Annotated in this window: 391 protein-coding genes, 3 tRNA genes and 2 pseudogenes (2 of these 396 running past the window's edge); 208 read left to right on the forward strand and 188 right to left on the reverse strand. The window is 70.1% G+C overall.

Going from position 1 to position 461,373, the window contains the following annotated elements; all coding sequences use genetic code 11:
- The 3 genes in view from AB0L91_RS06260 to AB0L91_RS06270 are tightly spaced (at most 51 nt apart) and all read right to left on the reverse strand, a layout consistent with a single transcriptional unit that may run on beyond the window.
- On the reverse strand, positions 1-912 hold the 5' portion of the coding sequence (locus AB0L91_RS06260; RefSeq protein ID WP_365007628.1) for an FAD-binding protein. Its footprint begins 636 nt before the window's first position; 912 of the gene's 1,548 nt are visible here — the first part of the coding sequence; the start codon lies at positions 910-912; its stop codon lies beyond the left edge, outside the window.
- Between the two features lie 51 nt (positions 913-963).
- On the reverse strand, positions 964-1,230 hold the full coding sequence (locus tag AB0L91_RS06265; RefSeq protein WP_355276325.1) for a hypothetical protein: 267 nt from the start codon (positions 1,228-1,230) through the stop codon (positions 964-966).
- On the reverse strand, positions 1,227-2,081 hold the full coding sequence (locus tag AB0L91_RS06270; protein ID WP_365007631.1) for a PHP domain-containing protein: 855 nt from the start codon (positions 2,079-2,081) through the stop codon (positions 1,227-1,229). Before AB0L91_RS06270 ends, AB0L91_RS06265 begins: the two co-directional genes overlap by 4 nt.
- 94 nt (positions 2,082-2,175) lie before the next feature.
- Here AB0L91_RS06270 and AB0L91_RS06275 point away from each other — a divergent pair, with 94 nt between their 5' ends.
- Positions 2,176-3,234 (forward strand): magnesium and cobalt transport protein CorA, encoded by a 1,059-nt coding sequence (locus tag AB0L91_RS06275; protein ID WP_355276564.1) that lies wholly within the window; start codon positions 2,176-2,178, stop codon positions 3,232-3,234.
- On the opposite strand, the gene AB0L91_RS06280 is transcribed toward AB0L91_RS06275, so the two are convergent.
- From AB0L91_RS06280 to AB0L91_RS06290, 3 genes are read right to left on the reverse strand one after another with little or no spacing between them, the layout of a single operon-like run.
- Positions 3,231-3,812: a suppressor of fused domain protein gene (locus AB0L91_RS06280; RefSeq protein WP_365007634.1), complete on the reverse strand. Its 582-nt coding sequence runs from the start codon at positions 3,810-3,812 to the stop codon at positions 3,231-3,233. The two genes, AB0L91_RS06275 and AB0L91_RS06280, sit on opposite strands and share 4 nt — an antisense overlap.
- 4 nt (positions 3,813-3,816) lie before the next feature.
- A complete protein-coding gene (locus AB0L91_RS06285) occupies positions 3,817-4,311 on the reverse strand; it encodes a general stress protein (RefSeq protein ID WP_019048869.1) in 495 nt (164 codons plus the stop codon).
- A 12-nt stretch (positions 4,312-4,323) separates the two neighbouring features.
- Entirely contained in the window at positions 4,324-5,280 is a 957-nt protein-coding gene (locus tag AB0L91_RS06290; RefSeq protein WP_355276329.1) for a CoA ester lyase, read from the reverse strand.
- Positions 5,281-5,357: 77 nt separating this feature from the next.
- Here AB0L91_RS06290 and AB0L91_RS06295 point away from each other — a divergent pair, with 77 nt between their 5' ends.
- From AB0L91_RS06295 to AB0L91_RS06355, 13 genes are all read left to right on the forward strand, one after another.
- Positions 5,358-6,653 (forward strand): CBS domain-containing protein, encoded by a 1,296-nt coding sequence (locus tag AB0L91_RS06295; protein WP_365007639.1) that lies wholly within the window; start codon positions 5,358-5,360, stop codon positions 6,651-6,653.
- On the forward strand, positions 6,646-7,236 hold the full coding sequence (locus AB0L91_RS06300) for a DUF1003 domain-containing protein (protein WP_355276333.1): 591 nt from the start codon (positions 6,646-6,648) through the stop codon (positions 7,234-7,236). Before AB0L91_RS06295 ends, AB0L91_RS06300 begins: the two co-directional genes overlap by 8 nt.
- 138 nt (positions 7,237-7,374) lie before the next feature.
- Positions 7,375-8,757, forward strand: coding sequence for a lytic murein transglycosylase (locus tag AB0L91_RS06305; RefSeq protein ID WP_365007642.1), 1,383 nt, complete (start codon positions 7,375-7,377; stop codon positions 8,755-8,757).
- Between the two features lie 96 nt (positions 8,758-8,853).
- Positions 8,854-9,711, forward strand: coding sequence for a lytic murein transglycosylase (locus tag AB0L91_RS06310; RefSeq protein ID WP_365007645.1), 858 nt, complete (start codon positions 8,854-8,856; stop codon positions 9,709-9,711).
- Positions 9,712-9,856: 145 nt separating this feature from the next.
- Entirely contained in the window at positions 9,857-10,189 is a 333-nt protein-coding gene (locus tag AB0L91_RS06315; RefSeq protein ID WP_365007648.1) for a hypothetical protein, read from the forward strand.
- Positions 10,186-10,911, forward strand: coding sequence for a hypothetical protein (locus tag AB0L91_RS06320; RefSeq protein ID WP_365007651.1), 726 nt, complete (start codon positions 10,186-10,188; stop codon positions 10,909-10,911). Before AB0L91_RS06315 ends, AB0L91_RS06320 begins: the two co-directional genes overlap by 4 nt.
- Positions 10,912-11,388, forward strand: coding sequence for a hypothetical protein (locus AB0L91_RS06325; protein WP_365007654.1), 477 nt, complete (start codon positions 10,912-10,914; stop codon positions 11,386-11,388).
- Positions 11,385-11,969, forward strand: a complete 585-nt coding sequence (locus AB0L91_RS06330) for a hypothetical protein (RefSeq protein ID WP_365007656.1) — start codon at positions 11,385-11,387, stop codon at positions 11,967-11,969. The genes AB0L91_RS06325 and AB0L91_RS06330 overlap by 4 nt, the downstream gene beginning before the upstream one ends.
- Before the next feature lie 144 nt (positions 11,970-12,113).
- Positions 12,114-13,250 carry an Mrp/NBP35 family ATP-binding protein gene (locus AB0L91_RS06335; protein WP_357343201.1) on the forward strand — a complete coding sequence of 379 codons (1,137 nt, stop codon included), beginning with the start codon at positions 12,114-12,116 and terminating at the stop codon, positions 13,248-13,250.
- A gap of 37 nt (positions 13,251-13,287) precedes the next feature.
- The gene (locus tag AB0L91_RS06340; RefSeq protein ID WP_365007658.1) at positions 13,288-13,608 is read left to right on the forward strand and encodes a DivIVA domain-containing protein; all 321 of its coding nucleotides are present in this window, start codon (positions 13,288-13,290) and stop codon (positions 13,606-13,608) included.
- Positions 13,569-14,237 carry a DNA-3-methyladenine glycosylase I gene (locus AB0L91_RS06345; RefSeq protein ID WP_365007661.1) on the forward strand — a complete coding sequence of 223 codons (669 nt, stop codon included), beginning with the start codon at positions 13,569-13,571 and terminating at the stop codon, positions 14,235-14,237. The genes AB0L91_RS06340 and AB0L91_RS06345 overlap by 40 nt, the downstream gene beginning before the upstream one ends.
- Before the next feature lie 105 nt (positions 14,238-14,342).
- Positions 14,343-14,510, forward strand: a complete 168-nt coding sequence (locus tag AB0L91_RS06350; protein ID WP_011211259.1) for a DUF3117 domain-containing protein — start codon at positions 14,343-14,345, stop codon at positions 14,508-14,510.
- 26 nt (positions 14,511-14,536) lie between these two features.
- Positions 14,537-15,367 (forward strand): putative RNA methyltransferase, encoded by an 831-nt coding sequence (locus AB0L91_RS06355; protein WP_365011198.1) that lies wholly within the window; start codon positions 14,537-14,539, stop codon positions 15,365-15,367.
- A 13-nt stretch (positions 15,368-15,380) separates the two neighbouring features.
- Here AB0L91_RS06355 and glgA read toward each other — a convergent pair whose 3' ends face one another.
- A complete protein-coding gene (gene glgA, locus AB0L91_RS06360; protein ID WP_365011199.1) occupies positions 15,381-16,547 on the reverse strand; it encodes a glycogen synthase in 1,167 nt (388 codons plus the stop codon).
- A 110-nt stretch (positions 16,548-16,657) separates the two neighbouring features.
- Here glgA and glgC point away from each other — a divergent pair, with 110 nt between their 5' ends.
- Positions 16,658-17,875 (forward strand): glucose-1-phosphate adenylyltransferase, encoded by a 1,218-nt coding sequence (gene glgC / locus AB0L91_RS06365; RefSeq protein ID WP_357343197.1) that lies wholly within the window; start codon positions 16,658-16,660, stop codon positions 17,873-17,875.
- On the opposite strand, the gene AB0L91_RS06370 is transcribed toward glgC, so the two are convergent.
- Positions 17,872-18,510, reverse strand: coding sequence for an O-methyltransferase (locus AB0L91_RS06370; RefSeq protein ID WP_357344220.1), 639 nt, complete (start codon positions 18,508-18,510; stop codon positions 17,872-17,874). The genes glgC and AB0L91_RS06370 overlap by 4 nt on opposite strands.
- A gap of 368 nt (positions 18,511-18,878) precedes the next feature.
- Between AB0L91_RS06370 and sigE the strand changes: the two genes are divergently transcribed.
- The 9 genes from sigE to AB0L91_RS06415 all read left to right on the forward strand — a co-directional run bounded on the left by sigE (position 18,879) and on the right by AB0L91_RS06415 (position 26,014).
- Complete coding sequence (gene sigE / locus AB0L91_RS06375; protein WP_357343195.1) at positions 18,879-19,544, forward strand: RNA polymerase sigma factor SigE; 666 nt, start codon at positions 18,879-18,881, stop codon at positions 19,542-19,544.
- 59 nt (positions 19,545-19,603) lie between these two features.
- Positions 19,604-19,972, forward strand: coding sequence for a hypothetical protein (locus tag AB0L91_RS06380; RefSeq protein WP_218719897.1), 369 nt, complete (start codon positions 19,604-19,606; stop codon positions 19,970-19,972).
- A gap of 10 nt (positions 19,973-19,982) precedes the next feature.
- Positions 19,983-21,518, forward strand: a complete 1,536-nt coding sequence (locus AB0L91_RS06385; RefSeq protein WP_365007665.1) for a trypsin-like peptidase domain-containing protein — start codon at positions 19,983-19,985, stop codon at positions 21,516-21,518.
- 34 nt (positions 21,519-21,552) lie between these two features.
- Positions 21,553-21,978 (forward strand): Sec-independent protein translocase protein TatB, encoded by a 426-nt coding sequence (tatB, locus tag AB0L91_RS06390; RefSeq protein WP_365007668.1) that lies wholly within the window; start codon positions 21,553-21,555, stop codon positions 21,976-21,978.
- 182 nt (positions 21,979-22,160) lie between these two features.
- Positions 22,161-23,018, forward strand: coding sequence for a hypothetical protein (locus AB0L91_RS06395; RefSeq protein WP_218719894.1), 858 nt, complete (start codon positions 22,161-22,163; stop codon positions 23,016-23,018).
- Between the two features lie 116 nt (positions 23,019-23,134).
- Complete coding sequence (locus tag AB0L91_RS06400; RefSeq protein ID WP_365007670.1) at positions 23,135-23,707, forward strand: hypothetical protein; 573 nt, start codon at positions 23,135-23,137, stop codon at positions 23,705-23,707.
- 94 nt (positions 23,708-23,801) lie between these two features.
- Positions 23,802-24,875: an XdhC family protein gene (locus AB0L91_RS06405; RefSeq protein ID WP_365007672.1), complete on the forward strand. Its 1,074-nt coding sequence runs from the start codon at positions 23,802-23,804 to the stop codon at positions 24,873-24,875.
- Positions 24,876-24,966: 91 nt separating this feature from the next.
- On the forward strand, positions 24,967-25,557 hold the full coding sequence (locus AB0L91_RS06410) for a TetR/AcrR family transcriptional regulator (RefSeq protein ID WP_365007675.1): 591 nt from the start codon (positions 24,967-24,969) through the stop codon (positions 25,555-25,557).
- A gap of 1 nt (position 25,558) precedes the next feature.
- Positions 25,559-26,014 carry a DUF6640 family protein gene (locus AB0L91_RS06415; RefSeq protein WP_365007678.1) on the forward strand — a complete coding sequence of 152 codons (456 nt, stop codon included), beginning with the start codon at positions 25,559-25,561 and terminating at the stop codon, positions 26,012-26,014.
- 24 nt (positions 26,015-26,038) lie between these two features.
- On the opposite strand, the gene AB0L91_RS06420 is transcribed toward AB0L91_RS06415, so the two are convergent.
- The 6 genes from AB0L91_RS06420 to dapE form a co-directional block, all read right to left on the reverse strand.
- The gene (locus AB0L91_RS06420) at positions 26,039-26,977 is read right to left on the reverse strand and encodes a glucosyl-3-phosphoglycerate synthase (RefSeq protein ID WP_365007681.1); all 939 of its coding nucleotides are present in this window, start codon (positions 26,975-26,977) and stop codon (positions 26,039-26,041) included.
- Positions 26,974-27,810 (reverse strand): dihydropteroate synthase, encoded by an 837-nt coding sequence (folP, locus tag AB0L91_RS06425; protein ID WP_365007683.1) that lies wholly within the window; start codon positions 27,808-27,810, stop codon positions 26,974-26,976. Before folP ends, AB0L91_RS06420 begins: the two co-directional genes overlap by 4 nt.
- A 162-nt stretch (positions 27,811-27,972) precedes the next feature.
- Positions 27,973-29,739, reverse strand: coding sequence for a long-chain-acyl-CoA synthetase (locus tag AB0L91_RS06430; RefSeq protein ID WP_365007686.1), 1,767 nt, complete (start codon positions 29,737-29,739; stop codon positions 27,973-27,975).
- A gap of 12 nt (positions 29,740-29,751) precedes the next feature.
- Positions 29,752-30,312, reverse strand: coding sequence for a TIGR00730 family Rossman fold protein (locus AB0L91_RS06435; RefSeq protein WP_355276364.1), 561 nt, complete (start codon positions 30,310-30,312; stop codon positions 29,752-29,754).
- A complete protein-coding gene (locus AB0L91_RS06440) occupies positions 30,309-31,046 on the reverse strand; it encodes a TIGR00730 family Rossman fold protein (RefSeq protein WP_365011201.1) in 738 nt (245 codons plus the stop codon). The genes AB0L91_RS06435 and AB0L91_RS06440 overlap by 4 nt, the downstream gene beginning before the upstream one ends.
- Before the next feature lie 102 nt (positions 31,047-31,148).
- Positions 31,149-32,243, reverse strand: coding sequence for a succinyl-diaminopimelate desuccinylase (gene dapE, locus AB0L91_RS06445; protein WP_355276366.1), 1,095 nt, complete (start codon positions 32,241-32,243; stop codon positions 31,149-31,151).
- Between the two features lie 264 nt (positions 32,244-32,507).
- On the opposite strand from dapE, the gene AB0L91_RS06450 reads away from it, so the two are divergent.
- From AB0L91_RS06450 to AB0L91_RS06465, 4 genes are all read left to right on the forward strand, one after another.
- Positions 32,508-33,077, forward strand: a complete 570-nt coding sequence (locus tag AB0L91_RS06450; protein WP_365007690.1) for a hypothetical protein — start codon at positions 32,508-32,510, stop codon at positions 33,075-33,077.
- 114 nt (positions 33,078-33,191) lie between these two features.
- A complete protein-coding gene (dapD, locus tag AB0L91_RS06455; RefSeq protein WP_365007692.1) occupies positions 33,192-34,142 on the forward strand; it encodes a 2,3,4,5-tetrahydropyridine-2,6-dicarboxylate N-succinyltransferase in 951 nt (316 codons plus the stop codon).
- A gap of 156 nt (positions 34,143-34,298) precedes the next feature.
- Positions 34,299-35,378, forward strand: coding sequence for an FAD-dependent oxidoreductase (locus AB0L91_RS06460; protein ID WP_365007695.1), 1,080 nt, complete (start codon positions 34,299-34,301; stop codon positions 35,376-35,378).
- Positions 35,354-36,241, forward strand: coding sequence for an RNA polymerase sigma-70 factor (locus tag AB0L91_RS06465; protein ID WP_365007696.1), 888 nt, complete (start codon positions 35,354-35,356; stop codon positions 36,239-36,241). The genes AB0L91_RS06460 and AB0L91_RS06465 overlap by 25 nt, the downstream gene beginning before the upstream one ends.
- On the opposite strand, the gene AB0L91_RS06470 is transcribed toward AB0L91_RS06465, so the two are convergent.
- Positions 36,216-36,605, reverse strand: a complete 390-nt coding sequence (locus AB0L91_RS06470) for a PPOX class F420-dependent oxidoreductase (protein ID WP_365007698.1) — start codon at positions 36,603-36,605, stop codon at positions 36,216-36,218. The genes AB0L91_RS06465 and AB0L91_RS06470 overlap by 26 nt on opposite strands.
- Before the next feature lie 108 nt (positions 36,606-36,713).
- On the opposite strand from AB0L91_RS06470, the gene AB0L91_RS06475 reads away from it, so the two are divergent.
- Entirely contained in the window at positions 36,714-37,385 is a 672-nt protein-coding gene (locus AB0L91_RS06475; protein ID WP_365007700.1) for a molybdopterin-dependent oxidoreductase, read from the forward strand.
- A gap of 1 nt (position 37,386) precedes the next feature.
- On the opposite strand, the gene AB0L91_RS06480 is transcribed toward AB0L91_RS06475, so the two are convergent.
- Positions 37,387-38,814, reverse strand: a complete 1,428-nt coding sequence (locus tag AB0L91_RS06480) for an acyl-CoA synthetase (protein WP_365007702.1) — start codon at positions 38,812-38,814, stop codon at positions 37,387-37,389.
- 113 nt (positions 38,815-38,927) lie between these two features.
- Between AB0L91_RS06480 and AB0L91_RS06485 the strand changes: the two genes are divergently transcribed.
- Positions 38,928-39,779: an oxygenase MpaB family protein gene (locus AB0L91_RS06485; protein WP_365007704.1), complete on the forward strand. Its 852-nt coding sequence runs from the start codon at positions 38,928-38,930 to the stop codon at positions 39,777-39,779.
- A 92-nt stretch (positions 39,780-39,871) separates the two neighbouring features.
- The gene (locus AB0L91_RS06490) at positions 39,872-40,582 is read left to right on the forward strand and encodes a hypothetical protein (protein ID WP_355276379.1); all 711 of its coding nucleotides are present in this window, start codon (positions 39,872-39,874) and stop codon (positions 40,580-40,582) included.
- On the opposite strand, the gene pruA is transcribed toward AB0L91_RS06490, so the two are convergent.
- From pruA to fdxA, 5 genes are all read right to left on the reverse strand, one after another.
- Positions 40,579-42,210 (reverse strand): L-glutamate gamma-semialdehyde dehydrogenase, encoded by a 1,632-nt coding sequence (pruA, locus tag AB0L91_RS06495; RefSeq protein ID WP_357343166.1) that lies wholly within the window; start codon positions 42,208-42,210, stop codon positions 40,579-40,581. The genes AB0L91_RS06490 and pruA overlap by 4 nt on opposite strands.
- 74 nt (positions 42,211-42,284) lie before the next feature.
- Positions 42,285-44,132 carry a protein kinase gene (locus tag AB0L91_RS06500; protein ID WP_365007708.1) on the reverse strand — a complete coding sequence of 616 codons (1,848 nt, stop codon included), beginning with the start codon at positions 44,130-44,132 and terminating at the stop codon, positions 42,285-42,287.
- A gap of 73 nt (positions 44,133-44,205) precedes the next feature.
- Positions 44,206-45,846, reverse strand: a complete 1,641-nt coding sequence (locus AB0L91_RS06505) for a GMC oxidoreductase (protein WP_365007709.1) — start codon at positions 45,844-45,846, stop codon at positions 44,206-44,208.
- Positions 45,847-45,970: 124 nt separating this feature from the next.
- A complete protein-coding gene (dapC, locus tag AB0L91_RS06510; RefSeq protein WP_365007711.1) occupies positions 45,971-47,062 on the reverse strand; it encodes a succinyldiaminopimelate transaminase in 1,092 nt (363 codons plus the stop codon).
- Positions 47,059-47,382, reverse strand: a complete 324-nt coding sequence (gene fdxA, locus AB0L91_RS06515) for a ferredoxin (RefSeq protein ID WP_189026332.1) — start codon at positions 47,380-47,382, stop codon at positions 47,059-47,061. Before fdxA ends, dapC begins: the two co-directional genes overlap by 4 nt.
- 195 nt (positions 47,383-47,577) lie before the next feature.
- On the opposite strand from fdxA, the gene AB0L91_RS06520 reads away from it, so the two are divergent.
- From AB0L91_RS06520 to AB0L91_RS06530, 3 genes are read left to right on the forward strand one after another with little or no spacing between them, the layout of a single operon-like run.
- Positions 47,578-48,417 carry an SH3-like domain-containing protein gene (locus AB0L91_RS06520; RefSeq protein WP_365007714.1) on the forward strand — a complete coding sequence of 280 codons (840 nt, stop codon included), beginning with the start codon at positions 47,578-47,580 and terminating at the stop codon, positions 48,415-48,417.
- Positions 48,414-49,115 (forward strand): thiocyanate hydrolase subunit gamma, encoded by a 702-nt coding sequence (scnC, locus tag AB0L91_RS06525; protein ID WP_365007717.1) that lies wholly within the window; start codon positions 48,414-48,416, stop codon positions 49,113-49,115. The genes AB0L91_RS06520 and scnC overlap by 4 nt, the downstream gene beginning before the upstream one ends.
- Before the next feature lie 12 nt (positions 49,116-49,127).
- Positions 49,128-49,475, forward strand: a complete 348-nt coding sequence (locus AB0L91_RS06530; RefSeq protein WP_365007719.1) for a thiocyanate hydrolase — start codon at positions 49,128-49,130, stop codon at positions 49,473-49,475.
- 25 nt (positions 49,476-49,500) lie between these two features.
- Here AB0L91_RS06530 and AB0L91_RS06535 read toward each other — a convergent pair whose 3' ends face one another.
- On the reverse strand, positions 49,501-52,101 hold the full coding sequence (locus AB0L91_RS06535) for a bifunctional FO biosynthesis protein CofGH (RefSeq protein WP_355276391.1): 2,601 nt from the start codon (positions 52,099-52,101) through the stop codon (positions 49,501-49,503).
- 148 nt (positions 52,102-52,249) lie between these two features.
- Here AB0L91_RS06535 and AB0L91_RS06540 point away from each other — a divergent pair, with 148 nt between their 5' ends.
- From AB0L91_RS06540 to AB0L91_RS06550, 3 genes are read left to right on the forward strand one after another with little or no spacing between them, the layout of a single operon-like run.
- Complete coding sequence (locus AB0L91_RS06540) at positions 52,250-52,750, forward strand: PH domain-containing protein (protein WP_357343152.1); 501 nt, start codon at positions 52,250-52,252, stop codon at positions 52,748-52,750.
- A complete protein-coding gene (locus AB0L91_RS06545; protein ID WP_365007721.1) occupies positions 52,747-54,417 on the forward strand; it encodes a PH domain-containing protein in 1,671 nt (556 codons plus the stop codon). The genes AB0L91_RS06540 and AB0L91_RS06545 overlap by 4 nt, the downstream gene beginning before the upstream one ends.
- A gap of 59 nt (positions 54,418-54,476) precedes the next feature.
- Entirely contained in the window at positions 54,477-54,848 is a 372-nt protein-coding gene (locus AB0L91_RS06550; protein ID WP_365007723.1) for a DUF1622 domain-containing protein, read from the forward strand.
- A 49-nt stretch (positions 54,849-54,897) separates the two neighbouring features.
- On the opposite strand, the gene AB0L91_RS06555 is transcribed toward AB0L91_RS06550, so the two are convergent.
- The gene (locus AB0L91_RS06555; RefSeq protein WP_365007726.1) at positions 54,898-56,421 is read right to left on the reverse strand and encodes an MFS transporter; all 1,524 of its coding nucleotides are present in this window, start codon (positions 56,419-56,421) and stop codon (positions 54,898-54,900) included.
- Positions 56,422-56,594: 173 nt separating this feature from the next.
- Here AB0L91_RS06555 and AB0L91_RS06560 point away from each other — a divergent pair, with 173 nt between their 5' ends.
- The gene (locus AB0L91_RS06560; protein WP_365007728.1) at positions 56,595-57,335 is read left to right on the forward strand and encodes a TetR/AcrR family transcriptional regulator C-terminal domain-containing protein; all 741 of its coding nucleotides are present in this window, start codon (positions 56,595-56,597) and stop codon (positions 57,333-57,335) included.
- 4 nt (positions 57,336-57,339) lie between these two features.
- Here the strand turns inward: AB0L91_RS06560 and AB0L91_RS06565 are convergent, their stop codons facing one another.
- The 4 genes from AB0L91_RS06565 to typA form a co-directional block, all read right to left on the reverse strand.
- Positions 57,340-57,780, reverse strand: a complete 441-nt coding sequence (locus tag AB0L91_RS06565; RefSeq protein WP_365007730.1) for a hypothetical protein — start codon at positions 57,778-57,780, stop codon at positions 57,340-57,342.
- A gap of 75 nt (positions 57,781-57,855) precedes the next feature.
- Positions 57,856-58,749, reverse strand: coding sequence for an N-acetyl-1-D-myo-inositol-2-amino-2-deoxy-alpha-D-glucopyranoside deacetylase (mshB, locus tag AB0L91_RS06570; RefSeq protein ID WP_365007732.1), 894 nt, complete (start codon positions 58,747-58,749; stop codon positions 57,856-57,858).
- On the reverse strand, positions 58,746-60,467 hold the full coding sequence (locus tag AB0L91_RS06575) for an ABC transporter family substrate-binding protein (RefSeq protein WP_357343138.1): 1,722 nt from the start codon (positions 60,465-60,467) through the stop codon (positions 58,746-58,748). Before AB0L91_RS06575 ends, mshB begins: the two co-directional genes overlap by 4 nt.
- Positions 60,468-60,616: 149 nt before the next feature.
- Positions 60,617-62,521 (reverse strand): translational GTPase TypA, encoded by a 1,905-nt coding sequence (typA, locus tag AB0L91_RS06580; RefSeq protein ID WP_357343136.1) that lies wholly within the window; start codon positions 62,519-62,521, stop codon positions 60,617-60,619.
- A 124-nt stretch (positions 62,522-62,645) separates the two neighbouring features.
- Between typA and AB0L91_RS06585 the strand changes: the two genes are divergently transcribed.
- Together AB0L91_RS06585 and AB0L91_RS06590 are read left to right on the forward strand one after the other, a co-directional pair.
- On the forward strand, positions 62,646-62,822 hold the full coding sequence (locus AB0L91_RS06585) for a hypothetical protein (protein ID WP_355276409.1): 177 nt from the start codon (positions 62,646-62,648) through the stop codon (positions 62,820-62,822).
- A gap of 54 nt (positions 62,823-62,876) precedes the next feature.
- A complete protein-coding gene (locus AB0L91_RS06590; RefSeq protein ID WP_365007735.1) occupies positions 62,877-63,176 on the forward strand; it encodes a 4a-hydroxytetrahydrobiopterin dehydratase in 300 nt (99 codons plus the stop codon).
- Positions 63,177-63,180: 4 nt separating this feature from the next.
- Here the strand turns inward: AB0L91_RS06590 and AB0L91_RS06595 are convergent.
- Positions 63,181-64,413: pseudogene (locus tag AB0L91_RS06595) on the reverse strand (mannosyltransferase); the annotation flags it as partial.
- A gap of 350 nt (positions 64,414-64,763) precedes the next feature.
- On the opposite strand from AB0L91_RS06595, the gene AB0L91_RS06600 reads away from it, so the two are divergent.
- The gene (locus tag AB0L91_RS06600) at positions 64,764-65,483 is read left to right on the forward strand and encodes a hypothetical protein (protein ID WP_355276413.1); all 720 of its coding nucleotides are present in this window, start codon (positions 64,764-64,766) and stop codon (positions 65,481-65,483) included.
- Positions 65,484-65,690: 207 nt separating this feature from the next.
- Entirely contained in the window at positions 65,691-65,984 is a 294-nt protein-coding gene (locus AB0L91_RS06605; RefSeq protein WP_365011203.1) for a hypothetical protein, read from the forward strand.
- A gap of 1 nt (position 65,985) precedes the next feature.
- Here the strand turns inward: AB0L91_RS06605 and AB0L91_RS06610 are convergent, their stop codons facing one another.
- The 3 genes from AB0L91_RS06610 to AB0L91_RS06620 form a co-directional block, all read right to left on the reverse strand.
- Positions 65,986-66,705, reverse strand: a complete 720-nt coding sequence (locus tag AB0L91_RS06610; protein WP_365007738.1) for a DUF1906 domain-containing protein — start codon at positions 66,703-66,705, stop codon at positions 65,986-65,988.
- Between the two features lie 161 nt (positions 66,706-66,866).
- The gene (locus tag AB0L91_RS06615) at positions 66,867-68,015 is read right to left on the reverse strand and encodes a hypothetical protein (protein ID WP_365007740.1); all 1,149 of its coding nucleotides are present in this window, start codon (positions 68,013-68,015) and stop codon (positions 66,867-66,869) included.
- Between the two features lie 188 nt (positions 68,016-68,203).
- Positions 68,204-68,788, reverse strand: coding sequence for a CHAP domain-containing protein (locus AB0L91_RS06620; RefSeq protein WP_365007743.1), 585 nt, complete (start codon positions 68,786-68,788; stop codon positions 68,204-68,206).
- 418 nt (positions 68,789-69,206) lie between these two features.
- Between AB0L91_RS06620 and AB0L91_RS06625 the strand changes: the two genes are divergently transcribed.
- Together AB0L91_RS06625 and AB0L91_RS06630 are read left to right on the forward strand one after the other, a co-directional pair.
- Positions 69,207-69,944, forward strand: coding sequence for a helix-turn-helix domain-containing protein (locus AB0L91_RS06625; RefSeq protein ID WP_365007745.1), 738 nt, complete (start codon positions 69,207-69,209; stop codon positions 69,942-69,944).
- A 65-nt stretch (positions 69,945-70,009) separates the two neighbouring features.
- Positions 70,010-70,741, forward strand: coding sequence for a helix-turn-helix domain-containing protein (locus tag AB0L91_RS06630; protein WP_357343123.1), 732 nt, complete (start codon positions 70,010-70,012; stop codon positions 70,739-70,741).
- A gap of 3 nt (positions 70,742-70,744) precedes the next feature.
- On the opposite strand, the gene AB0L91_RS06635 is transcribed toward AB0L91_RS06630, so the two are convergent.
- The gene (locus AB0L91_RS06635) at positions 70,745-72,106 is read right to left on the reverse strand and encodes an MFS transporter (RefSeq protein ID WP_357344218.1); all 1,362 of its coding nucleotides are present in this window, start codon (positions 72,104-72,106) and stop codon (positions 70,745-70,747) included.
- A gap of 136 nt (positions 72,107-72,242) precedes the next feature.
- Here AB0L91_RS06635 and AB0L91_RS06640 point away from each other — a divergent pair, with 136 nt between their 5' ends.
- Together AB0L91_RS06640 and AB0L91_RS06645 are read left to right on the forward strand one after the other, a co-directional pair.
- Positions 72,243-72,728, forward strand: a complete 486-nt coding sequence (locus AB0L91_RS06640; protein WP_357343121.1) for a MarR family winged helix-turn-helix transcriptional regulator — start codon at positions 72,243-72,245, stop codon at positions 72,726-72,728.
- 19 nt (positions 72,729-72,747) lie between these two features.
- On the forward strand, positions 72,748-73,071 hold the full coding sequence (locus AB0L91_RS06645) for a hypothetical protein (protein WP_355276427.1): 324 nt from the start codon (positions 72,748-72,750) through the stop codon (positions 73,069-73,071).
- A gap of 5 nt (positions 73,072-73,076) precedes the next feature.
- Here the strand turns inward: AB0L91_RS06645 and AB0L91_RS06650 are convergent, their stop codons facing one another.
- A complete protein-coding gene (locus AB0L91_RS06650; protein WP_365007748.1) occupies positions 73,077-73,367 on the reverse strand; it encodes a hypothetical protein in 291 nt (96 codons plus the stop codon).
- 269 nt (positions 73,368-73,636) lie between these two features.
- Entirely contained in the window at positions 73,637-74,698 is a 1,062-nt protein-coding gene (locus AB0L91_RS06655) for a DoxX family membrane protein (RefSeq protein WP_365007750.1), read from the reverse strand.
- A 118-nt stretch (positions 74,699-74,816) separates the two neighbouring features.
- Here AB0L91_RS06655 and AB0L91_RS06660 point away from each other — a divergent pair, with 118 nt between their 5' ends.
- Positions 74,817-75,428 carry a class I SAM-dependent methyltransferase gene (locus AB0L91_RS06660; protein WP_365007752.1) on the forward strand — a complete coding sequence of 204 codons (612 nt, stop codon included), beginning with the start codon at positions 74,817-74,819 and terminating at the stop codon, positions 75,426-75,428.
- On the opposite strand, the gene AB0L91_RS06665 is transcribed toward AB0L91_RS06660, so the two are convergent.
- A complete protein-coding gene (locus AB0L91_RS06665) occupies positions 75,411-76,340 on the reverse strand; it encodes an AraC family transcriptional regulator (protein ID WP_365007753.1) in 930 nt (309 codons plus the stop codon). The two genes, AB0L91_RS06660 and AB0L91_RS06665, sit on opposite strands and share 18 nt — an antisense overlap.
- Before the next feature lie 88 nt (positions 76,341-76,428).
- Positions 76,429-76,566, reverse strand: coding sequence for a hypothetical protein (locus AB0L91_RS06670; RefSeq protein WP_365007755.1), 138 nt, complete (start codon positions 76,564-76,566; stop codon positions 76,429-76,431).
- 21 nt (positions 76,567-76,587) lie between these two features.
- Between AB0L91_RS06670 and AB0L91_RS06675 the strand changes: the two genes are divergently transcribed.
- Positions 76,588-77,133 (forward strand): MarR family transcriptional regulator, encoded by a 546-nt coding sequence (locus AB0L91_RS06675; protein ID WP_365007758.1) that lies wholly within the window; start codon positions 76,588-76,590, stop codon positions 77,131-77,133.
- Positions 77,134-77,151: 18 nt separating this feature from the next.
- Here AB0L91_RS06675 and AB0L91_RS06680 read toward each other — a convergent pair whose 3' ends face one another.
- Complete coding sequence (locus AB0L91_RS06680) at positions 77,152-77,745, reverse strand: TetR family transcriptional regulator (RefSeq protein ID WP_365007760.1); 594 nt, start codon at positions 77,743-77,745, stop codon at positions 77,152-77,154.
- A gap of 79 nt (positions 77,746-77,824) precedes the next feature.
- Here AB0L91_RS06680 and AB0L91_RS06685 point away from each other — a divergent pair, with 79 nt between their 5' ends.
- The 3 genes and pseudogenes from AB0L91_RS06685 (at position 77,825) to AB0L91_RS06695 (ending at position 79,384) form a co-directional block, all read left to right on the forward strand.
- The gene (locus AB0L91_RS06685) at positions 77,825-78,250 is read left to right on the forward strand and encodes a tautomerase family protein (RefSeq protein ID WP_365007761.1); all 426 of its coding nucleotides are present in this window, start codon (positions 77,825-77,827) and stop codon (positions 78,248-78,250) included.
- 155 nt (positions 78,251-78,405) lie between these two features.
- A pseudogene (locus tag AB0L91_RS06690) lies at positions 78,406-78,681 on the forward strand (alcohol dehydrogenase catalytic domain-containing protein); the annotation flags it as partial.
- Between the two features lie 121 nt (positions 78,682-78,802).
- Positions 78,803-79,384, forward strand: a complete 582-nt coding sequence (locus AB0L91_RS06695) for a hypothetical protein (protein ID WP_365011346.1) — start codon at positions 78,803-78,805, stop codon at positions 79,382-79,384.
- Between the two features lie 7 nt (positions 79,385-79,391).
- Here AB0L91_RS06695 and AB0L91_RS06700 read toward each other — a convergent pair whose 3' ends face one another.
- Both AB0L91_RS06700 and AB0L91_RS06705 read right to left on the reverse strand, forming a co-directional pair.
- Entirely contained in the window at positions 79,392-80,339 is a 948-nt protein-coding gene (locus AB0L91_RS06700; protein WP_365007762.1) for an alpha/beta hydrolase, read from the reverse strand.
- Between the two features lie 120 nt (positions 80,340-80,459).
- A complete protein-coding gene (locus AB0L91_RS06705) occupies positions 80,460-81,314 on the reverse strand; it encodes a phytanoyl-CoA dioxygenase family protein (protein ID WP_357343099.1) in 855 nt (284 codons plus the stop codon).
- Between the two features lie 44 nt (positions 81,315-81,358).
- Between AB0L91_RS06705 and AB0L91_RS06710 the strand changes: the two genes are divergently transcribed.
- Positions 81,359-81,955, forward strand: coding sequence for a TetR/AcrR family transcriptional regulator (locus AB0L91_RS06710; RefSeq protein ID WP_365007763.1), 597 nt, complete (start codon positions 81,359-81,361; stop codon positions 81,953-81,955).
- Complete coding sequence (locus tag AB0L91_RS06715) at positions 81,952-82,272, forward strand: hypothetical protein (RefSeq protein WP_365007765.1); 321 nt, start codon at positions 81,952-81,954, stop codon at positions 82,270-82,272. The genes AB0L91_RS06710 and AB0L91_RS06715 overlap by 4 nt, the downstream gene beginning before the upstream one ends.
- Positions 82,273-82,331: 59 nt before the next feature.
- On the opposite strand, the gene AB0L91_RS06720 is transcribed toward AB0L91_RS06715, so the two are convergent.
- The 5 genes from AB0L91_RS06720 to AB0L91_RS06740 all read right to left on the reverse strand — a co-directional run bounded on the left by AB0L91_RS06720 (position 82,332) and on the right by AB0L91_RS06740 (position 86,905).
- Positions 82,332-82,913, reverse strand: a complete 582-nt coding sequence (locus AB0L91_RS06720; RefSeq protein WP_365007766.1) for a hypothetical protein — start codon at positions 82,911-82,913, stop codon at positions 82,332-82,334.
- A gap of 92 nt (positions 82,914-83,005) precedes the next feature.
- Positions 83,006-83,992: an alpha/beta hydrolase gene (locus AB0L91_RS06725; RefSeq protein ID WP_365007768.1), complete on the reverse strand. Its 987-nt coding sequence runs from the start codon at positions 83,990-83,992 to the stop codon at positions 83,006-83,008.
- Positions 83,993-84,243: 251 nt separating this feature from the next.
- Complete coding sequence (locus AB0L91_RS06730) at positions 84,244-84,804, reverse strand: helix-turn-helix domain-containing protein (RefSeq protein WP_365007769.1); 561 nt, start codon at positions 84,802-84,804, stop codon at positions 84,244-84,246.
- A gap of 29 nt (positions 84,805-84,833) precedes the next feature.
- Positions 84,834-85,913, reverse strand: a complete 1,080-nt coding sequence (ychF, locus tag AB0L91_RS06735) for a redox-regulated ATPase YchF (RefSeq protein WP_365007771.1) — start codon at positions 85,911-85,913, stop codon at positions 84,834-84,836.
- Between the two features lie 80 nt (positions 85,914-85,993).
- Positions 85,994-86,905, reverse strand: coding sequence for a zinc-binding dehydrogenase (locus AB0L91_RS06740; RefSeq protein ID WP_365007774.1), 912 nt, complete (start codon positions 86,903-86,905; stop codon positions 85,994-85,996).
- Positions 86,906-87,124: 219 nt separating this feature from the next.
- On the opposite strand from AB0L91_RS06740, the gene AB0L91_RS06745 reads away from it, so the two are divergent.
- The 9 genes from AB0L91_RS06745 to AB0L91_RS06785 all read left to right on the forward strand — a co-directional run bounded on the left by AB0L91_RS06745 (position 87,125) and on the right by AB0L91_RS06785 (position 94,789).
- Positions 87,125-87,967, forward strand: a complete 843-nt coding sequence (locus AB0L91_RS06745; protein ID WP_365007777.1) for a helix-turn-helix domain-containing protein — start codon at positions 87,125-87,127, stop codon at positions 87,965-87,967.
- A gap of 4 nt (positions 87,968-87,971) precedes the next feature.
- Complete coding sequence (locus AB0L91_RS06750) at positions 87,972-88,382, forward strand: VOC family protein (RefSeq protein WP_355276466.1); 411 nt, start codon at positions 87,972-87,974, stop codon at positions 88,380-88,382.
- 124 nt (positions 88,383-88,506) lie between these two features.
- Entirely contained in the window at positions 88,507-90,759 is a 2,253-nt protein-coding gene (locus AB0L91_RS06755) for a carbon starvation CstA family protein (protein WP_365007780.1), read from the forward strand.
- A 110-nt stretch (positions 90,760-90,869) separates the two neighbouring features.
- A complete protein-coding gene (locus tag AB0L91_RS06760; RefSeq protein ID WP_357344216.1) occupies positions 90,870-91,040 on the forward strand; it encodes a YbdD/YjiX family protein in 171 nt (56 codons plus the stop codon).
- 58 nt (positions 91,041-91,098) lie between these two features.
- The gene (locus AB0L91_RS06765) at positions 91,099-91,749 is read left to right on the forward strand and encodes a DUF2975 domain-containing protein (protein WP_365007782.1); all 651 of its coding nucleotides are present in this window, start codon (positions 91,099-91,101) and stop codon (positions 91,747-91,749) included.
- Positions 91,749-91,991 carry a helix-turn-helix transcriptional regulator gene (locus tag AB0L91_RS06770; RefSeq protein WP_355276472.1) on the forward strand — a complete coding sequence of 81 codons (243 nt, stop codon included), beginning with the start codon at positions 91,749-91,751 and terminating at the stop codon, positions 91,989-91,991. The genes AB0L91_RS06765 and AB0L91_RS06770 overlap by 1 nt, the downstream gene beginning before the upstream one ends.
- 41 nt (positions 91,992-92,032) lie before the next feature.
- The gene (locus tag AB0L91_RS06775; protein WP_365007784.1) at positions 92,033-93,571 is read left to right on the forward strand and encodes an Ada metal-binding domain-containing protein; all 1,539 of its coding nucleotides are present in this window, start codon (positions 92,033-92,035) and stop codon (positions 93,569-93,571) included.
- On the forward strand, positions 93,568-94,080 hold the full coding sequence (locus tag AB0L91_RS06780; RefSeq protein ID WP_365007786.1) for a methylated-DNA--[protein]-cysteine S-methyltransferase: 513 nt from the start codon (positions 93,568-93,570) through the stop codon (positions 94,078-94,080). Before AB0L91_RS06775 ends, AB0L91_RS06780 begins: the two co-directional genes overlap by 4 nt.
- A gap of 67 nt (positions 94,081-94,147) precedes the next feature.
- Complete coding sequence (locus AB0L91_RS06785; protein ID WP_355276478.1) at positions 94,148-94,789, forward strand: hypothetical protein; 642 nt, start codon at positions 94,148-94,150, stop codon at positions 94,787-94,789.
- A gap of 68 nt (positions 94,790-94,857) precedes the next feature.
- Here AB0L91_RS06785 and AB0L91_RS06790 read toward each other — a convergent pair whose 3' ends face one another.
- Entirely contained in the window at positions 94,858-98,301 is a 3,444-nt protein-coding gene (locus AB0L91_RS06790; protein ID WP_365007787.1) for an SMC family ATPase, read from the reverse strand.
- Between the two features lie 22 nt (positions 98,302-98,323).
- A complete protein-coding gene (locus AB0L91_RS06795) occupies positions 98,324-99,520 on the reverse strand; it encodes an exonuclease SbcCD subunit D (RefSeq protein WP_365007790.1) in 1,197 nt (398 codons plus the stop codon).
- A 134-nt stretch (positions 99,521-99,654) separates the two neighbouring features.
- On the opposite strand from AB0L91_RS06795, the gene AB0L91_RS06800 reads away from it, so the two are divergent.
- Both AB0L91_RS06800 and AB0L91_RS06805 read left to right on the forward strand, forming a co-directional pair.
- Positions 99,655-100,803 carry a DNA recombination protein RmuC gene (locus AB0L91_RS06800; protein WP_357343069.1) on the forward strand — a complete coding sequence of 383 codons (1,149 nt, stop codon included), beginning with the start codon at positions 99,655-99,657 and terminating at the stop codon, positions 100,801-100,803.
- 51 nt (positions 100,804-100,854) lie between these two features.
- Positions 100,855-101,682 (forward strand): DUF6542 domain-containing protein, encoded by an 828-nt coding sequence (locus AB0L91_RS06805; protein WP_365007793.1) that lies wholly within the window; start codon positions 100,855-100,857, stop codon positions 101,680-101,682.
- A gap of 62 nt (positions 101,683-101,744) precedes the next feature.
- Here the strand turns inward: AB0L91_RS06805 and AB0L91_RS06810 are convergent, their stop codons facing one another.
- Positions 101,745-102,764 carry a 4-hydroxy-3-methylbut-2-enyl diphosphate reductase gene (locus AB0L91_RS06810; RefSeq protein WP_355276488.1) on the reverse strand — a complete coding sequence of 340 codons (1,020 nt, stop codon included), beginning with the start codon at positions 102,762-102,764 and terminating at the stop codon, positions 101,745-101,747.
- Between the two features lie 114 nt (positions 102,765-102,878).
- Here AB0L91_RS06810 and AB0L91_RS06815 point away from each other — a divergent pair, with 114 nt between their 5' ends.
- From AB0L91_RS06815 to AB0L91_RS06830, 4 genes are all read left to right on the forward strand, one after another.
- Positions 102,879-103,481, forward strand: coding sequence for a lipid droplet-associated protein (locus AB0L91_RS06815; protein WP_365007795.1), 603 nt, complete (start codon positions 102,879-102,881; stop codon positions 103,479-103,481).
- A gap of 90 nt (positions 103,482-103,571) precedes the next feature.
- Complete coding sequence (gene xseA, locus AB0L91_RS06820; RefSeq protein WP_355276492.1) at positions 103,572-104,873, forward strand: exodeoxyribonuclease VII large subunit; 1,302 nt, start codon at positions 103,572-103,574, stop codon at positions 104,871-104,873.
- Positions 104,874-104,875: 2 nt separating this feature from the next.
- Entirely contained in the window at positions 104,876-105,121 is a 246-nt protein-coding gene (locus AB0L91_RS06825) for an exodeoxyribonuclease VII small subunit (RefSeq protein ID WP_355276494.1), read from the forward strand.
- Between the two features lie 83 nt (positions 105,122-105,204).
- A complete protein-coding gene (locus tag AB0L91_RS06830; protein WP_365007797.1) occupies positions 105,205-106,641 on the forward strand; it encodes an FAD-binding oxidoreductase in 1,437 nt (478 codons plus the stop codon).
- A 1-nt stretch (position 106,642) separates the two neighbouring features.
- Here the strand turns inward: AB0L91_RS06830 and AB0L91_RS06835 are convergent, their stop codons facing one another.
- Positions 106,643-107,209, reverse strand: a complete 567-nt coding sequence (locus tag AB0L91_RS06835; protein ID WP_357343062.1) for a DUF4245 domain-containing protein — start codon at positions 107,207-107,209, stop codon at positions 106,643-106,645.
- A 124-nt stretch (positions 107,210-107,333) separates the two neighbouring features.
- On the opposite strand from AB0L91_RS06835, the gene glpX reads away from it, so the two are divergent.
- The 4 genes from glpX to AB0L91_RS06855 all read left to right on the forward strand — a co-directional run bounded on the left by glpX (position 107,334) and on the right by AB0L91_RS06855 (position 112,250).
- On the forward strand, positions 107,334-108,377 hold the full coding sequence (gene glpX, locus AB0L91_RS06840; protein ID WP_019048976.1) for a class II fructose-bisphosphatase: 1,044 nt from the start codon (positions 107,334-107,336) through the stop codon (positions 108,375-108,377).
- 1,729 nt (positions 108,378-110,106) lie between these two features.
- Positions 110,107-110,373 carry a type II toxin-antitoxin system prevent-host-death family antitoxin gene (locus AB0L91_RS06845; RefSeq protein ID WP_365007800.1) on the forward strand — a complete coding sequence of 89 codons (267 nt, stop codon included), beginning with the start codon at positions 110,107-110,109 and terminating at the stop codon, positions 110,371-110,373.
- A complete protein-coding gene (locus tag AB0L91_RS06850; protein WP_365007802.1) occupies positions 110,361-110,765 on the forward strand; it encodes a type II toxin-antitoxin system VapC family toxin in 405 nt (134 codons plus the stop codon). Before AB0L91_RS06845 ends, AB0L91_RS06850 begins: the two co-directional genes overlap by 13 nt.
- A gap of 81 nt (positions 110,766-110,846) precedes the next feature.
- Positions 110,847-112,250 (forward strand): class II fumarate hydratase, encoded by a 1,404-nt coding sequence (locus AB0L91_RS06855; RefSeq protein ID WP_365007804.1) that lies wholly within the window; start codon positions 110,847-110,849, stop codon positions 112,248-112,250.
- Between the two features lie 50 nt (positions 112,251-112,300).
- Here the strand turns inward: AB0L91_RS06855 and AB0L91_RS06860 are convergent, their stop codons facing one another.
- The 3 genes from AB0L91_RS06860 to AB0L91_RS06870 all read right to left on the reverse strand — a co-directional run bounded on the left by AB0L91_RS06860 (position 112,301) and on the right by AB0L91_RS06870 (position 115,417).
- Complete coding sequence (locus AB0L91_RS06860; protein ID WP_357343046.1) at positions 112,301-113,155, reverse strand: acyl-ACP desaturase; 855 nt, start codon at positions 113,153-113,155, stop codon at positions 112,301-112,303.
- A gap of 79 nt (positions 113,156-113,234) precedes the next feature.
- Positions 113,235-113,858, reverse strand: a complete 624-nt coding sequence (locus tag AB0L91_RS06865) for an esterase (RefSeq protein ID WP_365007807.1) — start codon at positions 113,856-113,858, stop codon at positions 113,235-113,237.
- Positions 113,859-114,043: 185 nt separating this feature from the next.
- Entirely contained in the window at positions 114,044-115,417 is a 1,374-nt protein-coding gene (locus AB0L91_RS06870; protein ID WP_355276519.1) for a PhoH family protein, read from the reverse strand.
- A gap of 306 nt (positions 115,418-115,723) precedes the next feature.
- Here AB0L91_RS06870 and AB0L91_RS06875 point away from each other — a divergent pair, with 306 nt between their 5' ends.
- Complete coding sequence (locus AB0L91_RS06875; protein WP_355276521.1) at positions 115,724-115,996, forward strand: hypothetical protein; 273 nt, start codon at positions 115,724-115,726, stop codon at positions 115,994-115,996.
- Between the two features lie 12 nt (positions 115,997-116,008).
- Here the strand turns inward: AB0L91_RS06875 and AB0L91_RS06880 are convergent, their stop codons facing one another.
- Together AB0L91_RS06880 and AB0L91_RS06885 are read right to left on the reverse strand one after the other, a co-directional pair.
- Positions 116,009-116,428 carry a limonene-1,2-epoxide hydrolase family protein gene (locus AB0L91_RS06880; RefSeq protein ID WP_357343042.1) on the reverse strand — a complete coding sequence of 140 codons (420 nt, stop codon included), beginning with the start codon at positions 116,426-116,428 and terminating at the stop codon, positions 116,009-116,011.
- A 45-nt stretch (positions 116,429-116,473) separates the two neighbouring features.
- The gene (locus AB0L91_RS06885; RefSeq protein ID WP_357343040.1) at positions 116,474-117,199 is read right to left on the reverse strand and encodes a TetR/AcrR family transcriptional regulator; all 726 of its coding nucleotides are present in this window, start codon (positions 117,197-117,199) and stop codon (positions 116,474-116,476) included.
- 114 nt (positions 117,200-117,313) lie between these two features.
- Between AB0L91_RS06885 and AB0L91_RS06890 the strand changes: the two genes are divergently transcribed.
- The 6 genes from AB0L91_RS06890 (at position 117,314) to AB0L91_RS06915 (ending at position 122,989) form a co-directional block, all read left to right on the forward strand.
- Complete coding sequence (locus tag AB0L91_RS06890; protein ID WP_365007811.1) at positions 117,314-118,504, forward strand: FAD-dependent monooxygenase; 1,191 nt, start codon at positions 117,314-117,316, stop codon at positions 118,502-118,504.
- 45 nt (positions 118,505-118,549) lie between these two features.
- Positions 118,550-119,533 (forward strand): LLM class F420-dependent oxidoreductase, encoded by a 984-nt coding sequence (locus AB0L91_RS06895; RefSeq protein WP_365007813.1) that lies wholly within the window; start codon positions 118,550-118,552, stop codon positions 119,531-119,533.
- Positions 119,534-119,704: 171 nt separating this feature from the next.
- Complete coding sequence (locus tag AB0L91_RS06900) at positions 119,705-120,040, forward strand: hypothetical protein (RefSeq protein ID WP_355276530.1); 336 nt, start codon at positions 119,705-119,707, stop codon at positions 120,038-120,040.
- Positions 120,037-121,278 carry a hypothetical protein gene (locus tag AB0L91_RS06905; RefSeq protein ID WP_357343034.1) on the forward strand — a complete coding sequence of 414 codons (1,242 nt, stop codon included), beginning with the start codon at positions 120,037-120,039 and terminating at the stop codon, positions 121,276-121,278. The genes AB0L91_RS06900 and AB0L91_RS06905 overlap by 4 nt, the downstream gene beginning before the upstream one ends.
- Complete coding sequence (locus tag AB0L91_RS06910; protein WP_357343032.1) at positions 121,275-121,919, forward strand: hypothetical protein; 645 nt, start codon at positions 121,275-121,277, stop codon at positions 121,917-121,919. The genes AB0L91_RS06905 and AB0L91_RS06910 overlap by 4 nt, the downstream gene beginning before the upstream one ends.
- A 77-nt stretch (positions 121,920-121,996) precedes the next feature.
- On the forward strand, positions 121,997-122,989 hold the full coding sequence (locus AB0L91_RS06915) for an RDD family protein (RefSeq protein WP_365007818.1): 993 nt from the start codon (positions 121,997-121,999) through the stop codon (positions 122,987-122,989).
- Between the two features lie 64 nt (positions 122,990-123,053).
- Here the strand turns inward: AB0L91_RS06915 and glyA are convergent, their stop codons facing one another.
- Both glyA and AB0L91_RS06925 read right to left on the reverse strand, forming a co-directional pair.
- Positions 123,054-124,349, reverse strand: a complete 1,296-nt coding sequence (gene glyA, locus AB0L91_RS06920) for a serine hydroxymethyltransferase (protein WP_365007820.1) — start codon at positions 124,347-124,349, stop codon at positions 123,054-123,056.
- 169 nt (positions 124,350-124,518) lie between these two features.
- Complete coding sequence (locus tag AB0L91_RS06925) at positions 124,519-125,721, reverse strand: DUF885 domain-containing protein (RefSeq protein ID WP_365007822.1); 1,203 nt, start codon at positions 125,719-125,721, stop codon at positions 124,519-124,521.
- Between the two features lie 200 nt (positions 125,722-125,921).
- On the opposite strand from AB0L91_RS06925, the gene coaA reads away from it, so the two are divergent.
- Positions 125,922-126,854, forward strand: coding sequence for a type I pantothenate kinase (gene coaA / locus AB0L91_RS06930; RefSeq protein WP_355273097.1), 933 nt, complete (start codon positions 125,922-125,924; stop codon positions 126,852-126,854).
- Here coaA and AB0L91_RS06935 read toward each other — a convergent pair whose 3' ends face one another.
- The 4 genes from AB0L91_RS06935 to AB0L91_RS06950 form a co-directional block, all read right to left on the reverse strand.
- Positions 126,855-127,922, reverse strand: coding sequence for a hypothetical protein (locus tag AB0L91_RS06935; protein WP_365007825.1), 1,068 nt, complete (start codon positions 127,920-127,922; stop codon positions 126,855-126,857). It abuts the gene before it with no gap.
- 254 nt (positions 127,923-128,176) lie between these two features.
- The gene (locus tag AB0L91_RS06940; protein ID WP_365007828.1) at positions 128,177-129,298 is read right to left on the reverse strand and encodes a hypothetical protein; all 1,122 of its coding nucleotides are present in this window, start codon (positions 129,296-129,298) and stop codon (positions 128,177-128,179) included.
- Between the two features lie 89 nt (positions 129,299-129,387).
- Positions 129,388-129,954 carry a hypothetical protein gene (locus AB0L91_RS06945; RefSeq protein WP_355273106.1) on the reverse strand — a complete coding sequence of 189 codons (567 nt, stop codon included), beginning with the start codon at positions 129,952-129,954 and terminating at the stop codon, positions 129,388-129,390.
- 29 nt (positions 129,955-129,983) lie between these two features.
- Entirely contained in the window at positions 129,984-130,763 is a 780-nt protein-coding gene (locus AB0L91_RS06950; protein WP_355273109.1) for an isoprenyl transferase, read from the reverse strand.
- Between the two features lie 271 nt (positions 130,764-131,034).
- Between AB0L91_RS06950 and AB0L91_RS06955 the strand changes: the two genes are divergently transcribed.
- Both AB0L91_RS06955 and AB0L91_RS06960 read left to right on the forward strand, forming a co-directional pair.
- Positions 131,035-131,676, forward strand: coding sequence for a hemolysin III family protein (locus AB0L91_RS06955; protein WP_365011206.1), 642 nt, complete (start codon positions 131,035-131,037; stop codon positions 131,674-131,676).
- Between the two features lie 115 nt (positions 131,677-131,791).
- Complete coding sequence (locus tag AB0L91_RS06960) at positions 131,792-133,276, forward strand: adenylate/guanylate cyclase domain-containing protein (RefSeq protein ID WP_357343020.1); 1,485 nt, start codon at positions 131,792-131,794, stop codon at positions 133,274-133,276.
- Positions 133,277-133,292: 16 nt separating this feature from the next.
- Here the strand turns inward: AB0L91_RS06960 and AB0L91_RS06965 are convergent, their stop codons facing one another.
- Positions 133,293-135,344: a thioredoxin domain-containing protein gene (locus AB0L91_RS06965; RefSeq protein ID WP_365007832.1), complete on the reverse strand. Its 2,052-nt coding sequence runs from the start codon at positions 135,342-135,344 to the stop codon at positions 133,293-133,295.
- Positions 135,345-135,485: 141 nt separating this feature from the next.
- On the opposite strand from AB0L91_RS06965, the gene AB0L91_RS06970 reads away from it, so the two are divergent.
- The gene (locus tag AB0L91_RS06970; RefSeq protein ID WP_365007834.1) at positions 135,486-136,676 is read left to right on the forward strand and encodes an FAD-dependent oxidoreductase; all 1,191 of its coding nucleotides are present in this window, start codon (positions 135,486-135,488) and stop codon (positions 136,674-136,676) included.
- 10 nt (positions 136,677-136,686) lie between these two features.
- Positions 136,687-137,625: a sigma-70 family RNA polymerase sigma factor gene (locus AB0L91_RS06975; RefSeq protein WP_365007837.1), complete on the forward strand. Its 939-nt coding sequence runs from the start codon at positions 136,687-136,689 to the stop codon at positions 137,623-137,625.
- A 17-nt stretch (positions 137,626-137,642) separates the two neighbouring features.
- Here the strand turns inward: AB0L91_RS06975 and AB0L91_RS06980 are convergent, their stop codons facing one another.
- Complete coding sequence (locus AB0L91_RS06980; protein WP_365011348.1) at positions 137,643-137,945, reverse strand: hypothetical protein; 303 nt, start codon at positions 137,943-137,945, stop codon at positions 137,643-137,645.
- Positions 137,882-139,066: a DUF418 domain-containing protein gene (locus AB0L91_RS06985; RefSeq protein WP_365007838.1), complete on the reverse strand. Its 1,185-nt coding sequence runs from the start codon at positions 139,064-139,066 to the stop codon at positions 137,882-137,884. Before AB0L91_RS06985 ends, AB0L91_RS06980 begins: the two co-directional genes overlap by 64 nt.
- Positions 139,067-139,193: 127 nt before the next feature.
- On the opposite strand from AB0L91_RS06985, the gene AB0L91_RS06990 reads away from it, so the two are divergent.
- The gene (locus AB0L91_RS06990) at positions 139,194-139,952 is read left to right on the forward strand and encodes a TetR/AcrR family transcriptional regulator (RefSeq protein ID WP_365007841.1); all 759 of its coding nucleotides are present in this window, start codon (positions 139,194-139,196) and stop codon (positions 139,950-139,952) included.
- Here AB0L91_RS06990 and AB0L91_RS06995 read toward each other — a convergent pair.
- The 4 genes from AB0L91_RS06995 to AB0L91_RS07010 form a co-directional block, all read right to left on the reverse strand.
- Positions 139,906-140,895: an alpha/beta hydrolase gene (locus AB0L91_RS06995; protein WP_365007843.1), complete on the reverse strand. Its 990-nt coding sequence runs from the start codon at positions 140,893-140,895 to the stop codon at positions 139,906-139,908. The two genes, AB0L91_RS06990 and AB0L91_RS06995, sit on opposite strands and share 47 nt — an antisense overlap.
- Before the next feature lie 169 nt (positions 140,896-141,064).
- Entirely contained in the window at positions 141,065-141,238 is a 174-nt protein-coding gene (locus tag AB0L91_RS07000) for a hypothetical protein (RefSeq protein ID WP_365007845.1), read from the reverse strand.
- 32 nt (positions 141,239-141,270) lie between these two features.
- Positions 141,271-141,690, reverse strand: a complete 420-nt coding sequence (locus tag AB0L91_RS07005; RefSeq protein ID WP_365007847.1) for a hypothetical protein — start codon at positions 141,688-141,690, stop codon at positions 141,271-141,273.
- Between the two features lie 189 nt (positions 141,691-141,879).
- Positions 141,880-142,713, reverse strand: coding sequence for a helix-turn-helix domain-containing protein (locus AB0L91_RS07010; protein ID WP_365007850.1), 834 nt, complete (start codon positions 142,711-142,713; stop codon positions 141,880-141,882).
- A 219-nt stretch (positions 142,714-142,932) separates the two neighbouring features.
- On the opposite strand from AB0L91_RS07010, the gene AB0L91_RS07015 reads away from it, so the two are divergent.
- The 9 genes from AB0L91_RS07015 to AB0L91_RS07055 all read left to right on the forward strand — a co-directional run bounded on the left by AB0L91_RS07015 (position 142,933) and on the right by AB0L91_RS07055 (position 151,324).
- Entirely contained in the window at positions 142,933-144,147 is a 1,215-nt protein-coding gene (locus tag AB0L91_RS07015; protein ID WP_365007853.1) for a transcriptional regulator, read from the forward strand.
- An 87-nt stretch (positions 144,148-144,234) separates the two neighbouring features.
- On the forward strand, positions 144,235-145,752 hold the full coding sequence (adh, locus tag AB0L91_RS07020) for an aldehyde dehydrogenase (RefSeq protein ID WP_357342999.1): 1,518 nt from the start codon (positions 144,235-144,237) through the stop codon (positions 145,750-145,752).
- Positions 145,752-146,147, forward strand: coding sequence for a DUF779 domain-containing protein (locus AB0L91_RS07025; protein WP_365007857.1), 396 nt, complete (start codon positions 145,752-145,754; stop codon positions 146,145-146,147). The genes adh and AB0L91_RS07025 overlap by 1 nt, the downstream gene beginning before the upstream one ends.
- Positions 146,148-146,294: 147 nt before the next feature.
- Positions 146,295-147,737, forward strand: coding sequence for an ethanolamine permease (gene eat, locus AB0L91_RS07030; protein WP_365007859.1), 1,443 nt, complete (start codon positions 146,295-146,297; stop codon positions 147,735-147,737).
- Positions 147,738-147,773: 36 nt separating this feature from the next.
- Positions 147,774-149,186 (forward strand): ethanolamine ammonia-lyase subunit EutB, encoded by a 1,413-nt coding sequence (locus AB0L91_RS07035; RefSeq protein ID WP_365007861.1) that lies wholly within the window; start codon positions 147,774-147,776, stop codon positions 149,184-149,186.
- A 104-nt stretch (positions 149,187-149,290) separates the two neighbouring features.
- The gene (eutC, locus tag AB0L91_RS07040; RefSeq protein ID WP_365011207.1) at positions 149,291-150,052 is read left to right on the forward strand and encodes an ethanolamine ammonia-lyase subunit EutC; all 762 of its coding nucleotides are present in this window, start codon (positions 149,291-149,293) and stop codon (positions 150,050-150,052) included.
- 34 nt (positions 150,053-150,086) lie between these two features.
- The gene (locus tag AB0L91_RS07045; protein WP_365007864.1) at positions 150,087-150,659 is read left to right on the forward strand and encodes a GyrI-like domain-containing protein; all 573 of its coding nucleotides are present in this window, start codon (positions 150,087-150,089) and stop codon (positions 150,657-150,659) included.
- Positions 150,660-150,669: 10 nt separating this feature from the next.
- Positions 150,670-151,068, forward strand: a complete 399-nt coding sequence (locus AB0L91_RS07050) for an NUDIX domain-containing protein (protein WP_355273161.1) — start codon at positions 150,670-150,672, stop codon at positions 151,066-151,068.
- 82 nt (positions 151,069-151,150) lie between these two features.
- Positions 151,151-151,324: a hypothetical protein gene (locus AB0L91_RS07055; RefSeq protein WP_355273166.1), complete on the forward strand. Its 174-nt coding sequence runs from the start codon at positions 151,151-151,153 to the stop codon at positions 151,322-151,324.
- Position 151,325: 1 nt separating this feature from the next.
- Here the strand turns inward: AB0L91_RS07055 and AB0L91_RS07060 are convergent, their stop codons facing one another.
- The gene (locus tag AB0L91_RS07060) at positions 151,326-151,586 is read right to left on the reverse strand and encodes a hypothetical protein (protein WP_365011209.1); all 261 of its coding nucleotides are present in this window, start codon (positions 151,584-151,586) and stop codon (positions 151,326-151,328) included.
- Positions 151,586-152,446 carry a mycothiol conjugate amidase Mca gene (mca, locus tag AB0L91_RS07065; protein ID WP_355273168.1) on the reverse strand — a complete coding sequence of 287 codons (861 nt, stop codon included), beginning with the start codon at positions 152,444-152,446 and terminating at the stop codon, positions 151,586-151,588. Before mca ends, AB0L91_RS07060 begins: the two co-directional genes overlap by 1 nt.
- Before the next feature lie 121 nt (positions 152,447-152,567).
- On the opposite strand from mca, the gene AB0L91_RS07070 reads away from it, so the two are divergent.
- Both AB0L91_RS07070 and greA read left to right on the forward strand, forming a co-directional pair.
- Positions 152,568-153,026, forward strand: a complete 459-nt coding sequence (locus AB0L91_RS07070; RefSeq protein ID WP_365007868.1) for a DUF4307 domain-containing protein — start codon at positions 152,568-152,570, stop codon at positions 153,024-153,026.
- Between the two features lie 239 nt (positions 153,027-153,265).
- Positions 153,266-153,757: a transcription elongation factor GreA gene (gene greA, locus AB0L91_RS07075; RefSeq protein ID WP_110036717.1), complete on the forward strand. Its 492-nt coding sequence runs from the start codon at positions 153,266-153,268 to the stop codon at positions 153,755-153,757.
- Between the two features lie 94 nt (positions 153,758-153,851).
- On the opposite strand, the gene AB0L91_RS07080 is transcribed toward greA, so the two are convergent.
- Entirely contained in the window at positions 153,852-154,994 is a 1,143-nt protein-coding gene (locus tag AB0L91_RS07080; protein WP_355273174.1) for a cystathionine gamma-synthase, read from the reverse strand.
- A 99-nt stretch (positions 154,995-155,093) separates the two neighbouring features.
- Between AB0L91_RS07080 and AB0L91_RS07085 the strand changes: the two genes are divergently transcribed.
- On the forward strand, positions 155,094-156,275 hold the full coding sequence (locus tag AB0L91_RS07085) for an acyl-CoA dehydrogenase family protein (protein ID WP_357342984.1): 1,182 nt from the start codon (positions 155,094-155,096) through the stop codon (positions 156,273-156,275).
- Between the two features lie 20 nt (positions 156,276-156,295).
- Here AB0L91_RS07085 and AB0L91_RS07090 read toward each other — a convergent pair whose 3' ends face one another.
- On the reverse strand, positions 156,296-156,625 hold the full coding sequence (locus tag AB0L91_RS07090) for a hypothetical protein (protein ID WP_357342982.1): 330 nt from the start codon (positions 156,623-156,625) through the stop codon (positions 156,296-156,298).
- A gap of 161 nt (positions 156,626-156,786) precedes the next feature.
- Here AB0L91_RS07090 and AB0L91_RS07095 point away from each other — a divergent pair, with 161 nt between their 5' ends.
- Complete coding sequence (locus tag AB0L91_RS07095; protein WP_357342980.1) at positions 156,787-157,401, forward strand: TetR/AcrR family transcriptional regulator; 615 nt, start codon at positions 156,787-156,789, stop codon at positions 157,399-157,401.
- Complete coding sequence (locus tag AB0L91_RS07100; protein ID WP_357342978.1) at positions 157,398-158,168, forward strand: maleylpyruvate isomerase family mycothiol-dependent enzyme; 771 nt, start codon at positions 157,398-157,400, stop codon at positions 158,166-158,168. The genes AB0L91_RS07095 and AB0L91_RS07100 overlap by 4 nt, the downstream gene beginning before the upstream one ends.
- A 4-nt stretch (positions 158,169-158,172) precedes the next feature.
- Here the strand turns inward: AB0L91_RS07100 and AB0L91_RS07105 are convergent, their stop codons facing one another.
- The gene (locus AB0L91_RS07105; protein ID WP_365007876.1) at positions 158,173-159,459 is read right to left on the reverse strand and encodes an NtaA/DmoA family FMN-dependent monooxygenase; all 1,287 of its coding nucleotides are present in this window, start codon (positions 159,457-159,459) and stop codon (positions 158,173-158,175) included.
- A 288-nt stretch (positions 159,460-159,747) separates the two neighbouring features.
- On the opposite strand from AB0L91_RS07105, the gene erm reads away from it, so the two are divergent.
- Positions 159,748-160,572: an ErmE/ErmH/ErmO/ErmR family 23S rRNA (adenine(2058)-N(6))-methyltransferase gene (gene erm, locus AB0L91_RS07110; RefSeq protein WP_365007878.1), complete on the forward strand. Its 825-nt coding sequence runs from the start codon at positions 159,748-159,750 to the stop codon at positions 160,570-160,572.
- A gap of 285 nt (positions 160,573-160,857) precedes the next feature.
- On the opposite strand, the gene AB0L91_RS07115 is transcribed toward erm, so the two are convergent.
- A complete protein-coding gene (locus tag AB0L91_RS07115; protein WP_355273193.1) occupies positions 160,858-162,246 on the reverse strand; it encodes a cystathionine beta-synthase in 1,389 nt (462 codons plus the stop codon).
- A 136-nt stretch (positions 162,247-162,382) separates the two neighbouring features.
- Between AB0L91_RS07115 and AB0L91_RS07120 the strand changes: the two genes are divergently transcribed.
- Both AB0L91_RS07120 and AB0L91_RS07125 read left to right on the forward strand, forming a co-directional pair.
- Positions 162,383-163,252: an SGNH/GDSL hydrolase family protein gene (locus AB0L91_RS07120; RefSeq protein ID WP_365007880.1), complete on the forward strand. Its 870-nt coding sequence runs from the start codon at positions 162,383-162,385 to the stop codon at positions 163,250-163,252.
- 58 nt (positions 163,253-163,310) lie between these two features.
- A complete protein-coding gene (locus tag AB0L91_RS07125) occupies positions 163,311-164,531 on the forward strand; it encodes an acetyl-CoA C-acetyltransferase (protein ID WP_365007882.1) in 1,221 nt (406 codons plus the stop codon).
- A gap of 58 nt (positions 164,532-164,589) precedes the next feature.
- On the opposite strand, the gene AB0L91_RS07130 is transcribed toward AB0L91_RS07125, so the two are convergent.
- Complete coding sequence (locus AB0L91_RS07130; protein ID WP_357342964.1) at positions 164,590-165,462, reverse strand: Bax inhibitor-1/YccA family protein; 873 nt, start codon at positions 165,460-165,462, stop codon at positions 164,590-164,592.
- 153 nt (positions 165,463-165,615) lie between these two features.
- Entirely contained in the window at positions 165,616-166,764 is a 1,149-nt protein-coding gene (locus AB0L91_RS07135) for a methyltransferase (protein WP_365007885.1), read from the reverse strand.
- A 401-nt stretch (positions 166,765-167,165) separates the two neighbouring features.
- Here AB0L91_RS07135 and AB0L91_RS07140 point away from each other — a divergent pair, with 401 nt between their 5' ends.
- From AB0L91_RS07140 to AB0L91_RS07175, 8 genes are all read left to right on the forward strand, one after another.
- Entirely contained in the window at positions 167,166-167,744 is a 579-nt protein-coding gene (locus tag AB0L91_RS07140) for a hypothetical protein (protein WP_365007888.1), read from the forward strand.
- Between the two features lie 63 nt (positions 167,745-167,807).
- Positions 167,808-168,299 carry a hypothetical protein gene (locus tag AB0L91_RS07145; RefSeq protein ID WP_365007889.1) on the forward strand — a complete coding sequence of 164 codons (492 nt, stop codon included), beginning with the start codon at positions 167,808-167,810 and terminating at the stop codon, positions 168,297-168,299.
- 72 nt (positions 168,300-168,371) lie between these two features.
- The gene (locus AB0L91_RS07150; RefSeq protein ID WP_365007890.1) at positions 168,372-168,995 is read left to right on the forward strand and encodes a DUF305 domain-containing protein; all 624 of its coding nucleotides are present in this window, start codon (positions 168,372-168,374) and stop codon (positions 168,993-168,995) included.
- A gap of 171 nt (positions 168,996-169,166) precedes the next feature.
- Positions 169,167-169,682, forward strand: coding sequence for a hypothetical protein (locus AB0L91_RS07155; protein WP_355273213.1), 516 nt, complete (start codon positions 169,167-169,169; stop codon positions 169,680-169,682).
- 93 nt (positions 169,683-169,775) lie between these two features.
- Positions 169,776-171,077 (forward strand): serine hydrolase domain-containing protein, encoded by a 1,302-nt coding sequence (locus AB0L91_RS07160; RefSeq protein WP_365007893.1) that lies wholly within the window; start codon positions 169,776-169,778, stop codon positions 171,075-171,077.
- A 184-nt stretch (positions 171,078-171,261) separates the two neighbouring features.
- Positions 171,262-171,636: an SHOCT domain-containing protein gene (locus AB0L91_RS07165; protein WP_365007895.1), complete on the forward strand. Its 375-nt coding sequence runs from the start codon at positions 171,262-171,264 to the stop codon at positions 171,634-171,636.
- A gap of 164 nt (positions 171,637-171,800) precedes the next feature.
- On the forward strand, positions 171,801-172,532 hold the full coding sequence (locus AB0L91_RS07170; RefSeq protein ID WP_355273220.1) for a GntR family transcriptional regulator: 732 nt from the start codon (positions 171,801-171,803) through the stop codon (positions 172,530-172,532).
- Between the two features lie 63 nt (positions 172,533-172,595).
- Positions 172,596-172,880, forward strand: coding sequence for a hypothetical protein (locus AB0L91_RS07175; protein WP_365007897.1), 285 nt, complete (start codon positions 172,596-172,598; stop codon positions 172,878-172,880).
- Positions 172,881-172,923: 43 nt separating this feature from the next.
- Here AB0L91_RS07175 and AB0L91_RS07180 read toward each other — a convergent pair whose 3' ends face one another.
- The 3 genes from AB0L91_RS07180 to AB0L91_RS07190 are packed head-to-tail and all read right to left on the reverse strand — an operon-like array spanning position 172,924 to position 176,705.
- Entirely contained in the window at positions 172,924-174,516 is a 1,593-nt protein-coding gene (locus AB0L91_RS07180) for a GMC oxidoreductase (RefSeq protein ID WP_365007900.1), read from the reverse strand.
- Between the two features lie 42 nt (positions 174,517-174,558).
- Entirely contained in the window at positions 174,559-175,182 is a 624-nt protein-coding gene (locus AB0L91_RS07185; RefSeq protein ID WP_365007902.1) for a DUF305 domain-containing protein, read from the reverse strand.
- Positions 175,179-176,705, reverse strand: a complete 1,527-nt coding sequence (locus AB0L91_RS07190) for a hypothetical protein (protein ID WP_365007904.1) — start codon at positions 176,703-176,705, stop codon at positions 175,179-175,181. Before AB0L91_RS07190 ends, AB0L91_RS07185 begins: the two co-directional genes overlap by 4 nt.
- A 173-nt stretch (positions 176,706-176,878) precedes the next feature.
- Here AB0L91_RS07190 and AB0L91_RS07195 point away from each other — a divergent pair, with 173 nt between their 5' ends.
- The 3 genes from AB0L91_RS07195 (at position 176,879) to AB0L91_RS07205 (ending at position 178,009) form a co-directional block, all read left to right on the forward strand.
- A complete protein-coding gene (locus tag AB0L91_RS07195; protein ID WP_365007907.1) occupies positions 176,879-177,481 on the forward strand; it encodes a TetR family transcriptional regulator in 603 nt (200 codons plus the stop codon).
- A 125-nt stretch (positions 177,482-177,606) separates the two neighbouring features.
- Positions 177,607-177,762, forward strand: a complete 156-nt coding sequence (locus AB0L91_RS07200) for a DUF6131 family protein (RefSeq protein WP_355273237.1) — start codon at positions 177,607-177,609, stop codon at positions 177,760-177,762.
- Between the two features lie 31 nt (positions 177,763-177,793).
- Positions 177,794-178,009 (forward strand): hypothetical protein, encoded by a 216-nt coding sequence (locus AB0L91_RS07205; protein WP_357342943.1) that lies wholly within the window; start codon positions 177,794-177,796, stop codon positions 178,007-178,009.
- A 7-nt stretch (positions 178,010-178,016) separates the two neighbouring features.
- On the opposite strand, the gene AB0L91_RS07210 is transcribed toward AB0L91_RS07205, so the two are convergent.
- Positions 178,017-178,814: an MHYT domain-containing protein gene (locus AB0L91_RS07210; protein ID WP_365007910.1), complete on the reverse strand. Its 798-nt coding sequence runs from the start codon at positions 178,812-178,814 to the stop codon at positions 178,017-178,019.
- Between the two features lie 260 nt (positions 178,815-179,074).
- The gene (locus AB0L91_RS07215; protein ID WP_355273243.1) at positions 179,075-179,521 is read right to left on the reverse strand and encodes an SRPBCC family protein; all 447 of its coding nucleotides are present in this window, start codon (positions 179,519-179,521) and stop codon (positions 179,075-179,077) included.
- 163 nt (positions 179,522-179,684) lie between these two features.
- Here AB0L91_RS07215 and AB0L91_RS07220 point away from each other — a divergent pair, with 163 nt between their 5' ends.
- The 3 genes from AB0L91_RS07220 to AB0L91_RS07230 all read left to right on the forward strand — a co-directional run bounded on the left by AB0L91_RS07220 (position 179,685) and on the right by AB0L91_RS07230 (position 182,918).
- Positions 179,685-181,172, forward strand: a complete 1,488-nt coding sequence (locus AB0L91_RS07220; protein ID WP_365007914.1) for an oligopeptide:H+ symporter — start codon at positions 179,685-179,687, stop codon at positions 181,170-181,172.
- Between the two features lie 105 nt (positions 181,173-181,277).
- A complete protein-coding gene (locus AB0L91_RS07225) occupies positions 181,278-182,729 on the forward strand; it encodes an amino acid permease (RefSeq protein ID WP_365007916.1) in 1,452 nt (483 codons plus the stop codon).
- A gap of 115 nt (positions 182,730-182,844) precedes the next feature.
- Positions 182,845-182,918: transfer RNA gene (locus AB0L91_RS07230), tRNA-Leu, on the forward strand.
- A 24-nt stretch (positions 182,919-182,942) separates the two neighbouring features.
- On the opposite strand, the gene AB0L91_RS07235 is transcribed toward AB0L91_RS07230, so the two are convergent.
- Positions 182,943-183,146 (reverse strand): hypothetical protein, encoded by a 204-nt coding sequence (locus tag AB0L91_RS07235; protein ID WP_365007918.1) that lies wholly within the window; start codon positions 183,144-183,146, stop codon positions 182,943-182,945.
- A gap of 92 nt (positions 183,147-183,238) precedes the next feature.
- Between AB0L91_RS07235 and AB0L91_RS07240 the strand changes: the two genes are divergently transcribed.
- Positions 183,239-183,682 carry a hypothetical protein gene (locus tag AB0L91_RS07240; protein ID WP_365007921.1) on the forward strand — a complete coding sequence of 148 codons (444 nt, stop codon included), beginning with the start codon at positions 183,239-183,241 and terminating at the stop codon, positions 183,680-183,682.
- A gap of 123 nt (positions 183,683-183,805) precedes the next feature.
- Complete coding sequence (locus AB0L91_RS07245) at positions 183,806-185,047, forward strand: hypothetical protein (protein ID WP_365007923.1); 1,242 nt, start codon at positions 183,806-183,808, stop codon at positions 185,045-185,047.
- Between the two features lie 106 nt (positions 185,048-185,153).
- Here the strand turns inward: AB0L91_RS07245 and AB0L91_RS07250 are convergent, their stop codons facing one another.
- Positions 185,154-185,603, reverse strand: a complete 450-nt coding sequence (locus tag AB0L91_RS07250) for a cupin domain-containing protein (protein ID WP_365007926.1) — start codon at positions 185,601-185,603, stop codon at positions 185,154-185,156.
- A gap of 103 nt (positions 185,604-185,706) precedes the next feature.
- Positions 185,707-186,933, reverse strand: a complete 1,227-nt coding sequence (locus AB0L91_RS07255) for an acyl-CoA dehydrogenase family protein (RefSeq protein ID WP_365007928.1) — start codon at positions 186,931-186,933, stop codon at positions 185,707-185,709.
- A gap of 114 nt (positions 186,934-187,047) precedes the next feature.
- Between AB0L91_RS07255 and AB0L91_RS07260 the strand changes: the two genes are divergently transcribed.
- Entirely contained in the window at positions 187,048-187,626 is a 579-nt protein-coding gene (locus AB0L91_RS07260) for a carboxymuconolactone decarboxylase family protein (protein ID WP_365007930.1), read from the forward strand.
- 1 nt (position 187,627) lies between these two features.
- On the opposite strand, the gene AB0L91_RS07265 is transcribed toward AB0L91_RS07260, so the two are convergent.
- Entirely contained in the window at positions 187,628-188,209 is a 582-nt protein-coding gene (locus tag AB0L91_RS07265; protein ID WP_365007932.1) for a helix-turn-helix domain-containing protein, read from the reverse strand.
- Positions 188,206-189,447, reverse strand: coding sequence for a cytochrome P450 (locus AB0L91_RS07270; protein ID WP_365007935.1), 1,242 nt, complete (start codon positions 189,445-189,447; stop codon positions 188,206-188,208). The genes AB0L91_RS07265 and AB0L91_RS07270 overlap by 4 nt, the downstream gene beginning before the upstream one ends.
- Before the next feature lie 74 nt (positions 189,448-189,521).
- Here AB0L91_RS07270 and AB0L91_RS07275 point away from each other — a divergent pair, with 74 nt between their 5' ends.
- Positions 189,522-190,541 carry a hypothetical protein gene (locus tag AB0L91_RS07275; protein ID WP_365007938.1) on the forward strand — a complete coding sequence of 340 codons (1,020 nt, stop codon included), beginning with the start codon at positions 189,522-189,524 and terminating at the stop codon, positions 190,539-190,541.
- Positions 190,542-190,620: 79 nt separating this feature from the next.
- On the opposite strand, the gene AB0L91_RS07280 is transcribed toward AB0L91_RS07275, so the two are convergent.
- Both AB0L91_RS07280 and AB0L91_RS07285 read right to left on the reverse strand, forming a co-directional pair.
- Positions 190,621-190,845 (reverse strand): hypothetical protein, encoded by a 225-nt coding sequence (locus AB0L91_RS07280; RefSeq protein ID WP_365007941.1) that lies wholly within the window; start codon positions 190,843-190,845, stop codon positions 190,621-190,623.
- A 212-nt stretch (positions 190,846-191,057) separates the two neighbouring features.
- The gene (locus tag AB0L91_RS07285; RefSeq protein WP_365007943.1) at positions 191,058-192,656 is read right to left on the reverse strand and encodes an MFS transporter; all 1,599 of its coding nucleotides are present in this window, start codon (positions 192,654-192,656) and stop codon (positions 191,058-191,060) included.
- 281 nt (positions 192,657-192,937) lie between these two features.
- Here AB0L91_RS07285 and AB0L91_RS07290 point away from each other — a divergent pair, with 281 nt between their 5' ends.
- Both AB0L91_RS07290 and AB0L91_RS07295 read left to right on the forward strand, forming a co-directional pair.
- On the forward strand, positions 192,938-193,996 hold the full coding sequence (locus tag AB0L91_RS07290; RefSeq protein ID WP_365007946.1) for a TfoX/Sxy family DNA transformation protein: 1,059 nt from the start codon (positions 192,938-192,940) through the stop codon (positions 193,994-193,996).
- 126 nt (positions 193,997-194,122) lie between these two features.
- Positions 194,123-194,773, forward strand: coding sequence for a hypothetical protein (locus AB0L91_RS07295; protein ID WP_355273281.1), 651 nt, complete (start codon positions 194,123-194,125; stop codon positions 194,771-194,773).
- Positions 194,774-194,833: 60 nt separating this feature from the next.
- On the opposite strand, the gene AB0L91_RS07300 is transcribed toward AB0L91_RS07295, so the two are convergent.
- The 8 genes from AB0L91_RS07300 to AB0L91_RS07335 all read right to left on the reverse strand — a co-directional run bounded on the left by AB0L91_RS07300 (position 194,834) and on the right by AB0L91_RS07335 (position 204,424).
- Positions 194,834-195,784, reverse strand: a complete 951-nt coding sequence (locus AB0L91_RS07300; protein ID WP_365007948.1) for a Ppx/GppA phosphatase family protein — start codon at positions 195,782-195,784, stop codon at positions 194,834-194,836.
- 67 nt (positions 195,785-195,851) lie between these two features.
- Entirely contained in the window at positions 195,852-196,373 is a 522-nt protein-coding gene (locus AB0L91_RS07305) for a DUF501 domain-containing protein (protein ID WP_355273287.1), read from the reverse strand.
- Positions 196,370-196,963: a septum formation initiator family protein gene (locus AB0L91_RS07310; RefSeq protein WP_355273290.1), complete on the reverse strand. Its 594-nt coding sequence runs from the start codon at positions 196,961-196,963 to the stop codon at positions 196,370-196,372. The genes AB0L91_RS07305 and AB0L91_RS07310 overlap by 4 nt, the downstream gene beginning before the upstream one ends.
- A gap of 49 nt (positions 196,964-197,012) precedes the next feature.
- Positions 197,013-198,299, reverse strand: coding sequence for a phosphopyruvate hydratase (eno, locus tag AB0L91_RS07315; protein WP_355273293.1), 1,287 nt, complete (start codon positions 198,297-198,299; stop codon positions 197,013-197,015).
- 114 nt (positions 198,300-198,413) lie between these two features.
- The gene (locus AB0L91_RS07320; protein WP_365011210.1) at positions 198,414-199,139 is read right to left on the reverse strand and encodes a lytic murein transglycosylase; all 726 of its coding nucleotides are present in this window, start codon (positions 199,137-199,139) and stop codon (positions 198,414-198,416) included.
- Between the two features lie 97 nt (positions 199,140-199,236).
- The gene (locus AB0L91_RS07325) at positions 199,237-201,981 is read right to left on the reverse strand and encodes an ATP-binding cassette domain-containing protein (protein WP_365007951.1); all 2,745 of its coding nucleotides are present in this window, start codon (positions 201,979-201,981) and stop codon (positions 199,237-199,239) included.
- Positions 201,978-202,916: an ABC transporter permease gene (locus tag AB0L91_RS07330; RefSeq protein WP_365007953.1), complete on the reverse strand. Its 939-nt coding sequence runs from the start codon at positions 202,914-202,916 to the stop codon at positions 201,978-201,980. Before AB0L91_RS07330 ends, AB0L91_RS07325 begins: the two co-directional genes overlap by 4 nt.
- The gene (locus AB0L91_RS07335) at positions 202,913-204,424 is read right to left on the reverse strand and encodes an ABC transporter substrate-binding protein (protein WP_365007958.1); all 1,512 of its coding nucleotides are present in this window, start codon (positions 204,422-204,424) and stop codon (positions 202,913-202,915) included. The genes AB0L91_RS07330 and AB0L91_RS07335 overlap by 4 nt, the downstream gene beginning before the upstream one ends.
- 328 nt (positions 204,425-204,752) lie before the next feature.
- Here AB0L91_RS07335 and AB0L91_RS07340 point away from each other — a divergent pair, with 328 nt between their 5' ends.
- From AB0L91_RS07340 to AB0L91_RS07360, 5 genes are read left to right on the forward strand one after another with little or no spacing between them, the layout of a single operon-like run.
- Positions 204,753-205,844: a TauD/TfdA family dioxygenase gene (locus AB0L91_RS07340; protein WP_365007961.1), complete on the forward strand. Its 1,092-nt coding sequence runs from the start codon at positions 204,753-204,755 to the stop codon at positions 205,842-205,844.
- Positions 205,816-206,826: an ornithine cyclodeaminase family protein gene (locus tag AB0L91_RS07345; RefSeq protein ID WP_355273306.1), complete on the forward strand. Its 1,011-nt coding sequence runs from the start codon at positions 205,816-205,818 to the stop codon at positions 206,824-206,826. The genes AB0L91_RS07340 and AB0L91_RS07345 overlap by 29 nt, the downstream gene beginning before the upstream one ends.
- Positions 206,817-208,259, forward strand: a complete 1,443-nt coding sequence (locus AB0L91_RS07350) for a Y4yA family PLP-dependent enzyme (protein WP_365007964.1) — start codon at positions 206,817-206,819, stop codon at positions 208,257-208,259. The genes AB0L91_RS07345 and AB0L91_RS07350 overlap by 10 nt, the downstream gene beginning before the upstream one ends.
- Positions 208,260-208,295: 36 nt before the next feature.
- Positions 208,296-209,330 carry a cysteine synthase family protein gene (locus AB0L91_RS07355; RefSeq protein ID WP_355273312.1) on the forward strand — a complete coding sequence of 345 codons (1,035 nt, stop codon included), beginning with the start codon at positions 208,296-208,298 and terminating at the stop codon, positions 209,328-209,330.
- Between the two features lie 37 nt (positions 209,331-209,367).
- Positions 209,368-210,759, forward strand: a complete 1,392-nt coding sequence (locus tag AB0L91_RS07360) for an MATE family efflux transporter (RefSeq protein ID WP_357342892.1) — start codon at positions 209,368-209,370, stop codon at positions 210,757-210,759.
- Between the two features lie 27 nt (positions 210,760-210,786).
- Here AB0L91_RS07360 and AB0L91_RS07365 read toward each other — a convergent pair whose 3' ends face one another.
- The 5 genes from AB0L91_RS07365 to mfd form a co-directional block, all read right to left on the reverse strand.
- Positions 210,787-212,559 (reverse strand): serine/threonine-protein kinase, encoded by a 1,773-nt coding sequence (locus tag AB0L91_RS07365; RefSeq protein ID WP_365007967.1) that lies wholly within the window; start codon positions 212,557-212,559, stop codon positions 210,787-210,789.
- Entirely contained in the window at positions 212,481-213,056 is a 576-nt protein-coding gene (locus AB0L91_RS07370) for a TerD family protein (protein ID WP_355273318.1), read from the reverse strand. The genes AB0L91_RS07365 and AB0L91_RS07370 overlap by 79 nt, the downstream gene beginning before the upstream one ends.
- A 27-nt stretch (positions 213,057-213,083) precedes the next feature.
- Positions 213,084-213,563: a hypothetical protein gene (locus AB0L91_RS07375; RefSeq protein WP_357342890.1), complete on the reverse strand. Its 480-nt coding sequence runs from the start codon at positions 213,561-213,563 to the stop codon at positions 213,084-213,086.
- Between the two features lie 157 nt (positions 213,564-213,720).
- Complete coding sequence (locus tag AB0L91_RS07380) at positions 213,721-214,440, reverse strand: MazG family protein (RefSeq protein WP_355273323.1); 720 nt, start codon at positions 214,438-214,440, stop codon at positions 213,721-213,723.
- Entirely contained in the window at positions 214,440-218,051 is a 3,612-nt protein-coding gene (mfd, locus tag AB0L91_RS07385) for a transcription-repair coupling factor (protein WP_365007972.1), read from the reverse strand. Before mfd ends, AB0L91_RS07380 begins: the two co-directional genes overlap by 1 nt.
- Before the next feature lie 151 nt (positions 218,052-218,202).
- Between mfd and AB0L91_RS07390 the strand changes: the two genes are divergently transcribed.
- Positions 218,203-218,826 (forward strand): TIGR03085 family metal-binding protein, encoded by a 624-nt coding sequence (locus AB0L91_RS07390; RefSeq protein ID WP_365007975.1) that lies wholly within the window; start codon positions 218,203-218,205, stop codon positions 218,824-218,826.
- On the opposite strand, the gene AB0L91_RS07395 is transcribed toward AB0L91_RS07390, so the two are convergent.
- Entirely contained in the window at positions 218,823-219,470 is a 648-nt protein-coding gene (locus AB0L91_RS07395) for a TetR/AcrR family transcriptional regulator (protein ID WP_365007977.1), read from the reverse strand. The two genes, AB0L91_RS07390 and AB0L91_RS07395, sit on opposite strands and share 4 nt — an antisense overlap.
- Before the next feature lie 170 nt (positions 219,471-219,640).
- Entirely contained in the window at positions 219,641-220,267 is a 627-nt protein-coding gene (locus tag AB0L91_RS07400; protein ID WP_218716036.1) for a TetR/AcrR family transcriptional regulator, read from the reverse strand.
- A gap of 223 nt (positions 220,268-220,490) precedes the next feature.
- Here AB0L91_RS07400 and AB0L91_RS07405 point away from each other — a divergent pair.
- The 6 genes from AB0L91_RS07405 (at position 220,491) to AB0L91_RS07430 (ending at position 225,173) form a co-directional block, all read left to right on the forward strand.
- A tRNA-Gln gene (locus tag AB0L91_RS07405) sits at positions 220,491-220,561 on the forward strand.
- Positions 220,562-220,651: 90 nt separating this feature from the next.
- Positions 220,652-222,142, forward strand: a complete 1,491-nt coding sequence (gene glmU, locus AB0L91_RS07410) for a bifunctional UDP-N-acetylglucosamine diphosphorylase/glucosamine-1-phosphate N-acetyltransferase GlmU (RefSeq protein ID WP_365007979.1) — start codon at positions 220,652-220,654, stop codon at positions 222,140-222,142.
- Positions 222,139-223,119: a ribose-phosphate diphosphokinase gene (locus AB0L91_RS07415; protein WP_110039788.1), complete on the forward strand. Its 981-nt coding sequence runs from the start codon at positions 222,139-222,141 to the stop codon at positions 223,117-223,119. Before glmU ends, AB0L91_RS07415 begins: the two co-directional genes overlap by 4 nt.
- Before the next feature lie 208 nt (positions 223,120-223,327).
- Positions 223,328-224,086 carry a hypothetical protein gene (locus AB0L91_RS07420; protein WP_365007981.1) on the forward strand — a complete coding sequence of 253 codons (759 nt, stop codon included), beginning with the start codon at positions 223,328-223,330 and terminating at the stop codon, positions 224,084-224,086.
- Between the two features lie 25 nt (positions 224,087-224,111).
- Entirely contained in the window at positions 224,112-224,756 is a 645-nt protein-coding gene (locus AB0L91_RS07425; RefSeq protein ID WP_365007984.1) for a DUF2461 domain-containing protein, read from the forward strand.
- 54 nt (positions 224,757-224,810) lie between these two features.
- Entirely contained in the window at positions 224,811-225,173 is a 363-nt protein-coding gene (locus AB0L91_RS07430) for a hypothetical protein (RefSeq protein WP_357342876.1), read from the forward strand.
- Positions 225,174-225,177: 4 nt separating this feature from the next.
- On the opposite strand, the gene egtD is transcribed toward AB0L91_RS07430, so the two are convergent.
- From egtD to egtA, 4 genes are all read right to left on the reverse strand, one after another.
- Entirely contained in the window at positions 225,178-226,149 is a 972-nt protein-coding gene (gene egtD, locus AB0L91_RS07435) for an L-histidine N(alpha)-methyltransferase (protein WP_365007987.1), read from the reverse strand.
- Positions 226,146-227,171 carry a class II glutamine amidotransferase gene (locus AB0L91_RS07440; protein ID WP_365011211.1) on the reverse strand — a complete coding sequence of 342 codons (1,026 nt, stop codon included), beginning with the start codon at positions 227,169-227,171 and terminating at the stop codon, positions 226,146-226,148. Before AB0L91_RS07440 ends, egtD begins: the two co-directional genes overlap by 4 nt.
- A 148-nt stretch (positions 227,172-227,319) precedes the next feature.
- Positions 227,320-228,612, reverse strand: coding sequence for an ergothioneine biosynthesis protein EgtB (egtB, locus tag AB0L91_RS07445; protein WP_365011213.1), 1,293 nt, complete (start codon positions 228,610-228,612; stop codon positions 227,320-227,322).
- A 102-nt stretch (positions 228,613-228,714) separates the two neighbouring features.
- A complete protein-coding gene (gene egtA, locus AB0L91_RS07450) occupies positions 228,715-229,998 on the reverse strand; it encodes an ergothioneine biosynthesis glutamate--cysteine ligase EgtA (protein WP_365007990.1) in 1,284 nt (427 codons plus the stop codon).
- A 133-nt stretch (positions 229,999-230,131) separates the two neighbouring features.
- Here egtA and AB0L91_RS07455 point away from each other — a divergent pair, with 133 nt between their 5' ends.
- Entirely contained in the window at positions 230,132-231,310 is a 1,179-nt protein-coding gene (locus tag AB0L91_RS07455; protein WP_365007993.1) for an aminotransferase class V-fold PLP-dependent enzyme, read from the forward strand.
- On the opposite strand, the gene AB0L91_RS07460 is transcribed toward AB0L91_RS07455, so the two are convergent.
- Complete coding sequence (locus tag AB0L91_RS07460; RefSeq protein ID WP_365007995.1) at positions 231,307-231,861, reverse strand: TetR/AcrR family transcriptional regulator; 555 nt, start codon at positions 231,859-231,861, stop codon at positions 231,307-231,309. The two genes, AB0L91_RS07455 and AB0L91_RS07460, sit on opposite strands and share 4 nt — an antisense overlap.
- Positions 231,862-231,958: 97 nt before the next feature.
- Here AB0L91_RS07460 and AB0L91_RS07465 point away from each other — a divergent pair, with 97 nt between their 5' ends.
- Entirely contained in the window at positions 231,959-232,621 is a 663-nt protein-coding gene (locus tag AB0L91_RS07465; protein ID WP_357342868.1) for a lysophospholipid acyltransferase family protein, read from the forward strand.
- 111 nt (positions 232,622-232,732) lie between these two features.
- Positions 232,733-234,376 carry a fatty acyl-AMP ligase gene (locus AB0L91_RS07470; RefSeq protein ID WP_355273360.1) on the forward strand — a complete coding sequence of 548 codons (1,644 nt, stop codon included), beginning with the start codon at positions 232,733-232,735 and terminating at the stop codon, positions 234,374-234,376.
- Positions 234,377-234,428: 52 nt separating this feature from the next.
- On the opposite strand, the gene pth is transcribed toward AB0L91_RS07470, so the two are convergent.
- Entirely contained in the window at positions 234,429-235,007 is a 579-nt protein-coding gene (gene pth / locus AB0L91_RS07475; protein ID WP_365008000.1) for an aminoacyl-tRNA hydrolase, read from the reverse strand.
- Positions 235,008-235,031: 24 nt separating this feature from the next.
- Positions 235,032-235,652, reverse strand: a complete 621-nt coding sequence (locus AB0L91_RS07480; RefSeq protein WP_357342865.1) for a 50S ribosomal protein L25/general stress protein Ctc — start codon at positions 235,650-235,652, stop codon at positions 235,032-235,034.
- A 297-nt stretch (positions 235,653-235,949) separates the two neighbouring features.
- Here AB0L91_RS07480 and AB0L91_RS07485 point away from each other — a divergent pair, with 297 nt between their 5' ends.
- On the forward strand, positions 235,950-237,590 hold the full coding sequence (locus AB0L91_RS07485) for a peptide chain release factor 3 (protein WP_355273368.1): 1,641 nt from the start codon (positions 235,950-235,952) through the stop codon (positions 237,588-237,590).
- 23 nt (positions 237,591-237,613) lie between these two features.
- On the opposite strand, the gene AB0L91_RS07490 is transcribed toward AB0L91_RS07485, so the two are convergent.
- Together AB0L91_RS07490 and AB0L91_RS07495 are read right to left on the reverse strand one after the other, a co-directional pair.
- Positions 237,614-238,162, reverse strand: coding sequence for a nuclear transport factor 2 family protein (locus AB0L91_RS07490; RefSeq protein WP_355274612.1), 549 nt, complete (start codon positions 238,160-238,162; stop codon positions 237,614-237,616).
- Positions 238,163-238,429: 267 nt separating this feature from the next.
- Entirely contained in the window at positions 238,430-239,302 is an 873-nt protein-coding gene (locus AB0L91_RS07495; protein ID WP_355273370.1) for an Abi-alpha family protein, read from the reverse strand.
- 326 nt (positions 239,303-239,628) lie between these two features.
- On the opposite strand from AB0L91_RS07495, the gene AB0L91_RS07500 reads away from it, so the two are divergent.
- A complete protein-coding gene (locus tag AB0L91_RS07500; RefSeq protein ID WP_365008004.1) occupies positions 239,629-240,951 on the forward strand; it encodes a hypothetical protein in 1,323 nt (440 codons plus the stop codon).
- The gene (locus AB0L91_RS07505; RefSeq protein ID WP_365008007.1) at positions 240,942-241,781 is read left to right on the forward strand and encodes an Abi-alpha family protein; all 840 of its coding nucleotides are present in this window, start codon (positions 240,942-240,944) and stop codon (positions 241,779-241,781) included. Before AB0L91_RS07500 ends, AB0L91_RS07505 begins: the two co-directional genes overlap by 10 nt.
- 4 nt (positions 241,782-241,785) lie before the next feature.
- Here the strand turns inward: AB0L91_RS07505 and AB0L91_RS07510 are convergent, their stop codons facing one another.
- Complete coding sequence (locus AB0L91_RS07510; protein ID WP_355273377.1) at positions 241,786-243,570, reverse strand: ABC-F family ATP-binding cassette domain-containing protein; 1,785 nt, start codon at positions 243,568-243,570, stop codon at positions 241,786-241,788.
- 168 nt (positions 243,571-243,738) lie between these two features.
- On the opposite strand from AB0L91_RS07510, the gene AB0L91_RS07515 reads away from it, so the two are divergent.
- On the forward strand, positions 243,739-244,590 hold the full coding sequence (locus AB0L91_RS07515; protein WP_365008009.1) for an LLM class flavin-dependent oxidoreductase: 852 nt from the start codon (positions 243,739-243,741) through the stop codon (positions 244,588-244,590).
- Between the two features lie 3 nt (positions 244,591-244,593).
- On the opposite strand, the gene AB0L91_RS07520 is transcribed toward AB0L91_RS07515, so the two are convergent.
- The gene (locus AB0L91_RS07520; RefSeq protein WP_365008010.1) at positions 244,594-245,529 is read right to left on the reverse strand and encodes a 4-(cytidine 5'-diphospho)-2-C-methyl-D-erythritol kinase; all 936 of its coding nucleotides are present in this window, start codon (positions 245,527-245,529) and stop codon (positions 244,594-244,596) included.
- A gap of 152 nt (positions 245,530-245,681) precedes the next feature.
- Between AB0L91_RS07520 and AB0L91_RS07525 the strand changes: the two genes are divergently transcribed.
- Positions 245,682-245,888 carry a cation transporter gene (locus tag AB0L91_RS07525; protein ID WP_355273385.1) on the forward strand — a complete coding sequence of 69 codons (207 nt, stop codon included), beginning with the start codon at positions 245,682-245,684 and terminating at the stop codon, positions 245,886-245,888.
- Positions 245,889-246,188: 300 nt separating this feature from the next.
- On the opposite strand, the gene rsmA is transcribed toward AB0L91_RS07525, so the two are convergent.
- From rsmA to AB0L91_RS07555, 6 genes are all read right to left on the reverse strand, one after another.
- Positions 246,189-247,070 carry a 16S rRNA (adenine(1518)-N(6)/adenine(1519)-N(6))-dimethyltransferase RsmA gene (gene rsmA / locus AB0L91_RS07530; protein WP_365008012.1) on the reverse strand — a complete coding sequence of 294 codons (882 nt, stop codon included), beginning with the start codon at positions 247,068-247,070 and terminating at the stop codon, positions 246,189-246,191.
- Between the two features lie 34 nt (positions 247,071-247,104).
- A complete protein-coding gene (locus AB0L91_RS07535) occupies positions 247,105-248,259 on the reverse strand; it encodes an alpha/beta fold hydrolase (protein ID WP_365008015.1) in 1,155 nt (384 codons plus the stop codon).
- Between the two features lie 98 nt (positions 248,260-248,357).
- Positions 248,358-249,512: a lipase family protein gene (locus AB0L91_RS07540; protein ID WP_365008017.1), complete on the reverse strand. Its 1,155-nt coding sequence runs from the start codon at positions 249,510-249,512 to the stop codon at positions 248,358-248,360.
- A 113-nt stretch (positions 249,513-249,625) separates the two neighbouring features.
- Entirely contained in the window at positions 249,626-250,771 is a 1,146-nt protein-coding gene (locus AB0L91_RS07545) for an alpha/beta fold hydrolase (RefSeq protein WP_365008018.1), read from the reverse strand.
- A gap of 303 nt (positions 250,772-251,074) precedes the next feature.
- The gene (locus tag AB0L91_RS07550) at positions 251,075-252,202 is read right to left on the reverse strand and encodes a transglycosylase family protein (RefSeq protein WP_365008020.1); all 1,128 of its coding nucleotides are present in this window, start codon (positions 252,200-252,202) and stop codon (positions 251,075-251,077) included.
- A 172-nt stretch (positions 252,203-252,374) separates the two neighbouring features.
- On the reverse strand, positions 252,375-253,208 hold the full coding sequence (locus tag AB0L91_RS07555) for a TatD family hydrolase (protein WP_365008023.1): 834 nt from the start codon (positions 253,206-253,208) through the stop codon (positions 252,375-252,377).
- A gap of 22 nt (positions 253,209-253,230) precedes the next feature.
- Between AB0L91_RS07555 and metG the strand changes: the two genes are divergently transcribed.
- Positions 253,231-254,799 (forward strand): methionine--tRNA ligase, encoded by a 1,569-nt coding sequence (gene metG / locus AB0L91_RS07560; RefSeq protein WP_357342844.1) that lies wholly within the window; start codon positions 253,231-253,233, stop codon positions 254,797-254,799.
- A gap of 124 nt (positions 254,800-254,923) precedes the next feature.
- Here the strand turns inward: metG and AB0L91_RS07565 are convergent, their stop codons facing one another.
- The 4 genes from AB0L91_RS07565 to rsmI are packed head-to-tail and all read right to left on the reverse strand — an operon-like array spanning position 254,924 to position 257,478.
- Positions 254,924-255,676 (reverse strand): isocitrate lyase/phosphoenolpyruvate mutase family protein, encoded by a 753-nt coding sequence (locus AB0L91_RS07565; protein ID WP_357342842.1) that lies wholly within the window; start codon positions 255,674-255,676, stop codon positions 254,924-254,926.
- On the reverse strand, positions 255,673-256,089 hold the full coding sequence (locus AB0L91_RS07570) for a PIN domain-containing protein (protein ID WP_365008025.1): 417 nt from the start codon (positions 256,087-256,089) through the stop codon (positions 255,673-255,675). The genes AB0L91_RS07565 and AB0L91_RS07570 overlap by 4 nt, the downstream gene beginning before the upstream one ends.
- Positions 256,090-256,608 (reverse strand): helix-turn-helix domain-containing protein, encoded by a 519-nt coding sequence (locus AB0L91_RS07575; protein WP_365008027.1) that lies wholly within the window; start codon positions 256,606-256,608, stop codon positions 256,090-256,092.
- Between the two features lie 42 nt (positions 256,609-256,650).
- Positions 256,651-257,478: a 16S rRNA (cytidine(1402)-2'-O)-methyltransferase gene (rsmI, locus tag AB0L91_RS07580; RefSeq protein WP_365008030.1), complete on the reverse strand. Its 828-nt coding sequence runs from the start codon at positions 257,476-257,478 to the stop codon at positions 256,651-256,653.
- A 156-nt stretch (positions 257,479-257,634) separates the two neighbouring features.
- Between rsmI and AB0L91_RS07585 the strand changes: the two genes are divergently transcribed.
- Positions 257,635-259,212, forward strand: coding sequence for a phospholipid carrier-dependent glycosyltransferase (locus AB0L91_RS07585; RefSeq protein ID WP_355274613.1), 1,578 nt, complete (start codon positions 257,635-257,637; stop codon positions 259,210-259,212).
- A 7-nt stretch (positions 259,213-259,219) separates the two neighbouring features.
- Here the strand turns inward: AB0L91_RS07585 and AB0L91_RS07590 are convergent, their stop codons facing one another.
- Both AB0L91_RS07590 and arcA read right to left on the reverse strand, forming a co-directional pair.
- Positions 259,220-259,579 carry a GntR family transcriptional regulator gene (locus tag AB0L91_RS07590; RefSeq protein ID WP_355273406.1) on the reverse strand — a complete coding sequence of 120 codons (360 nt, stop codon included), beginning with the start codon at positions 259,577-259,579 and terminating at the stop codon, positions 259,220-259,222.
- Positions 259,580-259,585: 6 nt separating this feature from the next.
- On the reverse strand, positions 259,586-260,827 hold the full coding sequence (gene arcA / locus AB0L91_RS07595; protein ID WP_355273403.1) for an arginine deiminase: 1,242 nt from the start codon (positions 260,825-260,827) through the stop codon (positions 259,586-259,588).
- A 134-nt stretch (positions 260,828-260,961) separates the two neighbouring features.
- Between arcA and soxR the strand changes: the two genes are divergently transcribed.
- A complete protein-coding gene (gene soxR / locus AB0L91_RS07600) occupies positions 260,962-261,447 on the forward strand; it encodes a redox-sensitive transcriptional activator SoxR (RefSeq protein WP_365008034.1) in 486 nt (161 codons plus the stop codon).
- A 21-nt stretch (positions 261,448-261,468) separates the two neighbouring features.
- Here the strand turns inward: soxR and AB0L91_RS07605 are convergent, their stop codons facing one another.
- Complete coding sequence (locus AB0L91_RS07605) at positions 261,469-262,596, reverse strand: glycosyltransferase (RefSeq protein WP_357342836.1); 1,128 nt, start codon at positions 262,594-262,596, stop codon at positions 261,469-261,471.
- A 191-nt stretch (positions 262,597-262,787) separates the two neighbouring features.
- Between AB0L91_RS07605 and AB0L91_RS07610 the strand changes: the two genes are divergently transcribed.
- From AB0L91_RS07610 to AB0L91_RS07620, 3 genes are all read left to right on the forward strand, one after another.
- Positions 262,788-263,099, forward strand: coding sequence for a hypothetical protein (locus tag AB0L91_RS07610; protein ID WP_365008037.1), 312 nt, complete (start codon positions 262,788-262,790; stop codon positions 263,097-263,099).
- Positions 263,099-265,696, forward strand: a complete 2,598-nt coding sequence (locus AB0L91_RS07615) for a hypothetical protein (protein ID WP_365008039.1) — start codon at positions 263,099-263,101, stop codon at positions 265,694-265,696. Before AB0L91_RS07610 ends, AB0L91_RS07615 begins: the two co-directional genes overlap by 1 nt.
- A 198-nt stretch (positions 265,697-265,894) precedes the next feature.
- The gene (locus AB0L91_RS07620) at positions 265,895-266,398 is read left to right on the forward strand and encodes a hypothetical protein (protein WP_365008040.1); all 504 of its coding nucleotides are present in this window, start codon (positions 265,895-265,897) and stop codon (positions 266,396-266,398) included.
- A gap of 62 nt (positions 266,399-266,460) precedes the next feature.
- Here the strand turns inward: AB0L91_RS07620 and AB0L91_RS07625 are convergent, their stop codons facing one another.
- The 5 genes from AB0L91_RS07625 to AB0L91_RS07645 all read right to left on the reverse strand — a co-directional run bounded on the left by AB0L91_RS07625 (position 266,461) and on the right by AB0L91_RS07645 (position 272,688).
- On the reverse strand, positions 266,461-267,453 hold the full coding sequence (locus AB0L91_RS07625) for a GAF domain-containing protein (RefSeq protein WP_365008041.1): 993 nt from the start codon (positions 267,451-267,453) through the stop codon (positions 266,461-266,463).
- Between the two features lie 8 nt (positions 267,454-267,461).
- A complete protein-coding gene (locus AB0L91_RS07630) occupies positions 267,462-269,330 on the reverse strand; it encodes an EAL domain-containing protein (RefSeq protein WP_365008042.1) in 1,869 nt (622 codons plus the stop codon).
- Positions 269,331-269,347: 17 nt separating this feature from the next.
- Positions 269,348-271,498: an Rv1355c family protein gene (locus AB0L91_RS07635; protein WP_365008044.1), complete on the reverse strand. Its 2,151-nt coding sequence runs from the start codon at positions 271,496-271,498 to the stop codon at positions 269,348-269,350.
- A gap of 309 nt (positions 271,499-271,807) precedes the next feature.
- A complete protein-coding gene (locus AB0L91_RS07640; protein WP_355273421.1) occupies positions 271,808-272,248 on the reverse strand; it encodes an AraC family transcriptional regulator in 441 nt (146 codons plus the stop codon).
- Complete coding sequence (locus AB0L91_RS07645) at positions 272,245-272,688, reverse strand: GyrI-like domain-containing protein (protein WP_019049207.1); 444 nt, start codon at positions 272,686-272,688, stop codon at positions 272,245-272,247. The genes AB0L91_RS07640 and AB0L91_RS07645 overlap by 4 nt, the downstream gene beginning before the upstream one ends.
- 164 nt (positions 272,689-272,852) lie before the next feature.
- On the opposite strand from AB0L91_RS07645, the gene AB0L91_RS07650 reads away from it, so the two are divergent.
- Positions 272,853-275,117: a hypothetical protein gene (locus AB0L91_RS07650; protein ID WP_365008048.1), complete on the forward strand. Its 2,265-nt coding sequence runs from the start codon at positions 272,853-272,855 to the stop codon at positions 275,115-275,117.
- 2 nt (positions 275,118-275,119) lie between these two features.
- Here AB0L91_RS07650 and AB0L91_RS07655 read toward each other — a convergent pair whose 3' ends face one another.
- Entirely contained in the window at positions 275,120-276,049 is a 930-nt protein-coding gene (locus AB0L91_RS07655) for an alpha/beta hydrolase family protein (protein WP_365008051.1), read from the reverse strand.
- A gap of 319 nt (positions 276,050-276,368) precedes the next feature.
- Here AB0L91_RS07655 and AB0L91_RS07660 point away from each other — a divergent pair, with 319 nt between their 5' ends.
- Together AB0L91_RS07660 and AB0L91_RS07665 are read left to right on the forward strand one after the other, a co-directional pair.
- Positions 276,369-277,862: an MDR family MFS transporter gene (locus tag AB0L91_RS07660; protein WP_365008054.1), complete on the forward strand. Its 1,494-nt coding sequence runs from the start codon at positions 276,369-276,371 to the stop codon at positions 277,860-277,862.
- Positions 277,863-277,973: 111 nt separating this feature from the next.
- On the forward strand, positions 277,974-278,972 hold the full coding sequence (locus AB0L91_RS07665) for an amidinotransferase (protein ID WP_365008056.1): 999 nt from the start codon (positions 277,974-277,976) through the stop codon (positions 278,970-278,972).
- On the opposite strand, the gene AB0L91_RS07670 is transcribed toward AB0L91_RS07665, so the two are convergent.
- From AB0L91_RS07670 to AB0L91_RS07680, 3 genes are read right to left on the reverse strand one after another with little or no spacing between them, the layout of a single operon-like run.
- The gene (locus tag AB0L91_RS07670; protein WP_365008058.1) at positions 278,969-280,189 is read right to left on the reverse strand and encodes a cytochrome P450; all 1,221 of its coding nucleotides are present in this window, start codon (positions 280,187-280,189) and stop codon (positions 278,969-278,971) included. The two genes, AB0L91_RS07665 and AB0L91_RS07670, sit on opposite strands and share 4 nt — an antisense overlap.
- Positions 280,182-280,415, reverse strand: a complete 234-nt coding sequence (locus AB0L91_RS07675) for a ferredoxin (RefSeq protein WP_365008061.1) — start codon at positions 280,413-280,415, stop codon at positions 280,182-280,184. The genes AB0L91_RS07670 and AB0L91_RS07675 overlap by 8 nt, the downstream gene beginning before the upstream one ends.
- Before the next feature lie 9 nt (positions 280,416-280,424).
- On the reverse strand, positions 280,425-281,060 hold the full coding sequence (locus AB0L91_RS07680) for a DUF4097 family beta strand repeat-containing protein (RefSeq protein ID WP_365008063.1): 636 nt from the start codon (positions 281,058-281,060) through the stop codon (positions 280,425-280,427).
- 149 nt (positions 281,061-281,209) lie between these two features.
- On the opposite strand from AB0L91_RS07680, the gene AB0L91_RS07685 reads away from it, so the two are divergent.
- The gene (locus tag AB0L91_RS07685) at positions 281,210-284,350 is read left to right on the forward strand and encodes a BTAD domain-containing putative transcriptional regulator (RefSeq protein WP_365008065.1); all 3,141 of its coding nucleotides are present in this window, start codon (positions 281,210-281,212) and stop codon (positions 284,348-284,350) included.
- A 76-nt stretch (positions 284,351-284,426) separates the two neighbouring features.
- On the opposite strand, the gene AB0L91_RS07690 is transcribed toward AB0L91_RS07685, so the two are convergent.
- Positions 284,427-285,206, reverse strand: a complete 780-nt coding sequence (locus tag AB0L91_RS07690) for an ABC transporter permease (protein WP_365008067.1) — start codon at positions 285,204-285,206, stop codon at positions 284,427-284,429.
- Positions 285,203-286,147, reverse strand: a complete 945-nt coding sequence (locus tag AB0L91_RS07695; RefSeq protein ID WP_365008069.1) for an ATP-binding cassette domain-containing protein — start codon at positions 286,145-286,147, stop codon at positions 285,203-285,205. The genes AB0L91_RS07690 and AB0L91_RS07695 overlap by 4 nt, the downstream gene beginning before the upstream one ends.
- A gap of 182 nt (positions 286,148-286,329) precedes the next feature.
- Here AB0L91_RS07695 and AB0L91_RS07700 point away from each other — a divergent pair, with 182 nt between their 5' ends.
- Positions 286,330-286,755, forward strand: a complete 426-nt coding sequence (locus tag AB0L91_RS07700; protein WP_365011215.1) for a GtrA family protein — start codon at positions 286,330-286,332, stop codon at positions 286,753-286,755.
- A gap of 10 nt (positions 286,756-286,765) precedes the next feature.
- On the opposite strand, the gene AB0L91_RS07705 is transcribed toward AB0L91_RS07700, so the two are convergent.
- Entirely contained in the window at positions 286,766-288,352 is a 1,587-nt protein-coding gene (locus tag AB0L91_RS07705; RefSeq protein ID WP_365008071.1) for a glycosyltransferase family 39 protein, read from the reverse strand.
- Positions 288,353-289,141: 789 nt separating this feature from the next.
- Between AB0L91_RS07705 and AB0L91_RS07710 the strand changes: the two genes are divergently transcribed.
- From AB0L91_RS07710 to AB0L91_RS07730, 5 genes are read left to right on the forward strand one after another with little or no spacing between them, the layout of a single operon-like run.
- Positions 289,142-290,605: a hypothetical protein gene (locus AB0L91_RS07710; protein ID WP_365008073.1), complete on the forward strand. Its 1,464-nt coding sequence runs from the start codon at positions 289,142-289,144 to the stop codon at positions 290,603-290,605.
- Complete coding sequence (locus tag AB0L91_RS07715) at positions 290,592-294,809, forward strand: AAA family ATPase (protein ID WP_365008075.1); 4,218 nt, start codon at positions 290,592-290,594, stop codon at positions 294,807-294,809. Before AB0L91_RS07710 ends, AB0L91_RS07715 begins: the two co-directional genes overlap by 14 nt.
- The gene (locus tag AB0L91_RS07720; RefSeq protein WP_365008077.1) at positions 294,806-298,468 is read left to right on the forward strand and encodes an AAA domain-containing protein; all 3,663 of its coding nucleotides are present in this window, start codon (positions 294,806-294,808) and stop codon (positions 298,466-298,468) included. Before AB0L91_RS07715 ends, AB0L91_RS07720 begins: the two co-directional genes overlap by 4 nt.
- Positions 298,465-301,725 carry a hypothetical protein gene (locus AB0L91_RS07725; protein WP_365008079.1) on the forward strand — a complete coding sequence of 1,087 codons (3,261 nt, stop codon included), beginning with the start codon at positions 298,465-298,467 and terminating at the stop codon, positions 301,723-301,725. The genes AB0L91_RS07720 and AB0L91_RS07725 overlap by 4 nt, the downstream gene beginning before the upstream one ends.
- Positions 301,722-304,076, forward strand: coding sequence for an ATP-binding protein (locus tag AB0L91_RS07730; RefSeq protein WP_365008082.1), 2,355 nt, complete (start codon positions 301,722-301,724; stop codon positions 304,074-304,076). The genes AB0L91_RS07725 and AB0L91_RS07730 overlap by 4 nt, the downstream gene beginning before the upstream one ends.
- Positions 304,077-304,267: 191 nt before the next feature.
- On the opposite strand, the gene AB0L91_RS07735 is transcribed toward AB0L91_RS07730, so the two are convergent.
- The 5 genes from AB0L91_RS07735 to AB0L91_RS07755 form a co-directional block, all read right to left on the reverse strand.
- Positions 304,268-304,340: transfer RNA gene (locus AB0L91_RS07735), tRNA-Ala, on the reverse strand.
- A gap of 97 nt (positions 304,341-304,437) precedes the next feature.
- Positions 304,438-305,496: a gephyrin-like molybdotransferase receptor GlpR gene (glpR, locus tag AB0L91_RS07740; RefSeq protein WP_365008084.1), complete on the reverse strand. Its 1,059-nt coding sequence runs from the start codon at positions 305,494-305,496 to the stop codon at positions 304,438-304,440.
- Positions 305,497-305,633: 137 nt separating this feature from the next.
- Positions 305,634-306,284: a GNAT family protein gene (locus tag AB0L91_RS07745; RefSeq protein ID WP_218721735.1), complete on the reverse strand. Its 651-nt coding sequence runs from the start codon at positions 306,282-306,284 to the stop codon at positions 305,634-305,636.
- A 12-nt stretch (positions 306,285-306,296) separates the two neighbouring features.
- A complete protein-coding gene (gene glp, locus AB0L91_RS07750; RefSeq protein WP_355273458.1) occupies positions 306,297-307,556 on the reverse strand; it encodes a gephyrin-like molybdotransferase Glp in 1,260 nt (419 codons plus the stop codon).
- 37 nt (positions 307,557-307,593) lie between these two features.
- Positions 307,594-308,520 carry a UTP--glucose-1-phosphate uridylyltransferase gene (locus AB0L91_RS07755; RefSeq protein WP_365008088.1) on the reverse strand — a complete coding sequence of 309 codons (927 nt, stop codon included), beginning with the start codon at positions 308,518-308,520 and terminating at the stop codon, positions 307,594-307,596.
- A gap of 86 nt (positions 308,521-308,606) precedes the next feature.
- Here AB0L91_RS07755 and AB0L91_RS07760 point away from each other — a divergent pair, with 86 nt between their 5' ends.
- From AB0L91_RS07760 to mscL, 4 genes are all read left to right on the forward strand, one after another.
- Positions 308,607-309,206, forward strand: coding sequence for a 5-formyltetrahydrofolate cyclo-ligase (locus AB0L91_RS07760; RefSeq protein WP_365011217.1), 600 nt, complete (start codon positions 308,607-308,609; stop codon positions 309,204-309,206).
- A gap of 69 nt (positions 309,207-309,275) precedes the next feature.
- Positions 309,276-309,566 (forward strand): FmdB family zinc ribbon protein, encoded by a 291-nt coding sequence (locus AB0L91_RS07765; protein ID WP_355273463.1) that lies wholly within the window; start codon positions 309,276-309,278, stop codon positions 309,564-309,566.
- Positions 309,567-309,655: 89 nt separating this feature from the next.
- The gene (locus AB0L91_RS07770; RefSeq protein WP_365008090.1) at positions 309,656-310,327 is read left to right on the forward strand and encodes an SAF domain-containing protein; all 672 of its coding nucleotides are present in this window, start codon (positions 309,656-309,658) and stop codon (positions 310,325-310,327) included.
- A 156-nt stretch (positions 310,328-310,483) separates the two neighbouring features.
- Positions 310,484-310,924, forward strand: coding sequence for a large conductance mechanosensitive channel protein MscL (gene mscL, locus AB0L91_RS07775; protein ID WP_355273467.1), 441 nt, complete (start codon positions 310,484-310,486; stop codon positions 310,922-310,924).
- A gap of 70 nt (positions 310,925-310,994) precedes the next feature.
- Here mscL and AB0L91_RS07780 read toward each other — a convergent pair whose 3' ends face one another.
- From AB0L91_RS07780 to AB0L91_RS07820, 9 genes are all read right to left on the reverse strand, one after another.
- Positions 310,995-311,639, reverse strand: coding sequence for an MspA family porin (locus AB0L91_RS07780; RefSeq protein WP_365008092.1), 645 nt, complete (start codon positions 311,637-311,639; stop codon positions 310,995-310,997).
- Positions 311,640-311,703: 64 nt separating this feature from the next.
- Positions 311,704-312,372 carry an MspA family porin gene (locus AB0L91_RS07785; protein ID WP_355273473.1) on the reverse strand — a complete coding sequence of 223 codons (669 nt, stop codon included), beginning with the start codon at positions 312,370-312,372 and terminating at the stop codon, positions 311,704-311,706.
- A 273-nt stretch (positions 312,373-312,645) separates the two neighbouring features.
- The gene (locus AB0L91_RS07790) at positions 312,646-313,305 is read right to left on the reverse strand and encodes an MspA family porin (protein WP_355273474.1); all 660 of its coding nucleotides are present in this window, start codon (positions 313,303-313,305) and stop codon (positions 312,646-312,648) included.
- Between the two features lie 65 nt (positions 313,306-313,370).
- On the reverse strand, positions 313,371-314,051 hold the full coding sequence (locus AB0L91_RS07795) for an MspA family porin (RefSeq protein ID WP_218721722.1): 681 nt from the start codon (positions 314,049-314,051) through the stop codon (positions 313,371-313,373).
- A 520-nt stretch (positions 314,052-314,571) separates the two neighbouring features.
- On the reverse strand, positions 314,572-314,754 hold the full coding sequence (locus AB0L91_RS07800) for a hypothetical protein (protein WP_355273476.1): 183 nt from the start codon (positions 314,752-314,754) through the stop codon (positions 314,572-314,574).
- A 5-nt stretch (positions 314,755-314,759) separates the two neighbouring features.
- Positions 314,760-315,254 carry a MogA/MoaB family molybdenum cofactor biosynthesis protein gene (locus tag AB0L91_RS07805; protein WP_365008096.1) on the reverse strand — a complete coding sequence of 165 codons (495 nt, stop codon included), beginning with the start codon at positions 315,252-315,254 and terminating at the stop codon, positions 314,760-314,762.
- A 47-nt stretch (positions 315,255-315,301) separates the two neighbouring features.
- Positions 315,302-316,873: a trypsin-like peptidase domain-containing protein gene (locus AB0L91_RS07810; RefSeq protein ID WP_365008099.1), complete on the reverse strand. Its 1,572-nt coding sequence runs from the start codon at positions 316,871-316,873 to the stop codon at positions 315,302-315,304.
- A gap of 92 nt (positions 316,874-316,965) precedes the next feature.
- On the reverse strand, positions 316,966-318,426 hold the full coding sequence (locus AB0L91_RS07815; protein WP_357342786.1) for a HAMP domain-containing sensor histidine kinase: 1,461 nt from the start codon (positions 318,424-318,426) through the stop codon (positions 316,966-316,968).
- A gap of 9 nt (positions 318,427-318,435) precedes the next feature.
- The gene (locus tag AB0L91_RS07820) at positions 318,436-319,122 is read right to left on the reverse strand and encodes a response regulator transcription factor (RefSeq protein WP_355273484.1); all 687 of its coding nucleotides are present in this window, start codon (positions 319,120-319,122) and stop codon (positions 318,436-318,438) included.
- Positions 319,123-319,365: 243 nt separating this feature from the next.
- Here AB0L91_RS07820 and AB0L91_RS07825 point away from each other — a divergent pair, with 243 nt between their 5' ends.
- The 6 genes from AB0L91_RS07825 to AB0L91_RS07850 all read left to right on the forward strand — a co-directional run bounded on the left by AB0L91_RS07825 (position 319,366) and on the right by AB0L91_RS07850 (position 325,063).
- Entirely contained in the window at positions 319,366-322,185 is a 2,820-nt protein-coding gene (locus tag AB0L91_RS07825) for an ATP-binding protein (protein WP_365008103.1), read from the forward strand.
- Positions 322,182-322,586: a roadblock/LC7 domain-containing protein gene (locus AB0L91_RS07830; protein WP_019049250.1), complete on the forward strand. Its 405-nt coding sequence runs from the start codon at positions 322,182-322,184 to the stop codon at positions 322,584-322,586. Before AB0L91_RS07825 ends, AB0L91_RS07830 begins: the two co-directional genes overlap by 4 nt.
- 6 nt (positions 322,587-322,592) lie before the next feature.
- On the forward strand, positions 322,593-322,964 hold the full coding sequence (locus AB0L91_RS07835) for a DUF742 domain-containing protein (protein ID WP_355273490.1): 372 nt from the start codon (positions 322,593-322,595) through the stop codon (positions 322,962-322,964).
- Between the two features lie 4 nt (positions 322,965-322,968).
- On the forward strand, positions 322,969-323,568 hold the full coding sequence (locus tag AB0L91_RS07840; RefSeq protein WP_218717093.1) for an ATP/GTP-binding protein: 600 nt from the start codon (positions 322,969-322,971) through the stop codon (positions 323,566-323,568).
- A complete protein-coding gene (locus AB0L91_RS07845; RefSeq protein ID WP_357342781.1) occupies positions 323,561-324,343 on the forward strand; it encodes a hypothetical protein in 783 nt (260 codons plus the stop codon). Before AB0L91_RS07840 ends, AB0L91_RS07845 begins: the two co-directional genes overlap by 8 nt.
- A gap of 495 nt (positions 324,344-324,838) precedes the next feature.
- Positions 324,839-325,063 carry a hypothetical protein gene (locus AB0L91_RS07850; protein ID WP_355273495.1) on the forward strand — a complete coding sequence of 75 codons (225 nt, stop codon included), beginning with the start codon at positions 324,839-324,841 and terminating at the stop codon, positions 325,061-325,063.
- A 121-nt stretch (positions 325,064-325,184) separates the two neighbouring features.
- On the opposite strand, the gene rpmF is transcribed toward AB0L91_RS07850, so the two are convergent.
- Genes rpmF through AB0L91_RS07865 form a run of 3 tightly spaced genes read right to left on the reverse strand, consistent with a single transcriptional unit; the run spans position 325,185 to position 326,926 of the window.
- The gene (gene rpmF / locus AB0L91_RS07855) at positions 325,185-325,358 is read right to left on the reverse strand and encodes a 50S ribosomal protein L32 (RefSeq protein WP_355273498.1); all 174 of its coding nucleotides are present in this window, start codon (positions 325,356-325,358) and stop codon (positions 325,185-325,187) included.
- A gap of 3 nt (positions 325,359-325,361) precedes the next feature.
- Positions 325,362-325,628: a type B 50S ribosomal protein L31 gene (locus AB0L91_RS07860; RefSeq protein WP_357342778.1), complete on the reverse strand. Its 267-nt coding sequence runs from the start codon at positions 325,626-325,628 to the stop codon at positions 325,362-325,364.
- Positions 325,625-326,926: a GTP-binding protein gene (locus AB0L91_RS07865; RefSeq protein ID WP_365008110.1), complete on the reverse strand. Its 1,302-nt coding sequence runs from the start codon at positions 326,924-326,926 to the stop codon at positions 325,625-325,627. Before AB0L91_RS07865 ends, AB0L91_RS07860 begins: the two co-directional genes overlap by 4 nt.
- Positions 326,927-327,029: 103 nt before the next feature.
- Here AB0L91_RS07865 and rpmB point away from each other — a divergent pair, with 103 nt between their 5' ends.
- The 4 genes from rpmB to rpsR are packed head-to-tail and all read left to right on the forward strand — an operon-like array spanning position 327,030 to position 328,040.
- Positions 327,030-327,266 carry a 50S ribosomal protein L28 gene (gene rpmB / locus AB0L91_RS07870; protein ID WP_019049258.1) on the forward strand — a complete coding sequence of 79 codons (237 nt, stop codon included), beginning with the start codon at positions 327,030-327,032 and terminating at the stop codon, positions 327,264-327,266.
- Between the two features lie 11 nt (positions 327,267-327,277).
- Positions 327,278-327,448 carry a 50S ribosomal protein L33 gene (gene rpmG / locus AB0L91_RS07875; protein ID WP_019049259.1) on the forward strand — a complete coding sequence of 57 codons (171 nt, stop codon included), beginning with the start codon at positions 327,278-327,280 and terminating at the stop codon, positions 327,446-327,448.
- Positions 327,448-327,753, forward strand: a complete 306-nt coding sequence (gene rpsN / locus AB0L91_RS07880) for a 30S ribosomal protein S14 (protein WP_357342774.1) — start codon at positions 327,448-327,450, stop codon at positions 327,751-327,753. The genes rpmG and rpsN overlap by 1 nt, the downstream gene beginning before the upstream one ends.
- A 32-nt stretch (positions 327,754-327,785) precedes the next feature.
- Positions 327,786-328,040 carry a 30S ribosomal protein S18 gene (rpsR, locus tag AB0L91_RS07885; protein ID WP_022566236.1) on the forward strand — a complete coding sequence of 85 codons (255 nt, stop codon included), beginning with the start codon at positions 327,786-327,788 and terminating at the stop codon, positions 328,038-328,040.
- Positions 328,041-328,124: 84 nt separating this feature from the next.
- Here rpsR and AB0L91_RS07890 read toward each other — a convergent pair whose 3' ends face one another.
- Positions 328,125-328,694 carry a LysM peptidoglycan-binding domain-containing protein gene (locus tag AB0L91_RS07890; protein WP_365008115.1) on the reverse strand — a complete coding sequence of 190 codons (570 nt, stop codon included), beginning with the start codon at positions 328,692-328,694 and terminating at the stop codon, positions 328,125-328,127.
- 215 nt (positions 328,695-328,909) lie between these two features.
- On the opposite strand from AB0L91_RS07890, the gene AB0L91_RS07895 reads away from it, so the two are divergent.
- Positions 328,910-329,353 carry a hypothetical protein gene (locus tag AB0L91_RS07895; protein ID WP_365008117.1) on the forward strand — a complete coding sequence of 148 codons (444 nt, stop codon included), beginning with the start codon at positions 328,910-328,912 and terminating at the stop codon, positions 329,351-329,353.
- A gap of 57 nt (positions 329,354-329,410) precedes the next feature.
- Here AB0L91_RS07895 and purH read toward each other — a convergent pair whose 3' ends face one another.
- From purH to sucC, 6 genes are all read right to left on the reverse strand, one after another.
- Positions 329,411-330,976, reverse strand: a complete 1,566-nt coding sequence (gene purH / locus AB0L91_RS07900; RefSeq protein WP_365008119.1) for a bifunctional phosphoribosylaminoimidazolecarboxamide formyltransferase/IMP cyclohydrolase — start codon at positions 330,974-330,976, stop codon at positions 329,411-329,413.
- A complete protein-coding gene (purN, locus tag AB0L91_RS07905) occupies positions 330,973-331,629 on the reverse strand; it encodes a phosphoribosylglycinamide formyltransferase (protein WP_355274625.1) in 657 nt (218 codons plus the stop codon). The genes purH and purN overlap by 4 nt, the downstream gene beginning before the upstream one ends.
- Positions 331,630-331,685: 56 nt before the next feature.
- Positions 331,686-333,203 carry a DUF6350 family protein gene (locus tag AB0L91_RS07910; RefSeq protein WP_365008122.1) on the reverse strand — a complete coding sequence of 506 codons (1,518 nt, stop codon included), beginning with the start codon at positions 333,201-333,203 and terminating at the stop codon, positions 331,686-331,688.
- Positions 333,204-333,390: 187 nt separating this feature from the next.
- Positions 333,391-334,455, reverse strand: a complete 1,065-nt coding sequence (locus AB0L91_RS07915; protein ID WP_355273520.1) for a DUF5336 domain-containing protein — start codon at positions 334,453-334,455, stop codon at positions 333,391-333,393.
- Between the two features lie 197 nt (positions 334,456-334,652).
- Positions 334,653-335,570 (reverse strand): succinate--CoA ligase subunit alpha, encoded by a 918-nt coding sequence (gene sucD / locus AB0L91_RS07920; protein WP_355273523.1) that lies wholly within the window; start codon positions 335,568-335,570, stop codon positions 334,653-334,655.
- 11 nt (positions 335,571-335,581) lie between these two features.
- Entirely contained in the window at positions 335,582-336,748 is a 1,167-nt protein-coding gene (sucC, locus tag AB0L91_RS07925; protein WP_355273526.1) for an ADP-forming succinate--CoA ligase subunit beta, read from the reverse strand.
- A gap of 520 nt (positions 336,749-337,268) precedes the next feature.
- On the opposite strand from sucC, the gene AB0L91_RS07930 reads away from it, so the two are divergent.
- Positions 337,269-338,312 carry a M23 family metallopeptidase gene (locus tag AB0L91_RS07930; protein WP_365008125.1) on the forward strand — a complete coding sequence of 348 codons (1,044 nt, stop codon included), beginning with the start codon at positions 337,269-337,271 and terminating at the stop codon, positions 338,310-338,312.
- Positions 338,313-338,370: 58 nt separating this feature from the next.
- Entirely contained in the window at positions 338,371-339,750 is a 1,380-nt protein-coding gene (locus AB0L91_RS07935; RefSeq protein ID WP_365008128.1) for a DUF1731 domain-containing protein, read from the forward strand.
- A gap of 8 nt (positions 339,751-339,758) precedes the next feature.
- Here AB0L91_RS07935 and pcrA read toward each other — a convergent pair whose 3' ends face one another.
- On the reverse strand, positions 339,759-342,347 hold the full coding sequence (gene pcrA, locus AB0L91_RS07940; protein WP_365008130.1) for a DNA helicase PcrA: 2,589 nt from the start codon (positions 342,345-342,347) through the stop codon (positions 339,759-339,761).
- A gap of 299 nt (positions 342,348-342,646) precedes the next feature.
- On the opposite strand from pcrA, the gene AB0L91_RS07945 reads away from it, so the two are divergent.
- Positions 342,647-342,940 carry a chorismate mutase gene (locus tag AB0L91_RS07945; RefSeq protein WP_022566231.1) on the forward strand — a complete coding sequence of 98 codons (294 nt, stop codon included), beginning with the start codon at positions 342,647-342,649 and terminating at the stop codon, positions 342,938-342,940.
- A gap of 90 nt (positions 342,941-343,030) precedes the next feature.
- Here AB0L91_RS07945 and AB0L91_RS07950 read toward each other — a convergent pair whose 3' ends face one another.
- A complete protein-coding gene (locus tag AB0L91_RS07950) occupies positions 343,031-344,488 on the reverse strand; it encodes an NAD-dependent succinate-semialdehyde dehydrogenase (RefSeq protein WP_355273534.1) in 1,458 nt (485 codons plus the stop codon).
- 82 nt (positions 344,489-344,570) lie between these two features.
- Here AB0L91_RS07950 and pgi point away from each other — a divergent pair, with 82 nt between their 5' ends.
- A complete protein-coding gene (pgi, locus tag AB0L91_RS07955) occupies positions 344,571-346,211 on the forward strand; it encodes a glucose-6-phosphate isomerase (RefSeq protein WP_365008133.1) in 1,641 nt (546 codons plus the stop codon).
- Here the strand turns inward: pgi and AB0L91_RS07960 are convergent.
- From AB0L91_RS07960 to AB0L91_RS07975, 4 genes are all read right to left on the reverse strand, one after another.
- A complete protein-coding gene (locus AB0L91_RS07960; RefSeq protein ID WP_365008136.1) occupies positions 346,180-346,773 on the reverse strand; it encodes a potassium channel family protein in 594 nt (197 codons plus the stop codon). The genes pgi and AB0L91_RS07960 overlap by 32 nt on opposite strands.
- A gap of 83 nt (positions 346,774-346,856) precedes the next feature.
- A complete protein-coding gene (locus AB0L91_RS07965; protein WP_365008139.1) occupies positions 346,857-347,531 on the reverse strand; it encodes a nucleoside/nucleotide kinase family protein in 675 nt (224 codons plus the stop codon).
- Between the two features lie 188 nt (positions 347,532-347,719).
- On the reverse strand, positions 347,720-349,348 hold the full coding sequence (locus AB0L91_RS07970) for an acyl-CoA dehydrogenase family protein (RefSeq protein ID WP_365008141.1): 1,629 nt from the start codon (positions 349,346-349,348) through the stop codon (positions 347,720-347,722).
- A 17-nt stretch (positions 349,349-349,365) separates the two neighbouring features.
- The gene (locus AB0L91_RS07975) at positions 349,366-349,971 is read right to left on the reverse strand and encodes a TetR/AcrR family transcriptional regulator (protein ID WP_355273547.1); all 606 of its coding nucleotides are present in this window, start codon (positions 349,969-349,971) and stop codon (positions 349,366-349,368) included.
- 63 nt (positions 349,972-350,034) lie between these two features.
- On the opposite strand from AB0L91_RS07975, the gene AB0L91_RS07980 reads away from it, so the two are divergent.
- Together AB0L91_RS07980 and AB0L91_RS07985 are read left to right on the forward strand one after the other, a co-directional pair.
- Positions 350,035-350,802, forward strand: coding sequence for a crotonase/enoyl-CoA hydratase family protein (locus AB0L91_RS07980; protein WP_355273550.1), 768 nt, complete (start codon positions 350,035-350,037; stop codon positions 350,800-350,802).
- Entirely contained in the window at positions 350,802-352,025 is a 1,224-nt protein-coding gene (locus AB0L91_RS07985; RefSeq protein WP_365008143.1) for a hypothetical protein, read from the forward strand. The genes AB0L91_RS07980 and AB0L91_RS07985 overlap by 1 nt, the downstream gene beginning before the upstream one ends.
- A 51-nt stretch (positions 352,026-352,076) precedes the next feature.
- On the opposite strand, the gene AB0L91_RS07990 is transcribed toward AB0L91_RS07985, so the two are convergent.
- Positions 352,077-352,778, reverse strand: a complete 702-nt coding sequence (locus AB0L91_RS07990) for a TetR/AcrR family transcriptional regulator (RefSeq protein WP_365008146.1) — start codon at positions 352,776-352,778, stop codon at positions 352,077-352,079.
- Positions 352,779-352,836: 58 nt separating this feature from the next.
- Between AB0L91_RS07990 and AB0L91_RS07995 the strand changes: the two genes are divergently transcribed.
- Positions 352,837-353,526 carry a DUF4386 family protein gene (locus AB0L91_RS07995; RefSeq protein WP_365008148.1) on the forward strand — a complete coding sequence of 230 codons (690 nt, stop codon included), beginning with the start codon at positions 352,837-352,839 and terminating at the stop codon, positions 353,524-353,526.
- On the opposite strand, the gene AB0L91_RS08000 is transcribed toward AB0L91_RS07995, so the two are convergent.
- Positions 353,484-354,782 carry an alpha/beta hydrolase-fold protein gene (locus tag AB0L91_RS08000; RefSeq protein ID WP_365008151.1) on the reverse strand — a complete coding sequence of 433 codons (1,299 nt, stop codon included), beginning with the start codon at positions 354,780-354,782 and terminating at the stop codon, positions 353,484-353,486. The two genes, AB0L91_RS07995 and AB0L91_RS08000, sit on opposite strands and share 43 nt — an antisense overlap.
- A 123-nt stretch (positions 354,783-354,905) precedes the next feature.
- Between AB0L91_RS08000 and AB0L91_RS08005 the strand changes: the two genes are divergently transcribed.
- Positions 354,906-357,008: a DUF2156 domain-containing protein gene (locus AB0L91_RS08005; protein ID WP_365008153.1), complete on the forward strand. Its 2,103-nt coding sequence runs from the start codon at positions 354,906-354,908 to the stop codon at positions 357,006-357,008.
- 7 nt (positions 357,009-357,015) lie between these two features.
- On the opposite strand, the gene AB0L91_RS08010 is transcribed toward AB0L91_RS08005, so the two are convergent.
- Positions 357,016-357,708 (reverse strand): pyridoxamine 5'-phosphate oxidase family protein, encoded by a 693-nt coding sequence (locus AB0L91_RS08010; protein WP_365008155.1) that lies wholly within the window; start codon positions 357,706-357,708, stop codon positions 357,016-357,018.
- Positions 357,709-357,787: 79 nt separating this feature from the next.
- Here AB0L91_RS08010 and AB0L91_RS08015 point away from each other — a divergent pair, with 79 nt between their 5' ends.
- The 3 genes from AB0L91_RS08015 to AB0L91_RS08025 all read left to right on the forward strand — a co-directional run bounded on the left by AB0L91_RS08015 (position 357,788) and on the right by AB0L91_RS08025 (position 360,962).
- The gene (locus tag AB0L91_RS08015) at positions 357,788-359,173 is read left to right on the forward strand and encodes a PLP-dependent aminotransferase family protein (RefSeq protein WP_365008157.1); all 1,386 of its coding nucleotides are present in this window, start codon (positions 357,788-357,790) and stop codon (positions 359,171-359,173) included.
- A 107-nt stretch (positions 359,174-359,280) separates the two neighbouring features.
- A complete protein-coding gene (locus AB0L91_RS08020) occupies positions 359,281-359,526 on the forward strand; it encodes a DUF2630 family protein (RefSeq protein ID WP_355273570.1) in 246 nt (81 codons plus the stop codon).
- On the forward strand, positions 359,523-360,962 hold the full coding sequence (locus AB0L91_RS08025) for an NAD(P)/FAD-dependent oxidoreductase (RefSeq protein WP_365008160.1): 1,440 nt from the start codon (positions 359,523-359,525) through the stop codon (positions 360,960-360,962). The genes AB0L91_RS08020 and AB0L91_RS08025 overlap by 4 nt, the downstream gene beginning before the upstream one ends.
- Before the next feature lie 3 nt (positions 360,963-360,965).
- On the opposite strand, the gene AB0L91_RS08030 is transcribed toward AB0L91_RS08025, so the two are convergent.
- Positions 360,966-361,835, reverse strand: a complete 870-nt coding sequence (locus AB0L91_RS08030) for a DNA-formamidopyrimidine glycosylase family protein (RefSeq protein WP_355273576.1) — start codon at positions 361,833-361,835, stop codon at positions 360,966-360,968.
- 9 nt (positions 361,836-361,844) lie between these two features.
- Positions 361,845-362,618 carry a precorrin-6A synthase (deacetylating) gene (cobF, locus tag AB0L91_RS08035; RefSeq protein ID WP_365008162.1) on the reverse strand — a complete coding sequence of 258 codons (774 nt, stop codon included), beginning with the start codon at positions 362,616-362,618 and terminating at the stop codon, positions 361,845-361,847.
- Positions 362,619-362,663: 45 nt separating this feature from the next.
- On the opposite strand from cobF, the gene AB0L91_RS08040 reads away from it, so the two are divergent.
- From AB0L91_RS08040 to AB0L91_RS08065, 6 genes are all read left to right on the forward strand, one after another.
- Entirely contained in the window at positions 362,664-363,467 is an 804-nt protein-coding gene (locus AB0L91_RS08040) for a thymidylate synthase (RefSeq protein ID WP_365008164.1), read from the forward strand.
- The gene (locus tag AB0L91_RS08045) at positions 363,464-363,952 is read left to right on the forward strand and encodes a dihydrofolate reductase (protein ID WP_365008167.1); all 489 of its coding nucleotides are present in this window, start codon (positions 363,464-363,466) and stop codon (positions 363,950-363,952) included. The genes AB0L91_RS08040 and AB0L91_RS08045 overlap by 4 nt, the downstream gene beginning before the upstream one ends.
- A gap of 103 nt (positions 363,953-364,055) precedes the next feature.
- Positions 364,056-364,382, forward strand: a complete 327-nt coding sequence (locus AB0L91_RS08050; protein WP_355273587.1) for a cupin domain-containing protein — start codon at positions 364,056-364,058, stop codon at positions 364,380-364,382.
- 73 nt (positions 364,383-364,455) lie between these two features.
- Positions 364,456-365,508, forward strand: a complete 1,053-nt coding sequence (locus AB0L91_RS08055; RefSeq protein ID WP_365008170.1) for a Dyp-type peroxidase — start codon at positions 364,456-364,458, stop codon at positions 365,506-365,508.
- Entirely contained in the window at positions 365,509-366,306 is a 798-nt protein-coding gene (locus AB0L91_RS08060; RefSeq protein WP_357342729.1) for a family 1 encapsulin nanocompartment shell protein, read from the forward strand.
- A gap of 58 nt (positions 366,307-366,364) precedes the next feature.
- Positions 366,365-366,892, forward strand: a complete 528-nt coding sequence (locus AB0L91_RS08065; RefSeq protein ID WP_365008173.1) for a hypothetical protein — start codon at positions 366,365-366,367, stop codon at positions 366,890-366,892.
- 12 nt (positions 366,893-366,904) lie between these two features.
- Here AB0L91_RS08065 and AB0L91_RS08070 read toward each other — a convergent pair whose 3' ends face one another.
- Both AB0L91_RS08070 and AB0L91_RS08075 read right to left on the reverse strand, forming a co-directional pair.
- Positions 366,905-368,059, reverse strand: coding sequence for an epoxide hydrolase family protein (locus AB0L91_RS08070; RefSeq protein WP_365008175.1), 1,155 nt, complete (start codon positions 368,057-368,059; stop codon positions 366,905-366,907).
- Between the two features lie 56 nt (positions 368,060-368,115).
- Entirely contained in the window at positions 368,116-368,787 is a 672-nt protein-coding gene (locus AB0L91_RS08075) for a helix-turn-helix domain-containing protein (RefSeq protein ID WP_365008177.1), read from the reverse strand.
- A gap of 217 nt (positions 368,788-369,004) precedes the next feature.
- Between AB0L91_RS08075 and AB0L91_RS08080 the strand changes: the two genes are divergently transcribed.
- The 4 genes from AB0L91_RS08080 to AB0L91_RS08095 all read left to right on the forward strand — a co-directional run bounded on the left by AB0L91_RS08080 (position 369,005) and on the right by AB0L91_RS08095 (position 374,239).
- A complete protein-coding gene (locus tag AB0L91_RS08080; RefSeq protein WP_365008178.1) occupies positions 369,005-370,540 on the forward strand; it encodes an amino acid permease in 1,536 nt (511 codons plus the stop codon).
- Positions 370,541-370,728: 188 nt separating this feature from the next.
- On the forward strand, positions 370,729-371,481 hold the full coding sequence (locus AB0L91_RS08085; RefSeq protein WP_365008180.1) for a DUF1989 domain-containing protein: 753 nt from the start codon (positions 370,729-370,731) through the stop codon (positions 371,479-371,481).
- Complete coding sequence (locus AB0L91_RS08090) at positions 371,478-372,098, forward strand: urea amidolyase associated protein UAAP2 (protein WP_365008182.1); 621 nt, start codon at positions 371,478-371,480, stop codon at positions 372,096-372,098. The genes AB0L91_RS08085 and AB0L91_RS08090 overlap by 4 nt, the downstream gene beginning before the upstream one ends.
- Positions 372,095-374,239: a 5-oxoprolinase/urea amidolyase family protein gene (locus AB0L91_RS08095; protein WP_365008185.1), complete on the forward strand. Its 2,145-nt coding sequence runs from the start codon at positions 372,095-372,097 to the stop codon at positions 374,237-374,239. Before AB0L91_RS08090 ends, AB0L91_RS08095 begins: the two co-directional genes overlap by 4 nt.
- Before the next feature lie 7 nt (positions 374,240-374,246).
- On the opposite strand, the gene AB0L91_RS08100 is transcribed toward AB0L91_RS08095, so the two are convergent.
- Positions 374,247-374,729, reverse strand: a complete 483-nt coding sequence (locus AB0L91_RS08100; protein ID WP_365008187.1) for a MarR family transcriptional regulator — start codon at positions 374,727-374,729, stop codon at positions 374,247-374,249.
- A gap of 106 nt (positions 374,730-374,835) precedes the next feature.
- On the opposite strand from AB0L91_RS08100, the gene AB0L91_RS08105 reads away from it, so the two are divergent.
- Entirely contained in the window at positions 374,836-375,972 is a 1,137-nt protein-coding gene (locus AB0L91_RS08105) for a GDSL-type esterase/lipase family protein (RefSeq protein ID WP_365008189.1), read from the forward strand.
- A gap of 12 nt (positions 375,973-375,984) precedes the next feature.
- On the opposite strand, the gene AB0L91_RS08110 is transcribed toward AB0L91_RS08105, so the two are convergent.
- Positions 375,985-376,983: an NAD(P)-dependent alcohol dehydrogenase gene (locus AB0L91_RS08110; protein ID WP_365008191.1), complete on the reverse strand. Its 999-nt coding sequence runs from the start codon at positions 376,981-376,983 to the stop codon at positions 375,985-375,987.
- A gap of 92 nt (positions 376,984-377,075) precedes the next feature.
- Here AB0L91_RS08110 and AB0L91_RS08115 point away from each other — a divergent pair, with 92 nt between their 5' ends.
- A complete protein-coding gene (locus tag AB0L91_RS08115; protein WP_365008194.1) occupies positions 377,076-377,717 on the forward strand; it encodes a TetR/AcrR family transcriptional regulator C-terminal domain-containing protein in 642 nt (213 codons plus the stop codon).
- A 40-nt stretch (positions 377,718-377,757) separates the two neighbouring features.
- Here the strand turns inward: AB0L91_RS08115 and AB0L91_RS08120 are convergent, their stop codons facing one another.
- The 4 genes from AB0L91_RS08120 to AB0L91_RS08135 form a co-directional block, all read right to left on the reverse strand.
- Complete coding sequence (locus AB0L91_RS08120; protein ID WP_365008196.1) at positions 377,758-378,906, reverse strand: ATP-grasp domain-containing protein; 1,149 nt, start codon at positions 378,904-378,906, stop codon at positions 377,758-377,760.
- A gap of 169 nt (positions 378,907-379,075) precedes the next feature.
- Positions 379,076-422,806, reverse strand: coding sequence for a non-ribosomal peptide synthase/polyketide synthase (locus AB0L91_RS08125; RefSeq protein WP_365008198.1), 43,731 nt, complete (start codon positions 422,804-422,806; stop codon positions 379,076-379,078).
- Between the two features lie 388 nt (positions 422,807-423,194).
- A complete protein-coding gene (gene cobM, locus AB0L91_RS08130) occupies positions 423,195-423,965 on the reverse strand; it encodes a precorrin-4 C(11)-methyltransferase (protein WP_365008199.1) in 771 nt (256 codons plus the stop codon).
- Between the two features lie 199 nt (positions 423,966-424,164).
- Complete coding sequence (locus AB0L91_RS08135) at positions 424,165-427,632, reverse strand: Ig-like domain-containing protein (RefSeq protein ID WP_365008201.1); 3,468 nt, start codon at positions 427,630-427,632, stop codon at positions 424,165-424,167.
- A 209-nt stretch (positions 427,633-427,841) separates the two neighbouring features.
- Here AB0L91_RS08135 and AB0L91_RS08140 point away from each other — a divergent pair, with 209 nt between their 5' ends.
- Complete coding sequence (locus AB0L91_RS08140; protein WP_365008203.1) at positions 427,842-428,573, forward strand: DUF3105 domain-containing protein; 732 nt, start codon at positions 427,842-427,844, stop codon at positions 428,571-428,573.
- Here AB0L91_RS08140 and AB0L91_RS08145 read toward each other — a convergent pair.
- The 3 genes from AB0L91_RS08145 to AB0L91_RS08155 are packed head-to-tail and all read right to left on the reverse strand — an operon-like array spanning position 428,545 to position 430,865.
- Entirely contained in the window at positions 428,545-428,970 is a 426-nt protein-coding gene (locus AB0L91_RS08145) for a PPOX class F420-dependent oxidoreductase (protein WP_365008204.1), read from the reverse strand. The genes AB0L91_RS08140 and AB0L91_RS08145 overlap by 29 nt on opposite strands.
- 51 nt (positions 428,971-429,021) lie before the next feature.
- Positions 429,022-429,639 carry a response regulator transcription factor gene (locus AB0L91_RS08150; RefSeq protein ID WP_355273633.1) on the reverse strand — a complete coding sequence of 206 codons (618 nt, stop codon included), beginning with the start codon at positions 429,637-429,639 and terminating at the stop codon, positions 429,022-429,024.
- On the reverse strand, positions 429,636-430,865 hold the full coding sequence (locus tag AB0L91_RS08155) for a sensor histidine kinase (RefSeq protein WP_365008206.1): 1,230 nt from the start codon (positions 430,863-430,865) through the stop codon (positions 429,636-429,638). Before AB0L91_RS08155 ends, AB0L91_RS08150 begins: the two co-directional genes overlap by 4 nt.
- Positions 430,866-430,994: 129 nt before the next feature.
- Here AB0L91_RS08155 and AB0L91_RS08160 point away from each other — a divergent pair, with 129 nt between their 5' ends.
- From AB0L91_RS08160 to AB0L91_RS08170, 3 genes are read left to right on the forward strand one after another with little or no spacing between them, the layout of a single operon-like run.
- Positions 430,995-432,047: an ABC transporter permease gene (locus tag AB0L91_RS08160; RefSeq protein ID WP_365008209.1), complete on the forward strand. Its 1,053-nt coding sequence runs from the start codon at positions 430,995-430,997 to the stop codon at positions 432,045-432,047.
- A gap of 11 nt (positions 432,048-432,058) precedes the next feature.
- On the forward strand, positions 432,059-432,769 hold the full coding sequence (locus AB0L91_RS08165) for an ABC transporter ATP-binding protein (RefSeq protein ID WP_365008212.1): 711 nt from the start codon (positions 432,059-432,061) through the stop codon (positions 432,767-432,769).
- A gap of 50 nt (positions 432,770-432,819) precedes the next feature.
- Positions 432,820-433,212, forward strand: a complete 393-nt coding sequence (locus tag AB0L91_RS08170) for an NYN domain-containing protein (protein WP_365008214.1) — start codon at positions 432,820-432,822, stop codon at positions 433,210-433,212.
- Between the two features lie 20 nt (positions 433,213-433,232).
- Here the strand turns inward: AB0L91_RS08170 and AB0L91_RS08175 are convergent, their stop codons facing one another.
- Positions 433,233-433,796, reverse strand: a complete 564-nt coding sequence (locus AB0L91_RS08175) for a helix-turn-helix domain-containing protein (protein WP_365011218.1) — start codon at positions 433,794-433,796, stop codon at positions 433,233-433,235.
- Between the two features lie 137 nt (positions 433,797-433,933).
- Here AB0L91_RS08175 and AB0L91_RS08180 point away from each other — a divergent pair, with 137 nt between their 5' ends.
- The 8 genes from AB0L91_RS08180 (at position 433,934) to AB0L91_RS08215 (ending at position 444,922) form a co-directional block, all read left to right on the forward strand.
- The gene (locus AB0L91_RS08180; RefSeq protein WP_365008216.1) at positions 433,934-435,541 is read left to right on the forward strand and encodes a carboxyl transferase domain-containing protein; all 1,608 of its coding nucleotides are present in this window, start codon (positions 433,934-433,936) and stop codon (positions 435,539-435,541) included.
- 5 nt (positions 435,542-435,546) lie between these two features.
- Positions 435,547-437,586, forward strand: coding sequence for an acetyl/propionyl/methylcrotonyl-CoA carboxylase subunit alpha (locus tag AB0L91_RS08185; protein ID WP_365008219.1), 2,040 nt, complete (start codon positions 435,547-435,549; stop codon positions 437,584-437,586).
- Complete coding sequence (locus tag AB0L91_RS08190) at positions 437,583-438,743, forward strand: acyl-CoA dehydrogenase family protein (protein ID WP_357342683.1); 1,161 nt, start codon at positions 437,583-437,585, stop codon at positions 438,741-438,743. Before AB0L91_RS08185 ends, AB0L91_RS08190 begins: the two co-directional genes overlap by 4 nt.
- Positions 438,740-439,219, forward strand: coding sequence for a MaoC family dehydratase (locus tag AB0L91_RS08195; RefSeq protein ID WP_365008221.1), 480 nt, complete (start codon positions 438,740-438,742; stop codon positions 439,217-439,219). Before AB0L91_RS08190 ends, AB0L91_RS08195 begins: the two co-directional genes overlap by 4 nt.
- A 71-nt stretch (positions 439,220-439,290) precedes the next feature.
- Positions 439,291-440,130, forward strand: a complete 840-nt coding sequence (locus AB0L91_RS08200) for a CoA ester lyase (RefSeq protein WP_365008223.1) — start codon at positions 439,291-439,293, stop codon at positions 440,128-440,130.
- A gap of 97 nt (positions 440,131-440,227) precedes the next feature.
- Positions 440,228-442,171 (forward strand): acetoacetate--CoA ligase, encoded by a 1,944-nt coding sequence (locus AB0L91_RS08205; RefSeq protein WP_365008225.1) that lies wholly within the window; start codon positions 440,228-440,230, stop codon positions 442,169-442,171.
- Between the two features lie 12 nt (positions 442,172-442,183).
- Entirely contained in the window at positions 442,184-443,410 is a 1,227-nt protein-coding gene (locus tag AB0L91_RS08210) for a TetR/AcrR family transcriptional regulator (protein WP_365008228.1), read from the forward strand.
- A gap of 84 nt (positions 443,411-443,494) precedes the next feature.
- Complete coding sequence (locus tag AB0L91_RS08215; protein ID WP_365008229.1) at positions 443,495-444,922, forward strand: DUF1254 domain-containing protein; 1,428 nt, start codon at positions 443,495-443,497, stop codon at positions 444,920-444,922.
- Between the two features lie 6 nt (positions 444,923-444,928).
- Here the strand turns inward: AB0L91_RS08215 and AB0L91_RS08220 are convergent, their stop codons facing one another.
- The 4 genes in view from AB0L91_RS08220 to AB0L91_RS08235 are tightly spaced (at most 27 nt apart) and all read right to left on the reverse strand, a layout consistent with a single transcriptional unit that may run on beyond the window.
- Entirely contained in the window at positions 444,929-445,792 is an 864-nt protein-coding gene (locus tag AB0L91_RS08220; protein WP_365008231.1) for a hypothetical protein, read from the reverse strand.
- A gap of 24 nt (positions 445,793-445,816) precedes the next feature.
- Positions 445,817-446,032 carry an MbtH family protein gene (locus tag AB0L91_RS08225; RefSeq protein WP_218719668.1) on the reverse strand — a complete coding sequence of 72 codons (216 nt, stop codon included), beginning with the start codon at positions 446,030-446,032 and terminating at the stop codon, positions 445,817-445,819.
- Between the two features lie 27 nt (positions 446,033-446,059).
- Positions 446,060-449,158 (reverse strand): AMP-binding protein, encoded by a 3,099-nt coding sequence (locus tag AB0L91_RS08230; protein ID WP_365008234.1) that lies wholly within the window; start codon positions 449,156-449,158, stop codon positions 446,060-446,062.
- A protein-coding gene (locus AB0L91_RS08235; RefSeq protein ID WP_365008236.1) for a non-ribosomal peptide synthase/polyketide synthase crosses the window boundary here: on the reverse strand, positions 449,158-461,373 show its 3' portion. 5,565 nt of this gene lie beyond the right edge of the window; 12,216 of the gene's 17,781 nt are visible here — the last part of the coding sequence; its start codon lies off the right edge, out of view; the stop codon is at positions 449,158-449,160. The genes AB0L91_RS08230 and AB0L91_RS08235 overlap by 1 nt, the downstream gene beginning before the upstream one ends.

Raw genomic sequence — 461,373 nt, forward strand, 5'->3', positions numbered from 1 at the left:
CGTGCCCTCGAGCACCGCGCGCACCGGCACCCGCCCCGCCGGGTCGACCGCGCCGTGCCTGCTCAGCCAGTGCCGGACGGTGTCGGGCACCTCGTGCAGCGCGGCGAAGACCCGCCCGCCGTCGGCGAGCGCGGCCAGGGCCGCCGGGTACCGGCCGGGCAGTTCCGCGCCCGCCTCGTCGTAGAGCGCGGCGAAGCGCACCGAGAGGCCGGGGGCGACAGCCGGATTCGGATGCACCCGCGACAGCACCGGGGCCAGGCCGTAGGCGCTGGAGAATTCCATCCCGGACAGCTCGGCGCCCGCCTCGACCGCCATCAGCAGGCCCTCGCCGGTGTTCACCTCGGTGCCGGCGCCGCCGGACAGGAACGCGCAGCCACCGGTGGCCACGACCACCGCGCCCGCCCGGATCGTCCACGGCCGGAACCGGTTGTGCCGCTGGATGCCCGCCGCGCCGACCACCGTGCCCGCCGGATCGACGAGCAGTTGCAGGGCCGGATGATGATCGAGGATGCGCACGCCCACCTCCAGCGCGCCCCGGCGCAGCCTGCGCAGGTAGCTCGCGCCGTCCAGGTGCACCACCGGCGGATCGCCGCCCGCGGTGTCGGGCACCCGGTGCCGTGTGCCGGACCAGACCTGCAGGCGGCGATGGGTCTCGTCGACGACCCGGTGCAGCCAGTCCGCGTCACCGAGGCCGCCGCCACGGGCCAGCGCCGTGTCGACGACGTCGGCGCGGCTGTGACCGGGCGCGACGTCCCAGATCATCGTGCTGCCGTAGACCGTCGGGCCACTGGACCCGCACCGGCTCTTGTCGACCAGGACGACCCGCGCGCCCGCGGCCGCCGCCGAGACGGCGGCCCACAACCCGGCGGGTCCGCCGCCGAGGATCAGAACATCCGTCTCGATGTTGCTCACAAAGAGAAATATTCGGGGACAGTTCACCCGGGCGCAACCATTACGCGCTCGTCAACTCCACCATTGTGTCCAAAGCAGTGCACCGGTCGTGATCAACACGATCGCCGAGGCGGTGAACGCGGCGACGCCCCGGTTCCGATCGGCGTAGAGCTGGGCGGCGACGACGACCACCGCCGCGAGCACATGCCAGGTCAGCGACTCGGCCCCCGGGCCGGGGAAGTCCCGGCGCGAGCCCATCACCGCGGCCCCGATCACCACGCAGAGCAGGACGACCACCCCGCCCGCGACCAGTCCGCTGAACCCGCGCACCACCGTCACGGGGCGATCACCGGCACCCCGCTCGCCTTGCCGATCAGCGCCTCGAACTGTTCGGGATCGGTCCGGCACGCGCCGATCTCGATGGTCTTGTTGCTGCCGTGGTAGTCCGAGGACCCGGTGCGCAGCAGCCCGAGCTCGGCCGAGAGATCGGTCAGCACCGCGCGATCGGCGTCGCTGTGATCGGGATGGTCGATCTCGAGACCGCCGAGGCCGAGGGCGGCGAGGTCGCGGATCTCGTCGAGCGCGAGCAGCCTGCCGCGCTTGCGGGCCCGCACGTGCGCGAGCACGCTGACCCCGCCCGCGGCCGCGATCAGCTCGACGGCCCTGGTCAGCGGGGTGTCGGCCTTCTCGGCGTAGTAGGGGCCGTGCGGGGCGAGCAGTTCCTGGAACGCGGCGTCGACGCTCTCGACCACGCCGGCCTCGACCAGTGCCCGCGCCAGATGCGGACGCCCCGCGGCCGGGCCCGCGCCGGCGAGGACCGCGTCGGGGTCGATGGGCAGCCCGTCGGCGACCATCTTGTCGGCCATCGCGCGCACCCTGGCCACCCGCTCGGCCCGCAGCCGCTCGCGTTCCTCCGCGAAGCCGGGGTCGGTGGGATCGAACAGGTAGGCCAGCAGATGCACCGGAACGGGCCAGCCGTCCTCGCCCATCCCCTGGCACGACATCTCCATGCCGCGCACCAGCGTCAGCCCCGGCGGGCGCGCCGCCTCGGCCTCGGCCCAGCCCGCGGTGGTGTCGTGATCGGTGATCGCGACGACGTCGAGGCCGGCCGCGGCGGCGTTCCGGACCAGCTCCGCCGGGCTGTCGGTGCCGTCGGAAGCCGTCGAATGGGTATGCAGATCGATGCGCACACCCTCAGTCTTACAGTGCCGTCTCGACCGGCGCGCAGTCCTCCACCGAGACGGCGCCGGCCGTAGCATCCACCTCGTGCCTTCACTACCGCAGATGCCGTCGTTCCGCGGGCCCGGCCGGGCCGGGCCGACGCGGCCGCGGATTCCCGTGCCGACCGCGCGCGCCATCGTGGACTGCGGCGTCTACGTCGAGGGGAAACGGCTGCCCGGCCACTTCACCCCCGAGCAGGCGCTGAAAGCGGCGGCCAAGACCGATTCCGGTTTCGTCTGGCTCGGACTGCACGATCCCGACGAGGGCCAGATGACCGAGGTCGCCCAGATCTTCGGGCTGCACCCGCTGGCGGTGGAGGACGCGGTGCAGGGCCGCCAGCGCCCCAAGCTGGAGCGCTACGACAACACGCTGTTCCTGGTGATGCGCACCGTCAGCTACGTCGAACACGACATCCACGCGATCAGCGAGATCGTCGAGACCGGCGACATCATGGTCTTCACCGGACCGCATTTCGCGATCACCGTGCGCCACGGCGAACACACCGGACTGGCCGGGGTGCGCCACGAACTCGAGGGCACCCCCGACCAGCTGCGGCTGGGTCCGTGCTCGGTGCTGCACGCCGTCGCCGACCACGTCGTCGACTCCTATGTCGAGGTCTCCGAATCGGTCGAGTCCGATATCGACGAGATGGAGGAGGCGGTGTTCACCCCCGCCTCCAAGATCGGCATCGGGGCGATCTACCAGCTCAAGCGGGAAGTGGTCGAATTACGCAGGGCCGTTTCGCCGTTGGGGCAACCGCTGCAGATGCTCGTGCACAACCCGGAGCTGCCGGTGCCCAAGGAGATCCGGCGCTACCTGCGCGACGTGGCCGATCACCACACCAGCGTCACCGAGCACATCACCTACTTCGACGAATCGCTGAGCGGCCTGGTGAACGCGGCGCTGGCCAAGATCAGCGTCCAGCAGAACACCGACATGCGCAAGATCGCCGCCTACGCCGCCATGGCCGCGGTGCCGACCATGATCGCCGGCGTCTACGGCATGAACTTCGACCACATGTGGGAACTGCACCAGCCCTGGGGCTATCCGGTGGTGCTGATCATCATGGCCGTCGTCTGCGGGGTCCTGTTCCGCAGCTTCCGCCGCAGCAAGTGGATCTAGAGGTTCACCGCGCCGCGCGCCGGGTCGCGGATGTCGATGCCCGCCTCGGCCCAGGCGTCGCGCAGGGCCTGCGCGCCGCGGACGCGGACCCAGGCGGCCTCGGTCGCGGTGATCGGGACGACGCTGAGATACCGCACCGGCTCGGCGGGTTCGGGCAGCGCGATCTCGGCGATGTCGCTCGCGCCGAGCAGCACCGCGGTGAAGACGGCGTTGTGCCACAGCGGTTCCCCCAGGTCGAGCAGCGCGTCCGCCTGGAGCACAACGCCTTCCACCGAGGGGGTCGCGATGAGCACGCCGAGCGAACGGACGACGCCCGCCTGCGGGCCCGCGCTCAGCAGCAGCGTCAGCACCAGCTCGGCGCGCGGGCCGCGGACCGGGTCGGCCAGCAGATCGGCGGGATCGCCCATCGGATGGCGTGATCCGCCCAGCGTCGCGTAGTGCACCGCGCCGTCGCCGGGGATGCGCAGGATCTCGATCGGTTCCAGCCCGAGGAAGGTCACCGAGGCCGAGTCGACCTGGGCGCGTTGCACGCCGAAGTGGTCCAGCACCGCGGTGCGGACCGTGTCCGTCACATCCATTGCGTCACAGGGCCAATCGGGCCAGCATGTCGCGGGCGCGCTCGGCGGTCTTCGGGTCGCACAGCACGTCGTAGCGGCCCGCCACCAGCTGCATGGTGGAGGCGAAGTCGCGCTGCCCCTTGGTGGCGGCGTACGGAATCGAGGTGGTGATCACGCCGAACACGATGCCACCGAGCAGACCGACGACCAGCGGGCCGAGGGCGCCGCCGGTCGTGGTGAACAGGCTCAGTAACAGACCGAGGAACAGGCCGAGCCACGCGCCCGAGACCACGCCGCCGCCGATGACCTTGCCCCAGGTCAGCCGGTACAGCACCCGCTCGACCTGCATGAGGTCGACGCCGACGATGGTCACGTCCTGCACCGGGAACTGCCCGTCGGCCAGGTAGTCGACCGCGCGCTGCGCCTCGGCGTAGGTCGGATACGAGCCGACCGGCCAGCCCGACGGCGGCGTCGGCAACGCCTGCCGTCCGCGATTCGGGTTGCCCAAGGGATTCGTCATAGTCCCATTCTGCTAGTTCTGGACCGGCTGCGGCGGAGTGAAACGCGTTGTGCGCGTCATTCCCGCAGCTCGCCCCTTCTCCGCTATGACCTGCGCCATCTTCGCGCTGGCCTCATCGATCATCTCATCGCCCAGCATGACGGCGCCACGAGCGCCGCCCGCGGCGGAGGTGTGGAAGGCGTAGGCCTCCAGGATCAGTTCGGCGCGGTCGTAGTCGGCCTGGCGCGGGCTGAAGATCTCGTTGCAGGCGTCGATCTGGTCGGGGTGCAGCACCCACTTGCCGTCGAAACCGAGCGCGGCGGTGCGCCCGGCCGCCCGGCGGAACCCGTCGACGTCGCGGACCTGGAGGTAGGGGCCGTCGATCGCCTGCAGACCGTGCGCGCGGGCGGCGAGCAGGATGGTCATCAGGATGTGGTGATAGGCGTCGCCGACGTCGTAGCCCACCGGCTGCTCGCCGACCACCAGCGTGCGCATGTTGATACTGGCCATGAAGTCGGCCGGGCCGAACACCAGCGCCTGCACCCGCGGGCTCGCGGTGGCGATCGCGTCGATATTGCGCAGGCCGATGGCGTTCTCCAGCTGCGGTTCGATGCCGATCCGGCCGACCTCGAGTCCACTCGCCTTCTCCAGCTGGGTGAGCAGCAGGTCCAGCGCGTGCACCTGGCCCGCGTCGGTCACCTTGGGCAGCAGGATCGCGTCGATCGCCGCGCCCGCGCCCTCGACGACGGTGATCACGTCGGCGTAGGTCCACTCGGTCGACCAGTCGTTGACCCGGACCACCCGCAGCTGGGAGCCCCAGCCCGGTTCGTTCAGCGCGGCGACGATATTCGCCCTGGCCGCGGTCTTCGCGCCCGGCGCGACGGCGTCCTCGAGATCGAGAAACACCTCGTCCACCGGCAGGCCCTTGGCCTTGGCGATCATCTTGGGGTTGCTGCCGGGTACGGCCAGCACAGATCGGCGGGGCTTCATGGGCCCTCCTCCTTTGTTCGTCACACCGGCCGTGGCGTGTCGTGACCGGCCGTTGTGGACCGCCTAGCCTGAGGGTCATGGCAACCACCAGGGTGTACGTCGCCCGGCTCGCCGGCCTGACGGTGCTGGGTCCGGACGGGGAGTCTATCGGCCGGGTCCGCGACGTCGTCGTGGCCGTCCGGCACGGGCGCCAGCAACCACGGGTGCACGGCCTGGTCGTCGAATTGGTCACCCGGCGGCGGATTTTCGTTCCGATGCTGCGCGTCACCGCGATCGAGCCGGGCATCGTCACGCTCAACACCGGCACCGTCAGCCTGCGGCGATTCGCCCAGCGACCCGGCGAGATGCTGGCGCTGGCGCAGATCGTGGACTCGCAGGTGCGCGTCGACGATCCCGGTCTGCCGGACCTGGACGGCGTCGACGTCTACGTGGCCGACCTTGGCATCGAGCAGAGCCGGACCAGGGACTGGGTGATCGGGCGGGTCGCGGTGCGCGGGCACCGGCGGATCGGGCGCAGGCGCACCGTGCACGTGGTGGACTGGTCGCAGGTCCACGGGCTGACCCCGGCCGAGGTCGGCAGGCCGGGCCAGGACGTCACCTCCCTGCTCGAGGAGTACGAGGGCCTGCGCGCCGCCGACGTGGCGCACCGGTTGCGCGAGCTGCCGGAGAAGCGCCGCATCGAGGTGGCGATCGCGCTCGACGACGAACGGCTCGCCGACGTCGTCCAGGAGCTGCCCGACGACGACCAGGTCGACCTGCTCGGTCATCTCGAGGTGCGCCGCGCGGCCGACGTGCTCGAGGCGATGGACCCCGACGACGCCGCCGACCTGCTCGGCGAGCTGCCCGCGAGCGAAGCCGAATCCCTGCTGGCCCTGATGGACCCGGAGGAATCCGAGCCGGTCCGCAGGCTGCTCGCGCACTCCCCCGACACCGCGGGCGGTCTGATGACGCCCAAACCGATCGTGCTCAGCCCGTCGACCACGGTCGCCGAGGCGCTGGCCCGGGTCCGCGATCCCGACCTGACCCCGGCGCTGGCCTCGATGGTCTTCGTCGTGCGCCCGCCGACCGCCACCCCCACCGGCCGCTATCTCGGCTGCGTGCACATCCAGCAGTTGCTGCGGGAACCGCCCGCGCACCTGGTGGGCGGGATCGTCGACACCGATCTGATGCCGCTTGCGCCGGAACTGCCGCTCTCGGCGGTCACCCGATACTTCGCCACCTACAACCTCGTCTGCGGTCCGGTGGTCGACGCGGAGAATCATCTGCTCGGCGCGGTGACCGTCGACGACGTCCTCGATCATCTGCTGCCCGAGGACTGGCGCGAAGAAGAAGAGCAGCCGTTCGCCCATGTCGAAAGGGCCCAGCGTGAGTGAGAAGAACCCGGCCCGCCAGCGACTGGAGACCCCGGTCGGCTCGCGATTCACCCTCGACTGGGACTCCGAGGCGTTCGCGCGCAGCAGTGAGCGCGTGGCGCGGTTCCTCGGGACCGGGCGGTATCTGGCGATCCAGACGATCATCGTCATCGTCTGGATCGTGCTCAACGTGTTCGTGGTCGCGCTGCGCTGGGACCCATATCCGTTCATCCTGCTCAATCTGGCCTTCTCCACCCAGGCCGCGTACGCGGCGCCGCTGATCCTGCTGGCGCAGAACCGCCAGGACAATCGGGACAAGGTCTCGCTCGAGGAGGACCGCAGCCGGGCCGCGCAGACCAAAGCCGACACCGAATTCCTCGCCCGCGAGCTGGCCGCGCTGCGGCTGGCCGTCGGCGATGTCGCCACCCGCGACTACCTGCGCCGCGAGCTCGAGGAGATCAAGGACGTGCTGGACCGGATCGACGCGGTCACCGCGCCCGACGGCGCGCCGAAGCCGGAGAAGAAGCGAAAAGCCGCACGCAAGAAAACCTCCGGTCAAACGCCCTCTCCTGCCCCGGTTTCGCCAGGTGGTTCAGACGAGTAACCGGAAATGCTCTACAACTTCCTGACCGGTAGGTAACCTGGATCACGTTGTTCCGGGCGGGCCGGACGGGGACTCTGCGGTGCCGCTGCTTCGACGTAAAGGGTTGGTGTGGCCGTGCGAATCTCTGCTCCGATAACGATGTCGGCCCTTGTCGTCGCTGGACTGGTCGCCTCCGGGTCGGCCGCGCAGACCGCGACCCCGAGCACCGCCCCCACCGCACCCGAGGCGCTTCTGGCCGCGACCGCGAGCACCGCCGAGGACACGCCGGAGACCGATCCCTCCGAGATCGTCGGGCTGCTGCCGATCGCCCAGGAGGCGCCGCGCAAGCTGCGCGCGCTCTCCCCGTCCGCGAACAGCCTGGCGCCCTTCGCCGGAACGGTTCCGCTGCAGAGCATCTCGCTGCCCACCGGCAGCGGCGCGCTCGGCATCCCCGAGATCGTGCTCGCGGCCTACCGCAACGCGGAGCTGGCGCTCGAGACCGCCCAGCCCGGCTGCGGGCTCACCTGGAACCTGCTGGCCGGCATCGGGCGCATCGAGTCCGGGCACGCCAGCAGCGGCCGCACCGACGCCGCGGGCACCTCGACCACCCCGATCTTCGGCCCCGCGCTCGACGGCACGCTGCCGGGCAACGAGATCATCAAGGAGGCCGACGGCGGGTTCGTCCGGGCCGTCGGCCCGATGCAGTTCCTGCCCAGCACCTGGGCGCTCTACTCCGCCGACGGCAACGGCGACGGCACCGCCGATCCGCACAACGTCTTCGACGCGGCGCTGGCCGCGGGCAAGTACCTGTGCTCGGGCGGGCTGAACCTGCGCGACGCGTCGCAGGAACTGCGCGCGGTGCTGCGCTACAACAACTCGATGTCCTACGCGGCCAACGTGCTCAGCTGGTCGGCGGCCTACCGCACCGGCGGGGCGCCGAGCTCGGTCGCCATCTCCCCCGACATCGTGCCGCCGGGCAGCGCGCCGATGGTCTCGCCCAATGTGCTAGCCGCCTCGACGAACGGGTCCGTCACCGCGGCGCCGCCGTCGACGACCAACCAGCTGCCGCCGAACACGCCGAAGGTGACCACGCCGACCCAGGTGATGATCACCCTGCCCGGCCTGCCGCCGATCCCGTGCGGCATCTTCTGCCCCGCCCCGGTCGCGCCCGCCCCCGAGGTCTGCGTCAGCGACCCGGCGCCCGCCCAGATGCCGAACCCGCTCGAACCGGCGAAGCCCGTCGAGCAGACCTACGGCGCTGCGGCGCCGAAGGATCCGGCACAGCCCGAGGAGGCGAGCCCCGAGCAGCAGGCAGCCGAGCAGCAGGCCACGGCGCCGGTCTGCACCCCGGCCACAACCGCCGCGCCCGCGCCCGCCGAGTCGACGGCGCCCGCGCCGGAGAAGACGCCGGAGCCGGGCATCGAGCCGACCGAGGAACCCGCTCCGGTGGAGCAGGCGCCGGTCGCGCCCACCCAGCAGCCGGGGATCACGTTGCCGTTCAACATCGTCATCCCGCTGCCGCCCGGTCCGGCCGTCCCCTAGAAATCAAACCGAAATACAGGTCACGGAGGGGTAACAAAAAGGTCTCGGGTGCGGTAATCTCTTCTCATCCAACACGGTTGAGGAGGGCACCACACAGTGGGTCGTCATCGGAAACAGCCTGCTACGACGGTTCGACGTAGCTCGCTCATCGCACTGACCGGATTGGTCCCCGCCGGGCTCGTGGCCGTCACCGCCGCCGCGACCGACGCGACCATCGCCAGCAACGCGGCCGTCGAGCACGACCTGCCCGGCACCGATGCCGAGGCCGCGCCGGAGCTGGCCGCCGCGCCGCAGGCCGACATCGCCGAGATCGCCCACGCGGAGGCGCGCCAGTCGCCCTCGGCCGCGCCGGTCGTGAAAACCGTTGCGCAGCCGAATGATCGCGTCGCCGCCGACCTGCCCGCGGGCCCGCTCGGCATTCCGGGCATCGCGGTCGCCGCCTACCAGAACGCCGAAGAGCAACTGGCCGTGGAGAACCCGACCTGCGGGATGTCGTGGTCGCTGCTGGCGGGCATCGGCCGGGTCGAGTCCACCCACGCGTACGGCAAGGCCGACGCCGACGGCAACCCGATCAAGGCCGTCTACGGCCCGGTCCTGGACGGCAGCCTCTACGGCAACAACGTCATCCACGACAGCGACGGCGGCGAACTCGACGGCCTCGGCGGCTACGACCGCGCCATCGGCCCCATGCAGTTCCTCCCCGAGACCTGGCACCGCTACGCCGCCGACGGCAACGCCGACGGCGTCGCCGACCCGCAGAACCTGTTCGACGCCGCCCTCACCGCGGGCCGCTACCTCTGCGACGGCGGCCTCAACATGCGCGACCTCTCCCAGCAGTCCAAGGCGATCCTGCGCTATAACAACTCCATGGCCTACGTAGCCAACGTCATGGCCTGGTCCACCTCCTACTCCAACGGCATGGCCCCCAAGCCCTCGGACCTCCCCCGCATCTGAGCGCCCGATGACAACCACCGGGCGTTCGCCACGCTCGGTGGGCTCGCACCCACAGTTCTGGGCACGTTTGCGTTGAGCAGGCCGGGTATGTGAGAGTGCCCCGACCATGCGCGGCTTCCGCCGCGCGGCCGGAAGGGGGCTGGTGATGTCCGAGGTTTTCAAGGTCGAACCGGACGCGGTGGATACCTTCGCCGCAAGTTTGAAGGCGCTCGCCGACGCCAACGCGAACGTCGCCACGTACCTGGAGAAGTGGCTGGTACTGGACAACACCGTGTGGGGCGACGGCGGGCTGATCCGCACGGGACTCGGTGCCGTCGCCGATGCGCACGGCAAACTCACGCCGAACTACGCCACGCTGGGCAGCCTCGCCGAGGCCGCGGCGACCGAACTGACCAAGGTGGCGCAGGTGTACCGCACCACCGACAAAGCAGTGGCCGACGAGCTGGACCGGACCTACCCGGCGGGTGGTCAGCCGTGACGACCACCCCCGCCGAGCTCCTGGTCGAGCCCGCGCTCGCGGATCCGCTCAACGACCAATTCGAGTTCCTGATCACCTCCAATGCCATCTCGCCGACCTACTGGGCGTGCAAGTGGTGCGAGAACGTACTCGGAACAGACCCGCTCAAGTGGGTGACCACCAAGATCTCCGGCGATTGGGAAGCCCTGCAGAAGGCGGGCAAGGCTGTGGAGAATCTCGCGGCCTACAACTCGGCCTTCGCCTCCTCGGTCGAATCCGCGGCGAAAACGGTGGACGCGACCTGGGACGGGAATGCGGCGACGAGCGCTCAGGCCTACTTCAGCAAGCTCACGACGGCCATCTCCGCGCAGGTCGAGCCCTTGAAGGCGATGGCCACCGAGATCAACAACTTCGCCTCGACCGCCTACCATCTGTCGACGTCGATGAGCAACGCGTTGCAGACCGTGCTGGACTGGGGCGCGATCGCGGTGATCGAGTGGGCCGCCGCCCAGGCCGCCGCGCTCACCGGCGTCGGAATCGTCGCTACCGCGGCTCTTGTCGCGGCCGCCACGGCCACCACGCTCAAGGTCGTCGCGGAGTGGGGCAGGCTGGTCGAAACCTTCAACGCTGGCTATGTCGCCCTCGAGGCGATCGCCGGCGTGGGTTTCGGTGTGGCCGCGGTGGTCGAGTCGGCGGAGATGCCGGTCCTGCCCACCGCCAACTACGACCATCCGGGAGCCTGAGTGAACGCGCCCGAACCGATGCACGATCTCGCCCGCGGTGACGTCGGGGTCTCCCGGCAATTGTCCCGAGCCCTTCGGGTGCTGATGGACAGCGCGACGGAACCCCAGTTGAAGAATCAGCTTCGCGGAATCCTGGAGGGCAAGGGCAGCGCCCGGGATCTGATGCACAGCGAGGCCTTCAATCGGGTTCTCGATCGGACGATGCCCGCCGCCATCGCTCAGTTCGCCGCCATGACGGACGACGAGCGGCAGCGGCTGGCCGAACAGGGCGAAGCGGACCTGCAGCGGCTCCGATCGCAGCCGGCCACGGAGGAGCCACGGTCGCAACCGATCACGGCCCCGCCGCCGACACCCGCTGCGAACACCGTGGTCCCCGGCACCCGCAGACCCAACCGCGAGCGCATCGTCACGCCGGATGACGACGACGATGACGACCAGTACTTCCGCGAGCGAAACCAGCGCGGGTGGCTGTCGTGACCTCCCGGCAGCAGGTGGTGTTCGGGACGGTGGTGGACCCGGATTGGGTGCCGGTGTTCACTACGCCGGGGCCGATGGAGCTGGTCTTGGCAGAGGCGATGCCCGAGGTGTGTAGTGAGCACGGGTTGGCTGCGGTCGAGCGCCGGTCGGTCTTCGTGAATTCCCACGGGCCGCACTCGGAGTGGCCGACGTTGCGGGGCATGCTGATGTCGGTGGCGCCGTTTCGGCCGCGGCTTCCGGTCGCAGCGAGGGTCAGGTTCGACTGCCCGGCCTGTGAATTCTGTCTGGCCGGTATCCGGCGGTCGCGATGGATCGCGGTGCTGGCGCTGCTGGCGGTCGTGCTGACCATCGCCGGAATCTTCACGGCGGTGTCCCTGGAGCTGCGGCAGCTCTATGTGCCGTTGGCTCTGGCCTTCCTGCCCGGATGTGTGCCGATCGCGTTGCTGGTGGCCGTGCTGGCGTGGAGTCGATCGGGCTTCTTCGCGGATGTGTGGATGAATCAGGACGCGGACGAGTTGATCGTTTCCGCGCATCCGGATTTCGTCGCCGCGGTGGCGCAATGCCGGGCCGAGCGGCGCTGATCGCGCTGTCGGAGCAGCCCAGGGCGTTGTTCCACGGGCACGGTCCCCGGGTCGAGTGGCGGGTTCCGCGATCCGGTGTCCACCGGGTGGTCCGGATCGGCCCCAGGACTGTCGCCGAAATCCGCGCAGCATAAAATCGGGCATATGCCAGTGATTACGGAAGCGGATGTGCGGGCCGCGCTCGCGAAGGTCGACGACCCGGAGATCCGCAAGCCGATCACCGAGTTGGGCATGGTCAAGAGCATCGCCATCGCCGAGAGCGGTGACGTGCACGTCGAGGTGTACCTGACGACGTCGGGCTGCCCGCTGCGGACCGAGATCGTCCAGCGGGTGACCAAGGCCGTCGCCGACGTGCCCGGCGCCGGTGCGGTGACCGTGGATCTCGACGTGATGAGCGACGAGCAGCGCACCGAGCTGCGCAAGTCGCTGCGCGGCGACTCGGCCGAGCCGGTGATCCCGTTCGCCCAGCCCGGCTCGCTGACCCGCGTCTACGCCGTCGCCTCAGGGAAGGGCGGCGTCGGCAAGTCCAGCGTCACCGCCAACCTGGCCGTCGCGCTGGCCCAGCGCGGTCTGTCGGTCGGCGTGCTCGACGCCGACATCTACGGCCACTCGATCCCGCGCATGCTCGGCACCGACGCCCGCCCGACCCAGGTCGAGCGGATGATCATGCCGCCGATGGCGTACGACGTGAAGATGATCTCGATCGCGCAGTTCACCCAGGGCAACACGCCCGTGGTGTGGCGCGGTCCGATGCTGCACCGCGCGCTGCAGCAGTTCCTCGCCGACGTGTTCTGGGGCGACCTGGACGTGCTGCTGCTCGACCTGCCGCCCGGCACCGGCGACGTCGCGATCTCCATCGCCCAGCTGATCCCGAGCGCCGAGATCCTGGTCGTCACCACCCCGCAGATCGCCGCCGCCGAGGTGGCCGAGCGCGCGGGCGCGATCGCCCTGCAGACCCGTCAGCGGATCGCCGGCGTGGTGGAGAACATGTCCTGGCTGGACCTGCCCGACGGTTCCCGGATGGAGCTCTACGGCTCCGGCGGTGGCCAGGTCGTGGCGGATCGGCTGACCCGCGCGGTCGGCTCGACGGTGCCGCTGCTCGGCCAGATCCCGATCGAGCAGGCCCTGCGCGAGGGCGGCGACGCGGGCACCCCGATCGTCCTCGGCGACCCGGACAACCCGGCCGCCAAGGCCCTGCGCGAGGTCGCCGACAAGCTGGCCGTCCGCAAGCGCGGCCTGGCGGGCATGTCCCTCGGCATCGACACCACCCGGCACCTCTGAGCCGGAGGTTGTCGGTGGGGGTGCCTAGGCTGTTCCTATGCTGACGCTGCTGCTCTACGTGCTGATCGTCGGACTGGTCGCGGCCATGTTGTTCCTCGTGGCGAGCGCGGTGTTCGGGCGATCCGAGGAACTCGGGCCGCTGCCCGAGGGCACGACCGCCACGGTGCTGCCCGCGCACGGGGTGACGGGTGCCGACGTGCGCGCGTTGCGGTTCCAGCAGGTGGTGCGTGGCTACAAGGCCGGTGAGGTCGACTGGGCGCTGGGCAGGCTGGCCGAGCGGATCGACGAGCTCGAACTCGAGGTGACGCAGCTGCGCCAATGGCAGGCGCAGGTGACGGCGGGTCAGGATCGCTCGTGACCGAGCTCGCCGACGACGGGCGCGAGCGCTGCCCCTGGTCGACCGGCTCCGCGCTCTATCGCGACTACCACGACACCGAGTGGGGCACGCCCCTGCACGGTGACGACGCCCTGTTCGAACGGCTGTGCCTGGAGGCCTTCCAGTCCGGCCTGGCCTGGATCACCGTCCTGCGCAAGCGGCCGGCGTTCCGGGCCGCGTTCGCCGGCTTCGAGATCGCGAAGGTCGCCGAGTTCGGCGCCGCGGACCGCGAGCGGCTGCTGGCCGACGCCGGCATCGTCCGCAACCGCGCCAAGATCGACGCGGTGATCGCCAACGCCCGGGTTGCTCGGGACCTGCCGGTGAGCCTGGACGAGCTGCTGTGGTCCTTCGCGCCCGCGCCACGCCCGCGCCCGGCGACGATCGCGGATGTGCCCGCCACCACACCCGAATCCATTGCTCTGGCAAAGGAATTGAAGCGCCGCGGCTTCGCTTTCGTCGGCCCGACGACGGCGTACGCGCTCATGCAGGCGACCGGGATGGTCGACGATCACCTGGAGGTTTGCTGGGTGCGCCCGCCCGCGAACGGAACCGACTCGCGAGTCACATTTCGTACTCAGGTGTCCGCCCGAGACGGCAATAGGGAAGAATAGGACCGGTGTGGCCCGCCGAACACCCGGCGAGCCCGCTGGTTGGCGACAACCGGCAGACGAGAATCAGTGCGCAGACAGACCGCGCAGATCTGGAGGGAGCAGAGGATGGCGGCCATGAAGCCCCGTACCGGGGACGGTCCCCTCGAGGCAACCAAGGAAGGTCGTGGAATCGTCATGCGGGTTCCACTCGAGGGTGGCGGGCGTCTGGTCGTCGAACTCACACCGGACGAGGCTGCGGCGCTCGGTGACGAACTGAAGAGCGTCACCAGCTGACGGCACTCACCGAGGTCGCCGCGCTCCTGGCCTGCCCGGAGTGCGGTGACCAACTGCGACCGCGCGATCGCGCGCTGCGCTGCGGTACCGGACACAGCTTCGACATCGCCCGCCAGGGCTATGTCGGGCTGTTGACCGGCGCCTCGACGAAGATGACCGGCGATACCGCCGACATGCTCGACGCCCGCGCCGCGTTCCAGGGCGCCGGGCACTTCGCACCCATCGCCGCGGCCGCGGCCCACGCTTGCACGGCGGGAATCGACCGGGCGCCCGCACCGGATGAGGCGGCGGTGATCCTCGAGGTCGGCGCGGGCACCGGCTATTACCTCGCCACCGCGCTGGCCGCCGAGCCCACGTTCTTCGGCATCGCGCTCGATGTCGCCAAGCCCGCCGCGCGGCGGGCGGCCCGCGCGCACCCGCGCATGGCCTCGGTACTGGCCGACGCCTGGCGCGGCCTCCCGATCCGCGACCACTCCCTCACCGGCGTGCTGTCGGTGTTCGCCCCACGCAATCCCACCGAGGTCGCCCGGGTGCTCGCGCCCGGCGGCCGCTTCGTGGTCGTCACCCCCACCGCCGACCACCTGAACGAACTCGTCGGCCCGCTCGACATGGTCCGCGTCGATCCAGACAAGGACCGACGGCTCGCCGATTCGCTCTCGGGGCTGTTCGATCGCATCGCCCACACCCGCGTCGAGTTCCCGATGAAGCTGACCCGTCGCGACGTCACCGACGTCATCGCGATGGGCCCCTCGGCCTTCCACGGCACCCCCGCCGACGACCCGCGCATCGCGGCGTTGCCCGACACCACCGAGGTCACCGCCTCGGTCACGGTGTCGACGTACGTGCCGACCGCCTGATCGCCCGCGGCGGTTACTTCAACACGCTCCGGTACACCTCGACGGTCTGTTCGGCGATCCGCGCCCAGTCGAACCGCGCGATGGCCCGCGCGCGCCCGGCGTCGCCGTAGCGGCGTGCCAGCGCCGGATCTCCCGCCACGGCGTTGACGGCGGCGGCGAGGCCCTGTTCGTAGTCGGTCGTCGTGCCCGCGTCGTAGTGCACCAGCCGACCGGTGACCCCGTCGTCGACGACCTCAGGAATGCCGCCCACATCGGAGGCGACGACCGCGGTGGCGCAGGCCATGGCCTCCAGGTTGACGATGCCGAGCGGCTCGTAGACCGAGGGACAGACGAACACCGCGGAGGCGGTCAGGATCTGGCGGACCTGCTCGGTCGGCAGCATCTCCTTGACCCAGAACACATTCCCGCGCTCGCGCTGCAATCCGTCGACGGCGGCGGCGATCTCGAGTTCGAGTTCCCTGGTGTCGGCCGCGCCGGCGCACAGCACCAACTGGATGTCGGGATCGAAGTGCGCGGCGGCGGCGAGCAGGTGGCCGACGCCCTTCTGCCGGGTGATCCGCCCGACGAAGGACACGATCGGCCGATCGGCGCGCACGCCGAGCCGTGTCAGCACCGGAGTTTCGTCCCCGGTGGGCGGACCGGGATGCCAGACCGTCGCGTCGATGCCGTTGTGCACCACGTGGACCCGGGTCGGGTCGATGGCCGGGTAGGCGTCGAGCACGTCGTGGCGCATGCCCTCGCTCACCGCGATCACGGCGTCGGCGTACTCCATCGCGTTGCGCTCCGACCACGACGAGAGCCGGTACCCGCCGCCGAGCTGCTCGGCCTTCCACGGCCTGCGCGGCTCCAGCGAATGCGCGGTGAGGATGTGCGGGATGCCGTAGAGCGCGCCGGCGAGATGCCCGGCCAGCCCCGCGTACCAGGTGTGCGAGTGGACCACGTCGACGGCGCCGACCGCGTCGGCCATCCGCAACTGCGCCGACATCATCTGCAGCGCGGCGTTGGCGGCGTAGAGCTCGGGGTCGGGCCGGTGCACGACGGCACCGCTGCGGGGCGCGCCCATGCAGTGCACGGTGACTTCCGCCAGCGCGCGTAGCCGGGCGGTGAGTTCGGTGACGTGAACTCCCGCACCGCCGTACACCTCGGGCGGGTATTCCCGGGTCAGCATGGCGACCCGCAGCTGTTCCGCCGGCGCCAGGTCGCTGTCGGTGCCATAACTCACTGGTCCAAATTAGACCCTCGGGTCGACATGAGCCACCGTTGCGCCGCCCAGCCTGTACTTTGAGCAGGGTGAGGAGCCAGCCGCACGTACTCGGGATCGTGCTCGCCGGTGGCGAGGGCAAACGACTGTTTCCGCTCACCGCAGACAGGGCCAAGCCCGCGGTTCCGTTCGGCGGCGCGTACCGGCTGATCGATTTCGTCCTGAGCAACCTCGTCAACGCGGGCTACCTGCGGCTGTGCGTGCTCACCCAGTACAAGTCGCACTCGCTGGACCGGCACATCTCGCAGACCTGGCGGCTTTCCGGCTTCACCGGCGAGTACATCACCCCGGTGCCCGCGCAGCAGCGGCTCGGGCCGCGCTGGTACACCGGCAGCGCCGACGCGATCATGCAGTCGCTCAACCTGATCTACGACGAGGACCCCGACTACATCGTGGTCTTCGGCGCCGACCACGTGTACCGGATGGACCCGGAACAGATGGTCGCCAGCCACATCGCCTCCGGTGCGGGCGTCACCGTCGCGGGCATCCGGGTGCCGCGCAGCGAGGCGAGCGCGTTCGGCTGCATCGACTCCGACGAGTCCGGCCGGATCACCCAGTTCCTGGAGAAGCCGGCCCACCCACCCGGCACCCCCGACGACCCGAACATGACGTTCGCGTCGATGGGCAACTACGTGTTCACCACCCGGGTGCTGGTCGACGCGATCCGCGCCGACGCCGAGAACTCCGACTCCGACCACGACATGGGCGGCGACATCATCCCGGCGCTGGTCGCCGCGGGCAAGGCCGCCGTCTACGACTTCGCCGACAACGAGGTGCCCGGCGCCACCGAGCGCGATCGCGGCTACTGGCGTGACGTCGGCACCATCGACGCCTTCTACGACGCGCACATGGACCTGGTCTCGGTGCACCCGGTGTTCAACCTCTACAACAAGCACTGGCCGATCCGCGGCGCCGCCGAGAACCTACCGCCCGCCAAGTTCGCCAGGGGCGGGCTGGCGCAGGAGTCGATCGTCGGCGCGGGCTCGATCCTGTCGGCGGCCACCGTCCGCAATTCGGTGCTCAGTTCCAATGTGATGATCGACGACGGCGCCACCGTCGAGGGCAGTGTGCTGATGCCGGGAGTCCGGATCGGGAAGGGCGCGGTCGTGCGGCACGCGATCCTGGACAAGAACGTGGTGGTCGGCGAGGGCGAGATCATCGGCGTCGACCTGGATCGCGATCGGGAGCGGTTCGCGGTCAGCAACGGCGGGGTGGTCACCGTCGGCAAGGGGATCTGGGTCGGTTAGCAGCGCGAGGCGCAGAGCAGCCCGTCCCCGATCGGGATCAGCACGCTGGTGAGTTCGGGGTTCTCCGCGATGGCCCTGGTCGCCGCGCGCACCGCCTGGGTGGCCGGGTCGCGCTGGGACTGGTCGGGCACGCGACCACCGAGCAACGCGTTGTGCAGGATGAACGCGCCGCCCTCCCGGAGCAGCCGGACACCCTGCTCGACGTAGTGCGGGTGCTCCATGGGGGCCGCGTCGACGAAGACGAGGTCGTAGGCGCCGTCGGCGAGCCGGGGTAGGACGTCGAGGGCGCGGCCGTTGATTAGCCGGGTGCGCGCGGGCGGGATCTCGGCGGTGCGGAAGGCCTCCTTGGCCGCGCGCTGATGCTCGGGCTCGGAGTCGATCGTGGTGAGCGTGCCGTCCTCGCGCATGCCGTCGAGCAGCCACAATCCGCTGATCCCGGCGCCGGTGCCCACCTCGACGACCGCGCGGGCACCCAGCATCTGGGCGTACATGCTCAGCAGGGCGCCGACGGAGGCGGGCACGGGCACGGCGCCCAGTTCGGTGGCCCGCTCGCGCGCCTCGAGGAGGACCTCGTCCTCGACGACGGACTCCTCCACATAAGCCAGGTTCCGCTCCACGTTCGATGCCACAGCTATGAGGCTAGGGCACCGAACGGCTCTGTGTATTCAGCGAATGCGCCGATCCCGGTGAGTGTCGCGCACCGATCGAACAATTGCCGCGAGTTTGCGGAAACGTCACGAAGGGGCTGGAACTGCTGCTTTTCCCTTCTCCGGGGGACTAGGGTCGGTATCGATAAGGATTCTCAGGTCACGCTCAGGATCTCCACATCTGACCCATATCGGGGCAGGAAATAGTTGCCCTACGCAAGGCCAGCCGATCGCGGCGGGTACGAGACGCGGGAACAACCTCACACAGTTGCTGGTTGATTCCGATAGCAAGGTTCGCTGACCCGGACCGGCGTGGTTTCGTGCCAGCGGTCCCGAGTAGGAGGTGTCCCATCCCGATGGTAGACACGGCGCGTCACGCCACACCGACCGATCAGACTCTCCCCGCCGATCTCTTCGCCGCCGAGGGCGAGCAGCTCGATGCCGAACTCACCGGCACCGCCGCCTTCGACGCGACCGGTGATCGCACGGTCATGCCCTCCTGGGACGAACTCGTCCGCGAACACGCCGACCGGGTGTACCGCCTGGCCTATCGCCTCTCCGGCGACGCGCAGGACGCCGAGGACCTCACCCAGGAGACCTTCATCCGGGTGTTCCGCTCGCTGCAGAACTACCAGCCGGGCACCTTCGAGGGCTGGCTGCACCGCATCACCACCAACCTGTTCCTGGACATGGTCCGCCGCCGCAACCGCATCCGCATGGAGGCGCTGCCCGAGGACTACGACCGGGTGCCCGCCGACGGCCCGACGCCGGAGGAGTCCTACCACGACGCCCGGCTGGATCCCGACCTGCAGAAAGCCCTGGATTCGCTGGCGCCGGAGTTCCGCGCCGCCGTGGTCCTGTGTGACATCGAGGGCCTGTCCTACGAGGAGATCGGCGCGACGCTCGGCGTGAAGCTGGGCACCGTGCGCAGCCGGATCCATCGCGGGCGGCAGGCACTGCGCGAATACCTTGCGCATAATGGAACTGAGCAGCGGTACTCCGCTGACGCCTACGCAGGGTGACGCAGTTGTCGGCGTCACCGAGGCTCTCGGTTGATGTCGGTCGGAAGGAAGAACTCCGTATGAGCGTGGACCCCAGTGCCTCAGGTCGTACCCCGCGCTTTCAGCCCACCGAGCATCTGGCCAGCGAGGCGATCGCGGCCTATGTCGACGGCGAGCTGCGCATGAACGCGTATCTGCGCGCCGCCCAGCATCTTTCGGTGTGCCCGGAATGCGCGGCCGAGGTCGATGCCCAGCAGCAGGCGCGGATCGCGCTGCGCCGGGCCGCCGAGGTGGCCGTGCCGCGCAGCCTGCACGACAGCCTGACCCGGATCCCGCTGGCCGAACTGCCCGGCACGACGGCCGAGCCGCCGCGCCGTAACGAGGCATTTCTCGGATTCATCACCGATTCCTTCACCGCGACCCGGTGGACAACGTGGCGGCGCAAGTAGAGTCACGGGCGTGACAGGCGAATCGACGAATTCCGGATCGACCGAACACGCGGATTCGGCGGCCGACCGGGGGAACCTGCGGCCGTCGGACGCGCCGAACCTCGGCCCGCGTCCGGTGTACCGGCCGCACATCGACAGTCATACCGCGCACGCGTTCCGTCGCCCGAACGGCCAGACCGGCTCGTTCGCACCGCACGACCCGCAGCGGACGGGTCCGGCCGCCGACGCCGATCAGCTGGTCAGTCAGCGCCCGCCGGACGGCGTGCTGGCCGAGGCGTTCTCCCGTCCCGAGGGCTCCGACGAGCTGCTGCAGCGCGAACCCGGCTCCGACGAGCCGCGCACCGTCGTCGCCGGGCCGGTCGATCCCTGGCGTGATCCCGCCGCCGCCGCGCGCCTCGGCGCACCGGCGGTGGAGACCCCCGAACCCGAGCGCCTGCCCGTCGCCCCCAAGCTGACCGCCCGCGAGGTGCTGTTCGGCTCCCGGGTCGCCCCCAAGGCCCTGGCCCTGCTGGCCGTGCTCGCGCTCGGCATCGCCGTCCTCGGCGGGCTGGTCGGGCGGATCACCGCCGAGACCGCGTCGACGTTGACCTCCCGCAAGGTCACCCTGGACCAGACCGCCGGCATCGAGGAGCCGCACAGCCGGATCGCCGCGGTGGCCAACGCGGTGCTGCCCTCGGTGGTCTCCATCCGGGTCACCGTCGGCGACAACGGCGCGACCGGCTCCGGCGTGGTCATCGACGGCGCGGGCTACGTGGTCACCAACAACCACGTGATCTCGATGGCCGCGACCGACAAGTCCGACCGCGCCGCCATCCAGGTGCAGTTCTCCGACGGCACCCGGGTCCCGGCCAAGATCGTCGGCCGCGATCCCAAGACCGACCTGGCCGTGCTGAAGGTGGAGGCCAAGAACCTGACGGTGGCCAACCTCGGCAAGTCCTCCGACGTACAGGTCGGCGACGACGTGCTGGCGGTCGGCTCGCCGCTCGGCCTGAGCAAGACCGTCACCTCCGGTATCGTCAGCGCCCAGCACCGCCCGGTGAAACTGGCGGGCGAGGGCAGCGACACCAACGCCGTCATCGACGCCGTGCAGACCGATGCCGCGATCAACCCCGGCAACTCCGGTGGCGCGCTGGTCGACATGCAGGGCCGGGTGATCGGCATCAACACCGCCATCCGCAGCGAGACCGGCGGTTCGGTGGGCCTCGGCTTCGCCATCCCGGTCGACGTGATGCAGACCGTCGCCCAGACGCTGATCCGCGACGGCCAGATGCACCACCCGGTGATCGGCCTGAGCGCGCGCACCAAGACCGTCGCCAACGAGGTGATGAGCGGTGCCGCCGTCGCCGACGTGGCCCCCGGCAGCCCGGCCGCCAAGGCGGGCATCGTCGAGGGGGATGTCATCGTGAAGATCGGCGACCGCGAGGTCACCGGACCGGACGAGCTGGTCGTCGCCGTCCAGGCGCGCAAGATCGGGGAGACGGTGAACGTGCAGTTGATCCGGGATGGCAGGCAGGTGGACGTCCCGGTCACCCTCGAATCCGACTGAGCCGCGACCGCGCCGTCCAGGTAGCCTGGACGGCGTGTTCAGCAACATCGGGTGGAGCGAGATGATGATCCTGCTCGTCGCCGCCCTCGTGATCCTCGGCCCGGAGCGCCTCCCCGGCGCGGTCCGCTGGACCACGCGTTCCCTGCGCCAGGTGCGCGACTACGCCAGCGGCGCCACCTCGCAGCTCAAGGAGGAGCTGGGGCCGGAGTTCGACGAGCTGCGCAAGCCGCTGGCCGAGCTGAACGAGCTGCGCAACATGAGCCCGCGCGCCGCCGTCACCAAGCATCTGCTGGGCGGTGACGATTCGGTGCTGCGCGAGCTGGAGACCGCGGTGCCCGACAAGCAGCAACTGTTCGGCACGAGCAGCGGGATGCCGGGCGGATCGGGGTCGTCCGCGCCCACGCTCGCCAAGCCGCTCGGGCACAACGAGCGCCCGCCGATCGACCCCGACGCCACCTAGATCGCCGGATCACACCGCACGGTCGGCATTTGCCCCGAGGTCGCGCAGCCCGAACACAGCCGCGTTCACCTCGAAATATTGTGATAGCGGACAAGTCGGGCAGGATAGCCCTTGTGCCGCAATACAGTTCGATGTCAACCGATATAGACACGGAATGCTGTCGAGCTGTCTAGACTTCGCACATGTCGGCCGATGACGTGGCACGAGTCTTCGCGATCGAGGACAAGGTCGAGAGACTCAAAGCAGCCACCGACGGGGTGGCGGCTGCCCAGCAGACCATCAACGAACTCACCAGGATCAGGCGCGCGGTGATCCGCGAACTCCATGCCGAGGGCTGGACGTTCGCCCGGATCGGCGCCGCCGCCGGCCTCTCGCGTGCGCGCATCCATCAGGTGAGCACCCAGGGACCGGTCCCCGAGGGCCTGTTCTTCGGGCACGGCACGCTGACCGTGCTCGCGCCCGAGGTCCGCGCCGGGCGGCTACTCGGCGCCCCCGATCCGGCCGCGGCCCAGCGGCTGGCCGAGCTGCTGCGCCAGCTGGGCTTCGTGGCGAACGTGGAGACCTTCCTGCCCGGCAGGCCGGTCGACCTCAATCGCGACGGCCTGGTGATCCTCGGCGGCCCCGAGCTGTCGCCCAGCCTGCGCCAGCTGGTCGTGGCCGATCCACGGCTGCGCCGGACCGTCACCCGCGCGGGCGACACCCGACGCGGCATCGAGGACCGGGCCGCGCGCCGCGTCTACCGGCCCGGCGGCACCGAACCACACGACATCGCCTACCTGGCCCGGCTGCCCCGTCCCGACCGGCGCGGCAGCGTCATGCTGATCGACGGCCTGCATCCGCCCGGCTCGCTGGGTGCGATCCGATTGCTGGCCACCCGGCTCGCCACCCTGCACGAACGCGCGAGCAGCCACCTGTTCTCGGTCCTCATCGCGGTCAGATACGACCGCACCTCCGGCGAACCCGTGGATGCCGACCTGCTCACCCCGGTTTATCGCCACGAAACCGACCCCAGGTTGGCTACGACCCGGGTTCGTCCATAGTTAGATCTAAACTAAGCTCACTTTGTGATCTGCATCACGCTATTGTTATGCAGCACAGAACGACGACGATGTTTAGATTGCTAGCGAGTAACCGAATGTGAGTAGGTGAGCGTCACATGTTCTCGTCTCCCGAGGCCAGCGCGTGCCGGGTCCTGCCCGTGCGGACGGCAGGCACCCAGGATCCCCGACCCGTCCCGCCCTTCGAGGCCGAGTCGACCGCCGCCGACGTCATCGTCGCGACCCATCGCCTCACCTACAGCGACCGCCTGAAGGTCTTCATCGGCCCGCACGAGGACGTGGACAGCTTCCTGCGCCCGTTGCGCCGGATGGACGGCAGGCAGCGCTACGCGCTCGATCTGACCGTGCTGCCCGAGCCGATGCCCGCCACGGAGGTCACCACGGCGGTGAGTGGCGCCCGCGGCGATCTCGCGCTGCGCTGCGCCGGCTCGGCCGACGCGATGACCCTCCAGCTACGCACGACGATCGACCACGTCACCCGCCGCTACACCCTCGGTTTCCCCGGCGGCAGGCTCGGCCTGCCGACGGTCTACCTGCCGCACGGCGACGACGACACCTACGTCTATCCCGAAGAGGTCTTCACCGCCGAACGCGCGGCGGAGGTCTTCCGCGCCTTCTTCCACGACGCCGCGATCCCCGGCGACCTGCAGCACCGCGAGATCCTCGACTGAGCTCCGCTCGCCGCGCGCCGATGCTGCGCGATAGCTAGGCTGGTCAGCACGGTCACAATGGGCGAATCGGTGGCCGTGGAGAGGCCGGTGGGCGATGCGAGAGCTGTTCGGCGAGATCCTCGCGCTGCTGGCCGAACAGCCCGTCGCGCTGGCCAGGATCATCGATCGGACCGGGCCTGGACCCCGCGACACCGGCGCCGCGATGGCGGTCGCCGCCGACGGGCAGGTGATCGGATCACTGTCCGGCGGATGCGTGGAGGCCGCGGTCGTCACCACCGCGCGCCAGGTCCTGCGCGACGGCCACGCGAGCTCCGAGCGCTTCGCCGCGGCCGACGAGTTCGCCGTCGGCCTTCCCTGCGGCGGCGAGATCGAGGTCTTCGTCGAACGCCTCGACGCGACCGATCTCCCCCTGATCCGCGCGCTCGTCACCGCGCTCGCGGCACACGAACCGATCGCCTACGCCACCACCCTCGAGGCCACGCCGGACCGCAGGCTGCTGTACCCGGGCCGGGTCGAGCCGTGGCGCGACCTCGACCGGGACGCGGCCGCGCTGCTGGCCGCGGGCCACAGCGGTCTCGTCGGCGCCCAGGACTGCACCCCGGCCGCCGCCACCCGGCCGCGCGCCTTCGTCCAGGTCTTCCGCTCCCCCGCGCGGCTGATCCTGGCCGGGGCCAACGACTACACCAGGGCGCTCACCGTGGCGGCGGCCCAGCTCGGCTATCACGTCACCGTCGTCGATGCCCGCGAAACCTTCACCACCCCGGCCCGTTTCCCCGCGGCCGACGCGGTGGTCGTCGACTGGCCGCACCGGTATCTGGACGCGGAGCAGCGGGCGGGCCGGGTCGACGAGCGCACGGTCGTCTGCGTGCTCACCCACGACGCCAAGTTCGACGTCCCGATGCTGGCGAGCGCGCTGCGCCTGCCCGCCATCGCCTTCGTCGGCGCGCTCGGTTCCCGCCGCGCCCATGCCGACCGCACCGCGCGCCTGCGCGAGGCGGGGCTCACCGCGGCCGAGATCGCCCGTGTCCGTAGCCCGCTCGGCCTCGACCTGGCCGCGCACACCCCCGAGGAGACCGCGATCTCCGTGCTGGCGCAGATCCTCGCCGAGCGCGGTGGCGCGTCGGCGCGGCCACTGGCCGACCTCGACGGCCCGATCCACCGACCCTGAGCCGAATCGGCACCCGCCCCTGTTCTTGCCGCCCGAACTTCGATACAGTCTGTTTCATAATTGTGAAACAGTTTGTCTCATAGGAGGTTCTGTGCGCCCACCCGATCCCCGGACCGTGCGCAGTCGCGAGGCCGCGCTGGTCTCGGCCAGGGAACTACTCGTGGAGCAGGGCCTGGCCGGGCTGACGCACAGCGCGGTCGCGGCGCGCAGCGGGATCAGCCGAGCCACGCTGTACCGCCTGTGGCCGGAGCCGACCGAGCTGGTGCGCGCCACCATCACCTGGCACATCACCGCGGCCCAGGCAGCGCCGACCGGTGACCTGCGCGCCGACCTGCTGACCCAGCTGGCGGGCACCCGCGCGATGCTGCACGAGCCCGCCAGCGAGCAGGCGATGCGCGTGCTGATCGAAAGAGCCGCCGTCGACCGCGAATTCGCGGCGGTCAAGGAGTCGCTGTACCGGTCCGGCACCCGGGTGGTGCGCGCGATCCTGACCGCGGCGGTCGAGGGCGGCGATCTGCCCGCCGATCTCGATGTCGACCTGGCCGTCGACCAGCTGCACGGCCCGCTGTTCTTCCGCAGGCTCGTCGCCCACCGCACCTTCGACCTCGACTACGTCCAGGCGGTCGTCGACGACTTCCTGCGCCGCCCACCGAATCCCGCACACCAGCAAGGACCTTCGTGACATGACGACCACCGCCCCCGTAACCCGCTCCGCCCCACTGCTGCTCGCCGTCCTCGTCGCCCTCGTCACCGTCTTCGGGGCGCTGCTAGCGGATTTCGTCATCCCGGCGAGCGCCGACCAGCACCTCGGTAACGACGCCTGGCCTCCACACGCGAAATTCCATGACGCCCAATACATCGTGATGTCGATCCTGCTCGGCGCCCTGGCCCTCTACCTACTCCTCCGCACCCCCACCCGATCCCGCTTCCTGACCGCCTGCGCCCTCCTCGCCACCCCCTGGCTGAGCCTGCTCGCCGCATTCCTGTTCCCCGGCACCGCCATCCAGGACCCCGGCTTCGACAACCCGGCACCCCTCGGCCTGCACCCCCAGGTCCTCTTGTCGCTGATCCTGCTGACCGTCCTGGCCGTGGCCGCCGCGCTCGTCGCCCGGCAGCAGACGGGCGCCCCGTCGAGGTGACGGGGCGCCCGGTGCGGTCGACGACTACGCCGCGACTTGTTCGGGGCGGAGGGTTTTCATCGGGGGGCGGTCTTCGAGGGAGACCTCGGTGGCGTGGGCGATGAATTCGCCGCCGATCATCGGGAACTGGGTGAGGGCGGCGCCGGAGTCGATGACGCCGCTGCGGCCCAGCGCGGTGCCGAGGATCTGGCGGCTCATCACGCCGAGGTCGGCCAGCGGGCGATTGCGGTGGGTGCGCACGCCCAGGTTGACCTGGGTGATGGCGTCCATGCCCATCTGGTCGTAGGTGTCGAGCAGCAGGCCGATCTCGACGCCGTAGCCGGGGGCGAACGGGACGGCGGTGAGCAGTTCGCGGGTGCCCGCGTACTCGCCGCCCAAGGGCTGGAGCACCTGGGACAGCTCGGGTCGCAGCGCCGCCAGCAGCGGGCGGGCGACGAGTTCGGTGACCCGGCCGCCGCCGTTGGCGTCGACGGACTCGCCCTGGCGCAGCGGACGGCGGTAGTAGGCCTTGGACAGGTGGGTGCCCGGCATGGTCAGCAGCGGGCCGAGCAGCTTGGGCACGAAGGCGGGGTCGGGGTCGATCAGGTCGGAGTCGACGAAGGCGATGAGGTCGCCGGTGGTGCAGGCCAGCGAGCGCCACAGCACCTCGCCCTTGCCCGGGACCGGCTCCAGCTCGGGCACGGCTTCCTCGCGGGTGATCACCTCGGCGCCCGCCGCGCGAGCGCGCTCGGCGGTGGCGTCGGTGGAGCCGGAGTCGAGCACGAGCAGTTCGTCGACGAGTGTGCCGAGCAGCGGCCGGATACTGGCCACCACCGCGGCGACGGTGTCTTCCTCGTTCAGCGCGGGCAGCACCACCGAGACGGTGCGACCCGCCTTGGCGGCGACCAGTTCGCCGACCGTCCAGTCAGGGGTGTCCCAGGTGTGGGTAGTGGCCCAGGCGGGCTCGCGGTGTTGGATTTTCATGCCAGACCTCGCAGAGTTCGTGCGGGGGGCCGGATGCCCTGGATCGCGGCGATCATGTCCACCACCCGCCGGGTTTCGGCGACTTCGTGGACCCGGAAGATTCGAGCGCCCGCGGCGGCCGACCAAGCCGTCGCCGCCAATGTGCCCTCGACCCTTTCGGTCAGACCGACACCTAAAGTCTCCCCGATAAAATCCTTGTTGCTCAGTGCCATCAAGACTGGCCATCCGGTTTTTACAAGACCGTCGATTCCGCGCAACAACTCGAGCCCGTGATAGGTGTTTTTCCCGAAATCGTGGGTGGGATCGATCACGATCCCATCGGGCCGAACGCCGGCCGCGGCCGCGTTTTCCGCCGCGGCGACCACCGTCGCGGTCACCTCGGCCACCACATCGGTATAGCGGACCCGGTGCGGGCGCGTCCGCGGAATCGCCCCGCCGGTATGACTGCAGACGAGGCCGGCCCCCAGCTCGGCGGCCACGTGCACCAGCTCGGGGTCGGCGCCCGCCCAGGTGTCGTTGACGAGATCGGCCCCGGCCTCGACCGCGCTGCGCGCGACATCGCCGCGCCAGGTGTCCACACTGATCAACAGGTCGGGATACTTCGCGCGAATCGCCGCGACGAACGGGACCACTCGCTGCGTTTCCTCGGCCGCGTCGACGGTGACGCCAGGCCCGGCCTTCACCCCGCCGATATCGACCAGGTCGGCGCCCTCGTCGACCGCCCGCGCCACCCGGTCCATGGCGGCCTCGTCGCTGAAGGTGGCGCCACGGTCGTAGAACGAATCGGGGGTGCGATTCACGATGGCCATGACCAGGGCCCGATCGGTCGCCACCGCCCGCCCACAAAACGTCGGGCTGTTCCGCCTCTCCGCGGTTTCTGCCGACGGCTCGGAGCCGCTACTGCTGGTGCTTCGGGCAGGCGGTTGGTCGTGTGGTCGGGGTTCGGGCGTGCCCGACGAGTTACCCATGTTCATGCGAGATCAGACGTTACCTTGCTAGCGCGGGGCCTGACCGGCCGCGACGTCGGCGGCGTAGCCGTCGTAGGCGGGGACGTAGCCCGTGGCGGGGCCCGACAGGACGTACAGCTGACTGTCGCTGTCGGGGGCGTAGCCCTGTTTGCGCAGCTCCACCTTGCGGCTTTTGAACGTCGAGGTCTGTTCCAGTTCGGCGACCACCCGGACGAACAGCGGGATCGCGTACATCGGCAGGCGCTGGTAGACGGTGGCCGCCAGGGACTTGCCGTCGAATTCCGCGCCGGGGTGCAGGGTGACCGCGGCCATGCCCGCCTTGCCGTCGGTGCCGGGGATGTCGACGCCGTAGACCACGGCCTGCTCGATGTTCTCGTCGTGGTCGAGCGCGCCCTCCACCTCGGTGGTCGCCACGTTCTCGCCCTTCCAGCGGAAGGTGTCGCCGAGCCGGTCGACGAAGGCGATGTGCCAGAAGTGCTGGTCGCGGACCAGGTCGCCGGTGTCGAACCAGCAGTCGCCCCGCTTGAAGCCGTCGCGGACCAGCTTGGACTCCGAGGCCCGCTTGTCGGTGTAGCCGTCGAAGGGCTGGCGGTCGTTCACCTTGGCCAGCAGCAGGCCGACACCGCCCGAGCGCACCCGGCGCAGCTTGCCGTCGCGGCCGCGCTTGGCCTTGCCGGTCTCGTCGTCGTATTCGACGACGGCGTAGGGCAGCGGGCACAGGCCGGCGGTGCGGTCCAGACCGAAGGCGTTGACGAACGCCAGCGGCGCCTCGCTGGACCCGTAGAACTCCACCACCCGGCCGATCCCGAACCGGCGGCGGAACTCGTCCCACAGCTCCGGCCGCAGCCCGTTGCCGACGGCCAGGCGCACCCGGTTGTTCCGCTCGGCCGGGCGCACCGGCTGATTGAGCAGGTAGCGGCACAGTTCGCCGATGTAGATGAACGCGGTGGCGCGTTCACGGGCGATCTCGTCCCAGAAGCCCGAGGCCGAGAACTTGCGGCTGAGCACATAGGTCGACTCGCCCGCCAGCACCGCCGACAGCGCGACCGTCAGCGCGTTGTTGTGATACAGCGGCAGGCAGCAGTACAGACCGTCCTCCGCGCGCAACCGCACCCCGAGACCGCCGAGCCCGGCCATGCTCTTGGTCCAGCGGTGGTGGGTCATCACGCTGGCCTTGGGCAGGCCGGTGGTGCCGGAGGTGAAGATCAGGAACGCGCGTTCGCCCGCGGTCACCTGGGCGCACACCGCCGGGTCGGCATCCGGTGCGGTGCGGGCGGATTCGGCCAGTTCCTCGGCGGCGAGCAGGTTCTCGGCGGGCGCGGGCAGCGAGTCCAGCGCCTCCCCGCACTCGGCGCCGACGACGGTGAGCACGCTGTCGAGCAGGCCGATGCTGTGCGCGAGCACCTGATCGCGCTGGTTGTAGTTGAGCAGGCCGACGGTGCCGCCGAGCTTGAGCACCGCGAGCACGGTGAACAGGGTCTCGGGCCGGTTGGTCATCAGCACGCCGACCACGTCACCGCGGCGCACCCCGCGCGCGGACAGCACCGACGCGTACCGGTTGACCTCGCTGTTGGCGGCGCGATAGGTGTAGGAGCGGCCCTCGAACCGCAGGAACACCCGATCGGGCCTGCGGTGCGCGACCCGCTGGAAATACAGGCCGATGGAGGCTTTGTCCTTGGGCCCCACCAGCATTCCGCGCGCGTTGCGCAGCATGCCGGGCGCGTCGAGCGCCATCGCGGGCAGCGCCTTGGCGAGGTCGAACACGCTGACGGTCGAGCGGGCGTCGTTGCTCACGTCGAATATCTCCTAGCCCTCGGCCGGTGCGGCCGGTTCCAGCGCAGCGAAGGCGGCGGGCAGATCGGTGACCACGGTGATGCGGTCGCGCGCCTGCTGCGTCACGATTCTGCGTTCGTACAGTTCATCGATCCAGCGGAAGAGCCCGCCGTAGAAGTCGTCGGCGTCCAGCACCACCACGGGTTTGGCGTGTTCGCCGAGGTAGCCGCCGGTCCAGGTCTCGAACAGTTCCTCGAGCGTGCCGACGCCGCCGGGCAGCGCGAGGAACGCGTCGGCGCGCGCCTCCATCAGCTGCTTGCGCTGGCGCATGGTGTCGGTGACGAGCAGTTCACCCGCGTCGACGTCGGCGACTTCCTTGTGCACCAGGTGTTTCGGGATCACGCCGACGGTATGCGCCCCACCGGCGCGGGCCGCGGTGGCGACCGCGCCCATCATCGAGACGTGGCCACCGCCGGAGACCAGTTGCCAACCGCGCCGGGCGATCTCGGTGCCCACGCGGGCGGCCAGGCTGATCAGGCCGGGATCGGTGGTGCTGGCGGAGCAGTAGACGCAGACGGAGTAGGGGGCGCTCACCACTGGTCCTCGGTGCCGAGGCGCTCGATGTCGGCGTGATCGCCGGTCTCGCCACGGATGATCCGCACGACCTCGTCGACGCTGTCGGTGATCTGGATCAGGTCGAGGTCCTCCGGGGAGATCTTGCCCGAGACCGCCATCGTGTTCCGCAGCCAGTCGACCAGGCCCGTCCAGTACGCGCTGCCGAACAGGATGATCGGGAACCGGGTGATCTTGCGGGTCTGCACCAGGGTCAGCGCCTCGAACAGCTCGTCGAGGGTGCCGAAACCGCCGGGCAGACAGACGAAGGCCTGCGAGTACTTCACGAACATCGTCTTGCGGACGAAGAAGTACCGGAAGTTGATGCCCAGGTCAACCCACTCGTTGAGCCCCTGTTCGAACGGCAGCTCGATGCCGAGCCCGATCGAATAGCCACCCGCCTCCGAGGATCCGCGGTTGGCGGCCTCCATCGCGCCGGGGCCGCCGCCGGTGATCACCGCGAAGCCCGCGTGCGAGAGCGCGGCACCGATCTCCCGGCCCGCGATGTACTCGGGATCGTCGCGGTGGGTGCGCGCCGAACCGAAGACGGTCACCGCGGGCGGCACCTCGGCCAGCGCGCCGAAACCCTCGACGAACTCGGCCTGGATCCGCAGCACCCGCCACGGATCGGTGTGCACCCAATCGCTGTCCTGCCGGGAGTCGAGCAGGTTCCGGTCGGCGGTCCGCATGCCCTGCTTGCGATTGCGCCGGAACATCACCGGCCCCCGGAACTTCGCCGTGGATTTGACCTTCCCGGCCTGATCAGCGGAATCGGTAGACATACCCCCACGCTACTGGGTCGGGTCGAACACCAGTCGTCAGCGGGCTGACAGGTAGGTGCGCAGCATCGCGGTGACGGCGGTGATCTGGCTCAGCGGCACGTGCTCGTCGCGCTTGTGCGCGAGATTGGGGTCGCCGGGGCCGAAGTTGACCGCGGGGATGCCGCGCGCGGCGAAGCGGGAGACGTCGGTCCAGCCGTACTTGGCGCGGACCCCGCCGCCGCCGTGGGCGTTGACCGAGTCGATCAGGGTGCGCGCGGCGGGGGCGGTGAGGCCGGGCAGCGCGCCGGGCGAGGAGTCGGTCACCACGAACTCGACGTCGAGTCCGGCGAAGACCTCACGCACATGCGCGACGGCCTGCTCCACGGTCCGATCGGGCGCGAAACGGAAGTTCACATCCACCTCGGCGACATCGGGCACCACATTGCCCGCGACCCCACCGGAGACGCGCACCGCCGACAGTCCCTCGCGGTACACGCAGCCGTCGATGTCTACCTCGCGCGCCGCGTAGGCCGACAGCCGCGCCAGCACCGGCGCGAGACCGTGGATGGCGTTCTCGCCCAGCCAGGCCCTGGCCGAGTGCGCGCGCACCCCCGAGGTGGTCAGCCGGACCCGCAGCGTGCCCTGGCAGCCCGCCTCGATCCAGCCGCCGGAGGGCTCGCCCAGGATGGCCAGGTCGCCGTCGAGCCACTCGGGAAGCTCGCGCTCGATATGACCGAGGCCGTTGAATTCGGCGGCGATCTCCTCGCCGTCGTAGAAGATCAGCGTCAGATCGTGGGCCGGGTCGGCGATGGTGGCCGCCAGATGCAGGAACACCGCGTCGCCGGACTTCATGTCGACGGTGCCGCAACCGAACAGCACCGGCTCGCCGCCGACCTCGTCGGGGCGGCTGGGCACATTGTCGGCGATCGGCACGGTGTCGAGGTGACCGGCCAGGATCACCCGGGTCGGCAACCCGCGCTGGGTACGCGCCAGCACCACGTTGCCGTGCCGCAGCACCTCGAACCCGGTGGTCTGCTCCCGTAATGCCTGCTCCACCAGGTCCGCGATCTTGGCCTCGTCGCGCGACACGCTGGGGACGTCGACCAGGGCGGCGGTCAGCTGAATGGGGTCGGCATGCAAATCGAGAGTCACATCTCGACAGTAGTACGGACGCCGATCCGACTCGCGGGTTCGCCGACCACGCGAGGCGAATCACCGTGTCGACACAATCATTACCGGAGCGAATTAATGGCAAATATTACGATTGTTTGACGATGAACCCCCTTGCGCGGCAGTGAAATTCCACCGCGCTAGCGTTCGTTCGCCGCCTTTTCCGGGCGGTCGAGAATACGGAGGGATTCACACGAAATGAAGTTCGGAAAGATCACTACCGCTGCATTCCTGGCGATCACCGCGATGGGGATTACCGCGGCCACCGCCAATGGTCAGCCCGCCGTGGCGACCGAGCAGCCCGCGGTAGTGGCTGCGGGGGGCGCGACTTCCGGTACTGCCAACGGGATCAACTACACGACCTCGGTGTCGCCCGCGGACAAGACCATCACCTGGGCGGTCGACAGCGGCCGGTTCGAGCTCGCCGCCGACGGCTCGGCCGTGCAGCTGCGCACCCAGGACGGCGTGACCGTCGTCCAGGCGCCGCTGCGCTCCGAGGTCGCCGGGCTGCCGATCGCGGTCACCCCGCAGATCAGCGAGGACGGCCGCACCGTGAAGCTGGCGGCGGCGATGACGCCGGAGGACACCGCGAAGCTGCAGAGCGTCGCGGGGGCCAAGGACATCAGCTCCTACGACCGGCTGATGGAGCAGGTCAACAAGAACCTGCCCGGCATCGTCATCGGCGCGCTCATCGGCGCGTTCATCCCGTTCCTGTGGCTGATCACCATTCCGGCGGGCGCGCTGATCGGCGGCTACGTGATCGGTGGCCAGGAGTTCCTGGACGCCGTGATCGCGTTCGCCACCGGCCAGCCCTGATCGACCCGGCATGACGCGCGGGTGCGCGGACGTTCGACGTCCACGCGCCCGCGTTCCGTGTCCGCCCCGGGGGTGGCCGACACAAAGCGCCGCGGACCCGGCAAAATGAACTCCGTGAGCATTCAGGGAGCAACTGCAGTCGGTATCGCGAACGTGACCTCGGACGGCACCGTCCTCGACACCTGGTACCCCAGCCCCGAGCTGGGCGAATTCACCGAGACCGGCTCCAAGCGCGTCGACGCCGCCGAGGCGGGCGAGTTCGCGGAGCTGCTCGGCGTTGACGCGGCGCGTGGCGTCGAGGTGATCGCGGTGCGCACCACGATCGCGGACCTCTCGGCCGCCCCGGTCGACGCGCACGACGTGTACCTGCGCCTGCACCTGCTCTCGCACCGCCTCGTACAGCCGCACGGCCTGAGCCTGGACGGCCAGTTCGGCCTGCTCAGCAATGTGGTGTGGACCAACCACGGCCCGTGCGCGGTGGACGGCTTCGAGCAGACCCGGCTGAAGCTGCGCGCCCGCGGCCCGGTCACCGTGCTCAGCGTCGACAAGTTCCCGCGCCTGGTCGACTACGTGGTGCCCTCGGGCGTCCGGATCGGCGACGCCGACCGGGTCCGCCTCGGCGCGCACCTGGCCTCGGGCACCACCGTCATGCACGAGGGCTTCGTCAACTTCAACGCCGGCACCCTGGGCAATTCGATGGTCGAGGGCCGCATCTCGGCCGGCGTCGTCGTCGGCAACGGCACCGACGTGGGCGGCGGCGCGTCGATCATGGGCACCCTGTCCGGCGGCGGCACCCAGGTGATCTCGGTGGGCGAGCGCTCGCTGCTCGGCGCCAACTCCGGTCTCGGCATCTCGCTGGGCGACGACTGCGTGATCGAGGCTGGCCTCTACGTCACCGCGGGCACCAAGGTCACCGGCCCCGACGGCACCGTGGTCAAGGCCGCGACCCTGTCCGGCCGGAACAACCTGCTGTTCCGCCGCAACTCCACCACCGGCGCGGTCGAGGCCGTACCGCGCAAGGGCACCGGCATCGAGCTCAACGCGGCGCTGCACGCCAACGACTGAGCGGAGCTCCCCGGCGGCCCCGTACTCGCGAGAGTGCGGGGCCGCTGTCGTCTCCGGACCCGCACCGCCGAGCGAGTGTGACCCGCATCACCATCACAAATCGTGCCCCTGCCGCATCACATGGTCGAACGCAGAAACCGACGGCAGGAGACAGAGATGAACATCGTGGTGGTCGGGGCAGGGTACGCGGGCACCGTCGCGGCGAACAGGCTGGCGCGCAAGGCCGGGGACGCGCGGATCACGGTCGTCAATCCACGACCGGACTTCGTCGAACGGGTGCGGCTGCACGAGCAACTCGCCGGAACCGGTTCGGCGGCGACCCCGCTCGCCGAGATGCTCGGCGCCGGGATCGCGACGCGGGTCGCCGGGGTCGACAAGATCGGCGACGGTGCCGTCACCCTCGACGACGGCACCACCCTCGGCTTCGATCACCTGTTCCTCGCGGTCGGCAGCACCGCGCGGCCGCTGCCCGGCTCGATCCCGATGGGCACCTGGGAGGGCGCCGAGCAGGCGCGCACGGCCCTCGCGACTCTGCCCGCGGGCGGCCGCGTCACGGTGATCGGTGGCGGCCTGACCGGCATCGAGACCGCGGCCGAGATCGCCGGCGCCCGGCCGGACCTGCGGGTCCGGCTGATCGGCGCGGAGCTCGGCGCGAGCCTGTCCGGTGGCGGACAGCGCAGCGCGCGGGCGGGGCTGACCCGGCTGGGCGTGGAGATCGTCACCGACGAGGTCGAGCGGATCGAGGCAACGACGGTGTGGCTACGCTCCGGCGACCCGCTCGAATCGGACCTGACCCTGTGGGCGGTGGTGTCGACCGTGCCCGACCTGGCGGCCCGCAGCGGACTCGCGGTCGACGCCGACGGGAAGGCCCTGGTCGACCCGTATCTGCGCAGTGTCACCGATCCCCGGATCTTCGCCGTCGGCGACTGCGCCGCCGTGCCGGGTCAGCGCATGGCCTGCGCCACGGCCGCACCACAGGGCGCGCACGCGGCCGATACCCTGGCCAGGGTGATCGAAGGACGTGCGCCACGGCCCTATTCGATGGGCTACACCGGCCAGGCACTGAGCATCGGCAGGCGCGGTGGCATCGTGCAGACCGGGCGCCTGGACGGCACCGCCCTGCCGCTGCACGTCAGCGGCCGTCTCGCCGCGATCGTCAAGGAACGCATCAATCGCTACGCCGCCTACGCCGCCCGCACCGGCAACAGCGTGTGGCTGCCGGGCCCGACGCGGTGACCGACGAGTTCGCCGAGAACCGCAGGCTGCTGTTCTCCATCGCCTACGAGATCCTCGGTTCGGTCGTCGACGCCGAGGACGTGCTGCACGACAGCTATCTGCGCTGGCGCGAGGTCGACCACGCGAGCGTCGACAATCCGCGCGCCTACCTGGCTCAGATCGTCACCAGGCAGGCGATCGGCGTGCTCCGCTCGGCCGCGCGCAGGCGCGAGGAGTACATCGGGCCCTGGCTGCCCGAGCCGCTGGCGGCGGAGTCCGAGGGCGGGGTCGAGCACGTGCTGACCGGCGAGGCGGTGACCACCGCGATGCTGCTCGTGCTGGAGACGCTGACGCCGGTGCAGCGCGCGGTCTTCGTGCTCCGCGAGGTCTTCGCGTTCAGCTACGCCGAGATCGCCGCGGCCGTCGGCAAGTCCGAGACCGCTGTGCGGCAACTGAACCAGCGGGCCAGGGCGCGCGTGCACGCCAAGCGGCACACCGTGATCGCGACCCCGGCCGAGGCGCAGTCGGTGGTCGAGCGGTTCTCGATCGCGGCGGCCACCGGCGACGTCCAGGCGCTGATGGACGTGCTCGCCCCCGACGTGGTCTACATCGCCGACGGCGGCGGCGTGGTCAACGCGGTACGCAGGCCGGTCCTCGGCCCGGACAAGGTGGCCCGGCTCGTCATCGGCCTGCTCCAGAAGGGCGACCGGCTGGGCGAGATGGGGGTGCGGGTCGGCGTCTTCAACGCGATGCCCGGCGTGGCGGTGACGATCGACGGCGTCCTCGACCAGGTGACCTCCATCGAGGTCACCGACGGCGTCATCACCGCGGTGTACTGCGTGCGCAACCCCGAAAAGCTCAGCGCGGTACGGATTCCGGGCTGAGGCCGAAGGCGATGACCCGGGTCGGGTGGATGCGGATGAGCGCGTCGGGACGCTCGGTGATGTAGGACTCGACCCCGGTCAGCGCCTCGGCGGTGCCGCGGATCTCCAGGCAGCGCACCCGCCACGGCTGCACCGAGGCGATGTCGTCGACCACGAACGCGACATTCTCGTTGCCTGCGAGATTGCGGAACTTCTTGGAGGCGGCCATGTTCCAGCCCGCGATGTCGATGGTCCCGAGTTCGGCGTTGTAGCGGAAGCCGACCGGATTGTTCTGCGGGGTGCCGTCGGCCCGCACGGTCGCGAGCCTGCCCAGTTTCTGGGTGGCCAGGTAGGCGAGCTGCTCGGGCGTCAGTGTTGCGCTCATGCCGTCGACGGTAGGACCTGAACCACACTCGAGGTCAAGGCCTCGACGCCGAGTCGCCGAGTCGCTACGCTAGTCGAATATACGGAACCGTATATCTGGAGGATCGTCATGGCACTCCCCCCTGGTCAGCGCGCGGTCGAGGGATTCCCGCGCTTCGGCACCCACCTCCATCACCCGCCACCGCCGGTGCCCGCCCATCCGACGATCGAACTCGGTGGCGAGCTCACCGAGCCGGTCTCGCTGTCGCGGGCCGATCTCGCCGGGCTCCCCCGGCGCACTGAGCTGGCCGACTTCCACTGCGTCGCGGGCTGGTCGGCCACCGGACTGCGCTGGGAGGGCATCCCGTTCGCCACGTTCTACCGGGAGGTCGTCGAGCCGCGGCTGCGGCCGGGCGCGCCCATCAGCCACGTCGTGTTCGCCGGGCTGGACGGCTATCAGTCGATCGTCCTGCTCGACGACGCCCTGGCCGCGGACGTGCTCATCGCCGACCGGCTCGACGGGCAGCCGCTCGACAGCGACCACGGCGCGCCGATCAGGCTGGTGAGCCCGAGCCAGTACGGCTTCGTGAACACGAAACACCTGTGCCGCATCGAGTTCCACGTCAGCGAACCGCCCGATCCCGAACGGTTCTCGCCGATCGCGGCGCACCGCCGCGCCCGGGTGTGGGCGGAGGAACGACACCGCTACCTGCCCGGTCGGGTGGTGCGGCCGATCTACCATCGGCTGATCGGGCCGATCCGGGCGCTGAGCGCGCGCGGCAGCAGCACCCGGCGGGCCTGAGTCAGCCGAGCAGCTTCTTCTGCACCTTGCCCATGGCGTTGCGCGGCAGCGCGTCGACGAACCTGACCTCGCGGGGCCGCTTGTGCGCCGAGACCTGGTCGCCCACATGGGCGATCAGCGCGGCGCCGAGCTCGGCGGACCCGCCCTCGCGCGCGACGACGAAGGCGACGACGCGCTGGCCGAGATCGTCATCGGGCAGGCCGACCACGGCGACCTCGGCGACCGCCGGATGGCCCAGCAGGGCGGTCTCGATCTCGCCCGCGCCGATCCGGTAGCCGCCGGACTTGATGAGGTCGATGGACTCGCGCCCGACGATGCGGTGGAAGCCGTCGAGGTCGATGACCGCCACGTCACCGGTGCGGAACCAGCCGTCCTCGGTCCAGTCCGCGGCGGTGGCGTCGGGACGGTTGAGGTAGCCGTCGAACAGCATCGGCCCGCGCACCTCGAGCGCGCCGATGCTCTCGCCGTCGTGCGGGACCGCGGCGTCGGATTCGTCGCGCAGCCGGGTTTCCACCCCGCGCACGGGCGTGCCGACCCAGCCCGGCCTGCGCTCGCCGTCGGCGCGGGTGGACAGCGTGATCATGGTTTCGCTCATGCCGTAGCGCTCCACCGGCGCCTGCCCGGTGAGCTCGGCCAGTTGCTCGAACACCGGCACCGGCAGCGGCGCGCTGCCCGACACGAGCAGCCGGGCTTTGCCCAATTGCCGTGCCAGCTCGGGCTGTTCGACGACCCGCGACCACACCGTCGGCACCCCGAAGTACAGGCTGCCGCCCGCCGCCGCGTAGGCCTGCGCCGTCGGCTTGCCGGTGTGGATCACCGGGCTGCCGACCCGCAGCGGGCCGAGCAGGCCCAGGATCAGCCCGTGCACGTGGAACAGCGGAAGCCCGTGCACCAGGGTGTCTTTCCAGGTCCAGCCCCACGCCTCGGCGAGCGCGTCGAGACCGGCGGCGATGGCGGCGCGGCTGAGCATCACGCCCTTGGGCGCGCCGGTGGTGCCGGAGGTGTAGAGGATGAAGGCCGTCGACGCGGGATCGGGCTCGGGGTAGGTGTGCCAGGACCGCGCGTGCAGCCGCACCGGCACCACCGGCAGCCCGGTTCCCTCGGGCGCGGCGCCGAGCCAGGCCTGCGCACCGGAATCGCGCAGGATGTGCTCGAGTTCGGCCGCGCCGGAATCGGGCGGCACCGGCACCACCGTCACCCCGGCGATCAGGCAGCCGACGACGGCGAGCACGGTGCGCACGGTCGGTTCGGCCAGCACCGCGACCCGGTCGGCGCGGGCGATCCGCTCGGCCACCGAGGTCGCCGCACCCAGCAGATCGGAGCGCGACAGAGTGGCATCATCGATGGTGACGGCGTCGGGAATGTCGGCACCGGCGGCGACGGCGATCGGATCGAGCGAGGCGAGCAGCAGCGGCGGACCGTAAGGCATCCGTCCACGCTAACGCGGCGAGGTTCGGCGGTCGCGCGCCGCCGTCCGTTGACTCCCCGACGACATGATGAGACATTCGTCATATAGTTCTCTCACCGATGAAGGGGTCAACGATGACCATCCTTGCTCGCGCACGTTCGGGTCGCACCGAACCGGCCGAATTCGACATCCGGGACTACGTCGACGGTTCGACCGCCTTCTGGGGCGCGACCGCCAACGTGATCATGCAACTGAGCCTCGCGCCCGTCGGCTACGGCGTCGCGGAATCCCGGGTCCACAGCGGCAGCATCATGAAGCACCCGGTGAAGAGAACCCGCACCACCCTGACCTATCTGTCGGTCGCGCTGATGGGCGACGACGCCGATCGTGCCGCCTACCGCACCGCGATCAACGGCGCGCACAAGTACGTGCACTCCACCGCGGACAGCCCGGTGAAGTACAACGCCTTCGACCGGAAACTCCAGCTGTGGGTGGCCGCCTGTCTGTACTGGGGCGCGGTCGACGTGATGGCCCGCATCTACGGCCCCACCGACGACGACATCGCCGACACCTTCTACGCATACGCCCACCACCTGGGCACCACCCTGCAGGTGCCCAGGGAGATGTGGCCCGCCGACCGCGCCGCCTTCGACGCCTACTGGACCGAGCATCTGCCCCAGGCCCACATCGACGCCACGATCAAGGCCTACTTCGACGACCTGCTCGATCTGAAGATGGTCAGCCCGGCCCTGCGGCTGCCGTTCGCCCGGTTCCACCGCTGGTTCACCACCGGCCTGCTCCCCGCCCACCTCCGCGACGAGATGGGCATGACCTGGACCGAGCGCGACGAACGCGCCCTCAACCGGCTGATGCGCGCAGGCGGCAAGGTGACGGGCAGGCTGCCGCGGGTGGTCCGCAACTTCCCGTTCAACCTCACCCTGGCCGACATGCGCCGCAGGCAGCGCCGGGGTAAGCCGCTGATCTGACCGGTCCTGCCGCGCGCCTTCCGCGCCGACCTGCGACGTTCGGGTTTCATACCCACGATCGGATCGCCGTCGCACAGAACCGGAGGACGCTCATGAGCAGGCGAACAGTGATGTGGTGCGTGGCGGCGGCCGCCGCCGGTCTGGTGATCGGCGCGCCCGCCGCCAACGCCGACGAGGACCCGGCCACGGTGCCGTCCCGGACGGCGCTGTCGGTGCGGACTCCCGGCGGATTCGCCTGGGGGACAGCCAACGAGCACGAAACGCGGTCGGCGCTGTCGATGTCGAAGCTCTACATCGTCGACTACGCGCTGCGCCACGGCGACGGCGCGCCGGAGGACCGCGCGCTGGCCGAACGGATGATCCGCGACTCCGACGACGGCGCCGCCACCCAGCTGGCGAACAAGTATCCCCAGGCCATCGAGGCCACGGCGAGCGAATACGGGCTGCGCGCGACCCACGGCACCGCCGACTGGGGCCGCTCCAGCACGAGCACCGCCGATCTCACCGAGTTCCTGGTCACCAAGCAGCGCACCGATCCCGGCTCGCCGATCTTCGGGTGGATGTCGGGCGCGAGCAACACCGCCGCCGACGGCACACCCCAGAACTGGGGCACCGCCCAGCTGCCGGGGGTGCAGGGCAGCAAGTGGGGCTGGTCGGACCTGGATGCCCCCGAGGTGGCGTCGGCGTCCTTCGGCACCGGGTTCTCGGTCGCCGCGCACACCTACGGCACCCCGGCCGAGCAGTCCGCCGACGTGCTCGACGCGCTGCCCGCGGTGATCCTGAAGCTGGTCAGCGGGCGTTAGTCCATGTGCGGGTAGCGGTAGTCGGTCGGCGGGACGAAGGTCTCCTTGAGCACGCGCGGGGCGACCCAGCGCAGCAGGTTCAGCGGGGAGCCCGCCTTGTCGTCGGTGCCGGAGGCCCTGGCACCGCCGAAGGGCTGCTGGCCGACCACCGCGCCGGTGGGCTTGTCGTTGACGTAGAAGTTGCCCGCCGCGTAGCGCAGTGCGGCACTCGCCTTCTCGATCACCGCGCGGTCGCGGGCGAAGACCGCGCCGGTGAGCGCGTACGGAGAGGTCGAGTCGACCTCGGCCAGCAGGACGTCGAAGGCGTCGGGCGCGTCGTCGTCGTAGACGTACACCGACAGGATGGGCGCGAAGTACTCGGTGCGGAAGGCGTCGTCGTGCGGGTCGTCGGCGAGCAGCACCGTCGGGCGGACGAACCAGCCGACGCTGTCGTCGTAGGTGCCGCCCGCGGCGATGGTCAGCCCCGCGTCCCTGGCGCGCTCGATGGCGGCGACGCCCTTGTCGTAGGCGCGCTGATCGATCAGCGCCCCACCGAAATTCGCGAGATCGGCGACGTCACCGTAGGTCAGCTCCTCGACCGTGGCCAGGAACTTCTCCCCCATCGTCCGCCACAGCGAGCGCGGCACGTAGGCGCGCGAGGCGGCCGAGCACTTCTGGCCCTGGTATTCGAACGCGCCACGAATCATGGCCGTGGACAACGCGTCCGGGTCCGCGGAGGGATGGGCGAGGATGAAGTCCTTGCCGCCGGTCTCCCCGACCAGGCGCGGATAGCTGTGGTAGCCCGCGATATTCGCGCCGACCTGCTGCCACAGGTAGCGGAAGGTCTTGGTCGAGCCGGTGAAGTGGATGCCGGCCAGGCGCGGGTCCGCGAGCGCGATCTCGGAGAGGTCCCGGCCGTGGCCGGTGACCAGGTTGATCACGCCGGGCGGCAGCCCGGCGGCGACCAGGATCCGCATCGTGACCCAGGCCGCCAGGGTCTGCGACGAGGACGGCTTCCAGATCACCGTATTGCCCATGAGCGCGGGCGCGGTGGGCAGATTGCCCGCGATGGCACTGAAATTGAACGGGGTGATCGCGTAGACGAAGCCCTCCAGCGGCCGGTAGTCCATCCGGTTCCAGACGCCGGGACCCGACTGCGGCTGCCCCTCGAGGATCTGGCGCGCGTAGGCGACATTGAACCGCCAGAAGTCGACCAGCTCGCACGGCGCGTCGATCTCGGCCTGCACCGCCGACTTCGACTGCCCGAGCATGGTGGCCGCGGCCACGGTCTCGCGCCACGGTCCCGACATCAGATCGGCGGCGCGCAGGAAGACCGCGGCCCGCTCGTCGAAGGACATCTCCCGCCACTGCGGCGCCGCGCGCACCGCGGCCTCGATCGCGTCGCTCGCCTCCTCGTGCGTGGTGTCGGTGTAGGTCCCCAGCACCAGCGACCGCCGGTGCGGCGCCACGATCCCGTGCCGCTCACCGTCCCCGCTCCGCTCCTGCCCGCCGATCAGCAGCGGCACGTCGACACACTCCCCCGCGATCTCGGCCAGCCGCGCTCGCAGCCGCTCCCGCCCCGCCGTCCCCGGCGCGTACGACTGCGCCGGCTCGTTCGCGGGCACCGGAACCACCGTGACAGCGTCCATACCCCGAGGCTATCGCCGCGGTGCCAAGATCGCCCGGACCGAGATGTCGCCCGGCGCGTGGCGAGCTTCCACCGCTACAGCGGCGCCCACAGGTACCAGCCGAGCTGGGTCGATTCGAACGAGCCGCCCGCCGCGGCGACCTCGACGACGACCGGCTGGCCGACGCCGTCGACGGCACGCCGCACCGCGAGGGTGAAGGGCTCACCGGCGCGCGAGCGCCAGGCCGTGACGGTGGCGTTCGCGCCGAGCGCGGCCCCACGGGTGGTGGTGGGATCCGCCGTGGCGTGGCGACCGAGATAGGCGTCCGCGTCGGCGGCGGTGGCGTACTGGGTGTACCAGGAGGTGACGCCCAGCGAGTCGGTGCAGGTGATCTGCCGGACCGGCACCGGATCACCGGGTTGCACGATCAGCGCGCCCGTGGGGAAACACTTCGAGTCCGACCACCCCGTGGCGGTCGGATCCTTGGGCAGCATCTGGGGGAAGTCGGAGACCAGCGCACTGTGCTCACCCCACGACGCGGCGGGCGGCGGCGCGATCCGGCCGGGCCGCACGAACTTCCAGTAGATCGCGCCGATCCCGACCACCCCGACACCGCCCACCATGGCGAGCACGAGCAAGGTGACCGCGAGCGCGCGCCAGCGCGAGGACACGGACTTGCGCGGCGGGGCGGACCGCGTACCCGGACGCGGGACGTAGCCGGGTGGCGGCGCGTGCCAGCCGGGGCCGCCCGCGATCGGCAACTGCGGCGCCGAGGGTGGCGGCGCCACGAGCGTCGCCATCGAACTCGACTCCGGCTGCGTGCCGGGCCGCGGCGCCGGGTGACCTGAGCCGGATGCACTCGGCCCCTGGCCGCCCAGGCCGGGCGCGCTCGGCGCCTGGCGGCTGTGGCCGGGTGCGCTCGGTCCCGGGTGGCCCTGGCCAGATGCGCTCGGTCCCGGATGGCCCTGGCCGGGTGCACTCGGCCCATGGTGCGATGCCCGCTCACCGTGCCCGGACGGCGTGAATGCCGTCGGCACTTGCTGATTCGGAGCGGACAGCGACTGCGCGTTCCGCACCGGCGACGGCTGCGCGGGCGAGGCGGTCGCGCCGCCGAGCGCGTCCACCGCCGCCTTGGCGAATTCCGCACAGCTGTCGAATCGTTCGGCCGGGTCCTTGGCCAGCGCGCGGGCGATCACCGCATCGACACCCGGGGGCAAGGACGGAACCGCCGCGGACGCGCGCGGCACCGGCTTGCTCAGATGCGCGGCGACCACCGCGCCGGGATTGTCTGCGGGGAACGGGCTTTCGCCGGTGAGCAAGGTGAACAGGGTGCAGCCCAGCGAGTACTGGTCGGAGCGGTGGTCGACGGACGCGCCGGAGAGTTGTTCGGGCGAGGCGTAGGCCAGGGTCGCCAGGAAGGCGCCGGTCCGGGTGAGCTGGCGGGCGTCGCCGCGCAGGCGGGCGATGCCGAAGTCGGTGAGCAGCACGCGGTCGCCGGCGCGGGCCGCGGCCAGCAAGATGTTGGCGGGCTTCACATCCCGGTGCAGCACACCGCGCTCGTGGGCGTAGTCCAGCGCCTCGGCGGTCTGGGCGACGATGTCGATCGCGCGGGCGGGGTCCAGTGCCGCGCCGCGGAACACCGACGCGTCGGTGCCGTCGACGTACTGCATGGAGATCCACATCAGCCCGTCCTCGACACCGCGGTCGAGCACCGACACGATGCCGGGATGGTCCAGGTGCGCCGAGACATCGGCCTCGCGTTCGAACCGGCCGCGCACCTCCGGGTCCGAAGACAGTTCGCGATTCAGCAGTTTCAGCGCCACCTGGCGCGGCAGCCGCGGGTGCGCCGCCAGGTAGACGGTCCCCATCCCACCCCGGCCGAGCAACCGTTCGATCCGATACCCGGCGAACACCGAGCCCGCGCCGAATTCCACCCCGTGCATCCGTGACGAGCCTTTCGATCCCATACCGCTCCGACTGCCGGACCCTAGCCGATCCGGCAGCCGGAACGCGAGATCAGCGCAGATCGTCGGCGATGATCCGCTCGATATTGCGCTCGGCCAGCGCGGTGATGGTGACGAAGGGATTCACGCTGGTGTTGCCGGGGATCAGCGCGCCGTCGATGACGTAGAGACCCGGGTATCCGTGCAGGCGACCGTAGTTGTCGGTGGCCTCGTTGAGCACACAACCGCCCAGCGGGTGATAGGTGAAGTCGTCACCCCAGGTCTTGTAGACGCCGAACAGATCGGTCCGGTAGATCGTGCCCTCCTTCTTGTTGATCTTGTCGAAGATCCGCTTGGCGGCGTCGATCGAGGACTGGTTCCAGGCGGTCTGCCAGTTCAGATCCACCTTGCCGGTGCCGGAGTTGAAGGTGAACTTGCCCCGGTTGGGGTTCTTCGTGATCGCCAGGTACAGGCTGACATAGGTCTCGATCCCGGACGGGAAGGGCGCGACCTCGGCGAAGGCCGGACCGCCCGCGTCGGCCCAGTTGTCGATGCCCAGGCACGGCATCGCCGACTGCAGGCTGCCGGTGGCATCCCACATGTGATTGGCCCGCCCGACCATGACATTGCCGTTGTTGCCCCACTTCTGCCCCACCGCGTCGGACAGATTACGCAGCTGCCCTTTGGCTTTCATCGCGACCAGCAGCTTGCTGGTGCCGACGCTGCCCGCCGCGAAGAACACCCGGTCCGCGGTCACCTTCTTGGTCGAGGTGGTCCGGCCCTGCGTATCGATCACCGCCATCTCCACCTCGTAGCCGCTGCCGCTCGGCGTGACCGAGGTGACCATGTGCTGGGCGGCGATGGTCACCTTGCCGGTGCCGGTGGCCGCCGCCAGGTAGGTCTTGTCCAGCGAGCGCTTGCCCGCGTTGTTGCCGTAGATCACCTCGCCGGCGAGCGCGGACCGGCGCACCGTGTTCGCCTCCTCCTTCTTCATGTACTCGAAGTCGTAGACGTTGGGCACGAAAGTCCAGCCGAATCCGGATCTTTCGGCATGTTTGCGGCCGACCCGCGCGAACTGGTAGCACTCGGCCGATTCGAACCAGTTCTGGTCGATGGTGTTCACCCCGAGCGCGCTGTTGGCTCGCGGGTAGTAGGTGGCGTACATCTCGTCGGCGTTCACCGAGGGCAGGATGGCGCCGAAGTTCTCCCGCTTCGGCGTCACCGCCATGCCGCCGTTGACCAGCGAGCCGCCACCGACGCCACGCCCCTGGTAGACCCGGATGCCGCCGAAGCCTTCGGAGTCGAGCACGCCGGTGTAGCGGTCGATGTCCTTGTTGTAGGACCCGCCCATGAAATACCCGACCGGCTGATCGGTGGTCTCGCGCAGCCAGTAGGAGCGGCCGTCGGGTTTCAGGACCGGACAGAAGATGTCGCCGTCGGGCCCCGGTTTGGTCCAGGACATGCCCATCTCGGCGACGAGGACATCGACACCCGCCTGGGCCAGGCGCAGCGCGGCGACCGAGCCGCCGTAGCCGCTGCCGATCACCAGGGCGGGCACCTTGTCGCCGTCGGCCGCGGGCGCCGCCGCGGCGACCGCGCGACTCGCCAGCGCGGCCGCGCCTAGCGTGAAACCTGTTGCAGCTAGGAATCCGCGGCGCGAAATACCCCGGGTGTATTGGCACTGACCTGGCTTTTCATACAAGAATTCACGCACAGAGAGGCTCCTCATCGAGACTGCAATGAGAACCTGTTATACCGAGACTTGCACTGAAACGAACGTGTTTCGAACAAACGAAACCCCGGGCACGACGGTGCCCGGGGTTTGCGGAAGCGGTGGTTCAGGCCAGACGTTCGGCCGCGGCGGCCACCCGTTCGTCGGTCGCGGTGAGCGCGATCCGCACGTGCTCCGGCGAGCGCGGACCGTAGAAATCACCGGGCGCGGCGAGGATTCCACGCTCGGCCAGCCAGTCCAGGGTGCGCCGGCACGCCTCGCCGCGGGTGGCCCACAGGTACAGTCCCGCGTCGGAGTAGTCGATCCGGAAACCAGCCTCCTGCAATGCCTTTCGCAGGATCTCGCGACGCGCGCGGTAACGCTCGCGCTGGCGCGCCTCGTGCTCGTCGTCGGTCAGGGCGGCGGTCATCGCGGCCTGGATCGGGAACGGCAGCATCATGCCGGAGTGCTTGCGCACCTCGAGCAGTTCGGCGACCAGTTCCGGGTCGCCCGCGACGAAGCCGGCGCGGTAGCTGGCGAGATTCGAGGTCTTCGACAGCGAGTGGATCGCCAGCAGACCGGCGTGGTCGCCGTCGCACACGCGCGGGTCGAGGATCGAGACGGCCTCCCCCTCCCAGGTCAGGCCCAGGTAGCACTCGTCGGAGGCGACGACGGCCCCGCGCTCACGCGCGAACGCGACCACCTTGCGCAGGTGCTCGATCCCGAGCACCTTGCCGGTCGGGTTCGACGGCGAGTTCACGAAGATCAGCGCGGGCTTCTGCGGGCCGATCTGGGTCAGACCGTCCGCGCGCCACGGCTTGGCGCCCGCCAGCAGCACGCCGACCTCGTAGGTCGGGTAGGCGATCTCGGGGATCACGACGAGATCGTCGGAGCCGAGCCCGAGCAGCCGCGGCAGCCCGGCGATGAGCTCCTTGGTGCCGATCACCGGCAGCACGGCGGCCGGGTCGACGCCGGTGATCCCGAACCGGCGCGCCATGGCCGCGACGGCGGCGGCGCGCAGCTCAGGGGTGCCGTGGGTGGTCGGGTACCCGGGGACCTCGGCGACCGATCGCAGCGCCGCCTGGATCAGCGGATCGACCGGGTCGACCGGCGTACCGACCGACAGGTCGACCAGCCCACCGGGGTGGGCGGCCGCCTTCTCCTTGACCGCGGCGATCGTGTCCCAGGGGAAATCCGGCAGCAGGCTGCTGACCCTCATTCTTCAGCCATGGGCGGCAGCGCCTTGATGAAGGCCGGGTCGAAGTCGACCTTGCCCACCTTGGTGGCGCCACCGGGGGAACCGAGCTCGTCGAAGAAGTCGACGTTGGCGTTGATGTAACCGCTCCACTGGTCCGGGGTGTCGTCCTCGTAGAAGATCGCCTCCACCGGGCAGACCGGCTCACACGCACCACAGTCAACGCACTCGTCGGGTTGGATGTAGAGCATGCGGCCACCCTCGTAGATGCAATCCACGGGGCATTCCTCGATGCACGCCTTGTCCTTCACGTCAACGCACGGTTCAGCGATGATGTACGGCACTGCCGTTCTCCTAGTCTGTCCTCACCTGCGGTGGTACTCCGCCACCGAAACCCTATCCCGAGACCGCACCTCAGTCCCAGGTCAGCCTGCCCTAACTCGCACTCTCGATCAGCCGATCACTCTTTACCTCCGGCGTATCGGACCCTAGATTCAGAACAGGATCTCGTTGTCGTCAGCGCAACGAAGGGAGCCGCCATGAGTACGGCGGAAGATCGTGCGGCCGCGCTTGATCTGGTAGCCCGGCTGAAATCCGCATATCCCGAACTTCCCGACGCGCCGCCGCCGGACCTCCTCGACCACGCGCGGCTGTGGGCCTATCTCAAGACCGACCACGATGTCGGCGGTGAACCCGACGCTGCGATCACCTACGAGAACAAACAGTACGAGGTCTGGGAGCACAACACCTATGTGATCTGCGAGGTACTCGCTTGGCGCGGGATCTGGCTGTCCGAGGAGCGGCGCCGGATCGGCAATGTCGACCTGGGCCGCACCATGTACCTCGGCCTGCCGTATTACGGCCGCTGGCTGCTGGCCGTCGCCCGGGTGCTGGTCGAGAAGCAGCACATCGGCCTGACCGAACTGAGTGAACGCCTGCTCGAGGTCCAGGCGCGGTACGTGGACGGCCTGGGCGGGAAACCGCCGACCGCCCAGCCGAAGTTCGAGGGCGACGGCACGGGGGTCGTCCGCAACCGGCACCACCTCGCGGCGGTCGGCAAGGGCGATCCGCAGGTCTTCGCCGGGCAGGCGGGCGCGGCGGCCTTCGCGGTCGGCGACGCCGTGCGGGTCAGGGAACTGCCCGCGCTGTTCTACACCCGCACGCCGGAGTACGTGCGCGCCGCGGTCGGGCGGATCACCTCGCTGGCCTACGAGAGCCCGGCCCCCGAGGACGAGACGTGGGACCGGCACGACGCGACACCCGAGTGGTTCTACGTCGTCGAGTTCGAGCTCGCGCGGCTGTGGCACGGCTACACCGGCACCGCCGCCGACGTGCTGCGCACCGAGATCCCCGAACGCTGGCTCCAGGTGGCGTCATGACCGGCCACGAGCACGACCACGATCGCACCGTGGCTCCCATGGTCGACGAGATCACCGATTTCGAGGTACTCGAGATCGCGCTGCGCGAACTGTGCATCGAGAAGGGGATCTTCACCGCCGAGGAGCACCGGCGGTTCACCGAGTTCGCCGAACAGATCGGGCCGACGCCCGCGGTGCGCCTGGTGGCCAGGGCCTGGCTCGATCCCGACTTCCAGGCGCTGGCGCTGGCCGAGCCGATGACGGCGAGCAAGGCGGTGGGCGTGGACTGGCTGGAGCCGACCGGTTTCGGCACGCCCAGCGACTTCACCGCGTTCTCCATCCTCGCCGACACCCCGACGCTGCACAACGTGATCGTGTGCGCGCTGTGCTCGTGCTACCCGCGCCCGATCCTGGGCAACTCGCCCGAGTGGTATCGCACCCCGAACTACCGGCGCCGCATGGTGCGCTGGCCGCGTCAGGTGCTCTCGGAGTTCGGGCTCACGCTGCCGCCGGAGGTCGCGGTGCGGGTGCACGATTCGAATCAGAAGCACCGGTTCATGGTGCTGCCGATGCGGCCCGACGGCACCGACGGCTGGACCGAGGATCAGCTCGCGGAGATCATCACCAGGGACTGCCTGATCGGCGTCGCGCTCCCGAAGCCGGGGGTGACCACCAATGTGATCACCGCGACCCGGCCCGCCATCCACCCGGCGACCTAGCGGAAGGCAGCGATGAGTACCCCACGCGAGATCGCGTCGTTGCGGGCGATCGTCGATCGCGACCAGGTGTGGCCCCGGATGGCCGCCGAGTACGGCGTGACCAATCCCCTGCCACCGTGGAAGTCCAGCCTGGACGGCCTCTGCGACGCGCTCGATCACGCCGCGTGCGCACCGGGCGGCCTGGACTTCCAGGCCAGACGCGACGACGAGGACACGCTCGCGGCGACCGTCTATCCCAGCCTGCCCTACCCCGAGAACCAGCTCGTCGCCCTGGCGCACTCGCTGGTGGCCCGGGGCGTCATCGACGAGACCGAGCTGGCGGAGCGCCTGATCAGGATTCGAGCCCGGCTCGAATCCTGATCCGCCCGTTCGGCATTCGCCGCGCTCAGCCGATCGTCAGCGGCAGCGCCACCGGCTTGGGCGGCACCGTGCCGTAGACGGTGGTGCGCTCGCGCACCGGCCGGTCGATGCCGGCGGCGATCTCGGTGAGTTCGGCGACGGTCTTGGCCGAGCCGTGCTGGGAGCCCGCCATCCGGGAGATGGTCTCCTCCATCAGGGTGCCGCCGAGGTCGTTGGCGCCGCCGGTGAGCATCATCTGGGTGCCGACGGTGCCGAGCTTGACCCAGCTGGTCTGGATGTTGTCGATGCGGCCGTGCAGCATGATCCGGGCCAGCGCGTGCACCGCGCGGTTGTCGCGGTTGGTCGGGCCCGGCCTGGCCGCGCCCGCCAGGTAGAGCGGGGCGCTCTGGTGGACGAACGGCAGCGGGACGAATTCGGTGAAGCCGCCGGTCTGGTCCTGGATGCCGCGCAGCACCCGCAGGTGACCCACCCAGTGCTTCGGGTTGTCGACGTGGCCGTACATCATCGTCGAGCTGGACCGGATGCCCAGCTGGTGCGCGGTGGTGATCACCTCGATCCAGGCCGAGGTGGGCAGCTTGCCCTTGGTGAGGACCCAGCGCACCTCGTCGTCGAGGATCTCGGCCGCGGTACCGGGAATCGAGTCGAGCCCGGCCTCCTTCAGCGCCGCCAGCCAATCGCGGATGCTCTGGCCGCCACGGGAGGCGCCGTTGACGATCTCCATCGGGCTGAACGCGTGCACGTGCATCGACGGGACGCGGGCCTTGATCGCGCGGACCAGATCGGCGTACCCGGTGACCGGCAGCTCGGGGTCGATCCCGCCCTGCATACAGATCTCGGTGGCCCCGTCGACGTGGGCTTCCCAGGCGCGGTCGGCGACCTCGTCGGTGCTCAGCGTGAACGCGTCGGCGTCGCCCTTGCGCTGGGCGAACGCGCAGAACCGGCAGCCGGTGTAGCAGATGTTGGTGAAGTTGATGTTCCGGTTGACCACGTAGGTGACGTCGTCGCCGTTGACCGTGCGGCGCAGCGAGTCGGCCAGCGCCGCGATGGCGTCCAGGTTCACCCCGTCGGCGGTGGCCAGGGCGAGGTACTGGTCGTCGGTCAGGCCCGCCGGGTCGTGCTCAGCGGCGCGCAGGGCGTCGAGCACGTCCGAGTCGAGCCGTTCCGGCGCGGTGACAGCGAGATCGCGGGCGTGTTCGCGGATGGTCTCCCAGTCGCCGAAGGCGCCGACGACCTCCTGGCCGAGCCCGGAATCGCTGCGGCTCTCGGTGTTTCGCCCCTCGGTGTCGATCGCGGTGTTCAGGTCGACGCGGCCGACCGAGTCCCACGATTCGTCGGGCTCCTGCCACGGCAGGCCGACCGGCAGCGCGTCGGGCCTGGCCAGGCCGGTCGCCGGATCGGTGAGCGCGGCGACGTGCGCGCCGATGCGCGGGTCGATCCACGGGTGGCCCGCGCGCACGTACTTCGGGTGCGCGGAGGTCCGCTCGACCAGGGTGTAGCCGGCCGCCTCGGTGATCTCGCGCAGGGTGTCCAGGTTCGGCCACGGGCGTTCGGGATTCACGTGGTCGACCGTCACCGGCGACACCCCGCCCCAGTCGTCGATGCCCGCGTCGATCAGCGCGCGGCAATCGCTGTGCGAGACCAGGTTCGGCGGCGCCTGCACCGGAACATCCGGTCCGAGCAGCAGTCTCGTCACCGCGACGGTGGCCAGGAACTCGGCGACGTCGGCGTCGGGGACATCGCGCATGGCGGTGTCGTCCTTGGCGCGGAAGTTCTGCACGATCACTTCCTGGATGTGCCCGAACTCGCGGTGCTGCTTGCGAATCGCCATGATCGACTCGGCGCGCTCGGTGAGCGTCTCGCCGATGCCGACCAGGATGCCGGTGGTGTAGGGCACCGAGAGCCTGCCCGCGTCGGTGATCGAGCGCAACCGCACCGCGGGGTCCTTGTCGGGGCTGCCGTAGTGGCACTGCCCCTTCTCGGTGAACAGCCGCGTCGAGGTGGTCTCGAGCATCATGCCCATCGACTGCGCGACCGGCTTGAGCCGGGCGATCTCGGCCCAGCTCATCACGCCGGGGTTCAGATGCGGCAGCAGACCGGTCTCCTCCAGCACCAGGATGGAGACGGCGCGCAGGTAGTCCAGGGTGGAGTCGTAGCCGCGCTCGTCGAGCCACTGCGCGGCCTCGGGCCAGCGGTCCTCGGGCCGGTCGCCCAGGGTGAACAGGGCCTCCTTGCAGCCGAGCGCGGCGCCCTCGCGGGCGATCGCGAGCACCTCGTCCGGTTCCAGGAACATGCCGTGGCCCTCGGCGCGCAGCTTGCCCGGCACGGTCACGAACGTGCAGTAGTGACACTTGTCCCGGCACAGCTTGGTGAGCGGGATGAAGACATTGCGCGAATAGCTGATCGTGCGGGGCCTGCCCGCCGATTCCAGGCCCGCGTCGCGGACCCGGGCCGCGCTGGCGCACAGATCGGCGAGATCGTCGCCGGTCGCGTGCAGCAGGACGGTCGCCTCGTCGACATTGAGGGTGACACCGTCGCGTGCCCGGCGCAGCGCCCGGCGCATGGCGGCGGGAGTCGGCGGCGGCAGGGGAACGCTCGGGTTCGGAAGCTCGGTCACCCCGTCGATCATGCGCTACTTCTTTCCGGAACGTGCGGTCGGCTGGTCACGGGCCCGGCTGGGCACGAGTTTGTCGTCCTCGTCGCACGACAACCCTCCGCACGACCCCGCATATTCCCGAGGGGGTGAACTCCCCGGCCGCGCATGGAACCATGGCTTCATGTCGCTGCCGCGCTCCACCATTCTGGCCGAACCGGCCTGGCGTCCGAGTTCCAAGGCCACGTTGCTGTGGGCGCTGGAGAACGCGATCGCGGTCGCGGTGCTGTGTGTGGTGCTCGTCGGGTGGGCGCTGCTCGACGACGACCATCGCGGATGGCAACTGGTCGCGGCGTTGGCCGTGGGCGCGCTCGCGGTGCTCGGCGTGGTCGTGGTGCCGCTGTGGCGGTACGCGGTGCACCGGTGGGAGGTCACCGACGAGGCCGTGTACACCCGGGTCGGGTGGCTGGATCAGGAGTCGCGGGTCGCGCCGATCTCGCGGGTGCAGACCGTCGACACCGAGCGCGGACCGCTGGAGCGGATGCTCGGGCTGGCCACCGTCACCGTGACCACCGCGTCCTCGGCGGGGGCGGTGAAGATCAGCGCCCTGGATCTGCCGGTCGCCGAGCAGACCGTGGCCCGGCTGGCCGCCATCGCCGCCCAGCACCGCGGGGACGCCACGTGAGCACTCCGCCCGCGCCGCAGGCCGAGTGGCAGCGACTCGATCCACGCATGCTGATGGTGTATCCGATCAACGAGATCATGAAATACATTCCGGTGCTGCTCGGTTCGATCATCGTCGGCACCACCAGTGGTAATCCGCTGTGGAGCCTGATCCCGGTGACGCTGGTCGCCGGCTTCGGTGTCGCCCGCTGGTTCACCACCTCCTATCGGATCGACGCCGATCACGTGCAGCTGCGCAGCGGCATCGTGCAGCGGCGGACGCTGTCGGTGCCGCGGCCGCGGATCCGTTCGGTGGACGTGGAAGCGCCGCTGCTGCACCGCGCGCTCGGGCTGGCGGTGCTGGCGATCGGCACCGGCAAGCAGACCGACAAGGGCGAGGAGTTCAAGCTCGACGCGCTCGACACCAGCCGGATTCCGGCCCTGCGGGCCGAATTGCTCTCGCACACCGGGCAATTCCCCACCGACCAGCCGGGATCGTCCGGCGCGCCGCACGTCGCGCCCCACGACGCGGTCACCGAAGCCGGGATCGAGATCGGGCACTGGCGGGCCGCGTGGGTGCGCTACGCGCCGCTGTCGCTGACCGGGCTGGCCGTGGTCGCGCCGATCGCGGGCATCGGCGCGCAATACGGGCTCATCGACATCCTGTCGAAGTCGCCCGCAGTGCAGCATCTCGACGACGACAGCCCGCCCATCGTCGCGATCGTGATCGTCGGCCTGTCGCTGTTCTCGGTGGCGCTGGTGAGCGTGGCCGCGTGCGCCCAGTACCTCGCGACCTGGTTCGGGCTCCGGGTGATCGACAACGGCGCCACCCTGCACCTGCGCCACGGCCTGTTCACCACCCGGCAGATCACCCTGGACCTGGCCCGGTTCCGCGGCGCGACGCTCAACGATCCGCTGCTGCTGCGCGCCGCCAGGGCCGCGCAGCTGGAGATGATCATGACGGGCGAGAACCCGCGGCAGAAGATCCTGCCGCAGGCGCCCCGGTCCGCGGTCGAACGCACGCTCGACGAGTTGCTGCGCACCCGCCGCAAACCGAACGCGCCGCTCGGCGCCGAACCGGCATCCGGTGGCGCGCCCGGACCGGCGATCTCGCCTGCCTCGGCCGATGCGCCCGCGTCGCTGACGAAACAGGCCGCACCGCAACCGATCACCGGTGCCGCGCTGGGCACGATCGAGCTGGTCCGGCACGGTCCGGCGGCGCATCGGCGGCGCTATTCCAAGGCCGCGTGGCCGGTCGGTGGGCTGGTCGTCGTCCTGATCGCCATCGCGCTGGTCAGCGGCCCGCTGCCGGGGTGGCTCTGGGGCCTGCCGGTGGTGTTCGCGGTGATCATGGCCGGGCTCGCCGAGGACCGCTACCGCAGCCTCGGCCATCGGGTGCTGCCCGGCAGCACCGGCCCCACCTGGCTGATCACCCGGCGCGGCAGCCTCGACCGCAATCGCGACTGCCTGGAAGCCCCCGGCATCATCGGCTGGACCATCCGCCGCACCTACTGGCAGCGGCGGGCCGGGCTGGCCACCGTGGTCGCCGCGACGGCGGCGGGCAAGAAGGCCTACCTGGTGGACGACATCCCGTTCGACCAGGCCATCGCCCTCGTCGAGGCCGTCACCCCCGGTCTGCTCGGCGCCCGCACCGCCGCCCCTGGATTCCGGCCGGACCCGAGCCGATAGGCAGGAAAATGTCGGTCAGGGTACCGGCCGGAGGGTCCGCCGCGGCGTAATCTGCTGACGTGGAGTTCACCGAGGTCATCGAAACCGCGGGGAAGGTGCTCGACGGTGCGGGCGTGGCCGCCATCGTGCTGGGTGGGCTGGTCGGCACGATCTTCTTCGTCCGAGCGCTCACCGCGCACGAGGACTTCGGCTCGGCCTATCGCCTGTACCGCCGCAGGCTCGGGCAGGCGATCCTGCTCGGCCTGGAATTCCTGGTCGCGGCCGACATCATCCGGACGGTCGCCATCGCGCCGACCTTCACCAGCGTCGGGGTGCTGGCACTGATCGTGCTGGTGCGGACCTTCCTCAGCTACTCGCTGGAACTCGAGCTGACCGGCCGCTGGCCGTGGCAACGGCCGAAAGCGGAGGCCGACCAGGACAGCTCGGCCTGACGACGACGACGGCCGGGAGTCCAGGACTCCCGGCCGTCGTCCGCTCCGGCTAGGCGGCGACCACTTCCTTCGCGCTTTCCGCCTCGCCCGCATCGGTTTTCGCGTCCCGCATCAGGATGACCGCGAGCACCGCGGCGGCGACCGAGGCCAGCGCGCCGACGCCGAAGGTGACCTGCATGGCGGTGCAGAAGGCGTCGCGCGCCAGCCCGATGACGGTGCCGTCACCGGTACCGAGCGCACCCGCGATCGACTCCTTGGCCGCGGCGGGCGCCGAGTCCGGCATGGCACCGGCGAAGGTGCCCGCCAGCACCGCGCCGAGCACCGCGACACCCAGCGCCGCACCGGCCTGCTGGATGGTGTCGTTGAGCGCCGAGCCGACGCCCGCGTGCTCCTCGGGCACCGCGCTCATCAGCGCACCGATCGCGGCGGGCATCGCCAGACCGCCACCCGCGCCGAGCAGCGCCATCGCGACGGCGGGCAGGGTGAAGCTCGCCCCGGCATCGAGCGTGGCCAGCACCGCGAAGCCCGCGGCGACCACGATCAGACCCGCGATGGTGACGATCCGCGCGCCCACCTTGCCGACCAGCACCGCGCCGATGCCGTTGGCCACCAGCAGGGTGACGGCCATCGGGGTGAAGGCCAGCGCGGTCCGCATCGGCGAGTAGTCGAGCACGAACTGCAGGTACTGGGTGAGCACCAGGACCAGGCCGCCGTTGGCGAAGGTCACCAGGACCAGCGAGAAGCTGGAACCGGTGAAGGTGCGGTTGCGGAACAGCTGCAGCGGGACCATCGGCTCGTCGGTGCGCAGTTCGCGGACCACGAAGGCGCCGAGGGCGAGCACCGTGACGGCGAAGCCGGCCAGCACGTCCCGATCGGTCCAGCCCGCGTGCGGCACCGAGATGATGGTCCACACCAGCGCGGTCATGCCGATGATCGAGGTCAGCATGCCGGGGAGGTCGGGCCTGCGCCACGGGCCCTTGGACTCGGGCATCAGCACCAGCGCGGCCACGATGGCGACCGCCGCGATCGGCACGTTCATCACGAACACCGAGCCCCACCAGAAGTGATCCATCAGCACACCGCCGACGACCGGGCCGCCGACCATGCCGACCGTGGCCACCGCGCTCCACGCGCCGATCGCCTTGGGCCGTTCGTCGTCGTCGAAGACGGTGATGAGGATCGACAGCGTGCTCGGCATGATCAGCACGCCGCCGATGCCCATCAGCGCGCGGCCCGCGATCAGCAGTTCGGCGCTGGTGGCGTAGGCGGCCAGCAGGGACGCGCCGCCGAAGAGGACCAGGCCGATCACCATCACCAGCTTGCGGCCGAACCGGTCCGAGAGGCTGCCCGAGGTGAGCAGCAGGCCGGCGAACACCAGCAGATAGGCGTCGATGATCCATTGGATCTGCTGCGCGCTCGCGTCCAGATCGGTGGCGATCTGCGGGATGGCGACCGTGAGGACCATGTTGTCCACGATCAGTACCAGCGAGCTCAGACACAGCACGATCAGGATCAGCCACCGACGGGGATTGCGGACCACCGGATCGGTGGCAGCCGTTGCGAGCGGGTCCATCCTGCTCTCCTCTCGAGTATCGCCGCACAGCGTGCGGTCATGTCGAACACTGTACGATCATGGAACGCTGTGCGCAATAGGTACGGCGTGCGTGATCCGTACACCGTTCTCGAGGGGCTATGCTGTGCGGACACGCGACGTGGAGACAGACATCACCAGCACAGGAGGCAGCGATGGCCGCGGGCAGCACGAACTCGACCGAGATCGCATCGGTGTGGACCAGGCCGACCCGTGAACGCCGAGATCAGCCCGCGCTGAGCCGAGATCAGATCGTCGACGAGGCGATCGCGCTGCTCGACGAGGAGGGTTTCGACGCGCTGAGCATGCGCAAACTCGGCGCGCGCCTCGGCGCGGGAGCCACCTCGCTCTACACGCACGTCGCGAACAAGGACGAGCTGCTCGAGCTGGTCGTCGACCAGGTCATCGGGGAGGTGCCGTGCCCGGAGCCGGACCCGGCGCACTGGCGCGAACGGGTACACGCGCAGGCCGACGGACTGCGCGCGACGCTGCTGGCCCACCCGTGGGTCACCATCGTGTTCGGCAACGCCGCCCTGACCTACCTCGGCCCCAACATGATGCGGCTGACCGACTCGATGCTCGGGCTCGTCGAGGCGGGCGGTTTCTCCGACGAGGTCGTCGACGCCACCACCAACACGGCCTTCCGGTTCATCGTCGGCTCGTGCGCCAACGAGGCCGCGATGCTGATGACGATCGCCCGCAGCGGACTGTCCACCGACCAGTGGGTCGACCAGGTGATGGCGGCCAGCGTCGCGGCCTCGGCGGACTTCCCGCGCCTGCACCGGCGCTACGTCGACCAGCGGGAAGCGGTCGTCGCCGAGGCGGCGAGCGGGGTGATGAACCGGTTCACCCAGGCCATCGATCTGATCCTGGACGGCGCCGAGACCCGCCGCTGACTCCTCAGGTCCGGAACAAGCCCACGTTGGAGCGGTAGTACAGGTAGGCGGCGGGCGCGAGCACCCCGCAGGCCAGCAACAGCAGGGTGCGACCGTCGCTGCCGAGCAGCACGTCACCGCCCGGTCCGCGCGAGGCCGCCACCAGGAATCCGAAGACCCACACCACGATCGGCGCGAAGGCGAAGCCGAGCCGCGAGGTCACCGACTCCATGCCGTAGACCAGCCCCACGTTGATCGGCGCGGCCAGCAGCGCCGCCACCGGCAGCGCGACGGCACCGACGTAGAGCGGCAGGAACAGCACCTCGAGCGCCAGCGTGATCAGCGCGTCGACGAGCAGCAGCACCACGATCAGCCCCGAGATCACCGGGTCGAGCCGGGCGGGCAGGCGCACTGACCGCAGCACGGCGGTCGGCGTGCCTGCGGGCTGATCGGAGTCGGTCACCATGGGGGCGAGTCTATTCGGCCGGGCGGGCAGACCACGCCGCCGTCGGCAGCCGCCATCAGCCGACGCGTGTCCGGCTCAGTCGAGCCCGGCGAACAGGTCGTGCTCGAAGCCGTCGGCGCCGACCTGCCCACGCGTGCCGCGCACGAGCGTGAAGTGTTCCTCCGGCAGCACCGGCAGCGCGATGTTGTTGGACAGGGCGAACTCCCGGCCACTGGGCGCGACCGTCACCTGGGTGGCGTGCGCGCGCATGGCGGCGCGCTTGGCGGAGACCGCGTCGGCGACATCGACCACGGTGGTCACGCCGGTCGTCGTCATCGCGGCCAGCTCGGCCTCCACCGGCAACCGCCAGCCCGCGGGCAAGGCGCCGGGCAACTCGTCCACGGTGCGGCGGGCCAGTGCCGCGGTGTGCTGGCGCAGCAGGTCGCCGTCGGTGACGGTCCAGTAGAACTTCGGCACGTCCCAGCCCCGCGCCGCTGCGGCTTCGACCGCGGCGGTGGTGATCTCGTGCGCGCGGATGTGGTCGGGATGGCCGTACCCGCCGCGCGGATCGTAGGTCACCACGACCCGCGGCCGCAGCTCCAGCAGCACCTCCACCAGGGCCTCGACCGCCGCGTCACCGGAGTTCACGAAGGCCCGCGGATGCGCGGCCGACGGGGTGCCCGCCATGCCGGAATCGCGCCACCGGCCCGCGCCGCCGAGGAACCACGGCGCGCCCGCGTCCAGCGCGGCCAGCGCCGCGGTGAGTTCGGTGATGCGGTAGCCGCCGAGCTGGTCGGCCTCGGCGGCGACCAGGCCCGCCCAGCGCTCGCCGATGACCTCGCCCTCCTCGCCGAGCGTGCAGGTCACCACGGTGACGGGGACGCCGCGCTTGCGATAGTGCGCGATCGTGCCACCGGTGGTGAGGGTTTCGTCGTCGGGATGGGCGTGCACCAGCAGCAGGCCGCCGGTCTCGCGGGTCGAATGCGTCATGGGATCCTCCGCCATTGCGCCGTGTCGCCGAAGATGCCGACCTGGATCGCGCCGGCCATCGAGACGCCGTCCACCCGCGGACCCGCCGCGGCGACGACGTTGTCCTGCACGATCGGCAGCACCGTCGACAGTTCCCACAGCTTGGGCTCGGCCTCGGCCAGCACGCGCGGCACCTCGACACCGCGCAGCGCCTCGTCGATCGAGGGTTGCAGGGACGGATCGCACACGCCGCCGATATTGCTCGGCGCCTTGCGGTAGGCCTCGGCCGCGGCCAGCGCCTTGCTGTCGGCACCGGGGAGTTCCGGCGGCGGGCAGCCGTAGCGCGAGGCCAGCACCGTCGCCGGGTCGTCCCCGGCCAGTTCCCAGCCGACGATCGCGTCGATCGCGGATTCGGTGAGGTCCTTGCCGTACAGCTCGTCGGCGGGCACGCCGCGCACGGTGGCATCGATGCCCGCGCTGCGCAATTGGTCGGCGGCGGTGTTGGCCACCGCCAGCGTCGCCGCGTCCTCGTTGACGGCGCCGATCCGCACCGACAGGACCTTGCCGTTGCGCGCGACCGAGCGCGGGCGCGGCGCGGGCGAGGTCGGCGAGCCGGTCTGCGGGGTTTCCGGCGCGCGGCCGAAACCGGCCTCGGCCAGCAGCGCGAACGCCTCCTCGGTGCTCAGTCGCGGCGGCGCGGTCGGCACGTAGCCGGGACTCGACGGCGGAAGGACCTGGGCGCGTGCGGGTTCCACCCAGCCGCCGGTCTGCGCGCCGACGGTGGCCAGCAGCGCCGGATCGAGCAGCGCGAGCACCGCTTTGCGCACGCGCGGGTCGGTGAGATCGCCCGAGCGGCCGTTGAGCGCCAGTTGCAGCTCGCGGGCCTGCGGCATGATCGTGGTCCGCACCGAGGGGATCGCGGCGAGCTGGGCCTGGGTCGCGACACCACCGTGCACCAGCGCCATCTGGGCGTCGCCGGTGCGCAGCGACTCGGCCAGCTGCGAGGGGGTGCCACCACGGCGGAACAGGATCTGGTCCGGTGCGGCCGGGGTGCCCCAGAAGCGGTCGTTGCGCTCGAGCAGGATCTCGTCGCGACCGCGGTCGACCGACTTGATGGTGAAGTTGCCGCCCGAGACCGGAATCCGGTCGACCAGGCCGCTGGTGAAGCCACCCGGCGAATCCTTCACCAGGTGCGAGGGCAGCAGGTTCGAGAACAGTTCGCGCCAGGCCGGATACGGCTGGGACAGCGTCACGGTCACCGTCTTGCCGCCCCCGGAGGACGCCACGTCCGAGATCAGCCGGTAGCCGGCCGGATCGACCACTCCGGGCTGCGTCGTCATCTGCTGCCACAGGAACCGGAAGTCCTCGGCCGCGATCGGGGCGCCGTCGGACCAGTTGGCCTGGTTGCGCAGCGTATAGGTGATCGTGAACGGTTCCTGCGCGGTGACCTCGGCCGACTCGATCAGCGAGGCGTCGGGCACCCAGTCGACCACGGCCGGATGCGCCTGCGCGGCCACCGGCCGGAACGGGCTCGGCAGCACCATCGAACTCACCGCGTTGGTGGCCGGCGACTGATCCGAGCGCAGATGCGGATTGAACCCGATGCCGATGTCGTCGATCGCGACCACGACCGTGTTCTTCCCCGGCTTGGCCTGGGTGGTCTTGGGCGAATCGGTGCTCTCGATCGGCGGCGGTGGATTCGCGGTGCATCCGGCGAGGACCGCCGTCGAGGCCGTCATCGCCATCACCGCCACGCGCCACCTCGCGCGTCTGACCCCCGAACTCACTCTGGCACCCTACCTCGCTCATCTGCCCGGAGCCCGGCACCGGTCACTGCGGAAACGACAGTGGGACGGTACCGAAGTACCGTCCCACTGTCAGAACCCGATCAGGAGTTGCTCACCGCGCGGTCGCGCGCCTTGCGGCGCGACAGGTCGCGAGCACGCTCGTTGGCACCGAGCACCACCTTGCGCACGCGGACGACCTCCGGGGTGACCTCCACGCACTCGTCACCGGCGCAGAACTCCATCGCCAGCTCGAGGTCCAGGGTCAGCGGCTTGGCCAGGGTCTCCATCACGTCGGCGGTCGCGCTGCGCATGTTCGTCAGCTTCTTCTCGCGGGTGACGTTGATGTCGAGATCCTCGGCACGCGGGTTGATGCCGACGACCATGCCCTCGTAGGTGTCGGCACCCGGCTCGACGAAGAACTGACCGCGGTCGGCCAGCTGGATCATCGCGAACGGGGTGACGGAGCCGGCGCGGTCGGAGACCAGCGAACCGGTGTGGCGGGCGCGGATCTCACCGGCCCACGGCGCGTAGCCGTGCGAGACGGCGTTGGCGATGCCGGTGCCGCGGGTCTCGGTGAGGAACACGGTCCGGAAGCCGATGAGGCCACGCGAGGGCACGATGAACTCCATGCGCACCCAGCCGGCGGCGTGGTTGCTCATCTGCACCATCTTGCCCTTGCGGGCGGCCAGCAGCTGGGTGATCGCGCCCAGGTACTCGTCGGGGCAGTCGATGGTCAGCTCTTCGAACGGCTCGTGCACCTTGCCGTCGACCTGCTTGGTGACCACCTGCGGCTTACCGACGGTCAGCTCGAAGCCCTCGCGGCGCATCTGCTCGACCAGGATGGCCAGCGCCAGCTCACCACGGCCCTGCACCTCCCAGGCGTCGGGACGGCCGATGTCGAGCACGCGCAGCGACACGTTGCCGATCAGTTCCTGGTCGAGGCGCGACTTCACCATGCGGGCGGTCAGCTTGTGGCCCTGCACCCGGCCGACCAGCGGCGAGGTGTTGGTGCCGATGACCACCGAGATGGCGGGCTCGTCGACGGAGATGCGCGGCAGCGCGACCGGGTTCTCGATGTCGGCGAGGGTGTCGCCGATCATGATGTCCGGAATGCCCGCGATGGCGACGATGTCACCGGCGACGGCGACCTCGCCGGGCTGGCGCTCGACACCGATGGTCTGCAGCAGCTCGGTGATCTTGACCTGCTTGGCGCCGTCGGCGTTGATCCAGGTGACGTTCTGGCCCTTGCGCAGCTCGCCGTTGTGCACGCGCACCAGCGCCAGGCGGCCGAGGAAGGCCGAGGCGTCGAGGTTGGTGACGTGGGCCTGCAGCGGCGCCTCCGGGTTGCCCTTGGGCGCCGGGATGTTCTCCATGAGCACGTCGAACAGGGCGTCGAGGTTCTCGGCGGCGGGCGCCGATCCGTTCTCGGGACGCTCCTTGGAGGCCTTGCCCTCACGGCCGGAGGCGTACAGGACCGGCAGGTCCAGCGCCAGCTCGGCGGCTTCGGCGGCCTCGTCGTCGAGGTCGGAGGCCAGGTCGAGCAGCAGGTCGTGCGACTCCTCGACGACCTCCTCGATCCGGGCGTCGGGACGGTCGGTCTTGTTGACGACCAGGATCACCGGCAGCTTGGCCGCGAGCGCCTTGCGCAGCACGAACCGGGTCTGCGGCAGCGGGCCCTCGGACGCGTCGACCAGCAGCACGACACCGTCGACCATGGACAGACCGCGCTCGACCTCACCACCGAAGTCGGCGTGGCCGGGGGTGTCGATCACGTTGATGACGGTGACGGAGCCGTCGGGGTGATGGCGGTGGACCGCCGTGTTCTTGGCGAGAATGGTGATGCCCTTCTCGCGCTCCAGATCTCCGGAGTCCATGACCCGGTCGACCAGCTCGGCTCGCTCAGCGAACGCGCCCGACTGACGAAGCATGGCGTCGACCAGCGTCGTCTTGCCGTGGTCGACGTGGGCCACGATGGCGACGTTGCGAAAATCGCGTGTAGACGACACGCCTCAATCCTCCTGCTGTTGGTGTATTGGCGCGCATTCATCTGGCATCGCGGCCTGTTACACCCTACCGGTACCGGAGTGGCACGCACGTGTCAGGCTTTGTACTTAGGGTACGCTAACCCGCATGGGCAAGGTGAAGGCTAAGAAGGTGTCGAGCCTGAAGCCGAAGAAAAAGTGCTGCAGGAAGAAGACGCGGTGCTTCAAATGTCCCGTCGTCATCATGCGCATGAAGAAGGCCGAGGCCGCCGGAGTGTGCGGCAAAGATCTCAAAAAGGCGCTGGAGAAGGCGCGCGCGGCCTGAGGCGGATGACCACGGGCGATGCGTGCTGCCCGAAGCAGGCGTAGAACTGCAGGTATGGGTACTCCGAAACCGGCGTTGCTCTCCGATCCCGAGATCACCATCGCCCTGGCCACTCTCCCGGAGTGGTCCCGCGACGGTGACGCGATCACCCGCACGGTGCGGGCCGCGTCGTTCCCGGCAGGCATCGAACTGGTGCGCAAGGTCGCCACCGCGGCCGAAGCGGCCGACCATCATCCCGACATCGATATCCGATGGCGCACACTGCGATTCACCCTGAGTACGCACTCGGCCGGTGGCCTCACCGCCAACGACACGGCCATGGCGCACACCATCGACGACATCGTCGACGGCTGAGTCCTCAGCTGGTCGCGGGGACTTCGGCACGGCGGCCGAGCCCGCGCGCCTGGGCGCGCAGGGTCTCGCGACCGTGCCAGATCAGCCAGCCGAGCAGCACGAACACCCCGATCACGTCGACCGCGCCGAGCCAGGCCAGCGGCCACGGCCGGGGAATCGTCCAGATCGTCGGCTGCGCGAACGACAGCACCCAGGGGACGCCGATCAGCATCGTCAGCACCCAGAAGCCCGCGATGAACCGCGCGACGCGCTCCCCCCGCAGCGGACCGTAGAGCAGCCACAGCACGGTCGGGATCAGCCAGACCCAGTGGTGCGACCAGGAGATCGGCGAGATCATCAGCCCGAACAGCTGCACCAGCACCAGGGTGCCGAGCCGGTCGTCGGGGCCGAGCGTGCGCCAGGCCAGGACCGCCAGCACCGCCGTGACCAGCACCGCGGCGATCCACCACGGCCCGGACTGCACGTCGTAGCCGAGGATCCGGCTCAGCGTGCCGCGCAGCGACTGATTCCAGACCGAGCCCACCGGCCCGATCCGGTCCGCGTCACCGAGCAGGGTGCCGAAATACCGCTTCGCCTCGTGCGCGTTGATGAGAAAGCTCACAGCGACGGTCAGCCCGAAGGCCGCCGCCGACCACAGCACCGTCGCCCAGCGGCGGCGGGCCACGAAGTACAGCCCGGTGATCGCGGGCGTCAGCTTGATGCCGGCGATCACGCCGACCAGCGTGCCCGAGATCCACCAGCGCGCACTGCGCACCGCCAACATCGCGCCGAACACCAGGAACACATTGACCTGGCCGTAGTCGATGGTGGTGCGCACCGGCTCCAGCCAGACCCCCAGTGCCGTCCAGCCGACCGCGGCGGTGATCCAGCGTGGCTGCCGAGCCCGGTCGGCGCCGAGCAGCAGGTCGAAGCTGATCCGGATCACGCCGTAGAGCGCGGCGACGGTGGCCAGCATCCAGCCGACCGCGACCGCCGAGAACGGCAGATAGTGCAGCGGGAAGAAGACCAGCGCGGCGAACGGCGGATAGGTGAACGGCAGCGGGAAGTCCGGCGTCTTCTCCGCGTAGGTGAAGTCGTAGAGGCGATCGGTGAGCAGCGCGGCCGACCCGTCCACATAGACGTGCAGATCGACGACATTGAGGCCGTTCTTCGCGAACAGCATCCAGCCCAGCCTGGCGAGCACGGACAATCCGAGCAGCGCGAGAGCCCATCGGAGGTGTCGGTTCAATGCCAGGCTTTCGGTCGAGTGGGCGGCGTCGCGGTGCTTTCCTCACCTTAACCGGGCGGGCGCGGACAGCCGCGCGCACGGCCTCACGCGCGGGCGCGCGACACCATCGGTAACATTTGCATCAACATCCCCAGGTGTAACACCGGCGGGGGTTAGCGTCGATGAACACGGCCGCCGGTTCGCCGCCGACGGCCGGGCGGCTGTACAACACGGCAGCGATGTCCTTAGAGTGACCCCGACATCGAAGGGCTCGACACCCCTCGCCCCATCGCAACACCGAGGTAAGGACGGCTAGACAAGTGCTTCGTAGCCGAGGATCGCGGATCGCAACGACCGCATTCGCCATTGCGGCAAGCGCCATGCTCGTCGCGCCGGCGTCGACCATCGCCGCTCCGGCGCCTGCCCCGCAGGCCGCGCCGATCAGCGTGCCGATGGTGCCCGAGGGCGTCCCGGTCGACGCGCTCGCCGCCTTCGCCCCCGCCGTCGCGGGCCTGATCGCCGGCCCCGCCGACGTCGCCAGCCCGCAGACCGCGCTGCTCGATCAGGCGCGCGCCCTGCTGGCCACCCTGAACCTGCCGCCCGCCATCAAGTCGACGCTCGAGCGGATCATCACCTTCCTCGACGGCAGCGGCGGCGGTGGCCCGGAGATCCCGCAGGACGGCCCGGTCATCGCCCAGTTCCTGTACCCGACGATCGGCAAGGGCTGCATCGGCGACGGCGCCGACTCGGTCGGCACCGCGCTCGCGGTCGCCGGTCCGGCGCAGCTGCCCCCGCCCGGCGTCGCCGCCGGTCAGGCCGGTTTCGTGTTCACCGCGCTCGGTACCAAGGCGCCGACCGCCGAGCAGAACCCGCCGATGACGGTGCAGTGGCTCAACCTCGACACCCGCCAGTCCGCGATCCAGACGCTGACCGACGAGGCCAAGATCAACCCCGGCGGCCCGGCCACCCTGTCGGCCATCGCCAGCACCGGGCACGGCCGCGTCGTCGCCGTCGTCTCCGGTTCGCTGACCACGCAGGCCGAGGGCGCCGCCCCGCGCACCTGCAACTTCCTGCCGACCCTGGGCTTCTTCACCGTCTAGGTGTAAACCGAGAGGTACCAGTCTCCGTCAGGAATGAGGTATCTCGTGATCCGAGCCAACCGATTTCGCGAGTACATGGGTAACTCCCCTGGTAACTCCGACCGCGGTAGCCGAACCGACCGGCAGCCCGGCCGAAAATCGGATACCTCCCCGCGACCGGCAAAAGTCGCGGGGAGGCGGGGGAGCAGTCGGCGGTCCAGCCGCTCCATCCTGTCCTATCGATCCGAGGGTTCGATCCTGTCGATCGGGTCGGCGTATTCGATCCTGTCGATCGGCAGTGTCGGCTCGGTGCTGTCCGTCGGTTCGGTCGGCTCGTTCGGCTCGGCGATCTCCTCCGGCTCGTTCCTGAGCCTGGGCTCGGCGCTGTCCGGCCTGTCCCGCTGGTCACTGCTGGCGTGGCGGGGCGTGCTCGCCGAACCGGAGGGCAGGCCGACGCTGCGGGTCATCCCCGACGACGAGCCGGACCTGCGGCTCGCGCCGACCTGCCACTGCCAGACCTAGCTCACCACTGGCCGTAGTCGGTGGCCAGCACCCGATTCAGGTCGACGCCGATGCCGTCGATGTCGCGCTTGTCGATCTCGAACTGGTGCAGCTGCGCGCCGGGGTGCACGTAGCCCTTCGGTGTGCCCCAATTGTGCTGCCAGAACCAGGAACCCAGCCCGGCGTCGAGCGCGCGGTCGATGGTGGGGGTATTGGCGTAGATGCCGACGAGGTCGGCGCCGAGCACCGACTGCCACCCCTCGATATACGGGGCGATCATCTCGTCGAACTCCTCCTCGGACGGGTTGTCGTCGATGGAGGCGTAGATCGGCGCGGTGTCGGGACCGCCAGCGGCGGTGTGTAATTCCCAGCCGCGCTCGGCGTGCTGCTTGCCCGCTTCCAGGCCGCCGCGCCAGTCGGCCGTCGGGCCCTTGCCGAACTGATAGTTCGACACGATCGACAGCCCGGCCGCCCACAGGTCCTCGACCTCGGCCGCCAGCAGCGGTTTGCCCTCCATCCACTCCGCACCGGGCCTGCGGTCGGACACATACCGGATCACCCCGATGTGCCCCGCTGCCTTGATCGACTCTGCCGAGGGCACCCCGGCGGCGTAATCGACCAGCGTGCCGAAGGATTGGGCGGCCGCGGGCGCGGCGGAGGTGGCGGCCAGGCCGAGCCCGACCGTGGTCGCTGCGGCGGCGAATCCGAAGAACTCCCGCCGGGTCACCGGAACAGAACGCATCGCAGAGCTCCTTCGCGCAACCCGACCCTCAACCGGCAGCGTGCCCGGCGCGCCTTCCCCGAATCCCGCGCGCCGGGAGCCTCGAACGTGCACTCATTTCACCACAACCACAGGAGAACCGCCAGAACCAAAGGTCACTTTCGTCCCAGCTGTCACACGGGTCAGGTGGCGCTGTCGATCGCCGCGCCCACGTCGATCGTGCGGGTCGACGGATCGGCCAGCTCGGTGCTGACCACGGCGACGACCTGCGCCACCACCTGCCGCTTGATCCCGGCCAGCCGGGCCAGCGTGGCCGCGCGCAGCCCCTTGGCGGTGAACTCCATCGAGATGTCCTCGACCGCGGGCGGCGGCACGTCGATGACGATCTGCAACGGCTCGGCGGCCTTGGCCGTGAGGACCAGTGGAATCTCCAGGTCGGCGCGGTAGTGGTTGGCCTTGAGCACGTCGACGGTGATATCGAGGCCGACGGGCAGGGTCATGTCGAACACGCGCGGGTCACCCGGGGCGCCCACCCCGCGATCGATCACCCGCGGCTGCTCGATCGCGCCGCGCACGGTCACCGTGGCCGCGCCGCGCGGTCCCTCCGAGAGCGGCCCGACCACGATCTCGCTGCCCGACATCTGCGCGACGACGTCGTGCACGCGGTCCCTGGTGACGATGTGGGTGAAGAACCGCAGGCCGAACTCGCGGAAGTCGATCCACTCGAAGACGGTGTCGTTGCGGTGCGGCGAGCGGTAGCCGTCGAGGATGGCCTCGATGTCGAAGACCCGCTCGGAGCGGACCTTCGGATCGCCGACGATGGCGTTCACCCGGTTCGCGACCTCGCGCTGCACGAGACCGGCGATCGGGTCGAGCAGCATCTCCCAGGCGGTGTCGATGGCCTCGGCGCGCAGGGTGAAGCTCACATCCCTGGCGGTCACGGGAGCCACGTCGATCACCACCAGCAGCGGCTGCGCGGTCCGCGCGTGCAGGTTCAGCCCGATCTCGACCACGGCGGCCAGGCGCAATTTGCGCCCGCCGAGCACGAGGTTGACCGCCAGCGTGAGCGGTACGCGGACGTTGAAGGCCAGCGCGTCACCGGGATTGCGGGTGACGGCGGGGGTGCCGAGGGTGCCCTCGGCGACGAATCCGGCCAGCCCGGCGGGGCCGAGGGAGAACGGTCCGATCGTGACACCGCGTCCGGTCATGCCCGCGACCGCCGCGGCGATGCGCTCCTCGGTCACCGCGTAGGTGACGAAGCGCTCGCCGAAATCGGCATAGTCGATCCACCTCGGGTCTCGACGAGCGTCCTCGGTCACCTTCGCGCGCACATCGGACACCGTACGTGACGGAGGGAAACCCCCGGGTAATGGCACAACTCCCCCGTCCTGCCGATGAGGGGGAAGCAGGACGGAGGGGTCGGCCGGGGCGCTGCCGGGCGCCACCGCTTCCATCGTACGGGTACCCGCGTGGTACCGCCGTCCAGGTTCATGGCAGTTGTCTTGAGCGACAATCGATTTCAGAAACGCCCATAACCGACCAGATCAGCGGTTTCGGCCGGTCGGATGGTCCGCACCCGTACCCCGCCCAGTTCGTTGCCGCCGATCGTGGTGATCGTGTCGCCCTCGGCCTTCAGCACGATGTTGGTGTGCTGGCCGAGCGGGCTGTCCGGTCCGTAGAGCACCACATCGCCGGTCCGGGGCCGGTAGCCGACGTTGCCGGGGGTGAACCGGCCGACCTGCTGGTAGTACTCGGTCAGCGTGTAGACGCCGGGGATGCGCCAGGACCCGGAGTTCGGATTGGCCAGCGGCCTGCCCGCCGCGCGCATCGTCCAGCTGACGAAGTCGGCGCACCACGCCTCCTCGACGCCCTCGGCGTACTTCGGGCCGTCGCCGGGGCGGTCGTATTCCTGGCGCAGCACGTCGACCAGGGCGATCTGCTGTTCGTCGAGGTGTTCGCTGTCCAGCGCGGGGAACTGCTCGCCCCAGTCGTGCTGCCACCACACGAGTCCGACGACGACCACCGCCGTCGCCGCGAGCAATCCCGAGATGCCGAGCGCCCAGCGCCCCCGGCGACCGGTACGTTCGGCTTGCAGTTGCGTCATCGCCCCCCGCTTTCGATCTGTCTTCTGTCCTCTAAGACGAACCGGAGGCGGTCGCGGTTCCCGGATCGGGAAGCGAATTTGTGTGCTCCGGAGCGGGCCGGGCGGGAGACGATCACCGGGTGGACCCCTGCGCCACCCGGGTATCGGCTCGCTACCGCGCTCTCGGCGCGCATCCAGCGTGCGTGCCGTCCCCTCCGGCGACGTCCACGCGCGGGGCGCGGACGTGGTTGCGAACACGTACCGCTCCGGAACACACAGTCTTGACCAGCGCGTACGCCGGCCTGGATCACCGTGCCGCGATGGACAGTCAGCCGGTCGCTGTCCCGTCCGGCTGTGAGAATTTTTGCGAACGCTTTACTGTCGGTCAAGCTAGACGACTGTCCCAGTTTGTCCCAATGATTGCCCGAAGGGATCGCGCGTGGAAGACCCGCATGCGCCGATCGCGCGGTACCTCCGCGAACGACGCGAGACGGCCGGCCTGACCAGAACGGCGCTCGGCACCCTCGCCGGCGTCTCACCGGCGCTCATCCAGAAGATCGAGCAGGGCACCCGCTCGCCCACGCTGGAGGCGCTCACGGCACTGTGCCACGCGCTGCAGGTCCCCGACCTGATCCGCGACCACCTGGTGTCGCTGTCGCTGTCGCACCGCTTCGACAAACCCGAGCCGCCAGTGCAGGCCCAGGTCTCGGCGACCGATCAGCTCCTGCTCGACAGCTTCGCGTATCCGGCCAGCATGCAGCGCTTCCCGACCTTCGACGTGCTCGCCGTCAACGACGCCTGGGCCCGGCAGTTCCCCGGGCTGGAGCCGGGCACGACCCTGCTGGAGTGGATGCTGCTGCACCCGGCGGCGCGCTCGGTGGTCCTGCACTGGGAGCGGCAGATCCACATGAGCGTCTACAGCTTCCGGGTGATCAGCCCCGGCGTGGTGCCGCAGGCGCGGATCGACGAGCTCATCGCGTCGTGCGCGCGGGCGCCGGAGTGGCAGGCGCTGTGGTCGACGGAGCCGCCGCCGCCCTACGGCATCGAGTCGCCGGAGCTGGTGGTCCGGCATGTCGACACCGGCGAGCCCTTCGCGATGGCGATGCACAATCTCGATTTCACGTTGCCACAGCGCACCTGGTCGCTGGTGGTCATGGTGCCGAAGGGGACCACCTAGTCTCTTTCCATGGCCACGCCGGCCGCCCGCCCCGAGTCCACCGGCCCGAAAGAGGAACTGCGACGTTGGAGAATCCGCATCCGCCGATCGCCCGGTACCTGCGCGAACGCCGCGAGTCGGCGGGCCTGACCCGCGCGGCGCTCAGCGCCGTCGCGGGGATCTCGCCCGCGCTCATCCAGAAGATCGAGCAGGGCACCCGGCCGCCGACCCTCGAGGCGCTGACCGCGCTCTTCGACGCGCTCACCGTCCCCGATGTGATGCGCGATCACCTGATCTCGCTCGCGATCGCGGCCCGCTACGAATCCGTGCCGCTACCCCTGGTGCGCCCGGCCGACCTGGTGTTGCTCGACGGGATCACCCATCCGGCCAGCCTGCAGATGCACCCGACGTTCGACGTGGTGGCCACCAACGCGGCGTGGCGGCAGTGGTTCCCCGGCCTGGAGGCGGGCGCCTCGATGCTCGAGTGGATGCTGCTCGACCCGCGCGCCAAGACCGCGCTGGTGGACTGGGACGAGCAGACCCACATGTGCATCTACGGTTTCCGGCTCATGGGACCCGGCCTTGCCCCGGAGCGCCGGATCGCCGAGATCGTCGAGACCTGCGCGCAGGCGCCCGAGTGGACGAAGTTCTGGACCACCGACCCGGCCGGGGCGCACAGTCTCGACGGACCGGTCATGTATCTGCGCGACCCGGCGACCGGCGCGACCACCGCGATGACCGTGCACTCGCTCGGCTCGTCGCTGGTGCCGCGCCGGGACTGGTCGCTGGTCGTCTACGCGCCGATCCCGGCCGGCTGAGCGTCAGTCGGTCTTGCGGACCGGGATGCAGGCGGTCAGCACGATCGCGACCGCCGCGCCCGCCATCGCGATGAAGAAGGCGGTGTGGAAACCCTCGCGCGAGGGCAGCACGTGCGGGCCGAGCTGCATGGTCATGTGCGCGAGCACCACGCTCATCACCGCCGCCGAGGTGGAGGTACCGATCGAGCGCATCAGCGAGTTCAGGCCGTTGGCGGCGGCCGTCTCGCTGATCGGCACCGCGCCCATGATCAGCGCGGGCATCGCGGCGTAGGCCAGGCCGACGCCACCGGCGACGATCACCGCCGACAGCACGATCTGCCAGACGCTGTCCATCATCACCACCGCGCACAGGTAACCGATGCCGATCACCGCCGAGCCGAGGGCCAGCGTCAGCTTGGGGCCCTTCTTCGCCGACAGCCGCGCCGAGACCGGCGAGAGCAGCATCATGACCAGACCGGTCGGCGCCATCGCCAGACCGGCGACGACCATCGACAGGCCGAAGCCGTAGCCGGTCGCCTCGGGCGCCATCAGCAGCTGCGGGAACGTCAGCGACATGCCGTAGAGCGCGAACCCGACCGCGATCGAGGCCAGGTTGGTGAACAGCACCCGCGGACGCGCGGAGACCCGCAGATCGACCAGCGGCGCGGACTGCCGCAGTTCGTAGAGACCCCAGAGCAGGAAGCTCGCCAGCGAGACGGCGAACAGCGACAGGATGGACGCGCTGGCCCAGCCCCAGTCGGCGCCCTTGGTGATGCCGATCAGCAGCGTGAGCAGGGCGATGGACAGACCGATCGCGCCACCGAAGTCGAAGCGCGCGGGCGTGCGCACCGGCGACTCCGGCACGAAGACGAACACCAGCACCGCGCACAGCGCACCGAGCCCGGCGGCGGTCCAGAACAGCACGTGCCAGTTCGCGTTCTGCGCGATGACGGCCGCGAACGGCAGCCCGATCGCGCCGCCGACGCCCAGGGTCGCGCTCATCACGGCCATCGCGCCGCCGACCTTCTCGGCGGGCAGCTCGTCGCGCATGATGCTGATGCCCAGCGGGATCGCGCCCACCGCGGCGCCCTGTAGCGAGCGGCCGACGATCTCGGGCAGCAGCGAGGAGAAGCTCGCGCAGATCACCGAGCCGACGATCATGAAGCCGAGATTGACGACGAGCACCAGCCGCTTGCCGAACATGTCGCCGAGTTTGCCCGAGATGGGCGTGGAGACCGCGCCCGCCAGCAGGGTCGCGGTGACCACCCAGGAGGCGTTGGACGCCGAGGTGTTCAGCAGGCCGGGCAGCGACGGGATGATCGGGATGACCAGCGTCTGCATGAGCGAGACGACGACACCGACGGTACTGAGCACCGCGATGAGCACGGCCGGCGTGACGCCGCGGGTTTCGGGAGGGGCCGGCGTGACGTCGGCTGCGGTAACGGACACGTTATGCACCGTACACAGCATGTGTATAGTACACAATTTGGATTCGCGGTGATCCACGCGACATAGTTGGCACATGTCCGATTCCGGCCCCGCCGACGACACCCCGTTCACCCGCCTGGTGTTCGAGCTGAACCTGATCTCGCGCCACTTCCCCACCACGACGCGCCGCCGCCCCGGCTTCGCGCTGGACCGCTCCGCGTTCCTCATCCTCACCCGCCTCGACCTGGGCGAACCGCTGAGCCTGCGCGAACTGTCGGAGGCGTTCCAGCTGGACATCTCCACCATCAACCGGCAGGTGGGCGCGATGCTGAAGCAGGATCTGGTCGAGCGGGTGCCCGATCCGGAGGGCGGCGTCGCCAGGAAGGTGCGCGCGACCGCCGAGGGCAAGGCCGCCCTGGCCGCCGATCAGAAACACCGGGCTGCGGGGATCGGCGTGGTCGTCGCCGACTGGGACGCCGAGGACGTCGCCGAATTGAGCAGGCTCATGCAGAAGTTCAACCACTCGGTCGAGCGGATCGAGGAAAACCCGTGGCCGAGACCGCCGCGCGCGCACGACTGAGCGCGCTAAGCTCCGCCGCGTGGTCACTCAACGGTCTACCCGCCCGAGCTGGCTCGCCTGGGACAACTACTTCGTCGGCGTCGGCGGATTGGTCCTCGGCCTGTGCTTCGGCACCTGCGCCGCGCTGATCGCCGGCCCCGGCCGCAATCTCGCGGCCGTCGTCCTCGTCGTGCTCGCGGTGATCTGCGTCCTGCCCGCGCTGCTGCGCGCCGTCGCCGAACTCAGCGTCTGGGTCCGGCTGGCCGTGCTGATCATCGGCTTCGCGCTGCTGCTGCCCGCGATCGCGCTCAGCCCCGACGTGCGGGACTGGGCGGCGGAACGCTGGGAGCGGGCCTGGAAGTAGCTGTCCTACAGCTGATTACGCGGCACCGCGAGCAGCATCTGGATCGCCTTCTGGATGAACTGCGCCGACTGCCAGGTCAGGTAGGCACCCGCGGCGCCCGCCGCGGCCGCGCCGCCCGAGGATCCGCCTGCCGACCCCGAGGCCAGATCCGCCGAGCCCGTGGCCGAACCGGTCGCCGAGCCCGAGCCGGGCAGCGCCGAGGCGGGCGCGGCCGCGCCGAGCAGCCCGATCGTCATGGCGACGCCCACCAGGGCGGCGCGCACTGCGTACTTGGACGTTTCCCGACCGGACACCATCAGCTGAATCCCACTCTCCGAAAAGCACTGCGAACATGCAGTATTCACGCCGAATACACCCGCCAAACCCGATTCGCGTGGATTGACCATTTCGCACGGTTCTCGGCGGGCATTTTTCGGCGATACGGCCCGACCCGTGTTCATTCTCCGCCGGGCCGGGCATCGTCGACAGACCACGGATCTCGGGGCAGGGCCATCGCGCCGCGACGGACTGAATACCGCTGCGGGTCAGCGCCTCCCGAGGTGAGCCGAGGCCGTCGGCTCCCTGGTCAGCGGGCGGCCGCCCGGCGTTCCCGCGCCGCTTCCTCGAATCGCTCCGCCCCCTCGCGGACGAGGTCGGCCGCCTGCGCGCCCCGCGCCCACGCGACATCGAGCAGGTGCGCGCCCCGCTCCCGCGCGGCCTCGGCCAGCACCGGCCCACGTTCCCTGGCCACCTCGGCAAGATGCGCGCTCCGCGCCCTGGCCACCTCCGCCAGCGCGGGACCACGCTCCTTGGCCACCTCGGCCAAATGCGCACCCCGCTCCCGCGCGGTCTCGGCCAGCTCGGGGCCACGCTCCCGGGCCACCTCGGCCAGGTGCACGCCCCGTTCCCTGGCAGCCTCGGCCAGCTCCGGACCACGCTCCCTGGCGACCTCGGCCAGCTGAACGCTCCGTTCCCGCGCGGCCTCGGCCAGCTCCGGGCCGCGCTCCTTGGCGACCTCGGCCAGCTGCGCACCGCGCTCCCGGGCCGCTTCGGCGAGCTGCGGGCCACGATCGCGCGCGATCTCGGCGAGCTGCGTGCCCCGCGCGTCGGCGACTTCGGCGAAGTGCGCGCCCCTGACCTTGGCCGCGCCGACGATGGCCGCGCTCTCGGCCGCCACCCGCGATTCCCGGCTCGACAGCGCCTGCCTGGCCCGCCAGCCCAGCGACGGCTTGCCCGCCGTATCGGACGCGGTGATCAGCAAGCCGCCAAGCAACCCGAGATCCTTGAGGAACCCGGCGCGCTTGGCCGCCCGGCGATCCGGGTCCGGCTCGGCCCAGAAGTCCTGTTCGGTGACGGTGCCGGGGATCACCGTCGCGGCCAGCACCATCGCGGCCGGGCGCGGTGCGCGGCCGCTGGCCAGCAGCACGCCGCCCGCGATCTGGGTGACGGCATTGACCTTGACCAGGCGGCCCGGGTCGTCGGGTATCCGCGCGGCCAGTGCATCGGGCAGGCTTCCCCGGCTCTGGTCGGCGAGCGCGGCCGCGGCCGCGGCTCGCGGTTTCGGATGCAGCAACGCGTTGACACCACCGGCGACGAATGTCGCCGCCAACAGGGTGCGGGCAACACGGCGGACTGGCTTGATCGGCATCGTCTGATCCCTTCGTCTACGACTGGGGAGAACGGCTCCTCCCCATTCGACTACCCGGGACCCCGCACCACAAACGATCCACACAACGATCCGATCACACCGCGCTAGCGTCGAGGCCGTGTCCGACACCACCGTTCGCACGGCCTACGCCGCGATCCACGAGCTCTACATCGACCTGTTCGGCAGCCCCGCCGACCTGCATCCCGACGACGCCGACCTGGCATTACGCCATCTCGCCGACGCCCCTGGCCCGGTCCTCGATCTGGGATGCGGTCCCGGCCACTTCACCCAGTTCCTGCACGCGGCGGGCATCGCCGTCACCGGCGTCGATCTGGTCCCCGAGTTCATCGCCCACGCCCGCTCGCGCTACCCGGACGTGCCGTTCCGCGTCGATTCCCTGCGCACCGTCGACGCACCGACCGCCTCGATCGGCGGCGTGCTCGCGTGGTTCTCGCTGATCCACTTCACCCCGGCCGAACTGCCGGCGATCCTGGCGGAGTTCGCCCGGGTCCTCGTGCCCGGCGGTCGCCTGGTGCTCGGCTTCTTCGACAGCGCCGAGCAGGTCGAGGTGTTCCCGCACAAGGTGACCGCGGCCTATCGCTGGCCGGTCGACGAGCTGGCCGAGGTGCTGCGCGCGGCCGGTTTCACCGAACGGGAACGGCGGCAGCGCCCGGCCGAGGGCGATGTCCGCCCGCTGGCCGCGCTGGCCTGCTCACGCGCTCATCGGTAGCTCGGGCTGGGCGGGCAGCCGCACCGAGGTCGCCCTGACCACCCGGAACTGTCCCGGCGTCATGCCGGTCTCGAGCTGGAAGGCGCGGTAGAACTGCCGCGCCGAGGAGAAGCCGCTGGCCTCGGCGATCCTGGCCACCGCCCGCGCCCGGTCGCGCAGCAGCAGCTGGCGGGCGTGGCGCACCCGCATCCGGCGCAGCATGGCGGCCGGGCTGGTGCCCAGCGACGCGAAGGCGCGGTGCAGGGTCCGGCGCGAGACCAGGCAGCCGCGCGCGATGCCGTCGACGGTGAGCAGCGGATCGGTGAAGTGCCTGCGCAGGAACACCAGCAGCTGACCGCGCGAGAGGACCCGCGCCTGCCGCACCACCGTCCGGCGGGCGGAGGCGGCGACGATCGAGCGCACCAGATCCAGCCCGCCCGCCGCCAGCGACCCGGCCTGCTCGGGCTGCGGCAGCGCCACGACACCGGCGAAGAACCGGGCGATCACCTCGCCCGCGCCGGAGGCCGGGATGTGCAGGGGCAGCGCCGCGCGGAACGCCGGGCTGTCGGCGAGCACCTCGGCGGGCAGCCGCAGCACTACCTGGGCCCACTCGCCGGGCATGGCCCACCGGAAGGGCTCGCTCGCGCGGTACACGATCAGGTCGCCGGGACCGACCTGGATGATCCGCCCGGCGTGCGCGAGCTCCCCGGTCCCTTCGAGCTGGATGCTCACCAGCAGTTCGTCGCCGCGCGGCGCCGACTCGCGCGGCGCGCGCCGCAGCGTCTGCCGCCCGGCTCGCAGGATCGTCAGATCGAAGCCGGGGAACCGGTGTGATTCGATCCGTCCCGTGCAGCCCGGCTCGGCGCCGGACTCCACCAGGACCGGGACGACGGCCTGCGAAACCCGTCGTGCCCAGTCCTCTCCAATGCACATCTCAGATGCCCCCTGACCCAACACATTTCGCGATTCGGACGGTAATCCGGTGGTTTCTCTCTCGAGATCACCTCTGCGCCAAAGGTTTTCAGATGGCAGTGACCCACACCAACCGAGCGGCCGGAATCCCCGCCACGGCGATAGTGAAATCTTCAACAAATAGCGCGCGGACATCGCTGTTCGCGGTGCCGACAAATAGCTTCGGCGCGTCGGGTGTGATCGACATCAAGGCGGTAATATCCGCTCCATGGTGGACGAGCGTTCCCGCTCGGCGCACGAGAGCGACAACGAGCTGACACCACGGGAGCGACTGGCGTGGCGCACCTACCTCGCCGGAAAGTCCAATCTCGACGAGGTCGTCAACCGCCAATTGGAACAGGGCCACAACCTGAGCTTTCCCGAATTCCGGATTCTGCTCGCCCTGCACCGCGCACCCCAGCACGCCCTGCGCATGAGCGTGCTCGCCGACCGGGTCCACGTCTCCCGCGGCCAGCTCACCCACCTGGTCCGCGCCCTGGAAGCCCGCGATCTGGTCCTGCGCAAGCCCGACCCGCACGACCGCCGCGGCGTCGTCGCCCATCTCACCCCGACCGGCAGCCGGACCGTGGAAGCCGCCCTCCCCGGCCACGAGAGAATAGTTCGGGACCACTTCGTCGAACCCGTCACCGACATCGCGCTCGATACCGTCGCCGACGCCTTCGGGCGCATCGCCCGAAATACGACGGAATTGTCGGCGGGCACCGGAAAAGGCTCCGGAAAAGTCCGCGGGGAACCGACTGATTCGAATAGTTGAATAGGAACTCGGTCGAGTTCAGTTCGGCTGATCCGCGCCCGCGCCGAGGACACTCCGCACGATATTTTCCAGCGCCTCGGCGGTCTGATCGAGTGGGCGGATGCTGCGCTGCGCCCGGCACAGGGCGACGGTGCCCTCGATGGCGGCGACGATCAGGGTGGCGGTTCGCTCGGCGGCGTCCTCGGCCGCGCCGTGCTCGCGCAGCGCATCGGCGAGCAGGACGGTCCAGTGACCGAACGCCTCGGCGGCGGCGCGGCGCGGTTCGTCGTCCTCGTCGGGCTGGTCTTCCACCGACACCGCCAGTACCGGGCAACCGGCCTGGAAATCGCTGTCCACCACGATCTTTCGCCACATGCCGACGAATGCGCGCAGGCCGTCGACCGGACCGGCCGACAACTCCGCCGTCAGTTTGCGCACCGTCAGCGCGTCGGCCAGCCGCACCGCCTCGGCCGCCAGCTGCGACTTACCACCGGGAAAGTAGTGATACGTCGAGCCGAGCGGCGCGCCGGAGTGCTTGGCCAGCTCGCGCACGCTGGTCGCGTTCAAGCCGCGACGCCGCAGCATGTCGGCGGCACCGGCCACCAAGCGATCGCGCGCATCCGACTGCGCCATCCCACACCTCCCTGGCCATAACGACCGTCATAGTGTACCGTCCGAGACTTATAACAGTCGTTATAGAGGAGGTGTTCCCATGCCGATGATCCAGCTCACGCTGCCCGCGGACGTCCTGTCCGGCGCCGCCCGGCAGCAGTTGCAGAAGACGCTCGCCACCACCCTGCTCACCTGGGAAGGCGCACCCGACACGGCGTTCTTCCGGGCCCAGGCCTGGTGCCTGATCCACGAGGTGCCCGCAGGCGCCTTCGGCACCGCCGAGGACGACCTGCCCCGCTTCCGGGTCGACGCCACCGTCCCCGCGGGCGCCCTCTCCGACCGCCGCAAAGCCGGTCTGGTGCGGCAGGTGACCGACGACGTCCTCGCCGCCGCCGGCCTCACCGAGGCCGACGCCCTCCGGGTCTGGGTCCTCATCCACGAACAGCCCGAAGGCACCTGGGGCGCGGCGGGCAACATCATCCGCTTCGCCGAACTGACAGCGCTCGCCGCCCAGGCCCGCGGCTGATGCGGGAACTGCACCTCGTCCGCGCCCACCACCTGGCCTGGCGCGAACGACCCGACCCGGTCCTGGAAGGGCCACGCGACGCGCTCGTCCGCCCGTTCGTCGCCGCCCGGTGCGACGGCGACACCCTGCCGATCCACCGCCACGTCTCCCGGGCCATGCAGGTCGGCGTGCGGGCCGGATTCATCGATCCGGTGGTCGCGAGCATCTGCGGTGACGTCCCGTTCCGCGGTCCGTTCGCCATCGGCCACGAGTGCGTCGCGGAGGTCGTCGCGGTGGGTGCCGAGGTCAGCGGCCTCGCTCCCGGTGACCTCGTGGTCGTGCCGTGGGCGGTGTCGTGCGGGGAGTGCCCGGAATGCGCGCGCGGCCTGACCGCCAAGTGCGCGACGACCCGCACCAGCACACTGGCCGCGTTCGGTTTCGGACCGGCCAGCGGACCGTGGGGCGGCATGGTCGCCGATCTGCTGCGCATCCCGTTCGCCGAGCACATGCTGGTACGAGTGCCCGCCGGGGTCGACCCGCTGCGGGTCGCCGCCGCCGGTGACAACCTCACCGATGCCTGGCGCTGTGTCGTCGGCCCGCTCGCCGAGCGACCCGGCGGTTCCGTGCTCGTCCTCGGCGGTGCCGCGCAGAGTATCGGCCTGTACGCGGCCGGGCTGGCGGTCGCGCACGGCGCCGAGGTCGTCGACTACGTCGATCACCGGCCCGAACGCCTCGCGATTCGCCGAAAAGCTCGGCGCCAGAGCGCATCCGATCGCCAAGGGCAAGCTGCGCCGGGCCGATCTCCCGCCCCGGCGGTACGACATCGCCGTCGAGGGCACGTCCACCGCGACCGGGGTCGACGCGGCCCTGCGCGCCCTGCGTCCGGGCGGTATCTGCACGCCGGTCGGCTACTACCTCGCGCCGGGCACCAAGGTGCCGCTGATGCACATGTACGCCACCGACGCGGCGCTGAAAATCGTTGTCTCCCATGTCCGCCCGCACCTGCCGGACCTGCTCGCCTTCGTCGCCGAGACCGGGTTCCCGGCCGAGGAAGTCACCACCCTGCTGGCCGACTGGGACGACGCGCCCGCGGCCTACCGCGCCCACACCACCGAGCTCGTCCTGCATCGGGCGCCGCTGGGAGTGTCGGCGTAGCGGCGGATCAGGCCGCCAGCGCCAGGCTCTCGACGTCGAACCGGTCGGCGCTCGCGCGGGCGACCAGACGCGCGACGGCGTCGGTGACCTGCGCGGGCTGCTCGAGGATCACCGAGTGGCCCGCGCCCTCGAGCTGCACGAAGTCCGCGTAGTCGACGGCGGCGGCCATGGCGATCGAGTGCGACGGCGGCGTCATCAGATCGGCGGAGCCGCACAGGATCAGCGTCGGGATCGTCGACAGCGTCGGCAGCGCGTCGGTGCGATCGAAGATCTTGAAGGAGCTCAGGAAGGTCGCCATCGTGACGATCGAGGTGGCGTTGTGCATCGCCTCGGCCAGCGCCAGCACCCTCGCGCTGACCTGGCGATCACCGAACTCGGCGGTCCGCACCACCGGCGCGAAGACCTTGCAGGCCAGCAGCTTCGCGCGCTGCATCAGCCGCGGCGCGCGCCGGACGGCGGCCTGGAAGACGCCGATGATCGGGTTGCGCAGCAGCCGCCCGAAGCCCGCGTCGGCGAGCCCGTTCGCGGCGGTCGCGACCAGCCCGACGCCGACGATGCGGGTGCCGATCTCTTCCCGGTACTGGCTGACGTAGGTCAGCACGGTCATCCCGCCCATCGAGTGGCCGACCAGCACGACCGGTCCGGTCGGGGCGACGGCGTCGAGCACATCGTGCAGGTCGCGGCCGAGCTGTTCGAGGGTGTAGGTCTGGCGCGGTGCCATCGCCGAGTCGCCGTGGCCGCGGTGGTCGTAGCAGACGACCCGCGCGCCGGGGTGCTCGCGCAGCAGCGTGTCACGCACATCGGTCCAGGACTCGGTGCGCAGGCAGTGCCCGTGCAGGAGGACCACGGTGAGGTCCGCGTAGCGCTGTCCGTATTCGCGGACCGCGAGCTCGACCCCGTCACCGGTCGTGACCGTGAACCGGCGCTCCGCGTTGGCGGTGATGCTGATCGACATCGGGACCTCCGGATCGGCTGACGGTGACAGGATCAACTCTCCGCCGAATCCGCCCCCGTCATCAGGGCCCCGAGTGCTGGCGCCGAACCACCGAGGGTGCGCAGAACCCCACCTTGGTGCCTACCGCGGCGTCGCCCCCGGTTCGAGCAGGCGCTTCGGGTGCATGCCGTCGACCTGGCCGACGAACGGCGGGTGGATGCTGTAGCCGAGCATGCGCCGGATGTCCTCCGAGACCCGGCGCACGGTGTCGCGGGTCATCGAGAGGGTGAACGCCTCCTGCGGCCGCAACCACGGCTCGCAGTACTGGGCGGTGACGGCCAGGCGCGGGCGATCGGTGCGGTTGGCGCCGCCGCCGTGCCACAGGGTGCCGGGGAAGAACACGCACGACCCGGCGCGCATCACCACGGGTTCGCGGGCCTCGCCCGCGGGGAGCCGATCGCCCCACCGATGGCTGCCCGGGATGATGTCGGTCGCGCCGTTGTCGGCGGTGAAGTCGTCGATGGCCCAGATCGTTGCCGCGCCGAGCGCGGCGCGGGGGCGCGGCAGCGGGTAGAAACCGTCGTCGGTGTGCAGCATCTGCGCCTGCTCGCCGGGCAGGATATTGATCACCTGCAGCATCGACAGCAGGTAGTTCGGCTGGAACAGCCGGTCGAGCAGGGCCAGCACGCGCGGATGATCGGCGATGCGGTCGCAGCTCGCCGTCTTGTTCAGCACGCTGTACACCCGCTGGGTGGTGTGACCCTCGAACTGGTTGCGCCCGGGCCGATCCAGCAGCGGCGCCACCGCGGCGCGGATCTCGTCGAGCTGATCCGGCGTGAGCAGGTCCGGCAGGATGACGTACCCGTCGCGCAGCACCGCCGCCAGATCCGCCTCGACGACGGCCGGATCGACCGTCGCCCCGCTGCTCGCGGTCCGCCGATAGGTCCCGGCCAGGTCGCCACCCAGGTCCGTCAATGAGGAAACTTCGCCGGTCATCGGCCACTCCCTTGAACATAACTGAGTTCTGTTATGTTTCGAATATGGCACGCGCCCCGATCGGACGTCAACAACTGCTCACCGCCGCCCGCGCGGAACTGGTCCGCGGCAACGGCGTCCTGGAACTGAGCGCGCTCACCCGCCGCGCCAAGCTCAGCACCGGCGCGCTCTACCACCACTTCGGCTCCAAGAGCGGCCTGCTCGCCGCCATCTACGACGGCTTCTACGACGGCCTCCGCCACGCCATCGCCGACGCCCACCTCCCCGCCGACGCCGACTGGGCCACCCGCGAACGCGAACGCACCCACCTCTTCGTCGCCTACCACTACGCCGACCCCCTGGCCCCCATCCTCCTCACCCGCGCCGCCCTCGACCCCGACCTCGCCGAACTCGAAGCCGTCCACATCGAAACCATGAGCGCCATGGCCGCCGACAACATCCGCCACGGCCAATCCCTCGGCCAACTCCCCCGCGACCTCGACCCCGACAGCGCGGGCGCCTACGTCATCGGCGGCCTACGCCACGGCATCGCCCAGCAACTCCGCGCCACACCCCCGACCGACGAGCACCGAGCAACCGCCCGCCTCTGGCACCTGACCGCCGCTACCCTCGGAATCACCAGGAGCCAGGGGGGCACATGAAAGACAGCCGGGCAGCCGTCCGTCAACGTTCACGCGGATTCCGAATCGCCACGGGCACCGCACAAGTCGTACTCGGCTGCACCGCCGGCTACCTGATCAACTGGGCAACCCTCCTCGCCACCCTCGACCTCCAGATCGCCACCGGGTGGAACCTGCCGTGGCTCATCGACATCTGGCTGGTGCCCCTCGCAGTGACACTCGGCCTCATCACCGTCCTCTGGTCCACCCACCCGAAAATCAGAATCGCCCTGACAGCGGCAACGACGAGTTCCCTGCTGACCTCAGCGTTCTTCGTCTGGATCTTCGCGACCTGGTAGCGCCGGCATCCGACAGACCGCACCGAGCTGGAGCGCGGATCTTCGTCACCGTGCCCGTGTCAGATGTACAGACCGTCCCAGTCGACCACGCCGCGTTGGCAATCGATCGACCCGAGAGTGATTGCCACACGCCCCTTTTCCTCGAGGTCGAGCAGGCACAAGGGGCCACCGTGCTCGAATGTCAGGTCGGCGAACCATGCGCGTATCGACGCCGAGCGGGCGAACAATCGGCTCATTCTGGTGGTCGCAGCGATGAAGTCGAACCGGAGATGATCCGGCAGGAATGTCGAAGCATCCCAGGCGAACAGGTAGATATGCCCGACCGAACACAGCCGGTCACCCTCCGGTCCGGTCGCCACGATCCCTTCGTCGTCCACCCACTTCAGCAGCTCGTTGTCCGCGGGAAACGAAATCGACAAGTCCAGCTCGAGGAGACTGCCCTCGGCCGCCGCTGTCGTGTCGAAGGGGACAGAGGTTCCGGAGACGAACCCGGTGGTGCACGGCAGGACGACTCGGCCGTCGGGAAACTCGACCGTGGTGGACCGATCGGGGTCAGAAGTGCAGCAAGCCTTCACCGCTTCCAAGAGCGGACGCGCGAAATCACGGTGAACGTAGACCTCGTAGCCGTAGTCGAGTCCCATCTACTCACCTCATCCCACTCGGAGCTTGTGGTCCAGTAATGACAACCCCAGCGGAGCCCACGAATCGGGCTCCGCTGGGGTAGACCGCGGCGCTAGGCGTCCTTCGGCGGAGGGACGTGCTGGAGCAGGAACGGAACGTAGTCGGCCACCGCGGCTTCGAACGCGGCGCCGAGGTAGATGTCGAAATGCCCGACCGGATAGCGGCGCACGGTCGCGGCCGGTGCCGAACGGGCGTACTCGAGCGTCGGGACCGGCGGTGCCACGGTGTCGTTGTCACACACCCCGAACAGGATGGGCGCCTTCACCGCCGCGGCCGCCTTACCGGGGAAGTACAGCGGAATATCGGCGGCGACGCGCGCGTGCACGGCATTGGTGAACGCCATACCCGGCGGCACCAGCGCGAGGTAGCCGTCGAGGACATCGGCCGCGTTCATCAGCGCGACCTCGCCCGGACGCCCGGCCAGCGGAATCATGACCGGTCCCTGCCCCGAGGACGATTGCGCCAGATCCTCGGCCGCCAGCGCGAGTGCCTTCGGCGCGGACAGGCCGAGCGTCATCGACGACGCGGCACCGTCGGTGAACGGGCACTGACTCACCACCGCGGCCACCCGGGGGTCCGCCTTGGCGATTTCGAGTACGTGTCCACCACTGAAGCTCGTCCCGAACAGCGCTACCGCCTCCGGATCGACGCCGGGAAGTGCGCGTGCGTAGGCGATGGCCGCGTGCCAGTCCGCGTGTTGCAGGCCGATATCGAGCAGCTGCCGCGGCTCGCCGGTGCTGGCGCCGAAGTGCCGGTAATCGAAGGCGAGGACGATGTAGCCAGCCGCCGCGAAGCGCGCGGCGAAGGCGTCCAGCCGCATCTCCTTCACACAGCCGAGCCCATGACCCATCACGACGACCGGGCGTTTGCGGGAGACATCGGCGCTCGGCCGATACAGCCAGGCGGCACACCGGTCCGCGCCGGAAGCGAAGGTGACGTTCTCACGAATGGCGTCCTGCGCGAACGATATTCCGGGCGCGAGCAGCAGCGGCGCGAGCGCGGCGGCACCGACCAGGAACGAACGACGGGAAACGGACATCGGGTCCTCTCGGGAAACAGACTGCGCGGCTGCACTTCTCGGACGATGCACCGCGATGAGTTGACGCGCGGCGGGCAGGTCCGGGCCGCGTAACCGGGATCGCCGGTCCGCATGCCCCCGTGGGCAGCGCGCTGACACTCTGACAAATTTGCGCAAATATGTCAACGAGTCACGGCGCGCATCCCCGAGGTGATCCGGAATTCCCGGTGCGGTGGATACACCCGCCGCGCGAGATCACGCGTCGGCGCAGGTCAGGAGTGTTCGAGCCCGATCACGACCAGGGTCACGGTGCGCCGCAGCTGCCGGCCCGCCGACCGCAGGTCGTCGATCTCGCGTTCCAGGCCATAGGTCAGCGCGATGAGCGCGGCCGCGAGCTCCCCGGCCTCGCGCGGAGTCGTTCGCTCGCGCAGGATCTCGGCGACGATGCCGGTCAGTGCCGCGATGTGATCGTCGATCATGGTGCCGAGTCTGCGTGCGCCGTCGACCAGGAAGTCAGCGGCATGCGCCGGACTGTCCCGGTGGAGCTGAGCGGCCAGCCCGAGCTTGCACTCCAGGACCGCGATCACTCGATCGGCCGTGCCGCCCCGACGCTGCGCCGCCGCGGTGGCGGCGGCCAGCGAGCGGTCCAGCATCCGCTGCGCCACCAGGCGAAAGGCCTCGTCCTTGTTCTTGACCGACAGGTACAGCGTCGGCCGCGACAGTCCGACCTCGCCCGCGATGTCGTCCATCGTGGCGCGCCGCAGACCATGGCGGGCGAAGCAGATGTACGCGGCATCCAGCACCGCGTCCAGCCGCCCGCTCACTTCGGACACGTCGGATCCTTCGAAAAGCCCTGTGGCCCTTAGACGTTGAAGCGGAACTCGACGACGTCGCCGTCGGCCATGATGTAGTCCTTGCCTTCCATGCGGACCTTGCCCGCGGCCTTGGCGGCGGACATGGAGCCGGCCTCGACGAGGTCGGTGAAGGCGACGAGTTCGGCCTTGATGAAGCCGCGTTCGAAGTCGGTGTGGATGACGCCGGCGGCCTTGGGGGCCGTGTCGCCCTGGTGGATGGTCCAGGCTCGGGCTTCCTTGGGGCCTGCGGTGAGGTAGGTCTGCAGGCCGAGGGTGTGGAAGCCGGCGCGGGCCAGGGCGTGCAGGCCGGGCTCGGTCTGGCCGATGGACTCGAGCAGTTCGAGGGCGGACTCGTCGTCGAGTTCCAGGAGTTCGGCTTCGACCTTGGCGTCGAGGAAGACGGCGTCGGCGGGGGCGACGGCGGCCTCGAGTTCGGCGACCTTGGCCTCGTCGGTGAGCACCGATTCGTCGGCGTTGAAGACGTAGAGGAACGGCTTGATGGTGAGCAGCGAGAGTTCGCGCAGCAGTTCGCCGTCGACCTTCTTGCCGGCGGCGAACAGGGTGGTGCCCTCGTTGAGGAACTCCTGGGCGACCTTGGCGGCGTCGAGCAGCGGCTTGCGGTCCTTCTTGACCTTGGCTTCCTTCTCGAGGCGCGGGATGGCCTTCTCGAGGGTCTGCAGGTCGGCCAGGATCAGCTCGGTCTCGATGACCTCGATGTCGGCGGTGGGATCGACGCGACCGTCGACGTGGACCACGTCGTCGTCGGCGAATACGCGCACCACCTGGCAGATGGCGTCGGCCTCACGGATGTTGGCCAGGAACTTGTTGCCCAGGCCCGCGCCCTCGGAGGCACCCTTGACGATGCCCGCGATGTCGACGAAGGACACCACGGCGGGCACGATCTTCTCGGAACCGAAGATCTCGGCCAGCTTGTCCAGCCGCGGGTCCGGCAGCGGGACCACGCCGACGTTGGGCTCGATGGTCGCGAACGGGTAGTTCGCGGCCAGCACGTCGTTCTTGGTCAGCGCGTTGAACAGCGTCGACTTTCCGACGTTGGGCAGGCCGACGATTCCGAGGGTGAGGCTCACGAGGAGCAGAGTCTACGCGGTGCGGCCGGTCACCGAACCACCGGAACCCGCCCCGCGCGGGCGGGGCGGGCCGAGGGTGATCACGGAACCAGGACGACCTTGCCCAGGTTGGCGCGCTGCTCGATGACGGCGTGCGCGGCGGCGGCCTCGTCGAGGGCGAACTCGGCGTGCACGACCGGATGCAGCAGGCCGGAGGCGTAGAACTGCCAGACCTCCTGGCGCAGGTCCTCGTAGCGGGCCGGGTCGCGCTGGGCGAGGCGGCCGATCCGGAAGCCGGACAGCGTCTTGCCGCCGGCGAGCAGGTCCTCGGTGTCGATGAGGCCGCCGCCGGTGCCGTAGGTGACGACCCGGCCGCCCTCGGCGAGCGCGCCGATCGTGGCGCCCAGCCCGGTGCCGCCGACACCGTCGAGGGCGAAGTCGGCCTGCTTGGCGGCCTGGAGCTGGTCGTAGGTGACGACCTCGTCCGCGCCGAGCCCACGCACGAAGTCGGCCTTGGCCCCGTCGGACACCGCCGCGACGACCCAGCCCGCGCCACGGACCCGGGCCAGCTGCACGGCGAGGTGGCCGACGCCACCGGCGGCGGCGGTGATCAGGGCGGTCTCGCCCTCGCGCGGGGCCGCGGTGTCGAGCGCGCCGAGCGCGACCAGACCGCTGCGCATCAAGGCGACGGCGTCGACCGCGGACGCGCCGTCGGGGATGGCCGAGGCCTGGTCGGCGGGCAGCACGACGTACTCGGCGTAGGCGTCGGCGCACAGGCCGACGACGCGATAGCCGGGGGCGTAGCCGTCGACACCGTCACCGACCGCGACGACCTCACCGGCCACCTCGGCCCGCAACTGCTGCGGACCGCTGATCCGCCGGATCGCCGACAGGGTGACCCCGATGGCCTCGACCTTGACCAGCAGCTCACCGGGACCGGCCACCGGCACCTCGGCCGCGACGACCTCGAGCACCTCCGGACCACCGCTGCGCTCGTACCGAACTCGCCGCATGACACCTCCTGAGATTGGGCGAAGGCGCAACGGTAACCGCCTGAGTGCGCGTAACCACAGCTCACGGACCTGTGAGTGCGAAATCTCACCGCCGCGCGCCGGGCGCGGCGAGCACCTTCACAGAATGGTTACCCCGCACGGGAGCGCGGGACGCGTGCGCCACACCACATCGCTCACGACCCTGGTCGCTGCCACTGTTTCCGGCGTAGCGTGACGCGTATGGAGTCGACCACGGAGGTGGTGACCGCGGCCCCCGCGCCGATCCTGGCGGCCTTCATCGACCGCTACATCGGCTACCGGCTCGCGGGGTTCGAACCCGGCCTGCACCGGGGCCTGCCCTCGCGGCACATGACCTTCATCGTCGCCATCGGCCCGACCATCGACGTGGTCGAGCACACCGATCCGCACCAGGCGCCCGGCAGCTACCGCTGTGTACTCAGCGGCCTGCAAGCGACTCCGGCGATGATCTCGCACACCGGTTTCCAGGAGGGCATCGCGATCGAGCTGACCCCGCTGGGCAGCCGGGTCCTGTTCGGCATGCCCGCGAGCGAACTGTGGGATGTCTCGATCGAATGTTCCGACGCCGGTGGACCGCTGGGTGACCAGCTCGCCGATGCCGTGCAGTCACAACCGGATTGGCCCGGCCGCTTCGCCGCCTGCGATCGGGCGCTGACCGCGGCGGCGCGCACCGAAACCCTCGCCGGACCCGAACTGTCCTGGGCCTGGCGCACCCTCGTCGGCACCGGCGGCACCTGCGAGATCACCCCGCTGGCGCAGCGGATCGGCTGGAGCCGCCAGCATCTGACGCGCAAGTTCACCGCCGAGTTCGGCGCGAGCCCGAAACTGGCCGCGCGGATCATCCGGTTCGAGCGGGCGCGGCGGATGCTGGCGAACACCCCGTCCTATGTCTCCATCGCTCAGGTCGCCGCCGCCTGCGGCTACTACGACCAGGCTCACCTGAACCGCGACTTCGCCGAGCTGGCCGCCTGCGCCCCGACGACCTGGCTGGCCGAGGAGATTCCATCCGTCCAAGACCCGACCGCCCCCGAGGCGAGAGGCTGAGCACATGGACACTTCCACCAACACCCAGACCGCGGTCTGGCCCTGCCTCGCCTTCGACGACGCTCGCGCCATGATCGAATTCCTCACCACCGCCTTCGGTTTCGACGAGGTCGCCGTCTACGCCAGGGAGGACGACGCGTCGGTCGTCGAACACGGCGAACTGCGCTGGCCCGCGGGCGGCGGCATCATGTTCGGCTCCACCGGTCGCGACGACAGCCCCTTCGGCACCCGCCCCGCCGGCGTCGCCTCGCTCTACCTGGTCACCGACGAGCCCGACGCGCTGCACGCGCGGGCCACCGCGGCGGGCGCCCGCCTCATCCGCGGCCTGCGCGACGAGGACTACGGCTCGCGCGGGTTCACCGTCGCCGACCCCGAAGGCAACCTCTGGAGCTTCGGCACCTACCGCGGCGAATGACCCGCTGAACAAAATTTCATCTTGGCCGCGACGGTGGGTGATCCTGTCCGGCGCGCTGGGCCGATCGGCTACGTTGTCGATGTTTCACCCGAGGCTCTGCGCGTTATACCAGGAGAGTTGGCACATGGCGACCATCGAATATCTGCGGACCGACCCGGACTTGCCTCCGGTCGGTGTCGTCGATCGCACCCCGATCACGCCCGCCAAGAAGGCCGTGTTCGCGGGGATCGCCGTGCTCGGCACGATCGCCTGGGCGATCATCGCGTTCGTCCGCGGTGAGTCGGTCAACGCGGTGTGGATCGTCATCGCGGCGGTCTGTACCTACATCATCGCGTACCGGTTCTACGCGCGGTTCATCGAATGGAAGATCACCAAGCCGCGCGACGATGTCGCCACCCCCGCCGAGATCTACGACAACGGCAAAGACTTCATGCCGATGGACCGGCGGGTGCTCTACGGTCACCACTTCGCCGCCATCGCGGGCGCCGGGCCGCTGGTCGGCCCGGTGCTCGCCGCGCAGATGGGGTACCTGCCCGGCACGATCTGGATCATCGTCGGCGTGGTGTTCGCCGGCGCGGTGCAGGACTACCTGGTGCTGTGGGCCTCGACGCGCAGGCGCGGCCGCAGCCTCGGGCAGATGGCGCGCGACGAGCTCGGCACGGTGGGTGGTGTCGCCGCGATCGTGGCGATCCTGGCCATCATGACGATCCTGCTCGCGGTGCTGGCACTGGTCGTCGTCAACGCGCTCGGCGAGAGCCCGTGGGGCGTGTTCTCGATCGCGATGACCATCCCGATCGCCCTGTTCATGGGCGTGTACCTGCGGTTCCTGCGGCCGGGCAAGGTCGGCGAGGTCTCCGCGATCGGCATCGTGCTGCTGCTGGCGGCGATCGTCGGCGGCGGCTGGGTGTCGGAAACCGAGTGGGGCGCCGACTGGTTCACCCTCTCGCGCACCACCATCGCCTGGTGCCTGATCGCCTACGGCTTCTTCGCCTCGGTGCTGCCGGTGTGGCTGCTGCTCGCCCCGCGCGACTACCTGTCGACGTTCATGAAGGTCGGCACCATCGTGCTGCTGGCGGCGGGCATCCTGATCACGATGCCGGTGCTGAAGGCGCCCGCGGTCTCCGAATTCGCGCACACCGGAACGGGTCCCGCGTTCGCGGGCAGCCTGTTCCCGTTCCTGTTCATCACCATCGCCTGTGGCGCGCTGTCGGGTTTCCACGCGCTGGTCTCCTCGGGCACCACGCCCAAGCTGCTGGCCAAGGAATCCAACGCCAGGATGATCGGCTACGGCGGCATGCTGATGGAGTCGTTCGTCGCGGTGATGGCCATCATCACGGCCTCGATCATCGATCAGCACCTGTACTTCGGCATGAACGCGCCGCTCGGGCTCACCGGCGGCACCCCGGAAAAGGCCGCGGCCTACACGAATACGCTCGGCCTGTCGGGTCCGCCCGCGACGCCGGAACTGTTCGCCGACGCGGCCGCCGACGTGGGTGAGAAATCGATCATCTCGCGCACCGGTGGCGCGCCGACGCTGGCGGTCGGCATCTCCGAGGTCTTCCACAAGTTCCTCGGCGGCGAATCGATGAAGGCGTTCTGGTACCACTTCGCGATCATGTTCGAGGCGCTGTTCATCCTCACCACGATCGACGCGGGCACCCGGGTGGCCCGGTTCCTGGTCTCCGACGCGCTGGGCAACTTCGGCGGCGGGTTCACGAAGTTCCGCGATCCGTCCTGGCGGATCGGCGCGTGGCTGTGCTCGCTGCTGGTCGTCGCCGGCTGGGGTGGCGTGCTGCTGATGGGCGTCAACGATCCGTTCGGCGGCATCAACGCGCTCTACCCGCTGTTCGGCATCGCCAACCAGCTGCTCGCCGCGATCGCGCTGACGATCGTGCTGACCATCATCATCAAGCGCGGCCTGCTGAAGTGGGCCTGGATCCCCGGCGTCCCGCTGGTCTGGGATCTGCTGGTCACCATGACCGCGTCCTGGCAGAAGATCTTCTCCGCCGATCCCAAGCTCGGCTACTGGAAGCAGCACAGCCTGTGCCAGGCCGCCAAGGAGGCGGGCACGGGCTGCCTGACCGCGAAGACGCCCGAGCAGGTCGACATCGCCATCCGCAACACCTTCATCCAGGGCACGCTCTCGATCGTGTTCGCGGTGCTGGTGCTGATCGTCACCGTGGTCGGCGCGATCGTGTGCGCGCGGGCGATCCGGTCGGGCACGGTGTCGAGCACCGAGTCCGAGGAGCAGCCGTCGAAGATCTTCGCGCCCAGCGGTTTCGTCTCGACCGCCGCGGAGAAGGACGTACAGAAGGAGTGGGATGTGCTGATCGCCGAGGGCAAGGTGACCGCACCCGGATCGGCGCACGTGTCGTGAGTGTGTCGCGGGACGGGAGCGGCCGGTTCACCGGATCGGCCGCCCCCGCCCCTGCGGCCACGGCGCCGCGCCCGGCCGCGCCGGCGCTGCTGTCGCGGGTGTGGGCGGGCGTGCGCGGGGTCGCCAGGTGGTACAGCGCGATCAACGGCGGCCAGGACTACCAGCGCTACGTCGACCATCTGCGGCGCACCCACCCCGGCTGCCCCATCCCCAGCGAACGCCAGTACTGGCGCGACCGCTACGCCGAAGCCGAGCGGAACCCGACCACCCGCTGCTGCTGACATCGGCCCCCATATCGTTTATCGTTAATATCGAAAAACGATAAACGGGGGGCCGATCATGCCTACGTCATCCGCATTCCGCTGGTCCGGTGCCGACAATGTCGTGCTCCGGGCCGTGCTTCTCGCCGCGATCGGGATCACCGGTCTCGTCGCGGTCTATCAACTGCTATGGATCGCCGCGCTGGTACCCGTCCGCGGCGGCGGCCATCCGACGACGATCGTCGTCGACCGGCCGGGTGACATCGCCGCGCCGGTCGTCGACGCGAGGACTACGGGAGCTGTCGACGTCGCCGTCGACGGGAACCTGACGATCACCTTCCATCAGCCCGATGCCGTGGAGCGACTGCTGCTCGCGACGCCCGGACTGCTGCTCGCCATAGCCGTCCTGATCGCGCTGACCGCCGTCCTGCGGATCGTCGGGAGCCTGGCGCAGGGCGACCCGTTCGTCGCGCCGAATGTCCGCCGGATCTACACCGTCGCGGGCGCGGTCCTCGGCGGCGCGCTGGTGGTTCCGACGGTCGCGGCGTTCACCAGGGCCGAACTCCAGTCCCGGGCGCTCGACGGCCACGATCTGGTGCTGCTGCGGTTCACGCTCGACGCCGGATCGCCCACCCTCGCAGCGCTTCTCGTCGGGATGGCGCTCGTCGCGCTGGCCGAGGTGTTCCGGCGCGGCACCGCGCTGCGCGACGACACCGCGGGCCTGATCTGATGCCGCCGGAAGAAGCCACGGGCGTGCGCGTGCACCTCGACCACCTGCTCGCCGAGCGGGGGCTGACCCTCACCGAACTCGCCGAGCGGGTCGGGATCACCGTGGTCAATATGTCGGTGCTCAAGAACGGGCACGCGAAGGCCATCAGGTTCTCCACCCTCGCCGCACTGTGCCGGGAGCTGCAATGCCAACCGGGTGACCTCATCAGCTACGAATTACCGTCATCGGGTCACCGGGGATAGTGGCCGATTTCCGCTAGCGACCCGCTCGCTTCGCGGGCATTGTGGAACCCGTGACGATCACGGCTTTGGACTTCGAGCGCTGCTACCGGGCGGTCTCGACCCGGGACTCCCGCTTCGACGGGCAGTTCTTCACCGCGGTGCGCACGACCGGTATCTACTGCAGGCCCTCCTGCCCCGCGATCACGCCCAAGCGGGCCAATGTCTCCTTCCTGCCCACCGCCGCGGCGGCGCAGCAGGCCGGGTATCGCGCCTGCCGACGGTGCCTACCCGATGCCGCGCCGGGCTCGCCGCTGTGGAATGTCCGGGCCGATCTGGCCGCGCGGGCCATGCGGCTGATCGGGGACGGGGTGATCGAACGCGGCGGCGTGCCCGCGCTCGCCTCGACCCTCGGCTACTCCCAGCGACAGCTCACCCGGGTACTCACCACCGAACTCGGCGCCGGACCGCTGGCCCTGGCCAGGGCGCATCGCGCGCACACCGCGCGGCTGCTGATCCAGACCACCGAGATGCCGATGTCCGACATCGCCTTCGCGGCCGGGTTCGCCAGCATCCGCCAGTTCAACGACACCGTGCGCGAGGTGTTCGCGGTCAGCCCGACGACCATGCGCACGGAGTCACGGCGCTCACCGCGCTCCGATGCCGTCGCACCCGCCGCGCCGGGCCTGCTCACGCTGCGCCTGCCGTACCGGGAGCCGCTCGACACCGGGTGGCTGGCGTGGTTCCTGTCCGCGCACACCGTGCCCGGCATGGAGCTGTGGGAGGACGGCGTCTACACCCGCGGGCTGCGAACTCCGCACGGGCACGCCACCGTCCGGCTGTCGTTCCAGCCCGGCCACGTGCGCGCCGAACTGGCGCTGCGCGACATGCGCGACCTGGCGCCGACGGTGGCGCGCGTGCGGCACCTGCTCGACCTGGACGCCGATCCGCAGGGCATCGACGAGGGTCTCGGCCTCGCCGTCCCGGACAACGGACTTCCCGTCGTGACGGCGGTTCCCGGCCACGGGTTCGGACCGGGCATTCGCGTGCCCGGCTGCCTCGACGGCCCGGAGTTGTTGCTGCGCACCATGATCGGTCAGCAGATCTCGGTCCAGGCGGCGGCGACCCACACCGCGCGCCTGGTCGGCGCCCTCGGCGATCGGATCGACGGCCCGGCGCCCCGGCTGTTCCCCACCCCCGACGTGGTCGCCGAGCGCGGCGCGGAGGTGCTCACCGGACCGGCCCGCCGGGTGTCGGCCGTCGTGGCGGCGGCAAGGGCGATCGCCGAGGGCGAGCTGGTCCTGCACTCCGGCCGCACGGCCGCCGAACTGCGCCGCGACCTGCTCGCGCTGGCCGGGGTCGGGCCGTGGACGGCCGACTACGTCACCATGCGCCTGCTCGCCGATCCGGACATCCTGCTCGGCACCGACCTGGTCGTCCGCCAGGGCGCGACGCTGGCCGGCGTCGACCTCGACCACACCACCCGCTGGGCGCCGTGGCGCTCCTACCTGTCCATGCACCTGTGGAAGACGGCACTCGAACATCGCGGCGTCATCGCCGCGCCCCGCCCTTCCCGCCCCGTCAACGGAAGCGAAGCATCATGACCGACACCAGCATTCGACGCGCCGACGTCGCCACCGTCGCCACCCCGATCGGACCGTTCACCGCCATCGTCGACGCCGACGGCGCGGTCCTCGCCTCGGGCTGGACCGCCGACCCGGCCGAGCTCACCAGCGTCATCCACGCCACGCTACGTCCGGCCGAGCTGCGGCAGCGGGACGCGCTCGGCGAGGTCACCCGGGCGGTGACCGCCTACCACGCCGGCGAGCTCACCGCGATCGACGCGATCACCGTGCGCCAGCGCTCCGGCGAGTTCCTCACCCACGCGTGGGAAGTGCTGCGCAAGGTGCCCGCGGGCGAGCCGGTCACCTACACCGAGTTCGCCGGGCTGTCCGGTCGGCCTGCGGCGACCAGGGCTGCCGCGAACGCGTGCGCGCGCAATGCCGCGGCGCTGTTCGTGCCGTGTCATCGGGTGCTGCGGATCGGCGGTGCGCTGGGTGGATTCCGCTGGGGACTCGACGCCAAGCGGTGGTTGCTCGCGCACGAGGCCTGAGATAGTAAGGCCAGTAACTCACGATTGGCTCTTTCATGAGGTCCAGTCGGCCCGGATGCTGATACCCATGCTCACTCGTCGCCTGATCGCGCTCTACACCGGTCTGTGGTTGTACGGGACGTCGATGGCGGTGATGATCCGGGCCGGGCTCGGGCTCGATCCGTGGGACGTCTTCCACCAGGGCGTCGCCGCGCACGTGCCGCTGAGTTTCGGCGCCGTCACCGCGGTGACCGGTGTCGTCGTGCTGCTCGCGTGGATTCCGCTCCGGCAGAAGCCGGGTCTGGGCACGGTCAGCAATGTGATCGTGATCGGGGTCTCGGTGGACGTCGGGCTGTGGCTGATCCCCGCCGCCGACGCGCTGTGGGTGCGGGTGGCGGCGATGGTGCTCGCCGTCGTCGTCAACGCCGCGGCGACCGTGCTCTACATCGGCGCGGGGATGGGTCCAGGACCCCGTGATGGACTGATGACTGGACTGGTCGCCCGGACCGGGTGGCCGGTGTGGTCGGTGCGCACCGGCATCGAGGCGACGGTGCTGATCACCGGCTGGCTGCTCGGAGGCAGCGTCGGCATCGGCACGCTGGTCTATGCCTTCGGCATCGGGCCGCTGATCCAGCTGATGATCCCGTATGTCGACGGGTGGTTGCCGGGGTTCGCGCCGAAATCCGGGGGTGCGGTTCGGGCCGATCCGGTGCCCGAACCGACGGCCTGATCTGCGGGGCTCCGGGCCGGAGCTACTCCCTGAGCGACGACAGACCGAGGAGAAACCCGGCCCCGTCGTCAGGCGACAGTTGCTTGGAGCTGCGAGCCCGTCCGGCCGCGTAGGACGTGCAGTCGGCTGGGAATCCGCTGGCGCATCTCGTCGACGTGGCTGACCACGCCGACCACGCGGCCGCCCGCCCGCAGTTCGTCCAGGACGCCCATGACCGCGTCGAGGGTGTCGGCGTCGAGACTGCCGAAGCCCTCGTCGATGAACAGGGTGTCGAGCACCAGGCCGCCCGCTTCGGCGGCGACCACGTCCGCCAGGCCGAGCGCCAAAGCCAGTGAGGCCATGAAGGTCTCACCGCCGGAGAGGGTCTTCGCGGAGCGGACCGCGCCGGTGTAGTCGTCGCGGACATCGAGGCCGAGGCCACCGCGTCGGCCACGCGGACCCGCCTTGTCGGAGTGCACGAATTCGTAGCGGCCGCCGGACATCCGGCGCAGCCGCAGCGAACCGGCGACCGCGACCTCCTCGAGGCGCGCGGCGAGCACGTACGAGCGCAACGACATCCGGCGATTGTTCTCGCCACGCCCCGCGACCACGTCGGCCAGCGTGGCCAGCTCGTCGAAATCACGCTGCCTCGGCGCGATCCGCTCGACCTCACCCCACAGCTGGGTCCCCAGCTGCTCCAGCTGCGCGACCCGCTCGGCGGCGGCCGACTGGGTAGCCACCGCCGCGGTGAACGCGGTCTGGGCATCGGCGAAACGCTGTTCCAGCGCGGCCAGATCGGCAGGCACCTGCTCGGCCACCGCCTGGATCTGCGGTTCGGCGAGGACCGCGTCGGCGTGGGCACGGGCCCGGTCGGCAGCGGTGAGCTCGGATTCGATCGCCGACTGCTGGGCCGCGGTCCGGGCGAGCACGGTGACGAGCTGGGCGTACGCCGTGAGCAGGGCGATATCGTCGCGCCGCGGCGCCGGTTCGGGCTCCGGTTCCGGTTCGTCCTCGACCGGCTCGTCGTCGAAAAGGTCGAACAGCGTGGGCATCTCGGGCGCGCGGCTCGCTGGGCGCGCGGCTCGCTGGGCACGCGGTTCGTCCACGCTGTCGGCTGACTCGCCATCGCTGCCATCGCCCGTCGCCTCATCCGGTACGGCGGCTGGAGCAGTGGTGATCCGTTCGTAGCCCTCGGGAACGAAACCGGCTGCCTGGGCGAGGTTTTCGACGCGGGTGGCGATGTGGCGGACGGTGTCGCGGGCGGCGGATTCCTCGGTGCGGGCGGTGCGGAGGGTGGTGGCGGCGGTGATGAGGGATTCGAGGCGGGTGGTGCGGGCGTCGACCGAGTCGTCGGCGCCGGCGGCGGTGCGCAGGCGGAGGGTGAGTTCGTCGAGGCGGGTGCGGGTGGCGGTGATGGTCGCGGTGGCGGTGCCGAGGCGGGTGGTGAGGTCGCGGGACTGCTCGTGCAGGGTGGTTTCCTCGGCGCGCAGGGTGTCGAGGCGGGTGGTGAGGGTGGTGACGCGGGCGGCGCTGTCGGCGGCGTCGTCGAAGCGGTGGGTGGCGGTGCGCACGGCATCGGCCAGGGTGACCGGGTCGGCGTCGCCGCCGCGCGCGGTCAGCGCCTCGATCTCGCGTTCGATGACGCCGATGCGCTCGGCGATCCGGTCGCGTGCGGCTTCGGCCGCCTGCTCGGCCGCGGTGGCGGCGTCCTCGGCGTCCTTGGATACCGCGTCGTCGGTGGGGCGAGCGGGGTCGGGATGCTCGGCGGACCCGCACACCGCGCACGGTGCGCCGACCGACAATGCGCCGGCGAGTTCGGCGGCCATGCCCGCCAATCGGCGCGTGCGCAGATCGAGCACCCGTTCCCGAGCGTCGAGATAAGTCCCCCGCGCCGCGTCGAACTCAGTCTGTGCCCGGTCCAGCGCAGGCCGCTGCTTGGCCAATTCGACGGCGGCCGCCGCGGATTCCTGCCACTTACCGAGCTCGGTCCGCAGTCCGGGCAGCGCGGCGGCGGCATCGGTGGCCTCGCGCAGCTGCTCCCCCGCTCCCGCGAGCACGACGGGCAATTCGGTACGGCGCTGCGCGAGTTCGCCGGCGCGCGCGGTCAGGCGCGTCACCTCGGCCTCGTGCGCGGTGAGATCCACGGCGAGCTGACGTGCGGTCTCGGCGTCGGCCCGCACCTCACCGAGCACACCGAGCTGGGCGTTCCACTGGCTCACCGCGGCGTCGAGATCGCCCTCGACATCGCGAACGCGGCCGAGATCCTCCGGCCGCACGCCATCTGGACCGGAGGGGCTGCCCACCCGGGTGCCCTGTTCACTACCTGGTCCGGGCGACCCGCCGTCAGACCGCACGCCGCCGACGCGTCGCGTATCACCTTGTCCACCGGTGGAATCCACTCGCTCGACCGGCGTCCGGGCCGACGGATCAGCGTCGTCGAAGACCACCGTCAGCAGATCCAGCCCCGCGATATCGGCGGCCGCCTCGGCACCCAACTGGACGGCCAGTTCACCGGCGACCGACCGGGTCGACGCCTCCGCGCGGCGCAACGCGCGCACCGCCGACCGCGCCTCGTCGATGGCGTGCACCACCGGCTCGGCCCGGCGAGCCTGCTCGAGTTCACGTTCCAGCTCGGCCCGGCGCGGGGCGTCGGCGGTGTACGCGGCCAGTTCCGCGCGGGCCGCCGCCATCCGGGCGTGCAACCCGGCGACGCGGCGCTGCTCCTCGGCCTCGGCGCGGGCCGCGCCCGACTCCTGCTGGCGGAGTTCGGCGTTCGTGTTCGCCTCGGCCAGGTCGGTGCGCGCGGTGGCGAGCAGATCCTGGGACCAGGTCACCGCGTCGGGCAGGCCGACCGATTCCGCGCCGCCATAGCCCGCGGCCATACCGACCTTGGTGATCAGTCGATCGATGCCCTGGGTGCGGGCGGTGAGGTCGGCCTCGGCGGCGCGACGGCGGTCCGCCAGCCACGTCTCGGCGGTACCGAATCGCTGGGTGTCGAAGAGCTTTTCGAGCAGCTTCTCGCGATCCTCGTTCTCGGCGCGCAGGAACTTCGCGAAATCGCCCTGGGGCAACAGCACGACCTGGAAGAACTGGTCGGCGCTCATGCCGAGCAGACGCACGACCTCGTCGCCGATATCGGTGAGCCTGGACAGATTCTCGCCCGACCCGTCCAGCCATTCCAGCGTGCCCTTGGCCTGCACCTCGGTGAACCGGGTGCTGTCGCGGCTGCTCGGCCGCTCGAACGCCGGGCTACGGGTGAGTCGCAGCCGACGACCGCCGAGGGTGGCCTCGAGGGTGACCTTCGGCCTCGTCTGCGGGTCGGCGTGATCGGAATGCAGCCGCTTGCCCTCCCCGCGCGCACCGGGCACCCGCCCGTACAGCGCGAAGGCGATGGCGTCGAGGATGCTGGTCTTGCCCGCGCCGGTGTGCCCGTGCAGCAGGAACAGACCATCCGCGCCGAGCACGTCGAAATCCACGACGGTGGACTCGGCGAAGGGACCGAACGCGACCATCTCCAGTCGATGCAGCCTCACGCGGCACCGCCCAGCGCAGCCCTCACGCGGTCACGTCCATGGCCTCGAATTCGTCCGCAGCGCGACGGGTTTCGGCGCGACCCGCATCGGGTTCACGCACGGCGGCGGCCAGCGCACGCTCCACCCATCGCATCTCGCCTCCGGTCGGCGCACCGCGCACATCGGTCAGGAAACTCGCCGCGACCTCGACATCGCGGCGGCCGTGCACCCGCTCGCGGTAGCGCAGCTCCGGATTGCCCTCGGGGCGTGCCCATTCCACGTGCACCGCGTGCGGGAAGCGCTCGCGCAGCTTACGCATCGGGTCGACCGGGCGGGTGCTGTCGGTGAGCGTCGCGGAGACGTAATGCGGCTCGGCGTCGGCGAATCCGGCATCGGTGAGCAGCTCGTCGAGGGTGCCGGTGAGCTTGCTGAGCCCGCGCACCAGCGGTAGGTCGTGGCGGCGCACCGCGGCCAGTCCGGCGGCGTCGAGGTCGACGATCCAGACCGCCTTGCGGTGGGAATTCTCGGCGAACGAGTACGGTAGCGGAGAACCACTGTAGCGCACCGACTCCGACAGGGTCTGCGGCGAATGCAGGTGTCCCAGCGCCACATAGTCGATTCCGTCGAACGCCGACATCGACACCGTCTCGACCCCGCCCACCGAGATCGATCGCTCCGACCCCGTCGCCTCCCCGCCGACGACGAACGCGTGCGCGAGCACCACGGTGCGCGTGCCCGGCCGACCGGCGAGATCGGCGCGGATGCGGCCCATCGCGGCGTCGAGGATCTCCGCGTGCGAGCGGGCCTGCGGCACACCGAGTTCGGCGCGGGTGATCTCCGGCTCCAGATACGGGATCCCGTAGAAGGCCACCTCGCCGTGACTGTCGGCGAGCAGTACCGGCCGGTCGGCGTCGGCGACCCGGGTGCACAGGTGCAGCCCGCCCGCCGCCGCGAAGCTGGCGCCCGCGCCGAGGCGGGCGGGCGAATCGTGATTGCCCGAGGTCGCGACGATCACCGCGCCCGCGGCCCGGATCGCCTCGAACCCGCGGTTGCAGACCGCGATCGCGTCGGCGTTCGGGATGGACCGGTCGTAGACGTCACCCGGAACGACGACCACGTCGACGGACTCCGCCGCGACCAGGTCCGCGATCGACGCCAGCACCGCCGCCTGATCGGCTAACAGGTCGACACCGTGGAAGGTGCGCCCGATGTGCCAGTCGGAGGTGTGCAGGATCCGCATGCCGCGAAACTTAGGCCACACCCCCGACAGAATTCAATCGACGCACCCCTCGGGTGTCCCGCACCGGCGCGTCACCACGCCCGGGTTGCCCGGTGATTGCGAGTTTGTCGGTGGCTTCCGGCACTATCGCCGCTATGACCGCCTCGATGCTCGTCGCGCTCGTCTTGGTATTCGCTGCCGGGTTCGGTCTCGGCTGGTTGGGGCATTCCGCCCGGGGCGGGCAACGCGCCGCCGCGGCGGAGGCCAGGCTGGCGGCGGCCGGGGACAATCAACGGTTGCTGCAGCAATCGCTGCACGCGGCGAACGAGGATGCGGCGCGCAGGCATTCGGCCGCGATCGGCGCGATGGTCGATCCGCTGCGCGATGCCGTCGGCGCACTCGAGCAGCAGATCCGCCAGGTCGAGCACCACCGGATCGACGCCTACTCGGGGCTGCGGGAGCAGGTCGCCGGAATGCAGCGCACCTCGCACCGGCTCTCCGACCAGACCGGGCAGCTGGTCGCGGCGCTGCGCGCGCCGCAGGTTCGCGGCCGCTGGGGGGAGATCCAGCTGGAGCGGGTCGTCGAGCTGGCGGGCATGACCAGGCACTGCGATTTCGATACCCAGGTGCACCGGGCCGGCGGCGGCGATCGCGGCGGGGTGCGGCCGGATCTGGTTGTCCGGCTGGCGGGCGGCAGGCACATCGTCGTCGACGCGAAGGTCCCCTTCACCGCCTACCTCGACGCCGCGACCACCGACGACCCCACCGCCCGCGACCAGCTGCTGGCCCGGCACGCCAAGCATCTGCGCGCCCACGTCGACCAGCTGGCGGACAAGGCGTACTGGGCGGCGTTCGATCCGGCGCCGGAGTTCGTCGTCCTGTTCGTGCCGGGCGATCCGTTCCTCGACGCCGCGCTCACCACCGACGCGGGGCTGCTGGAGTACGCGTTCGGGCGGAACGTGATCCTGGCAACCCCCACGACGCTCATCGCGCTGCTGCGGACGGTCGCGTTCAGCTGGCGCCAGGAAGCGCTGTCCCGCGATATGGCAACGGTGCAGCAATTGGGCAAGGAGCTCTACACCCGGGTCGGCAAAGTGGCCGACCACCTGGACAATCTCGGGGTGAATCTCGGTAAGGCAGTTGCGGCTTTCAACGCCACCGTCGGCTCGGTCGAGTCACGGGTGCTGGTCACCGCGCGCCGGATGCACGATCTCGGGATCGCCGATCAGGAGCTGCCGGCAATCCGGTTGACCGAGGCCAGACCGCGGGCCGTGGCCTTCGCCGAGGCCGAGGATCGTCGCTGAGATCCCCGTGCCGCAGCGCCTGACGGCGCGTTGTGCGGTTAGTGTCATGGTGTGGCTGCTTCCCAACGTGCGCGACCCCGGGTGCCCGCGCCGCAACGTTCGATCCTGCCCTCGGTGCCCGGCATCCCCGCCTGGGGCGCGATTCTGCTCGCCGCGGGCATGACGATGGTGGGGTTCGCGATCGACGCGATCGGGGGCGAGACCTACCCGACGGGCACCTTCTCGGCGCTGTATGTGCTGGGCTGCGTGCTGGCCGTGTGCGCCGTGCGGTTCCGCGGGCTGTTCTCCACCATGGTCATGCCGCCGCTGCTGCTGTTCGTCGCGGTGCCGGTGGCCTGCCAGCTGCTGGGTGGGCGCGCCACCACCTCCATCAAAGACGTGCTGATGAACCTCGTCATCCCGCTGGTGGAGCGCTTCCCGACGATGATGCTGGCCACGGTCCTCGTCCTCGCCATCGGCGGTGCCCGGATCGCGATCGCCAAGCGCACCCCCGCCACCGCCCGCCCGCTTTCCGCCGAACGCCGGACCGAACGCAAGACCGAGCGCAAGCCGGTCAAACGCCGCCGTCCCGAGGCCGCGGGCGACACCGGCCGCCAGCGCGCCCGCCGCGCCACCGCCGTCCTGGACGACCCGGCCACCGAGGTCGACATGGCCAGCCCGGCCCGCCGCGCACCGCGCGCGACCGATCCCAAGCGCGCGCCCGCCGCGGCCAGGACCAGGGAGCCGCGCGCCGCCCGCAACGCCGCCCCGCGCGAGGCCGACGCCGCGCGGACCCCGCGCCGCAGGCCCGACCCGCAGCCGCATCCCCAGCCGACGGTGCGCTACCGCGATCGCGCCGACACCGGTCGCACCGAACGGCGCAGGCCCGACAACGTGTGAGAACAAGGAATCCCCCGCCGCGAACTCGCGACGGGGGATTCCTTGTTTACGTCGGTCCTGTGTCAGCCCTGGGCCGGCGCGTCGCGGCGCGCGGCGCGCAGCTCACGCGGCAGCGAGAACACCAGGGTCTCGTTGGCCGTTGTCACCGGCTGCACCTCGCCGAAGCCGTGCTCGGCGAGCAGGTCGAGCACACCGGTCACCAGGATCTCCGGCACCGACGCGCCCGAGGTGATACCGATCGTGCGCACCCCGTCGAGCCAGGCGAGGTCGACCTCGCGGGCGTAGTCGACCAGGTACGCGGCCCGCGCGCCCGCGCCGAGGGCGACCTCGACCAGCCGCACCGAGTTGGAGGAGTTGCGCGAGCCGACCACGATCACCAGATCGCATTCGGGCGCCATCGCCTTCACCGCGGTCTGCCGATTGGAGGTGGCGTAGCAGATGTCGTCGCTGGGCGGATCCTGCAGCGTCGGGAACCGCTCGCGCAGCCGCTGCACCGTCTCCATGGTCTCGTCGACCGACAGCGTGGTCTGCGACAGCCAGATCACCTTCGACGGATCACGCACGGTGACCTTGTCCACCGAGTCGGGGCCGTCGACCAGCTGGACGTGCTCGGGCGCCTCACCGGCGGTGCCCTCGACTTCCTCGTGGCCCTCGTGACCGATCAGCAGGATGTCGTAGTCGTCGCGGGCGAAGCGCTTGGCTTCCTGGTGCACCTTGGTGACCAGTGGACAGGTCGCGTCGATGGTGCGCAGGTTCCGCTCGGCGGCGGTCTCGTGCACGATCGGCGCCACGCCGTGGGCGGAGAACACGACCAGCGCGCCCTCGGGCACCTCGTCGGTCTCGTCGACGAACACGACACCGCGCTCACGTAGCGTCTCCACCACGTGCCGGTTGTGCACGATCTCCTTGCGGACGTAGATCGGGGCGCCGTGCTTCTCCAGCGCCTTCTCCACGGTCTCGACGGCGCGGTCGACGCCTGCGCAGTAGCCGCGCGGCTCGGCCAGCAGCACGCGCTTGCCACCGGCAGCGGACGCGCCCGCGGAGCGCGCGATACCGACGTTCAAGGGAATTGCCGAGGTCATAGTCCACAGCTTACGTGCGCCGCGCGGGCGGGATCAGGGCGGATCGAGGGGCGAAAGTCACATCGGGGTGGTCTGGACCTTTGCATCACAGGCGGTTTGCGGCAGGCTGGGACCATGTTCCGTCCTCCGTACCTGGCCCGGGTCGCCGCCGGTGCCGCCGTCTACGCCTTAGAAGAGACCCGGCGGCTGCCCGTCGCCGCGGTCAACTTCCCGATCACCGCGCTGAGCCGCGTGCTGCAGACCACCATGCACGTGCAGCAGTTCGTCACCAGCCTCGCGCTCAAGGGCGACGGCCTGTTCGAACGTCTGGGTTCGGCCCCGCAGGAGCAGCCCGCCTGGGCCACCTTCGACGAGGACGTCGCCCCGGAGCCCGCCGTCGCCACCAACGGCCATGCCAGCCGCTTCGATCTGTTCACCGAGGAGATCCCGGCCGAGCAGACCAACGGCAAGGCCGCGCCCGCGTCGCTGCTGCTGCTCGAGTCCGAGCAGGCCGCCGAGGAGCCCGCCGCCGAGCCGGAGCCCGAGGAGGTGCAGGCCCCCGAGGTCGCCATCCGCTACGACTACCCGGCGATGACGCTGGCCCAGCTGCGCGCCCGGCTGCGCATGCTGACCGTCGAGGAACTGGCCCAGCTGCTGGCCTTCGAGCAGCAGACCCGGGCCCGCGCGCCGTTCGTCACCATGCTGACCAACCGGATCGCGACGGTCCAGGCGCAGTAGCCTCCCCCCTTCGCAGCGACCGCGACCGGGGCCAACGCGCCGGTCGCGGTCGCTTTTGTTTGTGTCGGTAGCGCCGCGTATACCTGACGTATGACTGAGGACGGCTCCGGCGCTTCCGCCCCGGCGGACACCGCCGCGGGCGCACCGGGCAGTTCCGCGGAGCAGCCGTGGCCGGTGCGCTCGATCGCGGTGAAGGTCGCGCAGTGGATCGACCGGCTCGGCAGCGTGTGGGTGGAGGGCCAGGTCACCCAGATCAGTCTGCGGCCCGGCACCCGCACCGCCTTCCTGGTGCTGCGCGATACCTCGGCGGACATGTCGCTGTCGGTGACCTGCGATCCGGAATTGTTGCGGCGCAGTCCCGTTCCGCTCACCGAGGGCAGCCGGGTGGTCGTCTACGGCAAGCTCCAATTCTTCACCGGACGGGGCACGCTGTCGCTGCGGGTCACCGAGATCCGGCCGGTCGGCATCGGTGAACTGCTCGCCCGGATCGAGCGGCTCAAGGCGCTGCTGTCGGCGGAGGGGCTGTTCGATCCACGGCTCAAGCGGCCGTTGCCCTTTCTGCCCGGCACGGTCGGGCTGATCACCGGGCGGGCGAGCGCGGCCGAACGCGACGTGCTGACCGTCGCCCAGAATCGCTGGCCAGCGGTGCGTTTCGTCGTCAAGAACACCGCGGTGCAGGGCCCGACGGCGGTGCCACAGATGCTGGAGGCGCTGGCCGCCCTCGATCGCGATCCGGCCGTCGACGTGATCGTGCTCGCCCGCGGCGGCGGCAGCACCGAGGACCTGCTGCCGTTCTCCGACGAGGCACTGTGCCGGGCCATCGCCGCCGCGACCACCCCGATCGTCAGCGCGATCGGGCACGAACCCGACGCACCGCTGAGCGATCTCGTCGCCGACGTGCGCGCCGCCACCCCCACCGACGCCGCCAAGCGGATCGTCCCCGATGCCGCCGCCGAGCTCGCCGGCGTGCGCGAGATGCGGGCCCGCTCGGCCGCCGCGCTGCGCGGCTGGGTGCAGCGCGAGACCCACATCATCGCCCAATTGCGCTCGCGCCCTGTGCTCGCCGATCCGTTGCGCGAGCTGCGGCACCGCCACGACGAAGTGGAGCGATTGCGGCTGGCGGCCCGGCGCACCGTCGAGCAGACCCTGCGCACCGAGTCGACCGCCGCGGCGCACCTGCGCGAGAAGCTCACCGCCGTCGGCCCGGCCGCGACGCTGGCCCGTGGCTACGCTGTCGTGCAGCGCGTCGCGGGGAAGGACCGGCACGTGGTCCGCGCGATCGAGGACGCCCCTGCGGGCAGCCAGCTCCGCATCCGCGTCGCCGACGGCGCCGTCACCGCCGCCGCGCTCGGCACCCAGCGCCTGACACCCACCAACGACAAGGGGAACTGACCGTGCCCGACGCCGGAACCGAGCCCGCCGACACCCTCGCCGAGATCGCCGCCTTCGGCTACGAACGCGCCCGCGACGAGCTCGTCAACGTCGTCAAGATGCTGGAGCAGGGCGGTCTCGATCTCGACGACTCGCTCGCCCTCTGGGAGCGCGGCGAGGCCCTGGCCACCCGCTGTGAGCAGCACCTGGCCGGTGCCCGCAAGCGCGTGGAAGACGCCATCTCGCACGCCGACGACGCGAGCGAGTAGCCGGGCAACGCCGCCTTTACGGCGACGAAACACGGTGCGGGCACCCTGGTGCGCACGTCTCGACGGCACTGGGAGGCACCGCGATGTCACGCACCGAAGCGCTGGCCCGACTGCGCACCGAGCTCGGCGCGGTCGACCATTCCGTCGACACGCGCAGGCTGCGCACCAAGAGCCGGGACCGGTTCGCCCAGAGCCCGGTCCTGCGTGATCTGCTGCGCGGCCGCAATGCCGAGATCTTCATCGCCCCGCGCACCAAGGAGGAACTGCGCGTCGCCGTCGCGGCGTGCGCGCGGCATCGGGTTCCGATCACGGTGCGCGGCGCGGGGTCCGGCCAGTTCGGCCAGGGTGTTCCGCTCTCCGGCGGCGCGGTGATCGATGTCACCGCGATCGCCGGTGTCGTCGGCTGGCACGGTGACCGGGCGAGACAGCCACCGCGCTCGGTGCGCGCGCTGACCGGCACCGTGGTCGCCGACATCGACGCGACGATCCGCCCGTCCGGCTGGGAGCTGCGCATGCACCCCTCCACCGCGCACCAGGCCACGATCGGCGGCTACATCGCCGGTGGGCACGCGGGGGTCGGCAGCTGTCAGTGGGGCATCCTGCGCGACGCGGGCAACATCACCGCGCTGGAGGTGATGACGGTCGAGGAACAGCCGCGCCTGGTCGAGCTGCGCGGCAGCGAGGTCACCACGGTGCACCACGCCTACGGCGCCAACGGCATCATCACCGAGGTCGAGCTGCCCGTCGCGCCCGCCTGGGAGTGGCACGAGCTGGTGATCGCGTTCCCGGAATTCGAGCAGGCCGCCCGGTTCTCGGTCGACCTCGGCACCAGCGACGGGGTGCTCAAGAAGGTGGTCTCACCCCACGCGCACCCGCTGCCGCAGTACTTCCCCGGCCTGGCCGGGCTGATCCCCGACGGCGCGGCGATGGTGCTGGTGCTGGCTGCGGTGCAGTCGGTGCCGAACGTGGAGGATCTGGCGCACGCGTGCGGCGGGCAGATCCGCTACCGCTGCCTCGAGGGCAAGGGCGTCTACGGCGTGCCGCTCTACGAGTTCACCTGGGGCCATTCGATGCTGCACTACCAGCGCCGAGACCCGACGCTCACCGGGTTGATGGCGCTGTTCCCGCCCGCCGACCTGTACGCGTCGATCGTGCGGGTGCACCGGGAGTTCGCCGACCTCGGGCCGCTGCACGTGGAGATGAAACGGATCGACGGCAGCCTGTCCGCCCAGGGCTCACCGGTGTTCGCCTACGAGAGCCGGGCCCAGCTCGCCGCGATCACCGAGCGCCTGCAGCGGGCCGGGCTCTCCATCGCCAATCCGCACACGCCGGTCCTCGGCGCGGGCGGCATGAAACCGTGGGGACCGCGGGAGATCGCGACCAAACGCGCCTTCGACCCGCACGGTCTGCTCGCGCAGGGCAAGGTCGACGACGTGCTCGCCACCGACGTCATCACGACCTCGACGGCCCTGCCCACCTCCGGCTGGACCTACCGGCTCAGCGACACGGCAGGCCGCTGAGCTACTTCGACAGCGGCTGCGCGGTGGTGACCGCCTGCGCCAGCGTGGTGAACGCGGCCTCGTTGCCCGCGCCGGTGATCAGGATCCGGACGCCGCCCAGATCGGTGATCCAGGCGGTCTCCTCGGTCGGTTCGGTGTAGACGACCCACTTCTGCCCGGCGATGTCCTGGGTGCCGGTGGCGTAGCGGGAACCGAGCACGTGGCGGGCGAGGGCTTCCTCGGAGGCGGAGGTCTGCGAATACCGCATGTAGGTGCCCTGCGGAGTCAGGTAGCCGACGGTGCTGACCGGGCCGCCGCCCGAGCTGACGATCGTGTCGCGGCTGCCCGAGTTCGACACCCAGTCCTGCGGCAGCTCCGGCTTGCGGATCGCGAACGGCAGGGTCTTGGCATCGGACTTCAAGGCCGCGTCGGCGTCGAAATGGGGGATCTGACCTTGGGTCGGGCCGTTCGTCGCGACGGTGCACTGGCTCGCCGCGCCCGCCAGCACGATGGCGATCAGCACCAGCGGAATCAGCGACCAGAACAGGTCGCGATAGTCGTTGAAGATCCGGTGCTTCTGCTGGGCCACGGCTACCAGTATCCACTCGGGCTCTGACCAGGCCACCGACGGGGCATCGCAGGTCGTGCACGGGCGTGCCGATCCTAATGCGACAATTGCCCCCGTACACCAACGCCCAAGGAGGCACTTCGCAATGACGGCATCATCGCCCGCCCCCAGCCGCCGCGAGGCACCCGACCGTAACCTCGCACTCGAGCTGGTCCGAGTCACCGAGGCAGGCGCGATGGCAGCGGGCCGCTGGGTCGGCCGCGGCGACAAGGAAGGCGGCGACGGTGCGGCCGTCGACGCCATGCGTCAGCTCGTCAGCTCCGTCTCCATGCAGGGCGTCGTCGTCATCGGCGAGGGCGAGAAGGACGAAGCGCCGATGCTGTACAACGGCGAGGCGGTCGGTGACGGCACCGGCCCCGAGGTCGACTTCGCGGTCGACCCGATCGACGGCACGACGCTGATGTCGAAGGGCTCCCCCGGCGCCATCTCGGTGCTCGCGGTCGCCGAGCGCGGCGCCATGTTCGACCCGTCGGCCGTGTTCTACATGCACAAGATCGCCGTCGGCCCCGACGCCGCAGGCTCGATCGACATCACCGCCCCGATCGGCGAGAACATCCGCCGCGTCGCCAAGGCCAAGAAGTCCTCGGTGTCCGACCTCACGGTCTGCATCCTGGACCGCCCCCGGCACGCCGAGATCATCCAGCAGACCCGCGACGCGGGCGCTCGCATCCGCCTGATCTCCGACGGTGACGTCGCCGGCGCCATCGCCGCCGCGCGCCCCGAGTCCGGCGTCGACATCCTGGTCGGCATCGGCGGCACCCCCGAGGGCATCATCGCCGCCGCCGCGCTGCGCTGCCTCGGCGGTGAACTCCAGGGCATGCTCGCGCCCAAGGACGACGAGGAGCGCCAGAAGGCCATCGACGCGGGCCACGACCTGGACCGCGTCCTGTCCACCACCGACCTGGTCGCCGGCGAGAACGTCTTCTTCTGCGCCACCGGCGTCACCGACGGCGACCTCCTGCGCGGCGTCCGCTACTTCGGCGGCGGCGCCTCCACCCAGTCGATCGTCATGCGCTCCAAGTCCGGCACCGTCCGCATGATCGACGCCTACCACCGCCTCACCAAGCTCCGCGAATACTCCTCCGTCGACTTCGACGGCGACGACAGCGCCAACCCGCCCCTCCCGTGATGTGACGGGCCGCGCACCCCAGGTGCGCGGCCCGCGTCCTTGATCGATCCCTGCGCGGTTCATTACGGTGGCTCGCAGGGGTACCAGGGGATGGGGGAACCGACATGAACGTCATCGACGTGGATTCCGGGCGGTTGCGCTCGGAGATCGCCGCGTTCTACGCCGGGTTCGGCGCTCCGACCGAGCTGTCAGCAGCCTTCGAATCCTCACCAGCAGGGCTCGAACACGCTCGAAGAGATCTTCACCCACCTCGCCGGTAACCCGCATCTATGACGGGAGACCGCGATGGACGAAAACAGTCGGTCGAATGAGCGTGCGCGGGTCATGTCACATCCCGTGACCACCCCCACCGGCACTTCGGCGATGTTCTTGGTACACCCCGCCGTACCACGTCGCACTTACACTCAACGCTTGCGAGAACTGATCTCAGCGGCGGTCGAGATCGCACAGACGACAGACTTCGACCAAGATGAAGTGGTTACGTTCGATCCATTACTTCGCCAGCCCGGGACGCGAGGATAGAACAGAATATCCCGACCTATACGGCTGGTTCACCAAGCAATCGAGGACCTGATCGAGTTCGACGAGTTGAGCTAACCAAGAGGCTATCCGATGGAGTATAACCACGAACAGGTCCAAGCCCTCGTGTCCGGATCGAAGCTAAGCATGGACCCCTCGGAGCGCCATTGCCCTGCCTGTGGCAGGAAGAAAGTCAGAAACTATCGATACCGCAGCTCCCGGAGAAACAGTCCAACACAAGTCACCTATATGTGGTGCGCATCCTGTCGCCGGTTCAAAGGATGGCCTGGACCGCTACTGGGAGAATTTACCCTCCATGATCCACTCGCGGACCTCAAACAATCGGAGCGGCTACAGCTGGAGGATGATTCGAATGCATTCTTTGCGCGCCTCGATCAGCTGTGGGAGGCCGGGGAACTCCCCCAGCATTCAACTAAGAACTCTGGATAAGTACAGCCCAGCTAACAGGTATCAAACGGCTTACATATTGCACCCAAGCAGAGTGGGCGAGATTCGCCCACCCGCCTCGTTTGCTTCCAAACAAGGATGCCATCGACAGAGTAGGCGCCCATGACAACTAGCGGAACCATCGAAATCGTCGAGCACACGGTTACCCGCCCGGATCAGGCGGAGTGCATTGTCCGATGCCTGTCAGGAACGATTAAGATCGGAGATACCGCATACGGCGTAACACTGCGGGATGGCCGCGAGATAGCCCTGGAACTCAGAGTAGCAAATATTTTTCGCTACGGCCGTACTTGCGATCTACTCGATCCACCGCACAATGGACTCCTTCATTTTTCGGGCGCAATTTCAGAAGAATTTGAATCGGTAGTCAAGATGTCACTCCTCCGACAGAATGAAAACAGCCATGACTGACTCTGGCCCTTGTATGGATCCGCTGCCCATGGAGGAAGCCAACTCATGGGCCGATGCCACTAAGCTCGGCGGTTGACGGCTGTCACGAATAGTCACGGCCTGCTGCATGATCACCCCGTACCGCGACCTGCGAACTCGGCCGGCCGTCGCCACGTCATGGAGCGCGGACAGGACCCGCACGACGGAGACGTCCTGGTCAGGTCGGCAAGGCACCCTCGATGACGTAGTGACGCGATCATTGCGTCAAAGATCGTCCAGCTGCGATCCATCGCCTTGCACCTGGCACCACGGTGAGCGGCATCTGATTATCAGATTCTGATACCATGATGACATGAAGGAGATCAGTGCGACCGAGGCCGCGCGGGCGTTCGCGCGGGTTCTCGACGAGGCGGAGGCGGGGGAAGAGTTCGTCATCACCCGTAAGGGCGTGTGCGTGGCGCGCCTCGTTCCGGCACCGCGGGCGAACGGTAAGAGCCTGAACAAGCTGGCAAAGCAGTGGGCCGGCAACATCGGTTTGGACGCGGAGTTCGAGGCTGCGGTCGAGTCGATCGACCGATACGCGAGTGCCGACGCGGACAGTGATCCATGGGAAGACTGATCCTCGATACCGGCATTCTGATCGCCATCGTTCGTGGCACCGTCGCCCTCCCCGATGTCATCGCCGATGACGACAACGTCGCCGTCGCGGCTGTTGTCATCGCGGAATACCTCACCGGGCTGGCCGGTCAGACGAACCCGGCCAAGCAAGCGAGCGCGCGAGCCTTCCTCACCGAGTTCCGGGCCATCGTGCCGAGCATCCCTTACGACGACTCGGTCGCCGAGCATCATGCTGAGCTACTGACTTACGTCCGGGGTACGGGGTCGCCCCGAGGTGCGCACGATCTGATCATCGCGGCGACCGCGCGGGCGACCGGGCGGATCGTCGTCACTACCGACAAGCGCGCCGATTTCGGCGGACTTCCCGGGGTGGATGTCCGCCTGGTCGGGTGATGGCGTATTCCCCGCCGGAGTGTGGGATTTTGCGGGGGTGTGGGGACCCCATTCGGGGTGGGATCGTCCTAGGGTCGAGTCATGGCTGATGACGACGTGCAGTACCGCATCGAGCACGACACGATGGGGGAGGTTCGGGTTCCGGTCGACGCGTTGTGGCGGGCGCAGACGCAGCGGGCCGTGGAGAACTTTCCGATCAGTGGGCGGGGGTTGGAACGGGCGCAGATCCGGGCGTTGGGGCTGTTGAAGGCCGCTTGTGCGCAGGTCAACAAGGATTTGGGGTTGCTGGATCCGGGGAAGGCTGACGCGATCATCGCGGCGGCGAACGAGATTGCCGAGGGGCGCCACGATGATCAGTTCCCGATCGATGTGTTCCAGACCGGGTCGGGCACCAGTTCCAATATGAACGCCAACGAGGTGATCGCCTCGATCGCGGCGCGCAACGGGGTGAGCGTGCACCCCAACGACGACGTGAACATGTCGCAGTCGTCCAACGACACCTTCCCCACCGCCACGCATCTGGCGGCGACCGAGGCGGTCATCACCGATCTCGTTCCCGCACTGGAGCATCTGCGACTGGCGCTGCTGGACAAGTCGGACGAGTGGCGCACCGTGGTGAAGTCGGGCCGCACGCATCTGATGGACGCGGTGCCGGTGACGCTGGGGCAGGAGTTCGGCGGCTACACCCGCCAGATCGAGGCGGGCATCGAGCGGGCGCTGGCCACGCTGCCCCGGCTGGGCGAGCTGCCGATCGGCGGCACCGCGGTCGGCACCGGACTCAACGCGCCCGCCGGTTTCGGCACGAAGGTCGTCGCGGAACTGGTGCGCAGCACCGGAATCGACGCGCTGCGCGAGGCGAAGGACCACTTCGAGGCGCAGGCCGCGCGCGACGGGCTGGTCGAGGCCTCCGGCGCGCTGCGCACCATCGCGGTCAGCCTGACCAAGATCGCCAACGACATCCGCTGGATGGGGTCGGGCCCGCTGACCGGTCTCGGCGAGCTGCAGCTGCCCGATCTGCAGCCGGGCAGCTCGATCATGCCGGGCAAGGTGAATCCGGTTCTGCCCGAAGCGGTCACGCAGGTCGCGGTGCAGGTCGTCGGCAACGACGCGGCCATCGCGTTCGGCGGTGCGAGCGGCGCGTTCGAGCTCAATGTCTACATCCCGGTGATGGCGCGCAACCTGCTCGAGTCGATTCGGCTGCTGGCCAACGTCTCTCGGCTGTTCGCCGACAAGTGCGTCGTCGGTCTGGTCGCGAACGAGGAGCATCTGCGCACGCTGGCCGAATCGTCGCCGTCGATCGTCACCCCGCTCAACTCGGCCATCGGCTACGAGGAAGCGGCCGCTGTCGCCAAACAGGCACTGCGCGAGAAGAAGACGATCCGCCAGACGGTCATCGACCGGGGCCTGACCCCGGACAAGCTCTCGGTCGAGGAGCTCGACAACAAGCTCGACGTGCTGGCGATGGCCAACGTCGACCGCGACTGAAACGGCGAACGGCCGTCACCTCGCGAGGTGACGGCCGTTCGCGCGAAAGATCAGGCCAGGTGCGCCAGTTCGGCGCGGGCCTTCTCGCCTTCTTCGCTGAAGTCGGTGCGGGTGAAGATGTTCCAGCGCTGCAGCAGCGGCTTGAACACCAGCTCGCCTTCCTTGGCGGGGTCGTAGATGCCCGCCGCGGCCAGGGCTTCGTCGCTGGAACCGCCGCCGGGCAAGTCGACATGCGGGACGCGGAAGGCGGCGACCTGGTCGGCGATGGCGCGCACGGCCTGGTCGGGGACCAGGTCGAGGGCGGCGGCGACGAGGACGGCGAAGAAGTCGGCCTGCAGTTCGTCGTCGGCGGCCAGCTTCTCGGCGATGGCGGTGACGACCGGGTTCTCGCCGAGCGCGGCGGTGTTGCGGTGCCGGATCGCGGCGGCGAGCTCTTCGAAGGCGCAGGTGGCCAGCACGTCGATCAGGTGCAGCGGCGGACGGTTGAAGCCCTCGGTCATGTGCGCCATGCGGGCCCGCTCGAGCGCGACCGGATCCACCGCGCGCGTCACCATCAGGTAGTTGCGGATCAGGATCTCGTGGCGGTTCTCCTCGGCCGTCCACCGGCCGACCCAGCGCCACCACGGACCGGTGCGCAGATGCTTGCCGAGCTCCCGGTGGTAGGAGGGCAGATTGTCGGCGACCAGGACGCTCACCGTCAGCGCGAGCTCGGCGGTCGCGCTCAGCTCGGACTGCTCGGGGGTCCAGTCGGTGCCGCCCAGGAAGGCGAAGTTGCGCCCGTCGGCCCACGGCACGAACTCGTGCGGCTGCCAGCCCTCGGCCACCTCGGTGTGCCGCGCCAGGTTGGTTTCCACCACATCCGCGAGCGAATCCAGCAGCTCACGGTCGGTCAAAGTTTTCTGCACCCCGACAACATAGTGGTTCGGCCGTCGGCGCGGGGACCTACGGGGCGATCGGGTCCCCACGCCGGACCGGGGGCACGAGCTACTTCGTGGTCACCGTGGTCTCGCCGTTGACCCAGACGATGGTGCCGCCGGTGAACTCGCTCTGCTTGCCACCGTTGGCGGTGTTGGTCTCGTCGCTGGTCGGGTAGCCGAGCTGGCCGTTGGCGCCGCCCTGTTCCTCCCAGGTCTCGCGGATGTCACCCCAGACGATGTGGGCGCCGGAGTCGCTGCTCCAGTAGATGGTGCCGCCGGTGAAGTCCTGGTACTGGCCGCCGTTGGGGCCGCTCTCCTGGGGCTCTTCGGGGGCGCCGAGCGGGCTGCTCGCGCCGCCGACCGCGACGTACTTCTTGTAGACCTCGCCGGAGACGGTGATGTCGCCGTTCGGGGTGGAGATGGTGGTCGAGCCGCCCGCCGCGGTCGCGGTGGTGGTCATCCCGCCTTCGCCGGGGGTCGTGGTCGCCGCGCCTTCGGCGGGAGTGGTCGTCATCCCGCCGTGGTCCATGGTGGTGGTCGACCCGGCGCCGCCCATGACCGAGGTCACGGTGCCGACGGTGTCGGTGGCCTTGTCCTTGTCCTCGTCGCTGCAACCCGCGGCGAGCAACAGTCCGGCAGCGGCGAGGACCGCGGCGCCGCCTGCGGCAGTACGTCGAGCGAAGTGGTTCATATCCATCCTCTCGCGAGTGGCCCCCCGGGGGCACGCCCCCGGAATGGAGCCTGGCCGACATCCGCAACGGCCCGGCGGAACAGTGTTCGCCGAGCCGTTGCTGGATTGGTGTCGTGGCGGATAATACCCACAGTTCGCCGTAATCAAACGGATTCAGGCCGCGACGCGGCCTGATTGCCGAGCGATCAGGCGTTCGGTCCGTACTCCTCGAGCATCTCGGTCACCAGCGCCGCGATCGGCGAGCGCTCGGAACGGGTGAGCGTGATGTGCGCGAAAAGCGGGTGCCCCTTGAGCTTCTCGATCACCGCGGCCACGCCGTCGTGCCTGCCGACCCGCAGATTGTCGCGCTGGGCGACATCGTGGGTGAGCACCACGCGCGAGCCGGTGCCCAGCCGGCTCAGCACCGTCAGCAGCACATTGCGCTCGAGCGACTGCGCCTCGTCGACGATCACGAAGGAATCGTGCAGCGAGCGCCCGCGGATGTGGGTCAGCGGCAGCACTTCGAGCATGTCGCGGCTGAGCACCTCCTCCATCACCTCGCGGCTGGCCAGCCCGTCGAGCGTGTCGAAGACGGCCTGCGCCCACGGGCCCATCTTCTCGCTCTCCGAACCGGGCAGGTACCCCAGTTCCTGGCCGCCCACCGCGTACAGCGGCCGGAACACGACCACCTTGCGCTGGGTCCGCCGCTCCAGCACGGCCTCCAGCCCGGCGGTCAGCGCGAGCGCCGACTTACCGGTGCCGGCCCGGCCACCCATCGACACGATGCCGATGCTCTCGTCGAGCAGCAGATCGAGCGCGATCCGCTGTTCGGCGGAGCGGCCGTGCAGGCCGAACGCCTCCCGCTCGCGGACCAGCTGGACCCGCTTGTCGGCGGTGACCCGGCCCAGCGCGCTGGAGCTGCTGCCCAGCAGCCGGATCCCGGTGTGGCAGGGCAGTTCCCGCGCCTCGTCCAGGTCGATCACCGAATCGGCGTAGAGCTGGTCGATCTGGGTGCCCGCGACATCGAGTTCGACCATGCCGCTCCAGCCGGAGGTGACCACGTCCTGGGCGTGGTACTCGTCGGCGGACAGACCGACCGCGCTCGCCTTGACCCGCAGCGGGATGTCCTTGGACACCAGCACCACGTCCTCGCCCTCGGCCGAGAAGTTCAGCGCGCAGGCCAGGATGCGGGAATCGTTGGTCTCCGAACGGAATCCGGCGGGCAACACCGATGGATCGGTGTGGTTGAGCTCCACCTGCAGTGTGCCGCCCTCGGTGCCGATCGGCAGCGCCTGGTCGAGCCTGCCGTGGTTGACCCGCAGGTCGTCGAGCATCCGCAGGGCTTCCCTGGCGAACCAGCCGAGTTCGTGGTGGTGTCGCTTGGCCTCCAGTTCACTGATCACGACCAGCGGTAGAACCACCTTGTGTTCGCCGAACCTGGTGACGGCCCACGGATCCGAGAGCAGGACCGAGGTGTCGACGATGAAAGTCTTGCGACCGGAACGCGAGGGGCGGACCCCCTTCTTCGAGGCCGAGGCCGTGTGCATCGCGGGGGCGGAAACGGAGCGTGCAGCAGTCACGGTGGGCTCCTTATGTGTTCGCACGGCACCCGCGCGAACGATCTCGCTGGACCGGTCCGTCCTGGTAGGCGGTGACGCGCTGGTCAACCGCCACGAGGGCCGGGTGCCGGCCCTCTCGCACTGAGTTGCTCAGTCACGGTCAGGACCTCCCGTACGAGTCACACCGACGCGACCCGCATCACCGACGCTACCGTCCATCTCCCGGCCGCGCTGCCGGACAGCCGCACGTGTCCGTGAATTTGTCGTTAACCGGCGCCGACGCAGCGGATCCGCGCCAGGTGAGTCGCCGAGCGCTAGAGTCGAGGCATGGCCGAAGACCAGGATCTGGAGAAACTGTCGTCGAAGGAACTGCACGATCGCGCGGTGAAGACGGCCGTGCGGCGCGGCGACGTGAAGTTCCTGTGGAACCTGCTCAAGTCGATCCCGGCGGCCCAGGCCGAAGCGGGCGAGCTCGGCGAGAGCGAGGCCGACATCAAGTACGTGCTGCCGATGATCGACGACTACATCCACGCGGGCGACGGCAAACTGGCCGATGTCCTGCGGCCCACCTACCTGGACTACCTGAGCAAGCACCGGTAGTCCGGGCCGGGCTCAGCGGCGCAGCACCGCCCGCGCCGCTCCGACGACCGTGCCGCGCAGCACATTGCCCATGCTGAAGTGGTCGTCCCACAGCACGATCCGGCCCTCGCGCAGTTCGAAGGTGCCGCTCACCCAGAACCCGATCCGGACCGGTCCGGCGCGCAGATAATCGGTGCGGTCGGTGAGCACGATGTCACCGGTGCCCGCGATGTGGTGCATGTCCGCCCCGAACCCCAGCTGCGGCCGGTCCAGCCCGCGCAACAGCGTGGCGACCCGATCCTTGCCGCGGACGGTCGGCAGTCCGGTGTTCTTCCAGACGATCGCCGGGTCGAGTAGGTCGAGCGCCTCGTCGACGGAGCCGAGTTCGAGCGCGGCGAAGAACTCGCGCACGACGGTGACGGCGTCCTCCGGCAGCTCCGGTTGGTCGGTCATGAGGCGAGCCTAGGGCGTTCGCCGGGCTCAGGCCAGACCTCGGCGCTACCGATCCGCGCGTCGCGCGATCAGCACCGCGAGCCCGTCCAGGATGCGTTCGATGCCGTAGTCGAAGGCGGCGCCGGGAGCGGCCGACGGCGCGGCGGCCGCCGCGGATTCCTCGGCGAAGGCCGCGCTGACCGCGGGGAACCGGCCGCCGGCGGCGTCCATCATCGCGGTGAACTGCTCGGTGAACTGGATCGCCGAATCACCGCCGCCGACCGATTCGACCTGCTGGGCCAGGCTGCGCGCGTGCCCGTTGAGCAGCACGATGGTGTCGAGCCGTTCGGGGCCGGTCAGGCCGGTGCCGTCGAGGGCGGTGAGCGCGGCCTCGGTCCAGCTCATCTCGTTGGGGCCGATGGGCCGGATGCCGAGGGTGAGCTCGATGACCCACGGATGGGCCCGGTAGCGCTCGAAGATGGCCTCCACCCAGGCGCGCAGGCCGGCGCGCCAGTGCGCGGGCGCGCCGCCGGTGGCGGGCGGGTCGCCCATCGCCGCGTCGAGCATCAGCGCGGTGAGCTGCTCTTTCCCCGGCACGTACCGGTACAGCGACATCTTGGTGAAGCCGAGCCGTTCGGCCAGCCGCTGCATCGACAGCGCGGACAGACCGTCGGCGTCGGCCAGCGCGATCGCCTCGGCGACGATCCCGTCCAGGGTGAGCGCGGGTTTGGGCCCGCGCTTGGGGCGCGGGGCGGTACCCCACAGCAGTTCGACGGTGGTCGGCGGCGGCATCGATCCATCCTCTCGAGAATTCCGGTTGACGCAAAACTGTGTCTACCATACTCTTATTCGTGTCCACCGGATACAGATTCCATCGGACACAGAATCCGAGCCGAGGAGCAGACCATGCGCAACCTGACCGTTCTCATCTCCGGCGCCAGCATCGCGGGACCCGCCCTGGCCTACTGGCTGCATCGCTACGGCTGCGCCGTCACCGTGGTCGAGCGCGCCCCCGCGCCGCGCCCCGGCGGCCAGGCCGTCGACTTCAAGGGCGCCACGCATCTGACCGTGCTCGAGCGGATGGGCATCCTCGACGAGGTCCGCGCTCGGCGCACCGGCACCACCGATGTCGTCTTCGTCGACGAGAACGAGCGCGAGCTGGCCTTCCTGTCCGGCGACTTCACCGGCGGCGACCTCGAGATCCTGCGCGGCGACCTGGCCGAGATCATGTACCGGCGGACCGAGCGGCACTGCGAATACGTCTTCGGCGACACCATCACCGCGCTCACCGAGACCGCCGCCGGCGTGCGGGTGGAGTTCGAACACGGCGCCCCGCGCACCTTCGATCTCGTCCTCGGCGCCGACGGAATCCACTCGCGGGTGCGGAAACTGGCCTTCGGCCCGGAAGACGAGTTCGTGCGGCACCTCGGGCACTACTACTGCGTCGCGGGCGCGAGCCCGTGGAGCGACACCAGCCGTCCGCGCGAGCGAGCGCGCGGTTACGCCCACAACTCCCCCGGCAAGCTCGCGATCGACGGCGGTTCCAAGGCCCAGCAGCTGTACATGTTCGCGTCCGGGCCGCTCGACTACGCCCGCGAGGACACCGCCGCCCAGCGGCGCATCATCGAGCAGACCTACGCGGGTATCGGCTGGCACGTTCCGCGCATGCTCGCCGACCTGGCGGGCTTCGACGACATCTACCTCGACTCGATCAGCCAGGTGCGGATGCAGGGTGCCTACACGCGCGGACGCGTCGCCCTGGTCGGCGACTCCGCCTACGGCAACACCCTCGGTGGGTTCGGCACCGGTCTGGCCGTGGTCGGCGCGTACGTGCTCGCGGGCGAACTGGCCCTCGCCGACGGTGACCACGTCACCGCGTTCGCCGCCTACGACCGGATCATGAAGCGCTACGCCAAGATCGCGGGCAACAGCAACGCCGGACCGTTCCTCGCGCCGAAGACCGCGCTCGGGATCAAGGTCCGCAACCGGTTCCTCGGCTCACGCGGCTTCTCGATGATGCTGAAGTACGGCGACAAGGCCGCCAACGACATCGACCTGATCGACTACCCGGCGCGCGTCGCCTACAGCGAGGCCTGACGAGGCCTTGACTTGGAGTGCACTCCAGGTCATATCGTCGCCGGTATGAGCATTCGTCTCGGTTACCAGATGCCCAACTTCAGCAACACGTCCTCGGTGCGCGAGCTGTTCCCCACGGTGATCGCGCAGGCCAGAGCGGCGGAAGCGGCCGGTTTCGACGCCGCCTTCGTGATGGACCACTTCTACCAGCTACCCGGTATCGGCGCGCCGGACGAGCCGATGCTCGAGGCCTACACCGCGCTCGGCGGGCTGGCCACCGCGACCGAGCGAATCCAGTTGTCCGCCTTGGTCACCGGCAACACCTACCGCAATCCGGCGCTGCTCGCCAAGACCGTCACCACCCTCGACGTGGTCAGCGGCGGGCGGGCCGTGCTCGGCATCGGCGCGGGCTGGTTCGAGCTCGAGCACCAGCAGTACGGCTTCGAGTTCGGCACCTTCACCGAGCGCTTCCAGCGGCTGGAGGAGGCGCTGCGGATCATCGCCCCGATGCTGCACGGACAGCGGCCCACCTTCGACGGCGCCTGGTACCACACCGAGAACGCCATGAACGAGCCGCGCGTGCGCGACGACCTGCCGATCATGCTCGGCGGCGGCGGCGAGAAGAAGACCTTCGCGCTGGCGGCCCGCTTCGCCGATCACCTCAACATCATCAGCAACGCCTCGCTGCTGCCGCAGAAGGTCGCGGCCCTGCACCAGCGCTGCGCCGAGGCCGACCGCGACCCGGCCACCCTGGAGACCAGCTTCCTGGCCTTCGTCATCGCCGACGAAGACGGCGACCGCGCCCGCAAACTCCAGTCCGACATGCTCGCCCGCGCGGGCATCGACCTGTCCGCCCTGTCCCCCGAGGAAATCCGCAACTCCCCCGCCGACCGCCAGTTCGTCGGCACTCCCGACGAGGTCGCCGAGCAGATCCAGACCCGCGTTCTCGACCACGGGATCGACGGCGTCATCGTCAACATGATCACCAACGGTCACGAGCCGGGTGTCATCGAGGCGGCGGGACGGGCGCTCAAGCCCTTGGTCAGCTGACCACTCCTTTCTCGTTCCGAAGCACGAGCCCGCCCCGCGGTGCCGACAGCGGCGCCGCGGGGCGGCTATGTTGGCAGACCGGAACACGCGTTTGTCGCACTCCGAATCCGGGGGAACCGAATCGACAGTTCGTGCGTCCAACTAACAGAACGAGAGAATCGGGGAGGGTAGATGACTGGAATTCTCCAGGTCGACATCGATGTCCTTGGCAAAACCGTCCAGTTGCTGCGCGGAACGGAGCAGGTGCTCACCGACGCCATGAACGCGCTGTCCAAGGACGGGAATTCCGACATCGGCACCGCCAAGCTGAACGACGCCGCCGACAACTTCCAGAGCAAGTGGAAGTACGGCATCGAACGGATCTGTGAGTCCACGACCGTCACCGCCGACGGAATCGCGCAGTGCCACACCGCCTATCAGCAACTCGATGCGGCGGTCGCGCAGGCGCTCGCCCAGGCGGGCGCGCAGACCGATCCACAGGCGGTCGCTCCGGGGACCACGCAGTGACCGACAACCCCTACCCGAATCTCGGTTTCAACCCCACCCCGGGCGACGCAGGCGAGGTCGCCACCCTCGGTACGAAGCTCAAGACGGCGGCCGACGCCGTCACCGAGACCAACACGCTGCTCACCAGCATTCGCAACAGCAACGACGAGGTGTGGAAGGGCGAGGCGGGCGATGCCTTCCGCGCCAGTTTCGACGCCACGCTCGCCCAGGACCTCGGTCTCGCCCAAACCTCACTGCAGCAGGCCAACACCGCGATCGCCGCGTGGCACACCGATCTCGTGGCCTTCCAGGACACCGCGAAGGGGCTGGAGACCGAGGCCGCCACCGCCAGGGCCAACCACGCCCAGGCGGTCACCGCGCTCCAGCAGGCCAAGGCGGATCCCGACCTCGGCCTGGCGGGCAAGACGTTCTCCGACGCGTCCGAACTGGCCGACGCCCAGTCCCGGCTCAACGCCGCCAACGCCAAGGTGACCTCGGCGTCGACCGCGGTCGACAACTGCCAGGGCGCGATCGACGCGATCATCGCCCGCGCGAAAGACCTCGAGATCGCGCACAACGCCAAGGCCGCCACGACGGCGAGCGAGCTGGAGGCCGCGGCGAACTTCGCGCCAAGCGAACCGGACAAGAGCTGGTGGGAGAGTTTCACCGATTGGATCGATGAGAACCGCGACGCGATCCACGAGGTGCTGTCCACGACCTCCGCGATCGCGGGCATCCTGGCCCTGGTCACCCCGCCGCCGATCAGCGCGATCGCCTTGGGCATCTCGCTGGCCGCCGGCGCGGGCGCGCTGGCCCTGACCACCACCGATGCCGAATGGCGCGACGATCTGGTCAACGGCAGCTGGACCGAGAAGCTCGGTGCCGCCGGGACTCTCGGCGGTGACCTGCTGAGCGTGGTCCCCGGTGCCTCCGGGGTGTTCAAGGCGGGCAAGGTGGGCCTCATGGGCGGCGGCGCCGACGATCTCGGCCGGTTCGGGATGATGGCCCAGACCTGGGGTGAGGCGGCGAACGATCCGGGTCTGGTCGCCCGCGTCTTCACCGACAAGAACGTGTTCGGGATCTCCGACAAGCTCACCTCCTCCGGCGCGACCACGGGTGTGCACTCGCTGTTGCAGCTCACCGGGGCCGAGGGCAAGCACTTCATGCAGGAGAGCCCGGCCACCGCGCTGGCGGTGCTGCAGCGGATGACCGGTGCCTCGTACAAGTCGATCGATCTGTCCCAGGGAGTTGGAGATTGACCGCGCACACCTCGCCTGACGGGTCGACGACCTCGCTGTCGGTCGTCCTGCCGCGTGGCTATCACGAATTGCCGCTGGACACGATTCACGAAGCGGTCGAGTCGGCCGAGAGCATCGTCGAGTTCCTGCCTGCCGAGGTCGCCGGTGACTTTCCCGAAGTGGCCGCGGCCATCGCCGATCTGCTGACCGCCCTGCGCGCCAACAACGCCTGCTACTGCGCGATCGGTCAGCACGCGTCCGCCGACGGCACGCCCGTGACCTCGTGGCTGACCCTCTCGCTGCTCGATCGCGGACGCACCCAGAACCCCCGGGTGACCATCGCCGAACTGGCCGAGGAGAAGGCGACCGACGGCCGCGGCGCGCACATCGAAACGGTCGAACTCGGTGGGCGCACCGTCCTGTTCGTCGAATCGACGACAACCTATGCGGTCGTGGATGATTCGGCACCGGAGCCGCCGGGCCGCGCCGTCCATCAGATCGAGGCGATCGTCGTCTCCGACGACGGCGCCCGGATCGCCGTCGCCGTGCTGTCGACCGCCGATGTGGCGCACGGGTCCGACTTCGGGGCGATGATGGTGCTGCTGGCCGGCTCGATCACCTTCGAGACCGTCGTCCATCCACAATTCACGCTCGCGCTGTGAACGGAACGGACACCCGCGCGTGGAGCACACCACGGACCTGCTGGACGCTCCTGTGGACCACCCTGCGCGCGCTGGCCGTGCTCGGGCTCGGCGTGGGGTGCGCGGTGGCGTTCCTCCACTTCGTCGATGTGTCGCAGACGAAGACGGGCCGGACGGCGGAGGACGCCGACCGGATGGCTCTGCTGTGTTTCTTCGCGGTCTTGCCGCTCACCGTGACGGGAATCGTCATGACCCGGACCGCGATTCGGCGATGGTTGTCGGCGCGGCATCGGTGGCAGGTGTGGCATGTCGAGACGCTTCGAACCGGAATTCAGGAATGGGTCCATCTGATAGATGACCGGGGAACCATCGCAGGCACTCTGGTGCTGCGGAAGTGGACCTCGCGCACGTTCAGCGGCGACGACCGGCTGGTGTGGTTCGCCGGGGTGCCGAACAAGGCAGGCCTCATCGCGAAACCGGGCGGAGCCGGCACACAGCTGGCTTACCGTTCGCTCTTCTACACGCCGCCGCGCTTCGGCACCTCGCTGTTCGTCAAGAACCAGCCGTCCGCTCCGGCTCCGCGGCCGGACAGCGCTGCTCCGGCGACAACCCCCGAACCTCCCGGCAAGCACGGCGGATTGGACGATGCCGCGTTCCCCTCACCACGAAAACTCCGTCGAACGCTGGCCTACCCGCTCGATGTCGTCCTGCATCTGGCGATCGGGTTCGGTGTCGTGTTCTTCACCGACGAGGCGACGCGGCTTGCCGTGACGCACCAGGATTGGAACAGTCCCCAGATCAAGTGGTGGACGATGGTCGGATACTTTCTGCTCGCGTCGTTCGTCGACCGGGTCGTCCTCCAATCCGTGACGAGGACGACGCTCGGCAAAGCCGTGTTCGGGCTGGTCGTCATCGACCGCGACACGGGCCGCTATCCCCGTGCGCGTCGGCTGCTCGCGGCCTGGCTGATCGGGGTGATCATGCCGCTGTTGGCCCTCGGGGACAGCTCCGTCCCGGAACGCCCCGAGCGCTACCTGCTCCCGGCGGTGCGGCGCACCGATGCGCGCCAGGTGATCAGGCAGTCTGCCTGAGACGACGAAAGACCCTCGCCTGCTGGATGATTCAGCGGGCGAGGGCCTTCGGTGAGGTATCGGCTCAGCCGAGCAGGCGCCAGTCCTCGAGGCCCTGGTAGAGCGGGACGCTCTGGGCCAGCTTGGCGACGCGGGCGCGCAGCGACTCGGTGTCGGAGGTGCCCGCCAGGGCGGCGGCGATGATGTCGGCGACCTCGGTGAACTCGGCGTCGCCGAAGCCACGGGTGGCCAGGGCGGCGGTGCCGATGCGCAGGCCGGAGGTGACCATCGGCGGGCGCGGGTCGAACGGGACCGCGTTGCGGTTGACCGTGATACCGACCTCGTGCAGGAGGTCCTCGGCCTGCTGGCCGTCGAGCTCGGAGTTGCGCAGATCGACCAGGACCAGGTGCACATCGGTGCCACCGGTCAGCACCGAGACGCCCTTGTCCTTGACGTCGGCGCCGGTCAGGCGCTCGGCCAGGATGCGGGAGCCCGACAGGGTGCGCACCTGACGGTCCTTGAACTCCTCGGTCGCGGCGATCTTGAACGCGGCGGCCTTGGCGGCGATGACGTGCATCAGCGGGCCACCCTGCTGACCCGGGAACACCGCCGAGTTCAGCTTCTTGGCGAATTCCTGCTTGGCCAGGATCAGACCGGAGCGGGGGCCGCCGAGGGTCTTGTGCACGGTGGAGGACACCACGTCGGCATACGGCACCGGCGAAGGATGCAGACCGGCGGCGACCAGGCCGGCGAAGTGCGCCATGTCGACCCACAGGTAGGCGCCGACCTCATCAGCGATCTCACGGAAGCGCGCGAAGTCCTGATGCCGCGGGTAGGCCGACCAGCCCGCGACGATCACCTTCGGCTTGGCCTTGATCGCGATATCGCGGACTTCGTCCATGTCGATGCGGTGGTCTTCCTTCGACACACCGTAGGAGTGGACGTCGTAGAGCTTGCCGGAGAAGTTCAGGCGCATGCCGTGGGTGAGGTGACCGCCGTGCGCCAGGTCCAGGCCCAGCAGGGTCTCGCCCGGGTTCATCAGCGCCATCAGCACCGCGGCGTTGGCTTGGGCGCCGGAGTGGGGCTGCACGTTGGCGAACTCGGCACCGAAGAGTTCCTTGGCGCGGTCGCGCGCCAGGGTCTCCACCACGTCGACGGCCTCGCAGCCACCGTAGTAGCGGCGGCCCGGGTAGCCCTCGGCGTACTTGTTGGTGAGCACGGAGCCCTGCGCCTGCAGGACCGCGCGCGGCACGAAGTTCTCCGAGGCGATCATCTCGAGGGTGTCGCGCTCGCGGGCGAGCTCGCCCGCCATCGCGGCGGCCAACTCGGGATCGAGCTCACCGAGAGACTGGGTATTCACCGAAGCGGTCGTCTGCGTCACGACCCTCAGTCTATGGGCCGCGCGTGGACGCCCGAGCACGGGGATAGCGCAACACCGACGCGGCCGCCACCCGGGAGACGCAGCTCACAGCCCTGCGGCCCGGTCGTCGGCCACCGCCGAACGGCACCGGCGGCCGCTAGGGCGCCGTCGGCGGTGACCGAGGACACAGTCAGACCGGCATCCGCCGGATCGCGCCCGGCGTGAGCGGCTCGTCGAGCAGACGGCCGAATCGCTCGACCCGGTCCTGCGCGTCGACGGCGTTGTCCAGCCAGCCGCCGAGCAGGCGGTAGCCCTCGACGTAGGTGCTGATGTAGGCCCGCCACAGCGGCGAGGACAGGAACCGCAGCGACTGCCGCGCCCGCTCCGGCGTGGCCAGGCTCCACCGCTGCAGGAAGGCCGCGACCTCGTCTTCGCCGCGATGCTGGTCGTGTAGCAGCAGCGCCGCGTCCTGACGCACGCTCAGCAGCTTCGCCGACGCGGTCGAGAAGCGCTCGGCCCGCTCACCGTCGAAGCGCAGCCCGAGATCGGCGTAGACCTCCTGCGCCCACAGCCCCCAGCCCGGCCCGATGATCGACTGCAGCGCCAGGTCGGCCAGTCCCTCGGCCATCAGGCACTGCGGGGTGTTGACCAGGAACAGCGTCTGCTCGTCCTCGCCCGCGGCGACCAGCCCGGCCTCCTTGCGGCAGTGCTCGGTGTGGTGACCCGGGTAGGCCTCGTGCGCGATGAGCGCGGGCAGGTGCGCCATGTGCTGCTTGAGGTCGGAGTTGATCGCGACCTTGGAGTGGAAATTGCCCAGGTAGTAGTTGAATCCGGACCACGGCTTGTCGCCGACCACCTCGTAGGTGACGGTCTCGTGGTCGGGCAGGGGGTAGCGCTCGCGGACCCGCTCGCGCAGCGCGCTGGAGAAGGCCTCGACGCAGGTCGCGAGTTTTTCCGGCGGGATCTCGTCACCGCGCCGGTAGGCGGCGGCGCGCTCGGCCAGCGGGCCGTCCCCGCCCAGCACCTCGTCCATCCGGCGGTGCGCCTCGCGGTAGTCGTCGGGGTCGCCGGGCGCGATGTCGACGTCGAAGTAGGCGCGGACCTCGTCGACGAACCCGATGTCCTCCCCGGCGAACTTGCGCGCCGAGCATTCCATCGCCACCAGGTGGGCGTCGAGGAATTCGGTGCGTCGCGCCGAAAGCCCGGCGTCGGCCAGGCCCGCGCGCAGGTCGACGGCCCGGTGCACCAGCTCCGCCGGGTCGGGGACCGGCGCGTTCTCGCTGTCGCGACGCAGCTGCGGGTCGCCGGTGTAGGCGTCGACGAAGCCTTCTTCGAGCCGGTCGAAAGCCAGTCCGAGCCGCAGGTATTCAGTGACGAGTGGATGTGACCCCATGCCGCCCGACCTTACGGGGTAATTCGGAAAAGCGGGCCCTACCTCGGCGTTGTTGCTCGTTACCGACGGGTAGCCAAACCCCCTGTTGCGCGCGGATGGCCGGGACGGAGCACAATCGCGACATGCGGTCAGAGTTATCCCGGATCTCACTGGACGGGCAGCCCAGCTGTGCGTGTGCGCCCGAACGGAGCGTCGGGTAGGTGGCACGGATGAGCGAGCCCAGCCCGTATGTGGAGTTCGACCGGAAGCAGTGGCGCACCCTGCGCAAGTCGACTCCGCTGGTCCTGACCGAGGAGGAACTGACCGGTCTCCGTGGTCTCGGCGAGCAGATCGATCTCGAGGAAGTCGCCGAGGTCTACCTGCCGCTCGCCCGTCTCATCCACCTGCAGGTCGCGGCCCGCCAGCGGCTGTTCGCCGCCACCGCGACCTTCCTCGGGGAGAAGCATCCCGACAAGCAGGTGCCGTTCGTGATCGGCGTCGCGGGCAGTGTCGCGGTCGGCAAGTCGACCACCGCGCGCGTGCTGCAGGCGCTGCTGGCCCGCTGGGACCACCATCCCCGGGTCGACCTGGTGACCACCGACGGATTCCTCTACCCCACCGCCGAACTCACCCGCCGCGGCATCATGCACCGCAAGGGATTCCCGGAGAGCTACGACCGGCGCAAGCTGCTGCGCTTCGTCACCGAGGTGAAGTCGGGCGCCGAAGAGGTGTGCGCGCCGGTGTACTCGCACATCTCCTACGACATCGTGCCCGACGAGAAGCACTGCGTGCGCCAGCCCGACATCCTCATCGTCGAGGGCCTGAACGTGCTGCAGACCGGGCCGCGGCTGATGGTCTCGGACCTGTTCGACTTCTCCATCTACGTCGACGCCAGGATCGAGGACATCGAGAACTGGTACGTGCAGCGCTTTCTCGCGCTGCGCAAGACCGGCTTCGCCGACCCCGACGCGCACTTCCACCATTACTCCGCGCTGAACGACGAGCAGGCCACCGCGGCCGCGCGCGATATCTGGAACTCCACCAACCGCCCCAATCTGGTGGAGAACATCCTGCCGACCCGCCCGCGCGCGACCCTGGTGCTGCGCAAGGACTCCGACCACACCATCAACCGGCTGCGGCTGCGCAAGCTCTGATCAGCGGTGCGTGGCCCGCACCTCGATCACGTTGCGCAGCACCGGCTTCCCGTCGACGACCAGGTCACCGTCGATGGTGCCGAACGGGTTAGCCGCGCCGGTGTGCCGGAGTTCGACGGCGATCGGGTCGGTGAGGACGCGCACGGCCGGGTCGGCACCGACCTGGGTCCAGCCGTCGCGGTAGCGCCACACCGTCGAGGACACCAGCCGCTTCGGTTCGTCGCGGTCCCAGACCAGGCGGGTCAACACGACATCGGTGCCGTCACCGCGGATGTCGGCGATCGAGCTGCACGACGGGAACGGCGGGCCGACGGAATCGACTGTCCCGGTGACGAGATCGAGCCGGTGCGCCGAGGCGGTGCCGCAGGCGACATTGTCGCGGCTGTAGCCCGCAACGACGACCGACCGGCCGCCGGGGGCGATCGCCGCCTGCCGGAAGGGCATGTTCACGTCGGCGATGCGGCCGAACTGTTGCACCGCACCGGAATTCAGATCGACCACGTAGAGGTGGTTGATACCCCAGATCGCGCCGGGGATGGTCTCGATGCGGGTGAGTACGGCCCGGTCGCGGTCGAGGGCGATCAGCTCGGTGCCGGTGAGGGCTGCCCCATCACCCAGCGGATCACGGGGTGCGGGCAGCGAAATCGCCCGCAGCACCGTGGGATCGGGCGTGCGCAGGTCGGCCTGCATGATCGCGCCGTCGCGCCACCAGCCGACCACCGCGTCATGCAGCGGGAACACCCGGGAGCAGTGGCAGTCGATGCGGCCAGAGGCGACGAGCAGCTCGGCGACCTCCATCGCGGTCACCACGCCCGCGCCGTCGACCGCGTAGGCCAGCGAATTGTCCTGGCTGAACCCGATATCGCGATAGTCGCCGACCCGGTCGCCGCGCATCCCCGAGGCGTCGGCCACCCCCATCCCGGTCGTCGTGTGCACCGCGAACAGCGGCGCCGACTGCGGCGCCGTCGTCACGATCTGCGGTCCCTGCGGCGTGGCGGTCGCACAGCCCGCCCCCAGCATCGCGACGGCCGCCGCGGCGACCACCATCCGTAACCCACTGATCCGCATCGGTACCTCCGGCGCTCCCCCGCCTCGGCGTCGCCCGAGCGGCGCCGATCGGCCGGGCACTGTGCCCGGCGCGCGGGTATACGGACTCGGCACCGGATCGGTTCGATGGGCCGAACCCGCCCACGGTGGCGCACCGCTTCCGGGCCCGTTCACCGCCAGGACAGCGCGAATCGCCGGACGCGTGTGGGTGGGCACGGGACGTGCTGCGGTCGATCGTCGCGCCGGCCGCGGGCACAAGGCGGGCGCCGACCCAGCTACCGCTGCACGGCGGACGGGGCGCCCAGCGAGACGACCTGGGTGGCGAGTTCGGTTCGCGTGCCGCCCTTCTCGACGACCAGCACACCGCGCGGAGTATCGCGCGCGGCCGTCGGATCGCCGGCGACCACCTGGATCACCGACTCCTGCGGGCGCGGCAGCAGCATGTCGACCACCGGCTGCTCGCCGACCGGGGCCCAGCCCTGGGCCGCCGACTGCAACCGGTCGACGGTGCTCGGCGCGCCCGCCACGTCGGCCCACTTCCTGGTGGCGACGGTGATCGTGCCGTCACCACCCCAGCGTGGGCGGTAGGCCGACGAGCACTCGCCCGGCAGCTCGGGCAGTCCCAGCACGGCGTTGGAGCGGGCGTCGATGGTCGCCACGTGGCCGGTGCCGCAGGACGCGCTGCGGGCGGTCGTGCCCGCCAGCACGAAGGTGTGGCCGTCGGGTCCGGCGGCGGCCGACAGGTCGGCGTCGATGCCGGGCACCCGGCCCAGCGGCAGGATCGCCTCGGTGCCGATCGCGTACAGATGGCTCTTCTCCCACCACAGGCCGCGCGACTCGACCCTGGCCAGCAGCAGGAACTCGTCGGTCGCCGCGACCAGCCTGGCCCCGTCCCACGTGCCACCGGAGAGCGGGCTCGGCGAATCCGGCAGTGTCACATCCTGTTCCGGCGCCGCGGGCGCGGTGCCCGACAGATCCATGGTCATGATCTGGCCCGGCTGCCGCCACCAGGCCAGCACCGACCCGCGCAGGGCCACCGCGTCGGTGCAGTCGCACTCGATCCGCGACACCGCGCCGTCGGCGACCCGCAACGCCACCAGCGTCTTCGACGCCGACTCCACCGCGAACGCGAACTTGCCGTCCCTGGTGAAGTTCACCGCGGCCGACGAATACCCGAAGCTCCCCGGCGCGCGCAGGGTGTCGGCCCCGCGCACCACCGCCAACTCCCCCTCGGTGCGATAGGCGAACACCGCGCCCGCCGCCTGCGGCTGATCCTCGGGCGTGATCCGGGGCGGCGCCGGCTGATCGGCGCCGCAGCCCGCGACCAGCAGCACGGCACTCGACACCGCGCCGAGCGCCGCGATCCGCGCGCGCCGACTCGGTCCTGGCTTGCTCACAACTCCCACAGCTCACCCCTGCATGTGTCGTCGGGCCTGGTCTCGCGCAGCAGCGTAGCCCGCGCCCGCCCGGGATCGCGGCGACTCTCCTACAACTTCCAGGCCGCGTCGAGCCTGGTCGCCACGTCGATATTGCGGACCGCCGCGATCTCCGGCTTCCGGATCTCCTGGGCCACATACCGCGCGACGAACCGGCGGATCTCGTGATCGACACTGGCCAGCACCCGCAGCAACTCCCCCCGCTTGGTCGCGCTCGCCACGTTCACCCGCACATCACTGGCCCGTGGCTCCGCGATGTCGATGACCACCCGCAGCGGGTCGGCGGTGCGCGCCGTCAGATGCAGATGCACCGTGCCGTCCACCCGGAACCGCGACCGATCCACCGCCAGATCGACCACCAGGTCCACATGCAGCGGAATGGTGAGTTCGAAGGAGATGTAGGCGTCGATGTAGCGCAGGATGCGTGGCCGCCCCAGCTCGACCTGCGCCGTCACCTTCGCCAGACGACCCGGCCCCACCCCGATCGGCCCGAAATCGAAAGCCGCGCCGGTGAGTTCACCGAACGCCGCGGCGATCCGCTGCTCGGAGACGGCGTATTCCAGGAAACGCCTGCCGAATTCCTCATAGCTGATGTAGGAAGACTGTTCGGGGTCCACTGCCCGCAGAGTACGCGAGCCGAGTCACCTCACACGCCGAAACGGCGGTGCCGCGCGGCGTAATCCCGCAGCGCGCGCAAGAAGTCGACCCGCCGGAACTCCGGCCAGTACGCCTCGGTGAACCAGATCTCCGAATAGGCGCTCTGCCACAGCAGGAAACCCGAAAGCCGCTGCTCACCAGAGGTTCTGATAACCAGATCCGGATCCGGCTGACCCGAGGTGTAGAGATGCTGACCGATCGCGTCGACCGTGATCGACTGCACCAGATCCTCGCCCGACTCACCCGCGGCGATCTCCTGGCGCACCAGCGAACGCACCGCGTCGGTGATCTCCTGGCGCCCGCCGTACCCCACCGCCACATTCACATGCACACCGTCGCGGCCACTCGTGCGCTCCGCCGCCACCCGCAGCCGCTTCGCGATCAGCTCCGGGAAACCCGCCAGCGAGCCGACGATCCGCACGCTCCAGTTCTGCTCCGGCGCCGACAGCTCCTCCACCACGTCGGTGATGACCTCGAACAGCGTCTCCAGCTCGTCCGGATCGCGGCGCAGGTTCTCCGTCGACAGCAGGTAGACGGTCACCATCTCGATGCCCTCGTCGGAACACCAGCCGACCAGCTCGGCGATCTTCAGCGCGCCGACCCGATGACCGTGGCTGACATCGGTGAACCCGTTCTCGCGCGCCCAGCGGCGATTGCCGTCGCACATCACGGCGACATGGCGAGGATGCTGCTTGTCGGCCAGCTGCTTGGACAGTCTGGCTTCGTAGATGCGGTACGGCAGACCACGCACCCGAGCGAGAAACTCCACGCCCGCACCCTACGCTCCCCCGCCTCCCCGCGTTTTTGCCGGTCGTGGGGAGGGCACGAGTTGCGCGCCGGGCCGACGGTGAGTACGTGGTGGGGTTCTGGGGTGGCTGGGGAGGTACCCCTGCGCTCGCGAGATCGGCGGTGTGGGGGTGGGCACGTTTGTGGTGGTGGAGGTGGGTGCTGACGTACCGTTGGCGGTAACCTACGGTACCGTAGGTTTGGACTTGGGAGGATTCGTGGAGGCTGTGCGGGCCGAGGTGCCGGAGCCGGTGATGCTCGGCAAGCCGCTGCTGCGGGGGTGGATTCATACCTGGGCGGTGGGGGTCGCCGCGGTCGCGGTGGCGGTGCTCGTGGTGTTCGGGTTCCGGGAGTCGGCGACCGCCGGGTGGTCGACGCTGCTCTACGGGGTCTCGGTGATCGCGCTGTTCGGGATCAGCGCGGTGTATCACCGGGTGACCTGGCGCAGTGCGCGGGCCCGGGTACGGATGAAGCGGGCCGATCATTCGATGATCTTCCTGTTCATCGCGGGCAGCTATACGCCGTTCGCGTTGCTCGGGCTGCCGGGGACGACCGGGCGGACATTGCTGATCGTCGTATGGGCGGGCGCGCTCGCCGGGGTGGCGTTGAAGCTGTTGTGGCCGACCGCGCCGCGCTGGGTGGGGGTGCCGCTGTATCTGCTGCTCGGCTGGGCGATCGTGCCGGTGGCGCCCGAACTGCTGCACAACGTGGGCGTCTGGCCGCTGGTGCTGCTCGCGGTCGGCGGCGTGATCTACAGCGTCGGCGCCATCCTCTACGCGACGAAATGGCCTAACCCGTGGCCGACGCACTTCGGGCATCACGAGTTCTTCCACGCCGCGACCGTGGTCGCCGCGCTGTGCCACTACATCGCGATCTGGCTGGTCGTGCTCGGCTGATCGGCGCGTGCGCGTCGTGGGCGCGACCGGGCCTTCTATGCTCGATATTCGTGTCATCCGTCAGCGCAGCTCGTGACCGCCGGGCGTCTCGGCGCGCCGGACCCGGGCGTGCGCGATGAACCGGCTGGTCCGCTGGGCGCTGCGCAGCTACTGGGGCCTGGCGCTGGTCGTCATCACCGCCAATATCGTCGGCCTCGCGGCCATCTTCCTCATCGCCTGGGCGGACGGCGTCTTCAGCCGCGTCGGGCCGAACTGGCGGGAAGCGGCCTGGCTGCTGGCCATCTATCCCGTCTTCGCCGTGGCCGTCGGCATCGCGATGGCCATCTACGACCGGCGTCGCTATCTGCGCTGGCTCGACGACGGCCGCAAGCCGACACCGGAGGAAGCGCGGCGGCTGATCGCGCTGCCCGCCGCGATCACGGTGCGCGCGGTCGTGCTGTGGATCCCTGGCATCGCGCTGACGGTCTGGCTGGTCGACCGGTTCACCGACTACGACAACAAAGCGGTCGTGATCGCCGGCTTCACGCTGGGCGCCCTGGAATCGGCGGGCGCGACCTACCTGATCCTCGACCGGCTGATCCGGCCCGCGGTCCCGATCATCACCTCGGTGCTCGGACCCACCGTGCACCCGAGCGCCACCGTGCTCGTGCGCGTGCTCGTCACCTGGGCGGTGTCGAGCGCGCTGCCCGGGCTGATCATCATCACGGTGCTCAACGATCCGGCCACCCCGGCCGAGGACCGGGTGCGCGCGGCCTGGATCTTCACCCTCGTCGCGCTCGCCGTGGGCGCCCTGGCCACCGCGCTGCTCGCCCGCTCGGTCGCCACCCCGATGCGCACGATGTACCGGGCGCTGGACCGGATCACCCGCGGTGAACTCGACGTGCGGGTGCCGGTCGGCAGCGCCAGTGAGATCGGGCGGCTGGAACACTCCGTCAACGAACTGGCCTCGACCCTGCAGGATCAGCAGCACACCGAGGACGTGTTCGGCAGGCACGTCGGCTCGACCGTCGCCGAACGCGCGCTCTCCGGCAGCACCGACCTGACCGGTGACGTGCGGATCGTGTCGGCGCTGTTCGTCGACGTCACCGGATCGGTGCAGCTGTCGGCCGAGATGGCGCCGGAACAGTTCGTGCACAAGCTCAACCGGCTGCTGGCCACCGTCGTTGCCGCCACCGAGGACAACGGCGGCCTGGTCAACAAGTTCGCCGGCGACGCCGCCCTGTGTATCTTCGGCGCCCCCTCCGCCCTCGACGACAACGCCACCCCCGCGCTGCGCGCCGCCCGCCGCATCCGCGACGAGGTGGTCGCCACCGGCGAACTCGACGTCGGCATCGGCGTCGCCCGCGGCCAGGTCTTCGCCGGTGACGTCGGCGCCGACACCCGCCTCGAATTCACCGTCATCGGCGACGCGGTCAACGAGGCCGCCCGCCTCACCACCATGGCCAAGGAGGTCGACCGCCGAGTCCTCGTCAGCGACGCCGTCCTCCAGGCCGCGACCGCCACCGAACGCGCCCACTGGAAGCGCTACAAGGACCTGCGCCTCCGCGGCATCCCCGGCCGCACCCGCACCTGGACCGACATCCCACCGGGACGCGGGTGAGCTGATCGGCGCCGCGCTAGGCGCGCAGTGCGGCGGTGAGGGCGGTCGGGTCGGTGACCGGGAGGTCGCAGACCGAGCCGCGGCAGACGTAGGCGGCGGGGGCGTCGTCGACCAGGGGGCGGTCGGCCAGGAGTGGGGCGGAGTCGGGTGGGCCCGCCAGGACGATCGCGCCGCCGGGGGCCCAGGTGCGGGCGGCGGCGAGGAGTTCGGTGGCGGCCGAGGACTTCTCGGTGGCGGTGACCGCCACCTGGAGGGGGCCGCGCAGGGACGCTTCGGCGACCGACAGCCAGTGGCCCGCGGTGCGTGGGGCGCGGGCCAGCAGGACCGCGCCGCGCGCCAGGGTGTGGTCGGCGAGTTCGCGGTAGCGCACGGCGTGCTCGGGGTCGGTGACGGCGGACGCGGTCAGCAGGGCTTCGGCGAGGGCGGAGGAGCCCGCCGGGGTGGCGCCGTCGACCGGGTCGCGCGGGCGGGCGACGAGGGTCTCGGCGTCGTCGGCGGTGTCGAACCAGCTGCCGGGGCGGTCGGGATCGGCGAAGTGGTCGATCGCGCTGTCCAGCAACACCTGTGCGGCGGCGAGCCAGTCGGGTTCACCGGTGGCCTGGTAGAGGGCCAGCAGGCCGGTGGTGAGCCAGGCGTAGTCCTCGAGGACGCCGGGCGGGGTCCCGACGACGCCGTCGAGCGAGGCGCGGCGCAGCCTGCCGTCGACCAGGTGGACGTCGAGCAGGAAGCGCGCGCAGCGGACCGCGGCCGCCACCCACGACGGTTCCTCCAGTGCCGCACCGGCTTCGGCGAGGGCGGTGATCACCATGCCGTTCCAGGCGGTGACCACCTTGTCGTCGCGGTCGGGCTGCGGGCGTTCGGCGCGCAGTTCCAGCAGCCGGGCGCGCAGCCGGTCGAAGCGGGCCGACTGCTCGGCGTCGACGGGATCGCTGCGCCGGGTGAGCACCGAGGTGCCCTGTTCGAAGTTGCCTGCCGTGCCGACGCCGAAAGCCTCTGCGGCCCAGACGCCGTCGAGCGGGCCCAGGTCGCCGATCAGTTCCGACGGCGTCCACACATAGGTGGCGCCCTCGACCCCGGGACCGCCCGGTTCCAGGTGGGTGTCGGCGTCGAGCGCGGAGGCGAACGCGCCCTCCGCGGTACCGAGGTCGGCGAGCAGGAATTCGACGGTCTCGCGAGTCACCCGGTGCGGCAACGACTCCAGCGGGGTCGAGGGCGCGCGGCGGGCGAGATGGGCGTAGGCGCGCAGCAGCAGGGCGTTGTCGTAGAGCATCTTCTCGAAGTGCGGGATGAGCCAGCCCGCGTCGACCGAGTACCGGGAGAAGCCACCGCGCAGCTGGTCGTAGATGCCGCCGCGCGCCATCGCCTCGGCGGTGCGCTCGACGAGGTCGAACACGGCCTGGTCGCCGGTGCGTTCCCAGTGCCGCAGCAGGCCTTCCAGCAGCGCCGACGGCGGAAACTTCGGCGCCCCACCGAAACCACCGCGCTCGCGGTCCTCGTCGGCGGCGATCGCGAGCACCGCCTTGTCGAGCAGGTCGGGGACGACGGCGAATTCGGCATCGGGCAACCCGGTCGCCTGCGCGCGCAGCGCGTCGGTCACCTGCTCGGCCGCCTTGTCGACATCCTCGCGACGGTTGCGCCAGGTGTCGGTGATGGCGCTGAGCAACTGGGTGAACGACGGCATCCCGCCGCGCGGCGCCTTCGGGTAGTAGGTGCCGCAGTAGAACGGCGCGCCGTCGGGTGTCAGGAAGCAGGTCATCGGCCACCCGCCCTGGCCGGTCATGGCGACGGTCGCGTTCATGTAGACCGCGTCCAGGTCGGGCCGTTCCTCCCGGTCCACCTTCACGCACACGAAGCCGGCGTTCATCTGCTCGGCGGTGGCCGCGTCCTCGAACGACTCGTGCGCCATCACATGGCACCAGTGACACGACGCGTACCCGATCGACAACAGGATCGGCACGTCCCGCTCGGCCGCCTCGGCGAGCGCGTCGGCGTCCCACTCCCGCCAATGCACCGGATTGTCGGCGTGCTGACGCAGATACGGCGAAGTCGCGTTACCCAACCGGTTCACAGTGCCAGCCTCCCAGATCGGTGTGACCTCAGCCTAGTGCGCGGCCGTTTCCCGGCGAGTGACCCATGCCACCCGGAGCCGCTGTCAGGAAATCCGGGGCTGCCTCGTTCAAGGAGCACGCGAAGCAGACAGGAGCCAATCATGAAGCACCGCATCGTCGTCCTCGGCGCCGGTTACGCCGGGGCCTTCACCGCCGGGTATCTGGCCCGCCGACTCCACGCCGACGACATCGAGATCACCGTCGTCAACGCCGCGCCCGATTTCGTCGAGCGGTTGCGCCTGCACCAGCTCGCCGCCGGGCACGCACTTCCGCACCGGCCACTGACCGAGATCTTCGCGGGCACCGGCATCCGGCTCCGCGTGGCCAGGGTGACCGGCCTCGACGTCGACCGCAGGACGGTGACGGTCAGCGACGACGACGGCACCGACCAGCTCGGTTACGACACCCTGCTCTACACGCTCGGCAGCACCGCCGCCGACCACGGCGTTCCCGGCGTCGCCGAGCACGCCTTCCATGTCGCGGAGCGGTCGTCCGCACTGCGCCTGCGGGCCCGCCTGGACGAGCTGGCCGAGGGCGGGCGGGTGCTGGTTGTCGGCGGCAACCTGACCGCGATCGAGACCGTCACCGAGATCGCCGAAGCCCATCCGGGGCTGCGCGTCAGCCTGGCCACCGGCGGTGAGCTGGGCGGCTGGCTGGGCCCGAAGGCGCGCGCGCACCTCCTGCGCGCGTTCGATCGCTTCGGCATCACGGTGCACGAGCACAGCGAGATCGAGCGGGTCGAGCGGACCGGTGCCGTCGTCGTCGACGGGACCGTCCTCGCCGCCGACGCGACCGTGTGGGCCGCCGGGTTCGCCGTTCCGCCGATCGCCGCCGCCAGTGCGCTCGCGGTGGAACCCGACGGCCGGATCACCGTCGACCGGCAGATGCGGTCGATCTCGCACCCCGAGGTGTACGTGGCCGGGGACAGCGTCTTCGTGCTCGGCGAGAACGGTCTGCCGCTGCCGATGTCGTGCGCGTCGGCGGGGTTCACCGGCTCGCAGGCGGCAGCGGCGATCATCGGGGACCTGACCGGGCGCGCGATCAAGACGACGGCGCTGTCCTATGTCGGCAACCACATCAGCCTGGGTCGCAAGGACGGGCTGTTCCAGCTGGTCGACCGCCGCGCGCGGGCCAGGGCCGGTGCCCTGCGCGGGCGACCGGCGGCGCGGGTCAAGGCGGCGATCGTGGCGACCAGCGCCTGGGCGATCAGCCGCCCGACCTTCGGGCAGCGTAACCGCCGATACCGCCTGGCCACCGCTCGCGCGGTCTCGTCCCGGGTGGTTCCCGCCTAGGGTCGTGCGCATGGACATCGCCGCTGTGGCGCACTTCGAGGCCAGCCGGAACCGGCTGGCCTCGCTGGCGTATCGCCTGCTCGGTTCGGCCGCCGACGCCGAGGACACGGTGCAGGACGCGTTCCTGCGGTGGCAGGCCGCCGACCGGGAATACGTCGAGGTGCCGGAGGCCTGGTTGACCAAGATCGTCACCAACCTGGCGATCGACCGCCTCCGTTCGGCCCAGGTCCGCCGCGAACGCGCGGTCGGCGCGTGGCTGCCCGAGCCGCTGCTCGACGGCGATCCCCTGCTCGGCCCGGCCGAGACCGCCGTGCAGCGCGAGTCGGTAACGCTGGCGGTGCTGTTGCTGATGGAGCGGCTCTCCCCGGTCGAACGGGCCGTCTACGTACTGCGCGAAGCCTTTTCGCACAGCCATGCCGAGATCGCCGGGATACTCGGCATCACCGAATCGGCGAGTCAGCAGCACGCGCACCGGGCCCGGCGCCGAATCGCCGCCGCGGGCACCGAGACCCGCACCGACGAGGTCTCCGCGCGGCGGATCGTCGAGGCGTTCGTCGCGGCCGCGACATCGGGCCGGACCGAGCGCCTGGTCGCCCTGCTGACCGACGACGCGACCGGCGTCTCCGACGGCGCGCTCGGCCTGGCCACCACGCTGATCCGGTACGCGACCCCGGCGCAGCTCGCCACGGCGGTGCGGGTCGGCTTCACGCCGACACCCGCCAAGCGCAAGCTCGTCGGCGGCTCGCCGTCGATCCACGCGGCCGTCGTCAACGGCTGCCCGGCCATGCTGTTCGCCCTCGACGATCGCGTCCTCGGCGTATCGATCCTGGCGATCCGGGACGGCAGGATCGCGAGCATCGGCAGTGTCTCCGCCCCGGCCCGGCTCGGTCGCCTCACCGAGTCGTGGCGACAGCGCGCCCACGATGCCCCGCTGGTCGAATCCTGGTGAGCCCGCGGCCTACCGATTCAACCGATGACGTCGGCGCGTGATTCCTTGTCGCCCACCGCGACACCGGCCGCGAGGGCACCGACGACCAGGCTGAACGGCGAATACACCGCCAGGTCCCAGCGGGTGAACAGGCTGCGCTTGCCCACGAATCCCGAATAGACCAGGCCCAGCGCCCCGCGCAGCAGGAGCCCACCGGCGACGGTGGCGACGGCCTCGCGGCCGGCTTCCTGAACCTCATGCCGGGACGCGGCAAGGGTCAGCCGACCGGCGCGGCCCGCAGGCCGGGCCTGCGCCCGAGGGTGATCCAGCGCAACAGCCACTCGGCGGGCCCATACCGGTACCGGCGCAACCAGATCGCGCTCACCCACAGCTGGAGCGCGAAGATCGCCAGCGCCAGCGTCATCGTCGCGGGCGGCGACAACCGGCCTGCCAGGCCGAACCCGACACCGGTGAAGAGGATCAGCCCGATCGCGGACTGGCCGAGGTAGTTGGTCAGGGCGATCCGTCCCGCCGGTGCCAGCGCCGAGCGGATCCACGTGGTGCGCGGGGCGTGCATCAGCCGCAGCAGCGTCGCGACATAGGCGGCGGCGAGCAGCGGCGCGGTGGCGACGCTCGCGGCGACGGCGAGCGTGTGCCCATTGCCCCCGCCGAAGGTGTACAGCAGGCCACCGGCCACGCCCACCGGAAAGCCGATCCACTGGATACGCCGCAGGATCGGCTCGTCGCCGCGCACCCGCGCGAGCAGTTGCCGGCGACCGGCGACCAGGCCGAGCAGGAACATCGCGAGCGCGGTCGGGCCCTGCATGGTGAGGGCCTGGAGGATCAGCAGCGGCAGGCCGTCGAGATGATGACCGATGACCTCACCCCAGCCACCCAGCATGGCCGCGGTCGAGCGCTCCGCGTTCACGCGAGCCTCCTCGGCCGACGGCAGCACGGCCGACGCGTCGAGGAACAGCCCGCTCGCCACCAGGCTCACCAGCACCACGCCGTACAGCGCGGCGGCGACCCGCAGCGCCGTCCGGTCCGCGCACCGCCGCATCCAGAACAGGACCAGGCAGGCCACCGCGTAGGTCGTCAGCACGTCACCGCCGTACAGGAACACGATGTGCAGCACGCCGAGGACGAACAGCCCCGCGATCCGGCGCAGCATGCGCGGTTCGAAGGCGGTTCCGGCGGCGGCCGCCGATTCCATCTGCAGCGTGAAGCTGTAGCCGAACAGGAACGAGAACAGCACGTAGAACTTCATGTCGACGAACACCGAGGACACCCCGCGCACGACCTCGTCGAGGGTCGAGGTGAACTGCGGGTCGACGACCAGGTTTCCCGGATACCCCGAGGCCATGAAGGTGATGTTGACGATGAAGATCCCCAGCAGCGCGAAGCCGCGCAGCGCGTCGACATCGTGCACCCGAGATCCGGGAACAACCAGCTGATCGGTCATGCGATCGCCCACTCTCGCCGAGCTCCTGAATAGTATCCATAGGATACTATCCTATGGATACTAAATGCGGCGATAGTATTCGGGAGCGGCCGCGCCGACGCCGCCGAACTCCGAGGAGGTAGTTGCCGTGACGCCCGACGAGGCGATGCCCGCCGACCTGGGCAGGCTCTGGCGACTGCCCGCCTCGGCGCGGCTCGGACGACCGGCCGAACTCGATGTCGACACGGTCGTGCGCACGGCGGTCGAGCTGGCCGACCGCGGCGGCCTGGACGAGGTGACGCTGACGAAAGTCGCGTCCACCCTCGGCTTCACGAAGATGGCGCTCTATCGCCACGTCGGCTCGAAGGACGAGTTGTTCGAGCTGATGTCCGACCTCGCGCTCGGCCCCGCGCCGGACCCGACGGCCGCGCCCGGCCGGTGGCGCGACGGCCTGCGGCAGTGGGCGCACGCCCTGCTCGCGGCCTACGCCGCGCACCCGTGGGTGCCGCAACTGCCGATCGCCGGACCGCCCCGTGGTCCCCACGCGGTCGGCTGGCTCGACGCCGCGCTGCGCCCGCTCGCCGCGACCGGGCTCGACTGGGGGACCAAGGTCGGCATCGTGATGCTGGTGAGCATGCACGTCCGGCAGGCGAGCCTGCTCACCCAGCAACTGACCGACGGCAGAGCGGGGTCGGGCCTGAGCGAGGCGCAGGTCAATCAGAATTACGGCAGCGCGCTCGCCCGCCTGGTCGACGCGCAGCGGTACCCGGAGGCGGCGCGACTGTTCGCCGCACCGCTGTTCCGGTCACCGCCCAGCACGCCGGATGACAGCGACTTCACCTTCGGTCTCGAACTCATCCTCAACGGCGTTGCCGCGGAGATCGCCGCGCCGCAAGCCGATCGCTGAGGAACTCGGTCACCTGGGTCAGCGCGGTCTTCGCCTGTGGGACCAGGCCGGGCAGGGCGATGAAGGCGTGTGGCGCGCCGGGGTGCTCGAACAGCCGGACCGGCGTACCGGATTCGCGCAGCCGCTCGGCGTAGCGGCGGCCGTGGTCGGCGATCGGGTCGACGGTCGGGACCAGGATCAGGGCCGGCGCCACGTCGTGCAGGTCGGCGTGGATCGGCGAGACGGCGCCCGCGTCCGCGCCCGCCAGCCGCTGGAAGAAACGCAGGCGCGCGACCGGCAGCATCGGGCTGTCGCCCGGGTCGGTCATCGAGGGGTAGTCGAGCATCGTGGCCGTCGGGTCGACGGCCGGGTTGACCAGGACTTGCGCCTGCACCGGGAGATCGGCGTCGCGGGCCCGGATCGCGGCCATGGCCGCGATGAGGCCCCCGCAGCTCTCCCCGGCGACGGCGACGCGAGCCGGGTCGATCCCCCAGTCGGCGGCCTCGGTCACCACGTGCCGCAGCACGTCCCACCCGTCGTCGACCGCCGCCGCCAGCGGCGTGCCGGGCGCCAGCAGCCGGTGCTCGACCGAGACGACGACGGCGGGCAGCCGGGCGGCGAGACGACTGTTGGCCCAATCGCATTGGGTCGCGGTTCCGACATAGGCACCGCCGTGGATGTGCACGACGAGCGGCAGGGCCGCCGAGGTTGTGCGCGTCGGCCGGTAGACCCGGACCGGAATCACCCGATCCGGCAGCGACACGTCCTGCCAGGTGATCGCGGCACCCCGGTCCGGGAATCCGGTGATCACCCGGGAGAACCGCGACGACGCCGTGCGATTCGCCGCGTCACGGACGGTGATCAACTCCGCCGGCGTCAGCGACTCCCACTCCGGCTCCTTGCGCAGCGCGTGCAGCAACCGCACGCGGTAGGACACCTGGGCCCTCCGGGTCGCGTCGTTCATGGTCGTTCCTCCTCGATCACACCGCGCCGAATGTCGCCGGTCTCGCGGTAGCGGACACGACACTCAGCATCGGCCGCCGACGAATCGAGGTATTGGACAAATGTTCCCGTCGCGGATCACCGGCGCGGGTCACTCCGGCGAACCGGGCGCGACCCACCCCGATGCGTCGTCAGGATCCGCTGGTGAGCAGGCACCACGCGGTCAGCAGCGGGTGGGCGGTGCACGGGCTCGGCGGAACGGGCGACGGGCCGATGGGAGCGGGGTCGGCCAGGGCGGTGCCGCCGCCGACCAGGGTCGCGGTGCCGATCACGGCGGCGACGACGATGCCACGCAGTGCGTTCATGGTGAAACCTTTGCTGTCGAGGGGTTGCCGGGTCAGAGGGCGACGCAGGCGGATCCGAGATCGATGCCGGTGCCGACATCGACGACCTGCCTGGTCTCGGGCCACGCGTCGGGCTGGACGGCGTAGATGTAGGTGATGCCCGGCTTGGACGGGGTCCAGGCCGTCTTGGCCACGCCATCGACCGGCATCGCGTCGGCGAAACCGCTGGGGCCCTGGCCTTCTTCGAAGAAGTAGACGCGCTTGGTGTTGTCGTCGACGGTCACGCTCACGTCGTAGGTGCAGGTCGTGCCGTAGCGGTGGGCGCCGAGGGTGACCGAGGGCGCGATGCCGATGCTGGTCACGGTCGCCGAGGCGGCGGGCGCGAGCACGGCGGTCACGCCCGCGACGACGCCGACCGCGACGGTCGCGGCGGCACCGCGAATCAGGATGGGTAAGTGGCCATTTCGAGCCATAGGACGATCCTCCAGCGGCTTGTTGCGATCGGATGACGGCTCAGAGTTTTGCATATTTGACTGATCGGTCGCAATAAGTGACCGGGGGTGAAAATTGCTGTAACACAATGCTCTTCGACCTCGATATCCCCACGTAGGACCATTCTTGTCCCGCTGGAACGAACGGTCTGGAATATCGTGGTGCGCGAGTCAGACGACGGTCGCGTAGGGCCGACCGGCCCACGCCACCTCGTCGACCGACAACCACGGTGCGCTCGCCAGCGCCGCGGGCGTCAGACCGGCGAAAGTCGCTGCCGCACGGCTCAGATGGGACTGGTCGACGTACCCGCTCTCGGCCGACACCAGCGCCACGCTGTCCCCGGCGGCCAGCCGGTGCGCGGCGTAGTCGAACCGCACCAGCTGCGCGGCCTGCTTCGGCGTCACCCCGAGCTGCGCCCGGAACCGCGCCCACAGCCGCTTCCGGCTCCACCCGAGCTCGTCCGCCAGCGCCGCGACCCGAATCCGGCCACGGGACAACACGATCCGGTGCCACGCGGCGGCGACCTCGGGATCCACCCGGTTGCCCGCCGCGACGCGCCTGCCGAGCTCCGCGCGCACGATCGTGAACCGCTCGTCCCACCCGGCGGCGTCGCGCATCCGCTCGCGCAGGCGCTCGGCCGCCCGGCCCCACACCTCGTCCAGCGCGACCACCGGCGTCCCCGCCATCGGCCCGAGGACCGCGTGCGCCACCACCGGCGACAACCGCACCTGCATCAGCTCCACTTCGCGTGCCCGCCCGCGCACCCGCGCGGCCCCGAGCCCGACCACCGCGCTCCCCCGCTGCCCCGCCCCGCCGCCCGCGTCGACCAGCAGGCCGTCCCCGAAATCGAGAAAGACCGTCAAGGCCGGATACGGCACCACCCGCAACTCGACGTCTGCCGGAGCCCGCCCGGCGAACCCCGCCATGCCCACCCCCGCCACCGACCACCCCGGGACCGCGACCTCCACCTCGGCCCCGGCGATCCGAACCGGCTCGACAGGCACACCGCCATGGTACGAGCGGCCCGCGACCACGGCCGCACAGCGTGACGACCGCGAGCAGGCCGGCCGAACGCTGGATGCCCGCCGCGTTCCCGGTGCACAGCAGATGGTCCGCATCCCGGGCAACGACCGCGGTGCGCCCCGAAACCGCTGCTCAGTGCCCGATGCTGAGGCATGATGAGGGGTGACCGACCCGATTCGCGATCGCACAGGAAGACGCCGATGGCCGCGCAGCTGACACTCTCGGCGCAGCGCGCTGCGCTGGAACGGGAGTGGGAGCAGTGGGTGCCCGCGGGCGGGTCCGCGCCGGGAACGGGGAGTTCGGCGGTGCGGACAGAGGTCGCGCAGTCGTGGTTGCGGTCGCTGCGGACGGTGGATCCGGGGCGCGACTGCGCGCCGGAGAGCGAGCTCGACGACATCGGGCCGCGGTGGGCGGAGTCGCCGCTGCGGGGGCCGGTCACCGAGTTGAGCGAGCAACTGCGCGGCGCCGCCGAGGCCGGATTCGTGGCCGCGGTCACCGACGCCTCGGGCACCATCCTGTGGACCGACGGTGGACCGGTCATGCGCAGGCGGGCCGAACAGGTGAACTTCGCGCCCGGCGGGCGCTGGGACGAGGCGCACATGGGCACCAACGCCCTGTCGCTCGCGCTGCGCACCGATCAGCCGCACACCGTGTTCTCCGCCGAACATCTGGTCGCGGCCCTGCACGGCTGGGTCTGCTACTGCGCGCCGATCCGGGCCGCCGACGGCACCCTGCTCGGCGTGCTCGACCTGTCGACCACCTGGAAGCGCTCGCACCCGCTGGCCATGGCGACCGTGCGCACCATGACCAGCGCCATCGAGTCGAAACTGCACGCCGCCACGCCCGCGCCCGCCGGAATGCGGCTGACCTGCCTCGGCACCGGCCGGCTGCTGCGCGACGGCACCCCGATCCGGCTGCGCCCGCGTCAGCTCGAGATCCTCACCCTGCTCGCCCTCGACGACGACGGCTACAGCCACGAACGCCTGCACTACGCCGTCTACGGCGATCGCGCGGTCGGGGCGAGCACCCTGAAATCGGAGATGTCCTACCTGCGCCGCGCCACCGGCGGCGACATCACCAGCCGCGTCTATCGCTTCACCACGGCCCTGTCCTGCGACGCCGTCGACGTCTTGCGCGCGCTGGAATCCGGCGACCTCGACACCGCCGTCCGGCTGTATCACGGTCCGCTGCTGCCGGATTCGGACACCCCGGGCATCAGCGAATGGCGCGACTACCTCGCGGTCGCCATGCGCAACGCCGTGCTGGCCAGCCCCGACGCCGACCACGCGCTGACCTACGGCGAGGCCGCCCCCGACGACATCGCCGTCCACGAACACGCGCTGGCCCTGCTGCCCCCGCGCGACGCGCGACGCGCGGTCGCCGCGGCCCGCCTACACAGCGCTCTTCGCGCCTGATCGGTCCGGCTTCAACGTTTCATCAACCCTCGCGGCGGATAGTGATGGGCGTCACGCTTCACCGGAATCAGCGAGGAGCCTCCGCACATGATCTACGCCAAGCCGGGCACCGAGGGCAGCATCGTCAGCTACGCGCCGCGGTACGACAATTTCATCGACGGCAAGTGGGTTCCGCCCGTCGAGGGCCGGTACTTCGAGAACACCTCGCCGGTGGACGGCCAGCCGTTCTGCGAGATCGCCCGCTCCACCGCCGCCGACATCGAGCTGGCGCTGGACGCCGCCCACCGGGCCGCCGACGCCTGGGGTGAGACCTCCGCGGCCGAGCGCGCCAACATCCTGAACAAGATCGCCGACCGGATCGAGGCCAACCTCGAGGCCCTCGCCGTCGCCGAGACCTGGGACAACGGCAAGCCGGTCCGCGAGACCCTGGCCGCCGACCTGCCGCTGGCGGTCGACCACTTCCGCTACTTCGCCGGTGTGCTGCGCGCGCAGGAGGGCGGGATCAGCGAGGTCGACAAGGACACCATCGCCTACCACTTCCACGAGCCGCTGGGCGTCGTCGCGCAGATCATCCCGTGGAACTTCCCGATCCTGATGGCCACCTGGAAGCTGGCGCCCGCGCTCGCGGCCGGTAACGCCGTGGTGCTCAAGCCCGCCGAGCAGACCCCGGCCTCGATCATGAAGGTGGTCGAGCTGGTCGCGGATCTGCTGCCGCCGGGTGTGCTCAACGTGGTCAACGGTTTCGGCGTCGAGGCGGGCAAGCCGCTGGCGTCGAGCCCGCGCGTGGCCAAGGTCGCCTTCACCGGTGAGACCACCACCGGCAGGCTGATCATGCAGTACGCCAGCGAGAACATCATCCCGGTGACGCTGGAGCTGGGCGGCAAGAGCCCCAACATCTTCCTGCCCGACGTCATGGCCGCCGACGACGATTTCCTGGACAAGGCGATCGAGGGTTTCGTGATGTTCGCGCTCAACCAGGGCGAGGTCTGCACCTGTCCCTCGCGCGCGCTGATCGCGTCCTCGATCTACGACGAGTTCATGGCCCGCTGCGTGGAGCGCACCAAGGCGATCGTCAGCGGTAACCCGCTCGACGAGGCCACCATGATCGGCGCGCAGGCCAGCAACGATCAGTTCGAGAAGATCCTGTCCTACATCGACATCGGCAAGAAGGAAGGCGCCGAGGTGCTCACCGGCGGCGCGGTCCGCGCGGTCGACGGGCTGGCGGACGGCTTCTACATCGAGCCGACGATCTTCAAGGGCAGCAACGACATGCGCGTGTTCCAGGAGGAGATCTTCGGCCCGGTCGTCGCGGTGACCACCTTCGACTCCACCGACGAGGCGCTGAAGATCGCCAACGACACCCTCTACGGCCTCGGCGCCGGCGTGTGGACGCGCGACATGAACACCGCCTACCGGCTCGGCCGCGGCATCAAGGCGGGCCGGGTGTGGACCAACTGCTACCACGCCTACCCGGCGCACGCGGCCTTCGGCGGCTACAAGAAGTCCGGCATCGGCCGCGAGAACCACAAGATGATGCTCGAGCACTACCAGCAGACCAAGAACCTGCTGGTCAGCTACTCGCCGCAGAAGCTCGGCTTCTTCTGATGGTGCGGCGCGTCGACCTCACCGAACAGGCGGCGACGCTGCTGCGGGAACTGACCGGGCAGCACGGCCCGGTCATGTTCCACCAATCCGGCGGTTGCTGCGACGGCAGCTCCCCGATGTGCTATCCACGCGGTGAATTCCGCGTCGGCGCCTCGGACGTGCTGCTGGGATATCTGCCGGGCGACACCCCGTTCTGGATGAGTGCCGACCAGTTCGAATACTGGAAGCACACCCATCTCACCGTCGACGTGGTGCCCGGCCGGGGCAGCGGTTTCTCGCTGGAGGCCCCCGAGGGCGTGCGGTTCCTGATCCGCTCGCGCCTGCTCACCGACGCCGAGGTGGCCGAGCTGGATTCCCAGCCACCGCCACCCACCGGTGACACCGTTCCACAGTGATGTGAAACACGCGTTGTCACATCGTTTCCGCAGGTCGGCGGCGCTCGATACGCGCCGCTGACCTGTGGGATCCACGGCCGTAACAGTCGTCAACCATTCTTCAACCCTCGACGATCACCGTTGCCGTCGCTACGCGCTTGTTTGTTGATGAGGAGCTTTCCTGTGAGTACCGACGCGATTCCCGGCACGGGCGCGGAGACGCCCGCCGACGACTATCTCGCCAAACGCACCCTGCGCTCCGGCTCGGCCGGCTGGGTGCTGCTGGCCGGTCTCGGCGTGAGCTACGTGATCTCCGGTGACTACTCCGGCTGGAACTTCGGCCTCGCCGAGGGCGGTTTCGGTGGTCTGCTGATCGCCGCGATCGTCATCGCCGCCATGTATCTGGCCATGGTGCTCGGCATGGCCGAGCTGTCCTCGGCCCTGCCCGCCGCGGGCGGCGGCTACACCTTCGCCCGGCGCGCCCTCGGCCCGTGGGGCGGATTCGCCACCGGCACGGCGGTGCTCATCGAGTACGCGATCGCGCCCGCCGCCATCGCCACCTTCATCGGCGCCTATGTGGAGTCGCTGAACCTGTTCGGGATCACCGACGGCTGGTGGGTGTATCTGGCGGTGTACGCGCTGTTCATCGGCATCCACCTGGGTGGCGCCGGTGAGGCGCTCAAGGCGATGTTCGTGATCACCGCGATCGCGCTGGTCGGCCTGGTGATCTTCGCGGTGGCGGCGCTCGGCGAGTTCGACGTGGCCAATCTGACGAATATCGCGCCCGACCCCGACGCCACCGGTTCCTCGTCCTTCCTGCCGTTCGGCTACCTGGGCATCTGGGCCGCGATCCCGTTCGCCATCTGGTTCTTCCTGGCCGTCGAGGGCGTGCCGCTGGCGGCCGAGGAGGCCACCGAGCCGGAGAAGAACGTGCCCAAGGGCATCATCGTCGCGATGCTGCTGCTGGTCGTCACCGGCGCGGTGGTGCTGGTCCTGGTGACCGGCGCGCTCGGCGCGCAGGGCGCGTCGACCTCGGGCAACCCGCTGGTGGAGGCGCTCGGTGACGGCGCGGCGGCCAAGGTGGTCAACTACATCGGCCTGGCCGGTCTGGTCGCCAGCTTCTTCTCCATTGTCTACGCCTACTCCCGGCAGACCTTCGCGCTCTCGCGGGCCGGCTACCTGCCGACCAGCCTGTCGGTCACCAACTCCCGCAAGGCGCCGGTGCTCGCGCTGATCGTGCCCGGCCTGATCGGCTTCGCCCTCTCGCTCACCGGCGAGGGCGCGATGCTGCTGAACATGGCCGTGTTCGGCGCCGCGGTGAGCTACGTGCTGATGATGGTGAGCCACATCGTGCTGCGGGTCCGCGAGCCGAACATGCCGCGCCCCTACCGCACCCCCGGCGGCATCGCGACCACCGCGTTCGCGCTGGTCATCGCGGCGGCCTCGGTGGCGGCGACCTTCCTGGTCGACCCGAAGGCGGCGCTGTTCACCCTCGGTGTGTTCTGCGCCTTCATGGCCTACTTCGGCCTCTACAGTCGCAAACACCTGGTCGCCAAGTCCCCCGACGAGGAATTCGCGGCACTGGCCGAGGCCGAACAAGAACTCGAGTAACCCGTACCACTAACCCGCGAAAGGAGGCGGCACCCGATGACCGTGTACCGCAGCTCTGTCGGCGTCACGACCTACACGTTCGACGGCCTGGTCGATCTCCTCGCCAAGGCGACCCCCGAACGCAGCGGCGACCAGCTGGCCGGTTGCGCCGCCGCGACCGACGCCGAACGCGCGGCCGCGCAGTGGGCCCTGGCCGACGTGCCGCTGACCACCTTCCTCGACGAGGTGGTCGTGGCGTACGAGACCGACGAGGTCACCCGGCTGATCATCGACAGCCACGACCGGACCGCGTTCGGCCCCGTCGCGCACCTCACCGTCGGTGGACTGCGCGACTGGCTGCTCGCGGTCGCCGCCACCGACGACGCGGCGGCCACCCTGGCCGCGGTCGCGCCGGGACTGACGCCGGAGATGGTGGCGGCGGTCAGCAAGATCATGCGCAATCAGGATCTGATCGCCGTCGCCAAGGCGACCGTGGTGACCGCGGGCTTCCGCACCACCATCGGCCTGCCGGGGCGGCTGAGCACCCGCCTGCAACCCAATCATCCGACCGACGACCCGCGCGGGATCGCCGCCGCCACCCTCGACGGGCTCCTGCTCGGCTGCGGCGACGCGGTGATCGGCATCAACCCGGCCACCGACTCACCCCAGGCCACCGCCGATCTGCTGCACCTGCTCGACGAGGTCCGGCTGCGCTTCGACATCCCGACCCAGTCGTGCGTGCTCTCCCACGTCACCACGACCATCGGCCTGATCGAGGCCGGTGCGCCGGTGGACCTGGTGTTCCAGTCGGTGGCGGGCACCGAGGGCGCCAATGCCGGTTTCGGCGTGAACCTGGCGCTGCTGCGCGAGGGCAACGAGGCCGGGCGCTCGCTCGGGCGCGGCACCGTCGGCGACAACGTGATGTATCTGGAGACCGGACAGGGGTCGGCGCTGAGCGCGAACGCCCATCTGGGCGTGGGTGATCGGCCGGTGGACCAGCAGACCCTGGAGGCGCGCGCCTACGCCGTCGCCAGGGAGCTGCGGCCGCTGCTGGTGAACACCGTCGTCGGGTTCATCGGGCCCGAGTACCTCTACGACGGCAAACAGATCATCCGGGCCGGGCTCGAGGACCACTTCTGCGGCAAGCTGCTCGGCCTGCCGATGGGCGTCGACGTCTGCTACACCAACCACGCCGAGGCCGACCAGGACGACATGGACACCCTGCTCACCCTGCTGGGCGCGGCCGGTTGCGCCTTCGTCATCGCGGTGCCGGGCGCCGACGACGTGATGCTCGGCTACCAGAGCCTGAGCTTCCACGACGCGCTCTACGCGCGGCAGGTGCTGAACCTGCGCCCCGCACCGGAATTCGAGGCGTGGCTGTCCGGGCTCGGCATGCTCGACGCCAACGGCCGGATCCGTCAGGTGGCGCCGCTGTCGTCACCGCTGCGCGCCCTGGCGGCGAACCGATGAAACCCACTGCGACGAAACCAGTTCTGCGCATCGTGCGATCGAACACCGAGCCGAGAGGACACGTCGTGGGCGAGCCGACACCGGACGAACGGGCCGAAGCCGCGGTGGCCCAGGAGTTCTGGCGCGATCTGCGGCGCAACACCCAGGCCAGGATCGGGCTCGGCCGCACCGGCGACGCCCTGCCCACCACCGAGGTCCTGACCCTGCGGGCCGCGCACGCCGCCGCCCGCGACGCGGTGCACGTCCCGCTCGACGTGGACATCTTCACCGAGCAGATCGCGAGCATGGGCCTCGGCGACCCGGTGACCGTAACCAGCAAGGCCGCCGACCGCTCGGAATACCTGCGCCGCCCCGACCTGGGCAGGCTGCCCGCCGACCTGTCCGGTATCGACAACCACGGTGCCGATATCGGTTTCGTGCTCGCCGACGGACTGTCCCCGCGCGCGCTCACCGACCATGGCGCGGGCCTGCTGGCCGCGCTGGCCGACGAACTCGCCGACCGCTACACCCTGGCCCCGCCGGTGATCGCCACCCAGGCGCGCGTCGCCCTCGGCGACCACATCGCCGAGGCCATGGGCGTGCGGACGGTGCTGGTGATCATCGGGGAACGCCCCGGCCTCTCGGTCGCCGACAGCCTGGGCATCTACCTCACCCATGCCCCGCGACCCGGCCGCGCCGACGCCGAACGCAACTGCATCTCCAACATCCATCCGCCCGACGGCCTCACCTACGCCGACGCCGCCCGCGTCGTGGCGGGCCTGGTGGCGGGCGCGCGCGAGCTCGGCCGCTCGGGCGTCGACCTCAAGGACACCTCGCGGACCGGCGCGCTCACCGCCTCCGACCCGCTGACCATCGACGGCGCTTGACTCTCCCCACGCGGGAGAGTCCACGCTGGGTGCCATGAAACTGGACCTGGCCAAGACCGACCGCCCCTACTACACCGCCCCGGCCGACCCTGTCCTGCGCACCTTCCCGACCTACTCCTACCTCACCGCGCCCGGCCGGGGCGCCCCCGGCGGAGCCGCCTACAGCGCGGCCGTCGAATCGCTGTACCGCGCCGCCTACGGCGCGAAGAAACAGGCCAAGGCCGCTGGCGCCGATTTCGTCGTGCCCAAGCTCGAGGGCCTGTGGTGGGTGGAATCGGACCTGCCGCCGCTCACCGTGCCCCGCGACGAATGGCACTGGAAGCTGCTGATCCGGATGCCCGAGACGGTCACCGCGGACATGGTCGACGGTGTCGGATTCGAGCAGCTCACCGAGGGTGAGGCGATCCAGGTGCTGCACGTGGGACCATTCGCCGACGAGCCCACGACGCTGGCGCGGATGGACGCGTACATGGCCGAGCACGGCCTGACGATGAACGGCCTGCACCACGAGATCTACCTGTCCGACCTGCGCCGTACCGCGCCGGAAGCGACACGGACGATCCTGCGCCACCCGGTTCGGCGAGAGCGGGAGCCGATCGCTCCCTAGAGTGATCTCCATGATCCGCACCGCCGCCCTCGCCCATGTCCGCGACCGCAGGCTGATCCAGACGCGCCCGGAGGGCAAGGACGTCTTCTACATGGCGGGCGGCAAGATCGATCCGGGCGAAACCCCGTTAGAGGCGCTACATCGCGAAATCGAGGAAGAACTCGGCGTCGGGCTGTCCGGCGTCGCCGAACTCGGCATCTTCGAGGCCGAGGCCTTCGGCCACGGCCGCAACACCGGCCTGCACATGACCTGTTTCCTCGCCGACTTCACCGGCGAACCCCACGCCACCGGCGAGATCGCCGAATTCCGCTACTTCACCGTCAGCGAATACGCCGCCATGGACCACGTGGCCCCCGGCTCCATGATGGTCTTCCGCCGCCTCCACGAACTCGACCTCATCGATTGGTGACCACCCGTTTCGGCGAAACGTTGTGTCCCGGTGCGACGATCACACTCTCGTGACGGGGACAGAGATATTAGGCAGCACCGAATTGTCCGCGGCCGAGCGCAGGGCCGCCCTGCGCAGGCTCGTGGTCATCTTCGGGTTGATGAACAAGATGATCGAGCTCAGCGCGACCGGCGCGCCACGGCAGCTGGCCGAGCACGCGGCCGCCGCCAGGGATCTGGTCGGCGAGCTGGTGACCGATATCGCGCAGCTGCCCTAGCTCAGTCGGTTTTCGGGGCCTTCGGAGCGCCGTCGCCGGTTTCCGGCTCGATGGCGCCCGGTTCCGTGCCCTCGTCGGCCTTCTGGTCCGGTTCCGGGTGCTCGGGCTCGAACGTCTCGGGCAGGCCCTTGAGGTGCTTGTTCATCGAGCGCACGAGCAGCACGGTGCCCGCCAGCAGGATCAGGATGACCAGCAGGCCGAGCGGCGACGCCTTGCCGAACTCGGGTCCGGTCGGGGTGTTCTGAGCGAGGTAGACCAACATCACCGGTCGGCATCCTCGATGCCGGCGAACAGGTCGGTCTCCGGGATGGCGGTGCTCACCCTCGTCTTGGCCAATTCGAACTCCTCGGTCGGCCAGAGCCGCTGCTGCATCTCCAACGGGATCGCGAAGAACGCCCCGTTCGGATCGATCTGGGTCGCGTGCGCGCGCAGGGCGTCGTCACGCTGGGGGAAATATTTGGAGCATTCGATCTGGGTGGTGACCCGGCCCCAGGAATCGCCGCGCTTGAACTGCTTCATCCGGTCCAGCCACTCCTGTAGCGGGAACGGTTCGCCGATGCGCTCGTACTCCTCGGCGAAGGCCTCCAGGCGCTTCATGCTGAAGCCGTGGTCGTAGTAGAGCTTGAGCGGCGTCCACGGTGCGCCCGCCGCGGGGAACTTCGCCGGATCGCCCGCCGCCTCGTACGCGGCCATCGACACCTCGTGGCACCGGATGTGATCCGGATGCGGGTAGCCGCCGTTCTCGTCGTAGGTGGTGATCACGTGCGGCTGGAACTCGCGCACGACGCGCACCAGCGCCTCGGTCGACTCCTCGAGCGGCACCAGCGCGAAGCAGCCCTCGGGCAGCGGCGGCAGCGGGTCGCCCTCGGGCAGGCCGGAGTCGACGAAGCCGAGCCAGTGCTGGCGCACACCGAGCGCGTGCGCGGCCGCGGCCATCTCCTCGCGCCGGACCTCCTCGATCCGGTCCAGGACACCCGGGGTGTCCATCGCGGGGTTGAGGATGCTGCCGCGCTCGCCACCGGTCAACGTCACGACCAGGACGTCCACGCCCTCGGCCGCGTACCTGGCCATGGTCGCGGCGCCCTTGCTCGATTCGTCGTCGGGGTGTGCGTGCACCGCCATGAGGCGAAGGCCACTCACGTCTCGTTCACCATCGCTCTCGCTCGCGGGTGTCAGAACTTCGTTCCCTATAGTTCCATCCGACCCCCCGTTTGTTCCGACCACCCCCGGGAGCGAGAAACCGATGACCGAGCCCGCACCGGACTCCGCGGCGACCTCGGCCGCCGCCGCAGCCCGACACGCCGACCGTTACGGCACCAAACCACCGGCGCGTCGGACATGGCCGCTGGTCGTGCTCGGGATCGGCGTGCTGGTCGCCGGGGTCGGCGTCGCGTTTCTGGGGTTCCAGAAGTACGGCCCGAAGGCGATCGAGACCGAGCAGCTCGGATACGTGGTCGTCGACGACTCGACGCTGACCGTGCGGATGAAGGTCACCCGGGACAACCCGGAGCAGGCCGTCGTCTGCTTCGTGCGGGCCATGGACCGCGACAGCGCCGAGGTCGGCAGGCGTGAGGTGCTCGTCCCCGGATCCGACTCCACCAGCGTCCAGGTGACCACCACGGTCAAGTCCTCCGCGCGTCCGTCGGCGGGCGACATCTACGGCTGCACCGAGCAAGTACCGGGCTATCTGCGCGTGGAATAGCAGCCTCGCCTAGCCTGACCTGCATATTTATGAGACATGCTAAAATGGCCTGATACACGGTTCCGGGGCTCGGAGCCGTGTTTGCTGCATTGGCGGCCAGCGGTGCTGTTTCCGGGTTACGGGTTCACCCCCCAGGATCGCTCCAGCCGTCGGGCTGGTGCATGCCCTCCTCCGGAGGGTGTCGCGCTGGTTTCAGGGAATCCCGGTGCGCCGGGAACAACTACTAGGGAGTGATCGAGATGACCGAGAATGTGACCTGGCTTACCCAGGAGTCGCACGACAGGCTCAAGGGCGAGCTGGACTCGCTCATTGCCAATCGTCCGGTCATTGCCGCCGAGATCAACGAGCGCCGCGAAGAGGGCGATCTCAAGGAGAACGGCGGCTACCACGCCGCGCGTGAGGAGCAGGGCCAGCAGGAGGCGCGAATCCGCCAGCTGCAGGAACTGTTGAACAACGCCAAGGTCGGCGTCGCCCCCACCAAGTCCGGTGTGGCTCTGCCGGGTTCGGTCGTCACCGTGTACTACGACGGCGACTCCGACGACACCGAGACCTTCCTGATCGCGACCCGCGAAGAGGGCCTCGGCGCCACCAACCTGGAGACCTACTCGCCGAACTCCCCGCTGGGCGGCGCGCTGATCGACGCCAAGGTGGGCGAGACCCGCGAGTACACGCTGCCCAACGGCAACACCATGAAGGTGACGCTGGTCAGCGCCGAGCCGTACCACGGCTGATCCTGGCCTGACCGAGCCCGCACCGACCGAACCCGAACGCGAACGGCCGCATCCGAACATCGGATGCGGCCGTTTCGTCATCTGGGGGTCCCGGTCAGCTCAGTGCCTGCTCGACATCGGCGAGTAGATCGCTGATGTCCTCGATACCGACCGAGAGCCGCACCAGGTCGGCGGGGACCTCCAGCGCCGAGCCCTCGGTGCTGGCGTGGGTCATCGCGCCCGGGTGCTCGATGAGCGACTCGATGCCGCCCAGCGACTCGGCCAGGGTGAAGATCTCGGTGCGCGAGCAGAACTTCAGCGCCGCCTCGCGGCCGCCGGCCAGCCGCACCGAGATCATGCCGCCGCTGCGGCGCATCTGCTTCTGCGCGATCTCGTAACCGGGGTGGGTCGGCAGGCCGGGGTAGATCACCTGCGAGATGGCCGGGTGGTTGGTCAGGAACTCCGCGATCACCTCGGCGTTGTCGCAGTGCTTCTCCATCCGCACGGCCAGCGTCTTGATGCCGCGCAGGGTGAGGAAGGCGTCGAACGGGCCGGGCACGGCACCCGCGCCGTTCTGCAGGAAGGCGAACGCGGTGTCGAGTTCCTTGCTGTTGGTGATCAGCGCGCCGCCGACGACGTCGGAGTGGCCGCCCAGGTACTTGGTGGTCGAGTGCACGACGATGTCGGCGCCGAGCAGCAGCGGCTGCTGCAGGTACGGGGTGGCGAAGGTGTTGTCGACGACCAGCTTGGCGTCGGCCTCGTGCGCGATATCAGCCAGCGCGGGAATGTCACCGATGCTCAGCAGCGGGTTGGTCGGCGTCTCGATCCACACCAGCTTGGTGTTCGGGCGGATGGCCGCGCGCACCTCGTCGAGGTTCGCGATGTGGGCGGGCGAGTGCTCGATGCCCCACTGGCTGAAGACCTTGTCGATGAGCCGGAAGGTGCCGCCGTAGGCGTCGTCGGGGATCACGATGTGATCGCCGGGGCGCAGCGTGGCGCGCAGCGCGCAGTCGGTGGCCGCCATGCCGGAGGCGAAGGCCCGCGCGAAGCTGCCCGATTCGAGGGCGGCGAGGTTGCCTTCCAGCGCGGTGCGCGTCGGATTGCCGGTGCGCGCGTATTCGTAGCCGCCGCGCATGCCGCCGACGCCGTCCTGGGCGAAGGTGGAGCTCGCGTAGATGGGCACGTTGACCGCACCGGTCTGAGGATCGGGTTCATATCCGGCGTGGATGGCCCTGGTCGAGAATCCCAGCTCACTCATGGCCCCAGACTAGTTGGCCGGTTTCGGGGCCGTGCGCAGGGGTATTCGCGGTGTACCAAGTGCCGGATTCGCCGATGACCGTGCGGCTACGCTGGCGCCATGGTGACTGTCGAAGAGTTGTTCGCGATCGACCCGTTGCTCTCCCCGGAGGAGCGCGAGATCCGCGACACGGTGGCCCGTTTCGGCGAGCGCAGGCTGCGCCCGCACATTGCCGAGTGGTTCGAGGCAGGCACCTTCCCGGCCAGGGAGATCGCCCCCGAACTCGGCAAACTCGGCCTGCTCGGAATGCACCTGGACGGCTACGGCTGCGCCGGCGCCTCGGCGACCGCGTACGGCCTGGCGTGCCAGGAACTCGAGGCGGTCGACTCGGGCGTGCGCAGCATGGTCTCGGTGCAGGGCTCGCTGGCGATGACCGCGATCCACTTCTTCGGCTCCGAGGAGCAGAAGCAGCAGTACCTGCCCGCGATGGCGGCGGGCGAGGTGATCGGCTGCTTCGGTCTCACCGAGCCCGATTACGGCTCCAACCCGGGCGGGATGCGGACCAGGGCCAAGCGTGACGGTGACGACTGGGTGCTCAACGGGTCCAAGATGTGGATCACCAACGGCTCGGTCGCCGATATCGCCGTTGTCTGGGCGTACGCCGAGGAACCGGGCCGGGACAAGCCGCGCGTGCGTGGTTTCCTCGTCCCGGCGGGCACCCCCGGTTTCACCACCCGCGAGATCCATCGCAAGCTGTCGCTGCGCGCTTCCCTCACCGCCGCACTGGATTTCGACGACGTCCGGCTGCCCGCCGACGCGGTGCTGCCCGAGTCGGGTGGCCTGAGCTCGCCGCTGGCGTGCCTGAGCGAGGCGCGCTTCGGCATCGTCTTCGGCGCGCTGGGCGCGGCCCGGGACTGCCTGGCCTCGGCGATCGACTACGCGCGCACCCGCGAGGTGTTCGACAAGCCGCTGGCCGCCTACCAGCTCACCCAGGCCAAGCTCGCCGACATGGCGCTGGAACTCGGCAAGGGCCAGTTGCTGGCGCTGCATCTGGGCCGGTTGAAGGACCGGCACGAGATCACCGGTGAGCAGATCAGCGCGGGCAAGCTCAACAGCACCCGCGAGGCCATCGCGATCGCCCGCGAGTGCCGAACCATTCTGGGCGCCAACGGGATCACGCTGGACTACCCGGTGCTGCGGCACGCGAACAACCTGGAGTCGGTGCTCACCTACGAGGGCACCGCCGAGGTGCATCAGCTCGTGCTCGGCAAGGCGCTCACCGACGCCAACGCCTTCCGCTAGGCGGCTTCGGGCCGGCCGGGTCAGCGCCTGGCCGGCACTCCCGGCCCGCGCCCGGCGACCGGCGCGGGCCGAATCAGGCCGCCCGCGAAGGCGATCGCCAGGATCGAGACCACGACGGTCAGGACCGTGAGCGCGATCGGCACGGTGATCGCTGCCGGGATGCCGAGCACCGTCAACGACGCCAACCCGCCGCAACCCCACGCGAACGCGGCGACGAGGCGGCCGAGCAGCGGGGCGTACGGCGACCGGCGCAGCGACCGGACGACGCCCTCACGCGCCAAATACCCTGCGACAGCAGGAAATATCGGGGTCATGCCGAGCAGCTGGATGGCCGGTTCGGTGACGTCCACTACAGGCCCCTTCGCTCGCCGTGCTGGTTAGCCGAAAGTTGTCTCGAGTCGGTGCTACCCGCTCAGAATCCCCCTGGCGCCCCGTTGACGCAACTCCGCCGCACCCCGCGACCAGCGATAAACCCTTGACGGCGACAGTGATCTGCGACACAATTCTAACTGTGTTAGGTGAAACTACTCGCGATAGGCAAGCCGAACGCCGTGAGGCGACGCGGCGGGAGATCCTGCAGGTCGCGTGGGAACTCGCCAGGGAGAACGGGCTGGCGCAGATCACCCTGCGCGATGTCGCCGCCAGGGTCGGCATGCGCGCGCCCTCCCTCTACACCCATTTCGCGGCAAAACACGCGATCTACGACGCGATGTTCGAGCAGGCGTGGGCCGAATACGAGGCGCACGCGGCCCGGGTCACCGCCGCGTTACCCACCGCGCCGCGGCCCCGGCTGCTCGCGCTCGCCTACAGCTTCTTCGATTACGCGGTAGCGGACCTGGCCCGCTACCAGCTGATGAATCAGCGCACGGTGCCCGGATTCGAGCCGTCGCCCGAGGCGTTCGCGCCGTCGGTGCGGGTGGTCCGCGAAGCCGTCGCCATGTTCGCCGAGGCAGGTGTCACCGATCGGGGTGACATCGAGATCTGGTTCAGCCTGATCGGCGGCCTCATCGACCAGCAACTCGCCAACGATCCGGCCGGCGACAGCCGACGCAGGCTGATCGAACGCGCGATGACCATGTGGGCCGACAGCGTCGGCCTGCCCCCGGAACCGAGGGATCCGCCATGACCACCACGACTCCGGCGCCGACCACTCCGCGCCGCAGCGCCCTGCCCCGCCCCGACTCGATGACGCTGGCCGCGACCGAGTACACCCGCGTCGGCGCCGCCCTCGCGGCGCTCGACCCCGCCGACTGGGACCGGCCCACCGATTGCCCGGAATGGACTGTGCACCAGCTGATCGCCCACGTGGTCGGCATGGCCGCGATGACCGCGTCGCTCCCCGAGATGATCCGGCAGAACCGGGTCGCCGATCGGCGGCCGAACGGCGAGGAACAGCGCATCGACGCGCTGACCGCCTTCCAGGTCGCCCGCTACGGCGTGCACTCCCCCGCCGAGCTCACCGCCCAGCTCGCCCGCCTCGGCCCGCGCGCCGCGGCCGCCCGGCGCAGGCTGCCCGGCTTCCTGCGCAAGCTGACGATGCCCGGCTCCGAGCGGGTCAACGGCGCCGACGAGCGCTGGACGGTCGGCTACCTGACCGAGGTGATCCTCACCCGCGACCCGTGGATGCACCGGATCGACCTGAGCCAGGCGACCGGGCGACCACTCGAGCTCACCGCCGAGCACGACGGACGCATCGTCGACGATGTCGTCCGCGAGTGGGCCCAGCGCCACGGCGCCCCCTACCGGCTCACCCTGCACGGCCCGGCGGGCGGCACCTGGGCGAGCGGCCCGACCGCGGCACCGGCCATCGAGCTGGACGCGATCGAGTTCTGCCGCATCGTGTCCCGGCGCGCCGACGGCTCCGGCCTGCTGAACACCGAGGTGCCGTTCTGACCGACTAGCCGACCGCGGGCAGCTCCAGGTTCTCCCGGTAGGTGCCGGCCAGGTAGTCGCTGTCGACCAGCCCGCGCCCGCGCAGTTCGGGCAGCAGGCCGTTGACGACGAAGTCGCGGGTGCGCTCCTCGGCCAGGCCGCCGAGGGAGATCACGTCGAGCACGTTCGCCCGGTAGCGCTCCTCGATGGCGTCGGCGAGTTGTTCCGGGGTGCCCGCGGCGGCCCAGTGGCCGGTGTCCTTGGCGGCGACGACGAGTTCGCGCAGCGTGGCGCCGGTGGCGGCGAGCTTGCTGAAGATCTCCACCCGGCCCCGGCGCCGATGCACCGTATCGAGGTGCGGGAGCAGGCTTTCCGGGAGCGCCTTGTCCAGCGGCAGCTCGGACAGGTCGACGCCGCCACCGAGTATGTCGGCCAGCTGACGGCGGCCCGCGTCGAAGTCGGTGGCCTCGGCCGCCTCGCGGACCAGCCGGGCGGCCTCGGCCTCGGTGGCGCCGTAGGTGGCGTGGAAGGAACTGAAGATGAGCGGCAGCCCGTCGGGCCTGCCGAGTTCCGCGGCGCGGGTGCGGATCTTCTTCGTGTAGGTGACCGCGTCCTCGAGCGTCGGCAGCGAGGTGAACACCACCTCGGCGAACCGCGCGCCGAGCTCGATGCCGCCCGCCGACTGCCCGGCCTGGAACTGCACGGGCCTGCCCTGCGGCAGCGGCGGGATGTTCAGCGGCCCACGGACCGAGAAATACTGTCCCGCATGGTCGATCGGCCGGACGAGCGCGTCGTCGAGCACCGCGCCACCGTTCCCGTCGGGCCGCAGGGCGCCGGGCCGCCAGCTGTCGAACAGCGCGTTGACCACGGCCAGCACCTCGCCGGCACGGGCGTAGCGCGCCTCCGGGCTCGGCAGGTCCCCGTCGCCGTAGTTCTCCTCGCCGAGGGAGGAGGTCACCGCGTTCCAGGCCGCGCGGCCGTTGCTGACGTGATCGAGGGTGCCGAACAGCCGGGCCAGATTGTAGGGGTGGTGGAAGGTCGTGGTGACCGTCGCGATGAGGCCGACGTGGGTGGTCACCGCGCTCAGCGCGGCCAGCTGGATCAGCGGTTCCTGCGCCCCGATCGCCCCCTGGGCCCCGAAGGCGAGCAGGTCGGCCGCGAACACCGCGCCGATCTTGTTGTCCTCGGCGATCCTGGCGATCCGCCGTGCCTCGTCGAGGGTGGAGCGAGTCGGATCGAGTGCGGCGGCGTAGACGTCACGCGACCCGCTCACGCCGGTAACCGTCTTCAACTTGCGGCGTTCGGTGCCCATGCCGCCAGTCCAGCAGGGTAGCCACGACCTCGACCATGGTTGCGCTCACCATAATTCGAGCGGAATACCGCGCGCTGCCCCGGCATGCGGCGGCGGACGCGGAAATTCGGTTGCGTGGGTGGTCGTCCGGTTTCTAAGGTGTGCCGCATGTCGTGCCAAGTATTCATTCGCATCCGCTACGTCCGGGCTCTGGCCCGCTAGCGGACGCGGATATCGCATCGGCGTCCACCGGCGCGCCCAGGGCCCATCGAGCTCTCATCCACTCGATGACCCGAAGGGGCAACTGCCGTGGCGCAGGATTTTGCACACCGAAACTACTCACACACCCAGCGCAAGGTCACCGGGCACAGCGGTGGCCGGACGTCGCGTGACCTGGCGAGACGGACGCTCTCGCAGAACTTCCTGGTGGATCGGACCGCCGTCGACACGATGATGACGGTCGCCGATCCGGCGGGCGAGGTCCTCGAGCCCGGCGCGGGCGAAGGCGTCCTCACCCGGGCGCTGGCCGGTCGTGGCGCGCGGGTCACGGCCTACGAGATCGATCCGCTGCTGGCGGCGAAGCTCTCGGCGCAGACCAGGGCCGAGCGCGGGATCCGCGTGGTGCGTGGCGATTTCACCAAGGCCAAGGCGCCGCGCACCTCGTTCGCGGTGGTGGGGAACATCCCGTTCTCGGTCACCGCCGAGATCGTCGACTGGTGCCTGGCCGCGCCGGCGCTCACCTCGGCGACCCTGCTCACCCAGCGGGAGTACGCGCGCAAACGCACCGGCGACTACGGTCGCTGGAGTCTGCTGACCGCGACGAGCTGGCCGTGGTTCGACTGGCGGCTGCACGGCCAGGTGCACCGCACCAGCTTCCGTCCGGTCCCCGCCGTCGACTCCGCCATCCTGCGGATCGATCGCCGACCGGAACCCCTTGTCGCCCACCGGGATTCCTACACCGACCTGGTGCGCACCGGATTCTCCGGCATCGGCGGCACGGTGCGCGCCTCACTGCGCACCCGGTATCAGGGTGTGGACGCGGCCATGGCCGAGGCGGGCATCGCCCGCGACACCGTGGTCGCCTACGTCCACCCGGAACAGTGGGTGGCACTGCACTCGGCGCTGACGGGCTAGCCGGACCCCGTTGCCGCCCCTTCACCACGGGGCGGCAACGGGATGCAGCTTCAGGTTCACTTACCTCGCCGGATCGGTACCTTCGAGCCTCCCTCACGAGAAGCACACAGCCGCACGAAATTCACAGCGGTCGATACTTCATAGGGATTCGAGAATCCACGAGCTCACGCAGAGCAGGCATACGAAAAGCACTCTGCGCCCACCGCATCGCGAAACCCCGAACCACTTCAGTGATTCCGGTGTAGTCGTCCGGGCTCGTATTTGTGCGAGCCCGGACGAACGGGCTCAGTGGCCGATGGAGCCGGTGCTGAGGAAGCCGAGGAGGTCGTGGCGGGTGATGACGCCGACTGGCTTGCCGTCCTCGACGACCATCAGGGCGTCGGTGTCGGACAGGGCCTTGGTGGCCGTCGAGAGGGGTTCGCCCGAGCCGATCAGCGGGAAGGACGGGCTCATGTGCTGGGCGACGGAGTCGGTGAGCTGAGCGCGGCCCTCGAAGACGGCCGAGAGCAGGTCGCGCTCGGTGACACTGCCCGCGACCTCGCCCGCCATCACCGGCGGCTCGGCGCCGACGACCGGCATCTGCGAGACGCCGTACTCGCGCAGGATCTCGATGGCGTCGCGCAGGGTCTCCGACGGGTGGGTGTGCACCAGGTCGGGCAGCTCGCCGGACTTGCCGCGCAGCACGTCACCGACGAGCGGTTCCGGACCGGCCTCCAGCGGGGTGGTGAGGAAGCCGTAGGAGCTCATCCACTTGTCGTTGAAGATCTTCGACAGGTAGCCGCGGCCACCGTCGGGCAGCAGCACCACGACCACGGCGTCGGGATCGCGGCGGGCGACCTCGATCGCGGCGACCACGGCCATGCCGCAGGAGCCACCGACCAGCAGGCCCTCCTCGCGGGCCAGGCGGCGGGTCATCTCGAAGGAGTCGGCGTCGGAGACGGCGATGATCTCGTCCGGGATGGTCGGGTCGTAGGCGGAGGGCCAGAAGTCCTCGCCGACCCCCTCGACCAGGTACGGGCGACCGGTGCCGCCCGAGTACACCGAACCCTCGGGATCGGCGCCGACGATCTTCACCTTGCCGCCCGAGACCTCCTTGAGGTAGCGGCCGGTGCCGGTGATGGTGCCGCCGGTACCGACACCGGCGACGAAGTGGGTGACCTTGCCTTCGGTATCGCGCCAGATCTCGGGACCGGTGGTCTCGTAGTGGCTGTCCGGACCGCCCGGGTTGGCGTACTGGTTGGGCTTCCAGGCGCCCTCGATCTCGCGGACCAGGCGATCGGAGACGTTGTAGTAGCTGTCCGGGTGCTCCGGCGGCACGGCGGTCGGGCAGACCACGACCTCGGCGCCGTAGGCACGCAGCACGTTGCGCTTGTCCTCGCTGACCTTGTCCGGGCAGACGAACACGCACTTGTAGCCGCGCTGCTGGGCGACCAGCGCGAGACCGACACCGGTGTTCCCCGAGGTGGGCTCGACGATGGTGCCGCCAGGCTTCAGCAGCCCTTCCTCTTCGGCGGCATCGATCATCTTGACCGCGATCCGGTCCTTGGAGCTGCCGCCCGGGTTGAGGTATTCGATCTTGGCGGCGACCAGGCCCGCGTTCGGGCCGACCACAGAGTTCAGCCGAACCAGAGGGGTGTTCCCGATGAGGTCGACGACATGATCCGCGATACGCATACCCCCATCGTTGCAGAGCCGTAGCTCGGCGTCGCGACCTGGTCGGATCCTGTGAGCAGTGGCACCACCGGCGGCGCCGCGCTGGGCCGGTTCGGGATCTGCTGCCCGGCCGATTCGCGTCGTAGAATTTTCGGATGTGAGCGCACCTCGAATCAGCTGGCGGACCGCTGTCGTCACCGGTGCCACCACCGTGCTCGCCGGATCGAGCGCGGGCACCGTCTCGTGGGCGACCTACCGGCTGCTGATGACCCAGGCCGGCGCGGCGCGGGCGGTCATCGGGCGCGACACCTCCAAGCCGCCGGAGGCCGACGGCGTCTACGCCCCGGGGGCACAACTACCCGAACCGTGGCGCAAGGGCGTGCCGAGCGACCTGCACCTGATGATCTTCGGCGACTCCACCGCCGCCGGGCTCGGCTGCCTCGGGGCCGCCGATGTGCCCGGGGTGCGGCTGGCGCGCGGGCTGGCCGAGGCGACCGGGCTGCGGATCCGGCTCAGCACCAAGGCGATCTCCGGAGCCACCTCCAAGGGGCTCGCCGGGCAGGTGGACGCGATGTTCGTCGCGGGGCCGCCGCCGGACGCCGCGGTCATCCTGGTCGGCGCCAACGACATCACCAAGAAACACTCCATCCGGGCCTCGGCGCGCAGGCTGGCCGCCGCGGTGTCGCGGCTGCGCGCGGCCGACGCGCTGGTCGTCGTCGGCACCTGCCCGAACCTGGGCACCGTCACCGCGATCCAGCAGCCGCTGCGCACGGTGGTGGCGAACTGGAGTGTGCGCCTGGCCAAGGCGCAGACCGTCGCGACCACGCTGGCGGGCGGGATCGCGGTGCCGATGGGTTCTCCGCTGGTCGCCTCGGAGTTCCGCGCGGCCCCGGAGATCCTGTTCGCGACCGACGGATTCCATCCCTCCGCGGCGGGGTACGAATTGGCGGCGGCTCAGCTGTTGCCCGTCCTCGTCGAAGCCGTGCAGACCCGCCCTGGTCTTCCCGTCGCGCACGGCGAGACGTAGATTCCAGAAAGACCGGCTTGTAAACGCCGTTCACTGAACCACCCGAAAAGGAGTCCTCATGCCCGAGGCCGTAATCGTCTCCGTCGCCCGTTCCCCCATCGGCCGTGCCGTCAAGGGTTCCCTGGCGGGTATGCGTCCGGACGACCTGACCGCCCAGATGGTGCGGGCCGCGCTGGCCAAGGTCCCCGCGCTCGACGCGAGCTCGATCAACGACATCATGCTCGGCACCGGCTCCCCCGCGGGTGAGGGTGGCTTCGGCATGGCTCGCAACGTCGCCGTGCAGCTCGGCCTCGACACCGTGCCGGGCACCACCGTGCAGCGCTACTGTGCGTCGTCGCTGCAGACCACCCGGATGGCCTTCCACGCGATCAAGGCGGGCGAGGGCGACGTGTTCGTCTCCGCCGGTGTGGAGACCGTCTCCCGCTACGCCCGGGGTTCGGCCGACAGCTGGCCCGACACCAAGAACCCCGAGTTCGCGCAGGCGATGGCCCGCACCGCCAAGACCGCCGAGGGCGGCGCAGGCGTGTGGCACGACCCGCGTGAGGACGGCCTGCTCCCCGACACCTACATCGCGATGGGCCAGACCGCCGAGAACGTGGCGTCGCTGACCGGCATCTCCCGCGAGGACCAGGACCACTGGGGCGTGCGTTCGCAGAACCGCGCCGAGGAGGCCATCAAGAACGGCTTCTTCGAGCGTGAGATCACCCCGGTGACCCTGCCCGACGGCTCGGTCGTCAGCAAGGACGACGGCCCGCGCGCCGGCGTCACCTACGAGGCGGTCAGCCAGCTCAAGCCGGTCTTCCGTCCCGACGGCACCGTCACCGCCGGTAACTGCTGCCCGCTCAACGACGGCGCGGCCGCGCTGGTCATCATGAGCGACACCAAGGCCAAGGAGCTGGGCCTGACCCCGCTGGCCCGGATCGTCTCCACCGGTGTCTCCGGCCTGTCCCCCGAGATCATGGGCCTCGGCCCGGTCGAGGCCGTCAAGCGCGCGCTGGCGCTGGCGGGCAAGTCGGTCTCCGACATCGACCTGTTCGAGATCAACGAGGCCTTCGCGGTGCAGGTGCTCGGCTCGGCGCGCGAGCTGAAGATCGACGAGGACAAGCTCAACGTCTCCGGCGGCGCCATCGCGCTGGGCCACCCGTTCGGCATGACCGGTGCCCGCATCACCGCCACCCTGCTGAACAACCTGCAGACCCACGACAAGCAGTTCGGCGTCGAGACCATGTGCGTCGGCGGCGGCCAGGGCATGGCCCTGATCATCGAGCGCCTGAGCTGAGCTAGGCAATAAAAGAGCGGCCCACCGAGTCGGTGGGCCGCTCTTTTGTGTCCGGTTATCAGTCGCGCTGGAAGTAGCTCAGCAGGCGGAGGATCTCGATGTAGAGCCAGACCAGGGTGACGGTCAGGCCGAGGGCGACGCCCCAGGCGGCCTTCTCGGGGGCCTGGGCGCGGATCAGCTGATCGGCGGCGTCGAAGTCCAGCAGGAAGCTGAACGCGGCGATGGCGATGCAGACCAGGCTGAAGATGATCGCCAGCGCGCCACCGTCGCGCAGGCCGAAGCCGCCGTCGGTGAAGAAGCTCGCGATCAGGTTGCCGACCATCAGGACCAGCACGCCGACCATGGCGCCGAGCAGCATGCGGGTGAAACGCGGGGTGACCCGGATCGCGCCCGTCTTGTAGACGACGAGCATGCCGAAGAACACGCCGAACGTGCCGAGCACCGCCTGACCGATCAGGGCGCTACCACCGACACCGCCGAAGGTGACGTCGGTGAACATCAGCGACAGCGCGCCGAGGAACAGACCCTCGAAGGCCGCGTAGGACAGCACGATCGCCGGGTTGTCCATCTTGCGGCCGAAGGTCGCGACCATGACCAGCACGAAGCCGATCAGACCGCCGCCGATGACGAACAGCGGAGCGAGCGAGGGGTTCGCCGAGGACAGCGCGAACGAGGCGATCGCCGCGACGGTCAGCACCGCGAGGGTGATGCCGGTCTTGGTGACCACGTCGTCGATGGTCATCGCACGGGTGGCGGGGGCCTGCTGGAACTGCTGGCCGTACTGCTGCCCGTACTCGCCGTACTGCTGCTGGCCGTACTGCTGGTTGCCCAGCTGGCCCGCGCCGGCGACGCCCGAACCGAAGTTCGCGTAACCGCCGACTCCCTCCTGGCGAGGTAAGTTCTTGAACACCGGATTCGATGAGGTACGCACCGTGCGCCTTTCTTGGAGTGATTAGTCGCTGTTCGCCTGTCGGCGGGCAACAGCTCCAACTGCCCTGTTCAACGCGTCGTGATCGGACAAAGTTCCCGGCGGACCGGTCACCCGCCGAACGGACAAATCGGACTCTACCCGGTCCGACCCGCTCTATCGTTGTACGTCGCGCAGACCACGAACGGACCGCGTCACCGTGAACTTCTGGTTCCGGCCGATCACGTCGGTGCGCCCGACCATCCGCTCGACCACCCCGCGATAGTTCAGATGCGAGTTGTAGACCGTCCACAGCTCGCCGCCCGGCCGCAGCACCCGGCCGGTCTCGGCGAACATCTTGATCGCCGAACCGGTGTGCACGGCCGCGCCGACGTGGAACGGCGGATTGCACAGGACCAGATCGGCGCTGTTGTCCGCGGCCGAGGACATCGCGTCGTCGCGCACCACCGTCACCCGGCCGGCCACGCCGTTGGCGGCCGCGGTGGCCCTGGCCGAGGCGACCGCGGCGGCGGACTGATCGGTGCCGACGACCCGCAGGTGCGGCCGCGACTTGGCCAGCGCCACCGCGAGGATGCCGGTCCCGCAGCCGAGGTCGATGGCCTCGCGCGCGTCGGGCTTCATCCGGTCCAGGTGCTCGAGCAGGAACCGGGTGCCGATATCGAGGCGGGGCCCGGAGAAGGCGGCGCCGTAGGCGAGGACGTCGCCGTCGATCTCGGCGATGTGCTCGGCCACCGGGAACCGCGACTCGCCGACCGGCAGCGGCTCGCCGACGACCAGCACCCGGGACTTCTGCCTGCCCCGCCCCGCGCGCACCTGCCCGAAGGACTCGGCGAGCACCTCGTTCATGGCCGGGGTGAGGTACTTGTCGCGCCCGCCGGCGAACACGACGACGTCCGGCGCGGCGTACCTGGCGACGGCCTCGGCGATCTCGGCCAGCCCCGACAGCATCCGCGGCAGGCGCATCAGCACCACCCGGGCGCCGGTCAGCAACCCGGCGTCGAGGCCGTGCGCAGTGTAGCGGTCGGTCAGGCCGAGATTCTTGGCGTTGCCCGCGAGCGCGAGTTCGCCGGTGAGCAGGTCCTGATGCACGCGCAGGCCGGTGAGATCGTGGCGGGTGGCCGCGCCGATGGTGAGCGCGCCGTAGGCGTCGCCGATCACCGCAACTTCGCCGCTACCCGCCGCCGACAGGGCATCGGCCGCGGTATCGAGGAGTAACCGGTCGGCGGCGTCGACGGCATAGAGGTTCGGCGCCTCCACGTCCGGATACCGGCGCAGCCGGGTGAATACGTCCTCGACTCTGTCCACGCGACAAGTGTGCTAGATCGTTGCCCCACCGTCACATCCGACCCTGATATCCGCCGGTGGCCTTGCTCACAGTGGGTAGTCGGAGCATGTATTCCGATGGGCACGAACAGCTTCCACCGATTTGCGACACCCTTGCAGGTCGGCGCGGATCGGCCGATCTCACGAATCCCCTTGTTCCCCAATGTTTCGGCCAGGTGAACCAGCGGCCACCGGCCCCGAACATCGCGATGACGGTGGTTCTCCGGGCGGGCGAATCCGTCGCCACCGCGGGCCGATCGGGGCACCAGCGCCGATCCGAGCGCCCCGCGCACCGTCGAGCGCCCCAGCAAACTCACCGTAGCCCGAACACGCCCCGCGCCGGTTCGCCCGCCGGACCGCCGACGCTGAGTACCATCAGCCCCATGCGTAACGCTCTCGTGTTCGGACTGGTCGCCGTCGCCGCGCTGACACTGCCCGGCTGCGGCACCGAGGACGCGCCGGCGGCCACGCCACCCCCGACGAGCACCACCGGCACCTTCGCCGACGCCACCGGCGCGGCCCCCAGCGACAACGCCCCCAAGTCCGGCGCGGCGTCCCCGGGCGCGGCGCTGACCGTGACCGATATCAGGATCGGCCACCAGCCCGGCTTCGACCGGGTGGTCTTCGCGCTCGGCGGCACCGGGACCCCCGGCTGGCAGGTCGGCTACACCGATCGCGCGGTGCAGGACGGCAGCGGCAAGACCGTCGATGTGGCCGGTCGCTCGATCCTCGAGGTGCGCATCCTCGGGTCGATCTATCCGTTCGACTCGCCGGTGCCGTCCTTCAGCGGGCCCGATCCGGTGACCGACCCGAGCGTCCCGGAGATCACCGGCGTCTACAAGAAGACCGTGTACGAGGGCACCACCCAGTCGTTCATCGGTGTCGACGCCGACGCGCCCGCCTTCGCCGTCACGGCGCTGTCCGACCCACCGCGCCTGGTCGTCGACATCGCGCACCCGTAGCCACTACCCCTACCGTGTGCGGGTATTGCGGGTCACTCGATCGCGCTGGTTAGACTGGGCGCCGTGACCGACCAGCATTCGCGCGTGCGCGCACCCGGCATCGCCAGGGTGCTCGCGCTGCTGGCGCTGCTGGCCGGGATTCTCGCCATGCACTCGGCGGTCTTCGGCACCGCCCACGCCGCGCACCCGGGTGGCACCGAGTCCTCCCATCTCGGCACGACACCCGGTCAGGAGCACACCGGCGGCCACACTGCCGACGAGCTGCTCACGGCCGCCCACCTCGCCGCCGCCCACGTCGCCCTCCCTGGCGAGGACAAGCACGCGATGGGATCCGGCTGCGGTGCCTCGGGATGCGACGAGCGCGCGGGCATCCACGGCTGCGTCTTCGTCCTCGCGGCACTGGCCGCCGCGCTCACCCTGGTCCTGCTCTACCGGCTCTCCGACGACGGCACGGCGGGTGGCACCACCGCCACCCGGCCCTGGCGCGGCAGGCGCGAGCGCCCGCCGCCGTGGACCGTGCTCTCCCTCGCCCAACTGGCGATTCTGCGGATCTGACAGGTCCGCCGCCCAGGCATGCCCGGCGGCGGGACCGAATCACATCCACACGAATCCCCAGGAGGATCACCCATGTCCATCAGCCGTACCCGCGCCACCCTGCTCGCCGTCACCGCCGCGAGCGCCCTGCTGCTCGCCGCGGGCTGTAGCGACGACAACGACCAGGCCGCGCACGACTCTCACGCCACGACGAGCACCACCAGCTCGGCCGCGCCGTCGGCGGCGGCCCGCACCGACTTCAACGACGTCGACGTCACCTTCCTGCAGATGATGTACCCGCATCACGCGCAGGCCGTCGACATGGCGAAGATGGTGCCGACGCACACCCAGAACGCGCAGCTGATCGCGCTGGCCGCGCAGGTGGAGAAGGCCCAGGCGCCGGAGATGCAGCAGATCACCACCCTGCTGACCAGCTTCGGCAAGCCGGCGCCGAGCGCGAGCGGCGGCCACGACGGGCACGCCATGCCCGGCATGATGACCGACGCGCAGATGACCGCGCTGCAGGCCGCCCAGGGCGCCGATTTCGACCGGCAGTGGCTGGAGATGATGATCGCCCACCACGAGGGCGCGGTCGACATGGCCCAGACCGAGCTGAACGGCGGCGTGAACCCGGAATCCCGGCAGCTGGCGACGGCGATCGTGGCCGATCAGCAGGCCGAGATCGCCACCATGCGCGGCATGCTCGGCCAGAGCTGAGCGGGAGCGGCGCCGGGACAGCCGGTCCCGGCGCCGCGCCCGGCCGACGTCTCGGTTGGTCATCGAAATCGCCACCGCGAGCTGACGTCACCCGCCTCCAGCCAGTACGGTCGATATGTTCGGCTCCGGCGCAATCCGCGAGCCGGCGGTCCCGAGGGAGGAGAGGGAGACATGAGACAACGGGAACGAATGGGGGTCGGCACGGCGCTCGTGGCCGTGGCGACCGGCCTGGTCCTGGTCGCCTGTACCAAGCAGGTGCCCGGCGACGCGCAGGCCAACCAGACCGATCTCGCCTCCTATACCTCCGAGGTCGCCGCGTCGTCGGCGGCGCGGGTGGCCAAGGCCAACGACGCGGCCTGCGACGGCCTGCGCGCGGCGAACAAGAGCTCGGTGACCGCGTTCAACGCCTACATCGACGCCAGCAACACCAGGGCCGCCGACACCGACGCCAAGGCCAACGACGCGGTCACCACGCTGCGCAACAACGCCAAGGACCTCGGCCGCAAGATCACCAACGACGTGATCTCGACGCTGGCCACCCCGTTGCGCGCCTACCGCGACAACACCAATACCCTCGCCGACACGCTCGAACGCCGCGCGCCCACCGACGAACTCAACGGCGTGATCGACACGTTCAACGACGCCAAGGACACCGCGATCGATGTCTGCAAACCGTACGGAAACTGAGCACAAGTAACGAGAACGTGACTGTTCACGATTCCCTTCCGAAATCTCTTTCTGGAGGGTGGAGTGCACGGCTATCTGAAACATGTTGTGGCGGTGGCGGTTACCGCGCTGACGCTGTCGTCGGGCGCGCTGCTGCCCACGGTTGCCCAGGCCGAGCCGGTCACCGCCAAGCAGTGTGAGGTCAGTTCGGGGCGCACGCCGCAGACCGCGACGCCCGCCGAGGCGGCCCTCGACCCCGGGCGGGTCGCCGACGCCATGAACCTGGCGATCGACACCACCCGCTTCAACATCCAGCTGTACCGCAACAACTGCCTGATCGCCGGGGGACCGCGCAACGCCGAATCCGGCGGCGTGGCCTGGAATCTGTGGAGCGGGACCAAGAGCGTGGTCGCGCTGGTCGCCGGGCTGGCCGTGGACGAGGGCAAACTGCTCATCGACGAGCCGATCGGCCGCTACCTGCCCGCGGGCCTCGGCGATGAGGCGCACCGGTCCATCACGGTGCGCAACCTGCTCACCGAGTCGTCGGGGATGGAGGTCGCGGTCGCCGCCGAGGGCGCGACCGGGCTGGCCGCGCTGGATCCGAACGTCGTCGCGCAGGCGCTGGCGATGCCGATCGAGCGCCCGCAGGGCACCATGTTCCGCTACAGCCAGCGCGCGGTCGACCTGCTCGTCTACGTCATCGGGCAGTCGGTCGGCGAGGACTTCCAGAGCTTCGCGCAGCGGAAGCTGTTCGACCCCTTGGGCATCGCCCGCGGCGACTACTTCTGGGCCCGCGACCGCGCCGGAAACACCTACGGCCACGCGCATCTGATCCTGCCGCCGGACGACTTCGCGAAACTCGGCCTGCTCGTGGGCAATCGGGGCCGCTGGAACGACCAGCAGGTGATCTCCGACGAGTACATGCGCGCGGCGCTGTCGCCCTCGCCGAGCATGCCCTGCTACGGCTTCCTGTTCGTGATCAACGGCACGCCGTGCGTGCTCGAGTTCCCCGGCCTGCCGCTGGACGCGGTGAAGATGTCGGGCATGCTGCGCAACGACAGCTACATCGTGCCCAGCCTCGGCCTGATGCTGAACTGGACCGGCGTCGCGACGCCGGGCGCCTCGTCCACCTACACCCACAACGTGCTGCGCACCCTGGTCTCGGCCTTCGTCGACCAGCGGCTCCCCGATCCCGGCCCGTACCGGGAACGCCCGGACGTGAGCGTCACCGATCCGATGATCGCCCGTCCCGACGCGCTGTTGGGCACCTTCGGCATCGGGCCCTACGCCTACCCGGGGTGCAGTTTCGTCGACTGCCTCGGCGAGACCCCGAAGCCACCGTTCTCCGACTGGCCGCCCGGCTGCGTCGTCCTCGGCTGCGTCGGCAACAACCCCGCCACACCCGGGATCCGCTGACCGACACGGGTGGCGGCGGTGTGCCGCCACCTGCGAGGGGGCCATCCGCGCGCGTACGCTGACGGGTACCCACCCTGCACAGGGTCAAAGAAACGCTCGACGACCGGCAATTTTCCAGCAAAAAGCGTGCTTCAATCGATCGCCCGCAACGGACGATCGATCCCTCTCCCCCTCGAGGTGTGCCATGTCATTCTGGGAAGTCATCTGGCTCATCATTGTGAGCTTCGCTTTTGTCGCCTATCTGCTGATGGTCTTCATGATCATCGGGGACCTGTTCCGGGATCACAAGACATCGGGCTGGGTGAAGGCGATCTGGATCATCTGCTTGATCTTCCTCCCCTTCCTCACCGCGCTGGCCTACTTGATCTTCCGAGGTCAGGGCATGGCCGAGCGGTCCACCGCCCAGGCCAAGGAGATCCAGCAGGCGCAGGATTCCTACATCAAGGAAACCGCGGGCACGAACCCCGCGGCGCAGATCGCCGACGCCAAGAAGCTGCTCGACGAAGGCTCGATCACCCAGGCCGAGTACGAACAGCTCAAGGCCAAAGCGCTGTCCTGATCGCCCGCTCCACCCGCGAGCCCCGCACCGAGACCCTCGGTCAGCGGGGCTTTCGGCGTTCCGGCGGAGAATTTCCTGGGCCGCGGGGGCGGGGTCGCGTATTCTCGAACACACCGGACAGGACCAGTAGGGACCGGTGCACCCTCACCGAAGGAGCCACCTTCATGCCCGCACCGCTGCGCGACAGCGCAGTGCCCAAACACGAACAGCTGCGCGCGATCCTGTTGCAGAAATGCACGCGCGAGCTACAGCCGGGCGACCTGATGACCAGCGAGCGCAACCTCATGCAGGACTACGGCGTCAGCCGGATCACCGTACGCGAGGCGATCGGACAGCTGGTCAACGAGGGTTATCTGGTCCGGGTCCGCGGCAAGGGCACCTTCGTCGCGCACCGGCCGGTGCAGTCCCGGCTGCATCTGGCCTCGTTCACCGAGGAGATGCGCACCCTCGGACATCAGCCGACCACCCTGGTGCTGGTCGCCGAGGAGGCGGTGCCGCCCGAGGCCACCGCCCGCGCGCTGCGCCTGCCCCCGGAGACCGCGGCCTATCACGTGCGCAGGCTGCGGCTGGCCGACGAGGAACCGGTCAGCGTCGACGACGCCTGGTTCAACCCCGAACTGCTCCCCGGCCTGATCTCGCACGACCTCACCGGCTCGATCTACCGGACCACCGCCGATCGCTACGGCAGGCCGATCGAGCGGGCCGAGCAGACCGTCGACGCCCAGGCCGCCGAGGCGGGCGTCGCGGCGTTGCTCGGCGTCAAGAAGGGCGCTCCCGTCCTGCATTTCGACCGGGTGTCGTTCAGCGCGGAGGTGCCGATCGAGCACACCCACAGCTGGTATCGCGCCGACCGCTATCGCGTGCAGATGGAAGTCGGCCACCGATCGCAGGTATGAAACTGACATATTTCAGATACTGTATGAGCGCTATCACAGCGAAGTGCTCGGAGGTATCACCCCATGTCCATCCGTAAGTCCACCACCCGGGCGGGCCTGCTGGCCGCGCTCGCCGCGGGAACCCTGCTCGGTGCGGGCGGCACCGCCCAGGCCGCCGGCGGCCTCGATTGGGATCTGTGGCCCTCGGGCTCGGTCGAGATCGGCCCACCCACCGGCAGCTCGATGGGCTCGGTCGACGCCGACTTCGGCAGCGGCACCGGCTCCTTCGACGCCGACCTCGGCTCCGCCGGACCGCGTCCGCCCGCGACGGGCTCCGCGGTGTTGCCCATCCCGGGCTCCGCGGGCTGATCCACGTTCGGCGCGCCACCCTCGGCGGCGCGCCGAACCCCGCTCAGATCAGCGTGCCCACGTCGGTGCGGACCAGATTCGCCAGCGCGCGCTCGGCGATCGCGGCGATGGTCATCGACGGATTGCAGGCCGCGGTATTGCCCGGCATGAGCGCGCCGTCGAGGACGTAGAGCCCGCGCTGCCCGAGGACGCGGCCGTCGAGATCGCAGACCGTACCCATATTGGCGCCGCCGAGCGGATGCCAGGTGGAGGGGAACAGGGCATTGGTGTCGATGAGCGTGCTGTCCGGGCCCGCGATGCGCTGCACGGCGGGGCCGATGTGGTTGTCCTGGATCATCTGGTCGCCGTCGCCCGGCCAACGCAGGGTCGCGATGTCGGCCCCCGGCTCGTAGGCGAATTCGCCACGCCCGGAACTCACGCCGTAGCCGACCAGCATGGTGGCGCCCGGGTCGATCGGCAGCGACGGGATCGAAGCCTGGATGACGGTGAACGCCGACCGCGGGTCGTCCCAGTTCTTGCTGCCGTAGACCACCGGGCCGCCCTGCGCCGCGCCGAATCCGGCGGAGGCGTTGCGCCACACATAGATCCGGTCGGCGTTGGTCCCCCAGCCCCGGCCCAGCTCGTCGGGCAGATCGGGGATGTGGCCCAGCGCCTGTGCGCGCACCAGCATCCGGGTGGTGTTGAGACTGCCCGCCGCCAGCACCAGCGCGCCGGTGGTGATGACCTTGTTCTCCAGCACGGTGCCCGCGGTGTCGACCCGGTCGACGCGCACCACCCAGCGACCGTCGGCGGCGCGCTCGATCCCGGTCACCTCGTGCAGGGTCCGCACCTCCACCAGGCCGGTCGCCTCGGCCGCCGCGACGTAGGTGACGTCGACGGAGTGCTTGCCGCCGTTGTTCACACCCATGGCGCCGTCGCCGTTGGTGTAGGACGGGGTCATCTCCCCGCGCAGTTCGGCCAGCGCGTAGTTCCAGTCGATCGGCATCGGGATCTTCGACAGCGGCATCCCGGCGCCCCGCACCCGGTCGGCGAAAACCCGGGCCGCGGTGTAGTTCTTGTGTTCGATCAGTTCGTCCGGGGCGGTGGCGAGCCCGAGCATGCGGGCCACCGTCGGGTAGTGGACCCGGTCCATCCGGTCCCAGTCCAGCCCGGCCGGGAAGTGCGTCTCGAACACCTCACGCGTCGGTTGCAGCGACATGCCCTGGTAGATCAGGGAACCGCCACCGAGCCCGGCGGCGCACAGCGCGGTCATCCCGGCGCCCGGAACCGCTTCCACCAGACCGGCATACGGCTCGAACACCAGCGGGCGCCCGAACACCATCGGGTCGGAGCGGTACCAGAGCAGGCGCTTGTCCGGGCGGGTGGCCAGCGGGAAGGTCTGGGCGTTCGGCCCGGTCTCCCAGCGCCTGCCGCGTTCGAGCAGCAGCACCGGGACGCCCGCCTCGGCCAGGCGCAGCGCGGTCACGCCGCCGCCGAAGCCCGAGCCGATCACGACGACCCGGCGGTCCTCGGTGGTGAGGGGGATGCCGCCGGTGCGGGCGGCGACGGGCCGCGCGCCCGCGGTCCCGGCGGCCGCCAGGGTGAGGCCGGCGGCGGCCGCACCGGTCAGCAGGGTACGGCGGGAGAACTTCGACATTCGGCAAACCTTCATCGGGGTAGGGATTTTCGGGTGTCCGGCTTACGCGCGGCGGTCGAGCAGCAGGCCGAGCAGGCCGGCCTCGCGGCCCTGGCCGGTGATCATGTCGCGGGCGGCGCGCTCGACCTCGCCGCCGTCGAGCAGCGCGTCGGCGGTGGCGGCCATCTCGATGCCGCCGTAGTGATGGCGCTGCATGAGCCGCAGGAACAGCACCTCGGCCTGAGTGCCGGTGGCGGCGGCGAGCTCGTCGAGTTCGGCGGTCGTCGCCATTCCCGGCATCGCCGAGTCGTGCTGTGCGGCATCGGCACCGGCGTGCCGATGCGCGCCCGCCGGGCGCATCCAGGCCATCGGATCGGTCCCGGCGACGGGCGCGCCCGCCAGCCGCAACCAGCCGAGCAGCATGCCCAGCTCGGTGCGCTGGGTGTCGGCGATCTGCCCGGCCAGCACCAGGACCGCGGGATCGACGCCCCGGTCCAGGCGCTGGACCAGGACCAGCGCCTGGCTGTGATGGGCGACCATGTCCTGGACGAAACCGATCTCGGTCGCGGTCAGCACCGGCGGCGCGGCGGGGGCGGGCAGCAGCGGGCGCAGCGCGGCGCCCATGGCGAGCAACAGTGCCGCGCCACACGCCAGCGCGGCCACCCGGAAGCCCTTGTACCCGCTCATGATCCGGTGGTCGAGAGCTGGTCGGTGGGCGGGGTGTACACCTCGGGCGCGAGTTCCAGGGCGAGGAATCCGTTGTCCGCGCAGGTGGTCCACAGCTGGTTGCCGCGCCATTCCGGCGGCGAGAAGCACCAGTCGGTCGACAGGTCGCCGAAGGCCAGGGTGCCGGTGCGCGCGCTGAGCGCCTGCGCCGGATCGAAGGCGCCTCCGAGCATCGCCTGGGCGACGGTCGGCGCCGCCAGCAGCGGCGGTCCGATGATCGAGGCGAGCGCGTGCGGGGAGTTCCACAGTTCGCTGTTCTCGCCGGTGCGGGCGGGCGGGTTGAAGTAGCCGATCTCCCGGATGGCGGCGGGATCGCGGACATCGAAGACCCGGATGCCCGAGGAGGTCCAGCTGCACGCCAGCGCGGTCGGGTCCGCCGGGCGATCGGCCGCGCAGTAGTGCGCGTCGTAGGCGAACAGCGAACCACCCGATGCGGAGGCGAGCATGCTGTCCTGGTTCTCCGGCAGGTTGATCGCGAGCTTGATCGACCGCGCGATCCAGGGATTGCGCTCGTCGGCGACGTCGATGAGCTTCACCCCGCCCGAGCCCGCCTCGTCGACGGCGAACACGTACGGCTTGCCCTGATAGGTCACCGGGACGGCGTGCTGGGTGGCCCAGCCGTCGGTCCAGGACAGGTCGGCGAGTTCGGGGACGTGCGGTCGCGGGTCGCGGCGCTGCACGGCGGCGACATCGAGGACCTTCAGACCGCCCAGGTTGTTCGCCAGGTACATCCGATTGCCGTCGGGCGAGAAGCCGAAGCCGTGCATGGACAGGCCGGGCAGGCCCTGCCAGATCACCCGGGGATTCGACGGATCGGTGAGATCGACCGCGCTGAGCAGACCCGGGGCCGTTCCCGACGCCCAGTAGGTGCGGCCGTCCGGCGAGAAGCCGCCCTCGTGCGCCGTGATCGGCACCGGCAGCGCGAGATCGGTGCCGGGGCCCGGATTGAGCAGCCGGGGATGGGCGCAGTCGGAGATGTCGTAGACCGAGAGCAGGCCCGCGCCGGTCAGGGCCGGAACACCGGCGCCGACAAGGAGTTTGCGCGCGGCGTTGACCTTCAGGCTCTCCCAGGTGCCGGCCAGCATCGCCGGCTCGGTGAGCGTGGTGGTGTGGACCGGGGCCGACGGGTCGGCGATGTCGAGCACCCGCACACCCTCGTCCGGGCCGAGCAGATTGCCGGGGAAGAACGTGCCGACGTAGGCGCAGTGGTCGAAGGTGACCGAGGTGATGCCGCCGCCGCGGCCCGGCGCACTGCCGAGCAGCCGCATATTGCAGCGGAATCCGTCGCGGGAGCGACCGCTGTCGCGGTCGGCGGCGGGGACGTCGCCCTGCAGGCCGGTCTCGGGCAGGGAGCCGGGCAGGCAGGCGGTTCGGTCGGTGGGTGCACCGGTCGCCGTCGGGACGGCGGCGCCGAGCGGTAGCAGCAGCAGCGCCACCGCGACGAGGCCGTAGCGGCGGGCCGCACGGGAGAACAGACGAGTCATGGAGTGTGTCGTCGGCCCCGCGAACGGGGCCGCCTTCCTGTGTCCTGCGAGCACGCGGCGGCAGCGGGCGCCTCGGCTCGGGAGTGGTCGGGTGTCGCGTCGTCCGGACGGGGCGTGCACCGACCCCATCCAGCGGTAACTGGGTTACCGCTGCGCGACGCTACCATTCACCCGTGAGCAGCGGAACGGAATCGGACGCATCGGCGAAGATCATCGCGGTGGTGCTCGGCCTGCTGACCACCGAGGGCTACGACGCCGTCCAGCTCCGCGCCGTCGCCGCCGAGGCCCATGTCTCGCTGGCCAAGATCTACCGGCTCTTCCGCACCAGGGACGAGCTGATCATCGCCGCGCTGGAACAGTGGATGGCCGCCAACGCCTACGCCGACGTGACCCCGCCCGAACCCGGCGAGCCCTTGCGCGAGAGCCTGATCCGCCTGCTGCGCACCGTCTTCGAGCCCTGGGAGCGCAACCCCAAGATGCTCGAGGCCTACCACCACGCCCGCACCGGCCCCGGCGGCGAACGCCTCGACAGCCAGGGCCTGATCGCGGTGCTCCCGGCCGCCGAGGTCGCCCTGCGCGACCTCGACCCCGGTTACCTCGACGACCTCGGCCTGATCCTGGGCAATATGGTGCTGGCGCTGATCGCGCGATTCGCCGCGGGCACCCTGCCGATCACCGGCATCCTGCCGACCCTCGAACGCACCGTCTACCGGATGACCGCCGACAACGAGTCGGCCGCCCGCCGCCGCACGGCCACCCCGCCGTCGACCCACTGACTGCGCCGATCCGTTCCGGCGCGAACCAGAGCTGTTTCCGATCGGCACAACGGGGCATATGCCCGATGTGACGTGCGATCCGGCACGTCACGACGTAGTACCCCGTATCGAACAGGTGAGCTCGAATGATTCTTCTAGGCGCAATACTCCTCATAGCCGGACTCGTTTTCGGCATCTCCCTGCTGTCCACCGTGGGCGTGGTCCTGCTGGTGATCGGCGTCGTCCTGCTCCTCGCCGGCCGCGTCGGCCGCCCGATCGGCGGCAGGCGCCACTACTACTGACCCAGGCCGGACCCTTCCGAGGAGGAACATCATGTCGGCGAATCTGCCCCGAATACTGTCGATCCTGGTGCTGGTGTGGCTGGTGATCGGTGTCATCGCCGCGGGCCAGCGCGGCTACTTCACCGATCGTGAACAGAACTGCGCCACCCTCGGCACCATCGCGGTGACGATGCTGGCCGGGCCGTTGAACTACATGGGCGTCAACCCCAAGGTCGACGACTGTGCGTTGCCCGAACCCAGCCAGTAGCCCGGGCTCAGCCCTGACGCGGCCACTGCCTGCCGCTGTCGGACAGGGTGGCCGGGTCCGTGCTGCGCATGACCCCACCGGTCACGCGCACCGGATCCGGCCGCGCCCGGTCCCCGGCGTCGACGTCCAGTTCGGCCAGCCCGACCAGGATCACCAGCCCGGTGACCACCAGCGACACGCTCCCGATCAACGGCAGCAGCAGTTGCACCGGCGCCACCCCGTCGACCGGCCGCTCGGCGCCGCTGTGGTGCGCGCTCATCGCGGCCATCGCCGTGTAGTGCATGCCGCAGACCGCGACCCCCATGACCAGTGCCGCGCCCGCCGTCCGGACCAGACCGCGCACGTGCAGCATGAACCACAGCGCCGCGGTCGCCGCGACCACCGCGATGACGATCGAGAGCACCACCAGCGGCGGCCGATAGCCGATGACGGCCCCGCTGCGCATCGCGCGCATGCCCAGGTAGTGCATGGCGGCCACACCGAGCCCGGTGATCGTGCCGCCCACCGGCAGGCTGAGCCATTCGCGCCGCCCCAGAGTCACGATGGTCAGCCCGGCCAGGACGACGCCGATCGAGATGACCGCGCTGAGCAAGGTCGTCGGCACGTCGTAGCGAATCGGCGTCCCATCGATACTGAAGCCGAGCATGGCCGTGAAATGCATGACCCAGATCGCCGCCCCGCCGATCGCGACCGCCGCGGCGATCAACCACCCGATCGGCGCGGTCGAGGTTTTGGCGTGCACCGCACACCGCAACCCCAATACCGAGCCGATGAACGACAGACTGAAAGCGAGAACCGGATTCATCCAGCCATTGTTGAAATGCTCGATGTGCAGCACATCATCCCCCGGAGGTCGATCATTTCCGCATGCGCGATGGCTAGAGACTAGACCATTCGACCTGGCCGTATCGGTTTTGCCGACAGTTCGAAATTCATGATTCGAATTCCGTTCCAGCACATTCTGTTTCGCAATTATCGAGATGAATCCAGCGTGCGCGAACTCCTGGAACGGCGCCCCTGGAAATAGGGGCATTCATTTCGAACCGACCGGTTGCGATCTTGCGATCAGGAGTTCTGCGCCCGCGCCCTGATCAAATCCGCCAGCCGATCCAGCGATTCCTGATTGCGCGCGGCGAAGGCCAGATCCTGCGCCACCCCGGGAATCAGCCGCGCGGGCCCGCCGGACGCGCGCTCGGTCATCCGGATGGTGGTGTGCCCCGGCGTCGCCTCGGACAGGGTGAGCCGGATCCACGCCGAGCCGACCGACCACAGGCGCGCCTCCAGCTCCAGCCGATGCGGCGGATCGGCGGCGCGGACCACCGTGGTGTCGCTGATCAGTACCGGCCAGAGCCCGAAGCGATAGTGGATCCGGCTGCCGACGGCGGGCCAGTCGGGATCGACCCGGCCGATATGCGAGGCGCCGACCACCCAGCTCGCGTACAGCCAGCCGTCGGCCAGGGTCGCGAAGGCCGCCGCGCGGTCGACCGGCACGGTCACCTCGGCAGTCAGCATGTCTGATTTCCTCGTCCGTCGCGGGAATCCGGCCACTCCAGGGTAATTCGCGCGCGGGCCCGCCGCGCGCCGAGAACATCGGCGCCGAGGCGGCGCGGCGCGCCGAAGCCGCGACGATGCGGGAAAATTGCTGTACACCGTTTGGACGTGGGATCGTTCCCCTATGTCCACCGAAGAAACGCGGCTCGGCGACCCGCCCGGCCCCGCCGACGAGGCTGGCGAACGGACCCTGTTCGGCCATCCGATCGGACTCACCAACCTGTTCGGTGTCGAGCTGTGGGAGCGTTTCTCCTTCTACGGCATGCTCACGATCCTGGGCTATTACCTCTACTACTCCACCACCGAAGGTGGGCTCGGCCTCGACCAGAGCACGGCGCTCGGCATCGTCGGCGCCTACGGCGGGCTGGTGTATCTGTCGACGGTCCTCGGCGGCTGGATTGCCGACCGGGTGCTGGGCATGGAGCGCACCGTCTTCTACGGCGGTGTCGTGGTCATGGCGGGCCATATCGCGCTGGCGGTGCTGCCCGGACTGGCCGGGGTCGGCGTCGGCCTGGTGCTCGTCGCGTTCGGCAGCGGCGCGCTCAAGGCCAACGCCTCGTCCCTGCTCGGCACGCTGTACTCACCGACGGACGCGCGGGTCGACGGTGGCTTCACCCTCTTCTATCTCGGCATCAATCTCGGCGCCTTCACCGGCCCGCTGCTGACCGGCCTGCTGCAACGCGAGTGGGGCTTCCACGCCGGTTTCGCCGCCGCCGCGGTCGGCATGGCGCTCGGCCTGACCCAGTACGTGGTCTTCCGGCGCAACCTCGGCACGCACGGCCGCGATGTGCCCAATCCGCTCACCCGCCGCGAGCTGAACCCGGTGCTGATCGGCGTGGCCATCGCCGCCGTCGCGGTGCTGGTGGCGGTGCTGACCGGGCTGCTCACCCTGGACAATCTGTCCGATGTCACCACCGGCGTCATCGTGGTCGCCTCGATCGTCTACTTCGCCGTGCTGCTCACCAGCGCCAAGGTGACCCAGGTCGAGCGCACCCGGGTGCGCGCGTTCATCCCGCTGTTCATCGCCAACGCGGTGTTCTGGTCGCTGTTCCAGCAGATGTTCACCATGCTCGCGGTGTACTCCGACGAACGCATCGACTGGCGCATCTTCGGCTGGGAGGCGCCGGCCAGCTGGATCGGCTCGGTGGAGCCGGTGTGGATCATCGCGCTCTCGCCGCTGTTCGCGCTGATGTGGACCAAGCTGGGCAACCGGGCGCCGAGCACCCCGATCAAGTTCGCGCTCGGTGTCATCGGCATGGGCATCGCCTTCTGGATGTTCGCGCTGCTGAGCGGCTTCGAGGGCAAGACCGTGCCGGTGCTCGCGGTCTTCCTCATCCTGGGCGGCTTCGCCGTCTCCGAGCTGCTGCTCTCGCCGATCGGTCTCGCGGTGACCACCCATCTGGCCCCCGCCGCGTACCGCTCGCAGATGATGGCCCTGTACTTCTTCTCGGTCGGTATCGGCACGTCCATGGCGGGCACCCTGGCCCGCTACTACAGCCCCGACAACGAGACCGCGTACTTCGGCATCAGCGGTGGCGCCGCCATCGTGGCCGGTCTCGTCGTGGCCGCGCTCGCGCCCTGGATCAAGCGCCATATGCAGGGCGTGCACTGACCTGCCGCCGGGTATCCCCCGAAGACGTTCGCACAGAAGGAGAAGACCGTGCCGACACCGGACGCCACGCCAGCGGCAGGCCGTTCCACAGGCCGAGGGAGCGGATTGTTCCGCACCAAATCCGTCGAGCAATCCATCCTCGACACCGATGAGCCCGATTCCAAACTCCGCAAAGACCTGACGGCCTGGGATCTGACGATCTTCGGTGTCGCCGTGGTGGTCGGCGCCGGCATCTTCACGCTGACCGCCCGCACCGCGGGCAATGTGGCCGGGCCGTCGGTCTCGCTGGCGTTCGTGTTCGCCGCGATCGCGTGTGGTCTCACCGCGTTCTGCTACGCCGAATTCGCCTCGACCGTGCCGGTGGCGGGCAGCGCGTACACCTATTCGTACGCGACCTTCGGTGAACTGGTGGCCTGGATCATCGGCTGGGACCTCATTCTCGAATTCGCGCTCGCCGCCTCGGTGGTCGCGAAGGGCTGGTCGCAGTACCTGGGCACCGTCTTCGGCTTCGAGACCGCCACCGTGCAGCTCGGCTCGGTCACCTTCGACTGGGGCGCGGTCACGCTGATCGCGGTGCTCGGTGTGCTGCTTGCCATCGGCACCAAGGTGTCCTCGCGGGTGTCGGCGATCGCGGTCGCGATCAAGCTCGCCGTCATCGCGCTGGTGCTGGTCCTCGGCATCACCTATTTCAAGGCATCCAACCTGAGCCCCTACATCCCGCCGTCGCAGCCCGAGGAGGACGGCGCCAGCGGCCTGCACCAGTCGCTGTTCTCGTTCCTCACCGGCGCGGGCAACAGCAACTTCGGCTGGTACGGCCTGCTCGCCGCGGCCAGCCTGGTGTTCTTCGCGTTCATCGGTTTCGACGTCGTCGCCACCGCCGCCGAGGAGACCAAGAACCCGCAGAAGGCGGTGCCGCGCGGCATTCTGGGCTCGCTGCTCATCGTGACCGTGCTCTACGTCGCGGTGTCGCTGGTGCTCACCGGCATGGTGCCCTACACCGATCTGGCGGGCGAGAACGCCACGCTGGCCACCGCGTTCGCCATCCACGGCGTGGACTGGGCCAAGAACGTCATCTCCATCGGCGCGCTGGCCGGTCTGACCACCGTCGTGATGGTGCTGTTCCTCGGGCAGACCCGCGTGCTGTTCGCGATGGCACGCGACGGTCTGCTGCCGCGCTGGCTGGCCCACACCGGTTCGCGCGGCACGCCGGTTCGCCTGACCGTCATCGTCGGCATCGTCTGCTGCGTGCTGGCCGGCTTCGTCGACTTCGGCACGCTCGAGGAAATGGTGAACATCGGCACCCTGTTCGCCTTCGTGCTGGTCTCGGTCGGCGTGATCGTCCTGCGCCGCACCCGCCCCGACCTGCCGCGCGGTTTCCGCGTCCCGTTCGTCCCGCTGATCCCCATCCTGGCCGTGCTCTCCTGCCTGTGGCTGATGGTCAACCTCTCGGTGGAGACCTGGCTGCGCTTCATCGTCTGGATGATCCTCGGCTTCGCCGTCTACTTCGCCTACGGCCGCCGCCACTCCGTCCTCGGTAATCGCCCGCCGACCGGCTGACCAGCCCCATCGGCGATAAGGTCGGTTCGGCGCTGTCACCGGCGACACGCCGGGCCGACCTTGTATACCGACACGATTCCGGTACACCCGTACGAGTCGCTAGGCTGTCCCGGACGCCCCTATAGCCCAATTGGCAGAGGCAGCGGACTTAAAATCCGCCAAGTCAGGGTTCGAGTCCCTGTGGGGGCACTCAGCACGACCCGGGTAGCTGGGTCACTGCGGGATGACGATGGGGCAGGACATGGCGCCGACGGCGCAGGCGAAGGCCTCGATGAGGTCCTGGGCGGAGCCGGTGCCGAGTGAGCTGCTGCCCGTGGCGGGGGTTTCCGCGGTGGCCGGGGCTGCCGCGAGGAGGAGTCCGGTGGTGAGGGCGAGCGCCGCGACACCGACGCGCGATATCCGAGTCAGGGGATTCATGACCGAATCGTAGAGTCGGGCCTGCGAATTCGATTGCCCCGAATGTCGGGGTCAGGGGTCGGATCGGGCTGAATGCCTCGTTAGAATCGCCTATGACGTCGACGCACCCCTTCTTCCAGCTGGGAGCCGACAGTCGACGACTCGTTCATCTCTCGCTGTGCGACGATGCCCTGCTGACCTGGAACGATTACGTCCGGGGAAAGCCCGCCGCGCTTCGCTACCGCGACTCGGTGGTCGGGATGTGGCACGACGTCGATGTCGAGTTGCCGGCCGATGCCCTGCGCGCGGCGCGAGCCGGTGTGGATCACGCGGATGTCGACAGCCGGTATCTCGAGCCCCTCGCCGCGCTCCAAGATGACGACCTGGCCTTTCCCGATTCGATCGAGCTCGGCTACTACGCGATCTACAACTGTTTCCGCAAATATGTCCGCGGTGACGACATCGCGGATTGGCTGATTGTCAACCAGGCCCTGTCTGTTCACCCCCAGGGCGAAGTCTCGCGGCGCCTGACGCGCGCGGTCGAGGGGACGCGCTGATCGGCGTCCCGCGGGGTTCGCCGGCCGTGGGGTGGTCTATGTTGGTCGCGAGCCGACCGCGGTGACGTGGGCGTGCGGATTTTCTTCGACAGTTCGACAGTTCGAGCGCAGCGGAGGATCGTCATGCATTCGGTTGTTGCCTTGTTCGTCCGGCTGGGGTGTGTTCTCGCCCTGATCTCGGGAGTGGTCGGGGTCGCCGCGCCCGCCTCGGCGGGGCCGCCGGACTCGGTGCTGTGCGCGTGGCGGTTCATGTCGAACGACACCGTGCTGAATGTGGCGTTCCCCGACGCGAACTCGACGTACTGGCTGATGCCGTACGCGCTGGGGCCGGGCGACTCGATCGAGTTGTCGGGGACCTATCCGGCCGCGCGGTATTTCTCGCTGAACACCTACGGGACCGATCTGAACACCGTGGACACGTTGCGCGACAACCAGATCGCCCCTGACCCGGGCAGCGGCAACCCGTATGTCGACGCCTCCGCCGCCGCGCTGCCGACGGACCAGCAGCGGTGGCACGCCAGGTTGGTCAACGGCCCGGCCGACCACAGCCGCAACGAGATCCAGGCGGTCGCGAGCGGGCAGAGCACGCCGATCGGGTTCGTCATCGTCCGGGTCTACGTGCCGACCGATCCGGCCTCGCTCGGCGGCGGTGTTCCCCTGCCGGACGTGCGGCTCACCCTCGCGGGCAACCAGGTTCCGGCCCAGCCGTGCGAGCAGCCGTTCAACCCGGCGACCTACACCGGCCCCGTGGCCGACGCCGCGAAGGCGGTCTTCGATCAGGGCATCGCCGCGGCCGCCTCGGGCGCGTTCCCCGGCAACGCCCCGGAGGCCACCTTCGGCAATCCGGCCAGCACCGCCGGGCTCTTCCCGAACGGTGACAACAAATACGTCGGGACCCGCATCAGCTATCAGCCGGGCCGCCTGGTGGTGGTGCGAGCGAAGGCCCCGACCTTCCCGGACACCAGGGCCGGGCAGTCACCGACCGAGCCGACCCAGGTGCGGTACTGGTCGATGTGCCAGAACGACCTGCGCACTCCGTACCCCGTCGTCGCCTGCGCGGCCGACTTCCAGACCGCGCTCGACGCCGACGGCTACTACACCTACGTGCTCGCCGCGCCCGCGGACCTGCCCGCGAATCTCCCGTCGACCGTGACAACGATTCCCTGGGGCAGCACCGACGTGGACAAGGTGCTGTTCCTGCGCAACATGACCCCGAGCGCGGCGTTCTACCCGAACTCGGTCCAGGCGTCGCAGGATTCGGGCACCGACCCGGCCGTCACGATGGGCCCGTACTACCCGCGGGCCGCCTATTGCAGCACCGAGACGTTCGCCGCGGGCGGCGCCGCGGCCTGCCTCGGCGCCTGACCACCCGCCACCGATCGGACGGCGCCGCAGCGCGCCTCGGCAACGGAGACCCCCGTGACCATCAGAAAGTCACGGGGTCGACGGCTGGCCGACCCCGGCCCGCCGACTACGGACAGTCCGGGGCGGGAGCGTCGACGAAGAGCGGTTCGTTCGCGCGGTTGAGGTAAGCGACGTACAACTCAGCGGGCACGGTGCCGAGGTTGCGGCCGACGTGGACGTGATCGGGGCCGACCGTCTCGGACAAGCCCTGACCGGCGAAATATGTCACCGGCAGGCAGTCCGCCGCCTCGTACCGGGTGACCTCGCCCGCGGTGACGAACGCGAGGACATTGCCGTCGTGATAATGCCAGCCGAGGGTGCCGCCGGGCGCGAGGGTGATCCGGCGGAAGGTGAACTTGCTCGGTAGCGAGGCGAACGGGCTGAAGGCGCTCACGTCGACCTGCGTCAGCGGTTCGACCGTGACGCCGGAGGACGGCGTGGCTGAAGCCGCAGGCTCGGTGATGACCGCCGCGGCCACCACCGCGGCGCCGACGAGGACAACCCGGCGGATTCGCATCTTCGCAGTATACGAGCGCGCTACCTGCGCGAACAGCGAAAACGTCGGTCATGCGGCGGCGCGCCCCGGCGACGGGCCGGAGCGCGCCGGACGATCCCCGGAGCTATCCGGCGATCAGACCCTTCGCGATATGCGTGACCTGGATTTCGTTGCTGCCCGCGTAGATCATCAGGGACTTGGCGTCGCGGGCGAGCTGCTCGACCTTGTACTCGGCCATGTAGCCGTTGCCGCCGAACAGCTGGACGGCCTCCATCGCCACCTCGGTGGCGGCGCGGGAGGAGTAGAGCTTCATCGCCGAGGCTTCGGCGAGGGTCACCTTGTCGCCGGCGGCAGTGCGCTCGATCGCGTTGAAGACCATGTTCTGCACGTTGATCCGCGCGATCTCCATCTCGGCCAGCTTGAGCTGGATGAGCTGGAACTGCGCGATCTCCTTGCCCCACAGCTTGCGGGACTTGGCGTAATCGATGCACAGGCGGTGACATTCGTTGATGATGCCCAGCGCCAGCGAGGCGATGCCGATGCGCTCGGCCGCGAAAGACTCCTTGGCACTGTCTTTTCCGTCGCCCTTGGCCGGGTTCTCGGTCTCGCCGAGCAGGCGGTCGGGGGTGATGCGGACGTTCTCGAAGAACAGCTCGCCGGTGGGCGAGGAGTTCATGCCCATCTTCTTGAACGGCGGGCTCTGCACGAAACCGGGCATGTCCTTGTCCAGCACGAACGCGAGCACCTTGCGGTCGCGGCGGTCGGTGCCGTCCTCTTCGTCCAGCTTGGCGTAGACGACGGTGACGTCGGCGTACGGGCCGTTGGTGATGAAGGTCTTGCGGCCGTTGAGGATGTAGTCCGCGCCGTCACGGCGGACGTAGGACTTCATCCCGCCGAAGGCGTCGGAGCCCGAGTCCGGCTCGGTGATGGCCCAGGCGCCGACCTTGGCCATGGTGACCAGTTCGGGCAGCCAGCGCTTCTTCTGGGCGAGGGTGCCGCGGCTGCGGATGGTGCCCGCGGTGAGGCCGAGGCTCACGCCCATCGACGCCACCAGGCCCAGGCTGACCCCGGCCAGCTCGCTGTTGAGGATGACGCCCATGCTGCCGGCACCGCTGAACCCGCCGCCCGATTTGCCCGATCCGGTGGTGCCCGATTCCTCGCGAGCGATGGCCTTCGCCAGCCCTTCGCTGGCCATTTCGTCCAAGCCGAAGGTGGCGTAGAGCTTGCGGATGATGTCGAACGGCGGCAGCGCCCCGCTCTCCAGCTGGTCGACGTGCGGGGTGATCTCCTTGGCGATGAACCCGCACACAGCGTCGCGGAACATCAGGTCTTCGTCGGACCACTGGTACATATCTGGACTCCCGAGGGATCGCCGGAACTTTCCTCGAATATAGAACACGTTCTAGTTGAGGCGACGGAGTAGGTTCGGGGGTAGGCGAATCGTCGACACGAAGGGGTGGTTTCGATGCGAGTGGTCGAGCGGATCAGGGGATACGCCACGGTGATCGGGCAGGCGCGGCGCAATCGCGGCGATCTGGTCGGGTGGCTGGGCCGACGCCCACAGATCGCGGCGGCGACCATGGCCTACGAGACGGCGTTGCTGTTCAGCAACAAGCTCGATCCCCGGCTCAAGGAACTCGCCGAGCTCAAGACGGCGGGGCTGGTGGCCTGCCAGTTCTGTCTCGACATCGGCTCGGCGCTGGCGCACACCTCCGGACTGACCAGGGCCCAGATCACCGAGCTGCCCCGCTACCGGACCAGCGACGCCTATACCGAGCTGGAGAAGCTGGTGATCGAGTTCGCCGAGGCGATGACCTCGACCCCGGCGGTCGACCTCGACGACCTGCGCGCGACCCTGCTCACCCACCTGACCAAGACCCAGCTGACGGAGCTGGCCGCGTCCATCGCGTGGGAGAACCAGCGGGCGCGGCTCAACCAGGGCCTCGGTGTGCAGCCGACCGGCATGGCCGACGGGATGGCGTGCGCGATGCCGGAACCCCGCGTCGCCCACCTCGACCGGAAGACCGCCGAACCGGGTCATTGACTCAGTGGTCGGCCCAGGTGGGGGCGCGCGTGATGATCGGGGCGACATACTCCCGCAGCATCGCGCGTTCGTCGGCGTCGTCGCGGCCGGGCGTGGCCAGGAACGAGACGATGACGCGGGTCAGCCAGCGGGCCAGCCTGCTGCGTTCGGGATCGCTCAGGTCGATATCGGCGAAGATGGTCGCGGCCAGCGACTCGATGACATCGGAGTCCTGGCTGATGCGACCGGCCGTGCCGGAATCGCCGGGGCGGAACCAGGCGATCAGCAGCGGGTCGGCGCGGACCGCGGCGATCGCGCCGAGCATCGCGGCGATGATCCGCTCCCCCGGGTCGGCGATGTCGCGCACCTGATCGGTGAGCCCGGCGACGACGCGCCGGGTCTCGCGGTGCACGAAGGCGATCCGCACGGCCTGCCGATTGTCGAAGTAGCGGTACAGGGTGGCCCGGGAGCACCCGGCCGCCGCGGCGATATCGCGCATACCGACCGCGGCAACCCCGCGTTCGGCGAACAGCTCGGCGGCCGCGTCGAGGATGCGCTCGGCGGCCAGATCCGCGCGGTCGGTGGCCAGCCAGTCGCCGCTCACGCCGCACCCGTCGCGTGGAACGGCACCGACAGCGGCCAGCGGACGTAGTTGCCGTGTGCCCACCGCACGGCGTCGAGGTCGACGGTGAAATCGGGGCAGCGGGCCAGCAGTTCCTCGAGCGCGACGCGCGCCTGCATGCGGGCCGCGGCCGCGCCGAGGCAATGGTGGTGCCCGTGACTGAACGTGAGGATGCGCTTCGGGTTGCGGCGGATGTCGAGTTCGGCTGCCGTGGGACCGAATTCGCGCTCGTCCCGATTGGCCGAGCCGTAGAGCAGCAGCACGCGCCGCCCGGCGGGGATGGTGGTGTCGTGCAGCTCGACATCGCGGGTGGCGGTGCGGGCCAGGCCCTGCACCGGCGAGGTCATGCGGAGGAATTCCTCGATCGCGTCCGGGATGAGCGACGGGTCATCGGCGAGCTGTCGGCGCTGGTCGGGATAGGCGGTGAGGAGCTGGACCGCGCCGCCCAGGTTGCCGGTGGTGGTGTCGTTGCCGCCGGTGATCATGGTGAACGCGAAGCCGAGGATCGCGATCAGGCCGTCGTTGTCACCGTCGGCGCCGAGGCCGGAGGCCAGCAGGTGCGAGATGGTGTCGTCGCCGGGTTCGACACGGCGGCGGGCGATCAGCTCGGAGAAGTAGCCGACCAGCTCACCGACTGCGGTGAAGGCGTTCTGATCACCCGCGGCCAGCCCCGCACCGGCGACCGCGCCGCCGACGATGTTCTCGGTCCACTCGTCGAACTTGCCGTGATCGCGTTCCGGCACACCGAGATAGTGCGCGACGACCATGGTGGGCAGAGGCTTGAACAGCTCCTGCACGATGTCACCCGCGCCCGCCTCGCGCAGGCGCTCGATCCGCTCGACGACGAAGCGGCGCACCGCCGGCTCCACCGAATTCACCTGACGCGGCGTGAAACCCGGAGACACCCGGCGGCGGAAGTCGGTGTGCTCGGGCGGGTCCATGAAGACGAACGGCTTGACGCCGCCGAAGCCCGCCGTCGCCAGGTCGACGTAGTCGACGGTCAATCCCGCCGCAGAGGAGAAGGTTGCGGGATCCCGGGCCGCCGTCCAGACATCGGCGTGCCGGGACAGCACGTAGAAGTCGTCGGCCTCCCGCCCGTCGGGGACCACCCGGTGGACCGGGTCGTGATCACGCAGCGCGGAGTACATGGACCAGGGGTCGCGCCAGGTTTCCCCGGAGCGCAGCTCGAACCCGACCACATGAGACGTCGTTGAACTCATGCCTCTAAAGTAAGACAAATGCCCTCGCATGTCTAACACGAGTTTCTGTCGGTGGCGGCGGGGAATATCTGGGCATGGGTTCCGGGGAGGATTTCGGCAGTTGGGGGGCGGCGCTCATCTGGGCGGTGCTCGCGGTGACGATCGGCGTGCCGATCTGGCTGTGGACCGGCCAGGAACTGTGGCTGGTGCTGCTACTCCTGCCCGGCATCGGCTTCACAGGTGTCGGCCGGGCGGCGGTGTGGATGGCGCTGGCGGCGCTGCCACGGCGCGGAATAGTGCTCGCCGGTTGGTCTTTCGTGCTGGTGGCGGTGGCGGATGTGGTCGCGGTGTCGGTGTGGAAGCTGTCACCGTCGGGGTGGACGTGGCCGGTCGCGGTGGTGTCGGCGCTGGTAGCCGGGGCGGTGATGTATCTCGCGGTCGCCGCCGAGGTGGTCGGCGGGTGGACGCTCACCCACGGTGCCGCCCTGCATCTCGTGGACAGCGGAATCGCCTGGGACAAGGCGCATCCGCAACCGGATCGCTACAGCTCGCTGCTGTCGGCCGGGCGCACGACGGAGGTGATCGGGCTGCGGCCGCCGCCGTTCGCGATCGGCACCCACGTCCTCGCCGACAAGCTCGGCGAGTTCCACAGCCGGATAGCGCGCAGGCACTGGGTCGTCGACGATACGGCCGCGGCGCTGCGGCACGCGGCGGAGTCGACGGCGGTGCGCCGCGAGATGGTCGCGATGCCGCTCGGCCGCGCCAAGACGACCAGCTTCGCGCAGTCGCTCTACGAGGAGGCGTTCTACCTCGACGAACTCGGCCGCACACAGGAGGCGGTAACCCTGCGGGCCGAGGAGATCGAGTTGCGCCGCTGGATCGTCGGCCGATTCGACAAGAAGTTCCCCACCTTGGTGGCGAAAGCGACTCGGCCGCAGGCGAAAACGACAACGAAGCGCCTGGTGATCGAGGTCGAGAAGCTCGGGCGGAGCATGAAGGACGCGCTCGCTCTCGCACTGCGCGCCCAGGCGGACGGATTGTCCGCACTGGACCGCGCCGACGAGGCGACCGCTTTGCGTGCCGAGGCCGACACCATCGCGCCACTGCCCGGCTAGCCGCCCGGTGGTCCGACTAACCCGGCGCGCCGCGCCCCGACCCGGCAGCGAGCCACCGGTGCCGGGGCGACGGCCGCGTTCACGCCGCGCAGATCAAGGCGGCGAAGGGACCGACGAGCGGCACCCAGCCGACCGCGGAACTACAGAACGCCATGGCGCCGGGAGAGCCGCCGAGGGAGACCTCCTGGATGGGCACCGGCGCGGGCACCGACGCGGACTCCGCGCTCGCCGAGCCGCCGGCGAGGATGAGCGCGGTGGCCGAGGCCATGGCGGCGAGCGCCGTCCGGAATGCGATCTTGTTCATGGTGTTCCTCCTTGATTCGGCGACGTGTGCTCCGTCGCTTCGGTGAGATGACACGCGGTCGGCCTAGCCTCTTGGTGGCGCTGCCGGTGTTGTGCGGTCACCAAGAATCATGGCGAAACCCCTGGTCGGAAGGCATCCGTGGAACCACTCGCGCGACTACGTGCCAGCACGGAACGGGATGACGGAATGTCGCGGAGCCGCGCGGTAGGAGGTCAGAACGGCCCTGGTGTGGCGCCCGGGGTGGGTGGAGCGTCGGGTTGGCGCACCATGCGGAACGCGTTGAGCAGGCCGAGGAGTCCGGCCAGGATCGGTACCAGCAGCGCCGCCTGGAGCGCGAGGGGCCGCGCGTCGGTGTTGATCCGGATGATCTCCTCGCGGATCGCCGGGGGCTGACCGGCGAGCAGCTTCTCCAGTTCGGTGTTGCTCATGACCTGCGCGTCGTCTTCGAGGACCTGGGCGACGTGGGCCTGCTCGGCAGGCGGGAGTACCTCGCTCGACTCCGCCATCGCGGTGAAGGTCAGCGACAGCGTGGCCAGCATGATCGCGCCGGCGAACGCCAGGCCGAAGGAGAGCCCGAACGACCCGGCGGCGGAGTTGGTGCCCGAGGCTTCGCTGACCCGCTCCTCCGAGATCGGCGCGAGCGTGTAGTTGTTCAACTGCGAGACGAGCAGACCCAAGCCCGCGCCCGCCACGACAAGCGGCGCCAGCAGCGCCCACCCGAACTCCGCGCGCGGCACCAGCGGGACGAGCACCGCGATACCGACGGTGACCAGGACGAACCCCCACCGGATGATCGGCGCCGAGCGCCGCGCCCCCGCCCGCCGACCCGCGATCAGCGCGACGGCGAACATGCTCAGCGACAGCGGCGCCAGCGACAGTCCCGCCTGCATCGCGTTGTACTCGAGCACCATCTGCAGGTAGATCGGCAGCGCGATCATCGTGCCGCCCAGCGCGATCTGCTGGAGCATCTGCCCGGTGACCCCGAGCCGGAACGCCTTGGACCGGAACAGGTCCGGATCCATCAGCGCGGGTTCGCCCCGCCGCTTCCGGCGGATCAGCCAGTACGCCAGCCCGATCAGCGCGGCCGCACCGGCCACCAGCAGGGCCGCGACGGCCTCGCCGCCCTCCTGCCACACCAGGATCCCCAGCACGATGCCGCCCATGCCGACGACCGACAGCGCGGCACCGACCACATCCACGCCGCGCGATCCCGTGTAGGGCACGTCGCGAACCAGCCCGATCCCGGACAGGACGGCGACGATGATCACCACCTCGAGCGCGAACCCGACGCGCCACGACAGGTAGGTCGTGACGAAGCCGCCGAGCAGCGGTCCCACCGCGGCGGCGATCGCGGCCGCCGCGCCGACGAGCGCGTACACCTTCTTCTGCGCCGCCCCGTGGAAGTTGCCGTGCACCAGCGACTGCATGGCGGGCAGCAGCAGGGACGCGCCGATGCCACCGACCACGGCCCACAGCACGATCACCGCGGTGAGGCTCTGCGCGAACGTCATCGCGGTCGCGCCGGTCGCGTAGCCGAGCAGGCCCAGCACGTAGGCACGGCGACGGCCGATCAGGTCCCCGACTTTGCTGCCGATCAGGATGAAGGCCGCCGACACCAGCGCCTCGAGCGCGATCGCGGATTGCACGCCGCTGACGGTGGTGTCGAGGTCACGCACCACCGCCGAGATCGACACGTTCATCAGCGAGGTGTCCACGACGAGGACGAACATGGCCATCGCCAGCAGAATCGCCAGCAGCCGCCTGCTGCCCGACAACCGATCAGCACCCCCGGAAACCGCCCCGTCGACCATGGCAGTCCCACCACCTCGCGTCGTGAACCGGCGGCAACCCGGTTCGGGCCAACCCAGTGCTCACCCCGACAGTAAGCTCCCGGCGATCCGGAAAGCCGCAACCAGCCACGAACCGTTACGCCAGGCCCACCTCGGCGCGATCAGCCACGCGGAAAAGCCGTTGCTCGCGCGCGGGGCGATGTGGCCTCCTTGGGGGGATGAAAAGACAACGGCCGGGGAATGCCCGGGATATCTCGGACGGGTTGAAACTGCACCGGCATTCGGTGCGGGGAGTGCGTGGTGTGCGGACGGTGATCGTGCCGCGGCCGGGGATGCGCGCCCGGTTCAGCACGAATCGGTTCCACGAGACGTGGCATGTGCTGTCGGATGACCACGGGGCGAAGCTGCTGTCCAGGCTGCTGTGGGGGCTGTCGTATCAGTCGCGGCCGGGGACCGTGATCCTCCTCGACCGGGAGTTCCTGGTGCCGACGCCATTCGACGCCGACCCCGCCGACCCCATCGTGCTGGTGCCGGGCTGGCACACCCGATTCGACGATCAGGCCGCGGCGGCACTGAAGCGGCAGACGCGGGAAGGCGGGTCGGCGGGGACCGTCCGCTGGCAGACGTTCGGCCTGGACCGGACGCTGGAGCCACGCGCCGCGAACGCGTGGTCGGCCGGGCACCGCCATCGCCGGGTCGGCGGGGACATCACCCGTCGCCGCGGGATGCTGGTGCTCACCCCACGCACCCCCGACGACTGCCGGGTCTGGGCGCTCGACGCCGCGCGACTCGATTCCGCCGGATTCGGCACCGACCACGTGTATCTGGACGAATGGCGGCACGGTCACGACGGCGAGATCCAGATCTTCCGGGCCTTTCGCCCGATGGTCGGCGTCGCCCGGCAGGCGCGTGCCCGCGTTCTCGCCCGCGCCGACCGGCCGGATTCCCCGGACGCCTTGCGCGCCGAGGTCTGGAGCGAAGCCGAAAACGTCCGGGGTGACGCCCATTTGCGTATTCGCGAATATCGCGGGCGCGGCGCCGAACTCGGGCACGCGGCCGCGGCGATGCTCGCGCACGCGGACGTGCGTTCGCTCGACGAACTCGCCGAACTCGGCGCGGTGGAAACCTATCGGCGACTGCGCGCGGCGCGAGTGCGCGGTCTGACCCTGGAAATGCTCTGGGCGATGGAGGGCGCGCTCACTTTTCGCGACCGGCGGTTCATCGGGCCGGACCGGCGCCGGGAATTGGTCGCCGCCCTCGGTCCGGCGCCCGTCCCCGCGCGGATATCGCGGCCGCGTTTCCGCGCGCCGGTCCGGCCGGGACCGCGCAACGCACTCCGCGCCACGCCCGGGCGGGAATAGCGGGCGCGGGAATTCCATCCAAGACGCCGGGGCAATCCGAATCATCTGTGTTCATCGACCACGATATTTCGGATTCACCCGGGGGCCGATTTCTTCGGGCGAATTCGGAGAGGGAGTTTCTCCGATATGTTCCAGAACTCGAGTTCCGGCCTCGGCCGGCGGCTGCTCGCCGCCGCCCTGCCGGTCGCCGTGGCCGTCACCTGCGCCGGGGTGGCCTCGGCCGATGTCGATGCCGATCAGCAGGCCCGGTTCGTCCAGGGGCTGGCCTCACACGGCCAGGCCGAGGGCATCGCCTACCGCACCGACGTCACGCCGGATCTGCGGACCGTGTCGGCGACCGTCGACGACGGACGATTCGTCCTCGGCCAGGACGGCATGCTGACGGTCGAATCGGCGACCGGCAGCCCGATCGCGCAGGTGCCAACCACCTTCGGCACCGTCGGCGGCAACACCATCACCGTGGCCACCGAGATCTCCGCCGACGGGCGCACGCTGCGGGCGACCCCGCAGGTCTCGCAGGCCGCGGCCACCGAACTGAAGACCATCGCCACCAACCCGACCGCGCAGAATTCCGATCCGGTGCACAATGCCGCCGCGATCGGCGCGGGCGTCGGCCTGATCGCCGCCGCGGTGGTGTGCGTGCCGATGATCACGACCATGATCCTGTACCTGCCGTGCGTCGGGCTGGTCGGCCTGCCCAACGCCCTGGTCGGCGCACTCATCGGTGCGGCCGTCGGTGCCGTGGCGCCCGAGGTCATTCCGCAGGTTCTGCCCTGATCCGACCACCCACGTCGCCGCGCATCGGAAGCCTTCCGATGCGCGGCGATGTCGTGTCGATCAGGCGATGACGGACATCGCGATGCCGTCGAGGATGTCGTGCTCGCTGACGATCAGCTCGGAAACGCCAGCGCGCCTGGCCAATTCGTCGGCCAGCACCTCGGTGATGACGGCGCCGCCGCCGATGACGTCGACCCGGCCCGGGTGCATCGGGCCCAGCGCCGCGCGCTCGTCGTGGTTCATGGCGATCAGACGGTCGCACACCTGGCGGACCTCGGCCAGGCTCAGCCGGGTCAGGTGGACCCGGGTCGAGTCGTATTCGGGCAGGTCCAGCGCGACGGCGGTGATGGTGGTCATGGTGCCCGCGACACCGACCCAGGTGTGCACCCGGTCCACCGGAACCTTCGCGAACGCCTCGTCGAGCTTGGTCTGCGCGAATTCCCGCGCCGCCTCGACCTGTTCGGGCGTCGGCGGGTTGCCGGGCAGACAGCGTTCGGTGACCCGCACGCAGCCGATGTCGGCGGAGTAGGCCGCCTGCACGCCGTCGCCGTCGCCGACGACCAGTTCGGTGGAACCACCACCCAGGTCGACCACCACGAACGGCCCGGCGTCGGCGGACAGTTCGCCGACCGCGCCCGCGAAGGACAGCCGCGCCTCCTCGTCGCCGGTGATCACCTCGGCGACCGCGCCCGGCACGACCCGGCCCAGTTCGGCGCGGGTCATGTCGAAGAAGTCGTCGCGGTTGGCGGCGTCGCGGGTGGCCGAGGTGGCGACCATGCGGACCCGCGAAACACCCTGGGCGAGCATCACATCGACGTAATCCGCCAGCGCGACGCGGGTGCGCTCGATCGCCTCGGGCGCGAGCCTGCCGGTCGCGTCGACCCCCTGGCCGAGCCGCACGATGCGCATCTCCCGGTGCACATCGGTGAGGCCGCCGTCGGCGCCGACCTCGGAGATCAGCAGACGAATCGAGTTGGTACCGCAGTCCACCGCGGCGATGCGCTCGGTCATGATGTTCCTCCTGGTCGGCCCGATCGCCCGGCGCCGGTGCGAATCCGGCGCCACGCGCTGTCCGCGATTATGCCGATTCTTCGGGCGTGCGTGCGGCGGGCCAGTCGGCGGGGATGGCGGTACCGCGCAGGCCGGCGTCGGCGGCCAGGGCGACGGCCTCGTCGCCGAAGGGGTTCAGGCCGGGGCCCTTGGCCAGCGAGTGCGCGATCAGCACGTGCAGGCACTTCACCCGGTCGGGCATGCCGCCGCCGGTGAAATCGGTGCCGAGCGATTCGATCTCGTCGCGTTCGGCCAGGTAGCTCTCGTGCGCGGCGCGATAGGCCGCGGCCAGCTCGGGATCGGCGGCGAGACGTTCGGTCATCTCGCGCATCACCCCGGCGGATTCCTGCCTGCTCGCCTCTGCGGTCAGCCGGGGATCGGTCAGGTAGTACAGGGTGGGGAACGGGGTGCCGTCGGGCAGCCGCGGCGCGGTCTTCACCACGGCGGGCAGGCCGTCGGGGGTGCGGTAGGCGACGGCGAGGACACCGCGCGGCTCGCGGCCCAGTTGCTGGGCGATGATCTCGAGGTCGCGCTCGTTCGGTGCGGTCACCTTGGTCCTTCCGGGGCCGGTTCGGAGATGCTGCGCCACAGGTCGGTGTACCAGGGGTCGGGCGCCGCTGTTCGGGTGCTCATCGGCGGCGGCGCCGGTGCTTCGATGCCGGGGATCTGCACGATGTAGGGGGTTTCGCCGGGCATCACCAGGCGCAACCGGTCGCGGGCCTCGGAGCGGATGTAGGCCGGGTCCTGCTGCTGGGCCCGGCGATCCCGCAGGGCCGCCAGGTCGGCGTCGAGTTCCGCGCGCTGCTGGGCCAGCGCGGCCGCCTCGGCCCGCTGACTGAAGTAGGTGCGGGTCGGGACAGCCAGGGTGAGCGCCAGGCCGCACAGCACGGCCGCGAGGATCACCGCCTTGCCGGTCGAGAGACCGAGGATGGTGTGCTCGCTGCGTTCGAGCCTGCCGCTGGTCTTGCGCTTGCCCGTGGTCGCGCCGGTGGCGGACTCGGGACGGCGCCGGGTGGTGCGTTTGGCCGCGGCGGGGCGGCCGGGGGCGTCGAGATGACTGGGGCGGGAGCGCGCGGCCCGCGACGTGCGGCGGTCGCCTCGTCCACCCGGACTGGTTCCACGCGCACGTCGCTCGGTCATTCGCTACCGCCCCGTCATCTCACTGCCTGTCTTGCGGTACTGCTGGTGCTCAGAAAACGCCGGTGAACCGCGGGAAGGCCACGTCACCCGCGTAGCGCGCCGAGTCACCGAGGGCGTCCTCGATGCGCAGCAGCTGGTTGTACTTGGCGACCCGCTCGGAACGGGCGGGGGCGCCGGTCTTGATCTGGCCCGAGCCCACCGCGACCGCGAGGTCGGCGATGGTGGTGTCCTCGGTCTCGCCGGAACGGTGCGACATCATGGTCTTGTAGCCGTTGCGGTGCGCCAGCTCGACGGCGTCGAGGGTCTCGGTCAGGGTGCCGATCTGGTTGACCTTCACCAGCAGCGCGTTGGCCGCGCCCTTGGCGATGCCCTCTTCGAGGCGCTCGGGGTTGGTGACGAACAGGTCGTCGCCGACCAGCTGCACCTTGTCGCCGATGGCGTCGGTCAGCGCGACCCAGCCGTCCCAGTCGTCCTCCGACAGCGGGTCCTCGATGGAAACCAGCGGGTACCGGGTGAGCAGGTCGGCGTAGAACTCGCCCATCTCGGCGGCCGTGCGGACCTGGCCCTCGAACTTGTAGCCCTCACCGGCGGTGTAGAACTCGGTGGCGGCCACATCGAGCGCGAGCGCGACATCGGTGCCGAGCTTGTAGCCGGCGCGCTCGATGGCGACGCTGATCAGGTCGAGCGCCTCCACGGTGCCCGCGACGTCGGGGGCGAAGCCACCCTCGTCACCGAGGCCGGTGGACAGGCCCTTCTCCTTGAGCACGGCCTTGAGCGAGTGGTACACCTCGGTGCCCCAGCGCAGCGCCTCGCGGAAGGTGGGGGCGCCGATCGGGGCGACCATGAACTCCTGGACATCGACGCCGGTGTCGGCGTGCGCGCCACCGTTGAGGATGTTCATCATCGGCACGGGCAGCACGTGGGCGTTCGGGCCGCCCAGGTAGCGGAACAGCTCCAGGCCCGAGGACTCGGCCGCACCGCGCGCGACGGCCAGCGAGACGCCGAGCAGGGCGTTCGCGCCGAGGCGGGACTTGTCGGGGGTGCCGTCCAGATCCAGCAGGACCTGGTCGACGGTGCGCTGCTCGACGGCGTCGAGGCCGATGATGGCGGGCGCGATCTCGTCGAGGACACCCTCGACGGCCTTGGTGACACCCTTGCCGTTGTAGCGGTCGCCGCCGTCACGCAGCTCGACGGCCTCGTGCTCACCGGTGGACGCGCCGGACGGGACATCCGCCCTGGTCAGGGTGCCGTCGTCGAGGGCGATCTCGACCTCGACAGTGGGATTGCCGCGCGAATCCAGAATCTCGCGCGCTCCGACCTGTTCGATGATGGCCACGAAAACGACTCCTTACGACTGAAGGCACGGTAGGTCTCACGGGATGGGCCGTGCGGTGCCGAGCCTATCGTCTCGGCGTGACGTGGAGTAACCGGCACTCCGGCCGCTCGGTAACTACACCCGGCGGCCGATGCTGTAGGTGGCGGCGCGGTCGCGCACGACCCGCATGTATTTGTTCGACTGGTTGTAGGCGAACAGGGCGCGCTGCCAGCCGTCGGCCGAGGTCAGGTCGCCGCCGCGGACGCACAGGTACCGCGCGGCGGTGAGCGCCGCGTCGTCGATGTTCTGCGGGTCGACGACCCCGTCACCGTTGGCGTCGACGCCCCAGCGCCGCCAGGTCTCGGGGATGAACTGCAGCGGCCCGACCGCCCGGTCGTAGGTGGTGTCGCCGTCGAGGGTGCCGCCGTCGGTGTCGCGGATGTCGGCATTGCCCTTGGTGCCGTCCAGGGCGACCCCGATGATCGCCGGGCGCACCGTCCCGTCGGCGTCGACGCCGGCGCCGCGATGGGTGCCGTGCCCGCTCTCCACACTGGCGATCCCGGCCAGCGTGGTCCAGGCGATCCCGCATTCGGGCTTGGACCTGGCCAGCACCGCCGCCGCGTACCCGTATGCCTCCAGCGCCACCGGTTCGATCCCGACCGCCCCCGACTGCTCGTCGGCCCACCCGCGCAACTGCTCGGACGCGCGCCCCGGCGCGTCGACATCGATCGCAGGCAGCGCGGCACCAGGACCGGGCGGCATGTCACCGGGGATCGACGCGAGCGAACTACACCCCGCGAGCAGCGCGGTCACCGCCACGGCGGCGAGCACGCCGACTTTCTGCACAGACACCCCATCCATCATCCAGGTCGGTCGCATCCCTGGCACCTCTCACAGCGACTTCTCAGAGTGGGTGCGGTCGCCCGTCCCGTGCGAACCGACCGCGCTGCCCGGGGTGTCAGCCCAGCAATGCGGCAGTGGCCTGGTGCGCCGGATCAGCGAAAACAGCGGCCGGGGAGCCGGATTCGACCACCCGGCCGTGGTCGAGCACGACCAGTTCGGTGCAGTGCGTCGTGACCAGCGCCATATCGTGGCTGATCAGCACGAGAGCGGTGCCGTGTTCGGCCCGGAGGCGGTCGAGCAGAGCCATGATCGCGGCCGCGGTGGTGTGGTCGAGGGCGGTGGTGATCTCGTCGCAGATCAGCACGGCCGGGTCGGCGGCGAGGGCGCGGGCCAAAGCGACGCGCTGGCGCTGGCCGCCGGAGAGTTCGTGCGGATGTCGCGCGGCCAGGTCGGTGGGGAGTTCGACCGCGGTGAGCAGGGATTCGACCCGGGCGCGCAGTTCCGTTCGCGGCACCCGGGCGATGCGGCGCAGTGGGCGTGCGAGGGTCTGTTCGACGGTGCGGCGCGGATTCAGCGCGGCGAGCGGGTTCTGGGTGACCAGGTGAATCCCCTTGGGCCCCGCCTCGATCCGACGTCGACGGTCGACGGCGATGTGCGCACCGGCCAATTCGAGCGAACCCGCGCCGACGTGCAGGCCCGCGAGCACCCGGGCGAGCGTCGTCTTGCCCGCTCCCGACGGGCCGACCACTGCCAGCGCCTCGCCCGCGCGCACGGTGAAGTCGATGTCGGCGAGGATCTCGTGCCCGTCGGCGACCGCGCCGATCCCCTCGACGCGCAGGGTCGGTGGCTCGGACGCTTCGGCCGGGAGTGCCGTCGTTCGTTCGGCGCCACCGCTCCCCAGGCCCTGGTCGTCATCCGGTTGCCCGGTCGCCTCCGTCTGGTGCCCTGCCGCGCGCTTGGCCGGCGCTGGTCCCTTGTCCCGCACCACCTGCACACCGCCGGACCTCGCCGCTCCCGCGGGTACCGGCTCCCGTTCTGCCGCGCCCCCTGCATCGACCGCGTCTTCCTCGAGTAGGTCCGGCGTCGATTCGCCATTCGCGCGCGCGACAACGGTCACCGGTGCGGGCGCGCACCCAGCTGAACGACCCACCTGATCGGACGGCTGGTCGTGGCGATCGACCTGATCGGACGGCTGGTCCTGGCGATCGAACGGTGTGCCGGTGTCGCCCGCCGGTGCCCGACCTGGCAGATATACCTCGATCACGGCATCCGCGATGGCGTGCACAGTGGCGGTGTCGTGGCCGGAGAGCAGGACGGCGGTGGATTCGCGGGCGGCAAGATCAGCTACGAGGCGGGCGATGTCGGTGCGCAGCGCGCCGTGCAGGCCGGCGAGCGGCTCGTCGAGGATGAGGACCTGGGGCTTTCGGAGTAGAGCGCGGGCGAGCGCGACGCGGCGCTGCTGGCCGCCGGACAGGCGGGCGCAGCGGCGGCGCAGGTAGGAGGCGTCGAGGCCGACGCGTTCGAGGACGGCGTGGCGCTCGGCGTCGGTGGCCGTTGGCGCGGCCTCGGCGAGGAGGGCGCGCACGCGCAGGAGCGGGTTGAGTTCGGAGCCGGGATCCTGGCCGACGTAGGCGACCCGGGACCGCCGAAACCTCCGCAGCGCACCGGAATCCAACGCGAACACATCGTGCCCGGCGACCAGCACAGCCCCTTCCTGCCTGGTACCGGCGGGAAGATGACCGAGCAGCGCACGCATCGCGGTCGACTTGCCCGCACCCGACGGCCCGGTCAGCGCGGTCACGGTCCCGGCCTTCAATCGGAAGGACAACGGCGCCACCAACAACGCGCCGCTGTCGGCGACCACCGTCAGTCCTTCGACTACCGCGGCGTCCCCGGCATCGACCACCGAGATCCCGCAGTCCTCGCGCCGCCGGCCCGTCGGCCGATCCCGACCCCCGGCCGGGGTACGACTCACCACAGTGCCGGTCGGCGGATCCGCGGGCCTGGCGACACCGGTCGCCGTGTCGGCGAGCTGCGGGGCAGTGACGGATTCAGCGGCCTGGCGATCGGGTTTTCTAGCCACCCCACCGGTGACGACGAGGTTGACGCCGACCGCGACGACCGCGATGGCCGCACTGGGCGCGAGCACCGCCCAGGGGTTCAGCAACAGACCGGAGGCGTTGTCGCGCACCATGTTCGCCCAGTTGTCGTCGTCGAGGGCGGGGAGACCGAGGAAGGAGACGGTACTGACGAGATAGATCGCGACGACGAAACGCAGGCCCAGCTGGGTGGTGAAGACCGCGCGCAGGTTCGGCAGGATCTCGCGGAAGACCAGGTGCGGCAGGGATTCGCCACCGGCGATCGCGGCCTCGACATAGCCGGTGGCCGCGATGGTGGCCGCCGAGGCGGCGAAGATCCGGGCGCAATAGGGAACGGCGAAGAGCAGCGAGACCACGATCAGCGCGCCGACGCCGCCCTGCGGCCAGGCGGTGAGGACGAGCAGGATGCCGAGCACGGCGGGTAGCAGGATCAGCAGATCACTGCCCAGCTCGATCACCGCACCCGCACGCGGGCGGACCGCCGCGATCGCACCGAGCACCGCCGACGACACCGTGACCACCACCGCGATCACCGCCGAGACCACCAGCAGCTGAGTGCCGCCGGTCAACAGATGGCTCAGCACATCCCGCCCGAGCCGATCGGTCCCGAGCACCGCTCCCCCACCCGGCGTGGCGAACGGCATCCCCACCGCTCGCTCCGCCGGGTAGGGCGCGAGCAGTGGCCCCACCACCGCGACGAGCACCACCAGCCCCACCCCGGCCGCCGCCGACCACCGCCACCACCGGGCCGCGCGGATCATCGCGTACCGCCCGACGCCCAGGTGCGGACGAAGTCGGCGACCGCGAGCAGCACCATGATGACGATGGCCGTCAACGCGACGACCGCGGCGACCGTGGCGGTGTCGCGATCGGCGACCGAACCCGCCAGGACCGCGCCGACGCCGGGGTAGTTGAACAGTGTTTCCACGACCAATGCGCCGCCGAAGAGCATGCCGACGGAGGTGGCGTAGCCGGCGACGATGGCGGGGGCCGCGAAGGGCAGCATGTGCCGCACCAGCACGGTGCGGGACGGAAGCCCTTCCAGCACAGCGTTCTCCACGTGCGGCGCGGTGGCGACGTCGTCGAGGGCGGAGCGCACGACGCGCGCGTTCCAGCCGATCTGCGGTATCGCCAACGCCAGCACCGGCAGGATCAGCATCTCCGGTCCGGCCGGGAACCCCGAGCGATCGGTGATGGTGACGGCGGGCAGCCAGCCGGTGGCCAGTGAGAACACCAGGATCAGCAGGGTGCCGCAGACGAATTCGGGCACCGCGACCGCGACCGTGCTGGCCGGTTGCAGCAGACGCGCGCCGAAGGCCCGCGGCCGCATCGCCCACCAGCAGCCCAGCGCCAGCGACACCGTGACGGTGAGCGCCAGCGCGATACCGCCGAGCACCAGGGTCTGCGGGAACTTGTCCGCCAGCAGGTCCCCGACCGAGTTGCCGCGCGCGGTCTGCCCGAAGTCCCCGGTCAGCACGCCGGAGAGCCAGTGCCAGAACTGCACCGGGAGCGCGCGATCCAGGCCGAGTTCGTGTTCCTTCGCGGCCAGTTCGCCCTGCCCGGCGTCGCGGCCGAGCGCCGAGGAGGCCGCACTGCCGGGCAGCAGGTCCACCGCGACGAACACGATGGCCAGCAGGGCCACGAGCAGCGCGATCCGCCGGAGCAGCGGCAGGGCGAAGGTCCGCACGGTGCTCACGCCAGCCAGGCGCGTTCCAGCTGCACGCGGGCGAAGCCGCCGAGCGTCGGCAGACCACGCACCGGCGCGGCGGCGATGTCGACGCCGTCGGCCATGCCCCACACCAGATAGCCGCCGCGCTCGAACTCGATGCGCTGGATATCGCGGCAGGACTTCGTGTAGTCGTCACCGGAGGACGCCAGCGCCTTGGCCGTCGCGGCATCGAATTCCGGGTCGCGGAAGGCGGTTTCGTTGCGGTTGGTCGCCGAGGTCATCAGCTTCTCGGCGAAGAACAGCACCGAGTCGTTGGTGCCCCACGACACCGTGTAGAGCGGGGCGGTGAGCCAGGTCGTGTCGTAGAAGGCGGCCGGTTCGACCACCTGCACGTCGAGCCGGACACCGATGTCGGCGAGCTGAGCGGCGATCACCTTCGCCGACTCGACCTCGCCCGGCACCTCGGCCTTGGTGACGAAGGGGTAGCTGCGCCCGGTGTCGAAATTCGCCTCCCGCAGCAGGGTCTTGGCCCGCTCGACGTCACGATCGCGCCGCGCGAGCGCGGTGTCGTAGAGCGGGTCGGCGGTGCCCAGGATGTCGGCGGCGACGGTGCCGTAGCCGGAGTGCACCTGGTTGACCAGCGCGGTCCGGTCGACGCCGAGGCGCAGCGCGGTGCGCACCCGCGCGTCGGCGAACGGCCCGTCGGCCGCGCGCATGGCCACGCCGAGCATGGTGTCGTTCGCGCGCCGGACCACCTGCAGGTCACCGCGGCTCGCGGCGGTGCGGCCCGCGATCGCGCCGACATTGGAGGCGAGGTCGATCTGCCCGGCCAGCGCGGCGTTGCCGAGCGCGGTGACGCTGTCGAACATGGTCACCTCGATCGCGTCGAGCAGCGGCGGGGTGCCGTGCCACTGCTCGTTGCGGACCAGCCGGGCATTGCCGCCCTGGTAGGACTCGAGCCGGAACGGGCCGGTGCCGATGGCGGCCGCGAAGTCGGTGGTGCCCTGCGGCACGGTGAAGGTCATCAGCCGGAGCAGCAGCGGCAGCTGGGTATTGGGCGCGGCGAGGGTGAACACGACGCGGTTCGGCCCGTCGGCGACGATGTCGTTCTCGGCCACCGGCATCTTCGACGCCCCACCGACCGAGCGCAGCCGCCGCATCGACCACACCACGTCGTCGGCGGTGACCGGCGCGCCGTTGTGGAACTTCGCGCCCTCGGCGATGGTGAACGTCCAGCGGCGGTTGTCGGCGGAGGGTTCCCAGCGCGAGGCAAGGCGGGGCGCGACGGTGGGGTCGGCGCCGGGGACGGTCAGCGCGTCGTAGACGAGCGAGGCGATCAGGAAGTCGCTGTCGTTGCTGAGATTGGCGTGCGGATCGCGTTCGATGCGGGCGGTCGTGCCGAGCGCGCCGACACGCAGTGTGCCGCCAGGCTTGGCGGGGCCGTCGGCCTCGTCGTCGCTCGTGCAGGCCGCCACCACCAGTAGCGCGGTGACGCCGAGCCCGGATTGCAGGAGCTGCCTGCGCGTGAAACCCATGGTGTTCCTCCCTCGAACCGCGTGCGCCGCACCACTTTTCCTGGCGCCGCAAACTAGGCGAGGCTAGCCTAAAACAGTCGCCGGCTGGGGAGCTTCCCGGCGACCGTCACCGAACCGCAGCACGTCATCCGGACCCCGGATGACGCCCGCTTCGACCGTTCCGGTAGAACTCTGCGTTATATGAATAGGCTATTTCTCAGCCAACACGTTAGGTAAGTCTTGCCTAATTAGAGTACAGGCACTACCTTCGCACTTCGAGTCTGAAGATCACCCGCGTTCGACCGATGCGAAGAAGGGATGGCCGGTGAAAAGCGTTCTGTCCGAACGTATGACGCTTCACCTGCACGACATCGAAAATCGCGAGCTACCCCCCGACGCCGCCTCGGCCGTCCGTGCGCTCGCCACCGACATCCGGCACCGATTAGGTGACGAACCCCACACCGAGACCCTGCACGACCCGGTCCTGCTGGCCCAGGTCGACGAGCGGGTCGGCGAACTACCCGCCGCCGTGCGCCACGCCGTGCGACCGCCCGCCACCGCGGCGGGCGCCACCGTCGTGCGCGGCCTGTCCGTCGACGACGCCGAATTCGGCCCGACGCCGCCGCATTGGCAGGCCGCGGCCACGTCCGCCGCCGACCCCCGGCACACCGGCTCGCTCGATCTCGACATCGCGATGCTGTTGCTGGCGCGGTGCGCGGGCGAGCCGTTCGGCTGGGCGGGCCAGCAGAACGGCAGGCTGGTCAACAACATCCTGCCCGCCGTCGGCCACGAGGACGAGCAGTCCGGCGCGAGCAGTTCCACCCTGCTCAGCCCGCACACCGAGGACGCCTTCCACGCCGCGCGCGCCAACCTGCTGATGCTGACCTGCCTGCGCAACCCCGACCGGGTGGCCACCACGGTGTCGTCGGTGCGGCAGGTCCAGCTGACCGAGGCGGACCTGCGGACTCTGACCGTGCCGACGCTGCCGATCCTGCCCGACGTGTCCTACGGCACCGACTTCGATCAGCCCGCCCCCGCGCTGCCGACCGTGTGGTTCGACGAATCCGGCAGTGCCACACTGCGTTACGATCCCGCCTATACCCCGCTCGACGACGCCGACCCGGCGTTCCGGGCGGCCTATGCCCAGCTCACCGCCGAGCTCGCCCGGGTCTGCCACGCGCCCGCGCTCGCTCCCGGGGAGATCCTGCTGGTGGACAACGACGTCGCCGTGCACGGGCGGGTGCCCTTCCGGGCCCGCTACGACGGCACCGATCGCTGGCTCAAGCGCGTCAACATCCGGTTGCCCGAACGTCGCAGGCGCGCGAACGAGTCGTCCGAGAATGGGTATGGGCAAAGGGTGGTCGCGCCGTTCCGGGCGGCCATCGATCGGACGGCAGAGCGGGGCAGCACAGATGAACGAGGATCCGTTGAACAACCGTGACCGGAGCATCCCGCTGCGGGTGCTCTCGCGCAGCGACCTGGCCGACGTACCGATCACCCCCGCCGAGGTGGTCCGGGCCGTGGAGGAGGCGTATCTCGCCTTCGCGGCGGGCGAATCCGACAACCCGCGCAAGCTGAGCGTCGCCGATCCCGGCGGCTCCTCGGTGTCCTACGCGATGCTCGGCCGCGACGGCAGGCGCCGGGTGGTGGCCATGAAGACCTCCTACAAGTTCGATCCCGGCCACGACCGCAGCACCAAGCGGTACTACACCACCATCACGCTCTACGACGACACCACCGGCGCGCCCATCGCGATGATGGACTGCGCCAGGGTCGGCGCGTTACGCACGCCCGCGGTCTCGGCGCTGCTGGTGCGCGAGACCGTGCGGCGCGGTGCGGAGAGCGCGCTGCTGATCGGCACCGGCACCCAGGGCCGCAACGCGCTGCCGCACTTGCTGGCGGTGAATCCGCAGCTGCGCAAGCTGATGGTGTTCGGCACCCACCCGGAGGGACTGTCGGCCGTGCACGCGCACCTCGCCGACGCGGCGCCGCACGCGCTGCTCGAGGTGGTCGACGATCCGTACGCGGCGGCGGCCAACGCCGACGTGGTGCTGGCGACCGCCGGCCCCGGCACCGAGGTGGCGCTCGAATCCGCCCATCTCGCACCGGGTTCGGTGGCGGTGCTGGTCGGCTACGGGCTCGCGCCGTCGACGCTGGTCGAGGCCGACCGGGTGGTCGCGACCAGCGCCGCGCAGATGGCGCTCACCGGGACCGACATGGTCGGGCCGGACGGCACCCTGCGCAGCGTCGACGCCGAACTGCCGCAGATCCTCACCCGCGGCGCGGCCGCGCGACGCAGCGAGGACGAGAAGATCTTCGTCTACAACAGCGGGCTGGTGCTCACCGATATCGCGGTCGCGCACGCGCTGGCGGCGCGGGCCATCGCCGAGGGACGGGGTGTCGAGGTGCCGTTGTGGGACTGACGGACGACGCGTCCGGTGGCGGCGTCGGTGGTTCGTCCGCCGACGCCGCCGTCCTGCGTCGGGCGGGCCTGCCGCGGCCGGGCGGCACCGCCGTCGATCGCGGCACGCTGCCGTCGGCCGATCGGCCGACGCACTGCGCGCCGCCGATGCCCGCCCGGATCAGCGCGGTGGAACAGCGGCTGATCGATGATCCGCAGCTGCTCGGCGAGATCGCGGAGGTCGTCGGCGGGCCGTTCCATGTGCTGTTTCCCGAGCGGGTCGCGGTGAATATCAACGCCTTTCACGCGGCGTTCCGCCGGGCCGAGGTCGACGGGTTCGTGTACTTCGGGAAGAAGGCGAACAAGGCGGCGTGCGTGGCCCGCGCCTGTGCCGAGAACGGGGCGGGCATCGACGTCGCCAGTACCGGCGAGCTGGTCGCCGCCCTGGCGCAGGGCATCCGCGGCGAGGACCTGATGGTGACCGGACCCGCGAAGTCCGACGAACTGCTGTGGCTGGCGGCGCGGCACCGGGCACTGATCGCGATCGACGCGCTCGACGAGCTCGATCGCCTGCGCACCATGGAGCTGCCCGCCCGCATCCTGCTGCGGGCGCTGCCCGAGGGGTCGGCCAGCCGCTTCGGGCTCGACCCGATCGAGCTGGAACAGGCCGTGCAGGCGGTCGACGGCCCGATCACGCTGTCCGGCTTCAGCTTCCACCTGTCCGGCTATGACGCCACGGCCAGGGCCGAACAGGCTGTCGCGCTGGTCGGGCACTGCCTGCGGGCACGGGCGGACGGGCACCCGGCCGACACGATCTCGATCGGCGGCGGATTCGGGGTGGACTACCTCGACGCCGACGCGTGGGCACGGTTCCAGGACACCCTGAGCGAGAGCTGGTTCCACGCCGACCCGCCCACCGGCGGCTACTACCCGTATCACTTCCCGGTGCCCGGCGCGGACATGCTCGCCGCCGTCCTCGCCCACCACGACCTGGCAGGTCTGCTGCGCGACAACGACATCCGGCTCGCGGTCGAACCCGGACGCGCCCTGCTGGACCGGGCGGGCAGTTCGGTCTTCCGGGTGCAGGGCGTGAAGACCCGGACCGCGCACGGCGCTCCGTACGACATCCTCACCGTCGACGGCACCAGCCTGAGCCTGTCCGAGCAGTGGTTCGCCAGCGAATACCTGCCCGATCCCGTGCTGTGGCCCGCGCATCCCGGCGACCGCACCCCCACCTGTGTCGGCGCCACCACCTGTCTGGAGTCCGACCTGCTGAGCAGGCGGCGCATCCCGCTGCCCCGCCGCGCCCGCGTCGGCGATCTGCTCGTCTACCCGAACACCGCCGGGTACCAGATGGACTCCAACGAGTCCCCGTTCCACGAACTCCCGCTCCCGCCGAAGGTCGTGCTGCGCGCTCGCGGCGACCGGCTGCGCTGGAGTATGGACACCCGCTGATCCACCCGAGCTCCCAATCCGATGGAGGAACACCCCATGGCTCTCGTCACGCGCGTGACGGATCTGATCGGCCGCACCCCGCTGTTCGAACTCGCCGTCACCGACGCCGGAACCCGGCTGCTGCTCAAGCTCGAACAGTTCAACCCGACCGGCGCCGCCAAGATCAGAATGGCCCGCTCGATGGTGCTCGACGCGGAGCGGCGAGGTTTGCTGCGCGATGGCGGGCATATCATCGAGTCGACGTCCGGCAACACCGGACTCGGCTTGGCGGTGGTCGCGGCCGAACGTGGCTATCGATTCACCGCTGTGGTCGACAACCACGCCTGTAAGGACAAACTGCGCGCGATGCGGGCCATGGGCACCGACCTGGTGTTCGTCGCCGACGACGGTGACGACGAGCTGGCCACCTCGGCACGAGAGGATCTCGCCGAGGCGATGGCGGCCGCCCGCGACGACGCCTACTTCACCGAACAGCACAACAACGACGCCAACGCCGTCGGCTACTACGCGGTGGCCGAGGAGTTGCTGGCCGACGTCGAGCGGGTCGACATCCTGCTGTCCGCGGTCGGCACCGGCGGCTCGCTGTTCGGCACCGCCACCCGGTTGCGTGAACTCGGCGCGCCCGCCCGGGTGATCGGGGTGGAACCGGTCGGCTCCATCGCCTTCGGCGGCGAGGGCGGGCCGTACTGGCAGTCGGGCACGGGCACCCCGCCCGGCGCGACCATCGGCACGGCCGTTGACTACTCCCTGCTCGACGAGGGGGTGAAGGTCAGCGATACCGACGCCTTCGCCACCGCGCGCGCCGTCGCCAGGACACACGGTCTGCTGATCGGTGGTTCCGCGGGCGGTTCGGTGCACAATGCCTTGGCGCGGCTCGAGGAGTTCCCGGCCGGGTCGACCGTGGTGACCATCGTGTGTGACGGTGGCGAGAAGTATCTCGATACCGTATTCGACGACGACTGGATGGCCGCGCGCGATCTGCTCGACCCCGCCGCCGAGTGCGAGGTCACCACCCTGCTGCGCCGCTACTCGCCGCTGCGGCGACACGACGAACTGATGGAGGTCAGGTGAGCGCGAAGGCGCGCGGGACGAATCGCGGAGTGGGTGGGTGAGCGCGCGGCCCACCGACAGCAGCGCGCTGGCCCGGCTGGCGACGCCGATCGCGCTCACCCAGCTGGCGCAGATCGCGGTCTCGACCACCAACCTGGCCCTGATGGGCACGCTCGGCGTGCGCGAGGTCGCCGCCGGTGGACTGGCCCTGGTGCTGTTCAACCAGATCCGCACCATGTGCGTCGGGTTGATCACCGGGACCGGTAACCAGATCGCCGGGGCGATCGGCGCGGCGGGCAAGCGCGGCGACTCCGCCGACGACGAGATCCGCGGGGTGGTGCGCGCAGCGTTCGTCATCGCCACCATCGCGGGCCTGCTCGGCGGGGCCCTGCTGATCGGGCTCGGGTGGATCCTGCCCTGGCTCGGGCAGGACGAGGGCGTGCTCGCGCTCGCCCGGCCGATGATGATCGCGCTGGCACCCGGGCTGCTGCCCTGCCTGTGGTTCCAGGTGTTGCGGCAGTACACCGTCGGCATGCAGCGCCCGCAGGCGCTGCTGTTGGTGACGCTCGGCTCGGTCGCGCTGAACCTGGTGCTCGCGCTGACCTTCATCCACGGCTGGGCGGGTATCCCCGCGTCCGGCCTGACCGGCGTCGGCATCGCGACCTCGCTGGTCTTCCTGATCACCTTCGGGGTGTTCTGGGCGATGGTCGCCCGCGACGAACGGCTCGGACCGACGCTGCCGCGCACCCCGTGGCCGGTGCGCTGGTCGATCGTGCGCGAGGAACTGCGCCTGGGCACCCCGATCGCGCTGACCTACGGGTCGGAGGCGGGCATGTTCTCCGTGCTGGCGCTGGTCATGGGCAGTTTCGGGCCAGCGGCGCTGGCCGCGCACAATGTCGTCTACCAGATCATCTACATCGTGTTCCAGGTCGCGATCGGCATCTCGCACGGCGCGTCGATCCTGGTCAGCCATGCCGTGGCGCGCGACGAGTACAGCCACGCCAGGGCACTGGCCTGGCTGGCGCTGCGGCACGCGGGCATCGTCGCCGCGGTCACCGGCGCGGTCTACGTGGTCGCCCCGAACCTGGTGCTGGCCCCGTTCCTCGACTCCGGCGACACCGACACCATCGCGATCGCCCACACCCTGCTGCTCATCGGCATCGTCCTGCAATTCTTCGACGCCGCCCAGAACATCGGCACCGGCCTGCTCCGCGGTCTGAAGGAAACCTCAGCAGGCTTCCGCCTGTCCGTGATCGGCTACTGGGGCGTCGGCCTCCCCACCGCCCTCCTGTTCGCCTTCCCGCTGCATTTGGGCGCGGCAGGGGTCTGGTGGGGCCTCACAGCGGGCCTGGCCACCACCGCGGTGCTGATGCTGCGCAAGTACCTGTCGCTGCTCGACCGGGCGGTTGCCGAACAGCCAAGGCGCGTTCCGGCGACGCAATCGTCCTGACCGAGACTCGGCGGCTGTGCGGCGCTCTCAGGTCAACGGGGTGCCGCGCAACCAGCTGGCCATCGTCTCCGCCCGCTCGTTTCGGTTGGCGAGACTGTTCTGGAACCCGGGTAGCGCGTACATGAGGACGGCCCCCCGGACGGGATCGCCAGGGAATGTCGTGATGAGATTCCCGGTCTCGGCATCGCGCGTGATTTCCGGCCGGAAGAACTGATAGTTGGTCACGGACAGCCCTTCGACCGAATCGGCGAACTTGGTGTTCGCAGGCAATTTGTCGACGACGACCTGAACGTCGGCCGGGGTTCGGTACGACAGCAAGAAGTACGCACAGCAGGGTTTTCCGGTACCGCCCAGGCACCGCCACACCGATACCCAGTCCCCGAAGTCGATACCGTGACCGGACATCGCCTTCGGCACGATCACCTTCGAGCTCGGCTCACACGAGGTACCGAGGTAACCGGCCTTCGAGTTCGCGTCCGCGGGGATCATCCGAGGAAAAGTGTTCCGTAGGAGCTCCACTGTCTGCTGGGCTTCGGCGGTATCCGCCGGAGTAACCGGCTTCGCTGTCGTCGCCGGCTTCGTGGTCGTGGTCGGGGATGCCGCATCGGCGCGCGAATCGGTCTCCAGCAGGCCGACCACAGCAAGACCGGATCCGACACCGAGGACGACGACCCCCGCGACAGCGAGCGCTATCTGCCATCGGCGAACCCTCACCACCCGCTTGGGCTCGCGGGCTGTCGATCGCGGCGTTCGCGGTCTGACCACGGGGTCGGTCGGTGCAGCGGCTCGCGGCAGCCCCTCGATCGTCGCGCGGACAGCCGACCTCGGCACGTCCACGGTGGCGGCGACAGCGGCCGCGAAGTCCCGACAGGACGGGAAGCGCTCCTCCGGTCGCTTGGCCAGCGCACGGCTGAGCACCGCGTCGAGGCCCTGCGGCAAATCGGGTCGACAGGTACTCGGTGTGGGTGGGGCGAGGTGCAGATGGCCGGTGATCGTGGCGACCGGATCACCCGACTCGAAGGGAGTCCGGCCGGTCAGTAGCCGGAACAGCGTGCACGCCAGCGAGTACTGGTCGGCTCTCCCGTCCAACGGCGAACCGACGAGCTGCTCCGGCGAGGCGTAGGCGAGGGTCGCGTTGATCGTCCCGGTCACGGTCAGCTGACTGGCGTCGCTACCCGCGCGAGCGATCCCGAAGTCGGAAAGCAGGGCGCGTTCGACAACGCCATCCAGGGTGGTCAGCAAGATATTGGCCGGTTTGATGTCTCGGTGGAGCACACCCATACCGTGTGCGTAATCGAGCGCGTCAGCGATATCGGAGATGATGCGCGCGGCCCGGTGCAGCGGGAGATCGGGGGCCCGCAGCTTGCTCGCGTCCGTCCCTTCCACGTAGCGCATGCTGATCCACGGCTGTCCGTCCACCGAACCACGATCGAACACGGTGACGATGCCGGGATGGTCCAGCGCCGCGATCAACTCGGCTTCGCGTTCGAACCTGCGCAACGACTCGCTGTCCGCGACGAGATCGCGGGCGAGCAGTTTCAGGGCGACGGTGCGCGGCAGGCGTGGATGCCGCGCGAGATACACCGTGCCCATCCCGCCGCGACCCAGCTCCCGAAGGATCGTGTACCCGGCGAAAACACTGCCCTCTTCCAAGATCCGCCCCTCCCCGCAGCACAAACCGGGCCCACCGAGGTGCGGTGGGCCCGGTCGAAGAGTACCCGTCAGATATTGACGCCGTAGTCCCTGGCGATGCCTGCCAGGCCGGAGGCATAACCCTGGCCGATGGCGCGGAACTTCCACTCGGCGTTGTGGCGGTAGAGCTCGCCGAAGACCATGGCGGTCTCGGTGGAGGCGTCTTCGGAGAGGTCGTAGCGGGCCAGTTCGACGCCGGTGACGGCGTCGGTGACGCGGATGTAGGCGTTGCGGATCTGGCCGAAGGACTGGCCGCGGGCCTGGGCGTCGTGGATCGAGACCGGGAAGAAGATGTTGGTGATCGTCGGCGGGGTGGCCGCCAGGTCGACGTTGATCACCTCGTCGTCGCCGTCGCCGGCACCGGTCAGGTTGTCGCCGGTGTGCTCGATCGTGCCTTCCGGCGAGCGCAGGTTGTTGTAGAAGATGAAGTGCTGGTCGGAGAGCACCTTCAGGTTGGCGCCGGTCGCCAGCGCGCTGGCGTCGAGGTCGTGGTCGGCGCCGGTCGTGGTGCGCACGTCCCAGCCCAGACCCACCGCGACCTTGGTGAGATTGTCGGTCTGCTTCGACAGCGAGACATTGCCGCCCTTGGCGAGTGTGACGCTCATGGAAACCCTTCTATCTGATGATGTGTGTCAGTGCCCGTCCTCGGCCCAGGTCCGCAACGTCTCGACCCGGCCCTCCAGCGCGCGCAGTTCGGAGTCGTCGAGCACGGTGCGCTGGATGCCGCGATCCACCGCGAAGGCCGACTGCCGGTGGTCGTCGATCACCTCGACATCGAGCTGCACGGCGGTGTAGTCCTCGGCCGCCGGCATCTGCTCGGCGATCACCGACGCCCGCCCGCGCGCGCACAGCGCGACATTGCCGCCGCCCAGGATCAGCAGGGCGACCTCCGGCCGCGCCCGCAGCCTGGCCAGCGAGCCGCGATCGGACTTCAGGCTGATCAGGATGCGCCGGTCGCCGGCGCGCACCGGCCACGAGACGGGAATCGCGTGCGGCGCCGGATCGGTCGTGACCAGCACGGCGATCGTCTCCTGCGGCCACACCGGCAACACGTCGAGCTCGGGATGATCGGTCACGTAGTCCTGTTCCGCCGGATCCACTTCTGTTGCCATCTACCTCACCTCGACGATCGTCGGACATCACCGCGCACGCCGCGAACGGCGGGCCACCTCCGAGTCTAAATCGGTGTGCCACTTGCTCGCTGGCTCGCGCCGGATTGTCCGGCAGCTCTCAGCAACGTCTCAGCCGCCACCTGGGCGAACTGTCCGATTAACTGACCGATAACTCTTCCGGCCAGTACGCGCGCCACTCCGCCGCCGTCAGCGCGGCCCGCTCGCCCCGCGCGGCTTCGGCGGCGTCCTCGGCGGCGCGGATCGCGGCGGCGAAATCGATGGTGGCCTTGCGCAGTCGTTCCTCGGCGGAATCGGGGCCGCCGAGCTCGATCACGCGCAGCGCCGCGGGCACCAGATCCTCGGGCAGACCGGCTCTGGCGCTGCGCGCGCGCACCTTTTCGGCCAGGGCGAGCGCGGGCTGGGCCATGGCGATGCCGTCCAGGCAGGACCGCCGCGACTTCTCCGCGGATTTGCGCTCCTCCCAGGCCTTTTCCTGCGCGGCGATCTTGTCGGCCACCGAGGTGCCCGCGGGCAGGTCGGCGTCGATCAGGTGCGGACTGCGGTGCACGAGCTTGCCCACCAGCGTCGCCGCCACCTCGTCGACGGTGAATTCGCCCGCGGCTTCGGCGATCCGGGAGTGGAACAGCACCTGCAGCAGCAGGTCGCCGAGCTCCTCCTTGATCGTCTCGTAGTCGCCCGCCTGGATCGCGTCGAGCAGTTCGTAGGTCTCCTCGAGCAGGTACGGGCGCAGCGAGTCGTGGGTCTGGGTGGTCTCCCAGCCGCCGAAATGCCAGAGCCGGTCCATCACCTCGACCGCGCCCGCCAGCCCGGCCGCTACCACCGCGGTGTCGGCCGCCTCCTGCGCGCCGTCGGCCATCAGACCGGCATCGCTTCGGTCGGCACCGAGAGATCCACCATGCCTTGGGGTTTCCCGTCGAGCGCGAGCAGCAGATCGGCGACGAACTGCAGCACGGCCACATCGCGCACCCGGTCGGCGCCGACGCTGTCGGTGACCCGGGGCAGCGGCAGCTGCACCAGGCCGCTGGCCGCGCGGTAGGTGGCGCTCGGGTAGAGCCGCTTGAGCCGGAGCTGTTTGGAATCGGGCAGCGTCAGCGGGGCGATCTTGAGTGTCGTTCCGGTGACCACGATCTCGGCCACGTCGTAGGCGCGGGCCAGCAGCCGCAGCTTGGCGACCGAGACGAGCCTGCCCACCTCCACCGGCAGCGGGCCGTACCGGTCGACGAGTTCCTCGACCACCGCGGCCAGCGCGGCGTCGTCCTGCGCGGCGGCGAGCTTGCGGTAGGCCTCGAGCCGCAGCCGGTCGCTGGCGACGTAGTCGGGCGGGATGTGCGCGTCCACCGGCAGGTCGATGCGCACCTCCTTGGTCTCCTCGGTGACGATCGGCTTGCCGTCGGCGGCCGCCCGATAGGCCTCGACTGCCTCGCCGACCAGCCGCACGTACAGGTCGAAGCCGACGCCGGCGACATGGCCGGACTGCTCGGCGCCGAGCACGTTGCCGGCGCCGCGGATCTCGAGGTCCTTCATGGCCACGGCCATACCGGCACCCAGGTCCGAGTTCTGCGCGATGGTGGCGAGCCGGTCGTAGGCGGTCTCGGTGAGCGGCTTCTCCGGCGGATACAGGAAGTAGGCGTAGCCGCGTTCACGGGAGCGGCCGACGCGGCCACGCAGCTGGTGCAGCTGCGAGAGGCCGAGCGAGTCGGCGCGTTCCACGATCAGGGTGTTGGCGTTGGAGATGTCGAGGCCGGTCTCGATGATCGTGGTGCAGACCAGCACGTCGTATTCGCGCTGCCAGAAGCCCTGCACGGTGCGCTCGAGCTGGTCCTCGTTCATCTGCCCGTGCGCGACGACCACCCTGGCCTCGGGCACCAGCTCGCGAATCTTCTTGGCCGCCTTGTCGATCGAGGAGACCCGGTTGTGCACGTAGAAGACCTGGCCGTCGCGCATCAGCTCGCGGCGGATGGCGGCGGTGACCTGCTTGTCGTTGTAGGCGCCGACGTAGGTGAGCACCGGGTGCCGTTCCTCGGGCGGGGTGAGGATGGTCGACATCTCGCGGATGCCGGCCAGGCTCATCTCCAGGGTGCGCGGGATCGGCGTGGCCGACATGGTGAGCACGTCGACGTGGGTGCGCAGCGCCTTGATGTGCTCCTTGTGCTCGACGCCGAAGCGCTGTTCCTCGTCGACGATGACCAGGCCGAGGTCCTTCCAGCGCACGCCGGTCTGCAGCAGCCGGTGCGTGCCGACGACGATGTCGACCTCGCCCTCGGCCATTCCGGCCATGACCTCCTTGGACTCGGCCGCGTCGGTGAACCGGGACAGGCCCTTCACCGTCACCGGGAAACCGGCGACGCGCTCGGTGAACGTCTGCAGATGCTGCTGGGCCAGCAGTGTCGTCGGCACCAGCACGACGACCTGCTTGCCGTCCTGGACCGCCTTGAACGCGGCGCGCACCGCGATCTCGGTCTTGCCGTAGCCGACGTCGCCGCACACCACGCGGTCCATCGGGACCGCCTTCTCCATATCGGCCTTGACGTCGGTGATGGCGGTCATCTGGTCGACGGTCTCGGTGAACGCGAACGCGTCCTCCATCTCCTGCTGCCACGGCGTGTCCGGGGCGAAGGCGTGACCCGGCGCGGCCTGCCGGGCCGCGTAGAGCTGCACCAGCTCACCGGCGATCTCGCGAACGGCCTTGCGCGCCTTGCGTTTCGTGTTCGCCCAGTCGGACCCGCCGAGCTTGGACAGGCTGGGCAGTTCGCCGCCGACGTAGCGGGAGAGCTGATCGAGCGATTCCATCGGCACGAACAGCCGGTCGCCGGGCTGACCGCGCTTGCTCGGCGCGTACTCGATGACCAGGTACTCGCGGCGCGCGCCGCCGATGGTGCGCTCGATCATCTCGACGAAGCGGCCGATGCCGTGCTGGTCGTGCACCACCATGTCGCCCGCCGACAGCGCCAGCGGATCGACCTGGTTGCGGCGCTTGGCCGGCAGCCGCTTGCCCTCGGTGGGGGCGGTGACCCGGTTGCCGGTGAGGTCGGACTCGGCGACGACGACCAGCCCGGCGTCGTCGAAGATCAGGCCGTCGTGCAGCGATCCGCAGAGCACCCCGACCACACCCGATTCCGGCACCGCGCCCGCCGCCAGCGCGGCCGCGGGCACCTCGGCGTCGGCGAGGCGTTCCAGGATGCGTTGCGCCGTACCGTGTCCGGTGACCACGACGACGGCGCGGCCGCCGGTGGCGACGTGCGCGCGCAGCGAGGCGAAGATGGTGGCGACCAGTTCCTCGGAACCGCGCGCGGTCGGACCGGCCAGCACGGGCAGGTTCACCTCGACCGGATCGCCGGAGCTGAGCGGGCTCAGCGACCACCACGGCAGCCCGAGTTCGTCGGCGCTGGTGTGCAACTCCGGCAGGGTGCGGTAGCCGGAGGCGGCCAGGTCGAGACCGTGCGCGCCCAGCGGCGCGTCGCTGCCGAACGAGGCGGCGGTCCAGGAGGCTTCGAGGAATTCCTCGCCGGTGCGCACCAGATCGGCGGCGCGGGTACGGATCTTCTCCGGATCGCACAGCAGCAGGTGGGTGCCCGCGGGCAGGGCCTCGGTGAGCAGGCTCAGCTTGCCGGGCGCGAGAACCGGCAGCAGTGCCTCCATACCGTCGACCGGGATGCCCTCGGCGATCTTGTCCAGCATCTCGACCAGGGCGGCGTCGGCGGCGTTGTCGGCCGCGACGGCGGCGGCGCGTTCCCGCACCGGCACGGTGAGCAGCAGTTCCCGGCACGGCGGCGCGACCACGGTGTCGACGGTGTGCTCGCCCAGCGAGCGCTGGTCGGCCACGGAGAACGGGCGCAGCTCGGTGATCTCGTCGCCCCAGAACTCCACGCGCACCGGATGATCGGCGGTCGGCGGGAACAGGTCGAGGATGCCGCCGCGGACGGCGAACTCACCGCGCTTGCCGACCATGTCGACCCGGGTGTAGGCGAATTCGACCAGGCGGGTGAGCAATTCGTCGAAGTCGTAGTCGGCGCCGGTGCGCAGCACGATCGGTTCGATGTCGCCGAGGCCCGCCGTCATCGGCTGCATGAGCGAGCGCACGGTGGTGACCACCACGCGCAGCGGCTCGGGGTAGACCGGGTCGTCGGGGTGGGCCAGCCTGCGCAGCACCTCGAGCCTGCGGCCCACCGTGTCGGGGCCGGGCGAGAGCCGCTCGTGCGGCAGCGTCTCCCAGGACGGGAACATCGCGACCGAGGGACCGAGGATCTCGGCCAGCTCTACGGTGAGGTCGTCGGCCTCGCGGCCGGTGGCGGTGACCACCACCAGCGGCTGCTGGGCCGCGATCGTCGCGGCGACGAACGGTCGCACGGCCGACGGCGCGACCAGCTCCACCCCGGACTTGCCGACCAGGTCGGCAACCGTCCGCAGTGCGGCGTCACCCCCAGCCGCCTCGGCCAGACCGGCGAGCGGAGGACGAAGGGAGGACATGAACGCTCCTGAATACGCAGACGGGATGTTCCGGGTCGAGTCTAATCACCGGCCCCGACACGATCGGCGCACACCTCCTGACCGGCCCGGGTGCGCGCGGGCGCCACCTCCGGCGCGGCGTCGTCGGCCGGGCGCGCGTACCGTCGAGACCGTGAGTCTGGCTCAACGCGAACGCCACGCCCTGGTGGCGACAATGATCGAGGCGGGGCCGTCGGCGCCCACCCTGTGCGGTACGTGGACGGTGCACGATCTCGCCGCCCACCTGGTGGTCCGGGAGCGCAGGCCCGACGCCTCCCTCGGCATCCTGGTCAAGCCGCTGGCCGGGTACCTGGACGCGGCCCAGGACAAGATCGCCCAGCGGCCGTTCGCCGAACTGGCCGAGCTGGTGCGCACCGGACCGCCGTGGTGGTCGCCGCTCAAGCCGGTCGACGCCTACGCCAACCTCACCGAGATGTTCGTCCACCACGAGGACGTCCGCCGGGCCGAACCCGGTTGGACGCCACGGGAATTGGCGGCCGCCGACGAGAAGCGGCTGTGGTCGGCGCTGCGCATGGTGGCGCGCACGGCCTACCGCAAGTCGCCGGTCGCCGTGGTGCTCGCGACGCCGGACGGCGACCGGGTGACCGCGCACCGTGCCGCGGGCCCGGAGGTCGTGCTCACCGGCAAGCCGTCGGAGCTGCTGCTGCACGCGTTCGGGCGCAACGAGGTCAGGATCGAGACCACGGGCACCGAGGACGACGTGCGCGCGGTGCTCGCCACCGACCGCAGCGTCTAGAGCACGTAGCGACGCAGACGGCGGGCGGCGAACTCGCGGAAGTAGGACAGCTTCTCCGCGGGCACGATCGAGGGCAGCAGGAAGTACCAGGCGCGTTCCATCCTGGACGCCATCTGATCCATCGACTCGGTGCCGACCGCGACGATGTGCACGCCCGCCGTCAGCTCGTGCAGCAGCAGCCCGACCACCTCGGGATCGAGCTCGGCGTGCAGATCGCCCTGGGCGATCGCCCGCTCGGCCAGCACCCGGTACGTCTCACTCCACACCTTGGCGATGTTGTCGCCCTGGGCGCCGCGATAGTCACCGATCTGGTGGGTGAGCTTGAGCATCGCCCCGACCATCGGATCGTTCATCGACAGGTCGGCCACCACGTAGGTGATACCGATGCACGCCTCCAGCGCGGGCACCCGGGAATCGAAGAATCCCTGGCACGAACCGACCAGGCGCTCGTTGCCCTGGTCGACCACCGCCCTGGCCAGCTCCTCCTTGGAGCCGAAGTGAAAGTACAAGGCGCCCTTGGTCACATTGGACTGCGCGATGATTTCGCTGAGGCTCGCGTTGGCGTAGCCCAAACGGAGAAAGACATCGGCAGCGCCAGCAAGGACGGAGTCGCGGGTGATCTCCGCGCGCGCTTGCCTAGCCATCAGATCCGCCTGTCATCCAATAATCCAGCCATCCTGAAGTAGACCGACATCCCGAAGTTTGATCGACTTACCGCCCGGCAGCACCCAAAAGGATGGGTGAACCGTACCACCAGGCGGCTACGCGGCAGCCGAATCCTGGATTCGCTCTAGCCGCGGGCGCTATCGTCCGGTTACCCCGCCGATCCGCCTGCCTGTCCCGTATTCCATTCGGAGCTGAGCCCCGGTTCGGCTTCCAAGTGGCTCAATCCGTTCCAGCACAGGTTGACCAGATGCGCCGCGACCACTTCTTTCGACGGCGTGCGTTCGTCGAGCCACCAGGTCGCCGCGGTGGAGACCATGCCGACGAGCGCCTGCGCGTAGAGCGGGGCCAGGCTCGGGTCCAGATCGCGGCGCGCGAAGTCACCGGCGAGCAGGTGCGCGACCTGGTTGACGGCCTCGTTGAGCAGGCTCGAGTAGCGGCCGTCGGCGTTCACGGCCGGCTGGTCGCGCACCAGGATCCGGAAGCCGTCGGTGCGCTCCTCGATGTAGGCCAGCAGGGCCAGCGCCACCTGTTCGAGCCGGACCCGGGAGCGGTTCTGGGTGAGCGAGGAGGTGATCATGTCCAGCAGCATCGACATCTCGCGGTCGACCACGACCGCGTAGAGCCCCTCCTTGCCGCCGAAGTGCTCGTAGACGACCGGCTTGGACACCTGGGCGCGCTGCGCGATCTCCTCGATCGATGTCGCGTCATATCCCCGTTCGGCGAACAACGCGCGACCGATCTCGATCAGCTGCTGCCGCCGTTGCGTTCCGGTCATCCTCGGTCTGGTAGGACGCCCCGACTCCGTCGACGACATGCTCCCCCGCCTCTCCGTGATTTCGGCTCACGAGATCTGTACGTGCGTTCCAGAAGGCTAACAACGGGCCGGGCGGGTGCTCGCGACAGGCGTACACAAGATTCGCCGGGTGGCGGGATCATGTGCGAGGATCATGCCGTGCCGTAGCACAGTGGTGGGCTCTCACGGCCCACTGGTGTGGCGATCCGCCGTAGTGTAATGGCAGCACCTCTGATTTTGGTTCAGATAGTTCAGGTTCGAGTCCTGGCGGCGGAGCACACGGACACAGTGACGTATCGTCGGCCCGCACCATCACCGACCGAACCCGCCACAGCACACTCGCTGACAGGCAGCCGAGGGAGATCCATGCCACCGCAGACCGCCGTCGTCGTTCTCGCCGCTGGTGCCGGGACGCGAATGCGGTCGAAGACTCCGAAAGTGCTGCACCCATTGGCCGGTCGGTCGATGCTCTCGCACGCGCTGCACGCCGCCGCCGAGATCGACCCGACCCATCTGATCACCGTGGTCGGCCACGACCGCGACAAGGTCGGCGCCGCCGTCGCCGAGGTGGGCAAGGAACTCGGCCGCGAGATCGTCTGCGCGGTGCAAGAGGAGCAGCTCGGTACCGGCCACGCGGTGCAGTGCGCGCTGGACTCGGTGCCTGCGGACTTCGACGGCGACCTGCTCGTCACCTCGGCCGACGTCCCGCTGCTGGACGGGCACACCCTCGCCGCGCTGCTCGACGAGCACCGCAGCTACACCGAACGCCCGGCGGTCACCGTGCTGACCTTCGTCCCCGACGACGCCAACGGCTACGGCCGGATCGTGCGCGATGTCGACGGCCAGGTCGCCGAGATCGTCGAGCACGCCGACGCCACCCCGGCACAGGCCGCGATCAAAGAGGTCAACTCCGGCGTCTACGCCTTCGACGCCTCGGTGCTGCGCACCATGATCGGACGGCTGTCCACCGCCAACGCCCAGCACGAGCTGTACCTCACCGACGTGCTGCGGCTGGCCCGCGAGGCCGGGCATCCGGTGCACGGCGCGCGCCTGGTCGATTCCAACAAGGTGACCGGCGTCAACGACCGCGTGCAGCTCTCGCAGGCGGGCGCCACCCTCAACCGGTACATCCTCGAACGGCACATGCGGGCCGGCGTGACGATCATCGATCCGGCCACGACCTGGGTCGACGCGAGCGTGCGGATCGGGCGCGACGCCGTGCTGCGGCCGGGCACCCAGCTCTTCGGCGAGACCCACATCGGCGAGGACGCCGAGATCGGGCCGGACACCACGCTGACCGACGTCGTCGTCGGCGTCGGCGCGAGCGTCGTGCGCACCCACGGCGAGCGCGCCGAGATCGGCGACAGCGCGACCATCGGCCCGTACAGCTACCTGCGGCCGGGCACCGTCGTCGGCGAGCAGGGCAAGCTGGGCGCCTTCGTCGAAACCAAGAACGCCTCGATCGGAGCGCACTCGAAGGTGCCGCACCTGACCTACGTCGGCGACGCGACCATCGGCGAGTACAGCAACATCGGCGCTTCCAGCGTTTTCGTGAACTATGACGGTGTCAACAAGCACCACACTGTGGTCGGCTCCCATGTGCGGACCGGTAGCGACACGATGTTCATCGCCCCGGTCACCGTGGGTGACGGCGCCTATACGGGTGCGGGTACTGTGCTGCGTAGAAGCGTTCCACCGGGGGCACTGGCCGTGTCGGGTGGACCACAGCGCATCATTGAGAACTGGGTGCAGCGTTACCGTCCAGGAACCGCTGCGGCGCGCGCGGCGGCGGATGCCATCGCGGCAAACGAGACGTCTGATCAGACAATCGAGCAAAAGGATGGCAACCAGCAGTGACCGCGTTCTCGATCGACAACCAGAAGAACTTGATGCTCTTCGCCGGCCGGTCACATCCTGAGCTGGCCGAGCAGGTCGCCAAGGAGCTGGACGTCGACATCACGCCGCAGACCGCGCGCGATTTCGCCAACGGCGAGATCTTCGTTCGGTTCGAGGAGTCGGTGCGCGGTTCCGACGCCTTCGTGCTGCAGAGCTTCCCGGCACCGCTGAACCAGTGGCTGATGGAACAGCTCATCATGATCGACGCGCTCAAGCGCGGCTCGGCCAAGCGGATCACCGCGGTGCTGCCGTTCTACCCGTACGCGCGCCAGGACAAGAAGCACCGCGGCCGCGAGCCGATCTCGGCCCGCCTCGTCGCCGACCTGCTCAAGACCGCGGGCGCCGACCGCATCATCACCGTCGACCTGCACACCGACCAGATCCAGGGCTTCTTCGACGGCCCCGTCGATCACATGCACGCGCTGGTGCAGCTCTCGGAGTACATCCGCACCAACTACCCGTCGGACAACCTGGCCGTGGTCTCGCCCGACGCGGGCCGCGTGAAGGTCGCCGAGAAGTGGGCCGACTCGCTCGGCGGCACCCCGCTGGCGTTCATCCACAAGACCCGCGACCCGCTGGTCCCCAACCAGGTGAAGTCCAACCGCGTCGTCGGTGACGTCGAGGGCCGCACCTGCGTGCTGATCGACGACATGATCGACACCGGTGGCACCATCGCCGGCGCGGTCAAGGTGCTCAAGGAAGCGGGCGCGGGCGACGTCATCATCGCCGCCACCCACGGCGTGCTGAGCGACCCGGCCGCCGAGCGCCTGGCCAACTGCGGTGCCAGGGAAGTGGTCATCACCAACACCCTGCCGATCAGCGAGGAGAAGAAGTTCCCCACGCTGACCGTGCTGTCGATCGCGCCGCTGCTGGCGCGCACCATCCGCGAGGTCTTCGAGAACGGCTCGGTCACCGGCCTCTTCAACGGCAACGCCTAACCGCCTCTCCGCGATTCTTGGCCAGACCCAGGTGCGGAGTGAGTTGGGGGCGCGGCAAGCCTTCCTGGGTGGAGGGTTCGCTCGTGCCCGGTGAGTTACCCATGTTCTGACGTGATCAGTCGGCGCGCTTCGTCTTCGGACGTGGCGCGCTGACTGGTTTCGAGGCATGGTGGTGCTGTCGTAGTTCGGGACGTGGCAGGGGGGTTACATGAGTAGCGAGCCGGAGCGGCGGGTCGAGCTGGGCAAGGATCGGGTGGTGCCTCGGGTGCAGGATGCGCCTGCGCCTACCGAGCGGATGTGGACCGACGGCTTGCCGCCCGCCGAGTTGCCGCTGCCCGCGCCCGCCGCGCCACCGCCACCGCCCGCGCCGCCTGTGCCGCAGGCCGCGCCCGCTGCGCCGCCGCCCGTGTCCGCCGTGCCGCAGGCCGCGCCTGCCGTGCCGCCGCCGGTGGCCGCCGTGCCGCAGGCCGAGGCGCCGTGGGCCGGGGTCGAGCGGGCCGCGCCGCCGGTCGAACCGCCGCCGCCCGCCGTGCCGCAGGCCCAGGCGCCGTGGGCCGGTGTGGAGCGGGCCGCGCCACCAGCCGAGTTACCGCCGTATCCGGCGCCGCCACCGGTCGTCGGGCCGATGTTCCCGCGTCCGGCGTATCCGCCCGCCGTGGGGTATCCGGGGTATGCCCCGCCTGCCTACGGGCCGCCGCAGCCGCTGGCGCCGCGCTACGGCTATGTCGACAGCACGCCCATCTGGTCGATCATCAGTTTCTGCTGTGTGGCCGCCTCGGTGCTGGGCGGGCTGATGCTGTGTGGGCTGCCGGTGCTGGTCACCGCGCCGACCGGGATCGTGCTCGGGGTCGTCGGCCACGCCAAGGGCGAGCAGATGGGCAAGTGGGCGGCGATCGCCAACGGTGCGGTCGCCGCGCTCGCGGTGCTGCTGTTCGTGCTGTTCGTCGCGGCGATCGGCGGCGCCTGACCGGCGCGGACGATACTGGTACACCATGGACGCTTTCACTGGTTTTCCGCTGGCGGCCCTCGACTTCTACGAGGACCTGGAAGCCGACAACTCCAAGGCCTTCTGGACCGCGCACAAGCGCACCTATGACGAGTCGGTGCGCGCCCCGATCACGGCGCTGACCGCCGAACTCGAGGCCGAGTTCGGGCCCGCCAAGATCTTCCGGCCCTATCGCGACGTCCGGTTCTCCGCCGACAAGGTGCCCTACAAGAACCATCAGGGCGCGGTCGCGGCCACCGCGCCCGGCGTCGGCTGGTACGTCCAGATCGGCGCGGCGGGGCTGTTCGTTGCGGGCGGCTGCTACATGATGTCGCCCGCCGCCCTGGCCACCCTGCGGGCCACCATCGACGACGACGTGCGCGGCGCCGAACTCGAGGCGATCCTGGCCGCGGCCACCGCGGCGGGCTTCACCATCGGCGGCGACCGCCTCAAGACCAAGCCCAAGGGCTACTCCGCCGACCACCCCCGGATCGAACTGCTGCGGCACAAGTCGCTCACCGCGCACCGCGAGTTCGGCGCGCCCGACTGGCTGAGCACCCCGGCGGCGGCCACCGAGATCCGGCGCGCGTGGACCGAGCTGCGGCCACTGGTCGAGTGGTTCACCGGCGTCTTCGAGGGCGTCGCCCACTGACCCGGCGGGCGTGGCAGCGGTGACGGACGCCGACCGGAGGCCGATACTGGACTCATGAGCCGTGAACCACTGGACATGGACATGGGCGACGACGATCAGGCCGACGACATCGTCGAATACGAGCGGTACGTCGAGGACCCGCCGCAGGACTACGTCATCCGCAACCACGAGGCCGACGCCGACGGCTTCCTCGGCATCAACGAGGAGGTCGACGAGGAGTGGTCGGAGGCGGGCGCCGCCCGCGAGGCCATCGCGGAGGACGAACGCCCCGCCGAGGTGTCGGCGGTCCGGGTCGTCGGTGACGACGCCGTCGACGGCGACCTCTACGACGACTCGATCGACGGCGCCGAACGCGACCTCGAGGGCGACGAGAACCTGACCGACGGCGAGTACCTCGCCGACGAGCTCGACCTGTAGCCGCTCAGCGGCGCTCGGCCAGCACCAGGGCGAAACGATTGTCCGGGTCGGTCCAGGTACGCGCGGTGCTGAACCCGGCGGCGTCGAGTTCGGCGCGCAGGCCCTCGGGCCGGAACTTGGCGGAGATCTCGGTCCGCATCTGCTCGCCCGCCGCGAAGTCGACGGTCAGGTCCAGGTCGGCGACGGTGGCCGTCATCGCCTCGGTCGCGCGCAGGCGCATCTCGATCCACTCGTGCTCGGCGTCCCACAGCGCCACGTGCTCGAACCCCTCCGGGACGAAATCGGCGCCGAGACGGTGGTTGAGCACGTGCAGCACATTGCGGTTGAACTCGGCGGTGACGCCGGCCGCGTCGTCGTAGGCCGGGACCAGCACGGCCGGGTCGATCACCAGACCGGCGCCGAGCAGCAGCAGCTCACCGGGTTCGAGCACCTCGGTGATGCCGGCCAGGAACTCGGCCCGCTCGGCCGGCACCAGGTTGCCGATGGTGCCGCCGAGGAAGGCGATCATCCGGCGGCCGCCACGCGGCAGATTGTGCAGGGTGTCGGTGAAGTCGCTGACCACGCCGTGCACGCCGAGCTGTGGGTACTCGGCGGCGATCTCGGCGGCGGCGCCCCGTAGCGCGGAGGCCGAGACATCCTGCGGAACATAGGTTTTCAGCGACCCCTCGGCGGTGAGCGCGTTCAGCAGCAGCCGGGTCTTGGCGGCCGAGCCGGACCCGAGCTCCACCAGGACCTCGGGCCGGGCCGCCGCGGCGATCTCGCCGACGACGCGGGCCAGCAGGGCGCGCTCGGTGCGGGTGGGGTAGTACTCGGGCAGTTCGGTGATCCGCTCGAACAGCTCGCTGCCGCGGGCGTCGTAGAACCACTTGGGCGGCAGCGATTTCGGGGTGGCGGTGAGGCCGGTCCTGGCGTCGGCGCGCAAGGCCGCGGTGAGATCGTCGTCGGTGAGATGGATGTCCAGCAGCGGCGCGGTCATGAACGGACCCTTTCGGTGACGGGAAGCTCGAGAGCGGTGACGGTGCAGTGGCCGGGGGTGGCGACCACCAGCTGGTGATCGGCGATCGGGCGCCACCGCGGATCGGCGTCGTACGGTTCGGAGGAGAGCACGGTGTAGTCGTCGGCCACCAGGACCGACAGGGCATGCCAGCAGGTGGTCGCCCAGAGTTCGGTCCCGTTGCCGAGCAACAGGTTCAGCCGGGCGGTGGGCTGGTGGCGCAGGACGGCGGCGACCAGCAGGCGCAGCGCGTCGGCGGGCGAGGTGACGGGGCCGTCGGGGGTGATCGCACCGAGCAGTCCGCGCAGCAGCACCCACAGGGCGGCGGAGTCGGTCAGCGCCTCGGCCCGCAACAGCACCTCGGCCGAACCGAACAGCGGGCCGGCGGCCTCCGGCACCGAACCGAACATCGGACCGGCGGCCTCCGGCACCGAGCCGAACAGCGGACCGGCGGTCTCCGGCATCGAACCGGCCCGCGACTCGGCGGCGGCCCCCGGCTGTGCGGCCGGCGCCGGTCCGTCGCTCGCCGGTGGCCACGATGCCGCCGCGGGAGCGAGTGCCGTTGGGGTGGCGAATATTTCGTCCAGGTCCGCACGGACCCGCGCCGATGTCGTCCGCCAGTCGGGCACGACACCGTTGTGGCTGAAGGCCCAGTGCTCGTCGACGAACGGCGCGCACGCGGCCCGTTCCACCGGCATGCCGACCGTGGCGGAGCGCACCGCCGCGAGCACGGCGCGCGACTCCAACTGCCCGAGCACCTCGGCCACGGCCGGGTCGGTCCAGATCGGCGCCGCGTTGCGATAGCGGGTGACCGCCTCGCGTGCCCCTTCGACACCGACCTCGGCCCGGCGCCACCAGGCCACGCCGAAACCGTCGGCGTTGATCGTGCCGCCCGCCCGCATATCGGCGGGCGCCCAGGACTGCTGGTAGAGCGAATGCGGGCCGCGCACGACCAGCTCGCCGACTGTCACCGGCGGGCCGACGTAACCCAGATGACGGCACATCAGCAGACCGCCGACGGGACGGGTTCGGCACCGTCGGACCGCGACGAACCCCGCAGCCGCGCCCAGGATGCGCGCTGTGTCGGGCACGCGGCCACTCCGACGCGGCGGGCCGGGTGCGGCCGCCGGTCGGCGATGTCGCCACCGCGCATCAGATCTCGTCCTCGCGCAGGTCGCGGGCCAGCCGGAAGCCGGCGAAGATCTGCCTGCGGATCGGGTGGTCCCAGTTGCGGAAGGTGCCGCGGCAAGCCACCTCGTCGGTGCCGAACGAACCGCCGCGCAGGATCCGGTAGTCGCCGCCGAAGAAGACCTCGGAGTACTCCCGGTACGGGAAGGCGCGGAAGCCCGGGTAGGCCTCGAAGCCCGAGGAGCACCACTCCCAGACGTCGCCGATCAGCTGGTGCACGCCGGTCGCCGAGACGCCGGCCGGGTAGGCGCCGACCTCGGCGGGTTCCAGGTGCCGCTGGCCGAGATTGGCCAGGTGCTCGTCGGGAGTGTCCGCGCCCCACGGGTAGCGGCGGGAGTCGCCGGTGGCCGGATCGAACCGGGCCGCCTTCTCCCATTCGGCCTCGGTCGGCAGACGCTTGCCCGCCCAGCGCGCGTACGCCTCGGCCTCGAACCAGCACACGTGCACGACGGGCTGCCGCGGCCGCAGCGGGGTGCGCGCGCCGAAGGCGACGCGGGTCCACTGCCCACCGTCGAGCTCCCAGAACTGCGGCGCGACGAGCCCGGCCTCCTGCCGGTGCGCCCAGCCCCGCTCCGACCACAGCTCGGGGCGGTCGTAGCCGCCGTCGTCGATGAACGCCAGGTACTGCTCGTTGGTCACCGGCGCGACGTCGATGGCGAAGCCGGGCACGTGCACCGGATGGGCGGGGCGTTCGTTGTCCAGTGCCCAGGGGTCGGCGGAGGTGCCCATCAGGAATTCGCCTGCGGGAACGCGTACTTCGCCGGTGATCGGGGTCGACACGGTGGGCGCGGGTGGCGCCGAGAGCACCGGTCCGCCGCGCCGCAGCTGATGGGTGGCGAGCATGGTCTCGTCGTGCTGCTGTTCGTGCTGGGCGATCATGCCGAAGGCGAAACCGTTGTCCACCAGTGGATCACCGGACAGATCGCTGGAACCCAGCACGTCCCAGACCTTCTCGCGCACCGTGCCGACGTAACCGCGTGCCTGATCGGGATTCAGCAGGGGCAGCGCGGGCCGGTTCACGCGGGCGTGTTTGAAGGCGTCGTAGAGCTCGTCGATATCGGCCCGGACCGCCTCGCGGCCGCCGACATCGCGCACCAGCCACAGTTCTTCCTGATTGCCGATATGGGCGAGGTCCCAGACCAGCGGGCTCATCAGCGGCGAGTGCTGGGCGACGAGATCGGCCTCGTCGACGCTGTCGGTGAGGACGGCGGTGCGGCGGCGGGCCCGCTGCAGGACCTCGGCGATGCGGTCGCGCATGCGGTCGCGATCGCTGTGATCGGCGGGGGCGGAAAGGGTCACGGGATCAACTCCGAAAGGATGTGGGCGACAACGTCATCGGGCCTGCGGGCGCGGAACCTGTCACGAACCGCCCGACCCGTTGCGCGCACGCGCCACGGCGAGGGGACTGCCGCCGGTGCGACATCGGCGGGCGGCGAGCGCCAATTCCTGTGCGGCGGGGGCGGATCGGGCGTGCTGTGCGGCCAGCTCGAGCAGGTCGACCGCGACCCGGCGTACCTGCGGGTCGAGCAGGCCGGTGCGGGCCGCGCCCAGCCACTCCCCCGCGGTCGGCGCGGCCAGGGCGGTCGCCTCGGCCACCACGGCGGGCGTGGACAGCAGCGCGTCGAACAGGTGGATCGGGGTGGTCCAGGTGTCGCCGGGCTGGGTGTCGAGGTAGCGCACCTCGAGGTGGCCGGCGGCCCGGACCGGCGGGAACAGGGTGGTCAGGTGGTAGTCCAGGTCGGCGGTGCCGGGGCGGCGGCCGACCTCGTCGTCGAGCGCGCCCGCCAGCCAGTCGGCGAAGGTGGCGCCGGGCGGCGGTGACCAGTCGGCGTCGCGCTCGGTACAGCGCACGCACAGCAGCGGCACGTCCAGCGCCCAGTGCGCGTAGGCGGTGATCGGATCGGACCAGTCGGCGACCGGCGGGCGGGTGCGGGACGGGTCCAGCCGCAGCCAGGTGCGCATCCGCTGCGAGGCCCACGCCCCCGGTGGGGCGCCGTAGAGCCGGGGCGAGCAGGCGAAGGCGGCGATCAGGGCCGGTCCGAGGACGTAGAGCGCCGTCCAGCGGGCCCTGACCTCGGCGGGATCGGCGCCCGCGTCGACGCTGACCTGGGTGGCCGCGGTATTGCACATCATGAGGGTGCCGAACGGTCCGACCCCGGCGAACCGGCGTTCCATGGCCGCGTAGCGGGGCAGCCGGAGCAGGCGTTCGGCCGGACGACGAGCGTCGGAGGCGAGGGATTCGATGCCGATGCCGTGGGCGGCGAGCAGGTCCCGCAAACGGGCCGCATCAGCCGCTAGCTGCTGCGTCAGCACCGCCGGATCGGCGAACGGGGCGCTGGAGAGTTCTATCTGACCACCGGGTTCGATGGTCACCCTGCTGCCGCCGGGCAGGGGTGCCGCGGCCGAGGCCGGGGCGATCGAGGTGGGCGCGTGGGGCCCGAGGGCCGCCGCCATGAGCTCGAGCGAGGGACGCGCACCGGTGGGCCCGGCGGTGAGCCACTCCAGTTCCGCGCCGATCAGCGCCGGTGGTCCCAGCTTGAAACAGACCCCGCCTACATAGGCCTCCGCCGCCGCCCTGGACGACAGTTCGCCCTGGTCGGTGGCGGAATCGGGCCACGAAGAACGTTCCAGAGTGACCGCCATGCCAACCTCCGCGTACTGGGTACCGCCGTGGAAACCGCGTGCTCGTGCAACCGACTCATTCCAGAGTAGCGATGGGCACCGACAGGAAAAGTGACGAAATGGGGAACAGCTCGGCGGCGGTAGGGTCGTCGCCATGATGGACCTCGCCGCGATCAGAGCCGACACTCCCGGACTCGCGTCCGGGCAGGTATTCCTCGACAGCGCCGGATCGTCGCTGTCACCGCGGGTGGTCACCGACACCGTGATCGCCCATCTGCGCCGGGAGGCGGAGATCGGTGGCTACCGTGCGGCAAACGAGCGTCTCGACGACCTGGCCGCGGTGAAGACCTCGATCGCGACCCTGATCGGCGCCACCACCGACACCATCGCGCTCAGCGACAGTGCGAGCCGGTCATGGGCCGATTTCGCCTATTCGGTCCCGCTGCGCCCCGGCGACCGCGTCCTGATCTCCGGCGCCGACTACGCCAGCAACGCCATCGCCGCGCTCCAGCGCGCCCGGCAGACCGGCGCGGTGGTCGAGCACATTCCCAGCGACGACACCGGCCGACTCGATACCGACGCCCTCGCGGCCATGCTGGACGAGCGCGTGAAGCTGGTCTCGCTGCAGCACGCGCCGACCAACGGCGGCCTGGTGAACCCGGTCGCCAAGGCCACCCGGATCGCCCACGAGGCGGGCGCGCTGGTGCTGCTGGACGCCTGCCAGTCGATCGGGCAGCTGCCCATCGATGTCGGCGCGCTCGGCGTCGACGCGCTCTCGGCCACCGGCCGCAAGTGGCTGCGCGGGCCGCGCGGCACCGGATTCCTTTATGTCCGTAACGAACTGGTGCGCACGATGGAACCGGGCCGCCTGGACCTGCACAGCGCGCAGTGGGTGAGCCCGGCCGAGTACCGGCTGGCCCCGGACGCGTCCCGCTTCGAGTTCTGGGAGTGCGACGTGGCCGCCCGGCTGGGGCTCGGCGCCGCCGTGGACTACCTGCTCGCCCTCGGCCCCGACGAGGTCTACGCCGCCGTCGCGGATCGGGCGGGCTACCTGCGCAAGGCCCTGCCCGGCGTCCCCGGGGTGACCGTGCGCGATCTGGGCACCGAGCACAGCGGGATCGTCTCGTTCACCGTCGACGGTCACGAGCCGGTCGCGCTCCGTGACCGGCTCGCCGAGCACGCCGTCACCGTGACCGTCAGCCACGCGGGCTCCACCCTGCTGGACATGACCGCGCGCGAGCTGCCCGCGATCGTGCGGGCCTCCCCGCACTATTTCGTCGACACCGACGACCTCGACCGCTTCGTCGCCGCGCTGGCCGAGATCACCCGCTAGCCCCCGAGATGCTCGCCGACGATCCGGTCGGCGAGCGCGCGCGGGTCCGCGTCGGGGGCGACGACCTCGAGGGTCCGGTTGGCGGCGACGGTGGCCATGCCGTGCACATTGGTCCACAGCAGCAGGGCCGTGCCCGCGGCATCGGCGCCCGGCCGGGCCGCGGCGACCAGCGCGACGACCTGACCGTAGAGCGGCTCGGTCGTCGCACGGAGGTTCTCGCCGGCGCCCGCCAGCAGGTCGTGGCGGAACATCAGGGTGAACATCTCGGGCCGGGTGAGCGCGAAGTCGACGTAGTCGATCGCCATCCGGCGCAGCCGTTCGCGCGGGTCGTCGATGGTGGCGAGCGCGGCGAAGCGGTCGATCAGGTCGGCGAAGCCGCGCGCGGCGATGGCGGCCAGCAACGCGCCGTGGGTGGGAAACCAGCGCCGCGGGGCGCCGTGCGAGACACCGGCGGCCCTGGCGATGGCCCGGAGCCCGAGTTCGCCGAGACCGTCGCGTTCGAGCAGGTCGACGCCGGTGTCGATCAGGCGCACACGCAACGACTCGGACATACCGGCAATTCTCACATCCGGCGGGCGACGCGCGTCCACACCTTCCGTAGACAGTGTCTACTATGGTCGAGTAGACACTGTCTACGTCGGAGGTCCTATGTGGTACCAGCTGTGCAAACACGTCCTGATCGGCCCGCTGCTGCGGCTGCTCGGACGACCGCGCGTCGAGGGGCTCGAGCACGTGCCGCGCACCGGGCCGGTGATCATCGCGGCCAATCACCTGGCCTTCATCGACTCGCTCTACCTGGCGCTGGTGATCCCGCGCCCGCTCACCTTCCTCGCCAAACAGGAGTACTTCACCGGCACCGGCCTGCGCGGGCGCGCCAAGCGCTGGTTCTTCACCGCCGCCGGGCAGGTGCCGGTGGACCGGACCGGGGGCGACGCGGCCGCCGACGCGCTCGCGGCGGCCACCCGGATCCTCGACGCGGGCGGCGCCTGGGCAATTCACCCGGAGGGCACGCGATCGGTGGACGGCAGGGTCTATCGTGGTCGCACCGGGGCGCTGCGCGTTGCCATGGCTACAGGGGCGCCGGTGGTGCCCGTGGTGTTGGAGGGAACCGACCGCATGAACCCCCGCGGTCGGAAACTGTTGCGTTTCACCAAGGTGCGCATCAGCATCCAGCCGGCGCGGCGGTATCCGGCAGCGGTGCACCGCGCCCAGGTCAGAGTGGCAACTGACCAGCTGATGCGGGAAATTGCGCTGCAATCAGGTAGACCATATGTGGACCGCTACGCTGCCTCCTTTGCCGCCGAACGCTGATCGGCGAGGACGCTCGGTTGTCAGTCGGGGTTAACACCGGGTGGGCGGGGCGGGATTTTCTGTTGGGAGAGCACGGCCGTAACCGATCGTTGGCGTAAAGGGAGTCCGACGTTGAGCAGGTTCACCGACGAAATGTTTGCCACAGCGCTGACCAGCCACAGGGGGCTGGTCACCGGGGAGCCCGAGGCGCCGTTGCGGCAGACCTGGGGGGAAATCCATCGCGCCGCGCGGCGGATGGCGGGTGGCCTGGCGGCCGCCGGGATCGAGCACGGCGACGCGGTGGGCGTCCTGGCCGGTCTGCCCGTCGACATCGCCCCTGTCTGCCAGGGCATCTGGATGCGCGGCGCATCGATCACCATGCTGCACCAGCCGACGCCGCGGACCGACCTCGCGGTCTGGGTGCGCGACACCGAGACGGTGCTCGACATGATCGAGGCCAAGGCCGTCGTCCTCGGCGCGCCGTTCGCGGCCGCCGAACCCGTGCTGCTGGAGCGCGGCATCACCGTGGTCAAGATCGAGGACCTGCACGACGGCCCCGACACCGACCCGGTACCGACCGGCGAGTCCGATATCGCGCTGCAGCAGTTGACCTCTGGATCGACCGGCTCACCCAAGGCCGTCCGGATCACCCACGGCAACTTCAACGTCAACGCGCGCGCGATGTTCAATCGGGTGAAATTCCAGCTCGACGACGACGTCATGATCAGCTGGCTGCCGCTGTTCCACGACATGGGCATGGTCGGCTTCCTCAGCGTACCCATGCAATTCGGCGCCGAGGTGGTCTGCGTGACCCCGCTGGACTTCCTGGCCAGGCCGCTGCTGTGGGCCGAGCTGATCGACAAGTACCGCGGAACCGTCACCGCGGCACCGAACTTCGCCTACTCGCTGCTGGCCCGGCGGCTGCGCCAGGCCGAGCCGGGTTCGATGGACCTGTCCAGCGTGCGCTACATGTGGAACGGCGCCGAACCGGTCGACCCGGACACGATGATCGCGCTCGCGGAGGCGGGCAAGCACTTCGGGCTCAACCCGATGGCGCTGACCCCGGTCTACGGCATGGCCGAGACCACCTTGGCCGTCTCGATCCCCGACCCCGGCCACGGCATGGTGCTCGACGTCATCGACGCCGACCTGCTCGAAGCCGTCGGCAAGGCCGTGCCGGTCGCCGAGGACGGCCACCACGGCACGCCGCGCAGGCTGCCGACACTGGGCCACCTCGTCGACGACCTGGAGGGCCGGGTCGTCGACGCCGAACGGCAGCCGCTGCCGGTCCGTACGGTCGGCGTCATCGAATTGCGCGGGCCCGCGGTGACTTCGGGCTACGTGACCGTCGACGGGTTCCGGCCCGCGCAGGACGCGGAGGGCTGGCTCGACACCGGCGACATCGGCTACCTCACCGAGGCGGGCATGGTCGTGGTGTGCGGGCGGATGAAGGACGTCATCATCATGGGCGGCCGCAACATCTACCCGACCGATATCGAGCGGGCCGCGATGCGGGTGCCCGGGGTCCGTCCCGGCAATGCCGTGGCGGTGCGCCTGGACGCGGGCGAGAAGCGCGAAAGCTTCGCCGTGGTGGTGGAATCCAACGACTACCAGGACCCCGACGAGGTGAAGCGGATGGAGCGCGAGATCGTGCACGAGGTGTTCGCCGAGGTCGGCGCCCGCCCGCGCACGGTCGCGGTACTCGGCCCGGGCGCGCTGCCCAAGACGTCGTCGGGCAAGCTGCGGCGCGCGGCCACCGCGGTCCACCTGCGCTGAACGCACTCGGCGCGCCCTGGCGAATTCGCCTGGGCGCGCCGGGAAGCCGGGGTCAGTGCAGCGAGTTCTGGGCGGTTTCCAGCCCGACCTTCAGCAGCAGTTCGACCGCGTCCGCGGCCTGCTCGACGATCACCGGGACCTCTTTGCGCTCCGGGGCCGCGAACGACTTGAGCACGTAGTCGGCCGGATCCTGGCGACCGGGCGGGCGGCCGATGCCGATCCTGGTGCGCAGGTAGTCCTTGGTGGTCAGGGCCTGCGAGATCGAGCGCAGGCCGTTGTGGCCGCCTTCGCCGCCGCCCTGCTTGAGCCGGATCGTGCCGAACGGCAGGTCGAGCTCGTCGTGGACGACGATGACCTGATCGACGGGCACGGAGAAGAACTTGGCCAGCGCGGCCACCGGCCTGCCGGACAGGTTCATGTAGGTGCGCGGCTTGGCGATCAGGATCTGGCGCCCGTCCAGGCGAGCCTGCAACAGGTCGGCGCCGGATTTCTTGTGCACGGCAAAACGGCCGCCGACGCGCTCGGCGAGCACGTCGGCGACCAGGAAGCCCACATTGTGGCGGGTGCGCTCGTATTCGGGGCCGGGGTTACCCAACCCGACTACGAGCGCGGGCCCGGAGGATTCGGTCATGCGCCGAACCGTAGTGCAGGAGTCTTACTCGGACTCGGGAGCCGACTCGGCGGTCTCCTCGGCGGCGGCGCCTTCGCCCTCTTCGTCGAGCTGCGCGGCCGACGGCGCGGCGATCACGTTGACGATCAGCGCCTCCGGGTCACCGGCCAGGGTGACGCCCGCGGGCAGCGCGATGGCGCCGGCCAGGATCTGGGTGCCGGCCTCGACGCCCTCGACCGAGACCTCGATGGCCTCGGGCAGCTTCAGCGCGTCGGCCTCGATGGACAGGGTGGTGGCTTCCTGGGTGACCAGGGTGCCGGAGGCGGCATCGCCGGTGACGGTGACGTTGACGTCGGTGGTGACGCGCTCGCCACGCTTGACGATCAGCAGGTCGGCGTGCTCGATGTAGCGACGGATCGGGTGGACGACGACCGACTTGGTCATGGCGAGCTGCTGCTTGCCGTCGACGACCAGGTTCAGGATGGCGTTGGTGCCGTGCTCACGCAGGATGGCGGCGAAGGCCTTGGCGTTCAGGCTCAGGTGCTGCGGCTCGGCCTGGTGGCCGTACAGCACGGCGGGCACATTGCCGTCGCGACGGGTACGGCGAGCGGCGCCCTTACCGAATTCGGTGCGGACGGCGGCTTCGATCTGGTTCACGTCGGACATGACTGAATGCGCTCCTACGGCTCTTCCGGGCTGGTCATTGTGGCGACCCATCTGCGGGGTCAACGTCTACTCGTCGGACGAAGAACGAACGAGGACGACCGGGAAGGCCGAGCCGCGTCGATCACGGTGAGCACAACCACTGGGGGCAACTCACCCTCGCCGAGACAACCCGACAACCATACCGCATCCACATCGCCCGGAAAAACCGGGTCGGTTCGGCAGAACACCCCGTCGACCTCGCCGAACCGGCGACCTTCTAGGCTCTATAAGTTGCCGACCACTGCGAAAGGTTCTGCGTTGACCGAGTCCGGAGAGAGCGCCGCCCCCACCCCGCGCGGACTACCCGCCGAGGTCGCGCGCCGCCGCACCTTCGCCGTGATCTCGCACCCCGACGCGGGTAAGTCGACGCTGACCGAGGCGCTGGCGCTGCACGCCAAGATGATCTCCGAGGCGGGCGCGATCCACGGTAAGGCCGGTCGCAAGTCGACCGTGTCGGACTGGATGGAGATGGAGAAGGCCCGCGGCATCTCGGTGAGCTCCACCGCGCTGCAGTTCAACTACCGCGCCGCCGGGTCCGACATCGACAATGTCATCAACCTGGTCGACACCCCCGGTCACTCCGACTTCTCCGAGGACACCTACCGCGTGCTCACCGCGGTCGACGCCGCGGTCATGCTGATCGACGCCGCCAAGGGCCTCGAGCCGCAGACGCTGAAGCTGTTCCAGGTGTGCCGTCACCGTGGCATCCCGGTCATCACCGTCATCAACAAGTGGGACCGCCCCGGCCAGGCGCCGCTGGAACTGCTCGACGAGATCAGCGAGCGGATCGGCCTCACCCCCACCCCGCTGTTCCTACCGGTCGGCATCGCGGGCGACTTCCGCGGCCTGCTGCGCCGCGGCCCCGAGGGCGCGGCCGACGAGTACATCCACTTCACCCGCACCGCCGGTGGCGCGACCATCGCGCCGGAGGAGTCGCTGACCCCGGCCGAGGCCGAGGCGCGCGAGGGCGAGGCGTGGACGACCGCCGCCGAGGAGAGCGAGCTGCTCTCGGCCACCGGACAGGACCACGACCAGGAGCTGTTCCTGGCCGGGCAGACCTCGCCGGTCATCTACGCCTCGGCGATGCTGAACTTCGGTGTGCGCCAGCTGCTGGAGACCCTGGTCGCGCTGGCACCCGCCCCGGGCGCGCGCGCCGATGTGGCGGGCAAGGACCGCGCGACCGGCGATCCGTTCAGCGCGGTGGTCTTCAAGGTGCAGGCGGGCATGGACACCGCGCACCGCGACCGGCTGGCGTTCATGCGGATCGTCTCCGGCGAGTTCGAGCGCGGCATGGTCGTCACGCACGCGCAGACCGGCCGCCCGTTCGCCACCAAGTACGCGCTGACCGTGTTCGGCCGCGAGCGCACCACCGTCGACACCGCCTACCCGGGCGATGTGGTCGGCCTGGTGAACGCGACCGCGCTCGCCCCCGGCCACACCCTGTTCGTGGACAAGAAGGTGGAGTTCCCACCGATCCCGAGCTTCGCCCCCGAGCATTTCGCGACGCTGCGCGCGCAGAGCGCCGGCAAGTACAAGCAGTTCCGCAAGGCCATCGACCAGCTCGACTCCGAGGGCGTGGTGCAGGTGCTGCGCAACGACGCCCGCGGCGACCAGTCACCGGTGCTGGCCGCGGTCGGTCCGATGCAGTTCGAGGTCGTCACCGCGCGCATGCAGGCGGAGTTCAACGTGGAAACCCAACTGGATTTCCTCCCGTTCACGCTGGCCCGCCGGACCGACGCCGAATCGGCGCCGGAATTGGATCGCCAGCGCGGCGTCGAGGTGTTCACCCGCACCGACGGCGCGATTCTGGCCCTGTTCAGCGACAAATGGCGGCTGCAGTACATCGAGAAAGAGCATCCGAAGCTCACGCTGGAGCCCCTGGTGGCGACCGCCGACTAACTGGTCGACTGTCTGAGTCGGCCTCAGGCGGCCGGTCCGGGGTTGCGCTCCACCGAGGAGATGTGATTCTCCTGGGCGATCATGCCCCAGCGGCTCGCGGTCAGCCGCAGGCTGGGCAGGTCGCTGAGCGAGAGGACCACCTCGTAGGTGCGCTCGTACCCGGTGTGGGCGATGCGCCAGTGCCCGTCCTCGCAGCGGACGTAGCGATCGGTGTAGAAGGCCGCGCCGCGCAGGCACATGTTGTGCTCGGGGATGATCACCGTGTCGGCCAGATACCAGGTGCCGGTCGCGGTGTCGCCGTCGACATCGATCTCCGGATGGTCGCAGCGATGTTCGGTGATGACGTGCGGTCCGAGGGTGTTGCGCAGGAAGGCCAGGAAGGCCTCGCGCGACTCGAACTGCAGGTATTCGCTGTAGGTGGCGGTCGCCTCGGGGATCAGGGTGTCGGCGAACTCGTCCCAGGACTTGGTGTCGAGTGCCCGCAGATAGCGGAACTTGAGCCGGCTGAGCGCGATGAGGTCGTCGGGGTGATCGGGCGGGCGCTGGACCGGCTCGGGCTGCTCGTCGTCCATCGCGTCCGCGTGCGGCACGTCGGCCATCCGGACCTCCCCCGTCTCCATCCCGGCGACCAGCGGTTCGTCGTCACCGGGCAGCAGCGGACCAGGCCGCGCCGAGGTGGGCGCGACAGGATCGTCGACGCGCACGTTCGGAGATCCGGACCCCTGCTCCATCCCTCCACGATCCCACTGAAACGAGCGCAGTGCCGGATCTGTATCTGATCGCTATCACTGCCGACACCGGAGCGTGACCTCCGGCGCCGACAGCCCGCGCTGTCTCAGCTACCCGATGGTGAAGCAGGTGCGGCAGAAGTCCTCGCCGAATTCCGACAGCCGCAGGCTCTTGCGGACGATCTTCGGCGCGCGGCCCGCCTTCTTGAGCGCGTCCTCGACCACGGGCTGCACTTCCAGCACCATGTAGCGGCTCAGCACCACCGGATCCTCGGAGGTGAAGGTCAGGCCGAGGCGGTTGAGGTTGATCAGGTACGACCGCGCCCGGTCCGGGTAGCGCACGCCCGCCTGCTCGGGCACCGAGGTCAGATCGCCCTGCACCAGCTCCGAGCCGATGCCGAGCGGCCGGTTGGTGCGCACGTCGACCGAGGGCTGCGGACCGTTGAGGGCCATGAAGCGCAGGATGCGGGCCTCGTCGGGCGCGATCTCGTCGAGGATGCGGTCGTAGGCCGGGTGCACGTCCTCGGTGAAGTAGACATCGGCCGAGCGGGCCAGCAGTGCGTCGCCGCGGCGGCGCAGGTCCTCGGTGCTGGCCGAGCGCAGGTAGGGGCCGACGGTGATGGCCTGCTGGGAGGACCCGTTGGGCGTCGGCACATAGCTGACGATCTCGCGCACCGACCCCTCGGTGACACCGAGCGCGCTGCGCGCGATCGAGCGCAGGGCATTGCCCGTGCGCTCGGCGATATCGGCCGAGGACTCGCCGTCCAGGGCCGCCTGGGCCAGCTCCTTGGTCACCTCGTAGGTGGTGCCGACCGCCCACTGGCTGCCGCGCACCGCGGTGCCCGCCGCCAGTCCGGCGGCGCGGAACACCCCGCGGATCAACCGGGCTTCGTTGCTGATCTGTCGCTGCTCGACGTCCGAGCTGCGCTCGACGGCGCGGGTACCGGCACGGGCCAGGTCCTGTCCGGTCCTGTCGTCTGTCACGTCCTACTCCGAAGTCTCGCATGGGAACGATCGCCCACAGATTATTGCCCGACCACGCTCCGAACACAGTGCGTACGCAGCGCGCCCCCTGAACGCGCTGGTTGTGGCCTGTCACCAAATGTGGTGGTGCTCATTGTTCCGACTCGCCAGGACGAATACGGCATTCGGGACAGGTTCTGTGACTGATGTCTCAGACACTACCCTGTGTCCTGGCACACGACGAATGGACCCAGTTCCGCAACTCACAGTAGGGTCACCGCGGCGCGGGGGTGCTAATTTTGGGTGCCGGTGAGGCGGTGATCACCGGATAACGGCAGGAGGGTGTCGTGTTGGAGAGTGTGTTCGGGTTGCATCCGACACTCCTGCTAGAAATTCTGACTATTCCTCTTTTCACAGGAATAATCGGCTACATCACGAACTGGACCGGCATTCTGATGCTGTTCCAGCCGATCAAGTTCCACGGCGTGAAGCTGCCCGGCTTGCGCGCGATCTTCCCGTACCTGCCCAAGCGGATCCAGGTGTTGCCGCTGCTCAGCTATGACGGACGGATCGGTTGGCAGGGCATCGTGCCCTCGCGCGCGGACAAGATGGCCAGCATCGCCGTCGACAAGGGGTTGTCCAAGCTCGGCAGCGTGTCCGACTTCTACCGTGAACTCGATCCGGAGAAGCTGGCCGAACATCTGGCCGAGGTCGCCGACGCCCAGATCAGCGACATCGTCGAAGTGATCCTGCGCCGCGAGCATCCGCAGCTCTGGTACAACCTGCCCACCCAGGTGCGCGAGATGGTGCATCAGCGGGTGCGCTCGCAGCTGCCGGAGATCCTGCGCGAACTCACCACCGAACTCGGCACCAATATCGATCAGCTGCTCGATGTGAAGCAGATGGTCATCCGCTATTTCCAGGCGCGGCCACAATTGCTCAACCAGTTGTTCCAGGTGCTCGGCGCCAAGGAACTGCGGTTCATGCAGAACTTCGGCTTCTATTTCGGCGCGCCCTGCGGCCTGCTGCTGGTGCTCGCGCTGCACACCACCGGCCTCTCGCCGCTGATCGTGCTGCCCATCGGCGGCATCATCATCGGCTGGGTGGTCAACTGGGTCGGCATCAACATGATCTTCGCGCCCGCCACGCCCAAGTGGTGGTGCCCGTGGCGGCAGGGTCTGCTGATCAAGCGGCAGCCCGAGATCACCGCCGGCTACGCCGAACTCGTCTCCACCGAGGTCGTCACCGTCGCCAACATCGGCGACGAACTGCTCAACGGCCCGCGCTCGGACCGCACCCTGCAGATGCTCGAGGACACCCTGCGCCCGGCCGCCGATCGCGCGCTCGGCCCGGCCCGGCCCGCGGTGAAGTTCATGCTGGGCAGCCGCGAGTACGACTCGCTGCAATCCACGCTCACCGCCGAGGCGATGACGATCGCGCCGATGGCCTTCGCCGACCCCGCGTTCAACGTTCAGCAGGGCAGGCAGGTCAACGAATACATCGCCCGGCAAATGTCCGCACTTTCCCCACACGACTTCGTGGACATGCTGCGGTCGGCCATCAAACAGGACGAATGGTTGCTTTTCGTCCATGGCGGCGCGCTGGGGCTCCTCGCCGGATACGCTCACATCCTGGTCTTCGGAACAGGAGTAGCGACGACATGGATATAGACGACGGGACCCCGTCCACCGAACTGGTGCGACGGACGGTACCGCCGATCGAAGCCACCGGTGACCGGCGCGGCGTGCTGCCGGTCTCGCCGGTGCGCACGGTGCGGGCGGCGACCGGTGTCGCGCGGGTCGCGCTCACCGCGGCCTCGGGGGTGACCCTGTGGACGCTCGACACCGCCCTCGGCGTGACGGTCACCGTGCTGCGCGGCAGCATCGCGGGCACCCCGCCCAAGGAAGTCCTCGCCGAAGCCGAAGGCGAAGTGCGCGACCGGCTCCGGCACGCGCTCGGTCTGCCCGTCGGCACCGAGCACCCCGGCGACGTCGGCATGCCGACGCTGCGCGAACAGGGCGCCGAACTGCTGCGACTATCGGCCAGCACGCACGCCGCCCAGCCCGACGCGCACCCCGCCTACCCCGGCATCCTGGCCGAGATCACCCCCGACGAAGCGCGGATCCTGCGGTTCATGCACGTCGACGGACCGCAGCCCGCGCTCGATGTCCGCACCGGCCGCCAGCGGGCCTTCGGCGGGGAACGCCTGATCAGCGGCCTGACCCTGATCGGCGAGCACGCCGGCCTGCGCTTCCCGAACCGGGTGCCCCAGTACCTGCCCAACCTGCGCAGGCTCGGGCTCATCGAGTCCACCAGGGAGCCGGTCGGCAACCCGAGCCGCTACCAGCTCATCGAGGCGCAGGAGCAGGTGCGCGACGCGCTCAAGCGCGGCTTCGGCACCAAGGTGAGCTACCGCAGCATCATCCTCACCGAATTCGGCGCCGACTTCGTGCAGACCTGTCTGCCCGTCGTCATCACCGACGGGCAGACCGCCACTTAGGACATCAGTGGTCTTCGGCTAGTTCCAGCCAGCGTTCTTCGGCGGCTTCCTTCTCCGCGACGACCTCTTTGAGTTCGGCGCCGAGCTTCACCAGTTTGTCCGGGTCCGTGGCGGCGTCGGCGAGGGCGACGTGCAGTTTCTGTTCGCGCTCGTCGAGTTTGGCGATGCTGCGCTCGAGCCGCGACAGTTCCTTGCGGGCCGCGCGGCGGTCGGCCGAATCCGTGGTCGCCGCTGCCGGTTTCGCGGCGGCGGGCTTGGCGGCGGTGGCCAGGGTGGCGCGCTTGGTGAGGTACTGGTCGATGCCGCCGGGCAGGTTGGTGAGCTTGCCGTCACCGAAGAGTGCCCAGGTGGTGTCGCAGATGCGCTCGACCAGGTAGCGGTCGTGGCTGATGACGACCAGCGTGCCCGCCCAGTTGTCGAGCAGGTCCTCGAGCTGCTGCAGGGTGTCGATGTCGAGGTCGTTGGTCGGCTCGTCGAGCAGCAGGACGTTGGGCTCCGCCATCAGGATGCGGGTCAGCTGCAGCCGGCGGCGCTCGCCACCGGAGAGGTCGCCGACCGGGGTGCGCTGCCGGGCGGGCGTGAAGCCGAGTCGTTCGGCCAGCTGACCGGCCGAGATCTCCTTGTCGCCGAGCATGATTCGCTGCGCGACCTGCTGCACGGCCTCGAGCACCCGCATATCGGTGGGCAGGTCGTCGAGTTCCTGTCGCAGCCAGCCGATCTGGACGGTCTGGCCCTGGATGCGCTTGCCCGTGGCCGGTTCGGCGTCGCCGGCCAGCGCGCGCAGCAGCGTGGTCTTGCCCGAGCCGTTGACGCCGACCAGACCGACCCGCTCGCCCGGCGCGAGCCGCCAGGTCAGCTCGTCGACCAGCACGCGGCCGTCGGGGGTGGTGAGGGTGGCGTCCTCGAGTTCGATCACCACGCGGCCGAGGCGCTTGCGCGCGAACGCGGCCAGCGAGACCGAGTCGCGCGGCGGCGGCACGTCGGCGATCAGCGCCTCGGCGGCCTCCACCCGGTAGCGCGGCTTGGAGGTGCGGGCCTTGGCGCCGCGCCGCAGCCAGGCCAGTTCCTTGCGGGCCAGGTTCTGGCGGCGGGCCTCGGTGGCGTCGGCCTGCCTGGCGCGTTCGGCGCGGGCGAAGATCCAGTCGCCGTAGCCGCCCTCGTAGGTCTCCACCTTGCCACCGACGACCTCCCAGGTCCGGGTGGCGACGGTGTCGAGGAACCAGCGATCGTGGGTGACCACGACGAGCGCGGTGCGCCGGGCGACCAGGTGCTCGGCGAGCCACTGCACGCCCTCGATGTCGAGGTGGTTGGTCGGCTCGTCGAGGACGAGCAGGTCCAGGTCGCGCACCAGCGCGGCGGCCAGCGCGACGCGACGGCGCTCGCCACCGGAGAGGTTGGTGACCGGGGTGTCCAGGCCGAGGTCGGCGATGCCGATGCCGTCGAGCACCGAGCGCACGCGCGCGTCGGCGGCCCATTCGTGTTCGGCGATATCGGCGGTCGACAGGTCGTCGGACAGGCCGGCGAGCACGATGGAGCCGATGGTCGCGCCCTCGGGCAGCACACCGCGCTGGGTGACCACCGCCATCCGCAGGCCGCCGACCCGGCTCACCCGGCCGCTGTCGGGCTGCTCCAGGCCGGTCAGCACCTCGAGCAGCGTCGTCTTGCCGCCACCATTGAGACCGACCACCCCGATCCGCTCTCCCGCGTGCACTCCGAGCGAGACGTCGTCCAGCAGCGGCTTGATGCCGAAGCTCTTGGCGACCTGTTCGAGGTTGATCAGGTTGGACATAGGTGTTGCTCGCCCGCCTTCCGCGCGACTGTGGGGCCGTGACGAGCCTACTTGCCCGGTCGGCGGCGGTCCGATCCGCTCCGCCTTGTGCGACGAACGCCGTTCGTTTAACGTTGTTCGTAGCGAACACCGTTCGACACGAACAATGTTCCCGACTCGGAGGATTCCATGCACATCGGCCTCGGCCTCCCCATTTCCGATCCGATCGCCCTGTTCGACTGGGCCCGTCGCGCCGACGACGGCCCGTTCTCCACCCTCGGCCTGCTCGACCGGCTGGTCTACGACAACCCCGAACCGCTGACCACCCTCGCCGCGCTGGCCGGCGCCACCCGCCGCATCCGGTTGCAGACCGAGGTACTCCTGGCCCCGCTACGCGAGACCGCGCTGCTGGCCAAGCAGGCCGCCACCCTCGACGTGCTGTCGGGCGGCCGGTTCGTCCTCGGCGTCGGCGTCGGCGGGCGCGCCGACGACCACGTCGCCGCTGGCACCGAGCTGCGCACCCGCGGTCGCCGCCTCGATGCGCAGATCGGCCTGCTCCACCGCCTCTGGGCCGGTGCACCGTTCGGCCCCGACTGCGGCCCGATCGGCCCGGCCCCGCTCTCCCCCGCCGGACCCGAGCTGCTGTTCGGCGGTTTCCAGCCCGCCGCGCTCGACCGGGTCGGCCGCTGGGGCGGCGGGTTCCTCGCCGCAGCGCCGCCGTCCTGGGCGGGCAACCTGTTCGACACCGTGCGCCGCTCCTGGCAGGACCACGGCCGCGCAGGCGCGCCGCGAATCGTCGCCCAGGTCAATGTGGCCGTCGGCGACGACGACCTGATCGCCGACGCCCGCGCGTCCATGAGCGCCTACTACGCCTTCGCCGGCGACCGCTCGAAGTTCATGCTCGACGGGCTGCTCACCACGCCCGCGGCCATCCGCGCCACCATCGCGCGATTCGACGAACTCGGCGCCGACGAGGTGATGCTCTACTGCTACGGCCGCGACGCCGACCAGGTCGACCGGCTGGCCGACGTCATCGGCTGACGCTCAATGCTTCCCGTGCGCCTCGGTGTCGAGCACCCTGGCCCCCGGCACCGGACCGCTGGCCGTGCGCACACTGCGGCACACGCCCGCACCGGCCAGTTCGGCCGCCACCGCGATCGCCGCCTCCTCCGTCTCGCACAGGAACGCGCAGGTGGGGCCCGATCCGGAGACCAGGCCGGCGAGCGCGCCCGCCCCGACCCCGGCGCGCAGCGTGCGCCGCAGCTCGGGCTTCAGCGACAGCGCCGCGGCCTGCAGATCGTTGCCGAGCAGCGGCGCGAGGGTGTGCGGATCGCCCGCGGCCAGCGCCTGCATGAGTTTCTGCGGATCGCCCAGCCGCGGCGGATCGCCCTCGGCGCGTAGTCGATCGAGTTCGCGGAACACCGCCGGGGTGGACAGGCCGTCCTTGGCCAGCGCGAGCACCCAGTGAAAGGTGTTGCGCGACAGCACCGGAAGCAATCGCTCACCGCGCCCGGTGCCGAGCGCGGTGCCACCGTGCAGCGCGAACGGGACATCGCTGCCGAGTTCGGCGGCCACCGCGGACAGCTCGTCGCGGCCCAGGCCCAGGTCCCACAGTTCGTTCAGGCCGACCAGCGCGGCGGCCGCGTCGGCACTGCCACCCGCCATGCCGCCCGCCACCGGAATACCCTTGGCGATGGCGACCTCCACCAGCGGCGCGCGCCCGGCCAGGTGCGCCAGGCGCACCGCGGCCTTCCACACCAGGTTCTCCCGATCGGTCGGTACCTCGGCCGCGCCCTCGCCGGTGACCCGCACGGCCAGCGAGGCCGACGGGGCGAGTTCGAGCTCGTCGGCCAGCGACAATGCCTGGAAGACGGTGGTCAGGTCGTGATATCCGTCCGGACGCAGATCACCGACTCCGAGATGCAGGTTCACCTTCGAAGGAGCGCGCACGACGACCGGGCTGGGCACAACTGACAGCACGATCACCAAGCGTAACGGGTTACACCGACGAGTACGCGCGCTGAATCCTCGCCCGGCGGGCTGGGGTTGCGTCAGATACCCATAGGGGGTATGTTCATTCGTGTCGGGGACATACCCCTGGACCGTATGATCGAAGAGCGAAGGAGTCGGCCATGGCCACCACCACCTACACCGTCACGGGGATGACCTGCGGACACTGCGTGAGCTCGGTCAAGCAGGAGATCGGCAAGATCGACGGTGTCACCAGCGTCGACGTCGACCTGGCCAGCGGTCTCGTCAAGGTCGACAGCGCGAACGAGCTGACCGAGTCCGAGGTCGCCGCCGCCGTCGACGAAGCGGGGTACGAACTGGCTCGCTGACCCCCGATTCGCGAAGTCATCCGCGGCCCGCGCCCTCCGGCGCGGGCCGCGGCGCGTTCACCAGCGGTTCATCCGTCGCGACGACGCCGCGAATCATCCACAGCGTCATCCACATCTGTACCCCGCGGCCCGCCACCGGCGGATTTCGCGCCGGACCGGTGATGTCGTCCGTGCATCATGATCAACTCCGCCGGCGGCGAAAACCGGTTGTCCACAATTGCTTTCACAAGGTGCGCTGGCGCGCCCCGATGAACAGCCGGTGTACTGCGGGTTCGGCTGCGCGAGCCCGCGATTCGCGGACTACCCCTGGGCGGCCAGGCGGACGAACGCCGCGGTGTCGAGCGTCTCGCCGCGGGCGGTCGGATCGATGCCGGCCGCCACCAGCCTGCGCTCGGACTCCGCGGGCGAACCCGCCCAGCCGGACAGCGCCGAGCGCAACGTCTTCCGGCGCTGCGCGAAGGCGGCGTCGATCACCTCGAACACGCGCCTGCGGTGCGCCTCGTCCATCGGCCACGGCGGTTCGGCGTAGCGATCGATGCGGACCAGGCCGGATTCGACGCGCGGCACCGGCCAGAAGACCTGGGTGCCGACCGCGCCCGCCCGGCGCACCTTGCCGAAGAAACCGGCCTTGACGCTCGGCACCCCGTACACCCGGTTGCCCGGTTCGGCCGCGAGCCGGTCGGCCACCTCGGCCTGCACCATCACCAACGACACCTGGATGCTCGGCTGCACCGCGAGCAGGTGCAGCAGCACCGGGACGGCCACGTTGTAGGGCAGGTTCGCGACCAGCGCCGTCGGCTCGGCGGGCAGCTGGTCGGGGCGCACGCGCAGGGCGTCGGCCTCGACGACCTGGAGCCGGTCGACCAGGCCGGGGGCGCGGTCGGCGACGGTCTCGGGCAGGTAGTTGGCCAGCACGGGGTCGATCTCGACGGCGACCACCCGGTCGACCACGTCGAGCAGCGCCAGGGTCAGCGAGCCGAGACCGGGACCGACCTCGAGCACGGTGTCCTTCGGGCCGACGCCCGCGGCGGTGACGATGCGGCGCACCGTGTTCGCGTCGTGCACGAAGTTCTGCCCGAGCTGCTTGGTCGGCCGGACGCCGAAGCGTTCGGCCAGCGTCCGCACCTCGGCGGGACCGAGCAGTGCGGCGCTACCGCGCGCGGGAATCTCTGGTTCGGGCACCGCTAGAACCTACCAACCCGGTCGATCGAGCAGCTCAGCGCTGCGGCGGGGCGGCATTGACCCGCGCGAGGAAGGCGTCCATCCCGGCTCGCTGCTCCGCCGAGACCGAGCCGTGCGTGCCCGTGCCGGGGACGACCTGCTGATCGACGCCGTTGGCGGCGAACTGCGCGACCAGCGCCGCGTGCAGCGGGGACGGCACGATCGTGTCGGTGACGTTCATGGTCAGCAGGATCGGGGCGTCGTAGCCGCTGGTCGGCAGGGTCATGTAGGCGGCGAGGACATCACGCAGGCCGGTCAGCGGGCGGGCGAGCAGGTCGCGCGCGGTCAGGCCCTTGGTCGAGGCGATGATCGCGTCCAGGCACCGGTCGCCCGCGGCGTCGACGAGCGACTTACCCAGCGGCGTGAGGTAGGAGTCCACCTCGGCCTCGGGGTGGGTGGCGCGCAGTCCGGCCAGGATGCTGACGACGAACGAGGTGGCCGCGGCCAGCACCGGGATCTCCGGCAGCTCGGGCCCGATGAACGGCAGCACCTTCTCCACGTCGGAGGCGGCGTCGACGGCGACGGTGCCGCGGAAGTCCAGCTCGGGGGCGTAACTCTGCTGCACGTGCGCGGTGCTCAGCGCGGCGTGCCCGCCCTGCGAGACACCGAGGACGCTCCAGGTACGCGACAGCTCGGGAGCGGCGGCGCGGGCGGCCCGCACCAGATCGATGGTCGCGGTCGCCTCGCTGCGCACCTCGAGATACGGGTGCGGGCCGGTCTCGAAGCGGCCGAGGCCCAGGTAGTCGGGCGCGACCACGGCGTAGCCCTGGTCGACGAAGCGCTTGATCAGCGCATCTTCGGCGGCACGATGCTGCGGCAGCGCCGCGAGTTCGGGATCGGCCTGGCCGCCACAGCCGGGGCCGGAGCCGGAGGTGCCGTGGTCGTAGGCCAGGATCGGCCAGCCGGTGGCCGGGGCATCGCCCGCGGGCAGAAACATCGCGCCGCTGGCCGGGCGCGCGACGCCCGCCGAGTCGGTCATCCAGTATTCGACGACCGATCCGCGCGCCGTTCCGTGCCACCCCGCGGGCTTGCGCTCCACCGAGATGATCGAGCCGGGCGCTTCGGCGGCCGCGGGCGCGAACCCGGCGGCGCACAGCGCGCTCGCGGTGACGGCGGCGACGAGCGTCGCGCGGATCGTGGTCTTCGGCAACGGATTCGGCTCTCTACCAGGCGACAGTTCCTGGACGAGTGTACAGATCAGCCGTCGGTCCGCTCGGCGCGTCGAGCGACCATGCGCGACCCGCGTCGTCAGCGCCGCGGCGGCGCCGCGTTGACCCGGGCGACGAACCCGTCGAGCGCGTTCCACATCCGCTGATCGAGCACGGTGTGCTCGCCGAAGCCGGTCACCGTCTCGAAATCGACGCCACCGGCCGCGAGCTGGGCCACCAGCGCGGCGTGCAGCGGGGAGGGCACGACCGTGTCGGTCGCGTTGATCAGCAGCAGGATCGGCGCGTCGTAGCCGCTGGTCGGCACAGTCATGTACGCGATCAGGGCCGGGCGCAGCGGCCCGTCGGAGAGCCTGCGGGCGAACAGGTCGCCGAAGCCGAGTCCCTTGACGTTCCGGACGATCTCGTCGATGCACTGGGTACCCGCGGCGTCGAGGATCTCCTTGCCCCGCGGCGTGAGATACGAGTCGACCTCGGCCTCGGGATGGGTGGCGCGCAGACCCGCCAGGATGCTGACGGTGAAGCCGGTCAGGCCCGCGGTGCCCTCGATCTCCGGGAACCCGGGACCGAGCAGCGGCAGGACCTTCTCCACGTCGGAGGCCGGGTCGACGGCGGCGATGCCGCGAAAGTCCAGTTCGGGGGCGTAGCTCTGCTGCACGTGCGCGGCGCTCAGCGCGGCATGCCCGCCCTGCGAGGCACCGAGAACGGTCCAGGTGCGGGAGAGTTCGGGATGCGCCGCCCGCGCCGCGCGCACGAGGTCGATGGTGGCGGTGGCCTCGCTGCGCACCTCCAGGTAGGGGTGCGGGCCGGTTTCGAAGCGGCCGAGCCCGAGGTAGTCCGGCGCGACGACGGCGTAGCCCTGGTCGACCAGGCGCCCGATCAGCTCGTCCTCGGCGGCACGGTTGGCGGGCAGCGGGGCCAGGTCGGGATCGGCCTGACCACCGCAGCCGGGACCGGAGCCCAGGGTGCCGTGGTCGTAGGCGATGATCGGCCAGCCGGTGGCGGGCGCGGCGCCCGCGGGCAGGAACAGCGCACCGCTGGCCGGACGCTCGGCGCCCGCGGAATCGGTGGTCGTGTACTCGATCACCGAGCCGCGCGCCTGGCCGTGCCAGCCCGCGGGTCGCGCTTCGGTGGCCAGGACGTCACCGGGGGCCGCCGAAGCGGGCGCGTTGGCGGCGGTCACCAGCACGGCGGCGAGGGCGGCCGCGATCGCAGCGCGGCTCAGGGTCTTCGGCATCAGGGGTTACCTTTCCGGCCGATCGGCAGCGATGAACTGGACGATCGTACAGTTCGCTGAACGGTTGCTTGGACACCGCTCGCGACCTGCGTCGGAGCGGGGAAGGGAACCGGTCAGCGCGCCCGGGCCAGGAAATCGTCGATCGCGGCGATCATCGCCGGGTTCAGTTCGCAGTGTTTGCCGGTGCCGACGACCGGGGTGTAGTCCACGCCGTTGGCGGTGAACTGGGCAGCCAGCGCGGCGTGCAGCGGCGAGGGCACCGTGCGGTCGGTGGCGTTGACCAGCAGCAGGATCGGCGCGTCATAGCCGCTGGTCGGCACGGCCATGTAGTCGGCCATCACCGAGCGCAGCGGTTCGTCGCCGAGGGATCGGGTGAGCAGCTGCCCGAGCGTCAGATCCGCGACGCGCTCGTCGATCGCGTCCTGGCACAGGGTGCCGATCTCGTCGAGGACCTGGCGTCCCAGCGGGCTGAGGTAGCTGTCGACCTGCGCGTCCGGCCTGGCCGCCCGCAGCCCGGCCAGAATGCTCACCGAGAAACCGAGCACGCCGCCGCTGACCCGATCCGGATTGCCGGGCCCGAGCAGGGTGGCCACCTTCTCGACATCGGATTCCGGGTCGATGGCGATGGTCCCGCGGAAGTCCAGCTCCGGCGCGTAGCTCGCCTGCCGGTGCCCGGTGCCGAGCGCGGCCTGCCCGCCCTGCGACATGCCCGCCGCCACCCACACCGGCGACAGATCCGAGCGCACCGAACGCGCCGCCCGCAGCAGGTCGAGGGTGGCGGTGGCCTCGGTGTCGATGCCCAGATACGGGTGCGGCCCGGTGTCGAACCGCCCGAGCCCCAGGTAGTCCGGCGCGACGACGGCATACCCCTGCGCCACCAGATGACGCAGGAACTCGTCCTGCCCGGCCTGCGATTCCGGCCAGGGCGCGCCCGCCGGATCGGACTGCCCGCCGCAGCCCGCGCCGAGCCCCGTGGTCCCGTGGTCGAAGGCGACCACCGGCCAGCCACCGGCGGGCGCGTCACCCTCGGGCAGGTACAGCGCTCCGCTCGCGGGCTGCGTCACCCCGCCGACACCCCTGGTCCAGTAGTCGATGACCTGCGCGCCGGACATCCCGTGGAATCCGTCGGCCTGCGGGACGACCGCGATCACGGCCCCCGGCGTCTCCGCATGCGCGGGTGTCAGCGGCACACAGACCCCCGCACCCACCGACAACGCCACCGCGACAGCCGCCCGCCGCCAGGCCGAAACCCCACGCATCACAACCACCCTCGACTCGACGAGCCGGGACAACGCACGAGACACAGACCCGGCGAAACGAGTGCAAACTACCCCGCGAATTCCGCTGGTCAACCCGACCCGCCGAAGCAAACCCAGATCAGGCGCCGACAACCCACTCAGCCAACACGCCCCGACCTCGAGGAGGGGCAGGCCGACGAAGTCGGCCGTCGCGGCCGTCCCGCCGATCAGGCGCCGTGGCGTAGGCGACGAAGGAGCAAGCAACGGTGCCTGATCGGCGGGACCGGAGGGGCCGCGACTCGAGCGCGCCAGCGCTCCGAAGACTCAGCTCAGGCCGAGGCGTCCGGTGCACGCGGGCCAGGCGCCCCAGCCCTGCCGGGCGCGGGTGACCTCGGCGATGGCGATCTGCTCTTCGCGGGTGGCCAGGTCGGCGCGGGGGGCGTACTTCAAGCCGCCCTGACGCTCCCAGGTGCTCTGGTCGAACTGGATGCCGCCGTAGTAGCCGTTACCGGTGTTGATGGCCCAGTTGCCGGTCGACTCGCAGCGGGCCAGCGCGTCCCAGATCGCGCCATCGCGCACCGGCGGCACCTCGGTGCCCGGCTTGGCGCCCTTGCGGATGGTCTTGGGCTGCGCCGGGGTGATGACGTTGGAGTTGGTCTGCACGCGGCTGGACTCGACACCGTTGGTCAGGGTGACCGCGAAGGTCGCCTCGTGCAGCCCGGCCTCGCCCGGGTTCTCCACGACGGTGCGGCTCATGTTCATGGTCGGGTCCTCGATCACCAGTTCGGCGGGATCGAGCGGCAGGGTCTCGGTGCGCTGCTCGACGCGCTGCCGGGTGACGGTCACCTTCATGCCCTCGGTGAGCGGCGTGGTGGCGGCCGGTTCGGTGAAGTCCTGGTCTTTGAGCGGAATGCCCGCGGCGGTGAGGAATTCGCCGATGGTGGCGGCGGCCAGGCGCACGTCGACCGCGGCGGCGCCGCCGTCGACGAGCGAGACGGTGCGCGGCGAGTAGACGCTGAGCGCGGCGCCTGCCAGCGGCAGCTTCTCGGTGCGGGTCGGCACGACGTGGGTGTCGGCCGGGATCTGCATCTGCGCGAGCGCGTCACCCGCGGTGATGCCGGTGGTCCACACCTTGCGCTCGGTGCCGTCGACGGAGACGGTGATCTCGCGGCCGCGGTTGAGCGTGATGGTGGCGCCGTCGGAGACCTTGGACCCGGCGGCGGGGGTGACGGCGTCGTGCTCGGAGAGCTCGTAGCCCGCGTCGGCCAGGATGGCCCGCACATCACGGGACATGGTGGAGAGCTCGCTGCGCTCACCGTCGACGACCAGGGCGACCGTCTTGTGGTTCACGATGGCCATCGACGCACCGACCATGAGAATCAGCAGCATGGCCGCCACCGCCGCGTACAGCAGCGGCGAGCGAGACGAGTTGATCCGCGCAAAAGCCGACATGGTTACAGAACGATAACGACAAGGTTTGCCCCAGACAACACCGAGCGCCCCGATCAGCGGGATCGCAGGTCACGATTCGATATAGACGTCGCTGGTAGATAACGACTATGACCGGCGGATGTGAGCCGAAACACGTTTATCGTCCAGCCCCCTATCGACCGGACGAATCGGGCTAGCGGATCCGGTACAGCCTGCGCGCGTTCGCGGTGGTGATCTCGGCCAGTTCCGCCGGGTCCTGTTCGCGCACCTCGGCCAGCGACCGCACCGTGTACGGCAGGCAGTACGACTCGTTGGGCGCGCCGCGATACGGGTGCGGCGTCAGATACGGCGCGTCGGTCTCGACCAGGATCTGGTCGTCGGGCACCAGCTGGGCCGCCTCGCGCAGCTCATGCGCGTTCTTGAAGCTGACCGTGCCCGAGAAACTGAGCACGTATCCCTCGGCCACGCACGCCTGCGCCATGGTCGCGTCGGACGAGAAGCAGTGGAAGATCACGGTGTCCGGGGCACCCTCGTCGAGCAGCACCGTGAGCAGGTCGTGGTCGGCCTCGCGGTTGTGGATCATCAGCGGCTTGCGGACCCGCTTGGCCAGGTCGATGTGCCAGCGGAAACCCTCGATCTGGGTCTCGATATCGGCGCAGCCGTCGAGCTTGCCCGGCCAGTAGTAGTCCAGGCCGGTCTCCCCGATCGCGACCACGCGGGGGTCGGTGGCCAGGTACTCCAGCTCGGCCTTGGCCTTGTCGTCGAGCGCGTTGGCCCTGGTCGGATGCAGCGCGACGGCGGCGTAGACCCGCGGGTCCCACTGCGCGGCCTGCACGGCCCACTGCGCGGCGGCGAGATCGTCGGCGACGGTCACCACGTGCCCGACGCCCGCCGCGGCGGCGCGGTCAACGATCGCCGTGGTCGAGGCGGCATCGGTTGCGCCACAGGCGTCGAGGTGGGTGTGCGCATCGATCAGGGGCGCGAGCGGCGGCGGAAGGGGCGGAGCCGGACGATTCTGGTTTGCCACGCGGATTACAGTAGTTGCCATCATGAGCGCACTTGAAGGCGCCGAGGCGCCCGCCTTCTACATCACCACGGCCATCGCGTACCCCAACGGTGCGCCGCATATCGGGCACGCGTACGAGTACATCTCGACCGACGCGCTGGCCCGGTTCAAGCGACTCGACGGCTACGACGTGTTCTTCATGACCGGCACCGACGAGCACGGTCAGAAGATGCAGCAGACCGCGGCCACCGAGGGCATCCCGGTGCAGGAGCTCGCGGCCCGCAACTCCGACGTCTTCGAGGCGATGGACAAGGCGCTCGACATCTCCTTCGACCGCTTCATCCGCACCACCGACGAGGACCACAAGGCCGCCAGCGTCGCCCTCTGGGAGAAGATGCTCGCCAACGGCGACATCTACCTGGGCAACTATTCCGGCTGGTACTCGGTGCGCGACGAGGCCTTCTACACCGAGGAGGAGACCACCCTCCTCGACGACGGCACCCGCGTCTCGACCGAGACCCAGACCCCGGTCACCTGGACCGAGGAGTCGAACTACTTCTTCAAGCTCTCCGAGTACCAGGACAAGCTGCTGGCGCTCTACGAGGAGCAGCCGGAGTTCATCGCGCCCGCGACCCGGCGCAACGAGATCGTGAGCTACGTCAAGGCCGGCCTGAAGGATCTGTCGATCTCGCGGACCACCTTCGACTGGGGCGTCCCGGTGCCCGGCCACCCCGATCACGTCATGTACGTGTGGGTCGACGCGCTCACCAACTACCTGACCGGTGTCGGCTTCCCGCACACCGATTCGGCGGCGTTCCAGAAGTTCTGGCCCGCCAATGTGCACATCATCGGCAAGGACATCACCCGGTTCCACACGGTGTACTGGCCCGCGTTCCTGATGTCGGCCGGGATCGAGCTGCCGGACCGCGTCTTCGTCCACGGGTTCCTGTACAACAAGGGCGAGAAGATGTCGAAGTCGACGGGCAATGTCGTCGACCCGCTCGCCCTGGTGTCGACCTACGGCCTGGACCAGGTGCGTTTCTTCCTGCTGCGCGAGATCTCCTACGGCCAGGACGGCAGCTACAGCAACGACGCCATCGCGGGCCGGATCAACGCCGACCTGGCCAACGAGTTCGGCAACCTGGTCCAGCGCAGCCTGACCATGGTCAACAAGAACTGCGACGCCAAGGCGCCTGCGCCGGGCGCGTTCACCGAGGACGACCAGGCCCTGCTCGACCGCGCCAACGCCCTGCTGGAGCGCTGCCGCGCCGACTTCGACGCCCAGCAGATGCACCTGGCGCTGGAGGCCATCTGGCTGACCCTCGGCGAGACCAACCGGTACTTCTCCGCCAATGCCCCGTGGGCGCTGCGCAAGTCGGGCACCGAGGAAGACCTGGCCAGGATGGCCACGGTCCTCTACGTCACGCTCGAGGTGGTCCGGATCGTGGCGATCCTGGTGCAGCCGGTGATGCCGGGTTCGGCCGCGAAGATCCTGGATCTGCTGGCCCAGGACGGCCGCGCCTTCGCCGATATCGCCACTCCCCTGGTCCCCGGGATCGACCTGCCCGCGCCGGAACCGGTGTTCCCGCGCTACGTCGAACCCAAGGAGTGAGCTAGCCCGCCACCCCGCGTATTCCGGCCGGATCCGGGTCCGGATCACCTACCGTCGGCGGCCGGCGGTAGGTGATCCGAGCTGGTCAGCCCGTCCCCGACGGGTTACCCCTGTCCGCGCGAGATCAGTTCCAGGCGGCGAGCAGCTTGCTCGCTTCGGCGCCCAGTGCCGCCTGCAACAGCGGCCCGAAGCTGATCCGGCCGACGCCGAGTTCGGCGAGATGCGCCCTGGCCGGCGTCCCCGGCTGCGCGATCGCGTTGATCGGCAACGGCAGTTCGGTGGCGAGCCTGCGCTGGACCTCGTCGGAGTGCCAGCCCACCGGGTACAGCGAATCCGCGCCCGCGTCGGCGGCCAGCCGCAGCCGGGCGATCACCCGATCGACCCGGTCGGCCTCGTCCCCGTCCTGACGCAGGAACAGATCGGTGCGCGCGTTCACCACGACGTGCACCCCCGCCGCGTCGGCCGCCGCGCGCAGCCCGCCCACCAGTTCGGCATGCTCCTCGGGCGAGCGCAGCCGTTTGCCCTCGCTGTGCACGGTGTCCTCGATATTGAGCCCGACCGCGCCGGCGCCGAGCAGCCCCTCGATCAGCCGCGCGGGTTCGAGCCCGTAGCCCGACTCGATGTCCACCGAGACCGGCACCTCCACCGCTCCGGTCACCTGGGTGACGCGCGCGAGCAGTTCGTCGAAGGTCATCCCCTCGCCGTCGCTGCGCCCGACCGAATCGGCGACCGGATGGCTACCCAGTGTGAGCCCCGAAAAGCCCGCGGCCACAGCGACATTCGCCGACCACGCGTCCCACACGGTCGGCAGCACCACCGGATCACCGGGCTGGTGCAGTTCGAGCAGAGTCTTCGCTTTCGCGTCCAGAGAGGTCATACCCGCGATGATGCCCCACCGCGGACCTCAGCGGGGATCAGATTCCTTCGACCAGGATCGCGCCCACCTCCCGCGCGAATTTCGGTGACGATTGCCGCCGCGTTCCCTCGGACAGCAGCCGCGACGACGTGCCGGTCGGCCGCGTCCCGCAGTCCGGTCACACACTGCTCCAACGGTTCCCAGCCTTCGACGCAGGCATCCTCGAACGCTGCATTCATCCCGTCGACACGTCGCGCTATCCGTTCCTCGGTCATGCGCGGATTGACCTTCACCACCGCCCGCGAAACCTCGTCGAGGATTCGTTCACTCCACAGCGGGCAGAACGCATGGCGTTTAGCCAGGGTCAGGAGGAGATCGGATTTCACGATGGGAACGAGGACACACGCATCCAGAACCACCCGGAACCCGGACATTCAGCCCTCGTCGCTTCGCGACGCCCGCGCTTCCCTCACTGCCTGCAGGTAATCCTCGGCCGGAGGATCGTAGAGCCCGTCTTCTTCGGCGTCGCGGACGAGATCGTTCAAGACATCGTTCCGCTCGGCGCGCCGACGTTCCTGGTAGTCGAGCACATCGCTCAACAGCAACCTGCGGTGTCGAGAACCAGACGGCTTCTCACACGGCAACGCCCCTCGCTCCAACAGCTTCACGAGAGTGGGGCGGCTGATTCCGAGCAGGTCGGCCGCCTGCTGCGTAGTCAAGCACTGCTCGACCGGAGCGATAGTCACCGCGCGACGCTTCCGCATTGCGCCGACGACCTGAACCAGCACTTCGTAGACCTCGACCGGAAGTGGAATCTGCTCTCCGTCAGGCCCGAGCAACGCGGCCGGCTGACTGTGCTGCTCGAGGAAGGTGGACAGGTCCAGCAGCTCACGCAGGTCTTCCGGCGGAAGGACGGTGCCCTTTCGAAGGGTCTCGCGATGCGGAGTGGCCACGCCCCCAGGATGCGTCAAATTCGAAAAAATCGCAACACCGGACTACTCGGCGGAGCGGGCAGCCAGTACTGCTTCGTAGAGGTCCTTGCGGGATGCTCCGCGACTGGCGGAGACCTCGGCGCAGGCGTCTTTCAGGCGCATGCCGCTCGTGACGAGGGTCTCGACCTCGCCGACCAGATCGGCAGGATCGGCCGAGACCGGCTTGGCGCCTTCGAGAACCACCGTGATCTCCCCGCGCGCGCCCTCGACGGCCCAGGCGGCGAGCTCGCCGAGCGTGCCGCGCACGACCTCCTCGTAGGTCTTGGTGAGTTCCCGGCAGACGGCCGCGCGCCGGTCCGGCCCGAGGACGGTGACCGCGTCGGCCAGGCAGTCGGCCAGCCGGTGCGGCGCCTCGAAGAAGACGCACGCGCGCTGTTCGGCGGCCAAGGTGCGCAACCACTCCCGGCGCTGACCACCCTTGCGCGGCGCGAAACCGTCGAAGCAGAACCGCTCGACCGGCAACCCGGACAGCGCGAGCGCGGTGGTGACCGCGGACGGGCCGGGCAGGCAGGTGACCGGGAGATCGCGTTCGACGGCGGCGGCGACCAGGCGATAGCCGGGGTCGCTGACCGACGGCATGCCCGCGTCGGTCACCAGCAGCACGGTCAGGCCGCTGGCGAGGTCGTCGAGCAGGGCGGGGATGCGGGCGGTTTCGACGTGGTCGTAGAAGCTGACCACCCGGCCGGTGATCTCCACGCCCAGCGCCTTGGCCAGCGACTTGGTCCGGCGGGTGTCCTCCGCGGCGACCACATCGGCCGAGCCGAGCGCGTCGCGCAGTCGCTGGGACGCGTCCCCGATGTCGCCCATCGGCGTAGCCGCTAAGACCAACACAGTGTCGTCCAGCCTCTCCGGTAGTTTGGGTCATTCTGTCAGGCGCGCGCGCCCCGCCGGTTCGCGCATCGGAGGAGGGGGACAAGTGTCGGGTCGGACTTCACTGGGCGCACCGCCTACGATCGGGGCGTGATCCCGGTGACCGAAACGCGTGCGATGCCACCGTCACGGCCCGCCTCCGTGCTGGTCGGTCCGGCTCCGCTGCGACCGACGCCGGATTTCGGCCCGCTCGACACCGCCCGCGGCTGGGCGGTCACCTTGGTACTCACCGCGATCGCGGCCATCACCCGGTTCGCGAACCTGAACTATCCGACCGACGCGCGCACCCCGGTCTTCGACGAGAAGCACTACGCGCCGCAGGCCTGGCAGATGGTCACCGGCGGCGGCGTGGAGGACAACCCCGCCTACGGCCTGGTGGTGCATCCGCCGGTCGGCAAGCAGTTCATCGCGATCAGCGAGGCGCTGTTCGGCTACAACGCCTGGGGCTGGCGCGGCACGGCGGCGCTGGCGGGCACCGTCCTGGTCCTGCTGGTGATCCGGATCGTGCGGCGCATGTCGCGCTCGACGCTGATCGGCGCGTTCGCCGGCATCCTGCTCATCGCCGACGGTCTGACCTTCGTCTCCTCTCGCATCGGCATGCTCGACATCTTCATGGCGCTGCTGGTGACCGCCGCGTTCGGCTGTCTCATCGTCGACCGCGACGACGTGCGCGCACGGCTGGCCCGCGCGGATCTGGCGGGCCGGGTCGGGATCACCGACTGGGGACCGCGACTCGGCGTGCGCTGGTGGCGGTTCGGCGCGGGCGTGCTGCTCGGGCTGGCCTGCGGCACCAAGTGGTCGGGCATCTACTTCATCATGTTCTTCGGCCTGCTCAGCGTGGCCTTCGACGTCAGCGCGCGGCGCGCGTACGGGGTGCGCAGGCCGTGGGTCGGCACGCTGGTCCGCGATGTCGGTCCGGCGCTGTACGCGCTCGTCGTGATTCCGCTGGTGGTGTATCTGTCCTCGTACTGGGCCTGGTTCGCGAGCGAGTCCGGGGTGTACCGGTACGCGGTCGGCAATCAGGTCGGCACCGGCGGACCGTTCGCATTCCTGCCCGACGCGCTGCGCTCGCTCTGGTATTACCAGGGCGAGACCCTCGACTTCCATTCCAGCCTGACCAATTCTGCGGGCAACCATCACCCGTGGGAATCCAAGCCGTGGACCTGGCCGATGGGCTTGCGCCCGATGCTCTACTACTACGCCGACGGCACCGTCACCGGCTGTGGCGAGTCGCAGTGCGTCAAAGCCGTGATGGCCGTCGGTACCCCCGCGCTGTGGTGGCTGGCGCTGCCCGCGCTCGGCTGGATGCTGTGGCGCTCGGTGGTGCGCAAGGACTGGCGCTACGCGGCGGTGCTGGTCGGCTACGGCGCGGGCCTGCTGCCCTGGTTCCTGACCCTGGACCGGCAGATGTACTTCTTCTACGCGGTGGTCCTCGCGCCGTTCCTGGCGATGGGCGTCGCGCTGATCCTCGGTGACATCCTCGGTTCGGCCCGGCCCGCGGGGATACCGCGCAGTCCCACCGGCACCTATCTCCCGGCCCCGGTGAACGAGCGCTACGCCCTCGGCCTGCTGATCGTCAGCATCTATCTGGGCCTGGTGATCGCGAACTTCGTCTGGCTGTGGCCGATTCTCACCGCCCAGCCGATCAGTCCGGCCAGCTGGCAGGACCACCTCTGGCTCCCGAGCTGGCGCTAGCCCCGGGTCAGCTGTCCAGCGCGCGCTGGACGAAGGTGACGGCGTCGGCGTCGGGGAGGCCGAGCCGCCGGATGGTCGCCACGTAGTCGACGGCGGCGCGGCCCGCGATGTCCCGGGTGGGGTCGCCGGAGGAGGCGATGAACGAGCCCTGGCGGCCCCGGGTCTCCAGCACGCCGTCGGCTTCGAGTTCCCGGTAGGCGCGGGCGACGGTGTTCGGCGCGATGCCGAGGTCGGCGGCCAGGGCGCGCACGGTCGGGATCTTGGTGCCCGCGGTGAGCGTGCCTGCGCGGACCTGTTCGATCACGGCCATGCGCAACTGCTCGTAGGGCGGTTGGGCGGAATCGGCGGACAGCTCGACGTGGAACACGCTCGCTCACACCTCGTCTCGGGCCAGGGGGCAGGACATGCAGCGCGGACCGCCCCGGCCGGAGCCCAGCTCCGAGCCCTGGATGGTGAGCACCTCGACACCGGCGTCGGTCAGCCGCGAATTGGTCATCTCGTTGCGCTCGTAGGCCACCACGACACCGGGCGCGAGTGCCAGGGTGTTGTTGCCGTCGTCCCACTGCTCGCGCTCGGCGGTCGGCCCGTCGCGGCCGGTGTCGATCACCCGCAGGTTCGCGATGCCCATGGCGGCGGCCGCGGCGGGCAGGAACGGTTCGGGTCCGGTGATGCTGATCCGGTCCAGGTCGCCGCGGCCGGAGAAGCCGTCCTCGCGGCGGATCGTGAAGGCCCGCAGGGTTTCCCGCACGCCCGGGTACATCACCACGGCGTCGGTGTCGACCATCGTGCACACGGTGTCCAGGTGCATGGTCGCGCGGTTCTGCGCGATCGGCACCACCAGCACGGTGTGCGCGAGGTCGTCGTCGAAGAGGCTGCGCGCCAGCGCTTCCGCGCCGGCGGGGGTGGTCCGCTCGCCGACGCCGACCGCGACCACGCCCGGCGCGAGCAGCAGCACGTCACCGCCTTCGATCGGCGCGGTGTGCGATTCGTAGGCGCGGCGCACGCCGAGGAAGCGCGGGTGGAAGGCGTAGACGAGATCGGTGATCGAGGTCTCGCGGATGCGGGCGGGCAGCGCGAGGGAGGTGATCGCGACCTTGGGGCCGACCCAGAACGAGGAGTCCCTGGTGAACAGCAGGTTGGGCAGCGGGTCGATGACGAAGTCGCCGCCGTGGTGCATCCGGCGCACCAGCGAGGTGGTGTCCGGGCCGAACGGCAGCTCGTCGAAGGTCATCCCGGCCATCAGGATGTCGGCGAGCTCGCGGGCCTCGACCTTGCGCAGCTCGGCCGCGAGCTGATCGGCCAGGCCGTGGCCCAGCCTGCGGGCGTCGACGGCGGCGGAGATACCCTGGATCCTGGCCGCGCCGCTCACCTCGAGCGTCTCGGCGAGCAGGTCCGACAGCAGCAGGACTTCCACGCCGCGTTCGCGCAGCAGGGCGGCGAAGGAATCATGTTCGGCTTGGGCGCGTTCGACCCAGGGGATGCCGTCGAAGAGCAGCTGATCGTTGTTGCTGGGGGTGAGCCTGCGCAGTTCGTCGCCGGGGCGGTGCAGCAGCACCGTCCGGAGCGTGCCGACCTCGGAGGTGACGGCCAGGCGCGAGTCGGGGGCGGTTCCCATGCGGAAACCGTAATCCGCGGAGCGCGCGTCGGCACGGAAGACCCGCAGACCCGGTGGGTGCGGAGTCCTCCCGTTTTTCGTACACGCCACGAAAACCTCAAGTATTGTTGAGGGCGAAAACGGGAGGAGCGCAGATGACGACGGCCGATTGGCAAACGAAGGAGCTGACCCCCGGGCAGCTATCCGATCGTAGTGGAGTTGCAGTGTCCGCGTTGCACTTCTACGAACGTGAAGGTCTCATATCGAGTCGTCGAACCAGTGGCAATCAACGGCGCTACGCTCGCGAAACGCTGCGCCGGGTCGCTTTCATCCGCATCTCCCAGCGCGTCGGCATCCCACTCAGTGAGATCCGCTCGGCGCTGGACCGGCTCCCCGAAGGCCGCACGCCCACCCGCCGCGATTGGGAGACGCTGTCCACCACCTGGCGCGAGGACCTCGACGACCGCATCACCCAGCTCACCCGGCTGCGCGACAACCTCACCGGCTGCATCGGCTGCGGGTGCCTGTCGCTGGGCTCGTGCAAGCTCGTCAACGAACACGACCGGCTCGGCGCGGAGGGGCCGGGCGCGCGCGTGCTCGATGTTCAGCTCAACTGCCCGACCAGGCCGAGCTGCGGCTGACCGCCCATCGGCCTCGGTCCGTCAGCGATCGAGGACGGCGAGCATGCCCGCGACGGCCCGCGGCCAGGTGAACTGTTCGGCGCGGGTGCGGGCCGCTTTGCGGCGGCCCGAGGTGGGCATGGCCAGGACGTCGGTGACGGCCTGGGCGAAGGCACGGGGGCGGTCGGCGGCGATGGCGCCGCATTCGGCGGTGACGATGTCGGCCAGTGCCGAGGAGCGGCTGGCGACGACCGGGGTGCCAGCGGCGAGTGCCTCCAGTGCGGCGAGGCCGAAGGTCTCGTGTGGGCCGGGGGCGAGTGAGACATCCGCCGTGGCAAGCAGTTTCGCGACCATGGACCGGTCGCTGATGAAGCCGGTGAAGTGGACCGACGGCGCGCCGCCGGGCAGGGCGGGCAGGGTGCGGGCGCGGCGTTCGAGCGATTCGCGACGCGGGCCGTCACCGGCGACGACCAGCCGGGCGGGCAGCCCGGCGCGATGCAGCGCGCCCACCGCCTCGATGCTGCGGTCGACCCGCTTCTCCACCGACAACCGGCCGCAGTGCACCAGCAGCGGATGCCCCTCGACCCCGAGGTCGGCGCGCAGCCTGCGGTCGCGACGGCGCGGACTGAACAGGTCGAGGTCGACGCCGAGCGGCACCAGTTCCACATTGGGGGCGCCGATGCGCTGGAACTCCTCGCGCGCGAAGTCGGTCGTGCAGACCACCATGTCGTAGTCGTCGGCGGTGCGGCGGTTGGCCACGTCGGCGCACCGCCGCGCGGCAGGCCCCGGCAGGAACTGCCCGAGCAGCCGATCGAGCCGCTCGTGCGAGATCATCACGCTCGCCACCCCGCGCCGCCCGGCCCACCGCCCGAACCCGCGCAGCGTGAGCCGATCCGACACCTCGAGCACATCGGGCCGCAGCCCACCGAGCACATCGGCGACCCGCCGCGGATCGGCCGCGCGATACCCACCGGTGAACGGAATGGCCACCGCGGGCAGGGTGATCCGCAACGCCCCGGTCGGCAGCACTTCCTCACCGCGCCGCGCCCCCGGCACGATCAGCACCACCTCGTGCCCCGCCGCGACATACCCCTCCCCCAGGTGGTGCAGGGCGGTGCGCAACCCACCCGATCGCGGGCCGTAGAAATTGGCGAGCTGCACGATGCGCACCCTTCCGATCGTTCAGCGACGCGGGTGCACTCCGGAACCGAGCCGTGGAACGGTACGTGAACAGAGCGGAAAGACATCGGTACTCAGGCCTCCGAACTCCACCGCCCAGCTCGATTTGGTCGCCTGACAAATCTTGTAGAGTCGACCGACTGAAAGTTCATGGCATGTTTGCCGGAGGGGGATTGCGTCACGTGTTGCAGGTCGATATAGACGAGTTGAGAAAGCTCGCCACGACGGTGACTTCGGTAGGCGAGGAGATCGACAGGATCGATGTCCGGACCAGCGGCGACAAGGTCGGTGAGGCGTTCCCCGGAGTCGAGATCGGGGCTGCGTGCGCGAAGGCAGGCGAGTACTCCGAGGGTGCGTGGCTGCGGATCGCCGAGCGCATGCGGAAGCTGGCCGGCATCGTCAATCAGTGCGCCGATAGCGTTCAGACCACCGACCAGCAGTTCAAGAACCGCCTGGAGGAAATGGACTTCTTCGCCACCGGGAGCGTCGGCTGATGGTGACCCGCAACAACGTCGAGACGTGGAAACCGGAGAAGCTGTCGGAATGGGCTCAGGAGCTCGAAGACGACACCACCTCCTACGAAACCCAGCTCGGTTCGACGCTGACTCATTTCCAGGGGACGACCTGGCAGGGCGCGGCCTATCTGGCCGCCTACGACCGTTTTCACGAGGAGAACGACCAGGGCCGCAGGCTGTCCATCGAGATTCGTGATATCGCCACGGCGCTACGCAATGCCGACTCGCGGATAGCAGGCGAGCGGAATGCGCTGCTCCGCCGGGTCTCCGATGCGGAGAACGACACCGAGTCACCCGTCGGCCTGACAGTCGACGACAGCTGGAAGGTATCGGCCAGGCCATACACCGAGTCCGACTACACCGACGAGCAGAAACAGAAGGTCAAGGATCGGATCACCCACCATCAGGGTCTGATCGATACCGCGAAGACGAGCCTGCTGACGGCGGTGGGGGAAGCGATCACCGCGATCAATACAGCCTCGGACGAGGTACGGGTGCGCGGCGATCAGCTCGGCAACGGCTTGGATGTACCGACCGCGACAACAGTCGACGTGGCGGCGCTCGGCCGCCAGGACGGCGAGACCATCGCCGATGGCAAATTGTCCGACGAGGAGATCGCTCAGATCAGTGCCCGTCTCGACCAAGCCGGACTCACCGCCGAGCAACTCGAGGCGCTGGCGAACGGCCAGGAAGTCACGGTTCCGGCATCGACGATGGACTACCTGAGCAACCTCTACGACAAAGCCGGTCGTGACGGTTTGATCGACCTGGCCGACCGCCTCGTAATGAACGGTTCCCCGGAAGCACTCGAACTCCGTTCGAACCTCGCCGACGGGTTGCTCACCCTCTCCAACGAAGACGTGGTCACCAAGGACACCACTGGCGCGATCGTCGACCGCGGCGGGTGGGAGCAGCTCCACCCCGAAGTCCGCGAACTCATCGGCACCCGGCCGGGTTTCAACGACAGCCCCGACGGCAACACCCGCGACCTGCCCGACGACTACCGCTCGGGCCTTTTCGGGCCGAACATGGACGAGTGGGCCGGTGTCCAGGAATACACCAAGGACATGCGCGGCTTCGGGCAGTTCCTCGCCTCCTCCGACCAGGCCTACATCCCGGGTGAACGTTTCGGTGTCGAACTCGATCGCCAGGCTGCCAACCTGGCGTTCATCACCGACAACGGCGGATATGAGAAGTACACCGGCGATTCGAACGAACCGGAGTGGCTGTCTCGAAACGAGCACAGCGCCGCCGATCTACTGTCGGTCGGCGCCCGCAACAACGACAGCAGCTACGCGCTGTTGACCGGCAACGGCAGCGAGGAGCTCTTCGGCAAGGACGTCCCCGGCCAGAGCTACGAGAAGTACGACCCGCAGGTCATCCAGGGGATCTTCCAGCACGACTGGGTCGACAACGGCGCCGCCGCCGGCGACATGATCAAGTGGATCGGTACCGAATCCCACGAAGTCGGCGCGGACGGCAAACTGACCACCGACGCGCTTCAAGCTCGCGAGGCTCTCACCCACCTGCCCGACATCCTCACCCCACGCGAAGACGTCGACGATCCGGACGACAACAAGCCCGACCGCAATCGCTCGGGCGGGATCGATGTGGAGGAGTTCAAGAAGACCGAGATGGGCTTCGTGAACAATCCCGAACTCTCCCGGGCACTGTCCACCGCTATGGGATCGAACATCGATGCTTGGATCGACGGCGAACAGTATGCGACGACGACGTTCCTGCCAGATCCTGGTGAGGCGCACCTCGAACTCGTCGACGCGAACCGTCTCCTCTATCTGTCGAGCCAGTCCGATGAAGGCCGCCTGACTCTCGAGGTCGCTCGTTCCGCGTACGAATCGGAAATCTTGAACGGCGCGTTCGCACAGACCGAGATGCGACCGGGCGAGTACCTGGGAACGAAGACCATCGAACAGCTTGCGCATCTGGACGCCCGGATATCCAACGCAGCAGCCAATGCGCTCACCTTCCAGGACCAGAACACCGTTGAGGAACACAACAACATCCAGCAAGAGATCTACGACAACAAGAAGGCTGCCGCCAAGCTCGTCGACCAGATCCTCATGGCAAACATCGATGTCGGATTGGACTACACAAAAGGCCTAACGCAAGACAGCCACGGATTGGGGGCCGCCACCGGAGTCGAGGGAGGCAAGAAGGTCGCGGCAATGCTCGGCGAAGGTGTCGTCGAAAGCATGATCGACCAATACATAGATAAGCCCGAGACGTTGGCGGTTGAGTACCCTAACGAGGCCAGGATGAATGCGCAGGCTTACCGAGATTTCCAGCAGGCGCTCCTGAACGCCGCGGACGAGCAAGGCCGACTCGGAGACGCACCCTTGCTCGATACCACCACCGGCCAACCACTCGATATGAACAGCCCCATTTCGAACCAGTCGATTGCCGACGTTGTTGCATATCTGAAAGAGCAGGGATTCGAAGCGCCGTTGTCCGCCTACAAGACTGCCCATGGAATAGAAACAGTTACCGGCGTTGGCGAATCCGGCTCCAGCCTGGAAGTGATCCGGACCGGACAATCGACACCCGAGAAGAAGTGACCCATGCAGATTCCATATGGATCGAATAGGCTCACCGCGGCAGCAGCGATCCTTGCGACCGCTCTTGCGATGGCTTCGTGTTCTGCTGATCCTTCCCGCTCCACTACAGCGACGAATGCCGCCCCGGCCAGTTCGACTGTAGCGAGCTCATCCTTTCCCTACCCTCCCATTAAATTCGAGTGGGAGATTACGCCCCCTATGGGTGAGCAGGATTCAGAGGTCGCCAGAATTGCTCTCGAGGTGGAAACATTGGAACGCACCTGGATCGCCGCCCATCAGGATGAGTCACTCCTTCCAGAAATCAATTTCCGCGTCGGCTACGCAAACAAGCCACTTGGGCTCGACCATCGAGCACTGCCCGAAACAGGAGGAAAACTCTTTCGGGCAGTCGGCGTCAGTAACATATCCGAATCCCGTTGGACAGTCACAATTTGCGAGTTCGATACTCCCGGGGTTTACAAAATGGGCACTGACGGAAATCTGACTTTGAGCTCTCCAAATGAGTCATATCGCGTCGTTCATTCAATAGTGGCATCAACGACCGAGAAATCCGGTTCCGGCGAGAATTCGGCTACGCCCAGATTGCTCGTTGTGGACAACTCTGATGTGGATTACAACGAGACCGCTCGCCGCACCTGCGAACCTTTTGTACCCGATCCCTACATCAAACAGCCACCCCAACCCGTGCTGCCCGGCAAGTAGGAGAGCCGGGACTAGTATCGCGCGTTTCAACGCGGGCCATGCAATCCCACCAGTCCTGTGGGCTAACCGGGTTCGGGTGGGTCGTCGGACCAGACGCGGAGGAGGCCGTGGCCGGTGGCGGCGGTGGTGATGGTGACCAGTTCGGCGTTGGCGCGGATCCAGGGGGTCTCGGCGAAGCGGACGCGGAGGGCGAGGCGGCGCGACGTGCCGGGGTGGTGGGCGACGTCGGCGCAGGCGGCGCGGAGGGCGGCGAGGTCGATCGGGTCGACGGTGGGGCGTTCCACCGCCCAGCGGTCCAGTGGGGGTGGCGGATCGCCCGCCCACTCGTAGATGAGGCCGCTGGACAGCAGGATCAGGCCGACGCCGACGCCGCTGTGCTGGGAGACCGCGCGCAGCATCGTGATGTCGGGGTCGACCGCCGCGGCGTCGTCGTCGAGTTCGGGGATGGCGTGCATCAGGGCGCTCACCCGGCGCGGGCCGGGGCGGGCCCTGGTGATCATCTGGAACCGGCGCGGGCACTCGTCGTCGCCGAGCATGTCGACCTGGCCCTGCCAGCGTCCGCCCGGTGCCAGCTCGGTGGCCATGGCGAAGTACTCGACCCGGCCGTCGAAGCGGACCATCCGGCCGAACGCGTCGGGCGGGGTGCGGATCACCCGCACGTGCTCGGGTTCCCTGGCGAAGACGAGTTCCTCCAGGCCGGGGCCGTGGTGGGCCAGCTCGGTCACCGAGTCCCAATCCCAGGCCGCGACCCGGCGCCGGGGCCGCACCGGCGCGTCGACGGGGCCGGTCCAGACCTGCACGCCGTGGACACCGCCGAACGCGCACCGAACGGGCTCGGTGAGCACCAGCGTGTCACCGACGACATCGCGGGTCGATGCACCGCGCTCCAGGCACCGCCGCACCGCCTCGCGCAGCAGCCGCGCCCTGGCCGTCCCGATCGCGCGCGGCCACCGCGACGGTGGGAGCCAGTCGCGCGGGTGCGCGTCCACCGCGACCAGCGTCGGCGCGAGATCCTCGGTGAGGGTCTCCACCAGCAGCCATCCGCCTGCCGACATCACCGCGATCAGCTCGGCGCCACGCCGCGTCCCGCGCGGGGCAGATCGAGGTCGAGGGGGATGCGTCCTTCCCGCAGTTGCGCTTCGACTTCCTCGGCGGGCATCGGCCGGGCGATGAGGAAGCCCTGCGCGCGGTAGCAGCCGAGGCCGACCAGGGTCCTGGCCGCCATCGGCGTCTCGACGCCCTCCCCGACCACGCCGAGCCCGAAGGAGCCGGCCAGGCCGATGATCGACTTCACGATCGCCAGGTCGTCGTTGCTGTCACCGAGGCGCTGCACGAAACCGCGGTCGATCTTGACCGCGTCGACCGGCAGGGCCTTGAGGTGCGAGAGCGAGCTGTAGCCGGTACCGAAATCGTCGATGGCGATCTGCACGCCCATCCGCTTGAGCCCGCGCAGAGTGAGCCGGGTGCGCACGAGATCCTGCACGACCACGTGCTCGGTGATCTCCAAGCAGACCGAGCTGCCGTCGATCCCGAACAGCCGCAGGATGTCCTCGATCCGCTCGACGAAATCGGCGCTGACCAGCTGCACCGGCGACACATTGATCCGGATCACCACATTGGCGGCCAGCCCGCGGCGGCGCCAGTCGGCGAATTGCGAACAGGCCGACCTGATGACCCAGCGCCCCAGCTCACCGGCCAGATTGGTGGCCTCGGCCACCGAGACGAACGCGCCGGGCGGCAGCAGTCCGCGGGTGGGATGCTGCCAGCGGACCAGCGCCTCCAGCGCCACGATCCGGCCGGTGCGCAGGTCGACCTCGGGCTGGTAGTGCAGCACCAGCGAGCCGTCGGACACCGCGCTGCGCAGGTTGAGCTCCACGTCGTCCTGGAGTTCGAACTGCGCGCGCATGGCATCGGTGAACACCGCGACCCCGTTGCCGCCGCCCGACTTCGCCGACAGCAGGGCGTGATCGGCGCGGCGCAGCACGTCCGAGACCGAGGTCTCGCCCGGAAGGCCGAGCGCCACACCGACGCTCACCCCGCGGCTGACCGATTCCTGCCCGACCGACACCCGGCGGCCGATCAGCTGCTGGATCCGGGTGGCCTCGAGTTCGGCGGCCACCGCGTCCATCGGCGCGGCGGGCACGATGACGAACTCGTCGCCGCCGAGCCGGGCGATCATATCGCCGGGTTCCAGGTTCTGTTTGAGCCTGCGCGCCAGCGTGCGGATGAAGTTGTCGCCCGCGCTGTGGCCGAGGAAGTCGTTGAGTGCCTTGAGCCGGTCCAGGTCGAGGAAGAAGGTGGCGATCGGGCCGGGTTCGCCCGCGCGCAGCCGCTCCTCCATGTACTCGAGCAGGGCGCGACGGTTGGCCAGGCCGGTCAGGTCGTCGTGCAGCGCGATGTAGCGCAGCTTCTCCTCGGCGACCACGCGCGCCTGCAGCTGGGCGAACAGCGCGGCGATGGCCTTGAGCACGTTGAGTTCCCGCTTGGACCAGGCCCGGTCGCCCATCTTCACGAAACCGAGCACGCCGGTCGACTCGCCGCGCGAGACCAGCGGCACGCAGGCCATGGCCACCTCGGGAATGCCCGAGGACTTGCGGATCGTCTCCTGGTAGTCGGCGCTCTCGCCGCCCGGCCGCACGATCAGCGGCTCGGTGGCGAACTCGAGGGCGCGGAACACCGAATCCGCGTGTTCGAACTCGACCGTGTGCAGCGGGTCGGGGTCGGGGACCTCGAGCCGGCGCGGCCATTCGGCGACCAGCACGGTCGCGCGCTTGGCGCGATCGGTGTGGCGCAGATAGCTGACGTCGACGTCGAAATGATCGACGAGGGAGGCGAGCACCCGCTCGCTCGCCGCCACCATGGTCGTGGCGTCGACACCCATCAACTCGGAGGCGACCTGGGTCACCAGTGAGTCGAGCGTTTGCCGAGGCACGTTGTCTCCGATCCGCGCTATCCGTCGTTCCTACTGCCGGGCACCGGCAACCGTCGACTGCGAACGCTCGCAGCCGCGGCGTAGCTCAGACGAAGAACCAATGCCACGTTCTCATCCTCAGGGATCCCCAGCAGGTCCTGGAAAAGCCTCTGAATGTTGGCAAGTGTATCTGTGAACTCGGAAGAAACGATGCGCAAATCCTCGCGCCGGTCGGCATAGAGGAACACCGGGGACACCGGCTGCACCGCCAGCCCCAGTAGTTGCGCCCGTAGCCACACCCTTTCCACTGCGGCACCGGCCATCGCGTAGTCGGCAAGATCAGGTGTACCCCCTGCTCGCGCGCGGAAACCGATCGCGACCAGAGCCGAGCTCGAGCGCACCCGATCGACGGTGAATTCACCCAGCGCGGTGCCCGCCGACCACTCGCGCAGCCGGTCCATCACATCGGTACGCCTGCCGACCTGGAGCTTGGCCAGCTCGTCGGGCGCCGGGTCGAGCGTGCGCACGTCGATGCCGGTGCGGACATCCTCACCGGGCCAGCGCAATTCACCGTAGAGCTGCTGGTGCAGCTGCGGCGTGAGGTAGCGGACCCGGTCGCTGGCGCCGAGCAGCGCCGCGGCCTCGGCCAGCGCCTCGACCCCGGTGATCGCGTGCACGGTGGCGCCCTCGGCCGCGGCGGCGGTGCCGAGGGCGGGCACCACGGTGCCGGGCAGCGGCGCGACGTCACCGAGCCTGCGATTGGTGTGCCTGTCCAGCGCGAGCGGGTAATCCGCGGCCAGATCGGCGTCGGTCCCCTCGCGCAGCCGCAGCCGGGCCAGCAGGGGGCCCGCCGGATCGTCGACGCGCAGCTCCGGCTCGCCGAGCAGGCCGTGCGCGGCCGCGGCGGCGCGGGCGTTGTGCAGCGCGGCACCCACCGCGACGGCGCTGCCGCGCAGGCCGATGTCCATCGCGGTCGAACCGGCCGGGTCGAGGGCGATCTCGATCAGGTCCGCGGTACCGCGCAGCCGCCACGGCTGCACATTGCCGCCCGAGGGCGCGCGCTGGGCGCAGGCCAGGATCGCCGCGACCGGGTCGGCGGGCGCCGGTTCGTCGGCGGGCGGCTCGGGGGCCTGGTCGACGCCGTCGTCGAGGTAGCCGGGTTCGGCGAGGGAGTCCAGCGCCGCCTCCAGGTCGACGCGGGTCCGGCCGGAGGACAGCTTGGCGCCGAGCCCGATCCGGCGCACCGCCGCGGTCACGATGGCCGCGCCCAGCTGCACGTCACTGCCCAATTGCGGCCAGGTGGTGATCGTTTCGCCGATCTCGGCCAGGCTCGCCGCCATCCGCGAGGACAGCTGGCCAGGGTCGAGGATGCGCAGCACGTGCGGCGCCTTCCCCTTGGTGTCGAGGTCGGCCAGCTGGGCGCCGGTGGTCGTGCCGAGCAGCCCGTGGAAGGGTTCGCGGCCCGGTTCCAGGTCGTAGCGCTCGACGTCGAAGAGCCCGCGGTCGCTGGTGTCCATCAGCAGCGGGATCCGGTGCCGGCGGGCGGCCTCGCGAACCGCGAACTTGATGTCGAGCGAATCGCATTCCTCGACGACCACCGAGAGCCCGTCGAGGAATTCGTCGGCGGTGTCGGTCAGCACGCCGGCGGACCAGATCTCCACCGGCAGGAAGGGGTCGAGCTCGGCGATCCGGCGCGCGGTGACCACGGCCTTGTTGACGCCGACGTCGAACAGCCCGCCCGGCACCCGGTTCAGGTTCGACAGCTCGATGGTGTCGAAGTCGGCCAGCCGCAGCAGCCCGCACGCGCCCTCCAGCGCCAGCGTGTACGCGACGGAGTGGCCGACACTCTGCCCGACCACGCCGACCGTCAGCCCGGCGAGGCGCTGCTGTTCGGCCCTGGTGAGCTTGTTGCGGTTGCGGTCGGAGCGGATCACCTGGAAGGCCACCGGGCCGAGGATCGCGACGAGCGCGTGCCGCCACGGGTAGTACACCCACCGTTCCTCGTCGGGGTCGAGCCCCGGCGGCAGTCCGGTGAGCCGAGCCAGCTCGGCGCGCAGGCCCGCGCGCAGGTCGTAGGTGCCGATGCCGGGTGCCGCGGCGAGCTGCCGCAGGGTTGCCGCATCGGTGGGGTCGGCCGGATCGAGCACGAGGGGGCGGTGGTCCGCGGCAGGCGGGTCCGGATCGGTCATCTACGGATCCGACCCACGAACCGCGCCACCGCGTCCCGACCGGCGCGACGGTGAACGCGCCGCAACCTCTTCTCGTTGCGCGCTGCTTCGACAGCCATCGTGTTCCTAGCTCCGTGCTACGCGCCCGCGCGCGGTCGGCGTCCTACCGATGCCGACTGGTGCAGTATCCGTCATCCGCAACGTTTGCACCAGACGAGTGGCTATTTTTCCGATAACCGTCCGGGACGGTTGAAATAACCGCAGCTCAGAAGGGGTGAGAACACGGAAGACCCCGAGATCCAGACCGATCGGTTCGAATCCGGCTAACCGTCAGCTATCGACTGTGATCGAAACGAACAATTCTACGGTGTCCGGGCCGTGCCAGACCTCGATCTCCTCGCGATAGGCCCGCGAAATCTCCGCCGACGCCGTCGCGTCGTCGACCTGGGCCCAGACATCCTCGACCGGATCGTGGTAATCGCCGTTGGGGGCGAAGCGGGCGTAGATGCCCTTGGGCACCCGCACCATCAGGTCACCGACCGGCACGTCGTCGGGCGTCGCGTACTCGCGGGCCACCAACGCGTTCCAGTTGCCGGCCGGATCCGGGACATAGACGGTGTGCAGCGGCTCGCGCCCGCCGGGCCGGTCGCGCAGGCGGTCCTTGAGGAACTCGATCAGGTCGCTGTTGCTCACCTTGAAGCTCGGATGGACCCGCGGCACGGCCAGGCCGCCGTACAGCGCGCCACCGCGCACCACGATCGTGTAGCTCATCGCGGATCGACCGCCAGGTACAGGTCGATCTTGTACGCGTGCGGGTAGCACTCGAAATCGCCGGTGAAGGTGCGCTTGATCTGGTTGTGCTCCTCGGCGTAGGCGATCTGGGTCCACAGATCCGTCATCACCTGGGGAAAGTTACCGACCGAGGAGAAGCGCGCGTAGGTGCCGCGCGGCAGCCGCGCCGCCAGATGTCCGCGGGTGACCTGATCCAGCGACGCGCACTGGTAGCCGACGATCTGGGTGTTGTAGGTGCTCAGCTCACCGGTGTAGTCGGTGTAGGCACTGGCCAGCGGGCCGCCCAGATCCTGGTGCAGGACGGCCGACCACGCGGCTTCGAGATCCCGGTCGCGCAGCTCTCCGAGCGCGCGCTTGGGACTGCGGACCGGCAGACCGGCCACCCATGTCTCGTCCCGCTCGACGATTTCGAACTGCATTGATGACTCTCTCGAAGGGTCGGCTCGGTGGGGCCATGCTATCAACTTCGCGCTCGACAGCGCGGCCACACCGAGTTGGGCTTACCCCAACCTAACCACACCTGAGCTGGTCAAACGTCCACCACCACGCCGCGACACCCCGGCTTATTGTCGGATTCACCTGAATGCCCTATGCTCCCGCGCTCGTGTGGGTACGCGCGGCGCTCGAACCGCGAAAACAAGTGGCGCAGTGGGCGATCGTCGTCGTGATCGCGGTACTGGCCGGGTATATCGCGGTCTTGCTCGGCGACTCGCGGCACTTCTACACCGACGACACCGAGGCGCAGTACGTGCCGATGTGGCAGCTGCTGGGCAACGAACTCAGGGCGGGCCGGTTCCCGGCGATGGTGCCGTGGGAGTGGATGGCGGGCAACTACAGCCTCGAGGAAGCCGGGCTCTACAACCCGCCGCAGCTGCTGGTCTACCTGCTCGCGCCCTCGTTCGACGATCTCGCGCTGTACGCGACCGCGGTGAAGCTGGTGTTCTCCACGATCGCGGCGCTCGGCGTGTTCCGGATCTGCCTGGCCTACGGCGCCCGCGCGCCCTGGGCCGCTGTGGCCGGGGTGGCGTTCCCGTTCAGCGGCTGGTTCCTGTTCTTCGACGAGGCCAGCTGGTTCACCTCGCACACCGGCACCGCCTGGCTCGTCCACGCCTGGGCCTCGGCCGTGCTCTACGCCAGGGGCCGCTCGGGACCGATCCCGCTGTTCGTGTTCCTGTACCTGGCGCTGACCATCCAATACGCCTTCCCCGCCGTCGAATCCGGCCTGATGATCGCCGCTGTCGCCGCCGGTGAGTACCTGTACCGGCGCCGCTGGGCGCCGGTGCTGCGACTGCTCACCGCGTCCGGGCTCGCGGTGGCCGCCTCGATGGTCGCCAACCTGCCGATCCTGCTGTCCTCGCAGGCCACCTGGCGTGGCGACGTCTCCACCATCCACAACGACCCCTTCCTGACCGTGCCGTGGTCGGAATCGCTCAATGCCAGCCTGCCCAGCACGGTGCCCGCGTTCACCGCGTGGTGGGGCCACGTGCAGCCGCTGCCGATGGTCTACATCGCCTGGTTCGTGATCCCGGCGCTGGCGTTCATCGACTGGAAGGCCGCCGCGCGCACCGCCGCCGAGTGGAGCGGGATCGCGCTGTTCGCCGTCGCCACGCTGATGTGGACCGCCGGACCCGGCGCGATCGGCCCGCTGCGCTGGCCCGCCCGGGTGCTGCCGATGCTGGCGATCGCCCTGCTGGTGCTGGTGTGCGTGCTGCTGAGCCGCCACGGGGTGTTCGCCTCGTCCCGGCGCCGGTACGCGGCCGCGGGCGCGCTGATCGGCCTGCTGTTCATCCGGTCGTTCTCGGCCGCGCCGAAACTGCTCGAACGGCATCTGATCGCGGTGGTCTTCGTGGTCGCGCTCGGCGCCGGCGTCCTGTGGCTGGCCCGGAATCGCGGGATCGGCGCCGCCGCCGCGCTGACCATCGTCGCGACCTTCCCGATCGCCTTCGTCCAGGTGGCCACCGCCCCCGCGACGCCGCTGTCGTACGGATTCCCCGAGCGGCGCTCCGAGATGACCGCCGCGTTCCCCGACTTCGGCGGTCGCACACTGCAACTGGCCGACCGGATCATGGTCCGCGACGAGGACCGCACGCTCGCCGCGACCTACGGCTCGATCGCGCTCGGCAGCTACGCCAAGAACCTCGGCCTGCAGTACGTGAACGGCTACACCCCGGTCGGGCACGCGGCCTTCGCCGGGCTGCTGTGCATGGCCTGGGACGGCGGCACCTGCCCCGACGCGTATCGCCGGGTGTTCGCGGTCGAGCCGTCGACCGATACCCCGGTCGTCGACCTGATGCGGATGGATCGCGTCGTCCTGCAGCGGGCCCAGTACCCCGACGCGGGCGAGAAGCCCGCGCCGCCGGGGTGGAAGTTCGTCCACTACCCGGGGCATGAGCAGCAGATCTGGGTGCTGGAGCGGGTCAATCCGCTGCCCTCGCCCGGCGACCTCATCGCGCACGAGTCGGGCGTGCACGCCACTGTGATGCCGGAGGCGGGCCTGACCAACCGGGCCACCGTCTCCTCGGGCACCGGCGGCCGGATCGTGCTGGCCCGCCTGGCCTGGCCCGGCTACACCGCGAGCCTGGGCGACCGGGAGATCCCCGTGCGCGCCGTCGCGGGCACCTTCGTCGCCGTCGACATCCCGCCCGGCACGCACAACGCGCAGCTCACCGTCACCTGGCGGCCGCCGGGCCTGTCGATCAGCCTGACCAGCGCGCTGCTGGCGGTGCTCGGGATCGGGCTGCTGCAGTGGTGGTTCCGGCGCCGCGGGCGCGAGCCCGAGCTCGACCCGGTCGTCGACGACGACGCCGCCACGCCGCAGGCGCAGCGCCCGGTCGCCGTCGAGGCCTGAGCTCAGGCGCCGATGGCGGCGGCCAGGTGCGGCCACGCCTCGTGCAGGTCGGTCTGGAACTGTCCCCAGGTGTGCGCGCCGGTCGGCCGGTGGACGTAGGTGGCCGGGATGCCGAGCTGCCCCAGGCGACCCGCGAAGGCCGCCGTGCACGCTCCCGCGATCGTCTCCAGCGGCGGCATCGGGAGCCCGCGGTCGGCCGCGCCGGGCAGGCCGGTGGCGGCCGACAGGAAGATCGTCTTGCCCGCCAGCGCGCCCGCGTTGGCGAAGACGTCGTGTTCGCGCCAGACCGCGCCACCCGGCACGCCCCACATGTTGCCGGGATTGCCGCCGCCGCGTGCCGCCTGCGCGCTGACCATCGTGATACCGAGCGGGTCCGCCGCCCAGGGGCAGCCACTCAGCGCGGCCACCGCGGCGAAGCGGGAGCCGCCGCGGATGGTCAGGTCCAGCGCCGACGACGCGCTCATCGACACGCCCGCGATGGCATTGCGCCCGCTGGTGCCGAGCGCGCCGTCGATCACGCCGGGTAGCTCCTCGGTCAGGTAGGTCTCCCAGCGGGCCCGGCCGACGCCGGGATCGTCGGCGATCCAGTCGGTGTAGAGCGTGAACGCGCCGCCGACCGGCATCACCACGTTGACGTACTTGTCGGCGAAGAAATCCCGCACATCGGTGTTGTCCCACCAGGAGATCCCGTCGGCGCCGCCGCCGGCGCCGGTCAGCAGGTACAGCGTCGGCGCACCCGCCCCCGCCGCCTTGAGCACCTTGTTCTGGATCACCCGGCCCATCGCGGGCGAGTACACATCGAGCTGAGCGGCCCGCCCACCCAGCGGCGCCTCCCCCGCCACATACGCCCCCGGATCGGCCTTCGCCTGCACACTCCCCAGCGAAGCGACGATCGCGCACACCACAGCAAGCCACAGTCTCGATGCAGTCACCCTTCCGGTATACCCCCCGGAATCACGGCGCACACGTGGTCACACCCGCCCCACCTGTCACAGGTTCCAGACAGTGACGAGGGTCACGCACGAGCTGATCGATGGTCCAGATCGGGCCCCCAGCAGCGGTTTCGCGCGCCACCATAGAGCCCTGAACGGCGAAAACAAGGTGATTTGTGTCGGAGGTGAACGGAATACTGGCCCGCGCCCGATGAGTTGGACCGACGGACTCCGTCTTCTCTCACGTGGTGCCGGGACACAGCCGACCCGGCATCGGGCCACCGCACGCCCAGCCGATCCCGCTCCTGGAGGTACCCCGATGCCCGCCGAACTAACCCCGCCGACGACGAAAGGCGGGACGCCGACCGTCATCCGGGTGCTGGTGCTCGCGACCTTCGTGGTGATCCTCAACGAGACCATCATGATCAACGCCATCCCGCGGCTGATGAGCGATCTGCACGTCACCGAGGTGGCCGCGCAGTGGGTCTCCACCGCCTTCATGCTGACGATGGCCGCGATCATCCCCACCACCGGCTGGTTCCTGCAGCGGGTCACCACCCGCCAGGCCTACGCGATCGCGATGGGCGTCTTCATCGCGGGCACCGTGCTCTCGGCGCTCGCGCCCACCTTCGCGGTCCTGCTGGTCGGCCGGATCATCCAGGCCGGCGGCACCGCGGTGATGATGCCGCTGCTGATGACCACCCTGATGACCGTGGTGGCCGAGCAGGATCGCGGCCGGGTGATGGGCAACGTCACCCTCGCCATCTCGGTCGCGCCCGCCATGGGCCCGGTCATCTCCGGCCTGATCCTGCAGATCGACGTCCCCGCGATCGACTCCTGGCGGCTGCTGTTCGTGGTGATGCTGCCGATCGCCGGTGTGGTCACCTGGCTGGGTCTGCGACAGCTCGAGAACGTCGGCGAACCGCAGCCCGGAGTGCTCGACATCCCCAGCGTGCTGCTGGCCGCGCTCGGCTTCGGCGGCCTGGTGTTCGGCCTGAGCAAGTTCCACAGCGGCAACTACGCCACCCCGGCGCTGATCGTCGCGGGCGGCGCGCTGCTGATCGCCACGTTCGCCTGGCGTCAGACCCGGTTGCAGCGCACCGGCACCCCGCTGCTCGACCTGCGGGTGCTGCTGTCGGGCACCTACGCCAAGGCGCTGGTGCTGATGGCCATCGCGTTCCTGGCGATGATGGGCTCGATGATCCTGCTGCCGCTGTACCTGCAGAACCTGCGGCACCTGAGCCCGCTGGAGACCGGTCTGCTGGTGATGCCGGGTGGTCTGGCCATGGGTCTGCTCGGCCCGACGGTCGGCCGCCTGTTCGACAAGTTCGGCGGGCGCCTGCTGGTGATCCCCGGCTCGATCGGCATCGCCGTCTCGCTGGCCGGCTTCACCCAGATCTCGCTGACCATGCCGTACTGGCAGCTGCTCGCCCTGCACATCCTGCTGATGATCTCGCTGGCCGCCGCCTTCACCCCGGTGTTCACGCTGGGTCTCGGCGCGCTGCCGATGCACCTGTACTCGCACGGCAGCTCCATGCTGGGCACCCTGCAGCAGGTGGCCGCGGCCTTCGGTACCGCGCTGGTGGTGACGATCATGTCGGCCCGCAGCACCTCGCTCATCGCCGAGGGCACCGACCCGGTCACCGCGAGCCTGGACGGCATGCGCCTGGCCTTCGCGGTCTCGGCGGGCCTGGCGCTGATCGTGATCGCCATGGCGGTCCTGCTGCCGAACCGCTCGGCGGGTGACCCGCACGGCGCCCACACGCCCGAGGTCGCCGTCGAGCCGGAGACGCCGCAGCTGGTCAAGAACTGAGTCATCGCTGGTAGGAAGCCCCCGGTCGCCGCGCGCGGCCGGGGGCTTTCTTCGGTCGGCCCGGCGTTGCGTGCCACGATCCGGCGCCGCGGGCGGGTTAGGTTCGCTCCCATGGTTGCCGACGCATCGCGGGTCCGCGTGGACAGTGAGTTCGCTCCGCTGCGCACGGTGGTGGTGTCCCGCAGCGAGTTCCGGGCACCGGCCGACGCCGCGGTCTTCGGGCACGCGCTGCCGGTGGAACCCGGTGCGGTGGAGATCCTGGACGCGGTGTGGGGCAAGGACTTCGGCGAGGTCTACCCGGACAAGCAGCGGGCCTGGGAGGCCGAGCGCGCCGAGCTGACCGCGGTCCTGCGCAGATACGGCGTCGAAGTGCTGCGCCCGCGCCTGTTCACCGACGCCGAGAAGGCGGCGACCGGACCGGCCGGCTACGCCAACTTCTTCGTCCGCGACCCGTGGTTCACCGTCGGCGACCACGTCATCGAGGGTGTGCTGCGGTTCCCGCACCGCCGGGCGGAGGTGCTCCCGAGCCGGGAGCTGCTGCTGGACCGGGTGCTGCCGTCCACCGCGCGCTATGTCTCGCTGCCGCAACCGGAGATCGTCGCGCCGGGACAGGCCGGGCCGGGACCGTTCCTCGAGGGCGGCGATGTGCTGGTCCTCGGCGATCAGGTCTTCGTCGGCTGCTCGGGGATGGCCACCAACGAACTGGGCTACCGCTGGCTCGCGAAGTACCTGGAGCCCTTCGGTTTCACCGTCACCCCGGTCCGGCTGCCCGCCCACGTCCTGCACCTGGACTGCGCGCTCGGGCTGGTCCGGCAGGGCCTGCTGATCGCCTGCCCCGACCGGCTGCCCGACGGCCTGCCCGCCCCGCTGCGCGGCTGGGACATGATCGAGGTCGACGAGGACGAGGCCGCCGCGATGGCCACCAACGGCCTGCCCATCGACGCCGACACCTACATCACCGACCCGGAGTTCGCCCGGGTCGGTGACGCGCTGAAGGAGCGCGGCGTCATCGTCGAGTACATCGATTTCTCCGTCTCGCGCCTGTTCGGCGGCGCCTTCCGCTGCTCCACCCAGCCCCTGCTGCGCGCCCAGGCCGCCACGCACCGCTAGCGATCGGTCCAGCTGACCGGCAGGGCGTGCACGCCGTAGATGTTCATGTCGGTCCGCAGCCGCACCTCCCCGGCGGGCACGGCGAGTGCGAGGGTCGGGAAGCGGCGCAGCAGGCCGGCGAAACCGGCGCGCATCTCGATGCGGGCCAGCTGCTGACCCAGGCACTGGTGGATGCCGTGACCGAAACTCGTGTGGCCCCGCGCTTTCCGGTGGACGTCGAGGGTATCGGGATCGTCGAAGCGCAGCGGATCGCGATTGGCGGCCAGCAGCGAGACGACGACGGTGGACCCGGCGGGAATCGTCTCGCCGCACAGTTCGATGTCCTCGGTGGCGTAGCGATAGAAGATGTCGGCGACCGACAGGTAGCGCAGCAGCTCCTCGACGGCATCGGGGACCAGCTCCGGGTCCGCGTGCAGCAGGGCCAGCTGCTCGGGGTGCTCGAGCAGCGCGAAAGTGCCGAGCGCCAGCATGTTCGCGGTGGTCTCGTGCCCGGCGAGCAGCAGCAGGAAGGCGATGCCGGTCAGTTCCTCGATGCTCAGGTCGTCGTGGCGGGCCAGGTCGGACAGGATGTCGTCGCCGGGCTCGGCCCGCTTGCGCTGCACCAGTTCGGCCAGATACATGTTCATCGCGCCGAACGCGGCCATCTTCTCCTCCAGCGTCTGGTCCTTGACCAGGAACTGGGCCGAGTTGACCTGAAAGTTGGCCCGGTCTTCGTAAGGGACGCCGAGCAATTCGCAGATCACCAGCGAGGGCACCGGCAGCGCGAAGGCCTGGACCAGGTCGACGGGCGGGGTCAGCCGCGCCATCTCGTCGAGCTGTCGCTCGGTGATCTCGACGATGTGTTCTTCGAGCTGCTTCATCCGCTTGACCGTGAAGGCGCCGGTGAGCTTGCGGCGCAGCCGGGTGTGATCCGGCGGGTCCATCGCGACGAACAGGCCGGGGATCTGCGGGGACGGCTCGGTCGCGACCGGCATGCCGGGGGTTTCGTAGGGCACGTGCACGATGCCGAGGTCCTGGCGCGAGCTGAACCGGGTGTCGGCCAGCAGCCTGCGCACCGCCTCGTACCCGGTGACCAGCCAGCCTTCGTGCCCGTCCGGGAAGATCAGCGGGCTGACCGGCCGGGCCGCGCGCAGCCGGGTGATCTCGCTGGGCGGATCGAAGGGGCCCGCGTCGCGGTCGAGGGGCAGTCCGTGCGGGACGGGAATGGTGTCACTCATTGTCTTTCCTTGTCGGAGAGGAGGATTCACGGGAGACGAAGGTGATCGCTCCCGACGGGCACAGCAGGACGGCCTCGTGAACGGCCTGCTCCCACTCGGCCGCGCGGGTGGTGGCCGGCGCGAGCACCCGGCCGTCGTCGGGGTCCTGGTCGAAGACGTCGGGAGCGGTCAGCGCGCACATGCCCGCGCCGATGCAGCGCTCCCGGTCGACCCGCAGTTCCAGCACGGCCGGGACTCAGACGGCGGCGGTGTGCCGGATGACGATGTTGCCCAGCGCGTTCCGCGCGGACACCGTGACGGTGTCGCCCGACGGCGCGACCGGCGCCAGCAGGTTCCGCACGGTGCCGACGGTCGCCGCGGTCTCCAGCCGCACCGCGCTGCCGGGACGCACGCCCACCTCGACCTCGCCCACCGAGGTCTCCAGCCGGAACTCGCCGCGGGTGGCCTCGCCGATGCGGATATCGCCCTTGGCGGTCTTCGCGGTGACCGAGCCCAGCGGACGCTCGACGACGATGTCACCGAGGGACACCGTCAGGTCGCACTCGCCGAGTTCGCCCGCGCCGAGCAGGCGGCCCACCCCGGCGGTGCCGGTGAACCGGGAGCCGGTGGGGACCTCGATGGTCACCTCGATCGAGGGGTTGCCGCCGAACGGGGTGTAGGTGCGCCAGTTCTTCGGCGTCGTCACGGTCAGGACGCCGTCGGTGAACTCGACCCGGGTCTGCTCGGCGGCGCGCACGTCGGCCTTCTTGGCCGGGTCGGCGGGCCGGATCGCGACGACGGCGTCGCCGCGATCGGCGGCGACGACGGTGACGCTCGCGGACAGGACGTCGACGGTGACGGCGATCGGCTGCGGGGTCTGGAAGGTGTACATGCGAATCTCCTGGAGATCGGGGGCTCCCGGTGGGGGCCGCGTCGTTGATGGGACTACTGTCGCGAGCCCGCCTGACACCGACCTGACACCGACCTGACGCCCCCGCTGACGCGTATCCGGACCGGCGACCAGTTGACGCGCGAGGCACAATGGGCCGGGTGCAGATCGGGATATTGGGGCCGCTGGAGATCCGGACGAAGGACGGTGGATCGATAGCGGTACCGGGCGCCCGGCTGCGGGCGCTGCTCGTCGCGCTGGCCCTGGAACCCGGCCGCGCGGTGTCGAAAGAGCGCCTGGTCGACTGGATCTGGGGCGAGCAGCCGCCCGCCGACGCGGCGAACGCCCTGCAAGCGCTGGTCTCCCGCCTGCGCCGGGTCCTGCCCGACGGCGCCATCGACGTGCAGGCCGGCGGCTACCGGCTGACGGTGGCGCCCGACGCCGTCGACGCGATCCGGTTCGAGCAGCTCGTCGACCGCGCGCGCGGCGGCGACGACGCGCACCGGGCCCGGCTGCTGGGCGAGGCCACCGGCCTCTGGCGCGGCGACCCGATGCGCGACCTGGGCGACAGCGCCGCCGTCGACGCGGTGATCACCCGCTTCGACGGGCTGTACCTGGCCGCCCTGGAGGACCGCTACGAGGCGCAGATCCAGCTGGGCGATGGGGCCGACCTGGTCGCCGAGCTGACCGAACTCGTGGCCCGCCATCCGGTGCGCGAGCGACTGATCGCCGCGCTGATGCGTGCCCTCGGCGCGGCGGGCCGGGCGCCCGAGGCGTTGATCGTGTACCAGCGCGCCAGGGCGGCCCTGGCCGACGAACTGGGCGTCGACCCGTCACCGGAGTTGTCGGCGCTGCACGTCGCGCTGCTACGCGGCGAGGTCGGCGCGCGGCCGCAGGAACGCACGACCAATCTGCGCGCGGAACTGACCACCTTCGTCGGCAAGGACGCCGACATCGCCGTGGTCCGCGAACTCATCGCCGACCACCGGCTCACCACCCTCACCGGCCCGGGCGGCTCGGGCAAGACCCGGCTGGCCGTGGAGACCGCGCGAACCATGCTCGGCGACCTGCCCGACGGCGCCTGGCTGGTGGAACTGGCCGCCGCCGACGCCAACGGCGACCTGGCGCAATCGGCCCTGGCCGCGCTCGGCCTCCGGGACGCGCTGCTCGGCAGCTCGCCGAACGCCGAACCGATGGACCGGCTCGTCGCCGCGATCCGCGATCGCGAGACCCTGCTGATCCTGGACAACTGCGAGCACGTGATCGAGGCGGCCGCGACCTTCGCCCATCGGATCCTCGGCGAGTGCACCCGGCTGCGCATCCTGGCCACGAGCCGGGAACCGCTCGGCATCACCGGCGAGGCGCTGTGGCAGGTGCGGCCGCTGACCTTGCCCGCCGCGGTGGCGGAGCCGCGCGAGATCGAGTCCTCCCCCGCCGTCGCCCTGCTGCGCGACCGGGCGAGCGCGGTGCGCACCGACCTCGGCACCGATCCGGACACCTGGGCCACCATGGCGCGGGTCTGCCGGGCGCTCGACGGCATCCCGCTGGCGATCGAGCTGGCCGCGGCCCGCCTGCGCACCATGTCCCTCGACCAGCTCGCCCACCGCCTCGACGACCGGTTCCGACTGCTGACCGGCGGCAGCCGGACCGCGATCGCGCAGCACCGGACCCTGCGCGCGGTGGTCGACTGGAGCTGGGAACTGCTCAGCGACGCCGAACGCCGGGTGCTGTCGCGGCTCGCGGTGTTCGCCGGTGGCGCGAGTCTGGAAGCGGCCGAACAGGTCTGCGCCGGCGAAACCGTCGAGCAGTGGGAGGTGCTCGACCTGCTCACCGCGCTGACCGAGAAGTCGCTGCTGGTCGTCACCGAGGACCCGGCCCCGCGCTACCGCATGCTGGAGACGATCAAGCAGTACGCCGCCGACCGGCTGATCGAGGCCGACGACGCGGAGCAGGCCCGACAGGCGCACCTGGACTACTTCACCGGGCTGGCCGCCACCGCCGAGCCGCACCTGCGCCGCGCCGAGCAGCTGACCTGGCTGGCCGTCCTCGAGGCCGAGCACGACAACCTCGCCCTGGCCATGCGCGGCGCGCTCGCGAGCGCGGACGCCGCGGCGGCGATGCGGCTGGCCGGGGCCGCGGGCTGGTACTGGTGGCTGGGCGGGCACAAGGGCGAGGGCACCGAGCTGGTCATCGCGGCCGCCGAACTTCCCGGCGAGGTCGACGACGAGACCAGGGCGCTGGTGTACGGGCTGGTCGTGCATTTCGTCACCTCCGGGCGCAATGACGAACAGCAGGTCGCGGAGTGGATCCGCAAGGCGCACCGATTCGGCCGCGATGCCATCGGCAGCCATCCGGCGCTGCGATTCACGGCCGCGTTGGAGCGCATGCTGGGCGGCCCGGACGAATACCTGCCCGCCTTCGAATCGGTCCTCGGCGACGAGGACCCCTGGGCGCGCGCACTCGCCCGGCTCCAGCTGGGCAAGCTGCGCACCGTGCTCGGGCACAGCGGACCGGAGCCGGACGAGTATCTCGCGCAGGCGCTCACCGAATTCCGCGCGCTCGGCGAACGCTGGGGCATGTCGTTCGCCCTCACCGAGCTGGCCAATCGGACCGCGATGCGCGGCGAATTCGCCGACGCGGTCGTCCTTTTCGACGAGGCCATCGCGGTGGTGACCGAGGTGGGCGCGATCGAGGACGTGGTCGCGATGCGGGCGCGCCAAGCGCAGCTGCACTGGCTGCTCGGCGATCCGGACGCCAGCGCGGGCGCGCTCGCCGAGGCGCAGCGCTGCGCCGATCTCAACGGCTGGCCCACCGCGCTGGCCGAAGTCGCCTTGGCGCGTGCGGAACTGGCCCGCTGGAGTGGCGACCCCGTCCTGGCGCACGGGCAGATCCTCCACGCGCGGGCCCTCCTCGGCACCGATGCCGAGCAACCGAATGTCGGTGCGATGCTGGAGATCTCGCTCGGCTACCTCGCCGACGACCTCGCCGAGGCCGCGAATCACTGCGACGCCGCGTTCCGTTCGGCGACGGCGGCGGGCCACGCGCCCCTGCTGGCCTACGTCCTCGTCGGAATCGCCGACCTGGCGGTACGCACCGACCAGTACGAGCAGGCCACGCGCCTGCTCGCGGCCGGCACCGCGGCGCGCGGCCTGCCCGATCACTCCCATCCCGACGTGGCCAGGATCGAGCGGATCGCCCGAGATCGCCTCGGCGACACGGCCTTCACCGAGGCGACGCGCGAGGGCGCGGAAGCCGACCGGCCCGCCCTGGTCGCGCTCACCCTCGCCCGGTGATCACAGCCGACATCGCCCCGGTGACCGCGTGGTCACCGAGGCGATGGGGAGCTGAGCCAGGCCGCGCTGAGACCGGTCACGCCCGCTTGGTGAAGGTCGCTCGCGACCACAGGTAACCGACGATCGCGAAACCCACGCACCAGGCCAGCGCCGCCCAGGTGTGGCCCGCCGAGGGATGGCCGGTCAGGAAGCCGCGCACCGACTCGATGATCGGCGTGAACGGCTGGTACTGGGCGAACTGCCGGACGCCCTGGCCCATCTTGTCGGCGGGCACGATCGCGCTGCTCACGAAGGGCAGCATGATCAGCGGCACCACCGACATGCCCGCGGCCTCCGGGGTTTTGGCGGCCATGCCGAGGGCGACGGTGAGCCAGGCCGCGGCGAAGGCGGTGGCCAGCAGCACCCCGAGAGCGCCGAGCCACTGCGCCGCGGTCGCCGGCGACCGGAAGCCCAGGGCGAACCCGACACCGAGCACGGAGGCGATGGCGACCACATTGGTCAGCATGCTCGCCGCGACGTGGCCGGTCAGTACGGCGCCCCGGGAGACGTCCATGACCTTGAACCGGTTGATGACACCGGTGGTCATATCGGAGCTCACCGACACCGCGGTGCCGGACAGCCCGTAGCTGATGGCCAGCATGAGCATGCCGGGCACCGCGTAGTCGATGTAGTTCTCGCCGACATCGAAGGCGTCACCGAAGACGTAGACGAAGATCAGCATCATCACCACCGGCATCAGCGCCGCGTTGAAGATGGTGACGGGCGATCGGGTGATGTGGGTGAAGTTGCGGCGCAACATGACCGACGAATCGAACAGTGCGGCGGACAGGGTGCTGGGTGCGGTGGTGGTGCTCATCGGGCTTCGGCCTCCGTGGTGGGGTGCCCGGTCAGGGCGAGAAAGACGTCGTCGAGGTCAGGGGTGTGCAGGGAGACCTGCTCGGCCTCCAGCGCGTGGGCGGCGAGCCGATCCAGCAGGGCCCGCAGGGATTTCGAGTCACCGTCGCCGGGGACGTTCAGCGTCAGCGCGTCCTCGTCAGGGGTGGCGTCGGGCAGGATCCGCGCCGCCGCGGCCAATTCCGTGGCGTCGGCGAAGCGCAGCCGGACGTGGCTGCCGGGGATGCGGCGCTTGAGCTCCTCGGCGGTGCCCTCGGCCACGATGCGGCCCTGGTCCAGCACGGCGATCCGGTCGGCCAGCTGGTCGGCTTCCTCCAGGTACTGGGTGGTGAGGAAGATCGTCACGCCGTCGGCGGTCAGCTCGCGCACGATCTCCCACATGGTGCGCCTGCTGCGCGGGTCGAGTCCGGTGGTCGGCTCGTCGAGGAAGACGATCTCGGGCTTGGTCACCAGGGTCATCGCCAGGTCCAGCTTTCGGCGCATGCCGCCGGAGTAGCTTGCGGCCGGCTTGCCCGCCGATTCGACCAGGTCGAAGCGTTCCAGCAGCCCGGCGATCACCCGCTTGCCCGCCGGACCGCGCAGGCGGTGCAGGTCGGCCATCAGTTTCAGGTTCTCCGCGCCGGTCAGCAGGTCGTCCACGGCCGCGAACTGGCCGGTGACGCCGATCGCCTTGCGGACGGCCTTGGTCTCGGTCGCGAGGTCGTGGCCCGCCACCCTGGCGGTGCCGCCGTCGGCGGTCAGCAGGGTGGTCAGCACGTTGACCGTGGTGGTCTTGCCCGCGCCGTTGGGACCGAGCAGGGCGAAGATCGTGCCCGCGTCGACCCGGAGGTCGATGCCGTCGAGGACGGTCTTGTCCCCGTATGCCTTGCGCAGCCCGGAGGCCGCGATCGCTGTGTTGTTCATGGCGATTACGGTCGCCGGTGGACCTGACACCGGGCTGACACCGCCCTGACACACCCACTGACGCCGACGTGCCAGGTCGGTGTCAGGCCGACGTCAGGTCGGCGTCAGCGCAGGCGGCGACGGTAGTTCTCGTGAACAGCACCGCCTTCGCCGCCCCGCCCCTGCGTCCCGCCCTCGTCGTGCTGCCGCGCAGGGACCTGTCCGGCCGCGTGCGGCGGTTCCTGCGCGCCGATCACCCGCTCGCGCAGTTGATCCGCTTCGCGCTGGTCGGTGGCGCCAGCAATATCGCCTACGTCGCGCTGTTCGTGGCCTGCGCCGGGCTCGGTCCGCTGGCCGCCAATGTCACGGGGTCGCTGGTGAGCACGGTGATCGCGAACGAGCTACACCGTCAGCTCACCTTCCGGGCAGCGGGCCGGGTCGGCTGGTTCACCGCGCAGTGGGAGGGCGGCGGCCTGGCCCTGATCGGCCTGCTGACCAGCACCGCCGCCCTGGCCGGACTGGACGCGCTGGCGCCCGGCCTCGGTGAGTTCGCCCAGGCGGGCGCCGTGCTCGCCGTCATGGCGGCGGCGGGTGGCCTGCGCTTCCTGGCCCTGCGCGGCCTGTTCTGAGCCGGGTGGCTCAGCGCGTCGGGCGGGTGGTGGCCCTGGGGTCGCGCCAGAGCCCGAGATCGAAGTACAGGGTGGTCATGTCGTCCCACATGACCGACCACGGCTGCTTCGGTCCCGTGCAGCGCCAGACCGCGACCATGCGGTCGATGCCGGGGATGCCCATCGGATCGTCGAGCTGCGTGACCCGCTCCACCTCGGTGAACCGGGCGCGCAGGTCGGCCTCGGCGGTGTCGAGCCCGAGGTAGATCACCGAGGTCGCCGAGTCCGGCGGCGGCCCGAAGAAGCCGAAACCCCGGCTCGGGCTGTAGGTGGCGGGCAGACCGTACTCCCCGCCGAACTGCTCGACGGCGCCCGCCTGCCAGTACCCCTGCACGACGACGGCGGAGTTCGCCTTTTCCTCGGGCGTCAGTGTGTGGTAGCCGGCACCGACCGCGGACACCATTTCCGACCAATTGGTGGTGCCCCAGAACGCCGATCGGAAGCCGAGATCGATGGCGTCCTCGGCCTGCATCCGCCAACTCGCAGGCAACGGGGTGACGGTGATCATGGCAATGAATGTCAGCACCGAGATTCCGGCGATCGGAATCAATGCCAGGTTCATCCATCGTTTACGGTCGAACTGCCAGAGGCCGACGGCACCGAGGGCGAACATCGCGGGAAAGAATCCCGTCGGGTAATACGGCCGACCGTGCGTGACGACCACGAATGTGGTCATGATCACCAAGGCGACCGCGATGAACCGATACGGGCGCAGCGATTCCTGTTTGTACACCGCCCAAAAGCCGAACGCGAGCAACAACGCGCCGAGCGCGCCCGCCAAGCCGACCCACTGCGGAAAGAAACCGGGCGGACCGTAGCCGGTCGCGTCCTGCTCCGCGCCGATGATCGAGCCCATGGCCAGCTGCGGCCAATTGTGCTGGGACTGCCAGATCAGGATCGGGATCAGCGAGGCGGAGAGGATGCCGGTCGCCACCCACAGCGCGGGGCGGCGCAGGATCTCCCGCGGACCACACAGCACCACGGCCAGGCCGAGGCACGCCCAGACCAGCGGGATCATCCACTTCACCTGCATGTCCAGCGCGGCGACCAGGCCCGTGATGACGAGCAGCCGGTCCTGGCGGGTGCGCACCCAGCGGATGAACAGCCAGGTGATCACGGCGGTGAAGGTGGCGTCGAAGGAGAAGGTGCTCAGGATGACCTGGGTCGCCACCAGGTACGACGTCGCGTAGGTGCCCGCGGCGAGCAGCTGCGCGCGGTGACTGCCGCGCAGTTCGTAGGCGATCAGCGCCGACACGACGACCGCGCCGACGCCCATCACCACCGCGGGAAAGCGCAGCGCCGTCGTCGATCCCGGCGCGAGCACATCGGCGATCCAGGCGAACAGCGGCACCACCACGCCCTGGTCGGCGTAGGTGTAGTCGAGCCGCCGTCCGGCCGACAGGAAGTAGAGCTCGTCACCGAAGAACTCGTAGCGTCCCGCCGTCACGGTCAGCGCAATCGCGGTAATCGTCGCGATCAGCGCGACACCGCGAAAAGCGAACGACGGGTCGGTATTCGGAATTTCCGGCTCGGCGCGAACCGCGACGACCGCTGTCATGAATTACCCCTGGTACTCCCACAGACGCATTCGGCGCCCCCTCCCGACTGGTGGCGCCACATCTGTTCGCTGATGAACCGATTCCTCCCCGGCAGCGAACTTGATGAGCGCGAGCGCTCGCGGTCCTGCTCGGATTATCCAGTTTCGGAGAACGTTAATGCCTGCTACCAGGCTCCGCAAATACACAGCACAGTCATAGCGGATGGCTGTAAATGAGCAGGACGAAGCTACCGCGAAATTGTGACCTGGGTAATAAATTCCAGGTGAACGAATATGTAACGCGGGTCATTCGAATCGACGGAACGCAAAGCGAGTCATTCAGGTACGCGTCGGTAACCATTCAGCTGACCGACAAAAACGAAGTACCCCACACACATCGGCGCAAACCATATTTTTATGGGCATGTTCGCGAGGCACCCCGTACGTAGAATCCGCGCCGTGCGCGCGGCCGAGCCCCAGCCCGTTCGCGGTGCCGCGCCGCAGGGCGACGGCAGCCGCCGTCGCCGACAGCTATGTCTGACGACCCGTCTGGCCTCGGCCTGCCCGACACACCACCCAAGCGGCCAACAGTGTCACCGATGATGCGAACACCGGAACCGACAGGCGCGAGACCGTGAGCCCGACCATCGAGTCCACCCGGACCCAAGAGAAGACCGTCCGGAAACCGCCCGAAATCGTTCTCGGGCAACATGGCTGGCCCGGCCAAGGCAAGAAGACTCAATCCTGATACCCGCAAACCGGGCCTCTGGAAACCAGAAGACCTCCGTCCGAGTCCGCTACCGTTGAGTGATGGAGTCGCAGGGGGGTACCAGCTACCCACTGATCCGCCGCAGTGCGTGCTACGACGCGGTCGTACTGGTTCCCGGAATCATGGGTAGTCGCCTGTACGACACAGAGAACAACTGCTGGGTATGGGGCATGGAACAGGTGGTTCAGTACTCGTTGAGGTGGCGACATCGACGAGGTCTACGGGCACTGCATGTCACCGACGCGGAGCGCGAGGGGCGCACCGGGCGGATCAAGGCTTGCGGCCTGCTGGAGGCACCTGCGTGGGCGCCCGTCCTACGAGGGCAGGAGCCGTACCGAGATCTCGTAGACGGATTGCGGACCGCGGTCGCCCACCCCGATGCCATCCTGGAATTCGCCTATGACTGGCGGCTTTCCGTCGATCACAATGCCACCCTGCTGGCACGTGCCGCGACTGACCATCTGGCAGCCTGGAGAAGGCACCCAGCCTACGACAAGGCACGACAGGCGGACCCTGATGCGCGGGATGCCCAGCTGGTCATGTTGGCCCACTCCATGGGAGGCCTGCTGTGCTGGGCGATGGCCGGAATATCCGGGGCGTCCGACGACGTACGAGCCACTCTGACCTTCGGCACGCCGTTCCAGGGCGCTGTCAAAACCACGGAGATGCTGAACTCGGGACGGGGTGCACCGGGGCTTCTGTCGCGCAAACACGTCGGCGAGCTGGCCAAAACCCTTCCGGGACTACACGATCTCCTGCCAACCTACCGATGCATGCAAGGACGCGATGGTCTTTCCGCGTTGACAGTCAGCGACGTTGCCGCCATCGGTGGCGACGCCGACCTCTCGAAGGAAACTTTCGAGAGATTCCGACGACTCGCCGACACCACAATGGTCGGACACCGGCGCTTCGTCGGCACCGGGCAAGAGACCTCGCAGAGCCTACGCATGGTCGACGGAAGAGTTCTGCCGATGAACTACCGAGTCCGGCTAGGCCCCGACGGCGCGGTGGTCACCGACCCCCGAACGAGACGCCCGATCGCGGACAACCACAAGGGTGACGGCACGGTCTACCGATACGCCGGCGACTTTCCCGGTACCGAGGAGAACACCGTCGTCCAGCAACATCAGTCGTTGGGCCGATCGAAGACGGTGATCGACGCGGCCTATGGCTTGCTCACACATATCCCGGAGCGCGAATTCGTCCTCGGTAAAGCCGAACTCGGCCTCGTCGTCCCTGAATTCGTTCCCGTAGGCGAACCGTTCGACATCGTCGCCACAGACGTCACCGAACCCGACCGCGTGAGCTGTCGTGTCGAGAACACTGGCAGCTACGACGAAACAGTAGCGCGGCCGACGCTCTACCGGCGAGACCACGACGACCAGGTGACAGCCACTGTCACCATCCGTCAGCCGGGACTGTACCGAGTTGCGGTCAGCGGTGGTGCCGAACCGGTCACACAATTGGTGATGGTCGATCGGCTCGATAACGATGACAGCGATTGACCCGACCTCTAGCACCGCATCGGACGACCGCTCGAACCGATTCGATGTCGTATTGCTGCCACACGGCAATTACCTGGACACCCAACGGTACCCGGAGTTCGATGCCGATACTGAGGCATCCGCTATTGCGGAGCTGCTGAACCAGCTCGGTGGCGAGGGGCACGTATGGGAGCCGAGAGGAGGACTACGAGACCTGTCGGCCACCGTCCACCGATTGCAAGAGTGGTCAGGGCGGGCGAGCGGGCGAAGTTCAGTTCTCGTCTGGATCGGGCACGGACCGTCCAACGCGGATTCCGCGTCGCTGATCGTCAGCGGTGCGCAGGGCGAGCGTGAGGACCTCGATCTACAGCCCGCCATCGTGGCGTGGCACATTCGCCGCGAATATGCTCGACGACGTGATCGGCGCGACTGGGTCATCGTCGTGGTCGAGGCGTGCTCAGCGGCCGCGTTCGTATCCGAGGTTGGTCTCGAATTGCGCAAGACGCGGGGTCTCGAAGGGATTCTGCTGCTCGCTTCCGGCGGTGACCAGGGCAGCGGATACCTTGCTCGGTTCCGGCGAGCGCTGGCGGAGTGGATCGACGAGCTCCAGCCGACCGATACTGTCATTCGCCTCGCGGACCTCCACACTCGTTTCGAGGAGTCGCTCGTACCGGGGCTGGTCGATAAGTTCACGCTTGCGCGCAGCCACCCGATCGTCCGACCAACTCGTTTGCCAGGTTTGCAGACCTCGGTCGAGGCCTTCGCCGAGCTCACCCGGATCGTTGAAGGCCTACCCGCACAGCAGCGGATCACGTTCGCACGCATGGGCAGCAACGCCGATCTCGGTGAGGTCGCATGGCATTTCGTCGGTCGCGACCACGAACGAGCCGAGATTGCGACCTGGCTGGCCGGTTCCAATCATGGAGTCCTGGCTGTGACAGGCCCGCGCGGCGTCGGGAAATCAGCGGTATTGGGGAACCTGTTGCTGCATTCCCGCCCAGAGCTGGCTGGAGTGCTCGCCGAAGCTGGATTCTCCAGCGGGCGATGGCCGAGGTCCGGACGTCCGCCGACAATCGACGCGTCGGTCCATCTCGCTGGAATGACCGTGGCGGAAGTCATCTCAAGTCTCGTCGATGCCCTGGGGATTTCCGCACCAGGAGCCGTCCCGGAGCAACCGCGCCACGACATCGTCTCCGCATTGGGCGAGGTGGGTCAGGCGGCCGGATTCACCGTCCTGGCAGATGCCCTCGATGAAGCCGCCGAACCGATGGGGGTGGCCGCGCTGTTGAACGAGATCGGTTCGCTCCGCGGCGTACGCGTCGTGGTGGGTGTTCGAACACCGGAATCACGTCCACAGCAGTCCGCCGGTGATCCAACTCTGCTACGCCAACTCGGGTTGGGTCACCCGCATGTTCGCGATCTCGTCATCACCTCCTCGAACGAACTTATCGCGGAATACCTGGAGCGGCGGATGGCCGGTGCGGGCGTCGCCGGGGCCGCCGTCGGAAAGGTGCTCGGGCTTGCGCGGTCCGTGCAGGTCGGCCACACTGCTGGACTACGCACCTTCCTCGACGCGAATCTGGCTGCGCACGCCATTCTGTCCGACCGGGAGATACTTTCTGAGGAACGGACAGACGAGCTCGTCGAGCTGCTGTCTTCAGACTACGAGCGCCTCTTTCGCTCCACCGTCGACCAATTGACCGACCGGATTCCGAAAGCTCGCTACGCGTTGGAGGCCCTCGCTGTCGCCCAGGGCAGAGGTCTGCCGATGGCGGGGCAGATCTGGGCTGCGTCAGCGACAGCGCTCTACGGCGAAAAAGTCACCGGCGCTGACATATCGGCGGCACGCTCGGCTGCCGCCCCCTACATCTTGCTCGATGTCGAAGACGGCCAGAGTGTGTATCGGCTGGCCAACCAGGCGCTTCGTGAGGCCCTGCAAGCATCTGCAGTCTCGACGGCCCCTGCGGAGAACGTGGCGAAGGCGCTGTTGACAGTCGCGACACAGACGGGTTCGGATCTGAATCCCTATCTTGTGCGGCATCTCCCAGCTCACCTCGCAGCCTTGGGAGGAAAAGGTTGGGACCTGGTGGTCGAGCACCTCGACGTGCTCGATCGGCTGGATGCTCGGGCCGTCGCCTTCTACGCCATGAGAGACGGCGATACATCCGCGCTTCCTCCGGCAGTAACCGGCACGATCGCGACGGCCCACTTGGCCGTTGATACCGATTCGAACCGCGCCGGCCTACGCGAACTCGGATCCGCACGCACGACCGGAGTTCCGCCGGCCGCGCATTACACAGAGGATCAGGTCTGGGGTGTCCGCTGGGCACATCTGGCTCGCCACTCGCTGCACCTCACACTGAACGCCCATCCCGGCCAAGTCAGGACGCTGGCGGCATTCCCGTCCGGCTCCGGCACGCTGCTCGCCACCGGGAGCAGCGATGGGCTGGTACGGGTGTGGGATCCGCTCACCGGCAATCTCGCCGCACAGGCACCCGTGCCCCACGCCGGGGCCATCACCGCTCTGGCAGCGTGCGGAACGCCAGCGGGAGGCGTGGTGGCAAGTCTCGGCGCGGACATGGTTGTCCATGTGTGGAACTACGCGACCCGTCAACCGATGTGTGCCCCATTTCCGGTCAAGGAGAACATCTCAGCGCTGTGCTTGATCGCCGAAGATGATCAGCCGATACTTCTGGCCAGCGGCGGGTGGAACGGTCGAATCCGTTTGTGGAGATTGGATTCAAGTACACCGACCTCCGCCCGCCCGCCGAATCACGACGGTGCCGCGGTGTCCGCCCTGCACACCTGGGTCGACCCCACCGGTGTGCTTCAGCTGGTCTCGGCTGGAGCCGACCACGTTGTGAATATTTGGCGCCACGACGGAACCGACGCTCCGCTCCGCTGGCGGTGTCCGATCCCATTCTCGACCGTAGCCGTATTTTCGGACCGAGATGGCCGGCTTAGAATCGCGACCGCTGGTAAGGACTCGACAGTTCGATTGTGGGACAAAGACTCTAGGCAGATCGGGCAACCGCTCTCGGCGCCGCTCGTGCGTGTCTTGACCGTGCTGAGATACTCCGACCGCTCGTTGCTCGCCGCCGCTGGAGCTGACGGCGTTATCAGACTGTGGGATACCAGCACCGGCGCTACGGTCGACGCTCCGCTCATCGGGCACGCGGGTGAGATCACCTCGATTGTGGCGATCAGCCACTCGGACGGCCGCGTCGAACTGGCCACCGGAGGGCTTGATCGCACCGTACGAGTATGGGACCCCGTCGGGAATGGTCAGCATGATCGCCCTGTGATAACCGCATCGGGTAGCCATCCCACGATGCTTGCCGCAGTAGCCTCAAGTGCGGGAACAGTCCTCGTCACAGGCGTCGCGGCCGGGATCACCCTGTTCGATGCGACAAGCGGGGAGGAGCTCTCGCGGCGACGGCCGATGCTCGATGAGCCGATCTGCGCGCTACATGCGTCGTCCGCGCTCGGCACGAAATTGGTAATCGGAACGGAATCAGCGTTGTGGCTATCAGATCTGGCGGACGCCAGGATTTCGTGCCTCGCCCGTACCGAGTCGATGTGTGCAACAGCATCTTTTGACAACGGAGGGGGAGTCACTGTCGTCGTTGTCGTCTGCGAGGACGACGGCGTAGCCCACCTGTGGGATGCGTCGACCGGGCGCGAGGCCCGCCCCTCGTTCGCCGCTCACAACGGACGCGTTCGCACGGTGGCCGCGGGGTACGACCAGGCGGGGCGCGCAATCTTGGCCGTTGGCGGCGACGACCATACGGTCGCCGTATGGGACCCGTGGACCCCGAAAGCTATCGCGCCGCGACTGACCGGCTTCGGTTACCCAGTGCGTAACCTCGCGTTCCTGACAGGCCGAGACGGAACGAAACTCCTCGCAGCAGCTGATCGCGAGTGCGTCCTCACTTGGAATACCGAAACGTGGCAACGATCCGGCCCTGCCCTGAACGGCCTCCAGGAATGGATCGTCGCCCTGGCGGTACTGCCCAGCGGCGGGGGCGATCTGTTGGTCGCGGGAACCGATGACGGGATGGTGTGTGTCTGGGATCCGATTTCGCCCGAGCCGAAACACTATATTCCGCTGGGCTCCCCAGTGCTGTCAATGGTGGTACTTGGCAATGACTTGGCCGTCGCGACATCGGACGGCACTGTCGCACTCCGTTGGAATCCGGCCTGGTTGAACAAGGAGAACCCATGACATCTGAGGCGATCAGCCAACATGAACACTACAAGGCTCTCATCAATCGGCTCTTCTGCCGGAAGTCCGCGCCCTACGGCGGGTTCGATATCATCGGCGATCCGACCATCCTGGCGGCAGACACAATTGTGCGGGCCCAGCTCATGCGAAAAGGAGACGAGCTGGGTCGGTACGAGCTCCAGTTGTTCGACGGAGTTGAAGGTTTCGCCGGGGATCTTTGGGAATACGGTCTGCACAGTTTGATGCGGCTGGACGCGTTGGACCATCCCGCCCTCCCCCGGATCGAGAACGGCGCTTTCGACGTCGCCGAACGTATAGCATTCACGCTGACGGACTATCCCGGCGAGCCGGTGAATCTCGACGAGACCATCGAATGGGCACGCACGAATCCAGCCGCAGCCTGGGAACAATTCAGTCTGCTCACAGATGCTCTGAGTGAATTGAACGGCGCGCAGGTGCTGCATCGGAATCTGACCGTTGCCTCATTGCGCTCGTACCATCCGGACGACGGCGACCGCGCTCTGCGCCTGTGCGGTTTCGAGATGAGCACTCTAATCGGCGACATTCTCCGCCGGGGTAGCTATCGCGAGCAACGGGAACGAGAGCGTCTGCGGGAGTTGTACTTACAACCACCGCCGAATCTGGAGCGTGCACGGCACTACCTGTACTTTGCACCCGAATTGCACACCTATCTCTTCGAGAGCCGAGCCGACGGTAGACACGAGTGGGTGACAACCGATGTCTTCGGATTGGGTGTTCTCGGATGGGAACTGTTCGTCGGCCCGATACCGGAGCTGCTCCCTCAACCGTATGCCGCCGTGGCTTCGGCGACAGGCTCAGACATCGCAGATGCCCTTGCCCGGATGCACCGTGAGATGCGGTCCCGCCTGACCAGCCAGGGAAACTTGCCGCGCGCCCTCACAACGCTGCTGTTGTCGATGCTCGACAGCGATCCCGTCACCCGCACAACTTCGTTCGACGCAGCGACCGCCATAGCCAAGAACTGGGAAATGTTCAGCGAACGTGACGAGATCACGCTCCCGGCACCGTACCTGGTCGCCTTTATGCCAGACCTGTCCGTCGAAACGCTCTATACCGAGCGGCATTGGATCGCGCACCCACCGACGGAGGCCGCCGGCCGAGCCGAACTCGCGACGTTCTTGGAAAAGGAACTGGCAGGAACGGAATTGGTGCATTGCCCGACCGGAGCGATCGGCTACGTTCCGCCCCGTTATCGTGGCGATACCGCGCTGGAAGATGCCCAGTGGGTGCTCATCGGTGCGCAGGCAGTGTGGTTCTGCGCTCCTCTCAAGGAGTGGATCGGCGAGCAGGAGATCGTCGACGACCGAATCCTGGTGATCAGATTTCTCGCCGATCGCCCGTTCGCCCGAGATCTCATCGGCAAGCGACCTCGGCGAAGCGTGAGCTCATTCGAGCTGATCCCCTTCCGGCTTCGCACACCGATTCACAAGGATCGCACCGACCATCCTTCCTGGAAGTCACTGTTCGACGGAGTCACCTCGACCAAGCGTAAGCACCCCGCCGATTTCGAGTTCGTACAATCGCTTCGGTTCCTCCTGGAATATCAGCAGACCGAGACGGTGGCACGTTGCTATGCCTTCCATAGACTCGACCCGGCGGAACGCGGAACGGTTGTGATCGAATTCGACTCCGCACGTGACGATCTCCGTCGACACGGTTCGCCGATGTTGACCTACTTCTCCATGGACAATCGCCGACGGCCGATGTTCGGCGATTTCTTCGATCAGCTCGACCCAGGGGACAAACCTATCGTTCAGCTGGAGATCTCGCGTAGCGGGCGCAGGCCGGACTTTCGCCGGGCCACCATCGTGGTCGACTTTGTACGCCGACGCAGCGCGACCGAGATCGAGGTGTCGACGCTCGGCGGTGACCGGATACCTGCACATGGCTGGATACGCGCAACCTCCGACAGCGGAACCGCCCCGCAGTTGCGGCGACAAGCCCGAGCGCTGATCGATCTGGAGAACAAGACCGCATTGATCCGCGCGCTGCGCAATCCCACGTCCATCGACTTCAGCCGTGGGAGGAACTACTCCGGACCGCCCGAGAAGCTGCAGGGAAACGCGGAGACCGTGATAGGCAAGATGCTTGCGCTACAGCCCTTCTACGCCCTTCAGGGGCCACCAGGCACGGGCAAGACCATGGTCGCGTCGGAGGCTCTACTCCGGTACCTGACGGCAGATCCAGGAAGACGGGTCCTGGTCACCGCACAGGCCAACTTCGCGCTGGACCACCTCGGCCTCGAGTTGATCAAGAAACTCCCGAAACACACACTTGTGCTGCGCTGGACATCCGACAGCCTGGATACCGACCCGGAAGGCGCAGGGACAGATCCTTCGGCAGCCACCGCTGGCCGCCGAAGGATCCACGAGGATCTCGTGCCGCATGTGATCGAACGCCTCACTCACCGCACGGTCGCCGATATCGAACGCGAAATAGCCGCGCGGATGGACGGATCGATCTCTGCCGAGGAGTCGTGGTCGCCTGAGGAGTTGCGGCTTGCCAAGCAATGGGCCCAGATCGTTCGGGATGACCGGATCGAGTTGTCCGATCGCATCATTGCCGGCGCGAACGTGGTGCTGGCTACATGTTCGATGGCAGCGAAGCTGCGGAGTGATGTGCCGAGCTCCGGGGAGCACTTCGATTGGGTGATCGTCGAGGAGGCTGCCAAGGCGTGGCCTACGGAACTCATCGTCCCGTTGACCCTCGGCACACGATGGACGCTGATCGGAGATCATCGCCAGCTCGGGGCGCATCGCGCGCACGACGTCGAGAATTTTCTTGATGGTCTGTCGACAGCCTCCGACGATTCTCCTATCAAAGCCCATTTTCAGCAGAAGGCGATGCGATTGGAAGCACTCAATCTGTTCCGCACATTCTTCGAGCGCGAGACCGAACCGCTCTCGCCGGAACAGCTCGCGCGGCGACCATGGGATAGCTTGACCAAGCAGTTCCGTATGCATCCAGATATCGCAGAGCCGGTTGGGCGGTCTTTCTACCCGATAACACCACCGCAGGAGGATGCGGACGATCTGCCCATGAGCTTCCTCACCACCGGTACGAAGCCTGGATGGAATCCGTCACACAGAATCACTTCACCGACCGAGCTAGGTGAGCGCCCGCTGGTGTGGATCGACACAAAGGGAGCGGAGACTCATCGGCAGATACCACGCTGGAGCAATCCAGGCGAAGTCGAACTGGTCGCCAAGCTCGTCGAAACGATCCGACCAAAATCACTGCCCGCCGGCGCCGAGGGCGAGAACAGTCTGGTTGTCCTGACACCCTATGCCTCCCAAGTACTTGCTCTACGGCGCATGGGCGAACTGGCCGGACGAGTGCACACGGTGCACTCGTTCCAGGGGCGACAGGCTGATCGAGTAGTGGTATCACTGGTCCGCACCGGACCAGCGCGCGGAGCGACGGTGATGTCGAATGTCGGGCACGTGGGTCAGCCGGAGGTTGCCAACGTACTGTTGTCCAGGGCGCAGCGGTTGCTGGTGCTGGTCGGCGACCTGGAGCACTTTGCAGAGTACGGCGGCGAGTGCTGGACCACTATCGTCTCGACAATCGAACGATACGGTGCTGTGGTCGGGATCGATGATCTGGAGTGGCTGTGAACGGCGTCGTCGAACTGGCCATCCCGTGCCGGCAGGTGATCCTGACAGTCGATGTGGGCCACGAGGCGGACTTCACCAGCCTCGAGGAGTTGGTCGCGCGGGCCTTGTTGGTGCCACGGGCACAAGTGCACGATGACGAACACCCTCAACATCACGATGCCACAAGCCTGTCAGCCCTGTTCGCCGTGCCGCACCGGGTCATGATCAACGTGCTGCATACATTGTGGAGTAAAGGCTACATCTGCATCGACTTCGACAGCGGCGGTCGGCTGAACCTGGCCGAACATGCGCTGGAGCGCCTCACCAAGCACCAAACACTCCAGGATGCTTCGGTCACCCGACAGCGAAGATCGTTTCTGTTCGAGCCGATCACCGGCCGCATCTTCAGCGTAGACCAGGGTGATTCCAGGCCACATGAGGGCAGTTTGATTCTGCCTCGGGTATCGGGTTCAGAGGAACGTGATCTGCCGCCGACCGAGCTACTCCGGGCCGTACAGAGAGCTTTTCGGAGTGAGCGACGCTGGGCAGGTCGTCGCAATATACTGCGCGTGGGTTTCGACAACCCGATACTGCGCGAGCCTGCGAAGGACCTGTGGATTCACGAAATCGCGGACGTCCAGCTCGACTCGGAGTCCGGTCGGCTGCGCACGACTATTCGCAACGACCTGTTGTGGGGCCACACCGCAGTATGGCGACTGAGCAACTATCTTGCCGATCTAGTCCTCGAACAACCGCCAGAGTTGCCGTTCGTACAGTCGTTGACAGCCAACGCGAGGAGGGACCGCACCGAGGCGGTCAGTGCAGAACGGACGCTGGCAGCGATGTGGTCGATGGTGCACGAACTCGCGGACATCGAGGTCAATTCAGCTGACGCGCAACAGAGGGTCTTGACCAGGCTACTCAGTCGGTTGTCTGAACGGATTGATGTCTTGGACCGGGCGCGCGCGGAAGTGACACCAGTGCAACGTGCTGCCGGTTTCGCATGGCAGATAGAGGAGTTGCTGCGCACGGCCCGAAAGCAGGTCGTATTCCTGGTCCCCGAGATCCGGTACAGCGCACTGCATCCTCTGTTGCCGTTGCTGCGAGAGACTGTGGACCGAGGCGTCCGTCTGGTTCTCGTCTGGGGACGTCGAGCGGGAGCCGCACTCGACGTCCCGGTCAGTAATGCCCTGGTGGAACTCGCCCGACGCCGAGGTGGTCCTGTGCTCTACTCCGCGACCAAGAGCGCTGAGAGCAGCGCGTGTGCTGTGATCAAGGACAACACCCATGCCCTCGTCAGCTATCGCAGCGTCATGACGATGGACCTAGCCGGACAGGCGAACGACGTTGGCGTGGTGATCAGCCCGAGCTCGGACGGGCCGAGAGAACCGGTGGCAGTCACCGAGATGCTGCGTTGGGCATCCGACCGGCTACCGGGGTTGTTGGGCAGGCGGATGCTGATGCGCGCGGAGGACTTCCAGCCCGCACAGCATGCTCGAACACATGCGACTTCCACGACCAGCACTTTGCACCCACCAGTACTCGGATCCGACGCCGATCATCCAGCGCTGAAGCTCTGGGCGCAGAAGTGGGCGGAATGCTGCACGATCATGGGCGATGAGCTGCGCCGACGCTACACCAGCGGATCGGTGGCTGAATTCCTCTCAGGCGGGACACAGTACGACGCGATGTGGGAGGCGCTTCACGCCGCCGAGCGCGACATCGTCATCTCGTCCGATTTCGGCGACGGTGGCGGAGCTCTACTCGGTGTGTTGCGCGAACGGCTCCGCACGGGTACCACCGTTCAAGTCGTCTACGGACCGGACAACCGATCCGCGGGACGCCCCGCGATCTGCGGCCTCGGCTCCGAGAAATACACCAACGCTCCTCGGATTCTCAGTAGACAACCGGCAGCAAATATCGTGTGCGCCGACGACGTAACAGTGATCGGATGCTTCGTGCCGTTGGGGGCCTCGATCACTCGCGAAAATGCACAGTCCCGCGGAACGAACGGATTCGGTCTGCGAATCGCATCACATGCCTTCCCCACCGAGATCGCCGGCGCTGTCGGGTGCGGGTTCAGAAGCGAACGGCCCGCCGGAAATACGGATGATTCCAGCCCTGTCGGCACACGGACGAGCGGCCGGTCAGCAGCGCTGCTCGTCCGCGCCGATGCGCTGCGGCACAAGGCTTCGGGCCGTTTCGGCCATGTGGTCGGGGCGCGGATAGCCGAGCTCGATCAGCCGTGGACCCTGCTCGACGCGTGGCAGGAATCGGGGGTGCCATCCGACGAACTTCGAGCGGCGGCCGCGGCATTCGTAAGAATTGCCGAGCCCAGCTCGTCAGAACGGTTCACCTGGACGCGGTGGCTACTGGAGGACTCCTGGGCGCGCGGAGCGTTTGTCGAGGCCGCGGTGCTAGCGGGCGCAATCCGACATCATCGGGATTCCCCGTTTGCGCCGCACGCATGGGTCGCGGCAGCCGCGTTGGAGGTCCCGGTCGGTGCCGAACTCGACAATGCGGCGCTGGAGTTGTCCTTTCGCGAGCCGGACGAGCAGATCGGCGGTGTAGCTGGTGCACTCGCGGAGACTCTGCTGTGGTCTGGCCACAACGGACCCGGTGCGACCGAGATTCTCCAGGAATCGCTGCCGGATTCGTGGCGGACAGTCGCAGACCACACCACGCGTGTGGCCGCGAGTACATGGTCGAGGGTTCCGCTATCGGAAGCTCTGCCACTGTTGACCAGCTCGAGAAACAGGCTGAATGCCCGAGCACGATGGGAGACGATCGCTTCCGAAATCGACAAGATCAAGCGGTTGAATCGGTTCAGCTTCTCGGTCGGCGTGGCACTTCATCGCAGGCTATTCGAACCCGACGGGTTGCTGACGATGATCGAATCTGCGTCTCTGAGTGCTGATTCGGATCGCAAACTCTCAGCGTCGGAGCTCCCGAAAGACGTGCGCGGCTATCTCGACGACGAGATCGCCGCTATCGGCGCGGAGCCGATGGAGTGGTCGCGGCAACTGGCGTTCGCCAGGAACATCGAAAGCATCGTGCTCCAGACCCGAATGCTGCTCGAATCCGGTCCCCGATCGGAAACCGCCGCACGCCACGACCTGATCCTTGCGCCGTATTCAGAATTGGCGGATCTGGTCCTCGATACAAGGGATGCGCTCTATACCGACGCCAATGCACTACCCCGTCCACATGCGTATCCGATACTCGCCTTGCTGGATCGGCTCCAGCCGTTGGCGACCTGGGCGAAAGTACGCCGATGACTCAGTTGCCGATCAGTGTGTTAGCAGTCTGGCCGGGCCGCTTCCGCTTCGTGGAGTTGCTGATCGTGCTCACAGAGTCGCCTGATTCTGCAAGCACGACGGCTGTGGACGCAGTTCTCGCCGGGCTCGTCGCCGGTCAGGACGAACCGGCAGTCTTCGATGAATTGGTGGCTGCGGGGAGGTTCGATGTCGCATCCAGGATGGTCGAGGAGTACCCGGGGTTCACCGACGACGCCACACGACTTCGACAGTGTATTCACGACGCTCAGGAAGCTCGCCGCGGCGAGCTCGAGGTCCGCCTACGGGCGCTGTCCGAGCGTGCTGAGCACGCAGGGGTGTCATTCGTGTGCGACATGGACCGCTGGATGGACGTGTGCGGGTCGGATTGGTCAAAGGTCGAACGCGACCTTCGGAAGCTCGAAGACCAGCTGTCGACGGATATCGATAGCCGCCGCACCGAGCTCCGCGCTCTGCGCGCCATCGAAGCGTCTCAGCCTGCCGAAAGGCAGGTCTACACAGCATTGATCGATGCCGGACACCTGCGTGCCGCACAAAGGATGCTCGACAGCGGTGCGGCACCGACAGGTCCGGAGGCTGCGCCACGTCTGTCCCGGTGGGAGTGGACTGACCCAGCAGAAGAGGTACTGCGCTGGTACACCGATGCGCCACAACGTCGCCCGATGCGATTCGAACGCCTCAACCGACACGACACGGCGGCCAATGACGCGGTCGAAGCCTGCCAGCGGCTGTGGGACGACATAGCGGGTGCAAGTTCGGAAGTAGCCATCGCGTTCAACAGCCTTCTCGGCGCGGACCGGGATGCGATCGTCGTTCATGCGGTACCAGGCGGCTCCTTGGCGACTTTGCACAATCTCTTCGACCACCCGCAGACGCGCCGTTTCCATCCCGGCGGCACAATCGAGGTCTACGTCGCTGAGCGCGGAACTACGCACGTTCCAGACGAGTTGGTCACCGCGACACCGTGTATTGCACTCGGACCTGATCTCGTGAAGTCGAGTGCAGTGGGGCGCACCGCTGTCGCAACGATCACGCTGCGCGACTTGCTGCTGCTGGTCGCGCAACCCGCGCAATATCGGTCGGTATCGGTGCTCCGCCTAGCCGCGCGGCAATGGCCGATAGCAGCCTTGTCGGCCGACAGCACCGTACGACTGGAAAAGCTCTGGGGAGTCGATGAAGGTGATCGGTTCTCGACTCTGTGCTGGCTACTGGACCTCGCGGGACTCGGGGACACTGTCGCCGCCGACATGATCGCGTATCAAACCGGGCTGGATTCCGGGCTGACCGTCCAATTGCTCGACTACCTTTTGCAGCGGGAGAACCGCAGGTTGCCGATACCGGCGGGTGTCGGAATCTGGGCCCGCGACGGTGGAAACGGGGATCGTGTGGCAGCGACGATTCTGACGCCGATCAGTCGGTCTCCTCAGGCCGTACTCGCATTCTGGGCCGCCTACACGGCGCAGGCTGAAGGAACGAGCCGCGCGTCCGATGCCGCAGCCCAATGCGACGATGAGGTAGCCGCGGACGCGGTGCGTGCGGGATGGAACGAACTGGAGCCACTGTGGCTGTTGAACCAGCAGCGGGACGGTGTAGTTCGGTTCCGATCTTGTGGAGCGCTCGTCGCGTTGCGCGATCTGGCGCCCGCCAAGCTCGAAGAGGCCCAGCGGGAGGTTCTCAAGCGATCGATCGCGGTCGACGCCGACAGCCTCCGACTCGATAGGTGGGTTCGGCATCGGCATGCGCTCAGCCCCGCCCGCGAGGAGTATCTACGATTGGTCGACGACCCAACCGCCGCCGCCACCGCCCGCATGGCCGTCTGGGACCGTATGCACGCGCAAACTGCAGGAATTGTCGATGTGCATCCACGCCTCACAGGACAAGCAGATGTCGACGCGGTACTGCAGGCAATGCGCAGCGACTTCGTCGACACCCACCCTGACCTCCATCTCGTGGTGGACAACGTATCAGGGCTGACAGTCGCGGTCACGGCAGAATTGCTCGCATTCGTCGTGTTCGAACTCGTCGACAACGCGGCAGAAGCAGTCCGCGACAACACCGGCCGGGGCACCATTTCCATTTCGGCGCGCGCTGAGGAGAGGGATGTCATCGTAACCGTGAGGGACAGCGGCCCTGGGTTCGGCCGGGAAACAGAAAGTACCTACCGCTTTCTTCGCAAGGGAGTGGGAACACGAGGTCCCGGCCGCGGGAATGGGCTCTACCAGGTCCGCCAGCTTGCGCAATCAGTCGACGGCGACCTTTTCCTGGACTCCGGGCCCCAAAACCATCCAGTGTTGTCCGGCGCCCGGGTACGCGTAGTGCTCCCCGCCGGCTGAGAAATATCACGTTCAGTCGGCACGATCACCAGCGAGCGGTGACAAGGGCAGACTACGAACGGCGACGTGATCGCCCCGGCTTCCGCATCCCGCTCCACCAACGGGCGCCGCCAGCCTGCCATGCGAGCTACATATGCCTACGACTCAGAAAAATGGTGCATGCCCATGCTGGGCATGCACCATTTCCTAAGTGGAGCTAAGGGGAATCGAACCCCTGACCTTCTCGATGCGAACGAGACGCGCTACCAACTGCGCTATAGCCCCGTGCGGCTCTGGCGAACCGCGCTGTGACACTGTATCAGGCGTTGCGCCCAGATACCGAATCGGTACTCTGACCTGCTGTTCTGCGTGGTTCGACCAGTCATTCGCCGACGGCGCGCCCGAGGTCTTCGACCCGGGTGCGGAGGGCGCGCGCGGTGGCCGGATCGAAGGTTTCCAGGTGCTCGAACATCGGGTCCTCGTCGTCGGTGTCGAGCAGGGTGGAACGGCGGCGCAGGGCCCGCGCGGTGTCGCGGTCCATGGTGCGCCGGGTCGTCGCCGCCTCGGGAGTGGCGGTGTCCTCGTGGCGCTTGCCCCGGGTGAGGCGAGCCGCGCGCCTGCGGCGGATCTCCTCCTCCACGTGGACCTGCTTGCGCAGGTAGGCCAGATAGCCCACCAGCACGGCCGTGGACAGCCCGCACGCCCACCAGAACATCGAGTTCAGCAGCAGGCCGAACGCGGCGAACAGGATGGTCGCGATGATCAGCCCGAGCACGGCGCGCTGCCGGAAGCTGTAGCGGGCGGCGCGGGCGATGGCGTCGGCCTCGGGGTCGTAACCGCCGCGGCCGCGCCGGTTCGGGACGAAGTCCTCGTCGTCGTCGGCCGGCCCGGCGGTGTCCTCGGCGACGTCCTCGAGGCGAGCGGGCGGCGCGGGTGGGATGCGCGCGGCGACCGGCGGGTCGGCGGCGGCATCGTCGTCGTCCGCGGCGGCCTCGTCCTCCGGATCCGATTCCGCCGCAGCGTCATCGATCGCGGGAGGTGCGGAATCGGCTGCCTCGGTAGCGGCTCCGGGCTCGTCGCCGGTCGCGGCGTCGCCGAGCTCGGCCTCGGCGTCGGCCGCGGCCTCGAGTTCCGGTGTGGGGGTGAGCAACTCGTCGTCAGCTTCGGTGACGGGCTCGTCGGCCGGTGTCGTCATCCGATCCTCCGAATCAGTACGGTGGGGGCGCTTGGTCAGCACACGGGGGCGGTAGTCGGGGTCGGTCTCGTGACCGCCCGCAGCCCCGATGCGAATCCGTCGTTCGGCCCCGCCACGGTGCAGCACACGCGTGGCGAGTGCGGCATCGGTGGTGCGGCGGATCCGGGGATGCCGGTCCGCCAGGATCGGGAACAGGACGAAGACCCACAGCACCACAAGTCCGATCCACAGGATCGAATTCGGCATCGCGGTCATCACCTCCCGTCCCCGCCTGCGCGTTTATCCATAGTTGGACGCACTACCGACGTCCGTAGGTTAATTCGGACACGCCTGCCCTCGCGGCAGGCGCGCCGTGCACACCTGCCACATGAGTAACAGAAATTTCACGGCAGCGCCGCTCGACCCTCTCTGACCAGGCGATCGACGACGGTGCCCATAACTTCTTCGACCGTCAAGCCCACCAGCAGGTGATCCCGCCATTCGCCGTCCACATCGAGATAGCGGCGCAGCAAACCCTCTTCGCGGAACCCGACATTGCGCAGGACCGCCTGGCTGGCCAGGTTCTCCGGCCGCACCGTGGCCTCCACCCGGTGCAGGCCGACCGGCCCGAAGCAGTGGTCCAGCCCCAGCGCGAGCGCGGCCGTGGCGACCCCCTGGCCGCCGAGATCCTTGGCCACCCAGTAGCCGATCCAGGCCGAGCGCAGCGCGCCGCGCACGATATTGCCGATCGTCAGCTGTCCGCTGAACTGCCCGTTGACCTCGATCACCAGCGGGATCATCGCGCCCCGCCTGGCCTCGGCCTTCAGGCTCGTCCACAGCGACGGCCAGTTGGACGCGTGATTGCGCGCCTCCCAGCTGCCGCGCCCGGTCGGCTCCCAGCGCTCCAAATGGTCGCGATCGCGCAGCCGGATCCGGCTCCACGCCGCGGCGTCGCGGAACCGCACCGGGCGCAACGTCACCTGGCCACCCGCGACGATCACCGGACCGAGCCGGGCGGGCCATCCGGGATGCTGACCTGCCCGGAATACGTTCATCGAGTCCACTGATCAGCCGCGCTGCGCCAGGAAAGCCACCCGCACCTCGTCACCGGTGCGGAAATCGGTGTCGTCGGGCTCCACCACGATGAGGCTGTTGGCCTCGGCCAGCGTCGCCAGCAGATGCGACGACCCGCCGTTGCCGTTGCCCAGCGGCTGCACCAGATAGTCACCGGTGGCCTCGTCACGCAGCAGCTGCGCGCGCAGATAGCCCTTGCGGCCGGGCATCGAGGTGATCGGAGTGATGGTGCGGGCGTTGACGATCCGCCGCATCGGCTGCCTGCGGCCCAGCGCGATCCGGATCAGCGGACGCACCATCACCTCGAAGACCACCAGCGCGCTCACCGGATTCGACGGCAGCAGGAAGGTCGGCACCTCGTCGCGACCGAGCCTGCCGAAACCCTGCACCGAGCCCGGATGCATGGCCACCCGGTCCACCTCGAGCTCACCGAGCCCGTCCAGCGCCTCGCGCACCTGCTCGGACGCCCAGCCGCCGACCGCGCCGGCGATCACCACGACCTCCGAGCGCACCAGCTGACCCTCGACCACATCGCGCAGCCTGCGCGGATCGGCGCTGACGATGCCGACCCGGTTGACGTCGGCGCCCGCGTCGCGCGCGGCCGCGGCCAGCGCATAGGAGTTCACGTCGTAGACCTGACCGGGGCCGGGGGTGCGATCGATATCGATCAGCTCGCCGCCGATGGAGATCACCGACAGGCGCGGACGCGGATGCACCAGCACCTTGTCCTGCCCGACCGCGGCCAGCAGGCCCACCTGGGCGGCGCCGATGATGGTGCCGGCGCGCACGGCCACGTCGCCGGGCTGCACGTCGTCGCCGATGCGGCGGACGTAGTCGCCCGAGCGGACCGGCTCGAAGACCTTGATCCTGGCCCGGCCGCCGTCGGTGAAGTCCAGCGGCAGCACCGCGTCGGCCAGCGTCGGCAGCGGAGCGCCGGTGTCGACGCGCACGGTCTGGCGCGGCTGCAGCCGGATGGGCTGGCGCGAACCGGCGACCACCTCGCCGACCACCGGCAGGGTGAGGTCGATCAGTTCGCCCTCTTCGTCGCGCACGTCGGTGCCCGCGGCGGAGACGTCGACGCTGCGCACCGCGTATCCGTCGATGGCGGCCTGATCGAAGCCGGGCAGCGGCCGTTCGGTGACGACGTCCTCCGCGCACAGCAGACCCTGGGCCTCGGATATCGCGACCCGGACCGGCCTGGGTGCGACCGCGGCCGCGGTGACCTTGATCAGCTGATCCTCAACCGAGCGCATCGAGCTCCTGTGTCTATGTGTCCATCGCTTGCCGCGCTTACGCGTTCGGGGAGTTGGGATCCCACTCCGGGCTGAGCCGGAACTTCAGCCACTCACGCAATTGCGGGCCGTATTCCTCCCGCTCGAGGGCGAAATCGACGGCAGCTCGAAGATAGCCGCCCGGGTTACCCAAATCGTGGCGCGACCCACGGTGGACGACCACATGGACCGGGTGTCCCTCCGCGATCAGCAGGGCGATCGCGTCGGTGATCTGCAGTTCCCCGCCCGCGCCCGGCTCGATCCGGCGCAGTGCGTCGAAGATCACCCGGTCGAGCAGGTAGCGGCCGGCCGCGGCCAGGGTCGAGGGCGCGTCGGCCAGCTCGGGCTTCTCGACCATGCCCTTGACCCGCAGCACGTCGGCCTCGGCACCCTCGGTCAGCTCCTCGACGTCGAAGACGCCGTACGCGCTGACCTGCGACTTCGGCACGTCGATGGCGCACAGCACCGAGCCGCCGCGCTCCCGGCGCACCCGGCTCATGGTCTCGAGCACGCCGCACGGCAGCACCAGGTCGTCGGGCAGCAGCACGGCGATGGCGTCCTCGTCGTCGTCGAGCGCCGCCTCGGCCTGGGCCACCGCGTGGCCGAGACCCAGCGGCTCCTCCTGCACGACCGAGGTCACGTCGAGCAGCGCCGGGGCCTTGCGGACCTTCTCCAGCAGGGCGAACTTGCCGCGCTCGGCCAGGGTGCTCTCCAGCACCAGATCCTCGACGAAATGGGCGACGACGCCGTCCTTGCCGGGCGAGGTCACGATCACCAGCCGCTCGGCGCCGGAATCGGCGGCCTCGGCGGCGACGAGCTCGATGCCGGGGGTGTCGACCACCGGCAGCAATTCCTTGGGCACCGTCTTGGTGGCAGGCAGAAACCGCGTTCCGAGTCCGGCCGCGGGTACCACCGCAGTGCGGAAACCGGAAGTCTTGTCTGTCATGCGCATACCCTATCCATTCAGCTGCCGTCCGATCGCCCGTCGCGACGATCCGGCGTCGGCAAGAGCTTAGGGTGGTCGCTGTGGAGATGCCCGGTGAGCGCACCAAATATGCGTGGCGCAGCCACATCCTCGCCGAACGTGCGCAGGTCGGGGCCGCCGAGCACGCCCGCGAGGCCGCGGCGCTCGCCGCCGTCATCGGCCCGCTGGCCGGGGCCGATGACGTCGTCTGCGCGTATGTCCCGATCCGCGGCGAGCCCGGCGATCTGCGCATGCTCGACGCGCTGCGTGTGCGCAACGCCACGGTGTTGCTGCCGGTGACCGGGGAGCCGGGGCCGCTGAGCTGGGCGCGCTACGAGGGCCCCGATTCGCTGCGCAAGGCCCGCTTCGGCCTACTCGAACCGACCACGGCGACGCTGCCGCCGGACACCGTGGCTACCGCGGCGACGATCCTGGTGCCCGCGCTCGCGGTGGACCGCCGTGGCGTCCGGCTGGGGCGCGGGGCCGGGTACTACGACCGCACGCTGGGCGCCGCCGGGATCAGCACTCGCCTGATCGCCGTCGTCCGGGATAATGAACTCGTCGACCGGCTGCCGGAGGAACCGCACGACCGGCGAATGGGGTGGGCACTGACGCCCGGCGGTGGCCTGCGTGAACTCGGCGGTGACCGGCCCGTTCCGCCGGAATGAAACCGCGATTTCCGACGTTGGCAGTGTCGGCGGTAGAGTGCTAGATCGACGAGACTTGCGGAGGATCCTGTGCCAACTTATTCATACGCGTGCACCGAGTGTGACAACCGCTTCGACATCGTTCAGTCCTTCTCCGACGACACACTGACGGAGTGCCCGCAGTGTTCCGGGAAGCTGCGGAAGCTGTTCAACTCGGTGGGCATCGTGTTCAAGGGCAGCGGTTTCTACCGCACCGACAGCCGGGGTGGCGCGTCCACCGCGAGCGAGCCCGCGAAGTCCTCCTCCTCGGACAGCGGCAGCAACGGCAGCAGCTCCACCTCGACGTCGACCACGAGCTCGACGCCCGCCGCCGCGAGCTGACCTCCGCCGGTTTGTCCACAGCCCCCGAGTTGTCCACAACCAGGACTTTCACCGGCTGATCCCCGCTGCCACGCTCCTAGGCTTCGGGCATGACTCGCAGTCTTGCCGATCTGGGACGTGGCAGTTCCTGGCGCTTCGCCCTCGGTAACCGCCCGGCCTGGGCCGACGCACTGCTCGCCCGTCGCATCGCGGCCGCCGTGCTCGCGCTGGTCGCGCTGGCGCTGTTCGTCCGCGGCGATCCCGGCACCACCCGCGACGCTGTCGTCGTCGCCGCCCGCGAACTGGCCCCCGGCAGGCTGCTCACCGCCGACGACCTGCGCGTCGATCGGCACGAATCCCGTTCGCTGCCTTCGGGTTCCGTCACCGACCCCGCCGTTCTGCTCGGCGCTACGCTCACCGGCGCGATGCGCCCCGGGGAAACCTTCACCGATCTGCGCGTGGTCGGCCCCCGGCTGGCGGCGGCCGCCGCGGGCAGTCCCGAGGCCAGGATCGTGCCGATCCGGCTGGCCGATCCCGCGGTGGCCGAGGTGTTGCGCGCGGGTGACCGGGTCGATGTCGTCGGGGTCGAGGACGCGGGCGGCCCCGGCGCGAGCAAGCCGGCGCGCACCCTCGCCACCGACGCCGCCGTCGTTCTGGTCACCGCGACCGGTGAGCGGCGCTCCGGGGCGGAACGAGTGGTCCTGGTCGCGCTGGACGCCGAATACGCCACGGCCGTCGCGGGCGCCTCGTTGCGCACGGCGCTGACGGTGGTCTTCCATTGACGGCGCGACGGCGGCGCCGGACGCACCCGGACACTGTTCGCGAGAAATTTGCCGCAACTCTCGTTAGCATCACACAGGAACCAGCACGACCGTTCGCAGCATTCGACACGGAGCGCAGCGCCTGGGGCCGGCTCCTGCACGAAGGAGACATCGGCAATGCTCAAAGGTTTCAAGGATTTCCTGCTCCGCGGCAACGTAGTCGACCTGGCGGTCGCCGTCGTGATCGGCACGGCCTTCGTCGCGATCGTCACCGCGTTCACCGACGGAATCATCAATCCCTTGCTGGCGGTCTTCGGCGGAAGCAACGAGCTGGGTCTCGGTTTCCAGCTCGTCGCCGGCAAACCGGCCACTTTCGTCGAAGTCGGACCGATCATCACGGCGGGCATCAACTTCCTGCTCATCGCGGCGATCCTGTACTTCGTCCTGGTGCTGCCGTCCACCCTGGCCAAGAAGCGGATGGGCATCGAGGACGACCTCACCGACAACGAGGTGCTGGTCCAGATCCGCGACCTGCTCGCCGAGCAGGGCAACACCTCCAACGGCAAGCACGGCATCCTGCCGGAGCCGTCGCGGGGCAACGGCGACCACACCCGCTGAGTTCGAAAATCGGGGCTGGTCCAGGGAACTCGCGTTCCGGGACCAGCCCCGATCGCTGCGTACCGAGTCGTCAGCCGAGGCTGAAGGGCTGGCCCCACAGCGTGACCCAGCTGATCACATTGTCGGTCTCCACCTCGACGCTCACGAACGAGCGCGCCTGGGCGTAGCCGCCGCAGCCGGACAGGCCGATGGTCTCGTCGGCCCAGGTCACCGAGCCGCTGCCGTTCTTGAAGGCATTGCGGGTCTTGTGGGACTCGTCGCCGTAGTCGTCGGGCATCTCCAGGTCGAGAACGTAGAACGACTTGGACTGGCCGGGGCCGAGCGAGAGCGCTCCGCCACCGAGGCCCACCGCGCCCTCCGAGTCGAACCCGCCTTCGGCCCGCGGGCCGCCGCCCTCGATATTGACCTGGCAGCCGACGGTGTAGCCGGGGAAGATCTTGCCGCCGCCACCGCCGGACACCGACACCTGCGCGCTGCCCGACACCCAGGCATTCCGGTGCGCCGGCGTCGATCCCATCGAGGGATTGATGTTCGCGGACTCCCCGACCATGCTGATGTCGACGACGGTGCCGTCGGACAGGGTTTTGCTGATATGTCCGCCCGGCAGCGGAACGAAGGTGTCGGCGTGCGCCGCACCGGTGGAGAACAAGCCCAATGCCACGGTCGCCGCGGCGGTGAGACCGGCCGCGCGCGCCATGCTTCCAACATTGATCATCACTGTTGACCCCTCGAGGGTGAATTCGTGTGAGCTAGCGAGAATTTCGTCGACTCGGCCGCGATCAGCCGATGCTGAAGGGCATGCCGTACAGGGTGGTCTTGGAGTAGTGGTCGCCGATGATCTCGACCACCGTGTACGACCGGGCCTGGGCATAGCCCGCGCACCCCTGGACCTGGATCTCGGCGTCCTGGTACTCCACCGAGTAGACGCCCGGCTTCAGAATGTCCTTGGAACTGATCTGGGCGAAGGCCACCTCGCCGGGACCGAGATCCAGGCCGATGGAGCCCTCACCGATCGGGCCGTTGGTGTCCAGACCGACACCGACCTGGCCGCCGATCGCGTCGTCGCCGATGCTCACCTGGCAGCCGACGATGTAGCCCGTACTCAGTTGCGACGCACCGTGGGTCGACGAATTGTTGGAACCGGGCCGGTTGGACGGGCCGTTCCACGGACCCACCTCGCCCTCCGGGGTGACCTGCACATCGGCGCGCGCGTTGCCCGAGACCCAGACGACGCGACCCGCACCGTTGGCGGCGAGCGACGGCGAGACGATCGCGCTCTCGCCGGTGCGGCTGACGGTGACGCCGGGACCGTTCTTCTGGCCGTCCGGCAACGGAACGAAGGTATCCGCGTTGGCAGCACCGGCCGACAACAGGCCGATCGTCACGGCCACTGCGGCACCGGCGCCGAAGGCGCCGCGACGCACGCGGTTGGTGCGGTTCTCGCTCATACTTCCCCTCGAGGTGTACGCAAAATCGACCTCGACCGTCGAGGTCGATATCTGTGCTGCGCCCGGACCCAGCCCAGACGGGTCCGCGGACCGCGTCGCTGGCAACAGGGCGGACTCGCCCAGCCGGGAGGTGTATCGAGAAGCTGAAAAGCAAATTTCGCCACAAACATAATGAGGCGACCGGCCAATGTCCAGCGCCACAAACTTATCGGCACAACAAAACGGGCCGGTCGCAATTGCGACCGGCCCGTTGAGCGTTCGGGATCGAACAGATCAGCCCAGGCTGAACGGCTGGCCCCACAGGGTCACCCAGCTGATGACGTTGTCGGTCTCGACCTCGACGCTCACGAAGGCACGAGCCTGCGCGTAGCCACCGCAGCCGGACAGACCGATGGTCGAATCCGACCAGGTCACCGAGCCGGCGCCGTTCTTGAACTTGTTCGACTTGCCGTGCGACTCCGAGCCGTAGTCGTCGGCCTTCTCGATGTCGAGAATGTAGAACGACTTCGACTGGCCGGGGCCGAGCGAGAGCTCGCCGCCGGTGCCGACGCCACCGGAAGCGTTGCCCTCCCAGTCGCTTTCGACCGTCGCGTCACCGGAGACACCGCCGCCGGCGATGTTGACCTGGCAACCCACGGTGTAACCCGGGAAGATCTTGCCCGAGCCGCCGTCGGAGACGGTGACCTGCGCGCTACCGGAGACCCACGCGTTGCGGTGCACCGGGGTGGAGCCCATCGACGGGCTGATGTTGGCCGACTCGCCCACCAGGCTGATCTCGACGACGGTGCCGTCGGACAGGGTCTTGGTGATGTGGCCACCCGGCAGGGGAACGAAGGTGTCGGCGTTGGCCGCGCCCGTGGAGAACAGGCCGACGGCCACGGTGGCCGCGGCGCTGACGCCCGCCATCCGCGCCATGAACTTACGGTTGATCATAGGAATTGTCCCTCGAGATTGAGTTCGCCGCAGCGAGAAGAAGATTCGGGCCGGTTCGAAAGACGTCAGCCGATGCTGAACGGCATGCCGTACAGGGTGGTCTTCGAGTAGTTGTCACCGATGATCTCGACCACGGTGTACGCCCGAGCCTGCGCGTAGCCGGCGCAGCCCTGGATCTCGATCTCCGCGTCCTGGTAATCGATCGCGTAGGTGCCGGCCTTCTGGATGTCCTTCGAGCTGATCTGCACGAACTTGACCTCGCCCGGGCCCAGGTTGACGCCGATCGAGCCGCCGGCGCTCACGCCACCGGTGCTCAGACCGCCGGAGACGCCGGCGCCGATCGCGTCGTCGGCGATGCTCACCTGGCAACCGACGATGTAGCCGGTGTTCAGCTGGGAGGTGCCGTGGGTGGAGGAGTTGTTGGAACCGGGGCGGCCGGACGGGCCGTTCCAGGGGCCGACCTCACCCTCGGGGGTGTCGGCGACCTCGGCCAGCGCGGTGCCGGAGACCCAGACGACGCGACCCGCGCCGTTGGCGGCCAGCGACGGCGAGATCAAAGCGTGCTCACCCGTGCGGGTGATGGTCACGCCGGCAGGGCTCACCTTCTGGCCGTCCGGCAACGGCACGAAGGTGTCGGCGTTGGCGGCACCGGTCGACAGCAGGCCGAAAGCCACGGCGGCCGCGGCAGCGCCGACGCCCGCGGCACGGGCGCCGCGGCGCACACCGGTGGTGCGGTTCTCGCTCATACTTCCCCTCATCAGTGTCTAACAGCCGGTCTCGACTTTCGAGACCGGACGGGTGGACCTCACAGGCCCAGCTCAGTGTGTCGCCCCTTTGTTGCCGTTACGTAACCAACTGTTATTTCGACGATACGGGCGGGGCCGGTGTGGCGAACCCGAGCCAGGGTTCCACCGGGTGGTTCAACACACAGAAGCGGGGTACTGCGGGGGCCAATAGTTGATGGCTCGATGGCGAACATTAAACGCTGTACAGCCGTTCCGGCAACGAAAGAGTTCGTAAATTTCAATGTGACCCCAAGCACAGGTGCGCACATCGCCACATGCTTTGACGTGCATAAATGCATCGGAGATCAGCGGCGTCAACGGGACTGAACCGGAAGTGGTTACTGGCGAGTTTCGAACACCTATACGACAAAGGACCACGCTTTCGCGTGGTCCCGAGGAATTGTCACCCGTTCGCAATCACACCCGAAACGGCATTTCTGTGAGCGCCTATTACGTAGCGGCTACGTAGATAACGGTAAGGTCACCCGTGGTGCGGTGGCACCTGCGAACGTAACCATTCGTCGTTATCCGAGCGCCCCCCGCGCTCGTCACCGGTGGTTTCGGGCAGCACGTCCCCGAAGATACGGGCCAGGCGCGCGGCCTCGGCGGCCTTGCGCCGGACGGCCTCCTGGTCCCCCGGCGACGTGCTGTCCGACGACGTCATCGCCGTCACTCGTCCAATCCGGAGAGCTCATCGATCACCCGGCTCGCGAGCGGGCCCAGCGTCGCCATGCCGTCGCGGATGGCGGAGCGGGTACCCGGCAGGTTCACCACCAGGGTGCTGCCGGAGATGCCGGCGACGCCGCGCGACAGACCCGCGTCCAGCGAGCCGGCCACCCGGCCCGAGGCCCGCAGCGCCTCGGTGATGCCGGGCAGTTCCCGGTCGAGCACCTGCACGGTGGCCTCGGGGGTGATGTCGCGGGGCGACATGCCCGTGCCGCCGACCGAGATCACCAGATCGACGCCGCCGATCACCGCGGTGTTGAGCGCGTTGCGGATCTCGACCTCCTCGGCCTGCACCGTCACCGAGGCGTCGACGAGGAAGCCCGCCTCGCTGAGCAGTTCGGTGACGAGCGGGCCGAACGAATCCACGCCGCCATGCGCCGTCCGATCGTCGACGACAACAACCAGTGCCCGCCCTGCCACGGGAGCATCGATGTCCATGCTCATCACCGTAGCGCTTACACACGACAGCGCCGCGCTCGAACGCATCATCGGCCGCCCTCCGCCGCGGCGCCGGTGAGGGTGACCTCGACCGTCTTGGCATTGCCGCCCTGCTCGTCGGTGTAGGTGAGCTTCACCTTGTCGCCCGGCTGATGCGAGCGGACCGCCGCGATCAGCGCGTCGCCGGAGTCGATCGGCCGGTCGTCGAGGCGGGTGACGACCGCGCCGGCGGGCACGCCCGCCTTCGCCGCGGGCCCGTCCGGGGTGACCTCGAGTACCCGGGCCGCGGTGTCCTGCGGCCGCAGCTTGATGCCGATCTGGGCGTAGGTGGCGTGGCCGGTCTTGATCAGTTCGTCGGCGACCCGGCGGGCCTGATCCACCGGGATGGCGAAGCCGAGGCCGATCGAACCGCTCTGCGCGCCGCCCGCTGCCTCGCCGCCGAGGCTGGCGATGGCGGTGTTGATGCCGATCAGCTTGCCCTGGCCGTCGACCAGCGCGCCGCCGGAGTTGCCCGGGTTGATCGCCGCGTCGGTCTGGATCGCGTCGATCACCGGGTTGACCTGACTGGGGGTGCCCTCACCGCTGGTCGAGACCGGGCGGTTGAGCGCGGAGACGATGCCGGTGGTGACGGTGCCCGCCAGGCCGAGCGGCGAGCCGATCGCGATCACCGGCTGCCCGACCGCGAGCCCGTCGGAGGTGCCGAGTTCGATCGGGGTGAGCCCGCTCTTGCCGCTGACCTTGATGACGGCCAGGTCCGAGACCGGATCGGCGCCGATCATGGTGGCCGGCGCGGTGCTGCCGTCGCTGAACACCACTTCCATCTTCGCCGAGGCGCCCGCGCCCGCGGCGACGTGATTGTTGGTGAGGATCAAGCCGTCGGTGGACAGCACGACCCCGGAGCCCTCGCCGGAGGCGCGCGCACCGGCCACCTTGATCATCACGACACTGGGCAGCACCCGCTGGGCAACCGCCTGGGTCGACCCGGCCGGGGCGTTGGCGACGTTGTTGACCGCGGGCTTGGGCGCGTCGAGCGCGTTGGTCACCGGGGCGGACTCGGAACCGGTCGCCAGCACGCCGACGACACCACCGATACCACCACTGACCAGCGCCAACGCCGTGGCTCCCGCCACCAGACCGAGCCGCAGCGGCTTCCGCGGCGGAGCGGGCGGCGCGACGACACCGCCGGGCTGTCCCCCGAAGGCGGGCGGAACCTGCTGACCGTGCGACACGCCGTAAGCGGACACGCCGGGCAGTGGCGCCGTGCCATACGAATCCGCGGTGCCGTAGGGCTGTCCGGAACCGTGGGGCTGTGCTGAGCCATGGGGCTGCGGCGAGCCGTACGGCTGCTCGGCGCTGTGGGAGGACGCGGCGCCGTACGGCTGCTCAGGGGCGTGGGGTGGCACCGGGCCCGCGGGATGGCCGCCCGGCTGTGCCCCGGGGAACGGGCCCGGCTGACCGGGGTGCGGCACCCCACCGAAGGGTTGGGCGGCGCCGGCGGCGGGCAGCTGGCCCGAGGCCGGACCCGAACCGGGGAACGGCGCCCCGGCGGGATGATCCGCGCTGCCCGGTCCGGAGTCGGCGGGCTGGTCAGCAGGTCGCTGCTGGGGATCGTCGGTCATGGTGTCTGTCTCCTCACGCTTGCCTACCAGCTTCGTGACGGGTACTGAGAGGCGGCTGAGATCGTCCCGTCAGTTCGCCGAGACTCCGCGGATCACACCGAGCCGGGCTCGGAGTCGTCCGGAACCGCCGGAGCCTCACCGGGCAACACGATCCGGACCAGGGCGCCGCCGCGGTCGGAGGTGTCGATCGCGATCGTGCCACCGTGCTTGGTCACCACCTGCTTGACGATCGCGAGCCCGAGCCCGGAACCCGGCATCGACCGCGAGGCCGTGGTCCGGTAGAAGCGCTCGAACACCAGCTCCCGTTCGTCGCTGGGGATGCCCGGACCGGCATCGGCGACCACCAGCTCGAGCAGGCCGGGACCGGCCGGGCGCATGGTGATCCTGACCTCGGCGTCGCCGGGACTCCACTTGGCGGCGTTGTCGAGCACGTTGAGCACCGCGCGTTCCAGGCCCGCCTCGTGCCCGTAGACGAACCAGGGGCGCAGTTCGGCGGTGAAGGTGATGCCGGTGCGCCTGCGCCGCGCACGCTCGAGCGCGCGCTCGGCCACCTCGCCGAGATCCACCCGCTCGTAGACGGTTTCGGGCGCGTCCTCGCGGGCCAGGTCGACCAGGTCGCCGACCAGCGTCGAGAGCTCCTCGATCTGGGCGACCACGTCCGCGCGCAGCTCCGCCATGTCCTCGTCGGGCAGCTGCGGCGCGCCCGGCCTGCCCGAGGCGATGAGCAGCTCCATATTGGTGCGCAGCGAGGTCAGCGGGGTGCGCAGTTCGTGGCCGGCGTCGGCGACGAGCCTGCGCTGGCGGTCGCGGGATTCGGCCAGCGCCCGCAGCATCGTGTTGAAACTCTCGGTGAGCCTGGCCAGTTCGTCGTCACCGGTGACCGGGATCGGGGTGAGGTCGTCGGTGCGGGCGACCCGCTCGGTCGCGGCGGTCAGCCGGGCGATCGGGCGCAGGCCGGTACGGCCCACCGCGGTGCCCGCCGCGGCCGCGAGCACGACGCCGCAGGCGCCGACCACGAACAGCAGCCAGGCCAGCCGATCGAGCACCTCACGGGTGCGGTAGAGCTTCTGCGAGATGATCAGCGTCGCGCCGCTGTGCGTGCGCGCGGCGAGCACCCGCTGGTCACCGACGGTGCGCAGCGACGAGTTGATCTTGCCGTCGGCGACGGCGAGCTCCTGCGCGCCGACCGGCGGAATCGTCTGCTGCGGCGGCATGTACGGCTTGTGGTCGGCGTAGATCAGCGCGACGCCGACATCGTTGGAGAACAACCCGGCCAGCACGATCGACTGGAAGCCGAGCGTCTCGAAGTTGTTGTTGATCATCGTCGCCGCCCTGGCCTCGAGCTGGGCGTCGACGTCGGCGTAGAGCGCGCGGGCCACCATCGCGTAGGCCGCGATGGAGGTGACCGCGACGGCGATGAGCACCACCGACGCGGCCAGCAGGGTCACCCGCCAGCGCAGCGACACCGAGCGCGTCAGCGGCATCGGTGGGCGCATCTCCCCCGCGTCCGGCGGGCGCCGCAGCACGGCGACGGCGGGTTCCTTGGATGCCATCGCGGCCGCCTACGGAGGGGTCTCGCGCAGCACGTACCCGACGCCGCGCACCGTGTGGATCAAGCGTTCCTCGCCGTCGGCCTCGGTCTTGCGCCGCAAATAGCCGATGTAGACCTCCAGCGCATTTCCCGAGGTGGGAAAGTCGTAGCCCCAGACCTCTTCGAGGATGCGGCCGCGGGTGAGCACGCGACGCGGATTGGCCATCAACATCTCGAGCAACGAGAACTCGGTTCGGGTGAGGCTGATGGCGCGATCGCCGCGCGAGACCTCCCGGGTCACCGGATCCAGCGACAGATCAGCGAACACCATCGCTTCCGACGCCTCGCCCGGGTCGGGTGCGCGCCTGCGCAGCAACGCGCGCAAACGCGCCAGCAATTCCTCCAACGCGAAAGGCTTCGGCAAATAATCGTCGGCGCCCGCGTCGAGGCCCGCGACTCGTTCGGAGACCGAATCCCGGGCGGTCAATACCAGAATCGGCAGATCATCGCCGGTGCTGCGCAGGCGACGGCACACTTCGAGGCCGTCCAGCCTGGGCATCATCACATCGAGAACCAGGGCATCGGGCCTGGCCGCGGTGACTTTCTCCAACGCGTCCATGCCATCCACCGCCAGGTCGACGGTGTAGCCGTTGAAGCTCAGCGACCGGCGCAGTGATTCCCGCACCGCGCGATCGTCGTCGACTACCAGAATGCGCATGTGCCCAGTTTGCCGTGAACGACTGAGAACGTACTGAGAGGGGCACGCTCCGCGTGGCGGTCGCGATGTGCCAGCGTATATTCGGCGAATTGCAGACCGTGTGGTCCGGATTGCCGATGCCCACCCAGCCGGGTATCTTTCCTGCGGTAAAAGAAGACCTCCAGTTGGTTCTGCGCTCGCATCGCTCCGCGACCTCCCCGCGCGGGCCGGGGTCTCACGTGGAAGCAGAGGCAACGCACGCGGATGGAACCTGCATCGCGCTCCTGGCAATTCAGCCTGTCGAACTGGTCGGTTACGCGCAAGGTCGGTGTGGTGCTGGTGCTGCCGGTGATGCTGGCGACCACGTTCGCCGTGCTCCGGATCAACAACGAGCTGCAAATGATGACGCAGCTCAGCGCCGCCACCGAGCAAGCCACCGTCATCCGGCCCGTCGTCAAATTCGCCACCGCCACCGAGCAACTCGCGGTCGCGGCGACGGCCAACTGGGGCGCGATCGCCGACCCGCAGACCGACGCGGCGCTCACGACCTACGACCAGGCGCTGGCCGAGGTACAGAGCGCCATGCGCTCGGCCCGGCTCTCGCCGACGATCCAGACCGAGCTCACCGCGGCCACCGCGACCGGCGCCACCCTGCGCAACACCGTGCGCGGCGGCTCCCCGGCGATGGTCGGTGAGCAGTCCGACGAGATCGCCGAGCGGATCGCGAACGCGCTCGCGCAGACGCCGAACGTCGAGGACTTCGTCGTCCAGCGCTACTTCCTGCAGCTGACCGCGCTGCATCAGGCGCGCCGGATCCTCACCCACCAGCGTCTGCTGGTCGTCTCCCCCGACGCGGGCCGCAGCCAGAGCGCGCGGGCGCGGATGCTGGTCGAGCTCGGCTCCGAGATGACCACGATCATGACCTACGCCATGATCATGCCGGAGAAGGCGGGCAGCCGGGCCGCGATGATGGACGCCGTCCAGACCAGGATGAGCGTGCTCAGCCAGAACGCGGGCGACCCGACCAGCAACGCCGCGGTGCTCAACACCCTCCAGGTCAGCGCCGACACCTACGCGTCGAGCCTGAACCAGCTGCTCGACAGCATCGACCACACCCTCGAGACCAACACCGCCAACGCGCAGACCGGCGCGCTGCGCGAGACCACCCTGGTGCTCGGCATGCTGCTGGCCGGTCTGGCGCTGGCCCTCGCGGTGGCCCGCACGCTGGTCGTCCCGGTGCGCAGGCTGCGGCGCGACGCGCTCGAGGTCGCGCACGTGAAGCTGCCCGACGAGCTCGCGGTCGTGCGCAGCGGCGGCGCGACCCCCGAGATCGCCCCGGTCGGCGTGCATTCCACCGACGAGATCGGCCAGCTGGCCCGCGCCGTCGACGAGATCCACGAGCAGGCCCTGAACCTGGCCGCCGACCAGGCCCGCCTGCGCCTGCAGATCGGCAACATGTTCGAGACGCTGTCGCGGCGCAGCCAGTCGCTGGTCGAGCAGCAGCTCGCGCTCATCGAGGAACTCGAGCACGACGAGGACAACCCCTCGCGCCTGCAGACGCTGTTCCGGCTCGACCACCTCGCCACCCGCATGCGCCGCAACGGCGACAACCTGCTGGTGCTCGCGGGCACCGTGCTGCGCCGCGGTCACCTGCCGCCGGTGCCGCTGTCGGACATGCTCTGGAGCGCGGTCTCGCAGGTGGAGGACTACCAGCGGGTCGAGATCGGCAACGTGCCCGACGGTGTCGTCGCCGGTGAGTCGGCGGTCGACATCGAGCACCTGCTCGCCGAGCTCATCGACAACGCCCTGCGCTACTCGCCGCCGAGCACCTCGGTGGCGGTCATCGTCGGCCGCGCGGTCGACGGCGGCTACCTGATCGAGATCACCGACCGCGGTCTCGGCATGTCCGCCGACGACCTGCAGACCACCAACGACCGGCTCGCCTCCGGTGGTGAGGTCACCATCGAGACCGCCCGCCGGATGGGTCTTTTCGTCGTCGGCAGGCTGGCCAAGCGGCACACCATCACCGTCAGCCTGCGGCGCACCTCCACCCAGGCGCCGCAGCCGGGCATCACCGCGAGCGTGCACCTGCCCAGCGCGCTCGTCTCGCCGCCGCCCACGGTGTCGGGTCCGCCGACCGGCCCCAACCCGATCGTGTCGACCGGCTCGCACGCGCTGGTGCCCTCGGCCATCGGCCCGCACGCCCTGACCCCCGCCGACATCACCGGTCCCAACCCGGTCATGTCGCCGACCGGCCCGAACCCGCTCGTGGTACCGGTGCCCGCGGGCCCGAACCCGCTGGTGCCGACAGGCCCGAACCCGCTGGTGCCGACCGGCCCGAATCCCCTCGTGCCGACCGGCTTCGGTCCCGCCGAGCACATCGAGCCGCCGAGTGCGCCGCTGACCGGAGCCGGCCTGCCGCAGCGGCGGCCCAACGGCCAGGAGCCGCCCACACCCGTCGAGCCCGAGCCGGAGCCCGAGGAACCGACCGGGCTGTGGGCCGAGCACGAGCACGACACCGACGACCTGCCGGTCCCGGCGACCGCCCCGGCCGACGAGGCCCCGGCCAGGACGATCGGCCTGCCGCAACGCGTTCCCGCCTCCGCGCTCAGCGAGCTCACCGAGACACGGCAGGTGCCGCGCTTACCCGAGCCCGAACGGGCACCCGAGCCGATGCCCGCACCGGTCGCCGCGGCGGATCCGATGCCGACCGCGAGCACCCGGCTGCAACCGGTGCCCGGCGAGGCCCCGACCCCCATCTATCAGCGGATGGTCTCGGAATGGCTCGTCGAACCAGCTTCCGCCACTGCCGAATCCGGCGGCAACGGCGCATCATGGAGTTCCCCCGGAGACGCGGGCTGGTCGGCAGCGGCCAGCGCGGGCAATCCACCGACATCGTCGCGCACCGTCGGTGGCCTACCGATCCGCAAACCGGGCGCCCAGCTGGTCCCCGGCGGTCTCACCCCGGCCGAGGAGGCGGGTGCTCGCGATCCCGAGGAGATCCGCAACAACTTGACCAGACATCTCAGCGGCGTCCGCAGTGGCCGTGCCGAGATCCAGTACAACGACGGAGGCCTCGAATGAGCAACGCGCACCCCACGGACGAGAATCTGAATTGGCTGGTCGCCCGCTTCACCCGGGACGTGCCCGGCGTCTCGCACGCGGTGCTGGTCTCGGCGGACGGTCTGCTGCAGGCGACCAGCCCGCACCTGCCCTCGGACCGGGCCGAGCAGCTGGCCGCGGTGACCGCGGGGCTGGCGAGTCTATCGATGGGCGCGGCGCATCTGTTCGACGGCGGCAAGGTCATGCAGTCGATCGTCGAGATGCAGCGGGGATACCTGCTGGTGATGAGCGTCGGAAACGGCTCGCACCTCGCGGTTCTGGCCAACAAGAGCCACGACATCGGCCGCATCGGCTACGAGATGGCGCTGCTCGTCGACCGAGTGGGCTCGGCGGTCACCGCCACCGCCCGCTCCGCCGGCTGAGGTGAGATGTCGAGTCCGTACGGATCAGAAAACCGGCCGACGACCAGGGTCAGGCCCTACGCTCTGACCTCGGGCCGGACCGAGCCCGCGATCTCGCTGCCGTTGGAGGCAGTGGTGGAGACGGTCTCCTACACCGCGCACATGGAATGGCCCGTAGGGGACTTGCGCACCGAAATCGTGCGACTGGGTACACATCGGCTCTCGGTCGCGGAAATAGCTGCATACCTCGGACGCCCACTGGGTATGGTCCGGGTGATGATCGGCGATCTCGTAGTCGGCGGGATTCTTCGAGTGCATTCGACGCTGACCGAGCAGGCGAGCTATGACGAACGCCGATCACTGATGGAGAGGACTTTGCGTGGACTCCGTGGCCTCTGAGGGCATGCGCCCCCCGAACCCCGATCAACGGGTCGCGTCGACCAAGATCGTCGTGGCAGGCGGATTCGGCGCAGGCAAGACGACTTTCGTCGGTGCGGTGTCGGAGATCGTTCCGCTGCGCACCGAGGCGATGGTCACCCATTTCTCCGACGGCATCGACGATCTCGCCGAGACGCCGGAGAAGGAGACGACCACCGTCGCCATGGACTTCGGCCGCATCGTGCTGCCGGGCAACCTGGTGCTGTACCTGTTCGGCACGCCCGGCCAGAAGCGGTTCTGGTTCATGTGGGACGACCTGATCCGCGGCGCCATCGGCGCGGTGGTGCTGATCGATACCCGCAGGCTGGAGGACAGCTTCGCCGCGGTCGACTTCTTCGAGGCGCGCGGGCTGCCGTTCCTGATCGCGGTGAACCGCTTCCCGAACGCGCCGCGCTTCCCGATCGCCGAACTGCGCGAGGCGCTCTCGGTGCGCGAGGGCATCCCGATCGTCGACATCGACGCGCGCAACGCGGTCGAGGTCAGGCAGGCGCTGGCGGCGGTCACCGAGTACGCCATCGCGCAGCTCGAGCCGCAGCAGTTCGAGGAGGCCGGCCGGCGTGGCTGACCTGCTCGCCGCGACCGGCGCCGAGACGTTCGGTCGCGGTACCGGCATCGCCTGGCTCGCGTTCGGCCTGTCGGTCCTCGGCGCGCTGGTGGCGTTCGCCTGTGTGCGGCACGCGAAGTACTCCCAGCGGTTCCGGCTGCTCTGGCTGACGATGGCGGCGGTCTCGCTCGGCGGGGTCGGCCTGTGGCTGGCGAATTCGGTGGCGCTGCTCGGCATCCGGGTGCAGGAGACCACGCTGCGGTACAACGCGGCGCTCGGCGCCGCGGCGGCCGCCACCGCGGTCGTCGGCGTGCTGGCCGGCCTGCTGATCGGCGGCCGGACCCCGCAGTTGCCGCGGCTGATCATCGGCGGGCTGACGATGGGCCTCAGCGTCGGCCTGTCGACCTACCTGACGCTGGACGCGCTGGCGGTGCAGGGCACCGTGGACGAGTCGCTGGGACTGATCGGTGTCTCCGTGCTGGCGTCGATGGCGCTGTGCACCGCGACGCTGTGGGCGTTCCAGGTCGTGCGGGTGGTCCTCGTGCGGGTGGCGGCCTCGGCACTGTTCGCGGTCGGCGTCGCCGCCGTGTACTACACCGCGCTCGCCGCACTGGAGTTCACGATCGATCCGGGCAGCCGGACGCCGGGCGGGCTCACCCCGTTCGACCTGGTGTTCCCGATGTTCGTGCTCGGCGCCCTCGGCCTGACGGTGCCGATCACCGCGGTGCTGATCGCGCCGGACCGGCGGGACGCGGCCGAACGCCAGCGCGAGGCGCGCACCGTCGCCGCCCGGTGACCAGCTAACGTCCGGTTTGTCGGAAAATTTGTGAACGAGCGCCCCGCTCGCGGAATCCATCGCGACGGACCGCATTCGGCCCGAAAACCGCCCCTGAAGTGGCGATGAGCGGGTTCTCCTTAACCGGAGAACCCGCCCTCCCGCACGAGAGTACATACCCGCCAAGGACTCCGCATCAGTCACTCGGGAATTTTCTTGTGCCACAAAACAAACCAAGAGTTGGTTATGCGCCTTCCAGCAATCGCCCGGCAAGCCGTCCGCCCTGCTCACGCCAAGTGGCATCTGTCACATCGGTAACCGGCCGATTGCCCGGCACCCACCGATCCGGCGCTGAGCAGGCACGACAACCGCACCGAAAGCCCCCTGGACAGGGTGCGCGGAAGAACCGGCCGCTGACGGCGCGTTCGGCCCCCACCAGGCCCGTCAGCGGGTTATCGTCGGCCGGGGCGCATTCGTCTCGCCCAGCACATCCAAGGTTCGTTCGAAGGAGTTCGCATGGCCGTCAACGTGGTGCTCGACAAAGTTCTCGACAAGGAATACGAGAACAAGACGCTGAAGGAAATCCTCGCCGCGCCGCCGTCGGCCCTGGCCGGCCTGACCGAGGCGCACGACAAGCAGCTGCTCGAGGCCCTGAAGATCAAGACCATCGCCGACCTCGGCAGCAACAAGTTCTTCCAGCTCGCCGCGGCCCTGGCCGAACTGGCCGAGCGCGAGGGCTGATCCCTCGCACCAGCGACGACAACGGCCTGCCGGACGTATCCGGCAGGCCGTTGCTGTTGTCCGATCCCCGATCCGGATTGTCCCCTCCGAACCAGCTCTCGAACTCCGCGTACGGGCGAACCTAGATCCGCGACGGGTCGATCAGACCCTTCCGCACTGCCCCAACGATACGACGCGGCACCTGGTATTCCACACCGGCGACGGTGACCGGGACCAGCTGCGGAACGGCGGCTTTCCACTGCGAACGCCTGCTGCGGGTGTTCGACCGCGACATCCTGCGCTTCGGCACTGCCATGACTCAGCCCTCCTTGCCTGCGCGCGAACGCTTTCCGTACTTGCGCTCGAACTTCTCCACCCGGCCCTGGGTGTCGAGATTGCGATGGGTGCCGGTCCAGAACGGATGCGAATCCGAGGTGACGTCGACGACCAGCAACGGATACGTCGCGCCGTCGGTCCATTCGACGGTGCGATCGCTGGTCGCGGTCGACCGGGTCAGGAACCGCTTGCCGGTGCTCGAATCCTCGAAGACCACCGGGTGGTAGTCGGGGTGGATGCCCGCTTTCATGACGTTTCTCCTCTCTCGGTGCGCTCGCCCGCCGTGGCCGGGGCCTCGGACGGATCGGCGCAGGGGTCTTCGTGCCAGTCGCCGAAGGGGTCGTCCCACAACGCGACTCGTTCCGGCGCCCGGTCGACCAGCAGCAGCTCGTCGTCCTCGACCAGTGCCCAGTGCAGCGCGTGCCGGATCTCGGCGGGATCGGCGTCGTGGGCCAGGATCACCAGCGACACATCGCGATCGCCGAACCGCTCGTCCCAGCGCAGCGCGGCCATCGCCCGGCGGTCCGGATCGGCCTCGGCCTGCTCCTCGGCGCTCATCGCGGCCAGCCAGCGACCGGCGCCGCCGACCCGCAGGCCACCGCCCGCCGATTCCAGCCAGACCACCTGATCGGGCTGGGTGGCCAGCCAGATCCGGCCGCGCGCGGTGACCACACCGTCGAACAGCACGTCCAGCGCGTCGTGCAGCCGGCCGGGATGGAACGGCCTGCGCGCGGCGAATTCGATGAGCGAGACACCGCAGTCGGTGGTCAGCGGCGGCTGACCGCGCAGCAGCGGAGCGTGGGCGTCGAAGATCCGGCCGCGGCGCGCGTCGGCCGGGACGCGGGTCAGCAGCGCGCCGACCTCGACCGCGTCGAAGGCGGGCAGCTGGTCGAGCCAGGCGACCGGCGCGGTGGGCGTCATCCGGCCGAGGACGGCGCCGAGCCGTTCGCGATCGAGCGCGTCGACACCGGTGGCCAGCACCACCAGCGCGTCGGCGAACTCCACCTGGCCGACGGCCACCTGCGCGACCGTTCGCTCGTCGTCGGCCGCGGCGAGCCCGCGGTCGGCCAGCACCTCGTCGCCGGTGGCGTCGGCCAGCCACTGCTGCCCGTCCAGGCAGGTCAGCGTGGCCTCGATCCGTACGTTCCGGCTCGCGGGCCCGTCGACCCGGTCCGCCACTCCGGTCACCTCGACCGTGTCGATCGCGTGGCACAGCGCCTCGGCCTCGATGGCCGGGTCGAGCGCGAGCACGATGCGGCGCACGTGCTCGCGGGCGGCGAGCGTGCACAGCATCGGCAGCAGATCCGCGCGCAGCGTGCAGGACACGCAGCCGTGCGCGAGCTCGAGCACGGTGGTCGTGACGGTGCCCGCGGTGCGCACCGTGCGCCGCACGACGCCTTCGCGCAGCTCGGCGAGGTCGTGGTGCACCACCACGGTGCCCGCGTCCTCACTCAGTGTCGCCGCGATGTGGTCGACGCCGGTCATGGCAGGTCCGGAGAAGCCGGCCAGCAGCACGACGGGCGTTCTCCGGTCGGACTGGTCCAGCACCCGAAACCCCTTTCGATAACGATTTTCATTTACGTTACCCCAACGGTACAGTGCGGAATAACTGTTGTCGAAAATGGTTGTCATCACCATGGAGGGAGGTCGCATGTCGGCCCACTGCCAGGTCACCGGTCGCAAGCCCGGCTTCGGAAAAGCCGTCTCGCACTCACACCGGCGCACCAACCGGCGCTGGAACCCCAACATCCAGCGCAAGACCTACTACCTGCCCAGCGAGGGCCGCCGCATCACGCTGACGGTCTCCGCCAAGGGCATCAAGACCATCGACCGGGACGGGATCGAGGCCGTGGTGGCCCGCATCCGCGCCCGCGGCGACAAGATCTAGGAGCAGCGCCCATGGCCTCGAAATCGACCGATATCCGGCCGATCGTCAAACTCAAGTCCACCGCGGGGACCGGCTACACCTACGTCACCCGCAAGAACCGCCGCAACGACCCCGACCGGCTGGTCCTGCGCAAATACGACCCCGTCGTGCGCAAGCACGTCGACTTCCGCGAGGAGCGCTGATGGCGAAGAAGTCCAAGATCGCCCGCAACGAGCAGCGCCGCGCGATCGTCGAGCGTTACGCCGCCCGGCGCGCCGAGCTCAAGGAGCTCATCCGCAAGCCGTCCACCGGGGACGCCGAGCGGGCCGCCGCGCAGGCGGAACTGCGCAACCAGCCCCGCGACGCCAGTCCGGTACGATTGCGCAATCGGGATGCAGCCGATGGCCGGCCACGCGGCCATCTCCGGAAGTTCGGCCTCTCCCGTGTTCGTGTGCGCGAGATGGCCCACCGGGGCGAGCTCCCTGGGGTCCACAAATCGAGCTGGTAGACACCCACTGATCTCGTGAGAAGGAACATCGCATGGCAGTGAAGCGAGCACCGTCCAAGAAGGCACGCGCCGAGCAGGGCCGCAAGCCGAAGAAGAACCCGTTGATCGCCGCGGGCATCGAAGTCGTCGACTACAAAGACGTCAACCTGCTGCGCACCTTCATCTCCGACCGCGGCAAGATCCGCAGCCGCCGGGTGACCGGCCTGACCCCGCAGCAGCAGCGTCAGGTCGCCGTCGCGGTGAAGAACGCGCGCGAGATGGCGCTGCTGCCCTTCACCAGCCGGTAGACACAACAAAACGAAAAGTGGCCCCGAAGCTGTTGCCTCGGGGCCACTTTCGTTGTGCAGGCGATGAACGCTGCGGCTACGTCATCACGGGATGGTGAGGACCTGGCCCGCGTTGATCAGGTCCGGGTTGTCGATGCCGGAGGCGGCAGCGATCTCGGAGTAGCGGTTGCCGTCGCCGTAGAAACGCTCGGAGATGGCCCACAGGGTGTCGCCCGGCTCGACCGTGTAGGTCTGCGCCGCGGGCGGCGGGGGGACCTCTTCGGCGATCGGGGCGGCGGCGACCGGCTCCGGCTCGGCAGCCGGGGCGGGCAGCGGGTTGTCGGTGTTGGTGGCGGTGGCCCACGCGACCGAGTCGTCGGTGCCGTAGAGCACGACGTTGCGGTCGGGCTGCACCACCAGGCGCTCGACGTTCTTGCCGCTGGTGTCGGTCGCCCAGACGCGCGAGCCGTCACCCTTGTAGATGACGAAGTCGCCATCGTGCTGCAGGGCCGCGCGCTGCACGTCCTGCCCATGAGTCTGTGCGGCCCACACGACGTTACCGTCGGGCTCGGTCAGCACAAGGTTGCCGTCCGGCTGCAGGGCCAGGGTGTACGCACCGCCGGTCAGGGACTGTCCCAGTCCCAGTTCTTCGCCTACGCGCAGCGTGTCGCCCACGTTTGTCCTTTCGAAGATCCAGTTGCAGAGCATCCAACATCAGTGATGCTCGCCGCTTGCCACGGCGTCGCATCGGAAGCGAATGTAGTCCCCACCGAGCCGAAACGGGTGAGTTACGCGCAGGGTTCGCGGAAAGTTCACTGTGGGGAGTATCGCGTTTAGAATGCCCCACTCGGCCGGGCGAGCGCGCACGCCACGCCGACTAGGCTCACGGTATGCGAACGACGTCGCGTTTCACCGCCGCCGCGGCCGCCCTGGCCGTGCTGCTGGGCCCGATCACCGCCTGCTCGAGCTCCGATGACGCTGCACCCCAATCGAATTCGACGACACCGAGCGCCCGGCCGGAAGACGGCAACGCGAGCCTCGGCCATCGGTTCACGCCCGATCCCACCATCGTCAACCCCCATCCCCTGCCCTTCACGTCGTGGACCCGCCTGAGCGACAACACGATCGGCGTGAATTTCCAGACCGGCAACCCGGAGTGCTACGGCGTCGACGCCACCGTCACCGAGTCGGCCACCGCCGTCGCGGTCGCCCTGCGCGGGGGCACCCGCGCCGACGCGGTCGGCAAGATGTGCACCATGAACGCCGTCTTCGGCACCGTCGAGATCACCCTGGGATCGCCGCTGGGCAGCCGCCAGGTGGTCGACGCCGGATAACGAGAACGGGTGCCGCACCGAGGATTCGGTGCGACACCCGTCCGGGTTCGCCGTGACTCAGTGCGCGAAGTGACGCGCTCCGGTCAGGTACAGGGTGACGCCGGCTTCCTTGCAGAGCTCGACGGTGTCCTTGTCGCGGATCGAGCCACCGGGGTGCACGATCGCGCGCACGCCGGCGGCCACCAGGATCTGCGGGCCGTCGGAGAAGGGGAAGAACGCGTCGGACGCGGCGACCGAGCCCTTGGCCCGCTCACCGGCCCGCTCGACGGCCAGCTTGCAGGAGTCGACCCGGTTGACCTGACCCATGCCGACGCCGACGGCGGCACCGTCGTCGGCCAGCAGGATCGCGTTCGACTTCACGGCACGGCAAGCACGCCAAGCGAATTCGAGGTCGGCCAGGGTGGTGGCGTCGGCCGGGTCGCCCGCGGCGAGGGTCCAGTTGGCCGGATCGTCGCCCGTGGCGTCGAGGACGTCGCGGTCCTGCAGCAACGCGCCGCCGCTGATCGGACGCAGCTCCACACCCTTGCGCTGCGGCGGCTCGGCCACCAGCACGCGCACGTTCTTCTTGCGCTGCAGCACCTCGACCGCGCCGGGCGCGTAGCCGGGGGCCACGATGACCTCGGTGAAGATCTCGGCGACCTGCTCGGCCATCTCCACGCTGACCTCGCGGTTGGCCGCGATCACGCCGCCGTAGGCGCTGACCGGGTCGGTGGCATGGGCCTTGCGGTGCGCCTCGGCGATATCGGCGCCGACGGCGATGCCACACGGGTTGGCGTGCTTGATCACCGCGACGGCGGGCTCGTCGAAGTCGTAGGCGGCGCGCCAGGCGGCGTCACCGTCGGTGTAGTTGTTGTACGACATCTCCTTGCCGTGCAGCTGCTCGGCCTGCGCGATGCCGACCGTGCCGTCGTTGCTGGTGTACAGCGCGGCGGCCTGGTGCGGGTTCTCGCCGTAGCGCAGCACCGCGGCGCGCTCCCACGAACCGGCGACCCAGCCGGGGAACTGCTCGGTCTCGGGCTGCACGGCGGGCACGGCGACCGAGCCCATCCAGCTCGCGACGGCCACGTCGTAGCTCGCGGTGTGCTGGAAGGCCTTGGCGGCCAGGCCGGTCCGCTCGGCGAGGGTGAAGCCGCCGGACTTCACCGCGGCGAGCACGTCGTCGTAGTCGTTGACGTCGACGACCACACCGACCGAGGGGTGGTTCTTCGCGGCGGCGCGCACCATCGACGGACCGCCGATGTCGATCTGCTCGACGCACTCATCGATGCTCGCGCCGCTGGCCACCGTCTGGGTGAACGGGTAGAGGTTCACCACCACCAGCTGGAAGGCCTCCACGCCCAGCTCGGCGAGCTGGTCGACGTGCTCCGCGCGGCGGGTGTCGGCCAGGATGCCCGCGTGCACCCGGGGGTGCAGGGTCTTGACCCGGCCGTCGAGGGTCTCCGGGAAACCGGTCAGGTCCTCGACCTTGGTGACCGGAATGCCCGCCTCGGCGATCTTGCCCGCGGTCGAACCGGTCGACACCAGCTCCACGCCGGCGGCGTGCAGTCCGGTGGCCAGCTCGATGAGCCCGGTCTTGTCGTAGACGCTCACCAGCGCCCTGCGGATCGCCTTACGTTCACTCACCGGCGTGCTCGCTCATCTGGAATTTCTGCCTTTCGTCCGTCGGAGACAATGCCTCGGGTGGCGACAGCGGCGATGACCTCCGCCAGCAACCGTCGCTCGACAACCTTGATGCGCTCGTGCAGGGCGGCCTCGTCGTCGCCGGGCAGCACGTCGACCGCCTCCTGCGCGAGGATCGGGCCGGTGTCGACGCCACCGTCGACCAGGTGCACGGTGCAGCCGGTGACCTTGGCGCCGTAGGCGAGCGCGTCCCGCACCCCGTGCGCGCCCGGGAACGAGGGCAGCAGCGCGGGATGGGTGTTGATGAACCGGCCGCCGAACCGCTCGAGGAACGCGGGACCGACGATCTTCATGAAGCCGGCGGAGACGACCAGGTCGGGCCGGAAGGCGTCGACGGCCTCGGTCAGCGCGCGATCCCAGGCGGCCCGGTCGTCGAAGTCCCGCACCGCGACCCGGAAGTGCTCGATCCCGGCGGTCTCGGCGTGTTCGGTCGCCTGGCACACCCGGTCGACGCCGACCGCGACGATCTTCGCGGGATAACCGGGCTCGCGCGCGGCGGCCAGCAGCGCGTTGAGCAGCGAGCCGGTGCCCGAGGCGAGGACGACGACGGTAGCCGGTGTCCCTGCGGGCTTCCACTGGGCAAACGAGGACGTCAGCGCTCTACTCCTGCGTGTGTCGGGTGGCGGCGATCGGCGATACCGCCGGGTCGAGCTTAACGACCGGTGCTCTTGTCACTTTCCGGCAGGTCCGACTCGACGACCTCCGCGTCGACGATGTCGTCGGTCGGCGGGGCCGTCGAGCCCGGCGCGGCGATACTCACCTCGACGTCGTCGTCGAAGTCGGTGACCAGTTCGGCGTCGACCTCGACGGCGGAATCGTCGTCGTCGTCGTAGTCGGGTTCGTCCTCGTCGTCGTAGTAGTAGTCGTCTTCGTCGTCGTACTCGTCGTCGAAGTCGTCGTGGTCGGCGTAGGTGTCGTCGTACTCGTCGTAGTCGTCGGCCGGGGCGGCAGGGGCGAGGAAGCGCCGGGCGAAGAACATGCCGACGAATCCGCCGAAGCCGAACCAGGTGACCATCAGCACGACCAGCATCAGCAGGTCGACCCCGGCGCGGCCGACGGCGCCGAGTTGTCCGCCGCCGAGGATCGCGAGCACGAGGAAGATCAGGGTGGACAGCGCGGCGGAGGTGAGCGTCGCCCACGGCGCGCCCGGCCGGTCGTCGCTGGTGCGGCCCAGCTCGATGCCGCCGAGCACCCCCACCGCGATCGGGATCAGCAGCAGTACCGGCCACCAGGCCGCCGACGGCCCCTCCGGCAGCGGGATCAGCGCGGGCAGCGCGGGCACCGGTCCGGCGGTGACCCCGAACAGCCCGACCGACCCCGCGCCGAACTGTACCGGCGCGCCGCACAGCATTCCGGCCGCGGCGATCACCACGTTCGGCAGATAGAGCAGCGACAGCAGCGTCATGCCGAGTACGTCGGTGACGTTGTGCGCCTGGTCGTACGCGCCGTCGAGCCGGGACAGGTGCAGGAAGAACGACACCGCCGTGGCCAGCGCGGCGCAGCCGAGCATCCGCAGCACGGTGCGCCGGGCGGCGCGGGCGCCGAGCACGGCCCACGCCGGGATCTCGACGGGCAGCAGCGCGCACACCGAGGGCCAGGCGCGGGTGGCGATCCCGCCCGCCGCCGCGCCGAGGTAGAGCACGAGCACCCAGCCGAACGCGGTCACCGGGCCGGGTGGTTCGAGCGGGGTGACGCCCGCGGCGTCTCCGGTCACGGCCAGGCAGACGGCGGTCATCAGCAGCGGGCCGGCGAGCACGGCGCCGGCGAGCCAGCCGAGGTCGACCGGGCTGGGACGGCGGGGCACCGCGCGGGCACATTCGCGGGCGGCCATCAGGACCAGGATCATGGTCGGGACGAGCGGCAGCACACCCAGCGTCGTCCGGCCGACGGTCAGCGGAACCTGATGGGCGGCGAGCCAGGTCGCCGCGACCGCGCCGGGCGCGCTGGTCAGATCGGTATCGGTGGTCAGCATGACCACCAGGACCAGCAGGACCGTCGCCGCCAGCCCACAGATCGTCGGCCGGGCGGCGACCAGCAGCAGCGTGCGCGCCCGCTCGGGCGACAGCGACCACCAGGGCGGTTCGTGACCGTGCTCGGACGGCGGTGCGGTGGCCTCCCCGTCACCGCGTGACCCGGAGGTCCGGCGCACGAGAGCGTTACGAGAGCTCATGACAATTCAGCGTGGCAGCTTCCCCGCCGCGCGCGGGTCAGGCGCGCCGCGAGCCCACAGGCGCACCTGTGGGCTCGCGATCGAACCTGTGCCACGCGCGGCGGCCGTGATCTTCTGGCATGCTCGGGCGCCCTGCGTGGTTACGCTTCGCTACCGTCTCCGGGCGCTGACCGAGCATGCTGTCGGTTTACTTGTTGTCGTCGGTCGGGCGGAAGGCCGTCGTCGCGTCGGACGCCGGGTCGGCGTTCTGCTCGCCGCCGAACGGCTGGCCCTGCTGCGGCGCGGCCGCACCGGGCTGCGCGCCACCGTAGGTCGGCGCGCCGAAGGGCTGCCCCTGGCCGGGCTGCTGCCCGCCGAAGTGCTGGGTCGCGCTCTCGTCCGGCCGCGGCTGCGCCTGCGGCGCGGCACCGTAGGGCGACTGCTGCTGCGGCGCACCGTACTGCTGGCCGTACGGTGACTGCGGCGGCTGCTGGCCGTAGGACGGCTGCTGGCCCGGCTGGCCGTAGGACGGCTGCGGCGCCTGCGGCACCGACGGCTGGCTCTGCTGGCCGTACGGCGACTGGGTCGGGTACTGGCCGCCGGTCTGGCTCTGGCCGTAACCGCCCTGCCCGTACGCCTGCTGGCCGGTGCCCTGGCCGTAGCCCTGCTGGCCGTAGCCCGGCTGCTGGCCGTACTGGCCGTACTGACCCGGCTGCTGCTGCGGCTGGGCAGGCTTGGGCGCGGGCGGCTTGATGATGCCCAGCTCGAACAGCACCGCGACGATCGCGGCGGCCGCGGTGAGCAGCGCGAAGACGATCACGATGTAGGCACCGAACTCCAGCTCGGCGCCCTCGGGGACCGAGAAGGTCAGCGCGAGCACGGCGAACAGGCCCGCCACCGCGGCCGCGGCCGAGGCGCCGAGCAGCTTCTGCTTGGGCAGCAACGACACACCGGCCAGCAGACCGGCCAGCAGCACGATGCCCAGCGTGGCCGAGCCGCCGAAGTAGGCGAAGAAGCTGTCGGTCTCGTCGCTGCTGACGGTGGTGCCGCCGATCGTCACCGGCTTGGTGCCGACGAACGGCAGGAAGCCGAGCAGGAAGGTCAGCACACCGAGGCCCGCGGTCGCCGCGGTCAGAATGAAGGGCAGCCCTTTGCCTTCCGCGTCGGTCGCGGACGATGGCGCAGCGCCGGCGGCACCGGTGCTCGGGCCCTGGCTGGGCGCGGCGGGTGTCGCGGGTGCGTTGTACCCGGAGCCCCCGGTCGGGTAGGACATGTCGTCGTCTCCTTGTCGAGTCGTGCGCACGGTCGCGTCGAACTGACTGGTGCTGATCCGGTTACTGACGCTACTGCACGTCCTGTCCCCGGTCATCACCTACCGAGCGGGCTGTGGACAACCACCGCCCTGTGCAGAATCGACGAAGGCCGCCCCGGTCAAACCTGGAGGCGGCCTTCGTAGCTGTTGCGTGCGGATCAGGCGGAGGCGATGGACGCCTTCTCCAGGATCTCGCGCGCGAGCGCGGCGGTGGCGGACGGAGTCTTGCCGACCTTCACACCCGCGGCCTCGAGCGCTTCCTGCTTGGCCTGCGCGGTACCGCCGCCGCTGGAGACGATGGCGCCCGCGTGGCCCATGGTCTTGCCCTCGGGCGCGGTGAAGCCGGCGACGTAGCCGACGACCGGCTTGGTCACGTTGGCCTTGATGTAGGCCGCGGCCCGCTCCTCGGCGTCGCCACCGATCTCGCCGATCATGACGATGATCTTGGTCTCCGGGTCCTTCTCGAACGCCTCGATGGCGTCGATGTGGGTGGTGCCGATGACCGGGTCGCCGCCGATGCCGATCGCGGTCGAGAAACCGAAATCGCGCAGCTCGTACATCATCTGGTAGGTCAGGGTGCCCGACTTCGACACCAGGCCGATCGGGCCCTTGCCGGTGATGTTGTTCGGGGTGATGCCGACCAGCGCCTCGCCGGGGGTGATGATGCCGGGGCAGTTCGGGCCGATGATGCGGGTCTTCTCGCCCTTCTCCACGTTGTAGGCCCACGCGTAGGCGGAGTCCTGCACCGGGATGCCCTCGGTGATGACCACGAGCAGCGGGATCTCCGCGTCGATGGCCTCGACGATGGCGTCCTTGGAGAAGGCGGGCGGCACGAACGCGATGGAGGTGTCGGCGCCGGTCTTCTCCATCGCCTCGGCGACGGAAGCGAACACGGGCAGCTCGATCTCGTTGCCGTCTTTGTCCGTGTGGGTGACGGTGGTGCCCGCCTTGCGCGCGTTCACGCCGCCGACGACGTTGGTGCCCGCCTTCAGCATCAGCGCGGTGTGCTTGGTGCCCTCGCCGCCGGTGATGCCCTGGACGATGACCTTGTTGTCCTTGTTCAGGAAGATGGACATGTTCGTGTTCCTTACTTGGCTGCGGCCAGTTCGGCAGCCTTGTCGGCGCCTTCGTCCATGGTCTGGGCCAGCGTCACCAGCGGGTGGTTGGCCTCGGCGAGGATCTTGCGGCCCTCGTCGACGTTGTTGCCGTCGAGACGGACGACCAGCGGCTTGGTGGCCGCGTCGCCGAGGATCTCCAGCGCCTTCACGATGCCGTTGGCGACCGCGTCGCACGCGGTGATGCCACCGAACACGTTGACGAACACGCTCTTGACCTGCGCGTCGCCCAGGATGACGTCCAGACCCGCGGCCATCACGGAAGCCGAAGCGCCACCGCCGATGTCGAGGAAGTTGGCCGGCTTCACGCCGCCGTGGTTCTCACCGGCGTACGCGACGACGTCCAGGGTCGACATGACCAGGCCGGCGCCGTTGCCGATGATGCCGACCTCACCGTCGAGCTTGACGTAGTTGAGGTCGTTCTCCTTGGCCTTCAGCTCGAGCGGGTCGGTCGCGTCGACGTCGGCGAAGTTCAGGTGATCGGGGTGCCGGTACTCGGCGTTCTCGTCCAGGGTGACCTTGCCGTCGAGGGCGAGGATCTCGTCCTGCGGGGTGCGCACCAGCGGGTTGACCTCGACCAGGGTGGTGTCTTCGGAGATGAAGACCTCCCACAGCTTCTGGATGGTCACGGCCGCGGCGTCGAGCACGTCGGCGGGCAGGTGGCCCTTCTCCGCGATCTCGCGGGCGAAGGCCAGGTCGACACCCTTGACGGCGTCCACGGCGATCTTGGCGAGGCGCTCGGGGGTCTTCTCCGCGACCTCTTCGATCTCCATGCCGCCCTCGACCGAACACATGGCCAGGTAGGTGCGGTTGGACCGATCGAGCAGGAAGGAGATGTAGTACTCCTCCGCGATGTCCTTGGCCTCGGCGACAAGGAGCTTCTTGACGATGTGGCCCTTGATGTCCAGGCCGAGAATGTTCTGCGCGTGCGTGAACGCGTCCTCCGGGGTGGCGGCGTACTTGACGCCACCCGCCTTACCACGGCCGCCCACCTTGACCTGCGCCTTGACCATCACCGGCTTGCCGATTTCCTCGGCAATCGCGCGAGCTTCTTCGGCCGTGTCGCAAACACGACCCTCGGACGAAGGCACTCCGTGCTTAACGAAGAGCTCCTTCGCCTGATATTCGAAGAGATCCATGTACTCACCGTCTCGTCTGCGTTGCTATGACAACGTCTTTGTTGGCGGCCCGACGTCGGTAGCGGGTCGGGTCGGACTCTAACCAGTCACATGGAGGGCCAATCGGCCACATTCATCCTAAGTGGCGCAGGTCACGACGTGTTACGGGAGGTCGGGAAAACCGCTGGCCAAGGCTACTGGTGAGTAGTTTTTCGGCGATTTCCGGCACCGTGGCAGGTCGGGACATGTAAACCCGTGACCCCTCACGATCTACTACGTTATGTCGTCGAAGGTCCTCACCCGAGAGGCCTCGAAATGGTGAGATATTCCGACGCGTTACGGTGACGAATCTCACACACTACGGTACGTTTTCGACCAGCGCTTGCCACTCTGCAATCGCTTCGTTACCGTCAATGCGGTCGAAGTCACAACCAGGTCACGACAACCAGGTCACGACTGGCAAGTCAGGACTGAGGAGGACGACAAGCTTGAGGCACGTCAGCACTCGCTTGGAACAGCCGTCGGCGATTCGGCGCAGCCGATGAACCACCGCTCCACCTTCACAGTCGAAGATCGCACCAACTCCGGCCACCGTTACCGGTACACCGCCGAGTACACCTCGCACCCGCAGGGCAGGCGCGCGCCCGCCGCGGCGCCCGAGCCCGCGTGGCCGCAGCAGAACACCTGGCAGGACCAGAACCACTGGAACGCCGACAGCGCGTGGACCCCCGCCGAGGACGAGTGGACTCCGGACGAGTCCGACACCTATGACTCCGGCACCTACGCCACCGCGTGGGAGCCCATCCGCGCCACCGAATCCGAAGAGCCCGCGCCGCGCCGCGCCGAACGTCGTGGTGGCGCGCACCGCGTGCCCGCTCCCCCCGCCGCGCTGAAGGGCCGCGCCGCGGTCATCGCCGTCGCCGCGGGCGCTGTCGTCGCCGCCGGTCAGGCCGCGATGGCCGATCCGGGCCAGCCTGCGCACGGTGTCGACTACGAGGCCGCCGGTCAGATCCACGAGATCGCGGCCCAGTCGATGAGCACCGCCGATCTCGACGAGAACGGCACCGGCGCTTCGGTTCTCGACGCCACCACCATCGCCGACAAGAGCCACTTCGACGATATCCTCGCCAAGGGCCAGAAGTTCGCCGAAGATCTCGCCGCGCAGGAATCGGCCAAGCTGCGCCCGCTGTTCGCGAAGTTCACCTCCGGTAACTACACCTCCGGTTTCGGCGCCCGCTGGGGTGTGCAGCACCTCGGCATCGACGTCGCCGGTCCGATCGGTACCCCGATCTACTCGGTCGCCGACGGCACCGTCATCGAGGCCGGGCCCGCCTCCGGCTTCGGCATGTGGGTGCGCGTCCTGCACGACGACGGCACCGTCACGATCTACGGCCACATCGACACCGCGACCGTGGTGCAGGGTGAGCGGGTCATGGCGGGCGATCAGATCGCCACCATGGGCAACCGCGGCTTCTCCACCGGCCCGCACTGCCACTTCGAGGTGTGGCTCAACGGCACCGACAAGATCGATCCGGTCCCGTGGCTGGCCACCCGCGGCATCAGCCTGGGCGCCCAGCGCGACTGAGGTGAGGTGATCAGCGGCACCCTTCCCAGTGCCGCCGGTCCCGGTTAGCGTTCCAGTCATGGCTGGTACGACGAAGTACACGCAGTTCATCGCGCTCCCACCGGAATCCGTGTGGAGCGTACTGGGGGATCTCGAACAGTGGCCGGAGTGGAATCCGGGCGTGCGGTCGGTGCGGATGCACGGGCCGGTCGCCGTCGGCGCCACCGGTGACTACCTGCCGAGCGGACAGGTAGCGGCGCGTATTCATGGCAGATTCAGCGCATCGTTCACCGTCACCACCGTGGTACCCGACCGGGAACTGAGCATCGAGCAGCCCGAACCCGCCGGGACCATGCGGCTCACCTGGCGGCTGACCCCGCGCGACGGCGGCACCGAGATCACCCAGGAGCTGCGGTTCACCGGTCCGTCCGCCGCGGCGGCGCGCGCGGTGGTCCGGCCGTTCATCGAAACCGATGCGCGCGTGAACTTCTCGCGACTGGCGCGGCTGGCCGGGCTGGTGCCCGCCGACGACGCGCTCACCGTGGTCATCGCCGGTGGTACCGGTGCGCTCGGCACCCAGATCGCCGCCGACCTCACCTGTCGCGGCCAGCGTGTCACCCTGCTCACCCGCAGGCGCGTGCCCGCGCTGCCGTTCCGGCAGACCGAATGGGACGGCCGCTCGGTCGGCGCCTGGGCCGCGGAACTGCGGGAACCGGGCAGGCTCGCGGTGATCAACCTGGCGGGCAAGCTGGTCGACTGCCGGCCCACCGAACGCAACATCACCGAACTGCGCACCAGCCGAGTCGATTCCACCGCCGCCCTGGTCGCCGCCGCCGGGCTGCGCGACACCCCGGTCGACTACTGGGTGCAGGCCAGCACTACCGCGATCTGGTCGGACGCGGGCGAAACCCGCTGCACCGAAACCACTCCCCTGCCCGTGGGCCTGCCGCAGATGACCGGCGTCGCCCAGCCGTGGGAGGAGGCGTTCGATCCGGCCCGCGCCGCGCACTGGACGATCCTGCGCACCTCTATCGTCCTCGACCCCGACGCTCCCGCGCTGAAGCGCCTCGCCCAGCTCACCAAGGCGGGCCTCGGCGGCCGGGTCGGCCCCGGTGACCAGTGGTTCAGCTGGATCCACATCGAGGACTGGCTCGCCGTCGTCCGGGCGACGCTCGGCCTCGATCCCGACCTCGTCCTCCCCGACGGCATCCTCGTCGCCGCGACCGAATTCCCGGTCCGCAACACCGAACTCATGGCGACCCTGCGCCGCCTGCTGCACCGGCCACCGTCGCCGCCGACCCCGGCGGCGATCCTGAAGGTCGGCGCCGTCGTCCTGCGCACCGATCCGGCCCTCGGCCTGACCGGCCGCCACGCCACCTCGGAAGTCCTGCACAAGGCGGGCTTCGCCTTCCGGTATCCGACTCTCGACGAAGCCCTGACGGATCTACTGCCGCACTGAGGTTCGCCCTACAGCTTCACAATGGTCCGGCTGAACTGGGGGATCAGCCGGATCTTTCCGGCCGTGCCGAAGTCGATGGTGACGGTCGCCAACGGGCCGACACCGTCGGCGGCGACCACCCGGCCCAGGCCGTACTTGTCGTCGCTGACCCGATCGCCCACGGCGAGTACGAGATCGGTGTTGTTCCGCTTGACCGCGCCGCCGCCCGGCGCGGGCCTGCGCTGACCGGTGCCGCCGCGCACACCGGGACGCTGATCCCAGCCGTCGCCCCTGGTCCAGTCGCGTTCGAAACCGCTCTCCTCGCGCCTGCGGCCACGCTGGACGGGCGAGACCACCGGCTCCAGGCGACGCCAGTCCAGCAGGTGCTGCGGGATCTCCTGCAGGAACCGCGATTCCGGGTTCGACACCGGCTGGCCCCAGCCCGAGCGCACCACGGCGCGCGAGAGATAGAGCCGCTGCCGCGCCCTGGTGATGCCGACGTAGGCGAGCCTGCGCTCCTCGGCCAGCTCGGTCGGATCGCCCAGCGCGCGCATGTGCGGGAACTGGCCGTCCTCCCAGCCGGTCACGAAGACGACCGGGAACTCCAGTCCCTTCGCGGTGTGCAGCGTCATCATGGTGACCACGCCCGACCCCTCGTCGGGGATCTGGTCGGTGTCGGCCACCAGCGACACCCGCTCGAGGAACGCCGCGAGCGAGCCGGGCTCGGGTTCGCCGTCGCCCGCCTCCGGCAGCAGCCCCTCCTCGCGCGCGGCCTCGGCGTTGTTGAACGCCTCGGAGCTGAATTCGCGGGCCACGCTGACCAGTTCGTTCAGGTTGTCCAGGCGCGCGCCGTCCTGCGGATCGTCGGAGGCTTCCAGTTCGGCCCGGTACCCGGTGCGGTCGAGCACCGCGTCGACGACATTGCCCACGTCGGGATACTCGCTGTCGGCGCGCTTTCCGGCCGCGCGGATCTCGTCGAGCAGGTCGAGGAAACCGGCGATGGCCCGCACCGCCCTGGTGTTCAGCAGCGCGACCTTGCCGTCGGCGGCGTCGCGCAGCGCGGCGGCGAAGCCGATGTCGCGCTGTTCGGCGTGCACCGCGACGCACGCCTCGGCGCGATCGCCGATCCCGCGGCGCGGGGTGTTGAGGACGCGACGCAGGCTCACCGCGTCGTCGGGGTTCTCCAGCACGCGCAGGTAGGCCACCACATCGCGGACTTCCTTGCGCTCGTAGAACCGGACGCCGCCGACCACCTTGTACGGCAGGCCCATCCGGATGAAGATCTCCTCCAGCGCCCGCGAATTGTTGTTGGTGCGGTAGAAGACCGCCACATCGCCGTAGTTCGCGTCGCCCGCGTCGACCAGCTTGTCGATCTCCTTGGCGACGAACGCGGCCTCGTCGTGCTCGTTGTCGGCGACGTAGCCGGTGATCAGCTCGCCCTCGCCCGAGTCGGTCCAGAGCTTCTTCTCGCGCCTGCCCTCGTTGCGCGAGATCACCGCGTTGGCGGCGGAGAGGATGTGCTGGGTGGAGCGGTAGTTCTGCTCCAGCAGAATGGTTTCCGCGTCCGGGAAATCGCGCTCGAATTCCTCGATGTTGCGGATCGTCGCGCCGCGGAAGGCGTAGATGGACTGATCCGCGTCGCCGACCACGCACAGCTCGCTCGGCTCGACGCCGGCTTCCTCGTCGGTCTGCGCGCTGTGGTGGCCGACGAGTTCACGCACCAGGACGTACTGCGCGTGGTTGGTGTCCTGGTACTCGTCGACCAGGACGTGCCGGAACCGGCGCCGGTAGTACTCGGCCACCTGCGGGTGGTTCTGCAACAGCGCGACCGTCTCGCCGATCAGGTCGTCGAAGTCCATGGCGTTGGCCGCGCGCAGCCGCTTCTGGTACTCGGCGTAGACCCGGGCCACCAGCGCGGGCAGTTCGGTCTCGTCGGCCTCGGCGTCGGCGGCGGCCTGCTCCGGCCCGATGAGTTCGTTCTTCAAGTTGGAAATTGCGGTGGCCAGCAGCCGCGCCGAATACTTCTTGGTGTCGATGTCGAAATCGCGGCTGATCATCGTCAGCAAACGGCGCGAATCGTCGGCATCGTAGATGGAGAAATTCGAATTCAGGCCCGGCAACAGGGCGGCCTGCATCCGCAGAATGCGCACACAGCTGGAATGGAAGGTCGAGACCCACATGCTGGCCGCGCGCGGGCCGACCAGCCCCGCGACCCGCTCGCGCATCTCGGCGGCGGCCTTGTTGGTGAAGGTGATCGCCAGGATCTGCCCGGTGTGCACGCCGCGCGCGGCGAGCAGGTAGGCGATGCGCCGGGTGAGCACCGCGGTCTTGCCCGAGCCGGCGCCCGCGACGATCAGCAGGGGTGAGCCCGCGTGCACGACGGCCGCGCGCTGCTGCGGATTCAGTCCGTCGAGCAGGCGTTCGGTCTCCTCGACGCGGCGCTGCTCGCGTTCCTTGCGGCGCTGTTCCTGCTCGGCGCTGTGCCGCGCCGCCGCCTCGGCCAGCCCGCCACCGGACGCGCCGGAACCACCACCGTCCCGGCGCGATAGCTCCGCGGGCGCGGACGCTGGTTCACTGGGATCGGCGGCTGAGGCGTGGGGAGCGACCGTGATATCCATCGTCTGTCCACGCTACCGGCGGGCACCGACAGGCGGCGAACCGCGGGCTTCTCAGCTGATTCACAAACACAACTGTTTTGCATGACTGGGGGCCCGTGGCACACTGGGCCTCATGGCCAGTGCTTCTCCGCATGCCCGGATCGGCAAACGATCCGATATCGTGGCGGTGCGCGCGGCTATTTGCGCACTCCCGGGGGGATCACGTACCGCCCATCGGGAAAGTTTCAGGGTGAAGGAACAGATCGGGTAACAGGCCGTGCGGCCCCACCGATCCAAGTTCTGACACGAGGAGATGAATGATGAGCACCCCTGCTACGACCACCGGGTCCGATTCGGCTCTGCCGCAATCCGAGGCGGAGATCGAGAAGCTCCGCCTCGAGATCGACCAGCTCGACGCCACGATCCTCGCCGCGATCAAACGCCGGAGTGAGATCTCCCGGATCATCGGCCGTACCCGGATGGCCTCCGGTGGTCCGCGCCTGGTCCACAGCCGCGAGATGAAGGTGCTCGAGCGCTTCAGTGAGCTCGGCCAGGAGGGCCACACCCTCGCCATGCTCCTGCTCCGCCTCGGCCGAGGTCGCCTCGGCCGCTAGGCACCGATCAAGCCACGCGGCGGACCACCAGTTCGCCGCCTCCACAAAGCCGCCCCGGGTGCTACACCATCCCCGGGGCGGTTTCGTGTCTCAGGTCAGCGCGACGTACTTCGTGTTCAGGTATTCCTCGATGCCCTCGATGCCGCCCTCGCGCCCGAAGCCCGATTCCTTGACGCCCCCGAACGGCGCGGCCGGGTCGGAGATGACGCCGCGATTGACGCCGACCATGCCCGTCTCCAGCGCCTCCGACACGCGCAGCGCCCGGTCCAGGTCCCGCGTGTACAGGTAGCTGACCAGTCCGTATTCGGTGTCGTTGGCGGCGGCGACGCCCTCGTCCTCGGTATCGAAGGCGACGATCGGGGCGACCGGGCCGAAGACCTCCTCCCGCAGGATGCGCGCCGAGGCCGGCACGTCACCGAGGACGGTGGCCGGGTAGAACCAGCCGGGGCCACCGGGTGCCTTGCCGCCGAGCAGCAGCTGCGCGCCCTGGTCGACGGCGTCGTCGACCAGCTCGCTGACGATCTCCCGCTGCTCCTCGCTGACCAGCGGACCGAGGGTGCTGGCCGGATCGGTGCCCGGCCCGAGCACCACGGTGTCGGTCATCGCGGCGACCAGCTTGGCGGTGAACTCGGCGACCACCCCGCGCTGCACGTGGAAGCGGTTGGCCGCGGTGCACGCCTCGCCACCGTTGCGCAGCTTCGCCTGCATCGCGCCCGCCACCGCGGCGTCGATGTCGGCGTCGTCGAACACGACGAACGGGGCATTGCCACCCAGCTCCATCGACGTGCGCAGCAGCCGGTTCGCCGACGCCGAGACGAGCTTCTTACCGACCTCGGTCGACCCGGTGAAGGTGAGTTTGCGCAGCCGCGGATCGTCGATCAGCGGGCCGGTGACGGCACCGGAACGCTGGGTCGTGACCACCGACAGCACGCCGTCGGGCAGCCCGGCCTCGCTGCACAGCTTGGCCAGCGCCAGCATGGTCAGCGGGGTCGCCGAGGCGGGCTTGACGATCATCGTGCAACCTGCGGCGAGCGCGGGCCCGATCTTGCGGGTCCCCATGGCCAGCGGGAAGTTCCACGGCGTGATCGCCAGACACGGACCGACCGGTTGTTTTGTCACCATGATCCGGCCGGTTCCCGACGGCGCGTGCAGGTAGCGGCCGTGCACCCGCACCGCCTCCTCGCTGAACCAGCGGAAGAACTCGGCGCCGTAGCGCACCTCGTTGCGGCTCTCGGCCAGCGCCTTGCCCATCTCGAGGGTCATCAGCAGCGCGAACTCCTCGGCCCGCGCGGTCAGCTGCTCGAACACCGCCCGCAGGATCTCGCCGCGCTCGCGCGACGGGGTCGCCGCCCACGCCTCGCCCGCCGCGACGGCCGCGTCCAGCGCGCGCATCGCGTCGTCCGGCGTGGCATCGGCGACCTGCGCGATCACCGAGCCGTCGGCGGGATTGCGCACCGCGAAGGTGCCACCGCCCGTCGCCTCGACCGGCCCGGAGCCGATCCACAAACCCTTCGGTACGAATTCGAGTACGTCACGTTCGGACACCATGGGAGTCAGCGTAGGCCGCGGGCCGTGAGCGCACACCCAACTGCGGCGCCGGACTTCATCGGACGCTGTAATGTCGGCTGACGTGAGCAGCGACATCACCGCGTCGGCGGCTTGGCAGGCACTGTCGGACAACCACCGCAGCGTCGCACCCCTACACCTGCGCAAACTGTTCGCCGATGATCCGGCGCGCGGCAAAGACCTGACCGTGCGGGTCGCCGACCTGCACATCGACTACAGCAAGCATCGGGTGACGCGCGAAACCCTCGCGCTGCTCGTCGATCTCGCCCGCACCGCGGGCGTGCCGGAACGGCGCGACGCGATGTACGCGGGCGCCCATATCAACACCTCCGAGGACCGCGCGGTCGGGCACATCGCCCTGCGGCTGCCGGTCGGCGATCAGCTCAGTATCGACGGCACCGACGCCGACGCCGAGGTGCACGAGGTGCTGCGCCGGATGGGCGAATTCGCCGATTCGGTGCGTTCGGGCGAGTGGCGCGGCGCGACCGGCGAGCGCATCACCGCCGTGGTCAACATCGGTATCGGCGGCTCGGATCTCGGGCCCGACATGGTGTACCGCGCGCTGCGCCACTACACCGATCCCGGCATCGAGGCCAGGTTCGTCTCGAACGTCGACCCGTGCGATCTGGTCGCCAAGCTCACCGGGCTCGACCCGGCGACGACGCTGTTCATCGTCGCTTCCAAGACCTTCTCCACCCTGGAGACCCTGACCAACGCGACCGCGGCCCGGCGCTGGCTGGTCGCCGCGCTCGGCGAGGACGCCGTCGCCAAGCACTTCGTCGCGGTGTCGACCAACGCGCAGCGGGTGGCCGAGTTCGGCATCGACCCCGCGCACATGTTCGGCTTCTGGGACTGGGTGGGCGGGCGGTATTCGGTCGACTCCGCGATCGGCCTGTCGGTGATGGTGACCATCGGCAAGGAGCAGTTCGCCGAATTCCTCAGCGGAATGCACGCGGTCGACCGGCATTTCGCCACGGCTCCACTGGAAGAGAACGGGCCGGTCCTGCTGGCCATGCTCGGGGTCTGGTACACGAACTTCTTCGGTGCGGAATCGCGCGCGGTGCTGCCGTATTCGAACGACCTGGCCCGCTTCCCCGCCTATCTGCAACAGCTGACGATGGAATCCAACGGCAAGTCGGTGCGCGCCGACGGCACCCCGGTGACCACCTCGACCGGCGAGATCTTCTGGGGCGAGCCGGGCACCAACGGCCAGCACGCCTTCTACCAGCTGCTGCATCAGGGCACCCGGCTGATCCCGGCCGATTTCCTCGGTTTCGCCCGCTCCACCGACGACCTGCCGACCCGCGACGGCACCGGCAGCATGCACGACATCCTGATGAGCAACCTGTTCGCGCAGACCAAGGTGCTGGCTTTCGGCAAGACCGCCGAGGAGATCGCCGCCGAGGGCACCGATCCGGAGCTGGTGCCGCACAAGGTGATGCCGGGCAACCGGCCGAGCACCACCGTGCTGGCGCCCGAGCTCACGCCGTCGACGGTGGGTCAGCTGATCGCCCTCTACGAGCATCAGGTGTTCGTCGAGGGCACCGTGTGGGGTGTCGACAGTTTCGATCAGTGGGGCGTCGAGCTGGGCAAACAGCAGGCGCTGGAGCTGATGCCGCTGCTCAGCGAGCCCGCGCAGCCGGTGACGCAGGGCGATTCGTCGACCGACGAACTCATCGAGTGGTATCGGGCTCATCGTCGCTGACGCCGGCGCCCGGCGTCGCGCGGGCGGCGGCGGCGCGGTCCGCGGCGGCGATCCGGGTGTTCACGCTGTTGGTCGCGATGGAGATCAGCGTGCCGAGGACGACCAGGTCGAACACGATCTGCACCATCGTCGCGATGCGGGCCGCCTGACCCACCGCGTGCACGTCGCCGTAACCGATCGTGCCCAGGGTGACCATCGTGTAGTAGAGCGCGTCGGTGCGCGTCGTCAGGCCCTGGAACTGGCCGGGTTGCAGCTGCTGGAGCCGGAAGTAGTACAGCGAGAAGACCACACAGACGATGCACACCACGAGCAGCACACCGTCGACCCGGCCGCCCGCCGAGGTCGGCGCGTTCAGGAAGTGCTCGACCCGGCGCCAGACCAGCCAGCCGAGCCCGATGATCCCGGCGATGAAGGTGCACACCCCCATCACCCGGCCTGGCCACGCGTTCAGGTCGAAGAAGAACCCCACCGGCACGCTGTAGTAGAGCAGCAGCGCGAACACGGCCGCCGCCGCGTTGCGCAGCGCGTGCCCGGGCATGCGGGTCCGCCACCGTCGCGTCATCGCTCCATGATTGCCCGCCGAGCGCCCATTTCCGCGCGTACGCGCCGACAGCAGGCCATGACCGACCACCACTGCCGAGTCAGCTAGCCGATCCGATAGCCATCCCCGTCCGCCGTCAGCACCTGATCGGCGCGTGGTCTGCTCCCCGCGACGAGGTCGGCATTGCGCAGATCGCTGTCGGTGACCTTCACTTTCGCCTGCGCCGGCGTGCGACCACCGACGGTGTGCCGGTGCAGCAGCCGCTCGGTGAGGACCTCGCGGGGCGCGTCGAGGTACCAGCAGGCGTCGAGCAGCCCGCGCACCGCCGCCCACCCGGGCGCTTCGGCGTCGGTGAGCAGCAGGTAGTTGCCCTCGACGACGACGATGTCCTCGTCGCGCACGACCACTCCGGCCTCGGTCGGCTCGTCGATCGCCCGGTCGAACAGCGGCCACGGCACCGGTTCCCCGATCCGCGACCGCCGCAGCGCGCGCAGGTCGGCGACGAATCCGGCGGCGTCGAAGGTGTCGGGCTCCCCCTTGCGCGCCAGCGCGCCTTGCGCGCGCAGCGCCGCGTTGCGCAGGTGGTAACCGTCCATCGGCGCCACCACCGCGCGCCGCCCCGCACGGGCGAGTTCGGCGCACAGCCCGTGCGCCAGCGTCGATTTGCCCGCGCCCGGCGGACCGGCGATGCCGAGCAGATACCGCTGCCCCGGCACGCCGGCCGCCGGAACGCGCCGGGCGAGATCGCGGATCGACAGGAGGTCGCTCGTCGAGGTCACCGGATCACCCTAGGTGACACACCGGGCCCGTCGGCGGCCGTCGACAGGCACACCGGAGGCGGTCCGCCACGCGCCGCCGGGCACGAGCATCCAGAACGCGGGCAGGAACGCCACCTGCCGCGGCGGCGCGTCGCAGTGGCCCCGACCGGCTCGGAGCCACCGGCCGCGATCGGCGCGGAGACGGCGGCTCAGGCCAGGTCGACGAAGGCCCGTTCGATGATCGAGCCGGTGCCCGCCCCGACGGGCAGCGTGCCGAAGGCGATGCCCCAGTCGGCACCGAGCCGGGTCGCGCAGAAGGCGTCGGCGACCGCCGGGTGACCGTGGCGCACGAGCTGCGCGCCCTGCAGGACCAGCGCCATCAGTTCCACGACCCGGCGGGCGCGGTACTCGATGTCGGACAGGTCGCTGAGTTCCTTGCCGACGCGGTCGATCGCGTCGTCCAGGCGCGGGTCGGCGCCGCGGGCGAGGCCGACCTCGGCGAAGTACGCCTCGACGGTCTCGGGCTGACGGCCCATGGCGCGCAACGCGTCCAGCGCGGCCACATTGCCCGAGCCCTCCCAGATCGACATGAGCGGCGCCTCCCGATACAGCCGGGGCATACCGGACTCCTCGGCATACCCGTTGCCGCCCAGGCATTCCAACGCCTCGGCCGCGTGCGCGGGCGCCCGCTTGCACACCCAGTACTTGGTGATCGCCAGCGCGATCCGGCGCAGCGCCGCCTCGGCCGGGTCGCTGCCCGCACGGTCGGTGGCACCGGCAAGGCGCATCATCACCGTGGTCGCGGCATCGGACTCGATCACGAGATCGGCCAGTACATTGCGCATGGCGGGCTGGTCGATGAGCTTGGCGCCGAACGCCTCCCGGTGCCTGGCGTGGTGCACGGCGGTGACCGCGCCGAGCCGCATGCCGGTGGCCGAGCCGATCACGCAGTCGAGGCGGGTCATGTTGACCATCTCGATGATCGTCTTCACGCCGGCGCCCTCGGCGCCGACGAGCCAGCCGGTGGCGTTCTCGTACTCGATCTCCGAGGACGCGTTGGACTTGTTGCCCAGCTTGTCCTTGAGCCGCTGGATGCGGATCGGGTTGCGGGTGCCGTCGGGCAGCACGCGCGGCAGCAGGAAGCACGACAGCCCGCCCGGCGCCTGGGCCAGCGTCAAGAACATGTCCGACATCGGCGCGGAGGTGAACCACTTGTGCCCGACGATCCGGTACGCGCCGTCCGGCTGCGGGGTGGCGGTGGTGGTGTTGGCCCGTACATCCGAGCCGCCCTGCTTCTCCGTCATCGACATGCCCGCGATGAGCCCGGCCTTGGTCGACGGTTCGCGCAGGCCGAAATCGTAGGTGCGCGAACCGAGCAGCGGCTCGTACTTCGCGGCGAGCTCCGGATTGTGGCGCAGCGCGGGCACCACCGCGTAGGTCATCGAGATCGGGCACATGTGCCCGGCGTCGGCGATGCCCCAGGTGTAGAACTTGGCGGCGCGGGCGGTGTGCGCGCCGGGCCGCTCGTCCAGCCACGGCGAACCGTGCAGGCCGTGCGCGACGGCGACATTCATCAGGTCGTGCCAGTGCGGGTGGAACTCCACCTCGTCGACGCGATGCCCCCAGCGGTCGTGGGTGTGCAGCACCGGCGGGTACTCGTTGGCGAGCCTGCCCCAGTCCTGCGCGGCGACATCGCCCGCGAGCCTGCCGAGTTCGCGCACTTCGGCCTCGGCCCAGCCCGCGCCCTCCCGGTGCAGGCCCTCGAGCAGCGCGGGGTTGCGCGCGGCGTCGAAGGGGACGAGCGGGGGCACCTGATTGAACACTTCATGGGTCGGCATGGCCGGAACTCCTTCGACTACGACGTTTCCGGGCGCGCACCCAGGGCACGCACGGCGAAAGCAACCAATTCGGGGATGACGGTCTCGGCGTGCGGCGCGGCGGCCAGCGGACCGACCAGCACCTCGCCGATCGCGCCGACGAGCGCGGCGGCGCTGATCGCGGTGTCCTGCGCGGGCAGGCGGCCCTCGGCGATGCCGTGCGCGATCGCGGCTTCGAACGCGGCGGCGAACGCGCGCCGGAACTCGAGCCGTTGCGCGTCGACGGCCGCGTCGACCGGCTCGGCCAGCAGCACGTACGCCAGCTTCGGATTCTTGAGCGCACGCCCGGCGAAGGTCTCCACCGCCGCGCTCACCCGCTGCAGGACATCGCCCTCGGCCACCGCGGCGCGGACCGCCTCGACCTCGCGGGCGACCACGGTCTCGAAGACCGCGGCGACCAGTTCGGCCTTGTTCTCGAACTGCTTGTAGACCGTGCCGGTGGCGACGCCCGCCTCCGCGGCGACCGCGGCCATCGAGAGCCCGGCGAAGCCGTCGCGGGAGAGCACGCGGGTGGCGCCCTGCACGATCAGCGCCCGTTGCGCGTCGAGCCGGGCCTGCACGGCCGGGGTCCTGCGGTACACCATACGAAGAAGTGAACCACCGATTCACCCCTTCACACAAGGGGCGATCCGCCGTATGGTCGAACGATGTCAGTACGTGTCGAACACGCGGGCCCGGTCACCACCGTGATCCTGGACCGGCCGGAAGCCCGCAACGCCGTCGACGGCCCGACCGCCCGCGCCCTGGCCGACGCCTTCCGGGCGTTCGACGCCGACCCGAATGCCTCGGTGGCGGTGCTGTGGGGCGAGCACGGCACCTTCTGCGCCGGCGCCGACCTCAAGTCGCTGGGCACCGAGAACAGCAATCAGGCCACCGTCGAGGGCGACGGCCCGATGGGCCCCACCCGGCTGCGGCTGTCCAAGCCGGTGATCGCCGCGGTCGCCGGCTACGCCGTGGCGGGCGGACTGGAACTGGCGCTGTGGTGCGATCTGCGGATCGCCGAGCAGGACGCCACCTTCGGCGTCTTCTGCCGGCGCTGGGGCGTGCCGCTGATCGACGGCGGCACCGTGCGGCTGCCCCGGATCATCGGCGAGGGCCGGGCGCTGGATCTGATCCTCACCGGCAGGCCGGTGAGCGCGCCGGAGGCGTTGCAGATGGGCCTGGTCACCCGGGTCGTCCCGACCGGTGACGCCCGCCGGGTCGCCGAGGAACTGGCCGCCCAGCTGGCCGCCCTCCCGCAGACCTGTCTGCGCTCGGACCGCGCCGCGCTCTACGAGCAGCACGGCCACCCCGAGGACGAGGCGATGCGCATCGAATTCCAGCACGGCCTGACCGCGCTCACCGGCGGCGCGCTCGACGGCGCCGCCCGCTTCGCCGCGGGCGCGGGCCGGCACGGTAGCGCCGACCAGCGGTGATGGACCGGCTCACGGTCGTCGACGAGATCTTCCTGCGCACCCATCGCGGCATGGGCACGCCCATCGCCCTCCAGGGGCTCTGGCGGATCCCGGACGCGATGGAACCCGCACTGCTGCACCAGATCCACGATCGACTGCGGGTCGGCGACCTCGGCCGCCGGGTGGTGAGCGCCCGCGTGCCCGGAGCGCGGCGCGGCTGGCGGCCGAACACCCTGGCCCATCCCCTCGACCGCGCCGGTGCCCCGCTACCGGAGCACGCGATCCTCCCGTGGGCCGACACACTCGGCACCGACCTCGACCCGGAGTCCGGTCCCGGCTGGCGGCTGTCCTGCGCGCCGCTGCACGACGGCGGAACCGTTGTCGCCCTGACCTGTTCGCACGCGCTGGCCGATGCCCGCGGCCTTATCCACGCGGTCGACGCCGCCCTCGGTGAACTCGGCGCCATCGACGGCAACCTGCCCGACGCACTCGCAACGGCATCGGACTGGGCCGATGCCCGCACCCAGTGGTCCACCATCATCGGCGGCACGGCACGCGCCCTGCGCCGTGGGATTCCCCGGCCCCCCGCCACCACTGCGCACGAGCCGTCGCCGGACAGGTCCGTCCACAGCACGCTGCTGGCCTTCGACGCCGCCGAGTGGGACGCCACTGCCGCCGCGACCGGCGGAACCCCCAACAGCTTGTTCATCCACCTGGTGGCGAACATTCTGTGGGAGACCGGATTCCAGCACCCGGAGATCGCCGCGAGCCTGCCGGTCGACACCCGCGACGAACCGCGCGTGGACAACGACCTCGCGATGACCGAGATCGCGATCGACCGCACCGATACCCCCGCGACGATCCGCGACAAGGCCCGCATCGCCTACCTGCGCCGCATGTCGAGCCCCGCGGGACTGCCGGAGGAGATCCTCCAGGTCCTTCCCGACCGCTGGGCCTACGCGCTCAGCCGGGGCGCCGGGGAGCGAGACATCCTGTGCTCCAACATCGGAACGCTGCCCGACAGCCTGCGCACGGTCGGCACGCACCACTGCGATCGGGTCGCCGCGCGCGCGATCCACCCGGGGGTCACCGATTTCCCCCGCACCCGGCTCGCCGGGTATCTGTCCCGGCTCGGCGATACCTACACCCTCGCGCTGGTCAGCCTGGCCGCGGACCGTGAGACCCTGCGCACCGCGCTCACGCGGGCCTGCGCCGCGGCCGGAATATCCGCCGCGAGTTGGTGATCCGGCCGGACCGGTGTCCGGCCACGCACGCGTCCGCCGCGTACCTCGACCTCAGCTCGCCGTCATCCCGGTGAGCAAGGCCCGCAACCCCCAGACGAACTGATCCACCGAGTTCCACGCGGCGATCTCGTCCAGGTGCGCGGCCGTGCGCGGCCACCGGGTGCCGTCGAGCTCGTCCAGGGCGGCCCTGCGCTGCGCGATCCGCTCGGATTCCGGTGGTAGCGGCGGCTTTCCGTCGGTCTCGGCGACCTCGAGCGCGACCGCGCCGAGTACCTGCACGATCACCGCGTACACCCCGTGCGCCCGGGTCTGCGCGGGCAGCCCGCCGCGCGCCAGACAGCCGAACATCGCCTCGCCGACATCGCGCGCCGCCGGGCCGTCCATCGGACCCGACATCATCAGCGTGGCGACCGCCGGATGTGCCAGCAGCTGGTCGCGCAGGCCGAGGGCGAACTGGATCACCGCGGCGGTCCACTCCACGCCGGGATCGACGAGCGGGCCGAGCGGCACCGCGGCGAGCACCCGTTCGATCACCGCGCGCTCCAGGTCGGCGCGGCTGGCGACATAGGTGTACACGGCGTTCGGGTTGACCCCCAGCCGCCCGGCCACGGCCCGGATCGAGAGGGCGCTCGGTCCGCCGTCGTCGAGCAGGACGAGCGCGGTGTCGACGACCTGCCCCTCGGTGAACGACCGCCGCGTCGGCCGCGGCGCACCGGCCGCGGCGCGCCGACCTGTTGACTTCTCCTCCGGCATGCGATGGACTGTACCCCGTACAGCTACCTGTACCCCGTACAGTCAGAATGGAAATCTCATGCGCACCAAGCCATGGCCCGCCATCACGCTGCTGATCGCGGCCCCGCTCCTGATGAACCTGGCCTTCACCGGTCTGGGCGTGTCGTTCGACTACCCCGACGTCCTGCAACTGCCCGCCACCGAATCGCTCGCGAAGTTCCGCGCCGAGCAGACCACCGTCGTCGCGCTGTTCACCCTGCTCGCCGCCGCGGCCTGCGCCTTCGCCCCGCTGGCCGTCTCGGTCGGCCGGCTCGACGACTCACCCACCATGCGGTGGGCCGTGCGGGCCGGCATCGCGGCCGCGATCGTCCAGGTGGTCGGCCTGCTGCGCTGGCCGCTGCTCGTCCCCGGTCTCGCCGACCGCGTCGCCACCGAGGGCCCCGGCTCCCCCGCGATCGGCACCTTCGAGACTGCCAACACCGTCCTCGGCACCGTCATCGGCGAGACCGCCGGCTACACCCTCACCGCGCTGTGGACGGTCCTGGTCGTCCGCGCGCTGCGCGACCGTGTCCCCCGCTGGTTCGCCGTCCTCGGCTACGTCAGCGCGGCCGCCGTCGCGACCGGCGTGCTGGTCCCGCTCGGCGTCGAGGCGGCCGGGCTCACCAATTTCCTCGGCTACCTGCTGTGGAGCGGCTGGCTGCTCGCCTTCGCCGCCCTGCTGATCCGCTATCCGGTGAGGCCGAGTCTGGTGGCCAGCCACGGGAGTTGATCGCGCAACCCGGCGGACCACAGCGCGAAGCTGTGCCCGCCGGGCAGTACCCGCAGCCGGACATCCATCCCGGCGTCCTTCGCCGCCTGGTACATCCGCTCGACCTGCGGGCGATAGGTGTCGTCGTCGGCGCCGACCACGAACGCGCCGGCGGAGTCCGGGTAGGACCGGCCGCGCAGCAGGTCGAGCGGGTTGACCCGCAGCAGCGCGGCGGTGTCGCCGCCGAAGGCCGCGTCGACCGTGCGCCGGCGATCACCGAGCGTCGGCTCGTCCTCCCCGGACAGGTCGAGGAAGGTGGGATAGACCTGCGGATAGTTGGTCGCCAGTTGCAGCGCGCAGGTCCCGCCGTAGGACAGTCCGCCCACCGCCCACGCGCGCGGATCCGGGTCGACCTGGAGATTCGCCCGCACCCACGCGGGCACGTCGACGGCCAGATACGTGGCGACATTGCCCAGCCGCGAGTCCAGGCACAGTGGGTTCGCCAGCTGACTACCGGTGCCGTCGGCGACCACCACGACCGGCGCGAGCCCGTGGTGCGCGCGGGCGAAGGCGTCCATCGTCTCGACCAGCTGCCCGCCGACGATCCAGTCGTCGGGCGCGCCGGGCTGACCCGCGAGCAGGACCAGCACCGGCAGCAGCGGCCGTGGATCGGCGAAATAGGCCGGTGGCAGATAGATCTCGGCGGCGCGGGCGGTGAACCCCGACTCGGTCGGCGGCACCGTCGCGGTCAGCACTTTGCCACCGGGCGGCAGTCCGGCGGGCTCGGTCCACACCGATTCCAGCGGCCGCCCGCTCACCACGTCCGCGGTCCTGCTCAGTGCGCTCGCGTCGACGCGCTGGATGTCGTCGATGCCCAGCGCCGAACCCACCGTCGGATACGACGCGTAGACGAGATTGATCCGGACACCGACCGCCACCAGCACCGCGACCGCGGCGAGCAGGGTCACGAGCGCGGTCCACACCCTGCGGCGCACCAGGATTCGCGGCACCACCAGCAGCACCGCCGCCACGCCGACGCCGATCAGCGCGTAGACCGATACCGCGATCGGATCGGGGAACGGCCGCCACACCTCTTCGACGAACAGGTACAGCGCGACGGTCACCACGGCGGCCGCCAGCAGCACGATCGGCATCGTCGTCGTGACGTAGCGCCGCGACCGCGCGCACAGCAACCACACCGCACCCAGGACGCCGAGCAGGGTGAGCGTCACCGGGAGCCATCCGGCGAGCAACGACAGATCGGTGATCCTCGACATCGCTGACCTCCACAGATGCCACCTCGACGCGCGGACCCGGGTCCGCGCGCGGCCACGATGACATACGGTACACAGACGACTTCACCGCGTCCGCGTGGCGCACTCGCAGCAAAGGGTGGATCGATGGACGACGACACAGCTGCCACCACGCCCGCCCCGCCGGGCGCACTCGCCACCGCCGGTACCGTGCTCCGGCGGGTGCCGTTCACGGTCGGCTTCCTCGTCCTGGTGATCGTCCTCGGCCTCGCGACCGGTGGCCTCTGGCGGCGGCTCGACGCCAGGTCCTGGTTCCCCGACATCGCCTACGGCTGGCCGCCGCTCACCGAGGGCAAGTGGTGGACCCCGGTGTCCGGCTGGTTCTTCGGGCTCACCCCGTTCCAGTACGCCGTCATGACAGTGCTTTTCGCGCTCGCGGTGGGCTGGGCCGAATGGCGGCTCGGCACCGCGCGCACCGCGCTGGTCTGCGTCAGCGCCCAGCTGATCGGCGTGCTCGTCGCGTCGACCCTCGTCGGGGTGCTGCAACACACCCATCTCGGCTGGGCCGATCGGCTGGCCGAGGTCCGCGACGTCGGATTCACCACCGCGGCCCTCGCCGCGATCGCTGCGGCCTCGGCGACGCTGCGCTCGCCCTGGCGGCTGCGGGTGCGCGCCGTGCTGGCGGCGCACGTGTCGATCACCTTCCTGTTCGAGTCGACCTTCGCCGATCTCACGCACCTGATCGCGGTGGCGCTGTGGTTCCCGCTGGGCGAGAAGCTGTTCAGCACCACCGAGCACGGCTTCTGGCCGCGCACCCGGCGCGAGGTACGGATGCTCGCCTTCATCGGGCTGCTGCTGATCGCCGCGGTCTCGGTGCTGGTGTACTTCTTTCCGACCGACAGCCTGCTCGGCCCGACCGGGGAGGAGCGCGGCTCGCTGTGGAGCACGATCGTGACCGTCGCGGTGATCGCGGTGATCGCCGATCAGCTGCGCAAGGGCAGGCGCTGGGCCTGGTGGATCGCGATCGGCTACGGCACCGTGCACGTGGTCCTCACCCTGGTGCTGCTCGGGGTGGCCATGGGTACCGACTACGCCACGACCGGCGCGGTGACCGTCGGCACCGCGCTGCTGTGGGCGGGCGAAGTGGCCCTGCTCTACGGCGGCCGCGGCGCGTTCCGGGTGCCCAACCGGCGCAAGATCACCGGCGGCGCGCTGTCGGGGACCGAGCCCGGCGCCGCGGCGCGCGCGCTGCTGGCCCGCTTCGGCGGCAGCACCATGTCGTGGATGATCACCTGGCCGGAGAACAAGTACTGGTTCGCCGCCGACGGCGAACGCTGCGTCGCCTACCAGCGGCACGCGGGCACGGTGATCGTGCTGACCGATCCCGTCGGCCCGCCGGACCTGCTGCCCGACACCCTCGCCCGCTTCACCGACCGCTGCGAAGCCGACGGCCTGGTGCCCTGCCTGTTCTCCACCACCGGCGCCGTCGCCGAGCTGGCGGGCGAACTCGGCTGGCGCAGCGCGCAGATCGCCGAGGACACGATCGTCGACCTGCCGCAGCTCGAGTTCAAAGGCAAACCGTGGCAGGACATCCGGTCGGCGATCAACAAGGCGAACAAGGAGGGCATCTCCTTCCGGATGGTCCATCTCGCCGAAGAACCGTTCGCGGTGCTGGCGCAGGTGCGCGCGATCTCGGAGGAGTGGGTCGGCGAAAAGGGCCTGCCGGAAATGGGATTCACGCTCGGCGGGGTCGAGGAGGCGCTCGATCCCGAGGTGCGGGTCGGCCTGGCGATCGATACCGACGGCAGCGTGCACGGCGTCACCTCATGGCTGCCGGTGTACGCCGCCGGCGGCGAGATCCGCGGCTGGACCCTCGATGTCATGCGCAGGCGGCCCGACGGCTTCCGGCCGGTGATCGAGTTCCTCATCGCCTCGGCCTGCCAGACGTTCAAAGAGGAAGGCGCCGAGATCGTTTCGCTCTCCGGCGCCCCGCTGGCGCGCAGTGCGGGCACCGACGACGCCGAGCCGATCGATCGACTGCTCGAAGGGCTCGGCGCCGCCATGGAGCCGTATTACGGATTCCGTTCGCTGCACACGTTCAAGGCGAAGTTCCAGCCCCGCCACGAACCGGTGTTCCTGTGCTACCGCGACGAGGCCGACCTGCCGCGGATCGGGATCGCGCTGACGAAGGCGTACCTGCCGGAGGTGTCGGCCAAGGATCTGATGGCCCTGAGCGCGGCACCGCGCTGAGGCCGCCTCAGCCGACGATCACCGGACTCGGCGTCACCCGGGCCGCGACATCGGCGGGCACCGCGACGCCGGGTTCCAGATCGGCGGCGTCGATCGGCTCGCCCCAGACCTGGCGCAACGGCAGCACCCCCGCCCAGACGCCGCCGGTCTCGATATCGTCCGCGTCGTCGTTGGGGCCGCCGGTCCGCACCTTCACCGAGGCCTCGGTGAGATCCAGCGCGAGCACCATGGTGGCCGCCATCTCCTTGCGGCTGGGCGGGCGCACCCGGTCCCAGGCACCCGGCGCGGCGTGCTCGACGATCACCCGCAGCGCGTTGTCGCGCTCGGCCTCGTCGGTGACCAGCTCCGCGCGGCCCCGGATCACCGCGGACCGGTAGTTCATCGAGAAGTGCATGGCCGAGCGCGCGTAGACCAGTCCGTCGACGTGGGTCACCGCGATCGAGATCTCGGTCCCGATGGCGGCGCGCATGTTGCCCGCACCGGTGGAACCGTGCAGGTAGAGGGTGTCGCCCGCGCGGCCGTAGACGGTCGGCAGTACCACCGGCGAGCCGCCGAGCAGTACGCCGAGGTGGCAGACCAGGCCCGCGTCGAGCACCGCGTCGAGCTCGGCGCGATCGGCGCGGCCACGTTCCCTGGACCGCGTCAGGGTGGTGCGCGGGGTCGGCGACAAGGGGGTGCGGGTGCTGTCGTGCGTGGTCATAAGATGAGCTTCGCCGATGAAGTGGACCGCAGACAGGTCCACTTCGGCAGTAGATCAACAGGCCAATTCGAGGTGGGCGATGCTCGACGATCTGCCGATTCCGCTCGACCGGACCGCGCCCGAACCGCTGTCGGTGCAGGTAGCCGATGCCCTGCGCGCCGCGGCGACCGGCGGGGTGCTGCGCGTCGGCGAGCGGCTGCCGTCCTCGCGCACCCTCGCCCAGCGGCTCGGGGTCAGCCGGGCGGTGGTGTCGACCGCCTACGACCAACTGCACGCGGAAGGATGGATCGCCGGGCGGCGCGGGTCGGGCACCTATCTGCGCACCGCCCCCGCCGCCGCGCCGCCGCGCACCGCACCCGGTGGCGACACCGATCCCGACGCGGGCCTGCTCGATCTGGGTCCGGGCGCGCCGTGCGCGGACGCCGTCGACCCGGCCGCCTGGCGCCGGGCCTGGCGCGCGGCGGGCGACCAACCCGCCGATGCCCGCAAGGACCGGGCGGGCGAACCCGCGTTCCGGGTCGCCGTCGCCGAGCACCTGCTGCGCCATCGCGGCCTGGCCGCCGGGACCGCCTCGGTGGTGCTCGCCACGGCGGGGACCAGCGCGGGGGTCGGCGAGCTGGCCTCGGCGCTGCTGCGTCCCGGCGACACCGTCGCGATCGAGGACCCCGGCTATCAGCGGGCCGTCGGCGCGTTGCGGGCGGCGGGCATCCGTGTGCTGCCCGTCCCGGTCGACGCCGACGGGCTGCGGGTCGACCTGATCCCGGCCGGTGTGCGCGCGGTCTACTGCACACCGGCGCACCAGTTTCCGCTCGGCGCGCGGATGCAGGCCGCGCGCCGGGTCGAGCTGATCGAATTCGCCAGGGCGACCGGCTGCTTCGTCATCGAGGACGACTACGACGGCGAATTGCGCTACGACACAGCGCCGTTGCCGCTGCTCGCCGCGATGGCGCCCGACGTGGTCGTGCATCTCGGCACCACCAGCAAAATCATCGCCACCACCCTCGGCGTCGGCTGGCTCGTCGCCGGGCCCGAGATCGCCGACGCGGTGCTCGCCCACCGCGCGGATACCGGCACCGCCCCCAGCCCGGCGGGTCAGCGGGTGCTCAGCGAGTTCGCCCGGCACGGCGACCTGGCCCGGCACCTGCGCAGGTTGCGCCGGGTGGTGCCGCCGCGACGCGCGCTGGTGGTCGACGCGCTCGCCCGCCACGGCCTGCCGGTGGTCGGTGACGACGCGGGCTCGCACGTGGTGGTCGAACTCCCCGACGTGGCCGCCGAGCAGCGCGCGATCGCCGCCGCCCGCGCCCGCGGCGTCCTGCTCGACGGCCTCGCCCGGCATCATCTCGGCGCGGAGTACCGGTTCGGCGTCGCCATCGGCTACACCGCGCCGAGCCGGGCCGAACTGGCCGCCGCGGTGCCGATCGCGGCCGACTGCCTGGCCGCCGCCCGGCCCGATCTCCCCCGGTAGCGCCGCTGATCGCCGCGCCGCCACCCGGCACGGTCGTAGCATGGACCCCGACCCGGTGCGGGTCGCTGTTCGGGCACTACCCCTCCGACCATCGAAGTGGTGAGCACATGAACGATCAGGACATTCTGGCGCGGATCAAGCAACTGGTCGACGACGAGCACGCCCTGCGCGCCAAGGCCACCGCGGGCGAGATCGACCCGGTAGCCGAACGCCAGCAGCTGGCCCAGCTGGAGGTGATGCTCGACCAGGCGTGGGATCTGTTGCGGCAGCGCCGCGCCCGCTCCGGCGCCGACGAATCCCCCAACGACACCGAGATGCGTTCCCCGCGTGAGGTCGAGGGCTATCTGCAGTGACCGACGCCGAATACGACGTCGTCGTCCTCGGCGCGGGCCCGGCCGGTGAGAACGCCGCCGCCTACGCCATCGCGGGCAGCGACCGCACCGCCGCGCTCGTCGAACGGGAGCTGTACGGCGGCGAGTGCAGCTACTGGGCCTGCATCCCCAGCAAGGCGCTGTTGCGCTCGGGCGCGGTCCTCGGCCTGAGCCGGGCGATGCCGGGGGTGACCGCGAGCGGCCCGCAGGTGGCCGACGTGCTGGCCCGCCGCGACGCCTTCACCCACGATCGCGACGACAGTTCCCAGGTCGACTGGGCGAAATCGGCCCGCATCGACCCGGTGCGCGGCTCCGGCAGGCTGCTGGGCGAACGGCTCGTCGAAGTCGCCACCGATGACGGCGTGCGCGTCCTGCGCGCCCGCCACGCGGTCGTGCTCGCTACCGGCACCACCGCCACCATTCCGCGTATTCCCGGCGTCGCCGAGGCCCTGCCGTGGATCTCCCGCGACGTCACCAATCTGACGGTCGTCCCGCGCCGGGTCGCCATCATCGGCGGCGGCGTCGTCGCTTGCGAGGCGGCCACCTGGCTGGCCGAACTCGGCGCCGAGGAGGTGACGCTGCTGGTCCGTGGCGACCGCCTGCTCCCGCGCGCCGAACCGTTCGCCTCCGAGCTGGTGCTGCGCGGCCTGCGCGACACCGGCGTCGTGACGGTGCGGCTGCACACCGAACCGTCGCTGATCTCCCGCCGCGACCCGGCCGACACCGGTGTCGGCCGCATCCACGGCGGTCCGGTCACCCTGGTCCTCGACGACGGCGAACTCGAGGTCGACGAACTCGTCGTCGCCACCGGCCGCACCCCCGCCACCGACGGGCTCGGCCTCGACGCCGTCGGCCTGCCCGCGGGCTATGTCGAGGTCGACGACCAGCTGACCGTGCGCGGGGTGCCCGGCGACTGGCTCTACGCCGTCGGCGACGTGAATCACCGTGCGGCACTGACCCACATGGGCAAGTACCAGGCCAGGGTGTGCGGTGACGTCATCGCCGCGCGCGCCGAGGGCAGGCCGCTGGACCGGCCCCGGTTCACCGCGAGCGCCGACCACCAGCAGGTGCCCCAGGTCGTCTACACCGCACCGGAACTCGCCTCCGTCGGCATCACCGAACACGAGGCGCGCACCGCCGGGCACGCGGTCGGCACCGTCGAGATCGATATCGCCGTGGCCGGTTCGTCGCTGTCCCGCGACGATTTCCGCGGCCGCGCGAAACTCGTCGTCGACACCGCCTCGGACCGCCTGCTCGGCGCGACCTTCGTCGGTCCCGACATGGGTGAGCAGTTGCACGCGGCGACCATCGCGGTGGTCGGCCGGGTGCCGCTGGAGACGCTGTGGCATGCCGTGCCGTCGTTTCCCGCCGTCAGCGAGTTCTGGCTGCGCCTGCTGGAGGCGTGGCGCGACCGCTGAGCCCTACTTGAGCAGCCGCGACATCCGCCGGTCGGCGAGCACCTTGCCGCCGGTCTGGCAGGTGGCGCAGTACTGGAACGAGCGCTCCGCGTAGGACACCTCGCGCACGGTGTCACCACATACCGGGCACTTCAGCCCGGTGCGCGCGTGCACCCGCATGCCCGATCGCTTCTCACCCTTCAGCCGGGCCGCGTCCTGCCCGACCGAGCGCTGGACCGCGTCGAGCAGGACCTCGCGCATCGCGGTGTAGAGCTGCGAGACCTTGTCCGCCGCCAGCGTTCTCGTATTCGCGAACGGCGAGATCTTGGCGGTGTGCAGGATCTCGTCGGAGTAGGCGTTGCCGATGCCGGCGATGAGCGTCTGGTCGACCAGCGCGGTCTTGATCCGCTGCGAGGTGCCCGCCAGCAACGCCGCGAACTCGTCCTCGGTGACCGCCAGCGCGTCCGGTCCGAGCCGCGCGATGCCGGGCACCGCCTTCGGATCGTCGACGACATAGACCGCCAGCCGCTTCTTCGTCCCCGCCTCGGTCAGGTCGATCGACGGCGTGGCCCCCTCCGGGGTGAAGAAGTGCACCCGCAGGGCCAGCGGCGATTTCCCGCCCGGCTTGGGCGGCAGTGGATTCGGTTCGTCCACCCAGCGCAGCCAGCCGCCCCGCGACAGATGGGTGATCAACCACAGCCCGCCGCAGTCCATCCCGAGGAACTTGCCCCAGCGCCCCGCCCCGGTGACATCGCGTCCGGACAGCGCCGTGACCGGTGGGTCGAACGTCTTCACCGCGCTCAGGGCGGCCACGTCGACGCGCCCCACGACCGCGCCGACGGCATGATCCCGCAGGAACTGCGCCAGCGCCTCTACCTCGGGTAGCTCGGGCACTGTGCCAGCTTAACCGCCCGCGCCGACACTTCGCGGTTCCGCGGCGATCGGCCGCAGCAGATACACGTCCATGATCCAGCCCTTGGTGGCGCGCAGTTCCGCGCGGCGGGCCACGATCCGCTGCTCGACCTCGCGCAGTGGTCCCTCGATCAGGGTCTCGTCGGGCATGCCGAGGTAGGCGCCCCACCAGATGTGCACGTCGTCGCCGGGGACCTCGGTGAACGAGCAGTCGCCGTCGAGCATCACCACCGTGGAGCCCGCGCCCAGACCCTCTTCGCGAAGCCTGCGTCCGGTGGTGACGTGGACCGGTTCGCCGATGCGGTGCAGGACGACGCGGTGCCGGGCGGCCAGCGCGGCGACGCTGGTGACGCCGGGGATCACCTCGTAGTCGAACTCGACGCGGCCGCGGGCCAGCACGTGCTCGACCATGCGCAGGGTGCTGTCGTAGAGCGCCGGGTCGCCCCACACCAGGATCGCGCCGACTCCGTCGACCTCGGCGAAGGCCGCCTCGAGCAGTTCGGCACGGCGCTCGTGCCAGTCCCGCACGACACCGGCGTAGTCGTCGGGCGTGCGGTCGCGCGGCGGGTCGGTGATCTCGATGATCCGATGCGGGCCGGGGACGTGCTCGGCCAGGATCGCGGTGCGCACCTCGACGAGTTCCCGCTTCTCGGCACCCTTGCCGATGACGAAGAAGGCGTCGGCGTGTCGCATGGCCTTGATCGCCTGCATCGTCACCTGGTCGGGGTCACCGGCACCGATGCCGATCACGTAGAGCTTGCGCATACGCGGAGACTTTGCCAGGTGCCGCGCACCGTAGAATCGCCAGGCGTGGCCACCCCTGATACGCAGTACGAGGATCTGCTCCGGCACGTGCTGGAGAACGGCACCCCCAAAGCCGATCGCACCGGCACCGGAACCCGCAGCATCTTCGGTCATCAGCTGCGCTACGACCTGGCCGAGAGCTTCCCGCTGATCACCACCAAGCGGGTCCACCTCAAGTCGATCGCCTACGAGCTGCTGTGGTTCCTGCGCGGCGATTCCAACGTGTCCTGGCTGCAGGAGCACGGCGTGACCATCTGGGACGAGTGGGCCGACGCCAAGGGCGAGCTCGGCCCGGTCTACGGCGTGCAGTGGCGCTCCTGGCCGACGCCCGACGGCACCCACATCGACCAGATCGCCCAGGTGCTGCACACCCTGCGCACCGACCCGGACTCGCGCCGGATGATCGTCTCGGCCTGGAACGTGGCCGACCTGGACAAGATGGCCCTGGCGCCGTGCCATGCCTTCTTCCAGTTCTACGTGGCCGACGGCAAGCTGTCCTGCCAGCTGTACCAGCGCAGCGCCGACCTGTTCCTCGGCGTGCCGTTCAATATCGCCAGCTACGCGCTGCTCACCCTGATGGTGGCCCAGCAGACCGAGCTGGAGCCGGGCGAGTTCATCTGGACCGGTGGCGACGTGCACATCTACGACAACCACGTCGACCAGGCGCGCGAGCAGCTCGGCCGCGAGCCCTACCCGTTCCCGACGCTGCACCTGCGCCCGGCGGCGGGCCTGTTCGACTACACCTACGACGACATCGAGCTCACCGGCTACCAGCACCACCCGGCCATCAAGGCGCCGGTGGCGGTGTGACCGGGCAGATCGGCCTGATCTGGGCGCAGGCCGCCGACGGCGTCATCGGCGTCGACAACACCATCCCGTGGCGCCTCCCCGAGGACATGGCCAATTTCCGGGACACCACCATGGGTCATCCGGTGATCATGGGCAGGCGCACCTGGGACTCGCTGCCGGCGGCCTACCGTCCGCTGGCGGGCCGCCGCAACATCGTGGTCACCCGCCAGACCGATTGGGCGGCCGAGGGCGCCGAACGCGCCGCCTCGCTGCCCGACGCGCTGGCCCTGGCCGGACCGGGTGATCTCTGGGTGGCCGGCGGCGGCGAGATCTATCGCGCCGCGCTCCCCCTGGCGACAACGCTGCTGGTCACCGAGGTCGACACGCGGGTGGCGGGCGACGCGTTCGCCCCGGTCATCGGCCCCGAGTGGCAGGCACCGGAAACCCCGTGGCAGGAATCGAAAACCGGTCTCCGCTACCGCATTCGCCGCTACACCCGGCGCTGACAACGCCTGGCTAACGGTCTGGCAAAACGCCCGACCGCGGGCACGGTCTCGGGCATACTCCCAGATACCAAGCCCCGCGAGAGCCTGCGAAAGGCGCTATGCCATGGACAAGAAATCGCTGACCGCGGTGGCCCGCCAACAGCTCAAGCTGGCGGCCACCTCGACGAGTGGCCGGAGTTCGCAGACCGTCATCGGCGGCCACACCCATGCGCTGCGCCAGACCGTCGTCGCGTTGACCGAGGGCCAGAGCCTGGCCGAGCACGACAACGCGGGCGATGCCACCATCCAGGTTCTCAGCGGCACGCTGGTCCTGATCGCGGGCACCGACGAGTGGAAGGGCTCGGCGGGCGATCTCATCGTCGTCCCGCGCGCCCGGCACAGCGTCAAAGCCATCGATGACGTGGCGTTTCTGCTGACTGTCGCCAAATAAGGGTTGCCTGAGGGTCGCTGACACGCCAGGGCGTGCCGCGAACCTGTCCGCGCGGCGCTCTACTCTGGACGGCATGGGTGAGCCACAGCCGATCCTCGAACCGCTCACGCCGGCCGCCATCTTCCTCGTCGCCACCATCGACGAGGGCGGCGAGCCGGCGGTCCGCGACCTCTTGTCGAATATCTCCGGTTTGCGCCGTTCGGTGGGTTTCCGGGTGCCCGGCGAGGGCCTGACCTGCATCACCTCGATCGGCTCGACGGCCTGGGACCGGCTCTTCACCGGACCCAAACCCGTTGAGCTGCACGAATTCCCCGGCTACAACGGGCCGATCCACAGTGCGCCGACCACTCCGGGCGACCTGCTGTTCCACATCAAGGCCGAGACCCAGGGCGCCTGCTTCGAACTCGCCATGGCGATCGGTGAGCGCCTGCGCGGCGCCGCCACCTTCGTCGACGAGACCGTCGGCTTCCGGTACTTCGAGCAGCGCGACCTGCTCGGTTTCGTCGACGGCACCGAGAATCCCGAGGGCGGCGCGGCCGCCTCGGCGGCGCTGATCGGCGCCGAGGACCCGGATTTCACCGGCGGTAGCTACGTCATCGTGCAGAAGTACACCCATCCGCTCGACCAGTGGAACGCGCTCTCGATCGAGGAGCAGGAGCGGGTGATCGGGCGCACCAAGCTCGGCGACTACGAACTGCCCGACGACATCAAGCCGGCCAATTCCCATGTCGCGGTGAACACCCTGATCGACCCCGACGGCACCGAACGCCAGATCGTGCGCGCCAACATGCCGTTCGGCACCGTCGGCCAGGGCGAGTTCGGCACCTACTACATCGCCTACGCCGCCACCCCGAGCGTCACCGAGCGCATGCTGGAACGGATGTTCCTCGGCACCGGCGAGGCGGCCTACGACCGCATCCTGGACTTCTCCTTCGCGGTCACCGGCACCCTGTTCTTCACGCCCACCGTCGATTTCCTCGACGAACTGCCGGACGCCCCCGACTCCGTTGCCACCGAAGAAATTTCCGATTCGCTGCCCGTGTTCACCCCTGTGGAACGGGCCGACGCCGCCGCTTCCGGTTCGGACGGTTCGCTCGCCATCGGCTCGATGAAAAGGAGTATCTGAATGAACAACCTGCATCGCGAACTCGCGCCGATCACCGGTGAGGCCTGGGCGCAGATCGAAGAGGAAGCCACCCGGACGTTCAAGCGCAATATCGCCGGACGCCGGGTCGTCGACGTCTCGGGTCCGCACGGGGTCGCGTACTCGGCGCGCAACCGCGGCAGGTTGACCGCGATCTCCTCGCCCGACGACGGTGTCGTCGCCCACCAGCGCGTGGTACAGCCGCTGGTCGAACTCCGGGTGCCGTTCACCCTGAAGCGCAGCGAACTCGACGACATCGAGCGCGGCGCGGGCGACGCCGACTTCGACAACCTCAAGGCCGCCGCCCAGAAGATCGCCTTCGCCGAGGACCGCGCGATCTTCGAGAGCTACGCCGCCGCCGGCATCACCGGCATCCGCGACGCCGCCTCCAACGCCCCGGTCGCGCTGCCGAGCAATGTCGTCGACATCCCCGACGCGATCTCGCACGCGCTCACCGGGCTGCGCCTGGCGGGCGTGCAGGGCCCGTACTCGGTGGTGCTCAGCGCCGAGCTGTACACGCAGGTCAGCGAGACCTCCGATCACGGTCACCCGATCCGCACCCACATCGAGCGCCTGATCGACGGCGAGATCATCTGGGCGCCCGCGATCACCGGCGGTTTCGCGCTCACCACCCGCGGTGGCGACTTCGAGCTGGCGCTGGGCCAGGACCTGTCGATCGGCTACCTCAGCCACGACGCCGAGACCGTGCAGCTCTATTTCCAGGAGACGTTCACCTTCCTCGTCGAGACCTCCGAAGCGGCGGTATCGCTCGGGTCGTGAACCCGGCGCGGCCCACCCCGCTAGGGTGGGCCGCGAGTTCGTGAGAGGGAGGTTTCGCATGGCGGTCGTGCGTGCCGGTGTCGTGCCCGCTGGTCGGAGCCTGTTCTACTGCCTGATCGGGGTGCTGGTCACCACCGGTGTCATCGGGCTGTTCGTGGCGATGTTCGGGGTGAACCGGGTGATCACCGGCCTGCTCGTCGGCGCGGTCGCCGGGGTGGCGGCGGGCGCGGCACTGTTCGTGCGCGATGTCGTCGAGCTCACCGAGCACGCCATCTACGCCAGGACGCCGTTCCGCTCGGCGACCGTGCCGTGGGATCGCGTCGTCGCCGGGCGCTTCACCCTCGACGAGCGGTCCCGCTGGGCGCTGGCGCTTGACCTGAACGGCGGCACCACCGACGAGCTGGTCCTGCTGTCCATCCCGCCGGTGGTGCGCCCGGTCGCCGGCGCCTACGACATGCGCAAACGCGAGCAGGTCACCGAGATCCGGGAGATCTTGCGCGCCAAGCGGATCCCGGTCACCGTGCTGCCCGAGATCGCGGGCGCGCTCAACCAGCACTGGCAGATCGCACCACCCACCTCACGCTGACCCGGCGAATGATCAACGCAGCGTGCGGAAGAACTCACGGATGTCGGTGGTGAGCAGTTCCGGTTCCTCCAGCGCCGCGAAATGCCCGCCCCGATCGACGTCGTTCCAGCGGACAATGGTGTTCTCCGCCTCGTCGAAGCGGCGGATCGCCACATCGTGGGCGAACACGAGCACCCCGGTCGGCACACCCGAATTCTCCGGCACCACACCCCATTCCCCTGGCTGCGCGTAGCCGACATAGCCCGCGGACCCCGCGGTGCCGGTGAGCCAGTAGATCATCGCGTTGGTCAGCAGCCGATCCCGATCGATGATCTTGTCGGGCAGCGTCTCGCGCGGGTGCGTCCACTCCCGGAACTTGTCCAGGAGCCAGGCCAGCTGCCCGATCGGCGAGTCGACCAGCCCGTAGGCGAGGGTCTGCGGGCGGGTGGACTGCACGGCGATGTAGCCGAACTCCTCGTTCATGAACGCCTCGATCCGCCGGAGGCGGTCGCGTTCGAGCTCGCTCAGGCTCGCGACGACCTCGTCGGGCAGCGGCAGCTGCGGGAACGTGCCCGCGCCACCGTTGACGTGCACGCCGATCACCCGATCCGGCGCCACCCGCCCCACCTCCGGGCTCACCGCCGCGCCGATATCGCCGCCCTGCACCCCGAAGCGCTGGTATCCGAGCCGGGTCATCAGCTCGACCCACGCGCGCGCGATCCGGCGCACGGTCCACCCACCCTCGGTGACCGGACCGGAGAACCCGAAGCCGGGCAGTGCCGGGATCACGACGTGGAAGGCGTCGGCGGGGTCGCCGCCGTGTGCCCCGGGGTCGGTCAGTGGGCCGATCAGGTCCAGGAATTCGGCGACCGAACCGGGCCAGCCGTGCGTCAGCAGCAGCGGCATCGCATCGGGTTCGGCCGATCGCACGTGCAGGAAGTGGATGCGCTGTCCGTCGATCACGGTCGTGAACTGTTCGTGCGCATCGAGTTTCGCTTCCTCGGCGCGCCAGTCGTACTCGGTGCGCCAGTAGTCGACCAGCTCACGCAGGTAGTGGGTCGGCACACCGGTGTCCCAGTCGTCGCCGGGCAGCGCGGCGGGCCAGCGCGCGCTGTCGAGCCGATTACGCAGGTCGTCGAGCTGCTGTTGCGGAATGTCGAGGCGGAATCGCTGGATGTCGTCGCTCATGAAGACAACGATAGGAGCCAGCTAGGACAGGTTCCGCCCTAGCTGTCGAGGCACATTCACTCAGGCGGGTCGGCGGCCAGCCGGGCGAGCAGGTCCTCGGCCGCCGCGCGCACCGGCGCGGTGTCCCCCGGGTATCCGACGATGCGCATGATCGCGTCCGGGATCACGCGCTCGGTGTCCTCGCCCGCTGTCCCGGCATCGGACCGGATGCCGATCACCGTCTCGACCAGCCGGAACGGCAGGATCCGCGCGTCGTCGGATCGCCCTGTCGCCGCGGCGGATTCGGCCGCGAGGCGTTCGTAGTGCTCGCGCAGGTCGTCGCGGCGGCGGCGGAAGGTGGCGAAGCGCTCGGTGCGCAGCTCCGGCAGCAGGTACAGCGCGCCGAGATTCCAGCGCGCGGCGCGTAATTGGCGCACGTCGAACAGGGCCAGCGCGTAGAGCTGGGTCGCGGCGTCGGCGGGTTCGGCGCCCATCCGCCGCGCCAGCTCGACCGGGCCCGCGACGGTTTCGGCGAGCAGCGCGTCGAGGATGTCGTCCTTGGCGGCGAAGTGGTGATACAGCGAGGCCTGCCTGATCCCGACGGCGTCGGCCACCGCCCTGGTGGAGGTATTGGCATAGCCCTTGGTGGTGAACAGTTCCGCCGCCGCGTCGAGGATCTCCGCGCGCGGCGTCGTCCCCTGCCTACGCCGCTGTTCCAGCCGGGGACGCCCGGGACCGAGGTTTGCCACCCCAAGATTCTGTCACCGGGCCCCGACCTGGGCCGCAGCGGGCACCTCACCAGGGACGATGCCGGTCGGTCGAATTCCTGTCACTCGATAGAAACGTGGGCAACGCAGAAGTTACCGCGGGCCCCACAGCCGATACACGCACGACACCGTTCGAGCGATCGCGCGCGCAAAACTATCGACTGATAGATATTTGGCCGCACCGCCGAAGGACACCGACATGGCCACGACACTCGATACCGCTGCTGTTCCGCCCGACACCGGCCGCGACAGCGCCGATCTCGCCGCATTCGGCTACCAACCGGTCCTGCACCGCAAGCTCGGGCGCTACGCGTCCTTCGCGGCAGGGTTCTCGTTCGTCTCCATCCTCACCACGATCTTCCAGTTCTTCGGCTTCGGCTATTCGTTCGGCGGCGCCGCGTTCTTCTGGACCTGGCCGCTCGTCTTCGCCGGCCAGTTCCTGGTGGCGCTGAACTTCGCCGAACTGGCCGCCCGGTATCCGATCTCCGGCTGTATCTATCAGTGGTCGCGCCGCCTGGCTGGCGGGCTGATCGGCTGGTTCGCCGGCTGGATGATGGTGATCGCACAGGTCGTCACGGCCGCCGCGGCCGCCATCGCCCTGCAGGTGGTGCTGCCGACGATCTGGAGCGGATTCCAGTTCATCGGCACCGATACCGCGCTGACCTCCCGCGACGGCGCGATGAACGCCGTGCTGCTCGGCAGCGTGCTGCTGGTGGTCACCACCACGATCAACGTGATCGGCATCGACCTGATGTCGAAGATCAACTCGATCGGCGTCACCGTGGAGATCGTCGGCGTGCTGGCGATCATCGCGCTGTTCTTCACCGGCACCGAGCGCGGCCCCGGTGTGGTCCTGCAGACCGATCAGGCCGCCCCCGGCCCGTACTGGGCGGCGTTCCTGGTCTCCGGCCTGATGGCCGCGTACGTGATGGTCGGCTTCGACTCCGCCGGTGAACTCTCCGAGGAGACCAAGAACCCGCGCCGGGTCGCCCCGCGCACCATTCTGCTCGCCCTGTCGGTGTCGGCACTGGGCGGCGGGCTCATGCTGCTCGGCGCGCTGATGGCCGCGCCCAGCCTGTCCGACGGTGAATTGGCCTCGGGCGGACTGGCTTACGTCATCACCGCGAAGCTGAACAGCCCCGCCGGATCGGTCCTGCTCGGCTGTGTCGCGGTCGCGGTGATCGTGTGCACCCTGGCGATCCAGACGGCCGGCTCGCGCCTGATGTTCTCGATGGCCCGCGACGGCAAGCTGCCCTTCGCGAAGGCCCTGTCGACCGTGCACCCGCGCTTCGGCACCCCGGTGTGGCCCGCCGTGGTGATCGGCGCGCTCGGCATCGGCCTGCTGGTGCTCAACCTGGGCAACCCGGCCATCTTCGCCACCCTGGCCAGCGTCTGCATCGTCAGCCTGTACCTGGCGTACCTGCTGGTCACCGTGCCGCTGCTGGTGCGCCGGATCAAGGGCCTGCCCGCCGTGGACGACCCGACGCTGTTCACCCTGGGCCGCTGGGGCGTCCCGATCAACGCGCTCGCGGTGGTCTGGGGCATCGCGATGGTGATCAACCTGGCGTGGCCGCGCCCGGAGGTCTACACCCCGGCGGGCGGCAGCTGGTGGCAGCTGTGGGCCGGTCCGCTGTCGGTGGCGGTGATCCTCACCGCCGGCGCCATCGTCTACCGCTTCGTGGTGGCCACCAAGGACGGCGTCGCCCTGGCCGACACCGTCCCCGCCACAGCCTGACAACCCACCCGGCCCCGCACGCCCCGACCTCGAGGAGGGGCAGGCCGACGCAGTCGGCCGTCGCGGCCGTCCCGCCGGTCAGGCGCCGTTGCGTACGCGACGAAGGAGCAAGCAACGGTGCCTGACCGGCGGGACCGGAGGGGCCGCGACTCGAGCGCGCCAGCGCTCCAAGAACACAGGAGATCACGATGACGAGTACTCAGTCCACCGATGGTGCCAGGGCGCACGCGCGCGCTCAGGCCGCCACGGCCACGATCGCGCGGCCGGAGACGCCCGCCGGGGTCGATCCCGCCGCGGTCGTTCTCGCGCAACGCATTCCCACCGGTGGCTACGCGAATGTGGTGCTGGGCCGGGGCACTCGGGTCCGGCTGGCCGATCCGTCCGGCACCGCCTGCGCGCATCTGTTCCTGCTGCGGGCCGAATCACCGTGGGAGCGGCTCAATGTCGCCGATACCGTGAAGGTGCCGTGGCAGGCCTACCTGGGCGCGGGCCACCCTCTGCTGTCCGATCAGGGCCGGGTGCTCGCCACCGTCCTCGCCGACTCGTCCGGCCATCACGACACGCTGTGCGGACCGAGCGCCGAGGGCCGCCACCAGCTGCACCTGGCCGGGGCCAAGCAGGGGCTGGAGCCCCGCGACATCGGCCCGTCGGTCTCGCTGTTCCGTGGCGTCCGGGTCGAGGCCGACGGCGCTCTCGTCCCGACCGGCAACGCGCCCACCGACGCCACCGTCGACCTGCTGATCCACCTCCCGGTGACGCTGCTGGTCGCCAATGCCGCCCACCCGCTCGACGATCGGCCCACCGGCGACCTCGACCTGCTCGCCTGGTCGGCCCCGGCCGAGCTCGCCACCGTCCCCAACGACGACCCCGAGTACCGACGGGCCGTGGACAACACCGAAGCCGCCTGGGCGGCCGCATCGACCTCGGAGGTTCTGGCATGACCACGGCGACCACCCGCACCGTCGTCCTCGACGAGACCGTCCCCGCCCAGGCGCCGTGGTCGGCGATCGTCCGCGCGGGCGATCAGCTCGAGATCATCGACCTGCACGGCAACCAGGCCGTCGACTGCCTGCTCTACTCCGCCGCCGACCGCACCGACCGCTACAGCGCCCAGGCCACGATCGCCGCGCAGCGCAATATCTTCCTCACCACCGGCAGCGTCCTGCTGACCGAGGCGGGCACCCCGCTGATGACGGTGGTCGCCGACGAGGTCGGCAACCACGACACCATCGCCGGTGCCTGCTCGCAGGAATCCAACACCCTGCGCTATGGCCACCACACCCGCCACCAGCACGCCTGCGTGGAGAACTTCCTCACCGCCGCGCTCGAATGGGGCCTGGGCAAGCGGGATCTGGTCTCCAACATCAACTGGTTCATGAATGTCCCGGTCGAGGCCGACGGCACGCTCGGCATCGTCGACGGGCTGTCGGCGCCGGGCAAGAAGGTCACCCTGCGGGCCGAGGTCGACACCCTCGTGCTGGTCTCCAACTGCCCGCAGATCAACAACCCCTGCAACGGTTTCGACCCGACGCCGGTCCGCATGGTGGTGACCCGATGAGTCTCACCGACACCCGATCCGCCGTGGTCGACACCGCCCTCCCCTCGGTCATCCCGGAGCGCCACACGCCCGTGGCCGCCCCTACCGGCACGCGCCCAGCCGAAGTCGGCCCCTCAGCGCTCGACCCGGTCGCGGGCACCCGGTCCCTGCAGGTCCTGCGCCCCGGCATGCAGACGACGGTGCAGGACTGGCCGGGTCGAGTCGGCTACTGGCACATCGGCGTTCCGCCGTCCGGCCCGATGGACGATCTGTCGTTCCGGCTCGGCAATCGGGTGCTCGGCAACGCGGAGGGCGCGGCGGGGCTCGAATGCACCCTCGGTGGGCCCGCGCTGCGCTTCAGCGAGTCGACGTGGGTATGTGTCACCGGCGCGGTCGCCGACGTGCGGGTCGACGGACGGCCGGTCGAGCAGTGGCGCACCGTCGAGGTCCCGGCGGGCGGCGTCCTCGATGTCGGCGCCATCCGCGGCCCCGGCATGCGCACCTACGTCCTGGTGGCCGGTGGTATCGAGGTCGAGCAGTTCCTCGGCAGCGCCGCGACTTTCACCCTCGGCAAGTTCGGTGGCGGCACCGGCGCGGCCCTGCGCGCCGACGAGTCGCTGACGCTGGGCGCACCGGGGACCCGCCTCGCCCCGGCGGTCCCGATGTCCGATATCCCCGCCTTCGGGCACCGCTGGGAGCTGGCCGTCACCGAGGGACCGCACGGCGCGCCGGAGTTCTTCACCCGCGCCGACTTCGACACCATCATCGGCACCGACTACGAGGTGCACTTCAACTCCGACCGCACCGGCGTGCGCCTGATCGGCCCGAAGCCGGAGTGGGCCCGTACCGACGGCGGCGAGGCGGGCCTGCACCCGTCCAACATCCACGACAACGCCTACTCGATCGGCGCGCTCGACTTCACCGGCGACACCCCGATCCTGCTCGGCCCCGACGGCCCCAGCCTGGGCGGCTTCGTCTGCCCGGTGACGGTGGTCGCGGCCGATCGCTGGAAGCTCGGCCAGCTCACCCCGGGCGACAAGGTCCGCTTCGTCCCCGTGCGCGCCGAACACGCCGCGCCCGCAGGTGAACTCGGCGCGCGCCGCCGGGCATCGCTGGGCACCGTCCTCTCGGCCGGTCGCGACGGTGACGACGGCATCCTGCGCCGCACCGAGGTCGACGACGAGACCGGCGTGACCTACCGCCGTCAGGGCGACGACGGCGTGCTGGTCGAATACGGCACTCTCACTCTGGATCTCGGCCTGCGCGCGCGGGTCCACGCCCTGCACCAGCACCTGATCGCGGCCGGTCCGCGTGGTGTCGTCGAGCTCACCCCGGGCATCCGCTCCCTCCAGATCCGCGTCGACCCGGCCATCCTCCCGGTCGCCCGGCTGCTCGATCTGCTCGCCGAAGCCGAAGCGCAGCTGCCGAATTCGGACCAGCTCGTCGTCCCGAGCCGCACCGTGCACCTCCCGCTCTCCTGGGACGATCCCGCCACCCGCGAGGCGATCACCCGCTACATGCACGGTGTCCGCGCCGACGCTCCGTGGTGCCCGTGGAACATCGAGTTCATCCGCCGCATGAACGGCCTGGACTCGGTGGACGACGTCTACCGCACCGTCTTCGACGCCGAATACCTGGTCCTCGGCCTGGGCGATGTCTACCTGGGCGCCCCGGTCGCCACACCCACCGATCCCCGCCACCGGCTGGTCACCACCAAGTACAACCCCGCCCGCACCTGGACGCCCGAGAACGCGGTCGGCATCGGCGGCGCGTACCTGTGCATCTACGGCATGGAGGGACCCGGCGGCTACCAGTTCGTCGGCCGCACCACCCAGGTCTGGAACCATCGCGCGCGGCCCACCGGCACCGCAGGGCCCGGCGTCGACCGTTTCGCCACCGATCCCGAAACACCGTGGCTGCTGCGGTATTTCGACCGCATCCGCTGGCATCCGGTCGAGCCCGACAAGCTGCTCGACCTCCGGGCCGACTTCGCCGCGGGAAAGGTCGACGTCGCGACCGAGGAGGGCGAGTTCCGCCTGGCCGACTACCGCGCCTTCCTGACCGAGAACGCCGCCGCCATCACCGATTTCCGCGCGATGCAAGCCGAGGCGTTCGCCGCCGAACGCCACTCCTGGCGCGCCACCGGCGAACTCACCGACTGACCCCGGCTCAGGTCCGGGGTGGCTGGTCGGCGATGGCCGTGGCCGAGGGGTTGGTGGCGTCGCGGATGATGCGCAGGCCGGTGACCAGCCCGTCGAGCTGGTCCGGGGTGAGCAGGCCGGTGAGCCAGGTCTCCAGCGCGTCGAGGTAGTCCGGGAGGACCTCTTCGAGCCGGCTCGCGCCCGCCGAGGTCAGGGCGGCGTAGGCACTGCGGCGATCGGTGGGATCGAGCTGCCGTTCGACGAGGCCCGCCTTGGCCAGGCGGTCGACCAGGCGGGTGACGCCGCTGGTCGACAGCTCCGTCTGGGTGGCCAGGTCGGACATGCGCAGGCGGCGGTTCGGCGAGCGGCTCAGGCGCATGAGGGCGTTGAGGTCGAGGCCGGAGAGGCCGTGCGCGTGCCAGGTCGGTTCGACCTTCGCGATCAGCCCACTGTTGGCCTCGAAGAGCAGGCCGGAGATGGTCAGCCGGGGGTCGTCGAACAGTTCGTGCATGAGACCACCCTAGCCGATGTTTGCCATGCGGATAGTTGACACGAGGAATACTTCGGAGTAGACCCATGTCTGCGCAATATTCCTCGCAGCAACTAATGGAGTGGTCATGCAGCAGACGTGGGTCGCCGGGTTCCGGTCGGGTGTCATCAACCCGGACGAGCAGATCAAGCTCGCCGAATCGCGGTCGTTCAGCGACGAGACGGTGCGGCAGGTGCTGCACATGGCGGGCGGCGGCGACGCGGTGCGGGTCCGCCTGACCAACCGGTACGGGTCGGCGCCGCTGGTGATCGGCGGCGCGCGCCTGGCCGCGCGCAAGGAAGGTTCGGCGATCACCGCCGACGTCGAGGTCCGCTTCGACGGCGCGCCGATCACGGTCATCGAGCCCGGCGCCGAGCTGGTGAGCGATCCGCTCGACCTGGCCGTCGCCGCGGGCGAGGACCTGCTGCTCAGCCTGTACCTGCCCGGACCGACCGGCCCGGCCACGTTCTCCCACCAGCCCGGCGAGATCGCCTACCTCGCGGCGGGCGACCGCACCACCGACGTGGAACTGCCCGGCGCGGAAGAGGTTCCGTTCCGGTACTTCGTCACCGGTGTCGACGTGCTCACCTCGGCGCAGCCCCCGATCGCCGTGGCGTTCGGCGACTCCTGGTTCGAAGGTGTCGGCACCACGCTCAGCGCCAACCGCCGTTCCGTCGACGTCGTCAACGCGCGCCTGACCCGGGGCTGGGTGGTCAACAACGGCATCGCGGGCAATCGGCTCACCGCGCGCGAGATCGGCGAATCCGGCTTGGCGCGTCTGGATTCCGATGCCATCCAGGTGCCCGGCGTCACCGACATCCTGGTGAACTTCGGCATCAACGACCTGATCCTCGGCGCGATGGGGGGCCAGCCCTCCGCCACCACCGAGCAGCTGATCGCCGGTTTCACCGAGCTCGCCGAGCGCGTACACGCGGCCGGTCTGCGCGTGCACGTCGCCACCATCGGCCCCTACGCCGGCTGCGTCTTCCCCGGCATGCCGCTGCTGGAAACCCAGCCGACCCGGCACGCCGTCAACGACTGGCTGCGGACCACCGAGATCTTCGACTCTGTCTTCGATGTCGACCGCGCGGTGGCCGACCCGGAGCGCCCCGATTTCCTCCGCCCCGAGTTCGACAGCGGCGACGGCATGCACCTCAACGACGCGGGCGCCGCGGCCATGGCGCACACGCTCGACCTGACCGCGCTGTTCACCACCGGCGGCTGAGCGCCCGCTCTCTCACGGTGTGGTGAGGACGGTCTTCCCCGAGGCGTGCCCCCGCGCGAAGATCTCGACGGCGGCCGCCGCGTCCGACAACGGGATGCGGCGCTCGATCACCGGGCGCAGCGCTCCGTCGGCGGCCAGTCCGGCGAGATAGCGCAGGTCGGCCGCCGCGGGGCGCATGAGCAGCGCTTTCAGCGTCTGACGGACGAACAGGTCGGTCAGGACGACCTCGCCGAGCCAGCGCACGGGGCCGAACCAGTTGTCGCCGGGTGCGGCGGCGGAGGAGATGAACACGCCATCCGCCGTCAGCACCCGGCGGCATTCGCGGAGTCCACGGTTGCCCGCCAGATCGAAGAGCACGTCATACGGCACGTCCGTGTCGGTGAAATCCTCGGCGGTGTAATCGATCACGACATCCGCGCCGATACCGCGCACCATCTCGAGGTGCCGGGTACTGCACACCGCGGTCACGTGCGCCCCGAGCGACTTCGCGATCTGCACCGCGAAGCTGCCGACCCCGCCGGACGCGCCGTTGATCAGAACCCGGTGTCCCGGTGCGACTTCGCCGATGTCGCGCAGACCCTGCAAGGCCGTCATGCCCGAATCCGGTATCGCCGCGGCCTCTTCCATACTCATCGCGGCGGGCACGGTGGCGATCGCATCGACATCGGCGGTCGCGTATTCGGCGAAGGCACCACTCGGCACGACACCGAAAACCCGGTCACCCACCTGGAATTCGGTGACCAGCTCGCCGACTCCGACCACCTCGCCCGCAAGGTTCTGCCCGATCATCCGATGCTTGGGTCTGCGCAGCCCGAACCCGAGCCGCAGCAGATAGGGGGTCCCGGTGAGCAGATGCAGGTCCCCGCTGCACAGCGAAGCCGCCCGCACCCGGACCACCACCTCGCGCGGACCCGCCGCCGGGCGCGGCACGATCTCGGTCCGCAGCACCTTGCTCCCGCCGTACCGGGGAGCCACCCACGCGGTCATCGACGCCGTATCCACCTCGGTCATGCCGTCCCTCATTTCGCACTTACAGCGTAAGTCTGTTGGTTCAGACGGTACGCTTACGCCGTAAGTGGGTCAAGGAATGAGTCAGGAGCCGCATGCCACGCACCCCGTTGACCAGGGAACGAGTCCTGCGCGCCGCGATCGACCTCGCCGATCAGGAGGGCCTGGACGCACTGTCGATGCGCAAACTCGCCAAGGCGGTCGGTGTGGAGGCGATGTCGCTGTACAACCACGTCGCCAACAAGGAGGACCTGCTCGACGGCATCGTCGACCTGGTCGTCGCCGAGATCTACGTCCCCCGCGCCGACGGCGACTGGCGGGCCGAGCTACGCCACCGCGCGACTTCGGCCCACGAGGTCCTGCTCCGCCACCGCTGGGCCACCGGCCTGCTCGGCTCCCGCGTCAATGTCGGCCCCGCCATGCTCCGCTACATCGACGCCACCCTGGCCTGCCTGATCACCGCGGGCTTCACCTATGAGCAGGCCGACCGCGCGTGGAACGCCCTCGACAGCCACATCTACGGATTCACCCTGCAAGCCATCAACTTCCCCCTCGACCCCGCCGAATACGCCTCGGCGGCACAGCGATTCCTGCCCCTCATCCCCACCGAGACACACCCCTATATGCACGCACTGGCCGCACTCGTCATCGACGGAACCCACTCCGGTATCGCCGATTTCACCTTCGGGCTCGATCTGCTCCTAGGTGGGCTGGAACAGTTGCTCCGGCCCACCTAGGACGTCGACGTTCGGAACGCCGTGCGATCGGGTGGATCGATCAGCCCGGAACCAGGTCGGCGCTCCGGCGCAGCCCGTCGGGTGCCTGATCCGCGTGGGGCGTGACCTCCATGACCGCTTCGGCGACGGCGAGGCAGGCGCCGAGTCGTGGAGGGCGCCGCAATCCGGTATCCCGTTCCAGGAGCAGGCGGACGGCGGCCCACGGCAGGTTGATGTCGGCGAAGGCGGTGTGGAACAGGCCCGCCGAGGGGCGGGGGTTGGCTTCGAGCAGGACTGGCTGTCCGGCCCGGTAGCGCAATTGCACGTTGGTCAGGTAGGCCAGTTCGAAGTGGCGGACCAGGCGGCGGGCGATGTCGACGACCTCGGGGTCGTCCAGGAGCATGCGGAAGCGGCCCTGCTTGGCGCGCGGAATGCCCACCAGGAGTTCGCCTCCCGGCGCCGAGAGGCAGTCGATGCTGATCTCCGGGCCCTCGAGGAACGGCATGACGAGCAGCGGGGGCACGGATTCGCCCTCCTCCGCCGCGCGCCGCAAGGCACCCGCCACCGCCTCGACCGAGGCGACGGGGCGCGGCGCCACCCGCAGGCTGGCCAGGGTCAGCGGGCGGTCGTCGAGAATGCGGAAGCCGAACGCCGAGTACTCACCGCTGGGCTTGATGCACAGCGTTTCCCCGCCGCGCGAGAGCTCGTCGACGGCGGCGTAGAACTCGTCGGCGTCGGTGGCCTCCCGCCACGGCGGCACGGGAATGCCCGCCGCCCCGGCACTCTCGTAGGTGCGGACCTTGCTGGTCAGCGCCCGCACCGCCGCGGGCGGCGAACACATGAGACTGGTGCCGATCGCGGCGAAGTCCGCGGCCCGGCCCGCGAGCGCGTCCAGGCGCCGGGGCGGGATGAGGACATCGATCCGGTGCGTCCGACAGAAGTCGAGCGCGAACTGCGCGTATTCCTCGTTGCCGACATACCGAGGTTCGATCGCCGATACATCGCACACCGAGAGGGCAGCCGCACTCGGATCCACATTGCTGGCATAGACGGTGACATCCACACCGTCGGGGTTCTCGCGCAGTAACCGCATCACTTGAACAGTCGCCGCGCCCGCACTGCTCAGCCAAATCCGAAGCGTTATGGCAACCGCTCCCTTCCCGTTCCCGTAGCGAACCCGGACCATATCCCGGTTCCGCGTCGCGAGCATTTCGGAACGAAAGACAGCACGTCACGCCCCGGATATCACGGGGGTGCGCGGTGGGAGCGAACGGATCAGCGGACGCTGGCGCGGGAGCAGCGCACCGGGCTTGCTGTCACCCATGGAGCGTTGGCGCTGCTCGCCTACCAGGGGAAACGGGTAGGCGAGCAGCGTGGGGCTACTCGGCGACTATCACCGTGATGTCGCCCTCGGCCGCGTCGGTCGGGTCGCCGGGGGCGACGAACCAGTGGGTGACCTCGCCGTCGGTCAGGTCGTCGGCGACCGGGCCGTCGGGGAGGACCGACAGGGCGCCCGCGGTGGCGGAGACCAGGAATTCCTGGACGGCCGCCGGGCCGGAGGCGTGGGTGGTGAAGGTGGTGCCTTCGTAGTCGACGCCGTGGGTGTCGCGCAGGGACTCGGCGAGGGCGAGCGCGGCGCTCTGGGTGAGCGTCGAGGTCGCACCGGCCGCGGCCAGGACGAAGGCGGGGTGGTCCTCCGACAGCGGGCGGACCCGGTCGGCGTAGGAGACGGGATGCGCTGCGGCGGCGGCGATCTCGGCTTCCACGTCGGGCAGGATCAGCCAGTCGCCCGCGACACCGGCGACGGGGGCGTCGCTGATGCCGTAGGCCGCACCGGTCGCGGCGATCTCGACGCCGGACAGCTCGCCGGCGAACAGGACCGCGGCCCCGGCCTTCTGGATGGCCCAGGCGGCGAGGACGGAATCCACGCTGCGCGGCAGCGAGATCGCGACGATGTCGCCGGGGCCCGCACCGCGCGCGATGAGCACGCGGGCCAGCTGCGAGGACTTGCGATCCAGTGCGCTGTAGGCGATCTCGCTGTCGCCGCGGAGCAGGGCGGGGGCCTGCGGGTCCGCTTCGACGACCTCGGCGAGCACCTTGGCCACCGTCTGCGCGCCGACACCGGCCGTGCCGACCGGGGCCGAGACCGCCGCGGTCACACCGGATTCGGCGAGCAGCTGGGCGCGTTCACCCGCGTCGAGGATGTCGATGTCGCCGACCAGGCCGGTCGGGTTGTCGAGCAGCTCGTCGAGGACCCGCAGCAGTCGCGCGGACAGCGTGCGGACCTCGTCGGAGGTGTAGGTGCTGCGCAGGTAGCGCATGGTGATCTCGATGGTGGCCTCGGCCATCACCACCAGCGTGAGCGGGTAGTGGGTGGCGTCGTCGAGGCCGACACCGGTGACCTGCATGCCGTCGATCGAGCTCGCCGCGGTGACGGCGTCCTTGTCCATCGGGTACGACTCGAACACCAGCAGCGTGTCGAACGCGGCACCGGCGCCTGCCACCCGCTGGATGTCGGACAGGCCGACGTAGTGGTGGCTGAGCAGGTCGGCCTGCTCGGCCTGCACCCGCTTGGTCAGCTCCTCCGCGCTGATCCGGTCGTCGATCTGGATCCGCACCGGCAGGGTGTTGATGAACAGGCCGACCATCGACTCGACGCCGGGCAGCTCGGCCGGGCGGCCGGACACGGTCGCGCCGAACACCACGTCGTCACGCCCGGTGAGGCGGCCGACGACGATGCCCCACGCGGTCTGCAACAGCGTGTTCACGGTGACGCCGAGTTCACCGGCGAACTTGCCGAGCGCCCTGGTGCGGTCGGCGTCGATCTCGACGATGACCTTGCCCAGCTCGTAGCGCTCCTCGGTGCGCGGCGCGGGCGCCAGCTGGGTGGGGCCTTCGACCCCTGCCAGCGCCTCGGCCCAGACCCCCAGCGACACCTCACGATCCCAGCCCGAGAGGAAGGACAGGAAGTTGCGGTAGGAGGCCACCCGCGGCAGCGCGGTGAGGTCACCGTGCACCGCGTAGAGGACCAGCAGGTCGCGCATGAGCAGCGGCATGGACCAGCCGTCGATCAGGATGTGGTGCACCGTGATCGCCAGGTGGGACGCGCCCTCGTCGGTCTTGTACAGGCCGAAGCGGATCAGCGGGGCCGTCGCCATGTCGAACTGGTTGGCCCGGTCGGCGACCAGCAGCTGCTGCATGCGCGGCAGGCGCTCGGCCTCCGGCAGGTCGGTCAGGTCGACCTCGCGCCACGGGACCTCGAGCTCCGACATCACGACCTGCACCGGCTGACCGGCCGAGTCGGTGACGAACGCGGTCCGCAGGTTCGGGTATCGGTCGAGCACGGCCTGGGCCGCGCGCCGCAGCCGCTCGGTGTCGAGCGTGCCGGTCAGGTCGAGGACGGCCTGCACGGTGTAGACGTCGACGGTCGCCGAGCTGAGCATGGCGTGGAACATCAGGCCCGCCTGCAGCGGCGAGAGCGGCCAGATCTCCGACAGCGCAGGGTAGGTGCCTTCCCACAGCTCGATATCGGACTGCTCCACCCGCACCAGCGGCATGTCGGACGGGGTGAAACCGCCCGCGTCGGCGCGCTGCGCGTGGGTGGCCAGCGCGGTGAGCGCGGCCACGAACAGGTCGGCGAACTCCTGGGCCTGGTCGGCGGTGAGCAGCCCGGTCGGGAACGCGATGTTCGCGCCCAGCTGCGGGCCCTCGTCGCCGTCGTTGACGATGGCGTTGATGTCCAGCGTCGCGTTGGCGGGCATGTCCAGGTCCATCTCGGCGTCGAGCTGGCCCAGGTCGGCCACCGGCACCCAGCCGAGTTCGGCGAGCTCGGCGGGGATCTCGCCCGCCGTCGCGCGACCGAGGTAGTTGAAGCTGATCTGGCCGACGGACGGCAGATCGGCACCCTCGGTGGTCAGGTACTTCAGCATGCCGTAGCCGATGCCCTTGTCGGGCACGGCCAGCATCTGCTCCTTGACCGACTTGATCACCTCGCCGAGCACGGCGCCGCCGGCGAAGGCGTCGTCGAGATCGGCGCCGGCCAGATCCAGGCGGACCGGGAACGCGGTGGTGAACCAGCCGACGGTGCGCGAGAGGTCGGCACCGGCGACGATTTCCTCCTGGCGGCCGTGGCCCTCCAGCTTGATCAGCGCCGCGGTCCCGGATTCGTCACCGCGCCACCGCGATACGGCCAGGGCGAGCGCGGTGAGCAGACCGTCGTTGACACCGCCGTGGTACAGGCCGGGGATGGCCGTGAGCACCGCGTCGGTGACCTCCGGCGACAGGGTGACCTGCACCCGGTCGACGGTGGCGAAGGTGTCGACCCGCGGGTCGAACGCCCGCGCGCCCAGGCGCGGATCGGCCGTGGCCGAGACCTCGCGCCAGAACGGCAGTTCCGCGCGGCGATCGGTCGACTGCTCGACCAGGCTGTGCGCCCAGCGCCGCATGGAGGTGCCGTTGGCGGGCAGCGCGACCGGCTGACCGGCCGCGATCTGGCCCCAGGCCATGCCGAGGTCCGGGATCAGGATGCGCCAGGAGACACCGTCGATCACGAAGTGGTGGCCGACGATGAGCAGCGCGTCGCGACGGCGCGGGCCGTCGGGGTTCTCGCCGAAGGCGAACCAGACGAACTGCACCATGGCGGCGTTCGCCGGATCGAGTCGGCCCATGGCCTCGTCGTATTCGACCGAAGCCTGCTTGGACAGCTGCTCGTCGGTGATCTCACCGGCCACCTCGACGCGCCGCACCAGCGCGGCCACATCGACCTCGCCGGGCGCCAATGCCTCGAAGATCCAGCCCTTCTCGGCGTCCTTTGCCACCCGCGAACGCAGCACGTCGTGGTGGTCGAAGACCGCGCCGATGGTGGCGTGCAGGACCTCGTCGGTGAGGTGCTCCGGCAGGCGCAGCACCATCGACTGGGAGAACCGGTCGTAGGTGGAGCCGCTGCTCAGGATCTGGCGCATGATCGGCAGCATCGGGATGTCACCGACACCGCCGCCCGGCAGCTCCTCGAGCACGATCTGATCGGCGTCGCCCGCGAGCACGGCGATCTCGGCCAGCCCGGCCACGCTGCGCTTCTCGAACACGTCGCGCGGCTTGAACAGCACGCCGCGGTCCTTGGCCCGCGAGACCAGCTGGATGGACAGGATCGAGTCACCGCCGAGGGCGAAGAACGAGTCGTCCAGGCCGACGGCGTCGACGCCGAGCACCTCGGCGAAGACGGTGGCGATGATCGCCTCGACCTCGCTGGTCGGCGTGCGGAACTCGCGCGGGGCGAGCACCGGCTCGGGCAGCGCGCGACGATCCAGCTTGCCCGCGGGGGTCAGCGGGATCTCGTCGAGCACCATGACGGCGGCGGGCACCATGTGCGCGGGCAGCTGCTGCGCCGCGTACTCGACCAGCTCGGCCGGGTCGGCGGCCGCGCCGGGGGTGGCCCGCACGTAGGACACCAGGATGGTGGCGCCCGCGTCGGTGGTGCGGCCGATGGTGGCGGCGAACTCGACGTCGTCGTGCGCGGTGAGGACCGCGTCGATCTCGCCCAGTTCGATCCGGAAACCGCGGATCTTCACCTGGAAGTCGTTGCGGCCCACGTACTCCACGACGGCCTTGCCGTTGACGGTGCGCCAGGCGACGACGTCACCGGTGCGGTACAGCCGCTCGCCCTCGGCGTACGGGCTGGCCACGAAACGCTCGGCCGTCAAGCCGGGGCGCGCGTGGTAGCCGCGGGCCAGCGCGACGCCGCCCAGGTACAGCTCACCGGCCACGCCCTCGGGGACCGGGCGCAGGCGGCTGTCGAGCACGAACACGGTGGCGCCCGCGATCGGGCCACCGATGTTCATGGTGTCGCCGGGCAGCAGCGGGTCGGACAGGTTGGTCGCGATGGTCGCCTCGGTCGGGCCGTACGCGTTGTAGAACCGGTGCTGCGCCGGGTCGGTGCCCGCGCTGTGCCAGTTCGCCACCAGGTCGACGGGGGCCTTGTCGCCACCGACGATCAGCGCTTCCAGTCCGGCCAGCGCCGCGGGTTCCATCGACGCCGCGACCAGCGGGGTGAGGAACACGTGGGTCAGCCGCTCGCCAACGATGATCTCGGCCAGCTCCTCGCCGCCGACCACGCCGACCGGCGTGATCACGAGGGTGCCCGCCGAGCCGACCGCGAGCAGGAACTCGAGGATCGACGCGTCGAACGACGGCGACGCGAACGCCAGGGTGCGCGCGTCCGTGCCGAGGCCGAACTGCGCCACCTGGGCGGCGGCGAAGTTTGCGACACCGGTGTGGCTGACGACGACGCCCTTGGGCAGGCCGGTCGAGCCCGAGGTGTAGATCATGTAGGCCGTGCTGGCGGACCGGACGGCACCGTGGCGGTCCGCGTCGGTGATCGGCGCTGCGGACTGTGCGGCGAGCTCGGTGTGCAGCGCCGCGTCGTCGAGGACGAGCCAATCGCCCAGTGCGGGCGCGGGCAGGTGATCGACCTCGGACGACACCGTGATGCCCAGTGCCGCACCGGAGTCCGACATCATGTGCGCGATGCGCTCGGCCGGGTACTTCGGGTCGACCGGCAGGAACGCCGCGCCCGACTTGACCACGGCCCAGATGGCCAGGGTCGTCTCGAGCGAGCGCTGCATGGCGATGGCCACGACCGTCTCCGGTGCGGCACCGCGCTCGATGAGCACCCGCGCCAGGCGCGAGGAGGCCGCGTCCAGCTCGGCGTAGGTCAGCGAGCGAAGGTCACCCGGCTCCGTCACGGTCAGTGCGCCGAGCAGTCCGGTGTCGGCCGCTGCGCCGGGGGCGACGATGGCCTGACCGGTCGGGTTGGCCGCCAAGGCCTGGGCGAGCAGCTCCGGCAGCGTGCTCGTCGACGCGGCGGGACCGCCGGTGCGGGTGAGCAGTTCGGTGCGCTCGGTGCCGTCGAGGAGCTCGAGATCGCCGACCGGGGTGGTGGTGTCGGCGACGACCTCGGCGAGCAGTCGCTGGAAGCGCTGCGCGAACGTCTCGACCGTCGACTGATCGAACAGGTCACTGGCGTAGGAGAACTCGGCGTAGGCGCCCGCGGCGTCGCCCGCCGATGCCTCACGCACGGTGAGCAGCAGGTCGAACTTGGCGGTGTCGACGTCGAAGTCGACGGCCGAGACCGACAGGCCCGGCAGTTCGAAGCCGGCGTCGGGCAGGTTCTCGAACGAGAGCGCCACCTGGAACAGCGGGTGCCGCGCGGTGGAGCGCTCGGGGTTGAGCAGTTCCACCAGGCGCTCGAACGGGATGTCGGCGTGCGCGAACGCGGCCAGGTCGGCTTCCTTGGCCTGGGTCAGCAGCTCACGGAAGGTGAGCTGTGCGCCGACCTGGGTGCGCAGGGCCAGGGTGTTGACGAACATGCCGATGACGTCGTCGAGTTCGGCCTCGCCACGACCGGCGATCGGGGTGCCGATGACGATGTCCTCGGTGCCCGACATGCGCGCCAGGAACACCGCGAGGGCGGTGTGCACGACCATGAACAGCGTCGCGTTCTGCTCGCGGGCGATGGCCGAGAGTCCGGCGTGGATCTCGGTCTCGATCGGGAACAGCACCCGGCCACCGGCGAAGGACTGCGTGCTCGGACGCGGCCGGTCCAGCGGCAGGTTCAGCTCGTCGGGGACGCCGGCGAGCGCGCGCTTCCAGTAGTCGGCCTGCTGGGAGATCAGGCTGGTCTCGTCGGCTTCGGAGCCGAGCACCTCGCGCTGCCAGACGCTGAAGTCGGCGTACTGCACCGGAAGCGGCGCCCAGCCCGGACGCTCACCCGTGGCGCGGGCGGCGTAGGCCACCATGACGTCGCGGGTCAGCGGGGCCATCGACCAGCCGTCGGCGCTGATGTGGTGGGCGACGAAGACGAGCACGTATTCCTCGTCCGCGACGCGCATGAGCTTCGCGCGCAACGGAACTTCGTCGAGCACATCGAAGCCGGTGGAGATCAGCGCGGCGATCTTGTCGCGAACCTGGTCGGGGGCAACGGTTTCCGGCGTCAGATCCGGGACATTGCCCTCGACCGGCAGGATCACCTGATGCGGGGTGCCGTCGGTCGACGGGTACACCGTGCGCAGGGTCTCGTGCCTGGCCAGCACGTCGGCGACCGCGAGCTGCAGCGCCTCGACGTCGAGCGCGCCCGTCAGGCGGACGGCGACCGGGATGTTGTTCACCGCGGAGCTGGTGTCGAACTGGTTCAGGAACCACATGCGCTGCTGTGCGAGCGACAGCGGCACCTGCGCCGGACGCGGCCCGGCGACCAGCGCGCGCCGCCCACCGGCGCCGGCGCCCTGCTCCACCTTCACCGCGAGACCGGCGACGGTCGACGCCTCGAACAGCAGGCGCACGGGCACCCGGCTGTCCAGCGCGGCGCCGAGGCGGGCCGCGACCTGGGTGGCCAGCAGCGAGTTGCCGCCGAGGGCGAAGAAGTCGTCGTCGGCGCCGACGCGCTCGGCGCCGAGCACGTCCGCGAACACGCCCGCCACGATCTCCTCGATCGGGGTGGACGGCGCGCGGAACGCCTGGGCCTCGAACTCCGGCTCCGGCAGCGCCTTGCGGTCGAGCTTGCCGTTGACGTTGAGCGGCAGCGCGTCCAGCACGACGAACGCGGCGGGCACCATGTACGACGGCAGCCCGGCGGCCAGCGTCGACTTCACCTGCGCCACATCCACATCCGTGCCCACCAGGTACGCCACTAGACGATCGCCGGTGCGCGGGTCGGACTTCGCGATGACGGCGGCCTGCGCGATCTCGGGCAGCGCCAGCAGCGCGGCCTCGATCTCGCCGAGCTCGATGCGGAAGCCACGGATCTTCACCTGGAAGTCGGTGCGGCCGCGGTAGTCGAGCTCGCCGTTGTGCCAGGCCACCAGGTCACCGGTGCGGTACATGCGGGTACCGGGGGTGAACGGGTTGGCCACGAAACGGTCGGCGGTCAGGTCGGGGCGGCCGAAGTAGCCGCGCGCCAGCTGCGCGCCGGCGAGGTACAGCTCACCCGCGACGCCGTCCGGCACCGGACGCAGTCGCGCGTCGAGCACGTACACCTGGCTGTTCCACTCGGGCCCACCGATGGAGACCGAACCCTGGTCGGCGGCGTTCACCCGATGCGAGGTGATCGAGACCGCGGCCTCGGTGGGGCCGTACAGGTTGAACAGCTCGGTGCGCGGGAACGCGGTACGGACCCGCTGCGCGAGCGACCCCGGCAGTGCCTCACCGATGGCGAGAATCCGCCACAGCGAATCCGGCATGCCCGCCGCCAGCAGCGCGTCGAGCATCGACGGCACCACGTGCAGCGTGGTGACCCACTCGTTCGACATCAGCTCGTTCAGGTACGCCGGATCGCGATGGCCGTCGGCCGAGGCGATCACCAGTCGGCCACCGCAGACGGCGGCCGACCAGAACTCCCAGACCGAGAGGTCGAAGGTCGCGGCGGTCTTGAGCAGCACCGCGTCGGCGGCGTCCATGCCGAACTCGATCAGCTTCCACTGCAGCTGGTTGCCGATGGCGCCGTGCGGCACCGCGACACCCTTCGGGCGACCGGTCGAACCGGACGTGAAGATCACGTACGCGGTGTGCTCCGGGCGCAGCGGCTCGGTGCGCTCCGCGTCGGACACCGGTGCGGCGCCGACGTTTTCGAGATCGAGTTCGTCGATGCGCACCAGCGGCGCGACCGCGGTGTCGAACTCGGCCTCGGCGTTGGTCAGCACGCAGACCGGTGCCGCCGTCTCGAGGATGTAGTTCGTGCGCTCGGCCGCCTGATCCGGGTCGACCGGCACGTACGCGCCACCGGACTTGGCGACGGCGTACATGGCGACGATCAGATCCACGGAGCGGCGCAGTGCCAGCGCGACGCGGGCCTCCGGGCCGACGCCGAGCGAGATCAGATGCCGCGCCAGGCGATTCACCTTCGCGTCGAGTTCGGCGTAGGTCAGCTGGGTGCCGTCGTCGGTGACCAGGGCGGTCGCCTTCGGGTCGGCCGCCACGGTCGCGTCGAGTAGCGAGACCAGGGTGGCCGCGGTGTCGACCCGGTAGCCGGTGGCGTTGCGGGTGTCCAGGATCTGGGCCCGCTCGGCCGGTGCCAGCAGTTCGATGTCGCCGACCGCGGTGCGCGGGGTGGCGACGATCGCGCCGAGCAGGCGGACGAATCGCTCGACGAAGCCCTCGACCGTGGCGTGGTCGAACAGATCGGTGGCGTAGGTGAAGATGCCCGAAATGCCTTCGGGCTCACCGGCGTCGCCGTAGCGGTCGGTGGCGATCAGGTGCAGGTCGAACTGCGACAGCTGGGAGTCGATGTCGAGTCCGGACACCGTCAGGCCCGGCAGTTCCAGGGTGGCGCGGGTCAGGTTCTGGAACGACAGGCCCACCTGGAACAGCGGGTGCCGCGCGGTGGAGCGGACCGGGTTGAGGACCTCGACCAGGCGCTCGAACGGCACGTCGGCGTTGGCGAACGCCGCGATGTCGTCCTCGCGCTGGCGGGCCAGCAGCTCGGTGAACGCCTCGCCGCCGTCGACCTTGGTGCGGAACACCAGGGTGTTGACGAACATGCCGATCATGTCGTCGAGGGCGGCCTCGCCACGACCGGCCATCGGGGTGCCGATGGCGATGTCGTCGGTGCCCGACAGGCGGGCCAGCAGCACCGCGAGGGCGGTGTGCACGACCATGAACAGCGTCGCGCCCTCGGCGCGGGCCAGTTCGACCAGCGCGCGGTGGGTGTCGGCGTCGATCCGGACGTCGACCTTGCTGCCCGCGAAGGTCTGCACGGCCGGACGCGGGCGGTCGGCGGGCAGGTCGAGCTGATCGGGCAGCTCGGCCAGGGCCTGCTTCCAGTGCGCGACCTGCTTGGCCGCCATCGAGTCCGGATCGTCCTCGCTGCCGAGCAGTTCGCGCTGCCAGATGCTGTAGTCCGCGTACTGCACGGCCAGCGGGGCCCAGCCGGGCTCCTGGCCGGTGGAGCGGGCCGCGTAGGCGGTCATCAGGTCGCGGGTCAGCGGGGCGACCGAGGAGCCGTCACCGGAGATGTGGTGCACGACCATGGCCAGGACGAACTCGTCGGTGTTCTCGACGCGGAACAGGGCGACCTTCAGCGGCACCTCGACGGTGACGTCGAAGATCGTCGACATCAGTTCCGCCACCGCCGTTTCCACCTCGTCGGCGGCGACGGTGCGTTCCAGCAGGTCCGGCGCGGCCTGCGCGGGCGACAGGATCACCTGCGCCGCACCGGCGTCGGTCTGCGGGTAGACGGTGCGCAGGATCTCGTGGCGCGACACCAGGTCGGTGATCGCGGCCCGCAGCGCGGCCACGTCGAGGTCGCCGGTGAGGCGGACCGCGACCGGCACGTTGTAGGCCGCCGACTGGGTGTCGAAGCGGTTGAGGAACCACATGCGCTGCTGCGCGAGCGAGAGCGGGATGTGCTCGGGGCGCGGAGCGGCGGTGAGCGCCTTGCGATCACCGGTCTCGGCGTGCTGCTCGACCCGCTGGGCCAGCGCGGACACCGTGGACGCCTCGAACAGCAGGCGCACGGGGATGCGGGTGTTCAGCGCCTCGCCGAGGCGCGCGGCGACCTGCGTGGCCAGCAGCGAGTTACCGCCCCAGGCGAAGAAGTCGTCGTCGAGACCGAAGCGCTTGTCGGCACCCAGGCGCAGGACCTCGGCGAAGGTGGCCGCCACGAGCTGCTCGCTCGGGCTGACCGGCGCGCGGAACACGGCCTTCTCGACCTCGGGCTCCGGCAGGGCCTTGCGGTCGAGCTTGCCGTTGGCGTTGAGCGGCAGGGCGTCGAGCCGCAGGAACACGGTCGGGACCATGTACGAGGGCAGCTCGGCGGCCAGCGCGGTGCGCAGGGCCAGCTTGTCGAACTCCGCACCGGCCACGACGTAGGCGACCAGGCGGTCACCGACGACGGGATCGGTGTGCGCGAGCACGGCGGCCGAGGTGATGCCGTCCTGGCGCAGCAGCGCGGCCTCGATCTCGCCGAGCTCGATGCGGAAGCCGCGAATCTTCACCTGGAAGTCGGTGCGGCCCCGGTAGTCCAGTTCGCCGTCGGCGTTCCAGGCCACCAGGTCACCGGTGCGGTACATGCGCTCGCCGAGCGCGGAGAACGGGTCGGCGACGAAGCGGTCGGCGGTGAGATCGGCGCGGCCGTAGTAGCCGCGGGCCAGCTGCGCGCCGGCCAGGTAGAGCTCACCGGAGACACCCACCGGCACCGGCCGCAGGCGCGAATCCAGCACGTAGACCCGGCTGTTCCACTCCGGCGCACCGATCGAGACCGACACCTGGTCGGCGTCGGTGACCGCGTGGCTGGTGATCGAGACCGCTGCCTCGGTCGGGCCGTACAGGTTGAACAGCGCCGCGGTGTTGGCGCCGCGGAAGCGCTGGGCGGTGGACGCGGGCAGCGCCTCACCGATCGCGAGCACCCGGCGCAGTGTGCGCGGCAGCGCGGCACCGGATTCGGTGAGCAGCGCGTCGAGCATCGACGGCACCACGTGCAGCGTGGTGACGCCGGTGCCGCGCATCAGGTCGTTGAGGTAGGCCGGGTCGCGGTGCCCGTCGGCGGTCGCTACCACCAGGCGGCCACCGGCGACGGCGGCCGTCCAGAACTCCCAGACCGAGAGGTCGAAGGTGGCGGCCGTCTTGAGCAGGATCGCGTCATCGGCGCCGAGGCCGAATTCGGCCGTCTCCCACAGCAACTGATTGACGATCGCACCGTGCGAGACCGCCACACCCTTGGGCTTGCCGGTCGAACCGGACGTGAAGATCACGTACGCGGTGTTCGCGGGCACCAGGGCGCCACGGCGCTCGGTGATCGCGGCCGGGCTGACGGCGCTCAGGTCGAGCTCGTCGAGGACCACCACTTCGGCCGCCGCCGTGCTGAATTCGGCGTTCGCCGTGGTCAGCACGACTGCGGGGGCGGCCGTCTCCAGGATGTAGTCGGTGCGCTCGGCGGGCTGATCGGGGTCGATCGGCACATAGGCCGCGCCGGTGCGGGCCACCGCGTACATCGCGATGATCAGCTCGGCGGAACGGCGGATGGCCAGGGCCACCCGATCCTCGGTACCGATACCCAGCGAGATCAGGTGCCGCGCGAGGCGGTTCACCTCGGCGTCGAGATCGGCGTAGCTGAGCTCGCGGCGACCGTCCGCCTCGTCGACGACCAGTGCGACGGCGTCGGGCGTGGCCGCCACGGTCGCGTCGAGCAGCGACACCAGAGTGGCGTCGGTGTCGACAGTGTGCGCCGTGTCGTTCCACGCGGTGACGATCCGCTCGGCTTCCGGCGCGGCGAGCAGGTCGATGTCGCCGACCGGCACCGACGCGTCGGCGGCGACGGCGTCGAGCACCAGCAGGAAGCGGTCGGCGAAGCTCTGGACCGTCGCCTCGTCGAACAGGTCGATGGCGTAACCGAATTCGGTGACCAGCTGGGCCGGTGCGCCGTCGTCGGTGTAGCGGTCGTAGAGGGTGACGTGCAGGTCGGTCTTGGCCAGCTGCGAGTCGTAGTCGACGGCGCTGACGGTCAGGCCGGGCAGTTCGAAGGTGGTGTCGGCCAGGTTCTGGAACGACAGGCCCACCTGGAACAGCGGGTTGCGCGCGGTCGAGCGCACCGGGTTGAGCACCTCGACCAGGCGCTCGAACGGCACGTCGGCGTTGGCGAAGGCCTCCAGGTCGCGTTCGCGCACGTCGGCGAGCAGTTCAGCGAAGGTGGCGCCGGGGTCGACGGCGGTGCGGAACACCAGGGTGTTGACGAACATGCCGATCAGGTCGTCGAGTTCGCGCTCGCCGCGGCCCGCGATCGGCGTGCCGACGGCGATGTCGTCGGTGCCGGACAGGCGCGCGAGCAGCACCGCGAGGGCGGCGTGCACGACCATGAACAGCGAGGCGTTGTTGGCCCTGGCCAGTTCGTGCAGCGCGGCGTGGCGCTGCGGGTCGATCTCGAAGCGGATCGCCTTACCCTGGAACGACTGCGCGGGCGGGCGCGGCCGGTCGGCGGGCAGTTCGAGCTGGTCGGGCAGACCGGCCAGCGCCGTGCTCCAGTACGCGACCTGCTTGGCGGCCAGCGATTCCGGATCGCTCTCGTCGCCGAGGACCTCGCGCTGCCACAGCGCGTAGTCGGCGTACTGCACCGGCAGCGGCGCCCACTGCGGGGCCTCACCCTGCACGCGGGCCACGTAGGCGGCCATGATGTCGCGGGCCAGCGGGCCCATCGACGAGCCGTCGGCGGAGACGTGGTGCACGGTGAACGCGAGCACGTGGTCGGTGGCGTTCAGTTCGAACAGCGCGACCTTGAGCGGCACCTCTTCGGTGACGTCGAAGGTGGTCATCGCGAAGTCGATGACGGTGCCGAGCAGGTCGGCCTCGGCGACGGCGATGTGGTGCACCACGGCGCGGCTCTGCGCGATCGGCAGGATCACCTGGTGCGGGCCGTCGGCCGAGCGCGGGTAGGTGGTGCGCAGCATCTCGTGCCGGGCGAACACGTCGCCGATGGCCTGCTCGAGCGCGGGCACGTCGAGCTCGCCGGTGAGGCGGACGGCCAGCGGGATGTTGTCCACGGCCGAGGTCGAGGTGTCGAACTGGTTGAGGAACCAGTAGCGCTGCTGGGCGGGCGAGAGCGGGATGATCGCGGGCCGCTCCCCCGCGGTCAGGCGCGGGCGGGCACGGCCGGAGCCCGCGTTGTGCTCGGCGCGGGCGGCGAGCGCGGACACGGTGGACGCCTCGAACAGGTCGCGCACCGAGAGCTGGGTGTCCAGGGCCGCGCCGATGCGGGCGGTGACCTGGGTGGCCAGCAGCGAGTTGCCGCCGAGTTCGAAGAAGTCGTCGTCGGCGCCGACCCGGGTCACCCCGAGCACGTCGCCGAAGGTGCCCGCCACGATCTCCTCGATCGGGGTCGACGGCGCGCGGAACACCTTGGCCTCGAACACCGGCGCGGGCAGCGCCTTGCGATCGAGCTTGCCGGAGGCGTTGAGCGGGAAGGCCTCCAGGATCACGTACGCGGTCGGCACCATGTAGCCCGGCAACGCGCCGCCGAGTTCGGTGCGCACGGCGTCGAGGTCGACGCTCGCCCCCGCGGCCGGGATCACATAGCCGACCAGCTGGTCGCCCAGCCGCTCGTCGGAGCGGACAACGACCACCGACTGGGCGATCTGCGGCAGCGCGGTCAGCGCCGACTCGATCTCACCCAGCTCGATCCGCAGACCACGCAGCTTCACCTGGAAGTCGGTGCGGCCCAGGTACTCCAGCTCACCGTCCGCGGTCCAGGCGACGAGGTCACCGGTGCGGTACATGCGGGCGCCCTCGGCACCGAACGGGTCGGCGACGAAGCGGTCGGCGGTCAGATCCGGACGGGCGACATAGCCGCGCGCCAGCTGCACACCGGCCAGGTACAGCTCGCCGGGCACGCCGACGGGCACCGGGTGCAGGCGCGAATCCAGCACGTACACCTGGGTGTTGAAGACCGGGGCGCCGATCGGCACCGAGGTGGTGTCAGCGTCGGTGACCTCGTGGAAGGTGACGTCGACCGCGGCCTCGGTGGGGCCGTACAGGTTGTGCAGGGCCGCGCCGGTGAGCGCGCGCAGGCGCTGGGCGGTCGGCGCGGGCAGCGCCTCACCGGAGGCGAAGACCAGGCGCAGGCTGCTCGCGGTGGCGGTGCCGTCGGCCAGGGCCACGGCGGCGGTCTCGGCCAGCTCGGCCACGAACACCGACATCATCGACGGCACGAAGTGCGCGGTGGTGACGCCCTCGGCATCGATGATCGCGGCCAGGTAGGCCGGATCACGATGACCGTCCGGCTTGGCGACGACGAGGCGCGCGCCGATCTGCAAGGGCCAGAAGAACTCCCACACCGACACGTCAAAGGTGGCAGGCGTCTTCTGCAACACCACGTCGGACGCGGTGAGGCCGTAGGCGGCCTGCATCCACACCAGACGGTTGACGATCGCGCCGTGGCTGACCGCGACACCCTTCGGGCGACCGGTCGAGCCCGACGTGAAGATCACGTACGCGGTGTTCTCCGGCCGCAGCGGCGCGCTGCGCTCGGCATCGGTGACCGGCGCGGCGGAGTAACCCGTCAGGTCCAGGCTCTCGATGTGCAGCGCGGTGGTGGTGCCCGCGTCGAATTCGTCGGCGGCCGTGGTCAGCACGCACACCGGGGCGGCGGTCTCGAGCACGTAGTGGGTGCGCTCGGCCGGGTGGTCGGGGTCGAGCGGCACGTACGCGCCACCGGCCACGCTCACCGCGTACATGCCGATCACCAGGTCGAGCGAGCGGCGCATGCCGAGCGCGACCATGGTGTCCGGGCCGACGCCCTGGGCGATCAGGTGCCGGGCCAGGCGGTTGACCTTCGCGGCGAATTCGCCGTAGGACAGACTCGTCCCCTCGTAGGTCAGGGCGGTCGCGTTCGGGCTGGTCAGGGCCTGCGCCTCGAACATCGACACCAGCGTCGCGGCCTGGTCGACCGGGTGCGCGGTGGCGTTCCAGCCGGTGACCACCTGGCGGTATTCGGCCGGGGCCAGCAGGTCGACCTCGCCGATGGCGCGCTCGGGCGCCGCGACGACCGCGGTCAGCATCCGCACCAGGCGCTGCGCGAGCGCGGCGATGGTGTCGGCGTCGAACATGTCGGTGGCGTAGGCGAATTCGGCGAGCATGCCGTCGGCGGAACCGTCCGCGCGATGCCGGTCGGCCAGGTTCAGGTGCAGATCGAACTTGGCGGTGACCACGTCCAGCGGCACGCCGGCGACCTCGAGGCCGGGCAGCTCGAAGGCCGCCTCACCGGTGTTCTGGAACGACAGCATCACCTGGAACAGCGGGTGACGCGCCTGCGAGCGGGCCGGGTTGAGGATCTCCACCAGGCGCTCGAACGGCAGGTCGGCGTGGCCGAAGGCGGCCAGGTCGCTCTCCCTGGTCTGCGCGAGCAGGGCGGTGAACGGCTGGGCCGGGTCGACCGCGCTGCGCAGCACCAGCGTGTTGACGAACATGCCGATCGCGTCGTCGAGAACCGCTTCACCACGGCCCGCGACGGCGGTGCCGATGGCGATGTCGTCGTTGCCGGACAGGCGGGCCAGCAGCGCCGCGAAGGCGGCGTGCACGACCATGAAGAGGCTGGCGCCGTGTTCGCGGGCCAGCGCGTTCAGGCTCGCCGCCAGCGCCGGGTCGATCGAGAACTCGTGCACGCCACCGCGGTTGGAGGCCACGGCCGGACGCGGCCGGTCGGCGGGCAGGTCCAGCTGATCGGGCAGGCCGGCCAGGTGCTGCGACCAGTACGCGACCTGCTGGGCGATCATCGAGGACGCGTCGTCCTCGGCGCCGAGGGTCTCGCGCTGCCACAGCGCGAAGTCGGCGTACTGCACCGGCAGCGGCGCCCAGCCCGGCGCCTCACCGCGCGAGCGCGCGGCGTAGGCGATCATCACGTCGCGGGCCAGCGGGCGCACCGACCAGCCGTCGCCGGAGATGTGGTGCACGACGAAGACGAGCACGTGGGTGTCGGGGTGGGAACCGTCCATGGACCCCGCGACGCGCAGCAGCGCGGCGCGCACCGGCACCTCGGCGGTGACGTCGAACCCGGCCAGCACCAGTTCGCTGATCCGGTCGCGGATCTCGTCCTCGCCGACCGTGATCGGGGTGAGCGCGATCGGCACCTGGCCCGCGGGCAGCACGACCTGCACGCCCTGGCCCTCGGCGGTCTCGGGGTAGACGGTGCGCAGCACCTCGTGCCGGTCGACCACGTCGGCGACGGCCTGGCGCAGGGCGTCGATGTCGAGGTCACCGGTCAGGCGGACGGCGAGCGGGATGTTGTTGACCCCGGTCGCGCTGTCGAAGCGGTTGAGGAACCACATGCGCTGCTGGGCCAGCGAGAGCGGGATCTGCTCCGGCCGCGGCCCGGCCACGAGCTCGCGGCGGCTGCCGCTGCCCGCGTGCGATTCCACCTTGGCGGCCAGCGCGGCGACCGACGGCGCCTCGAACAGCACGCGCACGGGGACGCGGGTGTCGAGCGCGGCGCCGAGGCGGGCGACCACCTGGGTGGCGATCAGCGAGTTGCCGCCCAGGTCGAAGAAGTCGTCGTCCAGGCCGACGGCGCGGTCCCCGGACATGCCGAGCACCTCGGCGAAGGTGGCGGCGACGATCTCCTCGATCGGCGTGCTCGGCGCGCGGAACTCGCGCGCCTCGAACACCGGATCGGGCAGCGCCCGGCGATCCAGCTTGCCGTTGGCGCTCAGCGGCATCTCGTCGAGCACGACGAACGCGGCCGGGACCATGTACGACGGAAGCTGCGCGGCCAGATGCGCACGCAGCGCATCGATCTCGGTGGTAACACCGGCGGCGGGCACGACGTAGCCCACGAGCTGATCACCCGTGCGGGCATCCGAGCGGACGACCACGACCGACTGCCCGACGCTCTCGTGCGCGGTGAGCGCGGCCTCGATCTCGCCGAGCTCGATGCGCAGACCGCGCAGCTTGACCTGGAAGTCGGTGCGGCCGAGATAGGTGATGACACCCTGCTCGTCGCGGCGCACCAGGTCACCGGTGCGGTACATGCGCTTGCCGTCGGTGCCGAACGGGTCGGCGACGAAGCGGTCGGCGGTCAGATCGGCGCGGCCGAAGTAGCCGCGCGCCAGCTGCGCGCCGGCCAGGTACAGCTCACCGGCGACCCCGGCGGCGACCGGGTGCAGACGCGAATCCAGCACGTAGGCCTGCGCATTCCAGACCGGCGCGCCGATCGGGACGGCGCCGTCGACCCGCTCGGCGACCGGGCCGTGCGTCGCGTGCACGGTGAACTCGGTGGGGCCGTACAGGTTGAACAGGGCCGCGTCGCTCACCTTGCGCAGCGCGGCGACCGCGTCTCCGGTGAAGGCCTCACCGGCGATCAGCAGCGCGCGCAGCGAGGACAGAGCTCCGCCATCGGGATCGATGCTGCCTGCGAAAACGGTGAGCATCGACGGCACGAACGAGGTCATCGTGACGCGCTGCGCTGCGATGACATCGGCGAGGTACTGCGGGTCGCGGTGGCCGTCCGGGCTCGCCACGACGAGCCGGCCGCCGGTGCTGAGCGGGCCGAACAGCTCCCACACCGACACGTCGAAGGTCGCCGGGGTCTTGAACAGCACCACGTCGTCGGCGCCGATGCCGTATTCGCCGGTGATCCAGCGGATCTGGTTGACGACGGCGGCGTGCGACACCGCGACGCCCTTGGGCCGGCCGGTCGAACCGGAGGTGAAGATGACGTAGGCCGGATGCTGCGGACGCAGCGGCGCGATGCGCTCGCTATCGGTGACCGGCGCGTCGGCGTAGGCAGCCAGGTCGATGCTGTCGATGGCCAGCGTCGGCAGCTCGCCCGCGTCGAAACCGTCACGCGCCGTGGTCAGAACGACCACCGGGGCGGCCGTCTCCAGCACGTAGGCGATGCGATCGGCGGGCTGGTCGAGGTCGAGCGGCACGTAGCCGCCGCCCGCTTCCTGCACCGCGTAGGCGGCGACGACCAGGTCGATGCTGCGGCGCAGGCCGAGCGCGACCAGGGTCTCCGGGCCGACGCCCGCCTCGATCAGGCGATGCGCCAACCGGTGCACGCGCGCGGCGAATTCGGCGTAGGTCAGGCTCGCGCCGGAGGCCGGGTCGACGATCGCGACCGCGGTCGGGGTGGCGGCGGCCTGGCGGGCGAACTCGTCGACCAGGGTGCCCGCGCCGGGCAGCGCGCGCTCGGTGTCGTTCCAGCCGAGCACCGCCAGCGCGTTCTCGGTGGCATCGAGCAGTTCGAGGTCACCGACGGCCCGGTCTGGCGTCGCCGCGATCGCGGCGAGCAGGCGGGCGAAACGGGTGCCGAAGCGGTCCATGGTGGCCGCGTCGAACAGGTCGGTGGCGTAGATCAGCTCGGCGACGATGCCCGAGGGGGAATCGGCAGGCTTCTCGGTGAGCACCACGTTCAGGTCGAACTTGGCCACGTCGATCGGCAGCTCGACGCCGCTGACCGTCAGGCCGGGCAGCTCCAGGCTCGCCTGGGCGGTGTTCTGGAAGGCCAGCATGACCTGGAACAGCGGGTGCCGCGCCTGCGAGCGGGCCGGGTTGATGATCTCGACCAGGCGCTCGAAGGGCAGATCGGCGTGACCGAAGGCCGCGATGTCGCTCGCGCGGACCTCGCCGAGCAGGTCGGTGAAGCTCGCGTCACCGTCGACCTCGGTGCGCAGCACCAGCGTGTTGACGAACATGCCGATCAGGTCGTCGAGGGCGCGCTCGCCACGGCCCGCGATCGGGGTGCCGATGGCGATGTCGTGCTCACCGGACAGGCGCGAGAGCAGCAGGGCCAGCGCCGCGTGGGCGACCATGAACAGCGTCGCGCCCCGGCTGCGGGCCAGCTCGGCCAGCGCCGCGTGGGTGTCGGCGTCGATCTCGAAGGTGTGCGTGGCGCCGCGACCGCTGGCGACCGCGGGGCGCGGCCGGTCGGCGGGCAGGTCCAGCTGCTCGGGCAGGCCGCGCAGCCGCTCGCCCCAGAACGAGATCTGCTGGGCGATCACGGATTCGGCGTCGTCCTCGTCGCCGAGCACGGCGCGCTGCCACAGCGCGAAGTCGGCGTACTGCACCTCGAGCGGACGCCAGGCCGGCTCCGCGCCTTCGACGCGGGCGCTGTAGGCGGTCATCACGTCGCGGGTCAGCGGGCCCATGGAGAAGCCGTCGGCCGAGATGTGGTGCACGACCAGGGCGAGCACGTGTTCGGTGGGGCTGATCTCGAACAGGGCGGCGCGGAACGGCACCTCGGCGGTGACGTCGAAGGCGGTCAGCACCAGCGCCGAAAGGCGCTGCGGCAGTTCGGCACCCGTGGTCTCGATCGGCGCGAGGTCGGGGATCACCTTGCCGGTCGGCACGATCACCTGGTGAGCAGCGCCCGCGACCTCCGGGTAGTAGGTGCGCAGCGACTCGTGGCGGGCGAGCACGTCGGCCACGGCCACCTGCAGCGCCTGCCGGTCGAGCAGGCCCGACAGCCGCACGGCGGCCGGGATGTTGTCCACCGCGGACTCGGGGTCGAAGCGGTTGAGGAACCACATGCGCTGCTGGGCCAGCGACAGCGGCACCCGCTCGGGGCGCTGCTGCGGGACCAGGGCGGCGCGGCGGTCCGTGCCGGAGTGCGTCTCGGCGCGCGCGGCCAGGGCGACGACGGTCGAGGCCTCGAACAGCTCACGCACGCCGAGGTCGGTCTCCAGCGCGGCCGACAGGCGGGCGGCGACCTGGGTCGCGGTCAGCGAGTTGCCGCCGAGGGCGAAGAAGTCGTCGTCGAGGCCGACCCGCTCCAGGCCGAGCACATCGGCGAAGGTGGCGGCGACGATCTCCTCGACCGGGGTGGTCGGGGCGCGGAACACCGCGGCCTCGAACACCGGCGCGGGCAGCGCCTTGCGGTCGAGCTTGCCGGAGGCGTTGAGCGGGAACTCGTCGAGCACGATGAGCACCGCGGGCACCATGTAGGCGGGCAGGTTGTTGCCCAGTTCCTCGCGGGCGTCCTCGATGTCGACGGTGCGGCCCGGCGCGGCGATGACGTAGGCCACCAGCTGATCGCCGGTGTGCTGGTCACCGCGGACCACGACCACCGACTGGGCGACCTCGTCGAGCGCGGTCAGCGCCGACTCGATCTCGCCCAGCTCGATGCGCAGACCGCGCAGCTTCACCTGGAAGTCGGTGCGGCCCAGGTACTCCAGCTCGCCGTGCTCGGTCCAGGCGACGAGGTCGCCGGTGCGGTACATGCGGGCGCCGTCGTCTTCGAAGGGGTTGGCGACGAAGCGGTCGGCGGTCAGGTCCGGCCGGGCGACGTAGCCGCGCGCCAGCTGGGTGCCCGCCAGGTACAGCTCACCCGCGACACCCACCGGGACCGGCCGCAGCCGCGAATCCAGCACGTAGACCTCGGTGTTGAACACCGGGGCGCCGATCGGGACGGTGTCGGTGTCGGTGTCGACGACCTCGTGGAAGGTGACGTCGACCGCGGCCTCGGTGGGACCGTACAGGTTGTGCAGGGCCGCGCCGGTGAGCTCGCGCAGGCGATGCGCCGGCTTGGGCGGCAGCGCCTCACCGGAGGCGAACACCATTCGCAGCGACTCGCAGCGCGCGGCCGCGGCGTCGGCGACGAAGACCGCGAGCATCGAGGGCACGAAGTGGGTGACGGTGACGCCCTCGGCCCGGATGATCTCGGCCAGGTAGGCCGGATCACGATGACCGTCGGGCTTGGCGACGACGAGGCGCGCGCCGATCTGCAAGGGCCAGAAGAACTCCCACACCGACACGTCGAAGGTGGCAGGCGTCTTCTGCAACACCACGTCGGACGCGGTGAGGCCGTACGCCGTCTGCATCCACACCAGGCGGTTGACGATCGCGCCGTGGCTGACCGCGACACCCTTCGGGCGACCGGTCGACCCCGACGTGAAGATCACGTACGCGGTGTTCGACGGCCGCAGCGGCACCGTGCGCTCGGCATCGGCGATGGGGGTGTCGGAGTAGCCGACCAGGTCGAGCAGGTCGATGCGGACCTGCGCGGTGTCGATCTCCAGGTCGGTGCCCGAGGTGAGCACACACACCGGATCCGCCGTCGCCAGAATGTATTCCGTGCGCTCGGCCGGGTGATCCGGGTCCAGCGGCACGTACGCGCCACCGGCCACGCTCACCGCGTACATGCCGACCACCAGGTCGATCGAGCGGCGCATGCCGAGGGCCACATAGGTTTCCGGGCCGACACCGCGATCGATCAGCCAGCGGGCCAGGCGGTAGACGCGCTGGGCGAACTCGGCGTAGGACAGGCTCTCGCCCTCGAAGACGAGGGCGGTGGCCTGCGGAGTGCGCGCCAGCTGGGCCTCGAACATCGAGACGAGCGTGGCGTCGCGGTCCACCTCGTGCGCGGTGGCGTTCCAGTCGCGCACGACCAGCTCGCGCTCGGCGGTATCGAGCAGTTCGATATCGCCGACGGCCACACCGGGTTCGGTGGTGATCGCGGTGAGCACCCGGATCAGGCGCTCGGCGATGCGGTGCACGGTGGCGGCGTCGAACAGGTCGCTCAGGTAACCGGCCCGGATACGCAGCTGGGTGTCCAGCTGCGCGATCAGCGACAGCGGGTAGTGCGTGGCGTCGGCGGCGTCCAGGCCGGTGACGGCCATGCCGTCGATATCGGCGGCCTGGGCCTTGATGCCCTCGGCGTCGACCGGGTAGGACTCGAAGACCACCAGCGAGTCGAACAGGCCACCGATGCCGGCGGCCGACTGGATCTCGGCCAGGCCCACGTAGTGGTGGTCGAGCAGGTCGGCCTGCTCGCCCTGGGTGCGGGTGAGCACGGCGCGCACCGATTCGGCGGCGTCGAAGCGCACCCGGACCGGAACGGTGTTGATGAACAGGCCGACCATGGACTCCACGCCGGACAGCTGCGCCGGACGGCCCGAGACGGTGGTGCCGAACAGCACGTCGTCGCGACCGGTCATCCGGCCGAGCACGATCGACCAGGCGACCTGCAGCACCGTGTTCGGGGTGACGCCGAGGTCGGCGGCCAGCGCGACCAGGCGGGCCGTGGTCGGCTCGTCCAGGTCGAACAGGTACTCCTCCGACAGGGCCGCGATCTCGCGGCCCGCGTCGGCACGAGCCAGCAGGGTGGGCTCGGTGACGCCGCGCAGCGCGTCGGACCAGGCCGCCACCGACACCGAGTGATCCTGCTGGGCAACCCATTCCAGGAAGTGCCGGTAGGAGCGGACGGCGGGCAGCGCGCTCGCGTCGCCGTGCAGCGCGTAGAGCGCGAGCAGGTCGCGCATGACCAGCGGCGTCGACCAGCCGTCGAGCAGGATGTGGTGGTTGGACACCACGAAGCGCCACTCGTCCTCGGCGATCCGGATCAGCGTGAAGCGGATCAGCGGCGGCGCGGCCAGGTCGAAGCGCGCGTTGCGGTCGGCCTCGACGAGATCGGCGAAGTCGCCCGTTTCGGTCCGGTCGTGCTCGGCCCAGGCCACCTGGGCGTGGTCGAGGACGATCTGCACGGCGTTGCCGTCGTGGTCGGTGACGAACGCGGTGCGCAGGGTCTCGTGCCGGTCCAGCAGGGCCTGGGCGGCGGCGCGCAGACGGGTGGCGTCGACGCGGCCGGTGAGTGTCAGGACCGCCTGCGCGGTGTAGACGTCGACCGAGTCCGCGGCCAGGCGGGCGTGGAAGAACAGGCCCGACTGCAGGGCGGCCAGCGGCCACACCTGGGTCAGCTCGGGGTACCGCTTCTCCCAGACCTCGATATCGCCCTGGGTCGAGCGCACCAGCGCGAAGTCGGACGGCGTGTGGCCGCCGGCGTCGGCCGAGTTGGCGTGCCGGGCGACGGCTTCCAGCGCGGTGACCCACAGGTCGGCGAACTCGCGCACCTCGGCGGCCGCGAGCAGGGTGCTCGGGTAGCCGATATTGGCGCTGAGCTTGTCACCGACGACGATCGCGTTGACGTCCAGCGGCGCCATCGCGGGCATGTCGGCGTCGTAGGCGCCGCCGAGGGCGGCCAGCTCGGGCGCGGGAATCCAGCCGAAGCCGCGCAGCGCGTCGGGGACATCGCTGTCGGCGACGCGGCCCAGGTAGTTGAAGCTGATCTGACCGGGCAGCTGGGTGGGCAGTTCCGCCGCGGTCTCGGCGTTCATGTACCGCAGCAGGCCGTAGCCGATGCCCTTGTCGGGCACGGCGAGCAGCTGCTCCTTGACCGCCTTGACGGCCTGCCCGAGGGCGGGGCCACCGGCCAGCGCGGCGTCGATGTCGATGCCGGCCAGGTCGAGGCGGACCGGGAAGATCGCGGTGAACCAGCCGACGGTGCGGGACAGGTCGGCGCCGGGCGCGACCTCTTCCTCACGGCCGTGGCCTTCGAGGCGGACCAGCAGCTGATCGCCGGTGGCCGCGGCACGAGCGGCCCGCCACTTGGCGGCGGCCAATGCCAGCGCGGTGAGCAGACCGTCGTTGACGCCGCCGTGGAACAGCGCGGGCACGGTGGTCAGCAGGGCCTTGGTGACCTCGGCGGACACCTCGACCGGCAGCTTCTCGATGACGCCGGAGACGTCGACGGCCGGGTTCATCGGCCGCTCGGTGAGCAGCGGATCGGGGGTCGCCACGACCTCGCGCCAGAAGTCCAGCTCGGCGGTGCGATCAGGGTTGCGCGCCTCGTCGGCGAGCGCATGCGCCCAGGCCCGCATGGAGGTGGCGGGGGCGACCAGCTCCGGCTGCTGACCGGCGGACAGCTGGCCCCAGGCCGCGACGAAGTCCGGCACCAGGATGCGCCAGGACACGCCGTCGACCACGAGGTGGTGCGCGACGACGATCAAGCGTCCGGCGCGGGTGACCTTCGCCGGAGCCGCGGCTTCGGTGCCGGGCAGCGCGCCGACGGGCGAACCCGCGGCATCGCCGGGCACGGGCAGCGAGATCGCGGGCGCAGCGGCGACGTCATCGGTCGCGGGCAGCGAAACCACGGGCGCCGACGCGCTCACGGTCGGCTCCAGCCATACGAACCGGACGACGACGCCAGCGGCCGGATCGAGCCGGTCGAGGCTGGCATCCAGTGCTGCGGAGGCGATCCCGACGAGCTCCTCGTCGGTGGCGGTCGCGTCGAAGGTGCTGTGGTCGATCAGCGCGTCGGCGTCGACCGCGCCGACCGGTGCGGTGTCGACGACCCAGCGGCCGTCGACCTGGTGCAGCCGCGAGCGCAGCATGTCGTGGCGGTCGATGACCGCGCCGACGGTGGCGGCGATGCCGGCGCGGTCGATGCCGACCGGCAGTTCCAGCGCCATGGTCTGGTTGAACCGGTCGAACGAGCCGGACCGCTCGGCCATGAACCGCACGACCGGGGTCAGCGGCATCTCGCCGACGCCACCACCGGGCAGCTCGGCCAGCGTGACGGCGGCGGCCGAGGCCACATCGGCGGTCTCGGCGACCGAGGCCAGACCGGCGACGGTGCGCTGCTCGAAGACGTGGCGCGGGGTGAACAGCACGCCACGGGCCTTGGCCCGGGAGACGAGCTGGATGGAGACGATCGAGTCACCGCCGAGGGCGAAGAACGAGTCGTCCACGCCGACCCGCTCGACGCCGAGCACCTCGGCGAAGACCTCGGCGATGGTCTGCTCGATGGAGTTGCGCGCGGCGCGGAAGGTGACCTCGGTGGCGAACACCGGCTCGGGCAGCGCCTTGCGGTCGAGCTTGCCGACCGGGGTCAGCGGCACGTGGTCGATCACCATGATCGACGAGGGCACCATGTACGCGGGCAGGCGATCCTCGACGTGCGCGGTCAGCGCCGCGACGTCGATCGACTTGCCCTGCGCGGCAACCACATACGCGACCAGCGAGACCGCGCCCGCGGTGCTCTTGTGGCCGACGGTGGTGGCGAAGTCGACGGTCTCGTGCGAGGCGAGCGCGGAGTCGATCTCGCCCAGTTCGATGCGGAAACCGCGGATCTTGACCTGGAAGTCGGAGCGGCCGACGTACTCGACGGTGCTGTCGGCGGTCCAGCGCACGACGTCACCGGTGCGGTACATCCGCTCCCCCGGCACGAACGGATCGGCGACGAACCGGTCGGCGGTCAGCCCGGCGCGGGCGTGATAGCCGCGCGCCAGCTGGATGCCCGACAGATACAGCTCACCCGCGACACCCACCGGAACGGGCTGGAGCTGGGCGTCCAGGATCAGCGAGCGCATGCCCCGGGTCGGGCCACCGATGGTGACCAGCTCGCCCGGCGTCAGCGCGGCACTGATGTTGGTCATGATCGTGGTCTCGGTGGGACCGTAGCCGTTGTGGAAGGCACGGGTCGTGCCGTCCGCCAGCGGAACCGCCCACTTGCTCACCAGATCGGCGGGCACCGCCTCACCACCGGCGACGAGGACCCGCAGCGAGTCCAGGCCGCTCGGGTCGAAGGTCGCCAGCGCGGCGGGGGTGATGAAGGCGTGGGTGACCCGCTCGGCACGGATCAGCTCGGACAGTTCGTCACCGCCGTAGACCCCCGGCGGGACGACGACCAGCGCACCGCCGCGGGCCAGCGCCAGCAGCAGTTCCAGGATCGAGGCGTCGAACGAGGGCGACGCGAAATGCAGTGCGCGGCTATCGGAATCGAGGGCGTAGCGCTGCGCCTGCTCCTCGCCGAAGTTCGCCAGACCGGCGTGGGTGACCACGACGCCCTTGGGCACACCGGTCGAGCCGGAGGTGTAAATGACGTAGGCGGGCTGCTCGGGCGTGGTCGCGCGGACCAGCTCGGCGTCGTCGATCGGGCCGCCGTCGAAGGCGTCCAGATCCAGCTCGTCGAGCACCAGCCAGCGTGCCGATTCCGGCAGACCGTCCCGCACGGACGCGACGGTCAGGCCCAGCGGTGAGCCGGAGTCGGTGACCATGTGGGCGATGCGGTCGGCCGGGTAGGTCGGGTCGACCGGCACGAAGGCGGCGCCGGTCTTGGCGACGGCCCAGGCGGCGAACACCGAGTCGGCCGAGCGCGGGACACCGACGGCGACGAGGTCCTCGGCGCCGATGCCCTCGGCGATCAGCAAGCGCGCCAAGCGGTTCGAGCGCTCGTCCAGCTCGGAATACGACAGCGTCGCGAAGCGACTCGATGAGGGGCGGTGGTCGGGCGACGGGTGGGCCACAGCTGTCCCCTGGAACACCACGGCATCGCCGGTCGGGTTCAGGGCGACGGCCTCGGCCAGCAGGCTGCGCAGGGTGCGCGCTGGCACCGGCGGCTCGCCGACCCGCAAGACCAGGTCGGTCCGCTCGGCGGCGTCGAGCACGTCGATCGCGCCAACGGTCACCGACGCGTCGGCGGCGACGGCCGCGAGCACGCGCTCCCAGCGGGTCGCGATGGTGTCGACGGTGGCCTCGTCGAACAGTTCGGTGGCGTAGTTCAGGGCCAGCGCCATGCCGCCGCTGCCCGGCTCACCGAGCTCGGACAGGGTGAACTGCAGGTCGAAGCGGGCGACGCTCTCGTCGAGATCGAGCGCGGAGACCGCGAGTCCGGGCAGTTCCAGGGTGGTGCGATCCAGGTTCTGGAAGGCCAGCATCACCTGGAACAGCGGGTTGCGCGACTGCGAGCGCTCCGGCGCCAGCAGTTCCACCAGCCGCTCGAACGGCACGTCGGCATTGCCGTAGGCGTCGAGGTCGGCCTTGCGGGCCTGCTCGAGCAGATCGGTGAAGGACTCGGCCGGGCGCACGCCGGTGCGCAGCACCAGGGTGTTGACGAACATGCCGACCAGGTCGTCGAGGGCCTGCTCACCACGGCCCGCGATGGGCGTGCCGATGGCGATGTCGTCGGAGCCGGACAGGCGCGCGAGCAGCACCGCGAGCGCGGTGTGCATGACCATGAACAGCGACGCGCCCTGGCGACGGGCCACCTCGTCGAGCTTCGCGATCAGTTCCGGCGCGAGCTCGCGGTGCACGGTGGCGCCGCGATGCGAGGCGATGGCCGGGCGGGCCCGGTCGAACGGCAGGGTCAGCTCGTCGGGGACACCGGCGAGCTGGCGCTGCCAGTACCCGACCTGGCGCGACAGCAGCGAGTCGGCGTCGTCCTCGGTGCCGAGCACCGCACGCTGCCAGATCGCGAAGTCGGCGTACTGCACCGGCAGCGGCGCCCAGCCGGGCGCGGTGCCCTGGGCGCGGGCGGTGTAGGCCAGCATCACGTCGCGGGTCAGCGGCGCGATGGAGAAGCCGTCGGCGGCGATGTGGTGCACGACCACGACGAGGACGTGCTCGTGCTCGCTCGCCTTGAACAGCCGGGCGCGCAGCGGAACCTGTTCGGCCACATCGAAACCGGTGGAGACGAACTCGGTGACCGTGTCGAACAGCCGGTCCTGGGCGACCGTGACCGGGCGCAGGTCCAGCGAGATGCGTTCGGCGGCCACGATCTGCTGCACCGGGGTGCCGCCGTGCTCGGGGTAGCGGGTGCGCAGCGATTCGTGCCTGCGCACCAGGTCGGCCAGTGCCAGCGCCAGCGCCTCGGTGTCGAGCGCGCCGGTGAGGCGGATGGCCACGGGCAGGTTGTAGGCCGCCGAATTGGTGTCGTACTTGTTGAGGAACCACATGCGCTGCTGCGCGAACGACAGCGGCACCAGCTCACCCTCGGTGCGCTCGCGGGCGACCAGCGCCGCGCGGGCGGTGCCGCCGGTGTGCGATTCCACCCGGGCCGCGAGGGCTTCCACGGTGGAGGCTTCGAACAGCGCGCGCACCGGCACGGTGGCGCCGAGCGCGGCGCCGATGCGGGCGACCACGCGGGTGGCGATGAGCGAGTTGCCGCCGAGGTCGAAGAAGTCGTCGTCGACGCCGACCCGGTCCAGGCCGAGCACGTCGGCGAAGACCGCGGCGACGGTCTCCTGCACCGGGGTGACCGGGGCGCGGAAGGCCCTGGCCTGCACCGCGGGAGCGGGCAGGGCACGGCGGTCCAGCTTGCCGTTGACGGTCAGCGGAATCCACTCGAGCCGGACCAGCGCGGCCGGGACCATGTAGGCGGGCAGCTGTTCGGCGGCGCCGCTGCGCACGACGTCGAGGTCGGGCTGGGCGTCGCCGTCGGCGACCACGTAGGCGACGATGCGCTGGTCGCCCGGCTGGTCCTCGCGGACGATGACCGCGGCCTGGGCGATGCCGGGCTGGGCCAGGACGGCGGCTTCGATCTCACCGAGCTCGATGCGGAAGCCGCGGACCTTCACCTGATCGTCGGCGCGGCCGAGGTATTCGAGTTCGCCGAAGCGGTTCCAGCGCGCGAGGTCACCGGAGCGGTACAGGCGCGAGCCCGCCTGGTTCGGACCGGCGAGGGGGTTGGCGACGAAGCGGGTGGCGGTCAGGTCGGGGCGGCCGAGGTAGCCACGCGCCAACTGCGGTCCGGCGACATACATTTCACCCGCGACGCCGACCGGCACCGGCCGCAGGCGGTTGTCGAGCACGTACACGCCGAGCCCGGCGATGGCCCGGCCGACGACCGAACCGGCCGCGGCGGCAATGGTTTTCGCGTCGAGCGCGCGGTAAGACACGTGCACCGTGGTCTCGGTGATGCCGTACATGTTGACCAGCGTCGGCGCGCTGTCACCGTGCCGGGCCACCCAGTCGGAGAGCCGGCGCAGCTCCAGCGCCTCGCCACCGAAGACGACGTAGCGCAGGGCCAGCGGCGCCAGGCCGGGTCCGGCGATCCGGTCGGCCTCGGCGAGCTGGTAGAACGCCGAGGGCGTCTGGTTGAGCACCGTGACCTGCTCGACCCGCAGCAGTTCCAGGAACTGCTCGGGCGAGCGCGAGGTGTAGTAGTCGACGACGATCAGCGAGCCGCCGAACAGCAGCGGACCCCACAGCTCCCACACCGAGAAGTCGAAGGCGTAGGAGTGGAACAGCGTCCACACATCGCGCGGGCCGAAGCCGAAGTCGCGATCGGTGTTGGCGAACAGGCGCACCACGTTCCGGTGCGCGACCGCGACGCCCTTGGGGCGGCCGGTCGAGCCGGAGGTGTAGATGACGTAGGCGACGTTGTCCGGCGACAGCGGCGCGATCCGGTCCGCGTCGGTGATCGGCTGATCGTCGGCGTCCTCGATATTGCCGGTCTCCACGGCGAAGCCGTCGAGCACCACCGAGGGCAGGTGCGCGGGCACCGTCACCTGGACGGTGGAGTCGAGGACCACGCTGGTGGGGCGGGAATCCTCGAGCACGTAGGCGATGCGCTCGGCCGGGTAGGTCGGGTCGACCGGCACGTACCCCGCGCCGGTCTTGACGACGGCCAGCAGCGCGACGACGAGATCGAGCGAGCGCGGCAGGATCACCGCGACCAGCGATTCCGGGCCGGCGCCGTCGTCGATCAGCCTGCGCGCCAGCACATTCGCGCGGCGGTCGAGCTCGGCGTAGGTGAGCGACTCGACGCCGAACTTGGCGGCGATGCGGTCCGGGTAGGCCGCGGCGGCCGCGTCGAACAGGTCGACCAGCGTGGTGTGCTTGTTGCCGAACAGGCCGCGACGGTGACCCGCCGGGGTGCTGGCGTCGTGGATCACCGGCAGGGCGATGGCGTCGGCGCCGGAGGACACCCAGCGCTGCGCGACGTCGCGCTGTTCGGCCTCGCCGAGCAGGTCGATGTCGCCGACGATCACGTCCGGGTTCTCGGCGACGCTGCGCAGGATGCGCACCAGGCGGTCGCCGAAGGCGGCGACGGTCTCGGCGTCGAACAGATCGGTGGCGTAGTTCCAGGACATGGCCAGCGAGCCGTCGGCGGCCTCGCCCACGGTCAGCTGCACGTCGAATTTCGCTGTGCCCGGGTCGAAGTCGACGACGTCGAGGTCGAGGCCGGGCAGCGCGACGGTGCCGGTGTCGGCGGCGGTGGCCGCCTCGAAGGTCAGCGCCACCTGGAACAGCGGGTGGTGGGCCTGCGAGCGGGTCGGGCTGAGCACGTCGACGAGCCGCTCGAACGGCACGTCGGCGTTGGCGAAGGCCGACAGGTCGACCTTGCGGACCTGGTCGAGCAGGTCGCCGAAGCTGCCGCCGAGGTTCACCTCGCTGCGCAGCACCAGGGTGTTGACGAACATGCCGACGAGGTCGTCGAGGGTGCGCTCGCCACGACCCGCGATGGGGGTGCCGATGGCGATGTCGGTGCTGTTGGACAGGCGCGCCGCCCAGGTGGCCAGCGCGGCGTGCATCACCATGAACAGCGTGACGCCGTGCGCGCGGGCGATCTCGGTCAGCGCCTGATGCAGCCGGGCGTCGACCGAGAAGCGGTACAGGTCACCGGCATTGGTGGCGATCTCGGGACGCGGGCGGTCGGCGGGCAGCTCGATCTGGTCGGGCAGGTCGCGCAGTTGCTCGGTCCAGTAGGCGATCTGGCTCGCGGCGACCGACTCGGGATCGGACTCCTCGCCGAGCACCTCGCGCTGCCACAGCGTGTAGTCGGCGTACTGCACCTCGAGCGGCGCCCACGCGGGGACCTCGCCCCGGACGCGCTCGGTGTAGGCGACCACGACATCGCGCAGCAGCGGGCGCAGCGAGAAGCCGTCACCGCTGATGTGGTGCATGACCAGCACGGCCACATGGTTGCGCTCGTCGACGCGCAGCAGGCTGGCGCGGAACGGCACCTCGCGGGTGACGTCGAAGTGCACGCTCGCCAGTTCCACGACACGGGCGACGACCTCGTTCGCGGTGACCGGCTGGGCGGGCAGCGCGAAGCGGACCTCGTCGGCGGGCAGGACCTGCTGGTAGCCGGCGCCTTCGAGCTCGGGGTAGAAGGTGCGCAGCGACTCGTGCCGCGCGGTCACATCGGCGATGGCCGCTTCCAGCGCGGCGACGTCGAGGTCACCGGTGAGGCGGATGGCCACCGGGATGTTGTTGACGGCGGTGCGGTTGTCGAAGCGGTTGAGGAACCACATTCGCTGCTGGGCCTGCGACAGCGGCACCAGTTCGGGACGCGGCTGCGGCACCAGCGGGATGCGCCCGCCGCGGCCGGTGGCGGTCTCCACGCGGGCCGCCAGCGAGGCCACGGTCGAGGCCTCGAACAGCGCGCGCAGCGGCACCTGGGTGTCGAGCGCCTCGGACAGGCGCGCGGCGACCCGGGTGGCGACCAGTGAGTTGCCGCCGAGCTCGAAGAAGTCGTCGTCGAGGCCGACCTGGCCTGCGCCGAGGACCTCGGCGAAGGTGGCGGCGACGATCTGCTGCACCGGGGTGACCGGCGCCTGGAAGGTGCGCGCGGCGAACACCGGCGCGGGCAGCGCCTTGCGGTCCAGCTTGCCGGAGGCGTTGAGCGGGAAGGCGTTCAGCACCACGTAGGCGGCCGGGACCATGTACACCGGCAGCTCGGCGCCGAGGGCGTCCTTGACCGCGTCGGTGTCGACGATCGAGCCCTGCTGCGGGATCACGTAGGCGACCAGCTGATCACCGGTGCGCTCGTCGGCGCGGACCACGACCACCGACTGGGCGATCTGCGGCAGCGCGGTGAGCGCCGACTCGATCTCACCGAGCTCGATGCGCAGACCGCGCAGCTTCACCTGGAAGTCGGTGCGGCCCAGGTATTCCAGCTCACCGGCCGGGGTCCAGGTGACGAGGTCACCGGTGCGGTACATGCGCTCGCCGGGCGCGAACGGATCGGCGACGAAGCGGTCCATGGTGAGGTCGGGGCGACCCACATAGCCGTGCGCCAGCTGCACGCCCGCAAGATAGAGCTCACCCGCGACACCCACCGGAACGGGCCGCAGGCGCGAATCCAGCACGTAGAGACGGGTGTTGAACACCGGGGCGCCGATCGGCACGGTATCGGTGTCGGCGTCGGTGACCTCGTGATAGGTCACGTCGACCGCGGCCTCGGTGGGGCCGTACAGGTTGTGCAGCGCGGCGCCGGTCAGCTCGCGCAGGCGCTGCGCGGTCGGCGACGGCAGCGCCTCACCGGAGGCGAACACATTGCGCAGCGAGACACAGTCCGCGGCAAGGGGTTCGGTGACGAACACGGCCATCATCGACGGCACGAAGTGCACCGTGGTGACCTGCTCGGCCGCGATCAGGCGGGCCAGGTAGGCCGGGTCGCGATGCCCGTCCGGCTTGGCCACCACCAGGCGCGCGCCGACCTGCAGGGGCCAGAAGAACTCCCACACCGACACGTCGAAGGTGGCGGGCGTCTTCTGCAGCACCACGTCGTCGGCGGCCAGGCCGTAGGCGGCGTGCATCCAGACCAGGCGGTTGACGATCGCGGCGTGGCTGACCGCCACACCCTTCGGGCGACCGGTCGAGCCGGAGGTGAAGATGACGTAGGCGGTGTTGTCCGAGCGCAGCGGACGATGCCGGTCGGCGTCGGTGACCGGCTCGGCCGACTGACCGGACAGGTCGAGCTGGTCGATGCGCACCTCGCGCCCGGCCACGCCGGGCAGGCTCTCGCCGGAGGTCAGCACGCAGACCGGCTGCGCGGTCTCGAGGATGTGCTCGATGCGCTCGGCCGGGTGATCGGGGTCCAGCGGCACGTACGCGCCACCGGCGGCGGACACGGCGTACATGCCGACCAGCAGGTCGATCGAGCGCCGCATGCCCAGGGCCACATACGATTCCGGGCCGACACCGGCGTCCTTGAGCCAGCGCGCCAGCTGACGCACCCGCACCGCGAACTCGGCGTAGGACAGACTCGTCGCATCGAACGTGAGCGCGGTCGCGTCGGGCGTGCGCGCGACCTGCGCCTCGAACAGGGCGTTGAGGGTGGCCGGGTCGTCGTCGCTGGGGGTGCTCAGCGCGGCGTCGACGGCGAATTCGGTGTCGTTCCAGCGGTCGAGCACCAGGGTGCGCTCGGCGGCGTCGAGCAGTTCGATGTCACCGACGACGACCGCCGGGTCGGCAACGACGCCCTCGAGCACGCGTAGCAGGCGCGCGCCGAAGGTGGCGGCGAAGCCGGCGTCGAAGAGGTCGGTGGCGTAGACGAGTTCGGCCTCGATGTGGCTGTCGTCGTCGGCGGGCACCTCGCTGAGCGCCAGCTGCAGATCGAACTTGGCCACGTGCTGGTCGATACCCAGCTCGGAGACGGTGAGGCCGGGCAGTTCCAGGGTGGTGCGGCCCAGGTTCTGGAACGAGAGCATCACCTGGAACAGCGGGTGCCGCGCCTGCGAGCGGGCCGGGTTGAGCACCTCCACCAGGCGCTCGAACGGCACGTCGGCGTGCGCGAAGGCGGCCAGGTCGTGCTCGCGGACCCGGGCCAGCAGTTCGGTGAACGAGGCGGCCGGGTCGACCTGCGCGCGCAGCACCAGGGTGTTGACGAACATGCCGACCAGGTCGTCGAGCGCCTGCTCGCCACGACCGGCGACGGGGATGCCGACGGCGATGTCCTCGGTGCCCGACAGCCGCGACAGCAGCACCGCGAAGGCGCTGTGCACCACCATGAACAGCGTGGTGCCGTGCTCGTGGGCGACCCGGTTCAGCGCGTCGACGAGCTCGCCCGGCACCTCGAAGCGGTGCGTGCCCGCCTGGTAGGTGGCCTGCGCCGGCCGCGACTTGTGGCCCAGGCGCAGCTCGTCGGGCAGATCGGCGAGCGCGCCGCGCCAGTAGTCGAGCTGCTCGGAGATCAGCGAGGTGGGATCGGTCTCCTCGCCGAGGGTCTCGCGCTGCCACAGCGCGTAGTCGACGTACTGCACCGCCAGCGGCGGCCAGCCCGGCTCGGCGTTGGCGGTGCGCGCCACGTAGGCGGTCATCAGGTCGCGCACCAGCGGGCGCAGCGAGAAACCGTCGGAGGCGATGTGGTGGACCACCATCACCAGCACGTGCTCGCGCTCGCCCAGCTCGTAGACCCGCAGGCGGACCGGGGCGTGCGCGGTGACATCGAAACCGCGCCGGGCGAACTCGTAGAGCGAGATCGCCATGTCGGTCTCGTCGGCCTCGACCAGTTCCAGGTCGGGGATGGAGACCGCGGCGGCCAGCACCTTCTGGAAGGCGGTGCCGTCGTGCGAGGGGTAGACGGTGCGCAGCGACTCGTGCCGGGCGATGACGTCGGCGACCGCGCCGCGCAGCGCGGGCAGATCGAGCAGGCCCTGCAGGCGCACGGCGACCGGGATGTTGTAGGTGCCCGCGTCGCCGGTGTCACCGAGATCGAAGCGGTTGAGGAACCACATCCGCTGCTGTGCCAGCGACAGCGGCGGGTGCTCGGGCCGCGGCCGCGCGGTGAGCTCGGCACGCACGCCGGTGCCTGCGTGCGACTCCACCCTGGCCGCGAGCGCGCCGACGGTCGGCGCCTCGAACAGGGTGCGGACGCCGACCTCGGCGTCGAGGGCCTTGCTCAGGCGGGCCGCGACCTGGGTCGCGACCAGCGAGTTGCCGCCGAGGGCGAAGAAGTCGTCGTCCACGCCGACACGATCGGCGCCGAGCAGGTCGGCGAAGATCTCCGCGACGATCTCCTCGATCGGGGTCGACGGCGCACGGAACACCTTGGCCTCGAACACCGGCGCGGGCAGCGCCTTGCGGTCGAGCTTGCCCGAGGCGTTGAGCGGGAACTCGTCGAGCACGACGAGCGCGGCGGGGACCATGTACGCGGGCAGCTCGGCGGTGATGCCCGCCTTCACGGCCGCCACGTCGATGCCCGAATCCGCTTCGGGCACGACATAACCCACGAGCTGGTCGCCCGCGTGCGCGTCGGCGCGCACGACCACGACCGACTGCGCGACGCCCGGCTGCGCGAGCAGGGTCGCCTCGATCTCGCCGAGCTCGATCCGCAGACCGCGCAGCTTCACCTGGAAGTCGGTGCGGCCCAGGTAGTTCAGTTCCCCGTCGCGGGTCCAGGTGACGAGGTCACCGGTGCGGTACATGCGCGAACCGGCCGCGCCGTACGGGTTGGCGACGAAGCGGTCGGCGGTGAGATCGGCCCGGTTGAGGTAACCGACGGCGAGCTGATCGCCCGCCAGATACAGCTCACCCGCGACACCGGGGGCCACCGGGTGCAACCGCGAATCCAGCACGAACACCTTGGTGTTCCACACCGGACGGCCGATCGGCACCGACTCCACGTCGGTGTCGACGACCTCGTGATAGGTGACGTCGACCGCGGCCTCGGTGGGGCCGTACAGGTTGTGCAGGCGAGCGCCGGTCAGCTCGCGCAGGCGCTGCGCGGTCGGCGCGGGCAGCGCCTCACCGGAGGCGAACACCTGACGCAAGCGGACCGCGTTGCCGTTGCCGTTGCTGCCGAGGGTGGACACGAACACCGACAGCATCGACGGCACGAAGTGCGCCGTGGTGATGCCGTGCTCGGCGATGACCTGGGCCAGGTACACCGGGTCGCGGTGGCCGTCGGGCTTGGCGACGACCAGGCGCGCGCCGGTCTGCAAGGGCCAGAAGAACTCCCAGACCGACACGTCGAAGGTGGCCGGCGTCTTCTGCAGCACCGCGTCGGCGCCGTCGATCGGGTACTCGTGCTGCATCCACAGCAGGCGGTTGACGATCGCGGCGTGGTCGACCGCGACGCCCTTGGGGCGGCCGGTCGAACCCGACGTGAAGATCACGTAGGCGGTGTTGGTGGCGCGCAGCGGCTGGGTGCGCTCGGCGTCGGTGATCGGCGCCGAGCCGAAATCGGCGGGCGATTCGATGTTCTCGACGGCGAGCACGGTGACGCCGTCGGCCTCGAACGCGTCGCGGCGGCTGGTGAGCACCAGTTCCGGCCGGGCGGTCTCGAGGATGTGGCCGATGCGGTCGGCGGGCTGGTCCGGGTCCAGCGGCACGTACGCCGCGCCCGCCTGCAGCACCGCGTACATGGCGACGACGAGTTCGGTGGATCGCCGGATGGCCAGTGCCACATGCGCACCCGGGCCGACACCGTCCGCGATCAGCCTGCGGGCGATGCGGTTGGCGCGCTCCTGCAATTCGCGGTAGCTCAGCCGCTCGTTCTCGAAGACCAGCGCGACCGCGTCGGGGGTCCGCTCGACCTGGGCGTCGAACAGCGAGACCAGGGTGCCGGCGGGCACCGGGCGCGCGGTGTCGTTCCAGTCGACGAGGACCTGCGCGTGCTCCTCGGGCGCGAGCAGATCGATGTCGCCCACGGCGACCTCGGGATCGGCCACGATCGCGGCGAAGATGTTGTCGAGCCTGCGCGCGAACGCGGCGACCGTCGACTCCTCGAAAAGGTCGAGGGCGTAGGAGAACTCGGCCGACATGCCGCCGGCCTCACCGTCGGTGTCCTGCACCTCGGTCAGGGTCAGCTGGAGGTCGAACTTGGCCAGCTGGGAGTCGTAGTCGATGCCGCTGACCGACAGGCCGGGCAGCTGCAGCGAGGCCTGCTTGTTGTTCTGGAACGACAGCATCACCTGGAACAGGGGATGGCGCGCCTGCGACCGCGGCGGGTTGAGCACCTCGACGAGCCGCTCGAACGGCACGTCGGCGTGCGCGAACGCCTGCAGGTCGGTCTCGCGGGCCTGGTCGAGCAGGGCCGCGAAGGAGGTCGCGCCCTCGACCTGGCTGCGCAGCACCAGGGTGTTGACGAACATGCCGACCAGGTCGTCGAGGGCCTGGTCACCACGGCCCGCCACCGGCGTGCCGATGGCGATGTCGCTGGTGCCGCTGGCGCGGGCCAGCAGCACGGCCAGCGCGCTGTGCATGACCATGAACAGCGAGGCGTTGTAGCGGCGGCCCAGTTCCACCAGGGCACGCTGGGTGTCGCCGGAGATGACGAAGCTGTAGGTGCCACCGCGGTAGCTGGCCACCGGCGGGCGCGGGTGGTCGGCCGGGAGCACCAGCTCGTCGGGCAGATCGGCGAGTTCGCGGGTCCAGTAGTCGATCTCGGAGGAGATCAGCGACTGCGGGTCGTCCTCGGAGCCGAGGACCTCGCGCTGCCAGAGCGCGTAATCGGCGTACTGGACCGGCAATTCGGCCCAGGTCGGCGCCTCCCAGGAGGTGCGCGCGGCGTAGGCGACGATGACATCGCGCGACAGCGGCGCCATCGACCAGCCGTCGGCGGAGATGTGGTGCACCACCATGCCGAGCACGTACTCGGTCTCGCTGATCTCGAAGAGCCGTGCGTGCAGCGGCACTTCGCTGGTCACGTCGAAGGCCATCGAGGCCAGGTCGATCAGGTGATCGATGAGGTTGTCCTCGGTGACCCGGTACGGGGTCAGGTCGGGGACGATCTGCGCGGCGTCGAGCACCACCTGCACCGGGCCGTTGCCCGACTCGGGGAACACGGTGCGCAGCGACTCGTGCCGGTCGATCACGTCGATGACCGCGACCTGCAGCGCGGCCACGTCCAGCTCGCCGGACAGGCGGATCGCGACCGGGATGTTGTTGACCGCCGAGGCGGTGTCGAAGCGGTTGAGGAACCACATGCGCTGCTGGGCCAGCGACAGCGGCACCAGGTCGGGCCGCTCGCGGGCGACCAGCGCCTTGCGGGCACCGTCACCGGCCTGGGACTCCACCCGCGCGGCCAGCGCCGCCACGGTGGGGGCCTCGAACAGCATGCGCACGGGCACCCTGGTGTCCAGGGCGATGCCGATGCGGGAGGCGACCTGGGTGGCGATCAGCGAGTTGCCGCCCAGCTCGAAGAAGTCGTCCTCGACGCCGACCCGGGACAGCTCGAGCACGTCGGCGAAGACCTGCGCGACGATCTGCTCGATCGGGGTGGTCGGCGCGCGGAACTCGCGCACCTCGAACACCGGCGCCGGCAGCGCGCGGCGGTCGAGCTTGCCGTTGACCGTCAGCGGGATCGCGGCCAGCACCATGATCGAGGACGGCACCATGTAGGCGGGCAGGCGCTGCGCGACATGGTCGGTCAGCGCGGGCACATCGATCGAGCTGCCGGGCACCGCGACGACATAGGACACCAGCGAGGTGCTGCCGCCCTTGTTCTTGTGGCCGATGCTGACCGCGAAATCGACGGTCTCGTGCGAGGCCAGCGCGGAGTCGATCTCGCCCAGTTCGATCCGGAAACCGCGGACCTTCACCTGGAAGTCGGAGCGGCCGACGTACTCGACATTGCGGTCGGCGGTCCAGCGCACCACGTCACCGGTGCGGTACATCCGCAGGCCGGGCGCGTAGGGGTTGGCGACGAAGCGGTCGGCGGTCAGCGCGGCACGCGCGTGGTAGCCACGCGCCATGCCGACGCCGCCGATGTAGAGCTCACCGGCCACGCCCACCGGCACGGGGCGCAGGCGGTCGTCGAGGATCAGGGTGTGGACACCGCGGATGGGTCCACCGATGACGACCCGCTCCCCCGGGATCAGGCCCTCGGACAGGTTGGAGGCGATGGTGGTCTCGGTCGGGCCGTAGACGTTGCCCAGCATGCGGCGCGAACCGTCGGGCAGGCGCACCGCCCACTTGGTGACCAGCTCCGGCGGGACCGCCTCACCACCGGCGGCCAGCACCCGCAGGTGGTCCAGGCCGCGTGCGTCGAAGGTGGCCAGCGCGGCCGGGGTGACGAACGCGTGGGTGACCTCCTCGGTGATGAGGATGTCGCGCAGTTCCTCACCGCCGTAGACGCCCGGCGGGACCACGACGAGCGTGCCGCCGCGACCCAGCGCCAGCAGCAGCTCGAGCACCGACGCGTCGAACGACGGCGAGGCGAAATGCAGTGCGCGGGTGTCGGAGTCGAGCGAGTACAGGTCGATCTGCTCGGCGCAGAAGTTGGCCACGCTGGCGTGGGTGACCACCACGCCCTTGGGCACACCGGTGGAACCGGAGGTGTAGATCAGGTACGCGGGCTGGGCCGGATCGGTCGGGCGGACCAGCTCGCGCGGGGCCAGCGGCGCGTCGGAGATGTCGTCGAGATCGATGTCGTCGACCTCGATCCAGCGCACCGATTCCGGCAGCTCGTCGGCCTCGGAAGTGACCGTGATACCCACGGACACACCGGCATCGGTGATCATGTGCGCGATGCGGTCGGCCGGGTAGTTCGGGTCGACGGGCACGAACGCGGCACCGGTCTTGGCGACCGACCACACCGCCAGCACCGACTCCAGCGAGCGCGGCACCGCGACGGCGACGAAGTCCTCGGCGCCCAGGCCCTGCTGGATCAGCAAGCGCGCCAACTGGTTCGAGCGGCGATCCAGTTCGCCGTAGGACACAGCTGTCCCCTCGAACACCACGGCGGTGGCCTCGGTGTCGAGGGCGGCCTGCGCCATCAGCTGCGGCAGGGTGCGCGCCACCGCGGCGGGCGCGCCGTAGCGGGTGATCAGGTCGGTGCGCTCGGCGTCGTCGAGCACGTCGATGGCGCCGACGGTGACCGCAGGGTCGGCCAGGATCGCGTCGAGCACGCGCCGCCAGCGCAGCAGCAGCTCTTCCACGGTCGACTGGTCGAACAGGTCGACGGCGTAGGTGAGCACACCGGTCATGCCCGACAGCGAGCCGGTGACGGTGTGTTCCTCGGTCAGCGTCCACTGCAGGTCGAACTTGGCCATGTCGACCTCGACCTCGTCGGCGTCGACCGACAGGCCGGGCAGCTCCAGGGTGCCGTGCGACATCTCCTGGAACGACAGCACCACCTGGAACAGCGGATGCCGCGCTTGGGAGCGCGACGGGTTGAGCACGTCGACGAGCCGCTCGAACGGCACATCGGCGTTGGCGAACGCGCTCAGGTCGGTCTCGCGGGTGCGGGCGAGGAACTCGCTGAACGGCTGGGTCGGGTCGACGTCGGAGCGCAACACCAGGGTGTTGACGAACATGCCGATCAGGTCGTCGAGCGCCTGCTCACCACGGCCGGCGATGGGCGTGCCGACCGCGATGTCGGTGGTGCCCGACAACCGGGCCAGCAGCACGGCCAGCGAGGCGTGCATGACCATGAACAGGGTGACGCCGTTGGCGCGGGCCAGCGCGGCCAGCTGCTCGTGGGTCTGCGCGTCGATCTCGAAACCGACCCGGGCGCCACGGAAGCTCTGCTGCTGCGGGCGCGGGCGGTCGCTGGGCAGGTCGAGCTGGTCGGGCAGGCCGTCCAGCGCCCGCTGCCAGTAGTCGAGCTGGCGCGCGGCCATCGACGTGGGATCGCTCTCGGCGCCGAGCAGTTCGCGCTGCCACAGGGTGTAGTCGCGGTACTGCACCGGCAGCGGCGCCCAGCCGGGCGCCTCGCCCGCCGAGCGGGCCAGGTAGGCCGTGGCGACGTCGCGGGCCAGCGGACCGAACGAGAAGCCGTCGGCCGCGATGTGGTGGACAACGAAGGCGACCGCGAATTCCGGTGTGCCATTGGTCGTTCCGCCGGTCACCTGGTAGATCCGCACGCGGATCGGCAGTTCCAGGGTGACGTCGAAACCGGTGGAGGCGAACAGGATCAGCTCGTCGTGCAGCAGCGACTGATCGATCGGGGTCACCGTGATGCCCAGATCGAACTGGTCGGCGCCGAGCACCTGCTGGAAGCCGCCGTCGGCGTCGGGGAAGATGGTGCGCAGCGATTCCTGGCGCACCACGACGTCGTCGAGCGCCGAGATCAGCGCGTCGACGTCGACGCGGCCCTTCATCCGCACCACGAAGGGCAGGTTGTACGTCGGTGCGGCGGGGTCGAACTGGTTGATGAACCACATCCGCTGCTGGGCCAGCGACAGCGGCACCTGCTCCGGATGCGGCAGCGCCACCAGCGGCGGGCGCGCGGCGGAGATGTCGGCGGGCGTCGCCGATTCGGCCCGCGCGGCCAGCCCGGCCACGGTCGGGGTCTCGAACAGCGCCCGCACACCCAGCTGGATGCCGAACGCGGCGCCGATGCGGGCCACGACCTGGGTCGCGACCAGCGAGTTGCCGCCGAGTTCGAAGAAGTTGTCGTCGGCGCCGACCCGCTCCTGGGACAGCACATCGGCGAAGATGCCCGCCACGATCTGCTCGGCCGGGGTGCGCGGGGCGCGGAAATCGCCTGCGGCGGCGGTGAAGACGGGCTCGGGCAGGGCCTTGCGGTCCAGCTTGCCGGAGGTGTTGAGCGGGAACGCGTCGAGCACCATGATCGACGCGGGCACCATGTAGCTGGGCAGCTTCTCGGCGACGAACCTGGTCAGCGACACCGGATCGGCGGACTGGCCCGGCGCGGGCACCACATAGGCCACCAGCTGCTGACCCGTGGCGGTGTCGACCACCAGCACCGCGGCCTGGGACACACTCGGGTGCGCGAGCAGGTCGGTCTCGATCTCGCCGAGCTCGATGCGCTGACCACGGAACTTCACCTGGAAGTCGGTGCGGCCGATGTACTCGAGCACGCCGTCGGCGTTCCAGCGCACCAGGTCACCGGTGCGGTACATGCGCTCACCGGGCGCGCCGACCGGGTTGGCGACGAAGCGATCCGAGGTCAGGTCCGGGCGGCCGCGATAGCAGCGGGCCAGCTGACGACCCGCCAGATACAGCTCACCCGGGGCGCCGATCGCGGCCGGGCGCAGCCGCGAATCCAGCACGTACACTTCGACATTCCACTCGGGGATACCGATCGGCACCGTGACGGTGTCGGCCTCGGTGGCCTCCCAGTAGGTGACCGAGACCGCGGCCTCGGTCGGGCCGTACAGGTTGTGCAGACCGGCGGTGGAGATCGCGCGCAGACCGGCGGCGGTCTCCGGCGGCAGCGCCTCACCGATGACGAAAACCGCACGCAGCGTTTCGCATTGGGCCCGGGTGGCGTGCGAGACGAACACCGTCAGCATGGACGGCACGAAGTCGGTCACGGTGACGCCGTGGCGTTCGATCATGTCCGCGACGTAGAGCGGGTCGCGATGGCCGTCGGGCGAGGCGATGACCAGCTCGGCGCCGACCATCAGCGGCAGGAAGTAGCCCCACAGCGACACGTCGAAGGTGGTGGCGGTCTTCTGCAGGTAGACGTCGTCGGCGGTCAACCGGTACTCGTCGAGCATCCACAGCTCTTGGTTGACGATCGCGTGGTGGGTGACCGCGACGCCCTTGGGACGGCCGGTCGAACCCGAGGTGTAGATGACGTAGGCCGTGTTGTCCGGGCGCAGCGGCGCCAGGCGCTCGGCGTCGGTGATCGGGGTGTCGGCGAACGCGGCGGTGTCGAGGGTGTCAAGTGCGACCCTGGCCACCGTGCTCGGTAGGTCCAGGTCGTCGCCGGTGGTGGTCAGCACGCAGACCGGTGCCGCGGACTCGAGGATGTAGGCGGTGCGGTCGGCCGGGTGATCCGGGTCGATCGGCACGTACGCGCCACCGGCGCGCAGCACCGCGTGCATACCGATCACCAGGTCGAGCGAGCGGCGCATGCCGAGCGCGACCAGCGACTCCGGGCCGACGCCGTCGGCGATCAGGAACCGGGCCAGGCGGTTGACCCGCGCGCCGAACTCGGCGTAGGTCAGGGTCTCGCCCTCGAAGTTCAGGGCGATGTTGTCCGGGGTCAGCGGGATCTGCGCGTCCAGCAGCGCGGGCAGCGTGGTCGCGGGGACCTCGTGCGCCGAGTCGTTCCACTCGGTCAGCGAGCGCTCCAGCTCGGCGGCGCCGGTGACCGGCAACGACCACACAGTCGCGTCCGCGTCGGCGGCCAGGTAGCGGTCGAAGAACTCCAGGAACCGAGCGTGATGGGTCGCCGCGTCGGCCGCCGAGTACAGGTTCGGGTTGGTCTCGAAGTCGATGTGCGAGCGGGTGCCGCCATGCGACTGATAGAAGTTGACGCCCAGGTCTTCGATCGAGCCGGTGGAGAGCACGTTGAGGGTGCCGTCCATGTCGCCGAAGCGCAGCTCGTTGTCGAACAGCATGATGTTGACCCACGGGCCGAAGAACTCCGTGGCGACCATGCCCTCGCCCGCCGAATCGCGGCGGATGTCCTCGTGCCGGTACCGCTGGTGGCGCAGCGCGCCGGAGACCTCGGTGGTCACCGAACGCAGCAGCTCGGCCACGGTGGTGTCGTGGCCGACGCGCAGGCGCAGCGGCACGATGTTCGAGGTCACACCGCCGGAGCGGCGCATCACGGCGGTGGTGCGGCCGGTCACCGGGAGGCTCAGGATGACGTCTTCGGTGCCGGTGATCTGCGCCAGGTACGCCGCGAAACCGGCGATCAGCAGCGGGGCCGACGTGGTGTCGTGGCGGGCGATGGCCTCACCGAACAGCTCGTCCTGGGCGGGGCTCAGGGCGGCGCTGGTGACGTCGTTGACCGGCGAGGGCGGCGCGGAGCGGCCGGTGAGGCTGCTGCCCTCTTCCAGCCCGGCGACGCGCTGGGCCCAGTGCGCCTTGTCGGACTCGAAGCGAGAGCTGTCGCGGTAGGCGATCTCCGACTCGTAGAGCGCGCGCAGATCGGTGGCCTTGTTGGCAGGCGCGTCGACGCCGGTGACGGCCGCGGTATAGAGCTGTGCCGTGCGGGTGACGAAGTTGTTGGCGCCGAAACCGTCGAGCACGATGTGGTGGACGCGGGCGTACCAGTACCAGCGCTCGTCCTCGAGCTGCAGCGCGGCGGCCTGGACCAGGCGGTCGGCGACGATGTCGAGCGGGCGGCTGTACTCGGCGCGCATCCACGCCGCCGCGGCGGCCTCAGGGTCGGCCTCGTCGCGCAGGTCGACGTAGATCAGCGTGTCGTCGAGGGTGAGGTCGACGGTCTGCATCGGCTCGCCGTCGATCTCGACGATGCGCAGGAAGCCCGACTGCTGCTCCGCGGCGGCCTGCGAGCTGACCTGCTCGAGCACCGCGACATCGAGCCGGCCACGCAGGTCGACGAACTGGGCGATGTTGATCGGCACCTGTGGGTCGACGTGCTGCGCGTACCAGATACCCAGCTGTGCGGGCGAGAGCGGGAAGTACTCCGCAGAGACTCCACGTCCGTCACCAGTTTCGCCGTTTCCGCCGAAATCCAGCCGGTCCAACCCAAACCTCGCTTCCGGAACACCTGCGCAGGCGCTCCCCGACGACACCGGAACGCAGGCGCCTCACCTGTAGAACTAGCGAGGCGCCTGCGTCTCGGGTTCAGTTCTCGAAATCAATCAGGCAAAAAATGTCCATTGGCACTATCTGTCGGCCCGTCCGATCGGTTACATGGCCGAGACCATGCCCACGTCCGTCGGACCGGCAGCGCCGGTGTGCTCGTCGCAAACCATCGCACCAATCTACCGGTGCGCTCCCCCGGCAACCAACCACGTCCATAGCGACGCGGCATAGACCCAGGTAGACCGTCGCCACCCCGTTAGCTGACGCTTGTCTGCGTCCTCACATCGTCGCGAGAGCCCTTCTGCGCCGCGGGGAATGAGGCGTGGATCACACCAACCGGTCTGTCTCGACGGGCGCGCGGAGCCGGGCCGGGTCGTAGAGGTGGGACTGGGCGCAGTCGATCGCGGGGGTGAGGGCTCGGCCGACCAGGATGACGGCGGCTCGGCGGAGGTCGGCGGCTTCCACCTGGTCGGCGATGTCGGTCAGGGTGCCGCGCAGGATCAGCTGTTCGGGCTGGCTGGCGCGGTAGACCACGGCGACCGGGCAGTCGGGGCCGTACTCGTCGATCAGTTCCTTCGCGAGGACGCGCACGCGGGTGATCGCGAGGTGCAGGACCAGGGTGGCGCCGGTGGCGGCGAAGGCGGCCAGGGCCTCGCCCTCGGGCATCGCGGTCGAGCGGGCCTGGGTGCGGGTGAGGACGACCGATTGGACGACCTCGGGGACCGTCAGCTCGGTGCCCAGCGCGGCGGCCGCGGCGGCGTAGGCGGGGACGCCGGGGGTGATGTCCCAGGGGACGCCGACGGCGTCGAGGCGGCGGACCTGCTCGGTGAGGGCCGAGTAGATCGACGGGTCGCCCGAGCAGAGCCGGGCGACATCGTGCCCCGCCTGGTGGGCGCGCACGAGGTGGCCGGTGATCTCGTCCAGGTCGAGGCGCTGGGTGTCGATCAGCTCGGTGCCGGGCGCGCAGTGGGCCAGCACCTCGGGATCGAGATAGGTGCCCGCGTACAGGCAGACCGGGCTGTCGCGCAGCAGGCTCACCGCGCGCACCGTGAGCAGGTCGGCCGCGCCGGGGCCCGCCCCGATGAAGTGCACCGTCATGCCAGCAGCGTAGATCGCGGCCCGCCGCTTCCCGCCCGCGGTACCGGGCCGTGGGCGACCGTGGGATGTCGGCGGACAGGTCCGGCCCGGCGCTGTCGGCCACGCGGTCCGGTCCACCGCCGCGGGCCCGCCCCGTGGCCCACGGTAGGCGGCCGATGCGGTCGCACGGTTCACCCGAATCGGATGAACCGTGGCGCGCTCAGCGCGCCGCCGGCCGCACGAAGGTCGACGCGAGCTGCAGGTTGTTCCTCGGGTTCAGATCCGTGCCGGTGCTCGACACGTGCAGGAACGAGGTGATCAGCGCCAGCCGGCGTGGTGCCTCCAGCACGACGGTGAAGGTCCTGGTCTCGCCCGCCTCCAGGGTGGCGAGGCGGAACCGGACGTGGGTCGGCTGCGCCTCGCCGCCGCCCGGATCGATCAGCCTGCTCCAGCCCTGGGTCGACAATCTGGCCTCGACGCCGGTCGCCTGCCGACCGCCGACATTGGTGACGGTGACCGTCGCCGTCACCCGCTCGCCCGGGTCGGCGGTGCGTGGCACGTCGAGGCGCACGCCGACATCGCCGGGATGGTCGCCCGGTGACTGGCCCGCTCGCAGCACCCACAGCGTCGTCGTGCCGCGGCTCGGCGCGAGGCCGGTGGCCGCGTCGCCGGAGTAGTCGGCGGTGACCAGGTGGGTGCCGAAGCCGAGGTGGGAGACGTCGACATCGCGGGCGATCGCGCGGCCGTTGTCGACGGGAACCGGCGCGCCGAGCGGTTTTCCGTCGGCGGCGAACTGGACGGTGCCGGTGTCGACCTCGCCCGCGGGGTCACGGGCGACGGTGGCGGTGAGGTCGAGCTGTTCGAAGAAGGTGACCGGGTTGTGGTTCGCGGTCACCGTGGTCGTCGAGGTCGCGGTGTAGACGGTGAGGTCGGCCTCGGTCCGCGACTGGGCGTAGACGTCGTCGCCGAGATAGTGCGCCTCGACCGTGCCCGCACCGGCGCGCAGCGGCGGTGAACCCGCCGTGCCGTCGGCGGCGAGGGTGACCGGGTCACCGAGCGGCGCACCGTTCTGGGCGAACTGGATCGCGCCGGTGGGGGTCGGCGCGTCCGGCTGCGGCGTCGGCACGGTGACCGTCGCGCCGACGACCGCACCCGCCAGCACCGGTGGCGGCGGCAGCGTCAGATGGATCTCGGTGGGTACCTTCACCGACTGCACCAGCAGGCCGACGCTGCCGAACACCGGCGCGAAGACCCGGGTCGGGTCGTCGGCCAGGTAGGTCGCCAGCACGTGGTGGGTGCCCGGCGACAAGCCGCTGATCGCGGGCAGCGTCGCCACCCCGTCGACCAGCTCGATCGGTCCCGGTGTCGCGACACCGTCGATCTCGAAGCGCACATGCCCGGCCGGTGTGCCGAAGGCCGGTGTGGTGCCCGGCCGCTGGCCGACCTTCGCACTGAAGCTCACCGGCTGACCGACCTGCGAGATCTGGCCGGGCGCGCTGGTGGTCACCTCGATCTCGGTCGGCACCTGGTCGTCGTGCAAGCGGAACACGGCGCCACCGATCAGGTGGGCCGGGTCGTCGGTGGCCGCGGCCTGGACCAGGAAGCCGCCCGCCAGCTCGCCCTGCTGGGCGGCGGGCAGCGCGGTCAGGTTCACCTCGGCGAAGCCGTCGGCGTCGGTGCTCACCCGGGTGCTCTCGCCGCCGTCGGCGAAGACCGCCGCGCGCGGTTGCCCGGCGGGCATCGAGAAGGTGATCGACTTGCCCGCCTGCGGTCCGTGGATCGCGTCGACGAACCGCACCCGCAGCGGTTCGGCGAACGGCTGCCCCGAGTACGCGCTCTGGCTGTTGCCCGAGATCAGTTCCACCCGGCTGCGTTTCGACGGGATCGGGACGATCAACTGCACCTTGCCGTCGTTGAGGCGGTCGCGATTGCCGTAGCTGCCGTCGGGACCGTTGTAGAAGTGCGGCCGCTGCCCGGCGACCGGGACGACCATCGACTGGCCGCCCCCGCCACCACCGCCACCGCCGTCGTTCCCGTCCTGGGCGCCGTGCCCCTTGCCGCCGCCGTGACTGCCGCCACCGCCACCACCGCCGCCACCACCGGTGGAACTGCCGGTCGCGTGGCCGCCGTCGACGCCGCCTTCGCTGCCGCCCTCGCCACCGAAGCCGCCACCGAAGCCGCCGCTGGTGCCGTCGCCGGGGCGCGGACCGCCGCTGCCGCCGTCACCACCGTCACCGCTGAATCCGTTGCCGCCGCCACCGCCGCCGCCACCCGCGACGACGACGGGCTCGCTGTCGCGCGACGGCCTGGTCCCGCACTCGGCCGCGTTCTGGCTCACCGCCGACGCGCCGCCACCGCCCGCGCCGCTGTCGGACGCGCCGGAGTCGGCGGTGCCGCGCGCGCCGCCCTTGCCGTAGCCCCAGCCGCCACCCGATCCGCCGTAACGGCCGACATCGATCTTCAACTGCTTGCGTTCCTGCACCGCGATGACCGCCTGCACGCCGCTGCCCGCGCCGCCGGTGCCGACATCGCCGTAGTCGTGGCCGCCGCCCGCGCCCGCCGCGCCGAGCACGTCGGCGAAGATCTCGTCGACGCCGTCACCGACGCAGTAGTACTGCGCGGCATCGCCGTGCACGCCGAAGGTCGTCGTCCGGACGCCGTCGGCGGAGGTGAGGAACAGGACGTAGCCGTCGCCGGAGACCGAGGCCGTGGTCACACTCGCCTTCGACAGGCTCGCTGACGCGTAGGACGTCCCGCCACCACCGCCCGCGCCACCCGCACCCGGCGCCGCGTGCGGGCCGTGCGAGATCGGTGTCTGCGGCCCCGCGGCGCCGCCACAGCCACCACCCTGACCTTCGCCGCCCTGGTAACCGCCACCGCCACCACCGCCGCCACCACCGCCGCCGGTCGTGTCGAAGGTGTGGCCCGCGCCGCCCGCGCGGGGACCGCCGCAGGTGAGGCCGCTCGGTGTCGTGCCCGCCGGATTGTTCTCGCCCGCACCGCCGGTCCACGGCGGCCCTTCCTGCCAGCCGACCGCCGCGCTGCCGTCGCCGCCGTTCCCGCCGTCGCGCCGGGAGCCGCCACCGCAGTAGAAGAAGGTCGAATCCTGCACGGGCGACACCGAATAGCAGTCGGGCGCGTTGCCGCCCGCTCCGCCACCACCGCCCGCGACCAGCACCGGCGTGCTGTCGGCGCCGAGCACCGCCGAGGCGCCACCGCCACCGCCGCCGTCCCAGCCGCTCGAATACACCGTCCCGAAGTTGGTGACCTGATCGACCGCCTCGCCCCTGGCCCCGCCGGACGCGTACGGCGAGAACCCACCGTTCGCCCCGCCCGCGCACCCGACCTGGACCTGGAACTCCTGTTCCGGCGTCACCCGCAGACCACCGCTGACCTGACCGCCGAGCCCACCGATCCCGGTGAAATTCGGGTTCGGCGTCTGCCCCTGACCGCCGACCGCCTCGATATAGAGGCTCGTCGTCCCGGCGGGCACCCGGTAGGTCTGCGACCGCGCGCTGCAATAGAACACGTCGATCGCGAGTCCGGACTCGGGATCGTCGAAGTGCTCGGACGCGCGCTCGACGGGCGGACCCGGCGGCTGCGACTGCGCGAGGGTCGCGGTGCCGACGACCAGCACCGCGCCGAGGGACGCGGCCAGCCAGGCCCGTGTCGCAGTTCGTCCGGCCATGCCAGAGCTCCGTTCGCCAGCGCCGTTGCCTACGAAACTTGACGAAACGGTAGCGGTGGTTCCGGCCCCGGCCCGGCAGCGACGCGCGTTTTCCCGCTGGTCATCGGGGTTGTCGACGGCGCGATCCGGCGGGCGGGCGGTGCCGCGCGCGGCGGACAAGTAAGTTCGGACCCGACGGCGACGGCCGTCACGACGACAGGGGAACCGCGGTGCGGAATTCGGATACGACCACCGGCGCGCGCCGCGCCGCCACGGCGGCCATCGCGGTCGCCGCGCTCCTCGCCGCCGGCTGCGCGACCGGCGACAAACTCGACGGCACCGCCGTCGCCTCGACGGAGGCCTTCGTGCCGAGCGCGGACAACCAGGATCCGTCCCGCGAGATCCCCGGTGTCGAGATCACCGAGTTCCCGCCCGGGCTGCACGTGACCAGCACGCAGCGGGTCGCCTACCCCGTGATCCCGCCGCTGGGCGGGCCGCACGACAGCCGGTGGGCGGCCTGCGACGGCGTCGTCTACGCGACGGGCGTGCGCACCGAGAACGTGGTGCACTCGATGGAGCACGGCGCGGTGTGGATCGCCTACAACCCGGACAAGGTGAGCGCCGAGGACCGCGCGGCGCTCGCCGCGAAGGTGACCGGCAAGCCGTACACCCTGATGTCCCCGATCCCCGGCATGGCCCATCCGATCTCGCTGCAATCGTGGGGCCATCAGCTGAAGCCCGACAGCGCCGCCGATCCCCGGATCGACCAGTTCATCCTCGCCCTGCGCGAGAACCCCTACACCACCCCGGAACCGGGCGCGACCTGTTCGTCCCCGCTGTTCGACCGCAGCAACCCGCCGCCGTTCGACCCCACCGCGCCCGGCCCCGACGCCGTCGACCCGAACAGCGACGGCAGCACGGCCCCCGGCCTGCCTACGCCGTCACCTGGAAGTGGGCGATGATCTTGGTCGGCCGCACCCGCACGACCAGCTCCCCCGCCACCCCGTTCCGCTTGCCGAACTCCTCGGCCTGATCCGGACCCATGTAGCGCGCCGCGATCTCGGTCGCGGTCCGCACCAGCTCGTCGAGGTCCTCGGACAATGTCACCGTCCCCTGCACCTCCACCAGCGCGTACGGCGGTTCCTCCAGATCCACGCACAGCGCCACCCGCGGATCCCGCGCGAACGCCCGCCCCTTGGCCGTGTTCTTCCCGGTGTTGAAGACCAGCTCGTCCCCCTCGACGATGAACCACACCGGCGTCACCAGTGGCCGCCCGTCGGCTCCGGTGAACGCCACCTTGCCGGTTCGTGTGCCCTGGGAAAGGAATGCGCGCACCTGGGGATCAGCGAGTGAGGCCATGCGATCAGGGTAGGCGGATGTCCGGGCGAACTCGGGCTGCGACCGCGCGTGTCAGATGGCGCCCTGTTCGCGGGCCGTGGCGACCGCCGAGGTGCGGGACTTGACGCCGAGTTTGGCGTAGATGTGGACCAGGTGGGATTTGACCGTGGTCTCGCTGAGGAAGAGTTGTTTGGCGATGTCGCGGTTGGACAGACCCGCGGCGACCAGCCGCAGGACCTCGACCTCGCGGGGGCTCAGGGTGGTGTCGGCGCGGCGGACGCGAGTCATCAGGCGGGAGGCGACCGTCGGGGACAGGACGCTCTCGCCCGCGGCGGCCGCGCGGACGGCGGCGAGCAGTTCGGTGGGCGGGGTGTCCTTGAGGAGATAGCCGACGGCGCCCGCTTCGATGGCGCCGAGGATGTCGGCGTCGGTGTCGTAGTTGGTGACCACCAGGACGTTCGGCGGAGTGGGCAGGGCGCGCAGATCGGCAGTGGCGGCGGCGCCGGAGCGGCCGTCGCCGAAGCGCAGGTCCATCAGGACCAGGTCGACGGGGTCCGCCGCGCAGAACGCCACGGCCGCCTCCGCGTCGGCGACATCGCCGACGACGGTGATGTCGTCGGCCGACTCGAGCAGGGCGCGCAGTCCGGCCCGCACGATCGCGTGGTCGTCGGCGAGCAGCAGCCGGATCACGCGACCGCTCCCAGCGGGAAGGACACGGTGACCGCGGTGTGGCCCGGCTCGGATTCGATCGTCATCCGGCCGCCCTGCTGCTCGACGCGGCTGCGCATGGCCGCCAGGCCGAACGCCCCGGCGCGGGGTCCGGCCAGCACGGCGGGGTCGATGCCGACGCCGTCGTCGACGATGTCGAGGTGCACGTCGGTGTCGTCGTAGGTGAGGGTGACCCGCATGCGCGCGGCCCCGGCGTGCTGGACGACGTTGGCGACCGCGCTCTGCGCGATCCGCACCAGCGCGGCCTCCACCGGCATCGGCAGCCGCTCCGGCTCGCCCTCGACGAGCAGCTGGGTCGACAGCGCGGCCGACCGCGCGCGCTCGCAGATCCGGTCCAGCGCTTCGGCCAGCGACTGCCCGTCCAGCGCGGCGGGCGACAATTCGTCGATGAGCCTGCGGGTTTCGGCCAGGTCCTCGGCGGCGGTCTCGCGCGCGAGCCGGATCCGGTCCAGCGCTGGATGATCCGGCGCCGCCTGGTCGGCCGCGTGCAACAGCAGCTGGATACTGCTGAGCCCCTGCGCGACGGTGTCGTGGATCTCCTTGGCCAGCCGTTCGCGTTCGGCCAGTTTGCCCGCGGTGCGTTCCTGTTCGGCGAGAATCGCTCTGGTGCCGAGCAATTCGTCGATCAGCCGCTCGCGCTCCACCGCTTCGCGATACAGCGCCTGATAGCCCAGCCCGATGCCGATGGCGACCAGCGCGCCGAGCACCGGCCCGACCACCGCGCCCACCGACCAGCCCCGGTGCGCCGCGAATCCGACGACACCGACCGCCGTCGCCAGCACCACCGCGAGCAGATTCCACGGCCGCGGCAGCAGATGCAGGTAGAGGAAGAACAGGCCGAAGGCGAGATACACCGCGTCCGGCGTGAGCCCGAGCAGCGCCAGCCACAGCACGGTCAGCGCGGCCAGCCACACCCCCACCACCCGCGAATCCCAGCCGGTCGCGTCGGCGGCGCGGGCCGAGGCGGGGACGCCGGCGGCGACCCGATCCCCCGAACGCCGGGGCAGCTCGGTGCCCGCGAAGTAGACGGCCAGCCAGACCACGGTCAGCACGACGACTCCCACACCGTGCCCACCCCCGCCGGGTAGCAGCGCCCGCACCGCGACCACCACACCCAGCACCGTCACCAGCACATGCAGGCCGAGCCGCAGCGTGGTGACCACCGGGGTCAGGGGGGACGAGTGCACCCGACCAGCTTATGTGCGGCTACCGGACCGGCATCCATCGAAAGGTGTAAACGCGCACAGACCTTGGGTGGAGCGCGGTTCGTGCGCCGGTGCGATGGCGGGACGGCCGTCGACGGCGAGAGTGGAGGCATGTTCGTCGCACTCCGAGACCTGCGCGCCGCCCGCGGCCGCTTCCTGCTGATCACCACCGTCGTCCTGCTGGTGGCGGTGCTGGTCAGTTTCCTGAGTGGGCTCACCGCCGGGCTGGCGCACCAGAACATCTCCGCGGTGCAGGGCCTGCGCGCCGACCAGGTGGTCTTCGCCGAGACCGGCACCGATCCCTCCTTCGACTCCTCGGTGCTCACCGAGGAGCAGATCGCGCGGTGGCGCGCGCTGGGCGGGCTCGAGGTCACCCCGGTGGGCATCTCCCGGGCCCGCGCCGAGCACGCCGGCGCGAGCCCGGAGCAGGTCGCGTTGTTCGGCGGCGACCCCTCGGCGTTCAGCAATCACCCTGCTACCGCACCGGGCGCGGTGGTGCTGAGTTCCGGCGCTGCCCGCGAACTCGCCGCGGGCACCGGCGACACCGTGGTGCTGGCCGGGCACGAGTTCACCGTCGCCGACGTCGCGGGCGACGAGTGGTACAGCCACACCCCGGTGATCTGGACGAGCATGGCCGACTGGCAAGCCGCCAGCCCCCGGGCCGGCGCGGCGACCGTGCTCGCCGTGCTCGGCAACGACCCGCGCAACGGCATCGACGCCGAAGCCGGGACGCACACGGTGCCGGCGGCGAACGCGGTCGAGGCGATCGGTTCCTACCAGGCCGAGAACAGCTCGCTGACCCTGATGACCGTGCTGCTGTTCGCCATCTCCGCGCTGGTGATCGGCGCCTTCTTCACCGTGTGGACGGTGCAGCGCCAACCCGACATCGCCACCTTGAAGGCGCTCGGCGCGACCACCGGGTCACTGGCCCGCGACGCGCTGGCCCAGGCGGCGATCGTGCTCGTCACCGGGGTCGCGCTCGGCCTCGGCATCACCACGGCGGCCTCGCTGTTCCTCGGTGACGCCATGCCGTTCGTGCTGTCGCTGTCGACGACCCTGGTGCCCGCGGTGGCCCTGATCGCGCTCGGCCTCGTCGGCGCCGCTGTCGCGCTGCGCTTCCTGTTCACCACCGATCCGCTGACCGCGCTCGGCGCGACCCGCTGAAGGACCTCCCCATGGCACTCACCCTCACCGACGTCACCCTCACCTACCCCGACGGCGCGGGCAGGCTCACCGCCCTCGACCGGGTGAACCTGCACGTCCCCGGCGGCACCATCGCCGCCGTCACCGGCCCGTCCGGCTCGGGCAAGTCGAGCCTGCTCGCGGTGGCCGCGACGCTGATCCGGCCCGACGCGGGCGCCGTCGTCCTCGACACCGACACGGGCAGCACCGATCTCGCGACGCTGAGCAGGCGCGCGGCGTCGACGGTCCGCCGCACCGCGATGGGCATCGTCTTCCAGCAGCCGAACCTCATTCCCGCGCTGACCGCCCTCGAACAGCTGGAGGTCACCGCACACTTGGGCGGCAAGCGGCGGACCGGCCGGGCCGAAACCAGAACGCGCGCCACCGAACTGCTCGCCGCGGTCGGTCTCGCCGAGCACGCGGGCAAGCGGCCCGCCCAGCTCTCCGGTGGCCAGCGCCAGCGCGTCAACATCGCCCGCGCCCTGATGAACGACCCGGATCTGCTCGTCGTCGACGAACCGACCAGCGCCCTGGACACCGAACGCGGCGCCGCCGTCCTCGACCTGATCACCACCATCGCCCGCGCGCACCGGGCCGCGACGATCCTGGTCACCCACGACCCCACCCACCTGCACCGGATGGACGCGGTCTACCGGATGACCGACGGACGCCTGCGCCCGGTCGAGGTGCCCGCCCCCGCCTGATCCGGCGCGCCCGGCGAGCGCCGATCGCCCGCCGGGGGCAGACTGGACCGATGAGCGATCCGACCCAGCTGATCGTGGTCGACGCGGCCAATGTCATCGGCGCCAACGCCGACGGTTGGTGGCGCGACCGCGCGGGCGCCGCCCGGCGGCTGCTGTCGAGCATCGCGGACCTGACCACCCGGCTCCCGGCGTCGACCGCAGTGACCGTCGTCCTCGAGGGCGCCGCCAAGGCCGCCGCCGACGGCGCCGAACCGACCGCCCCGCGGCTGACCGTCGTCCTGGCCGACCGCTCCGGCGACGACAAGATCGTCGACGTGGTCGCCGGGGCCACCGGATACGACCGGGTCACCGTGGTCACCGCCGACCGGGAACTGCGCCGCCGGGCCGACGCCTACGGCGCGGATTCGGTGGGCCCGCACTGGCTGCTGCGCCAATTCGGCTGACCGACAGGCTGTTTCACCGATCAGGCGGGTGACGGCGCCAGCGCGGCCAGCGCCATCTGCCGCAGCACCGGCCTGGCCTTGCTCGCCCGCGCCGGCGCGGCGCTGTGCGGGGTGGAATTGATCAGCCCGAAGGCCGCGTGGGCCTGCACGCGGGCGGTGTCCTCGGCCAGGCCGGGATGCACCTCGCGCAGCACCTGCACCCAGACCTCGACGTACTGCCGCTGCGTGCGGCGCAGGGTGCGGCGGTCGGTGGCGGGGACGTTGTCGAGGTCGCGGTCCTGGATGCGGATGAGCTCGGGATCGTCGAAGGCGAAGTCGAGGTGGAAGTCGACCAGCCCGACCAGCGCTTCGGCGGGCGATGCCGCCGCGGCCACGACCGCGCGCCCACCGGCCAGCAGCCGCTCACTGACTCCCACCAGCAGCTCGACCAGCAGCGCTTCCTTGTTGGCGAAGTGCCGGTAGACGGCGGGTCCGCTGATCCCCACGGCCGCGCCGAGATCGTCGAGGCGCACGCCGAAGAATCCGCGATCGGCGATCAACCGGGCGCCCGCGTCGAGCAACTGCTCGCGACGCTGGGCTTTCATCAGTTCGCGCCGGGTCACCGGAGCGGGCTCGACCGTGGCCAACCTCGACTTCCTTTCACCGGGTCTGGACAACTTGGTTAGTCAAGATTAACCTGAATTTCAGTTATTGGCGATTAACCGGATGGCAGGATGGCGGGATGACGGTTACGCACGACCTCGACAACGGCCCCACGACCGCGACGAGCAACCGGGACGCGCACCGCGCCCTGGTCGACGAGCTGCGCGAGCGGCTGGCGACGACGGCGCTGGGCGGCCCCCAGAAGTCGCGCGAGCGGCACGTCGCCAGGGGCAAGCTGCTCCCCCGCGAACGGGTCGACCAGCTGCTCGACCCGGGCAGCCCGTTCCTCGAGCTGTCCCCGCTGGCGGGCAACGGCATGTACGGCGACGAGTGCCCCGGCGCGGGCGTGATCGCCGGTATCGGCCGCATCGCGGGCCGCGAGTGCCTGGTGCTGGCCAACGACGCGACGGTCAAGGGCGGCACCTACTACCCGATCTCGGTGAAGAAGCACCTGCGCGCGCAGGAGGTGGCCGCGCAGAACAACCTGCCGTGCGTGTACCTGGTGGACTCCGGCGGCGCCTTCCTACCGCGCCAGGACGAGGTGTTCCCCGACCGCGAGCACTTCGGCCGCATCTTCTACAACCAGGCCAACATGAGTGCCAAAGGCATCGCCCAGATCGCGGCGGTGATGGGCTCGTGCACCGCGGGCGGCGCCTACGTGCCCGCGATGGCCGACGAGGCCGTCATCGTGCGCGACCAGGGCACCATCTTCCTCGGCGGCCCGCCGCTGGTGAAGGCGGCGACCGGCGAGGTCGTCACGGCCGAGGAGCTCGGCGGCGGCCTGCTGCATTCGCGCACCTCCGGCGTCACCGACCACCTGGCCGACGACGACCGCGACGCGCTGCGCATCGTCCGCAAGATCGTCGGCACGCTCGGCCCGAAGCCCGAGGCGCCGTGGGAGGTGCTGCCGAGCACCCCGCCCGCCAAGCCGGAGGACGAGCTCTACGACGTGGTCCCGGTCGACCCGCGCACCCCCTACGACGTGCGCGAGGTGATCGACCGGATCGTCGACGGCGAGGCCGGTTTCCACGAGTTCAAGTCCGAATACGGCAAGACCCTGGTCACCGGTTTCGCCCGGATCCACGGCCACCCGGTCGGCATCGTCGCCAACAACGGCGTGCTGTTCGCCGAATCCGCCATGAAGGGCGCGCATTTCATCGAACTGTGCGACAAGCGCAAGATCCCGCTGCTGTTCCTGCAGAACATCACCGGCTTCATGGTCGGCCGCGACTACGAGGCGGGCGGCATCGCCAAGCACGGCGCGAAGATGGTCACCGCGGTGGCCTGCGCGCGGGTGCCGAAGCTGACCGTGGTGATCGGCGGCTCCTACGGCGCGGGCAACTACTCCATGTGCGGGCGCGCGTATTCGCCGCGCTTCCTGTGGATGTGGCCGAACGCGCGGATCTCGGTGATGGGTGGCGAGCAGGCCGCCTCGGTGCTGTCGACCGTGCGCGGCGAGCAGCTCGACAGCGCGGGCAAGCCGTGGTCGGACGAGGATCAGGAGGCTTTCAAGGCCCCGATCCGGGAGCAGTACGAGACCCAGGGCAACCCGTACTACGCGACGGCGCGGATCTGGGACGACGGCGTCATCGCGCCCACCGACACCAGAACCGCGCTCGGCCTTGCCCTCTCGGTGTGCGCGCAGGCGCCGCTCGAGCCCGTTTCCTATGGCGTCTTCCGGATGTGAGCGACATGCTGAACAAATCCCACCCCGTCGACTTCGACACCGTCCTGGTCGCCAATCGCGGCGAGATCGCGGTGCGCGTCATCAAGACCTTGCGCGCCATGGGTATTCGCTCGGTCGCGGTGTACAGCGACGCCGACGCGGGCGCCCGCCACGTGCGCGAGGCCGACGTGGCGGTGCGCCTCGGGCCCGCCCCGGCCCGCGAGAGCTACCTGTCGATCGAGAAGGTCGTCGACGCCGCGATCCGCTCGGGCGCCCAGGCCGTGCACCCCGGTTACGGCTTCCTGTCGGAGAATTCGGCGTTCGCCGCGGCGCTGGCCGACGCGGGCATCGTGTTCCTCGGCCCGCCGGCCAAGGCGATCGAGGTGATGGGCGACAAGATCACCGCCAAGAACACCGTCACCGCGTTCGGCGTCCCGGTGGTCCCCGGCATCGCCGAGCCCGGCCTGACCGACGAGCAACTGATCGCCGCGGCGGCCGAGGTCGGCTACCCGGTGCTGGTGAAGCCGTCCGCCGGTGGTGGCGGCAAGGGCATGCGCCGGGTCGACCGGGCCGAGGACCTGCCCGCGGCGCTGGTCAGCGCGCGGCGCGAGGCGGGCGCGGCCTTCGGCGACGACACCCTGTTCCTGGAGCGCTTCGTCACCCGGCCCCGCCACATCGAGGTGCAGGTCCTGGCCGACAAGTTCGGCAATGTGGTGCACCTGGGCGAGCGCGAGTGCAGCTTGCAGCGCAGGCATCAGAAGGTCATCGAGGAGGCGCCCTCGCCGCTGCTCGACGCCGCGACCAGGGCCAGGATCGGCACCGCGGCCTGCAATACGGCGCGCAGTGTCGACTATGTCGGCGCGGGCACCGTGGAGTTCATCGTCTCCGCCGACCGGCCCGACGAGTTCTTCTTCATGGAGATGAACACCCGCCTGCAGGTGGAGCATCCGGTGACCGAGCTGGTCACTGGGGTCGACCTGGTGGAATGCCAGGTCCGGGTGGCCGCAGGCCAGAAGCTGGGCCGGAGCCAGGACGAGATCCACCTGGTCGGGCACGCGATCGAGGCGCGCGTCTACGCCGAGGATCCGGGCCGCGGCTTCCTGCCCACCGGCGGCACGGTGCTCGCCCTCGCCGAGCCGAGCGGCCCCGGCGTGCGGGTCGACTCGGGTCTGGCCGAGGGCACCGTGGTCGGCAGCGACTACGACCCGATGCTGTCGAAGGTGATCGCCCGCGGCACCACCCGCGCCGACGCCCTCGGCGCGCTGGACCGCGCGCTGGAACAGACCGTGCTGCTCGGCGTGACGAGCAATATCGAGTTCCTGCGGTTCCTGCTCGCCGACGAGGACGTGCAGGCGGGCCGCCTCGACACCGCGCTGCTGGACCGCCGGGTGAGCGACTTCCGGCCCGCCGCGGTGACCGACGACGAGTTCGCCGCCGCCGCGGCCCATCACTGGCTGCGCCGCTGGCCCGTGTCCGGCGGCGACCCGTGGTCGACCCCGTCGGGCTGGCGGCTCGGCACGCAGGCCCCGACCTCGATCCGGCTCGCCGCCGGTGACCAGGTGCGCCATGTCTTCATCACCGGCACACCGGAATCGGCGATCGTGCGGATCGAGGACGGTGAGCCGCAGTCGCTCTCGGCCGCGTCGAGCCCCGACGGCCTGGTCCTCACCCTGGACGGGCTGCGCCGCGAGTTCCGCGTGGCCGAGGCCGACGATCAGCTGTGGGTCGGTCACGCGGGCAGCGTCGCCGTGCTGCGGGAAGTCGCCGAGGCGAGTGTGCGTGGTGACGCCGCCCATGTCGGCGACGCCGAGATCCGCAGTCCCATGCCGGGTTCGGTGATCGCGGCCCCGGTCGCCGACGGCGCGACCGTCGAGGTCGGTGATCCGGTGATCGTCATCGAGGCCATGAAGATGGAGCACACGCTCACCGCCCCCGTCGCGGGCACCGTCGAGGTGCTGGTGGCACCGGGCGCCCAGGTGAAGCTGGACCAGGTGCTGGTCCGCGTCGTCGCCCACCCCGTCGAAACCGCTGTCGAAGAGACCGAGCGCGAAGGAACCAACGCATGACCGACTACCTGTCCACCGGCTCGCTGCCGGACGAATACCGCCAGCTCGCCCTGACCGTGCGCGACTTCGCCCAGCAGGTCGTCGCGCCCGTCTCGGCGAAACACGATGCCGAGCACAGCTTCCCGTACGAGGTCGTCGCCGGCATGGCCGACATGGGCCTGTTCGGCCTGCCGTTCCCCGAGGAGTTCGGCGGCATGGGCGGCGACTACTTCGCCCTGTGCCTGGCGCTCGAGGAACTCGGCAAGGTCGACCAGAGCGTGGCCATCACCCTCGAGGCCGGCGTCTCGCTGGGCGCGATGCCGATCTATCGCTTCGGCGACGACAAGCAGAAGACCGAGTGGCTGCCCCAGCTCACCAGCGGACGCGCGCTGGCCGGTTTCGGCCTAACCGAACCCGACGCGGGCAGCGACGCGGGCGGTACCCGCACCACCGCCGTCGAGGACGGTGAGAGCTGGGTGATCAACGGCGCCAAGCAGTTCATCACCAACTCCGGCACCGACATCACCCGGCTGGTCACCGTCACCGCGGTGACCGGGCAGACCGGCGGCAAGAAGGAGATCTCCACCATCCTGGTGCCGACCTCCACCCCCGGCTTCGTCGCGGAACCGGCCTACAACAAGGTCGGCTGGAACGCCTCCGACACCCACCCGCTGAGCTTCACCGACGTGCGGGTGCCGAAAGAGAACCTGCTCGGCGAGCGCGGCCGCGGCTACGCCAACTTCCTGCGCATCCTCGACGAGGGCCGCATCGCCATCGCCGCGCTGGCGGTCGGCGCCGCGCAGGGCTGCGTGGACGAGAGCGTGCGCTACGCCGGTGAGCGGCAGGCGTTCGGGCAGGCCATCGGCCGCAACCAGGCCATCGCGTTCAAGATCGCCCGGATGGAGGCGCGCGCCCACGTCGCCCGGACCGCCTACTACGACGCGGCCGCGCTGATGCTGGCGGGCAAGCCGTTCAAGAAGGCCGCCTCGATCGCCAAGATGGTCGCCAGCGAGGCCGCGATGGACAACGCGCGCGACGCCACCCAGATCTTCGGCGGCAACGGCTTCATGAACGAATACCCGGTGTCCAGGCACTACCGTGACAGCAAGATCCTGGAAATCGGTGAGGGCACGACGGAGGTGCAGCTGATGCTGATCGCTCGGGAGCTGGGTCTGTGACCGAACGCAGAGTCGTCCAGCGGGGGCTGTGGTTCGAGGAGTTCGAGATCGGCACGATCTACGAGCACCGGCCCGGCCGCACCATCACCGAGGCCGACAACGTCCTGTTCACCACCCTGACCATGAACACCCAGGCGCTGCACCTGGACGCGAACTTCGCCGACGCGCAGCCGCCGTTCAACCAGCGGCTGGTGAACTCGATGTTCACCCTGTCGACGCTGGTCGGCCTCTCGGTCGCCCAGCTCACCCAGGGCACCCTGGTGGCCAATCTCGGGTTCTCCGAGATGTCGCTGCCCGCCCCGCTGTTCCACGGCGACACCATGTACGCCGAGACGCTGGTCACCGACAAGCGCGAATCCAAGAGCCGCCCGGGTGAGGGCATCGTCGGCCTCACCCACACCGCGCGCAACCAGGACGGCGTGATCGTGGCGAAAGCCGTGCGGCAGACCCTGGTCCGGAAGGCACCGACGGCATGAGCGGTCAGCGCCCGGAGGAACTGCCGTGCCGCACCATCCCCGGGCGCCCCGGCCCACCGGAAGGACACAGCATGACGATGACCGGAGACAGCGTGAACCCCTGGGAACCGACCGGACCGGCCTGGCTGTTCTGTCCGGCCGACCGGCCCGAACGCTTCGCCAAGGCCGCCGCGGTGGCCGATGTGGTGATCCTCGATCTCGAGGACGGGGTCGCCGCCGGTGACAAGGCAGCCGCGAGGAAGGCACTGATCGAGACCCCACTCGACCCGCAGCACACCGTGATTCGCGTGAACGCGGTCGAGACCGAGGAGTACGCGGCCGACCTGGCCGCCCTCGCGCAGACCGCCTACCGGCGGATCATGCTGCCCAAATGCGAGTCGGCCGAGCAGGTCAGGAGCCTGGCGGGCTACGAGGTGATCGTGCTGATCGAGTCGCCGCTGGGCGCGGTGCGGGTGGCCGAGTCGGTCGCCGCCGAGAACGCCATCGGCGTGATGTGGGGCGCCGAGGACCTGGTGGCCGGACTCGGCGGCAATGCGAGCAGGCACGCCGACGGCAGCTACCGCGACATCGCCCGGCACGTGCGTTCGACGAGCCTGCTGGCGGCCAAGGCCTTCGGCCGGTTCGCCCTGGATTCGGTGTTCCTCGACATCAAGGATCTGGAAGGGCTCGCCGTGGAGACGCTGGACGCGGTGGCCGTCGGCTTCGACGCCAAGGTGGCCATCCATCCCAGTCAGGTGGCGGTGATCCGCGAGGGCTACGCGCCCGATCCCGAGGAGATCGGCTGGGCCCGCCGCGTGCTCGCCGAGGTGCCGAACCACCGCGGGGTCTTCGCCTTCGAGGGCCGCATGGTCGACGCACCGGTGCTGCGGCACGCGGAGCGGATCGTCCGCCGGGCCGAACTGCCCGCCTGAGCAGCACCCGGCGCGCGGGACGAATATCGCCCGACGCGCCGGGGTAATCATCGGCCGGACCGCCCCCGGCCCGCGCCAATCCACAGGAGGACCTCCGATGCAACCGCAATGGGAACCGACCGCCCAGGACATCGCGTCGGCACGGATCACCGACTTCGCCGCGTTCGTCAGCGGCCGGACCGGCGAGCAGTACCCCGACTACCAGGCGCTGTGGCAGTGGTCGGTCGACGACATCGCCGGCTTCTGGCAGGCGCTGTGGGACTACTTCGAGCTCGGCCCGATCGCCGACGGCGTGCTCGGCGATCGGGAGATGCCCGGCGCGCGGTGGTTCCCGGGGACGCGGCTGAACTATGTCGACCAGGTCGTCCGGCAGGCGCGGTTCGACCGGCCCGCCGTGCTCGCGCTGAGCGAGGACGCCGAGCCGCGCGAGATCTCGTGGAGCGAGCTGATCGAGCAGGTCACCGCGTTCGCGGCCACCCTGCGGGCCCAGGGCGTCGAGGCGGGCGACCGGGTGATCGGCTACCTGCCGAACATCCCGGAGGCCATCGTCGCCTTCCTCGCCACCGCGAGCATCGGCGCGGTGTGGAGCGCGTGCGGCCAGGACTACTCGGCCAAGGCCGCGCTGGACCGGCTCGGCCAGCTCGAGCCGACCGTGCTGGTCACCGCCGACGGCTACCGGTTCGGTGGCAAGCAGCACGACAAGCGCGCCGACATCGCCGCCGTGCGGGACGGGCTGCCCGGGTTGCGCGCGACGATCGCGGTGTCGCAGCTCGGACTCGAGGTGCCCGGCGCGGTCGCGTGGTCGGACGCGATCGCCGATCCCGGGCAGGGCGTGATCGAGACGACCGCGGTCGACTTCGATCATCCGCTGTGGATCGTGTTCTCCTCCGGCACCACCGGCCTGCCCAAGGGCATCGTGCACGGACACGGCGGCGTGCTGCTGGAACATCTGAAAGCCGTTGCCCTGCAGTCCGATATCGGACCCGACGACGTCTTCTTCTGGTACACCAGCCCCAGCTGGATGATGTGGAACTTCCAGATCGCCGGCCTGCTCACCGGCGCGACCGTGGTGACCTACGACGGCAGCCCGACGGCGGGTGGCCCGGACGCGCTGTGGCGCCTGGCCGCCCAGGTCCGCGCCACCGTGCTCGGGACCAGTCCCGGGTATGTCCTCGGGTGTATCAAGGCGGGGTCGGTGCCGCGGACCGACCACGATCTGTCGGCGCTGCGCAGTGTCGGGATCACCGGGTCGGCGCTGCCGGAGTCGAGCGCGTTGTGGCTGAACGAGAACGCGGGCGAGCACGTGCAGGTGAACTCGATCAGCGGCGGCACCGACGTGGTGTCGGCGTTCATCGGCGGCGTGCCCACCGTGCCGGTGTGGCCGGGCGAGCTGTCGGCGCCGTATCTCGGGGTCGCGCTGGACGCCTTCGACGAGGCGGGCGCGCCGGTGCGCGGTGCGGTCGGTGAGCTGGTGGTGACCGAGCCGATGCCGTCGATGCCCGTGCGTTTCTGGCGCGACGAGGACGGAAAGCGCTACCACGACGCCTATTTCGACACCTACCCCGGCGTGTGGCGGCACGGCGACTGGATCACGCTGACCGAGCGCGGCAGCGTCGTCGTGCACGGCCGCTCCGACTCCACCCTCAACCGGCACGGCATCCGGATGGGCAGCGCCGACATCTACCAGGTCGTCGAGCAGTTCCCGGAGATCGCCGAGGCCCTGGTGATCGGCGCCGAACAGCCCGACGGCGGCTACTGGATGCCACTGTTCGTCGTCCTCGCCCCCGGCGCCACCCTCACCGACGACCTGCAGACCCGGATCGGCACCGCGATCCGCACCGAGGTCTCGCCCCGCCACGTCCCCGACGAGATCCGCGAGGCCCCCGGCATCCCGCACACCCGCACCGGCAAGAAGCTGGAAGTCCCGATCAAGAAGCTCTTCCAGGGCGCGGACGCGGCCCGCGTGGTCGAACGCAGCGCCGTCGACGACCCGTCCCTGCTCGACTGGTATGCCCGGATCACCCCACCCCACAAGGCCTAATACACTTCTGGCATGAATGTCGGCGAGTCTCGTGGTGCGCGTGGATCGGTAGTCGGCGGAGCGAAGGACGGTGTGCGACGGCGGCCGAAGAATCGGCGCGCGCAGATCGCGGCGACCTCGGCGATGGCGTTCGGCGCGGCCGGCTATCACGGGGTGAGCATGGAGGACATCGCGGCCGGGCTGGGGATCAGTTCGGCGGCGCTGTACCGGCACTACCCCAGTAAGTACGCGCTGTTCCGGGAGGAGCTGCTGCGGGTCGGGGAGGCGTTCACCGCCTCGATCACGGTGTCCGATGACGGATCACCGATCGCGGCGGAACGGTTGCGGCACATGCTGACCGGGCTCATCGGCGCGACGGTGGAGAACCGCGGCACCGTCACCCTGGTGCGCTGGGAGAGCCGCTATCTCGAGCCCGCCGACCGGCTGGTGCTCGACGAGCAGCGGGCCTCGGTACTGGTCGCCCTGGACGAGCAGCTGGCGGTGCTGCGGCCGGAACTGACCGCACCGGATCTGCGGATGCTGTCCACCGCCATGTTCGGCGTGATCACCAGCATCGCCGACCATCACGCCGCGCTGCCCGCCCGCACGCTGAACCGGCTGCTGAGCGCGGCCTGTCTCGCGCTGGCCGGGGACGAATTGCCGCCCGCGGCAGCGGTTTCCGAGCAGGCGACCCAGGTCGAGATCCCGGAGTCGTTCAAACACGAACTGCTGCTGCGCAAAGCGGTCGAGCTGTTCCACGAGCGCGGCTACCCGAACGTGAGCGTCGAGGACATCGCCTCGGCCGCGGGTCTGTCCGCGGCCTCGGCGGTGTACCGGTTCTACCGGGGCAAGAGCGATATCCTCGCCGCCGCGTTCCGCCGCGCGGCCGACCGGGTCTCCGGCGCGATCGGCCCCGCCGTCGCGGGCACCCCCGACAGCGGCGCGGCGCTGGACGTGCTGATCACCCAGTTCGTCTCCGACACCTTCGACGAGCGCGCGCTGGCGGTCGTCTACTACGCCGAGTTCGGGCACGTCCCCGCCGAGGAACGCGCGGTCCTGCGCAACATCCAGCGCCTCAGCGTCCAGGAGTGGGCCCGCCTGGTCCGCGAGGTGCGCCCCGAACTCTCCGCCGCCGAAGCCCGCTTCCTGGTCCACGCCGCCTTCGCCCTCGTGATCGACCTCAGCCAGATCTACGGCCCCGACCCCATCGCCTGCCGAGCCCGCGTAGCCCACCTCATGCACCGAACCCTCCTCGGCTGACCTGCGGAATTCACCCGTTGTGTGTGAGGGCGGGGGGTGGTGGCGTGTTTACGGTGGGCGTTCGAGGTGTCGGACGGAGCGTGTATGGGTGGTCGGGCAGGTGGCGAGGGTGGGCTGAGTCGGCGGCGCTTGCTGGGGTTGGGGGCGGCGGTGGGGGTGGCGGCGGTGGTGCCCGGGTGCGGGGGTGGGGAGCCGGTGCCGTCGGTGGTGACGTCGACGGGGGCACCGGATGTGCTGGAGCTGGCGACCGAGGCGTATGTGTTCGGCTATCCGATGATCATGCTGGACATGATGCGGGCGGCGAGTGGGCCGACCAACACCTTCGATCACAGCGTGCTGCCCGATCCGCTGGATCGCGGGGTGGCCCGGCTCAGCCACGACATGGTGTATTCGCAGGCGTGGCTGAATCTGGCGGACGAACCGCTGGTGCTGCAGATCCCCGGGATGGAACCGGACCGGTACTGGCTGTTCCAGCTGCTCGACGGGTGGGGCAACACCGTGCACGACCTGAGCAGCGAGCAGCCGCGTACGGGGGCCGACGCCGAGGGGCCGCCGTACACCTATGTCATCGCGGGTCCGCGGTGGACCGGGTCGCTGCCGCCGCACACCACCCTGCTGCACATGCCGTCGGAGCTGACGACGATCGTCGGCCGGATCCAGATCAACGGCGTCGCCGACGCGCCGCGGGTCAACCGCTGGCAGGAGGAGATCCGGCTGGTGCCCGCGGGCGCCTGGCAGCGCCGCGAGTACGACGCGACGATCAGCAGGGTTCACCCGATCGACCGCGGGCCGGAGCCGCCGGTCAAGCGGATCGCCGCGCTCGACGGACGCACGTATCTCAATCGCCTGTGCCGGCTGATGGTCACCGATCCGCCCGCGGCCGCCGACGCGCCGCTGATGGATCAGCTGGCCGCGATCGGTGTGGTCCCCGGCGGCACCGTCGACAACGAACCCGTCGACGTGCTCGACGAGGCGGCCCGCCGGGCCCACCGCCGGATCGCGGGCTGGACCGATCCGAACGCGCGCCGCGTCAACGGGTGGGAGATCCCCGTCGACCTGGGCACCTTCGGCACCGACTACCTGCGCCGCGCGGCGACGACGATGCGCTCACCCGGCAAGGCACCCCTGCGCGACGTGCTCTACGCCGAACTCTGGGCCCCGACGACCGACGACGCGGGACGACCCCGCCGCTACCGCATCCGCTTCGAGCCCGGCCGGTGGCCGCCGGTGGACGCCTTCGCCGCGATCACCGCCTACGACCCCCAGGGCTTCCTGGTCCCCAACCCGGCCGGGGTCTACTCGGTCGGCCACGCCCCGCCGGTGGTGGCGGGCCCGGACGGCACGGTGGAGATCGCCGTCCAGCACGCGGACCCGCGCCCCGGCATCCCCACCGGGAACTGGCTCCCGATCCCGGAATCCGGCGAGTTCTCCCTGACGATGCGCCTGTACGCACCCCGCGCGGCCGCGATCGACGGCGACTGGGAACCGCCACCGATGACCCCGGTGGCGTGATCACCCTCAGCCGATGGTGGCCCGCACCGGGACGGACGCGGCCGGGGCCGTGAACACCGCGACGTAGTAGTCCGGTACGACGCAGACGACCGGTTCGGTCGCGGTCAGCACCGGACGCAACCGTTCCGCCGAAAAGGCAAGGTAGGCACCATCGTTGTGGCATCCGGTGAGGACGAAGGCGAACGCGCGATCACGCGCGGCGCGCTGCGACACCACCGAGTTCACCCGGTGGGCCACGGTGGCATCGAGCCCGGCGGTGAACGCGGCGAGCTGATCCGGCTGCGAGACTTCCGCACCGCGCAGCGCGGCGCCGAGCGTGATGCGCTCGATATGGGCGAGGGTCGCGGGACCCGGCGGATCGGGACGGTCACCGCCGAGCCGGGTGTTCGCGGGCACCTCGTCCTTCGGTAGCGCGAACACCGCCAGGATGTCCCACGGCGCCGCGCATTCCGGCGGCGGATTGTCCGCGCCGGTCAGCCGGACGGAGTAGTCCGCGGTGCCCTGGGTGGTCAGCTTCGCGCCGTCACCGGGCGAACACCCCGCGCCCCAGGAGAAGGCGAGCAGCGCTTCGGTGCCGAGGTCGCGGCGCGACAGCTGGTCCGCGAGCCGACCGGCCCCGTCACCGGGGAACCGCCCGACGAACTGGTCGATATCGGCCTGCGACCGCAGAATCGTGTGGACATCGGGCAGTCCCCGGTCGGACTCGAACACCACCGGTTCGGCGTGCTCGACATCGCGGGCGGTGGACGTGCGCCGTGGCGGATCGGAGTCCGCCGACGACGCGAACAGCGCCCCCAGATACCCGCCTGCCAGCAGTCCCACCAGCAGCGCCACCACGATTCCGAACCGGTTGCTCGTCGTACTCCCCATACCCCACTGTACGTAGGGCGGCGGTCAGCCCTCGTTGGCCATCGCGGCGATGAGGGAATTGGGGCGCATGTCGAGCCAGTGGGATTCGACGTACTGGAGACAGGAGGTGCGGGTGGCGGCGCCGAAGGCGACGGTCCAGCCGCCGGGCACCGCGGCGAAGGTGGGCCAGAGGGAGTGCTCCCCCTCGGCATTGACCAGCACGTAGAACTGGGCGTTCTCGTCGTCGAACGGATTGCTCATCGGATTGCCTTCCTGAGGGGGTTGGGGTCAGCTCGCGGCGCGCTCGGCGGGGGTGCTGAGGTCGAACGAGTCGCTCGGGGCGTCGGGGTCGCCGGTGAGCAGACCCAGGGCGCGGGAGAAGCGGCGCAGCAGGGTCGCGGCGGTGCGGTCGTCGAAACGGTCTGTGCTGTATTCGAGTTCGACGCCGAGATTGCCGTCGGGGTCGGCGTGGGTGGAGACGATGAAGTGCACGCCGTCGGCCACCGTCGGTCCGTCGAAGCGCAGGGCGGTGAGTTCGAGGCCGGGGACGCCGAACGCCTCGGCGCCGGTGTCGAGGTAGCTCAAGGTCACCGCGCCGAGCGGCCCGGCCAGCGCGCACGACTCGCTGGTCGCGGCGGTGGCCGAAGACACCACGGGATCCGGTTCGGCGCACAGGATCTCCGACAGCGTGGTCGCGCCCGCGACGGCCGTGCCTGCCTGCCAGGCCAGCAGCACCGTCATCGCGGCCCGAACGACCGCGAACGGCGGAACCGCGTGCCGCCGCGACAGTTCGGTGATCCGCGCGCCGATCCCGGCACCGATCCTGGCCCGCATGCTCGCACCGTGGCCGAGCAGCGATTCCAGCGCGCCCACGGTCACCGCGCCGGCTGCGCCGAGGCGGACGAGCGCGGCGGTGGTGCCGTCGATCTCCCAGCGCGCCAGCTCCCCGGTGCGGAACATCCGCTCCCCCGGAATGCCGAACGGGTTGGCGACGAACCGGTCGGAGGTGGCGCGCGGATCGTCACGATAGCCGCGAGCCAGCTGCGCGCCGGACAGGTACAGCTCACCGGCGACACCGGGACTGGCCGGGCGCAGCCGCGCGTCGAGCACGTAGACCCGGCGATTCCATTCCCTGACCCGCACCGGCGGGGGCTCCGGGGTGTCCGCGCCGGGCGCGGCGGGATAGGTGAGGGTGACCGTGGCCTCGGCCCTGCCGTAATCGTGGTGCAGCCGAGCGCCGGTCACCGCGCCGAACGCACGCACCTCGGCCGCGCTGAGCGGCGCGCCGAGGACGACGACGCTGCGCAGCGAGCCGATCGCGGCGCGCAGGCCCGCGCGGTGCACGTGGTCGGTGAACGCGGCCAGCCGCGGCGGCGTGAAATCGGCGGCGGTGACGCCGTAGTCGGCGACCAGGGTCGCTAACCGCACGGGGTCGGGTGGTTCGGTCAGGACGACGGTGGCACCGACCCGCAACGGCAGCACGTAGCCGTGCCACTCGGTCACCTCGCCGATGGCGGCCTGGTGCAGGTACACATCGCGCCCGGTGAAGCCGTGCCTGCCCTGCATGCCGGTCAGCCGGTGCACGGCGGCGATGTGGCTGATGGTGATGCCCTGGGTCGCGCCGTGCGGGTACAGCACGAAGGCCGGGTGTTCCGGCAGCACCGGGGTGCGCCGTTCGGCCCTGGTGATCGGCTCGTCGGAATAGTCGGCGAGCGGCACGTCGTCGATCACTACCGACGGAATGTCGTACACCGCACCGTGATCGCGCGAGCGCACGGTGAGCACCAGCGCCGGGTTCGCGACCGGCGGCAGCACGGCGGGACGGCTCGCGGTGTCGACCGGCACCACGGCGCCACCGGCCTTGAGCACGGCGTACATCGCCACCACCAGTTCCACCGAGCGCGGAACATCGACCAGCACAGCCGATTCGGGACCGATGCCGAGCGCGGTCAGGTGCCGGGCCAGCTGGTTGGTGCGCCGGTCCAGGTCACCGTAGGTGATGATCGAGGCCGCGCCGCCCGTGCTCGGGGCGTGCACGACCGCCGGGTCGAAAGGGGTCGCGGCGGCCTGCGCTTCGAACTCGTCGAGCAGCAGCTCACCGGGCAGTCCACCGTGCGGCGCCGCGGTGACCTCGTCGGGGTCGACGCGGCCGACGAACTCGAGTTCGGCGGTCCAGCCGTCGCCCGGCGGCCTGCGCCGCACGAGGTCGCCGGTGGCGAACATCCGGTCGTCCACCGGGCCGATCGGGTTGGCCAGGAAGGTGGCGGCGGTGGCCTGCCGCCCGAGGTACCCGCGCGCCAATTGCACACCGGAGACGTAGAGTTCGCCGATCTCGCCGTCGGGGACGGGGCACAGCTGCTCGTCGAGGATCAGCAGCTCGACATCGTCGGCGGCCGAGCCGAGCGGGACCGACTCGAGGTCGGCGCCGGTCACCTCGTGCGCGACGACCTCGCCCGCGGTCTCCGGCCTGCCGTAGACGTGCCACAGGGTCGCGCCGCTCACCGCGCGCAGGGCGGCCGCGGTCTTCGCGGGCAGCGGGGCGCCGCAGCTCAGGACGATTCGCAGCGAGTCGAGCCGTTCCTCGGCGTCGGGCAGCGCGGCGAGTGCGGCGAGCTGCTCGGGGTCGAAACAGGCTGCGGTGGCGCCGGTCTCGGCGATCGAGCGGGCCAGCGTGTCACTCGTCGGCAGCACCAGGGTGGCACCGGTCTGCAGGGCGAGCAGCAGCTCCCCCACGCTCGCCTGCTCGCTCAGCGGCGCGTGCCAGAGCACCGCGTCACCGGGGCCGAGACCGCAGAGCCGCTGGCGCCACACCGAATTCGCCTGGGCGGCACGGTGTCCGACGACCACGGCACTCGCGCCGGACACATCGACGATCAGGTAGGCCGGATTGTCCGCGCCCGGCCCTGGCAGGTCGTCGGCGCTGAGATCGGCGGCGGGCTCGGCGTCGATCCCCAGCACCGGGACGCCGGCGGGATGGGCCACCTCCGGCGCGGTGATCACCAGGACGGGCGCGGCGAGCGCGACGGTGCGCTGCCGTACGTCGGCGGGGGCGTCCGGGTCGAGCAGGACGAACGCGCCGCCCGCCGCGATCACCGCGTGCACGGCGACGACCAGGTCGGCCGATCGCGGCAGCGCCACCGCGACCGTGGTCTCCGGCCCGACCCCGCGGGCGGCCAGGCAGACCGCCAGCGCGTCGACCCGTTCGCCCAGCTCGCCGTAGCTGAGCTCGGTCGCGCCGTCGCGCACTGCGACGGCATCGGGATCCTGGCGGATCTGGGTGGTGAAGGCGGCGAGCAAGGTGGCGGGATCACGCCTGCGCTCGTCCGCCGGGTCACGCAGCAGCGCGTCGAGCGAGACAGCCGCCGTGACCGAATCCGTGTGCGACATCAGAGTTGTCCTTCCGAGTCGTCAGCCGACCCCGACCGGGCGATCACCGCGGCGGCATCGGTCACCAGTGTTTGCAGAGTGGTGGTGAGTCCGGACGCGCCGAGTGCGGCGAGCACGCCGGGCACCAGCCCGGCCAGCGCGACGTTCACCAGCGCTTCGGGTTTCATCGCGGCGCCCATCGCCTTGCTCACCGCGGTGAGCTTGGCGTCGAGCGTTCCGAACGAGATGGCGTGCTCGCCGTGGGCGAATGCCACGGTCGCCGGCGCGAGCCGAGCCGCCGAGCCGACGAGGCCCGGGAGATCGGCGATGGTGTACGTGCGCGGACGCGGGGTCTTCTCCGCGTCGGTGCGCACATCGATCGCCCGCACGGGGACGGCCGGTTCGGCCGCGACGGCCGCGAGGACCTTGCGGAACCGCTCGGCCAGAATCCGGACGGTCGAGGCGTCGAAAAGGTCGGTGGCGTACCCGAAGTGCACGTCGAGCCCGTCGAGCGCACCGGCCGCGTCGTAGCGCTGCAACGCGGTCAGATGCAGGTCGAACTTGGCTTCGCCGAGTCCGGGGTCCAGGGTCCGCACGTGCAGGCCGGGGAGTTCGATGCCACCGGGCGGCATGTTCTGGAAGGTGAGCATCACCTGGAACAGCGGGGTGTAGGCGGCCGAGCGGGTCCGGCCCATAGCGTCGACGACCTGCTCGAACGGCACGTCGGCGTGCGCGAGAGCGGCGAGGTCGCGCCGCCTGGCCTGGGCCAGCAGATCGGTGAACGGCGCCCGCGAGTCCACCTCGGTGCGCAGGACGACGGTGTTGACGAACATGCCGACCAGGTCGTCGAGTTCGCGGGCACCGCGTCCGGCCACCGGCGCGCCGATGGTGATGTCGGCGCTGCCGGACTGCTTGGCCAGCAGCACCGCCAGCGCGCTGTGCACCAGGGTGAACAGCGTGGTGCCGTGCTCGCGGGCGACCTCGTCGAGGCGCCGGGTCAGGGTCGCGTCGATCTCGAACCGCTCTGCCGCGCCGCGCATCTCGCGCCGGGTGGCGCGGGGGCGGTCGGTGGGCAGCGCGAGCAGTTCGGGCGCGCCGGACAGTTCCCTGGTCCAGTAGGTCAGCTGCTGGGTGAGCACGCTGTCCGGGTCGGCGTCGGTGCCGAGCAGCTCGTGCTGCCAGGCGCTGAAGTCGCCGTACTGGATCTCCAGTGGGGCCCAGCCGGGTTCGCGGCCCTCGCTGCGATCGACGTAGGCGCGCACCAGGTCCCGGGTGAGCGGCGCGATCGAGTAGCCGTCGGCGCTGATGTGGTGCACCACGACGACGAGGACGTGATCGTTCGCACCGAGCCCGTAGAGCGCCACCCGCACCGGCGGCGCGGCGGTGATGTCGAACGGCTGGGCCACCAGGGCGGTGATCCTGGCTTCGACGTCCGCCTCGGCGACCGGGATCGGGGTCAGTTCGACCGCGGCGGACCAGGCGGGCAGCACCTGCTGGACCGGTCCCGCCGCCGTGTCGGGGTAGCGGGTGCGCAGGGTGTCGTGCCGCGACAGCAGGTCGCCGACCGCCGATCGCAGGGCGGGCAGGTCGAGTTCGCCGGTCAGCCGGATGGCCGCCGGGATGTGATAGGCCGCCGACTGCGGTGCCAGCTGGTGCAGCACCCACATGCGCTGCTGGGCGGGCGAGAGGACCGCGGGTCCGTCGCCGGTGCGGCGGGTCAGCGGCGGGCGGGCGAGCGAGCGGTCCAGGCCGCCGAGCCGCTCGGCCAGCGCGGCCACGGTCGGGGCGTCGAACACCTCGGCCACCGGCACCTGCGCGCCGAGCGCGGCACCGAGCCGGGCGGCCAGCCTGGTCGCCATCAGCGAGTTGCCGCCGAGGGCGAAGAAGTCGTCGTCCAGGCCCGCGCTCGCGCAGCCGATCACCTCGGTGAAGGTCCGCGCGACCAGCTGTTCGGCTGCGGTGACCGGCGCGCGGAAGACCGCGTCGCCGAACTCCGGCTCGGGCAGCCGGGACCGGTCGACCTTGCCATTGGCATTGAGCGGCAACGATTCCAGCACCACCAGGGCGGCGGGCACCATGTACGCGGGCAGTTCCGCGGCGAGCTCGCCGCGCAGTTCCGCCGCGATCGCCTGCTCGTCGCCGGGGGTGAGATCGGCGACCGCCGCGTAGGCGATCAGCCGCGCACCAGCACGCTCATCGGTCTTCGCCACGGCGACCGCCGCGCGCACGCCTTCGCACCGCAGCAGCGCGGTCTCGACCTCGCCGAGCTCGATCCGGAAGCCGCCGATCTTCACCTGGAAGTCGGCCCGCTCGAGGTACTCCAGGGTGCCGTCGGCACGCCACCGGACGATGTCGCCGGTGCGGTACATGCGCGAACCGGGCTGTCCCGTCGCCGCGAAGGTTCCGAAGGGGTTGGCGACGAAGCGATCCGCGGTCAGCGCCTGGCGACCGTAGTAGCCACGGGCGAGCTGGTCGCCCGCGAGGTACAGCTCACCGGCCACACCGACGGGGACCGGCCGCAGGCGGGCGTCGAGGACGTAGAGCGCGCTGTTCCAAGCCGGTGTCCCGATCGGCACGGCGTGCGAGGGATCCTGCGCCACTTCGTATTCGGTGATCGAGACGGCGGCCTCGGTCGGTCCGTACAGGTTGTGCAGGCGGGCGCCGGTGCCGCCGGCCCGGAACTCGGTGGCCGTGGCGGCGGGCAGCGCCTCACCGATGGCCAGGACCGCGCGCAGCGAATCCGGCAGGGCCGGTGTGGCCTCGGCCGCCAGCAGCATGCCGACCAGCGACGGCACCGCGTGCAGCACCGTGACGCCGTGCCGGGCCATGGTGTCGCGCAGCCGATCCGGATCGCGTTCGTCGCCGGGCCGGGTGACGATCAGCGCCCCGCCGGAAGTCAGCGGCGACCAGAACTCCCAGACCGACAGGTCGAAGGTGGCCGGGGTCTTGAGCAGCACCCGGTCCGCGCCGGTCATCTCGAAGCGGTCGTGCAGCCAGGCCAGCTGGTTGACGATCGCCGCGTGCGGCACCGCGACACCCTTGGGCAGGCCGGTCGACCCCGACGTGAAGATCACGTACGCGGGATGGGCGGGCCGCAGTGGCGCGATGCGCTCGGCATCGGTCACCGGTGCGTCCGAAAGCTCCGACAACACAGTGTGATCCAGCTCGAACACGGGCACGTCCACGGTGATCGGCAGCCCGTCGGCGGCGGTGGTGAGCACGCACAGCGGCGCCGCCGTCTCGACGATGTAGGCGATCCGGTCGACCGGGTGATCGGGGTCGATCGGCACGTACGCGCCACCGGCCCGCACCACGGCGTGCATGGCGATCACCAGGTCCGGCCCGCGCCGCATCGCCAGCACGACCGTGCGTTCCGGGCCGACACCCTCGGCGATCAGCAGCCGGGCGATCCGGTTCACCCGCGCGTCGAAGGCGGCGTAGTCCAGCGACGTGCCGGTCGCGGCGTCGACCAGGGCGAGCGCGCCGGGGGTGGCGGCCGCCTGCCGCGCGCCGAGCTCGGCCAGGGTGACCGGCTCTACCGCATGCGCGGTGGCGTTCCAGGTGTCGAGCAGCAGGCCGCGGTCGGCACCGAGCAGATCGAGATCGCCGACCACGGTTTCCGGTGCGACGGTGACGGATTCGAGGATGCGGCGCAGCTGAGCGGCGAACCGCTCGGCGGTGCCCGCGTCGAACAGGTCGCTCGCGTAGCCGAGCGCCAGCTCGATGCCCGCGGGCGCGCCGTCGGCCGTGTAGTGGTCGAGGGCGAACAGGTGCAGGTCGAATTGCGCTACACCGGAATCGAATTCGATGTCCGAGATGGTCAGGCCGGGCAGCTCGAGCTGCCCGCGCTCGTGGTTCTGGAACGAGTAGCCGACCTGGAACAGTGGGTGCCTGGCCGTGGAGCGAGCCGGGTTGAGCACCTCCACCAGGCGCTCGAACGGGACGTCGGCGTGCGAGAACGCGGCGATGTCGGCGGTGCGGGCGGCAGTGAGCAGGTCGGTGAACGGCGCGTCGCCCGCGACCGGCGTGCGCAGCACCAGCGTATTGACGAACATGCCGATGACCTCGTCGAGTTCGGCTTCGCCTCGGCCCGCGTTCGGCGTGCCGACCGCGATGTCGGCGGTCCCCGAGAGCCGGGCCAGCAGGGCGGCGAAGGCCGCGTGCACCACCATGAACAGCGTGGCGCCGTTACCACGGCCGAGGGCGACCAGGGCGGCGTGCAGATCGGCGTCGACGGTGAAGCCCACCTTGTCGCCGCGCAGGCTCTGCCGGGCCGGACGGGGCCGGTCGGTCGGCAGGGTCAGCTGGTCGGGCAGCCCGGCCAGCTGGGCCTGCCAGTAGCCGACCTGCTGGGCGGCCACGGACTCCGGGTCGGCCTCGTCACCGAGCAGCTCCCGCTGCCACAGCGCGTAGTCGGCGAACTGCACGGCGGGCGGCGTCCAGCCGGGCGCGGTGTCGGCCAGCCGCGCGGTGTAGGCGCGCATCAGGTCCGCGACGAACGGCGCGATCGACGAGCCGTCGGCGGCGATGTGGTGCAGGACCGCGGCGAGCACGAACTCGTGCTCGGCCGCGGCTCCCACCTGGAACAGGCGCAGCCGGACCGGGATCTCGGCGGTGACGTCGAAGGTGGTGGCGGCCAGCTCGGCGATCGCGCCGGGCAGGTCGGCCGCGTCGACAGCGACCGGCTCGAGCACCGGCACCGCCTGTGCGGCAGGGCTGATCGCCTGCACCGGCGCGCCGTCGACCTCCGGGTACACCGTCCGCAGCGATTCGTGGCGGGCGACCAGGTCGGCCACCGCCGCCCGCAGCGCGGCGACATCGAGATCGCCGGACAGGCGCAGCGCGAACGGGATGTTGTAGGCGACCGAGGCGCGGTCGAAGCGGTTGAGGAACCACATCCGCTGCTGGGCGGGCGAGAGCGGCAGCTGCTCCGGGCGGGCCCGGCCGACCAGCGCGGGCCGGTCGACCTTCGCCTGCGCGTCCACCGCGGCGGCCAGCTCGCCGACCCGCGGCGCCTCGAACAGCGCGCGCACACCGACCCGGCGATCCAGCGCGGCGCCGATCCGGGCGACCGCCTTCGCGGCGAGCAGCGAGCTGCCGCCCAGCGCGAAGAAGTCGTCGTCGGCGCCGACCGGCTGATCGTCGGCGCCGGTGCGGCCGAGCACCTCGGCGTACACCGCGGCGATGATCTCCTCGGTGACCGTGGCCGGCTTGCGGTAGACGGTGGTCTCGAAGACCGGCGCGGGCAGCGCGGCCCGGTCCAGCTTGCCGTTGACGGTCAGCGGGATCCGCTCGACCGGCACGACCGCCGCCGGGAGCATGTGCTCGGGCAGCGTGCGGGCCAGTTCCTGGCGGATGGCCGCCGCGTCGATCCGGCCGGTGTCGGGACCGGCGACCAGGTAGGCCACGATCCGAGGCTCGTCGACCAGGTCGGTGCGCACCAGTACCGCGACTTCGCGCGGCGCCACCGAGCTGTGCAGCAGCGCGGCCTCGATCTCGCCGAGCTCGACGCGGAAACCGCGCAGGTTCACCTGTTGATCGGCCCGGCCCAGGTACTCCAGATCGCCGTCGGCTGTCCAGCGAGCCAGGTCACCCGAGCGGTAGGCGATGCTGCCGGGGGCGCCGTAGGCGTCGGCGACGAACCGGCTCGCGGTGAGGTCGGGCCGGGCCAGGTAGCCGCGCGCCAATTGCGCACCGGAGACGTAGATCTCGCCGGGCACGCCGACCGGCACCGGCCGCAGGCGCGAATCCAGCACGCGCACCGTCAATCCCGCGAGGGCACCGCCGATGACGCTGGCCGAACCGGTCTCCGGGGTGATCTCCCGGTAGGAGGCGTGCACCGTGGTCTCGGTGATGCCGTACATGTTCACCAGCCGCGGCGAGCGCGGATACCTGGCGAACCAGCCGGTCAGCCGCTGCGGTTCCAGCGCCTCACCACCGAAGATCACCGTGCGCAGGGCGTAGTCACCCGGCGCGGTGGCCAGGTCGGCGGCGATGAGCTGGTAGAACGCGGACGGGGTCTGGTTGAGCACGGTCACCCGCTCCGCCAGCAGCAACTCGCGGAACTGCTCGGGCGAGCGCGAGGTGAAGTAGTCGACCAGCACGATCGAGCCGCCGGTCAGCAGCGCGCCCCACAGTTCCCAGACCGAGAAGTCGAAGGCGTAGGAGTGGAACATCGTCCACACGTCCGCCGGGCCGAAACCGAAGTGGCGCTCGCTGTTGTCCAGCAGCGCGAGCACGTTCGCGTGCGGGATCACCACGCCCTTGGGGCGGCCGGTGGAGCCGGAGGTGTAGATGACGTACGCGGTGTTCGCGGGGACCAGCGGCGCGCGCCTGTCGGTCGCCGCCAGCGGCGCGGCCGCGAAGCCGGTCAGGTTCTCGGCGGCGGGGTCGATCACCGGGCCGCCGAACCAGTCCCTGGCCAGCCCGGTGGCCGTGTTCGCGATCGCGCACAGCGGGCGGGCGTCGTCGAGGACGTACTCGATGCGGTCGGCCGGGTAGTTCGGGTCGATCGGCAGGTAGCCGCCGCCCGCCTTGAGCACGGCCAGCAGCGCGACAGCCAGTTCCACCGAACGCGGAAGGGCGACGGCCACCAGGGTTTCCGGGCCGACACCGGCCCCGACGAGGCGCCGGGCCAGCCGGTTGGACCAGGCGTCGAGCTGGTCGTAGGTGAGCGTGGCGCCCGCGGCCTTCACCGCGACGGCGTGCGGGTGGCGCGCGGCGATCACGGCGAACCGGTCCAGCATCGTCTCGGCACCGGTGGCGACCGCGTCGCCGGTGGTGGCCCAGTCGTGCAGCATGCGCTGCTGTTCCTCGGCGCTGAGCAGCTGGATGTCACCGACGACGACGGTCGGATCGGCGACCACCGCGGCCAGCACCTGGGTGAACCGGCGAGCCAGCACGGCGATGCTGCCCGCGTCGAACAGGTCGGTGGCGTAAGCGATCTCGATGGCCATGCCGTCGGCGCGGCCGTCGACGTCACCGGCTTCGGTGAGGGTGAACTGCAGGTCGAACTTGGCCACCGCGGCGTCGATGTCGATCGGCGCGACCCGCAGCCCGGCGGCGGTCAGCGCCGGCACGGTGAAGTTCTGCAGCACCAGCGCCACCTGGAAGAGCGGGTGGCGGTTGCGCGCCCGCGCCGGGTCGACGGCGTCGACGATCTGCTCGAACGGGACGTCCGCGTGCGAGAGGGCGTCGAGGTCACCGGCGCGCACGGCGTCGAGGGTGGTCTCGAACGCGGCGCGCGGGTCGATCTGGCTGCGCAGCACCAGGGTGTTGACGAACATGCCGATCAGCCCGTCGAGAGCGGCCTCGCCGCGGCCCGCGACCGGGGTGCCGATGGCGATGTCGCTGCCGCCGGAGAGCCGGGCCAGCAGCACGGCCAGCGCGGCGTGCACGGTGCTGAACAGGGTGGCCTCGTGCTTGCGGGCCAGCTCGCGCAGCTCGCTGTGCAGATCGGAGTCGATCTGGAAGCGGTGCACTCCACCGTGGAAGCTGGACTCGGCCGGGCGGTGCCGGTCGGTCGGCAGCTCCAGCTGCTCCGGCAGTCCGGCCAGGCCGCGGCGCCAGAACGCCAGCTGCGCGTGCGCCAGCGAGTCGGGATCGGCGGCGTCGCCGAGGTTCTCGTCCTGCCAGAGCGCGTAGTCGGCGTACTGGATCGGCAGCGGCGCCCAGTCGGGGGCGTGGCCGGCGCGGCGGGCGGCGTAGGCGGTCATCAGGTCGGCGGCCAGCGGGCCGAGGGAGAAGCCGTCGGCGGCGATGTGATGCACCACCAGCACGAGCACGTGTTCGTCGGCGACCGCGAACAGGGCCGCGCGCAGCGGGATCTCGGCGGTGAGATCGAACCGCACCGCCGCGCGGGACCGCAGCAGCGCGGGCAGCTCGGCCGCGCTGACCGGCTCTGGCCGCAGCGCGACGGGCGCGGCGTCGGCGATCAGCTGGGCGGCGCCGTCGGGGCCGTCCGGGTAGCTGGTGCGCAGGGTCTCGTGCCTGCCGATCAGATCGGCGAGCGCCGCCTCGAGCGCGGTGATGTCGAGCTCGCCGGTCAGCCGCAGGGCGACCGGGATGTTGTTCACGGCATCGCCCGAGCCGTCGGCGTCGGCGAGGTAGCGGTTGAGGAACCACATCCGGCGCTGCGCGGCCGAGAGCGGAATCCGCTGCGGGCGTTCGCGGGCGGTGAGCTCGACCCGTCGCCCGGTGCCGCGCAGCGCGGTGCAGCGCGCGGCCAGCTCGACGACGGTCGGCGCGTCGAAGAGCAGCCGCACCGGCACCTGGGTGTCGAGCGCGGCGCCGAGGCGGGCCGCCACCTGGGTGGCGTTGAGCGAGTTGCCGCCGAGGGCGAAGAAGTCGTCGTCGAGGCCGACCTCCCGGTCGGCGGGGAAGCCGAGGACCGCGGCGAAGACGCCGGCCACGATCTGCTCCACCTCGGTGACCGGGGCGCGGAAGACCGCCGCCTCGAACACCGGCGCGGGCAGCGCCTTGCGGTCGAGCTTGCCGGAGGCGTTGAGCGGGAACTCGTCGAGTTCGACGAAGGCGGCCGGGACCATGTAGGCCGGGAGCGTGCGGGTGAGCGAGGCGCGCACCCCGTCGACGTCGAGGTCGGCGGCGGGAACCAGGTAGGCCACCAGCAGGTCGTCGCGGACGACGACCGCCGCCTGCCCGACCTCGGTCAGCCCGCCGAGCGCGGCCTCGATCTCGCCGAGCTCGATCCGCAGACCACGCAGCTTCACCTGGAAGTCGGTGCGGCCCAGGTACTCCAGCTCGCCGTCGGCGGTCCAGGTGACCAGGTCACCGGTGCGGTACATGCGCTCGCCCGAGGCGAACGGGTCGGCGACGAAGCGGTCGGCGGTCAGGTCGACCCGGCCCGCGTACCCGCGCGCCAGCTGGGCGCCGGCCAGATACAGCTCGCCGGGAACTCCGACCGGCACCGGGCGCAGCCTGCCGTCGAGGACGTAGACGCGGGTGTTGTGGACGGGCTCGCCGATCGGCACCGAGACGACATCGGCCGCGGTCACCTCGTGGAAGGTGACGTCGACGGCGGCCTCGGTCGGCCCGTAGAGGTTGTGCACCGTGGCACCGGTCAGGGCGTGCAACCGGTGGGCGGGAGCGGGCGGCAGGGCCTCACCGGAGGCGAACACCATGCGCAGCGCGGCGCACCGGTGATCGGTCGCCGGCGCGCCGTCGATGGCCGCGACGAACACCGACAGCATCGACGGAACGAAGTGCGCGACGGTCACCGACTCGGCGTCGATCAGCTCGGCCAGGTAGGCCGGATCACGGTGTCCGTCGGGCCGGGCCAGCACCAGCCGGGCACCGATCTGCAAGGGCCAGAAGAACTCCCACACCGACACGTCGAAGGTGGCCGGGGTCTTCTGCACCACGGCGTCGGCCGCGGTGAGCCGGTAGGCGTCCTGCATCCACACCAGGCGGTTGACGATCGCGGCGTGCGAGACCACGACGCCCTTGGGCCTGCCGGTCGAGCCGGAGGTGAAGATCAGGTAGGCGGCGTTGGCCGGGGTCAGGGTGGCGAGCCGGTCGGCGTCGGTGATCGGCGCGGCCGGGTAGTCGGTGGTGTCGAGCTGTTCGAGCTCGAGCACCGCGACGGAACCCGTGTCGGGGAGGTCGATTCCATCGACGGCGCGGGTGAGCACGCACACCGGCGCGGCCGCGTCGATGACCTGCGCGAGACGCTCGGCCGGGTGCTCGGGGTCGAGCGGCACGTAGGCGCCGCCCGCGGCGAGCACGGCGTACATCGCGACGACCAGATCGATCGAGCGGCGCATGCCGAGGGCGACCGTGCGATCGGGCCGCACGCCGATCGAGATCAGCAGGCGGGCCAGGCGATTCACCCGCTCGGTGAACTCGGCGTAGGTGAGCGACTCGCCCTCGAAGGTCAGCGCGATCGCGCCCGGGGTGCGCGCGGCCTGCGCCGTGAACAGCGAGACCAGCGTCATCGTCTCGTCGACCGGGTACGCGGTGGCGTTCCAGGTGTCGAGGATCCGGGTGCGCTCCGCGGCGCCGAGCAGGTCGATGTCGCCGATCACGACGCTGGGATCGGCGGTCACCGTTTCCAGCACCCGCAGCAGGCGGGTGCCGAAATCTGTGATGGTCTGCGCGTCGAACAGGTCGGTCGCGTACTCGAAGCGGGCGAGCAGGCCGTCGGCGGTCTCGCGCAGCGTCAGCTGGAGGTCGAATTTGGCGGTGTGGGTGTCGATCTCGATTTCGGAGGCGGTCAGGCCGGCCAGTTCGAGTTCGGTCCTGGTGTTGTTCTGGAAGTCGAGCATCACCTGGAACAGCGGGTGCCGGGCGGTGGAGCGCTCGGGGTTGAGCGCCTCGACCAGCCGGTCGAAGGTGACGTCGGTGGCGGCCAGTGCGCGCAGATCGCCGTCGCGGACCGTGCCGACGAGGTCGGCGAAGGTGGCGGCCGGGTCGACCTGGGTGCGCAGCACCAGGGTGTTGACGAACATGCCGACCAGCTCGTCGAGCGCCTGATCGCCGCGAGCGGCCACCGGCGTGCCGATCGAGATGTCCTGCTGCCCCGACAGTTTCGCCAGGGTGGCGGCGAACGCTGCGTGCAGCACCATGAACAGCGAGGCCTGGGCATCGGCGGCCACAGCGCGCAGCCGCTCGGTGAGCGCGGCGGACACCGCGAAGGTGTGCCGGGCACCGCGACCCGAGGCGACGGCGGGCCGGGGCCGATCGGCGGGCAGCGCGAGCAGATCCGGCAGATCGGCGAGTTCCGCTGTCCAGAAATCGATCTGGCGCGACATCGGCGAGTCCGGGTCGTCCTCGGCGCCGAGGGCGGCGCGCTGCCACAGCGCGAAGTCGGCGTACTGCACGGGCAGTGGCGTCCACCCCGGCTCGGCACCGGCCAGGTGGGCGGCGTAGGCCACCATCACATCGCGGGTCAGCGGCGCGACCGACCAGCCGTCGGCCGCGATGTGGTGCAGCACCAGCACGAGGACGTGCTGTTCGGCGCCGAGACGCAGCAGGTGCAGGCGGACCGGCGGCTCCTGATCCACCGCGAACGGCACCGCGGCGAGGGCGCGGACGCGGTCGTCGAGCGCGGCCGGGTCGACGGCCTCGGGCTCGAGCGCGATGGTCAGCTGCTCGGCGTCGAGCACCTGCTGGAAGGGGATGCCGTCGACGGCCGGGTAGCGGGTGCGCAGCGCCTCGTGGCGGGCGAAGACGGCGGCGACCGCGGCGGTCATGGCGGCGTGGTCGATGGTGCCGGTCAGCCGGATCGCGGCGGCGATGTTGTCGGCGACGGAGTCGGCGTCGAACTGGTTGAGGAACCACATGCGCTGCTGCGCGTAGGACAGCGGAATCCGGTGCGGCCGTTCCCCCGCCACCAGCGGCGGGCGGGTGGCGGTGGTCTCGGCCGAGCCGAGCGCGGCCGCGAGGCCGGTGACGGTCGGCGCTTCGAACAGCGTCTTCAGCGACACCGCGCGGCCGAGCGCGGCGCCGAGCCGGGAGGCCACCTGGGTGGCGATCAGCGAGTTGCCACCCAGGGCGAAGAAGTCGTCGTCGGCGCCGACCCGCTCGACCCCGAGCACCTCGCCGAACACCTGGGCCACCACGGTCTCGACGCCCGCGGCGGGCGCCCGGAAGGCGCGCGCGGCGAAGACGGGTTCGGGCAGCGCGCGGCGGTCGAGCTTGCCGTTCGGGGTGAGCGGCAGCGCGTCGAGCAGCACGAACGCCGACGGCACCATGTGCGCGGCGAGGGTGCCACGCAGGGTCGCGGTGAGCTCGGCGCCGAGGTCGGCCGATGCCGCGTCCGGCACCACGTAGGCCACCAGCTGGTCACCGCGATGCGCGTCGGCCCGCACCAGGACGACGGCCTGGCGCACCGACGGCTGGGCCAGCAGCGCGGCCTCGATCTCGCCGAGCTCGATCCGGAAACCGCGCAGCTTCACCTGATCGTCGTTGCGGCCCAGGTACTCCAGGGTGCCCGCGTCGGTCCAGCGGACCAGGTCACCGGTGCGGTACATGCGCGCGCCCGGCTCCCACGGGCAGGCGACGAAGCGGCCCGCGGTGAGCGCGGTCCGGCTGCGGTAGCCGCGGGCCACCTGCGCACCGGCGACGTACAGCTCACCGGCGACACCGGCGGGCACCGGCTGCAACCGGTCGTCGAGCACCCACTGCGCGATGCCGCGCAGCGGCGTGCCGAGGGTCAGCGGCGAACCCGCCGTCAGCGGGGCGCTGATATTGGTCGCGACGGTCGTCTCGGACGGGCC

Source organism: Nocardia sp. NPDC051833, assembly GCF_040681225.1.
Lineage (GTDB): Bacteria > Actinomycetota > Actinomycetes > Mycobacteriales > Mycobacteriaceae > Nocardia.

What these genes read in the sequence shown, in the direction of transcription:
- AB0L91_RS06640 (WP_357343121.1), top strand. Translation starts at nt 72,243, where the DNA reads ATGTCCGATTCCGGCCCCGCCGACGACACCCCGTTCACCCGCCTGGTG.
- AB0L91_RS07695 (WP_365008069.1), bottom strand. Translation starts at nt 286,147, where the DNA reads ATGAACAACACAGCGATCGCGGCCTCCGGGCTGCGCAAGGCATACGGG.
- AB0L91_RS08095 (WP_365008185.1), top strand. Translation starts at nt 372,095, where the DNA reads ATGAGTCTCACCGACACCCGATCCGCCGTGGTCGACACCGCCCTCCCC.
- AB0L91_RS07985 (WP_365008143.1), top strand. Translation starts at nt 350,802, where the DNA reads ATGGACCGGCTCACGGTCGTCGACGAGATCTTCCTGCGCACCCATCGC.
- AB0L91_RS07165 (WP_365007895.1), top strand. Translation starts at nt 171,262, where the DNA reads ATGTCATTCTGGGAAGTCATCTGGCTCATCATTGTGAGCTTCGCTTTT.
- AB0L91_RS07945 (WP_022566231.1), top strand. Translation starts at nt 342,647, where the DNA reads ATGAGCACCCCTGCTACGACCACCGGGTCCGATTCGGCTCTGCCGCAA.
- AB0L91_RS07105 (WP_365007876.1), bottom strand. Translation starts at nt 159,459, where the DNA reads ATGGGCACCGAACGCCGCAAGTTGAAGACGGTTACCGGCGTGAGCGGG.
- AB0L91_RS06405 (WP_365007672.1), top strand. Translation starts at nt 23,802, where the DNA reads ATGCGAGAGCTGTTCGGCGAGATCCTCGCGCTGCTGGCCGAACAGCCC.
- AB0L91_RS07215 (WP_355273243.1), bottom strand. Translation starts at nt 179,521, where the DNA reads ATGCTGACTGCCGAGGTGACCGTGCCGGTCGACCGCGCGGCGGCCTTC.
- AB0L91_RS07995 (WP_365008148.1), top strand. Translation starts at nt 352,837, where the DNA reads ATGCGCACCAAGCCATGGCCCGCCATCACGCTGCTGATCGCGGCCCCG.
- AB0L91_RS07150 (WP_365007890.1), top strand. Translation starts at nt 168,372, where the DNA reads ATGTCCATCAGCCGTACCCGCGCCACCCTGCTCGCCGTCACCGCCGCG.
- AB0L91_RS08065 (WP_365008173.1), top strand. Translation starts at nt 366,365, where the DNA reads ATGGCGGTCGTGCGTGCCGGTGTCGTGCCCGCTGGTCGGAGCCTGTTC.
- AB0L91_RS07460 (WP_365007995.1), bottom strand. Translation starts at nt 231,861, where the DNA reads ATGTCCGAGTCGTTGCGTGTGCGCCTGATCGACACCGGCGTCGACCTG.
- AB0L91_RS07665 (WP_365008056.1), top strand. Translation starts at nt 277,974, where the DNA reads ATGGTTGCCGACGCATCGCGGGTCCGCGTGGACAGTGAGTTCGCTCCG.
- AB0L91_RS07050 (WP_355273161.1), top strand. Translation starts at nt 150,670, where the DNA reads ATGATCCGCACCGCCGCCCTCGCCCATGTCCGCGACCGCAGGCTGATC.
- AB0L91_RS07170 (WP_355273220.1), top strand. Translation starts at nt 171,801, where the DNA reads ATGCCCGCACCGCTGCGCGACAGCGCAGTGCCCAAACACGAACAGCTG.
- mfd (WP_365007972.1), bottom strand. Translation starts at nt 218,051, where the DNA reads ATGTCCTCCCTTCGTCCTCCGCTCGCCGGTCTGGCCGAGGCGGCTGGG.
- AB0L91_RS07325 (WP_365007951.1), bottom strand. Translation starts at nt 201,981, where the DNA reads ATGATCCGCGCGGCCCGGTGGTGGCGGTGGTCGGCGGCGGCCGGGGTG.
- glpR (WP_365008084.1), bottom strand. Translation starts at nt 305,496, where the DNA reads ATGCCGAATTCGATCCTGTGGATCGGACTTGTGGTGCTGTGGGTCTTC.
- AB0L91_RS06655 (WP_365007750.1), bottom strand. Translation starts at nt 74,698, where the DNA reads ATGCCGATCAAGCCAGTCCGCCGTGTTGCCCGCACCCTGTTGGCGGCG.
- AB0L91_RS06520 (WP_365007714.1), top strand. Translation starts at nt 47,578, where the DNA reads ATGAGTACGGCGGAAGATCGTGCGGCCGCGCTTGATCTGGTAGCCCGG.
- AB0L91_RS07490 (WP_355274612.1), bottom strand. Translation starts at nt 238,162, where the DNA reads ATGGACGACGAGCAGCCCGAGCCGGTCCAGCGCCCGCCCGATCACCCC.
- AB0L91_RS07505 (WP_365008007.1), top strand. Translation starts at nt 240,942, where the DNA reads ATGGATATAGACGACGGGACCCCGTCCACCGAACTGGTGCGACGGACG.
- AB0L91_RS07715 (WP_365008075.1), top strand. Translation starts at nt 290,592, where the DNA reads ATGACAGCGATTGACCCGACCTCTAGCACCGCATCGGACGACCGCTCG.
- AB0L91_RS08080 (WP_365008178.1), top strand. Translation starts at nt 369,005, where the DNA reads ATGGCCACGACACTCGATACCGCTGCTGTTCCGCCCGACACCGGCCGC.
- AB0L91_RS07830 (WP_019049250.1), top strand. Translation starts at nt 322,182, where the DNA reads ATGAGCAACGCGCACCCCACGGACGAGAATCTGAATTGGCTGGTCGCC.
- AB0L91_RS07255 (WP_365007928.1), bottom strand. Translation starts at nt 186,933, where the DNA reads ATGTACCAGTGGTCCGACGAAGACCTGATGTTCCGCGACGCTGTGTGC.
- rpsN (WP_357342774.1), top strand. Translation starts at nt 327,448, where the DNA reads ATGGCGAAGAAGTCCAAGATCGCCCGCAACGAGCAGCGCCGCGCGATC.
- AB0L91_RS06485 (WP_365007704.1), top strand. Translation starts at nt 38,928, where the DNA reads ATGACCATCCTTGCTCGCGCACGTTCGGGTCGCACCGAACCGGCCGAA.
- AB0L91_RS06275 (WP_355276564.1), top strand. Translation starts at nt 2,176, where the DNA reads ATGCCGTCGTTCCGCGGGCCCGGCCGGGCCGGGCCGACGCGGCCGCGG.
- rpmG (WP_019049259.1), top strand. Translation starts at nt 327,278, where the DNA reads ATGGCCTCGAAATCGACCGATATCCGGCCGATCGTCAAACTCAAGTCC.
- AB0L91_RS07440 (WP_365011211.1), bottom strand. Translation starts at nt 227,171, where the DNA reads ATGTGCCGTCATCTGGGTTACGTCGGCCCGCCGGTGACAGTCGGCGAG.
- AB0L91_RS08055 (WP_365008170.1), top strand. Translation starts at nt 364,456, where the DNA reads ATGGGTGAGCCACAGCCGATCCTCGAACCGCTCACGCCGGCCGCCATC.
- AB0L91_RS07355 (WP_355273312.1), top strand. Translation starts at nt 208,296, where the DNA reads ATGGCTCTCGTCACGCGCGTGACGGATCTGATCGGCCGCACCCCGCTG.
- AB0L91_RS07540 (WP_365008017.1), bottom strand. Translation starts at nt 249,512, where the DNA reads ATGCCGAAGACCCTGAGCCGCGCTGCGATCGCGGCCGCCCTCGCCGCC.
- AB0L91_RS07035 (WP_365007861.1), top strand. Translation starts at nt 147,774, where the DNA reads ATGACCGTGTACCGCAGCTCTGTCGGCGTCACGACCTACACGTTCGAC.
- AB0L91_RS06740 (WP_365007774.1), bottom strand. Translation starts at nt 86,905, where the DNA reads ATGCGGCGAGTTCGGTACGAGCGCAGCGGTGGTCCGGAGGTGCTCGAG.
- AB0L91_RS08070 (WP_365008175.1), bottom strand. Translation starts at nt 368,059, where the DNA reads ATGAGCGACGACATCCAGCGATTCCGCCTCGACATTCCGCAACAGCAG.
- dapC (WP_365007711.1), bottom strand. Translation starts at nt 47,062, where the DNA reads ATGAGGGTCAGCAGCCTGCTGCCGGATTTCCCCTGGGACACGATCGCC.
- AB0L91_RS08230 (WP_365008234.1), bottom strand. Translation starts at nt 449,158, where the DNA reads ATGTCGCACACGGATTCGGTCACGGCGGCTGTCTCGCTCGACGCGCTG.
- AB0L91_RS07380 (WP_355273323.1), bottom strand. Translation starts at nt 214,440, where the DNA reads ATGGCCGACGGCGCGCAGGAGGCGGCCGACACCGCGGTGGTAGCGGCC.
- AB0L91_RS07250 (WP_365007926.1), bottom strand. Translation starts at nt 185,603, where the DNA reads ATGCGAATCCGCCGGGTTGTCCTCGTCGGCGCCGCGGTGGTGGCCGCG.
- AB0L91_RS07285 (WP_365007943.1), bottom strand. Translation starts at nt 192,656, where the DNA reads ATGGTCGACGGGGCGGTTTCCGGGGGTGCTGATCGGTTGTCGGGCAGC.
- AB0L91_RS07770 (WP_365008090.1), top strand. Translation starts at nt 309,656, where the DNA reads ATGACTCGCAGTCTTGCCGATCTGGGACGTGGCAGTTCCTGGCGCTTC.
- AB0L91_RS06865 (WP_365007807.1), bottom strand. Translation starts at nt 113,858, where the DNA reads ATGAACCACTTCGCTCGACGTACTGCCGCAGGCGGCGCCGCGGTCCTC.
- AB0L91_RS06745 (WP_365007777.1), top strand. Translation starts at nt 87,125, where the DNA reads ATGGAGTCGACCACGGAGGTGGTGACCGCGGCCCCCGCGCCGATCCTG.
- AB0L91_RS07080 (WP_355273174.1), bottom strand. Translation starts at nt 154,994, where the DNA reads ATGAGTGAGCTGGGATTCTCGACCAGGGCCATCCACGCCGGATATGAA.
- AB0L91_RS07085 (WP_357342984.1), top strand. Translation starts at nt 155,094, where the DNA reads ATGGTGACTGTCGAAGAGTTGTTCGCGATCGACCCGTTGCTCTCCCCG.
- AB0L91_RS07910 (WP_365008122.1), bottom strand. Translation starts at nt 333,203, where the DNA reads ATGAGCTCTCGTAACGCTCTCGTGCGCCGGACCTCCGGGTCACGCGGT.
- AB0L91_RS06975 (WP_365007837.1), top strand. Translation starts at nt 136,687, where the DNA reads ATGGACATCGCCGCTGTGGCGCACTTCGAGGCCAGCCGGAACCGGCTG.
- AB0L91_RS07465 (WP_357342868.1), top strand. Translation starts at nt 231,959, where the DNA reads ATGTGGTACCAGCTGTGCAAACACGTCCTGATCGGCCCGCTGCTGCGG.
- AB0L91_RS06555 (WP_365007726.1), bottom strand. Translation starts at nt 56,421, where the DNA reads ATGGACCCGCTCGCAACGGCTGCCACCGATCCGGTGGTCCGCAATCCC.
- AB0L91_RS06970 (WP_365007834.1), top strand. Translation starts at nt 135,486, where the DNA reads ATGAAGCACCGCATCGTCGTCCTCGGCGCCGGTTACGCCGGGGCCTTC.
- AB0L91_RS08115 (WP_365008194.1), top strand. Translation starts at nt 377,076, where the DNA reads ATGCCACGCACCCCGTTGACCAGGGAACGAGTCCTGCGCGCCGCGATC.
- egtB (WP_365011213.1), bottom strand. Translation starts at nt 228,612, where the DNA reads ATGCGCGACCGCATCGCCGAGGTCCTGCAGCGGGCCCGCCGCCGCACC.
- sucD (WP_355273523.1), bottom strand. Translation starts at nt 335,570, where the DNA reads ATGTCCATCTTCCTGAACAAGGACAACAAGGTCATCGTCCAGGGCATC.
- AB0L91_RS08180 (WP_365008216.1), top strand. Translation starts at nt 433,934, where the DNA reads ATGACGGTTACGCACGACCTCGACAACGGCCCCACGACCGCGACGAGC.
- AB0L91_RS06340 (WP_365007658.1), top strand. Translation starts at nt 13,288, where the DNA reads ATGCTGACGCTGCTGCTCTACGTGCTGATCGTCGGACTGGTCGCGGCC.
- AB0L91_RS07950 (WP_355273534.1), bottom strand. Translation starts at nt 344,488, where the DNA reads ATGGTGTCCGAACGTGACGTACTCGAATTCGTACCGAAGGGTTTGTGG.
- AB0L91_RS08110 (WP_365008191.1), bottom strand. Translation starts at nt 376,983, where the DNA reads ATGACCGAGGTGGATACGGCGTCGATGACCGCGTGGGTGGCTCCCCGG.
- AB0L91_RS06670 (WP_365007755.1), bottom strand. Translation starts at nt 76,566, where the DNA reads ATGTCGATCACACCCGACGCGCCGAAGCTATTTGTCGGCACCGCGAAC.
- egtD (WP_365007987.1), bottom strand. Translation starts at nt 226,149, where the DNA reads ATGACCGCGCCGCTGCTGGACATCCATCTCACCGACGACGATCTCACC.
- pth (WP_365008000.1), bottom strand. Translation starts at nt 235,007, where the DNA reads ATGACCGAATCCTCCGGGCCCGCGCTCGTAGTCGGGTTGGGTAACCCC.
- AB0L91_RS06350 (WP_011211259.1), top strand. Translation starts at nt 14,343, where the DNA reads ATGGCGGCCATGAAGCCCCGTACCGGGGACGGTCCCCTCGAGGCAACC.
- AB0L91_RS08205 (WP_365008225.1), top strand. Translation starts at nt 440,228, where the DNA reads ATGCAACCGCAATGGGAACCGACCGCCCAGGACATCGCGTCGGCACGG.
- AB0L91_RS07280 (WP_365007941.1), bottom strand. Translation starts at nt 190,845, where the DNA reads ATGAACAAGATCGCATTCCGGACGGCGCTCGCCGCCATGGCCTCGGCC.
- AB0L91_RS08010 (WP_365008155.1), bottom strand. Translation starts at nt 357,708, where the DNA reads ATGACCACGCACGACAGCACCCGCACCCCCTTGTCGCCGACCCCGCGC.
- AB0L91_RS08210 (WP_365008228.1), top strand. Translation starts at nt 442,184, where the DNA reads ATGAATGTCGGCGAGTCTCGTGGTGCGCGTGGATCGGTAGTCGGCGGA.
- xseA (WP_355276492.1), top strand. Translation starts at nt 103,572, where the DNA reads ATGACTGAGGACGGCTCCGGCGCTTCCGCCCCGGCGGACACCGCCGCG.
- cobF (WP_365008162.1), bottom strand. Translation starts at nt 362,618, where the DNA reads ATGCGCAAGCTCTACGTGATCGGCATCGGTGCCGGTGACCCCGACCAG.
- AB0L91_RS08165 (WP_365008212.1), top strand. Translation starts at nt 432,059, where the DNA reads ATGGCACTCACCCTCACCGACGTCACCCTCACCTACCCCGACGGCGCG.
- AB0L91_RS07805 (WP_365008096.1), bottom strand. Translation starts at nt 315,254, where the DNA reads ATGGACATCGATGCTCCCGTGGCAGGGCGGGCACTGGTTGTTGTCGTC.
- AB0L91_RS07825 (WP_365008103.1), top strand. Translation starts at nt 319,366, where the DNA reads ATGGAACCTGCATCGCGCTCCTGGCAATTCAGCCTGTCGAACTGGTCG.
- mscL (WP_355273467.1), top strand. Translation starts at nt 310,484, where the DNA reads ATGCTCAAAGGTTTCAAGGATTTCCTGCTCCGCGGCAACGTAGTCGAC.
- AB0L91_RS07760 (WP_365011217.1), top strand. Translation starts at nt 308,607, where the DNA reads ATGCCCGGTGAGCGCACCAAATATGCGTGGCGCAGCCACATCCTCGCC.
- AB0L91_RS06500 (WP_365007708.1), bottom strand. Translation starts at nt 44,132, where the DNA reads ATGCACGGGGTGGAATTCGGCGCGGGCTCGGTGTTCGCCGGGTATCGG.
- metG (WP_357342844.1), top strand. Translation starts at nt 253,231, where the DNA reads ATGAGCGCACTTGAAGGCGCCGAGGCGCCCGCCTTCTACATCACCACG.
- AB0L91_RS08215 (WP_365008229.1), top strand. Translation starts at nt 443,495, where the DNA reads ATGGGTGGTCGGGCAGGTGGCGAGGGTGGGCTGAGTCGGCGGCGCTTG.
- AB0L91_RS07815 (WP_357342786.1), bottom strand. Translation starts at nt 318,426, where the DNA reads ATGGCATCCAAGGAACCCGCCGTCGCCGTGCTGCGGCGCCCGCCGGAC.
- AB0L91_RS07525 (WP_355273385.1), top strand. Translation starts at nt 245,682, where the DNA reads ATGGCCACCACCACCTACACCGTCACGGGGATGACCTGCGGACACTGC.
- AB0L91_RS07800 (WP_355273476.1), bottom strand. Translation starts at nt 314,754, where the DNA reads ATGACGTCGTCGGACAGCACGTCGCCGGGGGACCAGGAGGCCGTCCGG.
- AB0L91_RS07670 (WP_365008058.1), bottom strand. Translation starts at nt 280,189, where the DNA reads ATGAGTGACACCATTCCCGTCCCGCACGGACTGCCCCTCGACCGCGAC.
- AB0L91_RS07835 (WP_355273490.1), top strand. Translation starts at nt 322,593, where the DNA reads ATGTCGAGTCCGTACGGATCAGAAAACCGGCCGACGACCAGGGTCAGG.
- AB0L91_RS06535 (WP_355276391.1), bottom strand. Translation starts at nt 52,101, where the DNA reads ATGATCGACGGGGTGACCGAGCTTCCGAACCCGAGCGTTCCCCTGCCG.
- AB0L91_RS06415 (WP_365007678.1), top strand. Translation starts at nt 25,559, where the DNA reads ATGACGACCACCGCCCCCGTAACCCGCTCCGCCCCACTGCTGCTCGCC.
- AB0L91_RS06450 (WP_365007690.1), top strand. Translation starts at nt 32,508, where the DNA reads ATGGGGATTACCGCGGCCACCGCCAATGGTCAGCCCGCCGTGGCGACC.
- AB0L91_RS07270 (WP_365007935.1), bottom strand. Translation starts at nt 189,447, where the DNA reads ATGAGTTCAACGACGTCTCATGTGGTCGGGTTCGAGCTGCGCTCCGGG.
- AB0L91_RS07395 (WP_365007977.1), bottom strand. Translation starts at nt 219,470, where the DNA reads ATGGCTAGGCAAGCGCGCGCGGAGATCACCCGCGACTCCGTCCTTGCT.
- AB0L91_RS06695 (WP_365011346.1), top strand. Translation starts at nt 78,803, where the DNA reads ATGCCTGGCGCTGTGTCGTCGGCCCGCTCGCCGAGCGACCCGGCGGTT.
- AB0L91_RS07005 (WP_365007847.1), bottom strand. Translation starts at nt 141,690, where the DNA reads ATGGCTCGAAATGGCCACTTACCCATCCTGATTCGCGGTGCCGCCGCG.
- AB0L91_RS06685 (WP_365007761.1), top strand. Translation starts at nt 77,825, where the DNA reads ATGCCGATGATCCAGCTCACGCTGCCCGCGGACGTCCTGTCCGGCGCC.
- AB0L91_RS07565 (WP_357342842.1), bottom strand. Translation starts at nt 255,676, where the DNA reads ATGACCTCTCTGGACGCGAAAGCGAAGACTCTGCTCGAACTGCACCAG.
- AB0L91_RS06765 (WP_365007782.1), top strand. Translation starts at nt 91,099, where the DNA reads ATGCCTACGTCATCCGCATTCCGCTGGTCCGGTGCCGACAATGTCGTG.
- AB0L91_RS07220 (WP_365007914.1), top strand. Translation starts at nt 179,685, where the DNA reads ATGTCCACCGAAGAAACGCGGCTCGGCGACCCGCCCGGCCCCGCCGAC.
- AB0L91_RS06780 (WP_365007786.1), top strand. Translation starts at nt 93,568, where the DNA reads ATGACCGACACCAGCATTCGACGCGCCGACGTCGCCACCGTCGCCACC.
- AB0L91_RS07645 (WP_019049207.1), bottom strand. Translation starts at nt 272,688, where the DNA reads ATGCAGTTCGAAATCGTCGAGCGGGACGAGACATGGGTGGCCGGTCTG.
- AB0L91_RS06680 (WP_365007760.1), bottom strand. Translation starts at nt 77,745, where the DNA reads ATGGCGCAGTCGGATGCGCGCGATCGCTTGGTGGCCGGTGCCGCCGAC.
- soxR (WP_365008034.1), top strand. Translation starts at nt 260,962, where the DNA reads ATGACGACGGCCGATTGGCAAACGAAGGAGCTGACCCCCGGGCAGCTA.
- AB0L91_RS07155 (WP_355273213.1), top strand. Translation starts at nt 169,167, where the DNA reads ATGAGACAACGGGAACGAATGGGGGTCGGCACGGCGCTCGTGGCCGTG.
- AB0L91_RS08175 (WP_365011218.1), bottom strand. Translation starts at nt 433,796, where the DNA reads ATGAAAGCCCAGCGTCGCGAGCAGTTGCTCGACGCGGGCGCCCGGTTG.
- AB0L91_RS07140 (WP_365007888.1), top strand. Translation starts at nt 167,166, where the DNA reads ATGCGTAACGCTCTCGTGTTCGGACTGGTCGCCGTCGCCGCGCTGACA.
- AB0L91_RS07755 (WP_365008088.1), bottom strand. Translation starts at nt 308,520, where the DNA reads ATGACAGACAAGACTTCCGGTTTCCGCACTGCGGTGGTACCCGCGGCC.
- AB0L91_RS07705 (WP_365008071.1), bottom strand. Translation starts at nt 288,352, where the DNA reads ATGACAGCGGTCGTCGCGGTTCGCGCCGAGCCGGAAATTCCGAATACC.
- AB0L91_RS07480 (WP_357342865.1), bottom strand. Translation starts at nt 235,652, where the DNA reads ATGTCCGACGTGAACCAGATCGAAGCCGCCGTCCGCACCGAATTCGGT.
- AB0L91_RS07780 (WP_365008092.1), bottom strand. Translation starts at nt 311,639, where the DNA reads ATGATCAATGTTGGAAGCATGGCGCGCGCGGCCGGTCTCACCGCCGCG.
- AB0L91_RS07200 (WP_355273237.1), top strand. Translation starts at nt 177,607, where the DNA reads ATGATTCTTCTAGGCGCAATACTCCTCATAGCCGGACTCGTTTTCGGC.
- AB0L91_RS07400 (WP_218716036.1), bottom strand. Translation starts at nt 220,267, where the DNA reads ATGACCGGAACGCAACGGCGGCAGCAGCTGATCGAGATCGGTCGCGCG.
- AB0L91_RS08005 (WP_365008153.1), top strand. Translation starts at nt 354,906, where the DNA reads ATGGACGACGACACAGCTGCCACCACGCCCGCCCCGCCGGGCGCACTC.
- greA (WP_110036717.1), top strand. Translation starts at nt 153,266, where the DNA reads ATGACCGAGAATGTGACCTGGCTTACCCAGGAGTCGCACGACAGGCTC.
- AB0L91_RS06795 (WP_365007790.1), bottom strand. Translation starts at nt 99,520, where the DNA reads ATGCGGATCCTGCACACCTCCGACTGGCACATCGGGCGCACCTTCCAC.
- AB0L91_RS07745 (WP_218721735.1), bottom strand. Translation starts at nt 306,284, where the DNA reads ATGAACGTATTCCGGGCAGGTCAGCATCCCGGATGGCCCGCCCGGCTC.
- AB0L91_RS07335 (WP_365007958.1), bottom strand. Translation starts at nt 204,424, where the DNA reads ATGGGTTTCACGCGCAGGCAGCTCCTGCAATCCGGGCTCGGCGTCACC.
- AB0L91_RS08105 (WP_365008189.1), top strand. Translation starts at nt 374,836, where the DNA reads ATGCAGCAGACGTGGGTCGCCGGGTTCCGGTCGGGTGTCATCAACCCG.
- sigE (WP_357343195.1), top strand. Translation starts at nt 18,879, where the DNA reads ATGGTAGACACGGCGCGTCACGCCACACCGACCGATCAGACTCTCCCC.
- eat (WP_365007859.1), top strand. Translation starts at nt 146,295, where the DNA reads ATGAGGAGCTTTCCTGTGAGTACCGACGCGATTCCCGGCACGGGCGCG.
- pcrA (WP_365008130.1), bottom strand. Translation starts at nt 342,347, where the DNA reads ATGGATATCACGGTCGCTCCCCACGCCTCAGCCGCCGATCCCAGTGAA.
- AB0L91_RS06750 (WP_355276466.1), top strand. Translation starts at nt 87,972, where the DNA reads ATGGACACTTCCACCAACACCCAGACCGCGGTCTGGCCCTGCCTCGCC.
- AB0L91_RS06830 (WP_365007797.1), top strand. Translation starts at nt 105,205, where the DNA reads ATGTCACGCACCGAAGCGCTGGCCCGACTGCGCACCGAGCTCGGCGCG.
- AB0L91_RS06395 (WP_218719894.1), top strand. Translation starts at nt 22,161, where the DNA reads ATGTCGGCCGATGACGTGGCACGAGTCTTCGCGATCGAGGACAAGGTC.
- AB0L91_RS07650 (WP_365008048.1), top strand. Translation starts at nt 272,853, where the DNA reads ATGCCCTATGCTCCCGCGCTCGTGTGGGTACGCGCGGCGCTCGAACCG.
- AB0L91_RS06900 (WP_355276530.1), top strand. Translation starts at nt 119,705, where the DNA reads ATGACTGGAATTCTCCAGGTCGACATCGATGTCCTTGGCAAAACCGTC.
- sucC (WP_355273526.1), bottom strand. Translation starts at nt 336,748, where the DNA reads ATGGATCTCTTCGAATATCAGGCGAAGGAGCTCTTCGTTAAGCACGGA.
- AB0L91_RS06295 (WP_365007639.1), top strand. Translation starts at nt 5,358, where the DNA reads ATGGCAACCACCAGGGTGTACGTCGCCCGGCTCGCCGGCCTGACGGTG.
- AB0L91_RS07375 (WP_357342890.1), bottom strand. Translation starts at nt 213,563, where the DNA reads ATGGCAACAGAAGTGGATCCGGCGGAACAGGACTACGTGACCGATCAT.
- AB0L91_RS06575 (WP_357343138.1), bottom strand. Translation starts at nt 60,467, where the DNA reads ATGACGGCCTCGACGGCGGTCCTCGCCGGATGCACCGCGAATCCACCG.
- AB0L91_RS07970 (WP_365008141.1), bottom strand. Translation starts at nt 349,348, where the DNA reads ATGCCGACCCATGAAGTGTTCAATCAGGTGCCCCCGCTCGTCCCCTTC.
- AB0L91_RS06700 (WP_365007762.1), bottom strand. Translation starts at nt 80,339, where the DNA reads ATGTCGATCAGCATCACCGCCAACGCGGAGCGCCGGTTCACGGTCACG.
- glmU (WP_365007979.1), top strand. Translation starts at nt 220,652, where the DNA reads ATGCCACCGCAGACCGCCGTCGTCGTTCTCGCCGCTGGTGCCGGGACG.
- AB0L91_RS07100 (WP_357342978.1), top strand. Translation starts at nt 157,398, where the DNA reads ATGACCACCACGACTCCGGCGCCGACCACTCCGCGCCGCAGCGCCCTG.
- AB0L91_RS07545 (WP_365008018.1), bottom strand. Translation starts at nt 250,771, where the DNA reads ATGCGTGGGGTTTCGGCCTGGCGGCGGGCGGCTGTCGCGGTGGCGTTG.
- AB0L91_RS06315 (WP_365007648.1), top strand. Translation starts at nt 9,857, where the DNA reads ATGTCCGAGGTTTTCAAGGTCGAACCGGACGCGGTGGATACCTTCGCC.
- AB0L91_RS07430 (WP_357342876.1), top strand. Translation starts at nt 224,811, where the DNA reads ATGAGCCGTGAACCACTGGACATGGACATGGGCGACGACGATCAGGCC.
- AB0L91_RS07960 (WP_365008136.1), bottom strand. Translation starts at nt 346,773, where the DNA reads ATGACGCGACGGTGGCGGACCCGCATGCCCGGGCACGCGCTGCGCAAC.
- AB0L91_RS06280 (WP_365007634.1), bottom strand. Translation starts at nt 3,812, where the DNA reads ATGGATGTGACGGACACGGTCCGCACCGCGGTGCTGGACCACTTCGGC.
- AB0L91_RS07015 (WP_365007853.1), top strand. Translation starts at nt 142,933, where the DNA reads ATGGCCGCGCAGCTGACACTCTCGGCGCAGCGCGCTGCGCTGGAACGG.
- AB0L91_RS07245 (WP_365007923.1), top strand. Translation starts at nt 183,806, where the DNA reads ATGCATTCGGTTGTTGCCTTGTTCGTCCGGCTGGGGTGTGTTCTCGCC.
- AB0L91_RS06420 (WP_365007681.1), bottom strand. Translation starts at nt 26,977, where the DNA reads ATGAAAATCCAACACCGCGAGCCCGCCTGGGCCACTACCCACACCTGG.
- AB0L91_RS06285 (WP_019048869.1), bottom strand. Translation starts at nt 4,311, where the DNA reads ATGACGAATCCCTTGGGCAACCCGAATCGCGGACGGCAGGCGTTGCCG.
- AB0L91_RS07275 (WP_365007938.1), top strand. Translation starts at nt 189,522, where the DNA reads ATGGGTTCCGGGGAGGATTTCGGCAGTTGGGGGGCGGCGCTCATCTGG.
- AB0L91_RS08060 (WP_357342729.1), top strand. Translation starts at nt 365,509, where the DNA reads ATGAACAACCTGCATCGCGAACTCGCGCCGATCACCGGTGAGGCCTGG.
- AB0L91_RS07045 (WP_365007864.1), top strand. Translation starts at nt 150,087, where the DNA reads ATGAAACTGGACCTGGCCAAGACCGACCGCCCCTACTACACCGCCCCG.
- rpsR (WP_022566236.1), top strand. Translation starts at nt 327,786, where the DNA reads ATGGCAGTGAAGCGAGCACCGTCCAAGAAGGCACGCGCCGAGCAGGGC.
- AB0L91_RS06305 (WP_365007642.1), top strand. Translation starts at nt 7,375, where the DNA reads ATGTCGGCCCTTGTCGTCGCTGGACTGGTCGCCTCCGGGTCGGCCGCG.
- AB0L91_RS08020 (WP_355273570.1), top strand. Translation starts at nt 359,281, where the DNA reads ATGAACGATCAGGACATTCTGGCGCGGATCAAGCAACTGGTCGACGAC.
- AB0L91_RS07345 (WP_355273306.1), top strand. Translation starts at nt 205,816, where the DNA reads ATGAACGAGGATCCGTTGAACAACCGTGACCGGAGCATCCCGCTGCGG.
- AB0L91_RS07260 (WP_365007930.1), top strand. Translation starts at nt 187,048, where the DNA reads ATGCGAGTGGTCGAGCGGATCAGGGGATACGCCACGGTGATCGGGCAG.
- AB0L91_RS07635 (WP_365008044.1), bottom strand. Translation starts at nt 271,498, where the DNA reads ATGACCGATCCGGACCCGCCTGCCGCGGACCACCGCCCCCTCGTGCTC.
- AB0L91_RS07980 (WP_355273550.1), top strand. Translation starts at nt 350,035, where the DNA reads ATGTCAGTACGTGTCGAACACGCGGGCCCGGTCACCACCGTGATCCTG.
- AB0L91_RS06675 (WP_365007758.1), top strand. Translation starts at nt 76,588, where the DNA reads ATGGTGGACGAGCGTTCCCGCTCGGCGCACGAGAGCGACAACGAGCTG.
- AB0L91_RS06710 (WP_365007763.1), top strand. Translation starts at nt 81,359, where the DNA reads ATGGCACGCGCCCCGATCGGACGTCAACAACTGCTCACCGCCGCCCGC.
- AB0L91_RS06665 (WP_365007753.1), bottom strand. Translation starts at nt 76,340, where the DNA reads ATGTGCATTGGAGAGGACTGGGCACGACGGGTTTCGCAGGCCGTCGTC.
- AB0L91_RS08100 (WP_365008187.1), bottom strand. Translation starts at nt 374,729, where the DNA reads ATGCACGAACTGTTCGACGACCCCCGGCTGACCATCTCCGGCCTGCTC.
- AB0L91_RS06610 (WP_365007738.1), bottom strand. Translation starts at nt 66,705, where the DNA reads ATGCGTTCTGTTCCGGTGACCCGGCGGGAGTTCTTCGGATTCGCCGCC.
- arcA (WP_355273403.1), bottom strand. Translation starts at nt 260,827, where the DNA reads ATGGGAACCGCCCCCGACTCGCGCCTGGCCGTCACCTCCGAGGTCGGC.
- AB0L91_RS06925 (WP_365007822.1), bottom strand. Translation starts at nt 125,721, where the DNA reads ATGGGGTCACATCCACTCGTCACTGAATACCTGCGGCTCGGACTGGCT.
- AB0L91_RS06540 (WP_357343152.1), top strand. Translation starts at nt 52,250, where the DNA reads ATGTCGCTGCCGCGCTCCACCATTCTGGCCGAACCGGCCTGGCGTCCG.
- egtA (WP_365007990.1), bottom strand. Translation starts at nt 229,998, where the DNA reads ATGGCGGTCACTCTGGAACGTTCTTCGTGGCCCGATTCCGCCACCGAC.
- AB0L91_RS06995 (WP_365007843.1), bottom strand. Translation starts at nt 140,895, where the DNA reads ATGAACGACGCGACCCGGAGGGCCCAGGTGTCCTACCGCGTGCGGTTG.
- AB0L91_RS07210 (WP_365007910.1), bottom strand. Translation starts at nt 178,814, where the DNA reads ATGAATCCGGTTCTCGCTTTCAGTCTGTCGTTCATCGGCTCGGTATTG.
- AB0L91_RS06475 (WP_365007700.1), top strand. Translation starts at nt 36,714, where the DNA reads ATGGCACTCCCCCCTGGTCAGCGCGCGGTCGAGGGATTCCCGCGCTTC.
- AB0L91_RS07190 (WP_365007904.1), bottom strand. Translation starts at nt 176,705, where the DNA reads ATGACTCGTCTGTTCTCCCGTGCGGCCCGCCGCTACGGCCTCGTCGCG.
- AB0L91_RS06400 (WP_365007670.1), top strand. Translation starts at nt 23,135, where the DNA reads ATGTTCTCGTCTCCCGAGGCCAGCGCGTGCCGGGTCCTGCCCGTGCGG.
- pruA (WP_357343166.1), bottom strand. Translation starts at nt 42,210, where the DNA reads ATGGACGCTGTCACGGTGGTTCCGGTGCCCGCGAACGAGCCGGCGCAG.
- AB0L91_RS06530 (WP_365007719.1), top strand. Translation starts at nt 49,128, where the DNA reads ATGAGTACCCCACGCGAGATCGCGTCGTTGCGGGCGATCGTCGATCGC.
- AB0L91_RS06955 (WP_365011206.1), top strand. Translation starts at nt 131,035, where the DNA reads ATGCTCGGCAAGCCGCTGCTGCGGGGGTGGATTCATACCTGGGCGGTG.
- AB0L91_RS07785 (WP_355273473.1), bottom strand. Translation starts at nt 312,372, where the DNA reads ATGAGCGAGAACCGCACCAACCGCGTGCGTCGCGGCGCCTTCGGCGCC.
- AB0L91_RS08200 (WP_365008223.1), top strand. Translation starts at nt 439,291, where the DNA reads ATGACGATGACCGGAGACAGCGTGAACCCCTGGGAACCGACCGGACCG.
- AB0L91_RS07370 (WP_355273318.1), bottom strand. Translation starts at nt 213,056, where the DNA reads ATGAGCGTCACACTCGCCAAGGGCGGCAATGTCTCGCTGTCGAAGCAG.
- AB0L91_RS06480 (WP_365007702.1), bottom strand. Translation starts at nt 38,814, where the DNA reads ATGCCTTACGGTCCGCCGCTGCTGCTCGCCTCGCTCGATCCGATCGCC.
- AB0L91_RS07060 (WP_365011209.1), bottom strand. Translation starts at nt 151,586, where the DNA reads ATGTTGGTCTACCTCGCTCAGAACACCCCGACCGGACCCGAGTTCGGC.
- AB0L91_RS07790 (WP_355273474.1), bottom strand. Translation starts at nt 313,305, where the DNA reads ATGATCAACCGTAAGTTCATGGCGCGGATGGCGGGCGTCAGCGCCGCG.
- AB0L91_RS07810 (WP_365008099.1), bottom strand. Translation starts at nt 316,873, where the DNA reads ATGACCGACGATCCCCAGCAGCGACCTGCTGACCAGCCCGCCGACTCC.
- AB0L91_RS07680 (WP_365008063.1), bottom strand. Translation starts at nt 281,060, where the DNA reads ATGTACACCTTCCAGACCCCGCAGCCGATCGCCGTCACCGTCGACGTC.
- AB0L91_RS06565 (WP_365007730.1), bottom strand. Translation starts at nt 57,780, where the DNA reads ATGGTGACCGACTCCGATCAGCCCGCAGGCACGCCGACCGCCGTGCTG.
- AB0L91_RS06725 (WP_365007768.1), bottom strand. Translation starts at nt 83,992, where the DNA reads ATGTCCGTTTCCCGTCGTTCGTTCCTGGTCGGTGCCGCCGCGCTCGCG.
- AB0L91_RS06890 (WP_365007811.1), top strand. Translation starts at nt 117,314, where the DNA reads ATGCGCAACCTGACCGTTCTCATCTCCGGCGCCAGCATCGCGGGACCC.
- rpmF (WP_355273498.1), bottom strand. Translation starts at nt 325,358, where the DNA reads ATGGCAGTGCCGAAGCGCAGGATGTCGCGGTCGAACACCCGCAGCAGG.
- AB0L91_RS07720 (WP_365008077.1), top strand. Translation starts at nt 294,806, where the DNA reads ATGACATCTGAGGCGATCAGCCAACATGAACACTACAAGGCTCTCATC.
- glpX (WP_019048976.1), top strand. Translation starts at nt 107,334, where the DNA reads ATGACGGCATCATCGCCCGCCCCCAGCCGCCGCGAGGCACCCGACCGT.
- AB0L91_RS06800 (WP_357343069.1), top strand. Translation starts at nt 99,655, where the DNA reads ATGACCGCCTCGATGCTCGTCGCGCTCGTCTTGGTATTCGCTGCCGGG.
- AB0L91_RS06935 (WP_365007825.1), bottom strand. Translation starts at nt 127,922, where the DNA reads ATGCGGATCAGTGGGTTACGGATGGTGGTCGCCGCGGCGGCCGTCGCG.
- AB0L91_RS06880 (WP_357343042.1), bottom strand. Translation starts at nt 116,428, where the DNA reads ATGACCGACCAACCGGAGCTGCCGGAGGACGCCGTCACCGTCGTGCGC.
- AB0L91_RS07935 (WP_365008128.1), top strand. Translation starts at nt 338,371, where the DNA reads ATGGCTGGTACGACGAAGTACACGCAGTTCATCGCGCTCCCACCGGAA.
- AB0L91_RS07300 (WP_365007948.1), bottom strand. Translation starts at nt 195,784, where the DNA reads ATGACCGAGCGCATCGCCGCGGTGGACTGCGGTACCAACTCGATTCGT.
- AB0L91_RS08015 (WP_365008157.1), top strand. Translation starts at nt 357,788, where the DNA reads ATGCTCGACGATCTGCCGATTCCGCTCGACCGGACCGCGCCCGAACCG.
- AB0L91_RS07685 (WP_365008065.1), top strand. Translation starts at nt 281,210, where the DNA reads ATGGGCCGGGTGCAGATCGGGATATTGGGGCCGCTGGAGATCCGGACG.
- AB0L91_RS06785 (WP_355276478.1), top strand. Translation starts at nt 94,148, where the DNA reads ATGCTCACTCGTCGCCTGATCGCGCTCTACACCGGTCTGTGGTTGTAC.
- AB0L91_RS08145 (WP_365008204.1), bottom strand. Translation starts at nt 428,970, where the DNA reads ATGGCCTCACTCGCTGATCCCCAGGTGCGCGCATTCCTTTCCCAGGGC.
- AB0L91_RS07310 (WP_355273290.1), bottom strand. Translation starts at nt 196,963, where the DNA reads ATGACCGAGCGACGTGCGCGTGGAACCAGTCCGGGTGGACGAGGCGAC.
- AB0L91_RS07175 (WP_365007897.1), top strand. Translation starts at nt 172,596, where the DNA reads ATGTCCATCCGTAAGTCCACCACCCGGGCGGGCCTGCTGGCCGCGCTC.
- AB0L91_RS06985 (WP_365007838.1), bottom strand. Translation starts at nt 139,066, where the DNA reads ATGACCGATCAGCTGGTTGTTCCCGGATCTCGGGTGCACGATGTCGAC.
- AB0L91_RS07425 (WP_365007984.1), top strand. Translation starts at nt 224,112, where the DNA reads ATGGACGCTTTCACTGGTTTTCCGCTGGCGGCCCTCGACTTCTACGAG.
- AB0L91_RS07070 (WP_365007868.1), top strand. Translation starts at nt 152,568, where the DNA reads ATGACCGAGCCCGCACCGGACTCCGCGGCGACCTCGGCCGCCGCCGCA.
- AB0L91_RS07240 (WP_365007921.1), top strand. Translation starts at nt 183,239, where the DNA reads ATGACGTCGACGCACCCCTTCTTCCAGCTGGGAGCCGACAGTCGACGA.
- AB0L91_RS06885 (WP_357343040.1), bottom strand. Translation starts at nt 117,199, where the DNA reads ATGCCGCCGCCGACCACCGTCGAACTGCTGTGGGGTACCGCCCCGCGC.
- AB0L91_RS06815 (WP_365007795.1), top strand. Translation starts at nt 102,879, where the DNA reads ATGTTCCGTCCTCCGTACCTGGCCCGGGTCGCCGCCGGTGCCGCCGTC.
- AB0L91_RS07585 (WP_355274613.1), top strand. Translation starts at nt 257,635, where the DNA reads ATGCCACCGTCACGGCCCGCCTCCGTGCTGGTCGGTCCGGCTCCGCTG.
- AB0L91_RS06380 (WP_218719897.1), top strand. Translation starts at nt 19,604, where the DNA reads ATGAGCGTGGACCCCAGTGCCTCAGGTCGTACCCCGCGCTTTCAGCCC.
- adh (WP_357342999.1), top strand. Translation starts at nt 144,235, where the DNA reads ATGATCTACGCCAAGCCGGGCACCGAGGGCAGCATCGTCAGCTACGCG.
- AB0L91_RS06715 (WP_365007765.1), top strand. Translation starts at nt 81,952, where the DNA reads ATGAAAGACAGCCGGGCAGCCGTCCGTCAACGTTCACGCGGATTCCGA.
- AB0L91_RS06585 (WP_355276409.1), top strand. Translation starts at nt 62,646, where the DNA reads ATGGGCAAGGTGAAGGCTAAGAAGGTGTCGAGCCTGAAGCCGAAGAAA.
- AB0L91_RS06650 (WP_365007748.1), bottom strand. Translation starts at nt 73,367, where the DNA reads ATGGTGTCCGGTCGGGAAACGTCCAAGTACGCAGTGCGCGCCGCCCTG.
- AB0L91_RS07640 (WP_355273421.1), bottom strand. Translation starts at nt 272,248, where the DNA reads ATGAGCTACACGATCGTGGTGCGCGGTGGCGCGCTGTACGGCGGCCTG.
- scnC (WP_365007717.1), top strand. Translation starts at nt 48,414, where the DNA reads ATGACCGGCCACGAGCACGACCACGATCGCACCGTGGCTCCCATGGTC.
- AB0L91_RS08135 (WP_365008201.1), bottom strand. Translation starts at nt 427,632, where the DNA reads ATGGCCGGACGAACTGCGACACGGGCCTGGCTGGCCGCGTCCCTCGGC.
- glp (WP_355273458.1), bottom strand. Translation starts at nt 307,556, where the DNA reads ATGCGCTCGGTTGAGGATCAGCTGATCAAGGTCACCGCGGCCGCGGTC.
- AB0L91_RS06345 (WP_365007661.1), top strand. Translation starts at nt 13,569, where the DNA reads ATGGCAGGCGCAGGTGACGGCGGGTCAGGATCGCTCGTGACCGAGCTC.
- AB0L91_RS07730 (WP_365008082.1), top strand. Translation starts at nt 301,722, where the DNA reads ATGACTCAGTTGCCGATCAGTGTGTTAGCAGTCTGGCCGGGCCGCTTC.
- AB0L91_RS07115 (WP_355273193.1), bottom strand. Translation starts at nt 162,246, where the DNA reads ATGCGTATCGCGGATCATGTCGTCGACCTCATCGGGAACACCCCTCTG.
- AB0L91_RS08000 (WP_365008151.1), bottom strand. Translation starts at nt 354,782, where the DNA reads ATGTCGAGGATCACCGATCTGTCGTTGCTCGCCGGATGGCTCCCGGTG.
- AB0L91_RS07340 (WP_365007961.1), top strand. Translation starts at nt 204,753, where the DNA reads ATGACGCTTCACCTGCACGACATCGAAAATCGCGAGCTACCCCCCGAC.
- AB0L91_RS06460 (WP_365007695.1), top strand. Translation starts at nt 34,299, where the DNA reads ATGAACATCGTGGTGGTCGGGGCAGGGTACGCGGGCACCGTCGCGGCG.
- AB0L91_RS08225 (WP_218719668.1), bottom strand. Translation starts at nt 446,032, where the DNA reads ATGAGCAATCCGTTCGACGACGAGAACGCCCAGTTCTACGTGCTGGTC.
- AB0L91_RS07820 (WP_355273484.1), bottom strand. Translation starts at nt 319,122, where the DNA reads ATGCGCATTCTGGTAGTCGACGACGATCGCGCGGTGCGGGAATCACTG.
- AB0L91_RS07620 (WP_365008040.1), top strand. Translation starts at nt 265,895, where the DNA reads ATGGGTGAGCAGGATTCAGAGGTCGCCAGAATTGCTCTCGAGGTGGAA.
- AB0L91_RS07125 (WP_365007882.1), top strand. Translation starts at nt 163,311, where the DNA reads ATGCCCGAGGCCGTAATCGTCTCCGTCGCCCGTTCCCCCATCGGCCGT.
- rpmB (WP_019049258.1), top strand. Translation starts at nt 327,030, where the DNA reads ATGTCGGCCCACTGCCAGGTCACCGGTCGCAAGCCCGGCTTCGGAAAA.
- AB0L91_RS06560 (WP_365007728.1), top strand. Translation starts at nt 56,595, where the DNA reads ATGGCCGCGGGCAGCACGAACTCGACCGAGATCGCATCGGTGTGGACC.
- AB0L91_RS07895 (WP_365008117.1), top strand. Translation starts at nt 328,910, where the DNA reads ATGCGAACGACGTCGCGTTTCACCGCCGCCGCGGCCGCCCTGGCCGTG.
- AB0L91_RS06875 (WP_355276521.1), top strand. Translation starts at nt 115,724, where the DNA reads ATGGCCGAAGACCAGGATCTGGAGAAACTGTCGTCGAAGGAACTGCAC.
- AB0L91_RS08185 (WP_365008219.1), top strand. Translation starts at nt 435,547, where the DNA reads ATGCTGAACAAATCCCACCCCGTCGACTTCGACACCGTCCTGGTCGCC.
- AB0L91_RS06440 (WP_365011201.1), bottom strand. Translation starts at nt 31,046, where the DNA reads ATGTTCCGGCGCAATCGCAAGCAGGGCATGCGGACCGCCGACCGGAAC.
- AB0L91_RS07420 (WP_365007981.1), top strand. Translation starts at nt 223,328, where the DNA reads ATGAGTAGCGAGCCGGAGCGGCGGGTCGAGCTGGGCAAGGATCGGGTG.
- AB0L91_RS06720 (WP_365007766.1), bottom strand. Translation starts at nt 82,913, where the DNA reads ATGGGACTCGACTACGGCTACGAGGTCTACGTTCACCGTGATTTCGCG.
- AB0L91_RS07710 (WP_365008073.1), top strand. Translation starts at nt 289,142, where the DNA reads ATGGAGTCGCAGGGGGGTACCAGCTACCCACTGATCCGCCGCAGTGCG.
- AB0L91_RS07515 (WP_365008009.1), top strand. Translation starts at nt 243,739, where the DNA reads ATGCACATCGGCCTCGGCCTCCCCATTTCCGATCCGATCGCCCTGTTC.
- mca (WP_355273168.1), bottom strand. Translation starts at nt 152,446, where the DNA reads ATGGCGGTGCACGCACACCCCGACGACGAATCGAGCAAGGGCGCCGCG.
- AB0L91_RS07840 (WP_218717093.1), top strand. Translation starts at nt 322,969, where the DNA reads ATGCGCCCCCCGAACCCCGATCAACGGGTCGCGTCGACCAAGATCGTC.
- AB0L91_RS07185 (WP_365007902.1), bottom strand. Translation starts at nt 175,182, where the DNA reads ATGAGCGGGTACAAGGGCTTCCGGGTGGCCGCGCTGGCGTGTGGCGCG.
- AB0L91_RS08220 (WP_365008231.1), bottom strand. Translation starts at nt 445,792, where the DNA reads ATGGGGAGTACGACGAGCAACCGGTTCGGAATCGTGGTGGCGCTGCTG.
- AB0L91_RS07990 (WP_365008146.1), bottom strand. Translation starts at nt 352,778, where the DNA reads ATGCCGGAGGAGAAGTCAACAGGTCGGCGCGCCGCGGCCGGTGCGCCG.
- AB0L91_RS06810 (WP_355276488.1), bottom strand. Translation starts at nt 102,764, where the DNA reads ATGACCTCGGCAATTCCCTTGAACGTCGGTATCGCGCGCTCCGCGGGC.
- mshB (WP_365007732.1), bottom strand. Translation starts at nt 58,749, where the DNA reads ATGACGCATTCGACCCGCGAGACCGGCGGCCTGCTGCTGGTGCACGCC.
- AB0L91_RS07455 (WP_365007993.1), top strand. Translation starts at nt 230,132, where the DNA reads ATGATGGACCTCGCCGCGATCAGAGCCGACACTCCCGGACTCGCGTCC.
- AB0L91_RS07690 (WP_365008067.1), bottom strand. Translation starts at nt 285,206, where the DNA reads ATGAGCACCACCACCGCACCCAGCACCCTGTCCGCCGCACTGTTCGAT.
- AB0L91_RS07795 (WP_218721722.1), bottom strand. Translation starts at nt 314,051, where the DNA reads ATGAGCGAGAACCGCACCACCGGTGTGCGCCGCGGCGCCCGTGCCGCG.
- AB0L91_RS06770 (WP_355276472.1), top strand. Translation starts at nt 91,749, where the DNA reads ATGCCGCCGGAAGAAGCCACGGGCGTGCGCGTGCACCTCGACCACCTG.
- AB0L91_RS06590 (WP_365007735.1), top strand. Translation starts at nt 62,877, where the DNA reads ATGGGTACTCCGAAACCGGCGTTGCTCTCCGATCCCGAGATCACCATC.
- AB0L91_RS07235 (WP_365007918.1), bottom strand. Translation starts at nt 183,146, where the DNA reads ATGAATCCCCTGACTCGGATATCGCGCGTCGGTGTCGCGGCGCTCGCC.
- AB0L91_RS07660 (WP_365008054.1), top strand. Translation starts at nt 276,369, where the DNA reads ATGCCCGCCGAACTAACCCCGCCGACGACGAAAGGCGGGACGCCGACC.
- AB0L91_RS07930 (WP_365008125.1), top strand. Translation starts at nt 337,269, where the DNA reads ATGAACCACCGCTCCACCTTCACAGTCGAAGATCGCACCAACTCCGGC.
- AB0L91_RS07510 (WP_355273377.1), bottom strand. Translation starts at nt 243,570, where the DNA reads ATGTCCAACCTGATCAACCTCGAACAGGTCGCCAAGAGCTTCGGCATC.
- AB0L91_RS06290 (WP_355276329.1), bottom strand. Translation starts at nt 5,280, where the DNA reads ATGAAGCCCCGCCGATCTGTGCTGGCCGTACCCGGCAGCAACCCCAAG.
- AB0L91_RS06855 (WP_365007804.1), top strand. Translation starts at nt 110,847, where the DNA reads ATGGCTGATGACGACGTGCAGTACCGCATCGAGCACGACACGATGGGG.
- AB0L91_RS07625 (WP_365008041.1), bottom strand. Translation starts at nt 267,453, where the DNA reads ATGTCGGCAGGCGGATGGCTGCTGGTGGAGACCCTCACCGAGGATCTC.
- AB0L91_RS06490 (WP_355276379.1), top strand. Translation starts at nt 39,872, where the DNA reads ATGAGCAGGCGAACAGTGATGTGGTGCGTGGCGGCGGCCGCCGCCGGT.
- AB0L91_RS06335 (WP_357343201.1), top strand. Translation starts at nt 12,114, where the DNA reads ATGCCAGTGATTACGGAAGCGGATGTGCGGGCCGCGCTCGCGAAGGTC.
- AB0L91_RS06600 (WP_355276413.1), top strand. Translation starts at nt 64,764, where the DNA reads ATGCTCGTCGCGCCGGCGTCGACCATCGCCGCTCCGGCGCCTGCCCCG.
- AB0L91_RS07975 (WP_355273547.1), bottom strand. Translation starts at nt 349,971, where the DNA reads ATGGTGTACCGCAGGACCCCGGCCGTGCAGGCCCGGCTCGACGCGCAA.
- AB0L91_RS07295 (WP_355273281.1), top strand. Translation starts at nt 194,123, where the DNA reads ATGTTCCAGAACTCGAGTTCCGGCCTCGGCCGGCGGCTGCTCGCCGCC.
- AB0L91_RS08160 (WP_365008209.1), top strand. Translation starts at nt 430,995, where the DNA reads ATGTTCGTCGCACTCCGAGACCTGCGCGCCGCCCGCGGCCGCTTCCTG.
- AB0L91_RS07850 (WP_355273495.1), top strand. Translation starts at nt 324,839, where the DNA reads ATGGCCGTCAACGTGGTGCTCGACAAAGTTCTCGACAAGGAATACGAG.
- AB0L91_RS07205 (WP_357342943.1), top strand. Translation starts at nt 177,794, where the DNA reads ATGTCGGCGAATCTGCCCCGAATACTGTCGATCCTGGTGCTGGTGTGG.
- AB0L91_RS06960 (WP_357343020.1), top strand. Translation starts at nt 131,792, where the DNA reads ATGAACCGGCTGGTCCGCTGGGCGCTGCGCAGCTACTGGGGCCTGGCG.
- AB0L91_RS08050 (WP_355273587.1), top strand. Translation starts at nt 364,056, where the DNA reads ATGGACAAGAAATCGCTGACCGCGGTGGCCCGCCAACAGCTCAAGCTG.
- AB0L91_RS07615 (WP_365008039.1), top strand. Translation starts at nt 263,099, where the DNA reads ATGGTGACCCGCAACAACGTCGAGACGTGGAAACCGGAGAAGCTGTCG.
- AB0L91_RS06845 (WP_365007800.1), top strand. Translation starts at nt 110,107, where the DNA reads ATGAAGGAGATCAGTGCGACCGAGGCCGCGCGGGCGTTCGCGCGGGTT.
- AB0L91_RS08190 (WP_357342683.1), top strand. Translation starts at nt 437,583, where the DNA reads ATGACCGACTACCTGTCCACCGGCTCGCTGCCGGACGAATACCGCCAG.
- AB0L91_RS06895 (WP_365007813.1), top strand. Translation starts at nt 118,550, where the DNA reads ATGAGCATTCGTCTCGGTTACCAGATGCCCAACTTCAGCAACACGTCC.
- AB0L91_RS06705 (WP_357343099.1), bottom strand. Translation starts at nt 81,314, where the DNA reads ATGACCGGCGAAGTTTCCTCATTGACGGACCTGGGTGGCGACCTGGCC.
- AB0L91_RS07180 (WP_365007900.1), bottom strand. Translation starts at nt 174,516, where the DNA reads ATGTCGAAGTTCTCCCGCCGTACCCTGCTGACCGGTGCGGCCGCCGCC.
- AB0L91_RS06850 (WP_365007802.1), top strand. Translation starts at nt 110,361, where the DNA reads ATGGGAAGACTGATCCTCGATACCGGCATTCTGATCGCCATCGTTCGT.
- AB0L91_RS07000 (WP_365007845.1), bottom strand. Translation starts at nt 141,238, where the DNA reads ATGAACGCACTGCGTGGCATCGTCGTCGCCGCCGTGATCGGCACCGCG.
- cobM (WP_365008199.1), bottom strand. Translation starts at nt 423,965, where the DNA reads ATGACGGTGCACTTCATCGGGGCGGGCCCCGGCGCGGCCGACCTGCTC.
- AB0L91_RS06620 (WP_365007743.1), bottom strand. Translation starts at nt 68,788, where the DNA reads ATGACGCAACTGCAAGCCGAACGTACCGGTCGCCGGGGGCGCTGGGCG.
- AB0L91_RS08085 (WP_365008180.1), top strand. Translation starts at nt 370,729, where the DNA reads ATGACGAGTACTCAGTCCACCGATGGTGCCAGGGCGCACGCGCGCGCT.
- AB0L91_RS07320 (WP_365011210.1), bottom strand. Translation starts at nt 199,139, where the DNA reads ATGGATGGGGTGTCTGTGCAGAAAGTCGGCGTGCTCGCCGCCGTGGCG.
- AB0L91_RS07860 (WP_357342778.1), bottom strand. Translation starts at nt 325,628, where the DNA reads ATGAAAGCGGGCATCCACCCCGACTACCACCCGGTGGTCTTCGAGGAT.
- AB0L91_RS06755 (WP_365007780.1), top strand. Translation starts at nt 88,507, where the DNA reads ATGGCGACCATCGAATATCTGCGGACCGACCCGGACTTGCCTCCGGTC.
- AB0L91_RS08090 (WP_365008182.1), top strand. Translation starts at nt 371,478, where the DNA reads ATGACCACGGCGACCACCCGCACCGTCGTCCTCGACGAGACCGTCCCC.
- AB0L91_RS07570 (WP_365008025.1), bottom strand. Translation starts at nt 256,089, where the DNA reads ATGTCCGGGTTCCGGGTGGTTCTGGATGCGTGTGTCCTCGTTCCCATC.
- AB0L91_RS07025 (WP_365007857.1), top strand. Translation starts at nt 145,752, where the DNA reads ATGGTGCGGCGCGTCGACCTCACCGAACAGGCGGCGACGCTGCTGCGG.
- AB0L91_RS08170 (WP_365008214.1), top strand. Translation starts at nt 432,820, where the DNA reads ATGAGCGATCCGACCCAGCTGATCGTGGTCGACGCGGCCAATGTCATC.
- AB0L91_RS07915 (WP_355273520.1), bottom strand. Translation starts at nt 334,455, where the DNA reads ATGTCCTACCCGACCGGGGGCTCCGGGTACAACGCACCCGCGACACCC.
- AB0L91_RS06470 (WP_365007698.1), bottom strand. Translation starts at nt 36,605, where the DNA reads ATGAGCGCAACACTGACGCCCGAGCAGCTCGCCTACCTGGCCACCCAG.
- AB0L91_RS08120 (WP_365008196.1), bottom strand. Translation starts at nt 378,906, where the DNA reads ATGCTCGCGACGCGGAACCGGGATATGGTCCGGGTTCGCTACGGGAAC.
- AB0L91_RS07550 (WP_365008020.1), bottom strand. Translation starts at nt 252,202, where the DNA reads ATGTCGGCTTTTGCGCGGATCAACTCGTCTCGCTCGCCGCTGCTGTAC.